The organism is Thermogutta hypogea, from assembly GCF_055386265.1.
Genome location: NZ_AP042425.1, coordinates 3690977 through 4152349 on the forward strand (window position 1 = coordinate 3690977; position 461373 = coordinate 4152349).

327 protein-coding genes, 3 tRNA genes and 2 pseudogenes (2 of these 332 only partly in view) are annotated in these 461373 nt (G+C 65.2%); 124 read left to right on the plus strand and 208 right to left on the minus strand.

Annotated features, from left to right (window positions below; all coding sequences use genetic code 11):
• On the minus strand, positions 1 to 241 hold the 5' portion of the coding sequence (locus tag ACZ5B4_RS13265; protein ID WP_464911712.1) for a hydrogenase maturation protease. It extends 251 nt beyond the left edge of the window; only the first 241 of its 492 coding nucleotides appear in the window; the start codon lies at positions 239 to 241; the stop codon falls past the left edge of the window.
• Positions 242 to 276: 35 nt separating this feature from the next.
• Positions 277 to 1419, minus strand: a complete 1143-nt coding sequence (locus ACZ5B4_RS13270) for a serine/threonine-protein kinase (RefSeq protein WP_464911713.1) — start codon at positions 1417 to 1419, stop codon at positions 277 to 279.
• Between the two features lie 540 nt (positions 1420 to 1959).
• Here ACZ5B4_RS13270 and ACZ5B4_RS13275 point away from each other — a divergent pair.
• The 3 genes from ACZ5B4_RS13275 to ACZ5B4_RS13285 all read left to right on the plus strand — a co-directional run bounded on the left by ACZ5B4_RS13275 (position 1960) and on the right by ACZ5B4_RS13285 (position 6088).
• Positions 1960 to 3162, plus strand: a complete 1203-nt coding sequence (locus tag ACZ5B4_RS13275) for a 6-phosphofructokinase (protein WP_464911714.1) — start codon at positions 1960 to 1962, stop codon at positions 3160 to 3162.
• Between the two features lie 123 nt (positions 3163 to 3285).
• Complete coding sequence (locus tag ACZ5B4_RS13280; protein ID WP_464911715.1) at positions 3286 to 4308, plus strand: ROK family protein; 1023 nt, start codon at positions 3286 to 3288, stop codon at positions 4306 to 4308.
• Between the two features lie 181 nt (positions 4309 to 4489).
• The gene (locus tag ACZ5B4_RS13285) at positions 4490 to 6088 is read left to right on the plus strand and encodes an MFS transporter (RefSeq protein ID WP_464911716.1); all 1599 of its coding nucleotides are present in this window, start codon (positions 4490 to 4492) and stop codon (positions 6086 to 6088) included.
• A 70-nt stretch (positions 6089 to 6158) separates the two neighbouring features.
• Here ACZ5B4_RS13285 and ACZ5B4_RS13290 read toward each other — a convergent pair whose 3' ends face one another.
• Positions 6159 to 6494, minus strand: coding sequence for a hypothetical protein (locus tag ACZ5B4_RS13290; protein ID WP_464911717.1), 336 nt, complete (start codon positions 6492 to 6494; stop codon positions 6159 to 6161).
• Between the two features lie 95 nt (positions 6495 to 6589).
• On the opposite strand from ACZ5B4_RS13290, the gene ACZ5B4_RS13295 reads away from it, so the two are divergent.
• The gene (locus tag ACZ5B4_RS13295; RefSeq protein WP_464911718.1) at positions 6590 to 7642 is read left to right on the plus strand and encodes a hypothetical protein; all 1053 of its coding nucleotides are present in this window, start codon (positions 6590 to 6592) and stop codon (positions 7640 to 7642) included.
• A 136-nt stretch (positions 7643 to 7778) separates the two neighbouring features.
• Here the strand turns inward: ACZ5B4_RS13295 and ACZ5B4_RS13300 are convergent, their stop codons facing one another.
• The 4 genes from ACZ5B4_RS13300 to ACZ5B4_RS13315 all read right to left on the minus strand — a co-directional run bounded on the left by ACZ5B4_RS13300 (position 7779) and on the right by ACZ5B4_RS13315 (position 12693).
• On the minus strand, positions 7779 to 9674 hold the full coding sequence (locus tag ACZ5B4_RS13300; protein WP_464911719.1) for an SHD1 domain-containing protein: 1896 nt from the start codon (positions 9672 to 9674) through the stop codon (positions 7779 to 7781).
• A gap of 287 nt (positions 9675 to 9961) precedes the next feature.
• Complete coding sequence (locus tag ACZ5B4_RS13305; RefSeq protein ID WP_464911720.1) at positions 9962 to 10930, minus strand: phosphodiester glycosidase family protein; 969 nt, start codon at positions 10928 to 10930, stop codon at positions 9962 to 9964.
• 163 nt (positions 10931 to 11093) lie between these two features.
• The gene (locus tag ACZ5B4_RS13310) at positions 11094 to 11654 is read right to left on the minus strand and encodes a heme-binding protein (RefSeq protein WP_464911721.1); all 561 of its coding nucleotides are present in this window, start codon (positions 11652 to 11654) and stop codon (positions 11094 to 11096) included.
• Between the two features lie 466 nt (positions 11655 to 12120).
• Complete coding sequence (locus ACZ5B4_RS13315; RefSeq protein WP_464911722.1) at positions 12121 to 12693, minus strand: fasciclin domain-containing protein; 573 nt, start codon at positions 12691 to 12693, stop codon at positions 12121 to 12123.
• 290 nt (positions 12694 to 12983) lie between these two features.
• Here ACZ5B4_RS13315 and ACZ5B4_RS13320 point away from each other — a divergent pair.
• Positions 12984 to 13100: pseudogene (locus ACZ5B4_RS13320) on the plus strand (helix-turn-helix domain-containing protein); the annotation flags it as partial.
• Between the two features lie 30 nt (positions 13101 to 13130).
• Positions 13131 to 13892: a cobalamin B12-binding domain-containing protein gene (locus tag ACZ5B4_RS13325; RefSeq protein WP_464914025.1), complete on the plus strand. Its 762-nt coding sequence runs from the start codon at positions 13131 to 13133 to the stop codon at positions 13890 to 13892.
• Between the two features lie 744 nt (positions 13893 to 14636).
• On the opposite strand, the gene ACZ5B4_RS13330 is transcribed toward ACZ5B4_RS13325, so the two are convergent.
• The 3 genes from ACZ5B4_RS13330 to ACZ5B4_RS13340 all read right to left on the minus strand — a co-directional run bounded on the left by ACZ5B4_RS13330 (position 14637) and on the right by ACZ5B4_RS13340 (position 20846).
• A complete protein-coding gene (locus ACZ5B4_RS13330; RefSeq protein ID WP_464911723.1) occupies positions 14637 to 16856 on the minus strand; it encodes a CE1 family esterase in 2220 nt (739 codons plus the stop codon).
• A 1358-nt stretch (positions 16857 to 18214) separates the two neighbouring features.
• The gene (locus ACZ5B4_RS13335) at positions 18215 to 19108 is read right to left on the minus strand and encodes an RHS repeat-associated core domain-containing protein (RefSeq protein ID WP_464911724.1); all 894 of its coding nucleotides are present in this window, start codon (positions 19106 to 19108) and stop codon (positions 18215 to 18217) included.
• A 1402-nt stretch (positions 19109 to 20510) separates the two neighbouring features.
• Positions 20511 to 20846, minus strand: a complete 336-nt coding sequence (locus ACZ5B4_RS13340) for a hypothetical protein (RefSeq protein WP_464914026.1) — start codon at positions 20844 to 20846, stop codon at positions 20511 to 20513.
• A gap of 35 nt (positions 20847 to 20881) precedes the next feature.
• On the opposite strand from ACZ5B4_RS13340, the gene ACZ5B4_RS13345 reads away from it, so the two are divergent.
• Positions 20882 to 21055: a hypothetical protein gene (locus tag ACZ5B4_RS13345; protein WP_464914045.1), complete on the plus strand. Its 174-nt coding sequence runs from the start codon at positions 20882 to 20884 to the stop codon at positions 21053 to 21055.
• Between the two features lie 55 nt (positions 21056 to 21110).
• Here the strand turns inward: ACZ5B4_RS13345 and ACZ5B4_RS13350 are convergent.
• The 20 genes and pseudogenes from ACZ5B4_RS13350 to ACZ5B4_RS13445 all read right to left on the minus strand — a co-directional run.
• A pseudogene (locus ACZ5B4_RS13350) lies at positions 21111 to 21494 on the minus strand (RHS repeat-associated core domain-containing protein); the annotation flags it as partial.
• Between the two features lie 1693 nt (positions 21495 to 23187).
• Positions 23188 to 24252 carry an RHS repeat-associated core domain-containing protein gene (locus ACZ5B4_RS13355; RefSeq protein WP_464911725.1) on the minus strand — a complete coding sequence of 355 codons (1065 nt, stop codon included), beginning with the start codon at positions 24250 to 24252 and terminating at the stop codon, positions 23188 to 23190.
• 365 nt (positions 24253 to 24617) lie between these two features.
• Entirely contained in the window at positions 24618 to 25391 is a 774-nt protein-coding gene (locus ACZ5B4_RS13360) for a hypothetical protein (protein WP_464911726.1), read from the minus strand.
• Positions 25379 to 25960, minus strand: a complete 582-nt coding sequence (locus ACZ5B4_RS13365; RefSeq protein WP_464914027.1) for an RHS repeat-associated core domain-containing protein — start codon at positions 25958 to 25960, stop codon at positions 25379 to 25381. Before ACZ5B4_RS13365 ends, ACZ5B4_RS13360 begins: the two co-directional genes overlap by 13 nt.
• 198 nt (positions 25961 to 26158) lie before the next feature.
• Positions 26159 to 26740, minus strand: coding sequence for a molybdenum cofactor guanylyltransferase (mobA, locus tag ACZ5B4_RS13370; protein ID WP_464911727.1), 582 nt, complete (start codon positions 26738 to 26740; stop codon positions 26159 to 26161).
• Entirely contained in the window at positions 26737 to 27768 is a 1032-nt protein-coding gene (gene moaCB / locus ACZ5B4_RS13375; RefSeq protein WP_464911728.1) for a bifunctional molybdenum cofactor biosynthesis protein MoaC/MoaB, read from the minus strand. The genes mobA and moaCB overlap by 4 nt, the downstream gene beginning before the upstream one ends.
• On the minus strand, positions 27761 to 28984 hold the full coding sequence (locus ACZ5B4_RS13380; RefSeq protein ID WP_464911729.1) for a molybdopterin molybdotransferase MoeA: 1224 nt from the start codon (positions 28982 to 28984) through the stop codon (positions 27761 to 27763). The genes moaCB and ACZ5B4_RS13380 overlap by 8 nt, the downstream gene beginning before the upstream one ends.
• On the minus strand, positions 28981 to 29391 hold the full coding sequence (locus ACZ5B4_RS13385) for a molybdopterin synthase catalytic subunit (RefSeq protein WP_464911730.1): 411 nt from the start codon (positions 29389 to 29391) through the stop codon (positions 28981 to 28983). Before ACZ5B4_RS13385 ends, ACZ5B4_RS13380 begins: the two co-directional genes overlap by 4 nt.
• A complete protein-coding gene (locus tag ACZ5B4_RS13390) occupies positions 29388 to 29639 on the minus strand; it encodes a MoaD/ThiS family protein (protein ID WP_464911731.1) in 252 nt (83 codons plus the stop codon). Before ACZ5B4_RS13390 ends, ACZ5B4_RS13385 begins: the two co-directional genes overlap by 4 nt.
• Positions 29639 to 29998 (minus strand): carboxymuconolactone decarboxylase family protein, encoded by a 360-nt coding sequence (locus tag ACZ5B4_RS13395; RefSeq protein WP_464911732.1) that lies wholly within the window; start codon positions 29996 to 29998, stop codon positions 29639 to 29641. The genes ACZ5B4_RS13390 and ACZ5B4_RS13395 overlap by 1 nt, the downstream gene beginning before the upstream one ends.
• Before the next feature lie 4 nt (positions 29999 to 30002).
• Positions 30003 to 30956: a GTP 3',8-cyclase MoaA gene (gene moaA, locus ACZ5B4_RS13400; RefSeq protein WP_464911733.1), complete on the minus strand. Its 954-nt coding sequence runs from the start codon at positions 30954 to 30956 to the stop codon at positions 30003 to 30005.
• A gap of 253 nt (positions 30957 to 31209) precedes the next feature.
• Complete coding sequence (locus ACZ5B4_RS13405) at positions 31210 to 31845, minus strand: molecular chaperone TorD family protein (RefSeq protein WP_464911734.1); 636 nt, start codon at positions 31843 to 31845, stop codon at positions 31210 to 31212.
• Positions 31842 to 32708, minus strand: a complete 867-nt coding sequence (locus ACZ5B4_RS13410; protein ID WP_464911735.1) for an ethylbenzene dehydrogenase-related protein — start codon at positions 32706 to 32708, stop codon at positions 31842 to 31844. The genes ACZ5B4_RS13405 and ACZ5B4_RS13410 overlap by 4 nt, the downstream gene beginning before the upstream one ends.
• A 12-nt stretch (positions 32709 to 32720) precedes the next feature.
• A complete protein-coding gene (locus ACZ5B4_RS13415; RefSeq protein ID WP_464911736.1) occupies positions 32721 to 33848 on the minus strand; it encodes a 4Fe-4S dicluster domain-containing protein in 1128 nt (375 codons plus the stop codon).
• 2 nt (positions 33849 to 33850) lie between these two features.
• Positions 33851 to 37336 (minus strand): molybdopterin-dependent oxidoreductase, encoded by a 3486-nt coding sequence (locus ACZ5B4_RS13420; protein ID WP_464911737.1) that lies wholly within the window; start codon positions 37334 to 37336, stop codon positions 33851 to 33853.
• Positions 37333 to 38994 carry a c-type cytochrome gene (locus ACZ5B4_RS13425; RefSeq protein ID WP_464911738.1) on the minus strand — a complete coding sequence of 554 codons (1662 nt, stop codon included), beginning with the start codon at positions 38992 to 38994 and terminating at the stop codon, positions 37333 to 37335. Before ACZ5B4_RS13425 ends, ACZ5B4_RS13420 begins: the two co-directional genes overlap by 4 nt.
• 5 nt (positions 38995 to 38999) lie before the next feature.
• A complete protein-coding gene (locus tag ACZ5B4_RS13430; RefSeq protein ID WP_464911739.1) occupies positions 39000 to 40550 on the minus strand; it encodes a cytochrome b N-terminal domain-containing protein in 1551 nt (516 codons plus the stop codon).
• Positions 40547 to 41032: a QcrA and Rieske domain-containing protein gene (locus ACZ5B4_RS13435; protein WP_464911740.1), complete on the minus strand. Its 486-nt coding sequence runs from the start codon at positions 41030 to 41032 to the stop codon at positions 40547 to 40549. The genes ACZ5B4_RS13430 and ACZ5B4_RS13435 overlap by 4 nt, the downstream gene beginning before the upstream one ends.
• A complete protein-coding gene (locus tag ACZ5B4_RS13440; protein ID WP_464911741.1) occupies positions 41032 to 42948 on the minus strand; it encodes an FAD-dependent oxidoreductase in 1917 nt (638 codons plus the stop codon). The genes ACZ5B4_RS13435 and ACZ5B4_RS13440 overlap by 1 nt, the downstream gene beginning before the upstream one ends.
• A gap of 37 nt (positions 42949 to 42985) precedes the next feature.
• On the minus strand, positions 42986 to 43495 hold the full coding sequence (locus ACZ5B4_RS13445; RefSeq protein ID WP_464911742.1) for an RrF2 family transcriptional regulator: 510 nt from the start codon (positions 43493 to 43495) through the stop codon (positions 42986 to 42988).
• Between the two features lie 306 nt (positions 43496 to 43801).
• On the opposite strand from ACZ5B4_RS13445, the gene ACZ5B4_RS13450 reads away from it, so the two are divergent.
• Positions 43802 to 44857 (plus strand): Rrf2 family transcriptional regulator, encoded by a 1056-nt coding sequence (locus ACZ5B4_RS13450; protein WP_464911743.1) that lies wholly within the window; start codon positions 43802 to 43804, stop codon positions 44855 to 44857.
• A gap of 81 nt (positions 44858 to 44938) precedes the next feature.
• Positions 44939 to 47209 carry a nitric-oxide reductase large subunit gene (locus ACZ5B4_RS13455; RefSeq protein ID WP_464911744.1) on the plus strand — a complete coding sequence of 757 codons (2271 nt, stop codon included), beginning with the start codon at positions 44939 to 44941 and terminating at the stop codon, positions 47207 to 47209.
• A 55-nt stretch (positions 47210 to 47264) separates the two neighbouring features.
• On the opposite strand, the gene ACZ5B4_RS13460 is transcribed toward ACZ5B4_RS13455, so the two are convergent.
• The gene (locus ACZ5B4_RS13460) at positions 47265 to 50066 is read right to left on the minus strand and encodes a DUF5703 domain-containing protein (RefSeq protein WP_464911745.1); all 2802 of its coding nucleotides are present in this window, start codon (positions 50064 to 50066) and stop codon (positions 47265 to 47267) included.
• A gap of 670 nt (positions 50067 to 50736) precedes the next feature.
• On the opposite strand from ACZ5B4_RS13460, the gene gdhA reads away from it, so the two are divergent.
• Positions 50737 to 52089: an NADP-specific glutamate dehydrogenase gene (gdhA, locus tag ACZ5B4_RS13465; RefSeq protein WP_464911746.1), complete on the plus strand. Its 1353-nt coding sequence runs from the start codon at positions 50737 to 50739 to the stop codon at positions 52087 to 52089.
• 87 nt (positions 52090 to 52176) lie between these two features.
• On the opposite strand, the gene ACZ5B4_RS13470 is transcribed toward gdhA, so the two are convergent.
• The 12 genes from ACZ5B4_RS13470 to ACZ5B4_RS13525 form a co-directional block, all read right to left on the minus strand.
• Positions 52177 to 53124 (minus strand): N(4)-(beta-N-acetylglucosaminyl)-L-asparaginase, encoded by a 948-nt coding sequence (locus ACZ5B4_RS13470; RefSeq protein ID WP_464911747.1) that lies wholly within the window; start codon positions 53122 to 53124, stop codon positions 52177 to 52179.
• A gap of 104 nt (positions 53125 to 53228) precedes the next feature.
• Entirely contained in the window at positions 53229 to 54335 is a 1107-nt protein-coding gene (locus ACZ5B4_RS13475) for a tRNA dihydrouridine synthase (protein WP_464911748.1), read from the minus strand.
• Between the two features lie 123 nt (positions 54336 to 54458).
• A complete protein-coding gene (locus ACZ5B4_RS13480) occupies positions 54459 to 56735 on the minus strand; it encodes a hypothetical protein (protein ID WP_464911749.1) in 2277 nt (758 codons plus the stop codon).
• A gap of 257 nt (positions 56736 to 56992) precedes the next feature.
• The gene (locus ACZ5B4_RS13485) at positions 56993 to 58708 is read right to left on the minus strand and encodes a S1C family serine protease (RefSeq protein WP_464911750.1); all 1716 of its coding nucleotides are present in this window, start codon (positions 58706 to 58708) and stop codon (positions 56993 to 56995) included.
• Positions 58709 to 58816: 108 nt separating this feature from the next.
• On the minus strand, positions 58817 to 61024 hold the full coding sequence (locus ACZ5B4_RS13490; protein WP_464911751.1) for a multiheme c-type cytochrome: 2208 nt from the start codon (positions 61022 to 61024) through the stop codon (positions 58817 to 58819).
• Between the two features lie 82 nt (positions 61025 to 61106).
• Complete coding sequence (locus tag ACZ5B4_RS13495; RefSeq protein ID WP_464911752.1) at positions 61107 to 62324, minus strand: DUF1573 domain-containing protein; 1218 nt, start codon at positions 62322 to 62324, stop codon at positions 61107 to 61109.
• Positions 62325 to 62837: 513 nt separating this feature from the next.
• Positions 62838 to 63914: a Gfo/Idh/MocA family protein gene (locus ACZ5B4_RS13500; protein ID WP_464911753.1), complete on the minus strand. Its 1077-nt coding sequence runs from the start codon at positions 63912 to 63914 to the stop codon at positions 62838 to 62840.
• A 420-nt stretch (positions 63915 to 64334) separates the two neighbouring features.
• Complete coding sequence (locus tag ACZ5B4_RS13505) at positions 64335 to 65555, minus strand: hypothetical protein (protein WP_464911754.1); 1221 nt, start codon at positions 65553 to 65555, stop codon at positions 64335 to 64337.
• Between the two features lie 75 nt (positions 65556 to 65630).
• Positions 65631 to 66425 carry a class I SAM-dependent methyltransferase gene (locus ACZ5B4_RS13510; protein ID WP_464911755.1) on the minus strand — a complete coding sequence of 265 codons (795 nt, stop codon included), beginning with the start codon at positions 66423 to 66425 and terminating at the stop codon, positions 65631 to 65633.
• Positions 66422 to 67123, minus strand: coding sequence for an HAD family hydrolase (locus tag ACZ5B4_RS13515; protein WP_464911756.1), 702 nt, complete (start codon positions 67121 to 67123; stop codon positions 66422 to 66424). The genes ACZ5B4_RS13510 and ACZ5B4_RS13515 overlap by 4 nt, the downstream gene beginning before the upstream one ends.
• Positions 67120 to 68256, minus strand: a complete 1137-nt coding sequence (locus ACZ5B4_RS13520; RefSeq protein WP_464911757.1) for an ATP-grasp domain-containing protein — start codon at positions 68254 to 68256, stop codon at positions 67120 to 67122. The genes ACZ5B4_RS13515 and ACZ5B4_RS13520 overlap by 4 nt, the downstream gene beginning before the upstream one ends.
• On the minus strand, positions 68253 to 68993 hold the full coding sequence (locus ACZ5B4_RS13525; protein WP_464911758.1) for a sugar transferase: 741 nt from the start codon (positions 68991 to 68993) through the stop codon (positions 68253 to 68255). Before ACZ5B4_RS13525 ends, ACZ5B4_RS13520 begins: the two co-directional genes overlap by 4 nt.
• A gap of 391 nt (positions 68994 to 69384) precedes the next feature.
• On the opposite strand from ACZ5B4_RS13525, the gene ACZ5B4_RS13530 reads away from it, so the two are divergent.
• Together ACZ5B4_RS13530 and ACZ5B4_RS13535 are read left to right on the plus strand one after the other, a co-directional pair.
• Entirely contained in the window at positions 69385 to 70857 is a 1473-nt protein-coding gene (locus tag ACZ5B4_RS13530; RefSeq protein WP_464911759.1) for a neutral/alkaline non-lysosomal ceramidase N-terminal domain-containing protein, read from the plus strand.
• A gap of 151 nt (positions 70858 to 71008) precedes the next feature.
• Positions 71009 to 71980, plus strand: coding sequence for a sugar phosphate isomerase/epimerase family protein (locus tag ACZ5B4_RS13535; protein ID WP_464911760.1), 972 nt, complete (start codon positions 71009 to 71011; stop codon positions 71978 to 71980).
• On the opposite strand, the gene ACZ5B4_RS13540 is transcribed toward ACZ5B4_RS13535, so the two are convergent.
• From ACZ5B4_RS13540 to ACZ5B4_RS13550, 3 genes are all read right to left on the minus strand, one after another.
• Positions 71963 to 73717, minus strand: coding sequence for a sensor histidine kinase (locus tag ACZ5B4_RS13540; protein WP_464911761.1), 1755 nt, complete (start codon positions 73715 to 73717; stop codon positions 71963 to 71965). The genes ACZ5B4_RS13535 and ACZ5B4_RS13540 overlap by 18 nt on opposite strands.
• 120 nt (positions 73718 to 73837) lie before the next feature.
• Entirely contained in the window at positions 73838 to 74425 is a 588-nt protein-coding gene (locus ACZ5B4_RS13545; protein ID WP_464914028.1) for a response regulator, read from the minus strand.
• A gap of 499 nt (positions 74426 to 74924) precedes the next feature.
• A complete protein-coding gene (locus tag ACZ5B4_RS13550) occupies positions 74925 to 77006 on the minus strand; it encodes an esterase/lipase family protein (RefSeq protein ID WP_464911762.1) in 2082 nt (693 codons plus the stop codon).
• Between the two features lie 412 nt (positions 77007 to 77418).
• Here ACZ5B4_RS13550 and ACZ5B4_RS13555 point away from each other — a divergent pair, with 412 nt between their 5' ends.
• The 7 genes from ACZ5B4_RS13555 (at position 77419) to ACZ5B4_RS13585 (ending at position 84643) form a co-directional block, all read left to right on the plus strand.
• Positions 77419 to 78261 (plus strand): tyrosine-protein phosphatase, encoded by an 843-nt coding sequence (locus ACZ5B4_RS13555; RefSeq protein WP_464911763.1) that lies wholly within the window; start codon positions 77419 to 77421, stop codon positions 78259 to 78261.
• The gene (locus ACZ5B4_RS13560) at positions 78237 to 79106 is read left to right on the plus strand and encodes a hypothetical protein (protein ID WP_464911764.1); all 870 of its coding nucleotides are present in this window, start codon (positions 78237 to 78239) and stop codon (positions 79104 to 79106) included. Before ACZ5B4_RS13555 ends, ACZ5B4_RS13560 begins: the two co-directional genes overlap by 25 nt.
• Positions 79107 to 79360: 254 nt before the next feature.
• Positions 79361 to 79888, plus strand: coding sequence for a carboxypeptidase-like regulatory domain-containing protein (locus ACZ5B4_RS13565; RefSeq protein WP_464911765.1), 528 nt, complete (start codon positions 79361 to 79363; stop codon positions 79886 to 79888).
• 426 nt (positions 79889 to 80314) lie between these two features.
• A complete protein-coding gene (locus ACZ5B4_RS13570) occupies positions 80315 to 80890 on the plus strand; it encodes a hypothetical protein (RefSeq protein WP_464911766.1) in 576 nt (191 codons plus the stop codon).
• Positions 80891 to 80950: 60 nt separating this feature from the next.
• A complete protein-coding gene (locus ACZ5B4_RS13575; protein ID WP_464911767.1) occupies positions 80951 to 82189 on the plus strand; it encodes a glycosyltransferase family 4 protein in 1239 nt (412 codons plus the stop codon).
• A gap of 29 nt (positions 82190 to 82218) precedes the next feature.
• Positions 82219 to 83334, plus strand: coding sequence for a GNAT family N-acetyltransferase (locus ACZ5B4_RS13580; protein WP_464911768.1), 1116 nt, complete (start codon positions 82219 to 82221; stop codon positions 83332 to 83334).
• 49 nt (positions 83335 to 83383) lie between these two features.
• Positions 83384 to 84643, plus strand: a complete 1260-nt coding sequence (locus tag ACZ5B4_RS13585) for a DegT/DnrJ/EryC1/StrS family aminotransferase (RefSeq protein ID WP_464911769.1) — start codon at positions 83384 to 83386, stop codon at positions 84641 to 84643.
• Positions 84644 to 84727: 84 nt separating this feature from the next.
• Here the strand turns inward: ACZ5B4_RS13585 and ACZ5B4_RS13590 are convergent, their stop codons facing one another.
• From ACZ5B4_RS13590 to carA, 3 genes are all read right to left on the minus strand, one after another.
• Positions 84728 to 85552 carry a TylF/MycF/NovP-related O-methyltransferase gene (locus ACZ5B4_RS13590; RefSeq protein WP_464911770.1) on the minus strand — a complete coding sequence of 275 codons (825 nt, stop codon included), beginning with the start codon at positions 85550 to 85552 and terminating at the stop codon, positions 84728 to 84730.
• 193 nt (positions 85553 to 85745) lie between these two features.
• Entirely contained in the window at positions 85746 to 86117 is a 372-nt protein-coding gene (locus tag ACZ5B4_RS13595; RefSeq protein ID WP_464911771.1) for a hypothetical protein, read from the minus strand.
• Positions 86118 to 86195: 78 nt separating this feature from the next.
• Entirely contained in the window at positions 86196 to 87347 is a 1152-nt protein-coding gene (gene carA, locus ACZ5B4_RS13600) for a glutamine-hydrolyzing carbamoyl-phosphate synthase small subunit (protein WP_464911772.1), read from the minus strand.
• A 517-nt stretch (positions 87348 to 87864) separates the two neighbouring features.
• On the opposite strand from carA, the gene ACZ5B4_RS13605 reads away from it, so the two are divergent.
• Entirely contained in the window at positions 87865 to 88365 is a 501-nt protein-coding gene (locus ACZ5B4_RS13605; RefSeq protein WP_464911773.1) for a tRNA (cytidine(34)-2'-O)-methyltransferase, read from the plus strand.
• A gap of 35 nt (positions 88366 to 88400) precedes the next feature.
• On the opposite strand, the gene ACZ5B4_RS13610 is transcribed toward ACZ5B4_RS13605, so the two are convergent.
• The 4 genes from ACZ5B4_RS13610 to ACZ5B4_RS13625 form a co-directional block, all read right to left on the minus strand.
• Positions 88401 to 89726, minus strand: coding sequence for an exosortase/archaeosortase family protein (locus ACZ5B4_RS13610; protein ID WP_464911774.1), 1326 nt, complete (start codon positions 89724 to 89726; stop codon positions 88401 to 88403).
• 325 nt (positions 89727 to 90051) lie between these two features.
• Positions 90052 to 91080: an RsmB/NOP family class I SAM-dependent RNA methyltransferase gene (locus ACZ5B4_RS13615; protein WP_464911775.1), complete on the minus strand. Its 1029-nt coding sequence runs from the start codon at positions 91078 to 91080 to the stop codon at positions 90052 to 90054.
• On the minus strand, positions 91077 to 92177 hold the full coding sequence (gene mqnC, locus ACZ5B4_RS13620; RefSeq protein WP_464911776.1) for a cyclic dehypoxanthinyl futalosine synthase: 1101 nt from the start codon (positions 92175 to 92177) through the stop codon (positions 91077 to 91079). The genes ACZ5B4_RS13615 and mqnC overlap by 4 nt, the downstream gene beginning before the upstream one ends.
• On the minus strand, positions 92122 to 92958 hold the full coding sequence (locus tag ACZ5B4_RS13625; protein ID WP_464911777.1) for a menaquinone biosynthetic enzyme MqnA/MqnD family protein: 837 nt from the start codon (positions 92956 to 92958) through the stop codon (positions 92122 to 92124). The genes mqnC and ACZ5B4_RS13625 overlap by 56 nt, the downstream gene beginning before the upstream one ends.
• A 293-nt stretch (positions 92959 to 93251) precedes the next feature.
• Here ACZ5B4_RS13625 and ACZ5B4_RS13630 point away from each other — a divergent pair, with 293 nt between their 5' ends.
• The 5 genes from ACZ5B4_RS13630 to ACZ5B4_RS13650 all read left to right on the plus strand — a co-directional run bounded on the left by ACZ5B4_RS13630 (position 93252) and on the right by ACZ5B4_RS13650 (position 102153).
• A complete protein-coding gene (locus ACZ5B4_RS13630) occupies positions 93252 to 95798 on the plus strand; it encodes an HzsA-related protein (protein ID WP_464911778.1) in 2547 nt (848 codons plus the stop codon).
• Between the two features lie 285 nt (positions 95799 to 96083).
• Complete coding sequence (locus ACZ5B4_RS13635) at positions 96084 to 97715, plus strand: AAA family ATPase (protein WP_464911779.1); 1632 nt, start codon at positions 96084 to 96086, stop codon at positions 97713 to 97715.
• 74 nt (positions 97716 to 97789) lie between these two features.
• A complete protein-coding gene (locus tag ACZ5B4_RS13640) occupies positions 97790 to 98749 on the plus strand; it encodes a CBS domain-containing protein (RefSeq protein WP_464911780.1) in 960 nt (319 codons plus the stop codon).
• Between the two features lie 257 nt (positions 98750 to 99006).
• Entirely contained in the window at positions 99007 to 101304 is a 2298-nt protein-coding gene (locus tag ACZ5B4_RS13645; protein WP_464911781.1) for a polysaccharide biosynthesis tyrosine autokinase, read from the plus strand.
• 60 nt (positions 101305 to 101364) lie between these two features.
• Positions 101365 to 102153 carry an exosortase-associated EpsI family protein gene (locus tag ACZ5B4_RS13650; RefSeq protein ID WP_464911782.1) on the plus strand — a complete coding sequence of 263 codons (789 nt, stop codon included), beginning with the start codon at positions 101365 to 101367 and terminating at the stop codon, positions 102151 to 102153.
• 33 nt (positions 102154 to 102186) lie between these two features.
• Here ACZ5B4_RS13650 and rplT read toward each other — a convergent pair whose 3' ends face one another.
• The 5 genes from rplT to ACZ5B4_RS13675 form a co-directional block, all read right to left on the minus strand.
• On the minus strand, positions 102187 to 102555 hold the full coding sequence (gene rplT, locus ACZ5B4_RS13655; protein WP_464911783.1) for a 50S ribosomal protein L20: 369 nt from the start codon (positions 102553 to 102555) through the stop codon (positions 102187 to 102189).
• A gap of 151 nt (positions 102556 to 102706) precedes the next feature.
• Complete coding sequence (gene rpmI, locus ACZ5B4_RS13660) at positions 102707 to 102916, minus strand: 50S ribosomal protein L35 (protein ID WP_464911784.1); 210 nt, start codon at positions 102914 to 102916, stop codon at positions 102707 to 102709.
• A 310-nt stretch (positions 102917 to 103226) separates the two neighbouring features.
• Complete coding sequence (infC, locus tag ACZ5B4_RS13665; protein WP_464911785.1) at positions 103227 to 103745, minus strand: translation initiation factor IF-3; 519 nt, start codon at positions 103743 to 103745, stop codon at positions 103227 to 103229.
• Between the two features lie 325 nt (positions 103746 to 104070).
• Entirely contained in the window at positions 104071 to 106038 is a 1968-nt protein-coding gene (gene thrS / locus ACZ5B4_RS13670) for a threonine--tRNA ligase (RefSeq protein WP_464911786.1), read from the minus strand.
• A 266-nt stretch (positions 106039 to 106304) separates the two neighbouring features.
• Positions 106305 to 107228 carry an SGNH/GDSL hydrolase family protein gene (locus ACZ5B4_RS13675; protein ID WP_464911787.1) on the minus strand — a complete coding sequence of 308 codons (924 nt, stop codon included), beginning with the start codon at positions 107226 to 107228 and terminating at the stop codon, positions 106305 to 106307.
• Positions 107229 to 107505: 277 nt separating this feature from the next.
• Between ACZ5B4_RS13675 and ACZ5B4_RS13680 the strand changes: the two genes are divergently transcribed.
• The 7 genes from ACZ5B4_RS13680 (at position 107506) to ACZ5B4_RS13710 (ending at position 121648) form a co-directional block, all read left to right on the plus strand.
• Positions 107506 to 109992 carry a hypothetical protein gene (locus ACZ5B4_RS13680; protein WP_464911788.1) on the plus strand — a complete coding sequence of 829 codons (2487 nt, stop codon included), beginning with the start codon at positions 107506 to 107508 and terminating at the stop codon, positions 109990 to 109992.
• 1290 nt (positions 109993 to 111282) lie between these two features.
• The gene (locus ACZ5B4_RS13685) at positions 111283 to 112755 is read left to right on the plus strand and encodes an efflux RND transporter periplasmic adaptor subunit (RefSeq protein WP_464911789.1); all 1473 of its coding nucleotides are present in this window, start codon (positions 111283 to 111285) and stop codon (positions 112753 to 112755) included.
• Between the two features lie 42 nt (positions 112756 to 112797).
• Positions 112798 to 115968 (plus strand): efflux RND transporter permease subunit, encoded by a 3171-nt coding sequence (locus ACZ5B4_RS13690; RefSeq protein WP_464911790.1) that lies wholly within the window; start codon positions 112798 to 112800, stop codon positions 115966 to 115968.
• A gap of 227 nt (positions 115969 to 116195) precedes the next feature.
• Positions 116196 to 117584: a TolC family protein gene (locus tag ACZ5B4_RS13695; RefSeq protein ID WP_464911791.1), complete on the plus strand. Its 1389-nt coding sequence runs from the start codon at positions 116196 to 116198 to the stop codon at positions 117582 to 117584.
• Positions 117585 to 117787: 203 nt separating this feature from the next.
• The gene (locus tag ACZ5B4_RS13700; protein ID WP_464911792.1) at positions 117788 to 118045 is read left to right on the plus strand and encodes a winged helix-turn-helix domain-containing protein; all 258 of its coding nucleotides are present in this window, start codon (positions 117788 to 117790) and stop codon (positions 118043 to 118045) included.
• 213 nt (positions 118046 to 118258) lie between these two features.
• Entirely contained in the window at positions 118259 to 119320 is a 1062-nt protein-coding gene (locus ACZ5B4_RS13705; protein WP_464911793.1) for a PIN/TRAM domain-containing protein, read from the plus strand.
• A 273-nt stretch (positions 119321 to 119593) separates the two neighbouring features.
• Positions 119594 to 121648 (plus strand): carboxy terminal-processing peptidase, encoded by a 2055-nt coding sequence (locus ACZ5B4_RS13710; RefSeq protein ID WP_464911794.1) that lies wholly within the window; start codon positions 119594 to 119596, stop codon positions 121646 to 121648.
• Positions 121649 to 121799: 151 nt separating this feature from the next.
• On the opposite strand, the gene ACZ5B4_RS13715 is transcribed toward ACZ5B4_RS13710, so the two are convergent.
• Positions 121800 to 123146 (minus strand): Gfo/Idh/MocA family protein, encoded by a 1347-nt coding sequence (locus ACZ5B4_RS13715; protein WP_464911795.1) that lies wholly within the window; start codon positions 123144 to 123146, stop codon positions 121800 to 121802.
• Positions 123147 to 123299: 153 nt separating this feature from the next.
• On the minus strand, positions 123300 to 124385 hold the full coding sequence (locus ACZ5B4_RS13720; RefSeq protein WP_464911496.1) for an IS630 family transposase: 1086 nt from the start codon (positions 124383 to 124385) through the stop codon (positions 123300 to 123302).
• A gap of 285 nt (positions 124386 to 124670) precedes the next feature.
• On the opposite strand from ACZ5B4_RS13720, the gene ACZ5B4_RS13725 reads away from it, so the two are divergent.
• A tRNA-Val gene (locus ACZ5B4_RS13725) sits at positions 124671 to 124744 on the plus strand.
• 30 nt (positions 124745 to 124774) lie between these two features.
• Here ACZ5B4_RS13725 and ACZ5B4_RS13730 read toward each other — a convergent pair.
• The 5 genes from ACZ5B4_RS13730 to ACZ5B4_RS13750 all read right to left on the minus strand — a co-directional run bounded on the left by ACZ5B4_RS13730 (position 124775) and on the right by ACZ5B4_RS13750 (position 128872).
• Positions 124775 to 126109: a YkgJ family cysteine cluster protein gene (locus ACZ5B4_RS13730; protein WP_464911796.1), complete on the minus strand. Its 1335-nt coding sequence runs from the start codon at positions 126107 to 126109 to the stop codon at positions 124775 to 124777.
• An 80-nt stretch (positions 126110 to 126189) separates the two neighbouring features.
• The gene (hypE, locus tag ACZ5B4_RS13735; RefSeq protein ID WP_464911797.1) at positions 126190 to 127278 is read right to left on the minus strand and encodes a hydrogenase expression/formation protein HypE; all 1089 of its coding nucleotides are present in this window, start codon (positions 127276 to 127278) and stop codon (positions 126190 to 126192) included.
• Between the two features lie 280 nt (positions 127279 to 127558).
• On the minus strand, positions 127559 to 128083 hold the full coding sequence (locus tag ACZ5B4_RS13740; RefSeq protein WP_464911798.1) for a nitroreductase family protein: 525 nt from the start codon (positions 128081 to 128083) through the stop codon (positions 127559 to 127561).
• 124 nt (positions 128084 to 128207) lie between these two features.
• Positions 128208 to 128495 carry a co-chaperone GroES gene (locus ACZ5B4_RS13745; RefSeq protein WP_464911799.1) on the minus strand — a complete coding sequence of 96 codons (288 nt, stop codon included), beginning with the start codon at positions 128493 to 128495 and terminating at the stop codon, positions 128208 to 128210.
• 245 nt (positions 128496 to 128740) lie between these two features.
• Positions 128741 to 128872, minus strand: a complete 132-nt coding sequence (locus ACZ5B4_RS13750) for a hypothetical protein (protein ID WP_464911800.1) — start codon at positions 128870 to 128872, stop codon at positions 128741 to 128743.
• Between the two features lie 288 nt (positions 128873 to 129160).
• Here ACZ5B4_RS13750 and ACZ5B4_RS13755 point away from each other — a divergent pair, with 288 nt between their 5' ends.
• The 3 genes from ACZ5B4_RS13755 to ACZ5B4_RS13765 all read left to right on the plus strand — a co-directional run bounded on the left by ACZ5B4_RS13755 (position 129161) and on the right by ACZ5B4_RS13765 (position 131911).
• A complete protein-coding gene (locus ACZ5B4_RS13755) occupies positions 129161 to 129943 on the plus strand; it encodes an NRDE family protein (protein WP_464911801.1) in 783 nt (260 codons plus the stop codon).
• 418 nt (positions 129944 to 130361) lie between these two features.
• The gene (locus tag ACZ5B4_RS13760; protein ID WP_464911802.1) at positions 130362 to 130955 is read left to right on the plus strand and encodes a peroxiredoxin; all 594 of its coding nucleotides are present in this window, start codon (positions 130362 to 130364) and stop codon (positions 130953 to 130955) included.
• 254 nt (positions 130956 to 131209) lie between these two features.
• The gene (locus tag ACZ5B4_RS13765) at positions 131210 to 131911 is read left to right on the plus strand and encodes an HAD family hydrolase (protein ID WP_464911803.1); all 702 of its coding nucleotides are present in this window, start codon (positions 131210 to 131212) and stop codon (positions 131909 to 131911) included.
• Between the two features lie 83 nt (positions 131912 to 131994).
• Here the strand turns inward: ACZ5B4_RS13765 and ACZ5B4_RS13770 are convergent, their stop codons facing one another.
• The 4 genes from ACZ5B4_RS13770 to ACZ5B4_RS13785 form a co-directional block, all read right to left on the minus strand.
• Positions 131995 to 133545, minus strand: a complete 1551-nt coding sequence (locus ACZ5B4_RS13770; protein ID WP_464911804.1) for a TrkH family potassium uptake protein — start codon at positions 133543 to 133545, stop codon at positions 131995 to 131997.
• Positions 133546 to 133553: 8 nt separating this feature from the next.
• Positions 133554 to 134672: a 3-dehydroquinate synthase gene (aroB, locus tag ACZ5B4_RS13775; protein ID WP_464911805.1), complete on the minus strand. Its 1119-nt coding sequence runs from the start codon at positions 134670 to 134672 to the stop codon at positions 133554 to 133556.
• Positions 134673 to 134711: 39 nt separating this feature from the next.
• Positions 134712 to 135062 carry a hypothetical protein gene (locus ACZ5B4_RS13780; RefSeq protein ID WP_464911806.1) on the minus strand — a complete coding sequence of 117 codons (351 nt, stop codon included), beginning with the start codon at positions 135060 to 135062 and terminating at the stop codon, positions 134712 to 134714.
• A 174-nt stretch (positions 135063 to 135236) separates the two neighbouring features.
• Positions 135237 to 136418 carry a KamA family radical SAM protein gene (locus tag ACZ5B4_RS13785; protein WP_464911807.1) on the minus strand — a complete coding sequence of 394 codons (1182 nt, stop codon included), beginning with the start codon at positions 136416 to 136418 and terminating at the stop codon, positions 135237 to 135239.
• Between the two features lie 249 nt (positions 136419 to 136667).
• Here ACZ5B4_RS13785 and efp point away from each other — a divergent pair, with 249 nt between their 5' ends.
• From efp to ribD, 3 genes are read left to right on the plus strand one after another with little or no spacing between them, the layout of a single operon-like run.
• The gene (efp, locus tag ACZ5B4_RS13790; protein ID WP_464911808.1) at positions 136668 to 137237 is read left to right on the plus strand and encodes an elongation factor P; all 570 of its coding nucleotides are present in this window, start codon (positions 136668 to 136670) and stop codon (positions 137235 to 137237) included.
• A gap of 13 nt (positions 137238 to 137250) precedes the next feature.
• Entirely contained in the window at positions 137251 to 138255 is a 1005-nt protein-coding gene (epmA, locus tag ACZ5B4_RS13795) for an EF-P lysine aminoacylase EpmA (protein ID WP_464911809.1), read from the plus strand.
• A 54-nt stretch (positions 138256 to 138309) separates the two neighbouring features.
• Entirely contained in the window at positions 138310 to 139422 is a 1113-nt protein-coding gene (gene ribD / locus ACZ5B4_RS13800) for a bifunctional diaminohydroxyphosphoribosylaminopyrimidine deaminase/5-amino-6-(5-phosphoribosylamino)uracil reductase RibD (protein ID WP_464911810.1), read from the plus strand.
• Between the two features lie 12 nt (positions 139423 to 139434).
• Here the strand turns inward: ribD and ACZ5B4_RS13805 are convergent, their stop codons facing one another.
• From ACZ5B4_RS13805 to ACZ5B4_RS13830, 6 genes are all read right to left on the minus strand, one after another.
• Positions 139435 to 139881 (minus strand): response regulator, encoded by a 447-nt coding sequence (locus ACZ5B4_RS13805; RefSeq protein WP_464911811.1) that lies wholly within the window; start codon positions 139879 to 139881, stop codon positions 139435 to 139437.
• Positions 139882 to 141363: 1482 nt separating this feature from the next.
• Positions 141364 to 141798, minus strand: a complete 435-nt coding sequence (locus ACZ5B4_RS13810) for a DsrE family protein (protein ID WP_464911812.1) — start codon at positions 141796 to 141798, stop codon at positions 141364 to 141366.
• Positions 141799 to 141880: 82 nt separating this feature from the next.
• Complete coding sequence (locus ACZ5B4_RS13815) at positions 141881 to 142297, minus strand: hypothetical protein (RefSeq protein ID WP_464911813.1); 417 nt, start codon at positions 142295 to 142297, stop codon at positions 141881 to 141883.
• Between the two features lie 580 nt (positions 142298 to 142877).
• Complete coding sequence (locus ACZ5B4_RS13820; RefSeq protein WP_464911814.1) at positions 142878 to 143069, minus strand: hypothetical protein; 192 nt, start codon at positions 143067 to 143069, stop codon at positions 142878 to 142880.
• Positions 143070 to 143519: 450 nt separating this feature from the next.
• On the minus strand, positions 143520 to 143693 hold the full coding sequence (locus ACZ5B4_RS13825; RefSeq protein ID WP_464911815.1) for a hypothetical protein: 174 nt from the start codon (positions 143691 to 143693) through the stop codon (positions 143520 to 143522).
• Positions 143694 to 144106: 413 nt separating this feature from the next.
• The gene (locus ACZ5B4_RS13830) at positions 144107 to 146851 is read right to left on the minus strand and encodes a right-handed parallel beta-helix repeat-containing protein (protein ID WP_464911816.1); all 2745 of its coding nucleotides are present in this window, start codon (positions 146849 to 146851) and stop codon (positions 144107 to 144109) included.
• 329 nt (positions 146852 to 147180) lie between these two features.
• Here ACZ5B4_RS13830 and ACZ5B4_RS13835 point away from each other — a divergent pair, with 329 nt between their 5' ends.
• The 4 genes from ACZ5B4_RS13835 to ACZ5B4_RS13850 all read left to right on the plus strand — a co-directional run bounded on the left by ACZ5B4_RS13835 (position 147181) and on the right by ACZ5B4_RS13850 (position 155444).
• Positions 147181 to 147891 carry a DUF502 domain-containing protein gene (locus ACZ5B4_RS13835; protein ID WP_464911817.1) on the plus strand — a complete coding sequence of 237 codons (711 nt, stop codon included), beginning with the start codon at positions 147181 to 147183 and terminating at the stop codon, positions 147889 to 147891.
• A gap of 124 nt (positions 147892 to 148015) precedes the next feature.
• Positions 148016 to 149401 (plus strand): alpha-L-fucosidase, encoded by a 1386-nt coding sequence (locus tag ACZ5B4_RS13840; RefSeq protein WP_464911818.1) that lies wholly within the window; start codon positions 148016 to 148018, stop codon positions 149399 to 149401.
• Between the two features lie 494 nt (positions 149402 to 149895).
• Positions 149896 to 154341, plus strand: a complete 4446-nt coding sequence (locus ACZ5B4_RS13845; RefSeq protein ID WP_464911819.1) for an FHA domain-containing protein — start codon at positions 149896 to 149898, stop codon at positions 154339 to 154341.
• Positions 154338 to 155444 (plus strand): SDR family oxidoreductase, encoded by a 1107-nt coding sequence (locus ACZ5B4_RS13850; RefSeq protein WP_464911820.1) that lies wholly within the window; start codon positions 154338 to 154340, stop codon positions 155442 to 155444. Before ACZ5B4_RS13845 ends, ACZ5B4_RS13850 begins: the two co-directional genes overlap by 4 nt.
• Before the next feature lie 220 nt (positions 155445 to 155664).
• On the opposite strand, the gene ACZ5B4_RS13855 is transcribed toward ACZ5B4_RS13850, so the two are convergent.
• Positions 155665 to 157386: a thioredoxin family protein gene (locus tag ACZ5B4_RS13855; protein ID WP_464911821.1), complete on the minus strand. Its 1722-nt coding sequence runs from the start codon at positions 157384 to 157386 to the stop codon at positions 155665 to 155667.
• A gap of 1127 nt (positions 157387 to 158513) precedes the next feature.
• Between ACZ5B4_RS13855 and rho the strand changes: the two genes are divergently transcribed.
• Positions 158514 to 159803: a transcription termination factor Rho gene (rho, locus tag ACZ5B4_RS13860; RefSeq protein ID WP_464911822.1), complete on the plus strand. Its 1290-nt coding sequence runs from the start codon at positions 158514 to 158516 to the stop codon at positions 159801 to 159803.
• Positions 159804 to 160488: 685 nt separating this feature from the next.
• Here rho and ACZ5B4_RS13865 read toward each other — a convergent pair.
• The 20 genes from ACZ5B4_RS13865 to ACZ5B4_RS13960 all read right to left on the minus strand — a co-directional run bounded on the left by ACZ5B4_RS13865 (position 160489) and on the right by ACZ5B4_RS13960 (position 182253).
• Positions 160489 to 161334: a hypothetical protein gene (locus tag ACZ5B4_RS13865; protein ID WP_464911823.1), complete on the minus strand. Its 846-nt coding sequence runs from the start codon at positions 161332 to 161334 to the stop codon at positions 160489 to 160491.
• 83 nt (positions 161335 to 161417) lie between these two features.
• Positions 161418 to 161927: a hypothetical protein gene (locus tag ACZ5B4_RS13870; RefSeq protein WP_464911824.1), complete on the minus strand. Its 510-nt coding sequence runs from the start codon at positions 161925 to 161927 to the stop codon at positions 161418 to 161420.
• A 91-nt stretch (positions 161928 to 162018) separates the two neighbouring features.
• Positions 162019 to 162417 carry a hypothetical protein gene (locus ACZ5B4_RS13875; RefSeq protein WP_464911825.1) on the minus strand — a complete coding sequence of 133 codons (399 nt, stop codon included), beginning with the start codon at positions 162415 to 162417 and terminating at the stop codon, positions 162019 to 162021.
• Positions 162418 to 163231: 814 nt separating this feature from the next.
• Positions 163232 to 163855, minus strand: coding sequence for a hypothetical protein (locus tag ACZ5B4_RS13880; RefSeq protein WP_464911826.1), 624 nt, complete (start codon positions 163853 to 163855; stop codon positions 163232 to 163234).
• Positions 163856 to 163920: 65 nt separating this feature from the next.
• Positions 163921 to 164145 carry a hypothetical protein gene (locus ACZ5B4_RS13885; RefSeq protein WP_464911827.1) on the minus strand — a complete coding sequence of 75 codons (225 nt, stop codon included), beginning with the start codon at positions 164143 to 164145 and terminating at the stop codon, positions 163921 to 163923.
• Positions 164146 to 164218: 73 nt separating this feature from the next.
• Complete coding sequence (locus tag ACZ5B4_RS13890) at positions 164219 to 164617, minus strand: hypothetical protein (RefSeq protein WP_464911828.1); 399 nt, start codon at positions 164615 to 164617, stop codon at positions 164219 to 164221.
• 45 nt (positions 164618 to 164662) lie between these two features.
• A complete protein-coding gene (locus tag ACZ5B4_RS13895; protein WP_464911829.1) occupies positions 164663 to 165493 on the minus strand; it encodes a LamG domain-containing protein in 831 nt (276 codons plus the stop codon).
• Positions 165494 to 165565: 72 nt separating this feature from the next.
• On the minus strand, positions 165566 to 166735 hold the full coding sequence (locus ACZ5B4_RS13900; protein ID WP_464911830.1) for a phage major capsid protein: 1170 nt from the start codon (positions 166733 to 166735) through the stop codon (positions 165566 to 165568).
• Positions 166736 to 166830: 95 nt separating this feature from the next.
• Positions 166831 to 167313, minus strand: coding sequence for a capsid cement protein (locus ACZ5B4_RS13905; RefSeq protein WP_464911831.1), 483 nt, complete (start codon positions 167311 to 167313; stop codon positions 166831 to 166833).
• Positions 167314 to 167421: 108 nt separating this feature from the next.
• On the minus strand, positions 167422 to 168381 hold the full coding sequence (locus ACZ5B4_RS13910) for a hypothetical protein (protein WP_464911832.1): 960 nt from the start codon (positions 168379 to 168381) through the stop codon (positions 167422 to 167424).
• A 292-nt stretch (positions 168382 to 168673) separates the two neighbouring features.
• Positions 168674 to 170041 carry a phage portal protein gene (locus tag ACZ5B4_RS13915; protein ID WP_464911833.1) on the minus strand — a complete coding sequence of 456 codons (1368 nt, stop codon included), beginning with the start codon at positions 170039 to 170041 and terminating at the stop codon, positions 168674 to 168676.
• 96 nt (positions 170042 to 170137) lie between these two features.
• On the minus strand, positions 170138 to 171712 hold the full coding sequence (gene terL / locus ACZ5B4_RS13920) for a phage terminase large subunit (protein ID WP_464911834.1): 1575 nt from the start codon (positions 171710 to 171712) through the stop codon (positions 170138 to 170140).
• A 71-nt stretch (positions 171713 to 171783) separates the two neighbouring features.
• Positions 171784 to 172308: a hypothetical protein gene (locus ACZ5B4_RS13925; RefSeq protein WP_464911835.1), complete on the minus strand. Its 525-nt coding sequence runs from the start codon at positions 172306 to 172308 to the stop codon at positions 171784 to 171786.
• Positions 172309 to 172411: 103 nt separating this feature from the next.
• Positions 172412 to 173620, minus strand: coding sequence for a GNAT family N-acetyltransferase (locus ACZ5B4_RS13930; RefSeq protein ID WP_464911836.1), 1209 nt, complete (start codon positions 173618 to 173620; stop codon positions 172412 to 172414).
• Between the two features lie 20 nt (positions 173621 to 173640).
• Complete coding sequence (locus ACZ5B4_RS13935) at positions 173641 to 174213, minus strand: ParB N-terminal domain-containing protein (RefSeq protein ID WP_464911837.1); 573 nt, start codon at positions 174211 to 174213, stop codon at positions 173641 to 173643.
• A gap of 52 nt (positions 174214 to 174265) precedes the next feature.
• Positions 174266 to 174532 (minus strand): hypothetical protein, encoded by a 267-nt coding sequence (locus ACZ5B4_RS13940; protein WP_464911838.1) that lies wholly within the window; start codon positions 174530 to 174532, stop codon positions 174266 to 174268.
• Between the two features lie 41 nt (positions 174533 to 174573).
• The gene (locus tag ACZ5B4_RS13945; RefSeq protein WP_464911839.1) at positions 174574 to 176565 is read right to left on the minus strand and encodes a S1 family peptidase; all 1992 of its coding nucleotides are present in this window, start codon (positions 176563 to 176565) and stop codon (positions 174574 to 174576) included.
• Complete coding sequence (locus ACZ5B4_RS13950) at positions 176532 to 177056, minus strand: helix-turn-helix domain-containing protein (RefSeq protein ID WP_464911840.1); 525 nt, start codon at positions 177054 to 177056, stop codon at positions 176532 to 176534. The genes ACZ5B4_RS13945 and ACZ5B4_RS13950 overlap by 34 nt, the downstream gene beginning before the upstream one ends.
• 424 nt (positions 177057 to 177480) lie before the next feature.
• The gene (locus ACZ5B4_RS13955) at positions 177481 to 181053 is read right to left on the minus strand and encodes a glycoside hydrolase domain-containing protein (protein ID WP_464911841.1); all 3573 of its coding nucleotides are present in this window, start codon (positions 181051 to 181053) and stop codon (positions 177481 to 177483) included.
• A 180-nt stretch (positions 181054 to 181233) separates the two neighbouring features.
• Complete coding sequence (locus tag ACZ5B4_RS13960; RefSeq protein ID WP_464911842.1) at positions 181234 to 182253, minus strand: 3'-5' exoribonuclease YhaM family protein; 1020 nt, start codon at positions 182251 to 182253, stop codon at positions 181234 to 181236.
• 403 nt (positions 182254 to 182656) lie between these two features.
• On the opposite strand from ACZ5B4_RS13960, the gene ACZ5B4_RS13965 reads away from it, so the two are divergent.
• Positions 182657 to 184018 carry a citrate synthase gene (locus tag ACZ5B4_RS13965; RefSeq protein WP_464911843.1) on the plus strand — a complete coding sequence of 454 codons (1362 nt, stop codon included), beginning with the start codon at positions 182657 to 182659 and terminating at the stop codon, positions 184016 to 184018.
• Positions 184019 to 184149: 131 nt separating this feature from the next.
• Here ACZ5B4_RS13965 and ACZ5B4_RS13970 read toward each other — a convergent pair whose 3' ends face one another.
• Positions 184150 to 185493 carry a S26 family signal peptidase gene (locus tag ACZ5B4_RS13970; protein ID WP_464911844.1) on the minus strand — a complete coding sequence of 448 codons (1344 nt, stop codon included), beginning with the start codon at positions 185491 to 185493 and terminating at the stop codon, positions 184150 to 184152.
• A gap of 189 nt (positions 185494 to 185682) precedes the next feature.
• Positions 185683 to 186483 carry a sugar phosphate isomerase/epimerase family protein gene (locus tag ACZ5B4_RS13975; RefSeq protein ID WP_464911845.1) on the minus strand — a complete coding sequence of 267 codons (801 nt, stop codon included), beginning with the start codon at positions 186481 to 186483 and terminating at the stop codon, positions 185683 to 185685.
• Between the two features lie 170 nt (positions 186484 to 186653).
• Between ACZ5B4_RS13975 and ACZ5B4_RS13980 the strand changes: the two genes are divergently transcribed.
• Together ACZ5B4_RS13980 and ACZ5B4_RS13985 are read left to right on the plus strand one after the other, a co-directional pair.
• Entirely contained in the window at positions 186654 to 189497 is a 2844-nt protein-coding gene (locus ACZ5B4_RS13980) for a hypothetical protein (protein ID WP_464911846.1), read from the plus strand.
• A 682-nt stretch (positions 189498 to 190179) separates the two neighbouring features.
• Positions 190180 to 190629, plus strand: coding sequence for a hypothetical protein (locus tag ACZ5B4_RS13985; protein ID WP_464911847.1), 450 nt, complete (start codon positions 190180 to 190182; stop codon positions 190627 to 190629).
• 245 nt (positions 190630 to 190874) lie between these two features.
• On the opposite strand, the gene ACZ5B4_RS13990 is transcribed toward ACZ5B4_RS13985, so the two are convergent.
• The 7 genes from ACZ5B4_RS13990 to ACZ5B4_RS14020 form a co-directional block, all read right to left on the minus strand.
• Positions 190875 to 191675, minus strand: a complete 801-nt coding sequence (locus ACZ5B4_RS13990; protein WP_464911848.1) for a creatininase family protein — start codon at positions 191673 to 191675, stop codon at positions 190875 to 190877.
• Positions 191676 to 192108: 433 nt separating this feature from the next.
• Positions 192109 to 192813, minus strand: coding sequence for an aromatic aminobenezylarsenical efflux permease ArsG family transporter (locus ACZ5B4_RS13995; protein WP_464911849.1), 705 nt, complete (start codon positions 192811 to 192813; stop codon positions 192109 to 192111).
• Positions 192814 to 193193: 380 nt separating this feature from the next.
• Positions 193194 to 193712, minus strand: a complete 519-nt coding sequence (locus ACZ5B4_RS14000) for a nitrophenyl compound nitroreductase subunit ArsF family protein (RefSeq protein ID WP_464911850.1) — start codon at positions 193710 to 193712, stop codon at positions 193194 to 193196.
• Between the two features lie 46 nt (positions 193713 to 193758).
• Positions 193759 to 194154: a putative zinc-binding protein gene (locus ACZ5B4_RS14005; RefSeq protein WP_464911851.1), complete on the minus strand. Its 396-nt coding sequence runs from the start codon at positions 194152 to 194154 to the stop codon at positions 193759 to 193761.
• Positions 194155 to 194226: 72 nt separating this feature from the next.
• Entirely contained in the window at positions 194227 to 194463 is a 237-nt protein-coding gene (locus tag ACZ5B4_RS14010; RefSeq protein WP_464911852.1) for a thioredoxin family protein, read from the minus strand.
• 100 nt (positions 194464 to 194563) lie between these two features.
• Complete coding sequence (locus ACZ5B4_RS14015; RefSeq protein ID WP_464911853.1) at positions 194564 to 195934, minus strand: permease; 1371 nt, start codon at positions 195932 to 195934, stop codon at positions 194564 to 194566.
• 151 nt (positions 195935 to 196085) lie between these two features.
• Positions 196086 to 196409: an ArsR/SmtB family transcription factor gene (locus ACZ5B4_RS14020; protein ID WP_464911854.1), complete on the minus strand. Its 324-nt coding sequence runs from the start codon at positions 196407 to 196409 to the stop codon at positions 196086 to 196088.
• Between the two features lie 684 nt (positions 196410 to 197093).
• On the opposite strand from ACZ5B4_RS14020, the gene ACZ5B4_RS14025 reads away from it, so the two are divergent.
• Entirely contained in the window at positions 197094 to 197501 is a 408-nt protein-coding gene (locus ACZ5B4_RS14025; RefSeq protein WP_464911855.1) for a HEPN domain-containing protein, read from the plus strand.
• Positions 197498 to 197839: a hypothetical protein gene (locus tag ACZ5B4_RS14030; RefSeq protein ID WP_464911856.1), complete on the plus strand. Its 342-nt coding sequence runs from the start codon at positions 197498 to 197500 to the stop codon at positions 197837 to 197839. The genes ACZ5B4_RS14025 and ACZ5B4_RS14030 overlap by 4 nt, the downstream gene beginning before the upstream one ends.
• A 314-nt stretch (positions 197840 to 198153) precedes the next feature.
• On the opposite strand, the gene ACZ5B4_RS14035 is transcribed toward ACZ5B4_RS14030, so the two are convergent.
• The 3 genes from ACZ5B4_RS14035 to gltX form a co-directional block, all read right to left on the minus strand.
• Complete coding sequence (locus ACZ5B4_RS14035; RefSeq protein WP_464911857.1) at positions 198154 to 198939, minus strand: class I SAM-dependent methyltransferase; 786 nt, start codon at positions 198937 to 198939, stop codon at positions 198154 to 198156.
• Positions 198939 to 200702 (minus strand): glutamine--tRNA ligase/YqeY domain fusion protein, encoded by a 1764-nt coding sequence (locus ACZ5B4_RS14040; protein ID WP_464911858.1) that lies wholly within the window; start codon positions 200700 to 200702, stop codon positions 198939 to 198941. The genes ACZ5B4_RS14035 and ACZ5B4_RS14040 overlap by 1 nt, the downstream gene beginning before the upstream one ends.
• A 142-nt stretch (positions 200703 to 200844) precedes the next feature.
• Positions 200845 to 202422: a glutamate--tRNA ligase gene (gene gltX / locus ACZ5B4_RS14045; protein ID WP_464911859.1), complete on the minus strand. Its 1578-nt coding sequence runs from the start codon at positions 202420 to 202422 to the stop codon at positions 200845 to 200847.
• A gap of 256 nt (positions 202423 to 202678) precedes the next feature.
• Between gltX and ACZ5B4_RS14050 the strand changes: the two genes are divergently transcribed.
• From ACZ5B4_RS14050 to ACZ5B4_RS14075, 6 genes are all read left to right on the plus strand, one after another.
• A complete protein-coding gene (locus ACZ5B4_RS14050; protein ID WP_464911860.1) occupies positions 202679 to 204064 on the plus strand; it encodes a hypothetical protein in 1386 nt (461 codons plus the stop codon).
• A gap of 371 nt (positions 204065 to 204435) precedes the next feature.
• The gene (locus ACZ5B4_RS14055; RefSeq protein WP_464911861.1) at positions 204436 to 204993 is read left to right on the plus strand and encodes a response regulator; all 558 of its coding nucleotides are present in this window, start codon (positions 204436 to 204438) and stop codon (positions 204991 to 204993) included.
• 238 nt (positions 204994 to 205231) lie between these two features.
• Positions 205232 to 206668: a DNA cytosine methyltransferase gene (locus ACZ5B4_RS14060; protein ID WP_464911862.1), complete on the plus strand. Its 1437-nt coding sequence runs from the start codon at positions 205232 to 205234 to the stop codon at positions 206666 to 206668.
• Between the two features lie 4 nt (positions 206669 to 206672).
• Positions 206673 to 207644 carry an HNH endonuclease gene (locus ACZ5B4_RS14065; protein ID WP_464911863.1) on the plus strand — a complete coding sequence of 324 codons (972 nt, stop codon included), beginning with the start codon at positions 206673 to 206675 and terminating at the stop codon, positions 207642 to 207644.
• Positions 207641 to 208054, plus strand: a complete 414-nt coding sequence (locus ACZ5B4_RS14070) for a very short patch repair endonuclease (RefSeq protein WP_464911864.1) — start codon at positions 207641 to 207643, stop codon at positions 208052 to 208054. The genes ACZ5B4_RS14065 and ACZ5B4_RS14070 overlap by 4 nt, the downstream gene beginning before the upstream one ends.
• 105 nt (positions 208055 to 208159) lie before the next feature.
• On the plus strand, positions 208160 to 209194 hold the full coding sequence (locus tag ACZ5B4_RS14075) for a DUF933 domain-containing protein (protein WP_464911865.1): 1035 nt from the start codon (positions 208160 to 208162) through the stop codon (positions 209192 to 209194).
• 247 nt (positions 209195 to 209441) lie between these two features.
• On the opposite strand, the gene cysC is transcribed toward ACZ5B4_RS14075, so the two are convergent.
• The 3 genes from cysC to ACZ5B4_RS14090 form a co-directional block, all read right to left on the minus strand.
• Complete coding sequence (cysC, locus tag ACZ5B4_RS14080) at positions 209442 to 210104, minus strand: adenylyl-sulfate kinase (RefSeq protein WP_464911866.1); 663 nt, start codon at positions 210102 to 210104, stop codon at positions 209442 to 209444.
• A gap of 565 nt (positions 210105 to 210669) precedes the next feature.
• Positions 210670 to 211839: a prenyltransferase/squalene oxidase repeat-containing protein gene (locus ACZ5B4_RS14085; RefSeq protein WP_464911867.1), complete on the minus strand. Its 1170-nt coding sequence runs from the start codon at positions 211837 to 211839 to the stop codon at positions 210670 to 210672.
• A 580-nt stretch (positions 211840 to 212419) separates the two neighbouring features.
• Complete coding sequence (locus tag ACZ5B4_RS14090) at positions 212420 to 213835, minus strand: sigma-54-dependent transcriptional regulator (RefSeq protein ID WP_464911868.1); 1416 nt, start codon at positions 213833 to 213835, stop codon at positions 212420 to 212422.
• A 443-nt stretch (positions 213836 to 214278) separates the two neighbouring features.
• Between ACZ5B4_RS14090 and ACZ5B4_RS14095 the strand changes: the two genes are divergently transcribed.
• Entirely contained in the window at positions 214279 to 214911 is a 633-nt protein-coding gene (locus tag ACZ5B4_RS14095) for a response regulator (RefSeq protein ID WP_464911869.1), read from the plus strand.
• 328 nt (positions 214912 to 215239) lie between these two features.
• Here ACZ5B4_RS14095 and ACZ5B4_RS14100 read toward each other — a convergent pair whose 3' ends face one another.
• Positions 215240 to 215629 (minus strand): response regulator, encoded by a 390-nt coding sequence (locus tag ACZ5B4_RS14100; protein ID WP_464911870.1) that lies wholly within the window; start codon positions 215627 to 215629, stop codon positions 215240 to 215242.
• Positions 215630 to 216384: 755 nt separating this feature from the next.
• On the opposite strand from ACZ5B4_RS14100, the gene ACZ5B4_RS14105 reads away from it, so the two are divergent.
• From ACZ5B4_RS14105 to ACZ5B4_RS14120, 4 genes are all read left to right on the plus strand, one after another.
• A complete protein-coding gene (locus ACZ5B4_RS14105; protein ID WP_464911871.1) occupies positions 216385 to 217488 on the plus strand; it encodes a DnaA/Hda family protein in 1104 nt (367 codons plus the stop codon).
• Positions 217489 to 218104: 616 nt separating this feature from the next.
• Positions 218105 to 219226, plus strand: a complete 1122-nt coding sequence (gene dnaN, locus ACZ5B4_RS14110; protein ID WP_464911872.1) for a DNA polymerase III subunit beta — start codon at positions 218105 to 218107, stop codon at positions 219224 to 219226.
• Positions 219227 to 219264: 38 nt separating this feature from the next.
• Positions 219265 to 219621: a DciA family protein gene (locus ACZ5B4_RS14115; protein ID WP_464911873.1), complete on the plus strand. Its 357-nt coding sequence runs from the start codon at positions 219265 to 219267 to the stop codon at positions 219619 to 219621.
• A gap of 89 nt (positions 219622 to 219710) precedes the next feature.
• On the plus strand, positions 219711 to 222320 hold the full coding sequence (locus ACZ5B4_RS14120) for a DNA gyrase subunit B (protein WP_464911874.1): 2610 nt from the start codon (positions 219711 to 219713) through the stop codon (positions 222318 to 222320).
• A 191-nt stretch (positions 222321 to 222511) separates the two neighbouring features.
• Here ACZ5B4_RS14120 and ACZ5B4_RS14125 read toward each other — a convergent pair whose 3' ends face one another.
• Entirely contained in the window at positions 222512 to 223804 is a 1293-nt protein-coding gene (locus ACZ5B4_RS14125) for a nickel pincer cofactor-dependent isomerase, group 22 (RefSeq protein WP_464914029.1), read from the minus strand.
• A gap of 238 nt (positions 223805 to 224042) precedes the next feature.
• On the opposite strand from ACZ5B4_RS14125, the gene ACZ5B4_RS14130 reads away from it, so the two are divergent.
• Both ACZ5B4_RS14130 and ACZ5B4_RS14135 read left to right on the plus strand, forming a co-directional pair.
• Positions 224043 to 224930, plus strand: a complete 888-nt coding sequence (locus ACZ5B4_RS14130; protein WP_464911875.1) for a metallophosphoesterase family protein — start codon at positions 224043 to 224045, stop codon at positions 224928 to 224930.
• Between the two features lie 509 nt (positions 224931 to 225439).
• A tRNA-Arg gene (locus tag ACZ5B4_RS14135) sits at positions 225440 to 225513 on the plus strand.
• Positions 225514 to 225569: 56 nt separating this feature from the next.
• Here the strand turns inward: ACZ5B4_RS14135 and ACZ5B4_RS14140 are convergent.
• Positions 225570 to 226595, minus strand: a complete 1026-nt coding sequence (locus ACZ5B4_RS14140) for a hypothetical protein (protein ID WP_464911876.1) — start codon at positions 226593 to 226595, stop codon at positions 225570 to 225572.
• A 378-nt stretch (positions 226596 to 226973) separates the two neighbouring features.
• Between ACZ5B4_RS14140 and ACZ5B4_RS14145 the strand changes: the two genes are divergently transcribed.
• On the plus strand, positions 226974 to 228479 hold the full coding sequence (locus ACZ5B4_RS14145; protein WP_464911877.1) for a hypothetical protein: 1506 nt from the start codon (positions 226974 to 226976) through the stop codon (positions 228477 to 228479).
• A gap of 187 nt (positions 228480 to 228666) precedes the next feature.
• The gene (locus ACZ5B4_RS14150) at positions 228667 to 229368 is read left to right on the plus strand and encodes a DUF4190 domain-containing protein (protein ID WP_464911878.1); all 702 of its coding nucleotides are present in this window, start codon (positions 228667 to 228669) and stop codon (positions 229366 to 229368) included.
• A 19-nt stretch (positions 229369 to 229387) separates the two neighbouring features.
• Here the strand turns inward: ACZ5B4_RS14150 and ACZ5B4_RS14155 are convergent, their stop codons facing one another.
• On the minus strand, positions 229388 to 230323 hold the full coding sequence (locus tag ACZ5B4_RS14155; protein ID WP_464911879.1) for a sirohydrochlorin chelatase: 936 nt from the start codon (positions 230321 to 230323) through the stop codon (positions 229388 to 229390).
• A gap of 396 nt (positions 230324 to 230719) precedes the next feature.
• Here ACZ5B4_RS14155 and ACZ5B4_RS14160 point away from each other — a divergent pair, with 396 nt between their 5' ends.
• The 3 genes from ACZ5B4_RS14160 to ACZ5B4_RS14170 all read left to right on the plus strand — a co-directional run bounded on the left by ACZ5B4_RS14160 (position 230720) and on the right by ACZ5B4_RS14170 (position 234358).
• Positions 230720 to 230980 (plus strand): hypothetical protein, encoded by a 261-nt coding sequence (locus ACZ5B4_RS14160; protein ID WP_464911880.1) that lies wholly within the window; start codon positions 230720 to 230722, stop codon positions 230978 to 230980.
• Between the two features lie 203 nt (positions 230981 to 231183).
• A complete protein-coding gene (locus ACZ5B4_RS14165; protein WP_464911881.1) occupies positions 231184 to 232470 on the plus strand; it encodes a glycosyltransferase family 2 protein in 1287 nt (428 codons plus the stop codon).
• 892 nt (positions 232471 to 233362) lie between these two features.
• Entirely contained in the window at positions 233363 to 234358 is a 996-nt protein-coding gene (locus tag ACZ5B4_RS14170) for a CehA/McbA family metallohydrolase (protein ID WP_464911882.1), read from the plus strand.
• A 299-nt stretch (positions 234359 to 234657) separates the two neighbouring features.
• On the opposite strand, the gene ACZ5B4_RS14175 is transcribed toward ACZ5B4_RS14170, so the two are convergent.
• Entirely contained in the window at positions 234658 to 237219 is a 2562-nt protein-coding gene (locus tag ACZ5B4_RS14175; RefSeq protein WP_464911883.1) for a polysaccharide biosynthesis/export family protein, read from the minus strand.
• A gap of 484 nt (positions 237220 to 237703) precedes the next feature.
• Between ACZ5B4_RS14175 and ACZ5B4_RS14180 the strand changes: the two genes are divergently transcribed.
• Positions 237704 to 239164, plus strand: coding sequence for an NCS2 family permease (locus ACZ5B4_RS14180; protein WP_464911884.1), 1461 nt, complete (start codon positions 237704 to 237706; stop codon positions 239162 to 239164).
• 416 nt (positions 239165 to 239580) lie between these two features.
• On the opposite strand, the gene ACZ5B4_RS14185 is transcribed toward ACZ5B4_RS14180, so the two are convergent.
• The 6 genes from ACZ5B4_RS14185 to ACZ5B4_RS14210 all read right to left on the minus strand — a co-directional run bounded on the left by ACZ5B4_RS14185 (position 239581) and on the right by ACZ5B4_RS14210 (position 247018).
• The gene (locus tag ACZ5B4_RS14185; RefSeq protein WP_464911885.1) at positions 239581 to 240702 is read right to left on the minus strand and encodes an ABC transporter permease; all 1122 of its coding nucleotides are present in this window, start codon (positions 240700 to 240702) and stop codon (positions 239581 to 239583) included.
• A 10-nt stretch (positions 240703 to 240712) separates the two neighbouring features.
• Positions 240713 to 241876 (minus strand): ABC transporter permease, encoded by a 1164-nt coding sequence (locus ACZ5B4_RS14190; RefSeq protein WP_464911886.1) that lies wholly within the window; start codon positions 241874 to 241876, stop codon positions 240713 to 240715.
• Complete coding sequence (locus ACZ5B4_RS14195) at positions 241873 to 243633, minus strand: ATP-binding cassette domain-containing protein (protein ID WP_464911887.1); 1761 nt, start codon at positions 243631 to 243633, stop codon at positions 241873 to 241875. Before ACZ5B4_RS14195 ends, ACZ5B4_RS14190 begins: the two co-directional genes overlap by 4 nt.
• Positions 243630 to 244700, minus strand: coding sequence for an HlyD family secretion protein (locus ACZ5B4_RS14200; RefSeq protein ID WP_464911888.1), 1071 nt, complete (start codon positions 244698 to 244700; stop codon positions 243630 to 243632). Before ACZ5B4_RS14200 ends, ACZ5B4_RS14195 begins: the two co-directional genes overlap by 4 nt.
• On the minus strand, positions 244697 to 245461 hold the full coding sequence (locus ACZ5B4_RS14205) for a CerR family C-terminal domain-containing protein (RefSeq protein WP_464911889.1): 765 nt from the start codon (positions 245459 to 245461) through the stop codon (positions 244697 to 244699). Before ACZ5B4_RS14205 ends, ACZ5B4_RS14200 begins: the two co-directional genes overlap by 4 nt.
• A 648-nt stretch (positions 245462 to 246109) precedes the next feature.
• Positions 246110 to 247018: a hypothetical protein gene (locus ACZ5B4_RS14210; RefSeq protein WP_464911890.1), complete on the minus strand. Its 909-nt coding sequence runs from the start codon at positions 247016 to 247018 to the stop codon at positions 246110 to 246112.
• A gap of 483 nt (positions 247019 to 247501) precedes the next feature.
• On the opposite strand from ACZ5B4_RS14210, the gene ACZ5B4_RS14215 reads away from it, so the two are divergent.
• Both ACZ5B4_RS14215 and ACZ5B4_RS14220 read left to right on the plus strand, forming a co-directional pair.
• The gene (locus ACZ5B4_RS14215; protein ID WP_464911891.1) at positions 247502 to 248674 is read left to right on the plus strand and encodes a dienelactone hydrolase family protein; all 1173 of its coding nucleotides are present in this window, start codon (positions 247502 to 247504) and stop codon (positions 248672 to 248674) included.
• Between the two features lie 164 nt (positions 248675 to 248838).
• Positions 248839 to 250413: a right-handed parallel beta-helix repeat-containing protein gene (locus tag ACZ5B4_RS14220; protein ID WP_464911892.1), complete on the plus strand. Its 1575-nt coding sequence runs from the start codon at positions 248839 to 248841 to the stop codon at positions 250411 to 250413.
• Positions 250414 to 250423: 10 nt separating this feature from the next.
• Here ACZ5B4_RS14220 and ACZ5B4_RS14225 read toward each other — a convergent pair whose 3' ends face one another.
• From ACZ5B4_RS14225 to scpB, 3 genes are all read right to left on the minus strand, one after another.
• Positions 250424 to 251032 (minus strand): histidine phosphatase family protein, encoded by a 609-nt coding sequence (locus ACZ5B4_RS14225; RefSeq protein WP_464911893.1) that lies wholly within the window; start codon positions 251030 to 251032, stop codon positions 250424 to 250426.
• Complete coding sequence (gene rpe, locus ACZ5B4_RS14230; protein WP_464914030.1) at positions 251029 to 251685, minus strand: ribulose-phosphate 3-epimerase; 657 nt, start codon at positions 251683 to 251685, stop codon at positions 251029 to 251031. Before rpe ends, ACZ5B4_RS14225 begins: the two co-directional genes overlap by 4 nt.
• A gap of 467 nt (positions 251686 to 252152) precedes the next feature.
• On the minus strand, positions 252153 to 252932 hold the full coding sequence (scpB, locus tag ACZ5B4_RS14235) for an SMC-Scp complex subunit ScpB (RefSeq protein ID WP_464911894.1): 780 nt from the start codon (positions 252930 to 252932) through the stop codon (positions 252153 to 252155).
• A gap of 703 nt (positions 252933 to 253635) precedes the next feature.
• Here scpB and mfd point away from each other — a divergent pair.
• Positions 253636 to 256893: a transcription-repair coupling factor gene (gene mfd, locus ACZ5B4_RS14240; protein ID WP_464911895.1), complete on the plus strand. Its 3258-nt coding sequence runs from the start codon at positions 253636 to 253638 to the stop codon at positions 256891 to 256893.
• 392 nt (positions 256894 to 257285) lie between these two features.
• On the opposite strand, the gene ACZ5B4_RS14245 is transcribed toward mfd, so the two are convergent.
• The 3 genes from ACZ5B4_RS14245 to ACZ5B4_RS14255 form a co-directional block, all read right to left on the minus strand.
• A complete protein-coding gene (locus ACZ5B4_RS14245) occupies positions 257286 to 258248 on the minus strand; it encodes a hypothetical protein (RefSeq protein ID WP_464911896.1) in 963 nt (320 codons plus the stop codon).
• An 81-nt stretch (positions 258249 to 258329) separates the two neighbouring features.
• Positions 258330 to 258845, minus strand: coding sequence for a hypothetical protein (locus ACZ5B4_RS14250; RefSeq protein WP_464911897.1), 516 nt, complete (start codon positions 258843 to 258845; stop codon positions 258330 to 258332).
• 192 nt (positions 258846 to 259037) lie between these two features.
• Entirely contained in the window at positions 259038 to 260591 is a 1554-nt protein-coding gene (locus ACZ5B4_RS14255; RefSeq protein WP_464911898.1) for a hypothetical protein, read from the minus strand.
• A gap of 480 nt (positions 260592 to 261071) precedes the next feature.
• Here ACZ5B4_RS14255 and ACZ5B4_RS14260 point away from each other — a divergent pair, with 480 nt between their 5' ends.
• Positions 261072 to 262772, plus strand: coding sequence for a thiamine phosphate synthase (locus ACZ5B4_RS14260; protein WP_464911899.1), 1701 nt, complete (start codon positions 261072 to 261074; stop codon positions 262770 to 262772).
• A 72-nt stretch (positions 262773 to 262844) separates the two neighbouring features.
• On the opposite strand, the gene ACZ5B4_RS14265 is transcribed toward ACZ5B4_RS14260, so the two are convergent.
• Positions 262845 to 264398, minus strand: coding sequence for an Hsp70 family protein (locus ACZ5B4_RS14265; protein ID WP_464911900.1), 1554 nt, complete (start codon positions 264396 to 264398; stop codon positions 262845 to 262847).
• Positions 264399 to 264804: 406 nt separating this feature from the next.
• Here ACZ5B4_RS14265 and ACZ5B4_RS14270 point away from each other — a divergent pair, with 406 nt between their 5' ends.
• Together ACZ5B4_RS14270 and nadA are read left to right on the plus strand one after the other, a co-directional pair.
• Positions 264805 to 265083: an FxsA family protein gene (locus ACZ5B4_RS14270; protein ID WP_464911901.1), complete on the plus strand. Its 279-nt coding sequence runs from the start codon at positions 264805 to 264807 to the stop codon at positions 265081 to 265083.
• An 81-nt stretch (positions 265084 to 265164) separates the two neighbouring features.
• On the plus strand, positions 265165 to 266310 hold the full coding sequence (nadA, locus tag ACZ5B4_RS14275; protein ID WP_464911902.1) for a quinolinate synthase NadA: 1146 nt from the start codon (positions 265165 to 265167) through the stop codon (positions 266308 to 266310).
• Positions 266311 to 266413: 103 nt separating this feature from the next.
• Here nadA and ACZ5B4_RS14280 read toward each other — a convergent pair whose 3' ends face one another.
• From ACZ5B4_RS14280 to ACZ5B4_RS14295, 4 genes are all read right to left on the minus strand, one after another.
• Entirely contained in the window at positions 266414 to 266824 is a 411-nt protein-coding gene (locus ACZ5B4_RS14280) for a hypothetical protein (RefSeq protein WP_464911903.1), read from the minus strand.
• Between the two features lie 37 nt (positions 266825 to 266861).
• Complete coding sequence (locus ACZ5B4_RS14285) at positions 266862 to 267506, minus strand: RNA polymerase sigma factor (protein ID WP_464911904.1); 645 nt, start codon at positions 267504 to 267506, stop codon at positions 266862 to 266864.
• Positions 267507 to 267772: 266 nt separating this feature from the next.
• Positions 267773 to 268639, minus strand: a complete 867-nt coding sequence (locus ACZ5B4_RS14290; protein ID WP_464911905.1) for a radical SAM protein — start codon at positions 268637 to 268639, stop codon at positions 267773 to 267775.
• A gap of 77 nt (positions 268640 to 268716) precedes the next feature.
• A complete protein-coding gene (locus tag ACZ5B4_RS14295; protein WP_464911906.1) occupies positions 268717 to 268992 on the minus strand; it encodes a hypothetical protein in 276 nt (91 codons plus the stop codon).
• Positions 268993 to 269285: 293 nt separating this feature from the next.
• Here ACZ5B4_RS14295 and ACZ5B4_RS14300 point away from each other — a divergent pair, with 293 nt between their 5' ends.
• The gene (locus ACZ5B4_RS14300; RefSeq protein WP_464911907.1) at positions 269286 to 270293 is read left to right on the plus strand and encodes a zinc ribbon domain-containing protein; all 1008 of its coding nucleotides are present in this window, start codon (positions 269286 to 269288) and stop codon (positions 270291 to 270293) included.
• A 45-nt stretch (positions 270294 to 270338) separates the two neighbouring features.
• Here the strand turns inward: ACZ5B4_RS14300 and ACZ5B4_RS14305 are convergent, their stop codons facing one another.
• On the minus strand, positions 270339 to 271175 hold the full coding sequence (locus ACZ5B4_RS14305) for a TrmH family RNA methyltransferase (protein ID WP_464911908.1): 837 nt from the start codon (positions 271173 to 271175) through the stop codon (positions 270339 to 270341).
• A 269-nt stretch (positions 271176 to 271444) separates the two neighbouring features.
• Here ACZ5B4_RS14305 and ACZ5B4_RS14310 point away from each other — a divergent pair, with 269 nt between their 5' ends.
• Positions 271445 to 272707, plus strand: coding sequence for an ADP-ribosylglycohydrolase family protein (locus ACZ5B4_RS14310; RefSeq protein ID WP_464911909.1), 1263 nt, complete (start codon positions 271445 to 271447; stop codon positions 272705 to 272707).
• Positions 272708 to 273755: 1048 nt separating this feature from the next.
• On the opposite strand, the gene ACZ5B4_RS14315 is transcribed toward ACZ5B4_RS14310, so the two are convergent.
• Positions 273756 to 275957 (minus strand): Hsp70 family protein, encoded by a 2202-nt coding sequence (locus tag ACZ5B4_RS14315; protein ID WP_464911910.1) that lies wholly within the window; start codon positions 275955 to 275957, stop codon positions 273756 to 273758.
• A gap of 693 nt (positions 275958 to 276650) precedes the next feature.
• Between ACZ5B4_RS14315 and ACZ5B4_RS14320 the strand changes: the two genes are divergently transcribed.
• Positions 276651 to 276884 (plus strand): cold-shock protein, encoded by a 234-nt coding sequence (locus ACZ5B4_RS14320; RefSeq protein WP_464911911.1) that lies wholly within the window; start codon positions 276651 to 276653, stop codon positions 276882 to 276884.
• 647 nt (positions 276885 to 277531) lie between these two features.
• Here ACZ5B4_RS14320 and ACZ5B4_RS14325 read toward each other — a convergent pair.
• From ACZ5B4_RS14325 to ACZ5B4_RS14340, 4 genes are all read right to left on the minus strand, one after another.
• Complete coding sequence (locus ACZ5B4_RS14325) at positions 277532 to 279118, minus strand: protein kinase domain-containing protein (protein WP_464911912.1); 1587 nt, start codon at positions 279116 to 279118, stop codon at positions 277532 to 277534.
• 148 nt (positions 279119 to 279266) lie between these two features.
• Entirely contained in the window at positions 279267 to 280259 is a 993-nt protein-coding gene (locus ACZ5B4_RS14330) for a GTPase (protein ID WP_464911913.1), read from the minus strand.
• 121 nt (positions 280260 to 280380) lie between these two features.
• The gene (locus tag ACZ5B4_RS14335; protein ID WP_464911914.1) at positions 280381 to 282537 is read right to left on the minus strand and encodes a hypothetical protein; all 2157 of its coding nucleotides are present in this window, start codon (positions 282535 to 282537) and stop codon (positions 280381 to 280383) included.
• Between the two features lie 341 nt (positions 282538 to 282878).
• Complete coding sequence (locus ACZ5B4_RS14340; protein ID WP_464911915.1) at positions 282879 to 283655, minus strand: PEP-CTERM sorting domain-containing protein; 777 nt, start codon at positions 283653 to 283655, stop codon at positions 282879 to 282881.
• Positions 283656 to 284216: 561 nt separating this feature from the next.
• On the opposite strand from ACZ5B4_RS14340, the gene araD reads away from it, so the two are divergent.
• The 4 genes from araD to ACZ5B4_RS14360 all read left to right on the plus strand — a co-directional run bounded on the left by araD (position 284217) and on the right by ACZ5B4_RS14360 (position 291338).
• Entirely contained in the window at positions 284217 to 284924 is a 708-nt protein-coding gene (araD, locus tag ACZ5B4_RS14345) for an L-ribulose-5-phosphate 4-epimerase AraD (RefSeq protein WP_464911916.1), read from the plus strand.
• 71 nt (positions 284925 to 284995) lie between these two features.
• Positions 284996 to 286486, plus strand: coding sequence for an L-arabinose isomerase (gene araA / locus ACZ5B4_RS14350; RefSeq protein ID WP_464911917.1), 1491 nt, complete (start codon positions 284996 to 284998; stop codon positions 286484 to 286486).
• Positions 286487 to 286692: 206 nt separating this feature from the next.
• Positions 286693 to 288657 carry a sodium:solute symporter gene (locus tag ACZ5B4_RS14355; protein WP_464911918.1) on the plus strand — a complete coding sequence of 655 codons (1965 nt, stop codon included), beginning with the start codon at positions 286693 to 286695 and terminating at the stop codon, positions 288655 to 288657.
• A 260-nt stretch (positions 288658 to 288917) separates the two neighbouring features.
• Complete coding sequence (locus ACZ5B4_RS14360; protein ID WP_464911919.1) at positions 288918 to 291338, plus strand: alpha-L-arabinofuranosidase C-terminal domain-containing protein; 2421 nt, start codon at positions 288918 to 288920, stop codon at positions 291336 to 291338.
• 55 nt (positions 291339 to 291393) lie between these two features.
• On the opposite strand, the gene ACZ5B4_RS14365 is transcribed toward ACZ5B4_RS14360, so the two are convergent.
• Both ACZ5B4_RS14365 and ACZ5B4_RS14370 read right to left on the minus strand, forming a co-directional pair.
• Positions 291394 to 294762 carry a UvrD-helicase domain-containing protein gene (locus ACZ5B4_RS14365; RefSeq protein ID WP_464911920.1) on the minus strand — a complete coding sequence of 1123 codons (3369 nt, stop codon included), beginning with the start codon at positions 294760 to 294762 and terminating at the stop codon, positions 291394 to 291396.
• A gap of 141 nt (positions 294763 to 294903) precedes the next feature.
• Complete coding sequence (locus ACZ5B4_RS14370; protein WP_464911921.1) at positions 294904 to 297825, minus strand: PD-(D/E)XK nuclease family protein; 2922 nt, start codon at positions 297823 to 297825, stop codon at positions 294904 to 294906.
• Between the two features lie 421 nt (positions 297826 to 298246).
• Between ACZ5B4_RS14370 and ACZ5B4_RS14375 the strand changes: the two genes are divergently transcribed.
• Both ACZ5B4_RS14375 and ACZ5B4_RS14380 read left to right on the plus strand, forming a co-directional pair.
• Positions 298247 to 299143, plus strand: coding sequence for a UTP--glucose-1-phosphate uridylyltransferase (locus ACZ5B4_RS14375; protein WP_464911922.1), 897 nt, complete (start codon positions 298247 to 298249; stop codon positions 299141 to 299143).
• A gap of 110 nt (positions 299144 to 299253) precedes the next feature.
• Entirely contained in the window at positions 299254 to 300270 is a 1017-nt protein-coding gene (locus ACZ5B4_RS14380) for a mevalonate kinase family protein (protein ID WP_464911923.1), read from the plus strand.
• A 92-nt stretch (positions 300271 to 300362) separates the two neighbouring features.
• Here ACZ5B4_RS14380 and ACZ5B4_RS14385 read toward each other — a convergent pair whose 3' ends face one another.
• The 4 genes from ACZ5B4_RS14385 to ACZ5B4_RS14400 form a co-directional block, all read right to left on the minus strand.
• Positions 300363 to 300836, minus strand: coding sequence for a carboxypeptidase-like regulatory domain-containing protein (locus tag ACZ5B4_RS14385; RefSeq protein ID WP_464911924.1), 474 nt, complete (start codon positions 300834 to 300836; stop codon positions 300363 to 300365).
• 83 nt (positions 300837 to 300919) lie between these two features.
• Positions 300920 to 301888 carry a DUF1559 domain-containing protein gene (locus tag ACZ5B4_RS14390; protein ID WP_464911925.1) on the minus strand — a complete coding sequence of 323 codons (969 nt, stop codon included), beginning with the start codon at positions 301886 to 301888 and terminating at the stop codon, positions 300920 to 300922.
• Positions 301889 to 302007: 119 nt separating this feature from the next.
• Complete coding sequence (locus ACZ5B4_RS14395; RefSeq protein ID WP_464911926.1) at positions 302008 to 302280, minus strand: hypothetical protein; 273 nt, start codon at positions 302278 to 302280, stop codon at positions 302008 to 302010.
• Positions 302281 to 302395: 115 nt separating this feature from the next.
• Entirely contained in the window at positions 302396 to 303415 is a 1020-nt protein-coding gene (locus tag ACZ5B4_RS14400) for a DUF1559 domain-containing protein (protein WP_464911927.1), read from the minus strand.
• 385 nt (positions 303416 to 303800) lie between these two features.
• On the opposite strand from ACZ5B4_RS14400, the gene ACZ5B4_RS14405 reads away from it, so the two are divergent.
• Entirely contained in the window at positions 303801 to 304808 is a 1008-nt protein-coding gene (locus tag ACZ5B4_RS14405; RefSeq protein WP_464911928.1) for a leucine-rich repeat domain-containing protein, read from the plus strand.
• Here the strand turns inward: ACZ5B4_RS14405 and pabB are convergent.
• Together pabB and ACZ5B4_RS14415 are read right to left on the minus strand one after the other, a co-directional pair.
• Positions 304787 to 306301 (minus strand): aminodeoxychorismate synthase component I, encoded by a 1515-nt coding sequence (gene pabB / locus ACZ5B4_RS14410; protein ID WP_464911929.1) that lies wholly within the window; start codon positions 306299 to 306301, stop codon positions 304787 to 304789. The genes ACZ5B4_RS14405 and pabB overlap by 22 nt on opposite strands.
• 9 nt (positions 306302 to 306310) lie before the next feature.
• Entirely contained in the window at positions 306311 to 307741 is a 1431-nt protein-coding gene (locus tag ACZ5B4_RS14415; RefSeq protein WP_464911930.1) for a DUF6513 domain-containing protein, read from the minus strand.
• Positions 307742 to 308186: 445 nt separating this feature from the next.
• Between ACZ5B4_RS14415 and ACZ5B4_RS14420 the strand changes: the two genes are divergently transcribed.
• From ACZ5B4_RS14420 to ACZ5B4_RS14430, 3 genes are all read left to right on the plus strand, one after another.
• Positions 308187 to 309974 carry a flagellar basal body P-ring protein FlgI gene (locus ACZ5B4_RS14420; RefSeq protein WP_464911931.1) on the plus strand — a complete coding sequence of 596 codons (1788 nt, stop codon included), beginning with the start codon at positions 308187 to 308189 and terminating at the stop codon, positions 309972 to 309974.
• Positions 309975 to 310183: 209 nt separating this feature from the next.
• Positions 310184 to 313819, plus strand: a complete 3636-nt coding sequence (gene smc, locus ACZ5B4_RS14425) for a chromosome segregation protein SMC (protein ID WP_464911932.1) — start codon at positions 310184 to 310186, stop codon at positions 313817 to 313819.
• Positions 313820 to 314477: 658 nt separating this feature from the next.
• Complete coding sequence (locus ACZ5B4_RS14430) at positions 314478 to 315050, plus strand: helix-turn-helix domain-containing protein (protein ID WP_464911933.1); 573 nt, start codon at positions 314478 to 314480, stop codon at positions 315048 to 315050.
• Between the two features lie 201 nt (positions 315051 to 315251).
• Here the strand turns inward: ACZ5B4_RS14430 and topA are convergent, their stop codons facing one another.
• Positions 315252 to 317987 carry a type I DNA topoisomerase gene (gene topA / locus ACZ5B4_RS14435; RefSeq protein WP_464911934.1) on the minus strand — a complete coding sequence of 912 codons (2736 nt, stop codon included), beginning with the start codon at positions 317985 to 317987 and terminating at the stop codon, positions 315252 to 315254.
• 391 nt (positions 317988 to 318378) lie between these two features.
• Here topA and ACZ5B4_RS14440 point away from each other — a divergent pair, with 391 nt between their 5' ends.
• The gene (locus ACZ5B4_RS14440; RefSeq protein ID WP_464911935.1) at positions 318379 to 321051 is read left to right on the plus strand and encodes a hypothetical protein; all 2673 of its coding nucleotides are present in this window, start codon (positions 318379 to 318381) and stop codon (positions 321049 to 321051) included.
• Positions 321052 to 321119: 68 nt separating this feature from the next.
• Here the strand turns inward: ACZ5B4_RS14440 and ACZ5B4_RS14445 are convergent, their stop codons facing one another.
• Entirely contained in the window at positions 321120 to 321749 is a 630-nt protein-coding gene (locus ACZ5B4_RS14445; RefSeq protein WP_464911936.1) for a sigma-70 family RNA polymerase sigma factor, read from the minus strand.
• Between the two features lie 791 nt (positions 321750 to 322540).
• Between ACZ5B4_RS14445 and ACZ5B4_RS14450 the strand changes: the two genes are divergently transcribed.
• The 3 genes from ACZ5B4_RS14450 (at position 322541) to ACZ5B4_RS14460 (ending at position 326640) form a co-directional block, all read left to right on the plus strand.
• Complete coding sequence (locus tag ACZ5B4_RS14450; protein WP_464911937.1) at positions 322541 to 325228, plus strand: bifunctional acetate--CoA ligase family protein/GNAT family N-acetyltransferase; 2688 nt, start codon at positions 322541 to 322543, stop codon at positions 325226 to 325228.
• 337 nt (positions 325229 to 325565) lie between these two features.
• Positions 325566 to 325844 (plus strand): ferredoxin family protein, encoded by a 279-nt coding sequence (locus tag ACZ5B4_RS14455; protein WP_464911938.1) that lies wholly within the window; start codon positions 325566 to 325568, stop codon positions 325842 to 325844.
• A 244-nt stretch (positions 325845 to 326088) separates the two neighbouring features.
• Positions 326089 to 326640 carry a hypothetical protein gene (locus ACZ5B4_RS14460; RefSeq protein ID WP_464911939.1) on the plus strand — a complete coding sequence of 184 codons (552 nt, stop codon included), beginning with the start codon at positions 326089 to 326091 and terminating at the stop codon, positions 326638 to 326640.
• Between the two features lie 63 nt (positions 326641 to 326703).
• Here ACZ5B4_RS14460 and ACZ5B4_RS14465 read toward each other — a convergent pair whose 3' ends face one another.
• Positions 326704 to 327729 carry a hypothetical protein gene (locus ACZ5B4_RS14465; protein ID WP_464911940.1) on the minus strand — a complete coding sequence of 342 codons (1026 nt, stop codon included), beginning with the start codon at positions 327727 to 327729 and terminating at the stop codon, positions 326704 to 326706.
• Between the two features lie 555 nt (positions 327730 to 328284).
• On the opposite strand from ACZ5B4_RS14465, the gene ACZ5B4_RS14470 reads away from it, so the two are divergent.
• Positions 328285 to 331386, plus strand: coding sequence for a BamA/OMP85 family outer membrane protein (locus tag ACZ5B4_RS14470; protein WP_464911941.1), 3102 nt, complete (start codon positions 328285 to 328287; stop codon positions 331384 to 331386).
• Here the strand turns inward: ACZ5B4_RS14470 and ACZ5B4_RS14475 are convergent.
• The 14 genes from ACZ5B4_RS14475 to ACZ5B4_RS14540 form a co-directional block, all read right to left on the minus strand.
• Positions 331367 to 333250: a GTPase domain-containing protein gene (locus tag ACZ5B4_RS14475; protein ID WP_464911942.1), complete on the minus strand. Its 1884-nt coding sequence runs from the start codon at positions 333248 to 333250 to the stop codon at positions 331367 to 331369. The genes ACZ5B4_RS14470 and ACZ5B4_RS14475 overlap by 20 nt on opposite strands.
• Entirely contained in the window at positions 333247 to 335172 is a 1926-nt protein-coding gene (locus ACZ5B4_RS14480; RefSeq protein WP_464911943.1) for a hypothetical protein, read from the minus strand. Before ACZ5B4_RS14480 ends, ACZ5B4_RS14475 begins: the two co-directional genes overlap by 4 nt.
• Positions 335173 to 335366: 194 nt before the next feature.
• Complete coding sequence (locus tag ACZ5B4_RS14485; protein WP_464911944.1) at positions 335367 to 336998, minus strand: FAD-dependent oxidoreductase; 1632 nt, start codon at positions 336996 to 336998, stop codon at positions 335367 to 335369.
• A gap of 69 nt (positions 336999 to 337067) precedes the next feature.
• On the minus strand, positions 337068 to 339494 hold the full coding sequence (gene nuoE / locus ACZ5B4_RS14490; RefSeq protein WP_464911945.1) for an NADH-quinone oxidoreductase subunit NuoE: 2427 nt from the start codon (positions 339492 to 339494) through the stop codon (positions 337068 to 337070).
• Between the two features lie 54 nt (positions 339495 to 339548).
• Positions 339549 to 341483, minus strand: a complete 1935-nt coding sequence (locus ACZ5B4_RS14495) for an outer membrane protein assembly factor BamB family protein (RefSeq protein ID WP_464911946.1) — start codon at positions 341481 to 341483, stop codon at positions 339549 to 339551.
• Between the two features lie 119 nt (positions 341484 to 341602).
• Positions 341603 to 343132: a 4Fe-4S binding protein gene (locus tag ACZ5B4_RS14500; protein WP_464911947.1), complete on the minus strand. Its 1530-nt coding sequence runs from the start codon at positions 343130 to 343132 to the stop codon at positions 341603 to 341605.
• A 95-nt stretch (positions 343133 to 343227) separates the two neighbouring features.
• Complete coding sequence (locus tag ACZ5B4_RS14505; RefSeq protein ID WP_464911948.1) at positions 343228 to 343800, minus strand: 4Fe-4S dicluster domain-containing protein; 573 nt, start codon at positions 343798 to 343800, stop codon at positions 343228 to 343230.
• A gap of 65 nt (positions 343801 to 343865) precedes the next feature.
• Positions 343866 to 344153, minus strand: coding sequence for a hypothetical protein (locus ACZ5B4_RS14510; RefSeq protein ID WP_464911949.1), 288 nt, complete (start codon positions 344151 to 344153; stop codon positions 343866 to 343868).
• A 52-nt stretch (positions 344154 to 344205) separates the two neighbouring features.
• Entirely contained in the window at positions 344206 to 345489 is a 1284-nt protein-coding gene (locus tag ACZ5B4_RS14515) for an NHL repeat-containing protein (RefSeq protein ID WP_464911950.1), read from the minus strand.
• A complete protein-coding gene (locus ACZ5B4_RS14520) occupies positions 345462 to 346871 on the minus strand; it encodes a PQQ-binding-like beta-propeller repeat protein (RefSeq protein WP_464911951.1) in 1410 nt (469 codons plus the stop codon). Before ACZ5B4_RS14520 ends, ACZ5B4_RS14515 begins: the two co-directional genes overlap by 28 nt.
• Positions 346872 to 347069: 198 nt before the next feature.
• Positions 347070 to 347714 carry a 3-keto-disaccharide hydrolase gene (locus tag ACZ5B4_RS14525; RefSeq protein ID WP_464911952.1) on the minus strand — a complete coding sequence of 215 codons (645 nt, stop codon included), beginning with the start codon at positions 347712 to 347714 and terminating at the stop codon, positions 347070 to 347072.
• 256 nt (positions 347715 to 347970) lie between these two features.
• Positions 347971 to 349377, minus strand: coding sequence for a hypothetical protein (locus ACZ5B4_RS14530; protein WP_464911953.1), 1407 nt, complete (start codon positions 349375 to 349377; stop codon positions 347971 to 347973).
• Positions 349378 to 349536: 159 nt separating this feature from the next.
• Positions 349537 to 351489 (minus strand): hypothetical protein, encoded by a 1953-nt coding sequence (locus ACZ5B4_RS14535; protein WP_464911954.1) that lies wholly within the window; start codon positions 351487 to 351489, stop codon positions 349537 to 349539.
• A 122-nt stretch (positions 351490 to 351611) separates the two neighbouring features.
• On the minus strand, positions 351612 to 352706 hold the full coding sequence (locus ACZ5B4_RS14540; protein ID WP_464914031.1) for a sialate O-acetylesterase: 1095 nt from the start codon (positions 352704 to 352706) through the stop codon (positions 351612 to 351614).
• Between the two features lie 353 nt (positions 352707 to 353059).
• On the opposite strand from ACZ5B4_RS14540, the gene ACZ5B4_RS14545 reads away from it, so the two are divergent.
• The 3 genes from ACZ5B4_RS14545 to ACZ5B4_RS14555 all read left to right on the plus strand — a co-directional run bounded on the left by ACZ5B4_RS14545 (position 353060) and on the right by ACZ5B4_RS14555 (position 357947).
• Positions 353060 to 354106: a uroporphyrinogen decarboxylase family protein gene (locus ACZ5B4_RS14545; RefSeq protein WP_464911955.1), complete on the plus strand. Its 1047-nt coding sequence runs from the start codon at positions 353060 to 353062 to the stop codon at positions 354104 to 354106.
• Between the two features lie 18 nt (positions 354107 to 354124).
• Positions 354125 to 355225 carry a Gfo/Idh/MocA family protein gene (locus ACZ5B4_RS14550; RefSeq protein WP_464911956.1) on the plus strand — a complete coding sequence of 367 codons (1101 nt, stop codon included), beginning with the start codon at positions 354125 to 354127 and terminating at the stop codon, positions 355223 to 355225.
• 73 nt (positions 355226 to 355298) lie between these two features.
• Positions 355299 to 357947 carry an alpha-galactosidase gene (locus tag ACZ5B4_RS14555; protein ID WP_464911957.1) on the plus strand — a complete coding sequence of 883 codons (2649 nt, stop codon included), beginning with the start codon at positions 355299 to 355301 and terminating at the stop codon, positions 357945 to 357947.
• Between the two features lie 99 nt (positions 357948 to 358046).
• Here ACZ5B4_RS14555 and dapB read toward each other — a convergent pair whose 3' ends face one another.
• On the minus strand, positions 358047 to 358838 hold the full coding sequence (dapB, locus tag ACZ5B4_RS14560; protein WP_464914032.1) for a 4-hydroxy-tetrahydrodipicolinate reductase: 792 nt from the start codon (positions 358836 to 358838) through the stop codon (positions 358047 to 358049).
• A gap of 231 nt (positions 358839 to 359069) precedes the next feature.
• On the minus strand, positions 359070 to 360263 hold the full coding sequence (gene thrC, locus ACZ5B4_RS14565; RefSeq protein WP_464911958.1) for a threonine synthase: 1194 nt from the start codon (positions 360261 to 360263) through the stop codon (positions 359070 to 359072).
• 846 nt (positions 360264 to 361109) lie between these two features.
• Here thrC and ACZ5B4_RS14570 point away from each other — a divergent pair.
• Complete coding sequence (locus ACZ5B4_RS14570; RefSeq protein WP_464911959.1) at positions 361110 to 362573, plus strand: sensor histidine kinase; 1464 nt, start codon at positions 361110 to 361112, stop codon at positions 362571 to 362573.
• Between the two features lie 116 nt (positions 362574 to 362689).
• Here ACZ5B4_RS14570 and ACZ5B4_RS14575 read toward each other — a convergent pair whose 3' ends face one another.
• From ACZ5B4_RS14575 to ACZ5B4_RS14625, 11 genes are all read right to left on the minus strand, one after another.
• Positions 362690 to 363970, minus strand: coding sequence for a TolB-like translocation protein (locus tag ACZ5B4_RS14575; RefSeq protein ID WP_464911960.1), 1281 nt, complete (start codon positions 363968 to 363970; stop codon positions 362690 to 362692).
• A 302-nt stretch (positions 363971 to 364272) separates the two neighbouring features.
• Positions 364273 to 365232, minus strand: a complete 960-nt coding sequence (locus ACZ5B4_RS14580; protein WP_464911961.1) for a hypothetical protein — start codon at positions 365230 to 365232, stop codon at positions 364273 to 364275.
• A complete protein-coding gene (locus ACZ5B4_RS14585) occupies positions 365229 to 366782 on the minus strand; it encodes a hypothetical protein (protein WP_464911962.1) in 1554 nt (517 codons plus the stop codon). The genes ACZ5B4_RS14580 and ACZ5B4_RS14585 overlap by 4 nt, the downstream gene beginning before the upstream one ends.
• Positions 366783 to 366814: 32 nt before the next feature.
• Positions 366815 to 368434 (minus strand): hypothetical protein, encoded by a 1620-nt coding sequence (locus tag ACZ5B4_RS14590; RefSeq protein ID WP_464911963.1) that lies wholly within the window; start codon positions 368432 to 368434, stop codon positions 366815 to 366817.
• On the minus strand, positions 368424 to 369827 hold the full coding sequence (locus ACZ5B4_RS14595; RefSeq protein WP_464911964.1) for a PulJ/GspJ family protein: 1404 nt from the start codon (positions 369825 to 369827) through the stop codon (positions 368424 to 368426). Before ACZ5B4_RS14595 ends, ACZ5B4_RS14590 begins: the two co-directional genes overlap by 11 nt.
• Complete coding sequence (gspI, locus tag ACZ5B4_RS14600) at positions 369824 to 370348, minus strand: type II secretion system minor pseudopilin GspI (protein WP_464911965.1); 525 nt, start codon at positions 370346 to 370348, stop codon at positions 369824 to 369826. Before gspI ends, ACZ5B4_RS14595 begins: the two co-directional genes overlap by 4 nt.
• Positions 370345 to 371022 carry a pilus assembly FimT family protein gene (locus ACZ5B4_RS14605; RefSeq protein WP_464911966.1) on the minus strand — a complete coding sequence of 226 codons (678 nt, stop codon included), beginning with the start codon at positions 371020 to 371022 and terminating at the stop codon, positions 370345 to 370347. Before ACZ5B4_RS14605 ends, gspI begins: the two co-directional genes overlap by 4 nt.
• A 66-nt stretch (positions 371023 to 371088) precedes the next feature.
• The gene (gspG, locus tag ACZ5B4_RS14610) at positions 371089 to 371538 is read right to left on the minus strand and encodes a type II secretion system major pseudopilin GspG (protein WP_464911967.1); all 450 of its coding nucleotides are present in this window, start codon (positions 371536 to 371538) and stop codon (positions 371089 to 371091) included.
• 255 nt (positions 371539 to 371793) lie between these two features.
• Complete coding sequence (locus ACZ5B4_RS14615; RefSeq protein ID WP_464911968.1) at positions 371794 to 372996, minus strand: type II secretion system F family protein; 1203 nt, start codon at positions 372994 to 372996, stop codon at positions 371794 to 371796.
• Between the two features lie 138 nt (positions 372997 to 373134).
• A complete protein-coding gene (locus ACZ5B4_RS14620) occupies positions 373135 to 374832 on the minus strand; it encodes a GspE/PulE family protein (protein ID WP_464911969.1) in 1698 nt (565 codons plus the stop codon).
• 615 nt (positions 374833 to 375447) lie between these two features.
• Positions 375448 to 376185 carry a hypothetical protein gene (locus tag ACZ5B4_RS14625; RefSeq protein WP_464911970.1) on the minus strand — a complete coding sequence of 246 codons (738 nt, stop codon included), beginning with the start codon at positions 376183 to 376185 and terminating at the stop codon, positions 375448 to 375450.
• Between the two features lie 452 nt (positions 376186 to 376637).
• Between ACZ5B4_RS14625 and ACZ5B4_RS14630 the strand changes: the two genes are divergently transcribed.
• Positions 376638 to 377840, plus strand: coding sequence for an EF-hand domain-containing protein (locus ACZ5B4_RS14630; RefSeq protein WP_464911971.1), 1203 nt, complete (start codon positions 376638 to 376640; stop codon positions 377838 to 377840).
• Between the two features lie 173 nt (positions 377841 to 378013).
• Here ACZ5B4_RS14630 and ACZ5B4_RS14635 read toward each other — a convergent pair whose 3' ends face one another.
• Together ACZ5B4_RS14635 and ACZ5B4_RS14640 are read right to left on the minus strand one after the other, a co-directional pair.
• Positions 378014 to 378439 carry a DNA polymerase ligase N-terminal domain-containing protein gene (locus ACZ5B4_RS14635; protein WP_464911972.1) on the minus strand — a complete coding sequence of 142 codons (426 nt, stop codon included), beginning with the start codon at positions 378437 to 378439 and terminating at the stop codon, positions 378014 to 378016.
• Positions 378436 to 381279 (minus strand): COG1361 family protein, encoded by a 2844-nt coding sequence (locus ACZ5B4_RS14640; RefSeq protein ID WP_464911973.1) that lies wholly within the window; start codon positions 381277 to 381279, stop codon positions 378436 to 378438. Before ACZ5B4_RS14640 ends, ACZ5B4_RS14635 begins: the two co-directional genes overlap by 4 nt.
• A 576-nt stretch (positions 381280 to 381855) precedes the next feature.
• On the opposite strand from ACZ5B4_RS14640, the gene ACZ5B4_RS14645 reads away from it, so the two are divergent.
• From ACZ5B4_RS14645 to ACZ5B4_RS14685, 9 genes are all read left to right on the plus strand, one after another.
• Positions 381856 to 383427 carry a hypothetical protein gene (locus tag ACZ5B4_RS14645; protein WP_464911974.1) on the plus strand — a complete coding sequence of 524 codons (1572 nt, stop codon included), beginning with the start codon at positions 381856 to 381858 and terminating at the stop codon, positions 383425 to 383427.
• A 61-nt stretch (positions 383428 to 383488) separates the two neighbouring features.
• Positions 383489 to 384217 carry a leucyl/phenylalanyl-tRNA--protein transferase gene (gene aat, locus ACZ5B4_RS14650; RefSeq protein ID WP_464911975.1) on the plus strand — a complete coding sequence of 243 codons (729 nt, stop codon included), beginning with the start codon at positions 383489 to 383491 and terminating at the stop codon, positions 384215 to 384217.
• A 520-nt stretch (positions 384218 to 384737) separates the two neighbouring features.
• Positions 384738 to 384810: transfer RNA gene (locus ACZ5B4_RS14655), tRNA-Arg, on the plus strand.
• 544 nt (positions 384811 to 385354) lie between these two features.
• A complete protein-coding gene (locus tag ACZ5B4_RS14660) occupies positions 385355 to 386458 on the plus strand; it encodes a glycoside hydrolase family 16 protein (RefSeq protein WP_464911976.1) in 1104 nt (367 codons plus the stop codon).
• Between the two features lie 318 nt (positions 386459 to 386776).
• The gene (locus ACZ5B4_RS14665) at positions 386777 to 386929 is read left to right on the plus strand and encodes a hypothetical protein (protein WP_464911977.1); all 153 of its coding nucleotides are present in this window, start codon (positions 386777 to 386779) and stop codon (positions 386927 to 386929) included.
• Positions 386930 to 386933: 4 nt separating this feature from the next.
• The gene (locus ACZ5B4_RS14670; protein WP_464914033.1) at positions 386934 to 387116 is read left to right on the plus strand and encodes a hypothetical protein; all 183 of its coding nucleotides are present in this window, start codon (positions 386934 to 386936) and stop codon (positions 387114 to 387116) included.
• 82 nt (positions 387117 to 387198) lie between these two features.
• Positions 387199 to 387915 carry a hypothetical protein gene (locus ACZ5B4_RS14675; RefSeq protein ID WP_464911978.1) on the plus strand — a complete coding sequence of 239 codons (717 nt, stop codon included), beginning with the start codon at positions 387199 to 387201 and terminating at the stop codon, positions 387913 to 387915.
• 102 nt (positions 387916 to 388017) lie between these two features.
• Positions 388018 to 388233: a protein-arginine deiminase family protein gene (locus ACZ5B4_RS14680; RefSeq protein WP_464911979.1), complete on the plus strand. Its 216-nt coding sequence runs from the start codon at positions 388018 to 388020 to the stop codon at positions 388231 to 388233.
• Positions 388223 to 389623 (plus strand): hypothetical protein, encoded by a 1401-nt coding sequence (locus tag ACZ5B4_RS14685; protein ID WP_464911980.1) that lies wholly within the window; start codon positions 388223 to 388225, stop codon positions 389621 to 389623. Before ACZ5B4_RS14680 ends, ACZ5B4_RS14685 begins: the two co-directional genes overlap by 11 nt.
• A gap of 245 nt (positions 389624 to 389868) precedes the next feature.
• On the opposite strand, the gene ACZ5B4_RS14690 is transcribed toward ACZ5B4_RS14685, so the two are convergent.
• Both ACZ5B4_RS14690 and ACZ5B4_RS14695 read right to left on the minus strand, forming a co-directional pair.
• Positions 389869 to 391917, minus strand: a complete 2049-nt coding sequence (locus tag ACZ5B4_RS14690) for an alpha-galactosidase (protein WP_464911981.1) — start codon at positions 391915 to 391917, stop codon at positions 389869 to 389871.
• Complete coding sequence (locus tag ACZ5B4_RS14695) at positions 391914 to 392273, minus strand: hypothetical protein (protein ID WP_464911982.1); 360 nt, start codon at positions 392271 to 392273, stop codon at positions 391914 to 391916. The genes ACZ5B4_RS14690 and ACZ5B4_RS14695 overlap by 4 nt, the downstream gene beginning before the upstream one ends.
• A 125-nt stretch (positions 392274 to 392398) precedes the next feature.
• On the opposite strand from ACZ5B4_RS14695, the gene ACZ5B4_RS14700 reads away from it, so the two are divergent.
• A complete protein-coding gene (locus ACZ5B4_RS14700; RefSeq protein WP_464911983.1) occupies positions 392399 to 394246 on the plus strand; it encodes a UGSC family (seleno)protein in 1848 nt (615 codons plus the stop codon).
• 1064 nt (positions 394247 to 395310) lie between these two features.
• Positions 395311 to 396771, plus strand: a complete 1461-nt coding sequence (locus ACZ5B4_RS14705; protein WP_464911984.1) for a DUF6298 domain-containing protein — start codon at positions 395311 to 395313, stop codon at positions 396769 to 396771.
• 331 nt (positions 396772 to 397102) lie between these two features.
• Here ACZ5B4_RS14705 and ACZ5B4_RS14710 read toward each other — a convergent pair whose 3' ends face one another.
• The 4 genes from ACZ5B4_RS14710 to ACZ5B4_RS14725 all read right to left on the minus strand — a co-directional run bounded on the left by ACZ5B4_RS14710 (position 397103) and on the right by ACZ5B4_RS14725 (position 402226).
• On the minus strand, positions 397103 to 397498 hold the full coding sequence (locus ACZ5B4_RS14710) for a nucleotide pyrophosphohydrolase (RefSeq protein WP_464911985.1): 396 nt from the start codon (positions 397496 to 397498) through the stop codon (positions 397103 to 397105).
• Between the two features lie 74 nt (positions 397499 to 397572).
• A complete protein-coding gene (locus ACZ5B4_RS14715) occupies positions 397573 to 398394 on the minus strand; it encodes a phosphoribosylformylglycinamidine synthase subunit PurQ (protein WP_464911986.1) in 822 nt (273 codons plus the stop codon).
• 87 nt (positions 398395 to 398481) lie between these two features.
• Positions 398482 to 401394, minus strand: a complete 2913-nt coding sequence (purL, locus tag ACZ5B4_RS14720; protein ID WP_464911987.1) for a phosphoribosylformylglycinamidine synthase subunit PurL — start codon at positions 401392 to 401394, stop codon at positions 398482 to 398484.
• On the minus strand, positions 401378 to 402226 hold the full coding sequence (locus ACZ5B4_RS14725) for a prephenate dehydrogenase (RefSeq protein ID WP_464911988.1): 849 nt from the start codon (positions 402224 to 402226) through the stop codon (positions 401378 to 401380). The genes purL and ACZ5B4_RS14725 overlap by 17 nt, the downstream gene beginning before the upstream one ends.
• A 463-nt stretch (positions 402227 to 402689) precedes the next feature.
• On the opposite strand from ACZ5B4_RS14725, the gene ACZ5B4_RS14730 reads away from it, so the two are divergent.
• The 3 genes from ACZ5B4_RS14730 to ACZ5B4_RS14740 all read left to right on the plus strand — a co-directional run bounded on the left by ACZ5B4_RS14730 (position 402690) and on the right by ACZ5B4_RS14740 (position 407125).
• A complete protein-coding gene (locus tag ACZ5B4_RS14730; protein ID WP_464911989.1) occupies positions 402690 to 404663 on the plus strand; it encodes an ABC transporter permease subunit in 1974 nt (657 codons plus the stop codon).
• A gap of 123 nt (positions 404664 to 404786) precedes the next feature.
• Positions 404787 to 406121, plus strand: coding sequence for a CNNM domain-containing protein (locus tag ACZ5B4_RS14735; RefSeq protein ID WP_464911990.1), 1335 nt, complete (start codon positions 404787 to 404789; stop codon positions 406119 to 406121).
• Positions 406118 to 407125: a CNNM domain-containing protein gene (locus ACZ5B4_RS14740; RefSeq protein ID WP_464911991.1), complete on the plus strand. Its 1008-nt coding sequence runs from the start codon at positions 406118 to 406120 to the stop codon at positions 407123 to 407125. Before ACZ5B4_RS14735 ends, ACZ5B4_RS14740 begins: the two co-directional genes overlap by 4 nt.
• Positions 407126 to 407227: 102 nt before the next feature.
• On the opposite strand, the gene ACZ5B4_RS14745 is transcribed toward ACZ5B4_RS14740, so the two are convergent.
• The 5 genes from ACZ5B4_RS14745 to ACZ5B4_RS14765 all read right to left on the minus strand — a co-directional run bounded on the left by ACZ5B4_RS14745 (position 407228) and on the right by ACZ5B4_RS14765 (position 417723).
• Complete coding sequence (locus tag ACZ5B4_RS14745) at positions 407228 to 407536, minus strand: hypothetical protein (RefSeq protein ID WP_464911992.1); 309 nt, start codon at positions 407534 to 407536, stop codon at positions 407228 to 407230.
• Positions 407537 to 407850: 314 nt separating this feature from the next.
• The gene (locus ACZ5B4_RS14750; RefSeq protein WP_464911993.1) at positions 407851 to 409263 is read right to left on the minus strand and encodes a hypothetical protein; all 1413 of its coding nucleotides are present in this window, start codon (positions 409261 to 409263) and stop codon (positions 407851 to 407853) included.
• A gap of 179 nt (positions 409264 to 409442) precedes the next feature.
• Complete coding sequence (locus ACZ5B4_RS14755; protein ID WP_464911994.1) at positions 409443 to 412043, minus strand: ATP-dependent Clp protease ATP-binding subunit; 2601 nt, start codon at positions 412041 to 412043, stop codon at positions 409443 to 409445.
• A gap of 646 nt (positions 412044 to 412689) precedes the next feature.
• Positions 412690 to 415065, minus strand: a complete 2376-nt coding sequence (gene rnr / locus ACZ5B4_RS14760) for a ribonuclease R (RefSeq protein WP_464911995.1) — start codon at positions 415063 to 415065, stop codon at positions 412690 to 412692.
• Positions 415066 to 415380: 315 nt separating this feature from the next.
• Positions 415381 to 417723, minus strand: coding sequence for an ATP-binding protein (locus tag ACZ5B4_RS14765; protein ID WP_464911996.1), 2343 nt, complete (start codon positions 417721 to 417723; stop codon positions 415381 to 415383).
• A gap of 694 nt (positions 417724 to 418417) precedes the next feature.
• Here ACZ5B4_RS14765 and ACZ5B4_RS14770 point away from each other — a divergent pair.
• Positions 418418 to 419014 (plus strand): HNH endonuclease, encoded by a 597-nt coding sequence (locus ACZ5B4_RS14770; RefSeq protein ID WP_464911997.1) that lies wholly within the window; start codon positions 418418 to 418420, stop codon positions 419012 to 419014.
• Positions 419015 to 419216: 202 nt separating this feature from the next.
• Here the strand turns inward: ACZ5B4_RS14770 and ACZ5B4_RS14775 are convergent, their stop codons facing one another.
• Entirely contained in the window at positions 419217 to 419987 is a 771-nt protein-coding gene (locus tag ACZ5B4_RS14775; RefSeq protein ID WP_464911998.1) for an SDR family NAD(P)-dependent oxidoreductase, read from the minus strand.
• Positions 419988 to 420122: 135 nt separating this feature from the next.
• On the opposite strand from ACZ5B4_RS14775, the gene ACZ5B4_RS14780 reads away from it, so the two are divergent.
• Positions 420123 to 421289: a CAP domain-containing protein gene (locus ACZ5B4_RS14780; RefSeq protein WP_464911999.1), complete on the plus strand. Its 1167-nt coding sequence runs from the start codon at positions 420123 to 420125 to the stop codon at positions 421287 to 421289.
• A gap of 139 nt (positions 421290 to 421428) precedes the next feature.
• Here ACZ5B4_RS14780 and ACZ5B4_RS14785 read toward each other — a convergent pair whose 3' ends face one another.
• Positions 421429 to 422283 carry a hypothetical protein gene (locus tag ACZ5B4_RS14785; protein WP_464912000.1) on the minus strand — a complete coding sequence of 285 codons (855 nt, stop codon included), beginning with the start codon at positions 422281 to 422283 and terminating at the stop codon, positions 421429 to 421431.
• 412 nt (positions 422284 to 422695) lie between these two features.
• On the opposite strand from ACZ5B4_RS14785, the gene ACZ5B4_RS14790 reads away from it, so the two are divergent.
• The 3 genes from ACZ5B4_RS14790 to ACZ5B4_RS14800 all read left to right on the plus strand — a co-directional run bounded on the left by ACZ5B4_RS14790 (position 422696) and on the right by ACZ5B4_RS14800 (position 425711).
• Entirely contained in the window at positions 422696 to 423727 is a 1032-nt protein-coding gene (locus tag ACZ5B4_RS14790; protein ID WP_464912001.1) for a metal ABC transporter solute-binding protein, Zn/Mn family, read from the plus strand.
• A 191-nt stretch (positions 423728 to 423918) separates the two neighbouring features.
• Entirely contained in the window at positions 423919 to 424872 is a 954-nt protein-coding gene (locus ACZ5B4_RS14795) for a metal ABC transporter ATP-binding protein (RefSeq protein ID WP_464912002.1), read from the plus strand.
• On the plus strand, positions 424869 to 425711 hold the full coding sequence (locus ACZ5B4_RS14800; RefSeq protein ID WP_464912003.1) for a metal ABC transporter permease: 843 nt from the start codon (positions 424869 to 424871) through the stop codon (positions 425709 to 425711). Before ACZ5B4_RS14795 ends, ACZ5B4_RS14800 begins: the two co-directional genes overlap by 4 nt.
• A 226-nt stretch (positions 425712 to 425937) precedes the next feature.
• Here ACZ5B4_RS14800 and ACZ5B4_RS14805 read toward each other — a convergent pair whose 3' ends face one another.
• The 13 genes from ACZ5B4_RS14805 to lexA all read right to left on the minus strand — a co-directional run bounded on the left by ACZ5B4_RS14805 (position 425938) and on the right by lexA (position 443384).
• The gene (locus ACZ5B4_RS14805) at positions 425938 to 428226 is read right to left on the minus strand and encodes a hypothetical protein (RefSeq protein ID WP_464912004.1); all 2289 of its coding nucleotides are present in this window, start codon (positions 428224 to 428226) and stop codon (positions 425938 to 425940) included.
• Between the two features lie 263 nt (positions 428227 to 428489).
• Positions 428490 to 429992: an alpha,alpha-trehalose-phosphate synthase (UDP-forming) gene (locus tag ACZ5B4_RS14810; RefSeq protein WP_464912005.1), complete on the minus strand. Its 1503-nt coding sequence runs from the start codon at positions 429990 to 429992 to the stop codon at positions 428490 to 428492.
• Positions 429982 to 430779, minus strand: coding sequence for a trehalose-phosphatase (otsB, locus tag ACZ5B4_RS14815; protein ID WP_464912006.1), 798 nt, complete (start codon positions 430777 to 430779; stop codon positions 429982 to 429984). Before otsB ends, ACZ5B4_RS14810 begins: the two co-directional genes overlap by 11 nt.
• The gene (locus tag ACZ5B4_RS14820; RefSeq protein WP_464912007.1) at positions 430767 to 432023 is read right to left on the minus strand and encodes a glycosyltransferase; all 1257 of its coding nucleotides are present in this window, start codon (positions 432021 to 432023) and stop codon (positions 430767 to 430769) included. The genes otsB and ACZ5B4_RS14820 overlap by 13 nt, the downstream gene beginning before the upstream one ends.
• On the minus strand, positions 432023 to 432673 hold the full coding sequence (locus ACZ5B4_RS14825) for a DUF5752 family protein (protein WP_464912008.1): 651 nt from the start codon (positions 432671 to 432673) through the stop codon (positions 432023 to 432025). The genes ACZ5B4_RS14820 and ACZ5B4_RS14825 overlap by 1 nt, the downstream gene beginning before the upstream one ends.
• Before the next feature lie 526 nt (positions 432674 to 433199).
• Positions 433200 to 434285, minus strand: coding sequence for a flagellar motor switch protein FliM (fliM, locus tag ACZ5B4_RS14830; RefSeq protein ID WP_464912009.1), 1086 nt, complete (start codon positions 434283 to 434285; stop codon positions 433200 to 433202).
• A gap of 159 nt (positions 434286 to 434444) precedes the next feature.
• Positions 434445 to 435719 (minus strand): glutamate-5-semialdehyde dehydrogenase, encoded by a 1275-nt coding sequence (locus ACZ5B4_RS14835; RefSeq protein WP_464912010.1) that lies wholly within the window; start codon positions 435717 to 435719, stop codon positions 434445 to 434447.
• A gap of 542 nt (positions 435720 to 436261) precedes the next feature.
• Positions 436262 to 437800: a glycoside hydrolase family 140 protein gene (locus ACZ5B4_RS14840; protein ID WP_464912011.1), complete on the minus strand. Its 1539-nt coding sequence runs from the start codon at positions 437798 to 437800 to the stop codon at positions 436262 to 436264.
• Positions 437801 to 438185: 385 nt separating this feature from the next.
• The gene (locus ACZ5B4_RS14845) at positions 438186 to 438965 is read right to left on the minus strand and encodes an SAM hydrolase/SAM-dependent halogenase family protein (RefSeq protein WP_464912012.1); all 780 of its coding nucleotides are present in this window, start codon (positions 438963 to 438965) and stop codon (positions 438186 to 438188) included.
• Between the two features lie 23 nt (positions 438966 to 438988).
• Complete coding sequence (gene gatB / locus ACZ5B4_RS14850; RefSeq protein WP_464912013.1) at positions 438989 to 440458, minus strand: Asp-tRNA(Asn)/Glu-tRNA(Gln) amidotransferase subunit GatB; 1470 nt, start codon at positions 440456 to 440458, stop codon at positions 438989 to 438991.
• Between the two features lie 11 nt (positions 440459 to 440469).
• Positions 440470 to 442041, minus strand: coding sequence for an Asp-tRNA(Asn)/Glu-tRNA(Gln) amidotransferase subunit GatA (gene gatA / locus ACZ5B4_RS14855; RefSeq protein ID WP_464912014.1), 1572 nt, complete (start codon positions 442039 to 442041; stop codon positions 440470 to 440472).
• Between the two features lie 89 nt (positions 442042 to 442130).
• Positions 442131 to 442424, minus strand: a complete 294-nt coding sequence (gene gatC, locus ACZ5B4_RS14860) for an Asp-tRNA(Asn)/Glu-tRNA(Gln) amidotransferase subunit GatC (protein ID WP_464912015.1) — start codon at positions 442422 to 442424, stop codon at positions 442131 to 442133.
• A 315-nt stretch (positions 442425 to 442739) separates the two neighbouring features.
• Positions 442740 to 443384 carry a transcriptional repressor LexA gene (gene lexA, locus ACZ5B4_RS14865; protein WP_464912016.1) on the minus strand — a complete coding sequence of 215 codons (645 nt, stop codon included), beginning with the start codon at positions 443382 to 443384 and terminating at the stop codon, positions 442740 to 442742.
• A gap of 361 nt (positions 443385 to 443745) precedes the next feature.
• Here lexA and polX point away from each other — a divergent pair, with 361 nt between their 5' ends.
• The 3 genes from polX (at position 443746) to sucD (ending at position 447655) form a co-directional block, all read left to right on the plus strand.
• Positions 443746 to 445464: a DNA polymerase/3'-5' exonuclease PolX gene (gene polX, locus ACZ5B4_RS14870; protein ID WP_464912017.1), complete on the plus strand. Its 1719-nt coding sequence runs from the start codon at positions 443746 to 443748 to the stop codon at positions 445462 to 445464.
• 75 nt (positions 445465 to 445539) lie between these two features.
• Entirely contained in the window at positions 445540 to 446739 is a 1200-nt protein-coding gene (sucC, locus tag ACZ5B4_RS14875; RefSeq protein WP_464912018.1) for an ADP-forming succinate--CoA ligase subunit beta, read from the plus strand.
• 37 nt (positions 446740 to 446776) lie between these two features.
• Complete coding sequence (sucD, locus tag ACZ5B4_RS14880) at positions 446777 to 447655, plus strand: succinate--CoA ligase subunit alpha (RefSeq protein ID WP_464912019.1); 879 nt, start codon at positions 446777 to 446779, stop codon at positions 447653 to 447655.
• Between the two features lie 112 nt (positions 447656 to 447767).
• Here sucD and ACZ5B4_RS14885 read toward each other — a convergent pair whose 3' ends face one another.
• Positions 447768 to 448613 carry a sigma-70 family RNA polymerase sigma factor gene (locus tag ACZ5B4_RS14885; protein WP_464912020.1) on the minus strand — a complete coding sequence of 282 codons (846 nt, stop codon included), beginning with the start codon at positions 448611 to 448613 and terminating at the stop codon, positions 447768 to 447770.
• 285 nt (positions 448614 to 448898) lie between these two features.
• Positions 448899 to 450674 carry a 30S ribosomal protein S1 gene (locus ACZ5B4_RS14890; protein WP_464912021.1) on the minus strand — a complete coding sequence of 592 codons (1776 nt, stop codon included), beginning with the start codon at positions 450672 to 450674 and terminating at the stop codon, positions 448899 to 448901.
• 710 nt (positions 450675 to 451384) lie between these two features.
• Between ACZ5B4_RS14890 and pgk the strand changes: the two genes are divergently transcribed.
• The 3 genes from pgk to ACZ5B4_RS14905 all read left to right on the plus strand — a co-directional run bounded on the left by pgk (position 451385) and on the right by ACZ5B4_RS14905 (position 456122).
• Complete coding sequence (gene pgk, locus ACZ5B4_RS14895) at positions 451385 to 452770, plus strand: phosphoglycerate kinase (RefSeq protein ID WP_464912022.1); 1386 nt, start codon at positions 451385 to 451387, stop codon at positions 452768 to 452770.
• A gap of 516 nt (positions 452771 to 453286) precedes the next feature.
• Positions 453287 to 454162, plus strand: coding sequence for an HDOD domain-containing protein (locus ACZ5B4_RS14900; RefSeq protein WP_464912023.1), 876 nt, complete (start codon positions 453287 to 453289; stop codon positions 454160 to 454162).
• Positions 454163 to 454319: 157 nt separating this feature from the next.
• Positions 454320 to 456122 carry an ATP-binding protein gene (locus ACZ5B4_RS14905; protein ID WP_464912024.1) on the plus strand — a complete coding sequence of 601 codons (1803 nt, stop codon included), beginning with the start codon at positions 454320 to 454322 and terminating at the stop codon, positions 456120 to 456122.
• Positions 456123 to 456321: 199 nt separating this feature from the next.
• Here ACZ5B4_RS14905 and ACZ5B4_RS14910 read toward each other — a convergent pair whose 3' ends face one another.
• On the minus strand, positions 456322 to 457170 hold the full coding sequence (locus ACZ5B4_RS14910) for a hypothetical protein (protein ID WP_464912025.1): 849 nt from the start codon (positions 457168 to 457170) through the stop codon (positions 456322 to 456324).
• Positions 457171 to 457680: 510 nt separating this feature from the next.
• Here ACZ5B4_RS14910 and ACZ5B4_RS14915 point away from each other — a divergent pair.
• Both ACZ5B4_RS14915 and ACZ5B4_RS14920 read left to right on the plus strand, forming a co-directional pair.
• Complete coding sequence (locus ACZ5B4_RS14915) at positions 457681 to 460629, plus strand: hypothetical protein (protein ID WP_464912026.1); 2949 nt, start codon at positions 457681 to 457683, stop codon at positions 460627 to 460629.
• A protein-coding gene (locus ACZ5B4_RS14920) for a PfkB family carbohydrate kinase (RefSeq protein ID WP_464912027.1) crosses the window boundary here: on the plus strand, positions 460626 to 461373 show its 5' portion. 233 nt of this gene lie beyond the right edge of the window; the window shows 748 of its 981 coding nt (coding positions 1–748); it begins with the start codon at positions 460626 to 460628; its stop codon lies beyond the right edge, outside the window. Before ACZ5B4_RS14915 ends, ACZ5B4_RS14920 begins: the two co-directional genes overlap by 4 nt.

Sequence of the window (461373 nt, forward strand, 5' to 3'; positions counted from 1 at the left end):
GGGTGAGGCGGTGGATGGTGCCGGGCGGCGCACCGCTCTGGATGGCGTCGATGATGATCGCGCGGTGGAAGCCCGCCAACCGTTCCATCAGCCGCAGGCCGCCCCAGCAGTCTTCCTCGACGGCCAGGTCCGGAAGGCCTTCCAATTCGGGCTTCAACAAGGCGGCCACGCGCAGGCCCACGCTGTCGTCGGTGAGAATGGGGTTCCCCAAACCCAATACCAACGTGGTCGGCTGCGGCATGGCAAGACGCCCTCAAGGCGATCGAGGAGCAAAGGTCAATCGGACGGCGGTTGATTCTCGAGGCCGTGCAGGTCCGCCAGCCACAGGCGTATTTCCGTGGCGTATTCCGAGGCCAAGTCCCCTTTCACCAACTGCCGCAAGAAGGCGGCGGCGCCGGCGGGGCTGAGATCGGCTTCTTCGGCCGACTCGAAACGCTTGTTGGGGTCGGGAGCGATGAGCCGCCGAATGAAGTTCATCAGCGTGTCGCTCTTGATGTATTCCGGGGGCAGGACCGAAGGCAGTTTTTGCGGCAGGAAGCGTTTGGCCTCCAGCAACGCCCGGCTGTCCCGGTGCTCGTGGAACGGGTTCTGCCCGGAGAGCATCTCCACCAGCACGTAGCCCAAGCTCGCCAGGTCGGACCGGGGAGACACGATTTCGCCGTTGCTTTCCAGAACTTCCGGGGCGGCATAGAGGGGCGTGATAGTCCGCCGCGGGGGCGGATCGTTCATCAGGAGGGCCGATCCGATGTCCACCATCTTGGCGTTGCCGGTCCGCTTGAGCATGATGTTGGAGGGCTTGACGTCGCCGTGGACCACGCCGCCGCGATGGAGGGCGGCCAGGGCGGCCAGGCAGTCACGGACGACGGCCACCGCCACGCCCGGCTTGAGTCGCGGTTGCCGAATACCGGCCGTCACCACCACCGTGTTCAGGTACTCCCAGCGCCGCGGCTGGACCCGCTGCTCCAACAATTGATACATCCGGTTGGTCAGCAGCCGGCCCAAATCGTAGCCGTCCACCCATTCCATCTCCATGACGCGGATGCGGTCCCGCTCGAACCAGTTGTGCACGTCGAGCAGGTTATCATGGGCGATTGTGGCGACGCGGGCCGAGACCTGCGCGATCCGCGCCATGGATTCCTCGTAAGCGGCGTCGTCGGGAAAAGGGTCGGGCGAGAAAATCTTCAGGGCCACCGGCAGCGTGAATTGGTCGCAACCGCGACGCTCGCTCAGATAGACCACACCCTGACCGCCGGATCCCAAGAGACGGATAAGTCGAAGGTGCTCGGTCCAACTCACCCGGCTCCCGCCGTCCAACAAAGCCCGATAGGCAGCCGCCAATCGTGCCGCACCGTCCGCCGGAGCCGTTCCGCTCCAAGTACGGGTAACATCCGTCTCGAAGATTAAGGTTGTTGCCGTCATGCGTGCTAGGGCCTCTTTCCGAGGCAATGGTCGACGTCCCTGTCTCAAAAAGGTTATACTTCTTATCTTACTGAAGCGCGGAATCGCGATCAAACGGCGTTTTTGCGTGGCGGAGGTCGAAACCACCCATCCGAAGGAGCAGCCTAGCCGCGCCCGCCACGCGCAGGGCCGCTTGTCGCGCAAGCCGCGCGTCGTCACAATGACAACATCCCCCATGCTGAAGAGTATCAGACATCGGGTAGTCGATCCGGCCGGAGGCAGGTCTGCCGGGACGGAGCGCGGCCGGCGGGGACGGATCGCAGACAGCCGTCGGACGGTCCCGCTTGAGCCACAAGACGGATGCGAGACAATCGGAGGAATGCCCTCCGCGGCACTACCTCCGAAGGGGTTCGATCCATCGCAGTACCCCCGAGTCGCGTGCCGGATCGCGATCCTGGGAGGGACGCACCCGTCACGTACGGTGTGAATGAAATTCGGGGAAGGCGATGATGTTATCCCGTCCCCGGCGGCCGTTTCGGTTTGATGGAGGAGTTGTGCAACATGCTGAAGGGAAACGCAGTCGTGGGCCAGGGCGGCGGACCGACGGCCGTCATCAACGCCAGCCTGTGCGGCGTCATCGAGGCTTGCCGCGAACAGTCGCAGGTGACGCGCTGCTTGGGGATGCGGTTCGGCATCGAGGGATTCCTCGAGGACCGTCTGATCGACCTGGACGCCGAGACGCCGGAGACGATCGCCGGCTTGAAGACCACGCCCAGCTCCGCCTTGGGAAGCTGCCGCTACAAGCTGCAAGATTCCGACTTTCCGCGATTGCTGGAGGTGCTCCGCCGCCACGACATTCGCTTTTTCTTCTACATCGGCGGCAACGACACGATGGACACGATCCATCGATTGGAGGCCTATTGCCGCACGCAGGGCTACGCGATGGTCGGGGTGGGCATTCCCAAGACCGTGGACAATGATCTGTTCGGTACCGATCACACGCCCGGTTTCGGTAGCGCCGCCCGTTACGTGGCGATCTCCGTGAAGCAGGCAGGCATCTTGGCTCGTGATATGCAGCGGGTCGATCAGTTCGTGGTCTTCCAGACGGTAGGGCGTTCGGCGGGTTGGTTGGCGGCGGCCTCCGCCCTGGCCAAGAACGCTGAAGAGGATGCGCCGCATATCATCCTGCTGCCCGAGCGGCCCTTCGATCGCGACCGGTTTCTCGCCGACGTCAAGCGAGCACACGAGCGTTACGGCTGGTGCAGCGTGGTCTGCGGTGAGGGAATCACCTATCCCGACGGCACGCCCGTCAGCGCCGCCACCGTAACCGATCGCTTCTCCAACGTGGAGTTCGGGGCGATGGGCGGGACCAGCGCCGCCATGATGCTGCACCGCATGATCTGCAACGAGTTCGGCTGGCGGGGCGAGTTCCAAGTCTGCGAATCCCTGCAAATGTGCGCCGCCGATCGCGTCAGCGATACGGACCGCGAGGAGGCCTACGCCTGCGGACGCCGCGCGGTGGAACTGGCCGTCCAAGGGGTCAGCGGGAAGATGGTCTCCATCCGGCGGACTTCCGGCGACCCGTACCGATACACGTTGGATACCGCCGAGCTGTCGGAGGTCGCCGTTCGCGCCAAACCCATGCCCGACGAGTTCATCCATCCCGACGGCCGTTTCGTGACCGAGGCATTTTTGCAATATGCGCGGCCGTTGGTCGGCCCGCTGCCCGACTACATTCGCTTGGCGGGGAAACCGGTCGCATAAGCCGCGGCGGGGACGGCGTACGCTCGCCGTCGCCTGCCCCCGGCCGAGCACGTACAAGCATCCACCACGCAATCGGCGGACGTTGCGTCCGTCCCCGGCGACTCCGGAGGGAACACCAAGACTATGCAGACTATCAGCAAAACCGCGGCTGAAGCCCCGTTCTTCGTCGGCATCGACCTGGGGGGCACGAACATCAAAGCCGGCGTCACCGACAATCAGGGTCGAGTCGTCTGGCAGGGCCGGGAGCCGACCCACGTGGAACGCGGACCGGAGGACGGCGCACGGCGGATCGGACAATTGATTCGCCGGGCCATCCAAGAGGCCGGCTTGAGCGAGAGCGAAGTCGGCGGCGTGGGGCTGAGCTCCCCCGGGACGATGGACATTCCCGGCGGCAGATTGATGGTTCCCGCCAACCTCAAGGGCTGGGAGTACTTCCCCATTCGCGACCGCGTCGCCCAGCACTGCGGCCGGCCCGTCACCTTCGCCAACGACGCCACGGCGGCGGCTTTCGGCGAACGCTGGGTCGGTGCCGGCAAAGGATTCCACAGCCTGATCCTGCTCACGCTGGGGACCGGCATCGGCTGCGGCATCATCGTGGGCGATCTGCTGCTCGACGGCCGACATAGCCACGGGGGCGAGTACGGACACTTCGTCATCGACTGCCGCCCCGACGCCCGAAGCTGCTCGTGCGGGCGCCGCGGGCACTTCGAGGCCTACGCCAGCGCGACCGCCGTCACCAAGCGGGCCCGTGAAATCCTCGCCGCCGGACGTGTCAGCATGCTCACCCAGCGCCTCCAGGAAGGGGCCGTACTCGAGCCGAAGCTGATCGCCGAAACGGCCGAGGCCGGCGACGAGCTGAGCCGCCAACTGGTGCTGGAGACGGCCGAGTATCTCGGCATCGGCATCGTCAACCTCATGCACACCATCGACCCCGACGCGATCTTGATCGGCGGGGCCATGACCTTCGGCGGCCATGAAAGCCGCATCGGCCGGACCTTCCTGGAACGGGTCAAGCACGAGGTCTTCCTCCGCGCCTATCCCGCCGTGGGAGACAACACGGTGATCGACTTTGCGACGTTGGGCGGCGACGCCGGCTTCATCGGAGCGGCCGGAATCGCCCGGCTGGAAGCCTCGAAGAAGACCTAGGCCGATCGTCGCGTCCTGGCGCCGCACTTTCCGCTCCCCACCTTGTTCGATGCTTTCCGCCGCCGCGGGACCGTGCTAGAATACGCCCCAGTCGAGGCGCCGCGCAACCGACCGGGATCGTGCGCCGGGTGTCGGGGGAACCCAGTTTCGCGTCTTTGCAAAAGAGAAGGGAGAGGTCACGATGTGGTCCGAGAGCACATGGCTGCGAGCGCGATTGTCGGTCTTGATGTTCTTCCAGTTCTTCGTCTGGGCGAGCTGGATGGTTCCCATCGGGACGTACGGGCCGATGGCGCTCGGGCTGAAGGGCGGCGAGATGGGATGGATCTTTTCCACCACGGCCATCGCCGCGATCGTGTCGCCTCTGTTCGTGGGTTACATCGCCGATCGCCTCTTCGCCACGCAGCACGTCCTGGCCGCTCTCCACGTCATCGGGGGCGTGTGCATGATCCTGGCGGGGTTTTCGGGGAGTTTCGTTCCCCTCTTCGCCTTCCTCCTCGTCAGTACGCTGGCCTTCATGCCCACCCTGGCCCTGGCCAACTCGCTGACCTTCCGCAACATTGAAGACCCGGCCCTGTTTCCCCGCATCGCCCTGTTCGGCACGATCGGCTGGATCGTTTCCGGGTTCATCGTGGGGATCGTGCTGGGAGAGCGGTCGCCCGCCTTCCTGTACCTGGCCGGCATCATCGAACTGCTGCTGGCGGGCTACGTGCTGACGCTGCCGCACACGCCGCCGCAGAAGAAGGACGACGCCGGCAAAGGCGACTTCCTGGGGCTTTCCGCCTTGCAACTGCTCCGCGATCCCGAGTTCCTGCTGTTCACCGTCTGCGCCTTCCTGATCGGCATTCCCGCGGTGTACTACTTCGTAAGCTGCAACCTGTACCTTTCGCAGATCAACGCGCCGGCCCCCACCACGCTGATGACGCTGGGCCAAGTGGGCGAAATCCTGGTCATGGCGGCCATGCCCATCTTCATCGCCCGTTTCGGCCTGAAAAAGGTCCTCGCCTTCGGCATGATCGTTTGGGCCGTCCGCTACTTCCTCTTCGCCACGCTCAATTTCCCGCTGACCATCCTGGCGATCGTGATCCACGGCTTCTGTTACGTCTTCGTGTATGTGGGAGCGTACATCTTCGTGGATACGAAGGCCCCACGCGACATGCGGGCCAGCGCTCAGAGCTTCATCTCCTTCCTGATGCTGGGCGTGGCGTGGCTGCTGGGAGCCAATTTGGCGGGCACGACGAACGACCTGTACCCGCCCAAGCTCAACGGCATCACGGCCAAATTGGCGCGCGCCGAGGTGATCCCCGCCGACTACAAGGCCCCCGCCTGGAGCGATCTGCTCGCCAAGTATGACGCGAATCAAGACGGGGCCCTGGAGGAAAATGAGTTCCGCGTGGGAACGGCCGAAGAAACGGATGCGGACCGAACGGCGCGCCGCCGGGCCGAAGCGCTGCTCCGCGAGATTTCCGCCCTCAGCCCGCCGCGGACCCGAGCCGCCATCCGCGCCGCCGTCAACGGCGAATTCTACGTCACGGCGGAGGACTACGCGGCCGTCCAGCGCAACGATTGGCAAAACATCTGGCTCTGGCCGGCCATCGCCTCGCTCGTCGTCGCCGTCATCTTCTCCCTGGGAATCCAGGAGCGTCAGGACGGCAAGGAGGACGGCGCCGGCCGATCGGACGAAACCCAGCCCAAGGCCGATGAGGCGCCGGCCGACTCATCCCCGCAGGCGTCCAAAAGGCCTCCGCCGTTGAATTCGGATGACGGGGCGGTTTTCGAGTAATCCCGCTCCCCAACCTCCCTGATCGCGACGACACGGCCCGAGCTGCGACCCTTCCTGCGGCTCGGGCCTTTCAGTTCCGCCCAAGCTTCTCGCAAATCTTCTCGAACACCGTTCGCGGCACCGCCAAGGCCGTGCCGTGTCGCGTGCCCGGCGGGAAATGTGCCCGGTCCGACAAGTCCTCGAACGTCCGAAAGTCCTGCGTCCGCATCAGGCCGTAACGACGTTGGGTGTAGGCATCGAAATACACGTGCCGGAACTCTCCTACCCGGAGGATCGACGGCCCCTCCACCCACAGACCGGCGGGCGTAAACGGCTCCGACGCCGGCGACCACGGCCCGCCCATCCGCAAATCTGAAACACTCAGGCCAAAGATATTGACAATCGCGACATCGACGCTCAAGATCAAGACTGTTGCCTCTCGCTGAAGGGTTCGGGTAGCGATGAGAACGGCAAGAGCGGTGTGAAGGGTGCTTACTTGTTTAGGTGATGAAAGGGCAGCCAATGCGAAAGGTGCGCGAATCTTACGAACCGAATTTATCTTCCGATATTTCAATTAAAAGGAGGCAGGCTTTGGCGACCGGAGCCACGCTTTTCGCAAATCTCATCTTTTTTGGTGGGAGTAACGTGGAAGCGTCGGACGAGCAAATTGTTTCCAAAGAAAACAAAAAGCAGCGGCCAGCATGGCTCGCATTCGCCGGTCGACATACATGGAATAACAGTCCGGAAGAGTTTGATCGGATGCTGGAAAGTATGGGCCCCCTCGAACGCGTGTCTCTCGCGCAGAGCCTTCGGATGTTCCCCGACATTGCAAAGGGCCATTTCGGAATGTTCGGGCTCAAGCCCTATCAAGACTACCCGTCGGATCAAAGACCGAAAACGTATAACGACGTCCCTGCGGACATTGCTTTGAAAGCCATCAAAGCGGTGGCCATTGACGGACAACTGATTTCGCCGAAGTCGATCCGGAATCAATTTCTGTGGGTCTCCAGCTCCGTGTTCACATATCCTGTGAAATACGGCGTGTACTACCACGATATTGTAAAATGGGTTGCAAAAAAATACGGCGTAACCGATGAGGACATTCAAGCCCTGCCGACTTTCGATTTGGAGCGGAAAATATTGGAGGTATCCTTTGTTCAGGTCTGGGACAAGCTGGATGAAAAGGGGCGATTGCAAGTGCTCAATGCCATCGAGCAAAACACTGGGACTACGATCTCGCAAAAGGGCGCAATCGCCTGCCTTGGAGGGGCCGGCGCATTAACGGCGCTGAGCGCGACTGTCGCTTTTACCGGGTTCACATTCTACACTACGATGTCCGTAGTGATGTGTACGGTCGCTGGTATTTTCGGCATCACGTTGCCGTTTGTCGTTTACACGACCGCTTCGACGACGATTGCCGTACTGGCCGGGCCCGTGGGCTGGATAATCGCAGGGGTAATGGCTGCGGCCGGGATCATTTTAATGTTAGGTGCGGATTTCAAAAAAAGTGCCGCATTTGTACTGGCCTTGCATTTGCTTAAGGCTGAGGCTTACCACGAGGCAGGCGAGCTTTAGAATCCGTCGAGGTTTCCTCGCCATGAGCGCGCACCAAGGTCAGTAGGGGCTTTGCCTCGTACAATCACGCATTCGGATTTGGAAGACGATCGTTTCCGCAGCCCGCGCGCTCAAACGGTGTTTTATACCGCGAACATCAAATGCCGGCGGGGGTGATCGGCGACGTACCCAACGTGCGGCTCGCCGACGCCTGCCCGGCGGTCTTCCCCTGCGGCTTTTGCAGATATTGCGGCAGCACCACGTTCTCGAAGAAGGAATAGTCGGGGCCTTTGCTCTTTTCTCGTAGAACGCCCTCCAAGTTCTCGCCCTTCTTCAGCATCACGAGCATGGGGATATTCGTGCCTCGTGCTTGCCACAGGTCTTGGCCCTGGTACCGCAGGCGAACCCAAACGGCGTGCTCGGTGACTTTATAGTCCCCACGCATGTGGAAGGAGACTTCCTTGCGATGAGGCGGGTCGACGCCCGCCGCCAGCGTAACCGGGGCCTTCCCGTCCACGCGAATCTCCATCGCCGCCAACTTCTTCGTCAGCGCGTCGCGAACCCGGCTTTGCTCGGCGGGGGGAATCGCCGAAACGTCCAGTTGCACCGAAACGCCCTTGCGGAACACGAACAAGTCGGGCTGCGTGAGCGCCTTTTCCAGGGCTTGTCGGGCCGCAGCATGAGGCAGTTTCGCGGCCGCCACCGCTCCCGGGCCGTTCATCCCGCCCGTGATCAAAAACGTCACGCCGCCCAGCGTGCAGACCGCCTCCGCGCCCGTGTATTGCCAAACGTTGACCTGCGTACTGATCGATACCAAGGTCTGCCGGTTGAGCAGGACGAAGTCCTCGTCGGGCATGGCGATCGGCCCGGCCGAAGCAACCCCCGACGGCGAGAAGTCCGCCTCGACGCGGCCTTCCTCCATGTTCCAGACCATGACGCCGCTGCGGTCCGCGCACGCCAGCTTCTTGCCCGAGGAGAGAAACGCCAACTGCGGGGCGTCCGGCTTGCGCGGCAAGGACCGGACGGCCGTGATTTCTCGCTTGGCCGTGTCCAGCACGCACAACCGGTCGCCCATTGCAAAGGCCAGCCGGGCGCGGTCGTCGCTGAGGGCGGGCGTGCAACCCGCTTCTATCGCGAGCTGGACGATCGGCCGGCAGGTCGCGCTATCCCACAACACCAGATTCCCGCCGCCGCTGCACGTGGCGAAGGTCCCGGCGTCCAAAAACGCGCCCCATTTCACGTCGCCGTTCCCCGCCCAGGCGTCGGGATGCGGTCGCCACGAAGCGACGGGAACACACTCCTGTCCCCGCAACGTCCACAACTCCAGGAGATTCTGCTTGCCGAAGCCGAACTCATCGCTGCGCACCAGGACGGTGCCGGCTCGGTCGTCCAAAGCCAAGACCGCCCACTTGCCGGGCCGCAAAAACGTTCCCGTGACGCGTCCGGCCCGAACATCCCACAGGACCAATCGCGAACTTGTTTCCTTTCCCGGGCGATCCAAGACGTAGCTTACGACTCCCTGCATGGCGGCCGGGTTGATCGCCGCCCCGTTGATCTTCTCAAAGAAGTCGCGCTTGGGCGGGAGCGGTACGGTCCGCTCGGCCACGGCCGGCACGGCCGCACCGTCGGGCTGGAAATTCCAGACCTCATCGCCCGGAACGGCGAGCATCGGCACTTGCGACCAATCCACGGTGAAGTTCATCCTCTCGGCGGCGCCCCCTGCCGAGGCCGCCCCCGCATCCGGCACGGCCTCGAAGGGACTCGGCTCGGCCGGTTCGAAGGGGTTCGCCGCTTGCAATTCCTCCACCACCTCCCGGTCCCCCGCGCTCAACTTTTCAAGCGCGATCCGCAACTTGCTCCCGTCCCGCTTCTCCAAAATGACGCTCTCGCCCTCTAGAGCAGAGAACTTGGCCTCAACCGCAAAACGCCCCGAGGCGTCCGTCCAAGTGCGGAACTCGTCCGCCGAATCACCGGCCGCGTGGACCGGTGCCGCGAAGATCGCGGCAGAAAACGCCAGAATGCCGAGGATCGACCGACCCGTCGTCCGCCGCATCGCACACCTCCTCCGCCGTAAGGCTGGAAAGAAAAGAAGCGAATCCCCGACTCGCAGGACCTTGCGCGGGATCGCAGCCTTTGTGCGCATAGGTTACGAGGAAAGATCGCCGCGATCCCAAGGTTCATTGTGGCGTAGCAAGAACCGGCGGTCAATCTTCGCAAAGCCGACGGATCGTGTGCCGAATCCGCCGCAGCCGGAGCGGACCTTTTTTCGGAATCTGCGATGAGGTATCGACCACCGCAGTCGTGGGGATTCGGCGGTTTTGCCGTGTTCCGTGCAATTGTTCAGTGCAAGTAGTACACGCCCAGGCTGTTGCCGACGGCACGCTCGGAAGGGACGTAAAACCGATCGGCCAAGGGCGACTCATATTTCGCGCCGTTGCCGACCGGCTCGTTGATCAGTTCGGTCTTATCGTCCCCGGCAAGCCTGGGGTTCCACCAGACCAGCGTCGTCGAGCCGCCGCCGTCCATGTTGACGGCGTCATAGGCCCCGCAACGCTGCATCCATTGCCCCAATTCGTGCGTGGTCGCGCCTTGCCGCGATGCACGGCGGCCGTCGATGACGATCACGAACAAGTACCTGCCGTCCTCCGACAACCCGATGCCGGTCCGCGGATGGAGGTCTTGCCCCGACGGCTGCGGAAGGCCCTCACGCAGGCAAAAAGCAAAGCCGCTCACCGCAACCTGCACGTCGTCGATGTTCGTGTGAGCCGTAGTCACCGCGATACGGGCGGTGCCCGACTTCGTAATCATCAACGAAGGTGTGCCGCTTGCCGGCGAAACAACCACTCCCTCGCTGATCGCAAGCCCCAGGAGGTTCGTGGGCGTCGGCTTATTCCACGGCGCCGGCCACGGCGAGAACGCGTCGGCATTCACGGCCAGAACTAACGCTTTGCCCGCCTTACGGGCATCCCGCAGGAAATCCCGCGTCGTCTGACGAACGGTCTCCCTCTCGTCCGCTTTCCATTCATCCGCACGCGGCGTCGTGTAGAATCGCAGCCCCGGCGTTTGCAGATCGATCCTCACCGCGTGGACCCACATGGAGCGAGGCTCCTCCACGTGGGTCTGAGCCAGCCGAATCCCCGGATGCAGCTCCTGAGCCTGTTGCCAGTCGGGCCGCTCGACCGCCGCAACGGGCCCAGCAGGCCATGCGGCAATTTGCAGCAGCACGACAAAACAAGCGAAAATGGAATAGACGACTAAAAAGAATCTGAAGCGATGTCGAGCTGCGCTCATGTCTCCAAGGATGGCCATTTACGTTTCCCGTCTACGCCGATTCCCGCGATGGTCCGGACCGCCGCGCCGAGCAGCGTCCCGGTCCCATGATACGGTGTTCCATCATCGCGGGCAATTCGGACTCGGCAGACGAGCCTCTTGGACGGACGGGAGAGTAAAACCCGAGAGCCGCTCGCTGTTTTCAGCCGCAATCCTTTTTCTCTCGAACGGGAATCTGATATTCCCAATAGGCTGCGTCCCGCGGTACGAACGGGCTATTATACCCCAGCACTCGCGGAGGTCCTATCGGCTCATAGCGATCCGCATGCTTTTGGAGCCATTGGCCGACCCGTTTTTTGGCGTTTTCCAAATCATCGCCTGCCATCGACCCACGCACGCCCGTGCTTACGACCACGGCTGCCGGCTCATCGCGGACGTCGACGGAGCCGTCGCTGCCCGTCTGACCTTGGTCGGGACCTTCATATAAAAAGGCCATCAAGACCGGACGAGGACTATCCGGAGCATACCGCATTTCAACCGGGGCCGTCATCTCGACGCCGTTTTTCTTAATGTGTGCGAAGAGCCGCCAAAAAGCTGCCGAGCCGTTCTCGGTAACGGCCGCCCGATAGACGGGATAATGTTTAATCTCCACTTCACCAACCGGGGTGGGCGCCGGAAACCCTTCCGGAAGGTCGGCCTCCGCCCGAGGCACGAAACGCAGGTCGCGAACGATCGCCCGAACCGACTCGGTTACACTCTCCATGTTCGACGATGCTCCCTTATTTCCGGCAAGACTCTGCCGGATATCGCGAAGCCGGTCGGCCACGTAAGAATCGGGCGGCAGTATGGAAGCGGCCTCATCGACGGCCCGGACTAAACACGACGTTAAAGCCGCGCGATCCTCGCCGAGGTCGGAGCCGAGCGAAGACTCGAGCAAGTCGGCCGCGTTTCGATATTTGTCTCGGTTTGGATGTTGCGGAAATTCAGCCGCGGTCGCCATTAGCCGATTCACAACTAAAATCATGACGGAACTAATCGCCAACAGCATTACACCGTACAACAATCGCATGTTAAAAGTCCTTTCCGCAAACGTTCGGAACCGATATAACGAAGAGCTCCGGAGGCTTGAGCGATACTCTGCGACGGGCAACCCAACTCAAGCTCTCCGGAGCGAGGAAGATTGACCGGACCGACGCGTTTGCATCGCGTCAGTACCGGCGGATATTGGGTCAGGAAGCGGACGCCGGGCATGCAGCGGTCGAGGCCGATTTGGCTTTACCTTGGTCGGCCTTGTTTTCCGACTTTTCCGGCGGCAGGATCACGCTGTCGATGACGTGAATGACACCGTTCGATGCCCGGACGTCCGTGGTCACAACCTTAGCGTCGTTGATCATGACGCCCTTATCGGTGACCTTGATGTGGATCGGGGCGCCCTGCACCGTCTTGAGGTGCTTGGACTCGACGACCTTCGCGGCAGGGTACTCGCCCGCGACCACGTGGTACGTCAGGATCGCCGTCAGCTTGGCCTTGTCCTTCAGCAAGGCCTCGACGGTGCCATTGGGCAACTTGGCAAAGGCCTCGTCCGTCGGGGCAAAGACCGTAAACGGCCCCTTACCCTTGAGCGTCTCCACCAACCCGGCGGCCTCCAGGGCGGCGGCCAGCGTCTTGAACGACCCGGCCTCGACGGCGACATCGACGATGTCTTTTTGGGCAGCTTCCTCCGCCGCGCTCGATCGAGCAAGTCCGATCAGAGAGGCAGTAAGGACCAACGAGCACAGAGAGACGTAACCGAACCGACGCATCTCGACACCTCCTCGCAATGAGCGAAAGGACACACTCTTCGCGACGACACCCGTGTGCCGCCGCCGACCTGAACGTTTTTATCTCGTTCAAATCGTTCGCAGCATTCTAGGCACACCGGAGCCGCCGGGCAAGGGCTGATTTCGCTTTTCTCGAATTTTCCTTCGATTCACGTGCAATTTCCCCGTCACAATCGCCGATTCGCAATGGCGTAACGCCTTGCGCAAGGCTACAATAAGAGGAAAAGGTAGACGGCCCCGGATCCCCGAAATCGTTCAACCCGTTCATTGCGATGACCGCCTATTTGTCCCCTAAGCAGTTGGCTCTCGCTTCCGGAATCAGCGAATCAACCGTGAAGCGGTGGTGCGATCGCGGGCTGCTACCGTTCGTTCGAACGCCGGGCGGGCACCGCAGAATCGCTCTCGGCGAGGCTCTTCGTGTGCTCCGCGACCAGAATACGCCGCTTTTGCATCCGGAACTGCTGGGCCTGCCTGCGCTCTCGACAAAGGCAACGAAAACGCTGCAACAGGCCGCCGAGGAACTGACGGCCGCCTTGCTTGCAGCCGACGCGGATCGGTGTCGCGTGCTCCTCCTGGAACTGTGGCGGCTGCGGTTCTCTCCGGCCGAAATCGGCGACAAAGTCGTCGCGCCGGCCTTTGAACGCATCGGCCAAGATTGGGAATGTGGAAAGCTCGAGGTCTATCAAGAACGGGCCGCCTGCAACCTGATGAGCGAGATCCTGGCGGAATTGGACCGGCTGCTCCCCGAGTCACGGCCCGATCAGCCCTTGGCGGTCGGCGGATCACTCAGTCATGACCATTATCGTCTCGCATCGCAACTGGTACGCCTCGTCTTCCGGGAAAAAGGTTGGCAGGCGATGCACCTTGGGGCCGATCTCCCGAGCGAAACGCTGGTCCGCGCCATCCATGACCTCAAGCCGGATATCTTCTGGGTCAGTATCTCCTACTCGGCCTCCGTCGATGATTTGATCGCTGCCTTCCGGAAACTGTTTGAAGCGGCCAAGGAAGAAGGCGCCCTGTTGGTGGTCGGCGGGCGAGAGATCGATGAGTCGCTACGGCGGCAGCTCCACTATTCCTTTTTTTGCCAAGACTTAATGCACCTCAGCATGTTACTGGACACGCTCCCGGCACAGCGACGTCCAAGTCCCGCCGGCCTTCCTTCGCCGGACACTGCCGCCTGACTCGGCCCATCATGCCGGGCATTCCGCGAAAACGCCCCGGCGAACACCCTGTTTTCCCCGCACGCATGTGATCGCCGCAGTCGACTCAGGCGCACTCCGATCGTTCACAGCGCACAAGAGTGTAAGAGTGTATAGGGATACGCGTTACAACGCAACGGTTCGGAACACCGCGCCAATTCTCAGGACTATTCGCACAAGACGCGACTATCATCTTATATATGGACCATACAGTGCGTCCGCACGTAGCCCTTCTGTTATGAATCCGGCGATGAGTCTAACGTCGTGCCGCCGCCGGTTGCTGGAACGCGACTCCGCCGTCTCGCAAGCAAAAGAGGCCCTTGTTGCAGGCTCCCACGTTAGGCAGGAGCTCTTGCGGATTTTAGACGCGCAACCCCTCGTCCGCGGTGCGATTCTACAGACAGTACAGGGAACCATCCCACGGAATATATACTTATGAAAGATGCTCCCCCGAATCAGCGCGACTGCTCCTTCTCCATCTGGGAGAGGGCTGTGATGAGGGTTCGTTCTCGCCTCCCCCGATCCCTTAACCAAGGGGGAGCGGGAGACGGATGGAATTAGCTATGCCGTCTTCGGAATTTGCGACGAAAGATCTGATACCTCTAGCGTCGCAACGGCCGGCGCGCAGGAGCCACACCTAGACCACCTGCCGGAGACTACGGCAATTAGGGATCACAGTCACTAACCTCAGACGATGCAACGGAGATACGAGTTAGCGCTGTACTATCAGTTACCGTCCTCCGTGAATAACTCAATGCGATAGAGAGCCAACCGCGGCAGCGAGCGAGCGCCCGCCCACTGTCCGATTGGTTTCCCCCGAGTCTGATCCACCGCCGGGCCATCTTCAGGAAAGGCCTGGCTGTAGAATACCCAGACGCGATTTCCTGAGATCAACACTTCCGGCTCGGACACGCGCGCCGTAAGAGCAGGCGCGATCCGCCACTGCCGAACCGGGTCGGCTTCCAGATCCGCCAACCAGATTTCACCAGGTTGCCGGAATGTTGTATCAAAGAAATCCCGACCCTGCTCATTTACCTGGTACACTGTGTAGAGCCTTCCCGAAAAAAGAAACGGCTCATGAGATTGAGCGAGGGTGGGCTTGTTGAGTTGACTGCCGTCGGGCGACAGTTGTTTCCACGGCTGAAACGGCCGGTCGTCGGGACCTGAAACGGGGCGGCGATAAAGATGGCTTACTGCCGTCGCGTCGGCGCCGGCAAAGATGTATTCGAAGCTGCCGAAAACCGCCCCGTAAGGGTCGATCTTGCTACAGCCGTCCACGATCAGTTCATGAACGCCGCGATCCGGCCTAGCAGCATCGAAGCCGCGCGTTTCCACCTTACCGCCTTTCGTGAAACCGTATGTCAAAAGCGGACGATGACGCATCCAGCGAGCGAAACCCGTATCCATGGGCGCAAAGCCCAACCACGGCGTTTCCTGTCGTTCGATGGTGTGGATCGACTTCGGATCGGCAAGATCCAGGTACTGGAGTTCGACCCAGGAGTTGCCGTTCATCCGGGTGCCGGCTCCTGGTGTCTTTTCATTCTGGATGAAGAATACGAAACCGCCCGACCGGTCTGCGAGGTCCGTGGGATAGATCGCCCGCCGCCGAACATCGGGAGGTACCGGCAATGGAACCACCTTGCCCTCACGGGGCCCCAGCGGGCGAACCATATAGAGATTGCCCTGGCGGTCCGAGCCCACGTAGTATGCACCCTCGGCGTCATATCCGGGATTTGCACGCGCCCACGAGGTTGACTCAAAGGCCCGAAAACCGCGGCCATCCGGCGGAATCAGGTCCCCGGTGTCCGGATCGACGCCGCAGTGCCAGACGATCCCGTTTATCGGCCGCTCGTCCGTGCCTTCGAACCAAACCATGTAGCGCCCATCTGCCGTGAACTCGACGTTCAAATAATTCGCGTTCGGATCGCCGACGCGCTCGATGCGCCCCTGCGAGAACTTTCGGCCGGCGTCAGCCCTGTTCGGACCCTCAGCAGTAGCAAGTGTGTGCCGATTGAAGAAGGCCCACACCTCCTCCATGGCGTTAATATCACGATTCTTGGGCCCCAATAGCGCCGGGCGATCGGGTGTCTGACCGCCCGGAAGATTGTGACCGCCGCCGACAATCCGATAGAGCACCACCTCCAGTGGCTCTTGCGGTTTCCGATAGATCTCCACTTCTACTCTTGATCGATCGCCCGCGACCCTATCTTCTAGGCTCTTTTTCTCCGGCGTTTGCGGCAGACCTGCGGCTCGCACCCAATACCGGACCGTATCGGCAGTGGACAGGACCTGCCCAAACTCCCTGCCCAGCACCCGGACAGGTCCGCCGTCCCACGGCATCATCGGATCCGCCGTCCCGTTCATGATCAGCACTGGAATCGGGCGGACCGGTCTTTGGTCTGCCAGGTTTGCGGGAAGGTTGGCAATAATAGCGGCAACGGCACTCAGCCGATTCCCCAACGCGATCCCCAACCGATAGGCCATCATGCCGCCATTCGACAGACCCACGACGTAAATGCGGCGAGGGTCGGCGTTTCCAGATCGAATCAGCTCATCAAGAATGGCGGAGATGAATCCGACATCGTCCACTTCGGTATTGTCTCCCCCACGGCGGAATGACTTTCCGCGGCCGTCGTTCCATTGCCCATCAGCGCCATACGGATAAACTACAATGAAGCCCTCCCTATCGGCGATCGCGTTCATACCGGTTCGTTTTGCCATCTCTTCCGCATCGGCGCCGCCGCCACCGTGCAACACGAAGACGACGGGTTTCCTACCCTTCGCCACGAGGCTACGCGGAAAATGGACGGAATACGTCCGCTCCGTGCCATCCAGAGAAATCGTGTGACGCTCAAGTGGCGGATGCTCCTGTCCTGCGGCCGGAGCCATGAACAGGGGACCAGTGAGGGCAAGGGCGACCGCAAGTCTTGCGAGTTGTTGCATCATGTGACTCTGCTAATGATCCGCCCGCCGCTTGGAACCAACTGTCTCACCCCGCGACCACCGCTCGTTCCAATCTGAAGGAGCTGTCATGCTTGGTGTGCCGCGTTATCCTCAGCCCGTGCCGCCGGCCCGTTTAAAAAAAGAGCAGTCTTTGGGGCGCCGCTAGTGGTCGGGCGAATGTCGCATAATGGGCGGCAGGGCGCTAATAGGAGCGAACCCGACCAGGCTCACGACCGAATAGAAAGCCCTCTAATTGTGAATCTACGCGCGCCCCACATGATAAACAACACCGCACCCCGCCTGGAATCCTCCCGGCATCCCAATCCTGGCCGAAACACGCAGCAGGGCAACCCCAGCGGCAGCCGGTCACACAACCGCGTTGAGGTCGAAAGATCCGGCGTCTCCTCGCCCGGCGGGACGCCCGGAAAGCCCCCAACGACGGATTGTCGCCGCAAGCGGCTATCGGCACTAAAGATACGGCGCGAGTCCGGCCCTCTTCGCACCGATTCGCATCGGTTCGCACGGTTGCGGGCCGCAAAGATCACGGTACAGCGGATCGAACGGTCTTCGGAATTCGATAGGCACCACGGAGAGACACCGCGCCCCCAAGAATTGCGTTGCGGCCCACCAGGCCAGGTTGTGTCCGCAGAGCGAGGCAGATTCGAAATGGCGCGCGAAATCGGCCGTGGCGATGTCAACCAAAATGATAGTTCTGATTGCGTATGACGGATGGGACACTGTGATTCGCCCCTCCCCCCCGGGAAAGGGCGGCGAGCGCCAGCGAGAGGGGTGAGGGACACATCCACCGCCGGGCCGCGAACTAAACGCGACCCATGCTGTGCACGTTCACCAGTCATCCCTGGCGCGTTTTGCAAGGACACATCCGCGCGAACCAATCCACCTATTCCAAATGGTATAGGCAGCTGCCCCTTCGTCTCTGCTTGTCCCTCGGCGGCAAGGTCCGACGCGGCTGTGAATCTGTGATTCGAGAAGGTGGCGGCCACAGGTGAGCACTGCTGGACAAGCCAGCAGTGCTCACCGCCCAGTTCATCGCTCCGGTGGCTCACGGTCGCCTGTCTCTTGTTGCTGGCGCATCTTCCTTCGGGCGCGATACTCCTTCGATGCGAAGGGAATATACACCAACAGGAACAACGCAAACGAAGGAATAACACTCAGCGCTGCCAGGGAGGCGCCGGCTTGTGCTTGAATAAGGGATACGATCAGGAAGATGCCAGCCGCACCGCATGTGGTCAATACGTCGAAGCCACCGCACATGGACCGCGAGAGAAACCACCCCGGCACTCGACCAGGCTGAACACGCAGGAGAATGTGCAGGAGAGACCACTGATCCGGTGTATGGTCTAGCTTTTGGTTAGACATCGCTCTATGCAAGCACCTATGAGACAACAATCGTACCCACCTTCGATTAACAACACGGCGACACCGACTCTGCCTGCAATTCTCACGCCCAAGGTGACATTCTTCGACGCGCCACCCCGGATGCACTGCCGGACCCAGTAGTTGGTAGTTGTCGATTGTCCAGGCAAGACTATCCCTTTGGGGACCGGTGGCCTGAGCGCAACGCCAGTTCCAGCGATGGCAATTTGCACCTTGGCAGGGAGACTGTTTTGTTCGATGCAGCAGGCGATGCAGTCCAGTCCCGTCAACGATTGCCAAGGAACGCGCTCGCACAAGGAAGGCGCAGGATTATCCGGTCCCGCGCCGACCACGTTCCATTGTCCGGTCCAAGATGCAGTGACCAAGGGATCGTCAGACGTGCAGGCAGCGCTACAGCAGTTCGATGCCAGCCCTGTGCAATCGACCGTCACCGACTGATATGTCGTCCAACCCTGGAAGCCGCCATAGCGTACATACTTGCACTCGCAGGAAATTGGCACAAGCCCGGTTGGATCACTACGCGTGAGAGGATTGTCGTCCACGTACTCGTACAGGTTCATCCCGCCTCTATAGCCAATCGGGTCCTCGCTCAGCCAGCGGCCTACCGCTGCGTCGTACCAGCGGTTCAAGTTGTTCTGTAGCCCGGTGTCCTCGTCAAACGGCCGGGCAGTGTACAAAAACAGGCTGTCTACCGTGGGATCCGTCTCGCTGGTCACGTTGCCGAATGCGTCGTAGACCAGGTGGTTGACCACAGTGATAGTATCCGTGCCGGGGTCGTACTTGGCGATGTCCCGCACCGTGTTCAGGTGGTCCGTCAACGTCCAGGCTACCAAATCCGCCGTGCCGCCGTCAATCAAAATGATGGCGGCAATTTCGTGTGACAGACGGAACGCTGTGGTTCGCCCTCTCCCGCGGGGAGAGGGTGGCGAGCGCAAGCGAGCCGGGTGAGGGGCACAGCCGCGGCCGGGCCCTAGGGCTGCCGGTGCGGCAACGTCCTACGCGAGCGTGCATACCAGAGGCCCGAAGGTCGAGGTAGAGTGCCCACACGAGCGATCAGCCCCCGGAACCGCACTTGCTCTTTGTCGAGCCCGGCGGCGGGTAGTGCGGCCTACGTGAACCAATCAGCCGCCCTATTTGCGAACAGCTTCTTCCCTGGGAATATCGCCTCTTTCCATCGCCTTGTGTCGTGCATCTCTAATGAGTTCTCCCTTGATGACTGCAATCGTCCCACCCAGTATGACATACAAAGCCGGAAGCGCAAGCAGGAATGCCGGCCACCATCGGCGGCGGAACATACATGCTATGGAAACAACCGCACAAGCCGCACCAACGAGCACAATTAGCGTTACAGCGACGGTCATACGAAGTCCCCCGGAACGTTTGCTTTGCACAAGGTGTGGGGCGGTCAGGCGCGGTCACCGGGCGAGATGCAAACCTCCGGAGGCCGCACTTAACCCAATCCCGAGACCGGCCCAAAGGCACGACCAAAAGCCGCCCGGCGGCGATGTTTGACCCGGCCGTGAATCAGTGAACTTTGGATGGTGTCGTGGGCAAGCCAACACCGGCCGCTATCATTCACCATCAGCAGGTTCAGCCGCGCGGCGCATTCGCGGCGAGCGGCTTTTTGGCCCAATCCGGCGCTGGGCGCGGGTCAGGATGCAATTCATTCAGGTCTATGATTTCGCGGTCGCTCCCTTGGTCGCGCCGATATAACTTTCCGTGCTGGGCGAATATCAAGCAACCAGCATGGTCTCGACCCGACCAATCGGCACCGTCCACTTCCGCACTTGAACGGTGGTATTCTGCCCTGCCGTAGATAACCTCGATTCCCTGTACAGGATGATCCGGGTGTGTCTCCACAGGCATGTTGGCGCGAAGGATCAGCCTCCGATTGTCTACGAACCGCCCACCGCCGCCATAGGTTGTCCCCCAGGGCCAAAGCGTGAGAGCATGAAGCCAGGGTGCCCGGCTAACCGCAGTCCATGAATCGGTATAACCGGGCCGGTACGCCCCACCGTGGCAAAAGCAGAGCGCGAGTTCGCCGTCCGGTGAAAGATCGCACCGTTCTTCGTAGATTCTGCCGTGAAACCAAGCCCCTGGCTCAAAGGTATCATCGTCCATGCGCCATCGTATCAGGTGATACCACTTGCTTGGACCACGCCGCAGAATCAACGCCGTCGGCGCATCACGAGCCAGGATCACGAATAATCGGCAGGGCGGTCTCGGCGTAGGGGCAGGCTGCGATTCCATAGGTTGTCTTCACGCGATTTCCATTCCTCCACCAGGCCAGTTGGGATACGAGCTACCTCCGCAGTTCCACCAATGGTACTTATACTCGCACATGTCGCGGTGGTAAGCTGCCCATTTACGCTGGTATTGATGCCCCTCATCCCCGCCACGGAAGCACTTCGTATCCAAATTGTACCGAGCATTGAAACAGTCGTTCCACGCTTCCCTCCTTCTGTCCAGCTCGGCGCAACTCACGAACAGAGTGTTGCCAGTACATACCGGCGGCGGCGGAGACTTGCACTTGTCAACAACTTCCTGGCGCAGCCGGTGGTACTCAGCTTCCGAGCAGTCTCCCGGCGGGCACATCTCTTCTCCCGGTGGTTTGGGCGTTCCGGGCTGGAATGGTCCTGGTTGCGGTGGGGCATCTGGAAGCGGCGGGTAGTCAGGACGCGGAGAAGGAAAAGGAAAAGGCGGCGGTAGTGGCGGCTTCGGCCCCAAAATCGGGTTGGTTGGTGGGAGCGGACGGATTGGTGGGACCGGACGAACCGGCACAGGGATGGGACGAATGGGCATAGGAATCGGTGTTGGACGCAAACACGCTGTGCATGGTCCTATCCACAATCCGAGCGGATCAACGAAATCAACCGGTCCATTGCCCGCGTACCGGTACAGATTCTCATCACCCGCATTGAAGCCTATCGGGTCCTCGCTCAGCCACCTTCCGACGGCCGGGTCGTACCAGCGGTTGAGATTGTTTTGCAGGCCCGTGTCGGCGTCAAAGGGTCGGGCGGTGAAGAGAAAGAGGCTGTCCACCGCCGGGTTGCTCTCCGACGTCACCTTGCCGAAGGCGTCATAGACCAGGTGGTTGACCACGGTCGTGGTCCCCGTCTGCGGGTCGTACTTGGCGATGTCCCGCACCGTGTTCAGGTGGTCCGCCAACGTCCAGGCTACCAAATCCGCCGTGCGGGTGTCAATCAAAATGATGGCTGCAATTCCGTGTGACGGATGGCACACGGTGGTTCGCCCTCTCCTTTTGGGAGAGCGTGGCTAGCGTCAGCGAGCCGGCTGAGGGCAAATCCCACCGCGGGACTCCATAGGTTGCGCTCTCGGAGGTGGTGGAGCTGCATGTCCTGGGGTTAGGAGCCTAAGAGCCAAATGCGGTCACCCGGATCCCTTTCAGCGCCGATCTCTCTCCTGGGGTTGTAGAGCGGCACGCGCCCAGCCGCGCTGTAAATCTCGTCCGGGAACATCTCGGGGGCGCCACGCGTTTACGTAGCGGTGTGTCAGCGGCGCGGTGGGCAAGCGCCCCGTATGCCGCCCGATGCCGTGCCGTGTTGTTACGTGCTCGATAACGATCTCCGTGCGTTCATTACCGCTGCATCATAACCGCGGGAACCCCCGCCGCTGGTGACGGAAAGCCCAGCCAGGGGAGGTACATAGAACTCATACTGAAAAACCACGTGACGTCTATGGGCAAGTCCGTGAAGGGGCTACCCTGCGCTTGATCCCGGGGTACATTTATTCGCATTCGGCTTTCAAAGCATTTATTCCCCTTCGGACGCCATGGCGGAAGCTGATGACGCAATTCGCTCTCGACGGGAATGCCCCACCACTCACACTGCATGCGCAGAATACGGGTGCCACCCGATTCTGAGTTAGACAGGTATCTCAAGGCGAAATACGGCGCGGGATCGTTGCCGCCAAAGAAGACCAACCCTACGGCCTCTGGATCCCATTGCAACATCGATAGGGCACGCTTGTCTGCCGTTGCAGTGCGATAGTGCCGCACACCCCACGTGGGCTGTGCCGGATTAACGTATTGCCATTCCGGGAGTGAAGCCGGTAAAGCGCGAGTCGCAGCCCGTTGTGCGCTACGGGCAATAATGACCTTGAGGAGGTCCAAGCTTGTACTGCACACGTACACATCGGGCCGTAAAGCGGCTACCCATCGTAGGTCGGCCTTCGGTGGTTCCTGGCGCTGCCCGCCCCGAATATCGGGTACGGCGGACGGCTCCTGGTTCAGATCCACTTCACCTATCTCCACCCCGCCGGTTGTCTGCACTACGCTTCCCGAAGCCGCCAAAGCTCCCACGAGTCGAGACGCCCTATTATCGCAAAACATGACGATGTCGCACGTTTGCCGGGTACCATCCCTGTCCCAGCAGAGCGCCTTCATGAATAGGGTCGCACTCCGCGGGGAATAGAACGCGTTTATCAACCTGTGCCGAACATCAGGTGGGTAAATGCGCCGATAATAGGCCAGCGGCTCGATGCAGTGCATGGCTACTAGGTCTTCAGGCGGATAGTCCTGCTTCGGATAACAGTACCCTTGCGGCGACGGCAGGAAGGGCGCACCGCCCATGCCTTCGCCGGGCGAGCCACGGCGGAGCTCTGCACGCGGTACGTTGCCCCTCGAGACCAAAATCGTTTCCGTGCTGTCCGGCAGCCACCAGAGAGCCCGATCGATATCCTGCGGCAGTTCGCCTGCCCGGATGTACGACGGAGACTCAGCGGCGCAGGCCGGCTCACGTATCGGGCCTGATACGCAGTCACCGATGGTGGCGACAGAGAAGACGCAAGAGACAAGGCGCAGGACAAGGCACCTTTTGCAGGTCGTAATTCGTTCCATCGGATCAACCTCCATGAGAGCGTGCGCCGTGAAAGAGTTCTGCGACCAGGCGCGCAATGCGACCGACCGGACGTTTCATCATCGTGCGTAAAAAGGGTGGCCCCAGCCAGGTTCGTATGGCCCCCATCCACTGCCTATCATTACTCCCGCACCAGTAAGAATCTCCCATGTGGCGGTGTTGCATGTGTTGGCCTCGCTGCCCAACCACTCGCCACCTGGGCCGAAAATGTAGTATGGCCTCCCGGTTGCTGATTGCCCAACTAGTATCGCCTGGACAATCACGGACTGAGCAAGGCTACACGGATCCACGCTTCCGGGGGTGATTTCGTGGCGTGTTCCGGCGCAGCGCCCTTCTCTCATTACTAGGACCCAACTGGCGCCAGGCAGATTGCCGACACTTGTCGCGATCGGCCCACTTCCCAGGATGGATCCGTTTGGCCCGAGCGTACCGCTAAACGGTCCGCGCGTTAGTTCAATTGCGTACACCGTGTGAACAAGCATTTGCCGATAAACCGGGATAAGCACAGGGAGAAGCGAAATCTGCCCAGGCGTTTCCCAAAGACGCCCACACTCGTCGTAATACGGGGTTGGCGGAACTGCTTGCACCCACTCGAGCCTGCGCTCATAGTGGTCGAGAATGTTACGAACCTCATCTCGCTCCACCTGAATACATGTGTGATTGAATGGCGTTCCAAGCACTGGTGAGGTGTACACGGCGGCGCTACAAGCAAGGCCGGTCGCGTCAGTGAGTAAGAGCACCCCGTTGTGCACATATCGGTACAGGTTCTCATCGCCGGCGGCGAAGCGGATCGGGTCCTCGCTCAGCCAGCGGCCGACGCGCGGGTCGTACCAGCGGTTGAGATTGTTTTGCAGGCGCGTATCGGCGTCAAAGGGTCGGGCGGTGAAGAGAAAGAGGCTGTCCACCGCCGGGTTGCTCTCCGACGTGACGCGGCCGAAGGCGTCATAGACCAGGTGGTTGACCACGGTCGTGGTGCACATCTGCGGGTCGTACTTGGCGATGTCCCGCACCGTGTTCAGGTGGTCCGTCAGCGTCCATTGAACCAGGTCCGCCGTGCCGCCGTCAACTTCTTCCTCGGCCAGAATCTGGTCCACGGCCGGGCCGCACACGGAATGCGCCACCATATCCTTTGTTTCTACCGTAGGTGTCACCGAGCCACATACCCGCCCGCTGCAGGTGGGGGGCGACCCGCTTCGGCGGAAGTTGAGCACAATTTGTGCGTTCCCGCTCATGCCCGACCTCGCTTGCAGCAACGGGGAGAGCGGAGGGGTCCTCTGGTCTTTCTCCCCCGATCACTCTCAGCCGCCTCCGAAGCTTCGGATTCGCCCTTGCACGCCCAATCTTCCCGCCCCGGCTACCTTGCCGCTCCTCTGAATCGGACCCGTTCCCTAACCGGAAATCTCACAACACCTGGTACAAGAATACCGCCAAGCCACTGCCTTATTCGGCCTTAGCTATTTCGCCCTGGTTTGCCATCGCCAAGACCGCGTTACCGGTCCTGCTGCGTTGATGCCCAAGTGTTCACAATCGGAATACTCTTAATTCCTTCCTGCTCCATGACGGCTGCCATTTTCTGGATGATCTGGAAAAGACGTATTATGACGGTGCGACCAAAGGCTAAGATTGGCAAGAATAACAGTGCGGCCATGCCGCCAATGAGTTGATCGCGCCAAGAATACGCTATCGCCACGGTGATCCACGCAACTGCCAGCAGCGTGCCAAACAGCGTCCCAATTACTGTTGCGACCTTTGCACGGCGAACGTTGCACCTAATTGCCTGCTGGATTAACTGGATTTCCGAGGGTAAAAACCGAGCCGCGAAATCTGAGATGCCGTACACATTTCCAGAGCCATCCGGGTTTTCTCTGCCCGTGTCGCGCGGACGCAACCTCTCCTGCCCACGCTGATCCTGCTCACCTCCCGGAGCACAGCGCGAGCCGTGGTGAACAGGCAACCTCCCTAACGACAGGCACTCGTCTATATCAAAGCCTGTCTGCTGAAGCACACTGAGAAGCTTCTGGATGACCCCCTCATAGAAGGTCGCCGTGCCAAGGGAGGCTGCCGCGATCATCCCACCGCCCAGAAACGCCAGCGCAAAGATTGCAAGACCTTCATTCGGAGTGATAACGCTCGCCAACAAGAAGCTCAAGGCTACCGCCGTCGGGCCGATAGCAATCACGAGCACCACTAATCGTCTGAGAAAGAGATTCATGCGCCATGCACGGCGAATTGCCGCTCGTTCCCACGCAGTCAACGGCTCCATAAGTCGACCCCAATAGTGGCAGCAATGCTACTGGCACTTGCTTTGAGCCATTCCAAATCGCGTTTTATCTGATAGAGATATGCTACCGCTGAATGACAACCCGCATCAAGACACACGTCGATACCAGCAACGGTTGTGGCATATGCGGACGTGATCGCTGCTCCGCAGGCGAGAACCTCGGCCGCATCCAGGCCCCCGGCGCCTTCGCCAGGGATGAAAGCGAACGCGCAAATGCCGGACGTAAACCCCCACAAGGCACCTGCCGACGCAACCAGAGACACGCAGACGAATATCTTCCGCCCACTATATGTATTCCCCGCTGGATCGACACTCTGAAGGGGCACATTTGCCGCATAGCGGTACAAATTGCCATCGCCTGCGGCAAACCCGATCGGGTCCTCGCTGACCCAACGGCCGACCGCCGGGTCGTACCAGCGGTTGAGGTTGTTTTGGAGCCGAGTATCTTGGTCGAACGGCCGGGCGGTGAAGAGAAACAGAGATTCCACCGCCGGCTCACGCCGGCGGCTCCCTGTCAACCAACTCCTCCTCCTAAACCGGCGGCTTCCCATCAACCAGCGTTTCGCCGTCAATCAACTATTCCCTATCAACCGCCGACTAACCATCGGTCGGCGGCTCCCGGTTAACCAAAGCTCCTTCTCCACCGGCGGCGCACGCCGGCGGGTCGGGACAAAGTTACCGGCCATCACACGGTTACCGGCTATCAAGCGCGGCTTATGCCGGCGGCTCGTGTTGTCGCGGGCAGATGTTCAATCCGCGCGATCGCCCTCGCGCAAACGTTCCAAATCTTGCGGAGTATTGACCTGCCAGATCCGCGCGCGAAGTTCGGGGCACGACACCTCGCGGACGCGGAGCGATTCCAGTAGCGCGCGTAGGCTGCGTTGGCTCCCTTGGAGCCGGCGTTCAACCTCCCTTAGGCAGCGAGCGGCATAGACGGCGGGGAGCGGCTCCAGGCGTTCGTCGCGGAAGGCGACGGCGTCGCAATCGTCGTCCTGGCGGGGCAGCAAACGTTGCAGCCATTCGGGCTGCAAGCCCGGCGCGTCGCACGGGCAGAGCAGCAACCATGGCTCTCCTTCCCTCAGATCGTAGAGCGCGGCTTGCAATCCTGCCAAAGGTCCCAAGCCGCCGTACCGATCCGAGAGGGTTCGCAAGCCGAGGTCGTCGTATTTGCCGGCCCGGTCCGCCACCGCGGTGATGCGCGAAGCGACGGCCGACGCCGCGTCGGCGACATGCAGAATCAGGGGCCGTTCCCGCCATAAAGCACGCGCCTTGTCCGAGCCGAAGCGGCGGCTGCGACCGCCGGCGAGAATGTACGTGGGCAGGCGGATCATGCGGGCGACTCGCCTTCGCGAGGGCGAACGGAAGGGGCTTCCCGCGCGGAGTGGTCCGTAGCTTCGCCGCGAAGCGTCTTGACGGCGTGGGGCAGGACATCCAGCAGCGCTTCCAGCGATTCGACGGCCCCGGCGCGAGAACCGGGCAAGTTGACCACGAGCGTGGAGCCGATGACGCCCGCCTCGCCGCGCGAAAGATATGCCCGCGGCGTCTTCGCGTAGCAACGCAGGCGGATCAATTCGGTCAAGCCCTCGTGGCGCCGCTCGATGACGTCTCGGGTGGCCTCGGGCGTGACATCGCGAGCGCTGAGGCCGGTACCGCCGGTGGTGAGGATCAGATCGGGCGGAGAGGCGTCGCCGGCCCAGCGGCGGAGCAAGGACGCGATTTGCAGCCGCTCGTCGGGCAGGCAAGCGGCGGCCGTGATCTCCGCGCCCAAGCGGGACCGCAGCATTTCCGCCAAAGCCGGCCCGGAGGTATCGTCGGCCTCGCCGCGCGAGCAGCGGTCGCTGACCGTCAGGACGGCCGCCCGAATGGGCGTCTCCGTTCGCTCCCTGCCGTGCGAGCCGCGGTTGCCGTGCATCCCTCCGGACTTCTCAACCAGCCGGATGTGCTCGATCACCATGCCGCGGTCCACGGCCTTGCCCATGTCGATGACGGTCAAGGCTGCGGCGCTGACGGCGGTCAAAGCCTCCATCTCCACGCCGGTTTTCCAGACGGTGCGGACTTCGGCTAGGATTTCCACGGCCTCGCCCTGCAAGCGGACCTCGACGTTTACGGCGTCGAGGGGAAGCGGATGGCACAAGGGGATCCACTCGGCGGTCCGCTTTGCGGCTTGAATGCCGGCAAGTCGGGCCGTCTCTAGGAGGTTTCCCTTGGTCAGGCGATCGGCTTGAATCGCGTCCGCCAAGGCGCGGCTGATGCGGACGCGGCCTTCGGCGACCGCCCGGCGTGAGGTCCAAGGTTTGGAGCCGACGTCCACCATCCGCGCGGATCCGGCCTCGTCGAAATGAGTCAACCCATCAGTCATCGGCGGCGCTCCAGGAGAAAAAGGGCCAGGCTCCGCCGTCCTCGGCATAGGGGGGAATTTCCACGAATCCGTCGCTCCGGGCGGCGCTGATGAGGTCTCCCGATCCCAGGGTGGGCACGGCCTCGGCTTCGCCGGCCGCGATCCTGCGCACAAGCCGATAGCGGAACAACTCCAGCGGTTTGCCCGCCGATTCGCGCAACCTAACGGCCGGCCGCGGCACTTCCGGGACGGCACATCCGGCGAGGCGGCGCAAGAGGGGGACGGCGATGCGGCGGGCGGTGACCAAGGCGGAGACGGGGTTGCCGGGCAGCCCGACGACGGCCTGACCGTGTGGCCCCAACGCCCCCAGGACCGGCTTACCCGGCCGGATCGGCAACTTATGGAACACGATTTCGCAGCCCATGGCTCGGAGCACGTCGGGCACGAAGTCGTAATTGCCCATCGAAACGCCGCCGGTCAACAGCAGGGCGTCGGCAGCGTCGGCCAGTTCCTCCGCGGCGGCCCGCAGCGCGGCCGGTTCGTCCGGCACATGCCGCGGGCCTTGCAGTTGGATATAAGGCAGGGACGCCAGCATGGCCGCCAAGGCGGGGCCGTTGCTGTCGCGGATTTGCCAAGGCCGCACCTCCGCGTCAGGCCCGCGGACCTCGTTGCCGGTGACCAGGATCGCGACGCGGACGCGGCGATAAACGGTGGGACGGGAGTCGCCGAACGCCGCCAAGGCGCCGATCACGGCGGAAGAGACGGCGGTGCCCGGCCGGACCACGATCTCGCCGGCCTGCCCGTTCTCCCCGCAGCGGCGGATGTGCCGTCCCAATTCCACGGCGAAGGCATCGGGAAGAACGATGGCGTCGGGAAGTTCCTGCACGTCCTCGCGGGGAATGACGGCGTCGCACCCCGGCGGGATGGGCGCCCCCGTGAAAACGCGCAGGACCGCGCCGGACGGCATGGGGGGCGGTGCTCGGCCCGCCGTTACTTCGCCCGCGACGGCAAGTCGTTCCAGGCAGATATCCTCCAGCCGAACGGCATAGCCGTCCATGGCACTGACGTCGCAAGGAGGGCTGGGGCGATCCGTGAGGAGCGGCTCGGCCAGGATGCGGCCCGCCGCCTCTTGCAACGAAACCGTCTCGACCGCGACCGGCGCAAGCCGATCCATCAGGGCCTGCACGGCGTGCGAAGGCGATTCGTAGGCGAACGTCCCGGGCTTCCGCGGGGTCATGCGGTCTCCTCCGCGCTGCCGTCGGCGCCGACGGCGCGTTTCCAAATCGGCACCTCCTGCTTGAGGCGATCGACGTACCACTCCACGGCCTTCAGGGCCTCCGCGCGATGGCGCGCGGCGACGCGAAGGCGGAAGGAGCAGCGGCGGACGGGCACCCGGCCGCGGCTGTGCAGGACCTCCACGCCCAGCAGGGCGAAGCTGGAGGCTGCCTGGTGGGCCAGGCGGAGTAGCTCCGCCCGAGCCATGGGATCGTAGCTCTCGTACTCCAAGGCGGAGATGGGCCGGCCGTTCTCGTCCGGCCGGACGATGCCTTCGAAGGTCAAGATCGCGCCCGCCCCCGGCACCGCCCAAGGTTCGGCGTCGGACAGCGGACCGTCCACGATTTCGGCACGAATCTCGTCGCTCATCCGCCGCTCACCAAGCCGATCACGGCCAGCTCGTCGTTCTGCCCGATGGGATGCGTGGGCGGGACGGCGCGATGATTGACCGCCAACACCGCCGCCGCCAGCATCTCGCGCAACTCGGGATGCCGTTGCGCGAGGAGTTGAAGCACGCGGCCGGCCGTGCGATCTTGCGGCGCGGCGAGTTCCATGGATACCGCCCGGCACCCCGCCTTTTCCGCGTACGGCCCGAACAGCAACACTTCCACTCGCATCAGGACCGATTCCCTTCCTCCCGATCCCGTTGAATCTGCTGCCACGCCCATTGCCAGGCGGCCACGGTCCGCGGGAAACCCACCGTATTCATGGCCAGCAGGACGGCTTGCTCGATCTCCTCCACGCTCGCGCCGTGGGCCAGTGCTCGGCGGACGTGGCTGCGAAAGGCCGATTCCAGGCCCGCCCCCATGCAAATACCCATCTTGACCAGCGCGCAGGTCTTGGCGTCCAAGGGTCCGGCCTTGTCGACGGCCTGGGCCACCTGCTCGTGGGCCGCTCCCAGCTCCGGGAACTTGCGGATGAAATCCTTGAAGGTCTGCGGAACCTTTTCCTTAGCTTCCGGATTCGTACTGCTCATGCACTCAACCTCCCACGGCCGTCATCACGGCGGAACCCAAGGTCGGATGGATCAACGGCTTGGCGCTCCAAGCCTCGTTCAAGAGACGATCGAACTCCTCGGCGTCGAAGCGGGGGCGGACGGCGGCGAAGAACGAACCGCGCGGGCCGTCCATCAGGCAGGGAAAGATGCGGCCGTCGGCGGTCAGCCGCAAACGATCGCAGGAATCGCAAAACGGCACGCTCATGGGGGTGATGAATCCCACCGTAACGGACCGCCCATCCTTCAGGGTCAGGCGATAGTTTCGAGCCGATTCGCGGTGGTGCTGCAACGGTTCCCATTGGGCGACGCCGGGGGCGATGCGTTCCTTCATGGTCTGGGCCGACACGTAGTTGTCCGCCCAACCCGCCGCCGTCGGTCCCATCGGCATCAATTCGATGAAGCGAATCTCGGCCCCAATGGAGGCCGCGAACAAGACCAGATCGAGCAGTTCGCCGTCGTTCCGGCCGGCCAGCACCACGGTATTCAGCCGCAGCGGCCGCAAGCCGGCTTCGAGCGCCGCTTCGATTCCCGCTCGGACGCGATCCAGGGCGTTCAGGCCGGTAATCTGCGCGAAGACTTCGGGTTTCAGGGAATCCAAGGAGACGTTGACGCGATGCAGACCCGCGCGGCGGTATTCGCGCGCTGATCGCGCCAGCATCAGGCCGTTGGTAGTCATCGCCAGGTCGCGGATCCCCGGGATTCGGGCCAATCGCTCGATGATTTCGACCAGATCACTCCGGGCCGTGGGATCGCCGCCCGTCAGACGGACCTTGGTCAGCCCGCGGCGATCGGCCAAATGTCTCACGACGGCTTCGAGCTCGGCGGCGTCGAGCAGGGTTTCGTGGCGCGGCGGCTTGAAGCCCGGCGGACGGCAATACGTGCACCGCATCGAGCAGGCCGACGTCAGCGAGAGACGAAGATATCGAAAAGTCCGCATGATTTGAAAGTTACTCGAGAGCGGCCGGGAAAGGAATCCGGTGAGGCTGCCGTTTCCCGGACGAACAAGGAATCCCGGGAAGGACGCGAACCGTCGTGTCCGCCGTTCCGGTCCCGACGGGGCAGGCCCCGCCGCGAAGGCCGGTGTATGCTCGCACGCCCTCCATCCCTCGGAGCATCGTAAACCGGTCGCGACGGCGTCGCCGGGAAACGACCCAAGCCCGGCCGGACGACCGGATTGTTCGCCAAACGTTTCACCGTTGCCGGACCGCCGGATCAGGGGAAGCGGCATCGTCCGAAGCGGCCCTCGCCGCATCGGTGTCGACCCGTTCCGCCAACCACTCCGCCGCTGCGATCATATAAGGGATGGGGAAAAGCCGCAAGCCTTTGATGACCGCGCCGATAAGGATGCGGAGGTGCTGCGCCGCAAAACGCTCGCCGGCCTGGGCGACGGCCCCGGCGCGGTCGGCCCGGCCGCATGCCAACGCGTACGACTGCTTCATCAATAAGAACGCCGTGAAGTCGGTTTCCACGGCGAGGTGATCGGGCGGCTCGGCGGCGTCGGGCTGATAACCGAAGGCCTGGTAAAACACGGCTAGCTCGGCCAGCAAGGCCCCCGGCGTGACGTGGAGAGCATGGGTGACTTGCCGGAGCGAGACGGGTCCGCCCGGCCCGAAGGTCGAGTGATAAACGGCGGGATCGGCCTCGCTCAGGGCCTGCCGGGCGGCGGCGGTCAGCACGGGGTCCTCGATTTCCCGCGCCAAGGCCGCCGTTTCCCGAGACCATTCCTCGCCGGGCGGCGCGAAGAGGATCGCGGCCAAGCGTCGGCACGCGGCATCGTGAAGCAGTCGCCGGGCGGTGGCATCGATGGCGGCGATGGGGCCTGTCACGGCGATCCTCCCACTCTCAAAGGAATCCACGCGGTTCGCATCTTGCGCGAGCCGACCTCGCCGTGCGAGCCGTCCCACACCGCGAAGGCGATTTGGCCGGGTCGATCGGGAGCGAATCCCCGCCCCGGATCGCGTACGATGACCACGGCCCAGCCCGTTTCCGTACGACGTCCTCGGCCGATCGAACCCTGCGGCCGGACGGTGATCGTGCCCGGCCCCTCCGAGGTGAGGTCTTGGACGGGCGACGACTGCGGTTCCGCGATATCGTTGCCGACGTGCCGCGCGGGGGCGTAGCGCTCCGCCATGTCGCGTTGCGGCGGCGACCCCGGCTCGAGCGATGCGGCCTCGAAGGGATAGTGATCCACCACGGCGTTGGGATAAACGGATCGAATGCCGTGATCCTCCAATTGCAGGTTGCGTTGCCAAACGGCCTTCCAGAGCGTGATCGCCACGGGCCGGCCCGCCTCGCCCATTTGCGGCGCCGGGAGGGTCTCTTCCACGGCTTGAGGAATCTGTACGGCGCAGGCGTCGCTGAAAGCCGCCGCCCCCGCCACGTCATCTTGCGAGGCGTCGTCCCACTCCAGTCGCACCGCCAGGCGCCCGCTCGCGTAGATCGCACGGACGCGCAGTTCCGGCGTGGAGGCCGTCATCTGTCGCGGTTCCACAAGATCCTGCAAGAGCAATGCGGTGCGATACTCGGGGGCGGTCCGCCAAGCCGGATCATCCGGATCGTCGGGCAAGGTGTCCGCCGTGACGACCGCGACCTCGGCGAGGGGGACGGTCGCGGCGGGTTTGCGGCAGCCCCCCGCCGGCACGACCATGAGGCACGCCGAAGCGATGACGCCGATCCATAGAGAACGCATGAGCAACCTCCCTCAGGGGCAATTGGTTCTGGCGACTCCCCGCGCCGCGTCGAAGGCCTCGCGAACGTAAACCGGCTCGCGGAGGGGAACGCGCACGATTTCCCGCTCCTGTTCGTCCGCGCCGGTCACCCAATCGCCGTCCCGCCGCCAGTGAGAAATCCATTGTTCCGTGCAACCGAAAAGCTGGAGCAGGCCGGCCAGGTCGGGGTCGCTCGGCGCGTTGCGGTAGGCGGTCACGGCCGCCCCGGCGCGCGGCCCGAAAAGCTGCTCCAGAAACTTCACCGGGGCATGAACCGGCGGAATGTAGTACACGTTCGGCTCCAAGCCCAATTGCGGGAAGAGCGGGAGCGCCAGTTTGCGAACGTGAACCAAATAGTCGATGGGGTTATCCGGTCGCGCTGCATCGGGCGGCGAAAGGTAGCCCGCCAGGCGAATCTTCCCGATGCAATTCACAAAGCACTGCGGTTGCAGCCCCTGTTCCCGCTTGGGATAGCAAGCGATGCACTTTTCGGAGGTCCCCGTCATGGGGTTGAAGAAGACCTTCTTGTAGGGGCAGGCCTTGACGCACTCGCGATATCCCCGGCAGCGTCCCTGATCGACCAAGACGATGCCGTCCTCGGGGCGTTTGTAGATGGAGCCGCGCGGGCAGGAGGCGAGACAGGCAGGATACGTGCAGTGGTTGCAGATTCGCGGCAGGTAAAAGAACCACGACATGTGCGGCAACTGCATGGCGGCACCGTGCTCGACCGGACCCATGCAATCGTCCTCGCCCACATTGGGGTTGGCATAGTCCAGGTCCCCCGGTCGCCAACCGAGGACGCGCTCACCGGCGGGGGCGGCCTCGAAGATCGTCCGCCCCGTGTAGCGATCACCTTCCCACGACTGCGCCCCCAACGCGGAAAGCAGGTTCACGTCCCATGCCAGGGGATAGCTGCCGTAAGGCTTGGTCTCGACGTTGTTCCAAAGCATATACTCCTGCCCCTTGCCCGAAGTCCACGTGGTCTTGCAGGCCAGGGTGCAGGTCTGACAGGCGATGCACTTGTTGGTGTCGAACACGGCCGCGAATTGCCGCCGGGGCCGCGATTCGGGATACCAATACGACATCGTGCGACCGATTTGCCAATTGTAGACCGGAGCCATGGCTATCCTTTCGGCGGAGTTTGGGACTGCGTGGTATCGGAGGAGGACGCGTTCCGGGCGATGAAGTCGCCTTGCAAGTAGCGAAGCATGGCCTGGGATTCGTACGTGGGGCGGATTCCCAGCTCGGCCGGCCGCCAAAGCCCCTCACCCTCCAGCCCCCCCGGTTCCGCCCGGGTGATTTTGACGATCGACTCGCGGGGGGCGCCCGTCGGGCAATGGATATCCGGCATAAAACCCTTGCCGATGAGTTGGCCGAACATCGTCTTCCAGACCAGGGAATCGGTCATCCAAGTGGGCTTGAGCCAACCGCGGGTGGCGGATTGGTGCGAACCCGAGCGAAACATGGCCTGATACTGGGTTCGCGGATTCTTGGCCAAGCCGTCGGGCCGCGTTTCCTGCCCTTCCTGGGAACCCGGCGTCGCGCCGTACATGTTGAACCACATGCGCGTCACGCCCCGCGGCGTGCCCGGATAGTACCTCGCTCGGCACAGCAACCTGGCGAACTTGTAGTCCTTCGCGTTCCGTTGCCAACCGCGGAAGGGGCGATCCTCGGGATCGGAGTCGATCCAGACGTAGTCGCCGTCCTCGATGCCCAACGCCTTGGCGTCGGCCGGGTTGATATCCACGTACCCTTCGGCCGCGAAGGGGCTGCGTTTGTCGCGGCGATAGACGTCCCCGAAGGGGCCGAAGAGCATCGCGATCACGTCCGTATCGATGGGGTTGGTGTGCGCGCCGTGGCGGTACTTGGGCGTGTGGAAGACGAAGCGGTAGCCGTCCTTGGCCAGCGGGTGAGGGGACTTCGCGGTCTCCTGCCAGGACAGGACGACGTTGCGACCGCACCGCGTTTCGCACGAGAGATCGTCCCGCGCCACGCCGTATTGCTCGGGGCCGGCCGGCCGGATCGCCGCGTGCGGCGGGGCCACGATCACGTTCGGCTCGTAGAAGGTCGAATCGACCGGCTCCCGATGCACGGGCAGGTTCTCGCCCGCCTCGATGAATTCCGGTTCTTCGCGGTAGAACTCCAGGCGGCCCGTCTTCGTGTACCAAGGGCGTGAATCGGCCGTCTGTTCGTAACCCACCGACTTGGGCGTGGTGCGGCTTTGCAGCACGGCCGGCACGCCCTCCTTGGCCTTCGCCTCCAAGCGGCCGAAGTCGAACCCCTTGGCGTCGGCGGAGTGATCCAGAATCCGCTGGAGATACACGTCGGTGCGGCCCTCGCGGACGAACTTCCAATAGTCCTCGAATCGCTTATCCCCGGTCAACGCCGCCAACTTGGACGCCGTCAGGGCCAAGACCTCGATGTCGCCCAGGGTCGTGAAAATGCGCTTCAGCGGCGTCCGCGGAAAGACCGAGAGGAAGGGATTGGTGACGGAGGCCGTGATGTCGGGATGCTTCAGCTCCGCCCAGGAATCGACGCCGAACACCACGTCCGCCCATTCGCAGGAGGTGGACCACCACCATTCGTTGACGCAAATCAGTTCGATCTTGGGCAACACGTTGACGACCGTGTTGTAGTGCCACTTGACGTTGCCCAGGATGGAGTTGGCGTTGGCGAACCAGAGCGATTTGGTGGGCGTGGGGATGTGCGTGGAACCCGTCAACACGCGATTGCCGACGCGGAGCGGATGATCCTCGTGGTTGTAGTAGTGGGCCGACTCCGGCTTCCAGTACTGCTTGGGCCGGGCCGGCTTGGCGGGGTCGGTTTCGATGTCGAAGGGATTCTCGTTGATGAATTGCGGCGCCCCGTTGAGCAGGGCCACGCGGTAGTTTCCCGCGTACGAGCCGACGTTGCCCCCCAGTTTGCCGACGTTGCCGGTCAGGGCGGCGAGCAGGAAGATGGCGCGATCCTTGTTATCGTTGTTGAAGAACTGATTCGGTCCCATGCCGATCGCGAACAGCGTGGTGCCCGGCTCTTGCGCCAAATGCCGCGCCAGGGCTTCCACCGCCGCGGCGGGAGCCCAGGTGATTTCCTCCGTCGTCTTGGGGTCGAAATGGGCGGCGTATTCCCGCACCAAGTCGAAGACGGGCCGGCAGGGAACGACGCTGCCGTCCGCCAGGGTGACGTTCACGGAGCCTTCCAAGAGAGCGCGGCCGACGGTCGATTGTTCGCCCACCTCATCGCGGGTGACCGCCCGCGGGACGCCGGCCTCTTCGTCCCACCAGACGCCGTCGCCCCATTCGCGCCGCAGGGCTTCGGGTACCAGCATGTCCGTTTGCAGGCCGGGCGGCGGCTCCTTTTCACCCTCCGCCAGCACCCGCGTGGCGTTCTTCAGCTCCGCCGGTTCTCCGCCGAACACTTCCGACGCTCGCAGACGCTGAAGGGTGTCCATCCGCACCAGCAAAGGGAGGTCGGTCCAGCGGCGAACATATTCGGCGTCGTAGAGTTTGTTTTGGAGGATGACGTTCGCCAGGCCGAGCGCCAAGGCCGGCGTCGTGCCCGGCCGCACCACCACCACGTCATCTCCCTTGGTCGCCGTGGCCGAATACTCGCAGGCAATCACGACGACGCGCGTGCCTTTGAGACGGGCCTCGGTCAGCCAATGGGCGTCGGGCATCTTGGTCGTGATCCAATTCATCCCCCACACGACCAGCGTCTTGCAGTATTCGACCGCGGAAAGATCGAATTCCACGGTCTGCTGGCCCGTGACCATGGGGTGCCCCGGCGGCAGGTCCGTGTGCCAACTGTAGTTGTCGAAGCCCTTGGCCCCCAGGGCCTGATCGGGCGGCACCTTGCGGATGGCGGCGTCCAGCAGGGCCATCGAGTTGGCGAAGCGGTACATGCCGAAGATGCGTGTCATTCCCAAAAGGGGCATGCCGCCGCGGAATTTGAGAACGCGCGTGCCGGCGCCCTGCACGGCCTCCACGGTGAGGGGGTCGTATCCCTGCGCGGTCAGGCGTTGCTTACCCTCTTCGCCGGAGTAGGTTTCGGCGATGTTTTTCAGCGCCGCGGCCACGATCTCGGCCGCTTGGTCGTGGTCCATGCGAATCCAGCGATCGCGGGCCCGCTGAAAATATTCGGCCGGGGGACGGCCGTCCGCGTCGCGGGGAAAGCCGGCCTCGTACCAGCGTTTGTATCCTTCCCGCACCATGCAGCGGTTGACGCGGCGATCGCCATAGAATCGGCGCGTGAGCGCCAGCCCCTTCTGGCAGACGCGGGGATCCCAACGGTGGGTGACGCGGTTGCCGTCGAGGTCCTCGGCCTCGCCGTAGCGCATGGTGGGGCCGATCCGCGTCACCACGCCGGCGCGGACGTATGCCCGAAGCAGGCAATTGTGCGTGTCGTTCGGGGCGCACAGGAAGGTGAAACTGGAATCATAGCGCCACAGATCGCGGTAGGCTTCCTCCCAATCGCGATGGGGATAGGCGGCCAAGGGGTTGGTAACGGCTTCCAGCCCCCAGGCTCGCCCCGCCGAGGAAACCAAGGCGCCGAATCCCGCCGCGGCCGCCGCCGCCAGAAACTCCCGCCGTGAAACGTCGCCGTTCTTCATTTGCCAGTCTCCCACGTGCGTAGATAGGCCGTAATCGCCGCGATCTCCTCCGGCGTCAGCACCGGGAAGGCGGGCGAGGGGAGCGAAAAACCGTGCATCGCCGTCCCGGTTCGTCCGCGGCGGATCGTCTCCACCAAATAGTCGTCCGATGCGAGCGTCAGCAGGTTGGGATGACGGAGGGCGGGGGCGTCCGGACCGCTCCCGTCCAACCCATGGCAACTCGCGCAGTGCGCCTCGTACAGGGTCTTGCCGTGGTTCGCATCGGCGACGATCCAGCGTCGTTGCGGGTGAACGGGCTGGGGCGAGGGCACGCCCGCCCGGCTCCGCAAGTGCTCCACGATCGCCTCGATCTCTTGCTCGGTCAGCCCGACCTCGGCTTCGGAGAAGGCGGGCATCCGCCGCCCGGGGCGCCCCTTGCGAATCGTCTCCAAGAGAAAGGCGTCGTCCGCGACCGCCAGGAAGTCGCGGTTTCCGACGGCCGGGTACGGGGGATTGCCGGGGAAACGCCGGCCCTCGCCCTGCGGGCCGTGGCAGCCGGAACAGAACGTCGCGAAGAGCACGGCCCCGTCGCCGGCGAATTCCCGCCGACCGAAACGCTCCACCAGCAAGCGATCCTTGGGTTGATAGCCCTGACTTGCGCCCTCCCGCCGCAGGGAAAGCAGATAATAAGTCAGCAGGTCGATTTGCTCGTCGCTGAGGTGCAGCCGCGGCATCTTGGAGCCGGGGACGACGCGGGCGGGATCGCGCGTATGCTCGGAAAGCCAATGGGCCAAGGTGTGCTCGCCGGCGACGTGGGTGAAGTCGAGCCGGGCCGGATCGCGCAGACCGATCTGCGTCAAGTCGGGGCCGTCGCTGCCCCCCACCGCGCCGATCTTGTGGCATCCGCGGCAACCCAACGACTGGAACAGGGCTTGGGCTTCCGCCAATCGGGGCGCGCCGATCCGGCTGTTCAGATAGCTTTCGATCAGGCCCAACTCGTGCGGCGGAATCTCCGGCACCGCCTTGTGCCACACGCCCTGCTCCTCGGACTGAGCGCGTTCCCAATGCGTGCGATACCAGTCGGGATGGAAACCTTGCAAGCCGATTTGGGAGAGGTCGGGCCCCTCCATGCCGCCCACCCCCGCCGGCCGCAACGTGCCTCCCCGGCCGTCGATGCGGTGGCACGCCAAGCAGTCGTAGCGCTCCACCAGATTGCGTCCGAGCTCCAAACCGGCTTCGTCGGGGATGCCGACCGGCGTGTGGCAGCTCCCGCAGCCGGCGTGGGAATAGCGCGGAGGAATCATGGGTGCGGGCCAAAACGGCACGTGCCCGTGGGCGTCGGCCTTGTCGGTGGCCCCGCCCTGACCGCCGTGGCAGGTGGTGCAGCCGAAATCGGCGGGGTCGTGAACGACCGGCGGGTGCGGTCGCGCCATCGGTTGCGCGGCCGTCAAGCGCTCGCCCGCGTCCATGCCCACGTGGCATGTCACGCAACGGTCCACCTTGCCCGTTTGCGGCGCCACCACCTGGCGAATCCGGATGTCGAAGCGATCCTCGTCGGCGGCGATCTTCCCCTGAATCCCCCGCCACTCGCGGAACAGGTTTTCCTGCGCCGCGGCGGCCAGCAAGAGGCAGGTTACGCCGAGGCTCGACCAGAGGAGCAAATGTTTATTCTTGTTCATCGGTCTCAATGCCTGGGCCAATCCGCGGGCGACCAATAGAAGTCCCAGTTGGGGCCGCGAAAGTGAACGCCGATCACGGTCAGAACGAGGAATCCGCAGAGAAAGCAGGTAAACAGCGCCACGGCTCCCGCCCGCGCCGATTGGTAACGCTTGACGATCCAAAGGGAATAGCCGGCATACAAGGCCACGATCAGCGTGCCCGGGTTGAAACAGGTGATCACCGGCTGAGGAATGTCGGGGAACCACTGCCGCAGCCAGCCGAAGCGAATGGCAAAGGATTCCACCGCCAGGACGGCGGCCAGCCCGTAGGCCGCGGAAGCGAGGGCCAATCGCGGACCGCCGGGTCCGCCGAACCATATCCCGCCGCCCGCCCTCTCGCGATCGAGAAAGGGAATCAACCCCAATCCGATCACGACGATCATGGGAATGCCTACCCCGCCCATGAACGCCGAGTGCGCCACCATCTCTTGCAGGCCCAAGAAGTACCATGGCGCCTTGGCGGGGTTTTCCGGCACGTTGGGATTGGCCGGCTCCTTGAGCGGGGCGTCGAGGCTGATCGACAGCGCCAGGCAGATCAGGACCGTGAACATGAACACGCCCGCCTCGGCGTAGAACAGGTGCGGCATGGAGGGAACCGTGTTCTCCGGTCCCTTGCCCACGACCGGGCTGCGCCCTCGTACCACCGCCGCCAGATGATACGTCTTGAGCGGGGCCTGGGTGAAAACGGGATAGACGTTCTCCTGCGGACCGAGCCGGGCATCGGCGTCCTCCGGCCGAGCCAAGCCGCCGTCCTTGCGAATCCGCCAAAAGTGGACTCCCATCAGAACTGCCAACAGCAGCGGCAGGATCACGACGTGCAGGACGTAGAAGCGGATCAGGGCCTCCTCCCCCACCACGTCCGACCCCAACAAGAGTTTGCGTTGCAATCCGCCCGGATCGAACGTCCCCGTAATTCCCAAGGCATCCGTCACTTCGCGCGGCGATTGCGCGATGTTGGCCCCGATCGTGACGGCCCAATACGCCAATTGATCCCAAGGGAGCAGATAGCCGGTGAAGGACAACCCCAGCGTGACCACCAGCAATCCCATGCCCACCAACCAATTGAACTCGCGCGGCGGGCGATAAGCCGCCGTGTAGAACACGCGGGCCATGTGCAACAGCACCACGACGACCATCACGTTGGCGGCCCAGCGGTGGATGTTCCGCATGAAACGCCCGGTCGGAACGACGAAATGGATGTCCTTGATGGACTGATAGGCGACCTCGGGATACGGTTTGTAGTACAGCATCAGCAGCACGCCGGTGACGAGGGTCAAGAGGAAAGCGGCGGTCGCCATCGCTCCCAACCCGAGCGTGGTCCTCCAGCGCAGGCTCCAGCGGTGCGTGCGCACCGGATGGATGTGCAGGAATAGATTGCTGAAGACGAACTCCGCGCGTGCCCGGTCCGTCGTGGGAGCACCCGACCGCCAGGCCGCGTCCAGCACGCGGCGCGGCACCCGCCGAAGATCGGCGACGAACTGGGACAACGGGGTCTTTTCGGGATTCGTGGCGGTCATACGCGGACCTTCGTGCCGGGTTTCACCGTTTCGCCCAAGTCGATCAGCAACTCGGAACCTTCCACCGTCACGGCGTGCCAGGGCAGGGCCTTGGGGGCCGGCCCTCCCACCACCTCGCCCTGGGAGTTGAACCGCGAGCCGTGGCAGGGACACTCGAAGCCTTGCGCCCCGGGCGTGACGATGCATCCCAAGTGGGTGCATACCAAGGAGATCGCGTACACCCCCTCGGCGTCGCGAAAAATCGCCACGTTGCGTCCCGGCGGTACCCACGGCTCGCCCGCCGGCGTCGAGTCCGGCAGGTGCACGCGAAACTTCTTGGACGGCGAAGCCGTCACCGCGACCTTGGGCAGGCGGAGCATTCCCGCCAGGGCCAGGGCGGAAGCCCCCAAACACGCCCCTACCGCCGACATCCCCAGGAAATCCCGGCGAGGCGCCGGCTCCGGGTCCAATCGCGAACGACTTTGTGCATCGGTTCCGCTCATCACGTCCTCCAACTCACGGCGTGTGTGACTCGCTCCATGGAAATCGCGTCGGCGGGGCATCGCATGGCGCACAGCGCGCAGCGGATGCAACGGTCCTCGTCCTTGAGGATCGCGCTGTGCTCCCGCCGATCGGCCTCGCCGAGGAGGGCATCGGTCAGAGCCGCCAGATCGGCGTCCCCTTCCATGTCGCTCAACGAGACCAACTTGAGGCACCGCGTGGGGCACACATCGGCGCAGCCGCCGCACAGCACGCAGCGATTGCCGTCGAAAACCGGAGTGACCGCGCAATCCAGGCAGCGCGAGGCTTCCCGGCAGGCGAGCGCCGCGTCGTAGCCCAATTCCACCGGCGTCTCCCAGCTCTCGAGGCGCCGCTCGGGATCGGCCGTCGGCACCGCTTGCCGCCGGATCGCCTCGTAGCCGACCTCGCGACGGTAACGCCGCTCGACCAAGAACACCGTGGTCGCATCGGGCACGAGATCGCGCCCCGTGACGTACCGGTAAACGGACCGCGCGGCCTTTTTCCCGGAAGCCACTGCGTCGATCAGCAGCTTGGTGCCGTGGGCCAAGTCCCCCGCCGCGAATACGCCCGGCGCGGAAGTCGCCAAGGTCTCCGGATCCACGGCGGGCCAACCGGGCCGGATCTGCCGAATGTCTTCGCCGCCGTCTTGAAGAAAGTCCAAGTCGGTCGCCTGACCGACGGCCAGCAGGACGGTGTCGCAGGGCAGCGTCATGGTCTGCGCATCGTCGAACTGGGGCGCAAATCGGCGGTTTTCATCGTAGACGCGCACGCAGCGGCGGAGCACGAGGCCCGTCACGCCGCCCGCCCCGTCCCGCCGAATCTCCACCGGTCCCCAGCCGCCCAAACGCTCCACGCCCTCCTCGTCGCCCTCGATGATTTCCTGGGTGTCGGCGGGCATCTCCTCCAGCGTTTCCAGCGAGACCAAGCGGACGCCTCCCTGGGGCCGTAATCGCATGGCCGTGCGGGCCGTATCGTAGGCGATTTGCCGCACTACGGTCCGCGCCACGTCGTAGGCCACGTTGCCGCCGCCCAACACGACGACCTTTTTTCCCAAGGGGAGCGTTTGGCCGAGCGAAACGGCGCGGAGCAGATCGACGCCGCCGTAGACGCCGGGCCCGTTCTCGCCGGGAATGCCCAAACGCCGCGATTGCTTGGCGCCGACCGCGAGGATGACCGCGGCGTAGTCCTTGCGGAGCGACGCGAAGGAGAGATCGCGTCCCACCCGGCAGCCGGCGCGAATGTCCACGCCCAAGGCCTCGATCACGGCAATCTCGCGGCGAATCAACTCGCGTGAAAGGCGATAGGCGGGCACGCCCAGCGCCAACATGCCGCCGAGGACCGGCTCGCCCTCGAAGATGGTGGGCCGAAAGCCCATCAACGCCAGGTCGTGGCCGGCCGCCAACCCTGCCGGACCGCCGCCGACGATCGCCACGGGTTCTCCCCGGGCGGGTATCACGCGGCCCGCCGCCTCCGCGCGAATCCAGGCCGCCATCTCTTCCGCATCCGCCGAGACGGCCGGCGCATCGTCGCGCAAGTCGCGGAGGACCTCTTGAGGCGTCCTCGCCTCCACGCCCGCCTGCTCGCACGCAAAACGCTTCAATGCTCGAATGGAAATCGGCCGATCCTCGGCCACGAAGTGACCGTCGGCGTCCACTCGCGGCACTTTGCCCCGGCGGCAGGCGGCCTCGCACGGCGCGCCGCAGATCCGCCCGCAGATCGAAGCCAAGGGGTTCGGCCCCCGCGCGATCAGGTAGGCCTCCTCGAAACGTCCCGCGGCGATCGCCCGCACGTAGCCCCGCGCATCCGTGCGGACCGGGCAAGCCGCCTGGCACGAGATGAGGCCGCGGTGGTAGCCCTCCTCGGGAACGCGGACTCGGATTGGCAGATCTCCGGACATGATGGCCCTCGCTACCGCGATAGCGAAAATATCACCCCTACGGTTCCAGTACCCGGGCGACCGACGGCTGCTCTTCCGCGGGCACGCCCGATCGGGGCAACTTGGGGCAGGGTTGCAACCAGCACGGCGCCCGGCCGGCGACGGCGGGATCGGGATTCGGCCGTCGAATCAGATCGGCGAGCGTCCAGCGGGACAGCACGCCCACGATCGCCTGATGCAATTCCATCCCGGCTTGATGAAAGGCGCAGGTCAAGCTGGGCTCCACTTCGCCCTGACAAAAATCGCCCAGGATGACGCCCTGGCAGGCCTCCACGACGGCCAAGAGCGTGACGCTTTCCGGCAGCCGGTTCAGCGAAACCCCGCCGTTGGGACCGCGATGCGCCTTGAGAATTCCCGCCCGAACCAAGTGGCGAAGCACCTTGGCCAAGTAGGAAGGCGACTCGCCGAGGGCCTCGGCCATGGCTCGCGGCGACAGCGGTTGCGTCGCGGCGTTCAGACCGAGCAAGGTGACCGCACGCATTCCGGAGAGCGTTGTTTTGGTCAGCATGGGCCTACTTCCGACAAATGCGATAAACGATATCCACTTTATCGGATTATTTTGGCCTGTCAATAGTTACTATTTTGATGATGTATCACTCGGTCCTCTTGGCAGCGCGGGAAAACGGACCGATCGGCGGCCGGAAAACCAAATCACACCACAAATCACAATTGGATAGATATTTACGCCAACTACTCCACGGCGTAGTGGGACGCCTACCCGCCGGACTCACCCGAATTGGCTGCCAATTCTAGCAATAGCGCTTGACAGAATCGTCAAACGTATATAATAACATGTGATTCAATGGTTTTAGCCATGATCTCACAAACCGCCAAGCACGCCATTGCCGCCCTCGCCCTCCTGGCTCAAGCTCCGCCCTTGCGCTACCTCGGGGCCGGTGAAATCGCGGGCGAGATCCAGGCTCCCCGCAACTATCTGGGCAAGCTGCTCCAATCTCTGATCAACGAGGGCCTGGTGGAATCGCAGAAGGGAAAGGGCGGCGGGTTTCGTTTGGCTCGGTCGCCCGAACAAATCACCCTCTTCGACGTCGTGAACCCCATCGACCGCCTGGAGCGATGGTCGCATTGCTTTCTGGACCGCCGCCCGTGCTCGCAGGAGAGCCTTTGCCCCCTGCACGAACGTTGGGCCGTGGTCCGCGACGCTTACATCTCGTTCCTAAAGACGACCACCATCGCCGAGCTGCCTTCTCGCGATCGGTGTCTCATCCTTACCCTTCCCGCTCCTTCCAGGAGGATGAATATGATGAAACCGACCGAGCTGTTACGTCAGGAGCATCGCGTGATCGAGCGCGTGCTCGATTGCCTCCAGGAAACCGCGGACCGGACCGATGCCGGAAAGGGATTCGATTCCGCCGCCGCCGGCTTGATGCTGGAGTTCTTTCGCGAATTCGCGGATCGATGCCATCACGGCAAGGAAGAAGGGCATCTCTTTCCCGCCATGGAGGCCAAGGGCTTTCCCCGCGAAGGCGGCCCGACGGGCGTGATGCTCTACGAGCACGAACAAGGGCGGGCGCTGGTCCGTCGCATGGCGGACGCCCTGCAAGCCTTTACCGCAGGCGACGCTTCCGCACTAGCCGCCTTCACGCAAAGCGCCCGAGCCTATTGCAATCTGCTCCGCAACCACATCGACAAAGAGGACCAGGTCCTGTTCGTCATGGCCGATCGGACATTCAACGCCGAGGAGCAAGCACGGCTGGCCGCGGCGTTCGAAAAGGTCGAAGCCGAGGAAATCGGAGCCGGGGTCCACGAAAAGTATCATCGTCTGGCCGAGGAGTTGGCCGAGCGCTTGGGGATCACTTCCGGACCTTCGACGCCGCAGGGCGAGCCGGGGAGCCGTCCCCTCGACCGATAAACACGAGCGATAAAAACGACCGATCCATGCGTCGTCCGGTGGACGTTCTTTTTCGGGCACTGTGATTCGAGGAGCCGACCCATGAGTACGAAGGGCTTGAGGAACGCGGCGATTCTCACGTTCGTGGTCAGCATGGCCATCTTGCTTCTCGGCGGGTACTTCGCCTTCGACAAGGTGCCGCCCATCCCCGATCGCGTCGTGAGCGAAGGTCGGGAGATCACCGACGGCGCGGCCATCCGCCGCGGGCAAGACGCCTTTCAGCGCTACGGCCTGATGGATCACGGCAGCGTGTGGGGCCACGGCTCGCTGCGGGGGATGGATTTTTCGGCGTACACGTTGCATTGCGCGGCCGCCTTGATTAGACAGTACCTGGCCGATCCCGGTCAGGCGCCGCAGGACGCCTATCGGCAACTCCCGCCCGAACCCCGAAGAGAACCCGACGAGCAAGACGCCGCGGTGGCTCGGCTCCTTAAGGAAAACCGCTATCAGGCCGAGAATGGAACGCTGGAGTTGGTTCCCGCCCAGGCTTACGCCCTGGAGCAAATGCGGATGTACTGGGACGAAGTCTTCGGTAAGGGGGAGCCGAGCTACGGCTTTCTGCCGAATACCGTGCCGACGGCCGAGGAACGGCGCGATCTGGCCGACTTCTTCTTCTGGACGGCCTGGGCCGCGGTCACCAATCGCCCCGGGCTTCCTTACAGCTACACCAACAATTGGCCGAGCGACCGCATCGTGGGCAACCACCCCTCCACGGACGCCTTGGTTTGGAGCGTGGCGTCCATTCTCGCACTATTCGCCGTGCTGGGGCTGGTCGTCTACATCGTGCACCGTTACGGCTTTTTCTACGGCGAGTCGCAGGCCGTGCCCGCGGCTTACGGCCTGCTCCAGTCCCCCGTCACTCCCAGCCAACGGGCCAGCGCCAAGTTCTTTCTCGTGGCGGGCTTGCTCTTCATCGTGCAAATCATGAACGGCGGTTTGCTGGCTCACTATACGGTCCACCCGGGCAGCTTCTACGTCAAGATCATCGGTGAAGTCTATCCGTATAGTTGGGCCAAATCCTGGCACCTGCAATTGGCCATCTTGTGGATCGCCGTTTCGTGGATGGGTACGGCCGTGTATTTGGCCCCGTTGATTGCGGGCAAGGAACCAACGGGACAACGCACGCTCGTCAATATCCTTTTCGTCGCGGCGGTGGCGGTCGCGGTGGGAGGATTGGTCGGCCAAGTGCTGGGCATCAAGGGGTATTTGGACCGGTGGTGGTTCTGGTTCGGCCACCAAGGCTGGGAATATCTGGAATTGGGCCGCGTTTGGCAGATCCTGCTGTTCGGCGGCCTGATCTTTTGGCTCGTGGTGGTCTATCGGGCGATGGTCCCCGTCCTCCGGCGCCAAGCCGACGAAACCCAAGAGGCCGCGGATCGCCGCGCGCTCCTCTTGTTCTACGTGTTCAGCGCCGTGTTCGTGGTCCTGTTCTTCGGATTCGGCCTCCTGTACGGACGCGGCACCCACATGACGATTGCCGACTACTGGCGGTGGTTCGTCGTCCACATCTGGGTGGAAAGCATTTTCGAGTTCTTCGGCGTCGGCGTCATCTCGCTGTTCCTCGTAACGCTAGGGCTGGTCTCGGCCCAGTCGGCGTTGCGGGTGGCGTATCTGACGGCGATCCTGGTATTCATCAGCGGGATTCCCGGCACCGCCCATCACTATTTTTGGTTCGGCGGCCCCGGATTTTGGCTGGCCATCGGCGGCGTGTTCAGTTCCTTGGAGCCGATCCCCTTGATCCTCCTCGTCGTCCGCGCATGGATGGAATACAAATCCATCAAGGACGAAGGCCGCGAGTTCCCCTACCGCTGGCCGCTCTATTTCCTCACCGCCAGCAGCGTTTGGAACTTCATCGGCGCCGGGATCTTCGGTTTCATTATCAATCTGCCGATCATCAACTATTACGAGCACGCCACGTATATGACGGCTAATCACGGCCACACCGCCCTCTTCGGCGTGTACGGCATGCTCGCCATCGCCTTGATCCTGTTCTCTTGGCGGGGACTGGTCGAGAACAAGTACTGGAACGATCGGCTGCTGATGGTCAGTTTTTGGGGACTGAACGGCGGGCTGTTCCTGATGTTCCTGACCGGACTGCTGCCGATCGGCCTGTATCAGCTTTGGTACTCGTACGATTTGGGCTTTTGGTGGGCCAGGAGCGCCGCCTTCTACGATCTGCCCATCATCCAGACCTTGGGCAATTGGCGGATCGTCCCCGACACGATCATCATCGTGGTCGGAGCCTTGCCGCTGCTGTATTTTCTGATCACGACGTTTCCGCGACTGAGAAAGGTGGAACGGACTGCGGAATAGCGCGTCGGCACCGGCACAATGTACGTCCGGCGGCCGACGCGCGGCGGTCGCGGCGTCATTCGGCGGGCAGCACCACGTCGCTTCGGCGCTCGGGAGGCGAAACCTCCAGCACCCGCAGCCGGCCGTCCCGGTATTCCCCGCTCACCACCGTGCGGTACGGCGCACGCAGCGTGAACTGAACGTTCCAATCCCGCGGCCAAGCCGGCAACAGAAAGATCCGGCGGCCTTCGCACTGCATCAACATGCTTTGCACGGCGATCATCAACACCGACCCGTGGTCCTGATCCGGAACCCAGTCGTAGTTCGGCCCCCAAAACGCCGGGAAGCGCGATTCCCCGTTCCATTGGGCCGCCCGGGCCGTCACGTATTCCCGCGCCTCCTCCGCCTGCCCCAAGTACGCCATGAAGACGTCATCCTGCCGCCAGCCGACGTGTCCGCAATCCGGCCGCCGCCGCAGGGCCTCGACGCCGAGGTCGCGGTTCTCCTTCTCAAACGACACCAAGCGGAAGGGAAAGACGGCGTAGAGCTCGGGGTTTTCGATATTCCGTTTATTGGCGAACCGCGCGGCGGGAGCCAACATGCGGACGCCGTCCTCCTCGCGGATCGGCAGGTCCGGCAGTTTGCCTTGCAGCTCTCGCCAGAATCGTCGATCTTCCGCGGAGGTGAGGTCTTCGCGCAGCGCAAGGAGACGCCGCGTCACGGCGTGCAAGCCGGCGATTTCCGGCATGGGGTTGGTACAGTCCCACCAGGTCTCCAGGGCTTGGGCCGGATGCATCACCAGTTTGCCGTCGTCTCCCAGAGGATAGTGCCGGTCGAAAAAGACCAACACGGAGTTGACGGCGGGCAGGGCCGTGCGGCGGAGAAACGTCTCGTCTTCCGTATATTCGTAATAGTCCAGGAGCAGCCAGGCCAACTCCAAGCCGCTGACCCACTCCCATTTGTGCCATCCGCTGCTCTGGAGTTTGTCCTCGCCCCGCTCCTCGAACGGCTGCCAGCCGTAGGTCTCGCTGAAGACGTCGCCCCAAAAGTAGATGCACTCGGGAATGAACATGCCCTCGTGACTGAAGTATTTCTTGGTGCGATGTTCGAATAACGGTTTCAAATCCCGGGCATACATATCAAACAGCGGCTGCATCATTTCGAAGTCGCCGCCGGCGCACATCGCATAATACGGCAGCCGCGTATTCTGCCACCAATAGCCGGGTCCCCAGCGGCGATAGTCGGCGTCTCCTTCGCCTTGAGGCCACGCCACGGTGAACAAAGAGCCGTTGAACTTGATGGGGTACGGGCCTTTGCCGGCGCAGGCCGTGATGAAACGCTGGAGGCAATAGCCGCGGCTTACGACGAAGGCCGGATCGAGGACTTCGAAGCGCTGCCGAGCCACGACGGCACCGTCGAGGAAGAGCTTGATCTCCCCGGCAACCGGGGCGACGGTCACGGCCACGTGATGCCGCTCACCGGCGGGCAAGGCGTCGGGTAGCTGCAAGATACGGTCGCCCACGATGCACCGCAGACTATTGCCGGGATAAGTGTCGAGGAGGAATCCGTTGTTCCGGCCCGGCGTGGTCTTATCGACCAGACGGCCTCCCCCCGGCGGAAGTCGCTCCGGCTTGACCCAAACCTCCAGGGTCATGCCCCGAGAGAAATCCGTGTCGGCGGAACCCTCCAGCGTCGCGCCGGGAGCGGGCGCGCCGGTGAAGATCGCGCCCGGCACGGCGGGCGGTTGCCCGGCGGGCGTCCGGGCCGACGACGCGACGGCGGCATCGTCCAGGCCCTGATTCCAAATCGTCACGCGCTCCAGCTCGCCGACAAACCGATTCCCCCCGGATTGATCGATGCCGAAGCGGATCGGGTGCTCATTCGCGGGAACGCACCTCGGGGCCGCAGGCGGCGTCGTTCCGGTAATCATTACTCGGCTGCGGGACCAAAACTCTTGCCACAAGCGGCCATGTTGCTCCCGATGCCTTTCTATCGGCACGGCTTCATAGTCCCTCTTGGCGTCCATTAAAGAATCAAGCCATGTCTCTCCCGTCGCGGGATGCTGACTATGCACATAGATCGCGAAGTGATGCCGTGTTCCCCGCTCCGTCCGTAGCTCGCGATCGCTGAGCCGCCGTCCGTTCTCGGCCGTGATTACAGCCCCGAACACGCGGTTCAAGAGCGGATCCGGCCGGGGAAAGTCGTCCAACCCTTGAATGCGGGCGGTCCACGCAGGGCCGATCGACTCCGTGTTGTGGTGATACCAACCGATGCCGTGGGGCCAATCCCGGAGCAGCGTGTCGGGCCGGGCGATTATCGCTCCCCTCTTGCCCTCCGGATGGTCGCGGTCGAGCAAGACGTCGCTCACTTCCAGATGCCGGATTTCGGTAGGCTCCGTCCGCCACAACTCGATCGCGGCGACGGCGGCGGTGGGAAGGCCGGTCTCCGCCTCAACATGGATCACCGGCGCCGCGGCATCGACCCAGAGACTGACGGCGACCGATTCTTGCCCCTCTCCCCAGCCGGCGACCATCACGGCGTCACGCAGTCGCAATCGCTGGCGAAAGTTCAACTTCGTGTCGGGCACGGGGTCGAACTTCACACGTACCTTGCCCAGTTTGAGAAGCCTGCCGTATTCATCCCAGGCGTCGGATCGCGCGATGTAAAAGAGCAGCGAACCGTCGGCCTCGATCCAGGCGTTGAGCGCCACCCGCCCGTTCCCCAACGGCATCGAGCCGCGACAATTCTCGCTCGGGCTCGACCACTGCACGTCATACGCATCGGGCCAGGACGCCGACTCCTCGGCCCGGCAAAATCCGCAAGCGACCGCCGCAAGGCCCACGCTGACTACAACGATGATTCCAAGGATGTGCTTCACGCCTTCGCCCTCGCTCGTAAAAACCTCGACGCAAGCCCCATCGGGAACCTCTACACAAGCCCCATGGTATCGCAGAAGTCCGTAATCGTGAAAGATGACGGTGCGTGAAATGGTGCGTGAGGATGCAAGTTCCGCCCCGGCCGGGCGCGAGGAACCTCCAGGCGGGAAGCGTATTCGATTGCGAATCCTTCGAGCCTCCAGCGAAAGTGAAGGTGACGAGCGTTTTGGAGCCTCCAGCGTGAGCTGGAGGTGACGGGCGTTATGGAGCCTCCAGCGTGAGCTGGAGGTGTCTCCGGCGCTGCCCACGACTCAGCGTCGGGACGCACCAACGGCAGCACGCACCACCAGCTTACGCTGGTGGCTCCAGGGTTGGCATCTATTGTCGGACGTTCCGGCGCCTCCGGCGGATTTTCCGGGGCCGGCAACCGATCTTCCTTTGCCCCCCCGTTGACAGTTCTTTCGCGGCGATCGAAAATCACGAGGTTTTGGTATTGTCTGCCGTCCGGGCGCCTTCATTTCCGTCCTATTCGCGCAGATTTTTCGGCCACGGGCCGGACTTCTACCCCGGCGGACCCTCGGCCTCGCGCTTGCGCTTGGGGTGAAGGTATGTCGGGGCGAACCGCTTCCGGTCGTTTCAGATTTTTTCTTTGGTGCCTGAGGAGAGAGACCCATGACCGATCCAGCCACGTACGCATCGCTCCCGCAATTCCTCGAAAAGGTGCTGGCCCGCGACCCCGGCCAGCCCGAATTCCATCAAGCCGTGACGGAGGTCTTCGAGAGCCTTTGGCCGTTCCTGGAAAAGAACCCGAAGTACAAAGAACGGGCCTTGCTGGAGCGGATGGTCGAGCCGGAGCGGGTCATCCATTTCCGCGTGTCGTGGGTGGACGATCAGGGCCGCGTGCGTGTGAATCGGGGTTTCCGCATCCAAATGAACAGTGCGATCGGTCCCTACAAGGGCGGTTTGCGGTTTCACCCCTCCGTCAATTTGGGCATCTTGAAGTTTCTAGCCTTCGAGCAGGTCTTCAAGAATGCCTTGACCACGCTGCCCATGGGCGGCGGCAAAGGCGGCTCGGACTTCGATCCCAAGGGGCGGACCGACGACGAGGTCATGCGATTCTGCCAGGCCTTCATGTCCGAGCTGTTCCGCCACATCGGCCCGGACTTGGACGTGCCGGCGGGCGACATCGGGGTGGGCGGTCGCGAGATCGGCTTCCTCTTCGGCATGTATCGCAAATTGCGAAATGAGTTCAGCGGCACCCTGACCGGAAAGGGCCTGAGTTACGGCGGCAGCCTGATTCGCCCCGAGGCCACCGGTTACGGCTTGATCTACTTCGTGCAGGAAATGCTGAAGACCCGCGGTCGCTCGCTGGAGGGGCTGCGGGTGACGATTTCCGGGTCCGGCAACGTGGCCCAGTACGCAGCCGAACGGGCCATGTCCTACGGCGCCCAGGTCATCAGCTTTTCCGATTCGGACGGCAGCGTCTTCAATCCCAAGGGCTTTACCGCCGAGCAACTGAACCTGCTGATGGATATCAAGAACGTTCGCCGCGCCCGGATCAAAGTCTTCGCCGAAGAGACCGGTTTGCAATATTTCCCGGGCTCGCGGCCCTGGCAGTTCCCTTGCGACGTGGCCCTGCCGTGCGCCACGCAAAACGAGATCGACGAGCAGGATGCCCGAACCCTGCTCAAGAACGGCTGCTTCTGCGTGGGCGAAGGGGCGAACATGCCCTCCACGCTGGACGCCGTGAAAGTCTTCCAGGAAGCGAAGATCCTTTACGCGCCGGGCAAAGCGTCCAACGCGGGCGGTGTGGCGGTCAGCGGTTTGGAGATGAGCCAAAACTCCATGCGGCAATTCTGGTCCCGCGAAGAGGTCGACGCCCGACTGAAGGACATCATGGTCCGCATCCATGAATCCTGCACGCAATACGGGCGGAAGGGCGAATATGTCGATTACGTGGCCGGCGCTAATATCGCGGGCTTCGTGAAGGTCGCCGACGCCATGATGGCCCAAGGCGTCGTTTGACGCAAAGCCGCCGGCGTCATCACGCAAAGGGAACCCTACCAGCCGCCACCGGCCCGCGTCGGTGGCGGCTTTGTCTTAGGGAAGAGGTTAACCGTCGCCGAAAAGGACCCTTTGCGGGGGCAAGAGCGTATCGAGGGCGTCCGTTCGCAAGGCGGCCTGAAAACCCGGCCGCAGGCTTGCTGCGGCCCAACGCCCGTCCGGGGTGACGGCCAAGAAGGCGGCTTGCTGCTGCGGCAGAGGGCGGCAGGCGCGGGCGATTCGCTCCAAGGTCGTCTCGATCGCCGCGAGGGGATCGTTCCCGCGACGCATTTCCTCGATGATCAGGAACGTGCCGCATGCCCGGCTGATCAGCTCGCCGTGCCCCGTCCCCACCGCGGCCCCGACATCGGGATCGACGTACAGTCCGTGACCCACGATCGGTGAGTCGCCGACCCGGCCGGGAAGCTTGAAGGCCAAGCCGCTGGTCGAGCATCCGCCCGCCAACCGCCCGTCGGCCAAGCGGACCAGCACGCCCACGGTGTCGTGGCCTGCCGTCGCGGAGTCGCGTTCGGAGGTCCCATGCTCCGCCGGCCGCCCTCGGCCCCGGTCCCGCCGGTACTGTTCCCAGCGTTCTTTCGCGGCGGGCGTGAGGAGTTCCTGCGGCGTGAAGCCCTCGCGCCGCGCGAAGTCCTCGGCTCCGGCGCCGACCAACAGGACGTGAGGGGTCTTCTCCATGACGCGGCGTGCAACGGAGATCGGGTGCGGAAAGCCCCGCAGATAGGCGACCCCGCCGCACCGTGCCGGCGATTCCATGATCACGGCATCCAAGGTCACATCGCCTGCCGCGTCGGGAATGCCGCCGTAGCCCACGCTGGTAACCTCGGGATCGGCCTCCACGGCGCGACAACCGGCCTCCACGGCGTCCAGGGCTTGAGCACCGGGACGCATCAACGCTTCCCAGGCCGCCCGATTGGCCGTCTTGCCGAAATGCCACGTGCTGAGCACGAGGTGCCCCGCGATCCTGCCGTCCGGAGGAAGAGCGCTCCTGGTCTCCATGCCGGACCTCTTTTGATGAAAAGCGTTCCGCCTTGGTCTTGTACGGGCGCGTGGGTTCCTGATTGCAAGCCGGGACCGGGCCGTCGATTCCGCCTCCATTCCCTCTATTCCGCCTCGCTCGCGGCCGCGTAGAAGGCGTCCACCGCGCGGATCAGCGCTTTCATGTCGGACGCCGCGGAGACTTGCGTCCTTAGGGTTTTGGCGCCGGGGCGGCCCAGGCAAAACCGGCAAACATATTTCCGCATCAAGATCACGGCGCGATGGGCATCGAATTGTTCGGCCAGTGAACGGCATAGCTCGAGGAGGAGATCGCGCTGTTCTTCGGGAGACGGTTCGGGCGGGACCGGGCGTCCGGCCAAGGCGGCCGCCGCCTGCGCGAACAGCCAAGGCCGGGAGATCGCCGCCCGGCCGATCATCACCCCGTCCACGGGAAACCGCCGTAAAGCCGCCACCGCCTCTTCCCAAGTCCGGACGTCGCCGTTGCCGATCAGGGGGATGCGACGCAACCGGGCCTTGATTGAGGCCATTCGGTCCCAGTCGGCGGTGCCGCGATATTTCTGCTGCGCGGTACGGGCATGGACGAAGACGGCGGCCGCCCCGGCCTGCTCCAGCACCTCCGCCGTTTCCGGGGCATTGATGGTGTTGTCCGTCCAGCCCAAACGGATTTTGGCGGTGACGGGCACGGGCGCCGCGCGGCGGACGACCGACGCCGTCAGCTCTCCTACCTTCTCGGGAAACTGCAAAAGGAACGCACCGCACGAGACGCGATGCGTGATTTCCTCGGCCGGACAACCGAAATTGATGTCCAGCGAGCTGGGGCGGAACTCGTCCACGATGCGGGCGGCCACCTCGCCCAGCTTGTCCGGCTCGTTGTCCCAAATCTGCACCGCCAAGGGTCGCGGTTCGTCCCGCACGCCCCACAGCCGTTCGGGATAGCTTTGCTTGCGGGCATCGATTTCCAGAAAGCCGCGAGCGCTGACCATCTCGGTGCACAGCAGCCCGACGCCGCCCAATTTGCGAAGCGTTTGCCGGAGCGCGTAATTGGTGTAGCCCGCCATCGGGGCTTGAAACAGCGGCGGAAAGATCGTCAGGCCGCCCAGCCGGACGGGTCCCTTCACCGTCGCCGTGCCGCCGCCCGATCCCTGCTCGCGCTCCGAGGCGCGGAGGAGGCTCGCGGGCGATTCGAGGCCGAAAACCATATGCTCGCTCATGATGCCGTTGCGGGGTCGCAATGCGCAGAAAACCGAAATGGGGCCGGCGGCGCGCCTCGCCCGAGCCGTTTCGTCCCTGCAAAAAGCGGCGGGGGCCGCCGCCGCGGAACCCTCGGCCGCGCGTCACGCACCCGTCGCGCCCAGTGCCGCGATCAACACGTCCGGCGCCAAATCCGGATAGGCGGTCAGGACGTATTCCGCGATGCACTTATTGTACGCATGAGCCGCGGCCGCGTAGCGCAGCAATTCGCGAAACTCGGCGTCGGCAAGCTCCAAGACGTCGCCCAGGGATCCCGTCCCTTGGACGAATCGGCCTTCCGCCGCACGGCGTGCACGGTCCCAGGCCGCCGCAGCCTCAACCTGATGGGATAGGGTCCGAAAATCACCGTCGAGTCGCGCGAGATACGCTTGGATGTCGGGCCGGGCACGGAGGGACGCCGGCAAGGCTTCGGCACGCGCCGCATACGGCCCCACGTACGGCGCGCCGGCCGGGATGAGCAGGACGTCGGAATTGCGTTCCAGCACGGCACCCAGCCGATAAGCCGCCTCGATCAAGCCGCGGTGGGCCTCTTCCAAAGCGGCATCCGCCGCCGTCCGCGCGGCCTGTAATTCCAACATGGCCGGGGCGCCGCCGGGCCGGGACCATTGCTCGAGCGCGGCCGGAAAAAGCTCCGCCAAGACGATCGTCTGCTGCATCCGGATGATATACTCCGCCTTGCGCTCCGCGGTCTCCCAGTAGGACGACAGCAGCTCCCGCCGTTGTGCGGCAGGGCATCCCCGCAGCCGGTCCGTCAAGTTCGTCGCCTCGGCCTGCGGGGGAAGAATCTTGCGACCGAACAGCAGGGTCGCCAAGCGCCGGTTCTGTTCGACCGCCGACAACGACGCCAACGTCGGCAGGGCGTCCACAATCAGCGCCGGGTCGTCGGAGGCATCTTGGAGATCCGGGGACACGGCATCGGGCGCGGCGTACCGCTGCACGCGGCGCACGGCTCCGCTGCCGGAATACGGGGCCGACGGAACGAGCGGCGGCAAGGACCCGTCCTCCGTTTCCGAGAGGTACGTCGTCGGTGCGGCCCGGCTCGCGGGGAGCTCGGCGAACTCGGTCCGAGATGCGTCCACCGGCGCCGGGACGGAGGCCTCTTCAACTCCCAACGCCGGCATTGCCGACCCTTGCGACGCGCTCGCCGATGTTCCGCCGGGGGCTTGCAGGCCCGCGGCACCCGGCGACGAGAAAGGGACCGGCGGTAAGCCGGGCGATTCGGCGGCCGGAGCCGGAATGCCGGGGACGACGTTCGTCGGCGGATCGGAAGATGGGAGCGCTGCGGGGCCGGTCGGTTGCGGCGGGGCGGGCGTCGGACTCGATTCCGCACCGGACGGTTGCGGCGGAGCTACCGGCGCCGCAGGATGCGCCGTGCCGTTGCCCGAAGAATCCGCCGGCGTCCAACCGCCGCTGTTGCCGGAGGGTGCGCCGGGCGAGGCCGCCGGGCCGGATGTCTCGCCGCCGGTGCCCGATTCCCGGTTCTCGTCGCTCGAACTGCTCGCGGCGGTCTCGATCAGCATCCCCACGTATTGAGCGGCGGTCAGGTCGGCCGGTGCGACCCGTGACGCGAACCCGAGCACGGCCAAGTTGTAGTCTTCCGCGGCGGCGAAAAACGCGACTTCCTCCTCCCAAAGCAGCTTCCACACGCGGAACAGCGAGGGCCCCACGGCGCTGCCGCCCAGGTAGGCGTCGCGATAGGCGGACCAGGCGTCCTCCGCCGCCCGGGCCGCCGCATGGTGCAAGATCATGGCCTGCCGCCGCAGGGGCAACGTGCGATCCAGCATGCGCAGCTCCCAGGCCGCCGCCTGCGCGGGCAGCAGCCGTTCCAAGTAGGTCCGATAACCGCCGGTGTGCGGGATGTCGCTGGGAAAGGGGAGTCCCTGTTCGATGGGCGACCCCACGGCCCCCGCCAAGCGATACTGCGCGGTCTTGAGCGCCACCTTGGCCTGTTGCAGCGCGGCCTCGGCATGGGCAAGCAAACCTTGCAACAGGGGGGCGTCCGCGGGAGCCGGTTGCAACGCTTGGAGGCGATCGACGGCCTCCTGAGCCGCCGCCACCTCCCCCGCCGCACGCACGGCTTTCCAATACGCGGTGACGATCTCCGCCCGACTGCCGCCGCTTCCCGCTCCGCTCACGGCTGCCGTCAGCGAACGAGGGACCGAACCGGCGGGCAACGTCGTTCGCAAGACCTCGCGGAGGCGCTGATCCATCGAGTCGCGAAGCCGGCTTTGTTCGTCGGAGCGATTCTCCGTGGGCGGCGCCGCCGGCGGCGCGGCCTGTTGCCCCGGCAGCATGCCCGACCACAAGATCCCCAGCAGGGCGATGCCGGGTACCAGCAGCCGGATATCGGGTGTCTTCATGGCGGAACTCCCTTCTTCGGTCTCAGAGACGGCCCTTTTCCGCCCAGGGCGTGTGCGACGGCGCTCCAGATGCGGCCGGCCTCCCGGATGGGTATCTCCATCGCCACCAATATCGCCCTTTTGGTTGCGATTGAAAACTCCGGGCGGCCGGATCGCCGCATCTCCGCGGTAGGGCGCATGACGGAACCGCGGCCGCGAAGAGCCGATTGCAGGCGGCGTCCGCGCGGCGATGTTCCACGTCCCTCGCCCACGTTCGGTCACGGGGAAGAGGCCGGTATCTCCGCAACGAACATCGCCATGATGACCGGCATCAGGGTGACCTCGCCTTGCTCGCCGAATCGGACCTCCGCCGCCTGCGAGGTGGTCAATCCGGCCACCAGCAGCCGGGCTTGCACCTCGGCAGTGAAATCGGGTCGGGTACGCAGGAGCAACCATCGTTGCTTGTCTCCCCAGGAGACGACCACGGCCCCGGGGGGCAGCGCGGCGACCGTACCCACCAAGACGACGCCTTGCTGGGGCGCAGCCAAGCGTTCCTCCGCGAACGCGTTGAAGCGCCGGGCCGACTCGTCGTCGATCTCGTTCGGATCGAGGCCCGCGAAGAGGTTGTCGGCCTCCGTCGCCGCTTGGTCGATCACCTGGGGAGGGACGCCGGGCGGAATGTCGCCGCGGATTTGCAAGTACTTGACGATGTTGGCCAACCTGGCCCACTCGGCCAAGATCTCGTATTCCTGAGTGTTCTGCGGAGCCCAGCTCATCGCGGCGGCTTTCTCCCACAAGGGGCGTAAGAGGCGGGTGTCGACGACCTGTTCCGGCGGAACGTCGCGCGGTCGGATCGACGGGGCGGGCGGTAAGGGGCGGACTTCATCCCCGGCCCCCCGCACGGTCTCCCGCAGGTATCGCACGTGCGAGGCGAAACCGTATTCGGCCAAGCGGTGCACAAAGGTATTCACGCCCAGCACGCGCCCCGTCCCGTCCAACAGCGGACCGCCGCTGTTGCCCGGAGAAATCTTGGCATCGTGCTGAATCCAAACCATGTTTTGCGGGGCCTTGATCTGGGCCACGATGTGCTGGGGAAAGTTTTGCAGCAGCTCGGCCGTGGTCAGAATCCGGCTGACGATACCTCGGGAAAGGGAAAAATCGACGTTGTAAGGGTGACCCAGCGAGAAGATTTCCGTGCCGATCTCGGGCGTGCGATCGTAGCTGATGTCGAGAACGGTCAAGCGCACCGGCAGTTCGGCCAATTGCAGGATGGCCAGATCGTAGTGCGGGGTCTCGGCCACGACGCCCTTGAGGCGGTAGGTCCTGCCGTCGGAGAAGCGGACTTGGGCACGCTCGTTGATCTGCTCGATGAGATGGTAATTGGTGGCGATCCAGCCGCGGGCGTCCACGACGAAACCCGTCCCGGATTGGATCACCGTGCCGCCCTCCACGGGGACCTCGATTTTGACGACGCCTTCCCGGGCTTGGATCAACGTCTTGGCGACGACCGGTTGGCGGGGCGACCAATGCAGCGGCGGCGGAGCTTGGGAATCACCGTGCGGAAGCCGCGCCGGCGCGGGGTCGGCAGAGCCCGCCGCGCCCCGGCTGTTCCACCAATTCCATCCCAAGAAGAAGACGAGGACGGTTGCCGCCAGTCCGCCCACCGCCCACCCGATCCAAATCCGCAGCGCTCGCTCGCCGAGGAGATGCTCCGCGCCGGTCCGCCCGCGACGACGGTAGCGGCTCAACACGGGATCGTCCGCCGAGCCGATGGGTGGGGTGAAAACCGGGGGCCGGTCGGGGACGTCCGCCGCCTGGGAAGCCTCCGTCGCACGCTCCGCAGCGCTACCGGCGGCCGCGGCCGCGGCACCGATTGCGCGGGCCACCAGCGTGAACGATCGCCCGCAGCGAGCGCAACGGATCCGCGCTCCCGGGACCCGATCGCCTTCGGGAAGCGGTTCCCCGCAATGATTGCATCGCCAAGCCTCGGCCATCTCGCCGCACCATTCTCCGCGGACACCCCTTCTTAGCCTAACGCGCGGGAGTGAGGGACGCGAGACTTCGGCGGCGCGGAACGACCGGCGCGAGACGGTCCGCCGCGACTACTCTTTTTCGTAGTGCTCCACCAACGGCCAGTATTTGGCGAAGTCGAAGTCCGGGCTGTTGTCCAGATCGTGGCAGTTGCGGCAGGAATGGGCCTCGGACGTTTCGGCTTCCTCCTTGGTGACGATCATGGCTTGCGCCGCCCGTTGCTGCCGGGCGACGTCGCCGCCCATTTCCGCCGCCACGTGTTCGCCGCCCGGGCCGTGGCACGATTCGCACCCCACGTCGATCAACTTGGGCGTCCGCTCCTGCGAAAGGAATCCCGATTCGTACGGGAAATATCGCGTAGGATGCCATCCCGTCACGTGGCAACTGATGCACTCCGGATCATGGATCCGGGGAGGATCCAGGCGGACCAAGGTCTCCCATGCCTTGGCGTGGCCGCTCTTCCGCCAGATTTCGTACGACTTCTCGTGGCAGTTGGCGCATTTCTCGGAACCCACGAATTCGCCCTGCACGTCGCGCCGGGGATGCGGCACCGCGCGAATCTCCAGCCCGTCCAGCCCCAATGCCTCGAGTTGGCTTTGATAGTTGACCATCACCTGCTTCATCTCGGGCGAGTCGGGATAGCGCGAGTCGAGGATGACACGCTGGTACGCGATCGGGTTCTGCGGATCGTTGAAAATCCCCAGCACGACCGCCGCCATCCCTTTTTCTCCCACGTGGACCAGCATCGTGCGGGTGCCCGGCACGAACTGCGGCGACCCCGGCGGTTCGGCCGGACCGTCCGATGCGACCACGACTTGGAACTGCGGGAAGCGGCGAGCCAGGCTCAGCACCTCTTCCTCTTTCGCGTATGCCAAAAGGACGCGCAGGTCCGCCTGCTGCTCCAGTTCGGGCACGATTTCGGCGAGGGCTTCTTCGGGGTCCTTGAAGGCGATGTCGTTGTTGTGGATTTCGTCGTAGTATCCCCTGCCCAACACGGAGGTGATGCCCACGCGAACCCCGCCCCGCTCCAGAATGATCCGACGGGCGGTCCATTGATCGGCGTCGAAGGCGAAGAGGGCGGTATTGGCCGAGACGAAGCGGCTCGCCTGATCGTCCCCCGTCGCAATCAGCGACAATAACAGCGTGGCCGGCAAACGCAGGTCGTTTTTCCCCAGATTGACGGCGTCGTAATCGATCTGCTTCAAGGCGTCGAGGACCATCTGGAACTTGATTTCGGTCTGCTTGCCGAAGCCCTTGATGAAGCCGCCGACGTCCATGGCGACGACGGGCCAGCCCTGCTCGCGAAGCTGCCGGATCATCGTGTGGCGGCGGCTCAGTCCGCCTTTCATCCGTTCCTTGCCGGCGCAGCCGCACGGTTCGAAGTAGCCGTCCTGTCGGCCCGTAATGACCAAGGCCAGTTCCGGTTTGCTCCAGCCCACGAAGAACTCTCCGTTCTCCGCGATCGGATCGAAGGGCGGCCGTTCCAAACGTCGTTCGTCCTTTTTGCCGGAAATCGGCGCGGCCGGCGGGGAGCCGAGCGGGCCGGGCGGCAACCCCGGCTGTGCGGCGACCGTGGTGGGCGCAGGCGTCTCTCCCGCGGGGGAACTCCGCGAAGGGCTATCGGAAGGCGGTACTACCGGCGGCGCCCCTTGCCGCAACGGGTTGGGCAGCCCCTCCGTCGCCGTCGCCGCGCCCGGTGAAACGGGTGCGAGCGGCGGAACACCGGCGGGCGCATCGCTCTCGGAGGGCATCGCCTCACCGGCAGCCTCGGGAACGGCCGTTTCGGGGTTCACTCCGCCCGCGGGGCCGAACGGCTGGGGGACGGGCGGGATCGCCGCCCCTTCCGGCAAAGACGACGGTGCCGCGACCAAGCCCTCCGGCATAACCCAAGGCGTGCCCGGGATCGCGTTGGCCGATCCGTCGGGCGCCGGCTGCGAGGGACCGGCGGCGACGCTCTCGCCTTGCAGGGGCGGCTGGACCCAGGGTGAGGCCGTCTCGGCGGCCGCGGTAGCTGCCCGGGCCGGGACGGTGTCGGCCTCGGTTGTCGTTCGGGTTGGAGTCGGACTTTCCCGGCGTGCCTGCCCGACTTCGGACGCGGCCCCGGCGTCCGTCGATCCATGCGGTTTGACGCATCCCCCCGCAGTCAGGCCGAGGCTGAATAGCACGAAGCCTGCCAACAGCGCGGCCCACGGGTACCGAAGCATGACCGCGATTTGCCGGCGGGGATTCCGCGCGGGGGTGGTGAACTTGATCGAATTCCGTACTAGCCGTAATAGCATCGTGCAGAGACTCCGTTCCCGCGTCTCGCGCCGCCCCGGATGAGGTCCGGCGTGCCGCCGCGTCCCAGTGGGATGACCGGGATCAATCGACCGCGAGGCGCAGGAGGACTTTGATCTCCGGTGCGGCGGGGTGATTGGTTTTCAGGAAAATCTTTCCCAATTCCTCTTCGGAATCACCGAAATAATTGGCCGGCCCGGCCCCCGCCGGGATCGTGATGACGATCGGTATCAGGACGGATTCGCCCGCCTGGACCGTTTCCTCTTTTCGGACTTGGACCTGAACGAATTCCGGGACGGAGCGAACAGGCTCGACCTCCAGGGCCTGTCCGGGCAGCGCCGGCAAGCGGAGCATGATCCGGGCCTGGGAACCGCTCTCTCGCTGGATGCGGCCGAGGTGCAGGATTCCCCGTTGGGCATTCCATCCGCTGCCGATGATGCCGAATTCGCTTTCCACGCGACCTTGGACCGGCACCTCCACGGAGGGGATATCGCTCTGATCGGTGGCAATGCGGATTTTCTGATGAAACGGCCCGACGGGCAAGCCCGGTTTTACCCGAACCATGATCCGGTAGCCCCCGGTTGCTCCCGGTTCGCCGGCCAGTTCCGCCGCGGTGAGAGGCGCATGGGATAGTTCGAGGAACGGCAGCGTCTCGTTCTCCGTTTCCTCGAATCGAATGTCCGTGATCGTCACCGGTTGGCGGCGGAAGATCACTACGCGAACCTCGCCCGTCGCGGCCTGATTGCGGACGATGCGACTAAACACCAATTCCGCCGGGACGACGCGAATGGAACGTTCCACATTGGCCTTGATCTTCAGAATCAACCGGGGATTCTGCGGATCGTTCGTCACCAGAGAGGCGTGCTGCGAGACCGGGCCGATGTATTCATGGGCATCGAATTGGATCGCGATCTTGATTCCCTCCTGCGGCTGGAGCGTGGCCTGCGAAAAATCGAGGACGGTACAGCGGCAAGAGCTATCGCCCACGCGGAGTGTCAGCGGCGCATCACCGACGTTCCGGACCAGAAACTCATGCCGGTACTCGCCTTCGGACTCGATCGATCCGAAGTCATGCTCCATCTCGGATACCTCTACGCGAGGCAAGGCCCCGGCGGGGCGAGCCGCAGCCCCTTGGCTGCGGGCCGGGAAATTCACGACGATCGGCTCGGCAGGTGTCACGCCGATCAAGGGACGCCCCGACCAGGGCAGGCGATGAACTTGATAGTAGGCGAGGCCCATGCCCGAGACCGCGCCCAAAACCACGGCGACCAAAGCGAAGACAACGCCGGCATATCGAAACATGATTCCAAACTCCCGACCAACGCGAACGCCTATTGTCAATAATTAGAATGAAAGACTTGTGATTGAAAGTATATTGAAATCGTTCTCCAGGGCCGTCGAGGGGCTTGCTCCGTCATGAGATGGCTGCGGAATCGCCGGGCCGAATCCCTCCGGACGACTCGATCGAGCGAGTCCCTCCGGTGTCGCTCAATGCCGCCCGACGAAAAGCTTCCCTCCAATTACTTCGAAAACGGAGGTATCTTTCCAGGAAATCAACTCGTCCCGGAAAATCCACGGGCCTGCCCAGGAAACAGGAAAATGGCGGGGCCGTCCGCTTCCGGCCCTGCTTGAGTTTTCCTACCCCTCTCCGTGACGAGAACGGCCGATCGTCCTTCTTCGTGCCGGCCGAATCCGGGCCGCTCTCCATTCTATCCGTAAGCTGTACGCCGGATGTTCGAATTTGTTTCACAACGTATGGCGCAATCGGCGTATCGTTCGAGAGCCTAGAGGCAGGCGGAGGGTAACCACCCATTATTATTGGGGGGATTCTTGGGGGGAATCCGCACGTGACGGTGGATGCGGCACGTCCGCCGGCCGGTCTACCGTGTCTTGTGGGCGGCAATTCGGGTGAGAGTCCACCGCTTGCTGGACCGTCTTCAACACCTGATACATCGTCTCCAGGTCGTCAATCCGCTGGACCAGACTGGTGACGGCGCGGTGGAACTGGAGGAGCATCCGCTCATCGACGGAGCGTTCGTGATCCAGCCTTTCCTGGTGCCGCCCGGCTTGATCGAACCAAACCAACCCGGCCGGCAGGTCGAGAAAGGCAATGCCTTCGCGGCAAGCGATCTGCATATCCGGAGGGGGACGATAGGCGATGGCCTCGGTCCAGGCCTCCGGGATGTATCGCCCGCAACTGATCTGAGCGATCGGACCTTTTCCCTTCTCATGGAGGGGGCTGAAGTCCAAGCTCATCATCATGTAATCGGCGCCCATCGCGTCATCACCCGTGATATGCATAACGCTGCTGACCGAAGAGGGATGGGATCCCACCACAAAGCGGCACCAATCCACCAATTCCACCAGGTCGAATTTCACGATGGGCTGCGGAGGCGGGACGGGCGTTCCATTGCGTTTCAAGAATCTCGAAAGTCTGCGGTGACAGAAGATCAGGCGCAATTCTCCCAGCTTCGTGGCCAGAAGCTCTTTCAGCCGCAGCGTGGCCGGGGCGTATCGGTGAGGTAATTCCGCCATAAAGGCCACGCCGGCCGCCGAGACCGCCTGTCGGACCTCTTCGAATTGCCGCAGGCTGAGGTGAACGCGACTGCCCAGGTAGACCGCCTTCCCGTACTCGCAGGCCGCCAGGATGGGAATGTGGCCGAGCCAAGAGTTGGAGAGGATCAATACGGCGTCGATGTCGGGGCGGCGGCACATGGCTCGGAACCCCACGTGGGCCTCGGCGCCGATCTCCTCGGCCGACAGCCTCGCCCGCTCCGCCACCGGCTCATACATGGCCCGCACCTGAAAGCGGTCCGCGAGCACCCGGAGCACCGGGAGATAGCGCGATTCCCAGACGTCGCCCGCTCCGACAACCCCAAGACGCAGCTTCATGCTTGGTAGATCTCCTATTCGGCCTCACTCCAGGAATCGGCTGGAGTTGTCTACGGCCCAGCGAGAGCGCCGCCGCCATCGCCCGCTTGCGGTCCCCACTTATGGGAAAGTCGGCCCCTCCTCGCACACGCGTTCATCTTTGAGATAACCCTTCATTCCCGCCTTGCACATTCCCGCCTTGCACGGGCGACATTTCCCGACTTGGCACGCCGGGCGACCCGCGTTCAACCGGTGCGTCATCTCCGGTTTCCTTCGGCAACGACCTCGCCGCGTCAAAATGACGACGGAAAGCCACGCGGAATTATAGCACGCGGCTTGGGTGATCGCAGCACTCGAAGTAGCGCGGTCAGAAATACGCGGCAGCCCAGCCCGATTCACCGTAGGTCGGCGACATGCCGGGAGGCCGGGCGGAATGGGGCATCAGTCGCCGCCGGTCCCGAAAAACTCCCGCACAATCTGAGCGGCTTCTTCCATATCTTCCGGGGTGTAACGAAAATCGCACGGCAGGGCCAACATGCGCGCGGCGAAATCGGCGGCTTCCCGGAAGCGGCGCTCGACCTCTCTCGGCAGGGGCCAGAAGACGGGCGGGTAGATCCGGCGCTGAATCAAGACATTCCGCAGACGGTCGCGCTCTCCGCGGTTCGCACACAAGACGACGACGGCGAAGGGGCATTGTGCCGGGAAAAGCCCTTGCATCCCACGCGGCAGAACGTCGCGCCGGTTCGATTCGAGCGCTAGGGGGGCCCGGCATTGCCGCAGGCGGCGGGTCAGATATTCCGCGTTCCGCGCCCGCTCGGCACGCCATCTTTGCCAAGGCAGGTGCGGCAACATGGAAGCGGTCAGCGGCAACGGCCGCGAGATCGGCCGAATGCTCATCGCCGCTTCGGATTGGATCTGCCACGCCCGAAAGTCGTCCTTCTCCACCGCCATCCCCGCCAGGTAGTGACGCTTGAGCAGCATGGCCGCCAGCTTCTGTTGTGCGGCCGTTGCGTGTCGGGGGATCAGCGACTCGGGCGAGGGGCAGGGAAGCCCCAGCGGCGACCAGGCGGCGCCGCCGTCGGGAGTGGGCAGGGTTTTTCGGAGCGATACCAGGCAGTAACCCGCCTTCGACTCGCGGGCCGAGCGGCTCCAAGGGTCGTGCGTGTGGTCCTCGATCCGGTTTTCGTTCGGCCAGTCCGGCGGTACCGGATGCGGTTCTTCCAAGCCCAAGACGTTGACGCTCAGCAGGACCTCGTCGCGATTCCGAAAGGGCGGCCACTCCGGCGGTTCATCGCCGGGGGGCGTAGCGCGGTAGTATCGACATTGCATGTCGGCGGCGCGGGCGGCCTGCGTCACGCTTTGGCAAACGTAGCTCGGCAGATGGCAAACACGCCAACCGAAGCGACGCCGACCTTCCAAGAGCACGGCGTACAATGCCTGCCGGCCGTTGCCGAACAGCACGGCGTTCGGGGGCAAGATGTCTCGCCCACTCCCGCTAGGCTCCGTCGCGATCCAATGGAATTCGCCCCCCAACTCCCAGATCGGCCCGGCAGCCGGCGATTCCGGGGACGCGGGGATCGTAGCGGGGATCGTCGCATCGACCGCCGGTGCCGCGGCGGTGGCAGTCGAATCGTAAGACGAGGGCGATATCCGTGTTTTCATCGGGAGCGTTCTCATTGGAGGCGTGCCGGTGGTCGCATCGTACGGCGGAAGACATGGCCCGCGTCGCACCAACTCTCAAGCAGCTTTCGAAGCCGCGTCGGGCGAGCGGGCACCGGACCGCGCAACGTCCTTCGCATCCGCCCCGGGCAGGGCTTTCGCCGCGGAGGCTTGCGGGCGTTCGGCAATCAGAACGTCGGCGAAGCCCAGCACGTCCCAGACCACGCTGGCGGGGATGTAACCGCGGAGGATCAGCCCGGCCGCCGCATACAGCGGCAACAGGATCACCCGGCGGAGCAAGAATCGTTTGCCGCGGTGCACGACCCGCAACCCCAGGCGGCCGACAAGCTCGGCCAAGCGATCGAGGTTCACCAAGCCGCGGTGGGTGGGGTCGTCGGCGAAATTCAAGCAACCGCGAATGCCGAGGAAGCCGTCGCGTGCGCGGGGCAGCCGCAGGCTTCGCTCCGCCGGGACCTCGATATAAAAGAATCCGCCCGGTTTTACCGTCCGCACCAATCCCGGCAGGACCGCCCAGGGATCGCGCAAGTGTTCCAGCACGTGGGAGCAGATGACCAGATCGTATGCCTCCGCCGGCACGGCGGCAAGCAGCTCCGGACGGTCGAGGTCGATCTCATGGAAGGCGTCCATGAGAGCGTCGTCATGCGCGTCGCGATTCCAACGTTCGCGATCCAGGCCTTCGTAGCGGCAGCGGGGGAAATACTGCTTGGTGACGGTCGGGCTATGGTTGCCGCAACCGACGTCGAGAATCCTTGCACCGGGGCGTCGCAATACCTTGCGGAAGGGAACGAACCGGTGGGGATAGGCGCACCAGCGATACGCGGCCGCCGCCCAGGCTCGGAACGGGTTTTTCACCGGACCGTCTCCAGGAACATCGGGTTGATGGCGGAACGCAGGACCTCCGGCAGTCGGCTCAGGCATTCGATCTCGGCCCAGGGTTGCGCCTCCGGCAGGTGCGGCCGATCGCGAAACCATCCCCGGGGACTTCGGATGCGGACCGCGCCCAAGCCCGCCCGAATCGCGCCGAAGATGTCGCGCTGCGGATGATCGCCCACGAAGATCGCTTCGTGAGGTCGGACCTTGAGGTTGCGACAGGCGGTGTGAAACGGCTGAGGATCGGGCTTCCAGTGGCGACGTCCCAAACGGTCGCAGATGACGACCGTATCGACTCGGCCGATCAGGCCCAAGGCGGCCAACTTTCGCTCTTGGACCTCGGCGTGGCCGTCGGTCACGATGCCGAGTCGATAGAACGGGCAAAGTTCGTGCAACAGGGCATCCGTCTCGGGGGGCAAACGGAGGCGGAATTCGCAACCTCGGAAGCGGTCGAGCAAGTCGGGGACCCAATCACGGGGAAAGCCGAGGACGTCGCTCGCGCGATCAAGGACCGCCTCCCGATCGGCGAAGTGGAGACGCTCCAGCGTCGCAACCGTGAGCTCCGCCGAGCCGATCCCCCGGCGGGCCAACTCCTCCGCCACGGCCGCGAATCCTTGGCGGTAATAGTCGATCTCGGGATACAGCGTGTCATCCAAATCGAACAGTACGGCGCGGATCATTCGGGGTCACCTCCCGTTGCGAGGTGTGCGGCAGCGCGTTCCGCGGCGCTATAAAAATGGGGGCGAGTCGGGCGTTCAGGCACGGCGGCAGAATCGCCCTGGAACGACGGATCGATTCGGACCGGCCGACCGTCGAGATGGTACACCTCACCCAAAAATCGCACCAAGCGGAGGCCGATCACGTAGTCATCGCAGGGTTCGCGGCACAGCCCGCCCGACGCCTCATAAAGAATACTCCACAAAAGCCGCCCGCCGGTCGCCGTATTGGAAAGCAACGAGGCCGAACCGAGCCGCGGATTGACGTCGATCACGGCCGGCCCTCGCGCGCCGACGATGACCTGCACGTTGAGCGGGCCCCAATAGCCGGCCGAGGCCAGCGCGCCGGCGCAGGCTCGGGCCGCGGCCTGCACTTCCGGGCGGCTTACAGTGTGGCTTTGATACGCTTCACCGCCCACCACTTTGTCGCGCTGCCGCACCACCGCCGCCATCGTCAGGCCGCCCCGGGAGACGTACAGGTCCACGCTGTACTCGGGTCCGTCCAAGTACTCCTCCAAGATCATGTCGGGCCGTTCCTGCACGCACCGTTCGGCCGACGCTCGATCCCGGCACAGCCGCGCGCCGATGGAACCGAAGCCGCGGGCGGGCTTGGCGAAGAGCGGGAAGGAGGCCGACGGCAACTCTTCCGCGGCCACCATCCGCGGCACCGCCAGTCGGTGCGACTGCGCAAAGGCATGAAAGCGGCGCTTGTCGAAACAGGTCTCGGCCACCTCAAGGGACGGGCAAACCACGTGGATGCCGTCGCTCGCCAAGGCCGATCGGTGCGGCGCCAGGGCCATCACGTCGATATCGATCAACGGCAGGATCAGGCCCACCCCGTGCTTTAGGGCCAGATTCCGCAGTGCGGGCACGTAGGCCGGGTCATGAACCGGCGGGACTTGGAACGCAGCGTCGGCGAAGCAGCCGGCAGGCGTGACCGGCTGGAGGTCGGCGACGAAGACGCGGCCGTCGCGGAATGCCGGGACCCGCGCCATGGCTTCGCGGACGTGCAGGATATGCCCCACCCATTTGCCGCCGCAAGGGATCAGCACGTTGGAACCGCAAAAGGGGACCGGGACCGGGGCCGGGCGATTCATGCGGCGCGCAACCTTTCTTCGGGTGAAGGGGGCACAACAGCCGCGGCGTCGACGCCCACTTCGCGTGAGGCTCGGTCGCCGCGCATGCCCCTCGAACCTTCGGATAGCTCCCAGGTCAGGGATTCATCGCCCGGGTGCAACCCCAGATCGTCCACGACCCGGACGTCTTGTCCCGCCCCGTCGAAGAGCGTACCGCCGGGGACCTTCCGCAGCGTCCACCACAGGATTTTGATGTCCAGCCACAGGCTGAAGCGGTCCACGTATTGCACGTCCAACGCCAGCCTTTGACTGAAAGGCAGGGCGTTGCGCCCGAGCACTTGCGCCAGTCCCGTGATGCCCGGCCGGACGTCGTGGCGGCGAGCCTGTTCCGGCGTGTAGCGGGGCAAATACTCCATCAACAGCGGGCGCGGGCCGACCAGGCTCATGTCGCCGCGGAGGACGTTCCACAGCTCGGGCAGCTCATCCAAGCTGAATCGCCGCAGGAGACGCCCCAGCGGCGTCAACCGTTCGGCGTCGGGCAGAGGGCGTCCCTGACCGTCGCGGAGGTCCCGCATGGTGCGAAACTTGTACATCGTGAACGGGCGACCGCCGCGGCCGGGACGGACTTGCCGGAACAGAACGGGCGTGCCCAAATCACGCCGCACCAGCAGGGCGATGACCAAAAGCAAGGGTGCCAGCAGGCATAACCCCGCTGCCGCGCCCACCACGTCGATGAGCCGCTTGACCGCGAATTGCACTCTCTTCCTTCGGCCTTCCATGGCGAATTGGGAAATCCTATGGGAGTAGATAGGCGGTGCGTCCCCGAAGCCGGACACGAGCCAATCGCCCGAGATGGTCCCCCCCGGCGTGGAACGGCCGCTTTCCTTGAGCGTAAATTAGCCGCCCCGGGCTTTTTAATCAAGAGAAATCGTGCGTTCCCGACCCAGGCCGTCCGCTACGGAAGTCGACCGCGGCGAACTTCCCGGTTTGCTTGCCGAAAATGGCCCCATCGGCGGTCGTTGGGGATACAATATTCCTCGGCCCGAGGCGGCCGCCGCACGCCGCCGCCGTGCTCCCCGCGGAGCGGAGCATGACAAGCCGGCGGCGAGAGGCAAGATCCGTCACCCTGCTTGCAGCGAGGAGACTGCCATGGACCGAACGAATCGTCATAGCGCCGATACCGGTACGGCGCGGAGAACCGTTTTGAAGACGCTCGGCGGCGGAATCGCTTGGGCGTGTCTGCCCAGGCCGATTCGGGCGGGGCGCGCCGCAGATGCCGGCTTGCGGGTCGGAGAGGGCACGGCCGACATCACGCCGCCGCAGGGCGTGGAACTGGCCGGCTTTCATCGCCCCCCGGGACAGGAGCGCCGATCCCGGGGCGTTCGCGAACCGTCGTCGGTTCGGGCCTTGATCTTGGAGGTCCAAGGGACCCGTGCGGCCGTGGTTTCCTTGGAGCTGTGCGCCTTGGGTGCGGCAGCCTCCGCGCGCATGCGACGGCGCATCGCTCAAGACACGGGGATAGCGCTCGGGCAGATCAAGCTCTGTGCGACCCACACGCACTCCATGCCGTCGCTGCAACCGTTCCGCCAATGGGGAGCGGTTTCGGAAGAGTACACGGTCCAAGTGGAGGATCGCGCGGCGGCCGCCGTCGCCCAAGCCGTCGAGGATCTGGCCCCGGCACGATTGAAGCTCGGTCGCACCACGGTCGTGGGCGGCAATTTCAATCGCACCACGCCGACTTGGAAGACGGAAGACGCCTTCGACGAACAGGCGACGGCTCAGGTCCGCTGGCTGGATCGTCACCTGCACGCTCTGCTGTTCGAAAGAGAGGCACGGAAAAACCTGCTGTGGTACCACTTTTCGGCCCATCCGGTCTGTTTTGCCGACGAACTGACGGGTCCCGACTGGCCCGCCTTGGTGGCGCACCGGGCCGAGGACCGTTGGGGTCTTACCCCCGGTTACCTCCAGGGGCACATCGGCGACGTCAACCCCGGCGACGGCGACCCATGGCGGGGCGATGCCGAAAAGACGGCCAAGGCCGTTTGGGCAGGGCTGGAGGCCGCGGTAGACTCCGCCCAACCGCTTAGCGTCGATTCCTTGGAGATCGCCCGCGGCTCGTGCAACTTGCCCCTGGACCGCGATCGCTGGGCGGCGTGGGTGGAGGAATACCGAAAAAATCCCGAGGCATGCCGATCCGGGGTATGGGTGGATGCCCCGTTCGCCGCCGAATGGTTCGAGGCCAACCAAGGCCGCGATCCGCAAACCGTGCCGCGAGTCTTGCCCACCGAAATCGCTTGCTGGCGGCTGGGACCGTTGACCCTGATGTTCCACGGCGGGGAATTGTACAGCTATTACGGGCTATGGCTGCGCAACCGTTCCCCCGCCGCCCACACGCTGGTGGTGGGCTACGCGGACGATTTCGTGGGATACCTGACCGATCCCCGTGCCCACGAGGCGGCTGAATACGCGGCCGTGGTCGTCCCCAAGATACTCGATCTGCCTCCTTTTCAACCCAACGCCGCGGAGGTGCTGTGCCGCGGGCTGATCGATCTCGCCGCAGGTGGGACGAATGCCGTCTCGCGGCGGCGGGGTGAAAACCGGCTCACCGCCGCGGAGGCTTGATCTTTGCCATGTGCTTGGGAAACTGGAGGAGGCGGGCGAGGCGGCGGTCGCGCCCCGGAGCTGCGCGGAGCTCGCTCGCCATCGGGCCGGAGCAGAGCGAAGATCGCCGGCCTCGGCGGTTCGCGTAGTCTGGATCGAGGAGCCATGCATCATGGGTACGACGTTGCCGCGACGCGGTTTTCTACGGGGAACGGCCCTCGCCGTTGCGGGGACCGCCTTGAACGGCCCGGCCTTCGGACAAGCGGAACAAGCCGCCCGTTCCGGCTATGCGGGATTTCTGCCCGCCCTGGTATGTGGGGCCGTCGGTGTGCGGGCGGACCAGCGACAAGCACTGGAGTACGCCGCAAAATACGGCTTTCGAGCCGTCGAACCGCAGGTCGGTTTCTTGCAAGGCTTGTCGGACGAGGAACTGGCGGCTTTGCGGGGGGAAATGGAGGAGAAGGGCGTGACCTGGTCGGCGGCCGGCTTGCCCGTCGATTTCCGCGGCGACTTGGATGCCTTCACCCGTTCCCTCAAGGCGTTGCCCTCGTTTGCGGCGGCGTTGCGTCGGGCGGGCGTCGATCGAGTCGGCACGTGGATCTCGCCCACCCACAAGACGCTCACCTATCGCGTTAATTTTCGGCTGCACGCCGTCCGGCTCCGGGCCGTCGCCGACATCCTGGATGACCACGGAGTGCGATTGTCGTTGGAATATGTCGGGCCGAAGACCTCGTGGTCGGCCGGGCGATTCCCCTTCATTCATACGCTGGCGGAGATGAAGGAGTTGATCGCGGAGATCGGGCATCCTTGCGTGGGTTACACCTTGGACAGTTGGCACTGGTACACGGCGGGCGAATCCGCCCAGGACATCAAGACGATCCGCGGCGGCGACGTGTTGATGGTGCATCTCAACGACGCCCCGGCCGGCGTGCCCGTCGATCAGCAAATCGACAGCGTGCGCGACCTCCCCACGGCAACCGGCGTCATCGACTTGAAGACCTTTTTGGGGACGTTGGCGGAGATCGGCTTCGAAGGGCCGGTCTACGTGGAACCGTTCAAGCGTTGGCCGGCGGAATGGGGTCCGGAAGAAGTGGTACGGCAAACGGCGGAGGCCTTGCATCGCGCCCTAGCGCTCGTTCCCTGAGGCGCGGCGGCGCGGCAGACGCAGGGTGAAGACGGTCTCCTCGCCGGGCCGGCTTTGCACGCGAATCTCGCCGCCGTGCAGTTGGGCGATGCGCCAAGCCTTGGACAGCCCGAGGCCCAAGCCGCGTCCCGCCTGCCGTGCCGAGTAGTAGGGGTCGAAGATGTGACGCCGCTGCTCGGGAGAGATTCCCGGCCCGTTGTCGCGGACCTCGAATACCGCCTCGTCCGGATTGCCGCGCAGGGCGAGGGTGACACGGCCGCCTTCCGCGGCGGCTTCCACGGCGTTCTTGGCCAAGGCGGCGAAAGCGGCCGCCAATTGAACGGGGTCGGCCTGCACGGCCACCGCTTCCGCCGGCAGTTCGCAATGCAAGGCCGCGCCGTAACGCTCGGCCCATTCGCGGACCGCCGGTTCCACCTCGAGGACGACGTCGCGGAGATCGACCTGGACGAGCGAAAGTTGCGGGGGGCGGGCGAAGAGCCGGGCATCGGCGATCATTTCGTGGGCCCGGCGAACCTGGGCCGTGATCGCCGCCAAGATCCGCCGCTGCTCCGGGTCCTGCGTGCGGCGCATTAGGACCTGCGCGTGGCCGCCGATGATCGCCAGGGGATTGTTGATTTCATGACCCGCCCCGGCCGCAAACTCGGCCATGGCATCCAGCTTGGCCTGCTCCAGCGCCTCCGCAAAGTTCCTCTCCAGGGCGTAGAGTCTCGCCGCGGCACGGGCGGCGCGGGCCTGCATTTCCGCGGCGTGCGGAATCCTCCTCATCAGGCGGCGGTACAGCCGCTCCGCTCGGGCCAAGGCCTTCTTAACGGGGTGTGCCGTAGGCGCCTTCAAGGCGGCAACCCACTCCGCGGCCGAGGCCTGGATCCGCTCCCTCGTCCCCGATCGCCCGGACATGAGATCCGCGACGGCGGCACCGGCTTTATCACGCGGGGGAGACTTACGGGAGCGCCGGCCGGTTCCGCGCACGGCCGCGGTACCGGGCAACGTTTCCCACAGCCGGGCGGCGATCTCCCAGCCGACCGCCGCGGCGTGCAGCGCCGACCGCCCCACGTCGTCTCCGTCCCATCGCTCGAGTTGAGCTTGCCAAGGGGGCGATGGCTCGTTCACGTCCGCCGAGCCGGCATGTCGCTCCCGCCTACCGCCTTCGCGGAAGGATGCGACCCCGTCGGGCAAGGCGGGATCGGGCAGGATCCCGACCGCGAGGGCCGAAACGATGCACGCCGCGGGAACCAATCGCAGTCCTTCGCGGGCGTTGTCTCGCGCCCAAGCCGCCGCGAATTCCTCCGCCCAAAGGACGAGTCGCAAAGCCATATCCGCGGGACGGGGACGCGCGACGGCCGCACCGATCGTGTTCGCCGAGCCGCTTGGTTCCCTCTCGGCACGCGCCGCCTCATCGGCGGTGATGGAAGACGGCGACGGCCGCACTTCGGACGGGACGGACGCCGGGAGAAGCTCGGGGAGCGACGCCCACAACCGCGCGGCGACGTCCGCAAAATCGCCGGGTGATTCCGGCTTCGGCTCGACCAGGCGTAGCAGTATGGGGAACAGACGCGGATCGCGACGCTGGAGGCGCACGAGCAAACGACGCCGGCTCGCCACGTCGCGGGGCGCGGGCTCACGGCAGGCCGCCCGCGCTCCCCAGACAAGCCAGGCATCAGCCAGGCCCAGCCGGACCTCGTCGGACAGCTCGGCCGTGCCGAGCAAGAGTTGTTGTGCAAGAGCAAGCCGGTCCATGCCCGCCTGCCGGGTTTCAGAGTGACACACACCGCGGACGGGACGTGCGGCGGGAGTCGCGATCGCGGCCCTTGCTCAGGGCGGCGCGGTGCCGCCGATCCCCGCTCCCACGCATTCCGGTCAGGCGCTGGCGGGGCTCTCGATGTCCAACAGTTGGCAAATGCGATCGATCAGGGTCTCGATCTCGAAAGGCTTGTGGAGGAAGTCGTCGGCGCCGGCCGCCTTCAATTCCTGGATCTTATCTTCCTCGACCATGCCGGAAATGCAGATGATGCGGATTTCGTCCATCGACGAATCGGCGCGCACCACCTGGCACACCTCCTTGCCGTTGATGTCGGGGAGCATGATGTCGAGGACGATGAGGTCGGGCCGATACTCCTTGACCATGATTCCCGCGCCGAATCCGTTGTTGACGGTGCGGATTTCGAATCGCCCGTCCCGTTGCAGGACGTCGCGGATCAGTTCGACCAGCTCTTCGTCGTCATCCACGATCAGGATTTTGCGGCGCCCGCTTTCGAGGGCATCGGTCGGAATCCCGTTGTCCCGCATGAAGGCGATGAGTTGATCGCGCGGGATGCGGCGGAAACGACTGCCGGGCACGCGAAAGCCCTTCAGCTGCCCGGAATCGAAGCAGCGGATGATGGTCTGCTGACTGACCTTGCAGATCTTGGCCGCCTCGCCGGTCGTGAAGACGGACTTGGTCGACAGGGGTGATTGGCTGTTCCTTTTTCTCGCCACGGTTCTCGCCGGAATGTTCAACGAAACCCCAGGCAGAGCGTCGGCAGATCGACGAGGGGTTTCTGGTCCTCCGTGTTTTACCATCCGGGATATGGGGCCTGGATTCGCAATAGGCTGCAAATCTCGCACCTCCCGTAGCTGCTTACAAGCAGCAGGCTCATCCGGCTCTGCCGACTTTGCCGAATTTGCCAAGCGCGACCATTATAACTTACCCAAACCTCCTGTCAATACGAGTTGCGTTGCCGCAAATCTCTATAAAACAAAGACTTATGTGTTTCCCAGGAAAAAGCTCGATTATCGATCCGGAACAATCTCCGCCGATTTTCCGAAATCGCGAAGACTTGCAGAGCACGCAGTCGCATCAAGCTACGCGATCGGATTATCCTGCGGACGCCGCACGTTTTTTCTTTTTTCTCGCGGTGAGGCAAAGCCGTCGGCGGGCAGCGGCGCTCTCCTTCGATATGCGTGGCTACGGCCGCACGAAGAGGCTGCCCGTGGGCGGCAGACGCCGCACGCGCGGTGTTTCCTCCGTGGATTCCCAAGTCACCGGAACGTTCTGGATCGCGCGGTCGATGGCGGCCGCCTCCTCTGTGGTAGCCCTCGCTTCCGCCAAATTCAAGCCATCTTGCCCCAGGTATTCGCGAAGGTGTTCCAAGAGGATGCGCTTCACCTCCAAGATCGCCAGGGGATGGGTATGGATGACCGTGTGTTCCGCGGAAATCACCAGCTCGCTGGCGGCGTGGGGGGCATGACCGCTTTCTCGGGTAATGATGCCGTCGTTGTCGCCCGTCCAGTTGGCAAACAAGCTCGACCGGGAAACGGTTCCGATGATGTTGTGGTAGGTGGTCCACGGGGCGCGCGGGGCCTGCCGCATGGCCGCGAAGATGGGACAATCCGGAGCCAACGCGTCCACGCTGTGGCGGTATTCGATCAAGTTATTCGGCCGCAGCAGGTCCCGGTTGTCGTTCAGCAAGACCTTCTGCGTTTGCGCCACCTGTTGCGGAATGCTGATCAGACGCCCCGCCACCCGTTGCGTCAACTCATTCGAGTAGGGCGTGCCCTGGTGCGGCGTGGCGATCGTGATGACGCGGCGCACGGAGGGGTTGGGATGGAAGAAGAAGTAGTCCCGCAGTTCCGCCAGCGTCCGCGGATCGGCCTGCACCTCCTCGAAGGCGCGGTCGCTCACCAGGCTCCAAAACAGTTGCCCGCTTTCCATGGTCTGAAGCTCGGCCACCAAACCGCCCATGCTGTGGCCGATTAACACCATCTGATCCATCGTCGGCCGCGTGAACGAGGGGTCCATGGTTACTCGGAACTCGTGCAGATCACGTCGCAACTGGGCCGCCGAAATCCAAAACGGCTGACCGGTGGGATACAGATAGAACCAGAACTGGAAATGCTCGCGGATCAGCGGACTGCTCCGCAAATCGTTGAACATTTGAATCCACGTCATCGGCGTCGAGCGCCAACCGTGGACGAAGATTACGGGAATCCGGTTCGGATCGTAGGGTTGCACCATGTAGAGGCCCATGATCGGCTTATCGCTCCCCGGCCTCACCGACATCAATTGCTCGGGCTGGAGGAGGCTCACGTTGCGCAGGGAACGGCCCAGGGCGGGATTGGACAGGAACGTGGCCAGCGGCGTGGTGAGATCCGTTTGCAGCGGTACCCGCAGGTTCCCGAGCTTGACGTCGGATGTCACGATCGGATCGTACAACTCCAGGGCCGCCGCGCGGCGGATATCGGAGCGGGCGTGGTCGGTATCCACGTGCGGGTAGGGCCGCAGAAACACCGTGACGGGGAAGCTCAGATTGGGCGGATAATACTTGGCCACCGAGGGCTCTTCCGGATAGGAGCGGCGCACGGCGATCAAAGGCACCCCCAATCCGTAACCCACGTGATGGTTCCGCAGTCCTTGCAGCCGGTAGTCGGAGACGAATTCGAAACGGCCGAAATCGCGGGGGTCCCAACGGGCGTCGCGGAGGACGCACGTCAAATCCCACGTCCCGTTGGCCGTCACGATGGTGTAGGTCGTGCCCGGCTGAAGCCCGGTTCGCGCGCAGAGGATGCGCAGGGCGCCCTCCAGGGCCGCGTTGTACAAATCGCAGGCCCCGCGAAACCACGGGTCGTAGGGGTTTCGGATGGGAGTAAACCGCGCATCAAAGAGGTATTGGTAAGCGTGCAGGACCGCGCCCCCGTAAAGGTCCAGCGCCAAACGGGGATTCTCCGCTTGGACCCGCCGCGCGTATTGATAGCTCAACTCCGCGTAGGCGTAGATGGTTTCCGGGTTGGGTTCCTCCTCGATGAAGGCCTGCACTCGGGCCAACGTCTGCTGCGGGTCTTCCGCCAGGTCGTTTTCCAAACCGTGCTGCCGCAGGATTTGCAGCGTGCGTTCGGAGACGGGCAGGGTCGCCCAGGTGACGACACGGATCCGCGAAAGGATGGGAAATCGCGAGAGATCTTGCAGTCGGGTATGGCGGGCCGAGGCGCACCCCGTGCTTGCCGCGAGCACGGCAAGACCGCAAATCCACAGGGCGCGGCGAATGTTCATCGTACGTCTCGCGCGACGAGGGGAGAGCGAGCCCGGCTTGCGTCACGGCCGTTTCCCGGTCGCTTCCACCCGACAATAGCAACAACCTCGCGAACGGTGATCGCTCCGGCGGGCGCGCAGTCCGACCGGCGGCCGGTCGATATATCAAGACGTGCCGGAGCGGTCAATGCCGAACGGCCATGCCGGCGCCCGACACCGCCGCTCGCGACCGAGGCTGAAACGCACCGGTCCGAGCGCCGCCGGAACGCGCGCCCGCCGTGCCGCCCCGCCGCGAGGAGGCGATCGCCGCCCGGAGACGATCTTGACCCCGTTCCCATCGCGTCGCTACGATGCCGAGCCGCCCCAAGGCGGCATTGCGTGCCGCGGCCGCGCCGGCTTGCCGCAACGACATTCGTGAAAGGAATCCGCTCCCATGATTGGGCATCCGAGGGAAACGGGGAGTGCGGGGCGAGAAGTCGTCTCGCCCGGCTTGGCCGATCTCCACAGCCACATCTTGCCCGGCCTGGACGACGGTGCACGCTCGTGGGACGAGACCTTGTCCATGGCACGGGCGGCATGGCGCCAGGGCGTTGCCGTGATGGCCGCCACGCCGCATCAACTCGGGCAATACGCCGGCAATGCGGCGCGGACCATCCTGGAACGGCTGGACGAGGCGCGGCAGCGCTTGCAAACGGCCGGCATCCCCCTGCAATTGATCGCCGGGGCGGATGTCCGCGTGGAGGATGACTTGCCGCGGCGGATCGAAGCCGGGGAAGTGCTGACCTTGGGCGACGGGCGGCGGTACGTGTTGCTCGAATTGCCGCACGATCTGTATTTGCCCTTGGACGGCCTGCTGGCGCGCCTCCGCGGCATCGGCGTGACCGGCATCCTGACCCACCCGGAGCGGAATGCCGCCTTGCGCCGCCATCCCCAACACTTGGCCCGACTCGTCGAGGCGGGATGCCTGGTCCAAGTCACCGGGGCGAGCCTGACCGGAGGTTTCGGCCGGGAAGTTCAGGCATTCACCTTGCAACTGATACGCCAAGGCATGGTGCATCTGGTGGCGAGCGATGCGCATGGAGAAAAACGCCGCGCACCCGATCTGCAAGCAGCTTATCGGAAAATCGCGAAGGATTTCGATCGTGATACCGCCGAAGCCCTACTTCGCCGCAACCCGTGGCGCATCGTGCAGGGGCGATCGGCCGCCGCCCTGGAGGTGCCTACGCCGTCCGGCGGCGGAATCCTGGGACGATGGTTCCGGAAATTGGCGGGTTGAACGGTCGGCATCGAGCACGGTGGGACATGGTCACCGACTTCCAGCACCGCCGGCGGATAGGGATCGGGAGAGCCGTAGCGGCTGTTTTCTCGATGCTGTTGCCGTTCAGCGGCGCCCTGGGGGACGCTTCGTACTCGCCCGTCTGGGTCGATGCCCGCGAGGTCTCCGGTTTTCGCATATTCTGCCGCTTTCCCGCCGATCGCATCGCAACGTTACTGGAGGACTTGGAAGGATTGAGCAAGGACGTCGCCGCGTACCTGGGCTTGGAGGCCTCACCGCGCGCGGTCGACGTCTATCTCTTCGCCGATGCCCGGGAATACGCGAATTACGTGAAGCGGGCGTTTCCCGAGGTGCCCTATCGCCGGGCGCTGTACGTGCAACGGGGCCAACGGGCGATGGTCGCCGCGTATCTCAGTCCGGAATTGGCGGTCGACCTGCGTCACGAGTGCACGCACGCCTTGCTGCATTCCGCGCTGCCCATGGTCCCGCTGTGGCTGGACGAGGGTCTGGCGGAGTATTTCGAGGTCGAACCGCTCCAGCGCGCGGGGAGAAGCCCGTACTTGGCAGCCGTCCGCTGGCGGTGCCGTTTCGGCTATGTGCCGCCGTTGGAGCAATTGGAGGGGTTGCGATCCATGGCGTCCATGAGCGAAACCGACTACCGCAATGCGTGGTCCTGGGTGCATTTCATGCTGCACGGTCCGCCGGAAGCCCGCGAGGCCCTGGTCGAGTATCTGGCCGTGATTCGTCAGGGAGGGATTCCCGGCAGCCTCAGCGGCCGTTTGTCGGCCCAGATTCCGGACCTCAAGGCGGCGTATAAGCGGCATTTTTCGAATTGGGGGCGGTGATCGTGTGCAGGCGAGTTCCACCGGCAGACCCCTGCAAGCGGTCCGATCAGTGACACCACCAATTGCGGGCGGAATGCGACAAAAATGGCGGCTGTGCGGTTTTTGACTGCATCCACCGTGATCTGCTGCCGATAAAGAAAGCAAGACCGTTGTGCCCGCCGCAAGGGGCACGCTGATATTTTGGTCAACGTTCAGGCGTCAGGAAGACCAAGGGCGCTCGTCTTTCGGCACTCGAGATGGAGATGGAAGCCGTCATGAAAAAGCTCGCTTCAATGTTCGCGTTGGGTACTTTGGCCGTGGGACTATGTTTGGGCTCGACCGCGGCGGTTCGGGCGGATGGAACGGCAAGCCCGGCCAAGCCGGTGATCGTGGATGTGGCCCTGCAAGAGGACGGCGTCCTCTTGGGACAGGTCGTCAATACACAGGGGGCGCCGGTGGCAGACACGGCGGTCCGTATCAGCGACGGCAAACAGCACTTGGGCACCGCCAAGACCAATAAGGACGGGTACTTCGCGTTCAAGGGCTTGAAGGGCGGGCTGTACCAAGTCAACGCTTCGAACGGTTCGGGCATGTTCCGGCTGTGGGCGGCGCGAACGGCTCCGCCGTCGGCCCAAAAGGGCGCCTTGTTAGTCTCCGGCCAAGACCTGGCACGCGGCCAGATGGTGCCCCGACTCCGCACCTGGATGCAGAATCCTTGGGTGGTCGGCGGAGCCATCGCTACCGCGATTGCCGTGCCCGTGGCGATTGTCGCCTCGGATGACGACGGCCCGACCAGCCCGTGAGCGGATCGCGTAACGCGAACGCGGAGGCTCCGCGGCAAACGCGCCTCGCCGCGCGGCGGTAAATCCGAAGCACCATCGCCGACGGCCGCCCGCACGAGCACGACCGTCGAGAAAAAGCGAACCTTCCCCAAGACGGCCGGAGCATTCCGGTCGTCTTTCATTTCTTGAACGCGGTTTGGCCCCACGACCGCCGCGCCGCAGCGGCGCCGCTTCGCCGATCGCCAATCAGTCTTGTCTCGACCTCCGGCTCTTCGCTAATATCCCGCCGCGCGCCTGGGCGGCGTGAATCGGCATGCCGCCGTTGATGCTCCGTTTCGCGCGGTTTCCCGGTTTTGCCCTGCTATCGAGCACTCACCGGAAGCCCCGAGGAATCGACGGTCGGCGGGAAATGGGTCTCGTACTGGTTGCGGCAGAGGAGTCGAAAACATGTTCATGCGGCGTTCCTTGACTCGGGGAGGGATTTGTCTGGCGCTTTCGGCGGCCCTGGTGATGCCGAGTTTCGCCGCACCGCCGGAGGCGGCCGATAACGGGGATCGGTCCGCGGCGGAGCCGACCTCGCAAGCAAGCGCCATGCCTCTCGCTCGAATCGCGGACGTTCGCCTGGACGGCGAAGGGCGGTTGCTGGGCCTCTTGGTCGACGGCGACGGCGTGCCGATGGGACGGCGGGAACTCACCCTGCGGAAGCTCCAACCCAAGACCGCGCCCGTCGTGGTCCAAACCGACGCCGCCGGACGATTCACGAGCGAACGCTTGTCGGGAGGGCTGTACGAGATCCGGCTCGACCGTCGCGGACAAGTAGTTCGCCTGTGGGAAAAACAAGCCGCCCCGCCGAAGGCCCTGCCGGCCTTGTTGGTGGTTGCCGAGGACGCCACCGTTCGCGGGCAGCGCCGCGTGGGAGAGGTCCTCAGTTCCGAGACGCTCGTCCTGGGCGGCTTGGTCGCGGCCGCCATCGCCATTCCCTTGGCCGTCAGCGGCTCGGACGACGGACCGGTCAGCCCGTAAAGCGGCCGCGCCCTCACTAGCGCCGACCATACTTGGAGAGAGAATCTCGAAGGGTCGATCATGCGAATCTTGTTTTTGGACCAGCATTTTGCCACGCCGCGGCAAGCAACCTCGACGTTTCCCTTTGTCATGACGCGCGAGTTGGTCCGCCGAGGACACGCCGTGGAAGTGCTGACCACGGATCAAAGCGGCCGGCGCGGGGCGTGGTATTGCACCGAGGAGGACGGCCTCCGCATCCACTGGTGCCCGATCCCTTATTCCAATCGGATGGGCTACGGGCGGCGATTGATCGCCTTCGGACGGTTCGGGGCGAGGGCTGCCGCATACGGCAAAAGGCTCCCTCCCTGCGATGCCGTGTATGCGTGCAGCACGCCGTTGACGATCGCCCTGCCGGGCGTCGCCTTGGCGCGACGCTTTCGCGTGCCCATGATCTTCGAAGTCCGAGATCTTTGGCCGGAAGTGCCCATCGCCCTCGGCGCGTTGACGACTCCCTGGGCGATTTGGTCGGCCCGGGCGCTGGAACGCTTCGCGTACCGCAACGCCTCCTACGTGGTGGCGCGTTCGCCGATGATGGCGGACGGGGTGGCGGCGGCGGGTTACCCCCGGGAACGCATTCGCGTGGTACCCAATGCCTGCGATTTCGCCCGCTTTCAAGTACCTGACTCGTGGGGCCGAGAATTTCGCGCGGCACACGGTTGGCTGGGAGAGCGTCCTTTGGTGCTGTACGCGGGCACGTTCGGCCTGGTGAACGACTGCCGCTATATCGTGCGCTTGGCCCATGCGGTTCGCCCGCTTCTGCCCGACGCCCGCTTCCTCTTGGTCGGCCAAGGGCGCGAGGCCGAGCTGGTGGAACAGGCGGCGCGCGAACTGGGGGTCTTGAACGAGACACTGTTCCTTCGACCGCCGGTGCCCAAGGAGGAAGTGCCGCGGCTCTTCTCGGCGGCCGACGTCGTGATGTCCACCGTGCGGGACGTACCCGCCCTGCACGCCAACTGCGCGAACAAGTTCTTCGACGGCTTGGCTGCGGGCCGGGCGGTCGCCATCAATCACGAGGGCTGGCTGGCGGACCTGATTCGCGAGCACGATTGCGGGCTGGTCCTGCCCGCCGCGGAAATCACCGCAGCGGCTCGGCGTATGGCGGCGGCGCTGCGAGATCGCGACCGCTTGCGCGAGGCCGGGCGCCGCGCGCTGCGGCTCGGCAAGGCGCGATTCGACGCCCTCCGTTGCACCGACGTCGTGGAAGAGGTCTTGCTCGCGGCCGTAGGGGGATCCGGCTCGGCTCGCAAAGCGGCCGCCTAACCATACCGCTGACCCGCGGAGCCAATGCCATGGAAAACGTCAACATCGCCCGGTTGATTCGCGTCCACGATTGCCGTCAATGGGACCGAGTCTTGGTCGACTGCGGCGGCTACGATACCTATCACCTGGCCCACTATCATCTGCTTTGCAAAGAGACGGGCAAGGAGGAGCCGTACCTATTCCACTTTCAACGGGGCCGGCGCGTGGCGGCCCTGCCTTTCCTGGTCCGGTCGGTGCAAGGCCTGCCGGGGCTAGAGGACGTGCCGGCCTGCGATGCGACCTCGGTGTACGGCTATCCGGGCTTGATTTCGAACGTTCCGCCCGATGACGACGAGGCCGACGCCTTCCGCCGCGAATGGCAGCAGGCCCTCCGCGAAACGTTGGCCGCCCTAGGGATCGCAGCCCTCTTCGTGCGGCAACACCCCCTTTGGGATACCGATTGGCTGTGGGAGGGATTGGGGGAGGTCCGCCGATTGGGCATGACCGTGGCAGTGGACCTCGACCGGGAGGAAGAGGAACAGCTTCGCGTGATGCGGCACGGCCACCGCGGGGATATCCGGCTCGCCAGAAAACTGGGAATCGAGATCGAGGAGGACCCCACGCTGGAAGAGATCGGCGTGTTTCGGGAGTTGTACGAAGCGACGATGCGGACGCTGAATGCCGATCCCGAGTATTTCTTCCCCGACGCTTACTACGAAGGCTTGCGGCATCACCTGGGCAGCCGCGTGACGCTCTTTCTAGCGAAGCTGGAAGGGCGGCCGTTGGCGGCGGCCTTGTTCCTCCAGTGCGGCCGCATCCTGCAATATCACCTCAGCGGCGGCGATCCCACGGCGCGACAACTCACCGGGCCGGCCGTCAAGCTGCTGTTGGATACCGTGCGGCGTTGGGGTGTGGAAAACGGCTTTCGCTGGCTGCACCTGGGCGGGGGCGTGGGTGCCCGACACGATTCCCTCTTCCAATTCAAGGCCGGCTTCTCGGACGTGCGTTGGACCTACCGCGTGGTCCGCTGCGTGGTGCAACCCGGCCTCTACGCCGACCTGGCAGCCCGATGGCGAAGGGCGGTAGGCGGGCCCGACGAGGACGATTATTTCCCGATCTACCGCCGTCCGCGGCCGCGTGTGCGCGAGGCCCGCCCCGCCGCGTAAGCGTTCTCACCGTCTATCTCAATCCGGCGATGCGCCGCCGATCCCACGGATGATGAAAACCATGGCCACCATGCCGCTCGATGACGTGCTTGAAGGGAATGCCGACCGTTTGGCCCTGGAAGGAGGTTCGCCGTCGATTGCGCGACCTCTCCCACCTTGGCCGGCGTTCGGCGACGAGGAGATCGCCGCCGCCGCCGAGGTCTTGCGCAGCGGTCGGGTCAACTATTGGACGGGCGACCGAACCCGGCGTTTCGAGGAAGAATTCGCCGCGGTCGTGGGTTGCCGCCATGCCGTGGCCCTGTCCAACGGGACGGTCGCCTTGGAGGCGGCCTTGGCCGCCCTCGGCGTGGGGCCGGGCGACGACGTGATCGTCACCAGCCGCAGTTTCGTGGCCTCCGCCGGGTGCGTTCTGCTCCGCGGAGCCAGGCCGATCTTCGCCGACGTCGATCGCGACAGCCAAAACATCACCGCGGAGACCGTCGCGGCGGTCCTGACTCCGCGCAGTCGGGCAGTGATCGTCGTTCACTTGGCGGGGCGGCCCTGCGAAATGGACCCGATCCGCGAGCTTTGCCGGCGCCACGGCCTGGCGCTGATCGAAGATTGCGCGCAGGCCCATGGCGCGCGGTACCGCGGCCGGCCCGTCGGATCGCTCGGCGATCTCGCCGCCTTCTCCTTCTGCCAAGACAAAATCCTAACCACGGCGGGAGAGGGAGGCATGGTGACCACCGACGATCCGGAACTCTTCCGCCGCGTTTGGAGCTTCAAGGATCACGGCAAGAACTACGAGGCCATGCAGCGGCCCGCGGACGGCTCGCGATTCCGCTGGGTCCACGACGACCTGGGAACCAATGCCCGCATGACCGAAATCCAAGCCGCCGTCGGTCGCGTGGTGCTCCGCAAGCTGGATGCGTGGGTGGATCGCCGGCGGCGCAACGCGGAGATTCTCATCGAAGAGCTGGCCCCGCTGCCCTGCGTCCGCGTCCCGATTCCCCCGCAGCACGTCCGGCACGCATATTACAAGTTCTACCTTTTCGTGCGTCCCGAACGGTTGCGGCCGGATTGGAACCGCGATCGCATCTTGGCGGCCTTGCAGGCGGAGAACGTCCCCTGCGGCAGCGGCGTCTGTCCGGAGATCTACCTCGAAAAGCTGTTCCGCGACCGCAACCTCGGTCCCGCCGAGCGGCTGCCCGTCGCTCGGGAACTGGGTGAAACCGGCCTCATGCTGCCCGTCCATCCCACGCTGGGCGAGGAAGACGTCCGTGCCATGGCCCGGGCGGTGCGCAAAGTGCTGCGACGAGCCGCGGCTTGAGATCGCGTCTGCGGATGCAAGGGGTAACCGCGACGGCCTTCCCGCGGCGACGGCCCCGGTTGCCGCGGCTGCCGCCGGCGGCCGTCACGCGGCGACGCGGTGCGGCGAGGCGGTCCTGCCGGGAACGATGCGATCCGACTCGGCCGATTCCGCCGTCTTGACGAGCACGGCGTGCCCGTTGAGATTGTGCAGCACCAGGCAGCCGGGCCGTCCGCGCTGCTCCTCCACGTGCCGGGCGATACCTCCGCACACCTCGAAACCGTAGTCGTCGTACACGACCATGCCCCCGGGGTTGAGGCGGGGCCAAACCCAATCCAATATGTCGGCCGCCGACCGGTAGGTGTCCACGTCGATGTGGCAGAAGGCGAACCGCCGGTCGGCGATGCGATCGCCGGTTTCGTCGGGAAAGACGCCGGGCAGCAGGACGGCCCGACTCAGGCCCAACTCGTCCAGAAACCGTTGCACGTACTCCCGCGAGGTGTCGGCATGTTCCCCGCCGTGATAATCGGCGTCCTGTTCGGCGGCCTTGACCACGCCGCGGAAGGTGTCGCAGAGGAAGACGGGAACATCCAGGCCGCAATCGGCCGCCCGACGCGCGATGAGGGCCCCGCTTCCTCCCCGCCAGACGCCGACCTCCAGCAAGGCCCCGCCGACCTTGGCCGCCTGCTCGACCAGCGTCCACAACTCCCACAGACGATAGATGTCCACCAGCGTGCGGTCTTGAACCTGCCGGTAGATTTGCAGGAACGCGCGGTCTCCCCGCCAAGGGGCGTAGGTCGCTCGCGGGTAAACCGGTTCGTAAGGCGTCGACGGGTTATGCGAGGGGAGGCGATGCACCTCGTAGCCAAGCTTACGGAAGAGGCTCTTGAAGGCCCTGCGCGGCGGCAAGAGGAGTCCGTGAAAGGACATGCCGTTCTCCTAGCGACGGACGATCTCAGCGACGGTTTCCCCCCGGTACGCCGGCACCCATAGATCGGCAGCCGCTGCACAAAACTTTAGGCGAAAACCGCGGACCGGCCGGCCTCGCGCCGTGCCGCAGACCGCGAGCCGCCGTGCTGTCGGACCGCCGCCGTGGTTTCGTGCGGGTTCGAATCCGCAAGGTTCACGGCTTGCCGGGCGGAGAGAGGAGGAACATCGCGGCGGAGACGATCGCCGCGGCACAGCCCAGGGCCATCACGGCTTGGGAAATCGTGGCGGCATTCCAAGCCAGAGACTCGCCGGCGGCCAGTTTCATGATCGGTCGGGAGATCGCCGCGACCAACCCCAAGACGGCGAGGACCAGGGCGACCGTCATGAGGGGCCGTTGATAATCGCGGAGCAGCAGGCAGAGCGCGGCCGGCGCTTGGAGGATGAAGCCGACTGCGGCGGGAATCAGGGCCGTCACGTGCGAAGCCCCGGTCAGGAAGAACGCCAACAAGCCCGCCGCCAGGAGAATGTCCCCCACGATGATCGTGACCACGATATACGGATTCACGGAATTGCCCTTTGGAGTGAGAGGTACGAAGTCTTTCGCCGGGCTACGGCGGATCGGGGCGCCGCCGGGCGACGCGCCTTAGGACCGAGCCGCCGCGGCGCGGTATGCGTCGATGTTTTCCCGGAACCGTTGAAACAGGTAATGGCTGTCGTGCGGACCGGCCGAGGCCTCGGGATGGTATTGCACGCTGAAGACCGGCAAGCTCCGGTGCCGCAGGCCTTCCACCGTGCCGTCGTTGAGGTTCACGTGCGTGACTTCCAGTTCGTCCGGCAAGGAATCCGGATCGACCGCGAAGCCGTGGTTCTGGCAGGTGATCTCCACGCGACCGGTATCGTAGTTCGTGACGGGTTGATTGGCCCCGCGATGGCCGAACTTGAGTTTGAAGGTCTTCGCCCCCAAGGCCAACGCCAGGAGCTGATGGCCGAGGCAGATGCCGAAGACCGGCAGGCGGTCATGGAGCTTGCGAATCGTTTGCCGGGCGTAGTGGACCGGCTCGGGATCGCCCGGCCCGTTGGAGAGAAACAGTCCGTCGGGCCGCAGGGCGAGCACGTCTTCGGCGGAGGCGGTCCCCGGGAGCACCGTGACGCGACACCCCACATCGAACAGATGCCGCGCGATGTTGTATTTCATGCCGAAGTCCAGGGCAACGACGTGCGGGGCATCCGGCGGGAGGCGGTCATGGACCGCTTCTCCCAGCTTCGTCCAAGGGCTGAGCGGATGATCCCAGGAGAAGCCCTTTTCCGGCACGACCTCGCGGACCAAGTCGCGGCCGACCAGTCCCGGCGAGGCCTGGGCCTTGGCCACCAGCGAGGCGTCGTCCAAATCCACCGTCGAGAGCACGCCCCGCATCGCTCCCTGATTGCGGATCCGCCGCACCAACGCCCGCGTGTCGATTCCCCGGATACCTGGGATGCCGAAGCGTTTGAGGAAGGCGTCCAGGCTGCCCGTCGCGCGGAAGTTGCTCACCGAACCGCTGAGGTTGCGGACGACGAAGCCCGCCAAGTGCGGCCGCCGACTCTCGAAATCCTCTTCGTTGACGCCGTAGTTGCCGATCTCGGGATACGTCATGGTCACGATTTGACCGCGGTAACTGGGATCGGTCAGAATCTCTTGATAGCCGGTCATGGAGGTGTTGAAGCAGACTTCGCCGTCCGCCTCGCCTTCCGCCCCGAAGGACTGCCCGGTGTAAACGGATCCGTCTTCCAATGCCAGTTTGGCGAGTTTGTCCATGATGAGTCGGCTACCGCGACGAAATCGTTGGGGTGGTTTGCAGGTACTTTGACTGCCGTGCGAGGCTCCCCGTCGGGATGTGGGAGGCTTCTCCGCGGGTGATTAAAGTGGCCGGGGTGAATCTCCGATAGCTAGGAATACGGCTGCTGGGTCTCCAAGGTCTCCGCACGCATGAGGGAGCCGAAGAGCGGCCGACCCAAAGGGTTTCTGCCCCGGCGAGCAGAGGCCCTTCTTTTTTTGGGGGAACCCGAGATGCTCGCGGCCGCATCCCGCGAATTCCGTGTGCGCCGCTGCCGGACTTCCGCCGCCGGCGCCGAAGCCGCGCACGGAGCTCGGAGCGGCGTCCTCCCGCAGACATCCTCTTCGACCCCTCGGCGCCCGAAGGCCGTCTCCGCTATTATACGAGATCGGCCTCCCTCGGCACACGGGGCGATCGCATGGGGACGGGGTTCGGGCGGGCGGCTCCCTCGATCCGGCCTGCGTGGGATGCATCCGGGCAAGATATCGCGGCGGCGGCATGAGCAAGCCCCTGTTTCACGTGGTCCTATTTCAGCCGGAAATTCCCCACAACACCGGGGCGGTGGGCCGCACCTGCGTGGCCGTCGGCGCCAAGCTGTGGCTGATTCGACCGCTGGGATTTCGTATCACCGACCGGCACCTCAAACGTTCCGGCCTGGATTACTGGCAATACTTGGATTGGGAGGCGGTGGACCATTGGGACGAGCTGCAAGCCCGCCTCCCCGACCGGCGTTTTTGGTTCCTCACCAAAACGGCCTCCGTGCCGTACGCCCAAGCCCGGTATCAGCCGGGCGACGTCTTCGTGTTCGGCAGCGAATCGCGGGGGTTGCCGCCCTCCTTGCTCCAATCGCATTCCGAATCGCTCTTGCGAATTCCCATCAGCGGCCGGGTGCGGAGCTTGAATCTCTCCGTGAGCGTGGGCATCACGCTGTACGAGGCCTGGCGGCAGAGCGGATGGCAAACACTCGCCCAAGAGGGGGGCGCCGCATCATCGCCCTAAGGCGCCCTAATGCCTCCGCCGGACCGAAGCCGCCGCTAGCTCGCCGACTTGGACCGCGGCATCCGGCGTGCGGCAAGCGGCACCTCGGGATCGACATCCACGTAGAAGAGGCGGTCCAGCAGCCATTGCAACGCCGCCACGAGGAGGATGGCGGCGGGCGGCATGAGGTAGCCCGCCCAATCGTGAAACACCCGCTCCGCCGCTTCTCGCCCGGCGTACACGTACAACACCCCGGTCACCGTGATCCGCAGGAAGTTGACCGCCACCGCGATCGGGATCGCCGCCGCAACCAAGACGATCGACTGCCAAAGGGGGATTCGCACCAGAAACACGTACACCAAGACCAGGGCCGTCAGAACGGTGGCCATCCGCAAGCCGCTGCACTGCTCGACCACACCCAGCCGAAAATCTCCCAGGCGGATGAAGTTGCCGCCCTCGCTGGAGGCCTCCAACCCGAGGGTTTGCAGGGCATAGGCGCCGCTTTTCGCCGCCACGGTCTGAAGCGGTCCGAGCACGGCTTGCTCCACCGTGAACGGCAGGGGGAACATGAAGAACAGCAGGACGGCGGCGGGGAGCAGCCGACGCCAATCGCCGGCCTCGGCGAAGTACAAGACCACGCCTGTCGCAAGAGGAACGAAGGTGTACATCCCCGGCACGTCCAGGCCGAAGTAGCCGAAAACGAGGCGGAGAATCAACCCCAGGGCAATCAATCCCAAGGCGAACCCCGATTGCCAAGGGATGCCGCGCGGCAAGGGCGCGGCCGGTTCCGCGGCGACGAAGTTGCGACCGGCCGCCGCACTCTTCTTCGCTGAAGAAGGTGCCTGCATGGAGGCGGAGGCGGCGGGCGCCTCGCCGCGTGCCGGCGTGATTCCCGCGTCCGAGGGCGGCGATTGCCGGGTCCGTAGTCGTGCCCAAAGCGAGGCGGCCGTTCCCCAAATCAGCGCGGCCGCGTACAGCAGGCCGGCTGCGGTGCCTAACGCCGTTGCCGCGCGCCCCGCCGCGGATCCCGCCTCCCCTTCGGTCCAATCCGCCGGCGCACTCCCGGAAAAGCCGAGCGCCAAGCCGGCGAGGATCAGCAGGCCCACGAAAACCAGCGCCGCCCAGCGCTCGGCCGCATCACGCGGGGCGAAAGAGAACTCGCCCGCGTGCCGGCGATACCAAAAGAGCAGGACGGCGGCCGGCGGAATGAGCAGGCCGTGCGAGTACTGCGGCCCCTGCCAAGCCGCCGCCACGTCTTGAAAATCGGCCCAATACCCCCACACCAAAAGACACAACAACCCCGCCGACCATAAGGCGGCACGAACCGCCGGCGTGCGCGGTCGGGTCAGGTCGTGGGCTGGGGCCGCGGTCAATGGCTCCATACGCGCGGGCCGAGGAACGGGTTTCGATGAAAGGGTCCTGTCTTCGAGCGTCGCCGCTCATCGCCGACAGCCTGGAAGCCGCGACGACCGCGGAAGCGGCCGTGCGGCATGCCGTGCGGCATGAAGAGGCGCTCTATCCATGTCTATCCATGATAGTCCGCAGCCCCGTCGTTCACGACCCGGAACGACGAGATTTGCAAGCGATGCTCGCGCGGGAAGTCCGCCTCGAACTGACGCCCGAGGCTCCGGCGGGACACGCGTGGTTGCCGGCCGAGGCTCGCGCAGGACGCTCGTGGTCGCCCGAAGCTCGCGCGGGGTGCGCTGCTCACCATGTGCTCCCGAGGTCTCGACGGGAGCGCGGCCGCGTGCGGCCCCTTCGCCGCGCGGGGCGCCCCGCCGCCTCCAGGGAAGCCGTCTTCCGGAGAAGGCACAAGAAAAAGCCGTCCATCTCGTCGGTCGGCAAGATACGGACGGCCGCGGCGACCGCCGGGTGAAACTCGTGCTCGCCCCAGCGTGTCAAACCCGGCTGAAGATTCTCCAGGGGCAGAGAGATGGGTTCCGTGGCGATCGCTTCTCCGCAACGGCGAAGGAGGGAGTCCACCACCGCCTCGTTTTCCTCGGGGGCGAAGGAGCAAGTGCCGTACAGGATGATGCCGCCGACCTTGGCCGCCGCCGCGGCCGAGTGAAGCAAGCCGACCTGCTTGCGCGAACACTCGGCGATCTTCCGCGGAGACCACCGCGCGAACGAACTCGGATCGTCCGCGTGAAAACGACTTTCGCCCGAGCACGGGGCGTCCAGCAACACGCGATCGAATCGTTCGGGCGTCTTGCGGCCGATCGTGCGGCCGTCGGCCAAGTACGTCCGTACGTTGGCGGCTCCGCCCGTCTTAAGAACCGATTGCATCTTGTAGTAGCGCTCGCGAATGACCTCCACGGCGGCGATGCGCCCGCGGTTCTGCATCCGCTGAGCCATGAGCAAAGTCTTTCCGCCCGGCGCCGCGGCCAGATCGAGGACCTCTTCGCCCGGTTGCGGGTCGAGGACGCACACGGCGGCCATGCTGGAAAGATTCTGCAAACAGATGCGCCCGGTCGAGAACAGCGGCGACCGCACCAATCGCTCGCGGTGCTCGGCAGGCGCGGTGTAGGCGTCGGGCAACCACGGGACGGGGGTGAAGTCCACGCCCTCCCCTTGCAGCGCCGCCTCTACGTCCGTGGGCTCCGCCCGCAGGCGATTGACCCGAAACCCGACGCGTTTGGGTTCGGTCAACGCGCGGAGCGTGCGTTCGTAACGATCGGGCGGCACGACGGCCGCCAAACGCTCCAAGAAGGATGAGGGAAACGGGAGCCGGCTCACACTTCGAGCAGTTCGTAGTGGACGTTGCGCCGGCGAGGCTGGTAGCCGGCCTGTTGGATCAAGGACCGCAGCTCGCGCTCGCTGGTGCGGAATTGGGTTCCCGCCGCCGCGACCACGTTTTCCTCGATCATCAGGCTGCCCATGTCGTTGGCGCCGAAGCGTAGGGAGAGCTGCCCGACCTGAGCGCCCTGAGTGACCCAACTGGCCTGGATGTTGGGGAAATTGTCGAGGAACATCCGTGCCGTCGCCAGCATCCTGAGGTAGGCCGCGGCGCCCGCTTTCGAGATATGGGCCAGCTCCGTATGCTTCGGTTGGAAGGTCCAGCAGATGAAGGCGGTGAAGCCGCCGGTCTCGTCTTGCAGCTCGCGGAGGCGGCGGAGGTGTTCCACGCGTTCCTCCAACGTTTCGATGTGGCCGAACATCATGGTGGCCGAACCGCGGCCGCCCAGGCGGTGCCACGTGCGGCAGACCTCCAACCAATTGTCGGCGCCGACTTTTCCGGGGGCGAGGTTGCGGCGGACGCGATCGACGAGGATTTCGGCGCCGCCGCCGGGCAGACTCCCCAAGCCGGCGTCGCGCAGCCGCCCCAAGACCTCTTCGATGGAGAGCTTGGAGATTCGGGCGAAGAAGTAGATTTCGGGCGGGCTGAAACCGTGGATGTTGACCTCCGGGAAGCGCGCCTTGATCGCCCGCAAGAGATCCTCGTACCAGCTCAAGGGCAGCTTGGGGTTGAGGCCCCCTTGGAGCAGAATCTGGTCGCCGCCCAACTCCACGGTCTCGGCGATCTTGGCGAAGAGCACGTCTTCGTCTAGGACGTAACCTTCCTCGTGGCCGGGCCGCCGGGCGAAGGCGCAGAATTTGCACCCCGCCACGCAGATGTTGGTGTAGTTGATATTGCGGTCGATATTGTACGTGCGAAAAGGCTCCGGATGCAGGCGACGGCACACGGCGTCGGCGGCCTCGCCCAGGGCGGCCAAGTCGTCGCAATCGCGGAGGAGGGCCACGGCCTCTTGCTCCGTCAAACGGCAGCCGGCGACGGCCTTATCGAGAATCCGCGCAATCGTAGTCAAGGTGAACTCCGCTGGGAGCAAAACCATGTTTGGCCAAAAGTTCGCCGAAACGATCGAGGGCGGCCTTTTCGGCCTCACCCAGTCGGAAATGCAAGTTCCGACTTAGATAATCATAGCAAGTCGGGAAGGGCAGTCCCAAGTTTTCCGCCGCTTCGAGGGCGATCTCGCGGAGCCGGGCGACGCCCCGGTCCCTCGCGGCGGCAAAGCGCGGCCCCCAATAGGCGCGGTCCACGCCGGGTCGGGCGATCCAGAGCGCGAACACGAACGGCAGGCCCGTCCAACCGTGCCACATCGCTCCCACGTCCCAAACGTGCGGGAAGCCGGCCGGCCGAGACAGCATGGCGCGGTCCCCGATCAGCAGCACCGCGTCCTCCGGGATTTGCGCGAGGTCCTCGTCCAGGGGCAGGTCCCGCGTCCGCGGCCGAATTCCATGCAACTCCGCCAACAGTATCCGCACCAACGCCGCGCTGCTCCGCGAACCCGCATCCAGGGCCAAGGTCGCGATTCGATCGAGCGGCACGCGGCTGAAGAGGATTACGCTGCGGGCGACATCCTGCGCGGCGATGCAGGCGTCGGAAAGCACCATCGTGGACGGATCGCGAAAGGCGTGAAACGAGGGGACGACGGCCACATCCAATTCCCCGCCGGCCATCCGATCGGCAAGCCGGCTGGGGACGTCGTAAACGATGTTTTCCGCAGGAATGCAATCCCCTAGATAACGCAACAGCGGGACGGCGTTCAAATAGCATACGCCCCCCACGCGGGGCGCACCGTGATCGCTTTCGCCGGAAGTCTTGGGTAGTGACATATTTGCTTTGGAAAACACCAGGCCGATTCGCAGCGCCGGGCGGGCCGCGCGGGGCCGGCGCAAAACCGCGATTGTAAGGGCCGTGCGGCGATTGGGCCAGGTCGCCGCTCCCCACCATCGCCGGCAGAGCGACCCCGGATCATCTTTGCTTGCAGTGGTTTGTTTTCTTGCAGTCGCCTCCGCCTGTCTTCATAATCATCCATGAGAGGCGTTTTTTTCGGGCCGGATTGAGGCGGACGAGCCGTCCCGAGGCTCGCGCGGACCCCTCCTCCCCTAGAAAGTGAGTTGCGGCCATGGCTGGGCGTCGCTTCGACCGCTATGAGTTCTACGTAACTCTGACGCTGATGGTGCTTGGCTGGAGCGCGGTCGCCCGGGCCGAACCGCCCTCGGCCTACCCCGGTGACCCGGCCGAGCAAGCCCAATTGGAGGAGGATTGGCGGAAGCAGGACGGCATCGAAACGCCGCGCGAGGCGGTGACCTATCAACAGGCCGTCGCAGTCCTCTGGGGACGGATCGACAGCCTGATTGCGTACTTGGAGGACCGCGGATCATTGCCCGACGAGCTTCGCGCTCGAGCCTGCGCCTTGCGTCTGGAAGGCGACCGGTCGGCGGACGGGGCGACCGAGGAATCGACCTGGCGAGAGCTGTGGCTGAACATGCACCGGCTGCGCCGGGACCTCATGTTCAGCGCCCCGGAGGTGCCGCGCGGACCGATCGTCTTCATCAAGCAGGTCCCGAGTATCTTCAGTCATCAATTGACGCAATATCAGGGGAGCACGGCGCGGCCCGGCGGCGGGGTCTTCGTACTCGATCGCCCCGGCGTCTCGCTCGCTTGTCGGCCGCTGTTCGAGGCGAGTTTTCCGCCGGGAAGCTACCAATTCCTGGATGTGTCGCACGACGGGGAGCGCGTGCTTTTCGCCTATTGCGAGGTGCCTTCGATTCCGGCGAATCGCGATGAGTGCGTGGACCGAGCGTATCACCTCTACGAATGGCGGCGGGCGGACGGCTCCGTTCGACGCTTGACGGACGGGCCGTTCGACGACTTCGCCGGCCGCTACCTGCCGGACGGCCGCATCGTCTTCATCTCCACACGGCGCGGCGGGTATCACCGCTGCGGTCGCGGGCCTTGCCCCGTCCACGTGTTGACCCTGGCGGAAGCCGACGGCAGCCGGCCCCGGCCGATCTCGTTCCACGAAACGCACGAATGGGATCCCGCCGTCCTGCACGACGGCCGCATCATCTACACCCGCTGGGATTACGTGGATCGGCACGCCGTGTTTTACCAAATGCTGTGGACGGCCCGGCCCGACGGAACGGGCGTCGCCGCCTTCTACGGCAACAATACTTGGAACCCCGTCGGCGTGTGGGAGGCGCGGCCCGTCCCCGGCTCCCATCGGGTGATGGCCACCGCCGCCGCGCACCACGCCATGACCGCCGGATCGATCATCTTGATCGACCCCGATCGCGGCAACGACGGCTTGGAACCGCTGGAGCGCCTGACCCCGGACGCCTTGTTTCCGGAGAGCGAAGTCCCCTTGGCCAACCTGAGCCGCGAGGAGTACTGGTGGGCGGGCGTCGTGGATCGCGCTCGCATCGAGGTCCCCGTGGAGGCCCGACGCTGGCCGGGTCACTGCTACCGCTCCCCTTGGCCGTTCTCGGAGGCCTTCTTCTTGGCGGCGTACAGCTTCGACCGGTTGATCGGCGAACCGGACCCCAACCCGCCCGCCATGTTCGGCGTCTATCTCTGCGACCGCTTCGGCAACAAGGAGCTGCTGCATCGCGACCCGGCGATTTCCAGCTTGTGGGCCATGCCGCTCGGCCCGCGTCAGCGGCCGGTAAACCTGGCCCGATTGGACGTCGACGACGCTCCGGGGGCCGGCCGCTCCGGCGGCGGATCGCCGGTGTGGGCTGAGGGCGCGGTGCGATCGGTGTCGTTGAGCGGAGCCGATCTTGCCTCGGTGACGCCTGCGGCCCCGCAGGGCGCGGATACGCAGGCCGAGACGCCGCGCGGGTTCGGCACCCTGATCCTGCAAAATGTGTACGCCTCTTGGAAACCGCTTCCGGATGTGCCGATTAGGCGTCTCCGCATCGTGCAAGTGCTGCCCAAAGCCACCCCGCACGCCAACGATCCCATGGTCGGTTTGGCGAATGCCTCGCCGGGCAAGCAAGTGCTGGGCACGGTGCCCGTCGAGGAAGACGGTTCCGCCTACTTCACGGTCCCCGCCGGAGTGCCGATCGCGTTTCAGGCCCTGGACGAACAGGGCCGCGCCGTGCAGACCATGCGGAGTTTGACGTATCTTCAGCCGGGCGAGACGTTGAGTTGCGTGGGCTGCCACGAGCCGCGACACGTGGCACCGGCGGTATCTCGGCCGCCCCTCGCCTTGCGGCGCGAGCCGTCGGCGATTACCCCCGGTCCGGAGGGGTCTCGGCCCTTCAGCTTTCCACGCCTGGTGCAGCCCATCCTGGACCGCAAGTGCGCAGCCTGCCACCGCGACGACAAGGCGGAAGGCGGTCTCAATTTGGTCGGGCGTCCCGAGGGGGCCTTCACCGTCGCTTATCTCCAATTGGCCGCCAAGGTGCCGTTTTCGGCTTGGACGGGGGCGCATCCGTCCGCGAACGCGGAGCCGGCCACGCCGCCCGACCATTTCGGCTCCCGGGCCTGCCGTTGGTTCGAGGAAATCCTTGCAGGCCGGCATTTCGGCGTTCAATTGACGGCCGAAGAGGTCGAGGCATGCGCCACCTGGATGGACGTCAACGCCCTGTTTTACGGGACGTTCGACCGCGCATTGCAGGCCCGGCAACTCCGCGGGGAAAGCATCCCCGGACCGGGTCTGGAATAGCCGCGGCCGTTGGGAGCAAGGCGTCGGCCGGTCCGTGGGCGCCTTCCGCCCTGCGCGTCTCTCGGCGTTTCTTGCCGCGCCGTCACAGCTCACGCCCCCTTTCCGCGGGTGATGCCTACCGGCACGGGAGAACGGAATGGGTCCGCTCCCCGAGTCGTAACGTATGCTTTTCTTGAGCCGATCTCTCGGAGGTAGCCGGGGGGATCGCATCGGCGAACGTTGTGTGAATGGGGCCGCGACCCGGACCGGTCGCCCTGCTCATCCCACTTGCGCACGAGACCTTCCATGACCAAGAAATCGGACGCGGGACTGCTGGCACGACTCTTGGGGCGCGATTCGCAACTTCCCGACGCAACGGTGCTTCAAGCCTTGGAGGCGGCGCCGCCGGAAAACGAAGTACTTTCGTCCCCGGGGGAGCGCTTAGGCGACGAGCGAACGGGCGAGCCGGGGGACGATCTGGCCGCGTTACCGCCCCGCCGCGACGCCGCGGATTCGGAGGACCCCGACCAGGAGGCCGAAATCGAGCGGGTCCTGCGGCGGATTCAAGGACTGGTTGCCGCGGAGGAAAAGAACGCCCGCGCGGAGGAGCAGCCGGAAGCCGAGGGACGCTCCGCGTCGTTTCCCGAGACCGGCCGCACGCTGGAAAGCTGGGCCAAGACCGAGTTCGTCCCCATCGAGCCGGAATCGCTCGAAGAGGCCCAGTTGACCGAGAGCGAGGTCGAGGCGCTGATTTTGAAATACCTCTTGGCGCGCGGCGAGGCCAGCGGCCGGGCGGTGGCGGATCAGATCAAATTGCCCTTCGTCCTCGTCGATCAACTGCTGCGCCGCCTGAAGCTGGAACGCCTGGTGGGGCATCGTTGCGACGCCCCGATGAACGACTACGTTTACGAGTTGGGCGAGTTGGGGCGCGAACGTGCCCGGCGGTATTCCCAGCACTGCACCTATTTCGGTGCCGCTCCCGTCTCGCTGAAGGACTATGTTGCGAGCGTGCAAGCGCAATCGCTGACGCAGCAGCGGCCCACCGCCGAGGAATTGAAGGCCGCCTTCGGCGACCTGCTGCTCAACCGTCGCATGCTGGATCGACTGGGACCGGCCGTGAACTCCGGGCGAGGACTGTTCCTGTACGGCGCGCCGGGAAACGGAAAGACGAGCATCGCCGAACGGGTGACGGCGGCCTTCGGGCCGTATATCTGGGTGCCTCGCGCCCTGGGCATCGACGGCGAGATCATCCGCGTCTTCGATCCCGTCAATCATCACGAGGTCCCCCTGCCCGAGAACACCGGCTTGATCGACTCCCGCAAGGTCGATCGCCGCTGGGTCCGAATCCGCCGGCCGACGATCATCGCCGGGGGTGAATTGACCATGGCGGCGCTGGAGGTGACGCTGAACACCTCCACCGGCATCTGCGAGGCTCCCCTGCAATTGAAAAGCAACTGCGGCACGCTGGTGATCGACGACTTCGGGCGGCAACGCATGCCCATCCACGAGCTGCTCAACCGCTGGATCGTCCCCTTGGAAAAACGCTACGATTTCCTCAATCTGCCCAACGGCAAGAAAATCTGCGTGCCCTTCGATCAGTTGATCGTCTTCTCCACGAACTTGGAGCCGCGGGAATTGGTGGACGAGGCCTTTCTGCGGCGGATCCCCTACAAAATCGAGGTGGTGGATCCGAGCGAGGAGGAGTTCCGGAATCTGTTCGCGATCCTGGCCCCGAAGCTGGGCATCCAGTACGACGCGGCGGCCGTCGATTATCTGGTGGAAAAGCACTACAAGCGCGCCGGCCGGGCATTTCGCTTTTGCCAGCCGCGCGACCTCCTGCTCCAGGTCCTCAACTATTGCAAGTATGCCGACGTCACTCCGCGGATGTCGCCGGAATTGTTCGATCTGGCCGTGGACAACTATTTCGCCGTGATGTGATTCCACCGGGTTGCGCGCCTCGGCGCTGAACGTTCTTCGCCGGGACGGGCGCTTTTACGGAGAGATGCGAGCCGATGAAGCCGTTCCGTCGAATAGCGGCAGGAATCGCCGGGGCCGGTCGCCTTGCTTCGGGCCAAAGCGGAGCCGCCGTTTCAGAGTACGCCCTCATCCTGGGCGGGATCGCGGGGGGGATCTTGCTGGTCTCCGGCCTGGGACTCGTCATTCGGGAAACGTTCACCCAAATCGGAAAAGGCAACGACGCAATCGCGGCCGACCGTGCCGGCAAAGCCGTCTCCGTGTGGGGCGCATGGCCGGGCGGAGACCTCCGGTGGCACGGGTTCCCGACGTCCGGCGGCATCGGGGCTGCGCTTTCCGCGAAGGGAACCGCCGCATCCCTCGCCGCGGCCGGCGGCCTGGTGATCGTGCTGGCATTGCCGTTTCTCCTCGCCTTGCGAAAAGGCTGCCCCTTCCGTCGCAACACCTCGCCCGAAAAAGGGGCCGTTGAGGCCGTGCCTCTCGCGCACGAGCAATTGCTCTTCCAAAAACGCAACGTCCTGCGAAGGGTGCTAATGCGCCGCATGGACGACGAGCGGGAACCCAAGGCCGGGATGGTCCGAGTCCGGGACGTGATGACCGATGATCCGGTTCAGGTGGGGCCTGGAACGCCCATCCCGCAAATTGCCGAGTTGATGCGGGCACGCAAGATTCGGCACGTCTTGGTGGTCGATCGCACGGGCCGCGTGCTGGGCGTGATCAGCGACCGCGACGTCTGCCGGCCGCGGGGCAAGACGGCGCGCGAGGTCATGTCGCAGCCGCCCATCACCGTCTCGCCCGAGGCGGAGATCATCCCCGCCGTGACGATTTTGCTCCAGCGACGGATCTCTTGTCTGCCGGTCGTCCACGAGGAGAAAGTGTTGGGAATCCTTACCGTCACGGACGTTCTGATCGCCTTCCAGGCCCTGATCCAAAGCCTGAGCCAGATCGAGTCCTTGACCGTGACGGAAACCGAGGACGCCTTGCTCCGCACGTCTTGAAGGCGTGGCGAACCCTCCATCTCGCGGCCGAATCACTGGGGCGCCAGGCTCTGCGGTGCGGTAGGCGGCCGCATCCGCCGCCGGCCGCGGGCGGTCGCTCGCCCCAAAGCGGCATTTATCGCTGGCAATCCGCGGTTTGGGCAACCACAATATAGATTCGGCCCGAATTGGGCCGAGCTGAGTTCGGCACCATGGCTCGTACCGGTTCGTGAAGCGACGCGCGAGGGTGGTTCCCGCCATGGCGGGCCACGCTATCCATGTCCATGACATTGAGTATCAATCAGGGGCTGCAACCGACGGTGAAGCCGTCCGGACCGACGATCCCGGGGACGGTGCGGGAGACGCTTCAGGGTCCGCCCAAGCCGGTCGACGTGCTGCACGCCCTCCGCCGCCGTTGGCTGTGGATTGCGGTCTTGGGGACGATCCTGCCGGGGATCGCCATGTTCTTGGCGGATCGCAAGGTTCCGGTGGAATACACGGCCGCGGCCTGGCTGCGCGTCTCGCTCCAGCGGCCCAAGGTGGTGTTCGAGACCCGAGACGACGACCCGCTTTTGCGGCAGCGGCAGACCCAAGCCACGCTGATCACCAGCAATTTGGTGCTCAATGCGGCGCTGCGCCGGGAGGGCATCGCCCAATTGCCGCTGATCGCCGGCAAGGCCGACCCCGTGCAATGGCTGCGGCAGCAGATTCGCGTCCGCTTTCCCGGCGAGGCCGACATCCTGGAAATCTCCATGAAAGGCGAGGACCCGCAGCAGATCAAGGAAATCGTCAACGCGGTCAAGGACGCCTACATGGAGCAGGTGGTGAACGTCGATCGGGAATTCGTCCTCCGCCGCAAGAACCTGCTTCAGCAAAGCTACGAGCGCACGTTGGAGTTGGTGAAGAATCGGTCGGCTCGCTACGAGGAGCTGGCCAATGCCGTCGGCAGCAGCGATTCGGAGGTGGTGCGGCGCAAGGCCGTCACGGCGCTGGAGACGCTGGCCGATCATCGCCGCCGCGTGAACGAGATTCGCCGCCAGATCGGCGGGCTGGATCGCAAGGTGGCGGTGCTTCGATCCCGGCTCGAATTGCTGGAGAAAGAGCGGCCCGAAAGCACGGAGGAGGAACGTCGCGCCCGGGACGAGGCGGTGATCCGACAGATCGTGGAGGCGGGTTTGGCGGCCGATCCGTGGTTGACCGCCGCCGTGCAGAGAAAGAATCTCGTCGAGGCGCAACTGTTCGAGGAGCGGCAGCGGGCGGCGCCGGGGACGGAGGCCCCCACCATCCGGCGGTTGACCGAGGAATTGCGGTCGCTGGAGGCGGCGACGGCCCAGCGCCGGGCCGAATTGGAGCCGGCGCTCACCGAATACGCCCGCGAACAAATCGAAAAAGGACGAACCGGCTTGCCGCCCACCGAAGCCGAACGCCTGCAAAACGAGATCGCCGCGGCCGAACTGGAGAAGGCCGTCCTCGAGGATGAGTTGAAGCTGGCGTTGGAGCAGTTCGAGAAAGAGGCGGCCGACGCCGAACGCTTCGGCAAGTACTCGGCCGACTTGGAGGCGGAACGGGCCGAATTGGAGCGGCTCAAGGCCATCGCCGATCGCACCGGCGACGAGCTGGAGCGCTGGAACGTGGAATTGGAGGCCCCGCCTCGCGTGGTGGAATTCGAGCCGGCCGACGTCCCCCGGGTAAACAACCTGCACGATAAACAAAGGCTGGTCCTCTTCATCGGGCTGACGACCTTGGCCGGCGTCGTGATCCTGGTGGTCTTGGGCGATTACCTGCTGCGGCCCGTCAGTTCCACCTCGCAATTGGCTTACGGATTGGGGCTTCCCGTCATCGGCGACCTGCCGATCCTACGGCGGAGATGGCTGCCGAACCTCTCTCGCAACGGCACGGTCCCCGCCGACGTTCGGGCGGTGTTGACCGAGTCCGTGGATCAGATTCGCACGACGTTGTTGCACCGGGCGGCGCGGGACGGCTTGAAGGCCGTCTTGGTCACCAGCGCCCTGGCTCAAGAGGGCAAAACGACGACGGCGGCTCAGTTGGCCCTGAGCTTGGCCCGAGCCGGGCGCCGGACGGTGCTGGTGGACGGCGATATCCGCCGCCCCCGCGTTCATCGGATTTTCGGCCGCCGCCTGGGCCCGGGATTGAGCGAATGGGTCCGCGGCGAGGCGAAGCTCCCGGATGTCGTCCAGCAGACGGAATTCGAGATGCTTCAGGTGGTGACGGCCGGGCACGGCGACGCCGCCGCCCTGGAGGGGATCGCCCAAGGCAAAGCCGACGCCTTGTTCGAACGCCTGCGCGACGGCTTCGATCTGGTGATCGTCGATTCCAGTCCGCTGCTCACGACCGCCGACGCCCTGGTGCTGGCGCGGCTGACCGACGGCGTCCTGCTCTCCGTGCTTCAGGACGGCAGCCGCCTTGCCCGGGTCTACGAGGCCGTGCAAAGACTCCGGGCCGTGGACATGGCGCTGTTGGGCGTGGTGCTCCACGGCGCGCATTATCGCCGTTACCGCTCGTATTACCGCCGTTATACGATCGACGTGGCTCCGCAGCCCGCCGGCAAGGCATAGCCGTCCTTCAAGGCGCGGGCAGTCGAGAGATCGGGGCCGAAATCGCGGGGATGAACGACGATGGCTGGGCAGTACCGGCTTGGCGGGCAAGCGATCGTACCGGGGCTGATCGCCGCCGCGATCGTGCTGTGCGCCGTGGTGGAGGGCTACTGGTCGGGACGCTGGAGCCGCGGCGACGGGGAGCTTCCGCCGGGCTTTTCGCAAGCGGTTCAAACCCTGCCTTTGGAAACGCGATCCTGGCAGGGGCGGATGTCCCCGCCCGTCGACCCTCGCGTCCTCGAGATCAGCGGAGCGTCCGTCATCGCCTCCGCCGTCTATCGCCATCGGGCGACGGCCGACGCCGCCACCGTCTTCCTGGTGGGCGGTTGGTCGCGCGACGTCTCCGTGCACACGCCCGACGCTTGCTATCCCGGGGCGGGCTTCACGATGGAAGGCAAACCTTACCCGTTCCTGATCGAATACCTGCCGTCCCTCCCGGAATCAGGGAACCGGCAAGCGGACGGTGAGGCTCGCGAGGTCCGAACCGCCGAATTCACAACGGCCGTGTTCACCAAAGCCGAACCGACCGGCACGGTTCGCCTGCGGGTGTTTTGGGCTTGGCAGGACGGGTCGGGTTGGAAGTCGCCGCCTATGCCGCGATGGACCTACGGCGGACGCAGGCCGCTGGTCAAAGTCTATTTCGTCGCGGAATCGCCCGCCGGAACCCTGGCGCATCAAAGCCCGGCCGCGGCCTTGGCCCGGGAACTGCTGCCACGCCTGGACGCCGTGGTCACGCCGGCGCTGCAACCCGACGGCGCAAGCACCGCCGAACCGGCGCACGGGCCGCAAGGTTCGGGCGCGGAGCGCTAGGGTGAAGAGCGCAGCCGATCGCCTGCGAGCGGCTCAGACGGCGGCCGGTTGCTCCAGAGCGGCCTTGGCCTGCTCCACGATCCGGTCGAAGCCCTCGGGATCGGAGACCGCCAGCTCGGCCAAAGTCTTGCGATCCAAATCGATATGGGCCTTTTTCAGGCCGTCGATGAAGCGGCTATAGAGCATGCCCCGCTGACGGACGGCCGCGCTGATGCGGACAATCCACAACCGGCGGAATTCGCGCTTGCGGACGCGGCGATCGCGAAAAGCGTACACACCGGCCCGAATCAGCGTCTCCTTGACCGTTCGGACCAGCTTCCTCCTGCCGCCCACGAAACCCTTCGCGCGGCGAAACAGACGTTTGAGATTCTTGCGTCGTGTGGAACTCGTCTTGGTACGCATGGCAAAACCTTTTCGGGTACGAGATCAAGGCCCCTCTTCCTAGAGAAGAGGCGTTTCCAGCCCGCTCGCCGTTCGAGCGGATGCTACGGAAGCATCCGGGACTGATTCAACCAAACCCCTCGGTCAGGGTATGGCACCGCCTTGGGCGGCGTCAGTCGTTGGGAAGCATCGACAAAATCCGCGGCGTTTCCACTTCGCTGAGAACATCGGTGCCGCGGCGATTCCGCTTGGTCTTTTGATCTTTTCGCGTCGCCAAGTGGCTGGTGCCCGCCGTGCGGTGCTTGACCTTGCGGTTGGCCGTGACTTTGAATCGCTTTTTGACGGCCTTCTTGGTCTTCTGTTTGTATTTTTTGACAGCCATTCCAACGGGTTCCGTAAAGATGATAGAGGGAAGCGTACGCGTCGGGAAGCGGCACCAGCGTTCGCCCGAACCGCGGCCCGGCGGACCCATTCTGCCGAGACGCCGACGAACGCGCGCAAGGGCCGGTCTCGCCGATTGGGAAACTACGATTATAGCCGCGCGGTCACCCCTTGGGAAGGCGACGCGCGCCTTGAGGAGGCTTCCCGGGGGCCGATTGCAACCCGGGCACCGTCACACCGCCCTTCCCACCCGTGGATTGGGAGGATCGGGTTTCCGGGGAGACGGCGAGCGACTGCTTCCGGTGGGGGGGTTACTTGGGCACGAACGTGCAAATCAGTCGGCGGCTTTGGCGACTGATGCCGCCTTCGACTTTGCCGAATTCGGCCAAGCGCTCGATGATGTGGTTGAGGACCTTCTCCCCTTCGTCGATGTGGGCCAACTCTCGACCGCGGAAGATGACCGAGACTTGAACTTTGTCGCGATCTTCGAGGAACTCTTTCGCGCGGTTGATCTTGACGTTCAAGTCGGCCTCGCCGGTGCCCGGCCGCACGCGGATTTCCTTGAGCTTCATCTGCTGGGCCTGCGTCTTCTGGGCCCGCTTCTTTTGCAGATACTTGAATTTTCCGAAGTCAAGGATGCGGCATACCGGCGGTTGTTCGTTGGGAGCGACTTCGACCAGGTCCAACCCGGCTTCGCGGGCGGCCGTCAAGGCCTGATCCCGCGAAACGATGCCCAGTTGCTCGCCTTCCACCCCAATCAACCGCACTTGAGGACTGCGGATCCGCTCATTGACGCGATAGTTTTTCTCCTCGATTGTCGTACTCCTCATTACCGAACAAGATCTCCGGAACCCAGTGGTACTGTAAATAGCGACTCCGGCCCGCGCCGGAGACTTTCCGCTCGATCATTCATTCCCGCCGCCGGCGGAAAAGGAGACCCGCATCCCCTCTTCCCGACGGCTTTCGCCGCAACGTGTTCCGCGATTTTTCCATCGGCAGTGTGCGCGGCAAACTGTAGTGTTCCCCGCGATTGCGCTGATGTTTGCTAGAGTATTGTTCAAGTCGCTTGGGAAGTCAACAGATCGGCCGGAAAAGTCGGCATCCCGGGGCGATGCCCATGAGACGGCAGGCGCAACGGCGGGCACGGCCGGAGCATCAGGCGGCGGTCCTTTTTCCGGGCAGGCGTCGCGAGCGAACCTCGTCCAAGAGTTGCTCTATCAAGGCGGCCAGGGGCACGGCCCCCAAATCGCCCTCATGCCGCGATCGCAAGGCGACCGTGCCGTTTTCCTGCTCGCGCCCGCCGATGACGGCCATGTAGGGCACCAACTCCAACTGGGCATCGCGGATCTTGGCGCCTACCTTTTCCGCCCGGTAGTCGCCGGCCGCACGCAGCCCCGCCGCCCGCAACCGCGACTCCACCTCCCGGCCGTACTCCTCGAATTTTTCGCTGACCGTCAGGACGCGAATCTGTTCGGGCGAAAGCCAGAGGGGAAAGGCCCCGGCGAAATGCTCGATCAAAATGCCGGTAAACCGCTCCAAGGATCCGAAGGGGGCGCGATGGATCATGACGGGCCGGTGCGGCCGATTGTCGGCGCCGATGTACTCCAAATTGAAGCGTTGGGCGCTGGGGAGGTTGTAATCCAGTTGCACCGTACCCAACTGCCACTCCCGGCCGATGCAGTCCGAGACGATGAAATCGGCTTTGGGGCCGTAGAAGGCCGCCTCACCCGGGGCCGTCTCCAGGTTCGGCAGGTTCATGGATCGGCAGACCTCGATCAAAGCCGTCTCGGCACGCTGCCATACCTCCGGGTCGCCCACATACTTATCGCTTGCCGGATCGCGGAGGCTCAACCGCACGCGATATTCATCGAAACCGAGCGTTTGCAGCACGAACTGCGTCATCTCGATGCAGGCGCGAAACTCGTCGGGCACCTGTTCTTCGGTACAGAAGATATGGGCATCGTCCTGGGTGAATCCCCGCACCCGCGTCATGCCCGTCAATTCTCCCGACTGCTCGAAGCGGTAGACGGTCCCGAATTCGGCCAAGCGGAGGGGCAGCTCCTTGTAGCTGCGGGGCCGGGATTGGTAGATCATGATGTGATGCGGACAATTCATGGGCTTGAGCAGGTAGCGATCGCCCTCGGCCATCTGGATGGGAGGAAACTGGCTGTCCGCGTAGTAGGGGTAGTGCCCCGACGTTTGGTAAAGTTCGACCCGCCCGATGTGCGGCGTATAAACGGCCTGGTACCCGCGCCGCATCAATTCCTCGTACAAGAAGTTCTCCAATTCGCGGCGGAGGACGGCACCCTTGGGCAGCCATAGGATCAGCCCCGAACCCACCGTCGGCTCGATCGTGAACAGCTCCAGCCGCTTGCCCAGCACGCGATGATCGCGCTTCTTGGCCTCGGCCAGGCGGTCGAGGTACTGCCGCATCTCGTCCTGCGAGAACCAGGCCGTGGCGTAGAGACGTTGGAGTTGCTGCCGCGCGGCGTCGCCCCGCCAATACGCGCCGGCCACCGACAGCAGCTTGAAGGCCTTGATCCAGCCGGCGGAAGGCACGTGCGGCCCTTCGCAAAGATCGAGAAACTCGCCCAGCCGGTAAAAGGACACCGTCGTCTCGTTCCGCAGGCCGTCCTCCAGGTGCTCCACCTTGAAGGGCTGGTCGAGTTCGCGGCAGATTTCCACGGCCTTGTCGTGCGGCACTTCGATCCGTTCGAACGGCTCGTCCAGCTCCGCCAGCCGGGCCATCTCGGCCTCGATGCCGGAAAAATCGTCCTCGGTAAGGCTGCGGGAAAGGAGGAAATCGTAGTAGAAGCCGTTCTCCACCGGAGGGCCGAAGGCCAGCTTGGCGCCGGGGAACAGCCTCATCACCGCGCGGGCCATGAGGTGCGCGGCGGAATGTCGCATCAGCGTCAGGACCTCGGCGTCCCGCTGAGTCAGCAGTCGAAAATCGAATCGCCCTTCCTCAGGAAGATACGTCAGCAAATCGATCAAACGGTCGTCGAGCTTGGCGGCCAGGGCCGTCTTGGTCCAACGGGGTCCCAATTCACCGACCACGTCGAGTCCGCGGACCCGGCGCTCGAACCGCAGCGCTTTTCCATCCGGTAAAATCAATTCCAACATGCAAGTCCTTCCTTCCCCACGCATGCCGCGACCGCCGGAAGGGCGGCCGAAGCCGTAAACCTTATCAGTATCGAACATTTGGCGCGAAAAGAAAAGGTTGGCCTTCCCGACCGAGCGATGCGTGTCGGCGTCGGCCGCGGCGGGGCGCGGCCCACCGTCCAGCGTCGCGGGACGGCCGTCCCACTACGTTCCCACCCCTGAAAGCCGTGCTTCGCCGCGTCCGCCGGCGGGGACGCAGCCCGGCAGCCGCTCGTGCGTCCAACGATTTACCGCGTCGGTGTCGGGTTGCGGTCCGGTGCAAAAAAGGCCGTCAGCACCTTGGCGAGCACCTGCTCGCCGTATTCGTTGGCATGCACCGCGTCCCGGTAGAAAAGATGGGGATGTAGTCCCGACGAGCGGAGGTACTCGGCCCAAGGGGTGGTCATATCGAGAAAGGCGCACTGCTCCTCGGCCGCCAAACGGCGCAGGGCCTCGCCGTACCGCCCGGTGCCGGAATAGGGGGCTTGGGCCAATTCCTCGGCATCCCGGGGATCGGCCGTGCCGAAGACGCCCGTCATCAACAGAACCTCCACCTCCGGCAAGGCCGCCCTCAGTTGATGAATCACCTCGCGAATGTCGTCGATGCTCTTTTGGCTGATTCCGCCGATGAGCACCAAATCGGGCCGAAGGGGCACGACCACCTTGTCGATGCGGCCCTCTTGCCGGTAGTGCTGGCACCCTCCCCCGCCGCGGACATAGACCACGGCTTGGATATCGGCCTTGGGATAGGCCTCGCGCAACAAGGCCACCCAACCCGAGCGCATGGTGTCGTTGACGATGCTGTCGCCGACGGCCGCGATCCGCAGGGAGCCTCCTTCGGTCAGCCGCCGTCGCGTCCGTTGCAAATGGGTCCAATCCGGGTTGGGCGGTGTGAACGTGCCCGGCGGCATCTCCGCTTGGATCTTCCGAATTTGTTCTAGGGACCGCTCCGGCGTACTGAACAGATAGTAATCCGGCTCGGGCGACGAATGGTCGCGGGAGGGCCTGTCCGGCGGATACTTGGGCGGCAAGGCTCCCTTGTCGGGGAACTTCACGGGCGAGTCGGCGGCCATATCCGCGGCGTCGGCTGCCGACAATGCGACGCAAAGGATCCCGCACGCGCCTGCTAGACCGACCAACCGCCGACCGCACCGCACCGCTGCACGAATCATCGCGTTCCTCCCACGACCTGCAAGGACACCGACGAGGGAAGGCCGGCTCTCCCCGCTTGGGGCACGAACCCCGCAGCCTACCGAAGCCGACAACGCCGCTTAGATTACCCCACCCCGCCGCGGATTTCGATAGACCGGATATCCCGGGGCAGACAAGAATTGACGCTTGACAAGCCACAGCCCTCTCTTCAAGATGACGTTGGTTCGCCCGATGCCGCGGCGTTCCACCGGGGCAGGACAAGAAAGAACTCCGTGAACAATCACCAGGGGCAGGGATATGGGCCAGTCGTTTGACCCCTACGCGCAGTGGTTGGGCATTCCGGCTGACGAGCAACCGCCCGACCACTACCGTCTGCTGGGCCTGCCTCGCTTCGCCGGCAGTCGCGAGACGATTGCCAAAGCGGTTGAAGCGAGGGTGGCTTTGCTCCAGGAGTATCGCACGGGGCCACAGGCCGAAGCGGCGGCAAGAATGGCCGCCGAGATCGTCGCCGCCGGGACGTGCTTGTTGGATCCCGAACGAAAGACAGAGTACGATCGCCGGTTGCGACAGGCCGACGTGCCGATCCCGCCGGTTCAGTGGGAGCCTCCGGCCGCCGTAGCGTGGGACGATGTGCGAAGCAAAGTTTACCCGGCACGCGAAGCAGGATCTTCTGCCGGCAAACGGCGCAAACGAACCAGCGCTGCGGTGAAATCGGCCAAGATTGTCGGCGGTGGGGTGGCGGGAATCCTGCTGGCAGGCGTGATCCTGTGGTACGGTTTCGGCGTCGATCCGCTGAGAGTGATATCCAAAGGCAACGGCCGGGAATCGCCGGCGCAAGGCACAACCGGAATTGCCTCGGCGGACGGCACGGCCGCGGTATCGCAAGCCGACTCTGCCGGAGGTGCAACCGGAGCCGCCTCGCAATTGCCGGCGTCGCATGCTTCTTCCGGCAAAGCGATCCGCGACAGGGAGGAACCGGGGCACGCATCCGCCGCGGAAGCCGCACATTCGCAGACGGATCCGGCGTGGAATGCGTTTGCGGAAAGTTCATCACTCGACCCGACCGGTGCGGCCTTCTCGACCGGCGCGGCTCCCATGGTCGGCACGGAGGGCGGCGTCAACGCCGGCGGGCCGCGCCCGGCGAAACCGGACATTCCACCTGTTGCGGACCAGGCCGACTGGTTACCCGTAACCTCACATACTCAAAACGCGGCTACGGCACAGAACGCGTTTCCGGCGGCAACGGCACCTGTAGCCCTCCAGGCCGCCGAACCGCCGATTGCCCCGCCCAGTGCCGATGTGGAGAAGCAAATCACCGCCTCGCTGGAAAAGGTTTTCAACCTTGACAAAGCAGGTTCGCGCGCCGAAGCGCAGCAAAAACTGCAACAATTGCGCGCTGCGCTGGGGGACTCGGGCACCACCGATGACGAGCGATACGTGCTGTTGCAACTGGCCGGCCGCCAGGCACTCGCGGCCGGCGAAGTCGACGCGCTGTGGGACTCGTGGACGCAACTTACCATCAATTACGCATGCGATGCCGGAATGCTGCTCAAGGGGGTGCTCTCCGGGCAGCGCAGCGACGTCTATTGGATCACCCGCGTTGCGGCCGAATCGGCCGTGGCGATTTCTCAGGCCTGCCGCCAGGGGCGCGTGGAACAGGCCGCCGCCGCAGTTGACGCTTTGAGCGAGCTGGCCCGCACAGCCCGGCCCGAGCGGGCGACCGTGGCCTTATGGTGCCTGGGCGAAGCCCGAACACTGCTCAAGCAGGCCGCCGATTGGTATCGCGAGTACCGTTTCGCGCAAGCGCGGCTGGGCATGGCCCCCCAGGATGCGGAGGCCCATCGCGCCGCGGGACGCTGGCTTTGCCTGGGTGCCGACGATTGGGACGCAGGCCTGCCACATCTGGCCGCATGCGGCGATTCCCTGCTCGCCGAGGCGGCCAAGGCCGAACAAGCGATGGACGCCAACGTGCCGACGGCTTTGGCTGCCGTGGCCCACCGCTGGTGGCAGTATGCCGAGAAGGCCGACCGCAGCGAGCAACCGTATTTCCGCGCCCACGCCGTGCAGCTTTACCAGCGGGCCCTGCTGCCGCGTGATGCACCGCTGTCGGCTCTGGAGAAAGCGGGGGTGGAAAAGCTCCTGGAGCAGCCTGAGGCCCAAGCGGCAAAACCGCTTGGCGAGCAAATTGCCGCGGCCTTGCGCGGCGGGCCTTCGCTTAGGGATAAGTGGGTCGAGTTGGGGCCGCTCACCCGCCTGGGGATGGCGCCACAACAGGGAGAGGTTGCCCTGGGAACTCGCGGCTTAGTCCTGGGACAGATGTCAGGAATCTACCTGCCGATGCTGTCGTCCGGGAGTTACGATCTGAAAGCAGTCTTCACGCGGCTAAAAGGCGACGACTCGGTCAGCGTGGAGTTGCCTGTGGCCGGTACCGGCTGCCTCGCGGTCCTAAGCGGCTGGCGCGGTCAGTGCCACGGTATCGGCCTGATCGACGGCCGCGAGGGCAACGCGAATCCAACCAAAAGGACACCGGGAACAATCCCCAACGGCGTGTTGCTTACCTGGGAAATCGCCGTCCGCGTGAGGGCCCCCCTTTGTTCGATTCAAGCCGCGTTAAATCGCACGCCGCTCTTCGCTTGGCAGGGGAAGATTAGCTCGTTGACGGTCCCGCAGGGGTTTCCGGCCGACCGCATCGGCATTCATAATTACCTCAACGAAGCCACTGTCTTTCATTCCGTGTCGGTTCGGCCGTTGGATGAGAAGGCGGTCCTGGTGTTCGGCGATTGAGCCGAACGGTCCGAGTGCCTCCGACCGGTGTGGAGGACGTGTTTTTTTCAGGCAGAAGTGCGCCACTTGTGAAAACGTCTCTTGTTCTGCGCGCAGCATTGGTACTGCGGGCGGCCGAACTACGCTGGAGGCGATTACACCTGATCGGGCTGATCAGCCGGCTGCGGTCCGATCAGCCGGTCGTGATGGCGGGGGGCATCCGATCGCACGCGCCTGCTAGACCGACCGGCCGCCGCCGACCGCACCGCTGCACGAATCATCGCGTTCCTCCCACGACCTGCAAGGACACCGACGAGGGAAGGCCGGCTCTCCCCGCTTGGGGCACGAACCCCGCAGCCTACCGAAGCCGACAACGCCGCTTAGATTACCCCAACCCGCGGCGGATTTCGATAGACCGGATCTCCCGGGGCAGCCAACTAACTACTTCCTTATTGCCCCGAACGGCGGAAGAGTCTAAAATTGCGCCATACGAAATGACGACAATCTTGGGCGAGGTCTACGACCGAGTCGCTGCCTGCGGCGCGTGCATCTTGCGAGTGCATATTTGCAAGTTTGGGCGGCGAAAAGCAAAACCCCTTGAACCGGCGGGGTGCCGTGATTACTTGGGCGGTGCGTTTGACGCTGGCGATTTCCGTGCTTTGGCACACGGTCGCCGGATGCTGCGCGCACCACCGCCACGAAACGTCGGGCCGCCCTGCCGGCAACGTGAGCGCATCGGCGCCCGCCGGGTGCGCGGGCAATGCTTGTCGGGGCGCAACCGCGGCTCATCACCGGTCATCCAGGGCCGCGGTCGGCGGGGACCGTTGGCAAGACTCGACCGCCGTACAATCGGCACCGACCTGCGATTCCCGCCGCGGCTTTCAGCCCTGTACCGAAGGCCCGTGTTCCTTCGCCGATTCGCCGACGGTGCGAATCGACCGGGCGAAGGAGTATCCTCGGCCGTTCGACACGTCCATCGCTGTGATGAACGACCTTTTGCAAGTTGGAACGGCGGGCATTTTGCTTGCAAGGGAGGCGGGCGCCGCGGGCCGGTCATGCGGCCCCTTTGCGGTGCCATCCCTCCGCACTCATCTCGTCCTGTGCCTGCTTTCTCTGTGATCCTCCGCTCCTCTTCGCGGTAGCCGATACCGGCACACAGTCCCCGCCGTCCGGCGAATACGGATCGGCGGACCGTCGGCCGGGGGCATTCTCTCGAAAGTTCCATGCAAACGGGCACGGTACAAACGGGAACGGTTTCCGGCCCGAATCCCTTTCCGGTCCATTTCCGGCGGCTTCATCGCGGAGGTTTTCATGGTCCTTGGTATCCGAAGATTTTTGCCGCGTCGCCGGCCCGGCCTGGTCCTCGCCGGGATCGCGGTGGCGACCGTCGCCGCACTGCTACTCTTTTACCGATCGGCGGGGCGGTCCGTTGCCGAATTCCTCGCCCTCCGGTCCGCTCCAAGCTCGCCTGCTCACGGGGACGAAGACCCGCACGAACATGGCGCCGGTCCCGGGACGGAGGTCCGTGCGGCAGTTCCGGCGGCGCGCGGCCCCTCGGCGGAAGCAAACCACGGCGCGGAAGGGCACGATGAGCACGACAAGCACGGCGAAGCCATCGAGCTGAGCGAGCAAGCCTTGAAAAACATCGGTTTCGAGCCGTACCCGGTGCGGCTCTCCACGTTCGTACGGCGGATCAACATGCCGGGCATGATCGTAGAGCGGCCGGGGCGATCGCAGATTCAAGTCGCCGCGCCCATGACGGGGATCGTGACCAAGATCCACGTGATGGAGGGCACCGCCGTGGAGCCGGGCACGCCGTTATTCGAGCTGCGGCTGATGCACGAGGAATTGGTCGCCGCGCAGGCCGACTTCGTCCGGGCCGCCGAAACCCTGGAAGTCGTGCGGAGCGAGTTGCGCCGCCTTCAGTCCGCGGAGGAGGGCGTGATTGCCGGGCGGCGCATCCTGGAACAGCAGTACGAGGAGCGCAAACTGGAAGCCGAGCTGCGGGCGGGACGCCAGGCCTTGCTCCTGCACGGTTTGACGTCGGATCAAATCGACGCAATCTTGACTCAGAGGAAGCTCTTCCAGGTTCAGCACGTGTCGGCCCCCACCCATGAGCACGATCGCGACGATTGCCGGGCCGATCACCTTTTCCACGTCCAGTCCCTGCCGGTGAAGATCGGACAGATGGTGGAAGTCGGACAGGTCCTCTGCGTCTTGGCCGACCATTGCGAACTGTTCGTGGAAGGCCGAGCCTTCGAGGACGATCTGGCGGCGCTCCGCCGGGCGGTGGAGAACGATTGGGAGGTCTCGGCCGCGTCGGCGGGCGACGGGGAGAGCATCGAGGGATTGAAGGTCCTGTATTTGGCCGACCGTGTGGACGAGCCGTCGCGGACCTTCCGCTTCTATCTTCGCCTCGTCAACCGCATCGAGCAAGAACGACGCAGCGAAACCGGCTTGCGGTTCATTGATTGGCGGTATAAGCCGGGGCAGCGCGTGGAGCTGAACGTGCCGGTCGAGCGTTGGGAGAACCGCATCGTCGTGCCCGCCCAAGCCGTGGTGCGCGAGGGCCCGGAGTGCTATGTGTATCGGCAGGAGGGCTCCCGGTTCGAGCGCGTCGCCGTGCACCTCGAGTATCAAGACCGCCGCTCGGCGGTGATTGCGGCGGACGGCGCCTTGACGCCGGGCGAGACGGTGGCGGCCGCCGGGGCCTTTCAAATCCATTCGGCGTTGAAGAACCGGTCGGGGGCGGGCATCGATCCCCACGCCGGACACAACCATTGAAGGCTGCTTTACCCACGAACATACGGCGAGATCCCTCGGCCCATGTTGAATGAACTGATTCGCTTCTCCCTCCGGCAGCGACTGTTGGTAACGGCGGCGGCAATCTTCCTTTCCGGCTACGGCCTGTGGCAGATGCTGCGGTTGCCGATCGACGTCTTTCCGGACCTCAACCGTCCGCGGGTGGTGATCCTGACGGAGGCGCCGGGCTTGGCGCCCGAGGAGGTGGAAACGCTGGTCACGTTTCCCCTGGAGGCCGCCCTCAACGGGGCCGCCGGCGTGCAAACCGTCCGCAGTTCGTCCGGCGTCGGCCTCTCGGTCATCCAGGTGGAGTTCGATTGGGGGACGGACCCCTATCTCGACCGGCAGATCGTGAATGAACGGCTGAGCCAAGCGGCGGATCAACTCCCGCCGGGCATCAAGCCGCAAATGGCCCCGATCTCCTCGATCATGGGCCAAATCCAGATCATCGGGATGTACAGCCGCGGCGGAAAGACGTCGCCCATGGAGCTCCGCACTTTGGCCGATTGGGTGATTCGGCAGCGGTTGCGGGCCGTGCAGGGGGTGTCGCAGGTCATCGTGATGGGCGGCGAGCGGAAACAGTTCCAAGTGCTCCTCAACCCCCACGAATTGCGGCGCTACGGCATCTCCCTTCGCGAAATCGAGGCGGCGTTGTCCGAGAGCAACCAGGATACGGCGGGCGGCTACTTGGACGCCGAGGGGGTGCGCGAGTATGTGGTCCGATCCTTGGGGCGGGTCCGCTCCGCCGACGATATCGCCCGCGTCATCGTCGCCCGACGGGAGGGCCGCTCGGTGCGGCTCTCGCAGGTCGCCCGCATCGTCGAGGGCGCGGAAATCAAGCGCGGCGACAGCGCGGCCTTCGTGCGGGGCGAAGACGGGCGATTCGAAGGGGGGCCCGCCGTCGTCTTGACCGTCAACAAGCAACCCGGCGCCGACACCCGACGGGTCACCGACGCTGTGAATCAGGCGATTCGCGAGATGGCGGCCTCGCTGCCCAACGACGTCCGCTTGGTGCCCTTGTACGAGCAAAAGGCCTTCATCGACCGAGCCGTGGAGAACGTGGCGGGAGCCTTGCGCGACGGGGCCGTGCTGGTCGTCATCGTCTTGGTTTTGTTCCTCATGAACCCGCGGACCACCGTCATCAGCCTGACCGCCATTCCGCTCTCCCTGGTCGTCACGGCGGTCGTCTTTCACGCCCTGGGGTTTTCCATCAACACGATGACGCTGGGCGGTCTGGCGGTAGCCATTGGGGAATTGGTGGACGACGCCATCGTGGACGTCGAGAACATCTATCGGCGACTGCGCGAAAATCGGCGCAGCCCGAATCCCCGACCCGCGTTATGGGTGGTCTATCAAGCGAGTTGCGAAATCCGCAACTCCGTAGTGTACGGAACGCTGATCGTGGTGATGGTCTTTCTTCCGCTGACGGCGTTGTCGGGGATCGAGGGCCGGCTGTTCGTGCCCTTGGCCGCCGCCTACATCACGTCGCTGGCGGCCTCCTTGCTCGTCTCTCTCACGGTCACGCCGGTGATGAGCTATTGGCTGCTGGGCCGGGCGAAGGGCAAGGAGCGAACGGGAGACGGGCTGCTCTTGCGCGGGTGCCGGTGGGCGTCGGAGCGGGCGATCCGCCTCAGTTTACGGTTTCCCGGTCTCGCCTTGGCATCCGCGGTTCTCGCCGCGGTCTTGGCCGGATGGGCGACCTGGCGATTGGACCGCGACTTCCTGCCGCCGTTCAACGAGGGAGCCGTCCAAATCAACGTCCTCTTGCCGCCGGGCGTCTCCCTAGCCGCGTCCGACCGGACCGCCCAGGCGGTGGAAAAGCGGATTCAGACCCTGGAAGACGTCACGGCGTTCGTTCGCAAGACGGGCCGCGCCGAATTGGACGAGCATGCCGAAGGGGTCCACGTGACGGAGATCATCGCGACCATCGATCCCCGCACCAAGAAGACCCGCGAGCAAATCTTGACGGAGATTCACCAAGCCTTGGACCAGGTCCCGGGCATCGTGATTTCGGTCGAGCAGCCGATGGCGCATCTGATTTCCATGATGCTGTCGGGCGTCAAGGCGCAGGTGGCGATCAAGCTCTTCGGCGACGACTTGGAGGTTTTGCGGCGGGAGGCGGAGGGGATTCGCGCGGCGGTGGCGGACGTGCCGGGCATCCGCGATTTGCAGGTGGAGCCGCAGACCGTCGTGCCTCAGCTTCGCATCGAGGCGGACGCCCACGCCTTGGAATTGTTCGGCCTCCGCCGCTGGGACGTGAACGGCCTGGTCGAAACCGCCTTGGCCGGCAAGGTCATTTCGCAAGTCTTGGAAGGGCAACGGGCGTTCGATCTGCTGGTCCGCCTGGACGAACCGTATCGCGAAGACATCGCCTCCTTGCGGCGAATGGTAATCGACACCGCCGACGGCGGGACCGTCAAGCTGGAAGATGTGGCCCGGATTTACGAGGCGGGCGGCCCCAACATCATCCAGCGCGAGCAGGTGCGGCGCCGCATCATCGTGCAATGCAACGTGTCCGGCCGAGGCCTGGTGGACGTGGTGGAGGACATGAAGCGCCGGCTCCAACCCATCCAGGCCGAATTGCCGACCGGCTATTACATCGAATTCGGCGGCCAGTTCGAGAGCCGGCAAGCCGCCGCGCGAACGATCGCCGTACTCTTCGCGGCCGCGCTTGCCGCCATGTTCCTGCTGCTTTGGAACTTGTTCGGCTCCGTGAACCTCGCCCTGCAAGTGATGATCGCCGTCCCCATGGCGTTCGTGGGCGGTGCGGCGGCCCTGTACCTCTCGGGACAAACCTTGACGGTGGCGGCCATGGTCGGCTTCATCTCCTTATGCGGCATCGCCGTACGCAACGGGATTCTGCTCACCAACCACTACCTGCATTTAGTCCGTTACGAGGGCGAATCGTGGACGCGAGAGATGATCGTGCGGGCGGGACGCGAACGCGTCGCCCCGGTTCTCATGACCGCTCTGACCTCCGGCCTCGGTTTGGTGCCGCTGGTTCTTGCGGCGGGCGAGCCGGGCAAGGAGGTCCTCCATCCCGTGGCCGTGGTCATCATCGGGGGCTTGATCACGGGGACGTCGGCGGAGTTTCTGGTCCGCCCGGCCCTGTTCCAATGGCTCGGCCTGCGCGCCGCCCAAAGGGTCGTGCAGCGCCCCGAACAAGAGACTTTACCGCCCGACGAGCCGTTTTAGAAGGAGTTGCCGTCTTCAAAGGCGAATGCCGCTCGGGACGAAGGCGAAATCTCGCCCGCAAGCACTTCCCGGCAAAGATAACGAAGTTGCGGAAGGTGGCGATTCTAGCAAGAAACTCCGGATTGGCGGTTTGGCGCTCTATTCCGGCTCCAGTCAGGTCGAAGACAGGAAAGGGACCGTGGTATGGATACAACCGGGAAGGGTATTTTGGGATGTCAAACCGCGGGATGTCAAATCGTTCGGTTAAACCGCGAATCCTGACGCTGACGGCGAGCATCTTGCCGGCGGCGGCGATTTGGGTCTATGCGGCGGCGGTCACGCAGCTTACCGTCCGGATCGCCGCGGCGCACGATGGAAACGCCCAAGCTCTCCCCGATGCGGCCGTGATTTTCGTTGAGAACGAAGGGGGGAGCGAGAGGGGCAGTGCTCCCTCCGGTCCCGCGGCCGCGATGACGCTGAGCGAGTTGGAGCAGCTCGCGTTGCAGCATCATCCGGCCCTGGCGCGAGCCGAAGCGCTCGTAGGCGCGGCCCAGGGGGGGCGTCTCCAGGCCGGTCTGCCTCCTAATCCCTCGATCGGGTACGAGGGACAACAACTCGGCAGCGGCGGCCGGGCGGAGCAGCACGGCGTCTTCATCGAGCAGGAGTTCCGCCTCGGCGGCAAGCGGCAACTCGATCAAGCCGTGGCGGCCCGCGGGGTCGCCCTGGCACGCGGCGATTGGGATATCCGGCGCCGGGAAATCTTGACCGAACTTCACATCGCCTTCCACGAGGCCGCCGTCGCCATGCGAAACGTTCGGTTGGCCGAAGACCTCGTGAAGATCAGTTCCGAGATCGAGCGGAGCGTGGCGGCCCTGTATCAGGCCCAGGAGGTACCGCGCGCCGCGTGGTTGGAATCGCGGCTGGAAACCGAAACCGCGCGATTGATGGCACGCAAAGCGGAGGAGCGCTACTCAGCCGCCCGACGGAGATTGGCATCGGCCGTCGGCATCCCGGAGCTGCCTCCTCGGCCGCTCCAGGCGGAGCCGGACGACCTGCCCGAACCGCAAGACTTCGAAGCCCTTTGGCGACGGATTCAGGCCTCCAGCCCGGAACTCCTCCGCGCGACCCGGGCGGTGGAACATGCCCGCGCCGTGCTCCGGCGGGCCTGCGCCGAGGCCGTCCCCAATCTGACGGTGCAGGGACTGGTCAACGTGATCGACAACGGCGCGGACGGCACGGCCAACGGCGGCATTTCCGTGAGCTTGCCCCTGCCGATCGTGAATCGCAATCAAGGCGCGGTGATGCAAGCCCGCTACGAACTCTCCGCCGCCGAAAAGGCCGTCAGGGAATTGGAGCTGGATCTTCGCGGGCGGCTGGCGGAGGTCTACGCGCGGTATCGCGATGCGCGGGCCGAAGCCGAGCGTTATCGCTCGACCATCCTTCCCACCGCTGCGGAGGTACTCGAATTGACACGGAAGTCCTACCAGGCGGGCGAGGCGAGTTTCGCCGATCTCCTTTTGGCCCAGCGATCCTACGTGCAAAAACAGGTAGAGTACTTGGAGGCTCTGTTGCGGTTTCGCACGGCCGAAGCGGAAATGGCAGGCGACCTGGTGACAGTCTCCTCGACCGCCCCATGATCGGGTACCCAGGATTGACCGCGGGAGGACCGCCGACACGTTCGCCCCTTCCCACCAAACTGACGTCACCCCTTCAATTTCTTCCTCTTTTTTTGCAATTTACGGTTAACTTGCTTGCTTGGCCGCCGCCGCCAAGGTATGTTGACCGTGAGGTCGGCAGGTCGAAGGCATCCCGGGGCTGCGCAGCCTCGGAAAGTTGGATCGTGTCGTGGGTTTCCCTTACGGTAGGTGGTACCATGGCCGCCGCGGAGGATTACGTCGCTCGCATCGGACACACGGCGGGCTTGGTGTGGACCGCCCTGCACGGCCGGGGCGCCATGTCTCTCAGCCGATTGATCAAGGAGATCGGCCGACCGCGCGACGAGGTCATGCAGGCCGTCGGCTGGCTGGCTCGCGAAGACAAGCTCGCCTTTCAGGATCGAGGTCGGACGCGCATCGTGGCCCTGAAGGAATCCGGCTGAGGTTTCCCGCGCCGCCCCCACGCCGACATCCCCTCGAAGCCGAACCGGCTGCGGGTCGAGCCGTTAGCGGACGGGCAAGGGCCTTTGCGCGGGTTTCGCCGCCCCGCGCCCGCGACTAAAATGGTGTCTTCCCCGTGAAACGTCGCAGGCGTGGCATGGGGGAACGGGCTGGTGTGACTCCTGCGTTTTAGCTTCGGAACAGGAATGGGCAGCATGGCGCTCGCGGTACTCCGTTTCATCTTTCTCGTCGTATTGGCCGGCGTGGCCGTCGTGGTCATCAAGTCGGGGCTTTATCCCACCGACTCCGCCTGGATTGCTTGGCTGCTGGTGTTGGGCATCATGGCGCTGGGCGGTGTCGTCATCGCCCTGGACGTCCTCTTTCCACGCAAGCCGCTGCACATCATTTCCTCCGTCTATTTCGGCCTGATCGTGGGGCTGTTTCTGGCTTACGTGGCCGGCGTGGCCTTGACGCCGATTTTCGAAAGCCTGCAATCGCCCGAGAACGTCCGCAATGTGGTGCAGTTGGTCTTGGCGGCCGTCCTGTCTTACACCTGCATCAGCTTCCTGATGCAGACCAAGGACGACTTTCGCTTCGTCATTCCGTACGTGGAGTTCAGCAAGGAGGTCCGCGGTCGTCGGCCGTTCATCCTCGATACCAGCGTGGTGATCGACGGCCGGATCGCCGATCTGGTGGAGGCCAATCTGTTCGACAGCCGGCTGGTCTTGCCGCGGTTCGCCATCACCGAATTGCAGGCCGTGGCCGACAGCGCGGACAAGTCGAAACGGGCCCGCGGCCGCCGCGGTCTGGATATCCTCAACCGCCTCCGCAACAATCCCGAGGTGGAGCTGGAAATCTTCGATCGCGACCTGCCGGAATTCGCGGGCCAACCGGTGGATCTCAAGCTCGTGGCCCTTGCCAAGCACCTGGAGGGCAAGCTCGTCACGAACGATTTCAACCTCAACAAGGTCGCCCGCGTCCACGGCGTACCGGTCATCAACATCAACGACTTGGCCAACGCCCTCAAGCCGCACTTCCTCCCCGGCGAACACCTCCAGGTTCGCTTGGTGCGTCCCGGCGAAGAGGAGCGGCAAGGGGTCGGCTATTTGGACGACGGCACGATGGTGGTCGTGGAAGACGGCCGGGAATACGTCGGCAAAACCATCTATCTCACCGTCACCAGCGTGCTGCAAACCAGCGCCGGCCGCATGATTTTCGGTCGGTTCGAACGCCTGGAGGCGGGGCAAGGCGGCAACCGCACGGGAAGCGCCGTCTGACCGCGAACGTGCGGCGCTCGGGAGGCGTTCGGGATTTCGGGCGCGGTGTGGGCGGCCTCCGAACGGGAGCATTCCATCCTTGAATCAAGAGGACGCCATGCCCCCCGAGCGGAGTTTTGACCTTTGCCGGTTTCGGCCTGTGCGTAAAATAGCAAAGGATCGTCGCGGAAGGCTTTCCGTCAGGTGAGGGGTATTCCTTTTGAGAACGGTGGCCGCGGCGCCGGAATGCGGTGGCTTTCTCCTTTCTTTTTTCTTCCAGCGAGTGGACCTAGCATGTCTCGATTCTTCACTTCCCGGCCCTCTGCCGGACTGATCTGGGCCGTCTTGTTGTCCTTGGTCGTCACCATTCCGGCTTGTGGGGATCCGGACGGGCCGCGCACGCAAGACCGCCACATCGCGCAGAGCGTCGCCTTGCTCCTGCCCCGACAACACCTCACGCGGCACCCGCTGGACGCGGAAATCTCGCAACGGGCCATGGGATTGTTCCTCAAAGCCCTCGATCCCATGAAGTTGTACTTCTATCAAAGCGACGTGGACCGCTTCACGCAGCAGGCGAATCAAATCGCCGAATCCGTCAAAAAAGGCGACGTCAGCCTGGCCTACGAGGTCTTCAGCGTCTATTTGAAGCGATTGGATGAACGCGTGGCGTCGGCCTTGGATTTGATTCGGCAGCCCCACGACTTCACGGCGGACGAGGAGATCATCCGCGATCCGGACCTATTGACCTATCCCAAGGACGCCGCCGAGGCCCGGGACCGCTGGCGGAAGCGGATCAAGCTCGATCTGCTGGTGCTCAAGGCCGACAAGCAAATGGAGGGTCAAGCCGCCTACGAAAAGCTGGAAAAACGCTACAGCAGTTTCGGCAAGCGGATGCATCAAACCGACGCCGACGAGTTGCTCGAAATCTACCTCACGGCGATTTGCGAATCGTACGACCCGCACACCAGCTACATGTCGCCGGAGACGCTGGAAAACTTCGACATCACGATGAAGTTGGAATTGGAGGGCATCGGGGCGGCTCTGCAATCCGAGGACGGCTACACCATCGTGAAGAGCATCATCCCGGGCGGAGCGGCCGCCAAGGACGGGCGGCTCAAGGTCGAGGACAAGGTGGTGGGCGTGGGCCAGGGTGAATCGGGCGAGATCGTCGACGTCGTGGACATGAAGTTGTCCGACGTCGTGCAGCTCATCCGCGGCAAGCGGGGCACGGTCGTCCGCTTGGAGGTCTTGCCCGCCGCCGGAGGGCCGCGGCAGGTCTACGCCATTACCCGCGAACGCATCGAACTCAAGGACAGCGAGGCCAAGGGCCGCGTCTTCGAGCAGGGCAACCGTCCCGACGGCAAACCCTACCGCATCGGCGTCATCGACCTGCCCAGCTTTTACATGGATATGAGCGGCGCCCGCCTGGGCATCCCCGAATTCCGCAGCACCACCCGCGACGTCCGCCGCATCCTCGACGATTTCAATCGCCAGGGCGTGGACGCCGTGATCCTGGACCTCCGCAAGAACGGCGGCGGCTCGCTGCAAGAGGCCATCAACCTGACCGGCCTGTTCATTCCCTCCGGACCGGTCGTCCAGGTCAAGGACGCCGTCGGACGCGTCTCCGTCTACGACGACGAGGACACGAGCGTGGCCTGGAACGGGCCGCTGATCGTGGTCATCAGCAAGTTCTCCGCCAGCGCCAGCGAAATCCTGGCCGGCGCGATCCAGGACTACAAGCGCGGCCTGATCGTGGGTGACGCCGGCACCCACGGCAAGGGCACCGTGCAAAGCCTGATGGATTTGGGCCAGCAATTGTTCCGCCTGCCCAACGCCCCCAAGTTGGGCGCCCTGAAAATCACCATCCAGCAATTCTATCGACCGGACGGCGACAGCACGCAGAATCGCGGCGTCCCCGCCGACATCACGCTCCCGTCCATCACCGACCACCTGGAAGGCATCGCCGAATCCGATCTCAAGTACGCCTTGCCGTTCGATCGCATCGAGCCGGCGACCTACAAGCCGTACGGCGACATCGATCCCTCCGTCGTCGACTACCTGAAGACCCGGTCGGCGGAACGGGTGGCGGCCTCCCCCGACTTCCAAAAGGTCCGCCAGGACATCGAGCGGTATCTGGCTCAGCGGGCGCGGAAGAGCATTCCCTTGAACGAGGAGAAGTTCCTCGCCCAAATCAAGGAATTGGATGCCGACAAGACCGAGCGGTCGCAATTCGAAAAACTCAATAAGCAAGGCGAGGACGCCGGCATCGAGCGTGACTACTACCTCGACGAAGTCATCAACATCATGCTCGACTACCTGCAATACCGCGTGGTCGCCCGGAGCCGGTAGGCCCCTCGCACCGCATTCCCACGGAACCGGCGCCGGATGCCGACGCTTTGCGCATTCTCGCCTCGGCATCCGGCCGGGGCGGCGCGCCCAAGCCGCCCGCGCGCCGGCCCTGCTTGCCGTCGCCCCGATCCTCGACCGTGCCGCGTGACGATCAGGTGAATTGGTATCGTCCCGGCATGGCGACCGGCGGGACGGGCAACGGCCCGAATTCGTAGCGATCGGGCCCCAGCCGCGTCGTCGATTGCATGGCATCCTCCCACGAGATCGCCTGGCCGCTGTACACCGCCTCGCGGCCGAGGATTCCCGTCATCGTGCTCTCGGCGACGCTTTGCGCCTCGTTGATCGGCTTCCCCTCCCGGATGCTCGCGATCAGGTTTTCGTGCTCGCGTTCGTACGGATTGGGGTTCTCGCCGCGGTAGCGCCAACGTTCACCGCCGGCCTGGATGGACTGGGCGCAATCGCTGCGCCCCTTGCTGCCGACGACCGCCTCGCCCACGATGTTTTGGCAGCCGTTGATCTGGCGGCACTGGCTGAAGACCGTCACGCCGCCCGGATACTCGAACTCCACGGCGAAGTGGTCGAAGATGTGCCCGTACTTGGGATCGGTCCGCACTTGCCGCCCGCCCAAGCCGGATACGGCGCGAATGGGGTGCGTGCCGATGACCCAATTCATGACGTCCAGATTGTGGACGTGCTGCTCCACGATGTGATCGCCGGAAAGCCAGGTAAAGTAGTTCCAGTTGCGGAGCTGCCATTCCATATCGGTCCACTCGGGCCGGCGCTCGATGACCCAAATCTCGCCGCCGTTCCAGTAGGCCTTGCCGTAGATGATCTCGCCGATTGCGCCGTCGTGAATGCGTTGGATCGTCTCGCGATAGCTCAGTTGATGCCGGCGTTGCGTCCCGGCGGCGATGCCGAGGCCCTTCTGCGCCGCCAACTCGCCGGCCTGCATCACCAACTTGACGCCGGGCACGTCCACGGCGGCGGGCTTCTCCATGAAGACGTTCTTGCCGGCCTCGACGGCGGCCATCAGGTGCGCCGGCCGAAAATGGGGCGGCTCCGCCAATATCACGTAATTGATCTCCTCCAGGGCCAGCAACTGCCGATACGCGTCGAAGCCCACGAAGCAATGCTCGTCCGGAATCTTGATGTTCAGCTTTTCGAGTTGCGTCCGGCACGCTTGCAAGCGATCGGCGAAGACGTCCGCCAGGGCTACGACGCGGATATTCGGCCGAGCCACGGCGGCGTTCTCCGCCACGTCTTCGGTATGATAGCCGGCCGACGGATAGATGACGTGCGTCGCGGCTCCCAGAGCGTTCAGCACCGCGCCCGTCCCGCGCCCGCCGCAACCGATCAAACCGATCTTCACTTGGAAGTCGTCGTTCAAGGCGCCGTGCACCATCCGCCACGAGACGGCCGTAGCGGCGGCCCCCACGGCCGCATTGCGGACGAATTGCCGGCGCGAGATACCGGAAGCCGTGGAAAACGAACGTGCCATGCTGTTTGCTCCTTCGCAAAAAGTCGATGCCTAGGAGAGGGGAGACTTCGCCGCGGCGCTTGCCGAAAGCGCTCGCCCGGTAGGCGCGACGGAGATCGGCGCTCGGCCCGGCCGATGCGCGTCGGGCGGCACCGATCACCCTAGTGTAGTGTCTCACTCAGATGGGGCCTTATCCAGTGCGGCGCGGGCGCGACGGACTTTGGCGAGGATCGCCTCGGCCTTGGCCGTCCACGTGAAGCCCTTGGGATTGGCATTGTGATCGGCAATGTATTCATAGATCGCCCGTTCCAACTGCCGAACGCTCTTGAAGACGCCGCGGCGAATGCGGCGATCCGTGATGTCGCGAAACCAGCGTTCGACCAGATTCAGCCAGGAACTACTCGTCGGCGTGAAGTGGATGTGAAAGCGTTGGTGCCGTGCCAGCCACCGCTGCACCTTCGGATGCTTGTGCGTGGCGTAGTTGTCCACGATCAAATGCAAGTCGAGTTCGGGCGGCGTCTCCGCATCGATCTTCTTGAGAAACTTCAACCATTCCTGATGGCGATGTCGCGGCATGCACTCGGCGATGACCTTGCCTTCAGCCACCTCGATGGCCGCAAACAGCGTCGTCGTCCCGTGGCGTTTGTAGTCGTGCGTCAGCGTACCCAACCGGCCGGGATACAGCGGCAAACTTTTCTGCGTGCGATCGAGCGCCTGAATCTGGCTCTTCTCGTCGCAGGAGAGCACCAAGGCGTGTTCGGGCGGGTTGAGGTACAGGCCTACGAGGTCCACGACCTTTTCGACAAACCGCGGATCGTTGGAGACCTTGAAGGTCTTCACCAAGTGCGGCTTCAAGCCGTGGTCACGCCAAATGCGATGCACAGTCGCCTTGCTTACCCCCACGGCCTTCGCCATCGAGCGGGTCGACCAGTGCGTGGCGTTGGCGGGCTTCTCCTGCGTCGTCTTGCGGAGGATCTCCGCCTCCTTGGCGGCGCGGACCTTCGGTCTGCGACCGCCGCGCGGCTTGTCCTTGTCGAGGCCCGCCAGACCCGCCTCCAGGAAGCGGGTCCGCCACGTTCCCACCGTGCGACGCGTGCAGCCGAGTTCGGCGGCAATCTCGTCGTTACGCTTGCCCGCCGCCGCGGCCAGGACGATCTTGGCACGCAACACCACGCGTGCCGGCGTGCTCCGACCCCGCGACCATTTCGTCAGCGTCGTTCGTTCCGCGTCACTCAACTCGATGGCTTTCGCAACTCGCATGGCGTCATCCTCCTCGGTCTGAGAGTGAGACGCCGGCGGCCATGGATAAGTTCCCTCAATTACAAGACACTACACTAGCATAGCCCCGCGGCTCCTCCGGAAGCAAGCGCCGCGAACCCCGCCGAATGTCGACTCGGCCGGCCGACGGCCGGGCCGGTGGGGCTTTTCACGCCCCCGCCTGCGATTACAATACCATAGTGTTCCGCGTTCGCGCGCGGTAAGTGCCGGCCGATCGGTTTTCGATTGCGGTCGTCGGCCTTCTCGCCATGCGAAGAGGAACGGTATGGGCGATTAGCTCAGTTGGTTAGAGCACCAGCTCGACAAGCTGGGGGTCGCAGGTTCGAGTCCCGCATCGCCCACCTCGGGGACCGCGCTTCGCAACGGCGCGGTCATTGAACGTACCAAGCCAGCAGGCGGGGAATTTGCCCCAGCCGATCCAGCGCCCGCAACCGCTGCCGATACCCGCGCGAAGCCTGCGCGGCATGTCCTTCTCCTCGATCCAGCGCGATGACGGCGTCGATGACGTCATCTGCGGTAAGGTTGCGGCCGCGACTCGCCCAGCGCAGCATCCACATCCCCACGGCGAAGGATACCCCGAGTGCCCGGATGCGGTCGGTCAGCGGCCAGCCGCGTCTGCCGCGGACGGCGAAGCGTCGCGAGACGGCCATGCTTTCGAAGTAACGATCCAAGGGGCGGAGAAGCTCGCGATCGAGCGGTCCCAAGGGATTCTCCAGTTCCGCCAGGGAGACCCAGCCGGTGCTCGGCCGGCCCTGCGGCTCGGTCGGGAGGTCGGCGTCGGCGGTCGGGCTTGCCGCGAGGGGCTTCCAGGGGCGAAACGCTCGGCCCGCCGACGGGGCGGGAATGCGCCCCCGACCCCAACCCAGGCTGAGGCTGGTGACGATCCAACGGAGGCGGTCGGCCCAGGTGTTCTCCAGGGCGAAGCGCGGGTGCAGCCGGAGGTAATCGACGATCGTGCGCCGCATCAGCAGTCGGGCGGTGGGGCCGGGCGGGCGCCGCTCGCGGAAAAACTCGCCCGCCTCTTCCGGAATCGAACCCTCCAAGAGTCGCAGCAACTCGCGGAGCTTGCTTTCGTCGGCCCAGATTTGCGGGCGGCAGCGGTCCAGCATGTTCGCCAGCATGACGGCGTGAACCAGCCGCCGGACCATGGGAAAACGGTCGTCGCGGAGGAGACGCTCGACGGAATCGCAGACCCGATGGAAGTGCCGCCAACCTCCGCGCACCGCGACCGACAGCGGCGGCGGGGCCGCGGCGCGGGGACGCAGTCGCTCCTCCTCCGCCAACGGCCGCCATGCCTCGGCTTGCTCCTCCAGCGTGGGGCCGATCTCACTCGCCGCGGTGGGGCAATTGCGACGCACCGTCAGATAGGCAAAGCGTTCCAGCGGCACGATCTGGTAGGGAAACATGCGGCAGACGAGCGGCTTGGCCTCTTCGCCGAACTCTTCATGAATGCGGCAGCGGCCTTGCGGGCTGAGGAAGACGCAATAGCCGTCCGGCCGTTGGGCCAAGCGGTAGCGACGCCGCAAGGGATGAACCCGCACAAACAGCCTGCGCCGGGCGAATTCCGGGCGAGACTGCCAGCCTTGCTCGCGAATGCGGTGATATTCGTCGTCGCTCAACGGGATGATCACGCCGCGGCAACAAATGCCGCAACCTTGGCAGCGCCAGCGGTCTTCGAAAGGCGTAACACGCAGGGGTAGATTCATGGCGAAGACGAGTCCCGCCCGTGGCGAACCGCGAAAACCTTGCCGCTCGTCCGGTCGCGGCAAAAAGCGTCCGCATTCCCTCAGCAGATCCGCGGCATTTGCTCCCCGGAGAGGAAGTCCAGCACCCGCGAGCCGCCGAAGGCATTGCGGAGTTCGACGACGCCGGGCGATCCCGCCGTCACTTCACCGATGATGCGCGGGTCGGAGGCCGCCGGATGGGACTTCATCACGGCCAACAGTTCCTCGGCTGCGGCGCGGGCGACGATGGCGATCATCCGTCCTTCGTTGGCGACGTACAACGGATCCAGGCCCAATAGTTCGCAAGCCGCCGCGACGGGGGACTGTACGGGGATTTGGGATTCGTCCACGACGAAACCGGTGCCGGACTCCCGGGCCAACTCGCAGAGGGCGGTGGCCAGGCCGCCGCGCGTCAGGTCGCGGAGACAGTGGATCGCCTGCGGGGCATGCTTAACCATGGCTCGAACCAATCCGTTCAAGGGGCCGCAATCGCTGGGCAAGGCCCCTTCGAATTGCAGATTCTCGCGAACGGAAAGGATGGCGACGCCGTGACGCCCCACGTCGCCGGAGAGCAGGATCTTATCGCCCACCTGGATTCCGGCCGGGCTGACGCCGACGTCCTCCGGGATCAATCCGATCCCCGTCGTGGTGATGAAGACGCCGTCGCCTTTGCCGCGATCGACCACCTTGGTGTCGCCCGTGATGATGCGAACGCCCGCGGCGTCGGCGGCGGACCGCATGGAGGCCACGATCCTTTGCAGCGTGTCGATGGGGAAGGCCTCTTCGATGATGAAGGCGGCCGCGAGCCACAACGGCTTGGCCCCCGCCATGGCCAAATCATTGACCGTGCCGTAAACCGCCAGGGAACCGATATCTCCGCCGGGAAAAAAGAGCGGCTGGACCACGAAGGAGTCGGTGGTAAAGGCCAAACGCGTGCCGTCCCCGGTCCGAATGACAGCGCTGTCGTGCGGCGGATCGCTGAGGGGATCGCGCCCGGTCTCGCCCTGCCGACGGAAACCGGGGAGGAATACGTCCTCGATCAATCGCCACATCAGCCGGCCGCCGCCCCCGTGGGCCATGCGGACGATATCGGACGAGTCCTGCGGGATGGGGCAGGCCGATCGCGACGGATCGAAATCAGGGGAATTCATGATGAGCCTCCAAAACTTGCGGCGGAATCGGCGCCCTATTATACGGCCCGGGCGTGGGCGGTCGAAAGACCTTCGCCGCACGCGGAACGGTCGGCGTCGTCGCCGAAGCGCGGAAATCTGACATGCGGAAATATCAGGAGTGCAGGGACCGGCCATCCGTCGGCCGGCGAATGCCACGGAACGCGAGTCTTGCGAGGAATAGCGATGGAAGGCCCTGCTTTGCCGGGGGCCGAGATCAACGCAGCCGGCTCCCCATTCGCGCCGTTGCAAGGGTGTTGCGTCACCCGCCGTAGCGATTAAACCACGCCCGTTGTTCGAAGGGCAGCTTTTCTCTCTGCCGGCCGGGTTCCGCGGGGACGCCCAAGGGGAGAACGACGCGAACTTGGCGATCGCGCGGCACGCCGAGCATTTCGCCGATGCGTTCCGCCAAGCGATGGTAGCGAAGGACGCCGTCCAGCCAGACTGTGGCGTAGCCCAGCGCGGTGATCGCCAAGAGCATATTCTCCACGGCGGCCGCACAGTCTTCGACGTGGAAAGAGACGTCGCCCATCACCGGACGCGGGTCCGTGACGCAGACGATCATGGCGCGGGCGGTCTCGCAGCAAGGCTTATCGAACAGGGCGGCCAGCCGTTTGAGCAGAGCCGGGTCATCCACGATCACGAAGGTCGTGGTCTGGGCGTTTTTACCGGAGGGCGCCGCGATCCCGGCACGAACGATGCGCTCCAGATGTTCCCTGGGAACCGGCTCTGCGGTAAATCGCCCCCGATAACTGTAACGCTTTTCGATGGCCTCGAAGACGTCCATACGATGCCTCGATTGCCGGCCGGGCGAAGCCCCCGATTCGCAGGGATCGCGGCTAGGCCCCGTTCGGGACGGTCGGCCGTTGCCGGCTCGCCGATCGGTGGTCGCCGCAGAGACCGGAGGGCGCCTAGCCCACAACCGCCAGGATATCGCTCTCCCGCAGCACCAGCACTTCGTCGTCGCCGATGCGGATTTCGCGCGCGGCATAGGGACTGAAAATGACGCGATCGCCCTCGGCCACCTGAGGCCGGGCCCGGCTGCCGTCGGACAATCGGCGTCCATCCCCGACGGCCACGACGCGACCTTGATGGGGCCTCTCCTGCGCGGTGTCGGGAAGCACGATTCCGCCGACCGTCCGGTCTTCGGCCGGCAATCGCCGGATGATCACATGCTCCCCGAGCGGTATCAGTTTCATCGTGTTCCCCTCGTTGCCCACATTGGTTCGGGAAAAGGGCCATTGTGCGCCCTGCCGGTAGCAACCTCAAGCCCTGCATGGAATACTAACAACCTAAATCATATGGAGAAACACCCCCCACGAGATGGGTTCACACGGAGTTGGAAGTTGTTATCTTAGACTTATTGCGTCTTGCTGCGATTGATTCAGTTGCAGTTTCGTCGGGCGAACGAACCTGGCGGCCGTGACGTAGTGTCTATACGTCATCACAATGATGTCACCATGCTGGATGGGGTCGCCAAACGGCAGAAAAGCACGATGCGATCGCGCTGGTATTCCTGCGTGAGACTACCGTAATCGGGTTTTTCCGCCCTCTTTTCCAGCAATTTCTCCGACAAATCGGGAGAGCCTGGGGAGAACTCAAGACGCGAGACGCCGGGGGAAGCTGAACGCCTTCGTTGTCAGATTGACAGCGCGGCGTGGTTCGTGAATTCGCGATCAGGCGGCCGGAACAATTCCTGGAGCGAATGCAATCCGGCCGAGGAGGGTTTGCGCAAGCCGATTTTGAGGGGGAGTATTCCGAACCGAAGGGTTGAGCAAGGCTCGATCCGCGACGGACCGTGATGGAACGTTTCGACGTCGCGAAGGGAGTTTAGGACTGTATCGAGGAGTAGTGCGGGAAAGAGATGTGCATTCTAGCTCTTCAATTTCAAGTGGCGCGGGACGCTCCGGTTCTGTTGGCCTACAACCGCGAGGAAGATGCCGAGCGACCTAGCTCGCCGCCGCGGATTCAGTCCGGGCGACCGAGGGTCGTATGCGGCGTCGATCGCAAGGCCAACGGGACGTGGTTGGGAGTGAACCAGCACGGTCTGTGCGTGGCGGTGTCCAACCGTCCCAAGCGTGCGGTCCCGCCGGAACCGATTTCGCGAGGCTTGCTTTGCCGTAAGTTGCTGGGAGCGGCCAATGCCCGAGACGCCGCCCGGATGGCCGTCGACGAATTGTCCTCCGGCAATTACGCGGGGGCGAATTACGTCTGTGTCGACGCGAGTTACGCTGCGGTGGTTTACGGAGGCGACTCGATTCGTCTGGTGGAGCTTGCTCCCGGTTTGCATTTTTTGACGAACGGCGACGTCGACGACCCGAACGACCCGCGGCAGGCCTTCGCGCGGCGGTTGTTGACGCTGCAAAAGCTCGACTCCGCGGTCGCCTTCTTGGCCGTGGTCAGCCGCACGTTCGCCCGTCGCGCGGATGCGGAAGGGCGCTGGGGCGTGGTCATCGGCAACGGAAAGGTCCGCACGGTTTCCTCCACGTTGCTCTCGCTGACGAAGCGGCCGCACAATTCCATCCTGCAATACGCGGGCGGGGCGCCGGACGTGACGCCGTACGAAGATTATTCCGCCTTGCTGCGGCAGGTATTGGCCAGCGACCGTTCTTCCTCGCGGGCCGCGGCCGCCTTGGCCAAGGGATGATGCCGCCGGTTTTCGCTCCGCAGCTCGCCCATCCGCGTTTTTGATTGTCCAAAGTGTCCGCTGCAAGCCGGCGCCGGGTTTGCAGCGGACTTGTTTTTCTTGCGCGGGTGCTGCTCCGCGAGACGGTCGGAGTAGCGGCGGCTTTCTCTCCGGAGCGCCCGTCCGCGCCGCGGCATTGCGGGCGTTGCTCCCCCTGCTCGCTTCCCACTCCTCGGCGGCGGGCGTGATTGACTCTTGCCGGGCGGGCGCATAACTTTGTGTTACATCCTGCATGCGATGCGTCGAGGATCATCGCCCCGGTGCCCCTGGACCGCTTTGTCCGACCTGCGCGACGATGCCGCAGGGATTCGTCGCCCGGCACCGGTGGGCGGTGACTTTCAAGGTATGAAGTCGCTGTAACTTTCCGGAGGTTGAAGCCATGAGTGTGTTGGTTACCAAAGAAGCCCCGAATTTCAAGGCCAAGGCGGTGATGCCGGACGGTTCCTTCCAGGACCTGTCCCTAAGCGACTACCGCGGCAAGTACGTGCTGTTGTTCTTCTACCCGTTGGATTTCACGTTCGTCTGCCCCACCGAGATCATCGCGTTCTCGGATCGGATCGCCGAGTTCGAGAAGTTGAACGTGCAGGTATTGGGCTGCTCGGTGGACAGCCACTACACGCACTTGGCTTGGCGCAACACGCCGCGAACGAAGGGCGGACTGGGGGACATCCGCTATCCGCTGATCGCCGATTTGGACAAGAAGATCGCGGCCGATTACGACGTCTTGCTGCCCGGCGGTATCGCTTTGCGCGGCCTGTTCTTGATCGACAAGGAGGGGATCGTTCGGCATCAGGTCGTCAACGATCTGCCCCTCGGTCGCAGCGTGGATGAGGCCCTGCGGGTGATTCAGGCTTTGCAATACTTCGAGAAGCACGGCGAAGTCTGCCCGGCCGATTGGCACGAGGGCAGCCCGACCATCAAGCCCGACCCCAAGGCCAGCACCGAGTTCTTCTCTAAGGTTTACAAGGATTGACGGTCTTGCGGCGAACCGACAAGCGTGTCGACGTTCCCACGACGCCTTGCCTGATGTCGGCCCGACTTCGAGTTGCGAACGGCTCCCGATTCCGTCGGGAGCCGTAGTTTTTGGTCCCGTCTTTTTTGCCGGGAACGGTCGGGGTAAAAAAAGAAGGACCGCCCGAGCGACGCCCAAGCCGCGATGGCGTGCTCCCTTGCGTCGCGGCGATCCGGAAACATCGCGGACGAGCAAGACAGAACAACGAGGAGACGATGGCTTCCCGGAACCCCACGGACGAACGGCAGGGCTTCGGTTGCATCTTCGACATGGACGGGGTCCTGATCGATTCGTACCGCGCCCACTTCGAAAGCTGGCGCATGATTGCGGCGGAAGAAGGCCTGAACATCACGGAGCCGCAGTTTGCTAAGACGTTCGGCCGGACCAGTCGCGAAATCATCGCCGCGCTATGGGGAGAAAGGACCTGCGACGAAGCCGAGATTCGGGAACTGGATCGCCGCAAGGAAGCGGCTTTTCGCGAACTGATCCGCGAGGACTTCCCCATCATGCCGGGCGCCGTGGAGTTGCTGGATCAGCTTCATGCCGACGGTTTCCTATTGGCAATCGGCTCATCGGGACCGCCGGAAAACGTGGCCTTGACGCTGGAACGGCTGGGCCGGCGATCGCTGTTCTCGGCGGTGGTGACGGGCATGGACGTGACCCGGGGCAAACCGGATCCGCAAGTGTTTCTCTTGGCGGCGGAACGTTTGGGATTGCCGCCCGAGCGATGCGCGGTCGTCGAGGATGCGCCGGCGGGAATCGAGGCCGCCCACGCGGCGGGCGCCAAAGCGGTGGGGCTGGCAAGCACCGGGCGGACGCATCAGGACTTGGCGGCGGCCGACTTGGTCGTCGACCATTTGCACGAACTGTCGCCCGCCTTGCTGCGCACGCTCATCAGCCCCCGCATCCATCCTTGAATCACGTCCCGCCGCCTTGAATCGCGTCCTTCAGCCGTGCGGCGGCTGCCTTCCCGCGCGCGAATCGGGCTCGCCGGAAAACTCTATCGGCGGCTCCAGAAGCCGGGCAAAAACAGCACCAAGATGGGAAACAGCTCGATCCGTCCCAAGAGCATCAGGAGCGAGAGGATGATCTTGGACAACGGTTGCAGGGCCCCGAAATTCGCGGTCGGCCCGAACATTCCCAACCCCGGCCCCACGCCGTTGATCGTCGCGGCCACGGCGGAGAAGCAATCCAGCAGCTTATCGCCCGCTTGAGCCTGAACCGTCCACATCGAAAGCGGCTCGATCGCCAGCAGCGCCAACCAGGCGGCGACGGAGATCAATCCGATCAGCAAGACGTAAACCAGGACGTCCTTGAGAATCTCGGCATCGGTGATCGGGACGCCGCCCAAGCGGATATGTTTGACCATGCCGGGCCGGAAGGATCGCTGGAGTTCCAGCGAGACGATCTTGCTGAGAAAGATGTAGCGAATGACTTTGACGCTACAGGAAGTGCTGCCCGCGCAGCCCCCGACGTACATCAAGACCAAAAGCAATCCCTTGCAAAAGGGCGGCCAACGGTTGAAATCGGCCGTGGCGAACCCGGTATTGGTCTGGATGGAAACGCACTGGAAGAGGGCCAGGCGCAGGCTCTCCAGGGGGCTTCCATGGTGATGGCGGATCAGGGCCGCCGTCATCAGCAACACCGCAACCGCCGCGATCGAGAGATAGACGCGAAACTCCAGGTCCGAGAAGAGACGGCGAATCTTGCCCTTGGCCGCGAAATAGAGAAGGGCGAAGTTCGTGCAACCCAACAGCATGAAGAGGACGATCGTCAACTCCACGGACGGACTGCGGTAATGGCCCACGCTGGCGTTGCGTGTGCTGAACCCCCCCGTCGCGACCGTACCGAAGGCGTGGCACAAGGCATCGTACAGGGAAAGTCCCTGCAAAAGCAGCAGCAGCGTCAAGAGGGCGTTCAGCGCCAGGAAGACGGCGCCGAACGCCATGGCCGCGCGCCGCGTCTGCTCGTGCGTGGATGTCTGCGACGGGGCCGCGACTTCGACGCGGAGCAAAGCCTTGCTCGCCGAGCCTAATCCCAAGAGGGCCACGAACAGCACGATGATTCCCAAGCCGCCCAGGAAGTGCGTCTGCGATCGCCAGAAGAGCACGGCGGGAGAGATCAAGCGCCGATCCTCCACGTCGCCGAGCACGCTGGCGCCCGTGCCGCTGAACCCCGATGCCGACTCGAAAAACGCGTCGGCAAATCTCATTCGGACGACCTCGCCCTTCGGGGTATAGCCGCGGCCCGCGCCTGAGAGCAGGAAGGGGCACGCCCCCAGGACGCTGGCCGTCAACCAAGAAAGCCCGACCACGGCGATGGCTTCGCGGTGCAGCAACCTTTGCGCCGCCTCTTTGCGGCCAAAATACCAGAGACCGCCCCCCACGACGCCGCAAACGACCATGGAGCCGAGCAGGCCGAAGAAGCCGCGGGCGTCGAAGACGTCGGTCTGACCGCAGACGGGCAAGGACCAGGGCAAGCTGAGCGCCATGCTCCCGCCCACAATCAAGGCGATCATTCCCACGATGCGGCAGATCAACCGTGTGTTCATGGCGATTGTCAGGACGCGGGTTCGCTTGCAGCGGCCGCGCTTAAGGCCGCGACAACCTGCTCGGCGGAGACGGAATCGATCAGTTCGACATGACCGATTTCCGTCGGCAGAACGAATCGCAAGCGCCCATGCCGGACCTTCTTATCATGCATCATGCAGGCGACGACGTCCTGCGGGGCGAGCCGGGGCGGGCAAGTGGGGAGGCCGAGCCGCCGCAACAAATCGGCCTGCCGTACGACAATTTGCGGCGAGAGCAGACCCAGCCGGGCGGCCAGCACCGCCGCGCAGTGCATCCCCGCCGCCACCGCCTCGCCGTGCAACCAAACGCCGTAGCCGGTCAGGGTTTCGAAGGCGTGGGCGAACGTGTGCCCGTAATTCAACACGGCCCGCAAGCCGGACTCCTCACGCTCATCCCGCTCCACGACATCCGCCTTGAGCCGGCAGCAGCGGGCCACGACGCGGCGCAAGACCTCCGCGTCCCGGCGGAGCAAGGCCTCGACGTCGGCTTCCAATTGCGAGAAGAACGCGGCGTCCAAGATCATCCCGTACTTGACGACCTCTCCCAAGCCCGATGCGTACTCCCGCTGCGGCAGCGTCCGCAAGGTGCCCACGTCGGCGATGACCCCCAGCGGTTGGTGGAACGCGCCGACCATGTTCTTGGCTTGGGGCAGATTGATTCCGACCTTGCCGCCCACCGAGCTATCGACCTGGGCCAGCAGGCTGGTGGGAATCTGAAAGCATCGCAGCCCGCGGGCGAAGGTGGCCGCGAGAAATCCGCCCAGGTCGCCGACCACGCCGCCGCCCAAGGCCGCCACCACGGTCCCGCGATCGGCGCCGGCCTCCAGCAACTTCCGCCAACCCGCCGCCGCCGTCTCCACGGACTTGCTAGGCTCTCCGGCGGGCACGACCCAAGTATCTACGCGGATCCCGCGCTGGTTCAAGGAATCGCACACCTGGGAGAGGTACAACGGCGCGACGTTCTCGTCCGTGACCACCCAGGCGTGGGTGGTACGGCCCAAATCGGCGATCACCTTACCGACCTGGGACAGCAAATCGGCCCCCACCAGGATGTCGTAGCTTCGCGGCCCGAGATCGACGCGGACGCAATCGGAAGAGGGTTCGGACATGGGATATCGTCGCAGTGCAGTTGGACGGATGCGGCTCGCTCAGGCTTCCTTCGGCGAACCGTCGGCTGCCGGTCCGGCCTGCTGCTCCACGTCGGTGCTCGGCGCCGGCGCCTCGCCGTCGGCCGGTTTGCCGCTTGACGCCGGCTCTTCCTTGGGTGCGACCGCGATACCCAAAATTCGTTCCACGTCGGCCGCCGTGACCCGGATCTCACGCCGGAATCCGGTCGGCAGCCGCACGTATTCCAGGTCGGCCGCCTGCGATGGTTGCTCGTGCAAGGCACATTCCACCCGGCGGCGAAAATCTTCTTCCAAGCCGAAAGTGCCGTTCGGCCAGAGCGTCGTCTTTTCGACAACCAAGGCGTCTCGATACGGGTCAAACGCTTCGGCCATGATCGCTTCCACATCGAGTCCGAGGATACGAACGAACCGAGCCATTCCATGGTCGCGCGGCCGGGGCGGCAACGTCGCCCGACCGAGCCGCGATCCGCATCCGTGCCACGCCGACCGGTGGATAGGCCGGACAATAGGCCGGACAATCCGCCCATGATAGTCGCGATGGCACCACTAGGCCAGTGGCACTTTATAGGGGCTGTCGGGAGACTCCCTCACATAGCGAGGAACCATATAGCCCGGCAGCAGGGCGCGGAGCTCCTGAATCAGCCGGATCCCCTCCTGGACCGGCACCTCGAAATGGGCCGCGCCCTCCACCCGATCCAGTTGATGCAAATAATAAGGAATCACGCGCAGGTCCGCCAACCGCTCGCACAGCTCCGCCAAGATCTCCGTGCGGTCATTGATGCCCGCCAGAAGAACGCTTTGGGAAAGCACGGGCACCCCGGCATCGACCAGGCGCCCGATGACAGCCGCCACCGCGTCGTCGATCTCCTGGGGATGGTTCACGTGCAAGACCACCATCGGCGTCAATCGCGAGGATTTGAGCGTCACCGCGAATTCATCAGTCACTCGCTGAGGAATCACGATCGGCATCCGCGTATGGATGCGAACTCGCGTCAGATGGGGTATTTGAGATAAACGAAGAATCAGGGAGAATAACCGCGAATCGTCCAAAAGGAGGGGTTCCCCGCCGCTCAAAACGATTTCCTTGTAACTCTTTTGGGACTCGAGGAAGCGGAGCGTCTCCAGCGGCAGGAGCGTGGATGCGACCTCTCCCGAGGGCGCATCCGGTTTGGGGACGGCACCGCACGGCGAGGCCGCGGGCCGCATCAGCTCTTCGTACGGCAAATGCCGACGAAAACAGTAGCGGCAATGGACGGGACAGCCCCCAACCGTTAACATAAGTAGTCGAGTCGAATATTTGGCGAGGACGCGCGGAGCGGGTGAGGCGGACCGTTCGGCCAAGGGATCGCCGGAGAATCCCTCACGGCGCTCCAGTTCTTCCGGTACGGGGAAAAACTGTCGCAAGACCGGGTCGCGAGGGTTCCCCGGCTCCATTCGGGACAAAACCGTCCTCGGTACGAGCAGCGGGAATGATGATCCGGCCTGCCGGGCGGCTTCCGCCCATCGAGCGGGGAGACGAAGGATGCGGCACAATTCCGCCGGGTCCGTAATCGCTTCCGCAACCACCCGCCGCCACGGTTTGGCAGCCTCCGCGTGCGGACGGAATTCGTGCGGCACGCCGTCCACAGGGGGGCTTGCAGGATCGGCAAGCGCGGCTGGAATGACGCCCGCCGAAGGATCGGCTATTGCCTGTTCGTCGAATCGCAGCGGTTTGAGAGGTTGGGTCATCGAGAATATTTGAATATTCGTAAGGTCGGACGGGTTGAGTAGCTTCGGCCGGCTGTTTCGTCTATGCCCAAGCGGGTCGTTCATTATCCTAATCCTAACATAGGCGAACGCCCCGCCGAAGGGAACGCTTGTCCGTCGAGGGAGCCGTTACGCGGGTTCGTGATGGGGGATTTCACCGGCCGATCGTCGCAACGACGGGTCGGGCTGCGGTTTGGGTCTTCGGATATTCCAGAATAGAAGGATGCGTTCGTGGCCACTTATAACACCAGCGAATTCAGGAAGGGTCTCAAGGTTCAGATCGACGGTGAACCCTACCTGATGATCGAGTGCAATTTCGTCAAGCCGGGCAAAGGACAGGCCCTCTACAAGTGCCGCCTCAAGAACCTCGTGCGCAACACCGTGCTCGACCGTACCTACAAGAGCGGGGATTCGATCGAGGCCGCCGACGTCGAGGAAATTCAAACCCAGTTCCTCTACCGCCAAGGCGATCAATTCGTGTTCATGGACAACAACACGTATGAACAATACGAATTGAGCAAGGATCAAGTGGACGACGCCTGGAAATACCTCAAGGAAGGCATGAACTGCGCGATGGTGCTGTTCAACGGCCGGCCGATCTCCGTCACGCCGCCCAACCACGTGGTGCTCCGCGTGGAGTACTGCGAGCCGGGAGCCCGGGGAAATACCGCCACGAACGTGACCAAGCCGTGCACCGTGGAGACCGGCGCGGAAATGAGCGTGCCGGCCTTCGTGGAGATGGGCGACCTGATCAAGGTGGACACGCGCACCGGCGAGTACATCGAGCGGGTCAAAGAATAAACCGAGACGCTCCATGCCGAAGCCCTCCCCGAAGCGCGACGGTTTTCATCCCGCGGCCTCGTGGGAAGTCTTGCGACTGCGAGCCGAGCTTCTTCGCCGCATCCGCGCGTTTTTCGATCAGCGGGGATTCCTCGAGGTCGAAACGCCCTTGCTCTCCGCCGACACGGTCGTCGATCGGCATTTGGACCCCTTTTGCGTGGAGCTTGGCGCTGAGGCATCCCGCTCGGCGGCCGCCGGCCCGCAACCGCGCTGGCTGCAAACCTCGCCCGAATTCGCCATGAAGCGGCTCCTCGCCGCCGGCGGGGAGGCCATCTACCAAATCACCCGCGCGTTCCGCCGGGGAGAGATCGGCCCGCTCCACAATCCCGAATTCACCATCGTCGAATGGTATCGGGTCGGGGATACCATGGCGGCCGGCATCGCACGTCTGGGCGAATTGGCGGTGGAACTCTTGGAGTGTCCGCCGCCCGAGGTCGTAACGTACCGCGACGTATTCCTGGAACGGATTTCGCTGGACCCGCTCACGGCGGACACGGCGGAACTGGAACAGGCGGCGCGACAGCGCCTGCCCGCCGTGCCGGAGTCCTTCGCCCCGGACGATCGCGACGGCTGGCTCGATCTTCTTCTCAGCGAATGCATTCAGCCGGACCTGGGAAGGGGCCGGCCGGTGGTAGTCTGCGATTACCCGGTCAGCCAGGCCGCTTTGGCCATGGTGCGCCCCACCGATCCGCCCGTCGCCGCGCGATTCGAGCTGTTCGCCCAAGGCTTGGAGTTGGCCAACGGCTATCTGGAACTGTTGGATGCCGCGGTCCTTCGCGATCGCATGAAGTCGGCCAATGCGTGGCGGCTGCGCGACGGTAAATCGGCCTTGCCCGAGTCCAACCGGCTTTTGGCCGCGATGGAAGCCGGGCTTCCACGCTGTGTCGGCGTCGCTTTGGGATTCGACCGCGTCGTCATGCTCCGCGCGGGGGAAAACGATATCCGCCGCGTGATGGCCTTTCCATTCCATATCGCGTAAGCCGGCGAAGATACCGGAGGTGAGCATCTTTCTCGAACCAAGGGGGGGCGGACGATGCGACTTTCACAATCGGAACTGGACGCGTGGCACATGGCCCGCGCCCTGGAGATCGCGGCTCAAGGGCGGGGCAAGGTGGAACCCAACCCCATGGTCGGGTGCGTCATCGCGCGGGGAGCCGAGATCATCGGCGAAGGCTATCACCAACGATACGGCGGACCCCATGCCGAAATCGAAGCCCTCCGCGTGGCCGGTCCGCGGGCCCAAGGCGCCGTCATGTACGTCACCTTGGAGCCGTGCTGCCACCAGGGCAAGACGCCGCCTTGCACCGAGGCCGTGATCGGGGCGGGCATCACCCGCGTCGTCGCCGCCATGCAAGACCCCTTCGCCGAAGTGGCGGGAAAGGGCTTGGAACAGTTGCGCCGCGCCGGCATCGAGGTCTCCTGCGGCCTGATGGAGGCGGAGGCCCGCGAACTCAACGCCCCCTATCTCAAGCTCCTGGCCCTCGGCCGGCCCTGGGTGATCGCCAAGTGGGCCATGACGCTCGACGGCAAAATCGCCACGGTCGCCCGCGAGAGCCGTTGGATCTCCGGATCCGCCTCCCGCACCCGTGCCCATCTCCTCCGCGGACGCGTCGATGCCATCCTCGTCGGCATCGGCACGGTCTTGGCCGACGACCCGCTCCTCACCGTCCGGCCGCCCGGTGAGCGCACGCCGCTGCGGATCGTGCTCGACGGCCGCGCGCGCACGCCCTTGGCATCGCAATTGGTGCGGACGGCGCGAGAAACGCCGGTCCTCGTCGCCGTCAACGAATCCGCCGACCCGGATGCTTGCAAGGCCTTGGAGGCGGCGGGCTGCGAAGTCTTGGTCTGTCCCGGGCCCGATTGCTCGGCGCGGCTCGATTTTCTCCTCGCCGAGCTGGGACGACGCCGCATGACCAACGTCCTCATCGAGGGCGGCAGCCGCCTGCTGGGGGCCGTGTTCGATGCCGGCATGGTCGATGAAGTCCACGTCTTCACGGCGCCCAAGCTGCTCGGCGGGGAGGCCGCTCCTTCACCCATCGCAGGCGAAGGCATCCAACGCATCGCCGCCGCCAAGGAGGTCCGCATCATGGCCGTGGAGCGATTGGACTCGGATATCTACATCCAAGGTCGTCTGACGCGGCCGTAGAATCGCGGCGTTTCAGCCGCAGTCTCGCATCCAATACCGGCGATCCCGCACCGCCTGCTCCAAAACGGCCACCAAGACGTTGAGATCGAACGGCTTGGCCAAGAAAAACAGGCCGCCTACCTCGCGGCAACGCCGCACGATGTCGCTTTCATCGATCGCGCTCAGCATGATGACGGGCACGTCGGCCGTCCGGCGGTCCTCCGTCAGCATGCGGCAGATCTGCAACCCGTCGATGTCCGGTAGGCAGATGTCCAGAATGACGGCGTCGAGCGGCTCCTGGCGGGCGAGCCGCAACGCCTCCCTTCCCAAGGCCGCCGGCAAAACTCGATAGCTGAGATTCTCCAGCCGCCAGGCGAGCGATTCTCGAATCGTCTCATCGTCATCCACGAGCAGAATCGTGGGCAACGCGCGCTCGGCGACGACGTCGCTCTCCGGTTGTACCGCAAATTCCGAATCCATGGGTCGTTCCGATTTTGCCCCAAAGAAATCGATGCTCCCGGATCGTAGGCAGCGGTCTACTTGAGAAATCTAACTTGCGGATGTGTCACCGGCAAAAGAATTCCCTCGTACCGAAAATAGATCGCCGGAAACGGCCGCGGCCTGTGACGCCTATACCGCAAATACAGGCCGCCGCAATGAGAGAACCCGCCGCGGCAAGAGAATTTGTATCGGCATGGGAAATGCTTCGCGAGGAACCCCTGCGCAACCCGAGGCGTCTTAGCGGAATACCAGTGCGCTGTCACTGCCAAGTCACTGCCAAGCGTGTGCATAGAACTGATTGAACTCATTCCGCCCCCGCTCCGTCGCCAAGGCCTTGTCGTCGGTCGGACCGGCATGCAGGTTACGGCCCGAAGGGCAATCCCGCTCATCTTCCAATCGCCCGTGATAAGCACAAACGCGCCATCGTGCCGCTGACAGAAAAGGTAGCCGCGAGAGGCGTCTCAGGCTCGCCCGAAAGCGGGCGAAAACGCTCGGCTCGGAACTCCCAAGCTCCGCAGCGGTGGGCGCCGCCTGCAAAGACGTTGAAACGCGAGGAACCAGGATGGCGGCCCCGGTCAGATTCAGCCTTGGTTAGCCCCGAACTGTGGCCGGACTACCTACGATGCGGGGCTCCGCTTCGGGATGGCGGAAGAATCCAACGATGTCACCCGCATAGATTCCTGTTTCTGCCGGGTCCCCGCAATTCTCCAGCATTACGGCAATGTGCGTTTTAGGATCAAGAACGAGCGCCTGTCCTCGTCCAACGCACTCACTCCCGATGTAATGGGCAAGGCGCAGAATCAGACCCGCATCCTTGGCAGCATCCAGGAATTCTCTTGCTTCCATCGGTACAACTTTACTGTGGAAAGGTTGTGTCTCTGGGCACATCGTTCAAATAGAGTAACAAGCCGGCGACAACGGCAATCCCGATCCAGGTAACCGCCAGCCTCCCAAAATCCAGCGATGAATTGCGCAGTGCTTTCCAAATGAAATCGTATTCAATGTAGCTGCGCTTCGTTACCATGGGCGCAGGGTAGGGCCCAGAGCGAGAATAAAAAGGCCAATCTACTTTCTCCGTAGTGACCACATGATGGCAGTAGACAACTGAACCAACGAATACGAAGAGCGCAATGATGATGACCCACTCTTGGCAATCTTATTTCGTCATGCCTTGGGATTCCTCGTTCATCGTCCCTTCCCGGCTCAGAGGAGTTGACTTGGTTCTCAAATGGTCAGTGTATTACCTCTAGACCGCAACTTTGCGGCCTAGCGCGCAGACGGCGAATCGGCGTAAGTCTCATTCTAGCAGTCGGTTGGTGCGCTGTCACGCCCTTTGCTGCGTGATGCTCAGTTTCTGCTCAGCGCTCCGCGGAACGATGTTCCATATCAATTTGACTTCAATTTTACCGGCGGCGCGGAGCGGAGTTTGGTGCAGCCACTCTGTCCCGCTTTTATCGATACTCAATAGTCCAATGTGAGTATTCTCCCCTTCGTGAATGAAAAGAAAGCCTTCTTGTCAGCGATCTGAATCCCGTCGGCAAGATCCGCCTTGGTCTTTCCCGCGGCCTTCAGACAGCCGGGACAGGCCATCAGTATTACCCGCTTCTCCAAGAGCGTCTTGATCTGAGCCTTGGAGGAGGCGAAATGTGAGAAGCTAACGTCAGGGGCGTCCTTCAGAACAGCGTTGACCGCCTTGATATCGAAATAGACCAGCACGTCATGATCTTCCGCCATCAGGGCGGCCATGCTGAGAGCCATGAGCAGACGATGCGGATCATCCGTCCCGTGAGTGATGTGGATGAAGACTCCGTCTCTAGCTTCCTCTTCGGCGGTTGCGTGGGGAATCGCAACTGCAAGGAGAGCGATACTTGCGAGGGGTAGCAATAGCGATTTCATGCTTGTCCTTTCGTAACAGTGTCACTTCGCCGAACGACCAATCGCAGCCGTGCCGCCTTGCGGCGTCGGCTGCCGCGCCTTGTTACACCGCCCCATCACCTCGGCCGATTCTGTCCCAGGCTTCGCGAAACTCTTCGCTGTCGTAAGCACTCGGTTGGAGCCAAAACGAAATCCGCCCGTCTTTCTCCCTACGATGCGCGAGCCTCTTCACTTCGTCGGGCCTAAGAACGTATGCCGTTGGTTCTGTAATCACGTTGTTGATGATTATCCACAAGTCACCCATCAAGGTATCCAGTGAGGTGCCGAGAGGCACCGGCGTCCGCTTGCTAAGGGATTTCACTTGAATGCCGACATAACGACGTCCATCGCGACTATATGCGACAACATCGATGCCGCGAGCATTCCGCGCGGTCGGCATCACATTCCACCCAAGAAGAGAGAGTATGTAACAAGTGTAGTAGAGCCCTGCGTTGCCGACTGTGTGAATATTCAGTTTCACTCTTCCCTCCTTACGGCAAAACGCACCAGCACAGCGGTGGGAACCGCCGGACCCATGAATCTGGAAAAGCCGACCCGCGCTCGCTGTCTGTTACAGCGACAGGTTCGCCGTCCTCACACCTCGAACTCGCTACGCGGTAACCCGAATTGACGGATGATCGAACGCGGCGTCCTGTGCGCAATTCCTTGTGGTCGGCAACTCGCACTGTGCCGGTCTCCTCAGCGGAAACGCCCTGAATGACAGCGTGGCTGCCGCGCTCCCGGACGCGCGTGAACCCCTGCCGCCCCAGATTGCGCACACTTCCTGGCCCGAAAAGCGCCGAAGCTTACCCACCGGCCACCTCGACCTGCGTGACAAACACCTCCTCGCCCAGACGTTCTTGGATTTCCGCCGGCGAAGCGCATTCAAAAGACGGCTCACACGCCTCGCGGAGGTTGTCCCGGGCCGCCTCGATGGTATCTCCCTGACTGCCGATATCGAGTTTGGGGCAAGGGCCACAAAGCCAACACCCTCCCGGTAAATAACGGCCGTCAATCGCTTGCCCATAGGTGCCCATAATAACAGGCGCTTGACTTGGAAATCAAGTCGGCATGTTCATTGACAGCCTTTGGTCGCGATTCCAATCAGGAACACGACGGCACAGGATCGTCGCGCCGCCCGCCAACGACTGGTGATACCGGTAGCTCTCCGCATTGTGTACCGTCAAAGGATCTTGCCCCTGCAGTGCCGCGCCGAAAATGAGGATCTGGATCAGAATAATAGGCCATTCCATTTGCCGCTATGCCTCCGTCGCTTGGGGCGTCGCAGGAGACACAACGCCGCAGAGCTACGTGTTCGATAGTCCCTGCGTATTACCTGCAGGCCCCACCTTTGCGGCCTAGCGTGCAGACGGCAAATCGGCGTAAGTCTCATTCCAGCAGTCGGTTGGTGCGTTGTCACGCCCTTTGCTGCGTGATACTCAGTTTCTTCTAAGCGCACCTCAGGTCGACGGCTGGCAAAACCCGCAGGACTACGACGCGCCCAACCCCAGCGTGGGCATTTGTATCGGCATGGGAAATGATTCGCGAGGAACCCCTGCGCAACCCGAGGCGTCTTAGAAAAAGCCACCGCGCGTGGGAACCAAGGGAAAGATATCCCTGTATTTTGTTTATCCACCAAACCGGTATTTTGTTTATCGACTAAACCGGTATTGCGTTTATCAACCAAGCCGGTACTGTGTTTATCAACCAAATGCGGCCCGGACGCGCAAGCCAAGGTCGGGCACTTCCAGCCGGCCATAGGGCAGATCCACGTATTGCCCAAGGGTCTCGCCCTGTCGGCGGAGCTGCCGGGCGTACTCGGCCCAATCGGGGTAAGGCAGCTCGCGGTCGGCACCGACTCGCCTTGCAGCACCCAAGCATACCATCCCGAAGCGATGGTTCTAACAGCCTGTTGAAAAAGTGTTTGCTAGCACAACTGGTAGCGGTTGCAATCGGCTTCCACCCACGACGGCTTGTGCAAGCGTTTTTGCTTTTCAACAGGCTGCTAACCTAAGTCAACATGAGCCTTGCCAAGCGCATGCAGCGCGTTCCTAACAGACCTCCTCGCCGCGAAATGTGCAGCGCGGTCGCGACCAAGCCGGTCCGCGCCGGATCGGCTTTCGGGTCATATTGGGGTATTAATACTAGATGCACGTCGGACGACCCGCATGCGATTCCGGTCGTGTAGTCACGCCAACCGCGCGGGAACGGTGCGCGGACGGCAACCGGTTCCACCGCATCCGGCGGTGCCGGCCCGCAACTTGCTGTTGTAACTCGCTATTGTCGCACACTAGGGCCGATTCTGTAGGACGCAGCGATCGAGGTAGAAGACGGTGGGCGTTTCGGCCATGCTGCACCACCCGATCCAAGTCAAATCCTTGAACTGTCCGTGGCCCAACGGGAGGTCGTCGAACTCCAGCGTCCGGCCGCCCGCCGGCCTGACGCGAAGCCGCCAATTCCCGCTCACCGACGCACCCACCCCGCACTCGATCTCGAACGTCACCCAGGTCTCGCGCGGCAACTCGGCCAATTGTTTGCCGGCGACGCTTAGTTGCCCGTCACGAACCCACAGCGACGGTCCCACCTGATAGGGCCCCGAATCCCAGGTCCGCCACTCGTGAAAGAGCACGGCTCCTTTCCCCAGCCAGGCATCGAAGCGGAGCGTGGTGGTGCCGGCCGTGTGATTGGGGCGAATGACCCAATGGGGATTGAAGGCGTGGGCCAACCCCTCCGCATCCTGGAATGACAGCGCCTTGTTACCGTGGGAGGCCTGATCCGTGGTCACCGTCAAGGCGTCGCCGCGTCCTTCCGTGTTGACCTGCCCCTCTTGCGGCGGCCTGCCCGGCGCCATGAATTCGAACGACTCATCCAAGGCCAAGGGCGGGGGAGGCGGCGGCTCCGGCGCCCATTCCACCTCCGGATACTCATAACTCGCCGGAAGATTCCGCCATTCCGCGTCGCCCTCCAGGCCCGCCTGCGAATAGTCGAACGGCTCGAAACCGATCTTCAAGGCGGGCGAGTCCGGTCGCAGTCGAAAGTCGCCGTTCTCCGCGTCCATGAAGCCGGGATCGGCGATGATGGAGCCTTGATCCCAGCCCCGGGCCTGCCGTTGCTCCAGGGTCATCCCCTGAAAGTCGATGGCCTCGCCGCCCTTCCAATACAGATTGGACGCGAAGCGCACCAGATCGTCGTTGATCTTCCCGGCCGCGGCGAGCGGCCCGTCCTTCCACAATACGATATTCCGCTCGAAAAAGAACGACACATGCTCCTCGACACGGGAGCGCTGGACTTGCCCGTCCATGCTGAAGGCGAGGATGTTGTTCTCGACGCGGTTTTCCCGGCCGTAGTGCTGGTGATAATTGCCGGTCTTCGTACGATAGACGAGATTGTTTTTTAGAACGATATCGGAGCTGCCTTCGTCATTATACAACCCCCATCCGCCGCGGCCGTAGCGATCGTAAGAATAGACGTCGTGGATGACGTTGTGGCTGACGCTGGTCCCCGGCGACACGCCCAGCGTATAGACGCCGCCCATATCACTGAGCACGCCCCAGCCGAGATGGTGAATATGATTGTATTCGATACGATTATGGTGGGCGAGCGACGGCCCGTATCCCCACACCCAGCCTACCGAAATACCCGTGTAATAGAAATCGCTAATATCGTTATGCACCACCTCGTTATAACCGCTGTGCCCGATCCAGACGCCGATGGCGCCGTGATGGATGCGGCCGCCGGAATGGATGATGTTGTTGCGGCAGATGATCCGCTCGGTGCGTCCTTCGGGGCGTTCCAGTTCGGCTTGCCATCCTTCGCCGATTTTGACGCCGCCCCCGCCCAGGTCCTCCAGCAGACACTGCTCCAGGCGGCAATCGCGGCACCCGCGGCGGAACCACACGCCCGATATCCCCACATGCCGAATCTCGCAGCGTTCCAAGGCAAGATGCCGGGCGCCGTCCAGCATGACGACGGCGGGAATCGTCACTTCCGCCTGCCCGTCGGCATGACCCTTCTCGGGGAGTATATATTGCCCATACTCGAAGGATAGTCCGCGCAAGGTCACATGTTCGACCCATTGCCCCTCGTCGGGCTTGCCCGCCGCGATTACGAACTCCGAAACCGCCGGAGCCGTGACCTCGGCGGAGGTCATGTCCTCGCCCGGCCGCGGATAGTAATAGAGCGTCCCGCGACGATCGAGAAACCACTCGCCCGGCTCATCCAGCGCGGCGCGAAAGTTCTCCACATGATAGCGGCAGTTGGGGCCCCAATACGCGAATCCCCAGGGAACCGGCGCCGTCACGGCGATGAGGCTTTGGGAACGGTCCGCCAAGGCGACGCGCGAGCGAGAGGTTTCCCACGAATGATAGGTCACGAGCGTCACGTCGCTCCTTTCCCGGCCGGAGAGATCGCACAGCGGGGCCATATCTTCCGGGCGGGCTTGGAAGGCACGATTGACCGATTCCACAACCTGTCCCGACGAGGGATCGAGATAATAGTCCATCTTTCTTTGAACATAGTAATAGAACTTATTCGGACTGCGGGCGCGGACGGCACGTTTGCCGTTGACCCACAGTTGCTCAAAATACCACGTTCCGTCGGCGACCTCGGGAAGGTCGACGGTCCATAGACCGTCCGCCTGCCGGGTCCAGCCGGTGATCCGTCGTCCGCCGGAAAAGCGGGGTTTCTCCGGGCCGGCGGCCTCGTAGGTCACGGGGGCGTCGGCCGAGCCTCCGTCCTGCGGCTCCAAGACGAGCGGTTCGCCCAGCGCGTATTCGCCGGGAGCGATCCGAATGCGAAACGGGCCGGTTTGCCCGGCGGCCTTCAGCCGGCGGACGGCGTCCCGCGCCCCGGTCAGGCTCGCCAAGGGACCGTCCGTCCCTTCCGCGTTCGGGGTCTCCGGTCGGCCGGACCAACGATCGTCCCCGCGGGGATGGACGTGCAGCACCGTCTCGCTCGTCCAAGCGGAAGTCGCATTCCACGCGAGCGCGAGCGCGGCCGCGGCAATGAGGGTGATGGCTTTCCAACGGTGCGGCATGGCGGGACTCCTGGGGGTTGACGGTCTTGGAGAATCGTTCCCGTCCGCTCGGTTTTCCACCGCCGGCGGAATAGGGCTGACGACGTCTTGCGTGCCAACGGCGGCCGCCGGGGCTGCCGAATCCATCCGAACTTGCGTTTGGCAGCCCGGGCCGACGGCGGTATTATAACTTGCATTCCAAGGGTTTCACCTAGGCGGTCGGCCGAACGATCGCCGATGCCAGGCCGCGGGATTCCCGAACCGAAACCGTAGCAGCTCGGCCGAGGAAACTTTTCCACGCAAACCGGCCCCGGACCGCCGAGGGCCGGACTTCTCAAAAGGAGCACGCCGTGCAAGCGATCTTACGCTGGCTGTGGCAACGCGGGATCATCGGCAACTTCCTTTCCGGGTTGGTCGTGATTCTGCCCCTGGTGATCACCGTGGCGGTCATCAATTGGGTGGCATCCTTTCTGCTGCGATTCCTGGCGGCGGACGCCCCGCTGGGCAAGGTGTTGCGGACGATCGGCCTGCAATTCGTCACGCACGAGGCCTCCGCCGCGGCCGCCGGACTGATCGTCGTGGCGGTCGGCATTTGGGCGATCGGACTCTTTTCCCGATCCCGCTTCCAATTGGCCGCAGCGCGATGGGTGGAAACCGTGACGGGTCGCATCCCGCTGGTGGGCAGCGTTTATTCGACGGCCGCCCAAATGGTCCGGATGCTCCAGCCCGATCAAAAGACCGAGATGTCCGCCATGAGCGTGGTCTTCTGCACCTTCGGCGAGACGCAATCGTGCGGGCTGCTGGCGCTGTTGGCATCGCCCGATCGCCTCCGCATCGGCGACCGCGAGTACTGCGTCGTGTACATTCCCACCTCGCCGCTGCCGATGTCCGGGGGCGTCCTCTTGGTTCCCGCCGAGCAAGTGCGGGAAATCTCCATGAGCGTGGAGCGGCTGATGCAAATCTATCTGTCGATGGGCGTCATGACGTCGGCCGCGGTTCCGCCCGAACTCCTGGTGCAAACGCCTCCGACGGGCGATAGACTGAAGGGACCGTCAGAGTAGCACGGTAACGTTCGCGGTCCGTGCGTGCCGCGGCGCGGAAGTTTCGCGCGGTCGCGCAAAGCGTGCCGGCCCGCAGCGTTTCTCCTTCCTTTACATCCTGTGGACCTTGCTGGGAGTCTTCGACATGAAATCGCGACCTTGGTTCTGCGCGTTCCTGGCGTTGTTCGCCTGCTGCTCCGTCTTCCCCATCGGCCGCGCCGAAGGGCCCGCCATTCCCAAGGAAACGCCCGAACAACGCGATGCCCGCATGCAATGGTGGCGCGAAGCCCGGTTCGGCATGTTCATCCACTGGGGCGTCTATTCCGCGGCGGGCGGCGAGTGGAAAGGCCAACCCGTCGGCGGCGTCGGCGAGTGGATCATGAATTCCGCCAATATCCCGATCGCGGAGTACGAAACCCTCGCCCGGCAATTCAACCCGGTCCGGTACGATCCGGCGGAATGGGTGCGGATCGCCAAGGACGCCGGGATGCGGTACGTCGTGATCACCTCGAAGCATCACGACGGCTTCTGCCTGTTCGATTCGAAGGTCACCGATTGGGACGTGGTCGATGCCTCGCCCTGGGGCAAGGACCTGCTCAAACCCTTGGCCGACGAGTGCCGCAAGCAGGGACTGCACTTCTGCACCTACTACTCGATCATGGATTGGCATCACCCGGCCCAATACCGCGGCAGCGATCGGGCGTACAATCCCACCCGCATCCACCCCGAGCGCAAACGGGAATACATGGAATATATGAAGACCCAGCTCCGTGAGCTGCTGGAAAGCTGCAATCCCGAGGTCCTGTGGTTCGACGGCGAGTGGCCCGACTGGTACACCGAGGAGGACGGCCGCGAAGTCTACGCCTACCTCCGCGAGCTGAAGCCGGAACTGATCATCAACAATCGCGTGGGCAAGGGTCGCAAGGGCATGGAAGGGCTGAGTCGGGACGATCAGGATTACGTAGGCGACTTCGGCACGCCCGAGCAGCAGATTCCCGCCACCGGCCTCCCCGGCGTGGATTGGGAATCGTGCATGACGATGAACGATACCTGGGGCTACAAGCGCCGCGACAATAATTGGAAGAGCGCCGAGACGCTGATCCGGAACGTAATCGACACGGCCTCCAAGGGCGGCAACTACCTGCTCAACGTGGGTCCGACCGGCGAGGGCGAGATTCCCGCGGCCTCCGTGGAGCGGCTGGCGGCGATCGGTCGCTGGATGCGGGTCAACGGCGAGTCGATCTACGGCACGCAGGCCGGCCCCTTGCCCTCCACCCCCTGGGGGCGTTGCACCTCGAAACGCCTTGCGGATGGGACGTTGCGGCTCTATCTGCACGTCTTCCAGCGGCCGGAGAACGGGCGGCTGACGGTGGAGGCCGCGCCGGGCCGCCCCAAGTCGGCGGTCCTCCTGGCCGACGGTTCGGCCCTCACGGCCAAGGCGGAGGGCGGCACGATCATCATCGACCTGCCCGCCAAGGCGCCCGATCCCGTAGCAAGCGTGATTCGCCTGGACCTGGAAACCGCCCCCTGACGGAGCGGAGGGCGAGGCGACGCCACGTAAGATGGTGGTGGACCTTGGGTAGCGATGTAAACACCTCCAGCTTACGCTGGAGGCTCTCATTCTACCTTCGGGTTACGCCGGAGTTCTAAGTCCACCTCCAGCTTACGCCGGAGGCTCTAGGTCCACCGCCGGGTTACGCTGGAGGCGCGGCGAAAACGAACGCCGCGCATCCTGGGGCGACGGCACCTGATCCGGCGGTGTTTCCCGGCGACGGAACCGAAGGCTCCTCGGCCTGCAACCCGGCCTCCCCTCGCGATTGCCTTTCGGGCGATTTTCGATCAAAGTGAATGCAGAGAGACCTACCGCGCCCTGCGTGCGGCCGGCTCGCCGCTGCGGTTTGCGCGCACCGCCTGCCGCCGCGGAGTCCGCCTCCTGGGGGCAGGGCTGGGAGCGGACCGCCGACCCTCGCGGATTACGAAAACCGGTCGGCGATCCTCGGGGCAAAAACCCGCCGGAAACGCATCATGGCTTCTTCGGGCAAATCGATCATGACGACGGAGTGGTGGTGCCGAGGCGACCTCACGGCGATCCTCGAATCCCCCCACGGCCGCCAAGAGATCGCCCTCTCTCGCCCGTGCGTCTTGATCGGCGCTAGTGAGTCGGCGGACGTTCGCTTGACGGGGCCGGGAATCCCCCGCCGCCTGCTGTACGTCCATGCCGCCGAGACCGGCCTGTTCGCCGTCCCGCTGGTCGAACCCTCCCAATTCCACCCCCTGCCGCAAGGCCGGCTGCTCAACCGCGTCCCCCTGCAATTGGGACCGTACCGCGTCACGCTCCACTGGCGTCCGGAAACGGGCCTTCGTGAAGACCCTCGGGAAAGCGACCTTTGCCGGCGGGGATCGTTGCCCGGTCCGGGCTGGGAAGTCGAGGTCCGCTGCGACGATCAGGCCTTGGCGCTGATCCACATTCGGCGGCAATTGACGTTGATCGGCCGGCGCAAGCCTTGCGCCGTGCAATTCGCTCACCCCACCGTATCCGCCTGCCATTGCGTGGTGATCGCGGAGACGGAGCGGCTGTGGGCGGTCGACCTGGGAAGCGCCAACGGCACCCGGTTGGACGGCGAAGCCGTGACGGCCGCCGGTTGGCCCGAACACGTTCCGCTCTCGATCGGCCGACTGAATCTGATTCCGCGCCGACGAACCGGCGCGGAGGACGCCGCCGCGCAACCGTCCCTTGCCGGCGAAGCAGCGCCGATCGCCGGACCCGAGCTTGGTGACGATGACGGCCGGGCATCGGTCCTCCCGCCGATTCGGCCGGAAACATCTCCGGAAAGCCGGCGGTCCGAGCGGCGGTTGCGGCAGACGGCCGCGCATCCCGGATTTCCCCCGCCCCATATTGCCCTACCCGGGGATTCACCCCAGAATAGGGCATTACTTCCCGGGGCGCCCGAGGTTGAACGGGCGACGGGCGACCCATCGGGACGAAGCGGGTGGAACGCCGAAGGAACCTCCCCGGCGGCCGGGACCGAAAATGCAAGCCCCGCCGCTGAGGAAGCGGTCCCTTCGTCGATCGACACCGGCGACGGGCGGCTCGCGACGGACCGCCCGGACGGCGAAGCGGAATTCGTGTCATCGGAAAAATCGGGCCACGATTTCATCACGATGGCCACGAACGGCGCGGCACCTTGGGACGCTTGCACTCTTCTCGTCGTGCCGCCCTTCACGGACGCGGGGCAAGGGATTTTGGAACAGCCGGCAGGGTTTGCCATGCAGGATGATCGCAGCGCCGTGTTGGTGAAAGACCTCGTGCTGTCGCTGCTCGCCGAGGAGGCCGAATCGGAAGGCGATGCCCGAACGTCCCCGGCCTCCCGCATCGCCTGGAGCGAGACGGTCGTCGCAAGCACGGAATGGGACGCCTGCCGCGAGGCGTCCGGCCTGCTCTCCCCCGAGGATCGCGCGGAATGCCTGGCGCGGCGCGAGGCGGAGCTGGCCGCCCGCGAAACCTTCCTCCACGACTTCGCCAAGACGTTGGAAGAGATGTCGGCGGAGCTCTTGCACTTTCAAGATTCCTTGCTCGCCGAAGACGACCGCATTCAGCAGGAAAAGAAGCGTCTGGAGGAGGTCCGCGCCCGCTTGGGCGAAGACCGCGAGGCCCTGTGCCGCGAGCAGGACGCCGCGATGACGGAATTGCGCCGCATCCGCGAAGCGATCCACTTCGAGGAGCGCAAGCTGGCCGAAACGCGGGAAGAGGTCGAAGCGGCCTTGGTCCGGCAGATGGAGGAGCGGCAGGCCCTGGCGGAACTCCGCGCGGAGGTCGAAAGGGAACGGGCGGCCTTGCACGAGGAACGCCTGCAATGGGAGGCATCGCGCCGCGCCGCGGAGGAGGAACGTCGGCGACTGGATCGCGACCGGGAAGAGTGGCAAACCCGGCGCGAGGCCGAGCCGGCCGCCCAGGCCCAACAAGCCGCCGCGCTCCAGGCCGCCCAAGCCGCGCTGCTCGAGCGCGAGGCCCAATGGGAGCGGCGCCGGGCCGAACTGGAAGAAGCGGAGCGCGACATCCTTCGCCGGGAAACCGAACTGGCCGCCCGGGCCGAGACGCTGGAGCGGGATCTTGCGGCCGTTCGCACCCGGCAAGCGGAGGCCGAGGCCGCCTTTCAGACCCTGGCACAACGCGAGCGGTCTCTGCACGAATGCGAGCAGGCACTCCACGCCCGCGAACAGGCCGTGCAAGCCCGGGATCTGGCCCTGCAAGCCGAGACGCAGCGCCTCGCCGAACAATCCGAGTCGCTCCGGCGCCGCGAAGCCCTTCTGAACGCGGAGCAACAGGCCCTGCACGCCCGAGAAGCCGAACTCGAAGAGCAGCACGCCGTTTGGCGGCGTCGCATCGAGGAGTGGGAGCGGCGGGCGGAAAAGGAGCGGCAGGAAGGGATCGATCAGGCGGAGCTTCAAAGGGAGACGGAGCGGCTTCGGGCCGAATGCACGCGGCTGACCCACGAACTCGAAGCACGCGACGCGGAGGCGGCCCGGCATCAAGCGCAATGGCAGGCCGAAGCCTCGCGTTTGCAGGCCGAGCTTGACCGGGCGGCCGAGGACCGGGAAAACCTCCGCGAAGACATCCGCCGCCGAGACGCCGAGCGACGGCAATGGGAACAGGACCGGCAGGCGTGGGAAGAGCAGCGGGCGGCCTTGCTTTCCCAAACGGAGCGGTTGCAGAGCACATTGCGGCAGTGGGAGCAGGAGCGCGAGGATTGGCGGCGCGGGCAAGCGGACGCGGAAGCCCGGCGTATCGCCTGGGAAACGGAGCGGAAGGAACTCCAGTCGCGCCTCGCGGAATGGGAGCTTGAGCGTCGGAAGTGGGAACAGCGGTGCGCCGAGCTTGAGGACCGACTCTCCCGGCGCCAAGCCGACCAATCGGTCACCGTCGAGCCGACGGCGAAAGGCCCGCCGCCCGCGGAAGATCGGCCGAATCCTCGTACGCCGGCCGATATCGAGCCGCGGCGCGAGTCCGCCGGGACGCCGCCGGATTTCCGCCGCTTCATCTCCAAACAGAAGGGATCGGAGCCGCTGGTGATCCCCCGTCTGCCGCCGCGGCGTCGCAGCGCGGCGCCCCGCTGGTTGACCGCGGCCGTGGTGCTGGCCGGGGCCGCAGCCGCGGTAACGTGGTACCATCTGCCGCGACCGGCGATGACCACGGCGACGCTGGACTTTTCCCAGGCCCCGAAGCTGATGCACGTCCGCGACGGAACCGTTCCCGCGGGCTTGGAGGCCGCCGACTTCCCCGTCCTCGAGCCTTTCCTGCCCGACGAGGAAGAAGTCGTCCGCGAACTGCTCACCGGGGAGGACGTCCGCAACAACGCCGTGGTCGCGTCGCTGGCCGAACCGCAGCGTCAATTGCCCGGCCTGCTTTTCATCAGTCGCTCGGAAGACGTGCCCTTCATGCACCTGCGGTTGCGGACGACGCTGCCGGCTGAAGCGAACTCGTTGCTGCAACGATGGTGCGGCATTTATTCGGCGGCGCTGCGGCGCAAGACCGAGGCCGCCGGTCGAGCCGCCCTGGAGCGGATCGAAGCGGAGCGTCACGACGTCTCGATGCAAATCGCCCGGCTGACCGACGAGCAAGAGGAGATCGCAACCCGCCTGGGCACGAGTCGCCCGGTGGAATTGGAGGCTCGGCACCTTCAGGCCGTCCACATGGTCGCGGTCGGCGAGCAAGAGTTGGGGCAATTAACGCGGCAGATGGCGGACTTGACGCAGCGGCGGGAAGCGGCGTCGGCCACGGCCGCCCAGGAATCGCCCGCCGTCGATCCCGCCGAATTGGATGCCGCCTTGGAGGCGGATCCGGAGGCCCTGGAGGTGCGTGCCAAGCTGGCCGGGTTGGAGTCGCCGCCGGCGGCCGACCCGCAGACCGCTCCCGCGGCATCGCCCCCAGAGGACGTCGCCGAACTCAAAGAACGCTGGGACGCCCTCCGCGCCAAGCACCAACAGCGCCTCGCGATGCAAAGGAAGGAGGCCGCCAAGCTGACCGTCGAGACTTTGACGGGCGAATTGCAGGCCTTGGAGGCACGGCGGAACGAGGTGACGGCGGAAATCGCCGAGCAGCGGCAAATCGCCGCCGATTGCGCGGCCGCCGCCGAGACGCTCCGCCGCGCCGAACAGGAGTTGCCGGAGCTGAAAAGCCGGGCCGTGCGATTGGCCGCCAAGGCGGAACAACTGCAAGCGGCCCTGGCCGACGCGGCCGGCCGCGGACCCGCCGTCTCGCTGCAAACCCAACGCCTGCACGAACCGGCCGAGTTCCTCCAACCGCTGACGGCGGCCCTCGCGGCGGCGCTGTGCGTGTTCGCCGCGTGGGGCGTCTCGGCCCTGCTGCTCACGCGGCGGCATCCCGTCCGCTATTTCATCGAGCAGGACGCCGCCTCCGAACCGTCCTTGCCGCAACCCGGCAAGCAGGGGTTGAAGAGGGCACCGACGTGATCGGTCCGTCTCGCTCGTTCGCCGCGTACCGCGAAGCCGCGCCCGTCCTGTCGTTCACCGACCTCTTGCGGCCGCGTGCGAGCCTGGACCCCGCATCCATCCGTCCCGCCCTGCCCGCGAACGCCCGCGGTGAAATGCCTCTGCCCTTGCTGGTGACGGGACTGGCGGGCGTGGCCGGGTATCATGCCTTTCAATGGTTGACGCAACGCTACCCCGGCCGCGTCTGGGGCATTCGCCCCCAAAACAATCCGCACGTCCGCGGGGACAACGTCCTGCCCTGCAACATCGAGGACCGTGCCGCCCTGCAACGGCTGTTTCGGCAGTACCGCTTCGCCGCCGTGCTGGACGCGGTGGGCAACTGCGCGCTCAAACCCTGCGAACTGGAACCCTCGTTGGCGCGGACCATCAACGTGGAAGGCCTGCGGAACATCTTGAGTGCGTGCGGGCGCGAGCGGCCCCGGATCGTGCGGCTCTCCGTGGACCTGGTCTTCTCCGGAAACAAGGGCGGAAACTACGTGGAGACCGATCCGCCCGACCCCGTCACCGTCTACGGCAAGACGATGGCTTGGGCCGAGGCATTGCTGATGGAGTGCGAGCCGGCCGCCTGCATCCTCCGCATTTCGCTGCCGATGGGGCGGAGCCCCAACGGGCACGCCGGGGCGATCGATTGGATCGAATCGCGCTTCCGCCACGGTCGACCCGCCACGCTCTACGTGGACGAAATCCGCACGCCCACCTACGTCGATTGCCTCAACACCGTGTGCGAAGACGTACTGCGATCGGAGCTGCGGGGGATTTATCACGCGGGCGGGCCGCGGCCGTTGAGTCTCTATCAAATCGGCCAGATCATCAATCGGCTGGGCGGCTACGATCCCGACCTGCTGCACGGTATCCCGCGGCGGATGGCAGGGCCGATTCCTCCCCGGGCAGGGAACGTCGCCATGGACAGCGGCAAGTTGGCCGCCGCCTTGGGACGCCCGCCGTTTCTCCCCTGGCCTCTCGACGACGCCTGCGTGCCGACCGACCCGCATTGGCACCGCGGGCGAGAAGCGATCCGCGCCGACGACCCGGCCGGAATTTCCAGCGCCGTTGCCGCGGAGTGACGCCCGAGCCTCGTGTAATTGAAACGACGCACACCGGAGCCGCCAGTGGGAGCTGGTGGTGTGCTATCGCTCGAGTCGCCGGCGTGAGCCGGCGATGTGAGTTGGTGGTAAACCCCGAGGTTGCGCCGTGGACACCTCCAGCTCACGCTGGAGGCTCGCGCCCGAGGCTCGCGCCGTCTCGAGTTGGCGCGTGAGGCCGACGCGGCTTCGTCCTTTCGCGTTAACGCCGGAAGCCGCCGCCGGGAGCCGCGGGAGCGGCATATCCGGCGGGCATGCCGACGCCGCTTGCCGTCACGGCTGGACTGCCGTTCCAGGGGTTGGCGAACTCTTGCGAGCCGTAGCCCCCGCCGTATCCCGCTCCGATCGGCACTTGGTAGCTCGCGCCGGGGACGGGCGAGGCCGCGGCCTCCGCCGGCATCCCACCGTTCGGTCCCTGCCGCGCGGGGCCGCCCAACATGGGAGCCTGTGCATTCACCGGCATGCCTTGACCCTGCCGCCAGGCCGCCTGCAACTGCTCCCAACCCTGAACGTAGCGTTCCGGATCGGCCGTGAACTTGCGGTAGGAATCCTCGCTGTCGAAGAGGTACACTCTGCCCGCGAACCAGCCGCCGTAATCGCGTCGGCCGTCCGCCAACTCACCCGTCTCCAAGATCTTCACGATGTCTCGACCGCCGAACACGGGGGCATAGCGTTCGGGATCGGCCAAGAACTTCTGCTGCTCCTCCGGACCGGCGAACAAATAGGTCCGACCTTCATGGCGGACTCCCCAACGCCGATTGCCGAGGACCCAGCGTTCCTTTTCCATCAGACTCACCGGGCAATAGCCTTCCATCGCCAAAGGCGGGTTGCCGGGAGGAATCTCCAGGGCGGGGTTGCGGCGGGCGGCGGCCTCCGCGGACGCGAACGAGCTCCCCATGCCCTCCAAGGCCGCCCGAGAACCTACCGGCGGTTGCGGCGGGATGGGTTGAGGATTGAATGCCGGCTGGGTTTGGGCGGGCAACGCCGGCGACCCGTACGGCGCTTGCGCGACTTGATCGACGGGCGGTTGCGTCGGCGTCTGCCACGGCGTGGAGGCTGCCGGTCCCGGACCGGGCGGCGCGGACTGCGCCCAATCGGCCTGCGTGCCGACCGGCGGAACCGCAGCCGCCGGCATCGTCCAGGGAGAAGAGGCCGGCGGAGCGGCCGGGGCGGCCGACCAGGCCCCATCCGACGGACTCTGCGGCGCACGCGCCCCAGACGCCGACGCAAACGCGCTCGTCGCGGCAGACGCGGTCGCCGGGGCCGTATTCCAATTCGGGGCCGGGCCGCTCGGCGGACTCTGCGCAAACTGCGGCAACGGCTGCTTCGGCATGGGAATGTTGAGGCTCAAGCCGGGGGGAGCGGGCTGATCGGCGGGCAGCGTGGCACGGGGAGGTTGGGCAGGCGCGGCCGCCGGCCCGGACGGCATCGCCGAAAACGCCCCGTTGGGAACGCCCGCCCCCGACGCCGCCGGCAGCGTTTGCTGCCGCTGCCGCCACGTCCAAGCCAGGCGGCCCAGCCGTTCGACGTACCGCTCCGCCGTGTTGGCCCCCACCGATTTATCTACCAGTTCGCCTCGCGGCGTCAAAACGACGTCCGCGGGCACGGCGTCCACGCCGAAACGGCCGGCCAAACCGGGTTCCCGATCGCGGTCGATCTTCACCAACACGTAATTGCCTTGCAGGGCCGCGAGGACCTCGGGGCGAGACAGGACGTCCGCCTCCATCTGCCGGCACGGCCGGCACCAACTTGCCCAGAAATGCACGAGGACCAAACGGTTGGTTTGCGCGGCGGTTTGAAGACCGGCGTTGAAATCCGTCAGCCAAGCGGCGTCTTGAGCCTGTGCCGGCGGTACGCCGAAACACACCGCCCAAACAAGCACCGCCGCCGGAAAGAGTCTTCGATAAGCGCTCGGGCGAAACATCGTCGCTTCCTCGCAGTAACGACAGAATCGGACGCGCAAACCGGCGCGCCTTGAAGGGGGTTTCCGTCGTTACCTTATCGGAGCGATCGGTCGCCCAAGTTTTGAGAAAATTGGAGGATCGTGCCGCTTTTTCCGAAATTCACGAAAGACACGAAAGCGCCGGGCGTGCCGCCTTCGCCGCCCATGCCTGCGGTGCAAGCAGCGCGAAAGCGTCTCCCGCGCGGTCGGCACCGTGCGGCGTCCCCACCTCGGATTGACGCCCGAGGCTCACGCTCCCGCCGTGTGCGTCGCGGATTCGCCTCGCATCGGCCGCACGAGCCGGGAGGCTTCCACCGGCGGTGAACTTCAGCCGGGGGTGAAGTCGCCGCAGCCCGGCAAATTGCAAACGCTCGCAAAATCCGCTTGAAAACTCTCGCGGATTACGGTATATAGAGAGTGTGGTCTTGATGATATCGGCGCGAAAATAAGGAGCCGCCGCCGGAATCGCCGGGGGCTGTATGAGGCGGAAAGGCTCTTCCAACGCCGTCGCCGACTTCGCGCGGCCCGCGGGGGGAAATCCAATTCGGGGCCGGGGTAGGCCTGATCGCCGGACGCAAAGGCCGCGGCAAAGCAGGCGGGCGGCTTGACACACGTGCTTGCACGGATACGATTATTGGGGTGACCGATCTCGTCGGTCAAAGCAGCCGTTAGCAATTCGGGGATTCTCGAACCTTCCCTCTCCTGTGGGTGAGAAGTGCCGCGGGCGTCGATGGCCGCGGGTTCTCCGGTTCGCAAGTGTTCGCGTTCACGCTCCGGGATTTCGGCTGATCCGTTGCTTTGGGTCGTGCGTGAACGGAAGGCAGGAAGCGATGCTTCGCTGCGCGTCGGCTACGGCTCACGAGGAATAGTTTTTGAGGCGTTCAGGACGGTTTTCAACGTCAAAGCTCTGAAGTCGCGTCCGAATCCTCGCGGTTCTTGGGCATCGGGCAAGGTCTAGGAAATCGCTTTGCCGAACCATTCGGTGCTTTCGACGCCGCGCGAACGAACGGCCGGTCCACACGGTGATTCGGGCGATCCAGCGTTTCTGAGGCCGTGCGCGAGGAGTGCGCCGCAACTCTCCAGGTTTCCGACTCTTTCGGTGTTTTCTCATGAGCAAAAAAAGAACGAACGGTTCCAATCGCCCGCGAGGACAAAGGAACCACGGTTCCGATCGCAACAACCACAATCGGCGGAACCACCCGCGTAACCCGCAAACCAACTCCCATGCCCAAGACAGCGCCGCGGCGGTGGAGACCCTGGACGCCCCCGGCGCCGAGTTGTACGAATGCGGCGGGGTCTTGGAAATGCACCCCAGCGGGTACGGGTTTCTGCGGAGTCCCGAGGCCAACTACGAGCGGCGATTGACCGACCCGTTCGTGCCGGGAAGCATGATCGAGCGGTACCGTCTCCGCGAGGGAGTGGGGATCCGCGGCATGGCCCAGCCCGGCCGCAAGGGGCAAGGGCCGCGCCTCCGCGAGATCTTGGACGTGGACGGCATGCCTCCGCAAGACTACGTCAACGTCAAGCAGTTCGACGAAAAGACGCCCATCAATCCCGAACAATGGTTGCGTTTGGAGACGGGCAGCGAACCCATCACCACCCGCGTCATGGACCTGCTGACGCCCATCGGCAAGGGTCAACGGGCGTTGATCGTGGCCCCGCCTCGGACCGGCAAGACGGTGCTCTTGCAGCACATCAGCCATGCCATCGCCACCAATTATCCCGAGATGAAGCTGATCATCCTCTTGGTGGACGAGCGCCCCGAGGAAGTCACCGACTTCCGCCGCGTCTGCAAGAATGCGGAAGTCGTGGCCAGCAGCCTGGATTGCGAAATCGAAAGCCACGTCCGATTGTCCCAACTGATCGTGGAGCGATGCCGCCGTTTGGCCGAAATGGGCAAGGACGTGTTCCTGTTGATGGACTCCATCACGCGTTTGGCCCGGGCGTTCAACAAATGGGTGGGCAATACCGGCCGGACCATGACCGGCGGCATCGACGTCAAGGCCATGGACGTGCCGAAGAAGCTCTTCGCCACCGCCCGCGCCTTCGAGGAAGGGGGATCGCTGACCATCGTGGCTACCGCCCTGATCGACACCGGCAGCCGCATGGATGAGCTGATCTTCCAGGAGTTCAAGGGGACGGGCAATATGGAACTGGTGCTGGATCGGCGGCTCTCCGACCGAAGGATTTGGCCCGCCATCGACATCAGCCAGTCCGGCACGCGGCGGGAAGAAAAGTTGCTGCCGCCCGACATGTTGCGGGCGGTGACCATCCTCCGCCGCATGTTGTCGAACATGAATCCCGTGGACGCCATGGAGCAGTTGACGACCAAGCTGGCCAAGTACCGCTCCAATCGCGAGTTCATCGAGCTGATTACGGCGGCCCAAGTGGCATCGTAAAGGCCGCGCACACCCGAGCCGCCGGCGTAACCCGGCGGTGTGTTATCCATGGAGCCACCAGCGTAAGCTGGTGGTGTTAGTTGGTGGTGAACCCCGGGGTTGCGCCGTAGTCACCTCGGGCTCACGCCCGAGGCTCCCGTAACCGAAACCACGCACACCCGAGCCACCAGCGTAAGCTGGTGGTGGGAACCGTGCACGCGTCATCACATGGGAGCCACCGGCGTAAGCCGGTGGTGTCAACCGGTGGTGAACGCTGGGATTGCGCCGTAGTCACCTCGGGCTCACGCCCGAGGCTCCCGTAACCGAAACCACGCACACCCGAGCCACCAGCGTAAGCTGGTGGTGGGAACCGTGCACGCGTCATCGCATGGGAGCCGCCGGCGTAAGCCGGCGGTGTGTTATCCTTGGAGCCACCAGCGTAAGCTGGTGGTGTTAGTTGGTGGTGAACCCCGGGGTTGCGCCGTAGTCACCTCGGGCTCACGCCCGAGGCTCACGTAACCGAACCCACGCACATCCGAGCCACCAGCGTAAGCTGGTGGTGTTAGTTGGTGGTGAACCCCGGGATTGCGCCGCAGTCACCTCGGGCTTACGCCCGAGGCTCATGTAATTGCGCGTAATGGAAACGACGCAAGCCCGAGCCGCCGGTTCACGCCCGAGGCTTGCACGGCGTCTGAGCTTCGCGCGATCACTCCTCCCGAAACAGCGGGGCGAAGTCGGCCGACTCGAAGAGCGGGCCGTCCTCATCCTCCGGCACGGCGAAACCGGGCGGGTCCGCGCGATAACGATGATTCCACCCGAATACCCGTCCCCCATGTTTGATCGCCCGCTCGCGGAAGCGATATCTCACCTCCCAGCAGAAGGGAGCGACATCGCCGGAGGTGCCGCGGAAGAGCTTGTCGGCCGCTGCGCCCAGGAACAATAGCGTCCCCGCCTCGCATCCCAGGAACGGATCGGCATTCACCGTGCCCTGCAATTCCCGCATGGCGTGCCACGGCGGAGCGACGACTTGCCGCCACGTCAGAATGTGATCCGTGTGCGGCAGGAGCAGCTCCAGGGTCGCATCGCCGGGCAGGTTTTGCTGGGGCAGGTCCGCCCAATGCCAGCCCGACGCCCCCAGCGGAAACACCTCCCACAGCGGCTCCATGCGATAGCTCAAGTGCGTGCCGCGGGGCGGTTGGGGCCCATCGACGCGGTCTTGCGGCGAGACGCTGCGATACTCCACCCGCGCCACCGCCGGCGTGCCCGAATAGTCCGCCAGCAGCGTGGAGGGGTCGTCGCCTTGCCCGGCCAAAAGCGTTCGCAAACTCGCCGGATCGGCCGGCTCGAACGTGACCGCCACGGCGTCGGCATCGGTCTTGCCGGGGTATCGGCTCCAGGGTCGCGGAGCGTACTCGCCGCCCCGGCCCAAGACTTGGGCCGCGAAGGCCTCACGATCCTCCCAAGCGATGAGGAATCGCCGCACGGCGCGAAAGCCGTCCGGTCCGTGCCGCTCCCGCGGCGATCCCGCCAATTCCTGAAAAAAGATGCCCACGATGCACCCCCTTCCCAGGCATCGAAACCATCGGTTTGACGTCGCATCGAACTCTGGGGCAAACGCCCCGGCGGTCCCCGGCGTCAGCCGGCGACGCCGATCAGGGCCAGGTCGTAGTGGACCGCCCCGCCTTCGGCCTTCAAACGGAGATTGCAGGCCTGGGCGTTCACGGCCCACCCGGAACCGGGATGGCTGAGCAGGAGGGCGGCGCCGGGCGGTAGGCGGAGGGTCTGCTGGGCCGCCCCGAACGGCCCCCACCACGGCGTTTCCGTATCGCCGCCCAGCACCAAGACGCCGCCGCTTTCCGCGCGCTGCCGGAGCAGCAGGGCCTTGATCACCGCGAACGCTTGCGTGATTTGGCCGCCGAAGAGGCTCCGCGGCAGGGCGGTCAGGGTCCAGCGCCGCGCGGCATCCTCGGCCAAGGCGTCGCCGGGCACGTACCATACGGCGTCCGCCTGCCCCGCCGCCGTTCCGCCGGCCAGCGCGAATCGATACTCCAACCGGTTGTCATCGGCCAAGAGAGCGAAGTCCTGCTCGTCCCGCCAATTCCATCCCAATTGGGCCGACACCAAAGCACGCAGCGATCGAGACATAGGCTCTTTCCTTGACGGCAACGGGAAAAAAGCGGGCAAAAAGAATCGTGTGCAGGAAGCGTGCCCGGCGCGGGCGCGGCTGCTGCCGCTGTTATTCCGCGATCCGTAGCAGGGCCGACCAGTCACTGCTCTGGCGCCATAGGGAGGCGGATCGAGCGACGATCGGGCCGCGGCGGAGGCCGACGAATCGCACGACGGCCAAGGCCGGCTCCGCCTCCCACGTCGCTCGATGGAAGACGGCGGTCAAGCGATCGCCGACCGCCGCCACACGCTCGTAGTCCTCGGCATCCACGGTGATGCGGAGCATCCGCTCCTCCCAGCGCACGCCGCCGGAGGTGAGCCGCAGCGGCCGCGCGGAAAGCACGACGACGATGGCTCGGGGCGGCGCGATCTCGCCCGCTCGCGCCGTGAGCACGCGATCCGGAGCGATCAGGGCGGCCAGCTCGGCGTCCGCCGCCCAACGGTCTTGCAGGCTTCGTTCGAAAGACATGGCACGGGTTCGCAGGTTGGAGGAAACGATGCTCGAATCCGCCGGCGTGAGCCGGCGGTGTGTTATCCTTGGAGCCACCAGCGTAAGCTGGTGGTGGTGTCGCTGTACGCGTCATCGCATGGGAGCCGGTGGTGTCAGTTGGTGGTGAACCTCGGGTTGCGCCGTGGTCACCTCGGGCTCACGCCCGAGGCTCATGTAACCGAAACCACACACACTCGAGCCACCAGCGTAAGCTGGTGGTGGTGTCCGCGTGCGCGTCGTCTCGTCGGAGCCGCCGGCGCGAGCCGGTGGTGTCAGTTGGTGGTGAACGCCGGGTTGCGCCGCGGTCACCTCGGGCTCACGCCCGAGGCTCATGTAACCGAAACCACACACACTCGAGCCACCAGCGTAAGCTGGTGGTGGTGTCGGCGTGCGCGTCGTCTCGTCGGAGCCGCCGGCGCAAGCCGGCGGTGTCAGCCGGTGGTGAACCCCGGGTTGCGCCGTAGTCACCTCGGGCTCACGCCCGAGGCTCATGTAACCGAAACCACGCACACCCGAGCCACCAGCGTAAGCTGGTGGTGGTGTCCGGGTACGCGTCATCGCATGGGAGCCGCCGGCGCAAGCCGGCGGTGTCAGCCGGTGGTGAACCCCGGGTTGCGCCGCAGTCACCTCGGGCTTACGCCCGAGGCTCACGTAACCGAAACCACGCACACCCGAGCCACCAGCGTAAGCTGGTGGTGGTGTCCGCGTACGCGTCATCGCATGGGAGCCGCCGGCGCAAGCCGGCGGTGTCAGCCGGTGGTGAACCCCGGGTTGCGCCGTGGTCACCTCGGGCTCACGCCCAGGGGACGGCCTCGATTTCGGCGGGTTCGGTCAAGCCGCCCTGCCGGATGATCCTGCTGACGGCGAACATCCGGCCGAGGCGGTCGCGAAAGCGGTAGGTTCCGCCGGGCAACCGCACGTCGGCCCACAACCGCGATGTGCCGGACGGCGGGGCGTCGGCATCGCCGGGCGGCTCGCTCCACCGGCACGGCACGCCCGCCGCGAACAGCCGCCAAACGGGCAGCGGCTCGCCGTGCGTCCCCTTGCGGAACTCGGCGATCTGGATGTCGATGGTCACGCCCGGCTCGAAGGCGGCCGACGTGTCGCGGCACCAGGCGGCCAACCTCCCGGCGGGAGCGGTGGAGACGGCCAGCACGACCCAGCGGCGGCCGTCGGCGTCGCGGATCACGTCTCCGGATCGCACCCCCGCCGGCACCTCCGACGCCAAGAAGGTCCAGACGCAATCCACGCGGACCAAGGCGTCGCCGCGGTCGTCGCGGACGGGCGGGACGGCGCGGCGGAAGGCCCAGCCGATCGTCCGACCCGGTTCGCGCCCCGCGCGCAGCCAGGTCACGGGCTCGCCGCCGTCCGCAATGCGGGCCGGATCGTCTTGGGGTGAAAACAGGGGTCCGCTCATCGCGCGCTCCTAGGCTTTTCCGTCATCGTCGGGGATGGGACGTCGGGAGAAGGCCGGGCGACCGCCTAGGTCACCGCACGCGATCGCACCTCGAACGGCTCGGCCTCCGCCAGCTTCACGTCGCACCACTCCACCACGTCCTTCAGACGGGCCAAGTACTCGCTCCACGAAACGGACTGACCTTCCAGTTGGTAGCTGGGCTTGGGTTGCAGCGTCAATTCGGCGATCAGCGACAAGCACTGGGCTCGGATGACTCGCAGCGACGACGCGTCGGGAATCTCTGCGCTCATGACGATTTCCTCCTCGGGTCCGAAGGTGCGTGAAAGCCGATGGTCCGGGGTCTTTACCCTAAGTGTTGTCGTCCTAGACCGCCCAAAGGCGGAATCGTGCCGTGATCTCCTGCCCCGCGACGGGCGTCAAGCGGTATTCCACCAGGTAATGCCGACCGGGGGTGGGAAAGGCCGGTTGCTGCGAGACGTCCAGGGCGTGGCGGAAGTTGTAGCCCAGCTCGTCCACGTCCCACAGGGCGTCGTTTTGCAGCGCGGCGAAGAGGACGGCGGCGGGGGCCAGGGCCGCATCCTGATGTCCCGCCACGGGCGTCCGCAAGTAGGGATCGCTCGAGCCGAGGACGTACACGCCGTAGCGGACGGCGGTGACGGCGGCGGGCGTGAGCGGCAGGCCGTCGTGGCCCACCATCCGCGCCAGCAGCGTCGCCGAGGCGTTGGCGAAGACGACGCCGGGAATCTCGACGGCATCACCCATGGCCGATCGTTCCTTTCCGTTTTTGGTGGATGGGATGCGGAATCTTCAGACGGTCCGAGCCAAGCCCGCCCGGCCGCCCGGTACCCGGATGCGGGCGGCGAGGACGTGGCGGGCCGTGCGACCGGCCGCGGTACCGGGGCACCATGCCCGGCCCGCCGCGACGGGAAACCGCGGCACCGGCTCGCCGGAGGGCGGCGGGGGCGGCGGCGGTTCCGGTTGGGGATAGCGGATGGGCGGATGCGTCATCCAACCCGGTCCGCCGTCCGCCGTCAAATCGTTCCCCGCCCCCGAATGATCGGCGTCGTTCTCGCCGAACTCTCCGCCCAGCGGCCAATACCCGCGGAGGCTTTCCGGCCGAACCAAGAGCGGCGAATCGCCCTGGGCCAAGGCGAGGATTTCCGCGTCGGTGAGGGCGGCGTCCCAAATCGCGGCCTCGGCCGTCCCGCCCGCAAAATAGGCCGTCACCCCGCCCGACGACTCCCACGCCGCCAGGGTCGTCCGATTGAGTCCGCCGGGGGCCTTGGCGGCGGTATCCTCGGCGCCCGGCTGACCGTTCAAATACACCTTCCGGCGATCCGCGGCGGAGAACACTCCCGCCACGTGCTGCCAATGATCGACGGCGTAGGAGGCGCTGCTGCGGGCGATGGCGAACGTGCCCTGCTGAGCGGTGACGGCCGCCGCGCGAACGCCGTCCGGACCCCGCAATTGCAGGAAATACCCGGAGTGGTTCTGGCTCGTATTGCACAGTCCCAGCACGTCCTCGTAGGCCGAGCTGCGATCGGGACGGACCCACACGGCGAGGGTCAGGGGGGTCTGCCCGACCACGGCCGATCCCCGCCACAACCGTTGCGAACTGCCGTTGAACGTGCGTGCCATGAGTCGCTCCCGTCGTCGCGCGGGCTTGGCAGAGACCTTGCCCGCGCCGCGCCTTCCCATGCCCCGAGACGATCAGCTCGCCGAGCAGCGGACCACCGCCCGCGGCTCCAGCACGGCGGGCGTGCCCCGTTCGCTCGCCTTGAAGCGGACCACGATGTCCTGGTTGAAATCGGCTTCGCTGCCGGCCGACGACTGCGTGACCGTGATCGGCCAGTTCTCCATGTAGGCGAAGGCGCGGGCGAAGTCGCCCAGGAACCACCAGGTTTTGGCCTGCTCGTCGGGCGTGCCCGCCGCCGTGATCCGCGATGCCAGCAGCCGGCTCTCGTGGACGCGGTAGTCGGCCAAGGGATTGGGCGACGCGGTGGCCCTTCCCCCGCCGCTCTCGAACGTGATCTGCTGGGCGGCGAAGATCCGCCTCGCGGTATGCCGCAAAGCGGAGGGCACCAGCACCGTGTTCGGCCGCATCAAGATCGGTTCGCCGGAACCGGGGTCGGTCATGGCGGCAAAGAGCTGTTCGGCGCGGTCCACGCTCGTCCAGTCGGTCAGGGGATTGTCGGCCAGCAGGTTGACCCAGGGTCCGCCCCCGCCCGCCGCATAATACGTGTCGTAGGTCGTGCCGTTGTGCTTGTAGCCGGCGACGGCCCCCAGAATCGTGTCCAGAATCCGCTTTTCGCGATTGAGACCGAGGATTTCGCCGACTTCGGCGGCCCGGCTGAGAACCACGTGCGTGCGGTCGAAGAAGATCGCTTCCCGGGTGACGGGAACGATCAAACCGCGCTTGGTGGTCCGCGGCGTTTCGATGTAATCCTCCCCGAAGCCGACGTGGGGATAGGGCATGCCGGGGTGGACTTCGGCCGCGGCGTCCGGCAGCCGCGATGCCCCGGGGATCCGCTCTCCGTCCAACCGCGTGGGAATCACGCTGATCAACCGCGAGGCGACGAAGGCCTCGTGGCGGTAACCCTCCAGGATCTTGGATTGGAGGACCTGGCCGGTGATCTGGAGGAAGGCCGTGGCGTCCACCCCTTCCGCCTCGAAGATCGGCACCGCATCGCCGCGGCGGGGATCGAGGCTTTGCACCCAGTGCCGCCCGTCGGGGAGAAGGGCCTCGGCCAGGTCGCGGAGGCTGAAGTCCTCGGGCCGCAGATCGCCGCGGCGGAGGGCCTCGCTCACATGGCCGACCACCGCCTGAGTACCGTCCAACTCCAATTGCCGCCGCAACTCCCGACAACAAATCGTAGGCATCGCGCTTTCCTTTCCTGTCGCCGGCTTGAAAATGACTTGGAAGACTCGGCGCTCCGCGCCGGCATGCGCCGCGCCGCGAACCGGGTCGAAGGCGTTCACGCGGTCGCCGTGGTTCCTTTCACGCCGCCGGTCATGACGGTGGAGCAGATTTCGATCCATATCGTGCCGCCGGGTTGCGGGGCGCGTTTGGCGACGCGGCCGACCGCCAAGGCCGCCTGGGCTACCTTGGTCACGCGTTGATTCTCCAGCCGGGTCCCGTCGTCGGCCTCGTCCGCGCCCACCCAGTCGCCCAACTCGAAGCTCTCGCCGGGGCAGACGAATTCGAAGACGCCGGTCGCCGCCACGCGGATCGGTCGATCGTCGCCGACGGGGCTGCGCTGCATGGCCACGCCCAAAAACCGCCCCGCGAAGAGCTGCTGATTGGCCGCCTCGTTGCCCTGGTCGGCTTGCGTGGAGGCCGAGCGGGCGACGCCGTTTTCCAGATACACCAGGTCGCCGATTTCGATCAATTCGTTGGGATTCACGGCCGCCACTACCGATCGCGTGTCTCCGAACCGCCATCGCATGCGATCCGCCATCGTGCTGCGCTCCTTTCCCCAGAGGTTCACGTCGCCAGAGAGAACATTTGTACATCATATTTGCCGGAACGCCGGTCTCGGCTTTTCCGATTCGAGAACTCGGCGGGTTCAAGGCCGCAAGACGGCGCGGACGAACTCGGCCGTGGGATCGCCGGGCGCCCGACGCAGGGGGTCGCGGGCGGAGGGAGGCTCGATCGCCGGCTCCGCCTGCATCGACGGCGGAAGGCGTGCCGAACCGGCGCCGGCGCGGGCCAACGACGCGGCTTCGCGGAGGATCTCGCGCGCCAGGCGGCCATCCTCGGCGGTAAGCAGGAGGTCCCACAGATGCCGCCCCAGCCGCAGCCCGATCGCCCGTTGCGGGGCGTGCGGCGGCAGCAGGCCGTACTCGGCAGCCGCCTCCGCCAACATGCACGCCCGCTGAAGCCGCGCCAATTCGCGCCGCGCCTCCGCCAGGGCTTCCTGAAGCACCGCGGCGGGAGACGGGGCGGAAGGCACGGGAACCGGGCAGCCGACGTCCGGCGACGACTCCCCCTGCCCGGCCCCGACGCGCCCGTTTTCCAACCCTGCCGCGCCGACCGGCGATTGCGACTCGAACAGGCCTTGCGTCCCGGCGGGGTCGGCCACCACGTCCACGCTCATCACCTGCTCGATCTCCTCCACCACGGTCCGTCCGCCTTCCCGCCGCACCTTGGCCAGCACGTTGTGCGAAAGGCCCAGGTTTCGCGGCGCGTGCTCGGCGTCCCAGACCAGCCGCTGCGCCAACTCGTGCTTGGGGTTGAACCGCAAATCGGCGAACAGGCCCGCGCCTTCCTGGAACCGCACGCGGCAGATCTCGCCCAGCCGGTCGCGATAGTCTCGCGGTTCGCCCGGTCGGGACGGATGGTTGATGTTGACCCGGGCGTTCTCATACAGCGGCACGGCCCGGCGGAGCGTTTCGGCCGGATACTCGCGCCCGTTCTTGGAGTAAAACCCCAGCACTTTGACGCCGTGGATGATGCCGGCGTCGGCGTCCACCCGCGGCGGCGCATCCGGCCAGGCCGTGAACTCTTGCAGCGATTCGCTCGGCATGGATACCTCCTTTCCAATGGGGATGTGGCGTTGCCCGCGCCTCGGGCGTCCCACGAGCCTGGGGCGTCCGCCCGATCTGGAAGCGAGGGACAACACCGAATATGGAAAACGTCTTCGCGGCCTTCACCGCCGGCTCACGCGGCGGCTCCGATTTCGTTCTTCCGGCCGCAACCCGGTCGGCTCACGCCGGCGGCTCTCCTTGCTGCCCTTCTCCTTTCCTTGTTTCGTGCACCAACACCGCCGGATCACGCGGCGACTCCGATTTCGTTCTTCCGGCAGCAACCCGGTCGGCTCACGGCTGCGGGTCGGGCTGAGCCTGCCCCTCGCGCCCGGCGCCGCTCTCGCGGCGGGGGTCCAAGCCGTGCCGCAGGGCCAACGTCTCGCGCGACATCGCGCCGCAGCGGAACAGCACGGCGTCGGCCTGGGCCTCCTTGAGCCGATCCCGCACGGCCAGCGGCGGCGGCACCGCTTCGACGGCCACCCGGCTCAGCACGTCCTCCGGCAAACGCCCGGCCTGCGCGGCCGCCCGCAGCACCCGCCTCATCACCCGTAAGTCGTCCTCGATCATTTCCTGCTGCAAGCGTTGGAACATGCGCACGGCGGGTCCCTCGGCCACCAAGGTGGAGGCATAATTGGCGTTGGAGGCGTCGCTGGTGAGCATGAACTCGGGCATGACCAAACGGCTGGCGATGGCCCGCAATTCGGCCTGAAGCAGGGTCACGTAGCGCCCGGCGTCGATGGCGGAGGCGGGAAATTCGTATTCCGTGCCGGCCGCCGCGTCCAACACCGTGCCGGGGGCGAACAGCAAGCGGGGAATGCCGCCGGGGGATTGCGGGGAATCGTCGGCGGCTTCCGCGGCGAAGCGTTCCACGGCCGGCTTGCTCGCCCGCGCATGCTTGCGGATCAAGGCCACCGCCGATTGCACGCCGGCCACCACGCTCATATTGCGCAGCAGTTTTTCCGCCCGGCGGAGGTTCTTGCGAACGGGATAGAACAGCGGCAGGCCGCGCTTGATGTTCAAATCCACGTTGGCCTTGCGATGCTGGACGGCATCGGCCTCGACCCATCGCCCGCCGATCCAATAACCCAGCACGCGTTCCACGTCGTGGGGATCGGTTTGCACGCCGAAGCTCGCGGCGGGGTCGTGGCGGCGGACGGCGGGGCAGGCCACCTCCTCCGGTTCGACGAAGCGGACCTGAAGCCGCCCCTCCGCGTCGGCGAAGAACCGCAAGAACACCTCGCCGTCCCGGTCGTAGCGGCGCAGGATTTCCTGCTGCCGCCGATGCCAACGGTTTTCGTGGAGGAATTCGTCGAGCACTTCCTGGGCGGCGTCCGCCGCGCTCGCCCCATCCGTCGCCTCGCGGTCCCCGCCCGAGACGCGGGGCGCCGCGCGATAGCGATGGCCCGTCCCCACCACGTAGCTGATGCGGTTTTCGTGGCCGTTCACCGCGAATTCGTTTTCCACCGCCAAGGCCCGGCACCGGCGGCGGATCTCGGCCAGCTCGGCCTCGTTGCGAAAGGGCGCGCTGCAATCGCCCGGCCAACGCATCTCCGCCGGAGCATCGTCGCTCCAGGGGTCGTCGAGATCGGGGTCCATCCAGGGCGAGGCGCCGCCCAGCCATTCCCGCAACCACGGAATCAACCCACGTCCGCTCGCCATGCCGCGTCCCTCTCGTGCCTCTCGTGTGTGCGATGTGGAAAGTTTGCCGGATCGGACCGCCCGCCCCGCGTACGACGGGGCGCACGCAGCGGAGAGTTACCACGCGATCCGCCCGACGATCCGTTCGCCGGGCCGCGGTCGCGTCCACTCCTCGGCCAGGCGGAGCGCCATCTCCAAGGCGTCCGGGCCGTCGTCGTGCTCGGCCAAGGGGAACATCCGCAGTTGCTCCACCAGCAGCCGCGTGCCGGGCGAATCGCGGCGAAACCGCAAGCGTCGGCGGGCCAACAGCGGCCCCAAACGGCGAATGCGGATCAGCTTGGGGATGTGATTGCGGATCAACCACGGGCTGCAACTCGCCAATCCCCGCGCGCGAAACGCCTGCAAGAGCGGCTCCGCCAACAACTCCTGAAACTGATTGCACTCCACGCCGAAGGCCTGCACGCCGTGTTTCAGGCACCAGTCGGCGGCATCCTCGACCATCCGGGCGACGCTCCGCCGCGCGAGGTCGGCTTCGACGTAGATCTCGCCGGAGGGCGTCTCCGCCGCCAGGACCAAGGCCGAATAATCGCCCTGCCGCCCTTCGCTCCCCTTGCTGGGATCCAGGACCGCCACCCGCCACAGCGTCTCGGGGGGAAAGACATCGAACCAGACATGATCGGCGAAGTATTCGTCGGGCCACTCGCAATACTCGGGCGAGACGGGGGAGTTCTGCTTTTCTCGGGCAAAGGCGGCGGCTCCGATCTCCGCCCGCAGGCACATCAAGCTATAAAGGTCCTCGCGCTGCGGCCACAAGACTTCGGCTCCGGCCTCCATGTCCGCGCGATGTTCGAGGAAGAAGCGGCGTGCCGCGCGGGCCGCGTCATGCCGGTTCGGCCGACGGTAGATGCGTTCCCACTCGGCCCACAGCTCGCCTGCCTGGGGCGGGCGCTCCAGGGCCCGAAAGACCCACGACCGCCACCCCGGCGTCCGCGTCAACTCCATGCCCAAGGCCTCGCCGTGCAAGGCCGTGGCCAAATGCACGACGTTGGTTTGGGGGCTCCCCGCCGCGAGCAACGTGCCGTGAAACCACAGCCGGGTCCTTTCCCGCAGCCGCGGGGAGAGCATGTGCCGTTCGCTTTGCAGGTCGTCGGCCACGATCAGGGTGGGGCGGTCCATCCGCCGCCGCTTCCCGCGCATGGCCTGGCCCGTCCCGAAGGCCTCCCAAGTCGCGCCGTCCTCCAGCGCCACACGGTCCGCTCGGCAGCGCCGCAAGCGGCGGACGCGGGGATAGTCCCGCCGCAGGGCGCGATTCTCCTGCAATTCGGCGGCGATGTTCTCGAGGTGCGCCCGCGCTTGGCGCCGCCCGTCGGAGACCAGCCAAACGTAGCGTTCGCCGCTTTCCAGCACGGCCCACAGGGCATATCCGAGCGAGGCCAGCGTGGATTTGGCCGAGCCGCGGGGGGCCAGGACGTTCAATTTGCCGCCCCGCCGCCGCGACATGGCGACCAGCTCTCCCGCCACCACCGCGTGCATGCGCGACGGGGGCAGCGGGAAGTGTTCGGGCAGATAGCGGCGGCACCAAGCAAGCAGGTCCGCCCGCTCGCCCGCGGCCGCTTGCAGGCGTCTGGCCCGGCCGTGCCGCAGCGCGATTTCGCGATACAGCGTATCCGCCCAAAGTCCGTCGCAGTCCACCGCGCCCGCCTCCCACGAAGATTCCGCGAGAACACCAACCGCCGTCGGCCTCGTTCCCCGCCGTGCCGCCGTCACTCCGCCTCCTCGTCCGGCACGTCTGGAGGCTCCCGTTCGTGCCGATCGTCCGTCTCGTCGTCGCCGTCGTGCGTCCCGGGATCGGGCTCGGCATTCCAGTTCCGGCCCAGCGTGCGCAACCGCCGCAAGATGTTTTTTCGATACTTGGCGGCGGGGACCTCTTCCACGATCAGGGCGGCGAACTCGGCCAGCAGTTCGCGGACTTGATCGGCGGTCAAAAGGTCGGCCTTGCGAGGGGCGAACTCCTCGGGATTGAGGCGTTCCAAGGCCCAAGCCGCCGCACGCCAATAAGGCTCTTTCCGCGCCGCTGCGGCGATGTTTTTCATGAACAGGATTTGGGCCTTCAGTTCGGCCTTGCGCAACTCGTCGGCGAAGGCGGCGTCGCGCTGCGCGGTCCTTTGGATCGTGGAAGGCGAGCAGCCGACGTAGCGTGCCGCGGTGCGCCGGCTGCATCCCACGCTGAGGATCGCCAGGACTTCGCGTTTACGGTAGTCATCCAATCCCTTGGCCGTGCCAGCCATGCTTGCCGCTCTGCTCCCCGGATGGTGAAACGGGATGTGGAAACGCGTCCTTGCCCACGCTTGCGCCCGCGCCGCGCGGCCGCTCGCCACGTTGGTGAACTCTTCAGGGCAGGTATCGGAAGGACACGACGGCCCGGCCCCACGACCCCGTGTAACCCGGCAGGCCGCCGGGGCGCGAGCCGAGTTTGCGCACCGCGGTGGTCGTCCACCGCTGCGAGCGGCGGCAATGGCCGATGACGGCGGGATGAGCGGCCGTGATGGTCACGCGGTTCCCGCCGCGGGCCGTCCAGGCCGCCACGGCATCCAAGAATGCTCCCCCGATGCCCATGCCCTGATACTCCGGTAAAACCACCAATCGGCTGATGCGACGCACGCCGGGGCGTCCCGGCATGGGGGCCGCGGCGCAGAATCCCGCCGCCTCGCCCTCCCAGACGGCCAAGTAGCATCGCGCGGCAACCGGCAGCGAGCCGCTCAAATAGTGATGACGTCGATAGGCTCGCCAAGCCTCACGCCGGCAAGGAACGATCTCCAAGCGGATCGCCGGCCGTGGAAGGCACCTCCTGGTAAAACGCTTCACCGCCATGTCGATGACCCAGTCCGGGGCCAGCCAATCCATCACGTCGTAATGGCAGGTGACGGCCGCGAAGCGGCACGGGAGACGCCCTTCGCGAATCCGCCGGGCGGTTCCCGCCGCAATCGCCCGGGCCGCCTGACGATCCACCACGCTTGTGAATTCATCGCACACCACCAGCGGCAAGCGGCGGTCGGCCTGGGGCGGCAACAGGGCGTGCCACGGCTCGTTCTCCGGCGTCGCGTCGCCCGGCCCCGGTAACTCCGTCGTCGCAGCAGAAGCGGCTTGGTCCGCCGTTCCCTCCGCCGTCCCCCGCTGCTCGGCCCGCGGATACAGCGCCTCGGCGAAGCGCCGCGCCAAATCGCATCGCGCCCGTTCGCCGTTGCTCAGCAGGTGGTAGGGGCGGAGCCAGGCGGGCGGCGAGGCGAATCCCACCGCCGTCAACAATCCCGCCGCCTCTTTCAGCGTCATGCCGTCGAAGACCTCGATCACCGCGCGGTCGCACGGCCAATCCGCACCCGATGCTGAGCGGGCGCCGAACAGGTGCCCGGCCAGCGTCGATTTGCCGCTCCCCGACGGCCCCACGATCAAGCCGATCCGCCAATCCTCGCTTTGCGGCGGGACGTCCACGACGAACCGTTCCCGGAGTTTTTGCCCCAACGGCACGTCGAACATGCCGGCCGCCTGCTGCACGCGAAAACTCGGCCGGACCGGCGATTCCAGCGTGATCTCGAAGCGCATCCGCCACCCCGTTCCGCGGTTCACAGGTTGACCAAACGGCAGGACCACCCTTCCGCCGTCAGCCGTTCGAACAATTCCCGCTGCTGATCCTCGTCCCGGCACTGGACCACGATCTGAAAGACGTCCGGCAGGGGCGGCTCGCACCCTCCGCCCGACCCGCCCTCCGCCTCTCCGTCGTCGCTCGTCGCGGGGTCTGCCTCGGCCAGTTCATCCAGCAGCGATTGCAAGCCGGGATGGGCCGTCTCCACCTCCGCCAGCAGATCGTGAAGCGCGTCTTCGTTCTTGCCGGCCAGGTTCGCCAACGGGTCGAGCACGGCCAACAGCTTGGCCGCCTCTTCCGCCGAAACGTCCAGCACCAAGACCGGCACCAAGACCTCCGGCGTCGTCTCCGCCCGCAGATGGCCGTCGATCAACTCCAGCGAGCCGTCCTCCAACTCGCGGGCGAGCAGGGCATCGGCGTAGCCGATCTCCGCGAGCACGCCGCGGAGGGCCTCTTGTTGCCGCTTGGGGTGCGTCCGCCAGTTGCGGGGATTGGGCCGGAGGTCTCCCGCCCGAACGCGCCGCAACTCCTTGATCCGGTCCCGGATGCGCATGGCTCTTCTCTCAGGGAGTTTTCGCTGACGCCGGATGCCGACGGTCGGCGGCTCAAGCAGCGTCTTCCACGGTCGTCAACGGCGGCTCGGCGAGGGGGCAGGCGACGGCCCGGCAAACGGCGCCATCTTGCACCGCGCCGGCCGTGCGTCCGCTATGCCCCTCCCATCGCGCCTCCAGCGATTCCATCTTGCGCCGCAGGTCTTGCAGCGTGGCGATGACCACGGCCAATCGGGCATGGACCGTCATCAACCAGGGCAAGAGCAGCATCAACCAGGTCGAAAACAGCCCCAAAATCACGCCCCATTCGGTACCGGTCATGCCGGATGCTCCCAACCGAAGTCCCAGGATGCTTGTACCACTCAAGTCGCGGAGGATGAACCGGCGACGGATTCAGCCTCTTTTCGGCGGGCCTTTTTGCGGACGCGGCGTGCGATGAGGCGGACGGCGGCGCGGGCGGCCAGCATCACGGCCAGAGAAGGCGGCCCGCTCCACCCCAAGGCCGTCACCAGCCGCGGCAGCCAGGTCTGCACGGCGTCCGGTCCGCGCTCGGCGATCCATTCGGCGGCGACTTCGCGGACCACGCCGCGGAGGTTATCTTTACCCACGATCGCCTCGGCCGCTTCGATCCGTTGCCGCAACTGCCCCACGGCGGCGGCCGCCGCCTCCACGCCCTTCAGGCGCTCGCTCAAGGCCCGGGTCTCCGCGCGATGCTCGGTTTCGCTTTCGCCCAAGCGTTCGGCCAAGGCCTGCAATCGCTGCCGCAAACCGGCCGCTTCACCCCCGCCCTGCGGCGCCGGATCGGCCCCGCCGGCGACGTCGCCCGGCAAAGGATGCGGACCCTCGCCCGGGTTTCGGGGCGGCGACGGATCGGGCCAAGGTTCCGGCAAGGGTGAGACCTGGGGACCGGGTTGCAAGAGGCCTCCCAACCGCGACAGGAATTCGCGAATGCGGCCGCAGTAGCTGCCCACGGTTCGGGTGCCGTCGGTGCCCCAGAGCACGCCCGCCACGCGGCCCTGGGCATCGAGGATCGGGCCGCCGGAGTCGCCGTTCTCGGCCCCCCCGCTGATTTGCAACGTCTGCCGGCCGGCCAGCCCGGCCGTCCCCACGTAGCCCAGCACGCGACCCGACGTCACCCGGAGCCGGCCCGTCGAACCGTAGCCGCAGAACGTCACGGCCTCGCCCGCCGCCGGCACGTCCTCGCGGATCGGCAGCGGATCGGCCGAGGGCGCTGCGATTTCCAGCACCGCCAAGTCGCCCGCGCGATCCCAATCCAAGACCCGCGCGGCATACGTGCCTTCGGCCAAGCTCACCGTCACGCGGCCGACGCCGTCCCGAAACAGATGGGCACAGGTCAGAATCCAGCCCCGGCGGTCGTCTTTGGCGATCAAGGTACCCGTCCCGTAGGCCGTGCTTCCGCTCCGCAGCTCATTGGCGATGCGTGCCACGCCGGCCCAAGGCGTCTTCCGCGACGAGCCGATTCCGGCATTCCAAGCCGGTTCGGGCGTGATCGGTCCGGCTGCTTCCGGCGCCGCGTCGATGGGGATGCCGCACCGCCCGGCGGAACAATCCTGCGCCCGAGCCCCCGGCGGCGCAGCAACCACGCTCGCGATCACGAGCGAGAGGAAGATCACGGCGGCGGGCACGATCCGCTCGCCCCAATTTCGCGGACGCGGGGACGGTGCACCGCCGGCGTCCGGCAGCAAGGTACAGCGATAGCGGAGGAAGGCGCTGCGGGCCAAATCGGCCGGCTCCGTCATGCGGTCGGCCAGATTGGGGACCGGGTCCACGCCGCCGCCCGTCCGCAGGGCCTCGGCACAAGCCTGACTGCAAAACGGGGCCGACGCCTCCGCGTCTCGGTCGTTCGTAACCGGGGGCAGGATCAACCGCAGCAGCGGCAGGCGTCGCCATGCCAGGGCCAGCAGGGCGCCGTACCCGTAGGGCCGGCCCATCCAGCGGCGCATGCGGCGAACCGCCCCGCGGCGATCGAAGTCCGGCCGCAGACCGTCGGGATCGGCGGCGTACACGTCGATGCGGCCGGGATAGCGAGCCGTTTGGCTTTCCAGCGTCACGGCGCGACCCCCGTATCCGCCCCGCACTTCCAAACAGAACAGCTCGTCGTCCCACCACGCGGCCAACGCGGCGTGATTGTGTATTCCGCGCCCCACGGCCGAGATCACATCCCGCCGCCGGAACAACAGCACGTCGGCGTCGGCGATCATGCTCCGCGCCTCGCTCAGCGCGGCATACCGCAGCACGGTTTGGTGTTGCTCCATCGTCGTCGCCCCCCTTCGCACAGGCCCCATGCCGCCGGATCCGATCACGCCGCCCAAAGCCGGGTCTCGTCGCACCATGCGTCGTGGTCCTCGCAGGGCCGCCGGAAATCCGGCTCCGCGTCCCAGGGCGGTTCCCAGTCCTCACCGCGGTCGCCGTCGGGTTCCGCATCGTCGGGCGGAGGCTCGCCGGTCGCTTCGCCCCGTTCCATGGCCGCCGCTCGCACCGCCACGTAGCGCTCGTAGTGGGGGCTTCGCAACTCGAGGCGGAGGGGACCGGCCGATTCGCCGGAGGTGGGCGGCAAACGCCCTTCCGCCCGCAGCCGCAGCACCATGCAGGCGCGACACGGCATTTCCACCAGGGCGCCGCAATTCGGGCACCGGGCCACCGGCGGCGACTCGCCGCACGCCTCCGCGGACTGGGATTCGCCTTGAGGGCGCTCCCGCATCCGCGCGGCGATCTTGGCCACGCTCCCCCGACTGACTCCCAGCTTGGCGGCGATCGCGCGTTGGCTCAGCTTGCCCGCGCGAAGCAACCGTTCCACGGCACGGACGCGATGCATGTCCAGCATGATGGCACGACCCTTTGGGCATCGGCTGGCCGCCGAGCGGTCCGCCGAAGATATACGTTTGTACACTTTCCAGGGCGAAAAAAAGCGACGGAAGAACCCGCCGCAAAACCGCGGGCATGCACGCCGCGGCCTGCCCGGCCGCCTTCGTGCCGCCCACGATGAACCGATCTTACTACGGAGCGCGGCCCGGTTTCAAGCCTTGCCGCCGGCCCCTGCGTGCTCCCCGGGTCGATTCGTGTCCAACCCCGCCGGGTCGCGGGCGGCCCCTGCTCGCAGGTGCGTCCGGGCGGACGCTCGCGGGTTCCCGTCGGTGGCGCACGAACACCACCGGCTGACGCCGGCGGCTCCAGCGCTAAAACACCACCAGCTTACGCTGGTGGCTCAAAGAATATTCCACGAATACTTCGCCGGCGGCGCGCGGCCGTCAGCGGGCCAGCAGGCGTTCCAACGCATCCGCCACGGCACGGCGGGCACGGGGAACGGCGTCCGGATCGGGGAGAATCTTCGTGGAGTACCGGCCGCCCGCGTTGGGAATGCTCACAAGCTCCTCCGCCGCGCGGAGCGCCGCCTCGGCCTGGGATACATCCCGACCGGAGGCCTTGCCCCGCTCGATCGCCGCGCGGAGCAGCACCAGATACTCGTAGTCCTCCACGCCCTCGCGGGCTTGCGCCAGGCGGATCGTCGGTACCGGTTCCTCCAGGCCGATCGGTTTGCCGGGATAAATCAGGAAACCGTCTCCGTTGGGATAGCGGATCCAATAGCGGTTGCCCGGCTTGTCCGACTGGCTGATGTACGCGTGCCAACCGAAGCGGTAGGGGTCGTAGGTCGTCCAGGCCGCGCCCCAGAACTCGTAGGCCTCCGCGCCGTAGCGGAAACAATAGTAGGGCAACAATCGCTCCACGGCGCAGTACGGCGTATCCAGGCACATTTGGCCGTCGGTGGTGAACCACACGCGTTTGCCGGAGGCGCGGATGCCGGCGATCTCCTCCGCCGAGACCACGCCGTAATGGCCGATGCCCCAGATATCCAGCGACCGGTCCCAATCGGGCACGTGATGCCAAGTGCTGGAATAGATGGGGATGGCGGGATCGACCTCGTGGATCATCTCGCAGAGGGCCTGCATCTGCTGGATGATGGGCTCCTCGCGGAAGAACGGTTCGTCGGAGATGTACAGCACGAAGCGGTCGGCCCAGCCCTTTTCCTTGACGTGCTCCCAGAACAACCGCAGGGCCTGCTGATACGTCCGTTTGAATTCCGGGCGGAGCCGGGCGCGATCCGCGTCTTCGTAGGGATGGCCGCCGGGATAGGGCGGTTCTCCCCACGCCGCCTTGGGCGGATGCCCCCAGCCGAACAGATACAGGTCCCACGGCGTGTAGCTATGGGGGAAGTGCATTTCGTCGAAGTACCAGCGGGCGGCCTCATCGAAGGCTGCGAAGTCCGCCGTCACGCGACCGTCCTCCAGGCGGAACCGCGGCATCGGCCGAACGGCGTCCGGGCAAAGGCGGTAGCGGGCCATGAGGGACGCCAGAGGGCGATACCAGGCATCCACATTGCCGCCCCACACCGCCGATCCCGGCCCGAGACGGACGTCGTAGATCGCCTTGAATCGGCTCGTGGGCGGCAGGCTGAAGCCGCGGACGCGGAGCGTGTAGGGGATCTCGGCCGCCGCCGCACTCGAGGTCGAACCGGATTCCAAAAAGCGGACCGTGCCGCAATATTCGCCGGGCGCCGTACCCGACGGCACGAAAAAGGTCACCCAAACCGCGTGCGTCTCGCCGGCGGGCAGCTCCAACTCCGCCCGCGGCAACAGCGGATCGGGCCACATGCCCGGGAAACCGTCGCACGCCGGAGACGTGTGCGGAATCTTGCGATACCATTCCGGCTCCTCGTCGCGATAGTAGTTGGTGGGATAGTCCACCGGGACGTAGCCGACGACGTGGATTTCCGGCTCGGGCAGCACGGCGCCGCCGGGGCCTTGGGGCGGGTCGGCCGCAATCCGCAACCGCCGCGCCCTGCCGCTGCGGAGCGCCAATTGCAGCGGTTCATACTCGTTGCCGGCCGCCTCGAGCACGGCAGGCGACGCACCGCCGGCCGGCTCGTCGGGAAAGACCTTGATCAGCGGGTTCACGGGGCGGACGGCCAGGGGGGCGTCTTGCGGGACGGGTCGAGCCTCCCACGCCGTCGGGACGGCGGGGAGCACCTCCAACACCAACGCCCCATCGTGCCACAGCGTGCCCCGCCCGTCGGTAGTCAGGTGCAGCGACATTCGGGCGGCATCGGCCGGCATGGTGAACATGCCGGAAAGCAGCGTCCAATCGGCGGTGTCCTTGATGCCCTCCCCCGTCCCGCGCATGGGACTATCCGCCGACAAGCCGCCGTCCGCCCGATGGATGTGCAGATGCAGCCGGAGGTCGCCGTCGCGGAGGTCTTGGCACCGTCCCCACGCGGCCAAGAGGTAGGTCGCGCCCGGCCGGACGGGCACCGCCTGTTGCCGCCCCCGCCAGCCCTTGGGGGCATCCGGCGCGACGGTCATCTTGGCGGAGTGCGGCCCCAAGCCGGGAGCGGCGATGCGGTCGCGGTCGAGCGTCACCCCCGCCGCGTTCGGCGTCCGCGTCCAGGCCGCCGGAGCATCGGTCTCGAAGTCCGCGTCCTTCAGCAGGTTATCCGGCGAACGGACCAGCGCGGCGTAGTCGGCCGGATCGGTCCCGCCCGCGTTTACGGTCGGTGCGGCCGTGTAATAGATCCCATACTCGGCGACGGACCGGGCAGGCAAGCTCGCGCGGATCAAGGCCCAACCCTCCACGATTCGCGGACGTTGGGGCCGCCCTTGGTCCAGAATGACGATGCGAGCGGGGTCCAGACGCCCGCCCAGCCGATCTCGCAAGTTGCCCAGCGGAATGCCGACCCAACCGGCAAGGTCGCGGTCGCCGAGGTTCCACGCCCGGGCAAGGACGCGGCGATCGCACGCGGCGGCGGGTCCGTCGGTCGGCCAATCCGCCGACGTGTTCGCCGCGCGGAGTTCCAGGCGTTCCGGGTCTCCGGCCTCGGCCCGCCACGGTTGCCGGTCCAGGCATTCCAGTCGCACGTCGTCGAACCAGGCGGTGCCGGTACCGCGAAGGACGGTCCCGAGGTCGGCTCGATCGGCGTCCGCCGGTGCGACGAACTCGGCGCGGACCTGCTTCCAATCGTAGGTCCCTTCGCCGCCGGTCAACATGGGCGAGGCCGACATGGGGTTGTCGCGATTGCCCAGGTGGATGTACCAACCCGCGAAGCCCCGCACGTCCTTCGCGCGGACCCAGGCCGTCATGACGTACCGCGCCCCGCCCAGAATGCGGATATTGTGCTGCCGCGTGGCGATCCAAGTGGGTTCCGCGCCCGGCTCCACGACCGTCTTCAAGCAGCGTCGGCCGGACCGAGGCGACTCGTCGGTCCATTGGGCGCGGTGTTGGGGGTCGGGCGGGTCGTGGCTCCAGCCGGCGGGCGCGGCGTCGGGATCCGTCCCCCAATCGCCCCATTCCACGTCGCCGTTGACCAGCCCCGGACGCGCCTCGAAATAGTCGGGAAGGCGACCGGCCGCGGGGTTGTCGTAATAGATGTAGTAGCGGCGAGCGCTCTCGGGCGGGCAGTCGGCCGGCACGATCAGGCGACCGGCTGCGGGGATCGGCCCCTCGCGGACCGCGGCGCCGTCCGGCCCGACGATATCGAACAACAGCTCGCGGCCCTGCTCGTCGCACAGCCGCAGGCTTGCGGCTTCGGCGTGGACCAAGGCGGCCTGCCCCGGTTCCGAGCCGACCGGGACCTCGATCGGAACGCCCTCCAACGTCTGCCGCGAGTCGTTGACGACGCGAACGGGAATCCGGCATCGCCAATAGTCCCCGCCGCTCAAGTACAGCGGATGGTGCCAGTCGGCGGCAGCGCCGGGCACGCCCGCCATCAGGAACAGCACGGTCGTCCAGGCCGAACGACGCCGAAAACTCCGCAAGATCGGGTGGTTCATGACAGCCTCGCTGGGTCAAGTCCGTCGAGCCTTAGGCGATATACGCGGAGCCGTCCGCGCCGGCGGGAGGCGCGGCTTCTCCCGACGGACAACGGGCGGCGCCGCGGCACCGGCAGTGCCGCCTTGCGCCGGCCGCTCCCGTTGCAGCAGCGGAGGCCGCGTCGCAGGCGGCGGCAGCCGTTACGTCTCCGCCGGCGGTTGGGGAGGCGTCGGCAATTCGGAAGCCGCGGCGGGCAAGCCGTTGCCCTTGAACAGCTTCCGATTGAGTTGGTTGTGGAACGCCGTCCACGTGCTGCCCACGTTGGGATCCTCCTTGATGCACTGCTGAAACGCCGCCATCCAGGCATCCAAATGATCCAGGCAGTGCAGGGCCAGGGCCTCCAGCGTCATGGGCGGTTTGGGGCTGCCGAAGTCCAATTGGCCGTGGTGGCTGACGATCATGTGTTTCAGCCGCAGGGCAAGCTCGGGGGGAAACGGCTCGCCGGCCAACTTCTCGGCCTCGCGGATCTTGTCTTCCAGCATCTGCGCGCCGATGACCAGGTGACCCAACAGTTGTCCGGCGTCGCTGTAGCCGTATTCGCGTTGGTACGTCAGTTCCCGCACCTTGCCGATGTCGTGCAAGAAGGCGCCCATCAGCAGGAGTTCGGCGTCCAATTCGGGATAGCGTGGGGCGACGAGCCGGGCCAGTTCCATCAGGTTGACCACGTGGTCGACCAGCCCGCCCTCGTAGGCGTGGTGGAACTTCATCCCGGCCGGGGCCTTGGCCAAATCGCCCAGGAACGCTTCGTCCAAAAGAAAGCACTCGGCCAGATTGCGCAGGGCGGGATTCCGCAAGCCGCGGAGCAGTTCCGCCATGCGATTCATCAGGCGATCCACCTGGCAGGGCGCCACGGGGATGAAGTCGGCGGGGTCCACCTCGGCCGGGTCCACGCGCTGAATCCGCGACGCGATCAACTGCAAGGCGCCTTGATAGACCTGCGTCGTCCCCTCCACGCGGACGTAATCCCCGTTCTCGAACGAGCGGTACAACTGCTCGGTGGCGTTCCAAATGCGGGCGCTGATGGAGCCGGTGCGGTCCGTCAGATCGACTTGCAGGTAGAGGGCGCCGTGGCGATTGGGGCGGAGTTGCTTTCCCCCCGCTCGATAAACCTCGTGCACCTGCTCCTGCGGCCCCAACTGCTGAATGAAACGGCGTTCCATGGGCGATCGTCCTACTCCGGAAACGCCGAGGACGGCGCCTATCGGGGGAAGGGGTGGGTTGACGCGGAGCGGCCGGGGCGGCACATCACGGCCGTGCCGCCGTGCTCGGCAGCCGGCTCCACAACGAATCCGGATTTTAGGTCGGCTTCGGTCCAGGAACAAGACGCCCCCGCCGGGGACCGCGGAAGCGGTTGCCGCCGCCGCGGCGTCCGCCGACGGGCACCCGCGTTGGCATCCGGGGTCGCAGCTTGCGGCCGTGACGGAGCGCGGGCCGACATGGCGTCCGCCCGGCCCCGTCGTTGCCCCAACCTCCCGGCGGCGAGTAAAATACATGTTTGATTCGCATCCGCAGTCCGCCGCGTGATCCGCCCGATCCCCAGGCCAAGACGACAAGGACCGATTTATGGGTGAAACCGCGAAGCTGATTTTGGAAGGCAAAGAGTACGAATTTCCGATCCGTGTCGGGACGGAGGGAAATCGCGTCATCGACATCTCGAAGCTCTACGCCTTGACGGGCCATATCACGCTCGACGACGGCTTTGCCAACACCGGCGGCGCGGCCAGCAGCATCACCTACATCGACGGCGAGCAGGGCATCCTGCGCTATCGCGGCTACCGCATCGAGGAATTGGCCGAACGCTGCGACTTCCTGGAAGTGGCCTTTCTCTTGATCTACGGCGAGCTTCCCACCAGCGACCAGTTGGAGGAATTTCGCGAGGGCATCCGCAAACGGACGCTGCTGCACGAGGGGATGAAGAACATTTTCGCGGGTTTCCCGCCCGACGCCCATCCCATGGCGATCCTCAGCTCCGTGGTCAACGCCCTCTCGATCTACTGCAAGGACTCGCTCGATCCGCTGGACGAGAATGAGCGGCAGTTAGCGATGTATCGCTTGATGGCCAAGATGCCGACGATCGCGGCCTTCGGCTACAAGCAATCCATCGGCCAGCCCTTCATGTACCCGCAAAACCATCTCAATTACTGCCAGAACTTTCTCTACATGATGTTCGCCGTTCCGAGCGAGCGGTATCACCTCGTGCCGGAGCATGTGGAGGCCCTCAACCTGCTGCTCATCCTGCACGCCGATCACGGCCAGAATTGCAGCACCTCCACGGTCCGCATGGTCGGTTCCAGCAACGTGAACCTGTTCTCGGCGGTGGCGGCGGGGATCAACGCCTTGTGGGGACAATTGCACGGCGGGGCCAACGAGGCCTGCATCAATATGCTCGAACAGATCGTCGCCGAGGGCGGCAACATCGGCAAGTTCGTCGATCGCGCCAAGGACCCCAACGACTCGTTCCGCCTGATGGGTTTCGGCCACCGCATCTACAAGAATTACGACCCCCGCGCGAAGATCATCAAGGCCATGGCCGACCGCTTGCTGAGCAAACAAACCGACAAGAATCCGCTCTTCCAAGTCGCGCAGGAGCTGGAAGAGGTCGCCCTCAAGGATCCCTACTTCGTGGAACGCAAGCTGTATCCCAACGTGGACTTCTACTCGGGGATCATCTATCGGGCGCTGGGCATTCCCAAGAACATGTTCACCGTGCTGTTCGCCTTGGGGCGTCTGCCGGGCTGGATCGCCCACTGGCGGGAAATGCACATGTCCTCGAGCAAGCGGATCCATCGACCGCGACAGCTCTACACCGGCTATCCGGAACGTCCCTACGTTCCCATCATCAAACGCTCCACGGAGCCGCCCAAGGAGGTCCCGATCGAGCGTCCGGCTACCGGACTCTTCCCGGGCGGCGAGTTCGAGCTGTAATCCGCCGTCTCGCAAACCTCGGCTTGAAACGAAACCTCGGGCGTCCGCGCGAAGCGGTACGTTGCACAGCCGCCCCGCGGCCGCCGCTTTACCCTAACGCGGCGCGCCCCGCGGTCTCCCGCGGGAGCCGCCTAGCGCAGCGCAATCGCGCGGCCCAGTATCCATTGTCCCGGGATGCCGAAGTCGGGCCGCCAATACCGGCCGTCCACGGAGCTGTGGGGATCGTCCCCCAAGAGCAGATACTTTCCCGGCGGCAATCGCACCGCAAAGGGGGCGGCCGGTTCCACGTCGCCCTCCCGGCACAGAAAGCGCAGCGACTCGCCGGGGGCGTTCGGCACCCGGGACCCATCGGCCGAATCCCCTTCCGGAAGCGGTTGCGGCGTCGGTTCCACCGCCTGGTACGGGGCAAGGTAATACACGTCTCGCATCACGCGAACGTCGTCGATGCGGCCGGTCGCCCCTTCCGCCTCCACGCGGAACGGCCGCACCAGCGAGCGGGTGATCGGCGGCGGGTCGTAAGCCGCCTCCAGCACCGTCTCGTCTTGCACCAGCACCAGCAGCCGGCGATCCGCCAGGGAGACCGCGAAAGGAATCGGCGGTTTTGTGCCCGAACGCCGCACCCAGCGCTGCAAAGCCGGCGGGAGCGGGGCCGTCCGGCCGGCGCTGCGATCGCCCGTTGCGCGGTCGCCGGGCGTCGCGCTCGCCTCCTCGTGCGGCAGCGGGCCTTGCTTTGCCGTCACCTGCTCGGCCGCGAAATCGAACGTCACGACCCAACCGCGGTCGCCGTCGTCCGCCGCGATCCGCAGCTTCGCCGGGCGGCCGTTCTCCATCGAAAACTCGCGAAGTGCGAAGAACAGGACCAAGTCGCGGGTAGGAAACTCCCGTTGATCCCAACCGGGGTGAAAATAGCAGTAATTGGTGGCGGGCGAGGCGAGACGGACCTCGTGAGGCAGCGGGCAGGACCCGCGCGAGGCCTCCGCCGGCGGCAAGGGAGCCAGCATCGTCCGTAGGACGGGCCACGGCTTGCGGCAGACGCTTCCGTTGACGAAGAGATCGCCCTCCCGGATCGTGACGGTCTCGCCCGGCAGGCCCACGATCCGCTTTACCAGGATTCGCGAGGCTGCCGCGGGATCGCGCACGCCCACCACTTCCCAGCGACCGGGCCGGCGGAAGAGGAACGGGCTGCGGAGAATCCACACCAGGTCCCCGATGCTTTCTTCCCCGCCGTCCGCGGGAATTGCGACGCGCCGCCCGCAGCCGGGACACACGCCGAACGGCGGCCGCCCTCCGCCCGGCATGGGCAGCACGGGAAAGACGCGCCCGCAACCGTCGCACGGCACCCGATAGTGTCCGCCGATCAACGACGGGGTCATGGAGCCGCCCTGCACGCGATGCGGCCGGAGCGACGTCACGAAGACCTGATCGGCGGTCATCACCGCCGTAACGAGGAGCACCGCGGCGCGAAAGAGGCCCACGGTTCCCTTAACCGCCCAGCCGCCACGTTGGGGCAAGGGCGGCCGACACGCGACCTCGGCCCCCGAAGCGGTCGTCGCCGAAGCAACCGCCGCCGAATCGCTGGATGAAGGGCCTTCGCTTGGGACCATGGCGTCGCGCGGCAAGCCGAAAAGACGCTGAAACAGACAGTAACTTCGAGCAACCGGGCGTCAAATGCGCCGCAGGTAATCGATGGCTTGGCGGACCTCCGCGAGGGGCTGTTCGTCGCCGAGGGCGCGGACAAAGAAACACCCCTGATACCCCACCTTTTCCAAGCCGCTCAAAACATCTGCATAATCGACGTCGCCGGTACCCAAGGGGGCGATGCGCCGTTGCCCCGGACCGCCGCCCATGACGGCGTCCGTCGCATGGACGACCAGCACGGACTTGCCTACCGCCTGGACTGCCTGTTGGGGCGAGTGCCCGAACGCGGCCAGCAGCCCGGGATCGAGATCCAATCCAACCCCTTGATCGGGGAGGCGGCGTAACAGCCGGGCCAAATCCTCGCCGGAATCCTCGCCCAACTCCCCTGTGAGGAGGACGCCTTCCCGCTCGCTATGGCGTATCAAATCGCCGAGTACCTCCACGATCAACGGACTACGCCCGGTATCGTCCGGGGACGGACCGTCCGTTTCCTCGGGCAAGCGTCCCAACCGATTGGTGAGAAAGTCGGCACCCAATGCGGCGGCTATGCGCATGGCGGTCTTCGTTCCCTCCACGCGCCGATCCAGGTCTTGCGCCTCGTCATAACCCTTTTTGGTACGGAATCTTACGACGGAGAGGCGGAGATTCCTCTCGCTCAATTGCTTGCGAATTTCGCGGATGGCGGTTTGCCCCAGCTCGCGCCACGGCAATTGCCGCCGCAGGTCGATTTCGATAGTCTCCACGCCCAGACGGCGGGCGGTTTCCAGGCTCGGCAACCAGTCCAATCCCAGCGAGGCCAAATCCAAGGCGGGACGAATTCTGAGCACGGATCAATCCTTTTTAACTTGCCACGGCAATCGAGGCCGAAACCCAAGTAGGTGCGGAAGTTCGCTCGGCCCTTGGCATCGGCCTTGCCCCGGCGCGGAAAACCGGTTGCGGCCTTCGGAATCGCGTGGGCCGGCCACCTCCACCCGACGGTGGGTATGTTGTAATCCCAATGTCTAAGTTCCGACGTTCCATCATCTCGGCCCGCGGTGTGCCCTGCCTGTCCGCCCGAACACGCGGCGGAGCGGCGGAGGCTCCTTGCAACGCCCCCCGGCGAGGACCAGGGCGGTTCCTCTCCGCGCTTTCGGCGGCCGGGCTGACGCTCTTTGGGATCATTGTAGGGGCGGACGCGGAGAACCCCAAGTCCGCCGATACCGGACCGGCGACCGCTGCGGCGGTTTCCCCCCACACTCCGGACGGCCCCGTCGTCGGGGTAACGACCGCGGACACCCTCGAACGACAACCCCTGCCCGGTACCCAGCCCGTCTACAGTATCGACTTCGCCGAATCGACGGACGTCAATTACGACAATTGGCCGGACCACTGGACGCGTCGGGTGGGAAGCGGTTTTCCCGCCTATTCGAAGATGGAAATCGTCGCCGAGTCCTCGCCCCACTCGCCGCGCTCGCTTCTGGCCGAAATCGACGGCGGCGGGGTGGCGGCCTTCAGCCCTCCCATCCCTGTCTCCACGCTCTTCGGCCACGTACTCGAGGTTTGGGTCCGAGCCGCGGGCATCGAGCACGATCGGGTGTTCACGACGCTCAGTCTTTTCGATTCGCGGAACAAGCTCCTCCATATCGAGCGATCGGCCAAAATCGTACCCGGCGCCGATTGGCGCCTTTTGCGGCTGGGACCGCTGGACCTGGACCTACCGCAGGCCGAGTCCGCCGTGGTGGGCTTGCACGTGGAGCCGCGAGAGAAATCCGATTTAAATGCCAAGGTCTGGTTCGGCAAGATCTATCTGGGCCGGCTGCCGCGGTTGAGCGTGCGGCTCAATCGCCCGCATGGGCTGTACGCCCGAGGCGAGGCGGTCCGGGCCGAGTACACGGCGGCGGGCATCCGTCCCCAAACGCCCCCGCTCGAATTGGAGATTCTGGATGCGGAGGGCGAGCCGCTGGAGCGCGTGCTCGCCCCCTTGGAGGTTCGACCCGCCTTCGGGCCGGACGAAATCCCCGCGGAGGAAACGCTGCGGGAGAATCCGCCGCACATGGGTTCGCGGGCTTGGGACGTGCCGCTGTCGGAGCCGGGCCACTATGTGTTGCGAGCGACGCTCTCCACGCCCGAGGGCGCCCGCCGACGCGTCGAGGTCCCCGTCGCCGTGCTGGCCCCGGTCGACCAAATCGCGGCCGCCCCCTTCGGATGGTCGCTGCCGCAGGGGGCCAAGCCCTTCGATGTCCGCGACCTCTTGGAGGTGATCCGCCTCTCCGGTGTGAAATGGGTCAAGTTCCCCGTCTGGAGCGACGATACCGCGACGCCGGAGGCCTTGGAGGAGCTGGGCTTCTTCCTGGAGCGACTTCGGGGGCAAGGCGTGCAAACCGTGGGGCTGCTCTGCGAGCCGCCGGCGGGTCTTCGCGGCCAATGGAACGGGCGGACCACCGCCGCCGAGTTCTTCGCCGCGGACACCGCGGTGTGGCAGCCCTCGCTGGAATTGACGCTGGCGCGGTTCGGCCTGCTGGTCGGCCGGTGGCAATTGGGACGCGACGACGACCTGGGTTTCACGGCCGTGTCGCGCCCCGAGGAGATCGTCCGCCGCGTCTCGGCCGAGGTCTCCAAAGTGCTGTACAACGGCCAAGTGGGGACGGCTTGGGACTGGCTGGAACCCCCGCCCTTGGACCGCAATTCGCCCTGGCGATCCCTCCAGTTCACCACGGATCCGCCCATGACGGCGGAGGAGCTGCGGCGTTACCTCGCGAGCTATGCGGGGGCCGAAGACCGCGTCGCCCTGTGGGTCGATCTTCGCCCGTTGAACCGGGGTGAATACCCCCTCCCGGTCCGCATCACCGATTTGGTGCTGCGCATGGCGGCGGTCAAGGCGGGCGGGGCCGAGGCCGGCTTCCATCCCGATCCCTTCCATCCCGAGTGCGGCCTGTTCCGTCCCGACGGCTTCCCCACCGAACTGCTCATCCCTTGGCGGACGGCCGTCCACGCCCTCCGCGATCGCACGCCGCGGGGATCGATCCGCTTGCCCAACGAGTCGCGGAATCTCCTTTTCGGCGACGGGGAGACGGGCATGATGATCGTATGGAACCCGCAACCCGGCGAGGAAGTGCTGTACTTGGGCGATGCGGTCGCGACTACGGACGTGTGGGGGCGAACCTCGTCCCTGCCCGCCCTAGGCGAACAACAGCGTCTCCGCGTCGGTCCCCTGCCGCAATTCGTGGAGGGCGTCCATTTGCCGATCGCGCTTTGGCGGCAGGCCTGCCAACTCGGCGTCACGCGGGTGCCGAGCGTGTACGGCAAGCCCTTGCCCAACCAAATTCGGTTCCGCAACACGTTTCCCCATGCGGTGGCCGGCACGGTACGACTGCCGGGCGGCCGCGGCTGGCGGCTGGAGCCCGATCACGCCGTCTTCAAACTGCTGCCCAACGAGGAGATCGCCGTCCCCTTCGCCCTGACGTTGCCCCTGGACGCCGAGGCCGGAACCCAACCCTTCGTCGTTCACTTCTCCCTGCAAGCCGACCGCCGGTACGAGTTCGATGCCTTCCACACCTTAGAAGTCGGTTTGGGCGATGTGTACGTGGACCTGCGAACGCGGCTCAATGAGGCCGGCGAATTGGAGGTTCGACAAACGCTGGTCAACGAGACCGACGCACCGCTGTCCTTCCGCTGCGAGCTGTTCGCCCCCGACCGGCGGCGCCAACGCGTGCAATTGGATGTGCCGGCCTTGGGGCGGGCCGCGCACGTCTACACCTTGCCCGACGGGCGGGAACTGCTGGGTAAAACGCTCTGGCTCCGCGCGGAGGAGATCGGGCAGGCGCGCGTCCTGAATTATCGCACCACGGCCGCCGCCGAATGACGCCTGCCCTGTCCCGCGGCGAAGCACCGACGGCGTCAGCCGCCGGTGAATCGTGGGTAGCGCCGGAACACCTCCGGCTTACGCCGGAGGCTCTGAGTTTTGCGCGACGGCGCCATTCAGCGTCGGGGAGCCGCCGGCGTGAGCCGGCGGTGTCTACGGCACTACCCGGCATTCGCCGCCCGCTGACATCACCTCCGGCTTACGCCGGAGGCTCTGAGTTTTGCGCGACGGCGCCATTCAGCGTCGGGGAGCCGCCGGCGTGAGCCGGCGGTGTAATCCCACGGGCGGATTCGGACGTTTCGCCCCGCCTCGATTTGACGCCGGGCGATTCTCGACCTAGATTTGGAATGGCCTCCTGATCGACTTACCAAACGGAGTCGCGCGGGGACGGCCGACGCGGGAGGGAACGGACGGCCCCGCCCCCGTGGAGCAAACGGGATCGAGAAGTCGGGCAGGACGGCCGGCCCCCGGCAGCACTCTGCCGACCGGGACCCGCCGCGGTTTTCGTCACTTCCGACTGAGAGATGTGATCGCGCCGACGCCGGTCCGGCGGGCTGTATCAGCCGACTTCTCGTTCATCGCTTTCTCCCTCTCTCGAACGGTCTTATTTTTCCGACGACAAGTTATCGGCCGGCGGATGATTGCCGATACACCTTGTGTACTACTTCAAGGGGACGGGCACATGAGCCATGGTGCTTTCGCGGGAAGCCGAGCCGCGGGTTGGGCGGCGTGCCTGACGGCGGCGGACGAGGCAGTCCGGGACGGAGTGTGGCAGGCCCTTGCGGCCTTGATGCCGGATGTGCACCCCGGCGAACGCCGCGAGAGCGTCCGCTTCAATTTTCCCTACTTGGTCCGGTTGACCATGGTCTCGGACGAGGACGGCTCGCCCCGCGGGTCGCCGGTCGTGGTGGTCGGGCGGCAAATCTCCGAGGGAGGGCTGGGCTTCTATCATCCCAAGCCGCTGCCGGCACGCCGGATGATCGCCACCTTCGACGCCGACGGCGAACCCGTCAGCCTGCTAATGGAACTGCTGTGGTGCCGCTCCACGCAACAGGGTTGGTACGAAAGCGGCGGCCGATTCCTCGCCCGCGTGCCGAAACCCGAATCGTCGCTGTTCCCGCCCCCGACGTAAACGGCATAAATCCGCGAGCCGCCGGCGTAAACGGCGTGAATCCAAGAGCCGCCGGCGTGAGCCGGCGGTGTCTACGGCGCTACCCGGCATTCGCCACCGGGTAACACCACCTCCGGCTTACGCCGGAGGCTCTTGATTTGGCGCAACATCCACCACCAGCTTACGCTGGTGGCTCCAGGTTTTGCGTCACGGCGCGGCGCCGGGGAGCCGCCGGCGTGAGCCGGCGGTGGACGCCGCTTGCCCGCTCAGAACGGGAACGTCTCGTCCAGGGGCGATTGGGCCAATTCCACCAGAAACGAACCCAGCCGCTCGGCCAACACCTCCACGAGGCGGCGTCCCTTGGCCGCGGAGGCCCGATGCGGATTACCCGCCCCGGCGTTCGTGGTCAGCAGATGCCACGGTCGCGTGATGGACACCCAACCCAGGTTGACGGCCTCGAATCGGCTGGGCCGCGTCCTGCCCGCGTCGGCGTCGGGCGAACCGTCGGGGCGGAGGGCCACCAGCTCCGGCCAATACGCCAGCGCCAGCGAGGTCTCCATCTCCCCGGCGTGATCGTCCGGCTCTTCGAAAATCTGGTGATAGACGTCGCGGATCGACGCATACCAATTGCAGAGGAAGAGTTTGGCAGGCGATCGGCCGTACATTTCGCGGAGAAACCCCTTCAAGTCATTCCCGCCGTGACTGTTCAGCAGAACGATCTTCATCATCCCCTGATGCGTGAGCGACTCGATCAGGTCGGCCAGGACCGCGTACAGGGTGCTAGGATTCAGGTTCATGGCGAAGGGGTATGCCCGCAGATTCGTCTCCGTCCCGTACGGGATGGTGGGCAGCAGGATGACCTTGGCTCCTTGCCGCCAAGCCGCCTCGCAGATCCGATCGCCGATCAGGTCGCCCTCGCGGGTATCCATGCCGTAGGGCAAGTGTAGATTGTGCGGTTCGGTGGCGCCCAAGGGGAGCACCGCCACGTCGTAGCGCTGCTGCCGCACCGCGGAGTAGGTCAGATCGGCCAGTTTCCACGGCCGCGGCGAAGGCGTCGCATCGTCCATGGTGAAAGTCCTCGAATCGGTGCGGTTCTGCGATGAAACACCGCCGACGGCGAACATGCCGGTGGTGCATCCTGGGTAGTGCCGTAGACACCGCCGGCTCACGCCGGCGGCTCCACATTAACAAAAACGCAACGGGTCCAAGAGCCTCCAGCGTAAGCTGGAGGTGTTCCGGCGCTACCCGTAATTCACCAGCGCCTAACACCACCGCCGGCTTACGCCGGCGGCTCCGCATTAACAAAAACGCAACGGGTCCATGAGCCTCCAGCGTAAGCTGGAGGTGTTCCGGCGCTACCCGTAATTCACCAACGCCTAACACCACCGCCGGCTTACGCTGGTGGCTCCGGGTTTTGCGGCGCATCCACCACCGGCTCACGCCGGCGGCTCGGGGTTTTGCGCGGCGGCGCGCAGCGCCTTGATGATCGCGCGCCGGGCGTCAAAATGGTAGCGGCACCTCAAAGAGCCTGAGGATGAAGTAGATGCCGACCACGATGAGAATCGCGCCCCCCGCCGTGCGCACCAACTGATCGACGAACGTCATCACCTGGAACGCCTTGCCGAGCGATTGCGCGCTGAAGGCGAGGATCACAGCGAACACGACGACGGGCAGGCCGGTCCCGACGCCGTACAACGCGCTGAGCAGGGCCGCCGGGGTCTGCGAACCCTGAGCGACGGCGATGACGGTGCCGAAGTATGCGGCGGAGGTGGGGCAAAATGCCAGGGCGAAAACAATCCCCAACAGCAGTCCGCCCCAAATGCCCGCCGACTCCGCAAGGCGCTGGGATCGGCCGGCCGCGAAGCTGGGCAGCGGGATCGTCAATAGGCCCAGCAATAACATCCCCACCAGCACCAAGAACGGCCCCAGCAACATGTGCCCGTAGGTCTGCAACGCGGACGAAATCCCGGGCAGGGCCGCCAGTCCGGCCGCGATGATGAGGGCCAGAAGAAAATAGCTCACGGACCGGCCGACGGTGTAGAGCAAGCCGGTAAGCAAGACCGCCCGACCGCTGCCCACCCTCCGCCCAAGGTACGATATGGCGGCGATGTTCGTCGCCATGGGGCATGGGGCGATGGCGGTCGCCAGGCCCAGGCCGAACGCAGCGATCAGCGGTCCCTGCTGCATCCACCATTGCACGTTCATGAGGCGCGGTGCTCCTGTTCGATTCCTTCGCCGACGGCGGCGCGCCGGGGAGCCGGCGGTGTCTACGGCGCTACCCGAAATTCACCAGCGGCCAGCACCACCTCCAGCTTACGCTGGAGGCTCCGGGTTTTCCGCGGCATTCACCTCCGGCTTACGCCGGAGGCTCTGGGACGCGTTGCGTTTTTGTTCATGTCGAGCCGGCGGTGTCAGCCGGCGGTGTCTACGGCGCTACCCGAAATTCACCAGCGGCCAGCACCACCTCCAGCTTACGCTGGAGGCTCCGGGTTTTCCGCGGCATTCACCTCCGGCTTACGCCGGAGGCTCGGAGTTTTGCGGCGCATCCACCTTGGGCTGACGCCCGCGGCGTGCGGGCCGCCCTTTCAGGACGCCGTTTTCGGCAACAGCTCCCGGAGGTTGCCGGAAATCAGCGAATCGAAGGCATCCGGTTCGTGGACGGTTTGCCACACTTCCATCAGGTTTCGATACGTGACCTCCTTGCCGTCCTTGACCTGAACCATGATCACGGTCGGCGCGATGATCTCGTACTTGGTGAGCAGGTCCCGATTCTCCGGTAGGTCGTAGTTGACCTCTTTGACGATCACCCGGCCCGCACGGATATCGTCCGCGAACATCCGCTCCAAGACGTTTTTCGTGGAGGCCTCGATCTTCAAGCAGGTGGGGCAGCGCGTTTTGCCGTGGCACAAGTACACCACCACCGCTTCCTGTTCGGCGGGAGCGACCGTTTGTGCCACCGTGGTCGCCCCGGCGACCTCCGCCTTCGCTGCTTCGGGGGTTTTCTGCGCTTGGCCGACCTTGACGAAGATTGCTCCGAAGGCCATGCCGACCAGCAGGAGCAAGGCTCCCGTCAATAGGGATTGGAGACCGTTCTTATCCGCCATCTCGAAAACTCCTTGTGAAGGACGCATCCGGAACCGTGGATCGCGATTAGGCGACGGCGGCAGCGAGCCGCTTGGCGCCCTCGGCCACGACGCGTTGGACGTTTTCCCCGGTAACCGGGGTTTCGCCGCGCTTCATGCCCATTTGGTCGAGTCGCAAATGCCGGAAGTCGGGAAAACCGGCCTTTTCCATGACCTTTCTTCCGCACTCGTAGTCGCAGCCGTCCAGGACGAGGACGGCGGGGGCGGCTGCGAGGGCCTGGAGCATCATATCCACGCCGCCCGCCACGCCCGCCAAGCATGACATCTGGGCGATACCGTCGGCGGTCATCTTCCGGGCCGCCAAGTCGGCCATACGCCCGAGGTTGGATGCCCCCGAGCAAGTCAACACGATCGGCTTGGCGACGCCCGAGCAACAACCGCCTTGATTACTATCTTTGGCCATAAGGCAAAGTTCTCCTTTTTCGTCGTTCAGAAACACGCGCAAGAGGGATGGAGCGTCCTCCGCAGGCGTCTCTCAACCGGCGAGAATCTTCTTGATCTCGTCCACGCTCGCCACCTTGCCCATCACCTTGACTTCGCCGTCGACGACCAAAGCGGGAGTCATCATCACGCCGAAGGCGGTGATGGTACCGATGTCGGAGATTTTTTCGACTTGGGCCTCAATGCCCGACTGCTGCACCGCTTCCCGCGCGTTGCTTTCCAGCGCCTTGCACTTGGCGCAACCCGGACCCAGCACTTGAATCAGCTTCATGGTTTGCTCCTCCATTTTTAGAAATTGTACGCCTTGTGGTTCGCAATACGAAAGCAAAAACGGCGGATTGCCGGCCCCGCCTCGGCCGCCGCGTGGGCGGTCACACGAAAAACGCCCCGAAGATCATGCCCACGATCGCGCTCATCACCACGACCAGAACGACGAAAGTCGCCGTCTTCTTCAAGCCCCACACGCTGAAGATGACGGCGATGCTGGGGAGGGAGAGAGCAGGCCCGGCCAGCAGCAGCGACAGGGCCGGCCCCCGCCCCATGCCAAGCCCCATCAGGGCTTCGAGGATCGGAATCTCCGTCAACGTGGCGAAGTACCAGGCGCCGCCGATCACGGAGGCGACGAGGTTGGCGCGGAAGCTGTCTCCTCCCACCAGGGCGCCGACGGCCTTTTCGGGCAGCAGCGATCCCACGAATCCCGTCACCAAAACCCCGATGAACAGCAGCGGGATGATCTGCTTGGAAAAGCTCCAGGTCTCGCCCATCCAGGCCTTCAACCCCGGCTTTTCGAACCACGAGAAGGCCATGATGACGGTCAAGAGCAGGAACGCGCCCGCCACGTACCACCGCCGGGGATAGATCCAGGCCGCCCATTGATAGCCCGGCGGGGTGTCCTGACGCATTCCGAGCACGTATTCCTTCTCGACGTTGATTTTCACGCCTTTGGCGAAACGGCCGGCCGGCTCTTCCAATTGGAAGCGATAGGCGCTGGTGGTCTCCAGGAGCACGGCCACGTTCAATTCTTCGGTGGACAAGACCTCTTTCGTCCCGTCCATGAGGGTGACCTGGGCGTTGGGCTTGAGCTGCACCACGGTGCGGCTCGGATCGCTCCAATCGGAAAAGACCAGGAACAGGATCATGGAGGCCAAGAACACGGCGTTTTGCCACAAAGCGCGTTTGGAGGGCGGCGACGGCGGCAAGGCCATCATCGCCCGCGTCCGGTTCTCCTCCTCGCGGCGGAAGATCCACGCCATCAGCAGGCCGATGACCACCGCGAAGACGATCGCTCCCACGACCCGGGCGATGCCCAGGTCCAAGCCCAAGACTCGGGCCGTGAGAAAGATCGCCATCACGTTGATGGCCGGTCCGGAGTAAAGGAAGGCGGCGGCGGGTCCCAATCCCGCCCCCACCCGATAAATGCCTGCGAACATCGGGAGCACGCTGCACGAGCAGACGGCCAACACCGTCCCGGCCACGGAGGCCACGCTGTAGGCCGCGATCTTGTTCGCTTGCGGGCCGAGGTACCGCAGCACACCCTCCTTGGAAAGAAACGTGGCAATCGCTCCGGCGATGAACATGGCCGGCACGACGCAGCCCAGGGTATGGTTTCGGGCATACCACTGGAGCATCAAGAAACCTTCCACAATCGCCGTCTGAACGCGTTCGGCATTGAAGTTGACAAAATAGGCGAAGAGGAAGACCGCGACCAAGGCGGCCAGAATCCCCCATTCTTTCCGGTTCATCGCCGACTCCATCGCAATGCGAAAACCATGGTTGTTTGGCCAAGCATGCAAGGTCGATTCATCAAGAAAGGGCGACCGTGATCGCCCGTCCGAGAACCCCCGCCCGACAAAGCCGCAAGCTGCGTCCTTCCCGGTCGCCAGCCAAGCACCGTTACTGCAACATGTTCACCTTCGTTTGATAGTTTTGCCGCAAAACGCTTTCCGCGCACTGCAAGAAATTCAGCACGCAAGGGGTGCGCAGTCGGTAGAACGTCATGGTGCCGCGCCTCTCGTCCTCAACGACACCGGCCTTTTTCAAGGCCGACAGATGCCGCGAAACCGTGGACATATCGGCACCGATCAGGGCCGTCATCTCGCAGACGCACTTCTCGCCGTGCTCCGCGAGCTGTTCCACGATGAACACTCGCGATGGGTGGGCCAAGGCCCGAAAGACCTCCGCCATCATCGCGCAACGTGCTTTCGTGTCGGTGTCCATGACGTCTCACCCTCGCATCACTAGGAAGCGCCACATTTATCTGGAAGGGAGTTTCCCGACGGCCTGCCGCCACGACGGACGCACCGGGCGATGCCGCGGCCGAGGGACGAACCGGTTCCAACTACCCTCGGCAACCCCCTTCCGGAATCTAATACGTATCATCGGCCTTGCTTGTTTGCATCATGATGCAATATTACAAGAATGCAATATTTCATTCCATAGCGCGATGGTATTATGAAGCATGACTTGCAAGAGGGGGTGCGGTCCGCAAGAGGAGACGCGAACCGGAAGAGGCGGTGCGATCCGGAAAAGGCCCCTCCCGGCAGCGCCGGCCGCCGGATCACGCCCGGCCCTGGGGAACGGCGACCGCCGCCGGGGCGCTCCTCTCCGAGGCAGGGCGACAAGGGACGCACGAAACTGCCTTTTCTCGCTCCACACCCAATACTTGCATGACTTGCGGCTTGGTCGACAGATCGCGAAGAACCGCCTCCGGAATCACGCAAGAAACGCGCCGAACCCATGCTCCCTGCGGCAAGGCTTTTCTAACCCTCATCGCAAAACCCTTGATGACGGGGATTCCGGAACGACGCGAGCGGCTCGGGCAGCCGGCCGTGCTGATGACGGCCGGCCGATACCATCCTAGAATTGGGGGAAGGAGCGTATTGCAGGCACGGGAGTAGGCTCATGCCGCCGACAACGCCGCGCGACTTTCTGAAGGTGGCGGCCCAGCGGCTGACTACTGCCGAGATCCTGCTGCGGGAAAAGCTGACCCTGGATGCGCAATATATCGGAGGTTACGCCGTCGAGTGCTCGTTCAAGGCCCTGGTTTTGCACCGAACTCCCGATCCCGACAAGCCGGAGAAACTGAAGCTGCTTTCCTCCGGCGCGAAGATGCACCGGGCGGAAGTGTTGCTCGGTGAGCTGAAAGAACTGGGGGTCGCCCTCCCACTTGACATCGCCAAACGAATGCGGCGATTCGATTGGACCACCGCCTTGAGGTACGAGACGGGGCGGCGCGATACAGGTGAGACGATCGCCTTCCTGAAAACTGCCAAAGCCATTTATGATTGGGTGGAGGGTCAAGTGCCATGACCACGACAGCCTCGCGCCCCTGGGAAAGCAAACGGACGGACGAGACGCGCCAAGTCGAGGATGTCCTGCGCAAAGCCGGATTCGCGGAGGTCGATGCCTACCGCTATAACTCGGCGTCGATCCGCGTTCGGGTAATCGACCCGCGATTCGAGGGCCTGTCGCATGAGGAACGGGATGCCTTGGTCGAACCCCACCTGAAACTGCTTCCGGAGCGCACGCAGGCGGACATCATCAGTCTCTTCACCTTCGCGCCTTCCGAACTCAAGCAGCCCGCGCAATCGTCTAAAGAGCACCTTCTGAACACGGAGTTCGAGGATCCCAGCCCCTCGATGTTGTGACGGGCCCCAATCAGAGCCGAGCAGGGATTTCATTGCGGCTCTGCAAGCCGAAACAATTGCTGCACCCAACCGGGACCGCGCTGTCGGTTGCGGCCGTCAACGCGCGCTCCCGCGGCCCCGGTAGAGGACTTCTATCGATACGCCGTGCAAGAGGGGGTGCGGTCCGCAAGAGGAGACGCGAACCGGAAGAGGCAGTGCATTCGGAAAAGGCCCCTCCCGGCAGCGCCGGCCGCCGGATCACTCCCGGCCCTGGAGAACGGTTGCCGAGCGCCGACGCAACCCGCGGGCCTTCGAGCACGAGCCTGCGGCGTCCGCTAGCAGGGGATGCGGCGGAGCACGAAGACCGCGTCCTCCGTGCAATCATCCAGGGGTATCACGTCGTCGATATCGTAACGAAAATCGTGGACGGCCGCGATCTCCCACCCGCCCGCCTTCTTCAGCAGGCCGCGAAATTGCTCCGCGGTGTAGGTGCGAAAATCGAACTCGTCCACGATGCGAAAGCAGCGCCGCGGGGTGTAGACGTCGAATTGCAGGCGGACCCGTTCCCGCCGCGCCCGGCGATCCAGGCTGAGGCTTTGCATGAGGGAATTGACCTGCAACATACCGCGGCGGGCGACCCAGGCCTCTTCCGTGCATTGGGGCGGGCGGTTCGGGGTGAGGTGCAAGCCGATGACGTAGATTCCGCCCGGTGCCACGGCCTCGGCCATGCAGCGGAAATGGCCGACGGCCGCCCCTTCCTCCGCCACGTGGCGAAAGCTGTTGATGGCGTTGTAGGCCGCGTCGCACGGCCGGGCGAGCGAGAAATCGGTCATATCGCCGAGCACGGCGACGGGCTTTTTTCCGGCCTGCCGGAAGCGGCGGTTGCAGTAGTCCACCGCCTTGGGGTTGAGGTCCAATCCGCTCACCGCGTAGCCCGCGTTGCTGAGGCGAATCAGCATCCGCCCGGTGCCGCAAGCCGGCTCGAAGACCCGGCGGACGCGCCGCTTGGCATAGCGGCGAAACGCCTCCTGGAGAAAACGCATCTCGGCGGCACAGTCGGCTCCGAAGAGCACGTCGTAGTACTTGGGATAGTCGTAGATGCTGCCGCGGATCGTTTCCATCAGGCGTCCTGCCCCAGCTTTTTCTCGATCTTGGCCCAAGCGTCCTTGAGCGAGACGGTTCGATTGAAGACGAGCCGGCCGGGGCGGGAGTCGGGATCGACGCAGAAGTAGCCCAGCCGCTCGAACTGGTAGCGCGTTCCCACGGGGGCGTCCTTCACGCTGGGTTCCACGAAGGCGGGCGCGACGATCTCCAGCGAATTGGGGTTGAGGTTCGCTCGCCAGTCGGCGCCTTCCGGGACGTCGTCCGGGTCGGGCTTGACGAAGAGGTGATCGTACAGCCGCGCCTCCACCGGCAGGGCGTGATCCGCCGACACCCAGTGGATGGTGGCCTTGACCTTGCGGCCGTCCGGGGCGTTGCCGCCGCGGGTCTGGGGATCGTAGGTGCAATGGATCTCCGCCACCGCGCCGGTGTTCGGATCCTTGACCACCTCGGTGCAGCGGATGAAGTAGCCCCAGCGGAGGCGGACCTCGCGACCCGGCGACAGGCGGTAGTACTTGGGCGGCGGCGTCTCGCGGAAGTCGTCCTGCTCGATGTACAGCACCTTGGAGAAGGGGACTTTGCGGGTGCCCATCGACGGATCCTCGGGATTGTTCACCGCATCCAGTTCTTCCACCAGATCGTCGGGGTAGTTGTCGATGACCACGCGGAGCGGGCGGAGGACGGCGAGGACCCGCCCGGCGCGGCGATTGAGGTCTTCCCGCAGGCAGTGTTCCAGCAGCGAGATGTCGATCACGCCGTCGTACTTGGCCACGCCGATACGGCGGCAGAACTCGCGGATCGCCTCCGGCGTGTAACCGCGCCGGCGCAGGCCGCAAAGGGTGGGCATCCGCGGATCGTCCCAGCCCCGCACCAGCCCCTCTTGCACCAACTGCAAGAGCCGCCGCTTGCTCATCACGGTGTAGGTCAGGTTCAGCCGAGCGAATTCGATTTGGCGCGGCGCGTAGATTCCCAGGGCCTGGATGAACCAATCATAGAGCGGCCGATGAATCTCGAACTCCAGCGTGCAGATGGAGTGCGTGATGCCCTCGATGGAGTCCGATTGCCCGTGCGCCCAATCGTAGGTCGGGTAAATGCACCACTTGTCGCCGGTGCGATGATGCGTCGCCCGCAGGATGCGGTACATCACCGGGTCGCGCATGTTGACGTTGGGGTGGGCCATGTCGATCTTGGCCCGCAGCGTCCGCGAGCCGTCCGGGAACTCTCCCGCCCGCATCCGCCGAAACAGATCGAGGTTTTCCTCGACCGAGCGGTTGCGATACGGGCTTTCGCGGCCCGGCTCCGTCAGCGTGCCGCGGTATTCGCGGACCTGGTCCGGCGTCAAATCGCAGACGTAGGCGTATCCCTTGCGGATCAGCTCCTCCGCCCATTGATAGAGCTGCTCGAAGTAGTCGGAGGCGTAGAAGCAGCGGTCCTCCCAATCGAAGCCCAGCCAGCGCACGTCCTCCATGATGGATTCGACGTACTCCACGTCTTCCTTGGTGGGGTTGGTGTCGTCGAAGCGGAGGTTGCACTTGCCGCCGAACTCTTGGGCGATCCCGAAATTGATGCAGATGGACTTGGCGTGGCCGATGTGCAGATAGCCGTTCGGCTCCGGGGGAAATCGCGTGTGGACGCGGTCGTAGCGGCCGGTTCGCAAGTCCTCGCGGACGGCCTCGCGGAGGAAATCGCCGCCGCCCTCGCAGGGCGGACAGCCCTCCGCGGCCGCGCCGTCCGGGCCGTTCTTCTCTACTCTCGGCCGGTCGTGAGACGGGTTCTCGTTCATAGGTCCAGCGCCTTGAGATTGTTTTTCGCCATGGCGAGCAAGCAAGGATTTCGGCCGGGGACTTCCGAATGAGCTTGCCGCGCTGCACATCGCATTATTGTTGCCCGTCCCCGGGCCACGACAAGGGGACCGCGTGTCGGGTTCACCGCTCCGCCTCGCCCGCAAAGCGACGGCGAGCCGCCTCCAGTCGGGCCGCGACCTCGTGCCGGCCCAGAATGGCCAGCGTCTCGAACAGCCCCAATCCCACGGTCCGGCCGGTGAGCGCCACCCGCAGCGGATGAATGATCCCGCCGATCTTGATCCCCTCTTGCTCGGCGAAGGCGTGGACGGCCTCTTCGAGCGGAGCGGGCAGGAAGGGATCGACCCGGGTCAGGGCCTCGGCCGCGCGGGAAAGGAGTTCCGCCGCCCCCGCCGCCTTGAGGTGCTTTTCCACCGCCTTGGGATCGAATTCCAATTGTTCATAGGGGACGAAGAACTCGGGGTAGTTGAGGATGTCGCCGGCCACGCGGAGCCGATCGCCCGCCGCTTCGACCACCCGCATCACCCGCCCTCGCAGTTCCGGCGAAAGGTCGGCGGGAATCCAGCCCGCCTGCCGCAGGAAGGGAATCGCGGCCTCCGTCCGCTCCGCGAGCGGCACCTGCTGCATGTGGCGCTGCTGAAAGGCCATCAGCTTCTTGGGATCGAACGCCGCCGGGGCCTTGTTCACGCGGTCCAGGGAAAAGGCCGCGATCAATTCCGACCGCGAAAAGTGCTCCGTGCGATCGTCCAGCGACCAGCCCAACAGGGCCAGATAGTTGACGACCGCGTCCGGCAGGAAGCCGACGGTCCGGTAGAAATCCACGACCACGGGATTGAAGAGGTCGTCCGAGACCGCCGAACCGATCCGCCGGGCGATCCCGCGGCCCAAGTCCATCAACTCGGCGAAATCGCGGTTTTTCAGGTATTTTTCCAGCTTCCGCTTGCTGAGTTTGGTCTTGCTGCCCGGCTCCGCCACGAACGGCAGGTGGGCGAATTGCGGCGGCTCATGGCCCAGGGCCTGAAGGATGAACACTTGCCGCGGCGTGTTGGAGAGGTGCTCCTCCGCCCGAATCACGTGCGTAATCCCCATCGCGTGATCGTCCACCGCGCTGGCCAGGTGATAGAGCACGGAACCGTCGGACCGTTGAATCACATGGTCCTGCTCTTGGCTCCAATCGAACTCCACGTCGCCGCGGATCAGGTCGTGGAGGACCAGCTTGCCCTCTCGGGGAATCTTAAGCCGGACCACGGGCGAGCGGCCTTGGGCGCGGAATCGGGCCTCGTCTTCCGGCGTTTCGGCCATGAAGCGGCGGCTGTACACGAAGGGGCGCTTTTCGGCCTGGGCGGCCTCCCGCTCGGCCTGAATCTCCTCCGGCGCGGCGAAATCCTTGTAGGCCATGCCCGACGCCAGCAGCGATTCCACGGCCGCCGCGTAGATCTCCCGCCGCTGCGACTGGTAATACGGAGCGCAAGGCCCCCCCGCCTCCGGCCCTTCGTCCCAGTCGATCCCCAGCCACCGCAGCCCGTCCAGAATCGGCTGCAAGGCCTCTTCGACGTTCCGCTGCTGATCCGTGTCGTCGATGCGGAGGATGAACCGCCCGCCGTGACGCCGCGCAAACAACCAGCAAAACAGCGCGGTGCGGACCCCGCCGATGTGAAGGTAGCCGGTGGGACTGGGAGCGAAGCGTGTGCGTACCGTCATGAAAGGGCGCCCTAAAGGACGGAATTGATCTAAAATCCAAATAGTCGGGTAGTCGGGAAAACGCGGGCGCTATGCTTGCGCCGCCGGTTCGCCGCGGCGGCTCGGGGCCTGATCGCAACGAACCTTAGGACATCAGGCGGAATCACCCGCGGGCGCGAGCCTCCGGCGCCGGCCCGAGGTGCAAACCCGGTCATCCCGTTTCCCGGTACAACTCTCGATAGAACCGAAAATATAACGCGATTGGGACGAACTGCCTATGTCGCCGGTGAAGGATGACGACTTTTTGCGGCGTTCGAGGGTTCCCACGGCGGTCCGCTTACCGCTGCCGGTCGCCCTGCTCGCCGTGCTGGTTTGGTCCGCGTCGTTCGCTTCGGCGACGGATCGCTCGAAGGGGAATCCGCCGCCCTCGACCGGGCAAGACTGGGTCACGATCGACGAACCGAAGCTGCTAGCGGCGGGCATCCGACGATTGGAAGGCCGGCACCTCACGCTCTACACCGACCTCCCCTCCTCGCCCGAGACGGACTCCCTGGGCCGCGTCTTCGATGCCGCCTTTCCCCAGTGGTGCCGCTACTTCGGTATGGAAGGCGTGAATGACGCCTGGCGGATGCGGGGATTCCTGATCGCCGACCGCCGGCGGTTTCGCGCGCTGGGCCTACTCCCCGACCGGCTGCCCCCCTTCGCTAACGGCTACTCCGTCGGCGACATGCTGTGGCTGTACGAGCAACCGAGCGACTACTACCGCCGCCATCTGCTCCTGCACGAGGGGACGCACGGATTCGTCCGCGCGTTCTTCGGAGAGAACGCCCCGCCCTGGTACAACGAAGGCATCGCGGAGCTGTTGGGCACCCACCTTTGGGACGGCAACACCCTGACCTTGGCCTACACGCCCCGCTCGCCCGAAGAGGCTCCCATGTGGGGACGCGTGAAGATCGTGCGGGATGCGGTGCGGGAGGGGCGCGGCCTGACGTTGGAGCAAGTGTTGGCCTTCGGGCCGACCGCCCATCGCGAGGTCGAACCCTACGGTTGGTGCTGGGCCTTGACGGCCCTGCTGGACGGCGATCCCCGCTTTCGCGAACGCTTTCGCAGCCTACCCCGTTATCTGAACCGTCCCGACTTCGCCCAACAGTTCGAACGCCTCATCGCCCCCGACCGGCGATTGCTGCAAACGGAGTGGCTGCTGTTGACGCATAACATCGAGTACGGCTATTCCTTCGAGGCCGAGGCCCTGGATTTGCAGCCGGGCGTGCCCTTGCCGACCGGCGGCGCCCGTTATTCCGTCGCCTCCCACCGCGGCTGGCAAAACACGGGTTACCGGGTGGAGGCAGGCAAGACCTACCGGCTGACCGCCCAAGGCCGATACACCATCGCCCGGGACGGCGGCGATTGGCTCTGCGAGCCGGACGGCGTCACCATCCGCTACCACCGCGGAAAACCGTTGGGAATGCTGCTGGCGGCCGTGGATGCGCCCGACTTTACTACCGATCAACCCGGCGGACTGCTCGATCCCGTCGCGGTCGGAAGCCGCTGCGATTGGTCGCCTCCCGCCTCGGGGACGCTCTTTCTCCGCATCAACGATTCTCCCGCCGAGCTGGGCGACAACACCGGGTCGGTGAACGTCTTCATCCGGCCCGACGAATGAAAACGCAACGCATCTCCGAGCCGCCGGCGCTGGAATCCCCGAGCCACCAGCGTGAGCTGGTGGTGCTTTCACGCGAAAACCACGAGCCACCAGCGTAAGCTGGTGGTGTGAACCGGTGGTGAATCCCGGGTAGCGCCGAAGACACCTCCAGCTCACGCTGGAGGCTCTACTTTAACGAAAACGCAACACATCCCCGAGCTGCCGGCGCTCGAGCCACCGGCGTAAGCTGGTGGTGTGAACCGGTGGTGAATCCCGGGTAGCGCCGAAGACACCTCCAGCTTACGCTGGAGGCTCTACGTTAACGAAAACGCAACACATCCCCGAGCTGCCGGCGCTCGAGCCGCCGGCGTCAGCCGGCGGTGTCGGTGTCGGTGTCCGCATCTTTCCACGGCGGCGACCTTCTTGCCGCGGCGGCCCTCCCTTATAATCGCTTCAAGAGGCGAAATTGCCGCAAAACCATCGTCCCACTCGTGGTCCGGTACTCGATCATGGCCCCCAAGAGCAAGATTCTCATCGCCGACGACAACCCCACCAACGTGGAGCTGCTGGAAGCGTACCTCGCCGATTTCGACTGCGAGACGGCGGTCGCGGCGGACGGCGAGGAGACGCTGCGGGCGGTGGAACGCTTCCAGCCCGACGTCATCCTGCTCGACATCATGATGCCGCGGCTGAGCGGCTTCGAGGTCTGCAAGCAGCTCAAGTCCGATCCCCGGACCAAGGGAATCATGGTCCTGATGGTGACGGCGCTGAACGAGCCGGGCGACATCGAGCGGGCCGTCCAATCCGGCTGCGACGACTTCCTCAGCAAGCCGATCCACAAGCTGGAACTCCTCAAACGGTTGGACAACATGGTCCGCATCCGGCACATTTCGGACGAGGTGGAGCGCCTGCGGGCGTACATCGAACGGATGGAGGATCGCTCCCGCTAGAGTCGCAGCGGCCCGCCCATGCCTTCGCAGCCGCCCCGAGCGGGTCGCGCATTGACACCCCCGATTGCGTCTTATAAGCTTCCCACTAAGGCCCCGTACGCCTGAAAAAACGGCCGGAAGCCGACGGAAATTTGGGCAGCGAAGGCGAGCGACACGGGCCGCCGGCGTAAACTCCGTCGCTTCGGAACCGCTTGCAGGTATCGCCGCGGAACGGTTATAGGGCAGGGAAAGGCCTTGGATGAGCGGTAACGCGGAAGACAAGAAACGATTCTTGCAGGTCACGGCCGGAAATCTCCGGAATCACCATCTCTACGTCCATCGCCACCTGGACTTTTTTCCCGCCGATTGCCTGGACCCGGCAAATCGGGGCGACGGGACCGGCGGCGCCGTCGCCGTCTATTTGGAAGGCTTAAACCGCACCGTGGAGACGCAATTGGCGATCGACACGAAAACGGGAAAACCCCGTGGATTCTTTCGCAGCCGCACCTGGGTGCGGGAATTCTTCGAGCATCACGGCATTCAAACGGGAGATGTGCTGGCCCTGGAAAGGACCGGAGAGCGGACCTATCGACTGTATCCGTTCGAGAGCGGCGGGGACCGCCGGCACGACTGGCGACGCTTTCTCGATGAACCGTCGAGCGAGGAAGGCCCGACGGTGTTGGAACTGTTCGCCGGGGCCGGCGGGATGGCCCTGGGGTTCCGGCGCGCCGGCTTTCGCACCGTCTTGGCCAACGAATGGGATGCCGCCGCCTGCCAAACCTTGAGGGCCAATATCACGGACCGGGTGGCGCAATGTGCCATCCAAGAGATCGACCGCTTTCCGCAAGCGGACGTGATTGCCGGCGGGCCGCCGTGCCAGGGATTCAGCAACTTGGGCGACCGCGTGCCGTTCGATCCGCGAAACCAACTGTGGCGAGAGTTCCTGCGGGCCGTGGAACAAGTGATGCCCAAGGCCTTCGTAATGGAAAACGTCCCGCCCATCCTATCCTCGCAAGAGTTCGTGGAACTGAAGAAAAAGGCCGCGTCGCTGGGCTACCGCGTGGAAGGCCGAATCTTGAACGCGGCCGATTACGGCGTGCCGCAACTGCGCAAGCGGGCCTTTCTGATCGGCGTTCGAGACGATGTGGTTTCCTTTCCCCCGCCGACTCATGCCGATCCGAGCAAGATCACGCCGCTGTTAGGTGGAACGCTGCTTCCCTGGAAGACGGTTCGCGATGCCATCGGCGACCTGCCGCCGGAGCCGGACGGCCGGAACTGGCACATCGGCCGCAACCCCACCGCCAAATCCCTGGAGCGATACCGCTGTATTCCGCCGGGGGGAAATCGCTGGGACCTCCCTCCGCACTTGATGCCCGATTGTTGGAAACGAAAGACCAAGGGCGGCACGGATTTGTTCGGGCGACTGTGGTGGGACCGACCCTCGGTCACGATCCGCACGGAGTTCTATAAGCCCGAGAAGGGGCGTTACCTGCACCCCGAAGCCGACCGGCCGATCACCCATCGCGAGGCGGCTCGCCTGCAAGGTTTTCCCGACGATTACATCTTTCACGGCTCCAAGATCGAGGTCGGCATTCAGATCGGGAACGCGGTTCCTCCGCCCTTGGCGGAAGCCATCGCGCGGCACCTGCTCCGATCCGTCAAGGCCCTGGCCCGACCGACGGCGGAAGTCGTTTGAAGCCATGAGCGACCCCGGGGATGCACTGCCGCGTCAAAGCGATGACCGCTGGGAGGGCTTGGTCCGGCAGATCGATGCGGAGCTACGCCGCTTAGGCGCCTCGGCGGGTGACGAGGACCTGCGCGAGAAAGTCTTACGATTGGTCCGCCTGCACGGCTCGCTTCGCAAGTTGGGGCTTCGGGTTCTTGATCGGTACGGCGTTTCCGCGCGTGCCGCGATCGAACGACTGCGGCTCTACTTCCTCCGCTACCCGCAAACGGTCATCGACGGCGCGGAATTGGCCGTGGTGGCGGGTATTTCGGAGTACGCCCGGCGCGTCCGCCAATTGCGCGTCGAGCACGGATACTTGATTCTCACCGGTGCCCGCCTGCACGGGGAGGAAATCTCGCTTCGACCCAACCAGTATTTTCTCATCGACGCGCAGCCCGATCCGGATGCCGCCCGGCGATGGCACGTCGCCAACCGCATCCGCCGGCTTTCGGTCGGGGCGCGCGAGCGAGTCCTCCGCTATTTGCTGGAAAACGTGGGCAAACCCGTGACGACCGAGGAGTTGGCTTATGTGGCACGGGGCGCCAAGGAATATGCCCGACGGGTTCGCGAATTGCGGACGGAGGAAGGCTTCCCGATCGCGACTTGCCTCACCGGACGTCCGGATTTGAAGCCCGGCCAGTACGTTCTCCTCTCGGCGGATCGCGTGGCCCAAGAGCACGACAGACACATTCCGGAAAGCGAACAGCGCAAGGTTTATGCTCGCGATGGAAACGCCTGTCGGATCTGCGGTTGGCGGATCGAACAATGGCGGGAAGAGGACCCGCGCGTACTGGAGCTCCACCATCTGACGCCGCATGCACGAGGAGGCGAAAACGCCGCAAAAAACCTGGTCGTCCTTTGCAGTCGGTGTCATGATGAGGTACATCAGGGAAAGCGGAACGAAGTTTTGCAGCGGCTGCGTCGCGCTATCGGTGAGTCGTCATGACGGATGTATTCTCCGCCGAGAAACGTGCCGCCATCATGCGGTCGATCAAGGGGAAGGACACCTCGCCCGAAATGACGGTCCGCCGCATGGTCCACGCGCTGGGTTGCCGTTACCGGCTGCACGTGGCATCGTTGCCCGGGTCTCCCGACCTGGTGTTCGCCTCGCGTCGCCGCGTCATTTTCGTACACGGATGTTTCTGGCATCGGCATCATTGTCGTAAGGGAAGATCGCTGCCCGCCTCCCAAACCGACTTCTGGCGGCGCAAACTGGAGTGGAACGCCCGGCGCGATCGCAGCGTGCGTCGGCGATTACGGCGGCTGGGCTGGTCCGTGCTGGTCATTTGGGAATGCCAGCTTCGCAGGCCGGAGCGCGTGCGTCGCAAACTCGAGCAATTTCTCACGGACACGTGAATACGTTTGCCGCGCCGGCGGTAGATCGTCGCCCGCCCATGACGGCGGGCGCCGATTTCCGGAACCATCCCGGCCAAGTCAACCCCAGCGGGGACGGAGTCTGTCATGCAGATCGGATTGGTGGGCTATCAGGGCTGCGGGAAGAGTACGCTGTTTCACTGGTTGACGGGCGTGGCGCCGGATCCGGCGCTGTCGCACAGCGGTCAAAGCGCGATGGCGGCCCTGCCCGACCCGCGCCTGGAAGAACTCCGCAAACTCTACGACGCCAAAAAGGTCACCCCCGCGGCCCTGGAGATTCTGGATACGCCGGGCTTGAACCGCTCCCATCAGGGCAACGCCGCCAAGCTGGCCGTGCTGCGCGACGTGGGCTGCTTGGTGCTGGTCGTGCCCGCCTTCGGCGGCGCCGACCCCGCCGCCGAGTTGCAGTCCTTCCGGGAAGACTTGATCCTGGCCGACCTGGAAATCGTGACCGGCCGGATCGAACGGGTGCAAGAGGCCCTCCGTAAACCGCGGGCCAAACAGGATCGCGAAACGTTCGAGGAGGAACTGGCGGTGCTGGAACGAGTCAAGGAGGGTCTGGAGGCCGGCCGACCGCTCACCGAAAGCGACATGCAACCGCATGAACTGCGGCATACCCGGGCCTTTCGGCTGCTCAACGAAAAGCCCCAATTGGTCGTGGTCAACACGGCCGACGACGAGACCGACTTCGACCGCTTCGTCCCCATGCTGCCCGCGGAATTGCCCGTCTTCGCCGCGCCGCTTTCCCTCGAGGTGGAACTGGCGGCCATGAATCCCGAGGAACGGGCGGCCTTTCAGGCCGAGCTAGGCGTGGGCGGGGCCGATCGCGGAGCATTGCTCTGGATGCTGCTTCGGGTCTCCGGCAGACAAACCTTCTTGACGGCCGGCCAGAAAGAGGTCCGTGCCTGGCTCGTCCGCCGCGGAGCCACCGCCGTCGAGGCCGCCGAGGCCATCCATACCGATCTGGCCAAGGGTTTCATTCGGGCGGAGGTGATGAACTACCACGATCTCGTCCGCTTGGGAAGCGAGCGCGAGATGAAGGCCCACAACTTGGTCCGCCACGAGCACAAGGACTACGTGGTTCACGAGGACGACATCCTGCTCATCCGCTTCAGCGGCTGAGGAAGCCGGTGGTAAATCCCGGGCAGCGCCGGAGACACCTCCAGCTGACGCTGGAGGCTCCATGCAAACGCATCCGCGAACAAACACCCGAGCTGCCGGCGTGAGCTGGTGGTGCTCACCCGCGGTAAATCCCGGGCAGCGCCGTAGACACCTCCAGCTCACGCTGGAGGCTCCCAGGTTACGCCACCTCGGGCTTACGCCCGAGGCTCGGACGCTGGAGGCGCTCACGCTGCGGCGTCGCGGCGGATTAGCGAGAGAGGATGCCCCGTTCGCGGAGGTAGCCTAGCACTGCGTCGGCCAGTTCATCGGGCGAGCGGGTGCCGGCATCCAACGTCAATTCCGGCTGGAGCGGCGGTTCGTAGGGGTCGTCGATGCCGGTGAAGCCCTTGATCTCTCCCGCCCGGGCCTTCTTGTACAGCCCCTTGGGATCCCGGGCCTCGCACACTTCGAGCGGGGCGTTCATGTAGATTTCAATGAAGTCGCCCGGCTGCATCGAGGCGCGCACGCGGTCGCGGTCCGCGCGGTACGGGCTGATGAAGGCCGTGATGGCGATGATCCCGGCCTCGGCAAAGAGCTTGGCCACCGCCCCGATGCGGCGGATGTTCTCTTCCCGATCCTGAGCCGAAAACCCCAAACCGAATCGCTTGGCGAACTCCTCGCCGTGCCGCTCCTTCAACATGGCGGGCGAGGCGTTCAGGCCGTGCCGGATGTTATCACCGTCCAGCACGTAGCTATGGCAACCCAAAGCGTGCAAGCGGTGATCCACCAAGTTTGCCACCGTGCTCTTGCCGCACGCGCTCAGGCCGGTAAACCACAGGACGCACCCCTTGTGCCCGTGAAGCCGCTCGCGCTCCTGCCGACTGACGGCGTGTTCGTGCCAAAAGACCTTGGGGTCGGTGGGGGAATTCATGCCGGTTCGCTCCGTGTCGCTCAATTACCCATAGGTTGCTCAAGAAAGTCAGAATTCCCATTATAGGCCGGTCGCCTTGCTCCGCGAAGTACGGCGTGAGGAGGGGGGAATGCCGGGTAGCGACGGAGACACCTCGGGCTTACGCCCGAGGCTCTGACGAATTCGCAGTTGAACACGCATCCCCGAGCCGCCGGCGTAAGCCGGCGGTGGGAGCCGCGAGCCGGTGCCAAATCCCGGCTAGCGCAGGAGACACCTCCAGCTTACGCTGGAGGCTCCAAATTGACGAAAACCACACGAACGAGAACGCAACGCATCTCCGAGCCACCGGCGTGAGCCGGCGGTGGGAGCCGCGAGCCGGTGCCAAATCCCGGCTAGCGCAGGAGACACCTCCAGCTTACGCTGGAGGCTCCAAATTGACGAAAACCACACGAACGAGAACGCAACGCATCTCCGAGCCGCCGGCGTGAGCCGGCGGTGGAGCCGTGAGCCGGCGGCAAATCCCGGATAGCGCTGTAGACACCTCCAGCTTACGCTGGAGGCTCATGACGCCCACGTGGAGCGGCGCTCACGGGCGGCAGTAAGACAGGGCCATCAGGCTGTAGGCCGTCACCAGGTTGGGATCGCCCTCCATCCAGCGGTCGGCCTGGTTGACCCAGGAGCCGTCGGGACGCTGCCGCTTGCGGAGGGCGTCGAACAGTTCCGCCCGCCAATCGTGCGTCTTGCCCGCCGCGTCCGTGAACAGCGGTTCGCCCAAGGCATCCATCGTCTTGGCGAAGGTGTGATAGTAGTAGTAGAGTCCTTGCTGATCCATGCCGGGATTGGACTCCAGGTCGTAATTCTTGGCGATCCACTGCTTGGCGGCTTGGACGCGGGGATCGTCGGCGGTCAAGCCGGCGTAGATCATGCTCTTGAGGCCGGCATAGGTCATGGAGGCGTAGCTGCGGAGTCCCCCGGTGGGGGTTTCGCCGGCCATGCTTTGCCCGCCCGCCGCCGGCGTGTAGTAGAATCCGCCGTCGGGATTCTTGGCGGCGAACGGCGTGGTGTTGTGCTCGGTCTCCAGATTTTGGCAGCGCGAGACGAAGACCAGGGCCTTTTGGATGGCGGGGTCGTCCGGTCCGCGGCCGATGCTCCGCAGGGCGTCGATGAGAAAGGCGGTATTGGAGAGGTCGGGCCGCCGGTTTCGCCCGTAGCCCGCTCCGCCGTACGTGTAATCGGCCGGCGTCTGGTCCTCCGACTCATCCCACTGGATGCCTTTGACGAAGCGCTCGGCGTCGGCGATGATTTGGCGGTAGCGCTCCGCGTCGGCCTGATGCAGGCACATCATGGCGATGGAGGTCTCGTAGTTTTTGTAATACGTGCCGGGAAAGTAGATTCCGCCGTCCGGCTGGACGTGCTTTTCGATGAACGCCAGGCCGGAACGCACGGCCGGGTCGTTCACGGTCTTGCCGTTTTGCAGCAGGGCGGTGACGGCCAGCGCGGTGATGCCGAGGCCGGTTTCGCCGCTGAACGAGCCGTCGGCCGCCTGCCCACGCTCGACCAAGTAGGCAATGCCGCGATCCACGACCTGGCGATAAGCGTTGGGGTCCGGCCCCAGGCGGGGCGGAGCGGCGGTTTCCTCATCCGCCCGGGCTGCGCCGCCGACAACCCATAGGCACGCCGGCAACAGCAGCAACGTCCCCAGGCGAAGTCGCACAAGCCGCACGCAACGCTCCGATCGCAAACCGCGGTCCGCCATGGATGGCACTCCTCCGGAAGTGAATGGGAATCTTGGGTAGCGCCGTAGACACCTCGGGCTTACGCCCGAGGCTCCAAATTAGAATGATTGACGAAAATTAACGCATCCCCGAGCCACCGGCGTGAGCCGGTGGTGAATCTGCGCGAAAACCCCGAGCCACCGGCGTGAGCTGGTGGTGAATCTGCCCGAAAACCCCGAGCCACCGGCGTGAGCCGGTGGTGTTCACCCGTGGTAAATCCCGGGTAGCGCCGGAGACACCTCCAGCTTACGCTGGAGGCTCCAGATTGACGAAAACCACACGAACGAAAACGCGACGCATCTCCGAGCCACCACCGTGCAACTTCCGTTCCCGCGCGGCAGTGCGCGGCAGGCGTTTTCGGCTCGATACCGGAAAAAAGCGGAAAAAAGGCCGAAACTCGCCGCCGAATTCTCATCACCCGCGGGGTGGAGGCCGCACGTGGACCGGTCATTCCGTGTACTCCGTGTCGAATTATACGACACGTCTGCACCCACGACATGGGCTTTCCGGCTTTGAGCCGGCGGGGCGGCTCCGGCGGTGTTTGTTGCCGAGCACGATGCACTAGCACGATGCCTGAGAAGGGACGGGCTTGCCCTCGCCGCGGGGGGCCTCGATTCCCAGCCGCTTCATTTTCTTGTACAGCGTGGTCCGATTGATCCCCAGGGCCTTGGCGGCGGCCTGCCGGTTCCAGCCGTTCATCTCCAGCACCTGCAAGATGATTTGCCGCTCGGGGAGTTGCAAGGCCTGCTTGAGCGGGGCGGCATCCGCCGCGGACACCTCCCCCGACAACTGCGTCAGCAGCTCGGCCGGCAGGTCCTCCGGCTCGATGGCCGTTCCCCTTCCCAAAAGCACGGCTCGCTCGAGGACGTTTTGCAACTCGCGTGCGTTGCCGGGCCAACGGTAGGTCTGCAAGACGGCCGCGGCCTCCGGCGAGAGCGTTTTGACCGGCCGACCCATCTCTTCGCAAATCCGCTTCAAGAAATGGTCGGCCAGCAGAGGAATGTCCGAGATCCGCTCGCGGAGCGGCGGCAGCTCGATGTTGATCACGTTGATGCGATAATACAGATCGCGCCGGAATCGCCCTTCGCTGACGGCCCGCTGCAGGTCCTCGTTGGTCGCCAAGATCACCCGCACGTCGACCGTGAACGTTTGCGTCCCTCCGACCTGCTCAAACTGGTAGTCTTGCAGGACGCGGAGGAGTTTGACCTGCAAGGCGGGACTGGCCGTGCCGATCTCATCGAGGAAGATGGTCCCCCCGTGCGCTAACTGGAATTTGCCGACTTTTTCGGAGGTGGCCCCGGTGAAGGCCCCCGCCCTATGGCCGAACAGTTCGCTTTCCAGCAAGGTCTCGGGCAAGGCGCCGCAGGCGACCTCCACGAAGGGCTTGTCGCGTCGGGAACTGCGGCGGTGAATCGCCCGCGCAATCAGCGACTTGCCCGTCCCGCTCTCGCCCGTGATGAGCACCGTGGCCTTGGTGTCGGCCACCGCTTCGATCACGTCGAAGATCCGCAACATGCGGTGGTCGCGACCCACGATGTTTTCCAGCCCATAGCGGATGTCCAGTTGGGCTTTCAGGTTGCGGTTTTCCTCGACGACCTCGCGCTGCTTCAGGCAGCGCTGAACCGCCAAGGCCAGCTCGTCGTCGATCAGCGGTTTGGTGAGGAAATCGAAGGCCCCCGCCCGCAACGCCTCCACCGCGGTGTCCACGGAGCCGTATCCGGTAATGAGGATGACGGGCAGGTCGGGGCGACGGCGGCGGAACTCCGCCAACAACTCGAAGCCGTCCCCGTCCTGCAACCGCACATCGACCAGGGCCACATCGTAGCTCTTGCGGTCGACCAGGGCCTGGGCTTCCGCCTTGCTCGCGGCCGTGTCCACGCGGTAACCCTGATCTCTCAACCAGACGGACATCGACTGGAGGACGTGCCGATCGTCGTCCACCAGCAAGAGCGAGGCTTTGATCGTATTAGCAGGCATGGCAGGGCAATCGCAATCGAAGCGCGGGAACGCGGGCAGACATCCCTGAGCCGGGCACCGCTTCGGCCGCCGATGCGGACGGGTCCGGCTAAGCCGTGTGTCTCGATCCGTCGCAAAATATCTACATTACGCTGAGAAGATAGTCAACGTGGGATGTTTGAGAAACTTTTCTGTTGCCTTGCCTTGCTAGAATGATCGCGTTAAGCGTTACACCCGTCCCTTATGATTTTTCTCGGCCGCCTCCCCCCATTTAACTTGCTTTCCCTATCGTGGCGGTTGCCAAACCCGCCCCTCTTGTGGTACCTTTAGTATGGATTGACATCGTTGTGAGGTGTGCATCTTTTGCCGGGTTGGGTGAAGCGCGGCCGGCGCGGCTTTCGCCATAAGCGACCGATCTGCCCGGTGATGACTCGGTGGGATGACACTCTTACGGAGTAGCAAAGATGGCCATTCGGTTGATGATCGCGGACGATCACGAGGTGATTCGTTGGGGCTTGCGGCAGCTCTTGGCCGGAACGGACATCGAAATCGTGGCGGAGGCGGCCGGCGGTGAAGAGGCCGTCCGCAAGGCCGAGGAAACACGGCCCGACGTCATTCTCCTCGACATCCGGTTTCCGGATATCGACGGCCTGGAAGCCCTGGCGAAAATCCGCGAGCGGAATATCCAGTCGCGGGTCGTCATCCTCTCGACATTTCAGAACCCCACCTACGTGGCGCGAGCCGTCGCCCTCGGGGCCTGCGACTACATCTTGAAAGGGTGTTCCCGGGAGGAGGTCGTGCGGGCGATCCAAGGGGCGGCCTCACATCAACCGCCGACGCTGTCGGGCGAGATGGGCGCGATCGCCCAGGCCATGCAAACCCGCGCACCCGTCGAGGATGACGATGTCTCCCTCACGCAGCGCGAGGCCCAAGTGTTGCGGCACATCGCGCTCGGCCTCTCGAACAAAGAAATCGCCCTTTCGCTTGACATCAGCGTCGAGACCGTCAAGGAGCATGTGCAGAATATTCTGCGCAAACTGGCGGTCAGCGACCGCACCCAGGCCGCCGTTTGGGCCGTCCGAAAGGGCCTGGCGTAGAATCGAGCCGCCGGCGTGAGCCGGTGGTTTAACCCGAGCCACCAGCGTTAGCTGGTGGTGAATTCACGCGAAAACCACGAGCCGCCGGCGTGAGCCGGCGGTGGCGCCGCGAGCCGGTGGCAAATCCCGGGTAGCGCCATGGACACCTCCAGCTTACGCTGGAGGCTCCCAATCGACGAAAAACTATCGCATCCTCGAGCCACCAGCGTGAGCTGGTGGGGATTGCACGCGAAAACCTCGAGCCACCGGCGTTAGCTGGTGGTGCTGGAGCCGCGGGCGCAAGCCGGTGGTGCGGCCGGGCGCCACCGGAAAATCTCGCCGGGGCAAACTACATCGACCAATCGTAGGTCGTTCGCAGCGCCTCGCGCACCACGGAGGCCACTTGCCGCACCGAGAACGGTTTGGCGAGAATCTCGAAGACGGCATTGGCCCGGGCCTGCTCGATGATCTCCGGGTCCAGTTCCGCGGACATCAGGATGCAGGGCAAGACGGCGTGCAGCTTGCGGGCTAGTTGCAGCGTCTCCAGTCCGCTGAGCTTGGGCATGTGCAGGTCCACTAACATGACGTGGACGGAGCGCCGCTCCAGAATCTGGAGTGCCTCCTCGCCGTCGCCCGCCTCGTACGCAGCGTAACCCTGCCGTTCGAGATACTCGCGCAAGGTCTGCCGCAAACGGCTGTCGTCATCCGTAATTAGTAGGGCTGGAGCTGACAACTGCATTGCGGACCCTGCGGACGGGCGAGACCCCCTCGGCTCGCCGGAAAACGCCACTTTTTACTTTAGCAATTCATATGCCGAAAATGAGCGCCCTCGCCCGCCTGCCCCTCCGGCCTCTCCCCCAATTATCCCTTTTCTACCCCGTTTTCCGCTCAAAAACCCGCACCAAATGCTACGATTTCCCGCTCACTTTCGGCCATGGCGCCTCGACAACCCGTCAAAAGTGCCGTGAATCTAGCAAATCTCGGCCGTTCCCGCAAACCTTGAAGCGCCTTTCCCAAAAGTACGGTCCCGGCGTCCTCCATCCCCAGGGGTTCGGCGGGATCGCGTCGGGTGGGGGATCGGCTTTCCCAATGCCGCATCCCTGGTATGGTACGTGCGGATCAAGTCTTGGGCAGGTGTATCTGTCAAAGTGGCAGGAAAATGCGCTGCATCGACCGCCGGCGTCAACCGCCGGTGAGATCCTGGGCGGCGCCGAAGACACCTCGGGCTTACGCCCAAGGCTCCAAATCGAAGACACCTCCAGCTTACGCTGGAGGCTCCACATCAACGCAAAAATCAACGAAAACGCAGCCCCCAAGCCACCACCCTGACCGGCCTCCGTTGCGTCATGACCGAAATCGGCCCCATCTCCCTAATTGTCCCCTCCTTGTCTCGCAAGACGGCCGCAAAACTGGTAAAATATCGGCTTTGTCGAAGGCTCGTTGGATTGTCCCTGGAACCGACCTCTTGGCATTGGGGAGGGCATCCCGGCGGTGATGACGCGGCGCGCGGAGATCGTGTTACCCGGCGTGCACGTGGTGGAAGACGGCCCCGACAGGGAGGCGTTTTCGATCCCGCCCGACGCCCCGCTCCCTTTCGTCACCGGTGAGGAGAATCTGGCCGTCCTAGCCGCCATGCAGCACATGCTGGAGCTGCCCAGGGCAGGCCCGTTCTCGCTGGTGTTGTACGGACCGACGGGCAGCGGGAAGACGCACCTTTTGCGTTTGCTGTGGGAGATCTTGCGGGCGGTATTCCCCCGCGATCATGTGCTGGCGGCCACGGCGACGGACTTCGTGCGGGGCCTGACCGCCGCCATCGACCAGGGCCGAACGCGGGCGTTTCGCGCGGCGTGGAAAGGGGCGCAATGGCTCCTCCTTGATGACATCCACCATTTACAGGACTACCCGGCCGCGGAGATGGAACTGTTGAACGTGTTTCGCCGGGTGGAGCAGGGATTGATGCGTTTGGCCGTAACCAGCACCCGCCATCCGAACCGGCTGCAAGGGCTGAGCGAGGGCCTCCGCTCTCGCCTCAGCGGCGGCTACGCGCTGCCGGTGGAGTACCCCTCCGCCCCGGCTCGGGCGGATCTGCTTCGCTTGGCCCTGGGAAGGCGGGGCTTGAAGGCGACGCCGGCGGCCTTGGAACACCTGGTGGAAGCGTGCCCCGGTCCGGCGGGCCAGGTCCTCGGTCTCTCGGTCAACGCGGCGTTCTTGGTCGGCGAAGGCACGATCGACCTGGCGGCCGCCAAGCGATTGCTAAAACAGGTCGAGCGGCCCGCGCCGCCCACCCCCGGCCAAGTCCTCCGCGCCGTCTCCCGGCATTTCCGCGTTCCCGCGGCCGAATTGAAAGGCCCGAGCCGATCGCGGACCGTCGTTCGCGCGAGAGAGATCGCCGTCTATCTGATGGCCACGCTTTCCCGCAAGAGCCTCCGGCAAATCGCGAAGATCCTCGGCGGTCGGGATCATACCACCATCTCCTACGCGTTCCGCAAAGCGCAAAGTGCCCTCGGCAAAGACGCCTGCCTCCGCTTGGCGGCAGCCGAAATCGCCGAGAAATCCAAGCTTCTTTGTAAAAGGAGACGTGCTAGTATAAATAGATAACATGAGTTAAATAAGAGGTATATATTGTATAAATAGGGAGCTAAATAGAACGTCCGGATTGTCGCTGATTGTCAATAACCCAGCGGTTACTGACAGGCCCTTTTCAAAAGGGCGGAATCATCAACAACCATTGACGGCCGTTGACGGGAAACCGACGAGAAAGCGACATCCTCCTCCCCCGTCGCAAAAGAATCGCAAGACTCGTTGCCGCAGAGAGTTGCGCTTGAAGAGGGCCGCTTTTTCGACGGCCGACGGCTTCCCACTATAACCATAGTGAGAAAGAAATAATTATGAACCAACAAGGCGCTGTGCCTCGCGTCAATTCCCCGGCCCGTGGATTGGGAAAGTGAGTTTGGTTCGGATACCTGGATAAAGTTGAGAAGACAATTAGTGGAAGTGAGCCTCTAGGAATAAGTGATCGGCATCGGCTGCGAGGAGTTGTAGTTTACCCCAATTCTTTCGGAAGGGATGGATTGCAACGATCATGAAGAGGGTGGCGAAAACGGTTGGGTGGTGATTGGAGAAAGAAGGCGGCACGGATGCAAGCAACGAGAGTCGGAAGCGGCTCTTACGGGGAATATCGAAACGCCTTGTTCAGCTTTGACGAAGGGTTGGAATGATGAAGATCGCGTTCGAGCGGGAGAAGCTATTGCAGGCTTTGCAGACGGCCGCCGCGGTGGTGCCGACCCGGACTCCCAAGCCCATCCTGGAAAACGCGCGGCTGGACTGCAAGGACGGCGAGTGCGTGCTTCAGGCGACCGATTTGGAGGTGGGCCTGCGCTGCGAGTTGGAGGGGGTGGAGACGGAAGTCCCCGGCGAGGCCCTGCTCCCCGTTCGTTTGGTAATGCAGACGCTGCGGGAGTCGCGCGAGGAGAAGCTCCGCCTGGAGTCGATGGGGACGACGGTCCTGTTGTTGGGCAGCCGCAGCGAGTTCCAATTCCCCACGCCCGATCCCCTGGAATACCCCGAGGTGCCCCGTTTCTCGGCGGAGGCTTATCATCAAGTGTCCTCGCGTCTGTTTCGCCAGATGATCGTGCGGACGGCCTTCGCCGCCGATCCGCAGAGCACGCGCTACGCCTTGGGCGGCGTGTACTTCGAGCTGGGGGATAAGACGGCTTACGCGGTGGCCACGGACGGGCGGCGGATGGCCATTCAAGAGGGACCCGTGGATCGCGTCGGCGAGCATCGGCCGAGCGAGGGCGTGGTCCTGCCCCTCCGCGGCGTGCAACTGCTGGAGCGGGTGCTGGGCGACGGCGAAGATCCCATCAAGTTGGCCATCCTGGACGGATCGGCTCAGGTTCAAATCGGTTCCACCGCGGTCACGCTGCGGCTGTTGGAAGGCCGCTTTCCCAACTGGCGGAACGTCTTTCCCAAAAGGGAAAATCCGGTGGCCTTGGAACTGAACGTGGGCGAGTTCCTCTCCGTGACCCGGCAGGCCGCGATCATGACGGACGAGAATCACCGCTCGGTAGTCTACACGTTGACCTCGGGGAACATGGTGCTTTCGTCGCGCGGCTCTCGATTCGGGGAGTCGCGGATCGAGTTGCCCATTCCCTACGAGGGCGAGGAGTTGCTGGTACGTTTGGATCCGCGATTCGTGATCGATTTTCTGCGGGTCTTGGACGATCAGGGGACCGTGACGTGGAAGGTCTGGGGGCCGAGCACGGCCGTACTGGCTGCCACCAACGACGGCTACAACCATCTGGTCATGCCGCTGGATCCCACGCCCGCCGCGTGACGCCTCGGGCTGGACGGCGGTGGAAAGGAGCGTGCCGGATGCCGCGTCGCGGGGATCCACGGTGGCAACGAGGGCGGGGAGGCCCGCAGTGGTTGGGCCGGATCGTGAGCGAGCTGTTGGCCCGCTCGGGCGCGGCCCGCTTCGACGAGCACCGCCGACTGACGGCGGCCTGGCGCGAAGCGGCCGGAGATTGGGCGGCCCATTCGGCGGCCGTCAAAGGTGCTCGAGGTTATATCGAGGTGCGGGTGCGAACCTCCGCCCTTTTGCAAGAGTTGATGTTTCGTCGAGACGAATTGTTGCAAGCCCTGCGGACCCGCCTGCCGGATTGGAAAATCCGCGGTCTCCGCTTTCGGATCGGCAGCAGCGCCGACTTCGAGGGGCGTTCCCGAAGCTGAACGGCGGTGCCGTCTCGCCCGGCGCGGGCGGCGCCCGTGAACACGCGGATGCGATATTCCGCGGCAATGAGTTGCGAAAGAACACGGATATGGATGACGTCAAGCGCGTGGATGCGGTATCGGAAGACGGAGCCGGTGAACCCGACGCCGAGGGTCGCAATCCCCAGGCCGTCCCCTCCCCGGGCGAAGCGACGGCGCGAGCGGGAGACGACGGCGCGGAAGCCGAGCGGATCAATCTCCGTGCCGTGGAAGGCCAGAACGAGTATTCCGCCGACAAACTGGAGCACCTCAGCGACCGCGATCACGTCCGCCAGCGCCCCAGCATGTACATCGGGGATACCGGCACGCGGGGCCTCCACCACCTGGTCTTCGAGGTCGTGGACAACTCCGTGGACGAGGCCATGGCCGGGTATGCCTCGCACATCTGGGTCACCATCAACGCCGACGGCTCGGTGACGGTGGAGGACAACGGCCGCGGCATCCCCGTGGAAACGCATCCCGCCCTCGGCATTTCCACGCTGGAAGGCGTGATGACCGTGCTCAAGTTCGGCGGCAAGTTCAGCAAGGGCGCCTACTATACCTCCGGCGGTTTGCACGGGGTGGGCGTGACCGTGGTCAACTTCCTCTCCGAATGGTGCGTGGTGGAAGTCCATCGCGGAGGAAGTGTTTATCAGCAGGAATACGAGCGGGGGATTCCCACCGGTCCCGTCCGCCGCATCGGCAGCACCCAGCGCACCGGGACCAAGACCACCTTCAAACCCGATCACGAGATCTTCCCCGTCACCGAGTTCAATTACAACACGCTGTGGCGGCGGCTTCAGGAGCTGGCCTTCCTCAACGCCGGCCTGGCCATCCATTTTCGCGACGAGCGGACCAATCAGGGCGAGATCTTCCGCTTCCAGCGGGGCATCGTGGAGTTCGTGGAGTATTTGAACCGGGCCAGCGGGGCCTTGCACAACGATGTGCTCTACGTGAGTACCGAGGTGGAAGGCGTGGCCGTGGAGTTGGCCCTACAATACTGCGCCGACTACACCGAGAACTTCCATTCCTACGTGAACAACATCTGCACCACGGAAGGCGGGACGCACGTCTCCGGCTTTCGCGCGGCCTTGACGCGAACGCTGAACCAGTACGGCCGCGAGAGCGGCATGTTCAAGGACCTGATACCCACCGGCGACGATTTCCGCGAGGGCATGACCGGCGTGTTGGCCGTCCGCGTGCCGCATCCGCAATTCGAGGGCCAGACCAAGACCAAGCTGGGGAACGGCGAAGTCGAAGGCATCGTGAACTCGGCGGTGGGCGAGTTTTTGGCGAAGTACTTGGAGGAGAACCCGAAGACGGCGCGGGCGATCCTGCAAAAGGCCCTTTTGGCGGCGGAGGCCCGCGAAAGCGCCCGCAAGGCGCGCATGCTCGTCCGCGAGCGCAAAGGCGCCCTCAGCGGCGGCGGCCTGCCCGGCAAGCTCCGCGACTGCACGAGCCGCGAGGTCGATCGCTGCGAACTGTATCTGGTGGAAGGCGACTCCGCCGGCGGCAGCGCCGAAGGCGGCCGCATCCGCGAGTTCCAAGCCATCCTGCCGCTGCGGGGTAAAATCATCAACGCCTACAAGGCCCGCGAGGACAAAGTCCTCAGCAACGAAGAGGTCCGCAGCATCATCTCCGCGGTGGGGGTGGGCATCGGGGAGGAGTTGGATCTCTCCCGCCGACGCTACGGCAAGATCGTCATCATGACCGACGCCGACGTGGACGGCTCCCATATCCGCACGCTGCTTTTGACCTTCTTTTATCGGCAGATGTTCGAGCTGGTTCGGGCGGGCATGGTGTACATCGCCCAGCCCCCGCTGTATCGCGTCCGCCGCCGCAAGGACGTCTATTACGTGCAGACGGAGGAGGAGATGAAGAACCAGCTTCTGGAGGCGGGCATCACCGACGCCGTCTTCGAGTGCGGCGACGGCCGGGTCCTCCAAGGCGCGGAGTTGGATCGCCTCTGCCGCACGCTGGCCTCGTTGGATGCGGCCATCATGGCCCTGGAACGCCGCGGCATCAGCCTCCGCGATCACGCGGCCCGGCGCGATCCGACCACCGGCCGGCTGCCCGTCTATCACGTCTTCATCGGCAGCGACGAATTCTGGTTCACCGGCCGCAAGGAAATGGAGGACTTCCTGGAGCAGCGCGAGGCCGAGACCGGCAAGGACTTGCTGGTGCAGGCCGACCGCAACGGCGAAGATGCCGCCCCGGCGCCCGGCGAAGAGGCGGCGGACGAGGAAGAAGGCCGCGTCCACATCGTGGAATTGCACGAGGTCCGCAGCATCAACAACCTCCTCAACGATCTCCGCGAGATGGGATTCGATCTGGACGGGCTTTTCACGATCAAGCGGCCGGGCGAGGAAAAACCCCGCTTCACCTTCCGCCGCGGCGACATCGAGCACGGCCTGGACGACCTGCGGGGACTTTTGGCGGCGGTCCGCGCGGCGGGCGAGAAGGGCCTGCAAATCACCCGCTTCAAAGGCTTGGGCGAAATGAACGCCGAGGAGCTGCGCGATACCACGCTCGATCCCACCCATCGCACCCTGGTCCAGGTCACCATGGAGGACGCCGGCGCCGCCGACGAAATGTTCCGCGTACTGATGGGCGAAAAGGTCGAACCCCGCCGCGAGTTCATCGAAAAGCATGCCCTGGAGGTGCAAAACCTGGACGTGTGACGGCGACGGCGACGGCGACGGCCGAACCGACTGCGGTTCCGCAGGCCGGGATCACGGCGCCGCGCGATGCAGCGCGGACCTCAGGCGGAGCGCGGACCTCGGGCACGGCGAGGAGCCCCGGCCGCCGGCACGAGGCGGTCCCGGCCGGATCCTCGAACGTCGGCCCACGATGCCGCCGCTCGCTCGGCCTCTCAACGGCCGTCCGACCGGGCAAGCTCTTGCACGCACGGCAGGTTCCCCGCCGCGTCGAAGGGGAGCGGCCGAGCCTCCGTCAGAAGCTCGAGGTCGCTCCGCGTTCGCGCCTCCTCCCAATAGGCGGCCGAGCACTCCAACTCGCTCAGATGCGATGTGTCCGCGATCCACATCAGGCGGGATTGCGCGGGCGGAGTCAGGCCGATGTTGGCCAAGGCATGGGCCAGCATCTCGCGATCCGTCGGATAGTCGAAGGGGAGCATCCCGGCGGCGACGTGGCCCGCCGTCAGGGCATTGATCCGCGTGGCGTGGAAGTCCATCCCTCGGATCACTTCGCTGCGGCAAAACTCGGCGAAGCCGATGCCGATGGCGTTGCCGTGGGTCGCCTCGGTCAGGCCGCGCACGCAGATGTAGCGAATGCGGGGCCGCTCGCCTTCCGCCGCGTGATGGTAGTGGTATTTTCGGCCGATGACGTTGGTGTCGATCCCCGCCCCGCTGATATCCTTGCCCAGCCGGTCGATGAGCAGGATGTGCGCGTCGTCGAAGGGGAGCCGGGGCATCCAGGCCTTGGCCAGTTCCAGGAGTTCGGGTTCGCGGGTTTCGAATTGGTCGGGCGGCAGGGCCTCCACGTGCGCGGTCTCGTCGAAGGCGTCCTCCACCAGCCCCAATCCGCACAGAATCCGGCAGCGGCTTCTTACCAGGCGGCCCACGCTCCGCACGATCCGATCGAAGCCGAAGTCCTCGACCGCGCGGTGGTAGATTTCCGCCCCGTGGTGCTTGCCCAACCCGATCAGCAGCATCTTCATCAGGCCGCTCTCGATGGGCCCGGTGAATTGCGTGTGCGATTTGATGCGGTTGACGACGACCACATGGTCGGCCTCCCACGCGTAACGATCGAAATGCACGTCGAAGCCTTCCGCGGCGCGGCCGACGACGACGGTTTCCATCGAGGCGCGGATCGGGCAGCCCATCGTTTCGGGCGTGATCCCGTATCGGGCCAAGACGTCGCGCTGGCCCTCGGCCGTGCCCCCGCCGTGGCTCCCCATGGCCGGCACGATGAACGGCTCCGCCTCCGACTCCTGGAAGTATCGCACCACGGTCCGCAGGATGCGGGCGTAATTGGCGATGCCGCGGCTGCCCGCCGTGATCGCCACGCTTTGCCCCGGGCGGACCCGGTCGCGGAGCGCAAGGCGGTCCAAGGCGTTTCGGACGGCACCCTCGAGATCGGCGATTCGCCGCGAAACGAACCGTTGACGAACGCGAAAGACTTGCGGAAACTCGACCTGCCGCATCACCGATTCCTTGCTTGCGAGAGCCGGACTGCCCGCTCGATGCCCGGACGGCGCCGCCTCCGATTCGCGAGATGATGAATACACCGGAAGACGCCCAGCCCTCATTGTACGCCGATCCCGGGCCAAGCTTCATGGGAAGTGGCGGCCGGGCCGGACGCCGAACATAATGAAGGCCGATCCGGGCGCGTTGTTCCGCGGCCTGCGTTTTCCGGAAGACCTGACGAGAGGGCTTGCTTGCATGAAAACCATGTTCCATTCGGCGAAGCTGGGCGCGATGTCGGTGGCGGCGGCGGCGTTGGTGGCGGCGGCCGGCACGGCAAACAGGGCAGCCGCGGACGAGGTCGGCCTGACCTTTTTCGGCTGGTCCGACCAGCACGTGCAAACGGACGGCAATGCCGATCACCTCCTGCCCGCCGTCGACGCCATGAATGAGCTGCCCGGGACGCCGTATCCGCCGCAGATCGGCGGGGTGGTGGCCGTCCCCGCCTTCGTCTTCGGCTGCGGCGACATCACCGAATGGCCCACGAACGCCGCCAAGGATCGCTACGCCGAGCTGATCGAGAAACGGTTGAAGTTCCCGGCCTACAACATCCCGGGTAATCACGACGCGGGCGGAAAGGCGCCCAGCGAGACCATGCACCGCTGGATCGTCGCCCGGCACGGGGCGCTGTCGTACACGTTCGAGCAGGGAGGCGTCCGCTTCCTCGCCGTGCACGCGGAGTACGACGAGAGCCTCAACAACCCGGCCCAGCCCGTCGCGGAACAGGCCCTGCGGTTCATCCGCGAGGAGCTGAAAAGGGTGCCGGACGATGTGCCGGTCGTGGTCGCCCTGCACCTTTGCTACGACGCAATCACGAACCGCGACGCCTTGGTGGACGCCCTGAGCGGCAAGAATGTGATCCTGGTGTTGGGAGGACACTATCACCAGTCCAAGGCCGACGTGTATCGCGGCATCCGCTTCCTGCAACTCCCGTCGCCGGCCCCGAACAGCCCTTCCGAGATCATGGTGGTCCGTATTACGCCCGATCGCATTGTGGCGATTCCGTACGACTACGAGAAGCGGGCATGGGTGGAGTCGCCGCGCAAGATGCTGGACGCGACCCTCGCCGGCGCCAAGTTGCAATAGAAACCCCCCGAGCCTCGTGCGTTCGAGCCTCCAGCGTAAGCTGGAGGTGGATCATCATGGGAGTATCCAGCGTAAGCTGGATGTGGCGCAACGCGGCGAGCCTCCAGCGTTAGCTGGAGGTGTCTCCGGCGCTACCCGGGATTTGCCACCGGCTCACGGCTGCACCACCAGCTCACGCTGGTGGCTCAGGTATTTTTTCGCGTATGCGTTTGCGAGCCTCCAGCGTTAGCTGGAGGTGTCTCCGGCGCTACCCGGGATTTGCCATCGCCTCACGGCTCCACCGCCGGCTCACGCCGGCGGCTCGGAGATGCGTTGCGTTTTCGTTCGTGTGGTTTTCGTCAATTTGGAGCCTCCAGCGTCAGCTGGAGGTGGATGAAAACTCGAGCCTCCAGCGTAAGCTGGAGGTGTCCACGGCCTATGCGGTGGGGAGGGCCGCTTGACTCGAACCGCCGACGGCTATACAACCGAAGTTGTGGATATGCGAGGCTTTTCCTCGCGGCGTCCGCATTGCGCCCCTAGCTCAATTGGATAGAGCATCGGTCTACGGAACCGAAGGTTACAGGTTCGAGTCCTGTGGGGCGCGTTTTTGGTTTCTTGTCGGCAGCCGTTCCGCCCCCCGACCGGATGTAGGGAGCGTTCTCACTCCTCCAGCGTGGTGGGGTATTCCTCCGGGGCGAGGAACTGCCAATCGCGGGAGAAGCGCCGCCCGCGGGCCAGGCGGACGATCCGCAACGACTCCTTATCCACCACCCAATACAGCCGCTGCCACCAACCTTGGCTGATGATGATGTACACCGCGCTCGTTTCGGACATCCTCCAAGAGAGCGAGCGGTCGAGGATCGGGTATTCGGCCAGGAGGCGGATGAGGCGGGGATCGGTCTTGGCGATCGGCCGGACCTCGCGGCAAGCCGCGCACACGCCCGCCGCCAGGACGGCCGGGCTGACCTCCTGCCCGCACAACTTGCACGGCATCAACCGATCGCGCAGCACGACGTGATGGGAGACGGGGCAGCGGGTCGTCAGAGACGCCAGGACCTGCTTTCCCGAAACCTCGCAGCGGATCAACTCGGTCCGCAGCACGACGCGGCGAGTCTCTTCGCAGACCGCCGCTTCCTCGGTCGCCACGATCCGCCCGTCGTCCGTCTGCGTCAGGGCGAACGTCTTCCGCGCGGTGGTGGGGCAGGTGAAGGCGGGCGGTTGCAAACGCCGCGCCCAGTCCGAGAACGAGACTTCCACCAGTTTCTCGCCGAAGCAGGCGCGGAGCCGGCCCTCCACGTGCTTGCACCAGACCACGGCCGGCTTGAGCGGACCGAGCGGACGGCGTTCCGCGACCTTGCACCGGCCCTGCTCCCAAAGCCGCTCCAAAAGGTCGGGCGGCACAGGCCGCGGCTTCGGCAAGGGAACGGTCCCGTCCAGACCGAGCATCGAGATTTGCCGCAGGTCCAGGCATCGGCCTTGGGCGTCCAGGACCACGCGTTCGTCGCCGTCGTCGGTCTCGAAATCGATCCGCAAGAAGAGATGCTCGTCCATTGAGCAGCCGGAAAGCTGGATCGTTCCCCCTTCCACGCGATAGACCGGCAGCAACCGCTCGGCCAACTCGGCCACAGTGCGCGGCTGGTCGCTGGGGACGCAGTGGGGCATTTCCGGCAGCGGTTCATCCGTCATGGGCGGCTCGGTTTCCCGGTGACTCGGCGGCGGTTCGACGCGGGAGCGACGATTTCTCGATTTTACCAGACGGACCCGCGGGCGTAATGAGCATCGCGCGCAAGCCCCACGTGGTGCAACATGGGAGCCTCCGGCGTAAGCTGCCGGTGTCGCCCTGAGCCACCAGCGTGAGCTGCCGGTTTCGCCCCGAGCCACCAGCGTGAGCTGGTGGTGCACCCCGGGTAGCGCCGTGGACACCGCCGGCTTGCGCCGGCGGCTCGGGCTGGTTGCATGGCGCCGGCAAGTTGTTATGCTCGTGGGCGGACGGCGGTCCGATCGGCCCGCGGTTCGGGTACGTGATTTCGCAGCGCAAGTTCACCATTGGGAGGAGGCGATTCCATGCGGTCGCAAGGTTCGATGCCGGTGTCATGCGGTTCACTGGGTTCGCGGGGTATTGCCACGGAGGCGGGGCCTGCCGGCTCGCCCGTGCGACGCAGCCGTGTTGCCGATAGGCGGCTTTGGGCGGCGTTGTCGGCCGTGATGCTCTGGTCGGGTTGGGCATGGTCGCCCGGCCTCACCGCCGACGACGCCCTTCAACCTTGGAAGGAAAACCCGCGCTATTGGCAGTATCAGGGTCGGCCGGTGATGCTCCTGGGGGGCAGCAAGGACGACAACCTGTTTCAGATTCCCGACCTCCGCGAGCACCTCGACGAGATGGTGGAGGTCGGCGCCAATTACATCCGCAACACCATGAGCGATCGGCCCGACAAGGGTTTCGAGGTCTATCCCTTCCTGCGGCTGGAAAGCGGGAAGTACGACCTCAATCAGTGGAATGAGGAATACTGGCGGCGGTTCGAGAACATGCTCAAGTGGACGGCCGAGCGGCGGATCTTCGTACAAATCGAGGTCTGGGACCGCTTCGACTATTCCCGGGACAATTGGGAGCCGCATCCCTATAACCCGAAAAACAATGTGAACTACGACTATGCCGAATCGGGTTTTGCGGAGCATTACCCGGACCACCCCGGCGCCAACAAGCAGCCGTTCTTTTTCACCACGCCCGCCCAGCGAGACAACCGCGTGGTCTTTCCCTATCAAGCACGGTTCGTGGAAAAGCTGCTGTCGTACTCGCTGCAATACGATCACGTGTTGTACTGCATGGATAACGAGACCTCGGGCGAGGAGGCCTGGGGGCGGTTCTGGGCCGAGTTCATCCGCGATCGGGCCAAGGCGCAGGGCAAGACGGTTTACGTGACCGAGATGTGGGACGCCTGGGACTTGAAGGCCCCGCAACATCGGCGGACGCTCGATCATCCCGAGCTGTACGGCTTTGCGGACATCTCGCAAAACAACCACAACAAGGGCGACGTGCACTGGGGGAACGTGCTTTGGGTGCGGGAATACGTCGCCGCGAGTCCGCGACCGCTGAACAGCGTCAAGATTTACGGCGCGGATACCGGACGATACGGTACCGACCGGGACGGCGTGGAGCGGTTCTGGCGGCTGATTTTGGCGGGGGCGGCGTCGGCGCGGTTCCATCGGCCGGACGCCGGGCTGGGTCTGTCGGAGAAGGCCAAGGCGGCGATTCGAGCCGCCCGACTGGCCGAAAGCCGCGTCCGCTTCTGGGACCTGCAACCCCGGCAGGATCTGCTGGGGGAACGGGAAGAGAACGAGGCCTTCGCGGCGGCGAACCCGGCGAAGGGTTGCATCATGTACTTCCCCGACGGCGGCCGCGTCCTGCTCGACCTGACCGGCATGCCGCGCGACCTGCGTCTGGAATGGATCGACATCCAAAAGGGGGAAGTGGCAAAGGCGGAAACCGTGACAGGAGGGAAGAAACTCCCCTTGGCTGCCCCGGGCGAGGGGCATTGGGCGGCCGTCATCACCCCGCCGACCGGCCCGTGAAAGCGCTGCCGCGGCCTCATTTCCGGATTTTCCTCGGCGAATCGTCAAACCTTTTTCGGCCCGGGGTCGTAGCCTTAGCATCGGGGCCGGCCGCCGGTCGTTGCCTATAATTTAATGGTGACGGCCGGGTGAAGTTCCCCGCTGAGGGGTGAGACCGGACACCGGTTAGCTCGAGGAGACCGTGTTCATGGCCGTGGGTACTCCCGCCGACAAGATTGCCGCGTCCGAAATGCGACGGACCTACAAGCTGGCCGCCCAATCCCGCTCGGGGTATCGGGCGATCCAGCCGCAAGCGGTCATCAGCTTGGTCTTGGGCATCCTTTCCGTCATCTGTTTTTTGACGGTGTACGCCGTGATTCTCCCCATTGCGGGGGTGGCGTTCGGATGGGTTGCACGCCGGGAGATCCTGCGGTTGCCCAAAGAACGCCTGGGCCTGGGGATGGCCAAGACCGGCGTGTTGTTCTCGCTGGTCTTCGGGCTGAGCGGGACGAGCTGGGTGATGTACAACTTTTTGGCGGCCTCTCCGCCGGGCTACCGCCTCATCACCTTCGCCGATCTCCAGCCCGACCCCGGCGACCGCAGCCCTATCTCCAAAAAAGCTGAGGATTTGGAGGGGAAAAAGGTCTTTCTGTACGGTCACATGGTGGCGGGCCAAAAGGCTTTCGGAATCACCGACTTCGTGATGGTGGCGGAGCTCGCCCACTGCAACTTCTGCCAGGGACAGCTCAAACCCACCCAAATGGTCGAGATCCACCTCAAGAACGGCATCAAGCTGGATTACAGTACCAAGAGGATCGGGGTGGGCGGCGTCTTCACGTCCCAACCGGACGTGCTGAACCAGCAATTCGGCGGCATGATCTACCGGATCGAGGCCGACGTCGTCCGCTAGCGGTACGGCGACTTCCTCATCAGGTTCCTTCGGAAGAAATCGCCGCGAGAATCTTGTCGGCCAGGCTTTCCGCCAGGATCGGATCGGGGCCCAGAACGTCGGTGACGATCCAGGCGATGTCGGGTCGCACTTCCGCGCGGAGGGCGACCTTGGCCCGCAGCTCTTGCTCCAGCAGTCCCCGAAACAGCAGGTGGGGTTGCACAATCACCCGCCTCCAGGGGCCTTGTGCGACCTGATCGAGGGCCTGATCCAGCGTGGGCTCGGCCATGGCCAAGTAGGCCGGACCGTAGTGCCGCCGCCGCGACTGCCGGGCACGATGCTCCAGCACCCGGCGGGTCATCTTCAGGGCTTCGGGATCGCGGTTGCCCCGGGCGACGAAGAGGTAAAAGGTGTCGTCCGTATCGTCCGGGTGATCTTGGCATCCGGGTTGCGAACCCACCGCCTCCTGCTCGCGGCGGAGCGACAGCCGTAGCACGGCGGGGTCGTCGTTCAGGGCGTCCAGGTAGCGAACGCTGGGCCGAGTGCCGTCACCCAAGGCCGCCTCCACCTCGTGGGGGATGTCGCGCCGCACATGGCCCGCCGCAAACAGCATCAAGGGAGCCACGATCAAACGGCGGATCGGCTGCTGCGACAGGGACGGCAGCGCCGCGGGTATGTTCGGCTGGACCAGTTCCAGGAATGAGAGCGCGACCGGTCCCTCGAAGTCCTTTCCGCGGAGGGAGCACTCCACGAGTTCGAACAGCTTGCGGGTCTGCGCGATGCCGGACGGCTCCCGCGTCCCATGCCCGACCAGCAACACGCCCACATCTCGCATGGAGTTTCGGCGGCGTTCCGGATCGAGCGGGTTTGCGCTGCGGACCGGTATCCCGTGAGGCGACCCCGGCTGCAAGACGGGCATTGCGGCCCCGCTTTCCGCGGGCGTTACGGCGGTGGAAGGTTCGGAACGTTCACGCATGAAGCAAGGGCCGGGATCGGTGGAAACGGTAGCGATCTGGGGCGAAAGAGACAACGCGAATGCCCACGAGAAGCTTATGCCCGGGGGTGTCTTGGGGACAAGGGCCGGGCGTCGCGGGGGCCGGGCTTGTCGTGCGGGCAATTTCGGAATATTTGTGATTTTAGGAAGGCAAGACGCGGTCGCACGACCGGCATGGAGCGCGGATTCGTCGTAAACGATACGGGCCGCGCTTCTCTTGTTCTCGGTCAACGCGGCCTTCCCGTTACGTTCGCCTGCCCGCCGATATCTCTCCCGCCCGGGCGCCGAAAAATCATGTAGCAAATGGAGTCCGCGGTTCCGTGCCGGGATCGAATGGACGCGTTCGGTTTTTTGTCGGCTTGCTGTGAGGAGACCGCCATGCGAAGTGCGTTGCGCTACCTGTTGTTCGTGGGGATTGCGGCGAGCATGTTTTGGAGCGTGCCCGCACCCGTTTCGGCCGATTCCGTGGCTCGGTCCATGACTCGGGAAGAGATTCGCTCCATGCCGATCCTGGAGCGTCCCAACCGTTTCGGGCATTTCTACGGGAACACGGTCCGGCGGCGCTATTATCGGCATCACGGTTATTCCTCCGCGCCGTCCACGCAGCAGGACTCTCGGGCAATGGCGACGAACGGCTGAGGTGAGCGGCCGTCGTGCCGGACGTTCCCGCGTTCCCACGTTCCCACCTTTCCACCTTCCCACTTTGTCCCGATTCCGATTGACGGCGCCCGCGCGAAGGGTTATGCTGCCTCCCAGCGTCGATGTAGGGCGCCGAGGTGATCGGGCGGCTCGTGGCTAGTCTGCGCAGGCACGGACCGGCGCCGCGGAAAAGAGGATTTCCCTTGTCGGCATCCATGGACGGATTTTGGTTGGCGGTGGTGGGGCTGTGGGCGGCCGCGGCCCTGCTTCAGGCTGCGCTGTTGCTGATTCAGGCGTACGAACATCGGCGATTTGCCGCGTCGCGGCTGCGCGACATCTCGCGGCTCGAATCGCGGCGGCCGGCGCTGCTCATCGTACCCTGTCGCGGGGCGGAACCGGATTTGGCGGAGAATCTGGAGCGATTCTTTTGCCAAGATCACCCCAACTACCGCCTGCGGTTCGTCGTGGAGCATCCGGAAGACCCTGCCTACGACGTCATTCGCGGCCGGATTGCCGCCCATCCCGAGCGGCGGGCGGAGGTCCTGTTTGCGGGCGAGGCCCGCGGCGAGGCGCAAAAGGTCCACAACCTTCGCTCCGCCACGGCCGACATTCCGCCCTGCGTGGAGGTCCTGGCCTTCGCCGATTCCGATGCCGCCCCGCCCGACCATTGGCTGCGGGCTCTGACCTCGCGTCTGAAGGAAAAGGGTACGGCGGTGGTGACCGGCTACCGCTGGTTCACGGCCGACCGTCTGCGGTTCGCCGACCTGGTGGTCTATTCGATCAACGCCGGCTACGCCATGCTTTTGGGCCGCGGCGCTCCCAACTTGGTCTGGGGTGGTTCTTGGGCGATTGCCCGCGAAACCTTCGAGCGACTGAACATCCGCGGCGCCTGGTCCGGGACGATTTGCGACGACTTGAAGGTGGCGGATGTGTTGCAGAAGGCGGGCCTGCACGTGGAGTTCGAACCGGCCTGCATGATCCCCGTTCGCAATCACGGGAATTGGGCCTGGACTCTAGCGTTTATCGAACGGCAGTTCTCGCTCACGCGACATGTGATCTTCCGCTGGTGGTTGGCGGCCGTGCTGCTGCAAGCATTCGCGCAACTCTCATTTTGGGGGCTGGCGGTTGCTGCCTGGGCGGGACCTTCGCCGGCCGTCCGCGTCGTAGCAGGCGCGGGGGTCGGCCTGCTGTACCTCGTGTACGCCCTACGCGGCGTATGTCGCGCCTGGGCCACGCGGACGTATTGCCCCGCCGCTTTCCCCAAGATGGCGGCCATCTTCGTCCTCGATATCTTGGCGGCCCCGTGTCTGGCCCTGATCGGTTGGGCGGCTTTGATCCGCGGAGGTCTGCGGCGGAACATTGCGTGGCGGGGCATCGTCTATCGCCGAGAGCGCGACGGCTCCTGGCGCGTCGTCGCCCGCCGCTCCGCCGAAACGCCCGGGGCGAACGAGACCGACGCGATACCCATCGCCGTTCCCGACGCCGCGTGAGAACGCGGTAAACCTCGGGCGTCCACGATTTGGAGCCTCCAGCGTGAGCTGGAGGTGTCCCCGGCGCAACCCGGGATTTACCATCAGTGACCACCACCAGCTTACGCTGGTGGCTCGGGGGTACGTTAATTTTTCGTGAATTTGGAGCCTCCAGCGTGAGCTGGAGGTGGCGGAACACGGCGAGCCTCCAGCGTGAGCTGGAGGTGTCTACGGCGCTACCCGGGATTCACCATCAGTTAACACCGCCGGCTTACGCCGGCGGCTCGGGTGTTTGTTTGCGTATACGTTTTCATGGAGCCTCCAGCGTAAGCTGGAGGTGTCTACGGCGCTACCCGGGATTTACCACCGGTGAGCACCGCCGGCTAATGCCACCACCAGCTTACGCTGGTGGCTCGGGGGTACGTTAATTTTTCGTGAATTTGGAGCCTCCAGCGTAAGCTGGAGGTGTCTACGGCGCTACCCGGGATTTACCACCGGTGAGCACCGCCGGCTAATGCCACCACCAGCTTACGCTGGTGGCTCGGGGGTACGTTAATTTTTCGTGAATTTGGAGCCTCCAGCGTAAGCTGGAGGTGTCTACGGCGCTACCCGGGATTCACCATCAGTTAACACCGCCGGCTTACACCGGCGGCTCGGGTGTTTGTTTGCGTATACGTTTTCATGGAGCCTCCAGCGTGAGCTGGAGGTGTCTACGGCGCTACCCGGGATTCACCATCAGTTAACACCGCCGGCTTACACCGGCGGCTCAAACAACGATCGCGCGGCGGCGGCCGCGCCTCAGCGCCCGACGTGGTTGCCTCTGGTGCTCGGCCTCGACTATACTACTTCCCGATCTCGGTCGCGGGGACCGGTTTCGTTGATGCCATCCTGCCATTTCATCGGAGTGACCATCATGGATCGCCGAACCTTCATCGCTTTGTCGGGAGCCGTGGCCGCCCGCGCGGCTTTGGGATCGCGGCAAGCGTCGGCCGAGGAGCCGCCCGCCGCGGCGACCTCGCTGCTCAATCCTTTCTTGCAAGAGGGGCGATGGTACAAGGCCGCCTTCCACGTCCACACCACCACCTCGGACGGCGACGTGGACGTGCCGACGCGGTTGTCGCAGTATCGCGAGGCGGGCTACCAAGTGGTGGCCGTCACCGATCACTGGAAGACCAACGATTTGAGCGGGTTTGTGCGGGACGACTTCCTTCCCATCGTCGGCCTGGAGATGCATCCGCGGACGGGGACGGGCGGGCCGACCCACCATTTCGTCGCCCTCAATATCCCGCACCCCTTCGAGCTGGATCGCAACCTCGCGGCTCAAGACATGATCGATCGCGTCCTCGCGGCGGGCGGCAAGGTCGTCTATGCCCATCCCTATTGGACCGCCCATACCCTCAACGAGATGCTGGAGGTCACCGGCTACGTGGCGGTGGAAGTCTTCAACAGCGGCTGCGAGGTGGAGAACGCGAACGGACATGGTTCGGTGCACTGGGATCAGGCGCTGAATGCCGGACGCATGATCGGCGGGATCGCCACCGATGACCTGCACAATTCTCGGTTGATCAATCTCGGCTGGACCATGATCAAGGCGCCCTCGCTGGATGCCGCGGCGATCATGGAGGCGGTGGAGCGGGGGGCGTACTACGCCTCGGCCGGCCCGACCATCGAGGATTGCCGCATCGAGGACGGCGCCGTCCGCATCGCCGTCAGTCCCGTGCGGAAAGTCATTTTCCGATACGATGGGGTGGGCAACGGGCATGTGGTTCGGGCATCGGATGCGCCGCTGACCGCCGTCCAGTGGAAGTTCGCGGAATCCCGCCGACGGTACCGCTGGGTTCGGGTGGAGGTCGTGGACGATGCCGGCAACCACGCCTGGACGAACCCCATCGCGATTCCCCCGGCCTAGCCCCGGGACCCGCCGCCGACTTGCGCCGGCGGCTCGGGTGTTTGTTTGCGTATACGTTTTCATGGAGCCTCCAGCGTGAGCTGGAGGTGTCCACGGCGCTACCCGGGATTCACCACCGGTGAGCACCGCCGGCTAATGCCACCACCAGCTCACGCTGGTGGCTCGAGGATGCGATAATTTTTCGTCGATTGGGAGCCTCGGGCGTAAGCCCGAGGTGTCCACGGCGCTACCCGGGATTCACCACCGGTGAGCACCGCCGGCTTACGCCGGCGGCTCGAACATCGGCGGCTCGGGGGCGATCAGATCGTGCTCAGTTTGGCGAAGTTGATGGTGGCTTGCATCGGGAATACGCCGTAGATGCCCTTGGTGAAGACCATCTCGATGAAGTCGTCGGCCCGCTGGAAGAAATTCTTCGGCAGGATGATCACGTCCGAATCGGAGAGCCAGATTTCATCGGCGGGGCAGGCGTTGTGACCGTGCAGGGTCGATTCCAGGTTGAGCATGGCGGCGTTCAATCGCCAGTCCTCGCCGCGGCGGAAGACCACGACTTGCCGCAGATTGGCGCCCTTATTCCATCCGCCCGCCATACTGACGGCCTGCAACACGGTGGTCGGGCCGGTCAATTCGAAGCGGCCCGGCGCGGCCACCTCGCCCAACACGTACACGTACCGCGGCGCCCGCTGCGTCAGGATCGGTGTGACCTCCATGCCCTCCAAGTGTTCGCGGTAGCGGGCGTTCAGTTCCAGCTCCAATTCGCGGAGCGTCAAACCCTGGGCGGGGACGGTGGCCAACAGCGGCAGGGAGATGGTGCCCTCGGGCGTGACGCGAACGTTTTGGCTCTGGCCGCCCTCTCCCGCCCGGCGGTCCACGCTCGCCCGCAGGTCTTCCAACTTGCTGTTGACGACCACGGGCGTGACGGTGATGGACGGATTCCGATAGTACTTGGAATAGAGTTGGTCCAGTTTCAACCGCAACTGATCGACGGTGTGTCCCGTGGCCTTGACTTGGCCGAGGAACAGTAGGGTGACGGTGCCGTCGGGTTGGACGATGACGGTGCGTTCGATCTTGGGATCGACGGCCGACTCGACGCGGATTTCGTCGCCCACGTTCAAACGGTAGGGGCGGCTGGTCTCTTCGCGGGTAATGCGGTAGACGATTTGCAGTTCGTCATCCACGCGGAGGCGGTACTCGTTGACGTGGGCGGCACGGGCGGCCCCGACGTACTCGCCTTGGGCGTAGCGCTCCCAGGCGATGAGGCGGGCGCGATCCCAGCCGCCGCGCCGCAGGCCGTCGCAGTCGCGGCACTGCACGCCGCAGCGGTAGCCCGATGCGGAGGCCGGCGGAGAGGCGGGCGAAGCCCCCGGCGCGAGGCCGGTAACCGGGTCCACCGTCAACGGACCGCGGACGCTCGGTATCGCCCGTTCCGGCCTTCCCGCCGATTCGGCGGCGCGGTCCCCGGCGTCCGACCAAGCCGTGCGACGGATGGGCAAGTCCCCGCTCGAACCGGCGGCTGCGGCGCCTTCGCCCCCCACGCCGGAAGCCGTCGCGGCGGTCCGTGCCTCGTCGGCGGGCCGACTGATAATCCACGGTTGCTCGGCGGCGCCGGGCGTCCGCCGCTTCAGTCCCAGCCAATCCAGGAAGCGATCGCCCGGGTTGTCGCGGAATGTGGATTCGGCGCGGGCTTGCCCGGTCGCGGCCCGCGCCGCATCCGGTCGCGCGGCGTCGGCCGATCGTTGCGACGCCCCGGCCGTCGTCGCCGTTTCTCCCCGGATCAAGCCGTCCTCGGGCTGGTTTTCGCCGTCGATCCAGCTCTCCGGCGAGACCCAGCGGATTTCCGGCCGGCGATCGTCGGCCGCGGTTGCCCCACGATGCGCGGCCAAGAGGACTTGCCGGGCCTGTTCCACTCCGACCGGATCTCCCAACGCCGAGCAGACGCGGATCAGGTTCCAGCAGGTCGAAGGGTTGGGAGCAAGCGCGACGGCGTATTCCAGGACGCGGCGGGCATCGCTCCACCGACCGCCCTTGGCCAGCAACACGCCCAGATCATTGGCGGCCATGTAATTGTCGGGACGGGCGGCCAGGGCGGCCTGATAGAACATCACGGCGACGGCCGCCGCCTCGCGCGGTTGCGTCGCGCCGCGCTCGGCGAACGCACCGTAAACCTTGCCCAAGCCGCGGAGGGCCATCGAGGCGGTGACGTCGGAGCCGGCCGCCAGGGCGAATTGATCCTGGGCGAAGGCCAGATAGCGGCGGTAGGCCTCCAGGCCGGTCACGCCGCGGAGGTCGGCCTCCTTCAAGATGGGCGTGGCGTGCCCCGCCGCGACCAAGGCGGTGTCCGGCGGTGCGGCGGTCGCGCTGCGCGGCAGAAAATCTTCCGCTTCGCGGAGGGCGGTCCAGGCGGCGTTCAGGCTCGCCGTGCGGCGACGGTCGGGGAACTCCGCGTCCCAGGCCTCGGCCGGAATCCGCAAGGCCGCCAGGAATTGCTCGCGGGCGGCGAAGAGCGCGCCGCGGCCCGCCAGATCGTACGCCTCGCGTGTCAAGCGGTCCGCCTCGTCGCCCGCCAATTCGATCCGCCCCGGCGAGGCGAGGGCTTCGTCCGGCACGGCGCCCAGCAACCGCGGTCGCACGGTTCCCGCTACCGGGAGATACTCCGTCGCTGCGGCGGCGCGGCTCGCGGCATCCGCGGTCGGGGGTAACGGCTCCACGCGGAACGTGCCGCTTCCGGAGAAGGGTGCGGCGGCGGGCCGCGGCATCGATCCCCCGTCGGCCGCCGATGCCGGTGCCGACAGCGCCATCCCCACCATCGTTCCCACGGCAAACCATGCCGGCAGGAGCCGACTCCACGCACGATTGCGTTCCATCGTTGACCTTCCGTGAACCTCGGCGCGACAGGAATCCGATTTCCACGCGCGGCGCCGGGGCATTCGCCGACGGTTCGCCGCCGGCGAAAGGATGCTGCCGACTCGGCGGCCGCGTTTCGCTCTCTTTCGGCATCGTCCGGCGGATCGGCCGGTATTGACGAAAGATCGGGTGATTCGCGGGAAAAGGATCGCGCCGCGCCGGACGCATACGGCACAGCCCGCACGATCCGTCGGTCCGCTACGCCGCGACCGTTTTTTCGCGATTTCTCCGAACCCGCGGCGCATCGCGCGCAGGCCGCATCGCCCGCACAAACCGCATGTTCGGCCCTTGCCGGCGGATCCGCCGAGGCGTGCTCCGAAGGGTCATGCCCGCCGTGGAATGCTGCGGCCGGCGGCGATACCATGAGGGCGCGGGCTCGCACGTCGGGAGGCCGCGCGGCCGCCTCGCGGCCGGGGCGGGCAATCGGTTCGCGGAGGAACTGCCATGTTGGAACGCTGGTTTCGTCTCAAGGAAAACGGCACGAACGTGCCCACCGAACTGCTGGCCGGCCTGACCACCTTCCTGACCATGGCCTACATCATCGTTCTTCAGCCGATGATCCTCTCCGGCCGGTTGATGGGTCGCGAAGACCTCGGCATGGATTTCGGCGCCGTGATGTCGGCCACCTGCTTGGCCGCCGCCGTCGCGACGATCGTCATGGGGCTGTGGGCCAAATACCCCATCGCGTTGGCGCCGGGGATGGGCGAGAACTTCCTCTTCATCGGCTCGTTGGTACCCGCCGCGGCGGCCTGGATCGAGAACGAGGTCGCCGCCGGCCGGCTCCAGCCCGGCTCCGTCCAGCCCTGGCAGATCGCCCTGGGCGTGATTTTCCATTCGGGCATTCTGTTCCTGGGCCTGTCCCTGCTGGGGGTGCGAGAGAAACTGCTGGACGCGGTCAGCCCCAGCATGCGAAACGCCATCGCCGCGGGGATCGGCCTGTTCATCGCCCTGTTGGGATTGCAGGGGGCCTCCATCATCGTGGGCACGCCGGAGCAGATCATCAAACTCAGCCCGCGCCTGGCCGGGCCCGACGTGATCGTGTTCTTCGTCGGTTTCCTGGTGACGGCGGGGCTTTACGGGCGGCGGATGCCCGGCTCCATCGTGCTGGGCATTGCGGCCGCGGCGGCGACGGCTTGGGTGCTCCGTGCCGTGATACCCGCCGTGCCCCAACTGGCCGACTTGCCCGCCGTCGGCCAATCCAAGTTGATGACCCAATTCGCGCCCGCCGAAGCCGTGATCTCTCAGCCTCCGTCGCTCCTGCCGACCTTGGGCCGGATGGACCTGCGGCTCTCCCTCGCGCTCCCGTTTTTACCCTATATCCTGATCTTCCTTTTCATGGACCTGTTCGACACGTTGGGGACGCTGGTCGGCGTGAGCGAGCAGGCGGGGCTGATCCGGGAGGGCAAGTTGCCGCGGGCCAAGCAGGCCCTGACCGCGGACGCCGTCGGCACCGTGTTCGGCGCGGCGGTGGGGACCAGCACCGTGACGAGCTTCATCGAGAGCGCGGCCGGCGTGGAACAGGGCGGACGAACCGGCCTGACCGCCCTGACCGTAGCGGTGTTATTTCTGCTGGCCCCGTTTTTCGGGCCGGTCGTGCAGATGCTCGGCAGCTATCCGCCGTTGACCGGCGCGGCCCTGCTGGTCGTCGGCTCCATGATGCTGCGGAACGTGCTGAAGATCGAATGGAGCAATCCCGCCGAGGCCCTCCCCGCCTTCGTCACCATGGTCGGCATCGTCTTCAGTTACTCCATCGCCGACGGCTCGGGTTGCGATAATTTTTCGTCAATGTGGAGCCTCCAGCGTAAGCTGGAGGTGTCTTGGGCGCTACCCGGGATTTGCCACCGGCGAGCACCACCAGCTCACGCTGGTGGCTCATGTTGTCGGCGCGGGAGCACCGCCGGCTGACGCCGACGGCTCGGGTTGCGATAATTTTTCGTCAATGTGGAGCCTCCAGCGTAAGCTGGAGGTGTCTTGGGCGCTACCCGGGATTTGCCCCCGGCGAGCACCACCAGCTCACGCCGATGGCGCATGTTGTCGGCGCGGGAACACCGCCGGCTCACGCCGGCGGCTCGGGTTGCGATAATTTTTCGTCAATGTGGAGCCTCCAGCGTAAGCTGGAGGTGTCTTGGGCGCTACCCGGGATTTGCCCCCGGCGAACACCGCCGGCTGACGCCGATGGCGCATGTTGTCGGCGCGGGAACACCGCCGGCTGACGCCGGCGGCTCGGGTTGCGATAATTTTTCGTCAATGTGGAGCCTCCAGCGTAAGCTGGAGGTGTCTTGGGCGCTACCCGGGATTTGCCGGCAGTGAACGCCGGCGGCTCAATCCAGGCGATGGCGGAAGAACCAGGCCGAGCTGAGCAGGGTGAACGCCGCGATCGGCAGGAGCGGCCAGACGAACGGCCAAACCACGTCCGGCGAGGGGTCCTCCAGAAAGACCATGCGACCGATCGCCACCATGTAGCGCAAGGGATTGATGTCGGCAAGCCAGCGGATGGCCGGGTGGATGTTCTCCACCGGCGTGGCGAAGCCGGAGAGCAACACGGCGGGGACCATGTAGGTAAAAGCCCCCAGCAAGGCCTGTTGCTGCGTCGAGGAGATCGAGGAAATCCACAGACCGACCCCCACGATGGCGAGCAAAAATACGAACAAGGCGCCGGCCAGGAGCGGCAGGGACCCGCGAAAGGGCAGGCCGAAGAGAGTCACGGCGATGAGGATCATCAGGCCGCCCTCCGCGTAGGCCGTCACGAGGGCGGGGACGGCCTTGCCGATCAGGATTTCGCCCGGCCGCAACGGCGAGACCAGCAATTGGTCGAAGGTGCCCAGTTCCCGTTCCCGAGCGACGGAAAGCCCCGTGACGAGGAGCGTCACGAGGTTGGTCAGGATGCCCAGCAAGGCCGGCACCGAGCTCCACAGGGGATGCAGGTTCTCGTTGAACCAAACGCGCGTGACGGGAATCGCCCGCGGGGTCGGTTTCCCGGCGATCGCCCGTCGAGCCAGGGCGGTGAGGGCAAAATCGCGGACGATGCGGCTACAGTAGCCTTGCGTCACGGCGGCGGCGTTGGACTGCCGGCCGTCGAGCAAAATCTGGACCGTGGGCGCGCGGCCCGCCCGAAGCGAACGCGTGAAATCCTGGGGAATATGCACCACGGCGAGAACCCGCTGGGTATCCAGGGCCTGCCGCACGTCGGCGAGACTTTCGCAGGGGACGATGCGGGAGAAGGTGCCGGGGATGGACCGGAATTGGGCGGCCAATTCTCGCCCCAGCAGGCCCGCGTCTTCGTTGTAGATGCCCAACCCGGCGTTGCGGACCTCGAGCGTGGCCCCGAAGCTGAAGATCAAGAGCTGCATCAAGGGGGGCACGATCACGACCATGCGGCTGGCCGGATCGCGGAAGATCGCCAAGAACTCCTTGATCACCAAGCGACGAATACGTTCCGCCATGCCCATGACATCATTCCAGCGTCAAGCGCGTCTTGCGGATCGTGAGCGTCCACAACACGACGGCGAACAGGGCCAGGATCACCGTATCCTGGAGGATCACCTCCCGGACGTTGCCGGCCAAGAACAGCGTCCGCAAGGCCGAGACGAAGTATCGCGGCGGTAAGAGGTAGGTGAGCATGCGGATCGGCGGCGGCATGCTGTTGATCTCGAACACCAGGCCCGACAGGATGAACGACGGAAGATATCCCACGATCAAGGCCGCCTGCGTGGCCACGAACTGGTTGCGCGTGGCCGTGGAGATGAACAGCCCCAGTCCCAGGGCCACGGTCAGGAACACGGCCGAGACGCCGATCAAGACCCACCACGAACCGCGGAAAGGGACGCCGAAGACGCCGACGGAGACGCCGGCCACCAGCATCATGGCGGTCAGTCCCAGGGCGAAATAGGGGAGGAATTTCCCCAGCAGGAATTCCGCCCGGCTGATGGAGCCTGCGAGCAGGGCCTCCATGGTGCCGCGTTCCCATTCGCGGGCGACCACCAGGGCCGTCAAAATGGTGCCGATCAAGGTCATGATCACGGCGATGGAGCCGGGGAGGATTGCCGCTCGGGACTCGAAGTTGGGGTTGTACCAGATGCGCGGCTCGACGGCGACGGGCGGTCCGGCGCGACTCAACCCGCGGGCCTCGGCCTGGTGCTCCATCTCTTTTTGCAACACGTTTTCCACGTAGTTGACGATCAGCTCGGCGGTGTTGGCCTCGCTGCCGTTGACCAGCACTTGAACGGCGGCCGATCCCGCCTCGCGCTCGCGCGGGTACTGCTGCGCGAGGATCACCAATCCTTTGATCCGCCCGCCCACCAGCAGCGGCTCCAGCTCGGCGCGATGCGCGGCCTCCCGCACCTCGAAGTAGCGGCTTCCGCGAAGGGAGGCGGCCGCCGCCTCCGTCACCGCGGACGGCGTTTCGACCACCAAACCCAGCGGGATGCGGGTCGGGTCCAGCGAGATCCCCCAACCGAACAAAAACAGCAAGACCGGCGGCAGCACGAAGGCGATGATCAGGCTGCTGGGGTCGCGGACGATCTGGTAGGATTCCTTCCGCGCCAGGGCCAGGACGCACCGCGGCCGAATGTGCCGCGATCCGCTCGGTTGCGCCGTGTGCGTTCCTCGTGGCTTCATCCGGCGTGCCCTTCCTTCCCGCCGACGGCCGGCTCCGTCGCGCCGGCCTTTCGGTCCGTGGGTTCCTCGTCGTTCGCCCGCTCCAGCAAGGCGAGAAAGGCGTCCTCCAGCGTGGGGTGCGGCAAATCCGGGGATCGCACGGCGGTTCGGATGGCGTCGGGCGTATCCATCGCGATCACCCGTCCGCGGTTGATCAGGGCCAGCCGATCGCAGTATTCGGCTTCGTCCATGAAGTGGGTGGTGACGATGACGGCCGCCCCCTCCTCCACGAGCCGGTCGATGCGGAGCCAGAACTCGCGTCGTGCCAAGGGGTCCACGCCGCTGGTCGGCTCATCCAGAAAGACCACCGCCGGTCGGTGCATGACGGCCACCGCCAGGGCCAGCCGCTGCTTGAATCCCAGCGGGAGCAGGCCGGCGTTGCTGCCGGCGAAGGGGCGAAGCTCCAGCTCTTCCAGGCTGCGTTCGACGGCGTGAGCGAGGCGGGATCCTTGCAGCCCGTACACCCCGCCGAAGAATTCCAGGTTCTGCCGGACGGTGAGGTTGCCGTAGAGGCTGAACTTTTGGGCCATGTATCCGACGTGCCGCCGGGCTTCGGCGCGGGCCTTGCCGAGATCGACGCCGGCCACGGTCGCCCGCCCCGCACTCGGCGCCGCCAGCCCGCACAGCATGCGGAAGGTGGTGCTCTTTCCCGCTCCGTTCGGCCCCAGCAGCCCGAACACCTCGCCCCGCCGCACGCGGAACGAGACATGATCGACGGCGGTGAAACGGCCGAATCGCTTGACCAAGTCGTCCGCCGCCACCGCCTCCTCGTGATGGTGCGCCTCCGGGGAGCCGTCGCCGGGCGGTCCGATCCGCTCCTTGGGGACGCCGCCCAGGGCGTCGATGAAGGCATCCTCGAAGCGCGGCTCGGCGGCCGTCATACCCCGGCCCGCCGCCTGCTTGCCGGCGGGGTCGGCGCCCGCCCGGAGCACCACGCGCAGCCGACTTCCCTGGATGCGGGTATCGACGACCTCGGGGTCCGTGAGCCGTTCCCGCGTCAGACGCCGCCGCTCTTGCGTGGGAACCTCCACCAGGAAGGTGCGGCCTTGCACTCGGGCGGTGAACTCCTTCGGCGGGCCGAAATACAGCACCCGCCCCTCGTACAGCACCAGCACGTAATCGCAGCGTTCGGCCTCGTCGAGATAGGGCGTGCTCCAGACGATGCCGACCCCTTGATCCCGCTGTTCGCACACGATTTTCCACAATTCGCGCCGGGAGATGGGATCGACGCCGACGCCCGGCTCGTCCAGCAGCATGACCTCGGGGCGAACCAGCATCGAACACGCCAGGCCGAGCTTCTGCTTCATACCGCCGGAGAGATTTCCCGCCAATCGGCCCTGAAACGATGCCAGCCCCGTGAAGCCCAAGAGCCGGTCGATGCTCGCCCGCCGTTCCGCCCGCGGAATGCCTCGCAGCCGGGCGTAAAGCATCAGGTTTTCCAGGACGGTGAGGTCCTCGTAGAGTCCGAACTTCTGCGGCATGTAGGCCAAGCGGTCGCGAAACTCCAGCCCCTGCCGGGTGTCGCGCTCCAGCACGGTGATCCGCCCCCGCGTGGGAACCAGCAAGCCCGCGGCCAGACGCAGAAACGTGGTCTTTCCCGCGCCGTCCGGTCCGACCAAGCCCGTGATCGCCCCAGCCGGGATTCGGACCGTGACGTCCTGCAAGGCGGGGCGCGGTGCCGGTGGGAAGTCCTTCGTCACTTGTTCGAATGCGATCACGGCCGCCCTTCCTCGCCCGACGCCGATCCCGGCGATTCGGGAGACAAACGCACGGTGACGGGCATTCCCTGTCGCAGGCGCCCCTCGGAGTCCTTCACCAGGATCCGTACGCGGTACACCAATTGGGTCCGCACGTCGCGCGTCTCGACCGTCTTCGGCGTGAACTCCGCCACGGAGGAGACGAAGCCTACCCGGCCTGAAAAGCGATTCCCGCCGTCCGTCCGCACTTCCACCGCCATGCCCGGACGGACCGCCTCCAGGTCGCGTTCCGCGACGTAGGTCCGCACCCACACCTCGTCTTGCAGGGCGATGGAGAAGACCGGCTCACCCGCATTCACGAAATCGCCCGCCTCATGGACGCGGACCTGAACCGTGCCGGACACGGGGGACGCCAAGCGGGTATCGGCCAGTCGTCGCCGGGCATCGGCCAGGACCGCCTCCGCCTGCCGCACCAAGGCCCGCGCGCGATCGATCTCCTCGCGTCTCGGCCCCGCCTCCACCAGCCGCTGGGTCGCCAGCGCCGCCCGGTGGTTGGCCGCCGCCTGATCGTAGGCCGCCTGGGCGTTGTCCAGCATCTCTTGCGAAACGGCCCCCTTGGGCACCAGATCCCTGGCCCGGCGCCACGCAATCTCGGCATTGCGGACGGTCACCTCGGCGGCCGCGGTGAGCGATCGCGCCTTCTCGATTTCCTCCGGCCGCGAGCCGTTCTCCAAGGCCGCCAGCTCCGCTCGCCTGGCCTCCAGCGCCGCTTCGGCTTGACGCACCGCTTCCAAGAATTCCGTCTGCTCCAGCTCGGCCAGAAGCAGCTCCGGGCGGACGGAATCACCCTCGTCCACGTGCAGCCGGGCGATGCGGCCGGGCACCTTGAAGCCCAACCGCGTCTCGCGAATCTCGACGTTCCCGTGCAGATCCCAGGTCGAAGCGGCGGTCTCTCCCCGCAGGATCGCCCACCAATCTCGGCCCACGCTCGCCCGGACCGGGCCGGGCAGGCCGTACCGCCGGGCGCTCCACACGCTCAAACCGATCGCCGCTACCGCGACCAATAGTATCATCACGCGCTTTTTCATGAGCAGCGGGCCTCGTCTGAAATCTCTCGGTGTCGGCCGTTCCGTCGCGGCCGCGGAGAGGGTTGCTCCTCCCGATCCGCCGGGCCGGGTAACAGCCTTAGGACGACCGTGTCCGCCACGTCGGCGATCGTCGCGATGAGGTCTTGCGACAACCGCCGCCCGCGGCGCCGCAAGCGCCGCCGCAGGACGTGGAATCCGATGCGGAAGATGGCGGCCTGGCCCCAAAGGCTGTGCGCCAGCAGGATCGCTTGGGGGTCGCGGGGCGACGTTTGCAGGGCCGCCGCCGCCAACTCGGTCAGGATTTCGTGGACCGGGCGAATGAGGCGGGCGTAGATGATTTCGAAGCCCTCCGACGGCCGCAGCAATTCCCGCCAAACAATCGCCGCCGTGGCCTCCGCCCGCGGCTCGGTGAGGACGGTGACGACGAAGCGGCGCAGGAACGCCCGCAACGCCTCCCGCGCCGCCTCGGGCGAGAGCGGCTCGGCGGGATCACCCCGGGCGGCGACGGCCGACCGGCGGATGATCGCGCCCACGCCGTCCGCCAGGTACCGCAAGACCGCCCGATAATAGCCGTCCTTGCCGCCGAAGTAGTACGACAGGGCCGCGCTGTTCACCCCCGCCGCGGCGGCCAAGCGGCGGATGCCCACCTCCTCCGGACCGAAGCGGGCGAAGGCCTCGATTCCGGCCTCGAGAAGACGTTGCCGCGTCCGCTCGCCCTTTCCGCCGTTCGCGGTCGGTTTTCGGTGGGGGCTTGGCTTCACCGTCGGTCTCCTTCGCCTGAAACGATTCCTCGCTCTGATCCTATTCTACATCCCGTCTCGGCGTATTTCAATCATTTGATTCAATCAAATGATGATGGAACGCCGGCGCGAGAACACTCGGGTTGCCGGCGCGCGAACACCGCCGGCTGACGCCGGCGGCTCGGGTTTGTGCGTGGAATTTCAATGACGAGAGCCTCGGGCGTCAGCCCGAGGTGCGGCGTGAGCCCGAGCATGGTGCAGCAAAAGAGCCTCCAGCGTAAGCTGGAGGTGTCTACGGCGCTAACCGGGATTTGCCACCGGCGAACACCACCAGCTCACGCCGGTGGCTCATATTTGCGCGTGGAATTTCAATGACAAGAGCCTCGGGCGTGAGCCCGAGGTGCAGCGTGAGCCCGAGCATGGTGCAGCAAAAGAGCCTCCAGCGTAAGCTGGAGGTGTCTTCGGCGCTGCCCGGGATTTGCCACCGGCAAACACCACCAGCTCACGCTGGTGGCTCAGGGATGCGATAATTTTTCGTCAATGGGGAGCCTCCAGCGTAAGCTGGAGGTGTCTTGGGCGCTACCCGGGATTTGCCAGCGGCGAGCACCGCCGGCTCACGCCGGCGGCTCGGGTTGCCGGCGGCTCATAGTGCGAGCGCGGAGCGAGCCGTCAGTTCCGCTTCCAGCCCTGGACTTCGACCAGGGGCGGGGCGTCCGTGCTCTCTTCGACCAGGGGGATCGGGCGAACGAACACGGCCTGGCGGACCAGCGGACCTTCTTCTTCAGCGCGGGGAAGGCCGGTGCCCTGAACGCCGGGCGAAGTCGTCGGCTTCCACGATTCGCCCGTGTCGCCGCTCGACGGAGGGGCGTAGGTACTGGGCGCCGGGGCGGCCGCGCCGCCGGGTCCCGGCAGCGTCGGAGTCACGTCCGCCGCGGAGAGCGGCAGGCCCGTGCTCGAAGAAGCGCACGTGCTGCAACCTCCGGACGACCCGGCCACCGACGCGGCCGAGGTGTACGAGGCCGTCACCCCTCCGGCACAGGGATCGCACACGGCGGGAGTCAACGGCAGCGAGTAACCGGCGAATTGGGCCGTGGTCCAGGTGGGCGCCGCGTACGCCGCCGCGTATGTGGCACGGCGCGCACGCCATCGTTCGAACGGTCGCCACGGAAACAGCCGCCGGCGTTCCACCACGATCTCCACGGGGCGGTAAACCACGCCGGGCGTCGCCGCGGGCGAGGCCGCGGCGTAGGGCGTCACGACGGGCGGCGGGCTTGCCACCATGACCGGCGCCGGGCGGAGCACCGTCGTCCCCAGCGACGGCGCCAACGGCCGATACGCCGCACGATACACGACCGTCGGCGCGGCATAGGTGACCGGCATGTAGGTCGTCGTGGGTACCGCGGCAACCGGCATATACGCCGTGTAGCCCGTGGGATACGTGCCGTATTGCGCAGCGTAAGTGCCGGGCCGATTGAACAGACCGCTCAAAAGGCATTGCCCGTACGCCGTCCCACCGGCGCAGCAAGCCAACATCGCCGCCGCAACGATCATCCGTCGGCCGCATCGAACTGCCGTCATCGCAAATCTCCAATTCCTTTTGCAGGATAAGAGTAGCCGGTACAAAGCTTTAATAAAATTGAGCCGATAAAACACCGCTTGTCAAGTTCTTTATCCTCGGAATCGCCAAAATTGCGGATTAGAGCGAATATTCCGGTTATAGAAAGTTGGTGTTCCTTGCGGCGTGGCGGGGGAATAACGCGGCGGGACGCCCGCATCTTCGTTTTCCGTTCGCCCAGTCCCCGGAATCGCGCAGGTCGGGGGGTGGCCGGGGTCGCCGAGCGTCGAGTCGTCGATCCGGTCGCCTGCCGCACCGCCGCCCGCTCGCCGGGGCCGGCCGCGACCTCGTTGCTGAACGGCCTGTCGCAAGCTTGCAACCGGTTTGCCTCGGCCCGTATGATGTTTCGCGGAGATCGGGGCGGCGCCGCCCGGGATGCGGTTCGGCAAGGCCCGCGGCAAGGCCCGCACCGGGCCGGTCGCGCGCTGGGAAGAGGAGAACGTTCGATGGCTTTTTGGATTCGCGTGCTGGTTCTGGGGGCTGTTTGGTTGGTGTTGAGCCGGGGCGTTTTCGCCGAGACGGATGAGGCCCCCGTGGATCAGGCCCCCGTCGATGAGGCCCCCGTCCGGCATCGCAGCGACCCGCCCGTCATTCAGTCCTCGTGGGATGACTTGCTGGAGGGAGTGCAAACGGCGGAGGATTGGGCGGCCCGCCGGGCCGTGTTACGGCAGCGTTACTTGGAACTGATCCGCGATCCATACAAGCCGGAAAAGCCGCCCTTGGACGTGCAGGTCCACGAGACGGCGGACATCGACGGTGTTTATCGGCGGTTCTACATCAGCTATCAAGTGGAAAGCGACGAGCGCGCGCACGCCTACCTGGGCATTCCGCTGCACTTGGAGGGGAAGGCCCCGGCCGTAGTCGCCCTGCACGGCACCACGGCCGACGGCACGCGGCAAACGGCGGGGTTGAGCGGCGACCCCACCAAGGCCTTTCTCGATCAGCTCTGCCGCCGCGGTTACGTCACCATCGCGCCCGAGCATTTCGTCTCCGGCGAGCGGATCCCGCCGGAAGGACCCTATGATACGACGCGGTTCCATCAAAAGCACCCGGAATGGACGGCGGTGGGCAAGTTCACGTTCGAGCACAGTATCGCGGTGGACGTGTTGCTGACGCGGCCGGAGGTGGACGGCGGGCGAATCGGGGTGATGGGGCATTCGCTGGGGGGGCACGGGGCGTACTTCCTGGCCGCCTACGACGAGCGGATCCAGGCTTGCGTGTGCAATTGCGGGGCGGCCTTTTTCCGCCACAACCCCGGGGTCGAGCACTGGTCCCGCGACCACTGGTACGTGTATTTCAAGCCGATTCGACCGCTCCTGCTCCGCGGGGAATTGCCGCCCATCGACATGCACGAGATCATCGCCTTGATCGCGCCGCGGGCGTTCCTAGATGTGTCGGCCCTGAACGACGGCAATCCCCTGACCCAGCGCCAACGCGTATTGATGCTGATGAAGATCGCCGACGTGTACCAGTTGCTGGGCAAGCCGGAGAACTTCGCCTTTTTCGTGCATGGAAAGGGACACGGCGTGCCCCACGAATCGCGGGAATTGATCTACGGCTTCTTAGATGCCAACCTCAAACCGCCGGAGGCCGTTCAGGTACGCTTGCTCGCCGAATAAAACCGAATGCCGCATGGGGACGGTTCTATGATGCCCGTCGCGGTCGTCTTCGGTAGAAGCACGACTATGAGGAATAGAAGTCGGTCCTGCCTTAAACACAATCTTCGTCAAACACAATGTTCATCCGGCGGGCAGGAAGGTTTATTAGAAAGGACAATAAATCCATGGACGCTCGCCATGACCGCGCGCGGGGTGCGTTGATTCGAGGTGTGTGGATTCGATCCCGCGGACTTGCGCCGGCGCTCGCGCTGACGTGCTTGTTGCAGGCCGGGGGAGTGTGCGCCGAGGTCGATCCGGCGGACGCGGCTTCGGCGTATCCCCAGGTGGATGTCCGCGCGGACTGCGGCGCGGCGGGCGACGGAGTCGCCGACGATACGGGGGCCTTTCAAAAGGCCGCCGCGATGATTCAGCAGGCGGGCGGCGGAACGCTGGTCATCCCGGCCGGTACGTATGTGGTCGGGCGTCAAACTCACGTCCCCGGCGAATATCCGTATTACCGAGCAGAACCGATCTTTCGCGTCAAGGAACTGAAGTTTCTGCGGATCGAAGGCAATCGCGCCAAGCTGCGACTATCCCCCGGTCTGCGGTTCGGTTCGTTCGACAAGGACACGGGCGAGCGGCACGATCCCCCGGCCATGCCCTTTGTGGACGGCAAATACGCGGCCTACGCGGGGCACATGCTGGAGATCAGCGATAGCCGAAACGTCACCGTCCGGGATCTGGAATTGGACGGCAATCTCGGCGAGCTGGTGATCGGGGGACAATACGGCGACACGGGCCGGCAGTTGCCCGCCTGCGGCATCTTCTTGCACAACAATAGCGACGTGCGTTTGGAACGCATTCATAGTCACCATCATGCGCTGGACGGCATCATGATCGGCTGGTACGGACTTCAGGAGAGCGATCCCGCCGCGCCGCATACGCTGGAGGATTGCGTCTTCGAATACAACGGGCGGCAGGGGCTGTCGTGGATCGGCGGGCGAGGACTGACGGCGCGGCGCTGCAAGTTCAACCATACGGGGCGGGCGTTGAACGGCGGGCAGCCCTTCGCCTCGGCCCCCGGGGCGGGCCTGGATATCGAGGCCGAGGACTCCATCTGCCGCGACGGCTATTTCGAGGACTGCGAGTTCGTGAATAACGTCGGCTGCGGAATGGTGGCCGACAGCGGTGACGGCGGTTACACTCGGTTCGTCCGCTGCCTGTTCCGGGGCGTAACGAATTGGAGCGCTTGGTGCGCCAAGCCGGGGCTGGCCTTCGAGGACTGCACCTTCCACGGCAGCATCGTCCACGCGTTCGGCTCCGACGATCCCGCCTTGGCCACGCGCTGGACCCGCTGCACGTTCGAGGATCGCCCCTGGGAGGACGGCCGGCGTCCCTACGGCAATTTCCTGGCCGAACTCAACGGTAACCTCCAGAACGTGACGTTCGAGCAATGCGTGTTTACCGCCGACCGGCGGCGAAGCATCTGGTGTTCAGGGTCGGGCTTCCGCATGGTGGACTGCGTCTTCACGCACCAATATGCGGGCGTGCCGAACGGAGACTATCAGGCCATCCTTCGCGGCGGCGAGATCCTCGGTTGTCATTTCCGGGAAGAGTTTCCCGAGGGGCTGGAGGCTCGCTGGCCGATTCTGGCGGACGGTTCGCGCGTCGCCCTGGGAAAGCCGACCGTGGTGGACGGCCCGCACGTCCGCTGGGGAAGCAGCCAAGGGCGCGTGGGCACGATCGCCCCCGGCGAGTAGGCGTGGGCGATCATCCCGGGGTCGGGGCCGGCTCGAAAGTCCCCACCGCGAAGCATTCCCAGCAGCCGTGCCGGGATTCGGCCTTCCACAGGTCGCCCAGCGGGCACTGGAGGAGCATCCGCTTGATGATCGCGGCAATCGGTTCCGAGACGACCAGGCCGACGGTCTCGCCCCGATGACGGCGGAGGATCTTTTGCAGTTCGCGGGCCAGGCGCTCTTCGGCCTCGGCGATGGTTTCACCTTCCGGGGGGCAGACGCACTCGGGCAATTCCTGCCACAGGCGATAGATTTTCGGCTGCCGGGTGCGGATTTCGTCGATCAGCATCCCCTGCCACAGGCCGTAATTGAGATTGCGCAGGCCGGCCGCCCGGCGGATCGGCACGCCCAAGGCCTTGCCGACGGCCTCCGCCGTCTCGATGGCGGGCCGGCACGGACCGTGGTACAACGCGCTGAGCCGAAGCTCGCTCGCCTCGAGTTCCCGAATCAACCGGGCCGTCTCTTCCAGGCCGGTTTGATCGAGCGGGATGTCCAGCGTGCCGCGGATGCGGCCCTCGGCTTCGTAGCGGGACGCGCCGGGGCGAATCATCACGACGTTGGTAGGAGAAGAAGGATTGCTCATGGCTTGTTCTGCGCTGACCGCACAAGCTGCGAAAGATGGGATAGTCGGTGTTTGTAATCTTCGTATCCTAGGAGACCGGTCCCCACGATGAACATGGAGGCCCCGGCCTGGGCGCAGCGTTCGATCGTGCCGTCCTTGACGCCGCCGTCCACGGAGATCATCAAGCCCTCGGGCGCTGCGGCGCGGAGGGCGCGGATTTTGTCCAAGGCCCCGGGATTGAAGCTCTGTCCGCCGAAGCCCGGCATCACGCTCATCACCAAGACGATCTCGCACAGGGGGAGGTAAGGGAGGACGGAGGCGACGGGGGTGGGTGGGTTGAGCGAAAGCCCCGCCCCGGCTCCCAGTCCGTGGATCTCCGCCAGCAGTTCCGTGGGGTCCGGGGCGACCTCGATATGGATGGTGAGGAAGTCGGCCCCGGCCTCGCGAAATCGCGCCAGGTGGTCCCGCGGATTGGCGATCATCAGGTGCACGTCGAGCGGGAGGGGGGTCAAGCGGCGGACCGCTTCGACGATGGGGATGCCGAAGCTCAGATTGGGCACGAAATGGCCGTCCATGATATCCAGGTGCAGATAGCGCGCACCGGCCTCTTCCAGCCGTCGGACTTCGCGGGCGAGGTGACCGAAATCGGCGGCCAAAAGCGACGGGCCGATCATCACGTGACCGGCCTGCCAGTCAGTGTAAAGCCTGGATATCGCGGTTGTGGAAGGGGCGGCCGAGCCGTCGGCTTCCGTTTGTCCCTCGTGCAAAGCTGCTTGCCCTCGTGGAAACGGCGGGAACGCTCGCCCGACTCGGTACGCCCGAGCCGGCATTGTTCCGCCCGACCCGGCCGCGCCGGGTTCGGCACGGCCTGGGCGCCGGGTTACTACCCGTTCCAGCCTAATTCGGTTTAGTTTAAGCACGGTTCGCCCCGCCGTCACTCCCGACGACAGGGGAGCCCGTTACCGCCGGCAAAAGTGTATCGAAAAGCTAACCGACGCCGAAAGGTCGGATCAACCCATTGTATGCATTAAAGTTAGAAAGATTGGGCACAAACGACGATCGATGCCCCCCCGCCCGGACCGGCGAAGGGATCCCTTTCCGCCGTTTGCACAACGAAAAATCCCCTCTATTGAAGGATACTCTATTCGGTCTCGATGCGAGGAAGGGGACCCCCGATTTGGGGAAGGTCGTCCAAGCTCTCCAACCCGAAAAGTTCCAAAAACCGTCGCGTGGTGCGATAGCGGGCTGCTTTGCGGGCGTTGGGGCCGCGGCCTTCGTGGCTGACGGAAATCAGGTCGCGCCGCACCAATTGGGCCAGGATCGCCCCGCTGGGTTTGCCGCGGAGCGTGTTGACCTCTTGGACGGTCACCGGCTGGCGGTAGGCCACGATCGATAAGACCTCGACGGCCTGCCGCGAGAGCTTCATCGGCCGAGCCGGCCCGAAAAACGCGCTCCGCAACTCGGCGTATTCCTCCAAAAGCCGCATGCGGTATCCGCCGCCCTCGAAGACGATGCGGTACGGGCACCCGCGACGGCGGTAGCGCTCGTTCAGTTCCGCTGCCAGGCGTGCCACTTCGGCGGGGGTGACGCCGCGCATCAGTTCCGCCGCGTACGTCGGATTGAGGGGTTTACCGTCCGGATCGCCCACGAAAAGCAGGGCCTCGAGCACGCCGGCCGGGTTGACGTACCGCGCGTCTTGCTCGCCGCCGGTCGGTCCCGTTAAGATCGGCTGCCCTTCCGCTGGGCCGGCGTCTTCCTCCGCAATGGGAGCCGCCGCGTCGGCCTCGGGAGGGTCCGGTTCCCCGCCCGGGTCCGGAGCGTCGGCGTCTTCACCCAGGGCCTCGGCGAACGCCCGGGCAAGATCCTCCAAGGAGATCGCCTCGATTTCGTCGGGATTGTATTCCGGATCGCCTGGAACCATGTTCAAGCTACCATCAAGGCGAGGAGCGGGCGGGCGCTCCGCCGCAGGAGGAGACCTTCTCGGCAAGCGGGAGTGCCCGCCGAGGGCCGGCACTCGGCCGTCCGGCCGGGAAACCTGGCGCTGAGGCTATCCAAAATGGATCGCCGCGGCAAGTGGAAAAGGCGACGGTCGGAGACGTGCCGGGCCCGCCGGCGAATCTCGGGTAGCGTGGTAGACACCGCCGGCTCACGCCGGCGGCTCGATAGTGACGAAAACGCAACGCACCCTGGAGCCACCAGCGTAAGCTGGTGGTGAGCGTGCTGTGGAGCCACCAGCGTAAGCTGGTGGTGGAGCCGCGAGTCGGTGGCGAATCTCGGGTAGCGTGGCAGACACCGCCGGCTCACGCCGGCGGCTCGATAGTGGCGAAAACGCAACGCACCCTGGAGCCACCAGCGTAAGCTGGTGGTGAGCGTGCTGTGGAGCCACCAGCGTGAGCTGGTGGTGGAGCTGCGAGTCGACGGCGAATCCCGGGTAGCGTGGTAGACACCGCCGGCTCACGCCGGCGGCTCGATAGTGACGAAAATGCAACGCACCCTAGAGCCACCGGCGTAAGCTGGTGGTGTGTATACCCCCGAGCCACCAGCGTAAGCTGGTGGTGAGTGTGCTCTGGAGCGACCGGCTCTCTCCGGTAGCTCGGGGGCGGGCGGCGGCGTAGAATGGGGCCATGCAAGGAGCGCAGAGCGCCGCGTCGGCCGGCTCGGCTTCTCTTCAACAATTGCCGGAGCGGCTGGCGCGGCGGCCCGACTTGTGCGACGCGGCGACCGTGCTCCGGTCCGGCGGGGGTGTAATCCTCGACGGAGCGGCGGGGTCGGTCTGCGCGCCGGCCGCGGCCGCCTTGGCCGCCCATCAGCCCCCCTGCCTCCTGGTGGTGACCGCGTCGGCCTCGCGAATCTCGATCTTCGCCGATGATCTGGCCGTCTTCCGCCCCGGTCCCATCGAAATCTTCGCCCCCTTGGACCGCGTGCAGGCTCCGCCGGACTGGCGCGACCCGCTGATGGGCGCGCGGCTGCGGACGGCCAAGGCCTTGCTCGGGGCACCGACGCCGCCCATCGTGCTGACCTGCATCGAAGCCTTGATGCAGCCCCTGCCGGATGTGGAAGAGTTGCGGGCGTCGGTTCACGTGATCCGGCCGGGAGATAGGTTGGACCTATCCGCCCTGACGGCGCGGCTGGCGGAATTGGGGTTTCAAAATGCCTCCGCGGTCGCCTTGCCCGGCGAATTCAGCCTCCGCGGCGGGATTCTCGATCTCTTTCTTCCCGAGTGGGAATCGCCGGTGCGGGTGGAGCTGTTCGACGACGTGGTGGATTCGTTGCGGGAGTTCGATCCCGCCACGCAGCGGAGCATCCGCCGCTTGGACGAAGCCGAGCTGACGCTGCTTTCCGCGAAGACCGCTTGCCGGACGCCGCTGTTCCGGTATCTTCCTCCCCAAACGTGGATCATGCTCGTTGACCCGGAAGACATCCGCGAACAAGCGGAAACCTACCGAGGGCGCGTGGAGCAACCGCCCGGGGCCGAGCTGTTCTCGGTCGAGGCCGTGTTGGCGGATTGCCAAAGCTTTGCCACGGCGGCGTGTTGGGACATGGCTCCGGCGGGGTTCGAGCGGGTCGTCGCGCTGGGCGCGCAATCGGTCGAGCGTTTCAGCGGCCGCGTGGATCAGGTCCGCGAAGAGCTGGATGCCGCCGGTTGGGACGCCGAGGTCTTTCTCGTCGTGCCGGGCGACGCCGAAATGATGCGGCTGAACGAAGTGTTTCGCGATTCCCGGACGGCGCGGGAGGGAAGGCTGCACCTGGTGCGGGGGCGGTTGTCGTCCGGCTTTCGCCTGGCGGACGAGCGTTGCGTGGTTCTCAGCAGCGGCGAGATGTTCCACCGCGCGGCCCCGCCGCGGCCGATCCGGACGTACGCCGGCCGGCCCATCGACTCCTTTTTGGAGCTGCGGGAAGGGCAGCTTGTGGTGCACGTCTCGCACGGGATCGCCCGCTACCGCGGACTGATGCGGCTGGAGAAGGACGGCCGCGTCGAGGAGCACTTGGCCCTGGAGTTCGCCGAGGGCACGATGCTGTACGTGCCGGCGTCGAAGGTGGGCTTGGTGCAGAAGTACGTGGGCGGGGCGCGGGGAAGGCCCAAGCTTTCCAAATTGGGCGGCAGGCTTTGGAGCAAACAAAAGCAGGCCGCGGCCCGCGCCGTGTTCGATTTGGCGGGCGAGCTTTTGGAGTTGCAGGCCCGCCGCGCCACGCAGCCCGGCATCGCCTTCCCGCCCGATACCCTGTGGCAGCGGGAGTTCGACGCCTCGTTCCCCTTCGAGGAGACGCCGGATCAGCTCCAGGCCATGGCCGCCGTCAAGGAGGACATGCTTCGCCCGCGGCCCATGGACCGCCTGCTCTGCGGGGACGTCGGTTTCGGCAAGACGGAGTTGGCGATGCGGGCGGCGTTCAAGGCCGTCGATGCCGGTTACCAAGTCGCCGTGCTCGTGCCCACCACGGTCTTGGCCGAGCAGCACCTCCGCACGTTTCGCGAGCGGATGGCGGAATATCCTCTGCGGATTGCCGCGCTCTCACGCTTCGCCGCGCCCAAGGAGCAAAAGGCGATCTTGCGCGGACTGGCAGAGGGCGAGATCGACATCGTCATCGGTACGCACCGGCTGGCCCAGCCGGACGTGCAATTCCGCAACTTGGGCCTGCTGGTGATCGACGAGGAACAGCGTTTCGGCGTGGAGATCAAGGAGCGGTTGAAGGCCCTGCGGCAAACGGTGGACGTGCTGACGATGACCGCCACGCCCATTCCCCGGACGCTGCACATGGCTTTGGTCGGCATCCGCGACATCAGCAATCTGACCACGCCGCCGCGGGAGCGCCTGGCCGTGGAGACGCGGGTCTGCCGCTTCGATCCCAAGCTCATTCGCGAGGCCGTGCTGCGGGAACTGAGCCGCGAGGGGCAGGTCTATTTCGTGCACAATCGGGTACAGGACATTGAGGCGGTGGGGGCCGTCCTGCGGAGCATCGTCCCCGAGGCCCGCCTCCGCATCGCTCACGCCCAAATGCCCGACCACGAGCTGGAAGCCGTGATGGCGGCCTTCGTCCGCCGCGAGTTCGACGTCCTCTTGACGACCACGATCATCGAAAGCGGCCTGGACATCCCCACCGCCAACACGATCTTTATCGATCGGGCGGATCGCTTCGGCCTGGCCGACCTGCACCAGTTGCGGGGTCGCGTGGGGCGCTACAAGCACCGCGCTTATTGCTACCTGCTGATCGATCCGTCCCGCCGCCTGCACCCCAACGCGCGAAAACGCCTCCGCGCCATCGAGGAATACAGCGAGTTGGGGGCGGGATTCGCCCTGGCCATGCGGGACCTGGAGATTCGCGGGGCGGGCAACATCCTGGGGCCGCAGCAGAGCGGGCATATCGCCGCGGTCGGCTACGAGCTGTATTGCGAACTGCTGGAATTCGCCGTCCGCCGCCTGCAAAACCTGCCGCCCAAGACCTACGTGGACGTGGACGTCGACCTGCCCGTCCAAGCCTTTCTGCCGGATGACTACGTCTCCGACATCCGGATGAAGATCGATCTTTACCGCCGCTTGAGCCGCATCGGCGACGGCGAGCAATTGGCGGCGCTGGCCGAGGAATTGGCGGACCGGTTCGGGCCGCCGCCGGAGCCGGTGCGGCAAATGTTGTTGCTGCAAGAGCTGCGGATCGCCGCCCATCGCCTGCGCATCCGCGCCATTCGCCGCGAGCACGGCTTCGTCGTCTTCCAGTACGTCTCCCGCGAAAAGATTCGCCGCGTGGCCGAACGGTCGGGCAACCGGTTGCGGATCGTGGATGCCGAGTCGGCCTATTTGCCGATCGAACGGCCCGAGCAAGACGTGACCGGTTTGATCGTGCGGTTGCGGGACCTGCTTCGCTCGGTCCCCGGCGACCCCGAGTAGTGCCGGCGCGAACTGGTGGTGGAGCCATGAGCCGCCGGCGTAAGCTGGGGGCAAAATATTCGTGGAATATTCTTTGAGCCACCAGCGTGAGCTGGTGGTGAAACCGCGAGCCGGTGGTGAATCTCGGGTAGCGCCGTAGACACCTCCGGCTGACGCCGGAGGCTCAAACGAACGTGAAATCGAATACGCACACCCGAGCCGCCGGCGCGTGAGCCACCAGCGTAAGCTGGTGGTGGAGCTGTGAGCCACCGGCGTAAGCTGGTGGTGGAATCGCGAGTCGGTGGGTGAACCTCGGGTAGCGCCGTAGACACCTCCGGCTGACGCCGGAGGCTATAAACGAAAACGCACGCTGACGCCGGAGGCTCATCTTAACAAAAACGCCCGCCCGGCGATCAGTAGGCCGGCGCGGCGGCGGGCGGGCAGACGACGGCCTGTTCGGAATACAGCACCGGCTGCGCCGGCGGGATCGGCACCGCCTGCATGGTCGGATCGGCCAGGTTCACCAGCGGATAGCCGGCGTAGCTCGGCATGTTCCAGGTGGCGGCGGGGTCCGGAATCGGCTGGTTGATCCGCGCGTTGCCCAGGTGCACGCGGAGCGTCATCTCCGCCCGGGGCACCTGCAACTCCACGGACCGGGGCATCACCAGACCCGAGACCGGATCGCGGCGATGATCGTACGATACGGCCGAGGCCAGCAAGCGACCCTGCGGATCGTATAGGTGCTGGGCCAAGACCAGGCCGTATTGCGCGTCCAGAACGATCACCTTGACCATCGGTCCCTCGGGCGTCTGCCGCCGCGTGCGGACCTCCAGGCGATTGCCGGCCAAGGGTACCGGCCCTTCCGTCGGCGCGCTGAGGTCGATCTCGACGATGCCGAAGGCCTCGGTCAGCCAGCGCGGGTCGAGGGGCACGGCCTGCCGTGCGGCGCTGCCGGGAAAATCGTAGTCGGCCCAACGCGCGTAGTACAACGCGGGCGGCTGGTTGCGCTTGACCCAGAACCAAAACACCTCGTCGTTGCTGCCCACGTCCAATTCCATGCCGCTCAATCCCGTCTCGCCCCGCATGCGCAGCCGCCGCGGCCGCTCGAAGGCGATCTGGGTTCGCAGCGAGGGAATCCCCGGCCCGGAGATCACCGCCTCGTCCGCGAGGAACGTTTGAATCCGCGTCGAGTTCCCGTTCACAAACGCGGCAATTTGTTCCAGGGTGGGCGCGGGGGGCAATTGCGGGCCGACGTACGCCGTTTCGGCGGGGGGGAACATCCGGCAACCGCACAGCACCGCCGCCGGCAACAGTCCCAGCCAGAATACGGCCGTCGGCGCCGGCCGCCGTCTTCCACGCGTTCCATCGGCATCCATGCTTGAAGCACCTTGTCGATTCGCCCGGCGATCCGGCCGGATTCCCTCTCGTCGCGATCGCGGCGATGGCGCGGCCGAGCCTTACCCGGTTTGCATCTCCCTCGCATCTCCGCCCGCCCCGCCCGAAAACAGACGGTGGATTTCCTCCTGCAACCCTTGAAGTCGGTCCTCGTCGGGAAGGACGACCGGCACCGTGTAGGCGGCGTCCCGCTTGGGGCAATAGAACGTCGCCCTTTCGCTCCCGTCCGGCATCCGTTCCGTCCCTTCCAGGCGTAGGATTCTGCGACGCATCATGAGGAGGGCCAGCACGTAGCGGAAATCCGCCCGTTCGGCGTTGCCTTCCAACTCTTCCAAGCAGTGGAGCATGACGTCGTCGGGGGCCCAATGCTTGCGCGTGCCGGAGGGGGGAGGGATGCGTGCGCGCCACCAGGCGACGCAGTCGTCGGGCGGTCCCTGCCAGGCTTCGGCCGAATAGTCCAGCCGTCGCCACTGCTCATCGTCGTCGATCAAGACGGTGTAGTATTCCTCGCCGGGTTTGAGTTCGCGTCCCGTCACCGCGCAGTGCCGTGTACAACGCTCGATCTCGAAGTCGATCACCGCACTCCCTCTTCCCATCCGTGGCATTACAACGCGGTAGGGCGATCCGGCCGCGGACGATCCGGGGACGGCGTCACGCGGGGCGGTCGCTCGACCGAGTGGAGGAGGTTAGCAAATCCCGGCAAGCGACGCAAGAGAATGCTCCGGCGTCGCGCAAGGCGCCGCGCCTCGCCCCATTGTGCTGAGAGCGATTCACCATCGCGGGATGCTGCCGGGCAGTTGAGGCCGCGGCGGGGGGAGCAAGGCGGGCGAGTAGTTGTGCCGCTGCATGGCGGAAGCGGCTCCCGCGTCCGGAGAGTAGACCGGGTAGGCGGCCCCGCGCTGGGCCGAAAAAGGGTCTTGGCCCGGCGTTTGCGGCCGCGGCTCCAGCCGGTTTTGCAGATTCTGCCAAACTTGACCGGGCGGCAAGAGCGCTGCCCGGGGATTGTCCCGCCGCGGCGTCGTGACGTCCTTCCACCAGACGGTGACCCGATCCCAGAAGGTGGGCTTGGCGAAGCCGTTTCCGTGGGGAATCGGCGAGCCGGTGCCGCCGAATAGGGTGCCGGTCGGCCCGGCGTAGGGCGTCGGCGCGGCGATTCGCGCGGCTTGCCGTGCTTGTGCCGACGGTGCGAGCGGGGTCGCAGCCCCGATCTGCCCGCCTTGCGGCGGCAACGCCGTCAACGGCAATGCCGGCGGATTCGTCGCTCGGGTCGAGTCGCTGCTGGGCGGCACGGCATAGGGCGCGGCATAGGGATTGTGGGGATTCCATTGCGGTACGGCCGCCGCTCCGGAGTCGGTCCCCGCTCCCGCTTCCGCCGTGGACGTCCCGTAAACCGGCGGCGGTAGATTGTTCCCCATGCCGTTACCGAACTGCGGGGGATCGGGGTGGTTCCATTCGGGTTGGCGAATCCCTTCGCCTGTCACTTGCGGCGGGTAGCCGATCGCCGCCTCGGCGGGGTTCGTTCCCCGCCATGCACTCGGGCTGGGTTGAAGCGCCGTTGGGGCGGCGACGGGGCCGTAAGTCGGGTTCTGCGGCTTGCGACGGAACAGCTTGCCGAGGTCGAGCTTCGGCAGGCCGAACCAACCCTTTTCCGACTCCTGCTTGGGAGCGGAATAGGCACCCGGCCGGCCGATCGGATACGGTTGAGCCGCGACCTGCCCTCGCGCAGCGGGATTCGGTGGGTACGGCGAGGCGGTGCCCGGCAAAAGGCCGCCCTGCGGCGCGGTCGTGACGGCCGGATTGCCCAGCGGCCGGGCGGTACCGAGGAACATCTTGGGCGGCTGGACGGTTGGGGCGGGATTAGGCGCGGCGATCGGTGCTCCCGACGTGCTGGGGGGATTGTCCGTTGCCGAAGTTCCCGCCGAGTACCCCGTTCCTGCCGAGTACCCCTGGCTCCTTCCCGTTCCCGCGCGGACCCAACCCCCTTGCCCGGAAGAGGACGCAGGCGGAAGGGAAATCGCCGGGCCGATCGGAATAGAACCGACATCGGGCGAGGGCGCCGGGGCGATCCCGGCCGGGCTGCTCGGGGGGCCGCCGGGTGAGGACGCGGGCAGGTCCTCGGCGGACGGCGCCAATAGGATCGGGCCGGTCTCCGTCGCCCAGACAGGCCCGAACCGCGACGCTGCGCCGACCAGCAGGCAGAGCGAGAAGATCGCGCTCACTCCGCCCAATTTCCAGGGGTGCCGTCGGGTCGCTCGTCCCGCCGGTTGCGGGGCCTCGCCTGATCGGGGATCGGCCTTTCGTCGGGTTACCGCAAGAGATCGCATGGGTTTTACCGCCTTCCAGAATCACGGCCGGGCGAGGAGACTCGCCGGACTACGAACCGGGCACTTCCGTTCCCCGCCGCTTGAAGACGCCGGTTCCCTGGCGGTTCGTTCGATTCCGTGAAGAGGGCGGGCGGGATGCCTCCTACTTTCGTCATCGTCCGCGACGTGCGACCGCATTGGCTCAACTCGCTCCCCGCGCTATCCTCGGCAAGTCGGCATCGGTCTTCGGAACCGGCCAAGTCGCCCCGGCCTGCCCGGTCGGAACGGACGGACCGCCCCCCGCCGTCAAACTCGCTCTTGCAGTCACCTTTGAGGAGGATCTTGGAGGCGACGGAGCGCGGACCCGCCAAGCCTCACACCGCACTTCACCCCCGCGCGGATGCCGTCATTACAATGAAGGGGGATCGGCGGCCGTCGATCGAGCGGGTGCGAGCGGCGCCGCAGGATCCGCCGTTCGACCCTTGGGGAGTACGCCGTGCCATGCGACAGACGCGACGCGAGTTCACGCCCGGCGCCTTGCGCGCCTTGACCGCGGCGACGACCTGGAAATGGGGGGAATCGGGAAAGTACCTGCGCGCGGAGGCGGTCCTGTTAGGGCTGTTGGAAGAGGGGGAGTGCCGCGCGGCGATCACGCTCCGCGAATGCGGCATCGATGCGGGGCGACTCTTGGCGGAGTGGCCCGGCCTGCGGCGTTCGAGCGTGCCTCCGCCTCCCTACGACGCTCCCTTGCCGCCGCTGCATCCCGACCTCCAGGCCGGACTCGCCGCGATCGACGCCTTGGTGGATTGGGGGGATTGGCCGGCCATTCTCTCCACCGAACACCTGTTGCTGGGTTTGGCCGCGGCCGACCACGCGGTGGGCGCCTGGCTGCGCGCGCACGGCGTGGATCCCGCGGAAATCTTGCGGCGCATCCACGACCGCTATGGAATGTCCGGACGGCGTGCCGCGGGCTGGACCGAGGTCGCACCGCCCGAGCCTGCCCCCCGGGACGAAGCGGCTCGGGGCGTTTCCGGCGGCGAAGCGGGGTCGAGCGGGCCGGAGACCGCCGCGCCTCGGCAATGGACCGGCGCCGCCGATCCCTCCAACGAGGAGAACAGGGGCCGGGATGAGGACCGCCTTCCCCCGGATGCGGCGTTGCGCGTGATGCGGGTCGTCGATGCCTCCGCCAATCGGGCTGTGGAGGGGCTGCGGGTGTTGGAAGATTACGTCCGCTTCGTGCTGGACGATCCCTTTCTGATGGGCCGGTTGAAGGACGTCCGCCACGAGCTGACCGCCTGCCTGGAAGCCCTGCCCATGGACGTGCGCTTGGCCGCTCGGGAGACCCTGGCCGACGTCGGTACGACCGTCAAAGGATCGCAAGAGGCTCGCCGCCAAGACCTCGCGCAGCTCGTGGACGCCAATTTTTCCCGAGTCCGAGAGGCGATGCGTTCCTTGGAAGAGTACGCCAAGCTGGTCGCGCCGGACTTGGCCGCCGCGGCGGAACGGCTCCGCTACCGCCTGTACACGCTGCATCGAGCGGTCCGTCGCACGGGGCGGGCGCGGGAGCGGTTGGCCGACGCCCGGCTGTACGTCCTGCTGGATGCGTGCGCCTCCGAGGCCGAGCTGGCGACGCTGTGCGAAAGTCTGGTTCAAGCGGGCGTCCACGTCATCCAATTGCGAGAAAAACGCCTGGATGATCGTACCCTCATCGCCCGCGCGCGAACGGTCCGCCGGGTCACCCGCGGCACCGATACGCTGTTCATCATGAACGATCGCCCGGACCTGGCCGTCCTCGCGGAAGCCGACGGCGTTCACGTGGGGCAGGAGGAGCTTTCGGTCAAGGACGTGCGGACCGTCGTCGGTCCCGATCGGTTGGTCGGGGTTTCCACGCACGACATCGAGCAGGCGCGGCAGGCGGTGCTGGACGGGGCGGACTACATCGGCTGCGGGCCGACGTTCCCCTCCGCCACCAAGCGGTTCGAGGCCTTTCCCGGGCCGGCGTTTTTGCGGCAGGTGGCCGCGGAGATACGCTTGCCCGCCTTCGCCATCGGCGGTATCCACGAGGGCAATTTGGGGATGGTTTTGGAGACCGGCTTCCGCCGCGTGGCCGTCAGCAGCGGAATAACCCGGGCGGACGATCCTGCCGCCGCGGCGCAACGCTTGCTCGAACTGTTGGAGCCGCCGGCGGAGTCTCCGGCGTAAGCCGGAGGTGCTTCGGCGCTGCCCCCGATTCGCCCCCGCCGGCTCTCGCCCGCGGCGGAGGGGTCGGGGCCGTCAGCGGTAGTCGGTCGGCGCCTTGCCGCTGATGTACTGCCGCCAGCCGTCCAGATGCTCTTTGGGCAGGCCGGTTTCGCGGCTGAACTCGCCGCTGACCTCGGCCGACGTGTTCGGTACGGCGACCTTCACCCGGAGCCGGCCGTTGGCCTCGTAGTGGAACACGACGTCCACGGGCGACTTGGCGGGCAAATTGGGGGGGAGGTCGGCCACGGTCACCCGGCCGATCGCGGAGCAATCCTCCGGAAAGGTGCTTTCGCCCTCCACGATTTCGACCAAGATCGATCGCTGTCCGGCGTGGGAGGTGCGGAACCGTCGCTTGGCGGAGACGGGGAGCCGGGTATTGCGGGGGATCACGACGCCCACGCGGCGGCGTTTGGTGAGGGGGTCGCGGCCCACCACGCCCAGGCTGTGCGAGTTCACATTGCGGACGCGGAAGGCGGTGGGATTTCCGCGGGCTTTGTCGATCCGCCGCTTGGCGTGCAAGGCGGCGCCCCAGGCCACGGCCTCGTCGGCCGCCACCACCGACTCCGGCTCCCTCCCCGACAGTTCCCGCAGCATGGCTCGGACCATCGGCATCCGGCTCGATCCCCCGACCAAGAGCACGCGGTCGATCTCCTGCCAGTGCAGGCCGGCGGCCTTGAGCGCCTGGACCGTGGTGAAACGGGTGCGATCCAGCAGGTCCTTGGTGGCCTCCTCGAAGGCGGAGCGAAGCAGCTCGATCTCGGCCGACTTTCCTTGGTACTCGAACGGCACCAGGACGCGTTGCCGGGCGGAGAGGCTGCGCTTGGCCTCTTCGCATTCCCGCCACAGTTTGCCCCAACCGCGGGGATCCTCGCGGGGGTCGATGCCGTGGCGGCGGATGAAGGCCTCGGCCGCCAGATCGACCAATCGCTGATCCCAGTCCCAGCCGCCCAGCCGCACGTCGCCGTCGATCGCCAGGGTGATGTACTCGCGGCCGCGGATCTCCATCACGGTGACGTCGAACGTGCCGCCGCCCAGGTCGTAAACCAGGACGCGTTGCGGGCGATCGCGCGGTCCCGGCCGATCCAAATAGCCGGATTCGTAGGCGGAGGCCAAGGCCGCCGCGACCGGCTCGTTGATGATGTCGATGACTTCCAGCCCCGCCATGTAGCCCGCATCTTGGGTGGCCTTGCGGCGGACCTCATCGAAGTAGGCCGGCACGGTGATGACCACGCGGGAAAAGTCGCCCAACTGCGCGGCCGCGTCCCGCCGGAGCTTGTTCAGAATGAAGGCCTCGATCACTTCCGGCGGGTAGCGCTTACCTTGAATGACCTTGTGATAGATGGGGTAGCCCACGTCCCGCTTGGAGCACTCCGCCGCTTGGTTGGGATCCAACGAGAAGGCCTTGACGGCCTCGCGTCCGACCACCGCTTCCTCGCCGTCGAAGAAGACGACGCTGGGGGTGAGCCGTTCGCCCTCGGCATTGGGGATCGTCTCGGGCCGCCCTTGGGCGTCGATCCAGGCGATCACCGAAAAGGTCGTCCCGAGGTCGATCCCGACCGCCGGGATGGCGTGTTCATGGTCGATCATTCAGGCCTCTGCTCGCGTTCCAAAGACTGCCGCGGCGGCAAGCACCGGCGCCCGGCGCGGTTCGCCGTTCGGGGTGGAAGGACCGGCCGGTAACGGCCGCCGGAGGGGGAGACTTGCCGGCTTGCGGCGTCTCATTCCGAGAATCCGTCCTCTTGAGTATAGATTGCGGGAAACGCGGTTTGAACGGCGCCGCGTCAAGGCGGAGACCGTCGGCGGTGTGTTAGCGCTGGAGCCACCAGCGTAAGCTGGTGGTGTTGGAGCCACCAGCGTAAGCTGGTGGTGGTACCGCGAGGCGGTGATGAATTTCGGGTAGCGCCGTAGTCACCTCCGGCTGACGCCGGAGGCTCATGTAAACTGCGCGTGATGGAAACGACGCATCCCCGAGCCGCCGGTGTAAGCCGGCGGTGTGTTAGCGTGGAGCCACCAGCGTAAGCTGGTGGTGTTGCTCACGCCGGGATTGATTACCGATGCGGTGGGATTTGTGCTGCTTTTCCCGCCCGGCCGGGCTTGGATTCGGGCCTACCTCCGCCGTCGCCTAGCCCGGCACTTGCACGTCTCGATCGACGGAATGTCCTTTTCCGCCGGCGATCCGTTCGACCCGTTTCACGCCGGACCTGCCGGGCCGGGGACGCGATCGGGTGCCCAAGACGACGTGATCGACGTAGAATTCAAGGACAAGGACTGAGTCGCCTCGCCCGCCCCGTCGGGGCACGCACCGCGACGGCCCGCCTCATGACGATCGATCCCGAATTCGCGAGGAACCCCCATGTCCGCGCGCGTCGTTGAAGAAACGTATCCTTTCCTCCCGTACCGCCGATTGCCGGCCGAGGAGCTGACCGCACGCATTCACCGCGTGAAGCGCGAGCTGGGCGAACGCCTGCTGATTTTGGGCCATCACTACCAGCGCGACGAGGTGGTGGAACTGTCGGACCTGAGAGGCGACAGCTATCGCCTGAGCGCCCTGGCGGCCGCGAACGAGACGTGCCGGGCGATCGTCTTTTGCGGCGTGCACTTCATGGCCGAGACGGCCGATATCCTGGCCAATCGACCGGAACGCCTGGCCGGGAGGGACGGCGAATTCATCCCCGTCGTCTTGCCCGACCTCTCCGCCGGTTGCTCCATGGCCGATATGGCCGAGATCGACCAAGTCGAGGATTGTTGGCACCAGCTCTCGGAAATCGTCGCGCAGGAAAAAATCGTGCCGGTGACCTACGTCAACTCCTCGGCGGCGATCAAGGCCTTTTGCGGGCGGCACGGCGGCATCGTCTGTACGTCGGCCAACGCCGACGCGGCCTTGCGCTGGGCCTCGGCCCGCGGCGAAAAGGTCCTCTTCTTCCCCGATCAACACCTGGGTCGCAACACGGCCTTGAAGATGGGCATCCCCCTGGAACAGATGCAGGTCTGGGACCCGCTCGAACCCGACTGGGGCGGCGCCGATCCCGACGCGCTGACCCGCGCCAAGATCATCCTCTGGAAGGGCCATTGCAGCGTCCACCAGATGTTCCTGCCGGAGCATGTGGACTACTTCCGGCGGGAATACCCCGGCATCAAGATCCTCGTCCATCCCGAGTGCATGATGGAGGTCGTGGCCAAAGCGGATGAGGTGGGATCGACGGGCAGGATCATTCGGCTGGTCAACGAGGCCGCTCCGGGGACCCGCTGGGCGATCGGGACGGAATTGCACTTGGTCAATCGCCTGAAAAAGGAGCACCCCGAGCAGGAAATCTATTTTCTTTCTCCCGTCGTGTGCATGTGCTCCACGATGTATCGCATCGACTTGCCGCACTTGTGCTGGGCGCTGGAGAACTTGGCGGCGGGCACGCCGGTGAATGTCATTCGCGTGGATGAGGCCACGGCCGCCGACGCCCTAGTGGCCTTGGAACGGATGCTGGAGCTTCCCGGCGGGGGATGAGAGCCGCCGAGCCTGCGCTTTCCCGCGGGACGAACGCGACGGGGCGCTTCCCCGCCGGGGCGGCGATCGGGCGCGATGCTCTCCCGGATTCCGCGATCGCCGTTCAACGGCGCGATCGCAAGCGGCCCACGCTCGATTCGTAGTAGCGCCGCCGGCGCGACTCTCCCGCTGCATCGCCGTCTTCGCTTTGGGCCTGCAAATCGCGCAAATTGGCCTGGCAGAAGCGGCAACCCACGGCGTGCAAATGGATTTCCATATACCGCCGGGCCGCTTCATCCAGCGTGCCGAGCAGGTAGGCCGCCCACTCGCGGCGATCGGGACAGCTCGCCCGGCGACGCCGCCAAATCTCGCTCAGGGTGTGGATGCCGGAATCGCGCCGGGCATTGATCGCCGACAACTGCTCCAGCAAGGCGGGATCGTGACGAAGCCGCTTTTCGATCTCGGCCATCTCTTCGGCGGGCAAGGCCTCGTCCAAGTAGGCTTCCAGGTCGTGTTGTCGCACGGTTCGTTTCATGTCGGGTCGCCGGGGTCGCGGGTCTTCGCGCCGAACGTCAATCCGCGGCGTGCAGTTCGGGAAACAGCTCTTCCGGCAGGTTTTGGCGGCGGACCGCCGTCCGCAGCCGATTCAGGAAGTCGAACTTCCAGTTGGCCACCTTCTGTTCGTCCACGCCCAGAAGTCCGGCCGTTTCGTTGTTGGGCCGACCGCGGAGAAACAGCAACTCCAGGCAGGCGGCGCGAAGCCACTCGCCGCTCTGCTTGAGCCGGGTCATTTGTTCCTGCACGGCGGCGGCCAGGGCCTCTTCCTCGATCCCGCGGCGCTCGCGGCTGCCCATCACGGTGCTGGGACCCCGGGCGGCCCCCGGCGGCTCCCACGGCGAACTGTTCGATCCCAGCCCGGACAGCGGCACGGCCGGACGCCGCCCCACGCGGCGGAGATGGTCCGTCAGTTTGTGGGCGGCGATGGAAAACAGCCAGCCCTCCAAGGAGCGCTTGCCGTCGTAGTTGGGCAGACTGTTGAGAAAGCCCAAAAACGTCTCCTGCACCAGATCCTCAGCCATCATGCGGTCGCCCACGCGCGACTCGACGAAGGCCAGCAGCCGGCCCTCGTAACGGCGGATCAATTCGGCCCAGGCTTCGGAGTCGCCTTCGCGAATACGCCGAATCAGCAGCGGTTCATCCCGACCGGCCGCGGTCATGCAAACCCCCTCGGATTCCCAGCGGCACGCCCTTGGCGCCGTGCCATGGGAGCGGACCGCCGCTCCCCATTTCATTGTGACCGGAAAGGGTTTGCGATGCCACGGGCGGCCCGAAGTTCGCGGCCGCCGGGCCCGCGCGGCGCTCGGCCCCGATTCCCGCAAGCGGCCCGATCGGTCGGCGGCGCCGGGGCGAGGGACGCGGCAGGCTCCGTCCGCCGTTGCGCCGCGGGGAAGCCGCGCGATCGGCCCGGCGCAACTCGCCCCCGTCACGGATAGACGCTGACGGGGACGCCCGCCGTGCGGCGGACGGCCTCGGCCCAGGTCTCCAGTTCCGCGGCGGTCAAGGGCCGAACGAAGCTTTCGGCGGGTTTGCGTGCCACGCTGTAAAGTTGGACGCGCAGCAAGGTCCCGCCCGCCCGAAGTATCTCCCGCAACCGCTCGCAATAGGCCGCCCGTTCGGCCTCGTCCGGCGGATCGTCGCCCCATCGCATGAGAAGGGTTTGGATGACGATCGGTCTCACCCGGGCCGCGTCGGTGATGTTCTCCAAAATCTGTTGGAACGAGATCGCGGTTCGCGCGATGCGTCGGAAATAGGCCTCGGTGCCGGCGTCCAACTTGGCCCAAATCTCGCCGTGGTTGGCGTCCAACAAGGCCAGCCCCTCGCGGACGGCGGGGCGATGAAACATGGAGGCGTTGGTGATGAGCACCAGCTTCAGCTCGGGCGGGGCGAGTTCACGCCGCACGGCGGCGGCCGCGGCGATCACCTCCGCGAAGTTGCGATAGGTCGTCGGCTCGCCGTCTCCGCTGAAGGCGATGTCGTTCAAGCGGCGGAAATCGGCGGGGGTTGGGGCGAAGGCCGGATCGCGGAAGATCTCCCCGGACACGATCCACGGCACCGCCTCCCGCAGCTCCTCGTCCAACCGTTGGAGGTCGAGGAATTCCCGCTCTCCCATTTCCCGGCGATCCACCTGGCAATACACGCAATCGAAATTGCAGACCTTGTCCAGGTTCAGGTTGACCCCCAGGGAGACGCCGCCGGCCCGCCGGCTGACCACGGGATAGACGTACTTCCATTCGCCGAAGCGGCGGGGGTGATGGCGGAAAACGAGAGGAGCGGCGGAGGGATCGGGCATCGATATCACATCCCAGCGGCCGGCGTCGAGGCGACTTCGACCGCCGCCGATGATGAAAAAGAAAAAAAGGGCGGGCCTCAATCGGCGCGGCGAATGACCGTGAATTCGTCCACCGTCACGGCCGACAGTTCGCCGTCCGGCAGCTCCAGCAGGATCACGTCGCTGTAGGTCTGCTCGTCGGCGGAACGGTCGAAATGCAGGCCGTGATGAGCACGCTCGGTGCGCACCACCGTACCCGTGACGGCGGCCTTCCACTTCTTGGAGCCGACTTGCACCAGGTGCTCGACCGTGATCCGATCGCCCACTTTCAATTCGTCGAATCGCGTCACCGACTTGGCTTCGCTGCCGACCATTTCGGCGTACTCCTCCCGGCGGCCTTGCAACGGAACAGGTCTTCCTCGGTCCCTTGCTATTATCATTCTTTCCCCCGGCGGCCCGCAAGGCTAGCTTGGAATGCCGGAATAATGCGGGCGGCTCGACGGCGCGACGCAAGCGGCTCCGACGGCGCGACGCAAGGGTCGAGAAAGCCGCGGCCGCACCGTACAATACGTTGCCGAGGGCCGGCGCCCGATCGCCGAAAGGCGGCGATTCGGAGCGGATCCCGGCCCGGGGCCGTGCGTCGGCGCGATCAGCCGGAGGAGGAATCATGGGCGAAGCAGGTTCCATCACGGGCAAGTGTCCGAGCTGCGGGGTGACGTTTCGCGTGCCGGCGGCGATGCGGGGAAAGCGGGGGAAATGCCCCAAGTGCGGCGAGGTCCTGGAAGTCCCTCGCGATGTCGAAGCGGAGTTCGCCGCACCGGCGCCCGCGGAAACAGGGCCTGATTTCGGGGCCTCCGTCTCGCAGCCGGGCGCTACCGGGGCGATCGGGTCCGGCTTGGGGGCGGGGACGGCTTCGGCCGCGACCCCCGAAAAGGCGTCGGCCTTTTGGCTGCTGTTCGGCATTCTTGGGGGTGCGGCGCTGACGGTCTTGATCGCGGCGGGAGGCGTGCTGCTGTGGCTGCTGTTGCGTCCGCAGCCGGTGGCGCAGCAAGCGCCGATGCCCGTTCCCGCGGCCCCCGCGGCCGTCGCGCAACCCGCCTTCGATCCCGCCGTGGCCGAGGCGACGTCGCGGTTTTGGGAGGACTTCCAGCGGAGGTTGGCGATGCTGGAGGAGCGGACGCGGGGATTCGGCGCCGCGGCCGGGCCGGCCGCCCTCTTGGAAGGGGCCGCCCTCCGCCAAGCCGCCGACGAGATCGGGCAATTCCTGACCTCCCTGAAAGACGTCGATCGCACGAACGTGGACCCGCAAGCCCTCCAGGCCGCCGACGAGGCGATTCAAACCCTGACCTCGTTGGGCGAGCGTTTGGGCCGCGCCGCCGAGGCCATGAAGCAGTGGTCGGAACGGCAGCAGCAGATGGTCCTGGACCTCTCGATGGGGCAGATTCCCGAGGGGGGCGCGCTGCCGGGGCTGAACGATCAGGCCGTGCAAGGCGTGGTCGGCGACTTCGCGGAGATCGTGCGGCAGGCCCAGGCCGTGAAGGCGCGGCTGGCCGCCGTGGCCGAGCAGTTGTCCGCCCGTTACCAACGGCCGTTCAGCGGGGCTGCGCCGGCGGCCTTGCCGGCCGGGGGTGCCTCGGGCGGTTTGCCTCCGCCGCCCGCCCCGCCCGCCGGATGACCTGCCGCCGCTTTGCCCGGCCCGTCGCGGCGAAGACGGCCGCCTTTACGCCCTGTCGCCCGATGCCTTCCTGCGGGAGAGCGCGGCCCGGCGAAACTCGTACAAAAAGACCCCCGTCGCCACGCCCAGGTTCAGCGAGTCCACTTCCGGCGTCATGGGGATGGTCACTTGGGAGTCGCACAATTCCAGCCACGGGCCCAGACCCTCGGTCTCGTGGCCCAGCATCAACACGCAGGGAAAGGGGCAGTTGAAGTCGGGCAAGGGGACGGCCGATTCGCTCAGCACCGTGGCCGCCAAATGCAGGCCGTAGCGCCCCTTGAGCGCCTTGAGATCGGCGTGCAGATCGCTCGTCTTGGCGATGGGGACCGCCGTGACCGCTCCCATGGATACCCGCAGCGCCCGGCGCGTGAACGGGTCGCAGCACCGCTCGCCCAACAGGACGCCGCCGACGCCGAAGGCCGCCGCCGAACGAAACACCAGCCCCAGGTTTTCCGGCTTCGTCACTTCGGGACAGACGACCCAAATCGGATCGTCCTTCCACGGGCGGGCGAAGAGTTGCTCGGGCGAGCGAAAGGGTTTGCGGCGGCCGACCGCCAAGATGCCTTGGTGAAACTTGTATCCGACCACCGCGTACAGCAGGCGGCGATCACCCACGTAGAGCGGGATCGAGTCGGGGATGCGATCCGCGAACTCGTCCAGGTGATCGGCCGCCATCAAGACCGATGCGCAGGCGTATTCGCTGTGCAGCAGGCGCTCCGTGACGAACCAGCCCTCGGCGATGAACAGGGCCTCGCCGCGGAGCGTCCGTTCCGGCAGGTTGCGGTACGGCGCCAGCCGCGGGTCGTCGATGTCGTCAACCGGCTCGTAGGATCGCGAGGTCATGGGAGCAACGTCGAGGCGAGGGGATCGCCCGGCGGCGCAGCGCCGTCGGGCCGCGGCGGTGAACACCTCTCGATTGTCCTCCGCCGGCCGCGAGGCGGAAGGGGTACCGCCGCGGGCGCCGTTCGGCGAAAGGAGTGATGAAAGGATTGCATCGCGGTCATGCGGCATCTAAATTGAATCGCGATACGCGGCGATCCGTCCCGCCCTTGCGGGATAGGTGTTTTTTCGCGCGTCGAAACGAACCTAAGTGCCGATCGGGGATGAGTGTCATGCGACGAACATGTTGGCCGGTGTGGCTGGGAGTCTTGGCGATGTTGCTTCCCGCCTCTCGATCGATCCGCGGCGAGGAGTTTCGCCGACTGCCTTTGGCGGAATATCGCGACAAGATGGAGGCAGCCTGGCTGGGGCAAATGGCGGGAGTCGGCTGGGGCGGACCGACGGAGTTCCACGCCCAAGGCCGCATCTTGCGCGAGGACGAGATGCCCGCCTGGAAGCCCGAAATGATCAACCAGTTCCACCAAGACGACCTCTACGTGGAGATGACCTTCCTACGCACCTTGGAGCAATACGGCTGGGACGTGTCCCTGAAACAGGCGGGGATCGACTTCGCCAATAGCCGCTATCCGCTGTGGCACGCCAATCGCAACGGGCGAGACAACCTGCGCTCGGGGATCGCGCCGCCGGATTCCGGCCACCCCGCCTTCAACCACCATGCGGACGACATCGACTACCAGATCGAGGCCGATTTCTCGGGGATCATTGCGCCGGGGATGCCCAACGCCGTGATCGAGCTGGGCGAGAAGTTCGGCCGGCTGATGAATTACGGCGACGGCCTGTACGGCGGCCAGTTCGTGGGAGGGATGTATGCCGAGGCCTTTTTCGAGAGCGACCCCGTCCGCATCGTGGAGGCCGGTCTCCGCTGCATCCCCGCCGAAAGCCAATACGCCGAGTGCATCCGCGACGTGCTGGCCTGGTGGCGGCAGACGCCCGACGACTGGGAGGCCGTTTGGAAAAAGATCAACGACAAGTATCACCTCAACCCCGACTATCGCCGCGCCTCCTGTAGCAAGGGCGACTTCAACATCGACGCCAAGATCAACGGCGCGTTCATCGTGATGGGCCTTTTGTACGGCCGCGGCGACATCGACCGGACCATCATCATCTCCACCCGCTGCGGGCAGGATTCGGACTGCAATCCCTCCAACGCGGCGGGCATCCTGTTCACCACGCTGGGCATGTCCAAGGTGCCGGAACGCTTTACCTCCGCCCTCGACCGCGACACCGTCTTCTCGCACACCGAATACAACTTCGACCGCCTGATTCGGGTCTGCGAAAAGCTGGCCAAGGAAGCCGTCGTGCGGCAGGGCGGGCGCATCGAACGGGATGCGGACGGCAACGGGGTGCTGCTGATACCCGTTAAGGAACCCAAGCTGGGACCGCTGGAGCAGTGCTGGGAACCCGGTCCGGTCGCCGATAGCCGCTACACCGACGAAGAAAAGGCCAAGATCCTCTACCCGCCGGGAGAGCGTTGATCGCGGCGATCGCGTTGATACCGCGGGGCGTCATTCACCCCGGGTAGCGCCGTGGACACCTCCAGCTTACGCTGGAGGCTCGGGCGCTTGCGCGCCGCGTTTTCGTTCGGCGCTTGTTCACGAGCCGCCGGCGTTAGCCGGCGGTGGAGTTCTGGGCAGCGCTGAAACACCTCCAGCTTACGCTGGAGGCTCGGGCGCTTGCGCGTTGCGCGCTTGTTCACGAACCGGCGAGACCGTTTGCGAGAAGAAAACAAAAAAGGGCACTCCGGCCGCCGGCGGCGACGACATCGGTGACGGTGAGCCCGACATATCACGGGGGCGCCGTGATCCCGCCTTGTGTGATCCGCCCACGACCGAAGTCGTGCGACGGCTATACACGCCGCGGAATGCTTACCGGGGGACGGCTCCCATCGGGCAAATTATCGACTCTCCGTCAATACCTCGTCATCACGCACGGGGCGGAGTGCCGCGTTTCGTGATCGCCCGGCGCGTTCCGGCGATGCTTGCCGATCGCCGCCGAGCGGATTCCATCTCTCAAGGCAACCGTAGCATAGCATATTGCGGGCGGCCGCTCAAGCTCTCCGGTCGGCGAATCGACCGATCGCGGCGATACCGCGGGGCGTCGTTCACCCCGGGTAGCGCCGTGGACACCTCCAGCTTACGCTGGAGGCTCGGGCACTTGCGCGCCGCGTTTTCGTTCGGCGCTTGTTCACGAGCCGCCGGCGTGAGCCGGCGGTGGAACCCGCCGCTGGAACCCCGGGTAGCGCTGAGACACCTCCAGCTTACGCTGGAGGCTCGGGCGCTTGCGCGTTGCGTTTTCGTTCGGCGCTTGTTCACGAGCCGCCGGCGTGAGCCGGCGGTGTTACTGCGCCGCCAACCCGAGCCGCCGGCGTGAGCCGGCGGTGGAGTCCTGGGTAGCGCCGTGGACACCTCGGGCTTACGCCCGAGGCTCTAAGAACACCTCCAGCTTACGCTGGAGGCTCGGAGGGGCCCGCTGGAGGCTCCAAGACCATCTCCAGCGATCAACGCGGGCAGGCCCGCCGCGGACCTACGGCCGAATCCGCAGGAGCGGGCTGTCGGGAACGAAGTAGCGGATAAGCAGATAGCCCAGCAAAAGCCCCAGCACGCTCGACAGGACGAAGCCGGTTAGCCCGATCACCCAACTTGGGACGGAGCCTCCCCAGGGCAAGACCACCTGACGGCCGCGACGGCGATTCCGCTCGGATTCGGGGTCCGCCGCCACGAGCGGTTCCGACGCGGCGACGCGGGCGTGTTGCGAGGCGTCGAGGAAGAATCGGTCCATGACCGGTCCTACGGCCGCAGGCCGATCAACCGCCGCATCCTCGGCCGGACCTGCCTCAGGCCGGGCGGGAGCGGTCGCGCTCAGCAGCATTTCCCGGGTCACCACGGGGCGCTCCCTCCGGAAGAGCGGTTCCACGGTCGGCGGTTCGGCTTCGCGGCGGGCGTCCTCGAAGTCTGGGGCGGATGGAGTCGGAGGCGGGGTTTGCAGTTGCAGCCGGGGGCGTCGTCCCAGTTTCTCGGCGGCGGCCAGACGTGGATGCTCTCTCCCCGGCGGCTCGACGATCGCCGCGGCCGCAGACGCACCGTCCGAGCGATCCTCGCCGTCCGCCGGCACCGCGACGCACGCATCGGGCGCCGCGGCTTGAGGGGCATCGTCGGGAGCAATCGCCCGATCCAGGCGGCGGTCCGTGCCGAGGGAGGCGGGCGACTCCAAGAAGTCCCGCCATTGCCGCACGCTCTGCGGGTTCAAGCCGGTCTCGCGACGCAATTCCGTTTCCGCCCGGCAATCGGTATCCGGGACCTCGGCGTGGATTCGCCAGCGGCCGTCGGTCGGACATTGAAAGACCACGCGAATGGGCCGCCCCTTGGGAAGATCCGGGGGCAAGCCGCCGATCACGACTTCCCCCAAGGGCACAAGTGCTCCGCCCGCCGCCCCGCTCCCCTCCCAAATCCGAAACGCGATGGAGCGTTGGCCGTCGCACTCCGTGCAAAAGATCTTTTCCACTTCGACGGGCAAGACGGTCTCGGGGGGGACGATGGGGATGGGCCGCGGGCTTCCGTCGCGGGGGTCGCGGGTCTCCATCCACAAGCCTTGCGAGGCGGTTTCGCGAATCCGCCAGCCCGCGTCGTCGTCGCCCGTCAACAATCCTCGACGCAACCATTCCCCGAAAACGGCGGCGCCGCGGGCGACGGCCTCGTCGGGCGGGAACGGTCGCAGCAGCGGCTTGCCCGACAGTTGTTCCAGCATTTCGCCGACGGCGGGCATGCGCACCGCTCCGCCCACCGCCAGCACCCCGTCCAAGCCGTCCCAGCCGATGCCGGCCCGATCCAACAGCCGTTCCGTGAGCGTCCGGGTACGGCGGAGCAAATCGGCGGAGATGTCCTCGAACTCATCGCGGTCGAGCACGGTCTGAAAGCTCCGCCCGGCCAGTTCGATCAGCACGGTCGTTCGCCGTCGAAACGAGAGCGCGTGCTTGGCCTCCACGGCGGCCGGGTAGACTCGCGACCAGACCGAGGCATCGTAGCGGGGATCGGGCAGCCCTTGGAGGGCCAGCTTATCGGCCAGCCACTCCACCAGGCGGACATCCCAATCGTAGCCGCCGAACTGAATTTCGGCATCGGCGGCGAGGGTGCGGCAGCCGCCGGGCTTGAGCCGCATGACCGCCGTCTTGAAGGCCGAAGCCCCCAGATCGTACACCAACAGCCGCAAGGGCGGGAAGTCGGCCCGCGGATCGTGCAGCCTTCCGAGCGACTCGGCCAAGGCCAGCACGGCGGCCGTCGGTTCGTTCACCAAGCCCAGGCACTGCCAGCCGGCGATCTCCATGGCGTCGGCGGCGGCCTTGCGTCGGGCATCGTCGAAATACCAGGGGACGGCGGCGGCTGCGGGGAGTGCCGCGCCCGTCTCCCGCTCCACGTCCTCCCGCAATTTGCGGAGCACGCACGCCAAAATGACCTCCGGCGGAAGCCTCCGCCCACGAATCGACCGGCTGTACCAACTCGCTCCCAGCTCGCGTTTGATCCACAGGGCGGTCTCGTCGGGAAACAGCAGGGCGGATCGGGCGGCCTCCTCCCCCACTAGGATTTCCCCCTCCGCCAGGCGAACCACGGTGGGAGTGAAGCAGCGCCCCAGCGGGTCGGGAACCATCCGCGTGCGACCGTCGGTCGTCCGGACGGCTGCGGCCGAGTTTCCCGCTCCAATGTCGATGCCTGCCGCCGTGGCCGAGATCATGATCCAAAGGCAATCAGAAAGTCCGAACTCGTTCTCGCGTCATCGCACTTTCGGTGCCGGAGCGACGACCGCTGCGTCATGCCCTTTCATTCGACGCCGATTCCCCGGCCGAGGATTCCCGCGGTGCGGACGATCCGCGCGGCGGTCCCCCCGTCGTTGCCGGCGGGGCCTCCCGGAACGACCCTCTTGAGCATAGCACGATCGCGCGAAAGGGACCAATGCGGGCGGGACGGGCGGTGCGGACCGGCTCGGCGACCGATCTGCGAGCCGGGCGAATCGGCGGGCGTGCGACTTGGAGTAACCCCTCTACGGAGCTAGCACCCGATGCGTGGCGAGGTTTTTCGCGAAAGAATCGGACGCCGTGCGCCGAATATTGGGTCAAAATCGGATTTTGCCTCTTGCCGAGGTACCGCGCGGAGGTTACATTTTATGCTGCTTAAACGTTCGATCGGTCCGAGCCGCTGTGGTCTCGGGGTCGGACGGCGGTTTTTCGGCGGTTTCCGGCCGTTCCGGCAAAACACGAGGTCTTCTGCGTCCTTCGAATCCCCCAGTCGCCCCGTTCCTCGAGGACGGGCCCGCCTCGGATGATCGGAATCGCCGAATCTCGAAGTTCTGCCGTCAACCAGCGAGACCGACCGAAAGCGTGAAGGTGCGGGTAGTAGCCCGCGAGTGTTTTTCGAGGAGTGGCTCGTAATGGCCGAGGGTGTTATCAAGAAGTTGGTCGTGGATCGTGGCTTTGGTTTTATCCAGGCTACCTCCGGGGGCTCCATGCGGAAGTCGGATGTATTCTTCCACTTCTCCGCGGTCCAAGGTTCTCGTTTCGAGGACCTGCATGAAGGTCAGGATGTGGAATTCGAGATCGGTTCGGATTCCCCCGGCCAGGGTCGTGGCAAGGGGCCTCGCGCGGTGAGCGTGCGACCTCGCTGAATGAGCCGCCGGAATGCCGGCGTGCCTCCGCCGCTCGAACACGTTCAAGTTGAAATTCCAGCCGATTCGACCCCTCGGTAAGTCGAGCTTTGCTTCGCTTCGAAGAGACGTAGCCGGATTAGGAAGGCTTCCAACGAGATTCGGCGGCGAACCGTCATCAGCACATGCAAGGTTCCGGACGAAGGTTGACGCCGTCGTCCGGAACCTTCGTTTCTTGTCCGGCGCTTGCGCGTCGCATTTTCATTCGGCGCTTGTTCATGAGCCGCCGGCGTGAGCCGGCGGTGGAATTCGGTGGTGAACCCCGGGTAGCGCCGTGGACACCTCCAGCTTACGCTGGAGGCTCGAAGACCACCTCCAGCTCACGCTGGAGGCTCCATGCAAACGCATACGCGAACAAATACTCGAGCCGCCGGCGTGAGCCGGCGGTGGAACCCGGCGGCGGAACCCTGGGTAGCGCTGAAACACCTCCAGCTAACGCTGGAGGCTCCATGCAAACGCATACGCGAACAAATACCCGAGCCGCCGGCGTGAGCCGGCGGTGGAGTCCGGCGGTGGAACCCTGGGTAGCGCTGTAACACCTCCAGCTTACGCTGGAGGCTCCAAGTACACCTCCAGCTTACGCTGGAGGCTCCAAGTACACCTCCAGCTTACGCTGGAGGCTCCGGCGGGCCGTTCTCGCCCGGTCGGGGCAGCGATTTGAGCCACTCGTCCCACTGCTGAACGTCCATGGGACCGAGCCGTTCGCGGATCGTGCGGATCGAGAAATCGAGCATCCGCTGGATCAACGGATCGCGGATATGATCGCGGATCGGCCAAAGCGGATTGAGGGCCTCGGAGGCTTCGCGGTAGCGGTTCTTCAGCGTCAGCACGCCGACCCGGCCGGCCAGGCCGAAGGCCTTTTGCTCGATCTCGCTGTCGTCGGAGGCGGCCAACTCGTCGAACACCGCCAAGGCGTCGTCCAGCCGGTCCTCGCGGAGGTAGATTTGCGCCAGCCGCATCTTGGCCTGGGAGGTCCAGAACGATTTCTCGGGGAAGTACTCGATGACCGCGCGCCAAGCCTGCTCCGTGCCGATCTGATTCGCGTAGAGGAGCTGCCCCAGCACCGTCTCCTGCCGCGGCACGTCGAGGGAGGTCGTTTGCGGTTGAGCCAGCAGGGGCGTCTCATGCGTGCGGTAATACCCGATCAACAGGCCGGCCGCGACGGCCGCCGCCCAGATCGGCGACCAGATCAGCAGGAATCGCCGTTGCCGCTGCGACGTCCGGCGGATCGCCCGTTCCAGCTCTCCCAGGGCCTTCGCCGAAGCGACGGTCGCGTATTCGGCGGTTTCCAACTCGGGAAGCGAGCCGGGCCAATCGTCCGCCACGTGCTCGGCGTAAATCCGCCGCAGTTGCGAGAGCAACACCTTGGCGGAAGAGAACCGCTGCTCCGGCGTCTTGGCCATCATCTGGTGCACGGTGCGGCACAAAGCCGGCGGCAGATCGGGCCGATGATTCTCCAGCGGGTCGGGATTCTTCTTGAGGTGTTGCACGGCCACCGCCAGCGGCGTGTCGCCCCGGAAGGGCGGCTCACCCGCCAGCATGTGGTAGCAGGTCACGCCCAGCGAATAGATGTCGCTGCGAGCATCGAGCGGCCGGCCCTCGATCTGCTCGGGGCTCATGTACAGCGGCGTGCCCATGGTCATCCCCACCCGGGTCAGCTCGACGCCTTCTTCGCCGGGTCGCAGGCGTGCCAAGCCGAAGTCCGCCACCTTGACCTCCAAGGCGTGCGTGATGAGGATGTTCTCCGGCTTGATGTCGCGGTGGACGATGCCGTGCTCCGCCGCCTTGGCCAGGGCCGCGGCGGCCTGGCGCATGATGATCAGCGCGGTGCGCAAATCGGGCGGACCGTTCTTTTGCAGCCATTGCCGCAAGTTCACTCCCGGTACGTACTCCACCGCGATGTAGTGCAGATCCTCCCGATTGCCGACCTCGAAAATCTGCACGATGTTGGGGTGGACCAGGCGGGCCACGGCTTGGGCCTCGCGGCGGAATCGCCGCACGTAGGTCGGGTCCCGCGCCAATTCCGGCCGCAGGATCTTCAGCGCCACCTGCCGCTTGAGCGACAACTGCTCCGCCTGGTAGACCTCCGCCATGGCGCCGACCCCGATGCGGCGCAGGATGTCGAAGTCCCCGATCCTCCGCCCGGCCAGATCGGGCATCCCGCCGAATTCGCCGACCTCACCGTCTTTCGCCATGAACCCACCGCTTGCTGAACGCGATACCCCGCGCGCCGTCACCCTCCGGACGGACTCCGCAGCCGAAAACCCCCGCCGGCCCCGGAAGTGAACTCAACTGTAAGTCTAGTCGGGCGAAGCGGAGAAAGCCACGGCAAAGACCCCGCGGTCACACGTGCAGCTCCACGATGTCCTTGTCTTGCAGCACGTAGTCCCCTTTGACCACCGTGCCGTCGTGCACGGCGGAGCCCCACACCCGGGCGAACTTCAGGTTCTGCGCCAGCTCCTTGTGAACCTCCTCCGCCATGTCCAAGACGGTGCTCCCGCGGCGGAAGGTGAACGGCCGCTCCAAATCCGGCTGCTTGGCCGTCGGCAGCTTGGAGTACACGCGGACCACGTCTAGGCTGCGATAGATCGCGTCCCGCAAGGCCTCCAGGCCGATCCCCTTTTCGGCCGAGATCGGGTACTCCGGAAAATCGAGCGGTACCAGTTCGTGCAGCAGCTCCAGGCGGACGGGGGCCTCTTCCAGGTCCATCTTGTTGGGGACCAAGAATGCCCGAGTGTACGACAGGCCCACGTCGTCCTCATCCAAGTACGACTGGGCGCTGAGCCGCGTTTTGGTCTTGCTCAGCTTGTCCAAGACCGCTTGGCAATCCTCGATCCCCTCGTCGCTGCCCAGGTCCACCAGCAGCAGCGCCAAATCGGCGCTGCGGATCAGGCCGTGCATGTAGGGTTCGAAGTAGTCGGGAGTGACGGGCGGGGTGTCGATGAGTTGCACGAAGACGTCCTCCCAGGGCATCATGCCGGGGATCGGGGTCTTGGTGGTGAAGGGGTAGGGGGCGACCTCGGGCGTGGCCCGGGTCAACGCCCGCAAAAGCGCGCTCTTGCCCGCGTTCGGGCCGCCCAGCAGAATCGCCGTGCCCGCCCCTTGCCGCGGAATGCGAATGCCGCGGGTCTTGCGTCCGGTGCTCCGCTCGCTTTGAAGCTGCTTCTTGACCTCGCTGATCTTACGCTTCAGCTCGGCCTGGAGCTTGTCGGTCCCCTTGTGCTTGGGGATCTCCTGAAGCATGATTTGGAGCCATTTCAGCTCCTCTTCCGGCGTACCGGCGCGTCGGTATTCCTCCTCCGCTTTCAGGTACTGGGGCGTCAGATTGGCCGGCATGGTGGCGGGTGAGCAATCTCCAAGGGACCGTGGGAAGCGGCAATCCGGGGCCTACGACCGCTGAGAACCCCAGTTTACCGCCTGCCGCGCGGTCCAACCAGCCCGCACGCCGTCGAGCCGGTCACGGCGCCGCCTTCTTGCTCACCATCAGCCGGACTTCTTGCCCGGCCGGGATGCGGACCGAATAGCCCTCCCAGGCTTGCGGTCCCGCCAAGACCGCTCCCTCGCCCGAACCGTCCCGAATCTCCACGCTCTCCGCCGAGCCGACGGTGAGCCATTCCGGAAACTGGTTGATGCGGGGATAATCCAGCGGCAGACGGAAGTAGTCGCGGTGGCGGGGCCGATCGAAAATCAGTTTGCCCTGCCAATCCTCCTTCGCCCAGAGCGAGACGTAGTACGTTTCCCCGGCCTGAACAGCGCCCAGGCACACATCCGGTCGCCACGGTGCGAGGCGCAGGCCCTGCGTCTTCCAGAAGGCGTACATGATGGCGGTGCGGGCGACGTTGCCGTCGCCGTGCCAGCCCTCGATGATGCCGTCCGGCCCTTGCCCCCGCCACATGTCGCCGATTTCGCCGTCCATCCAATCCGCGGCCGCCGCGGCGGGTTCGCGATTGTACAGATTGAGGGCTCCCTCGATCGAATCGGCGTATTCGTCTGCCACGCCGCCCCAGTCATAGTCCTTCAGTTCCGGCAGGCGGCTCAGCGCAAAGCGGACGGCCTCGCGATATTCCGGAACGCGGTCGATCAAATAGACGGTATAGATGCCGTTATAGGTGTATCCCCAAGTATCGCAAATGCCGGGATCGTGCTCGCCGGTCTTGGGGCGGATGCTGTTGTAGAGCATTCCCCGCTCGTCGCGGCCCACCGCCAGGATGCGATCGCACATCTCGCGGATGGGGGCCTGATATCGGGCCTTCTTTTCGGGCCGGGCGAAGGACGTCGCCGCGTACAATTCGCACAGCCCCGACACGATCTCGCAGCCGTGGTCGCGGAGCCGCAATTGGTCGAAGTCTCGCGTGGGATGGCGATCGCCCAGCAGATAATAGTCGCCCAAGCGAATCGCATAGTCCAGGTAGCGCGCATCGCCGGTCATCCAGTAGAGGCGGGAAAGGACCTGGAGCTGTTCGCCGTTGATCTCCACGTTTTCCGACGGAATGGGACCGGCCGGCGAGGAGACGGGAGCCGCCCGCCAAAGGCCGTCCGTCAGTTCCAGCAGGCGGTCCGCCCAGGGACTGGGGCCCAGATACTCGGTCAAGGGCAATAGGCCGTCCTTGGCGTATTCCGACGCCCCGAAGATGATCCGTCCCAAGTCCGGCTCGGGTCGGAGGAAGGCCTGCCGCGAGAAGGACCAGGCGTCGGGCAGCCGCTCCAGCCGCGCCGTGATGCGCGACTCGGTTTCCAGGATCGCCTTCATCCGTCCCGCAAAGACCTCGGGATCGGTGAGGTAGGCGGTGAGGACCATGAAGGGGTAGTTGTCGGCGGCCGCATCCTCCGCGTTCCAATAGTCGCGCGATTCCCGCAAATTGCGGGGAATCAAACCCGTGGTCGGATCCGCCTGCTCCAGCCATCCGTGCAGGTAGCGCCGGCTGCGGAAGAATTGCTCGTTGGCGCGGAGGCCGTTCCGGCGCGCGTGACGAAAGGCCGCCTCTTGCGGGTCGGCGTCGTCGGGTTCGGGCAGGGGCGTTTCCCACAGGGCCTTCATCTCGGGAAAGGCGTCCGCCAGGCCGCCGCGACCGCGTGCGGCGACATCTCGGCGCGTGAGCGTTACCTTCACTTGGGGCAGCGCGTCGTCGGGGATCGGCCGGTCGCCGATCGCCAAGACCCGGTAGCCCGCGAAAAACGCCGCCGTGCCTCGCGCCGGTCTTAGGCGGATGTCGTAGGCTTCCACGCCTCCCGGCAAACGAAACGCCGGCTCGACGAAGCCCGCGCCTCCGGAGTAGGAGATCGGTACCGGCCGGCGGTTGATCTCCATCAGGGCCGTGCGCTGATCGCCCTTACATCCCGCCGTGAGACGCAGGATCAAGCCCTCGGCGGGGACGGGCCGGATTTCCAACCGAATGTCGTACCGTTCCAACCAGACGTAAGGCGTGTCTTGGTAGACCTGGGACGGATCGGCCGGATCGCGGAACGCGCCCTCGGCCAGGACGCGCTCTTCGTCGTCGCCGGCGGCGAGGCTCGGCACCGCGCAGGCCGCGCAAAACATCAGCAACCAAGGGCAGAGGTACCGGTGTCGCCCGCTTGCCCAAGACGATGCCGGCTCGATCCGCTTCGCTCTCATGTTCGGACCTCCTCGTAGCGGTTCCCGCCCGGCGGCAAGGGTCCGGTTGTGTACCGCGCGTCCGGCCGTCGGGCCGCCGTTCGTCCACGAGTGTAGCAAGCTGCGCGGGGCATGCAAGCGGCGGAGAGGTGCTGCGCGTCGCGTTTTCATTCGGCGCATAATCACGAGCCGCCGGCGTGAGCCGGCGGTGGACGTGAACCGGTGGTGGGAGCATTTGCAGCTGCGGTATCGCGGAGTGGCAACAAAAGAAGCGTGCGGGGCAGTCTCCCACACGCTTCTCGAGTTTCGCTCAAAATCGGCCCATCGGCGGCGATTCGGCAGGACGCCGACGGCGTCGTGAATCACGCTTTGCCGCGCAGCTTACGCCGGCGGACGAAGCCCCAACCCGCTCCGACCAGGCCGAGACCGCCCAAAGCTACCATGGACGCCGGCTCGGGAACGGCGTTGACCTTCATCGATACCGCACCCAAATCATCACCGGAGCTGTTGTACACCGCCAAGCGGAACGTGTACTGGCCGTTGACGTTCGGGTTGAACGCAACACTCGGTGCATCGATTGTCCCGAATGTCGAGGAGGCATCGGATGCGAGGAAGCTCATTGCGAGATTCCAAGAATCTTGGGAGGGACTGGGAAGCCCGGAGCTGCCGAAGCTGACGGAACCGTGATCTGAAGCATCAGTGCCTGTGCCGGGGTCGAAATCATACAAGAGTTTGACCGTATAAAGCGACGTATTATTGACAGGGTTCTTATTATTATCCAAAACCGCGACGTAGAAAGCGAAATTCCATCTGGCGTAGTTTTGGTCCGGGCCAGTTCCGCCGAATTTGCCTGACTCCACCCAATAAATCGGGTCGTTGGGGTCGGCGGTCGCACCGTAACTATACCTTCCGTGCGCCCGCATCGCGATACGGATGAAATAATCATTGGTATTATCGTAGATTTCTTTATAGGCGCTGTTCGCTGTAGGGATGCCGGACCCTCCCCAGGTGACGCCCCATGATCCCACGTCGCCATAGAGGGCACCGCTTTCGGGAACGGTGATTGCCGCCCCGAATGCCGTCTGGACCGCACACCAAGTGCCCAGGACGGCGCCCAGAATCATCGCTGCTCGTCTCATCGTGCACCTCTTCTTTCGAGACACTGTCCGCGAACAAGGATTGGGGATGGAAACGGCAGGCCGGCCCGGAGGGATTCCTCGTCGAGACAATGCTTGCCCGCTTCGTCCTGCTCCCTGTTCCTTGAAAAAGTACCCCTTATCCTAGCATCCGATTTTAAACGCCCGACCGGCAAAGTCAAGCACATTCCGTAAATTCCGCTTGCGGTGGAACTTCGGTGCGGTTCACCTCCAGCTTACGCTGGAGGCTCCGGCGCCGCGCGTCGCGTTTCATTCGGCGCTTATTCACGAGCCGCCGGCGTAAGCCGGCGGTGGGTGTGAGCCGGTGGTGGACGTTTGGCGGCCTTCCGCTTGCGGCGGCCAAGGCCGACGTCTATTCTGTTAAGATTGTGTGCCGCCGGCTAAGATTGAGTACCGGCCCGACGCGGCATCGGTTTCCGACGCATGTCGGCCGTCCGTTTCCGTCGCATGTCCGGCGGCGGGGCGGAGGTCGAGTCTCGTTCTTCGTTCTGTTCGGTGCGAGCATAAGTCCGCGCTCCCCGCGGTGGAGGATCGCTCCTTCCCATGTGGCAAGAACTGCGAGAAAGGACGGCCGAGGCCAATCGCCGACTGGCCGAATGGAGGCTGGCTCCGTTGACGTGGGGGAACGTCAGCGGCATCAGCGGGGATCGGCGCGTGATCGCGATCAAGCCCAGCGGCGTTCCCTACGAGGAGTTGACGCCGGACAAGATCGTGTTGGTGGACGCGTCGGGCGGCGTCGTGGAGGGGAATCTGCGGCCGTCCAGCGACACGCCCACGCACCTAGAGCTGTACCGAGCCTTTCCTTCGGCGGGCGGCATCTGCCATACCCACAGCCGCTACGCGACGGTCTTCGCCCAGTTGCGTCGCGGACTGGCTTGTTACGGGACGACGCACGCCGATCATTTTGCGGGCGAGGTCCCGGTTACGCGACCCTTGACACCGGACGAGGTGAACCGCGAGTATGAGGCGGCGACGGGCCGGGTGATCGTGGAGTGCTTTCAGCGGTTGGGGCTGGATCCGGCGGCGGTGCCGGGGGTGTTGGCGGCGGGGCACGGACCGTTCGTGTGGGGCAAAGACCCTCTGCAAGCGGTCGAAAACGCCCTGGCGTTGGAAGAGATCGCGGCGATGGCCTGGGCCATGGCGGCCTGCGGCGGCCCGCTCCCACCCCTGGAAGATCATATTCTGAAAAAGCACTTTGAGCGGAAGCACGGGCCGGCGGCGTACTACGGTCAGTCGCCGGGTACCACGTAGAGGATGTGGCGCGCGGCGGAATGAGGAACAGGGGCCGTCCGAAGGTAGGTCATCGAGGAGATCCCCCGGCAATGATCGATCTGAAGCAGTTCGAATTGTGGTTCGTGACCGGCAGCCAGACGCTGTACGGCGAGGAGACCCTGAAGAAGGTGGCGGACCATGCCCGGGCCGTCGCCGAAAGCTTGGACGCGGCGGCCGAGATTCCGGTGCGGGTGGCGTATCGACCGCCGGTCACCGATCCGGAGGCCATTCAGCGGCTGTGCCGGGAGGCGGACGCCGCGCCGGAGTGCGTGGGCCTGATCACCTGGATGCACACGTTCTCGCCGGCCAAGATGTGGATCGCCGGGCTGCGGGACCTGGCCAAGCCGTTCGTCCATTTGCACACCCAATTCAATCGCGATCTGCCTTGGTCCGCGATCGACATGGACTTCATGAATCTGAACCAGTCGGCGCACGGCGACCGCGAGTTCGGCTATCTTTGCAGCCGAATGGGGCTTCGCCGTGCCGTCGTGGTGGGACATTGGCAGGATCCGCAAGTGCGCCGGCGGCTGGGCGAATGGTCGCGGGCGGCGGTGGGGCGGCACGAGCTGCGCCGCGTCCGCATCGCACGCTTCGGCGACAACATGCGCGAGGTCGCCGTCACCGAGGGCGACAAGGTCGAGGCGCAGATCGCGCTGGGGTGTTCCGTGTCGGGCTACGGGTTGGGCGATCTGGTCGCCGCCGTGGAGCAGGTCTCCGACGCCGCAATCGACCGCCTGACCGCCGAATACGACGCGCAATATGCGGTGGCCGCCGAATTGCGGCCCGGCGGTCCGCGACGCGGCGAGCTGCGGGAGGCGGCGCGGATCGAGCTGGGGCTGCGAGCATTCTTGCAAGACGGCAATTTCCAAGGGCTGACGGATACCTTCGAGAACCTGCACGGCCTGCGGCAATTGCCGGGGCTGGCCGTCCAGCGGCTGATGGCCGACGGCTACGGCTTCGGCGCGGAGGGCGACTGGAAGACGGCGGCCCTGCTCCGCGCCATGAAAGTGATGGCGGCGGGACTGCCCGGCGGCACCTCCTTCATGGAGGATTACACCTATCACCTGGCGCCCGGCGAGGAAATGGTGCTGGGCGCGCACATGTTGGAAGTGTGCCCCAGCATCGCGGCCGATCGGCCCTCGTTGGAGATTCACCCCTTGAGCATCGGCGGGAAGGAGGACCCCGTCCGGCTGGTGTTCGATGCCCGCCCCGGACCGGCCGTCAATGCCGCGCTGATGGATTTCGGGGATCGCTTTCGCTTGCTGGCCAACGCGGTGGAGACGATAGCGCCGCCGGCCGAGCTGCCGCGGCTGCCGGTGGCGCGGGCGGTGTGGAAGCCCTTGCCCGACTTCAAGACCGCCGCGGCCTGCTGGATACTGGCGGGCGGGGCGCATCATACGGCCTACAGCCAAGGCGTGACGCTGACCATGTTGGAGGACCTGGCCGAAATGCTGGGGCTGGAGTTCTTCGCCATCGGTCCCGAGACGTTGCCGACGGCGTTTCGCCGCGAAGTGCGGGCGGCGAACGATCGGCGGAGGTGACGTCGCACGCCCGGCGTCCGCGGCTCGGCGCGAACGGCGCCCGCCGGTCGGAGGCGGCAACCGCTGCGACGCTTGAGAAGTCCGGCGGCGGGAGGGTAAAGTAAAACCTTTACGGCGGGCGGGGTGGTCGGACGGCTTCCCCCCAACCTCTTATCGAGCAGCTATCGGTCGCGGAGTTTTTCCCAATCAGCAGAGGGGATCGCTTCATGGCAGGCTTAGACTGGATGGTCATCGCGGCGTATTTCGTCGTCCTCTTCGGCTTGGCCTGGTGGGTCATTCTGAAAGGGAAGGATACCGCGGACGATTACTTCTTGGCCGGCCGCAATTTGGGCTGGTTCGTGGTGGGCGCGTCCATCTTCGCCTCCAACATCGGCTCGGAGCATTTGGTGGGACTGGCGGGGTCGGGCTGCACGGACGGCGTGGCCATGGCCCATTACGAACTGCACGCCTGGTGCCTGCTGATTCTGGCCTGGGTCTTCGTGCCCTTCTACCTCCGCTCCAAGGTCTTCACCATGCCGGAGTTCTTGGAACGCCGCTTCAGTCCCGGCGCGCGATGGCTGCTCTCCTTGATTTCGCTGGTGGCCTACGTGCTGACCAAGATCGCGGTCGGCATCTTCGCCGGAGGGATCGTCTTCCAGACCCTCCTGCCCGACGTCCACGTCGCGATCGGCCCGTACGACCTCAACAGCTTTTGGGTCGGCTCGTTCGCGGTCATCATCCTGACGGGTTTGTACACGGTGCTGGGCGGGATGCGGGCGGTGGCATACACCGAGGCCTTGCAGACGTTCATCCTGGTGATCGGCTCGGCCCTGGTGACGATCTTCGGCCTCCGCGTGCTGGGCGGGTGGAGCGGCCTGCGAGAAGTCTGCGGCGGCGAGATGTTCAACTTGTGGAAGCCGCTGGCCCCCGCCGGCTGGACCGGCACCTGGAAGCCCGTCCTGGACGAAGGCTCCAAGACCATGGCCTGGTATTTCAACAGCAATTATCCCTGGTTGGGGATGCTGATCTGCGCCCCGATCAGCGGCCTGTGGTATTGGTGTACGGATCAGTACATCGTGCAACGGTGCTTGGGCGCTCCGAGCGAGAAGGAAGCGCGGCGGGGAGCGATTTGGGCGGCCATCCTCAAGCTCTTGCCGGTCTTCATCTTCATCATCCCCGGCATGATCTGCTTGGCCGTATCGGTCAGCGGCCGCAACGAAGACCTCACCCGGCAGTTCTTCACCGCGGAATTGGAAAAGGCCCTCTCGCGCGATCCGCAGGTGATCGCCCAGACCAAGAGCGAGGTCAAGCCGATCGCCATCGGCCGGGTCAGCGTGCCCGGCGGCGAGGTCCGCGAAATCCAGGGGCAGCAGGTGGTGACCAACGGCAAGGTGGCCGTGGTGGGCGGCGAAATCCGCCGAGAGCAAGACGGCTATGTCGTCACCGGCGGCAAGGTGTACGTCAACTCGCAGAGCACGCAGGCGGCCTTCCCGCTGATGGTCCGCTACGTGCTGCCGCCGGGCGTGCGGGGGATCGTGGTGGCGGGCTTGTTGGCCGCCCTCATGAGTTCGCTGGCCGGCGTCTTCAACGCCTCCTCCACGCTCTTTACCATGGATTTCTATAGCAAGCTGCGGCCCGCCGCCTCGCAGTCGGAATTGGTCTGGACCGGCCGCATGGCCACCACCGCCATGGTGGTCATCGGGCTGGCGTGGATCCCCGTCATTCAAGGTGCGCGGGGACTGTACGACTACCTGCAAAGCGTACAAGGCTATTTGGCCCCGCCGATCTTCACGGTGTTCTTCCTGGGCGTGTTCTGGAAGCGCCTCAACGCCAAGGGTTGCCTTTGGGCCTTGGCCGTGGGGTTCGCGCTGGGCGTCTTCCGGCTGGCGGTGGATACGCCCGTTAAGCTCTTCGGCGTGGTCTATCCCGAAGGCTCGTTCCTCTGGATCGTCAACAACATCTTCTTCCAGTACTTCGCCGTGCTGATCTTCGTGGTGAGCGTGGTCGTGATGATCGCGGCCAGCTATCTGAGCAGCCCGCCGGATGAAGCCAAGATTTCCGGCCTGACGTACGGGACGATCACTGAAGAGCAGCGCCGCGAGTCGCGAGCCACCTGGAACGCGGTGGACGTGCTGGCCTCGGCGTTCGTGCTGGCGGCCATCATCGCCGCGTACTTGTATTTCCGGGGGTAATCCTCCGGCGTGAGTATCCGAGCCTCCGGCGTAGGTATCCGAGCCTCCGGCGTAAGCCGGAGGTGGTTCGGCGCTACCCAGGGTTTCACCACCAGCTTACGCTGGTGGCTCCACGAATAATTCCACCACCGGGTTACGCCGGTGGCTCAAGGCGAATTGCTCGGCGAAACCGAATTCGAGGATGGGGGTTGAATATTCTCAAGGGGTTTGTGCCTTTCCGTAGGGGTTTGTGCCTTTCCGTAACCCGAGGACGACGTGCGATGAACAACTTGAATCCGACGCGCTTCTTCACCGGCCGGCGTTCCATGTGGTCGGCCCTCTGCCGGGCGACGTGCCTGACGGCCGCAATTTCGCTGCATCCGCTGTTCGGGCAAGAGGTGCGGCTCTCCGTCCGCCCCGACCAAGTCGTGAATCCGGTGGACGTCAAGGTGTACGGCCACTTCTTGGAGCACATCTACCACTCGGTCAACGGCGGCCTGTGGGGCGAGCTGGTGTGGAACCGCAGTTTCGAGGAGTTGAGCGGCGGGCAGTGGCGCGTCCAAGACGGTGAAATCGTGCAGCGCGGATTGGGCACCAACCAGCGCTGGGTCTTCGGCGATCCCGCTTGGGGCGACTACGAATTCACGCTCCAAGCCCAAAAGACCGGCGGCGAGGAAGGCTTCCTCATCCTCTTCCGGGTGCAAAACGAGCAGGATTTTTACTGGTGCAATCTGGGCGGCTGGGCCAATCAGTATCACCAATTGGAGCGCGGCCGGAGCGGCGAAGGACGCTGGCACGGCGTCGGTCCCCGCGTGGAAGGCCGCATCGAGACCGGCCGCTGGTACGACATCCGCGTGCGGTGCGAGGGTACCCGCTTTCTCGTTCAGCTCGACGGCCGGACGATCATCGACTGGACCGATCCGGCGGGCCATCGCACGGGGGCGGTGGGCGTGGGCACCTGGGCCACCCAAGCCCGATTCCGCAACCTCAAAGTCACCGACCTTGCCGGGAACGTCCTCTACCAAGGCTTGCCGGATTCGGCCCAGCAAAGCGTGAGCCTTAAGCACTGGCGATTCGCCGGGCAAGGCCGCCTCGCCTTGGAGGACGAGCACCCGCTCAACAGCCGCCTGGCGATTTGGATCGAAGGTGCCGACGGCGAGAGCGTCTTGCGGCAAGGGCCGCTGGCCTTGCGGCGGAACGAATGGTACGTCGGCTCCCTCTGGGTCCGCGGCACGGCGCCCTTGGGAATGTCGGTGCGACTCATGGACGGTGCTCAACCGCTGGCCGTGCAAAGCATCTTCGCGCCGGGCGAGGATTGGCGGGAGGTGCCCATCCGGCTCCGTCCCCATGCCGACACGGACAACGGCACGCTGGAGATCGCCTTGCGGGGCGAAGGCCGCGTCTGTCTCGATCAGGTCAGCCTCATGCCGGAGAGTTGGGCGGCGGCGGGCGGCTTCCGTCCCGATCTGCTCCGAGCCGTCAACGACTTGCAACCGCCGCTGATCCGTTGGCCCGGCGGCTGCTTCGCCTCAGCCTATCGCTGGAAGGACGGCATCGGACCGCAGCACCAGCGCCGGATCTATCCGCGGGATATCTGGGACGATCAGGACGTCAACTCCTACGGCACGGACGAGTTCATCGCCATGTGCCGCAAGGTCGGGGCCGAACCGATGCTGGTGGTGAACATCGGCACGCCCGCCTGGAACTCCAATCCCGATCCCGAGGAATTCATGCAGGACGTGCTGGATTGGATCGAGTATTGCAACGGTCCGGCCGATTCGAAGTGGGGCGCGGTCCGCGCGGCGAACGGTCACCCCGAGCCGTACGGCGTCCGGTATTGGGAGATCGATAACGAGACGTGGCACATGCGGGCGGAACCGTACGCCGAGGCGGTCCGCCGCTACGCGCCCGCCATGCGCCGCGCCGATCCGTCCATCAAGTTGGCGGCCTGCGGCAGCGGCGGCATGGGGCGCGACGCCCATCAATGGAACCGCGTCGTCATCGAGCAGTGCGCCGATTTGATCGACTACCTCAGCATCCATCACTACGAAGACCCGAATCGTTTCGCGGAGGGGCCCCGGGCGTACGAGGCCTTCTTCGAGCAGACCGGCCGAATGATCGCCGACTCGAAGAATCCGAACCTCAAGCTCTTCGTCTCGGAGTGGAACGCGCAGAGCACGGATTGGCGGACGGGCCTGTATTGCGGCGGGATTTTGAACGGCTTCGAGCGGACCGGCGACGTGGTGGAGATCGCCTCGCCCGCCCTATTCCTCCGCCACGTCTCGGCGACGGCGTGGGACAACGCCTTCATCAACTTCGATCACCGCACGTGGTTCCCCGCCCCCAACTACGTGGTGATGAGGCTTTGGCGGGAGCACTACCAGCCGCTGCGCGTGGCGTTGGAGGGGGAGACCGGCCCGCTGAACGCCGTCGCGACGCGCTCGGCCGAGGGCGAGACGGTGGTCCTGAAGGCCGTCAACCCGACGGATCAGGTCGTGACTCTGACGGTCGCCGTGGCGGCGGAGGGGTTCACGCGGGCGGCAGCCCGGCAGGTCGCCCCGGGGAGTCTCCGCGCCCGCAACAGTCTGGAGAAGCCCGACGCCGTGGTCCCCGTCGCCGCGGAGGTCTCCCGCGGACCGGAGGGATTCCGCGTTACGCTCCCCGGTTACTCGGCCACGGTCGTGGAACTCCGCCGCGAGTGAGCGATCGGGCCGCGCGAGCGCGAGCCTGGGCCGAGGCGGATCCGACCCTGGGGCGTCAGCCCGACGCGCCGGGATCGCCCACGGCGATGACTTTGTCGCGGTACACGAACGCCAACGAGGCGGCCACGCGATCCCGTGAAAGCCCCAACAGGGAGGCCGCCGCGTCGCGGTAATTCTCCAGTTGCGGGCGATAGAAGGCCGCCCGGCCCTCCGGCTCGTCGTCGGAAGCGGCGCCGCCTTGGGGCGATGCGGCGGCGGTCGGCTTGTCCGTCTTGTAGTCGATGACGTGGGCCAGAACAGGCCTGCCGGCTCGATAGGCCACCGTCACGCGGTCGAATTGGCCGCGGCAGAACGTGCCGTCTTGCAGGAAGATCGCAAAGGGACGTTCCCGCCAAACGACCCACTCGGCGTCCGCGAGGGGTTGGCACGCCTCCCGAAGCGATCGGGGAAGGAACGCGTCGGGGGTCTTCCGCGACAAGAGCCGCCGCAATTCCTTTCCCTTAAGCAGGCGGCGGAATTCCGCCGACAGCCGGGGGAGGTCTTGGATCAACTCGGGGTTCGCGGCGAACTCGGCGGCCGCGGCATCTTGCAAGGTGCGATCGTCCGGTGGGCCGTCTTCCAACCATTCGATCTGCGAAAACCAAAGATGGAGGACGCTCCCCTCGTCCATCGCCCGCCGCGGCGGGCGGCGAAAGAGATCGCGGAGCGGGCGGTCGCGGCCTTCCAAAGCGTGCGGCGACACCCACTGCACGGCCCGCGGAGTCCGTCCTCGGCGCGGAAAGCGGATCGGCGCCGGGGCGGGGGCCGGGGCAGGCGGAGTCCCCGACGACGGCTCCCGGCGGGGCTGCCAGTCGGGATTGCCGCACGTCCACAGCACCGTGCCGGGCGGGACGCGGCGGATCGCGGGCGGATCGCGGTCCTCGTCCGGCGGTACCAACGCCGCCCGCAGGATCCCCGCCCACGTCAGCGGCAGCCGCTTCTCGTTCTTTCGCGAAGGCTCGATCAGCATGTGGAGGGCGTGGACGGCCCGCGTCATGGCCACGTACAGCAGGCACAACGACTCCCGGATGACGCGATGCCGCGCCCGGTCGAAACGTTCGGCGAACTCCTCGGGCAGGACGCCCAGCTCGCGCAGTTCGCGATCGGTCCAGGCGCAGACCCAGTCGAATTTTCCGCCGCCCTCGGGGCGATCGGCCGCCACGTTGGGCGGCTGGCCTTCGAGCCGTTGATCCAAGTCGGGCAAAACGACGATCGGGAATTGCAATCCTTTGGAGGCGTGGATCGTCATCAAACGCACCACGCCTTGCGAGGGTTCGGCCTCGCGCCGGCTCTCGATCCAGCGGACGAAATCGTCCACGCGGAACCGGCCGCGGGCCTCGTAGGCGTAGGCCGACACCGCCAATCGTTCCAAGCGGGGCAGGTCCTCGACCGCCGAGAAGGGAAGCAGGCTGCGGGCGTAGTCGAAAATCACCGGGCCGTAGCCGAGCCGGCCGATTTGCGTCCTCAGGCGGAGGGAAAGCTCGCATCGCGCGGCCGATCGCTCCTCCGGCGACCAGGCGGGGTACGATTCCCAGCCGACGGTCTTGGCCAGCGGAGAATGCGCCACATGGAAGGCGGCCGCCGTATCCCCGGGATGATCCGCCAGTCGCAGCAACGACAGGATGACCCGCACGCCGGGGGCGAGGTCCAACGGGTTGCCGGCCTCCTCGCTGACCGGAATCCCCAGTCGCCGCAGGCCCGTCAACACAGGGGGAATCGCGTTCTTCTTACGAAACAGGACGCCGATTTCGAGATCGGGATGGCGGCGGTGCAGCTCCGCGATGGATTGCACGGCCAAGCTCGATTCCGGCGCGGTCTCGTCCGGCGCGGCGTTCTCGGCTTCGTCGGCGTCTTCGTGGGGGCGGATGCCGGTCGCCGCCGCTTCCTTGCTCATCAGGACGCAGTAACCGTCCAGCTCGCGCCGGGCCGTGTCGTGCGGCTGGAAGGCGCTTGCGAAGGCCTGTGCCGCTTGCCGCGCGATGTCGCGATCGCCGGAATCGCCGCCCATCTCGAAGACCGCGTTTTGGGGCAAGGTTTGGAACACGCGGTTGACCGTTTCGATGATCACCGGGCTGGAGCGGTAGCTGCGGTCGAGCGGGCGGATTTCGATTTCGGGAAGCTCGCGGGGCAGATTCTCGATGATCGCCGGTTCGCTCCCCCGCCAACCGTAGATCGACTGTTTCACGTCCCCCACGCAAAAGATGGTTCCCGCGTCGTCGGCCCGGATGCGTTCCACCAAGGGACGCAGGGCTTCCCATTGGGGCATGGAGGTGTCCTGAAACTCGTCCAACAGGAGGTGCTCGACGGTGCCGTCCAGGCGAAAGGCCGGCAAGGGGGAAGTCCGCCAGGCGGCGGCCAATCCGTCGCGCACCTGCCGCGTGACGTCGGCGAAGGTCAGCCCGCCCTCCCGCCGCTTCATCGCCTCGTAGCTGTCGCGAAACTCGTTCAGCAGGCGGAAGATCGCCGCGGTCTGCCGGCGGATACGGTTGCGCAGGACGGCTTGCGCGTGGGCGATCAGCGGTTCGTACACCGCTTCCATCTCGGGGTCCACGGGCCGGCGATAGTAGGTGCCCGCGCCGGAGGCAATCGCCTTGGCGATGCCGGCGGCCAGGAACTTCTCCCAAGCTCCCTCCCGAGCGCGATCGGCGTCGGCGCACAGCGCATTGGCGACGCGTTGGTCGGTGTTCGCGCCCATTTCCTTCTCGTAGCGGTCGTGGAGCTTGTCCACGGCGTCGATGGCGGCCTGCAACTCCTGCGGAGTAAGCTCGCGGGCCTCGGGGAGGGCCGACCATGCGGCCTCTTCCGATTCCAGGAAAACCAGATCGTAGAGTTGATACACCAGTTCCAGCAATTGATCGGTCACGGAGCGGGCGGCGTGTCCCTTGGTGAGAAGCCGCATCCATTCGGCGGCCTTGGAGCTTTTCTCGCGGGCCAGCATGTCCGCGATCGCCCGCAGACGCAGCCGCCGATCCGCCTCCTCATCCAAGATCGTCCAGGTCCAGGGCAGGTCCAATTCCAGGCGGAATCGCTGGGCCGCACGCACGAAAAAGCTGTCCAGCGTGCAGATGTTGATCCGATCCAAGCGATCCACCAAGGCCCGCAACCGCGCGAAACAGTCGTTCGGTCCCAAGGTCATGTCGACGGCCTGGGCCAGGGATCGGGCCTGTTCGGGGTGCTCGGCCGCTTCGAGCAGCCGGGCGAGGAGACGGTCGAGGATCTCGCGCGCGGCCTTGCGACTGAACGTGGCGGCCAAGATGCTCTCCACCGGCCGGCCCGTCAAAAGCAGCCGGGCCAAGCCGTGGATCAACTGGTACGTCTTCCCGGAACCCGCCGAAGCGCGAATCAGCAACTGCCGGGGGTAGCCCGGGCTGGTGGAATTGTTCATGCCGCCGCTTCCTCTCTGCTTCTTTGTGCGATGGGATTTCTTTCTTGGGCCGCCGGTTCGCACCACTGTGAACCGCCGCCAGGATGCCGATGCGACCGCGCCGTGCAAGCGGCTCCGCCCTTCCCGCGGCGGCCGCGGCGACTACCGAGCCTTGCCGATGATCCGATCCAGTTCCTCGAAGCCGGGCGGCGGGGGATCGGCGGGCGGCCAATACCGACCGCGGCACACCCAGCGGACCACCTCTCGGGCAGCCTCCACGGCGTGATCCCGTTCCTCGCCGCTCCAGTCCGCGTATTCCGGCTTCGTCTTGCTTGTATCCTTGGGCAAGAGGAAATAGCCGAGCCGGACCGTCGGCGCGGCCCGCACGTCGGAATCTCCTCGGCCCTGCTCCGACAAAAAGTCTTGAACCAGGAATTCGTAGAGCGGCAATTGCAAATCGACCCAGCGTTTGGCGACCTCGCCCGGATGCACGATCTTTTCCCAGAGCGCCTCCGGCAAATGCGGCGGCCGCTGCGGGTCGCGCAGGCGTTTGCGATGCGTCTCTTCCGGGCCCGCCCCGGCGTCGCTCAGCTTGTAGTCCAGAATTGCGTATGTGTTGCTCTCGGGGTGATAGTCGATGCGGTCGATGCGGCCGACGATGCGGACCTCGAAGTCGTCGATGCCGAAGGAGCGAGACACGGGATACTCGCAGGCGAGGATCCGCCAGCCCTGCCCCGCTCGTTCCGCTTGTTGCCGGGCGAACGCCGCCAGCCGCTGCTTGAGCTGCTCGATTTGCACGGCGACGGCGGGCTTGGGCCGCGGGCCGAACCGCGCCTCGGCCACGCCGTCCAAGCGCGCCGCCAAATAGCGTGCCACGGCCTCCGCGTCGTCCGAGTCCTTCCGCGCGGATCGTCCGAAATCGCTCAACACTTGGTGCGCCAAGGTGCCGAAGTCCATCGCCGAAAGCTCCTCGACGTCGTCGGAACAAGCCTCCAAGCCGAGGCGGTGGCGAAGATAGTAGCGATAGGGACAAGCCAAGTAGTCGCGGAACTCGGTCACGCGCATATCGGCGGGCGGGGGCAAGTCTTCCGGGAGGGGCGGCGCCCAAGGGTCGTTCCCGCCGGTCGGCACCGCGGGAATCGCCGGCAGGAGCCGGCCGGGGGCGGCCTCCGGACGATCGAAATAGCGTTCCACCTGCCGCAGAAAAACCTCCTTTTCCCGCGAAAATAGCAGCCGGCTGGGAAGCAAGGGGTCGCCGTCCAGGGTCTGTCGGGCGGCGATCAGTCGCCATTCGGCGCGGCTCTTCATCAGCAGCGTCAGGCCGTAGGCGTCTCGGGCGAACCGCCGCGCGTTGTCGTTCAGTTCCAAGGCCTCCCGCATCCGATTGGGCAGAAACGGATCGTTTCCCACGGCCGAGGGCACCAACCCCTCGTTCATGTTCGTGACGAGGGCGGCCGGCGCATCGTCCCAGGGGATCTCCAGCCAACCGACCAGCTCCACCGCGTCGGTCAGGGGCGGAGGCGGCAAACGGCAGCCCCGGAGTTCGCTTTCCAAGAGCGGCAGCCAATCCCCTTCTTTCAGCTTGACGCCGGCGCGTTCCCAGAGGGCGTCGGGCACCTCCTGCCAGGCGTGCAGAGCGGCGGCGATGTGCCGGCACGCCTCGCGGCAGGTCTGGTCGGCGCGGGCCGGCACGCTCGCTTCGCTTGCCCCGTCCTCCTCGACCGGCCGCCATGCCTCTCCGGCCGGGTCGAGCAAGGCGGCCAAGGTTTGGGCGATGCCGTCCGCCCAGGACTCCGGCGGCATGGCTTCCCGGCGGAGCAGCGATCCCGCGGCTTGGGCCAATAGGGCGTGCACTTGCCTGATGAACTCGGCCTCGCTTCCCTCCGTGTCCATGCCGGCCGCGGCGTCCAACGGCAGGCGGCGCTGCATCCACCGGTCGGCGGCCGTGAGGATGTCCTGATCCGCGCCGCCCGAACGCCGCAAGTGGGCTTCCACCCAGGGGTGGCGCAGTAGGGCGGCCAAATCTTCCGCCGTCCCGCTTGCCGCATAGGCCGACACGTCGCGGAGCAGACGCCAGGGGAGGCTTTCGCTGAGGGGCGCGCCGGGGCCGTAGCGTGCGGGGACCTCCAGCCGCTCCAGGATCCGCAAGAAGAGCGGGGCGAGCGATTCGTCGGCCAGGCCGAGCGTGATCTCGCCCGGCGCAAACGCCGCGCTCCATTGCCGCAGGGTTTCTTCCACCTTGGCGGCCTGTGCGACGGCCTGATCGACCACGGAAATCCGGTCGGGACGAGGCGGCTCCGGCAGCTCGCGCCAGGCCTCGGGGACCAAGGCCCCCCAGCGGTCGAAACGGTGGGCCTCCGCCGCCGGCGCCGCCACCAAGGCCGTCGCGCGGTCGCCCAGCGAATCCAGCATCGCGCGGAGAATGCCGGGCGGATCAACGATTCCCACCAGCGCGATGGGGCGCGCGGTTCGACATTCCCCCCGTCGCACCGCATGGAGCCGGGCCGCATGCACGTCCCAAAAGCCGTGGGCGTCGAGGACCTCCAGATAGATCGCTTGCAGCTCGGCCAGCGCCTGCCAGCGGGGCCCTTCCGGGAAATCGGGGATCTGCCGTTGTGCCCGGTGGGCCGCCTCCTCGAACGTCAGCCCCGCCCCCGACAGCTCCGCGTGCAAACGCAGGAACCAGTCGCCGGCCTGGAGCCGCTCCGGCAGATCGTCCGCGGCGGGCGGACGGCGGAGAATCCGCTCCACGCTCGCGGGACTTCGGCGCCGCAGTTCCTCCAGGGCCGTGACCCAAGCCAGGGTTTGCACGGGCGTCGGCGCGAACGGGCGGTGATTCCGGTAGAGCAGCTCGGGCAGTCCGCCCACGGTCACCACCTGCGGCGGGAGAAAGACCCGGTTGCGGCCTTGGAGGCGGTGAGCCAGCAGCTCGAGGAAGCGTCGCCCCGCCCGGGCCGTGGGAAAGACCGCAATCCAATCGGATAAGTCGATCGCCGCGGTCCCGCCGTCGTCTCGCTGCGCGAGAAACCATTCGACCGCCGAGACCGGCAGCGGGCGATCCCAACCCAAGAAATGACGTTCCATGCGGTCCATCTCCGCCGGTGCCTGAGGCCGAGGGCGCGGCGCGGCAGGCAGGTGCGCCCGCCGCTTCCCCCGACAGGTACGACGCGAGTATCCGTTTCTCCGTCAGTTTAAGCGGTCGGCGCGTCTCGCGGCATCCGCTGCTTCGGTTTTCGCCCCGCCCGTGACGACTCGGTTTCACCTCGGTCCGGCACCTCGTTCCGGCGGTCGAGTCTCGCACGGGGGCGACGGGCACGGTCATGCCGCCTGATTTGCACGGCTGCCCCTATCACCTATATTTCCAAGAGCATTCCGGGGTTATCCTGCGATAAGAGGCCGGGGCGGACCGGCAGGGCATTTGCCGCGGTGTCCGCTCGGCGTTGGGGCTTGCCCGGGCGGGACGGGACGGGCAAGGAAGCGACGTACGCAAGCATGGGGATCGAAGATGTCCGACGGAAAGATCAATGTGGCGGTGGTTCCGGTGGCGGGACGCGGCACGCGGCTCCTCCCGCTCACCAAGAGCCAACCCAAGGAAATGCTGCCGGTGGGACGCAAGCCGGTCGTGCAGTACGTGGTGGAGGAGCTGGCCCGCTGCGGCGTGGAACGCTTCCTGTTCGTCACCGGGCCGGGCAAGACGGCGATTGAAAACCACTTCGACATCGACGTGGAGCTGGTCGAAAGCCTCCGCGAGTCCGGCAAGGAGGAATTGCTCAAGGAATTGGCGTTCGAGCGGGCGGATCTCGACTACTTCTACACGCGGCAGCGGCGCCAATTGGGTCTGGGGCACGCCATCCTGTGCGCCGCGCCGGCGGTGGGCAACGAGCCGTTCGTGGCGGCGTTGGGCGATTCCATCATCGGACTGCATGCCCAGTCGCAAATCGTCCGCCGCATGATCGACGAGTTCCGATCGCAACAAGCGGATGCCGTCATCGCCTTCGAGATCGTTCCCCGCGAGGACGTGGTGCATTACGGGATCGCGCGGCCGGAGGGGCCGCCGGAGGAGGAAAACGGGGTCTTTCGCCTGACCGGCATCATCGAAAAGCCGTCGCTCGCCGAAGCCCCCAGCAACTTGGCCGTGGCCGCCCGCTACGTCTTCAGCCCCGCCATCTTCGAGCACCTCCGCGCCACGGAACCGGGAAAGGGCGGCGAAATCCAGCTTACCGACGCCGTGCAACGACTGATCCAAAGCGGCGGCAAGGTGCTGGGCGTGCGACTCCCGCCGTCCGAACGGCGGTTCGACATCGGCAACTTCGAGAGCTACTTCAAGGCCTTTTTGGAATTCGCCCTGGCCGACGCCGAGTACGGCCCGGAATTGCGGCAATTCGTTCGGGAATTCCTGTAATCGGGCCGTATCGAAGGGGACGCGCGGCCGGCACGACCTGCAAGCGCGGCGGACGCCCTGCCTGAGATCGATCCCGCCGCCGTCACGACTTTCGCGGAAACCGCTTTGCCATGGAATTGATTCGACGTTACGCCTACGCTCGAGCCGGGCTGCTGGGGAATCCCTCCGACGGGTACCACGGCAAGACGATTTCGGTGATCATCCGCGATTTTCGCGCCGAGGCCGTGCTCTACGAATGGGACCGGTTGGAGCTGGTGCTCAGCCAAGAGGATCAAAGCAAGTTTCGATCCGTTCGCGAGCTGGCCCGCGACGTCCGCTTGCACGGCTATTACGGCGGCGTGCGTCTGGTCAAAGCCACCATCAAGAAATTCGTCGAGTATTGCGACGCGCAGGGGATTGCGCTGCACGACCGCAACTTTTCGATCCGCTATCAAAGCACGATACCGCGACAGGTGGGCCTGGCCGGCTCCAGCGCCATCATCACGGCCGTGCTCCGCTGCCTGATGGATTTCTACGGCGTGGCCATTCCGCGGCGGGTGCAGCCCTCCCTCATTCTCTCCGTCGAGACGGACGAGCTGGGCATTGCGGCGGGGCTTCAAGATCGCGTGATCCAAGTTTACGAGGGTCTCGTCTACATGGATTTCGCGAAGGATAAGATGGAGCAAATCCAGGGGTACGCCTGCGGCGTCTACGAGCCGTTGGACCTGGAGCTTTTACCGCCGCTGTATCTGGCCTACGACCCGCGGATCGCCGAGCCGACGGAGGTCATCCACAATGATCTCCGCGGGCGGTATCGACGCGGCGAGCCGGCCGTGCTTCAAGCCATGCAAGAGTTCGCGGCGTTGGCGGAGCGCGGCCGGGCGGCCCTCGCGGCTCGCGATTGGGGGGAGTTCTCCCGCCTGATGGACGCCAACTTCGACCTCCGCCGTTCGATCCTCAACCTGGCCCCCGGGCACATCCGCATGGTGGAGACCGCCCGGCAATGCGGCGTCTCCGCCAAATTCGCCGGTTCCGGCGGAGCGATCGTGGGCATCTGCCCCGACGACGACCGCTTCGAGCGCCTCAAGCAGGCCATGAAGGAGATCGACTGCGTGGTGATTCGGCCGACCGTTCGACCGGAGCAATGATGGGACCGGGAAACCGCCGTCGCGAACAAGGGGTCGCGTCAGGCTTGGTGACGGACGGCGGCCTCCCGGCGCGGGATACGGTCGGACGCCGCTCACGGCGACGTCAGGGCGAAGTCGTAGGTCGTTTGATTCCGCGTCACCTCGACGGTCAATTGCGATTCCTTGTTGTAGCGGGCCGGGACCAGTTCTTGAGGCGGTCCGGCGGGCGCTCCTTCACCGCCCTCCTCGGCACCCCCGCCCTCGCCGTCGAAACCGACGTTCAGACCGGGAATCCGCGTCGCCGTGCTAATCCGCACGATCTTGCGACCGGTGGTGACGCCTTTCTTTCGCGAATCGACTTGAAGCTGGTAGCGACCCGCGGCGTCGGTCAGCCCCACGCAGACGGTCCCATCCTCCGGATTCTCGAACATGACGACGGCGTCGGGGAGCGGTTGTCCGTTCAAGGTCACGGTGCCCGATCCCAAGACCAGATCGAGCTTGGAATAGTCCGCCGCGGTCTTCACGCCGCAACCGGCAAGGAACAGCAAGACCGCGGACAAACTCGATGCAACAATCATCTGTTTCACGATCCGGACTCCTCATACGGCACATCGGAGGCTTTCCCTACGGCGCCGCGCGGTGTGCATGCGCGGAAACCCCGTCTTCCTCGCTAGAACGAGCCGGGCGTTTCCTGGCCGTTGCGGGAGCCGATCCCCTGGTAGACGGAAAGCTCGATCGTCTCGCTCAGAAACCGCACGGAGCCGTCGCAAAAGGCGAAATTCGCCCCGCCGGGATGATAGCTGCCGAACGCGATCTCCATCAAGACGCCGTGCACGGTGGGATCGCGCCACGCGTTGAGTTTGGGATAGGTGGAGGCGATGGCTTCGGAGTATTCCGTACCGCCTTTGCCGCCTTGCACCCAACCGCCGGTCTGGGGCAAGCCGATCTGCCAGTAGTCCATGCCTTGATTATCCTTGACGTACTCGGGATCGGTGTGCATCTCGCCGAACATGGCGGTATGGCTGGTGCCGTCCTTCACGTCGTCGAGTCGGATCTTGCTGTTGCCGAAGAAGACGCCGTCCAGCGGATACTGCTCGAGCGCTACCTTGGGGTTGCCCGGCGGGATCGTGCTCAAGTCGTCCGAGGCCGCCTGCGAGGACGCCACGCCGTTGTAGCTGGTGGGTACGCGGCCCGGGATGTTGTTGTAGTCGAACCTCTCCGCGATCGGCAGGCTGGGGCACCGAAAGGCCGGAATGACGGTTTGGCAGGCCTTGGTGTTCGCCGAGCCGGAGTCCCAGTTGCCGTCTCCCGACTCCTGGAAGATCAGCGTGTCGTAAAGGTTCTTTTGTTCGATGTACGGCAGCAGCATCGCGTGCCATGACTGCTCCAAGTCGCTGAAACCGAAGGGGAGTACCCCGACGGCGCCGTGGTAGTTGTGCATTCCCAGCGCCAGTTGCTTGAGGTTGTTGGTGCACTGGGAACGTCTGGCCGCTTCGCGTGCGGCCTGCACGGCGGGCAGCAGCAGGGCGATCAGAATGCCGATGATCGCAATCACGACCAACAACTCGACCAAGGTGAAGCCCGATCGGGCGCGCCGGTCGGATCCAATCAGGGGTAAATTCCGGAAAAGGCAGAACATAGGCACTCTCCTCAAAAAACGGATGCCACTTTAAGATTTCACGAAAACAGCCGCAATATGCTCCACGCCGGCGGGCGAGTCTCCTCACCCGGCGGGCCAAGGTTCAACCAAGCCAAGGTTCAACGTTGAGCACGCTGAGCACTCTCGGCCTCGAATACCTGCTGATCCTCGGCCTGGATGGCGGCCTGAGTTTCCGGCGTCATGGGCGGCGGAGGGGGCGGCGTGCGATTGCAGCCCGATACGGCCGCGCCGACAAGCATTACCAGCAACGAGACGCATCCTATACGAAGCATGAATGAGGTCTCCGCAAAACTCGGATCGACGTGGACGTCGTCTTCATAAGTCGTCTCCCATCGCCGACCGCCGTCCGGCGTTCGGCAAGGAAAACCCATGCTCAAGCTTCGGCCTAGGATTACCCGCGGCGCCGTTAGGTAGCGACCTAGGCGGGATGTCGGGCGATGCACCGCGGGTAATCCGTCGGCCTGGCGGGTGGAAGGGGGTATTTCTTCAGAATCCGCTATCGATCGGCTCGCCGTCGTCGGTCAAAGACAGGCGGCGAAAGACCTCGTGCTGAATCGTGAAGGATAGGAACCGTACTCCGCCGTCCGCCATGCAGGCGTTCACGCCGCCGGGGTGGGACGATCCGAAGAAGGGGTGCCATTGCCCCCACACGCGGCCGCCCGCGTCGGTGACCGTGGTCCATCCCGTGCCGGGGTTGTACGGCGCCTTGTTGTCGGGGATCGGCGTGATGCCGTAGGTGGTGCCGTTGCTCAACAGGCCGGCGCCGTAGCGCACGATGTCCTCGTCCCAGCCCGCGTTGTTCCAGCGTTCGTTATCGCCGCCGTCGCTGCCGAAGGCCTTGGGATGCAGAGCCTTTTCGGAAACCATGATGGTGTTGGACGAACCGTCGCGAATCAGTTCGACACGAGTGGTGCCGCGGTCGGTCTGAATGATCACCCCCCGCTTGCCGCCGCTGCTGTCCGAAGAGCGGATGCCCGCCGTGTCGCGCTCTCCGGCATTCCCGGCGTAGTCGCTGCGGTAGAACTTGCCGCTGCCGATCGGCTCGGGAATGCGGCGCGACGGGCAGTAGTACACGGTGACCGCCTGCTGAGCGACGAGGTTCTCCTTGGAGTTTTGGCCGGAGCCGATCGTGGTCGGATCATCGCTGTCGCTCGAAAGCTCGTAGACCGTCCGCTGTTCGATGAAGGGGAGGATGTGATACAAAAAGCTCCAGCCGTAGCGGGTTCGCGAATTGCAGCAAACATCCAACGCGTCGGGCTTGCGGTGGTCGCCGTCGCGGGCGCCCGTCGGCAACCGGCCGTACACATCCTGAAAGTTGTGCATCGCCAAGCCGATCTGCTTGAGATTATTGGTGCACTGGGAACGTCTGGCCGCTTCGCGGGCGGCCTGCACGGCGGGAAGGAGCAAGGCGATCAGAATGCCGATGATGGCGATGACCACCAGAAGCTCCACCAGCGTGAAGGCGCTGCGAGGGCCTGATCGGGAAACGGGGTCATGAAACGACATGGCAACAACCTCCTGCTTCTGAAACGGCGCCTTGCAATTTGAGGTAACCGGACCGGCGCCCTTCGCCCGACGACCAACTCTCACCGTGGTTGCTTCGCGCTTGTTTCAGAGCCATCTTAGAAAGGAATTGTTAGAGAATTGTTAGGGAACTGTTAGAAATCTGTTAAAAGGTTCGCCACAATGAGTTGCGTCGAATAAAACTGTGACGCGGAAGCGGCGGCGGATGCGCCCGCCGCGCGCGCGTCGCGCAAAGCCTTTGCCTTTCGTATTTTCCGTGTCGGTTCCATGAGCCGCCGGTTTGGCGTAAACTCGTAACATGGCCCGGCCGTGTGGGTTCCGTGCCGGGTTCGGTCTCCCTGCCTCTTGCATCGCGGAAGGTGTCGCCATGTTGTTTGCCGGCCTGTTGTGTCCGCGGAGGGCTTGCGCCTCCGTCTTTGCCTGGGCGGCACTGCTGTTACCGGGGCTTTGCATGCCGGGTTGCTCGAAACCGGAAGGAAGCCCGCCGACAGCCGACGCCCCGGCCGCGCCGGCCGCTGCCGAGCAGCCCGCGAACGCCGCCGGTGAACCCCGGCCGGGCATGGGGGACGCCGCCGACGCCGCGGCCGCTCCGCTCGCGCTGCGCGACGTCGATCCGGACGCGTTGACGGCTCAGCTCCGGGCGGCGAATCCGGGGTTTCAAGGCGCCGCCGTGATGGAAAAGCAAGGCGGGGAAACGGTGGTGGCGGTCAATGATCCCGCCGTGAAGGACCTCCGTCCCTTGGCCGGCTTGCGCATCCACAAGCTGGATCTGTTCCAATGCGGCGTTGAGGATTTGACGCCGCTTCAGGGGCTGCCCCTGACCGCGTTGGCCGTCGACCGCACGCGCGTCGTGGATTTGAGGCCCCTGCAAGGGATGCCGTTGGAGTACCTTTCGGCGAGCGAGACGCCCGTGGAGAATCTCACGCCCCTCCGCGGTAGTCCGCTGCGGCAACTCAACCTGGTGCGCACCAAGGTGCGCGACCTTTCTCCGTTGGCGGCGTGTCCGCTGCAAAGCCTTTGGCTCAACGATACGCCGGTCCAGGACATCACGCCGCTGGCGCAATCACCGCTGGAGAGCTTGACGTTGGCGGGTACGGCGGTCGAGGATTTACGGCCGCTGAAGGGCATGCCGCTGAAGCGCCTGCACATTGCCCGAACGCCGGTGAAGGACCTCAGCCCTCTCCGCTGGTTGATGCTGGAGCGGCTGGTGTTCACGCCCTCCCGCATCGAGGGCGGGCTGGATGCCGTCCGCGGCATGGCGAGCTTGCGCGAAATCGGGACCGCCTTCGGGGAATCCGACTGGGGGATCGAGGATCGCCTCTATCCGCCCGCCGAGTTCTGGGAACTGTTCGATCAGGGCAAGTTAACGGAGTGAGGGGCGTCTTCGCCGGGCGGCGGGGCGTGGTCGGCCGCGGTCAAGGCGTCGACCATCGCGCGGGCCTTGTCCCAGGTCTCGGCGTATTCGTCGGCGGGATCGGATTGGGCGGTAATGCCGCCGCCCACGGGCACGATCCACCAGCCGCGATCGGCCAGAACCGTGCGGATCAGGATGTTGAAGTCGGCCGCGCCGGAGAAGGAGACGTACCCCAAGGCGCCGCAATACGGTCCCCGGGCATGAGGCTCCAACTCGGCGATGATTTCCATGGCGCGGATCTTGGGCGCCCCGGTGATGGAGCCGCCGGGAAAGACGGCCTGCATCACGTCCCGCCAGGTCTTGCCGGGCGGCAGTTCCGACTCGATCACGGAGACGAGATGGTGCACCCCGGCGTAGGACTCGACGCGATTCCAGGCGGTCACACGGACGCTCTCCGGGCGGCTGACGCGTGAGAGATCGTTACGGAGCAGATCCACGATCATGGTGTTCTCGGCCCGTTCCTTCTCGCCGGCCGCCAGGGCCGCCGCCGCCGCGGCATCGCGTTGGAAATCGGCATCGCGCGGCCGCGTGCCCTTGATGGGCCGCGCTTCCACGCGGTCGCCCTGGATGCGAACCAAGCGTTCCGGGGAGGTGGACAAGAGCTGCCGAGGCCCGAGGTCGAGGAAACCGCCCATGGGCGCGGGGTTATTGCGACGCAGGGCGAGGTAAGCCGAAACCGGATCGCACGCGGCGGGAAGATAGAGCCGTTGCGAGAGATTGACTTGGAAGACGTCGCCCGCCCGAATGTAACGCACTACGCGCCGCACCGCCTCCAGGTATTCCTGCTCGGAGAAGTTGCTCCGGACGCCGAAGGCGGTCGGCCGCGGCGGACCGGGCGGAAACGCCGAAGGCACGGCCGGCGCAGGCCCCGAGTGCGTACCGCGCGGTCGGCTTCCAGGCTCGCTCGCCGCTTGCTCCAAGGCTTGTTCCAGGAGTAATCGGAATCGCCGCAATCGCGAGGCAGCGCGGCGTCGGCGCCGGTCGGGTTGCACGAAGGGAAGCCCCTGCGAGATGAGCCAGACCCGGCGATCGCGGTGATCGATCCCCAGCACGACGTCGTACAGCCCGGCCCAAAACAGCGGAAAGTCGTTGTCCCGAAAGCGCGCGAGGGGAATGGGCAGCTCCTCGAAGTGCCGCCCCAGGTCGTAGCTCCACATGCCGACCAGGCCGCCCGAAAAAGGGCAAGGGCCGGGGGGCGAGGCCGCGACATCGGGCGGGGAGACCGCTGCCGCCGCCTCCTCCAGCATCCGCAGCGCGTCGGAGGTCGTGGCGTCGGTAGGGATCGCCCACACCCGGTATGGGTCGGCCGCCAAGTAGGTGAAACGGCCGGTCGCCTCGTGCGGCAGCGCGGTGTCGAGGCAGACGCAGTAGGGCAAGTCGGCCCAATGCGGCAACAATGTTTCGATGTCCACATAGGGCGCTTCGTGGACGAGCGGCAAGAGGCCCGCGGACACCGGCGGCTCCTAAGTCTCCTCGCAGGCTTGGACGGCTTTTTTTCGGGCGAGGCGCCGCTGTCGCCGTTCGGCGGGAGACGGCTCTCGGACCGTATGCATGCCCCAGTGCAGGGCCTCGTCCTGAGAATAATTCTTGCCCAACAGCCCGGCGATCCCGGCCTTGGCCATCTCGTAGCCCAGGTAAAAGGCGGTCCGCGCGTCGACGGAGCGTTTGGCGGCGGCCGCCGCCGCCAAGAGCTGCTCGAACACGTCGTAGGCGTCGTCGCCGCGGATGTCTCGGCCGAAGCCCAGCACCCGCAGTTCCCGCCCCGAGACGAATACCCGCGGCGAGGGGTCCGACAAGCGGGTCGCCAACTCGTCGATGAACTCGCGGTTATCAGCGGGTTGCGGGTCGCGGAGCATGGCCAATTGATAGTCCAAATTGCGAATCGAGATGCCGTAACGGCGGGCGGCGAACGTCAGGCGGCGAATCCAATCGCATTCCCGGACGGACGTCCTGGCCGTATTGACGCTTTGCGTGGTGAGCACGAAGCGGTAGCCCAACTCCTCGGCCAGCCCCAGCATCAACAGCAGCATAGGGGCGGAGTCGGCGCGGCTGTGGATCAGCAGGGGGCACAAATCCATGCTCAGCTCGGCGTCTTCCCACTTGGCGGCCGCCTCGAAGAGCTGGAACATGCCCGGCGCGAAGCCCATCCCGATCGGGGTCAAACTCACTTGCAGAATCCAGGGCACTTCATGGCGTCTCAACCACTGGATCTTTTCGTCCACGCCGGCCCAAGTGCCGGGCAGGTCCGGCGTCACGACGGCGACGGTCTTGCGGCGTTTCCAGAAGTCGCCGTTCTCGCGGCGAAAAGGCTCGACGTACTTGGCTCCGGCGGTGACGGCGGTTTTTTGCACCGCGGGATCCAGGCTGCGGACCCAGACTCGGTGTCCCGCCTCGACCAAGGATTGGATGATTCCCTTGGCGGCCGGCCACGGCTCGCGATCCTCGTGCGAGAGCACGACCACGTCCGCCCCGTCCTGCACGAGCGAATCGGCCTGCTGGTGGATGAGCGGGCGCGAGAACTGGGAAGCCTGTTTGATGACCGCCGCCAATCGCATGCGGTAATCCTCTCCCACCGCCGCGGGGCAATTCTTTTCTCGAAAGTAGCGGGGGAGATCGTGCAGATCGCCCGGCCCCCGTTCCACGCGGCGTCCCGTCCGCGACTGCAAAATCTCGCAATCCCCTCGGCAATGTCCGGGCAACAGGATGCGCGTCGTCTCTTCGGGGACCTCCAGCCGCTCGGCCAGCCAGCCCGTGCTCATCAGCGCGGCGACGGAGATCGGCATGACGGCCACGTTGTACTGGAAATCGAAACACTCGGAGAGATCGGGAAGCATGCGCCGCAGGGTAGGCTCGGCCAAGCGTCCCGTCACGAAGAGGTAGTTTTCCGAACTCATGCAGGGAGGCTCCTCGAAGATTGGGGCCGGGCGGCCGCGGGCGATTCAGAAAAACCTCAGGGTCGCGTGAAGCCGCGGTGTGCGGACGCTCCGGCAAGCCGAGGGAGAATTCGGAGGTCGGGCGGTCGGCGTCCTTGGGGGCAAGGAAGCCGGCGCCGTAAAATTCTCTCTTATTTTATCTTATGCTCCAAGGGAGAATTCGGCTCAAGCGAAATGCGCCGGGCGTTCCACTCCCGGCCGGATGGGGGGGTGTGCAATTGGCCTTGTAGAAACGAGGGGGGGCCGGTAACCTACCCGCCGACCGCCCCGTGCCGGCTCGGGTGCGCCGTGCCGTGAGCCGGCTTCATCCGCGGTTCGGGCGGAAACAAACCAGGAATCGGACGGGCCGGCCGCCGCGGCGCCGTCGCCCCCATTGCGGCCTATTTGGCAAGGATGCCGTCTCCCCATGAAGTCCTCCATTCGCCTTGCTATGACCGTTCCCAGCCTGCTCGCCCTGGTCGTCGGGGCGGGATGTTCGCTCTGGTCGCGGGGCGACGCGGCACGCCGCCTCGATGAGGCCACGAGCGAGAACGCGGACATCGTCGGCGACTTGGCCGTGCCCTACGGCCTGCACCCCATTCCCGTCGAATCCATCGGTCTGGTTACCGGCTTGCGGGGAACGGGGAGCGATCCGCTTCCCTCGCCCGAGAGGCAATACCTCCTGGCCGAAATGCAGCGCCGCGGCGTGGATTCGCCCAACACCGTGCTGGCCTCGCCCGATACGTCGCTCGTCCTGCTCCGCGGATACCTCCGGCCGGGGATTCAGCGCGGCGACCGCTTCGATATTGAGGTCCGCGTTCCCTCCCGGAGCGAGACCAAGAGTCTTCTCGGCGGATATCTGCTGGAAGTCCCGATGCGGGAAATGGCAGTGCTCGGGGGCGCCATGCGCGAGGGTCGCGTCCTGGCGTCCGGCGAGGGGCCGGTCCTCGTCGATCCCAACGCCGATCCCGCCAAGGACCCGATCTACGCCACGCGGGGCGTCATCCTGGGCGGCGGCGTCGCGCGAACGTCCCGCACGCTCGGCTTGGTCCTCAAGCCCGAGCACCAATCGGTCTTCAACAGCGCCCGCGTGCAAACCGTGGTCAATCGCCGCTTCTCCCTCATCCATCGCGGCATCCAAGAGGGCGTGGCCAAGGCCAAGACCAACGAATACATCGAGTTGAAGGTCCATCCGCGCTACAAGGATAACATCGAGCGCTACCTGGCGGTGATCCGCGCGATCCCGTTGAAAGACAACGAAACGGACCGCGTGCGGCGGATCAGCGAGCTGCAACAGCAACTGATGAATCCGGATACCGCGGCCGCCGCCGCCATCAAGCTGGAAGCGATGGGCAATCCGGCCGTGGCGGCGCTCAAAGAGGCCCTCCAATCGCCGCGGCCGCCGATCCGCTTCTACGCCGCCGAGGCCCTGGCCTACCTGGACTGCCCGGACGCCGCGCCCGTCCTCGGCCAAATCGCGCGCGACGAGCCTGCCTTCCGCGTGTACGCGCTATCGGCCTTGGGCGCGCTGAACGACTTGGAGTCGGTCGAGCAGTTGCGGTCCATGCTGGCCTCGCCCAGCGCCGAGACGCGCTACGGGGCCTTCCGCGCCCTCACCACCCTGAACCCCAACGATCCCGTCATCATGGGCGAGAAGCTGGGCGATCAATTCTGGTATCACGTTCTCAACGTGGACGGCCCCCCCATGGTCCACGTCACCAAGAGCCGCAGGGCCGAATTGGTCCTCTTCGGCTCGCACATTCGACTCAACAATCCGCCGGTTCTGGACGCGGGCAACCGGATCATGGTGACGGGTCGCGAGCCGGGCAAGATCGTCGTCTCCAAGTTCACCCCCAACGAACCCGATCAGAAGCGATTCGTCTCGGATGATTTGGACGAGGTCATTCGAGCCGTCGTGGAGCTGGGGGGAACCTATCCCGAAGTCGTGCAAATGCTGCAACAGGCCAAGGCCGGCGGCTACCTGACGGCCCGATTCGAGGTGGACGCCCTGCCGGAACCGGGACGCCGCTATCTGCCGGAGAGCACGCCCTCCGACGAGCCGTTCCGCGGACCCTTGGCCGAGAACGGGGAAGATCCGAGCATGACGGACGGAGGCTCGTCGTTCGACGAACAACCGGCCGCCGAGCAGAACGCCGCGGCAAAACGGCCCGGTTTGCTACGGCGGTTGGGGTTGCGCAAGAGCGAGGGCGAATGAGCGGGCCGCCCCGGTCCGGAGGCCGCATACTCGTGAAATCGGCTGTTTTGGGTTATCCTGGGAGGATCGAAACAACCCGGGCCGCGCTCGTCGTTGGTGAAGCGACTGGACCTCGGGCCGCCGGTCCGAGCCGGCGGAGCGCGTCGCCGCGGCTCCCCTCGCGCCGGTAACCCTGCCCGAATCGTGCCCCACAAACCCTTGTCATCGCGATGTTGAAGGCCCTGGAGATCGCCGGTTTCAAAAGCTTCGCGGAGCGGACTCGCTTCGAGTTCCGCGCGGGCATTACCGCGATCGTCGGTCCCAACGGCTCGGGCAAGTCCAACGTCGTGGACGCCGTGAAGTGGGTACTGGGGGAGCAGAGCGTCAAGAGTCTCCGCGGCCGGGAAATGGCGGACGTGATCTTCAACGGATCGGCGGGGAGACGCCCCCTCAATGCGGCCGAAATCACGCTCACGCTGGACAACTCCAAGGGCCTCCTCCCCCTCGACACGCCGGAAGTCCACATCACGCGGCGGGTTTATCGGGGCGGCGAGTCGGAGTATCTGATCAACCGCCGGGCCTGCCGATTGCGGGACATTCGCGACCTTTTGGCGGGAACGGGGCTGGCCACCCAGGCCTATTCCGTGATCGAGCAGGGCAAGATCGATCAATTGCTCCAGGCTTCGCCCATCGAACGCCGGGCCGTCTTTGAAGAGGCCGCCGGGATCAGTCGCTTCAAGGCGAAGAAGCTGGAAACGCTCCGCCGGCTCGACCGGCTCGACCAGAACCTGCTCCGTTTGGCCGACATCGTGGAGGAGGTCCGCAACCGTCTCCGCGTGGTTCGTTCGCAAGCCGGCAAGGCGGAACGGTATCGCCGGCATACGGAACGCCTGCGCGAACTGCGGACGCACGCCGCCCGCCTGGATTGGACCGCACTCAACCGGCGGTTGGCGGAGTCGGCGGAGGGCAGCCGGGCCGCCGCGGAGCGGCGCGAACGGGCGTCTTGCGAACAGGCCGCCGTGGAAGAGGAGCTGGGCCGCCTGGAGGCCGAGGGGGCGACGCTGGACGGGCAGGCCCGGGAATTGCAAGCCGCCGCTTCCGACGCTCGCGAACGCATCGCCGCCGCCGAGGCCGCCATCGCCCATCAGATGGGCCGGCTCCGCGATATGGAACGGGAAATCGGTCGCATGGGCCGGGCCTTCCTGGAGGTCGATCGCCGTGTCCGGGAATCGGCCGGCGCCCACGAATCGCTCGCCCGAACGGCCGCCGAGGTCGAACAGCGGCAACGCGAGCTGGCCCGCGACTTGGCCGAAAGGGAACGCCGGCTCTCCGAGGCCTTGGAGACCTTGGATCGCGTCCGCTTGCTGCATGACGAGCGGCAAAGCACGCAGTGGGAGGCATTGCAGTCGTCCTTGAACGCGGCCAACGGGGCGGCCCGCTTGGAGGCCCGGCTGGAAACCGCCCGTGCCGAGAAGGAGCGCATCGAAAAGGAGTCGGCCGCCTTGCAGCAGCGGCGGCGGGGCTTGAGTGAAGAGATCGCCGCCTGGGAGGCGCGGCTGGCGGACGCGCAAAGCGCCGAGCAGGCGGTGAGCGCGACGCTGGAGTCGCGGCGATCGGCGCTCGCCCGGACCCGCGGCGAATTGCAGGCCGTCGAAAACCGGCGCCGCGAATGGGAGCGGCATCAGGCCGCGCGGAGCGAACGCCGCGCGGTCTTGCAACAATTGGAAAGCCGCCGCGAGGGGGTAGAGCCGGGCGTCAAGGATTTCTTGCAGCGGCTTCAAGAGGGGTCGCCGGAGGATCGCGGTCGCGTGCGGGGACTGGTGGCCGACCTCTTCCGCGCCGAACTCCAGGCCGCGCTGTTGGTCGACGCCGCACTGGGCGAGGCCGCGCAATACGTCGTCCTGACGGACAGCACCCCGCTGTTCGAAGGCTGGCTCAGCGGCGGCGCCGCTCCGGCGGGCAGGGTGGCCTTCCTCCGCATGGACGTACCGGCGTGCCCGCCGCCCTCCGGTGAGGAGGAAGCGGTGTTCGCCGATCTGCCCGGCGTGTTGGGGCGGGCCGTGGATTTCGTCGAAACCGATCCCGATTGCGAGCCGCTCAAGCGGCGGTTGCTGGGAAACGTGTGGTTCGTCGATACCCTGGCGGCCGCCTTGCGCCTCAGCGATCCCGCAAGCTCGGCCCGGTTCGTCACCTTGGCCGGCGAGGTCGTCCAAGCGGATATCGTCATCGCCGGACCCAAGAGCGCCGGCGGAGGCTTGGTCAGCCGCAAGAGCGAGCTTCGCGCCTTGGACGAGGAATTGGGCCGTCTGGCCGAAGCCTTGGCCCGGGTGGCGCACGAAGAGGCTTCCCTCCGCACGCAGGTCGCCCAAGAGGAAGCGGCCTTGGCCGAAGCCGAGACTGCGAGCGAACGGCTCCGCGGCGAAGCGGCGGAATGCCGGCACCGCTTGGCCGCCCTCCGCTCGCGCTGGGAGGAGGCCGAACCGCAAGTGCGGGACCTGGAGCTGCAACTCGAGCAAGTCACGCGCGACATCGAGGAGACGGCCGGCCTGCTGGAGCAAGCCCTGCGCGAAAAGGCGGAGGCCGAACGCCGCGCGCGGCTGGCCGAGGAACTTCTGGCCCAGGCGGCGCGAGAACTGGCCGACTCGGAAGCGGCCGTCCGCGAACGCACGAAGATCGTGACGGAGCTGAAGGTCGAGCTGGCCAAGTGCGAAGAACGCCTGCGCAACCTGCAATCCGAGCGACGGCGCCAGGAGGAGGCCGGCCGAGAACGATTGCGCGAAAGGGACGAGTTGCGGGAGCGCCTCAGCGAGGCCGCGCGGAAGTGCCGCCTCGCCGAGCGGTCCGTCCTCGCGGCGGAGGCCGACTTGGCGATCGCCTTCTCGCAAAAGGAGGCCGTGCTGCGGGACCTGGGGGAAGTCTCCCGGCGACGCGCCGCCTGGGAGGAGGAGCGGATGCGCGGCACGCGGCGGCTGCAAGCCTTGGCCAAGGAAATCCACGCCGCGGAGGCCGAGCTGCACCGGCTGGAGCTGGAGAGCAACGGCGTCATCCACGAAAAGGCGGCCCTGGCCTCGCGGTTGCGGGAGGATTACGGGATCACGCCGTCGGAGTTGGATCGCCCGTCCGCCTTGGAGGACGAGCGCGGACGCGAGGAAATCCAAGCCGAAATGGACGATTTGCGGCGCAAGATTCACCAATTGGGGAACGTCAACCTGGAGGCCCTGGAAGAGCTTTCCGAATTGGAACGGCGGTACGAAACGCTCTCCGAACAATACGAAGACCTGACCTCGGCCAAGGCCTCCTTGCAGCGGATCATCGACCGCATCAATACCGACAGCCGCCGCTTGTTCTTGGCTACCCTGGATTCGGTGCGGGAACACTTCGGGGTGCTCTTCCGCGAGCTGTTCGGCGGAGGGCAGGCCAGCATCGAATTGGAAGAGGGCGTGGACGTTTTGGAGAGCGGGATCGAAATCGTGGCGCGGCCCCCCGGCAAGGAACCGCGCAGCATCTCCCTGCTGAGCGGGGGCGAGAAAACGCTCACCTGCGTGGCCTTGCTGTTGGCCATGTTCCGCAGCCGGCCCAGCATGTTCTGCGTGCTGGATGAAGTGGACGCGGCCTTGGACGAGGCCAACATCGATCGCTTCGCCAAGGTCTTGCGCGACTTCTTGTCCGTGACCCAATTTCTCATCATCACGCATTCCAAAAAGACGATGACCTGCGCGGATACCATCTACGGGATCACGATGGAGGAGTCGGGCGTCTCCAAGCGGGTCTCGGTACGGTTCGAGGACGTCAGCGAAAACGGGGAATTTATTCCGCGGGGCGATGCCGAGCCGGAGTCCCCGCCGGAGGCCGAACAGGCCGCCTGATCGCTTTTTTCGCGTCGTCTTGTCTCGTCTTGCCTCGGCGCCGCCTCTTCCGCGGTGCGCATAGTTTTCGCCATCCGCATGTTCTGGGCGACCGCGCCTTTCGTTACAACGCCCACATTCCGCAAGGGCGTGGAAAGATTCTAAAGTGCGGGCGGATAAAAAATCGAAACTAACAATCGGAGCGTTTGTTCCTTGCCACGCGGAAGAAGCAGAAGCCTGGCATGGGACGGTTGTCAGGGGGGAAAATCGCAAGGAAACCCGCCGGTTGCTTCCCGATTGCAGGGAAGAAACCAAGCGTTCTTCTCGCATTTTCTCTCCCGGATGTGTCGGACCACCCGGTCTCGCGAGCGGCAGTCAGTGTAGTAATTGGCTGGATCGAACTGAAACTTCCCCATTTTACGAGTTTTCACTGACTTCCAGGGAACCGGGTAGCCGATGTCAATGATGAGGCGCGGGTCAGAAGGAGCTGCACCACGGCCGACGAAGGAAGCGGTCACCTCGCACGCCCCGACCCAGGGGTCTTCCCAAACAGGACGGATGTCGCGCCGCACGACGGAGCGAGCGGCAATGCAAGGGAAGACTGCGGGGCGCGGAGGAGCGGTCGGTAGAGGCCGACCGGAGAATCCATTGGATCTAGTGACAGTTTGGAGAGCCTGCAATGAAGGTCTTCACTACAGGTCAGGTTGCCAAGATCTGTAAAGTTGCCCCGCGCACCGTCAGCAAATGGTTCGACTCGGGTCGCCTGAAAGGCTATCGCATTCCCGGATCCCAGGATCGTCGCATCCCGCGCGAGTACCTGATCAAGTTCCTCCGGGAACACGGGATGCCTTTGGGGGAACTGGAGGACGAGACGACCGCCAAGGTCTTGATCGTCGCCCAGGACCAATTGCTGATCGAGAATCTGAAGCGCGAGTTGCCGCCGGAACGCGCGTTCAAGGTGGCGGTCGCCTCCAGCGGTTTCGACGCCGGCATCCAGGCCGAGAGCTTTCGCCCGGATTGCATCGTGGTCGATTTCTCGATCGGCAAAACGGAGGGTTTGCAGATCTGCCAGCACGTCCGCCGCAACGGCGAATTCAACGAGGTGGTGCTGATCGCCCTCCTTCCCGACGATGGAAGCTCGATGAGCTTCGACCGATCGGCGATCAACGAGACGTTCAAGAAGCCGTTCGACGCCGGCCTGCTGGCGGAACGGATTCGCAGTCTGGTCGGTGCCCGCAAAGAATTGGTCTGATCTCGACCGTCGTCGCCGACGGCCGTTACCTCGCCGGTTCCCGTTAAGCCGTTACGGTCGGACCCCCGTAACGGATAATTTCCCGCGGCGTTGTGCCGCGGGATTTGTTTTTCTTGCGGCGTTGTGCCGCGGGTTTTGTTTTCTTGCCGCCGGGCGGGCGACGGATGGCGCCTGGCGTCTCGCGGGTGACGCCGGAACGCTTCACGTCCCCTTGGTTCCCTTGCTCGAGCGCTTGACGGCGGCTTTCTTGGCGGCTTTTTTAGCGGTTTTTTTGGCGGTCGTCCGCGCGGCGGAACCGCCGCCGGGAGTCTTCTTCGCGGTCCGCCGTCGGCTGCTCCGCGAGCCTCCCTGGGCCGCCTTTTCCGCCAGCCACGGCAAGGCCGACTCCAGCGTGACCTCCTCCGGGGGAACCGACTTGGGCAGCGAACAGTTCGTGACGCCGTCGGTGACGTAGGGTCCGTACCGGCCGGCCATCAACTTCACGGCCTGGCCCGTCACCGGAGACGTGCCCAGCTCCCGCAGGGCCTCGATGCTCCGCCGACGCGTTCCCTTGGGTTGGGCCAGCAACTCCAAGGCCTGCTCCAGCGTGATGTCCAGCACGGAGATGTCGTCCGGGATGGAGCGCGTCTCGCTCCCGCACTGAACATACGGACCGAAGCGTCCGAGCTGGGCCACGACCGGCTCACCGCTTTGCGGATGGGTCCCCAGCGTTCGGGGCAGCGCGAGCAACTTCTGCGCGATCTCCGGCGTGACCTCCTCCGGCCGCATCTTCTTGGGAAGCGAGACGTATTCCGGCTTCTCGCCGCCGCCGCTCTCGCCCCTTTGAACGTAGGGGCCGTAACGACCGGTCTTCACATAGACGGGCTTTCCGGTCTGGGGGCAGAGACACAGCGGGCGCTCGGCCTGCTCCGCGCGATCCAGCAACTCGAGGGCTTTTTCGGGCGTCAATTCGTCGGGCGGCAGATCGTCGGGAATGCTTCCGCGGCGCTCGCCGTATTCCAGAAACGGGCCGTACTTGCCCACGCGGACCCAGATCCCCGGGTCCTCGTCGCCCGCCCCCGGCGGCCGGCCGATGAACACGCGCGAGGCCTCCCGGGCGTCGATCTCCTCGACCTTGCTGGCGAGCAGAGGCTTCAGTCCCGGTCGATCGTTCCCGAAGTAGAACCGCCGCAGATAGTCCACCCAGCGGAGCTCCCCGCGGCTGATGGCGTCCAGGGCGTCCTCCATCTCCGCCGTGAACAAATAATCGATCAGCGAGGGCAAGTGCCGCTCCATGAGCTGGACCACGGTCACGGCGGTCCAGGTGGGCACCAGGGCATTGGCGCGTTTGAAGACGTATCTCCGCTCCAGGATCGTGTCGATGATGGAAGCGTAGGTGCTGGGCCGGCCGATGCCCATCTCCTCCAAGGCCCGGGTCAGCGCCGCTTCCGTGTAGCGCGGCGGCGGTTGCGTCTCGTGTCCGTTGGGCGCGACCTCCAGCGGCGTCAATTCCTGTCCCGGTTGCAGCGGCGGCAACACGGTTTCGCGGTCCGCCAATTCGGCCTCCGGATCGTCCGCGCCCTCCACGTACACCCGCAAGTAGCCGGGAAACTCGATCGTCTTGCCCGAGGCTTGGAAAACCACCCCGTCGGCGTCGATCTGTGCCGATACGCGCCGTCCCCGCGCGTCGGACATCTGGCAGGCCACCGTCCGCTTCCAGATCAGGTCGTACAGCCGCAATTCCTCGGGAGACAATTCGCCCCGCAGGGATTCGGGCAAGCGCAACTCGGTGCCGGCCGGACGGATGGCCTCGTGCGCCTCTTGCGCGTTCTTGACTTTCGTGGCATAGACCCGCGGCGCGGAGGAAAGATACGCCTCTCCGTAGAGGGAGCGGATCGTGGATCGGGCGGCGTCCACCGCCTCCTGCGACAGGTTCGTGGAATCCGTGCGCATGTACGTGATGTAGCCGTTTTCGTACAGCCGCTGGGCGATCTGCATGGTCATCCGCGCGGTGTACCCGAGCTTGCGGTTGGCTTCCTGCTGGAGGGTGCTGGTGGTGAACGGGGGATAGGGCCGCGTGACGTACGGCTTTTCCTCGACTTGAAGTACCTTCCAAACGGCCCGCCGCGCCCGCTCCGCCACGGACCGGGCCGATGCCTCGTCCAGCAGCATGGTGCTCGAGCCGGGTCGGCCGCCCTCGGCGACCTTGAGCTGTCCGGTGGTGGGGTCGAAGTCGCGCCCGCTGACGATGCGGCGACCGTCCACCGAGACGGATACGGCGGGGAACGATTCGCCGGAGGCGGTCGCCAAGACCGCCGCGATATCCCAATACGCCGCGCGGACGAAGCTCATCCGCCGCCGCTCGCGTTCGACGATCAGCCGCACGGCGACGCTCTGCACCCGTCCGGCGGAGAGGCCCCGCCCGAGCTTCCGCCACAACAGCGGCGAGACCTCGAAACCGAACAGCCGATCCAAAATCCTGCGCGCCTCTTGCGCCCGCACCAGATTCTCGTCGATGGCGCGCGGCGACTGCAAAGCCTGCAAAATGGCCTGCCGCGTGATTTCGTGGAAGACCAATCGGCGGACGGGCACGCGCGGTTGCAAGACCTCGCACAGATGCCAACTGATGGCTTCGCCTTCGCGGTCTTCGTCCGTCGCCAGCAGCAGCTCCGAGGCGTTTTTCAAGGCCTCCTTGAGTATGCCGACCTGCTTCTTCTTGTCTCTAGGGACGATGTAGATCGGCTCGAAATCGTTGTCCACGTTGACGCCGAGATACGCCCACCGCTGTCCCCGGTACTCGGGGGGGCACTCCTTGGCCCCTTCCGGCAAGTCGCGGATGTGACCGATGCTGGCCTCGATCCGGTAGTCCGGCCCCAAGAATCGGCTGATGGTACGAGCCTTGGCCGGGGATTCCACGATGACGAGCCGACTCGGCGTGCCCGATTGTTTCTTCGCCATGACACTTCCAGTTTTTTGAACAGACTCGCGTCGAGCCGGGAACTCGAAAGGTGGTTGAAGGATCGCCGCATGCTAGGCGAGCGAACGCCCGTTTCCGTGCGGCGGTGCCCAATCGCGGGCCGATCGGTTGCAGCTACCACCCGCCCGGTAGCCCCGAACGCCGGGACGTTGGCATTTGCAATTGTTTCAAAGCAATTTAGAATGACCGTTCCGCGATCACCGGGTAAAGGGGCCCGGTTCGGCACGAACCGCCCAAACGTTACAATTGCTGTTTTCGGGTGAAGTGTCAAGGCGGAAGGCTTCCCCTCGCGGTGGTGGATGCCTTTTGCGGGCGGCTTTTGCATCCTCACCGTGACTTCCGAATCGTTGCCAGGAGCGGAAACGACTCACCATGGCCAGTCCCTTCAAAATCTTTCGCAAGAACGCCAAGGTCCTGCTGGTCGGCTTATTCTTGATGTCGATGATCAGCTTCGTAATCATACCGGCCTTGCTGGAATACCTCGGCGCGACCCGCGGCTCCAGCACGCCCCCCGTCGTCGTGACGCAGCGATTCGGCAGCCTGACCGAGCAGCAGTTGGCGAGTCTTTGGAGCGGGCAAGCCGCCGTCCAACGATTCCTGGAAGCCCTGCAAGATTACGTCTCGCGCCGCCAGGGCAACCCCATGCAAGTCGTCATGTTCAGTCAAACGCTGGGGGAGCTTTCCGAGGAGCAGGTCGTGCGTTTGTGGCTCCTTGCCCGATACGCCGAAGCGGCGGGCATGACGATATCGGATGCCGCCGTCAACCGCTACATCGAGGAATTGCTGCGCTCGACGGGCATCGCGATCTCTCCGCAAGACCTTCAAGGTTTGATGGCACAGCAGAAGGTTGATGAAGACGCCCTGTTCTCCGGCATGAGCCTGGCCTTGCTGGCCGTCCGCTACGCCGAGCTGAGCGGGGTGGACCCGTGGCGATTCTTGCCGGGCTACGCGGGCGAGACGCCGGGTCAGCGCTGGGACTACTTCCTGCGACTCCGCCGCATGGCGTCCGTGGAGCTGGCGGAAATCCCCCTCGAAAAGTTCGCCGCCAAGGTTGCGCCTCCGTCCGAGGCCCAATTGCGGCAACTGTTCGAGAAATACAAGACGCGCTTGCCGCAACCGAACAGTCCCGACCCCGGTTTCAAAGTCCCCGAGAAGGTCCGCTTCGAGTACCTCAAAGGGGATGTGACGATGTGGTTGGAGCGGACGTCGATTTCGGAAGACGAGCTGCGGCGGGTGTATGAAGAGCGGAAGGACGAGCTGTTCCTTGCGCCGCAGACATCGGCCGCCTTGCCGAGCGCGGCTGCGCCGACCGGCCCCACGCTCCCTACCCCGGAAGTGACGCCGCCCGCGACGACGGCACCCCAATCGGAGCCGAGCGACGCGCCCCAGGCGGGCGAGGGCGGAGAGGCCGCCCCGCCCCAGCCGGGCGCCATGGAGACGCCGGAATCCAAGCCGGCCGAGCAACCCGCCGTGGAAAACGGCCAGGCCGAATCGTCCCCCGCAGACGGGACGCCGAAGCCCGAATCGCCGGAGATGCCCGCCCCCGAAACCGCCCCGCAGCCGCCGCAAGATTCCCCGCCGAGCGATGCCGCGGAAGCGGCGCCGGATTCCATGCCCGCGGACGAGGCCGGGGCAAGCGAGTCTCCTCAAGAGGCTCCCCAACAGGCGACCGAACCGGCACCTTCCGGCGACAAGAGCGGGGAAGAGCCGGCGGGTTCTACCGAGAGCGGTACCGGCGAGGACGGCCCTGCGTCGTCGGATCAGTCTCGCGGAGGGAACCGGCCGATGATGCGATTGGTCGGCTTCGCGGAGGAGAGTACGGCGGAGCCGGAGGGATCGCCGCCGGCGGGGTCGGAGCCTTCGCCCGGAGCTCCCGCCGATGCCGCCGATGCCGCGGTTGCTCCGCCCGCCGCGAGCCCAGCCGCGCAACCGGAATCGTCGCCGCCGTCGGGTGAGGGGGCTGCGGCGACAACCCCATCCGGGGCAACTCCGCCCGAAGAGAATCCGCCGACCGCGCCGGAGAAGCCGAAGTATCGTCCCTTCGAGGAAGTGCGGGAAGAGGTCCGGCGGATCATCGCGGTCGAGCAAATGCGGGCGGCGCTGGACAAGATCGAGGAGGAAATGCGTCGCTATCAGATGGCCTGGGGCAATTATCTGTCGGCGCTGGAGTCGGCCAAGGAATCGAAGGCCGTGCCGCCCGAGCCGCCGCAACGTCCCAACTTGGAAGAGATCGCCCGCCGCGAGGGCTTCCAGTACGGGCAAACCGAGCTTCTCCCTCGCTGGGAAGTCGAGGCCTTGGAGATCGGTAAATCGACCGACTCGCAGGGAGTTCCCTTTTCGCAGGTCGTCTTCGATTTGCGAGAGTTCCTCACCAGCCGGACCTTCGACATCAACCAGAATCAGTACCTTGCCTGGCCGACCGAACGCGTCGAGGAACACGTGCCCGAGTTCACCGATCCGGGCGTCCGGGAGGAAGTGCTGCAAGCGTGGCGGTTAATCGAGGGACGCAAGCTGGCCGAGACCGAATGCGGACGGTTGGCGTCCGAAGCGGAGAAATCCGGCAAGACGTTGGCCGAGTACTTGGCCGGCACCGAGGAGTTCAAGGACGCACGGATCATCCCCGAGACGGAGCCGTTTTCCTGGCTGACGTACGGGGAGTTGGATTTGGCCTGGGCGGCGTCGCGCCCGCCCTTCCTCAGCTCCATCAAGGCCAAGCGCAAGGATCCGGCGAGCGGCTTGGTGGTGGACGAGGATGCCGTGGATCAGCCCGGCAATGAGTTCATGGCGGCGGTCTTCTCGCTGCAACCGGGACAAATCGGCGTGGCCTGGAACCAGCCGCGTTCCAAGGTATATCTGGTTCGCGTGATCGAAATGCAGCCCTCTCCGGCGCAACTGTACGATGCCTTCGTGCGGCAAAACCAGCAGACGTACATCTCGGTGTCGTGGTACGACCGGATCGAGGCCTACAGCCGCTGGAGCCGGAACTTGGAGGAACAGGCGGGCTTACGTTGGAATCGTGCGCCCGCCCGCGCCGCCCGACGATGAAGACGACGAAGACGTCCCCGCGGGGCCGTGATCGCCGCGGCCCGCGGACGCGGCCTGGGCGCCGCCCGTTAATCGTCGTGACGATGCGGTTCGACGGCCCGGGTTTCGTCGCCGAAAACGCGGGTCAGCTTCTCCCGCAGCATCAGCCGGGCACGGAGCAGCCGCACCTTGACGTTGGACTCCGTGATCCCCAGGGCCTCGGCCGTCTCCGCCGTGGAAAGCCCCTCCACATCCCGCAACAGGAAAGTGAGCCGGTATTTGTCATCCAATTGGTCCAGCGCCTCGCGCAGGATGCGTCCGGTCTCGGCGCGACCGAGGATTTGATCCGGGGTTTCCCGCCATTCGGCGATGAACGACGGGAAGGGCAGATCGTCGTCGCCGTTGCGGGTTGCATCGTCGGCCAGGGGAACCGCCGCCCGAACCGCCTCGCGCCGTAAAAGGGCCAGGGCGTGATTCGACGCGATCCGCAAGAGCCAAGTCGCGAAGGCCGAGTCGCCCCGGAAATCGTGGAGGTGCTCGAGCAAGGTGATGAAGGTCTGCTGCACCACCTCTTCCGCGTCGTGTTCGTTTCGGACGATGCGGCGGGCCAGACCGAAGATGCGGCGTTCGTAGCGGGTAACGAGGGCTTCGAAGGCGGAAAAATCTCCCCCCCGCGCCCGTTCCAAGAGTCCCCAATCCAATTCGCGGTCGCTGACCATGCGGCTCCTCCGTGCCGTCGGCGGCCGTCGGAAGCGATGTCCCGCGGGTCTCCTCGCTCGTCCGTCGAAAGACCTTCAAGAGCAGGCGGTTCGCGCCTCCTTCGCCTGCATCAAACGATACCCGGGCCGGGCGGTTAGCACAACCGACCCGCCTTCCGGTTCGGGCATTTTGCGCCGTCCCCGGCGCACGTCCGGTTTGAGCCTACGACGACGAGGAGGCCGTTGTCCGCCGATTTGCGCGAGGCCGGGCAGAGGTCGAGGGGATGCATTGTGGACTGCGGGCCTCCGCGGAGTGCCGCGATTGGTTGTGATCGGGCGGGACGCGATCGACTCGGAATCGGGATGCAAAAGCTCAAACAAGCGGTCGTCACTTTGCGTAAATAAGCGGTAGTTACTTTGCGTAAAAAGGATAACTTGAACACACGAAAAGAACGCGTTTGATGTTCGGTCGGCGTTGCTCTCCGCGTCGGCTCCAAAGCGGGACGACATCGGCGGGGCCTTGGGGGTTTTGGTCGTCGGGAACGAACCCGTAGTTGCAGCGCGGCCTGGTAGCGGCTTTATTGCGGAATGAGGCTGTTACAATCAACGAAATTGTCGCATTCAGCGCTGATCGTAAAAATCGTTGCCGACGGTCCATTATCGCCAATCGTGAATCCTTCAGCAGGTTTCGCCGACGTGATATATTAACAAGGCTGCACATGTCATCTTTTCCGGGTGCTCCCTCCGACGCTTCCAGGGATCGCCCGCCACTCAGCAGTCACACAGTTTCACTCAGCTTCCGGGAGACGACCGTGAGTATTGAAAACTTGAACAAGATTTTTCATCCGCAACGTGTGGCCGTGATCGGTGCCAGCGATACGCCGACCAGCGTCGGCTATACGGTTTTGCGGAACTTGGTAGGCTCGGGGTTTCCGGGCGTGGTTTATCCGGTCAACGCCAAGCGGGAAGCGGTGCAAGGGATTCACGCCTACAAGGATGTTCAAAGCCTGCCGCACGCCCCCGATTTGGCGGTGATTTGCACGCCGGGGCGGACCGTCCCCGGCTTGATCCGCGACTTGGGCGAGGTCGGCACCCGGGGCGTGGTGGTGATCTCGGCGGGTTTTCGCGAGATCGGTGAGGAGGGACGGAAACTGGAGGCCCAAATCCTCCAGGAGCAGGCGAAGTTTCCGGGCATGCGGATCGTCGGTCCGAACTGCTTGGGGATCATCGTGCCGGGCCTTTCGCTGAATGCCAGTTTCGCCGCCGAAACGCCGCCCAAGGGCCACATCGGTTTCATTTCCCAGTCCGGCGCGCTCTGCACCTCCGTGCTCGATTGGGCGATCGACCAAGGGATCGGGTTCTCCTATTTCGTGTCGGTCGGCAACATGCTGGATGTCACGATCGCCGACTTGATCGACTATTTCGGCTCGCAGACGGAAACGCAATCCATCATCCTGTACATCGAGTCGATCACCGAGGCGCGGGAATTCATGTCCGCCGCCCGGGCCTTCGCGCGCTCCAAGCCGATCGTCGCCTACAAGGCCGGCCGCTTCGCGGAATCGGCGGCGGCGGCGGCTTCGCACACCGGGGCGATGGCGGGCGTGGATGCGGTGTACGAGGCGGCCTTCCAACGCGCCGGCATCGAACGCATCTTCCAGATCGAGGACATGTTCGACTGCGCCGAGCTGCTGGCCCGGCAGCAACCGCCCAAGGGAGACCGCCTGGCGATCGTGACGAATGCGGGCGGGCCGGGCGTGATGACGACGGACGCCCTGATCGCGCGGGACGGCCACCTCGCCTCCCTCTCCGAAGAAAGCATCCAAAAACTGAACGAGTTCCTGCCGCCGTTCTGGTCGCACAACAACCCGGTGGACGTCCTGGGAGATGCCCCCCCCGAACGCTACGCCAAGGCCTTGGATGTGGTCTTGAACGATCCCGAAGTCGACGCCGTGCTCGTCATCCTGACCCCCCAAGCCATGACCGATTCGACGGGAACGGCACGGGCGGTGGGCGAGATCGCGCGGAAACACAGGAAGCCGGTGTTGGCCGCTTGGATGGGCGGTCACACCGTCGCCGAGGGCATGCAAGTCCTCAACGATTTCGGCATCCCTTCGTACACGACTCCGGAGAAGGCGGTGCGGGCGTTCATGCACCTGGTTTCCTACGCCCGAAACCTCACCCTCCTGCACGAGACCCCGCGGGACATCCCGGTCTCCTTCTCCTTCGACCGCCAACGCTTGCGGGGCGTGTTCGAAAGCCTGCTCACCGAGGGCGCCGAGATCCTCACGGAGAGCGTGTCCAAGGCCTTCCTCGAAGCCTACGGCATCCCGGTCAGCAAGCCCTTCCTGGCCCGGACCGCCGACCAGGCCGTGGAAATCGCCAAGCGCGTCGGCTTCCCCGTCGTGATGAAGATCCACTCGCCGCAGATCACGCACAAGACGGACGTGGGCGGCGTCAAGCTGAACCTGGCCACCGAATCCGCCGTCCGCGAAGCCTTCGAGCAAATGACGCAGCGCGCGGCGGAGCGCCGGCCCGACGCCCAAATCATCGGCTGCACCATCCAAAAGATGGTCAGCTACCCCAACAGCTTCGAATTGATCATCGGCACCAAGCGCGACCCGGTGTTCGGCTCGGTGATCTTGGTGGGGATGGGCGGCGTGGCGGCGGAGGTCTTCCAGGATCGCGCCCTGGCCTTGCCGCCTTTGAACGAAACGCTGGCGCGGCGGGCGCTGGAATCGCTCAAGTCTTGGCCGCTGCTCCGCGGCTATCGCGGCCGGCCCGGCGTCAACATCGACAAGCTGATCGAGGTCTTGATGCGGTTCTCCTATCTCGTGGCCGATTACCCTGAGATCCAGGAATTGGACGTCAACCCGCTGCTCGTCACGCCGGAGGAGGTCATCGCCCTGGACGCCCGCGTGATCGTGGACCGGAATGCGCTGGTCTACGGGGTGCGGCCGTACGCCCATCTGGCGATTCGCCCCTATCCCGAGGAGTTCGTCACGGAACGCCAACTCAAGGACGGCACGCCGGTCATTCTGCGGCCGATCAAGCCCGAGGACGAGCCGATGTGGCACGAGCTTCTGGCCAGTTGCTCCACCCAATCGCTGTGGTTCCGCTTCAGTTATTTGTTCAAGCAAACCACGCACGAAATGGCCTCGCGCTACTGCTTCATCGACTACGATCGCGAGATCGGAATCGTGGCGGAGGTGGAGGAGGACGGGCAGCGTCGCTTGATCGGCGTAGGCCGGCTGGTCGCCGACGCCAACCACGAGGTGGCGGAATACGCCGTCATCGTGGTGGATCGTTGGCACGGTCGCGGCCTGGGCGGACTGCTCACCGACTACTGCCTGGAAGTCGCCCGACGCTGGGGGATCAAGAAGGTCGTCGCCGAGACGTCCAAGGACAATGCCCGGATGCTTGCCACCTTCCGCAATCGCGGATTCGAATTCAACGAAAAAGCCGACCAGGACGTCGTGCTGGTTTCGCGTCCCTTGGCGTGATGCGGCGGCCCAAGTGTCCCGTGGGGATGCGTCGCTCCGTCGCACCATGCGACCTGTACGCCGATTCGCGGAGAATTCGGTACCGCGTGCCGAATTCTCCGTTTTTTTGCCCGCGGCTACGGCGAAATCAAGGGGCGGAGTTCGTGGGGCGGTCGGCACCGGACGCGGGCTCGCTCCCATTCCCTTGACGCCGTATTATTGCCACTCTACGATGTTGAAAGAATCGCTTTTCCCCGGCCGTCGAACTCGTCGAGTCGGCGGGACCGCTCACATTGCGGCCGAACGTTGTTGGGGATATTGACCGCCCTGGTGGTATCTCACGGAGAAAGGTTGTCGTATGACTCACGTCGTTTGCAAGCCGTGCGTGGACTGCAAATACACCGATTGCGTCGTGGTCTGCCCGGTCGAGTGCTTCTACGAAGGCGAGCGGATGTTGTATATTCATCCCGACGAATGCATCGACTGCGAGGCTTGCGTGCCGGAGTGCCCGGTGGATGCCATCTTCTTGGTCGATAACGTGCCCGAGGAGTGGCAGGAATACATCCAGATCAACGCCGACATGGCCCCCAAGTGCCCCAAGATCACGGAAAAGAAAACGCCGCTCTGCGAGCAGTGACCGGCCGGGAAGCGGTGCGTCGGCGTCGATGGCGCGGAGACGGTTCCCCGCCGGTGCTGCGCCGACCACCGACCGCGAGACGAATGCTCCGGCAAAGCAAGCGGACGAACCTCGGGATGGATTAGAATACGGTCGGCGGAACGGTCGGTTTGCGCCGGCCGTTTTTTGTTGTCCGCCGTCTCAGAAAGCCGAAGAACTCGGCGGGTGGACGGCGCGGCTCGTGCCTTCGCGAGAGGGACCGCGCGTGGTGCTGTGGAAATCGTTGATGTTCGCCTTTTCCGTCCTTCCGCTCGCGGAAGCTGCCGACCTTCCCCGTTCGGCGGTCTGGGCGGGGCCGATCTTTGCCGCCGCCGTACTGCTCGCCGGTTTGGCGCTGGCGGTCTGGAGCATCTTGGGTCGCCGGCGGTTTCAGCGGCGCGGCGCCCGCGAACCCGGCGAAGCCGCCTTTCGGCAGCGCCAATTCCGTCGCCGATTGCTGGCCGCCGGATTGTGTAGCCTCGCCGGTTTGCTGATGCTGGTGGGGACGTGGTGGCCGAGCCGCGATACCTCCGCCTACCTTGCCCTGGCATATTGGGGATTCGTCGCCCTCGTGGTCGTGTGGATGCTGTTGACCGCGTTGGCCGACATGCTGGCCTCCTGGTACTACTTCGGCAAGCTGGCCGACGAGGCCGACTTGGAGCAACTGAAGCTTCGGGTCATGGCCGAGCGATTGAGGAAAATCCAGGGGAACGGGAAGGACGATCACGCCCACGGCGCGGCGCCGCCGGCGCCCGGCGGACGTGCCGACGAGCATTGAGCGACGGTCGCCGGAGTCTCCCGCCCGATCGGCGGCCGGTTCGAGCGCGGGTTGCACGGGCGGTCAATGGCCGTTCCACGAGGCCGTCGCCGCGGGGCGGACGTTCAGTTCGGCCTGGGCCTCCAGCTTTCGGCCGTCCGCGGCGGTGTATCGGGCGAAGACGAGCAGTTCGCGGTGGACCGGCGGCTCGGCAGGCCAGGGCAAATCCAGCAAATAGCCCGACGTACCGCCCCGCTGCACGAAGTAGCTGCGAACTTCGTCGGGGTGGAGGTCCCATCGCGCGATGCGGGCGCTCAATCCGGTGAGTTGCGGATCGAGCACGACCACGGTGATGGGGGCGGCCGCCGCCAGAATGTCGCCGCGATCGTCCATCGGTTGAAGCAGGATTTGGATGCCGTCGTCGCCGGGTCGGCCGTCCAAGTCGATTCCCCGCACCCACTCCGGATGCAAGACGACGGCGGTGACCTCATCGCTCCCGCCGGGGCGCGTGCGGCCCGTCGCGACCGCGATTTCGCCGCGCGAGACGGGGGAGACGGAGGTCTGGTCCGTCCCGCGAGACGGGGTGTCATTCCGCGTTGTTTCCGGGAATTGGGGCAACGCGATGGAGGAGTCGGGAGGGACGAAAGCACCCGGTGCGGCAGGCGGTGTGCGGCTGCCGGGCAATGCCCGCTCCGGACTGCTCTCTTGCAGCGGCGGCGTAACGTCGATTCCCGGCAGGCCGTCGTATCCGGGCAAAGGCGGCGGCTCGGCGCGTCCGGGCCACTGGGGCGCCGATTCTTGGGCCCGCTTCGGCGCCTGCGCCTCCGTTCCGCCGGCGGTCGAACGCCCGCTTTGCCGGCGGCAAGCCTCCAACTCCGCCTGCTTGTCTTCCAACAAGCCCGCCAATTCCCAAATCTTGTTTTCCAGCTCCCGATTCTCGCGTTCCAAGTCGCGGACGATCCGAGGCGTTTGGCAACCCAAGAAGATCGGCGTCGTGGCGAGAAACGGCAAGAAGAGCCAAAGGTAAAGAAGAAGACGTCGCGCGGACGGGCAAGCACGCCCGTGCGGCAACCGGTCCAATGCGGCGAAATCTTCCTGAATTCGACCCATGCAAACCGTTCCCGGGAAATCGGCAGTCCCGGCCGACGCGAGATGGCGAAGACTCGGACCGGGGAGTGAATACCGGGTTTGCCGGATCGGGGCAAGAGCAATCCGGAGAATTCCCGCCCGCTCCGATAGCCTCCCGGGCCTCTTGCGGCGGATCCGAAGGCTTGTCGGGGAGCGTGTCGGGCGTTCCGGCAAGCCCTTTTCGTAGGCAGCACGCGGTACCGATCCGCGGGATTGGGGAAGAACGCGGAATCCGCCTTGCGATTCCTTGCATCATCGGGTATTCCTTCGCCCTTGCCGCGAACGAAAAGGAGCGGCCGCAGCGTGCCGTTGCGCCGGGTTCGGCCGCACTTTGCCCGCTAGGGCGGGATTGCCCGTGCGGTATCGCCCGACGATTCAGCCCGGGGCGTGCGGCGATGGAATGCGAGGAACAACCCCGTTTCCCGGAAGGACACGCCGCGTCGTGTCCGGTTGTTGCCTTCGAGGTGGCAGGCCCGTCCGGGAACGACCGATCCATTCCCGGACACCTTCGTATTAACTGGGAAGGCCGCGTAGCCGGTGCAGACGAATCACGACCGACACATTGCGATACGGTTTGCCGCGCGACGTGGTGGGCAGCATAGCGCCGGCCCATTCGGCGGGGCGATCCAAGGCTGCGTTTGGCTGGCGGCCTTGGCGGCCGGAATGGCGGCGGCCGGCGCGGTTGCGCAGGAGCCGCCCGCGACGCTGCCGAGGGAGACCGCCGCTCCGGTCGATCCCGGTCCGGAAGTATTGGTGACCGAAGTCCGCATCGTGGGTGCCAAGGGGGTTCCCCGCGAAAAGTTCCTCCCGTCCGTCAAGACCCGTGCCGGCCGACCTTTCAATCCCGATCTGATCGAGGAGGACGTGCGGCGATTGCACCGCACGGGACTGTTCTTGGACGTCAAGACCTACACCCCGGAGGTGCCCGGCGGACGACTCGTCGTGTTCGAAGTCCTTCCGCGGCCCCTGCTGCATTACGTCACCTACGCGGGCAATCGCGTGTTCGACGCCAAGCGGCTCGCGAAGGAAACGGGACTCCAGGCCGGCGACCCGCTCGACAATTGGCAGGTGGAGGAGGCCCGGCGCCGCATCCTGGAGCTATACCATAACAAAGGTTTTCCGGACGCCTCGGTGACGATCATCGAGGGCAACAAACCGGAGGACCGCGGGGCCGTCTTTCTCATCAACGAGGGACGGCGTCAGCGCGTCGGCTGGACGGATTTCGTCGGCAACACGATCGCCTCCGACGCCCGGCTGCGCACGCAAGTTCAGACCAAGCCCGGCTGGTTTTGGTTCCTCGGCGGCTTATTCAACCGCGATACGCTGGACGGCGACGTGCAACGGTTGACGGCCTACTATCGCGGCCTGGGATTCTTCCGCGCCCGCGTCGGGCGCGAAATCGACGTGCGGCCGGATCCCTTCGATTCCAATCGGGAATGGGTCACCGTCACGTTCGTCATCGACGAAGGGCCGCGCTACCGCATCCGCAACATCGCCTTCTTCGGAAACGAGAAGCTTCCCCAGGAAAAGCTCCAAGGCGGACTGGAGCTGAAGTCCGGCGACTATTTCGATCAGAACAAACTGCAATTGGACATCGCCAAGCTGCAAGACAAGTATGGGGCGATCGGCCACGTCTTCGCCGACGTGGAGGTCGATCCGCGGTTCCTGGAAGAGCCGGGGATGTTGGACCTGGTGTATCGCATCGACGAGGGGCGGCAATACCAGGTCGGCCGGATCAACGTGAAGATTCAGGGCGAGTTTCCCCACACCCGGCTGACCACAGTCCTCAACCGCATGTCGTTGGCGCCGACCGACATCGTGGACACGCGCGAGCTTCGGGCGAGCGAACGGCGTCTCCGCGCCTCGCAGATCTTCGAGGTCGATCCCACGCGGGGCGTGCAGCCGAAGATCGTGTTCAGCCCTCCGGAACTGACCGACCCGGATACCGGCCGGCCGGCGCAACGGCCGGTGCTGGCGGAGAAAGACAAGGCGCCGTCGAACCGGCCGGGCACCGCCGCGCCGCCCGAATCCCAGCGGGAAGGCGTCGTGCCGACCGGCGGCGAGGAGACGCCGAACACCGCCGAGACGACGATTTATCGCGGGCAATATGGGCCGGAGGCGGGAACGAGCCTGCCCTCGCCGCCCTCTTGGCTCGGTCGCTTCGTCCCTCCGCGCAAGCCGGCGGAGGAGACGCCGACCGTCGAGGGAGCAGTCTATGAAGCTCCGGCGCGCACGCAGAACTCCGCGCAAGCCGCGCAGCCCGCCGTTTACACGGCCGGCGGCGTCGGCTGGAGCCCCCAACGTCCCGAGGTGATCCAGGCCTCGGCGACCGAAGCCTCCGGTTCAGCGGGCGTGGCGTACCCGGCCGGAGCCATCGCGCCGGACCGACCGGACGGCGCGTATGCCGTTCCGGCGAGCGGCCCGGTCTATCCCGCCCAGGGCACGGCGGCGGAGCCTCCGCCCGCGCAGGCCGCACCGATCGTCTTTCCGGATCGCCCTCCGCCCGGTCAATGGGACGGTTATTGGAACGGGGGAGAGCTTTCCGCCGAACCGCCGCTCGACCTGCCCTTGGAGCCGATCGTCACCGAGACCCGCACCGGCCGGCTGCTGTTCAGCGTGGGCGTCAACTCCGACGCCGGTCTGCTGGGCACGGTGCTGATCGAAGAGCAGAACTTCGACATCGCCCGCCTGCCCCGAAGTTGGCGGGAGATCGCCGACGGCGTAGCCTGGCGCGGGGCCGGACAAAGGTTCCGCTTGGAGGCCGTCCCCGGTACCCAAGTCCACCGCTACAGCGTCAGCTTCTCCGATCCCTATTTCCTCGACCGCAACGTCAGTTTCAGCGTCAGCGGCTATTTTTACCGCCGCAATTACCGCGAGTGGGACGAAGAGCGATTGGGCGGCCGCATCGGATTCGGCTATCAATTCACGCCGGATCTGTCGGCAACCATCGCCTACCGCGGCGCGGACATCAAAATCAGCGATCCCATCGTCACGCCGTTCGGCACGCCGCAGGACCTGCTGGACGTCGTGGGCACGAACATCCTGCACGGCTTCGAGGTGGCGCTGACGCACGATACCCGCGACAATAGCTTCCTCCCCACGGAAGGCCATCTGTTCCAGGTATCGTTCGAGCAGGTGATCGGCACCTACGACTATCCCCGCGCCGAGGTCGATTTGCGAAAGTACTTCCTGCTCAGCCAACGGCCGGACGGCTCCGGTCGCCACGTCTTGGGTTTGAGCACGCGCTTCAACGTCACGGGGAACGACACGCCGATCTACGACCACTATTTCGCCGGGGGATATTCGAGCTTGCGGGGCTTCGACTTCCGCGGGGCGTCGCCGCATGAGATGGGCATTCCCGTCGGCGGGCACATGATGTTCCTCGCCTCCGCCGAATACATCTTCCCCATCACCGCCGACGACCTGATCCGCGGCGTGATCTTTTGCGATACGGGAACGGTCGAGCGGACCGTCGATTCCTGGGACCAGAATTACCGCGTGGCGCCGGGTTTCGGCCTTCGCATCGTCATTCCGGCGATGGGACCCGCCCCGATCGCCCTCGACTTCGCCTTCCCGGTCAGCAAGGAACCGACGGACGACGAGCAGGTCTTCAGCTTCTTCATCGGCTTTCTGCGATAGCGGGGCTTGCCGCGGCGGGCGATGCGACCGCCCCAGGGTCCTCCCCTACGGCGAGGGCTCCCGGCAGTCCGGCGGAAACCAGCGTTCGTACTTGCACGGCCCGGTGCCGAAGGAGCTCCGCCTTGCGGAGGACCTCTTCCAATTCCCGCCGCCGCGTTGCCAGCGGCTCCAAGACCGCGGGCGAGGTGACGCGGAACCGCTCGGCGGGCTTCAGGTGCTTCAATTGAGCGGCGATGCGGGTAGCGATCAACCAGTAACCGGGCAGGATGCTGACCGCCAACAGCCCCGCCGCCAGCCCGTAGAATCCGAGAGGCGGATAATCGCGCGTTTCGCCCGCGTACCAACCGCTCGCCACCCAGGCGCGTCCGATGCGAATCGAGGCGTCCGCCAGGATGACGAAAGGCAGGGCGTTGGCAACCACATCGACCCAGCGCCGCGCGACCCGGGAGGCGGCCTCCTCGGCGGCCTCCTCGACCGTGGCTCGAATCTCCTCCAACAGTTTCGATTCGCCCGGCTCCGCGCCCAAACGCCGCATCAGCCAATCCAGCCCGCGATCGAACGCGCCTTTTTCGGAGGGATCGTCGGGCTTGGGGGGAGGCGTCTCCTTTGGCGGTTCCGCCGGGCGAGGCAGCCCGTGATCCTCCAAGGTCCGCCGAACGTCCTGCGCGACCTGGTCCAGCTCGGCCTCGAGGGCGGGCCCCAGCGCCTCCTGAATGCGTTGGAGCGGCAAGACGCCGGTCAGGATCGCCCGCAGCGCGTCCAGCGAAGCCGCCGCCGCGCCCCACAGGGAAAAGCGATAAAACCCCAGGCGGAACAGGCGATAGGTCGCGGTGAGGTGATACCACCGCGTCCGCAGCCAAGCCGTGAGGGCCGCGAAGGCCGAGGTCCGCTCGGCGGTCCAGCGCCAGACCTGCTGGGCGACCGCTTGCCGGAAGGCCTCTTCCGCCCGGCGCCGAGTCCATGCCCGGCGGTAGGCGGCTTGGATCTTTTCGCGCAAACGCTCTTCCGCGGCGCGGAGTGCATCCGCCTTGGCGCGGAGCGGCTCGAGGAGCTCTTCGGCCGCGGCGTGCTGCAAGTGGCCGCAGATTCCGTCCGCGCGGAGCCGGTGCCCGTCCCTGCCGTAGTCCCGCTCCAAGACCGCCCGGCGCAAATCCGCCAATTCGAAACGATGCGGCTGGACGGCCGAGACCAAAAAGCGGCACGCGGCGTCGGGGCGGAAACCCGCTTGGCACAGACGCCGGTCCCAATCCTGTACCACCTCTTGCCGCTCGTGCTCGGGGATTTGATCCGCGCGATTCATCACGAACAGCCAGCGTTTGCGTGCGGCCCAGCGGCGTACCTCTTCGTGGACGCGGAAATCGGCCCGTTTATCCGGCGAGGTGACGTAGATCACGATATCGCTCAGCGCGATGAGCCGCCGCGCGGTGTCCCAATGTTCGCGCACGGCTCCGTCGATGTCCGGCAAGTCGCAGAGGACGGCGCCGCCCAGGTCGGCCTCGATGAACCGCGGATTCAACTCCGGGGGAATGTGGAGCAGCGGTTCGAGGTCGGGCGAGGCGGCCACGTAAGGGCGGTCCGTGAAGCAGCGGACGGCGTCGGAAACGGGGCTGGCACCCTCCCGCCGGATAAGGGCGTTGAAGAGCGCCGACTTGCCCGCCCCCGTCGGACCGAGCAGCACCGCCACGGCGAATGCCGGTGCTTCGCGCCGCCGCGCGAACTCCTCCGCCGCCGCCAGCCGTTGGGCCGTTTCGAGCGCGGCCGGCCAAAGGAGGAAGGGTCGGCACAGCGCGGCCAATTCGCGAGCATCCGCCAGCAGCGGCTCGATCATGGAAGTCTCGGGCCGGGCCGTCGCATCCGACGTCATGATTTCCAGTCCTCCGCCGATTGAGAAACCGGGGCCGCCTCCCATCGCCCGTCGTCCCGCCGCGCCGACATCCGCCTCTCGATGCTTTCGCACGCTTGCAGGCAGCGGTCGATGGGAATCGTCTCCAGTTGCCGCAAGTTGCTACGCCACTCCTGCGTCAAGGCGTCGGCGAAATGTTCTCGGAGGAAGACCTCCAATTCGTCGGCCCGCTGCTTCGCCCAATCGCGATAGGCGTGCTCGGCGACCTCGCCCAGCCGGAGTTTGGCGAAATGCTCGATGAACCAGGCGGCCGCCGCGTTGGAGGCGGCCAGCCCCGTGAGCGAGCCGAGGGTGGTGCCGAAGAGACCCCCGCTCAAACCAAGATCGGCCGCGATCAGCCCCAAACTCGCAAGATTCAACGTCGGCGGGAGGATGGTCAAAGCCATCGCGAGCCGTCGGTTTTCCCGGCACCATGTCGCCAGCTTTTCTCGAACCGCGGATTCCCAGTCCCTGCCGACCTCGGGAAGCGGCCGGCTCAGCAGGCCTTCGCGGATTGCGTCGATGCGTTCTGCGGACAATGTCCCGCCCGCCGCGGCCGCCTCGGTAAAACGGCTGCGGAGCCGATCGATCAACAGCTCCAGCGACTCCCGCAGCTTGTTTTTCTCCAATTCCTCGAGCGTGCAAGCCGGGGGGGCCTCCCCGGCCGATCGGCCCGAAAGCAGGGACGAGAGGATTTCGCTCGCCGCATGCACGGCGCCTTTCACCGTTCCCGAAACGTAGCCCATCACGCGGGCGAAGGACCGCACCAAGGCGGGCGAGTGCCGCCGGGCCTCCGCGATTGCCAATTCCAACGGCTTGCCGGCGGGGAATATTCCCCGCGCGATGAACTCCGCCGCATCGCGAACCAGCGCGTCGAACGTTGCGAGGTCGGCCTCCAGCCTCTCCTTGCGTCCCTTGGCCGCCAGCAGCAATTCCTCGGCGGACAAGGTCGCCTCGCGGACGGCCTCCAGCAGTCCGAGAAAAACCAGCCGGCTGCCGTCCTGGCCGCGCAGCCACGAGACCAAACTCGGAGCATCGTCGTCCAGCGGGACCGCCTCATCCAGCCGCGGACCGGTCCGGGGGTCGGCAAAGGGACTGCAATAGAATCGGCTCTCGGCCAAACATTGCATCAGCGTCCGGCCGTCCGCCCGGATCTCGTGGAAACCCAGCTCCTCCTTTTCCGCGACCAACTGCAACAAGTGTCGGCGCATCGCCGCGGCGGCATCGGGCGGGGTCTTCGTGAGGAGGTAGATCAAATTGGCCGCCGACCGGCAGCACTTCGCCAGCATTTCCACCGAACGATGATCGGAGTACGACTCTCCGAAGACCACGAAGACGACCAGCTCGGCCCGAGCCAGCATCTTCTCGGCCGACTTCCAGTTGGCGCATTCCACCGAGTTGAAGTCGGGGACGTCGGCCAGAATCAGCGGGAGGCTTTGGCCGCCCTTTTCGGGAGACGACGGGTAGTAGAAAAGGATGTCATCGGAGGTGGGTTCGCATAGTTGTTCGGGGGTCTCCAAACGTACCGGCCGGTAGTCCGGAAAAACGCCCTTCAGGAAGGTCTCGTCGCACAATTCGGGAGGGACGGCGACGGCGCAGGCCCGGGTCATGGGGCGACGCGGTCCGCCCGCCGGAACCTCCACGCCGGTCAGCAGGCGAAACCACGAGCTTTTGCCCGCTCCGGTCGGCCCCATCAGCACGGCTACCAGGGGCGGAGCCGTGCCGCGCCGGCGGCAAAACTCGAGCGATTCGTATCGCATCTTGACGGCCGATCGGCCCGTCCACCGATACGGCTCGCCCAGCACTCCGCACAGGCTCGGAACGGTTTCCAAGAGCAGAGCCAGGCCGCGGCGGAGCTCGTCGAAACGATCGTCGTTGAGTGCGGGGAACGCCGTTGGCAACATGGAGGAATCCTTGCCGACGAAGGCCGTGACTCCTTAACTCTAGCTCTCTGTGAGCGTGCAACAAGACCGCGGGTCGTAACAAGCGGCACGGCCGTCAAATTCGGATCCGGCCGATGCCGGCGGAGTCGCCGCGCCGAGGATGTCCGCCGCGATCGCACGGCGGTCGCGATTTGACCGGGTTTCGCGAAGGATCATCAAGCGATTCGGAGGATCGGCAAGCTGCCGCGCGTTTTTCCCTCGCGAAACGACAGGGCGCCGGTGGGGCAGACGGCGACGCACTGCTCGGCCAGCTCCCCCAGGGCCTGTTCCAGCGAACGGTTGAAGGGGACGCCTACCCGCACGTCGAATCCGCGGCCGACGAAAGTCAAACCCAAGGGGGCGCGGGCGGCCTCGGTCACCGCCACGCACAGACCGCACACGATGCACTTGCCGGGCTCATAGAGGACGTTCGATTCCTTGTATTGCAGCCGCAGGACGGCCCGTTCCCCCTTGTAGCGGTTGGGGTCGGCGCCGTAGCGCTCGGCGTAGCGCCGCAGGCGGCAGCCCGGCAACGCTCGGCAATCGCAATGCAGGCACCGCCCGGCCTGGGCCGCGGCCGCACCCGGATCGAGGGCGTCGATCGACGCCTGCAAGTCCCGGCGGGGAGCATCCAAGGCCAAGGATCGCAATTCGGCCAACTCCTCGGGGGCGAGCTTGCCGATGCGAACGGAGAAGGCTTCGGGCCGGGGAGCGGCGGCTCCCTCTCTGAGGAATCGATCCACGGCGAAGGCCGCTTCCTTGCCGTCCGCGCAACTCCGCACGACCAGCCCTCGTCCGCGGATCGCGTTCCCCGCCGCGAAGATGCCGGGGATGGACGTGAGAAAGGTATCGCGGTTGACGGCCGCGCCGCGCGGCCCGGCCTGCAAGCCCAGCGCTTCCCAGACCTCCTTCTTTTGCTCGCCGATGCACACCAGAACGGCGTCGAATTCGCTTTGCAACGCGGCCGGCGTGACGCCGCCCGAGGCCCCCGGCGGCAACAGCTCCGTCTCTCCGCGGAACTCGATCCCCAGGGCCAAGACGGCCGCGATTTCTCGATCGAGGACTTCGCCGGGCAAATCGGCGGCATGGCTCTCGCCGGTTGCGCCGCGGAGGCGTCCGCCGGGCAGGGGGCGACGATCGAACAGTACGACTTCATGGCCGCGGCGGCGCAAATAGTAGGCCGCCGATAACCCCGTCGGTCCCGCCCCGACCACCGCCACGCGCTTTCCCGAGGCCGGTTCACAGGACGGCAGATAGAAGCGATCGCGGGCGAGGTCCCAATCGGCCACGATCCGCTTGAGGTCGCAGACCGCGACGGCGCCGTCGGCCGCGCCGCGGCGGCAGCCCTTTTCGCACGGCTTGGGGCAGACGCGGCCCAGCACCGCCGGCAAGGCGATGTCCTCCTTGATCGTCGCGATGGCCTCGTCGTATCGCCCCGCCTGGATTTGCCGCAGCATGTCGGGGATATCCATGTGGGCGGGACAGGCGAACTGGCAGGGCGCCAGGCAGTCGCCCACGTGATCGCTCAGCAGCAGCTCGAGCGAGGTCCGCCGCATCGCCGCGACCTCGGCCGTCTCGCTTTCCACCACCATGTCCGGCGTCGCCGGCGTGCCGCAGGAGGGGACGAACTTTTCTCGTCCATGCTTCTCGCGGACCTTGACCAGGCACACCAGGCACGACGTCTGGGGGGAAAACCCCTCCATGTAACAAAGCGTGGGGATGTCGATGCCCAGCTTTTGCGCGGCTTGGAGCACGGTCGTCCCCGGCGGAACCTCGACGGCTTGCCCATCGATCGTCAGTCGCATCATGGCTACTCCTATCCGGGATGGCTCGGTAAGGCGGCGGCGAGGAGCGGTGCCGACGCGCCGCGGCTCCGATTATCGGGGGACGACCTCCGCTGCGAGGTTCCGCGATACCTTGGCTCGGCGAATCTCCACGCCGCCCGACTCGACCACCACGGCCCCCGCCGGACAGGCCGCAAGGCAGGTGTCGCAGCGGGTGCACCGTTCGTCCCATACCTGATGCTTGCGATACGGCGTGAGCGGAATCGCGCCGACCGGACATTGCTGGGCACACAGCGTGCAGCCCACGCACGCGTCGGTGATGCGATAGTGGATGAGAGGGGCGCACTTGCCGGCCGGGCATCGGCCCTGCAAATGGGCCTCGTATTCCTCTCGGAAGTAACGCAGCGTGGTCAGCACGGGATTGGGCGCGGTCTTGCCCAGCCCGCAGATGCTGCCGGCGCTGACGGCGTGGCAGAGATTCTCCAGCGTCGCGAGGTCGTCCGGCTTGCCGCGGCCCTCGCAAATGCGATCCAAGATATCCAGCATGCGGCGGGTACCCACGCGGCACAGCGTGCATTTGCCGCACGATTGGTCCTGGGTAAAGCGGAGGAAGTAGCGGGCGATATCGACCATGCAGTCGGAATCGTCCAGGACCACCAAGCCGCCGGACCCCATGATAGCGCCCGTCGCGGTGAGGGCCTCGTAGTCCACCGGCGTATCGAAGAGCGAGACGGGGACGCATCCGCCGGACGGCCCGCCGACCTGAACGGCCTTGAGGTTGCGTCCGGGCAAGGCCCCGCCGCCGATCTCCTCGATGATCTCGCGGAGGGTCACCCCCATGGGCACCTCGATCAGCCCGCCGCGCTGCACCTTGCCGGCCAGGGCGAAGACCTTGGTCCCCTTGCTGCCGGGCGTGCCGAGGGCTGCGAAGCGTTCGGCGCCGTGGCGGAGAATCCAGGGGACGAGGGCCAGCGTCTCGACGTTGTTGACCAGGGTGGGCCGGCCGTTCAAGCCCGACTGAGCCGGATACGGCGGTCGTAAGCGAGGCATCCCGCGGCGGCCCTCGATGGAGGCCAGCAGGGCGGTTTCCTCGCCGCAGACGAAGGCCCCCGCCCCTTCATTGACGGAGAACCGGACGGCGAACTCCGCGTCGCCCTCGCCGCCCAGCAAGCCGCGCTCCTCGCAGCGTCGCAAGGCCTCGCGGACGCGGGCGACGGCCAGGGGGTACTCGGCGCGGATGTAGAACACGCCGCGTGCGGCCCCCACCGCCCGAGCGGCGATCAGCATCCCCTCGATGACGCGGTAGGGAAACGACTCCAGGATCATGCGGTCCATGAAGGCGCCGGGGTCGCCCTCGTCGCCGTTGCAGATCACGTACTTGACCTCGGCGGGCGCAGCGGCCGCGATCCGCCATTTCGCACCGGTGGGAAACCCCGCCCCGCCCCGACCCCGAAGTCCGCTGCGCTCGATTTCGTCGATCACGGCTTCGGGCGCCATCTCGTGCCACGCCCGGCGGCACGCGCGAAAGCCGTCGAGCCGCAGGTACTCGTCCAAGTCCAAGGGATCGGTCTCGCCGCCGTGCTCGATGGCGATGCGGTACTGCCGCCCCAAAAAGGCACACACCGGCGGATCGCGGACGTCGATGCGATGCCGGTCCACCGCCTCTCCCGTATCGCCCACCAAGGCGTCCAGCCACCGGGCGACGTGGTATCGCAGCCGCCGGAGCGGATTGCGGGGGCGAAAATGCGAGTCGAAGATCCCGGGTACGTCCTCGGGGTGCACCTTGGCATACAGCTTGGGCGTGCCGCGGCGGGGGACGATCTCCACCAGCGGCGTCTGATGACACATCCCCACGCATCCGACCCGTTTGACCGCTGCTCGCGTGCGATTGACCGCAGTCAATTCCACCAGCCGCTCGTAAACCCGGCCGCTCCCTTGGGCCTGGCAACACGATCCCAAACCCACGCGGATTTCGGCCTCGGCCTCCTCGGGGGAGAGGAGTTGCAGGTTCCGCGGCGGGGTTCCGTTGGACGCCCGCTCCAAAAAATCCGCGATGATGCGGGGTACCTTGTGCGGGGTCAGGCGGCCGTAGGTCGCTTGATCGATCTGCACCACGGGTGCCAGCGTGCAGCATCCCAAGCACGCCACCGGCTGCACCGTGAAGCGCCCCTCGGGATCGGTGTCTTCTCCCGGCCCGATTCGCAGGTGCCGCGTCAAGGCATCCATGATGAGATCGGCGCCCTTGACGTGGCACGCCGTCCCGCGGCAGACGTGAATCATGTGCTTGCCCACGGGACGATGCCGGAACTGCGTGTAGAACGTCGCCACGCCCGTCAATTGCGCGGCGGAGATGCCGGTCTTCGCGCAGACGTATTCCAACGCCTCTTGCGGCAGATAGTGGAAGTGCGACTGAACGGCCTGCAAAACGGCGATCGTCGCGTCCGGACCTCGGCCGTGGCGATCCAGAATCTCGTCGATTACCGAGAGATCGAGGGAATCCGTGGAATGGGGTGTTATCACGAGAGCGATTTCCGCGGTCATTGCGCCGGCCACGGTTCCGCGCCGGGCCGGCGATCATTTTCCGATACGAATCAGATGCTCCTTGCCCCGAATGAAAATGCAGCCGGGTTGGAAGGCGGGACTGGTCACACACTCCTCGCCGAGAGAGTTTTCGTGCTCGATGCGGAAGCCCTCATCGGATACGGTCCCGACGTAGCCCTTGCCGTCGTGCGCGAAGAGGTAGACGCGGCCTCCGGCCAGGCCGGGGGATGCCGTGAACGTATCTTCCGGAAACTCGTGTTCCCACAGTTTCTCGCCCGTCTCCCAATTGTAACAAGTCATGACGGCCGAAGCCGAAAGCAAGATCAGCCGGTTGTCGAAGACCAGGGGACTGCACGTGTCGGGCAGGCCGTCCTCCAGCTCCCAGGCCAAGTGCGTCTTGGTGACGTCGCCTTCGCCGTCGGCTCGGATGCCGTACATGTAATAGGAGTACTCGCCGCCGGCTACGATCAATCCGCCGTGGAAGACGGGCGAGGGGCCGCAGTCGCCCGTGGTCCCCTCGAACCGCCACCATTCCTTGCCGTCGGCGGGATGGTAGGAAATCGCGAACGGGTCGGAGACGGTGATCAATTGCTCCCGCGCGCCGTGGTGGAAGATGATGGGGGTGGTCCAGGAATTGGCGGTTTGCCTGGACACTTCCCAAACCGTTTCGCCCGACTTGCCGTCGAAGGCGTACAGCTTCGACAGGTCGTCGTCGGGCGAGCCTTGATCAAAGAGCACGATGACCCGGTCGCGGTACGTGCAAAGCGAACTTGCGTGACCGTAGATGTTTTCCGGAATGCCCAGGCTCTTCCGCCAAAGGAGGTTGCCGGCGAAATCGACGGCCCCCAGGTCGCCGTTGGCGAAGACGGCGTACACGCGGCGGCCGTCCGTAGCCACGGTCGGGGCGGCCAAACCGGTATCGGCCAAGACCTTGGGCGGTTTGGCGGTGCTCTCCGGCGTCCCCGGGATTTCGCATTCCCACAGTTTCTCGCCGGTGGCGGCCTGAAAACAATAGACCACGCGGCGATCGTTGTCCGCCCCCGTCACGAAGACCTTGTCCTCCCAGACCACGGGCGAATTGTTTCCCGGCAGAGGGACGAGCGACTTCCAGGCGATGTTCTCGCCCGTCTCGGCGTTCCACTGAGTGGGAATGTCATCATAGGCGGAGATGCCGGAGCCGTCCGGTCCGCGAAAGCGGGGCCAAAAGCGGGCATATTCCTCGGGCGAGGCGCAGTCTTCCGCGGCTTCTGCGCCGCCGGCCGGGCTTGCCGCACCCGGTGACGCCGCGGCGACCCCCTGCGAGACCGGCCCGCCGCCCACCGGCGCTCCCTCCGGCACGGTGCGCGCGGAGGCCGCGTCCGTCCGCGACGCAGCGACCGCGGAGCCGGGACCTGCGGTTGCGGCCGAGGCATCCGCTAAACGCCGCTGAAGGCCGCGGCCCTGCCACGACAGCACGATGCCCGAGACGATCAACAACGCCGCCAAACCGCCGACGCCGTATCGGGCGAAAGCGGCGTTTCGCTCATGCCGTTCGTCGAGGATGTCCGAGCCTTCGGGGTGGGGCAGCGGCCGCCGCAGGGAAGACGCGATCTTGGCCGCGACCACGAACGTCAATCCGCCGCCGATCAGCAGCCAGGCCCCCCACTCGCGAAACCGCCGGTCGCGAAAGAATTCCTGCCGCAGACGCAGATCCAGCTCCCGCACGCGCTCCTTGAGGGCCTCGTTGCGCGGTTCGGCGGCGGCCTGCTTTTGCAGGGCCGCGAACTCGGGGTGATCCAAGGGGTCTACTCGGGGACGGACCGCGTACTGGACCAACAGCACCGCCGCCACCAGGGCGCAAAAGCCGCCCGATACGACGGCCGTGCGATAGGCCGCGACGAAACCCTCCCGCGGCCCGCTCGCGTCGGGGGAAAGCTCGCCCGCCGCGTTCCCGATCCCCTCTCCCCTGTTTCCCTCTGCGAACGTCATGGTTTCGCTCTCATCGGATCCTGCTATCGTATCCGCTGCGTGTTCGAAGTACTTGTTTTCCCAAGGTGTGCTCGGGGCGGAGCCTTGCCCGCGGGGCGGGCCGCCCGGTGCGAGGCCGCTTAGCCGCCCGCCCTCGGCCCGCGAGCCTCTCCCGGGGCAACCGCGTTCAGGGAGACCGGCGTCCCCCGCGTCCCCCGAGGCAACACCGCCTCCGTGCTCGGAATCCAGCCGCGGCGGACCTGCTCCTCCGGGCAGTACCAGAAGCACCTGCCGCAGGCCACGCACCGGCGGGGATCGGGGTGATAGTCGTCGCGAGGCGTTCGGGTACAAAGCTGCGCCAGCTTCAGCCCCACGACCAAGCCGATCCATGCGCCCAGCAGCGTGGCGCCGGTGCGAAACGTCTCCAAGCGCGCGGTCGCGGCGGCGACGGCCTCGGCGGGGCTTCGCCCGGTATTGTGAAAGGCCTTCACCGCATCCAAGGCGAATTTATCGTTGGGGTCGATTGCTTTCTCCGCCGCAAGCCAGCCCGCCAGGCGCACTTGGTAGTCCATCCGGGCCAAGGTCGCGTAGGTCATCCGGCCGACCACCGCTCCCAAGGCGATCCACAGGGGGACGGCGGCCAGGAACAGGGCCAACCTCCGCCGGGCCTTGCGACGTTCGCCCGGGGTAAGCGGCGCCGGCGGCGACACGATCGCGCCGTAGGGGCAGGCGTCCTCGCAGAGCCGGCAGCGAATGCAATCGGTGGGCGGAATCCGCACGTGCCACCGCGCCAGTTTGGAGGCCAGGCCCAAGATGACGCCGTACGGGCAGAGGAAGCGGCAATACGGCCGGCCGATGAATAGGCCGATCACCAAGAGACAGGCGCCGAACATCAGCATGGGCGCCGCGCCCGATCGCCGGAAAAAGGCCACGAAGGGATCGTACTCGCAAATCACATAAGCCGTTCCCGTAGCGGCGTACAGCACGGCCAATCCCAGGTAGGCCCAGGGCACGATCCCCAAGGTATGTTCCAGCCAAAGGGGAATACGTTGCGGGCGGATCGCCGCCAGCTCTTGAATCGCCCCCAACGGGCAGACCGCCGCGCAGAAGACGCGACCGAAAAACAGGGCGAAGACGATCGGCAGCGTGAAGAACACGACGACGGTGACGGGCACGGCGCGATGGGCGTTGAACACCGCTTCGGCGACGTCCTGGATCGCTCCGATCGAGCAGACGCAGCCTTGGCGTCGGAACCCGAACCACAACAGGCTGACCGCGGCCAGGATCAAGAGTCCGTTCCGCGAGCGCCGGCCCAGGGCCAAAAAGGCCGCCGCCGTCAGGGCCGCCGCCAACGCCGCGGCGTCGGCGTACTCCCACAGCGGCGAATCGGGAGGCGGAACGGGCGTCTCGGGCATTTTGTGGTAGGTGAAGTCGGGCGGCGGAAAGCGCTCCTCGCCCCAAACCGATCCGCCCAGCAGCATCAGCGCCGCCAGCGCGGGGACGATCACCGCGGCCCGCAAGCAGGCGCGCGGCCGCCGGATGGGGAAGCGCGAGGCATCGCCGCCCGCCTCCCGGCCGCCCCGTTCCGCGGCTCCGCGGGGAAGCGCGCGGATCGCTTCGCCTTCGGACGGTCGGCATCGGCTCCATTGCTGGGAATGTGGTAATTGCATAAGGACCCCGAAATCTCGGTCGGCGTCATCGCCGGGCGTCTCGTCGCGGCCGTAGGCATTCCCGAGGCCGGGTCGCGCGCGGCCTGGATCAACGGCTAGGCCGGCCGGATGCGATGTTTGAGCAAGTAAGGTTGCGAAGCCGGCACGCGGACGAAAGCCTGAGACGGGCAGGCGATCGCAATCGAGCACTCGTGGCAATTGACGCAGCGATCGTGCCGCACCTGGAGGTACAGCGAAGCGTTTCCGAACGCCGCGCAACCGACCACGCACTTGCCGCAGGCGATGCACAAATCCTCGTCGATGGTGTACTCGTAATACGGCTCTTCGACGGCCCGGCGGATGATGGCCCCCGTCGGGCAAAGCTGGTTTTCGGCCGCGGTGTTCAGGGCGGCCGGTTCCGGCGGGAAGTAGCCCGTGCAGAGGTCGCAATAGCCGCACATGGGAAAGCTGTTGACGCACTTGACGGCCGAGTCTTGGAGCACGCAGTGCGTGGCGCAGTTGCCGCAGGCGATACACTTGTAGGGGTCGATTTGCCAAAGCAAGTCGTCGCGCCGTCCGTGATTGCCCAGGATGTATCCGCCCAGGCCGCCCGCGCCCAAAAGGGCCGCCATCTGCAATCCGTCGCGGAGGACTTCCCGCCGCGATACGCCTTTTCCGGGATGTGCCATGTTGCACCTCGAACAACGCCGTTTTCAGCCCCGATCGCCCCTGGTACGCCGCATGCCGGGCCGCGTCAGATCGCCTTGGACGCGTTCCCGCTCCCCCCGATCGCGTCTCGGTCCGCGGAAGGCCGCATCCCGTCGCGATAGGCTTGGGCCTGCGGGAGGTTGCACGACGCGCGGGCGCCGCAGCGGGAGCAGACCGGGCGGGGGCAGGCCGCCGCGCCCCGTCGTCCCAGGCTGAGGAAAGCCCCGCCGCCGACGGCCAAGGCCGCCGCGGTCCATCGCGCCGCGCCGACGAGCCAATCGCGCCGCCCCGTGATGCCGCTCGATCCGGCCGTTCCCAAGGTTGGTCGTGTCATCGGCTTCGATCTCCGTTCGGTTTGGCGGCAAGCGCGGAAGGCTTGCCGCGCTTCATGGGACTGCTTGCTCGGAGGGCGCCGCGCCGGCATCCTCCGCGGTTTCGTTCCGCTCCGACGCCGCTGCGTCGCCGGCAGCCTTCGGCTCGAACACGAAGACCTTCCGCCGCCCGGAGTCCAGCACCACGATTCTGCCCCGCGCATCGACCGCCAGATCGGGCACGGGGGTCCGCTCGTCGTCCCGAGTTTCCGTCGTCATGGCCTCGGCGTCGCCGAAGAAGTCGGGTCCGGCGACCCAGCAGCGAAACTCTCCCTGCGGCGAAAAGACCTTGATCCGCAGCAGGCCTTTTTCCAAGGTCACGGTCGAACCGTCGGGCAGAAGGGCGATATGGGCAGGGTTGCAACAGCCGCAAAAGCCGTCCTTTCCCAGGCCCGCCTTGCCCCAGAAAAACTCCAAGTCGCCCGACGGTCGATAGTATTCCACGCGATGCACTCCCGGATTGACCACGCGGAGCAGGCCGTCGCTTCCCCACGCCACGTCGAGGTAAGGGCTGGGAACGACCAGGCCCACGATGCCGCGGTCGCGATCCCGCTGCGCCAGTTGCGCGATGAATTCCCCTTGAAAATCCACGTGATGAATTACGCGGTTGCCTGCATCGGCGACGAAAACGCCGTCTTCCGCGACGGCCAAGGAGGTGATGAGGGCTTTGTCGCCGAAGGAATTCCAACGGCCGAGCGCCTTGCCGGTTTCGTCCCAAAGCGTGACTTCGCTGCCGAAGCCGCAGAGGACGGTCCGCCGCGTGGAGCCGTCGGGCAGGGGGATGTCGGCCACGGCCAGGCACCGAATCGGACCGGTCGCGGCGATGGTTCCCAGGCTGCGTCCGTCCGTCGCGTAGCGCTCGATTCCGTCGGCTCCGCCGATCCAAACCGTGTCCGTTCGGTCCACGAACAGGGCGGTGGGTTGCGGCATCGCCGGATCCCAGGCGGCGACCACGCGGTACGCCAGCTCCTCGTTCGGAACGTGTCGATAGTGATCCAAGGAATAGTCGAAGTTTTGAGGGAAGGCGTCCCGGCGGGGATTGCGGAGCTGCTTGCGATAGGCCGTGACGGTCAGGGCGGCGATCGCCAGGGCCGCCAAAACCACGGCGGCAATCCACCAGGGCCGCGCCCGGCCTGGACGATCGAGGCCGCCGCCCGCGGGACCGTGGGGCGGGTAGGAAGGCCGTGTGGACCGCATCCGCATGTCTTGCCTTTCCGTGTCGTAGGTCGTCCCGGAATGGGAAACCGTGTTGCCGGCCGAACGCCGCCCGCTCATGGGCGGGCAGGCAATGCCAGGCATGCCATCTCCGTCATGCTCCGCACCAAGAAGTAACCCGGCACGAAGGCGGGAGGCCCCCAGCAATCGTGGCCTTCCAGCACTTGAGCCTGCGCGATCACGCGAAACTCGTTCGGGTCGGCGGCCATCGCCGTCAGCAAGCCGTCGTCATCCAGCGCCAACAACACGCCGTTGATGATCATGTAGGGCCCGAGCCCGAAACGGTATTGCGAACCGCTGCTCCAGCGCGGGTTGCCGTCCAAATCCAGGCAGACCATCTGTTTGTCTTTCTCTCGCACGCCGTAGATGAAACCCTGGTAAAAGATCGGGGTTTGCTGGGTGGAGCCGAATTGAGCGGGAGACAGCCGAAATAGCGTTTGCGGCAGGATCTTGCCGTCGGCCTCGGTCATCCGCATCATCAGCGCGCCGGCGTCGTATCCGCCGCAGAAGAAAATGCGTCCCTCGGGGAGCGGCAGGGGCGAGGGTACGGTCGCCAGGCTGATCTTCCACTCGGTCGTGTCCCACACGATGCCGCCGTCCGCGGCGTCCGCCGCGACCACGCCGCCCGACGCACAATAGACGTACAGCCGCTTGCCCCCGAACTCGACGGGCACGACGGAGGAGTGCGTCATCTTCCAATCCCGGGGATTGGGCGTTTTCCACAAGACGCTGCCGTCGGCGAGGTCGATCGCCGCCAAGAGGGTATCGGGACCGCCGGGGGCCAGAATCAGCCGATCGCCGTCCACAAGCGGGCATTGGCCGGCGTACCAGGGCGGTACCGTGGCGCCGAATTCCGCCGTCATGTCGATCAGCCAACGCTGCTCGCCGGTCAGACGATCCAGGCAGGCGACGTGGCACTTCGGGCCGATGGCCACGACGTACTTGTCGGTAACGGTGGGAATCGTCCGCGACATGCCGTGATTCCGTTTGACCGCGTTGGGATAGCGGAACTGCCAGATGTCACGGCCGTCGGCCAGCGAAAGGCAACGGATGACGTCTTCCTCTTTTTCGCGGTCGTAGTCGATGAGATAGACCCGGCCGTCCTTGACGGCGGGCGCCGCGAAGCCTTCTCCCACCGCGATGCTCCACAGCCTGGCCGGCCCAGCCTCATTCCACGGCGGATTGAGCGAGAAGTCGCTCGACTGGTAGACGGCGTCCCCGTTCGGGCCGCGAAAACGGGGCCACTCGCCCGGAATGTCGGCGGGAGTGCCGCCGCCCGGCACCAGCGTTCCCCGTAGCACCGCCTTCGACGTCGCCGCGACGGTGGCTCCCAGCGGCTTGTCCAAACCGGGCACGCGCATCGGCAGCGGCGGCCGCGGCACGGCCGTCCACCACACCGCCAAGGCCAGCACGGCGGCCATCGCGGTCGCACCCGGAGCGAGGATGGGCAAGAGACGTGCGGGCATACGTTTGCCGACCCCGTGGGGAACGGAGGAACGGTTGGGGCCGATCACGGGCGAAACCTACGCCTCACCCCGCGCTGCGTGCAACGGCATCAACACGTGGGACCGAGGACGGACGCCCGAAAACCCAGTATATCAGAAGGTCGCCGAACCGGCGAGAAAACCAAGCGGGCGCCGGGGCGATTTGCGAAAGACCGCCGTTTAACGCATTTCTCGAATCCGAATATTGCGAAACTCCACTTGCATCGGCGGGCCCGCGTGGAGCTGAAGCGCGATGATCCCTTCCTTCGCCCCGACCGGGTCTTTTTCCTCATAATCCACGGTCGTGAAGCCGTTGATCTCCAGGCGGATCCGCGGACCTTGGCAGGTGATCGTATATTCATTCCACTCGCCGGCCTTGACGTGCTTGGCCACCTCCTCGGGCTTGACGTCCGCCAAGATGCCGCGGCCGCGCTCCTCGTACAAAATTCCCATGTACCGTTGCTCGGCCATGTCGGCCTGGTAGCCCTTGACGATGAAGTCGTCCAGCCGTTCGCTGCGGATCTGCACGCCCGAGTTGTGGTTCCGCAGCTTGAATTCCAGCTTCAGGACGAAATCGCGGTACTTTTTGGTCGTGCACAGAAAGGTATTGTGCTCCGTTTTGACCTGGTCGGTGCTGCCGACGATGACGCCGTCCCTGACGGACCAGAATCGGGCGTCGCCCTCCCAGCCGTTCAAGGTCTTGCCGTCGAACAGGGATACGAACCCCTCCTCGGCGGCCTTTTCGGCGCGGGCCGAAGAAAGACCGTTCATCAGCGCGGTCGCCGCGATGAGAAGCACAACCGGCAAGATACGAGGCTTGAACATGATGCGAGCTCTCCTAGAAGGTGGGTCCGAAAGCGGACGAGGACGCCCGGCCGACCATCGGCGAGGCCACGTCATTGTGCGGGGAAGTCCGGCGTCCGTAGCTGCCATGCAGCATACTTCGCCCGTTCGGCGTTCTCAATATGCGAGGGAAGGCGACGGGCGTGCCCTACCTCGGGCTGATGCCCGCGGCTCCGAAGTGCGCTGGAGGTTCGCGCTCGCGCGACGGCCGGCGCGATCTTCCCGGGCTGACGGCGAACTAAGGAGCCGACGTCAGGCAAACGTAACGCATCACCGTCGGTTCATCGTCGGCCAAGCCCAACAGATCCAAGGTCCACGAGGGCGGCGAACCGGCGCGGGGCGTGGCGGTGTAGAACGAGGTGAGCGGCTTGCGGAGGGGAACCCGCGTTGCCGGCCCCGGCTCTCCCCCCGGCAGGATTTCGAATAAGCGGTTCTCGCCCGGCGAAGCGCCCTGCGGGCCGACATCTTGCGCATAGCAAAACACGAACAGGCGATCGGCGGGGGTGATCCAGAATCGGGCGAACGAGCACAGCACGCCGGGCTGCTCCTCGGCCGCCTCCAGCAGTGTTTTGCGGAGGATAACGCGGCCGTCGCGGAGTGCGGCGTAGTTCAGGGCGTGGGACTGCTTCTCTTGCGGAAAGAACTTGTCGCGCAGCCGAGTATCGATCGCGCGCTCCGTCCAAAGGATGTGAACGTCGTTCCGCGGGTCCACCCACAGATCCAGGGGCGTGATCCAGCCCGCCGTTTTCTCCCGGGACGCGATCTCCACCCACGGCTCGAACTCGCCTGTGCTAATGTCCGGCGAACGGACGTAGAAGAGCCGGCGGAAATCGTAATCCCAGTCGCGGCCGGTCAGCTCTTTTTTGTAAGTACGCCAGGCGGAGTTCGGCTCCACGATGTCGCTGACGCCGCAAAAATGGACCTGCCGATCCTTCAGGGCCGCCGTGGGATAGCAGACGCGAATGGGCTGAGGCTTTTCGTAGTCGGCGCCGAACGGCCAGATCAAATTGCCCTGCGCCGACCAGTCGCCTTGGGCGTCGCGGAAGCTCCATGCGGCATGGGTATAGCCGACGTTTTGGAACAGGATCAACTCGCGGCGAGGGCCGTCGGCGGCGAAGCTGCGGTAGGAATGCTCGGTAAAAGTCGGCTCGCCGGCCCATCGGGGCAGGATCGTCTGAAACGGCGCTTGCGGCTGATGGGGATCGAATTGCAAGATTTCGGGCCGGGCGGGACCCGCCGCCGCATCGGGGTCGCGGACCAGGGTCGGATTCGCGGAGAGAAACAGCGGACCGTCCGGAAATGCCGCCAAGGGACACGGTTCCCGGGTCCGGCCGGCGGGATCGGCCTGCGCCGGCTCCCAGCCGGCATCACCGCGGACGAAGAGCAGCCAGCGGCAGTTGTTCAACGGTTTGGCTCCTTCCAGCGTCTCCAGCCCGCTCGCGAAGACGCGATCTCCCACCCGAGCCAAGCACGTCGATCCCCTCGCCCACATCGGCCCGGCCCCGTTGTCGGCGGGCCGATAGCGGTAGACCTCCTCCTCCGCCGCAATCGCGACCCGAGGGGCGGCCTCCGGCGATGGGAGCGGGACTTCCATTCCCACCACGCCGGTCGTCAACAACATGAGAATGATCGAAATGGCCGGCATGGCGGAACCCTCCGGGAACGATGCAAGCCGGACGCGGCAGGATCGGCCGCGGGCCGGCTTCTCCGGCGAACCCGCGCCGCCCCGGGATCTCAAATCGCCGGCAACCCGCGGCGCCGGTTTCCCCGTCGGCAAGCCTCGCGCGGGAATGCTAGTTCGAGACTACTCGGCCTTGTTTCGCTCGACAAGCGGTGTGAGTTCCTCGACGGTCGCTTGCGCTTCTTGAAGGCGGCGTTCCAAGTCGGCCCGGCGCAACAGCTCACGAAGGCGATTGCCGACGAAGCGGCGAGCGGCATCGTCCGGCATTCCCTCGGGAACGGGGATTTTCACAGGCGTCTCTTCCAAGACCCAGTCGTCGCTCCGCTGCGTCGCCAAGGGAATACCGCGAGGATTGACGATGTTGCCCATCGGGTTTCGGGCCCAGGCATAGCGATAGTGTACCGGCTGCGCGACGAACGGGCTGCTCAAGACGAGGACGTTGCGGTGATACCGCGGCTGGTTGCGGCCGTCGCCCGAGTCCTCGGCGTGATAGCGAATCTCGGCGGGATAGAATCTTCGATCTTCCCCCGCGATCGCGAAGCCGAGCATTTTGCCGTCGGCGTCGTCCCGTGTGCGGACCTCGGTGCTGAAGGTCAGACGGAGCGTGCCGTCGAGGGCCTCTGCGCGGAGGATGACGGGCGGCAGCCAATACTGCTCCGCGTCGCGTCCGGACAGGATCTTGTATTGCGTGACCAAGGCCCATTTCGCCGCCCGTTCCCCGACCGGAATCTTGATCTGGGGGTGATAGAAGCTCTTGCGCAGGTCGTAGGAACTGGCGAAACCGACGGCCCCGTCTCCCGCATCGTAGAAATCGCGGAAGGTCCGATATTGCGATTCCCGGATGTAGGGACCGACGTCGTACATCGGTTCGAGGAAATTCTCGGCGGTCTGCGGGTCGCCGGCCGTGCACAGCGATATGATGCAAAACGGCATCTGCGGGTCGCCGAAGGTCGCTCGCCAAGCCGTAATCATCTTGCCGAAGACTTGGTAGTACATCCGGGCGCCGGGCGAACCGTTGAAGCAGTTGTTGAACCCTTGATGGAAGACCGCTCCCTTGACCGCAAAGCCTTCCAGCGGACGAATCACGCTTGCGTAACAATAGCCAGGCCGGTTCCGGTCGGCGGCGGGCCCGGGGCGCAGGTCGGTCGGCGGGGCGCTATCGGGAGGGATCGGCTCCCCGCGTTCTTGGAGCGACTTGATCCGGGCTTCGTAAGCGGCGATGCGGGCTTGAAGATCCGCCTGCGGATCGTATTCCGCGATCCGCTTGTCCCAGTCCTCCAGCATCGCGCGGGTTTCCGCCCCTTGGATTTGCTCCAAGACTTCCCGCGGCGTCCAGGTTTCGACCGTCGTGCCCCCGATCGAGGCGTCGATCAGCCCGATGGGTACGCCCGAGGCCATGTGGAGACGTCGCCCGAAGACATAGCCGATGGCCGAAAACTCCCGCACCGTTTCCGGGGTGCAGACCTCCCAGTCTCCCTTGCGGAAGTGGCGATTCGACCAGGAACTCCACTCGTACAGCCGTTCGAAGCTGCGCACGGAATCGAACCCTTTTCCCTGCGGCAGGGTGAGGAGGCGAATCTGGGGAAAATTGGCCGAGACGACTTCCAATTCCCCGTCATCCACCTGGCTGATGGGGAACTCCATGTTGCTCTGCCCTCCCAATACCCAAACGTCTCCCACCAGGATGTTTTCCAGCGTGATGGTGCGCTTCGCGCCGCGGATGGTCATGGTTTGCGACTCGGAACGGACGGCCGTGGGTTCAAGTGAGACTTGCCACGATCGATCCGCCCGTGCCTCCGCGGTGACCTCTTGTCCGGCGAAGGAGACGGTCACATGCTCGCCCGGCTCCGCCCAACCCCAAACGTTGATCGGTCTGTCGCGCTGGAGCACCATGTTGCTTTGGAAGAGATTGCTGACGCACAAGCCTTCGCCGATAGCGGGCACGTCCACCACGTCTTCGGGAGGCATGGAGCGCGGTGGATTGCGGCCGGCAACCTGACCGGCGGCCTGACCGGCGACCGGCGTCGACAGCAGAAAACCCGCGAGAAGGCAGAGGGCCGCGGGGAGTCGGTTCATGTTCAAGTCCTTTGCAAGTCCTTGCGGTTCGCATGTTGGTGATTCGTCATGATCGGTAATTCTGCGGGCCGTGCGACGACAGGGAGGCCTTGCGGCTGTGCGATCGGCGCGCGGCTGCGCCCTCACGGCCGCGGCAGGGGGGAATCTCGCAACAGCTCCGCCATGGCGCGGCCCATTGCTTCGCCCACGTCCATGTACGTTTCGGCATGGCCGCCGTAATGGTTGTTGGAAGCCCCGCCGTGGCACAGGGGGTGACTATACACCGTCGCCACGTTGCCTCGGAACTCGGGGTACTTGCCCGACGCACCGTCCACGGCGAGCTGGGCATCCAGAATCAGACCGTCGTTGCCGGCGGCGCCTTTCTCGGTTTGTCCCAAGGTCGCGCAAACGAATTTGGCGTCCGGCGCGTTGAAGTCCGCGCGGAGCTGCCGGATGAGGCGGACGAGGTTCCGTTCGTAGCGGGCGGCGTGCACCGGGTCGTAGCGATCCTTGTCCCCCTGCCACCAGAAGAAGCCCGCGATCTCGTAACCGGTCGCCCCGGGGTAATATCGGTCCAACTCGGCTAAGACCGCCTTCGCGTTGGCGACGTCGCCGTCGTACTGCATGCCGGCGTACCAGGCGATCGGCTCGGGCGTGGTGCCTTTTTCCCACCGGGCGGGCGAGTCCTTGTAGCCCGCATAGACCCACGTCTTGACCTCGCCGGTCTTCGGGTCCTTCAGTTCCACCTCGCATCGCTCGCTGCCGGGAGGGAGCAAATCCCAGCCCAGGCTGCGGTTGCCGATGCAGCTCTTCAAGATCAAAACCGGCGCGTCGAGGGCGTCTCCCAAGACGTGGCCGATTCCCAATTCGGGGCCGATCTTGCCGCCGCCGACGGTCATCCATTCATTGTTGAACAAGCGCATCGGTCCGGTGCCGCTGCCCATCACGCGGACATAGCGAACGTCGTGCCGCACCACCCAGTTCCCCTGCTCGTCGATGAGATAGGGGTATTTGCCCTTCTCGCGGACGGCGTACGTCAGGGAGCCTTCGCCGTCACCGGTGACCCGACCCGCCCCGACCATGTTGGATTGGCCCAGCAGAATGAAAACTTGGACCGGCTTGGACATGTCGGCCGACGGTGTGTCGGGAACCGGGGAAGGCGGCTCCGCTGGAAAAGCCGCCTGCACGACGATGCCGAACAGGGCCGAAAACACTAGGGCCGGCAGAAAATATCGCATCACGGGCGACCTTTGTTTTGCAACGGATGACAATCGGAATCGAGATCGGCGGGATAGGGCGGTCATCACGCAGCCGCGCCTTTTTCGAACGGAAGGCAGTATATTTCGCCGGTTCGGCGTTCTCAATGTGCAAGCGGAGGTTGGGCCGCCGACCTCCGAGCCGCCGGCGCGTGCCGCCCGCCGATGCCTGGGGCTTTCCGGTTCCGGACTGGAAGTCCCCGCGCGTCTTTGCCTTGGGTCGGCGCCCCTGCTGCACAGGCTCGACCTCGGAATTACAATTCCGGCACAAGGTAGGGCGATCCTTGCCCCGCGGATATGCCCTCAGCATCGCTCGCAAGGGAGGGAAAGGCAACATGAACGCGCGCCGATTGGTGAAGGCCGCGCTGGCGGGAGAGGGCGTGCCGCGATGCCCCACCGGCCCGTTGGCCGTCCACTATTGTGCCCGGCTGAGCGGGGTGTCCGTCCGGCAATACACGCTGGACGCCCGGGTGCCGGCCGACTGCGTGGCGGCCTACTACCGCCGCTTTCGCCCGGACGCCGTATGGCTCTCCGCCGACACTTGGGTCAATGCCGAGGCGATGGGCGTCCCGATCGGATTCCCGGACGAGAACCAACCGGCGGGCGGGGTGGGACCGCCGCTCATTCGCACGGCGGAGGACGTGGAGCGGATTCCGCCGCCCGACGCGGCCCGGAGCGGACGTTGGCCGCTCATGCTGCAAGCCCTCCGCATGATCCGCGAGGTCCTGGGCGAGGAAGTCTTCCTGGTGGCTTGTTTCGACCAGTATCCCTTTTCGCTGGCGAGCCAACTGCTGGGTATCAACCGCATGATGACGGCGGTGCTGGAGGAGCGAGACCTGGTGGAAGCCCTGATGGAGCGGTGCCTGGAATACACCTTAACGTATGCCGCGGCGCTGGCCGAAGCCGGAGCCGACATGCTGAGCGGGGGAGATTCGCCCGCCGGGTTGATCGGCCCGCGACTCTATCGCGAAATCGCCCAACCCTTCGAAAAGCGGTTGATCGCGCGGATTCGGGAACGGACGTCGATTCCCGTCTCGCTGCATATCTGCGGCGACGGTTCCGCCATCCTCCGTGATATGGCGGCGACGGGCGCCGACGTCCTGGAAATCGACTTTCCGGTCGAGATCCGCCGGGCCGCCGAAATCGTCGGTCCCGACGTCGCACTGTGGGGCAACCTGGATCCGGTCCGCGTGCTCGCCCAGGCCGCCCCGGACGAAGTGTACCGTCGCACCCAGGCGCTCTTGGAGCAGGTGCGCGCAAGCGGTGTGAGGCGGTTCGTTCTCAGCTCCGGTTGCACGCTGGCCATGGAGACGCCGCCGGAGAATCTGGACGCCTTCTTCGCGGCCGCTCGGGATTTCGGGCCTTGGACGCAAGACGCTTGACGATGGGAGAAAGATGCCGTGACGGACAAGCAATTCGGAGTATTGGTACACGGGGCGGGCTGGGTCTCCGGTCAGCACATCGCCGCCTATCAGCGACATCCCGCTACCCGAATCTTGGCGATCTGTGATCGTTCGCTCGATCGCGCGCGAGCACGGGCGGAGGCGGCCGGACTGCGCGACGCGGCCCTCTACGATGACTTGGAAAAGGCCCTGCGGCATCCCGGCGTCGAGATCGTGTCGATTTGCACGCCGCAACACGTGCACTGCGAGAATGTCGTGGCGGCCGCCGCGGCGGGAAAGCACATGGTCATCGAAAAGCCGGTCGCGCTCAATCTGCATCAGTTGCGAACCATGCGCGAAGCGGTCCGGAAGGCCGGCGTGCGAACCGTGGTCAGCTTCGTGCTCCGCTGGAACCCCCTCTTTCGCACGCTCAAAAGGCTGCTGGCGGACGGCGCGTTCGGTCAACCGTATTGCGTGGAGACCGACTATCTCAGCTACAACGGCAGTTGGTGGTCCGGCTGGAACGACGCGCGGACGCTCGCCCAAGGAGTCAGCGCGCTGTTGGTGGGCGGGTGCCATGCCGTGGACGCCCTGCGGTGGTTCGCCGCCCCCGGCGAATTCGAGGCGGCCCTGCCCGAGGAAGTCTTCGCCGTACGCGGCGGACGTCGCAAGGGGCAGACCCGCGAATACAACCCCATCACCCATACCTGGATCGAGAACGCCCCGCCGATGGAATATGACGGGTTGGAAATCGTCGTGGTGCGATTCACAAACGGCGTTCTGGGCAAGGTCTCCGTCAACGCGGAGTGCGTCATGCCCTATCGCTTTCCCATCCGCATCTTCGGCGACCGCGGCAGCGCCTTCGACAATCGCATCTGGTCGCATCAGTTTCCCGGCCAAACCGATTGGGTGGAAATTCCCAGCATTCTGCCGGATTCCAGCGACGTGACGCATCACCCCTTCCAGGCCGAGATCGACCACTTTGTGGCCTGCTTGCAGAGCGGCGTCGAATCGCACTGCAATTTGGAGGATGCGGCGGTGACCCACGAGATCGTCTTCGCCGCATTGGAATGCTATCGTCAACAGCGGCCGATTCGCTTGCCCCTGGAATCGGCGTGAGGGGCGACCGGCGGTCGGCTATGCACCGCGGCGCCGGACCGCGGACAGTCCGTGTACCTTCGGAGGACGGCGTGTGAAAACCCTAGCCACGACGTGCATGTTCGGCGTCGGCACGACGCTTTTCTTCGTCGCGAGTGTGATCGCCCAGGTTGCGCCCACCGCCCAGGAATTGCGGCAGGCTCAAGCGTGGATCGAAGAGCACGCCCCCGGCGGACCCGGGGGACCGTCCTTTTCTTTTCAATACGACGGGCGCCCCTCCGCCGAGTGCCTGCCCGGCTGGAACTTGAGCGAGGAGATCTCGCAACCGGACGAGTTTCGGACGGAATACGTGACCACCTGGCGCGATGCCGCGAGCGGGCTGATCGTGCGGCAAAGACTGACGCGCTACCATGATTTTCCCACGGTGGAATGGGTGGTGGAACTGGAGAACGCGGGCGACGCGGCGGCTCCCCTGCTGGAAAACATCTTGGCGCTGGACGAAACGTGGACGCGGCAGGGCGCGAGCGAATTCACGCTGCATCATCACCGCGGCTCGCAGGCCTCTCAGCGCGATTACGAGCCATTGACCTCGGTCCTCGAGGCGGGGCGGACACAGCGGATGAGCGGGACGAACGGGCGGCCCAGCGACGCCGATTGGCCCTACTTCAACCTCGCTTTCGACGACGGGGGGCGGATCGTGGCGATAGGCTGGCCCGGCCAATGGGCCGCGGAGTTGATCCGCGACGCCGACCGCGGCTTGCGGCTCCGCATCGGCCAAGAGAGCACCCGCTTGCGGCTCCTGCCCGGCGAAACAATCCGCACCCCGCGGATCGTGCTCCAATTTTGGCGGGGCGATCGCCTTCGCGCCCACAACGTCTGGCGGCGGTGGATGATCCGGCACAACCTGCCGCGGCCGGGCGGACGCCTCCCGCCCACCCAGTTCGTGGCGTCGTCCTCGCGGGCCTACGAAGAGATGATCCACGCCGACGAAGCCAATCAAATCATGCACATCCGGCGCTACTTGGAAGAGGGACTTCGCCCGGACTACTGGTGGATGGATGCCGGTTGGTACATCCAGGAGCAGGGCTGGCCGCAGGTCGGGACCTGGGAGGTGGACCCCCGCCGCTTTCCCCGCGGATTCAAGCCCATCAGCGATTTCGCGCACGCCAACGGCGTCAAGATCCTGGTCTGGTTCGAACCGGAACGCGTGATGCCCGGCACTCGGCTCTATCAGCAACATCCGGAGTGGCTGCTGACGCGGACGGGGAAGGAGGACGGCTCCACGGGGATGCGGGCATGGCGGAGCAAGTCGTTCAGCACGCCGGACCCCAATGTGAGCTGCAATCTGGGCTCGAATACCTACCGGATGGCGGGCATCGAGTGGGTGCCGGGCCGCCTCTCTTGCCATCCCGGACCCAAGGGCGAATTCAGCGTCATCCGCTTCACCGCGCCCAAGGCCGGCGACTACCGCGTGCAAGCGCGTTTTCTGGCCATCGACCGCCAAACCACGACCTCCGTCCACGTGCTCGCGGCGGACCGCAGCGTTTTCGCGGGCGGACTGCGCCTGGACGGCGCCGAACCGGAAGCCCGTTACGAGGGCACCCTCGCCTTGCAGGCCGGCGCGACCGTGGACTTTGCCGTGGGTTACGGAAACGGCAGCTACATTTGCGATTCGACCGGTTTGGAGGTGCAAATCCTTGACCCCGACGGCCGGCTGCACGATGCCGCCCGCGACTTCGACCCCGAAACAAACCCGTCGGCCGCGTGGTCGTACGGTTGGTCGGCTCCGGGGGAGCAGCCCGATCCGGCGACGTTCGTGCTATACGATTCCGCGGTTACGCCGCGAGAAGACGGCCCCCGCCTGCTCGACCTGGGAAATCCCGAGGCCCGGCAATGGCTCACCGACCACATCGACGGCTTGCTCACCGAACAGGGTATCGACCTTTACCGCGAGGACTTCAATATCGAGCCGCTGGCGTTTTGGCGCGCCGCGGACGCCCCCGATCGGCAAGGCATCACGGAGAATCGCTACGTGACCGGCCACCTGGCCTACTGGGACGAACTGCGGCGGCGCCGCCCCGACATGCTCATCGACGCGTGCGCCAGCGGCGGACGGCGGAACGATTTGGAGACCATGCGGCGGGCCGTGCCGCTGTGGCGGAGCGACTACGCCTACGAGCCGATCGGCCACCAGGGTATGACCTACGGATTGAGCTTTTGGCTGCCTTATCACGGGACGGGCACGGTCGCCTGCTCCGCCGCACCGTACTACGGGGCGGGAGCGACTCCCGTCGAGCCGTACGCCTTTTGGAGCAACGTCGCTCCCAGCTTGGGCTGCGGCGTGGACATTCGCGTCAAGGACTTGGACTACGACGCGCTCCGCCGCCTCTATCGCGCTTTCCGAGAAGTAGCGCCCTGTTTCTACGGCGACTATTACCCGTTGACGCCCTACAGTTTGGAGAAGACCGTCTGGATCGCCTGGCAGTTCAACCTGCCGGAAGAAGGACGCGGCTTGATCCAAGCCTTCCGCCGCGACGCGGCCGCGCCCGATTCGCCCACGTTCCGATTACGGGAACTGGACCCGGCGGCAACCTACACCTTGACGCATTGGGACTCCGATCGGCGCTTCACGGCGACGGGTCAAGCGTTGATGGAGCAAGGATGGACGGTAACCTTGGAGCAGGCCCCGGCCGCCGCGGTAATCGTGTACCAAAGACGGGGTGCGGACCCGGCCTCACCGTGACGGTCGAACGGTCAACGGCCCCGCAGCATTGCCGGCGCACCGCTGACCGCCTGCCGACCGCAGCCGGCCGGCGCCCCGCGCTTGCGGCGATTACCGCGCCTAGAGTTTCAAGACGTCTCGCATGGAATAGAGTCCGGGCGGTTGCCGCGCGACGAACTTGGCCGCCGCCAAGGCCCCTTTGGCGTAGGCGTCGCGGTTGGTCGCCCGAACGATGATCTCCACCGTCTCGCCCAGCAGGCCGAAGACGATATCGTGCTCGCCGGGATTATCGCCGACGCGGACCGCGTGGTAGCCGATTTCGTTGCGGGGCCGTTTGCCGGGACGACCCTCCCGCCCGTGCCGATGCACGGTCTGCCCCATTTCGCGGCTGATGACGCGGCCGAACTCCAGGGCGGTACCGCTGGGCGCATCCTCTTTGAATCGATGGTGCCGCTCGAGGATCTCCACGTCGGCGTCGAAGGCCTTCAATGCGGCGGCCGCCGTTTGGGCCAGTTTCATGGCCAAGTTGACCGCCAGGCTCATATTGGGGGCCTGCACGATGGGAATCTCCCGTGACAGGGCTTCCAATCGCTGCTGCTGCTCGGCGGAAATGCCCGTCGTGGCGAACACCAACGGCAGGCGATGTTCGCGGCACAAGGCCAGCACGTGGTCGGTGGCATGAGGGGAGGAGAAATCGACGGCCACGTCGGCGGGGGCGCTGAGGTCGGGACGGAGCAAGACTCCCAGCGGCCCCACACCCGCCGCCACGCCCGCATCTTGCCCCATCTGCGGATGATCGGCCGCGTCCAGGGCGGCCGTCACCATCAGCTCCGCATCCTCCGTGGCCAAGGCGACGATCCGCCGGCCCATGCGACCGGCGGCCCCAATCACGGCAAGACGTAGTTTTCCCATGATCCCACCCTTGCGATTCCTGCCAAGCTGGTATTCCACGATTATGCCACGCCGATCTTCCACGTCGGCCCGGCATCCGAAGCTCGCGATTCCGCGTCGGTCGTCACGTTCGGGTATGTATGACTTCCCTGAGCTGCCGTTGCAAGCCGGCGGTGGAAGCCCTGTTTGAAAACCGGATCGCTTGCCGGCGCGGAAGCTCGATGGCGGCTCGCGCTCGCGCGTCGGTCGGCCTCAACCGTACAATTCGATCGCCCGGATGATTTCGTTCAGATCGTTGGCCACGGTCACAGCGCGGTTGGCGAAGGTTGCCCGCCGCACGCCCCGGCTGCCCAGCACGCGGTCGAACATGTCTTGGTCCGTGGTGTGATAGGCGACGGTGGCGGTGGGATCCTTGAGCTGATGGCCGGTCAAGATGCAGACGGCGCGTTCGTCCGGTCCCACCACACCCTCGGCCACCAACCGTTTCAGCCCGGCCACGCTCGCCGCGCTGGCGGGCTCGCACCCCAGCCCGCCGGACCCGACTTGGGCCTTGGCGTCCAAGATCTCCTGATCGGTGACCTCGCGGACGACGCCGCGGCAGGTGTCCAAGGCTTGCAGGCATTTCGCGAGGTTGACGGGCCGGTTGATTTCGATGGCGCTGGCGATGGTTTCGGCCCGGCGCTGTTCGCGATCCATGTCTTCGTAGTATTTTCGGATCAGATCGGGGTCGGGCCGCCCGCCGTTCCAGCGAAGTCCCTGATGCTCGAACAGATTGTAGAGCGTATCGGCGCCGGCCGCATTGATCACGGCCAGCCGCGGCGCGCGGGGAATCAGGCCCAACTCCAAGAGTTCGCGAAACGCCTTGCCGAACGCGCTGGAGTTGCCCAAGTTTCCGCCCGGGACGATGATCCAGTCGGGCACCTCCCAGTTCAAGGCCTCCAAGACGCGGAACATGATCGTCTTTTGGCCTTCCAGGCGAAAGGGGTTGACGCTATTGACCAGGTAGATGCCCAGCGCTTGGCTGACCTCTTTCACGCGCCGCATGGCGTCGTCGAAGTCGCCCGCGATTTGAACGGTCAAGGCCCCGTAGTCCAAAGCCTGCGACAGCTTGCCGTAGGCGATCTTGCCGGAACCGACGAAGATCACCGCCCGCATCAGCCGCGTGACCGCACAATACAGCGCCAGCGAGGCACTGGTGTTGCCGGTGGAGGCGCAGGCCGCCTTCTTGGCGCCGGTCAGCCGGGCATGCGTGAAGGCGGCCGACATGCCGTTGTCCTTGAAGCTCCCCGACGGGTTCATCCCCTCGTATTGCAGGAAGAGCCGCCCGGGATTCATGCCCACGTATCGGGCAACCTGATCCGAACGTTGCAAGAGGGTCTGGCCCTCGCCGATGGTGACGCACTCCTCGCGGGCGGCGAAGGGGAGCAAGGCGTGAAAACGCCACACGCCGCTGAAGGAGTGGGGGTCGCTCCGCCGTGACCAATGGGCTTCGAAATCGCGAAGGCTCCGCGGCGGCGCAAGCCGATTCCAGTCGTAGGCGACTTCCAGCAGCGCTCCGCAACGAGGGCAAGCTACGTGAACCTCCTCGGTGCCGAAGGCGGCCCCGCAGTCGGGTGCTATGCAACGTTGAAACGCGAATTCGTTGGGACGGATGGCATGATCCCCTTCACGGCAAGGAACTCCCGGCCCTCCGGACCGCCGCCCAGCGACGCAGCGACTCCGGCTGATCGACCACCTTGCATCATATAGCCCGAAAGGGGTCGTAACGCAAGGTGGGTTGCGTACCGGCGGCCGGGGAGCGGCGGTGTCGCCGGCGGATCGGCGCGGGGCCGCGGCGGCCGAAATAACCTAGACTTTTCAAGGGATGCCTTGTTCGGCAACCGTCCGAGGCGTGACGGTGTCGAGCGGTACCGCACGACATCCCACCGCGCGGCAAGCCGGTCGGCCAGGGCGGGGTCAAAATGTGGGATACACGGAAAAAACCGGAAGAATCCCCCTAAGCTGGCGGTTCTTTATTCCCAAATTAGAAGCAATAATTTCAAAAGGGGCGTTCGACGTCGCCGTTTTAACCGAAACGTGTGAATCGGGCTTTCTCAGGGCGTAATACGGCGTCGGCGTCTTCGCGAATGGCAGCGCATCGGCTCGTCCGGCGGGGACGTGAATCCGTAGCGCACGGGCGAAGCGTGAAATGGAGGGGGCAAGAATCCGCGGCACTCCGCTGTCGGAGAACTTCGGCGGCCCGGCAAAGACCGGCCCATTCGGAAAGCGGGCCAAAAGGAATCATTCGCTCCCGTGGAAGCTTCGTTGATCACCATCGTTCTTGTGCTGTCGATCGTCTTTCAGGCGATGGCCGCCGCTTTGGCTTTTCAACTGGCGCGGGAGTCCCGCGTGGGCTGGGGCTGGCTCTCGATCGCCACCGTCATGCTGTTGATGGGGATTCGCCGCGGGCTGGTATTGGGAGAATGGTGGGTTGCCGGCGTGCAACCCGTTCCCGTGGCGGAGGCGGTCGCACTGGCCATCTCCGTGCTTGCCTTGTTCGGAGTGTTGGGAATTCGCCCCAACCTGACGGCGGCGCATCGTTATAGCGCCTTCTTGGCCTTGGAAGCCCAGCGGCTGAACAGCGTCCTGGAAGGGTTGCCGGGGTTGGTCTATCGCTGTCGCAACGATCCCCAGTGGACCATGGAGTTCATCAGCGAGGGCTGCCGTTCGCTGACGGGTTACGCTCCCGAGGATCTGCTCGGCAATCGCCGCATCGCTTACGCCGAGCTGATCGAACCGGAGGATCGGGAGATGGTTTACAACACCATCCAAGAGGCCGTGGCCCAGCGGCGTACTTATCGCGTGGTTTATCGCATTCGCACGGCGGACGGAGCCGTCAAATGGGTCTGGGAGCAAGGGCAGGGGATCTTCGGCCGCGACGGCGAGCTGCTTTGCCTCCAGGGATACATTTCGGACGTCACGGAGTGGCGCAAGATTCAACAGGAATTCGAGCACGTCAAATCCGCCTGGGCGCAGGACCGGCAGGAATGGGAGGAGCAGGAGCACCGGCTGTTGCACGAGTGGGTGCACCGCACCGATCACCTGAGCGAGATTCTGGCCTACGAGATTCACGACGGATTCGTGCAACAGGCGTCGGCCGCCCTCATGCACTTGCAGTCGTTCGAGCACGTTCGGCGCGAGCGTCCCGAGGAGGCCGCCGCCGTTTTGGACCGAGCGGTCCTCCTGCTCCGCCAGGCCATCGCCGAAGCCCGGCGGATGATCGACGGTTTGCGGCCGGCGGGATTGGATCGCGGCTCGCTGGTCGCCGCTCTGCGGGACTTCTGCCGCGACTTGGGCGAGCAAAGCGGCATCGTCATCCGCGTGGTATCCGACGAGGAGTCGTTGCGCCTGGCCCCGCCCGTGGAGAACAATATCTATCGGATCGTGCAAGAGGCGGTGCATAACGCCGTCCGCCACAGCGGCACGCAAGAGCTGGAGGTCCGCATCGCGCGCGAGGGGGGGCAACTGCGCATCGTGGTGCGGGATTGGGGGCGGGGCTTCGATCCGGCGGATGCCCCGGCGGGGCATTTCGGCCTGGCCGCCATCCGCGACCGTGCCCGAATGCTGGGCGGATCCGCCCAAATCGTCTCGGCTTCCGGACGAGGAACGACGGTTCGGGTGACGATTCCGCTCAACGAAGGTGAAACCGCGGGCGGCTCGCCCGACAACGACGACGCCCCTTTCTTCTCCGACCCGACTCCCTCAAATCACGTCTAAGCTCGCCGTCGGAAGACCGGTGCGTGCGAGCGGGCGTTCCCTTCGGCGGCTCGTCGGTAGAGCCTGGGTTCTTCCCTCCTCGGATCGGCCCGGACGCCCCGGCCCGTCTCGGGCTTTTACGCCGCAGGGCTCTCCACGATCCGCGAGATGTCCAGCAAGTAGATTTGCCGGCCGCCCTCGTGCGCGGAGTCGATCGTGACGAATCGGCCGTCGCGGCTGAAACGGGGATGCAAGTCGCAGCGCCATTCGCCCTTGTATTCCGGCGGCAGGTGGAATTTGCCCAGGGGGACGCGCTTGCCGTCCGCCAAGCGGAAGAGATAGAGGTGCTGCATGCGATCCCGGTCCGGGTAGGTGTCGCAGAGGATCCACTGATTTCCGGGCAGGTAGGTGCAATGGCCGTCGCCCGGTCCCATCACCCCCGCTCCGATCTGCTCGACGGTGCCGCCCGGCCGATCTTCGAAGAGGAAGAAACCCCAAGCGGCGTCGGGGGCCGGCTTGGCGTAGGCCAGGATGTGATCGGGATCGCGCCAGATGAAGTGCGATACGTACCCGGATCCGATCAGCACGCGGAGATCGCCGCCGTCCGGCCGAACCGATAACATGCGGGTAAGCCAACGGTCGGCGTCGATCTTCCAGCGGTGCAGGAAGACCAGCCGGGTGCCGTCGGGATTGACCAGAAGATGGTTGAACCAGTGTTTGCCCTCGCCGAAATCGCCGTGATCGAAGGGGATGGCGGCGGCATCGGCGATGGACACGATCCGCGTCGCGGCGCCGGTCTCCAAATCCACGTGCTCGATCCCCGAGTCCTTGGGCGCCCGTTCGTCGGCGTAAGGATCGGGGAGACCGGCGTAGCCGTAGCCCGGCCGCAAATCGTTGATGCGGCGGAAATCGGCGTTGACCGCCCAGCGGCCGTCCGGCGCAACGGCATAGATCGGGGCCGCGACGGTGCGGGTTTGCCCGGTCGCCAAGTCGTGGATACGGCAGACGTAGCGGTCGCCGGCTCGGTCGTTCCAAAGGACTTGCCGATCGTGGCCGGGCCGCCACTGGAGCATGCAGCCTTGCTGCCAGCACCAGGCCGTACTTTCTCCCAACTCGATCCAGCGGTCGCCGTCTTGCAGGTCCGCCATGCCCAGCCGGACGCGGTCCTCGGGCCGCGGCGAACGGTGCTCGAAATCGACCTCCATGCCCAAGACGCGACGGTTTTCGGCGTCGAATTGCAGTTTGTCGTAATAGGCGAACCAGTGGAAGCGCGGTCCCCGGGTGACGGCTCGCAGGGGGACCTCCGCGGCCTCCTCGGCCGGTAGGAAGCGCGCGGCCGGAAGCAAGGCGGCCGCCGCCGAGGCCTGCAACAGGTTGCGCCGCGAAAGGCGAGTCGGGCGAAGACGCGATTCCCACATGAGCAAGTCCTCCCAGCGATGGAACTTTCGGCGCCGGCGTTCCGCATGACCAATATAACGATGCCGGTTCGGCGGCGCAAGCCGCCGAGTGAAAACACGGCGCGACGTTATTGATTGCGCCGACTTGGAAGCCGCCGGCGTAACCCGGCGGCGGGAGCGAAAACGCGCGACGGGGGACCTCGCTCCGCTGCGACCCCGGCCGGCCGACTACGAAGCCGAGGAAGCCGGCAGCGCCGGTGCGTCCCGACGGACCTAACTGCGATGCCCACGCCCCGGGCGGTCCGCCCCGGACGGACGGCGCGTCACGTTTCCTTGTCCGGTTGCCGGCTCTCGGAGTACAGGCAATCACCCAAAGACAGCTTCCGCGGTTCGCCGTCCACCTCGATCTCCACGTCGCGGACGCCGATCCGCACGACGCGGCCTTTGACGACCCCGATGGCGAAGGGATCGTTCTCGTTGAGCCGCAGCGTCTTGCCCTCCGTGCGGGAGTAGAGCCACACTTCGCGCTTGCCGTTGACTTCCACAATGGCGTTGACGTAGGCGAAGCGGCTGGGGTCCAGGGCCGGGGGCGGGGGCGGCGGTGACGGCCGGGGCGGTTCCGGCGGCCGGGGCGGTCGCGGCGGCGGGGGCGGCTGATACACGGCGAACAGATTCCGGCCCGCGATTACGCTCACGTAATCCTTCAGCGGCGGCAATGCGCGCCGTGCCGGTTCTCCTTCCGGCAACGCATCCTTGCTCGCCGCGTCTTCCAGAACCACGGCATCCACCGACAGCATCAAATCCATCGACTTCCCGTCCTTGCCCGGTGTGATGGATATTTGCTGAATGCGGTGCAAATAGTTCCGCGCATAGAAAGCGTGCAGAAAGGCGGTCAGTTTCTCCAGGGTCGCTTGTCCGCGGACCACGACGGGAAAGCGATAGAACAGGTCCCTCTCGCGGCGGACTTCACCGCTTTCGATCTTGACGCCGTCGAAACCGGCGGCCTGGGCGGATTGCAGCAGCCAGTTTTCGTAGAGCCGTCGGGCCACGGCGGGATCGGCGGGCAGCGATTGTTCGCGGGCGACGCGGAGCGTTTCCTCGGCCTTTTTCAGGTCATTCCATTGCCGCTCCTTTTGCGCCACCTGGGCCGCCAGTTGCTGATAGTTCCGTTGCTTGGCGAGGTACGGCGAGACGACCGCGGAATAGACGGCCGTTCCGATGAGCAAGACCCCGAACAGGCCCAGCACCGCGAGGAGGGTGATTTCGCGTCGGCCGATGGTCATGGCTGCCTCCCTCCGGCGGTTCCCCGCGCGGCCGGCGAGGCGGTCCGTCGGGCGGCGGCCGCCCGCGCGGTTCCGCTCGGTGCTTCGGGCGGACGAATGACCACCACCGACCCGAAGCGCAGGGTGTACGGCGGCTGCGAGGCGTCCTCCGCCTTGCCCTTGCTGAGCAGTTGATGGTTTTGATCCTCCAGCGATTGCTCGAGCGTCTGCACGGCTTCGGCGTTCGCGGCGAATCCCTCCAAGGTGATTTGTCCGCCCCGCTCGCCCGCCGCCAGCGTCAGCTTGTTGAGCATGACTTCCTTGGCGGAGGGGACCTTTTCGTTGAGCCGCTTCAATTCATCGAGCCACATGACGTCGCTCGCCCGCCAGGCGTTCAGGGCGTCGACCAGCTTGCGAGTTTTTTCCGCCTCCTTGAGTTTGCGGTCCAGTTCTTGGCGTTTGATTTGGAGGGCTTGGATTTTTTCGTCGATGCCGCGGAGGGTCAACCAGGCGAAGATCAGGCCCCACAGCACCAGTAGCAAGCCCGCGGCCCCGGCCAGCAGGTACTGGTTCTTTCGCGAGGGGGGCTGGGGGCGGCGTTTGGGATGCAGGAAATCGACGGCCGGCGGTCGCTTTTCGGCCTCGTCCGCCAGCACGCCCACCAAGGCGGCGAAGCGGCCCGTGTCGTCCGGGCGATGGGCGGCCAATTCGCCGCGGAGCGTGAATTCGGCGAAGGGATCGAAGCAGGCGGAGGGGAGGGAGAGCCGTTCGCCGAGCATGGCGCCCAAGGTCTCGTGGGCGGCGTCCGCTCCGCACAGTACGATGCGGTTGGCCCGCCCCCCGCCCAACTGATTTTGAGCGGCGACCATCGTGCGGCGGATTTCGCCCACGAAAAGCTCGGCCGCGTCCGGGTCGCGCAAGGGGTCGCCGGCTACGCGGGCGGTCCGCACGAATACCAGCGCGTCCCGCACCACAATGACCAGATCGACCTCCTCGCCGACCAGATTCACGATCAGGCGAATCTCGTCGGGCTCGCCGGGTACGCGGCGGAGGGCCAATGAGGCCGCCGCGCAAGGCCGCAAAACCTGCCGCGCGACGCTCAGCTCCGCTGCGCCGCAAACGGCTGCGATTTCGGCGCTGCCGGCGGGCGGGAGCGCCGCCGCCAATACCGCGCGGGTCTGATCGGCCGCCGTTTCCAGCGGGATATAGTCGATCCGCCATTCCTCGTCGATATGTGGAAATTCACGAATGGCCTGGAAACGCACGAGATCGGGGAGTTCGTCGTCGGCGACGGGCGGCAGGGACAGTTGCCGCAACTCGATCCGCGACCGGCTCAGGGCGACGAACGTGCGGGGACGCGAGACGCCGCGGGCCGCGAGGGCCGCCGCCAACTTGCCGCCGATCTCCTCCGCGGGGGGGCGCTGCCGCGAGCCGTCCTCCGCCGTCGCCGGAATCGCCTCCCGCAACGGCACGGTAAAGGCGTCCTCCAACGCGAGGCCGCGCCGGCCGGCGCGGGCGACCACCGCCCGCAATTCCTCGTCATCCCATTCCACGGCCAGCCACTGCGGCATGACTCTCGTTCTCCTTCGGCGTCGAACGCCTCTCAAAAGCCGGGCAAGCCGAGCGCGGACGTCGCCGCCCCGGTCAAGACGTCGGCGTCGAAACCGCGGCCCAACTGGCTCATATCTCTCCAGAATAATACGCGGGCCGGGCGGACGGTAGCGTCAATCGTCACTTCGTGGCGCACGGCCGGAATTCCATCCCCTAAATACCCCACCACCTGCGCCTTGAACACGCTGCCCCCGCAGGTGACGAACGGCATCAGGGCCTTCATCTCCTCCAGCGTTACCACGCCGTCGGCCAACAGCCAGGTTTCGTAGCGATACTGATCGTCGTCCAGGTTGATGGGATCGCCGGGGCGAAAGTCGATGATCGCGTCCGCGGCGGACGGATCGAGCCCCGGGATCCCGTACAGAATGGAAGGCGGCGCCAAATTGATGTTGATCCGGCCGGGAATCACCTTGCTGGAGGTCGCGGTCAGATTGGCCATGATCAGCGGCAGCGCCACCCGCAGCAGCCCCGGCTCCGACGTGGACCAAATCGGGCCGAGGACCACCGGTTCTTCCACGCCGTCGAGTTGCATGCGGACGCGGGCGTCGATCAAGTCCAACACGGTGCTGAAGGTGGCGCGGGACGGCCGGGAGAAATCAGGCAACGCCCCCTCTCCCAGCGGTTGCGATTCTTCCGTGCCGTCGTAGGGGCCGTTCTGCCGGTACCCCACGATGAACGTCGCCACCTCCGGTCCGAAATCGGCCTCCAACTCGTCGTACAGGGCTTCCAGATCGTCCTGGTTGATATCGATTTTGGCGGAGCCGTCCGGGCGGACGTTCAGCTCCATGCTGTACAAGGTCAAATAGGCGGCCCAACCGCGATAGGCCGTGGCGTCGCTCACTCCCAGCGCCGAGAGCGAATCCGGCACCGTCTCCCCCGGATCGACGAGGCCGTTGCGATTGCGGTCGGCGCCGAAGAGCAGATCGGGCGTCACGCCGCGGACCAGGAGCAGTTCCTCGACCGTTTCCAGCGGTCCGTTCTTCGGGGCATAGGCCGGACTGAGCGAGGCATAGTAATCCACTTCCGCCCCGAATTCCCGCGGTTCGTCGTCGGCGTCGATCCAGTCCATGATGGCGTCGGCCACGTCCTCGGTCATGCCGGGCAGGCCCATCAATAGCTGCCGGCCGCCGTTTTCGACATATTGGTCGGCCAACAGCAGGCTGTTCAGATTCAACTTGCCGGATTCGTTTTCCAAGCCGTATCGCACGCCCGAGCTGCCGGCGTAACCGTCGTCGGCCGGCGCAATCACCGAAAAATAAGCGGTATTGCGGGGATCGATCTCTTCGAGGACGGGCACGCCGGCGAACCAGCCGGGGTTGTCGAACCAGCCGCCGCTTGCGATCATCTCATCTTCGTCCAGGGAGACGAGCAGCCGGGCGACCTCCGCGCCGGAGGCGGCCGCGGCGCGGACTTGGGACAGCCGACCATAGATTTCCGTCCCCTCCCGCTCCGCCAGCATCAGTTCGGCGAACGTCAAGGCTCCCAACGCCAACAAGGCCACGGTGACCAGGACGACCAAAAGGATCATGCCGCCGCGCGCGGGCGGGGAACCGGCGCGGGACACATGCCGATGGGCGACCGCCTGCGCTCGGGGCCTGAGGTCATCGCTCATTGCCGCCGCCTCCTCCTCCGCCGGGCGGTGGACCGCCGAAACCGCCTCCCCCGAACCCTCCGCCGGGAAGAGCGGGGGGCGGTCCGCCTTGGCCGGGCCCGCCGCCGGGCTGCCCGCCGAATCCGCCGCGACCGCCGTCGCCGCCCGAGGGACGATCCCCGCGATCACCGCCCGGGCCGCCGTCCGACCCTTGGCCGGGTCTGCCGCGACCCGAACCGCCGCCGTCCGACCCTTCGCCCGGCCTGCCGCCGCGACCAGGACCGCCGCCGCCCTGGGGCGAGTCGTCGATCACCTCATCCTGCTCGGGTTCCTCTTCTTCCTCTCCGCCCATTCCGCCCTGGGACTCGCCGGTACTGCCGGCGCCGCCCGTCGCCCCCAATTGGCCGGTCACATGCGCCGCCGGCAAATACACGACCGTGCGATACATCCGCAGATCCCCCGTGTCGGTGGACGACCCGGCAGCGCTCGTACCCGTCCAGACGGCAGTGTTACGCCGAGATTCGGCGGGGCGGAGGTACAAGCGGATTTCAACCGCCGTCGGCAGCGTACCCTGAAGGTCCGAATCCCAAGAGTCCGTCCAACTCGAACCGTCGAAGTACGCGAACTCCACCGCCTCGACCTCCGGAGCGATGGGCTGAAGCGTATTGTCGATCTGATCCAATTCCCCGGTCTCGGCGAGATAGGCCGTGACCGCCCGATCCAACTCCCGGCGGACCAGTCCGCCTTGCTGCTCAAAAGCGGTGACGCCCGGCGTGCTCGCAATCGTGTAACCGGAAGCCTCCGCCGGATCGAGGATGAAGTAGGTTACGGTTTTGACGTCGCTGACGCGATCGATCAGCATCCCATCGGCGGAGAGGAAGATCTCCGACTGCAACTGATCGGGTCGCGGCAGGCGGCTGACGTCCACCTGGATCCAATCAATTTCTCCGTACAGGCCGGGCACGCTTTGCGGTAGCGAACCGGAGGCGGCATCCTGCCCCATATCGGAGAGCGAATCGCCGCCGTCGGAAAAGAGCATCGAGGCGTCCAACCCCGCCGCCGAGGCCGCATCCGCCAGATCGCTTTGGCTGGTCCGCGTCACCAAGCCGGGGATCAATTGGGCGAAATTGACGGGATCGTAAGGGACCGCCCCGCGGATATCCTGCGCCATACGTTCCAGCACGGCCCGGGCGAGCTGCGCCTCGGCCAGCCGGGACTTGGCGGATTCCACCGCCCGATAGTGGAAGACCGTCGCCGCTCCCATCGCCGCCAGCACCAAAGTCACTAACGCCAGCGACAAGATCACTTCCAGGAGCGTGAACCCCCGGGCGCGACGCGGCCGTCCCGGCGAGGCTTTGCGAGCCGCCGGGGCGCGATGAGGCGAAGCGATGCGGATTCCCACTCGGCGGTTCACGGTTGCGTACCTCCCGTCCCCTCTTCGCCGGACGATCCGCCGGAAGGCGACGATGACGACGAACCGCCGGATGATGCGCTCTCGCCGGGTTGAACGAAGGGGTATTCCGGATCGATCAACCACTGCACCAGCCGAGCTTCCGCGGGCCGAGCGATTTGCGCGGCGTCTTGCCGCACCAGGACCTCCACCCGCAGCAAGCCGTCCAGGTCCGTCGCCGAAACGTCCACGGCATACAACCAGTCCGGTTCCACGCCGTCCACCACATCCTCGAGCGGGGTTTCGCTCGTCGATTCCAGGGGGAGCGAGCCGGCGATCAATTCGGCCATCAGGCCGTCGCACAGCATTTGGGCGGTGCCGCGGTCGCGGGCCGACCGGGCATTGGAGTGGGCGGTCAGGACCAATTGCGAAACGGCGGCCAGCGATAGCAGCAAAATGGCCATCGCCAAAATGACTTCCAACAGCGTGAATCCGGCGGACGTATGCCGGCCGCGGTGACCGGCGATAACTCGGCGCGACCTCATGGCGGACCTCCGGCGGAAGAAGAGGGAAAGTCGGCCCCGGTGCCCGTCGTCACCACCCCCGTGGGATAGGCATCGCCGACCAAGACGGCCCCGGTCAACCCGCGGAGCGAGACGTCGATCGCCCGGCCGTATTCGTTGCGCAGCGTGACGACCGCCGAGGTGGCCGTCCCGTCCGGGAAGAAGAGGATCGTCCAACTCCCTTGCGTCCCGAAGCCGTCGGCGGCGAGACCGCTCTCGGCGAAATCGGCGGAGGATAACTCATCGGCCAAGACGTTGCCGTCGTGGACCACGATCTTATCCGGCAGTTCGCCTCGGATGACGCTCGCGGTGTTGCCGGCGCCGCTCGTCCCGCCGAAGCTCGCCGTCAAGGTGGCATCTTGGGAAGCGTCGTTGTACGGCTCCACGGTGTAGACGCCGCTCTCTTGCGAGCAACGGAAGGCGTAGGTTACGCCGCGGGACATGGCCCGATTGCGGGCCCGCAACCACTCCGCCCGAAGCTGATCGGCGGCCGTTTCCAACCGCTGCGAGGCCATCGGCCGCATCACCGTGATGTAGGCCATGCTGCCCAGCACGCACATCAGCGTCAACACCAGGATGATTTCCAATAGCGTCAGCGCCCGGCGGCGGAGCCGGCTCTTTCGCCGCAATCGCTGGTTCGGTATCGGCCGACGCATGGGAATCGCCGCATCGAGCGGGAAGGAGGCAAGGAAAGGCCGAGATCGCAAACCGCTCCCGCGAGCCTAGCCGGCCCAACTGGTCACGTCATCCTCCGTGCCGTCCACGCCGTCGGGACCGAAAGACCAGATATCGGGGAAGCCTTCGGGATCGTTTTGACCCGGGTACATGTATTGGTATTCATTCCCCCAAGGGTCGAGGGGCACGAATTGGCTGTCCAAGTACGGGCCGTCCCACTTGCTGGGATCGGGCAGGTCGGCCGGCGATTGGATCAGGGCGTCCAGCGACGCCGGATACTGGTTGGTGTCGAGGTAATACCGCTGGATCGGGGCCTTGAAAGCCTTGATTTGGGCACGCGCGGCGTTGATGTACGCGCGCCGTTGGATCGGGCCGTAGGCCATCACCGCCATGGACGCGATGATCAGCAGGATCACCAGCACCAACAACACTTCGATCAAGGTCACGCCGCGACGTGAGCGGCGACGGTTCGACCTGTTCGTTTCAGCGTTACCCATGAAAGGAACTCCTCTCTCCCTTGCTAGCGATGCCATTCCCTCCGAGGTTTCCGCGGCGGCGCGACCGTGCGATCGTGGGCCGTGCGCCGGACCTGTCGCAAATGCCGCGCGCCGGTCCCGCAAAACCTCGTCCTCCCTTAGTGTAAACCCCAATCGCGGGAAATTGTCCCGATTTGCGTCGCCCCGGCGATTTCCCATGCGGGAGCGGCGGCGAGGACCTCCTGCTGCGACGGCGAGGCGATCCGGATTCGGCGCTCAAATCGTGGTGCTCATCTTGAGGACGGGCAGCAGCAGGGCGATGACCACCACCAGAACGATTCCGGCGATGATCAACAGCATGATCGGCTCCAGCAGTCGCACGCCCAATTCCAATTGCCGCCACGTTCGCCGTTCCAGGGCGTCGGCGATTTGAACCAGTACGGTTTCCAAGGTATTCGCTTCCTCCGCCACGGAGATCATCTCGATGACCATGGGCGGAAAGAGCTTGCAGGCGGCCAGGGGAGCGGCCAAGGACTGCCCGGCCGAAATGTTCTCCGTCGCCTTTTGCACCGCGTCGCTGAGGACGCGATTGCCGGTGGCCTGGCCCGCGATCTCCAAGGACCGCAGGATCGGCACGCCGTTTTGCAGGAGGGTGCCCAAGATGCGGCAAAACCGCGCCACGGCGAAGCTGAGGAAGATGTTGCCCGCCACCGGCACGCGGAGAATATACCGATCCCATATCCGCCGGCCGGTTTCGGTCTTGAGCCATCCGCGGACCGCCCAAACGGTCAGTCCGATCAAGAGCAGGATCCACAGTCCCCAGTTTTGGAGGAAATCGCTGGCGGCCAGCAATCCCTCGGTGAGGGCGGGCAGTTCATTGCGTTGCCGCAGGCTCTCGAACAGCGTTTGGAATCGCGGGACGAGAAAGACCAGCAATCCGCTGACCACCACCGTGCCGATCAGAAACAGCAGCACGGGATAGGCCATGGCGCCCATCACCCGTTTCCGCAGATCTTCGCTGGCATCGGTGAAGGCGGCCACGCGGACCAGGGCATCCTCCAGAAAGCCGCCCTCGCCGCCGGCGCGGATCATGCTGACGGCCATCTCGCCGAAGCAGCCGGGGAATCGGGCGACGGCATCGGCCAGGGACGCCCCGTCCTCCACCCGCCGCGCCACCTCGCCCAAGACCTCCTTCAGCGCCGGGTGCGAAACCTGACCGCGAATCACCTGGATCGCGCGGAGGAGCGGCACGCCGCTCCGCAAGAGGTCGGCCAATTGGCCGTAGGTCACGGCCATCAGTTGGGCGGGCACGCGCCGCCGCCGCAGGGCCGCCGCATCCGTCGCTTCGCCGCGGACCTCCAAGGGGAACAGGTCGCGCGCGGAGACGGCCGCCACCGCCTCGCGTTGCGTCGCGGCCGCAACCGTGCCGGTGATCTTTTTTCCGCTGGCATCGACGGCGACGTAACTGAACTCCGGCATGAGCTGATGCTATTCCTCGGGGCGTGGCGTAACGGGCCGGCCGGCGGGCGGCCGCGGATGGCGCCGGGCGGCGGTCATGCGGCGTTCGCGCGGCAGGAACCCCTCCGGTCTACGTCCGGCGAACGCATGCGCGGGGCGTCAGTGTTCCTCGGCCCGGGTCACACGCTCGATTTCCTCGATTGTAGTTCGGCCGGCGAAGACTTTCCGCCATGCGTCCTGCCGCAGCGTGATCATGCCTTCGGCCACGGCGGCCTGGCGGATGGCCCAACTGCTGGCCCGATCGTGCGACAACTGGCGGATGCGCTCGGTGGTTACGAGAAGTTCGAAGATCCCCACCCGGCCGCGATACCCCACCTGCCGGCATGCCCGGCAGCCCTTCGCCCGGTACAACGTCACCCCCTTTTCCAACCGGTCCCGGGGGAAATCGCGAGGCAGTTCGGCGGGATCCGGCTCGTACGGCTCCTTGCACTCGGGGCACAAGGTCCGCACCAGCCGTTGGGCCATGACGGCCTCCACCGTGCTGGAGACCAGAAACGGCTCCAGACCCATGTCGATCAAACGCGTGTAGGCCCCCGCCGCGTCGTTGGTGTGCAGCGTGCTGAACACCAAGTGACCGGTCAACGAGGCCTGGATGGCGTTTTCCGCCGTCTCCAGATCGCGGATTTCGCCCACCAGGATGACGTCCGGGTCGTGGCGCAGGATGCTCCGCAGCGAAGCGGCGAACGTCAACCCGATCTTGGGATGGACCTGAATCTGGTTGATGCCTTCCAATTGGTATTCCACCGGGTCTTCGGTGGTGATGATCTTCGTCTGCTCGTCGCGAATTTCGAGCAGGGCGCTGTACAGGGTGGTCGTTTTACCGGACCCCGTCGGCCCCGTCACCAAGAGGATCCCGTGCGGGAGCTTGATCAGGTCTTGGAAGACGGCATAGATGTCGTCCTCCATGCCGAGCTTGCGGAGGTTGAACTCCATCGCTCCCTTATCGAGCAAACGGAGGACGATGCCCTCGCCGTGGATCATGGGGATGACGGAGACGCGGACGTCCACCTCCCGCCCGGCCACGCGAAGCTGGATGCGGCCGTCCTGCGGCAATCGCCGTTCCGCGATGTTCAGGCGCGCCATGATCTTCAGACGGCTGATGATCGCCGCCTGGAAGCGGTTGATTTCCGGGGGGACGGGCTGGGCGTGCAGCACGCCGTCGATGCGGTAGCGGATCTTCAGGCCGGACGGCTGCGACTCGATATGCACGTCGCTCGCCCGCAGGTCGATGGCCTCCAGCAAGATCTCGTTGACTAGACGCACGACGGACGGCTCTTGGGCCAATTGCGAAAGCTCGGAGCCGTCGGCCTCGATGCCGTCGATCAATTCCACCGAGTCATCGTCATCGCTCTGGGCGATCAGTTCGTCGATGGTCTCGCCGCCCACGCCCAAGTGCGTCTTGATGAGCTTGCTGATCTCCGCCTGACTGGCCAAGACCGGCGTCACGGTCTTGCCGATGGCGGTGGAAAGCTCGTCCAGCGGATAGAGGTTGAAGGGATCGCTGGTGGCGACGATCAATCGGCCGTTCTCTTGGCGGATGGGAAAGAGGTTCTCGCGATAGACGAACTTGAGGGGGAAGCTGTTCAGCAAGGCCGGATCGATTTTCACGTCGTGCAGATCGACGTAGGGAATGCCCAGCTCTTCCCCAAGCGCGCGGAGGGCCTCCTCCTCCGAAACCAAGCCCAGACCCACGGCCGCTTGGTCCAATCGCTTCCCTTCGCCCTGGTTGCGGCGTGCCACCTGCAACTGCTGGGCGGTTAAAAGACCTTTTCTGAGCAAGATTTCACCGGCTTCCATGGGCCACCAATCACCAAGGCGCCGCCGCGCCGTATTACCAGGGGTCCGATCTTGGGGCAAACAGGCGAGACCCAACCCGCCGCTCATGCTCCCAACTTACCGAACCGCTGTTCCCTTCCCGGACCTATTCTATTCCATACCCGTAATTATTCGTTGCGCACCTCGGGAAATCCGTGATAGTGCATTTTTTCAAGAGTTCTTTCCGAATGGGATATCCTTTTCAACCAAACGGGGGTGTTGCGTCGTGCCCACTGCCTTATTACACCGGATCGAGCACCGTCGGTTTCGAACCGCAACAGGTCTCGGTACCCGCAAGGTGGGGATCCGGGAGCAACCCGGGAGCAACTATGATAGTCCCGGGGTCTCACGTCTTTCGGAACGATGACTCAGCAATGCGAGGAATTCCACTCTTATTAGGGAAAATAACCCAGCCTGGCGAGTAGTTTGCGGACCATTTGTACGCACTTCGTCGGGGACTTAGCCGAGATATCGGCTCCGCTCGCAATGCAGTCCCGTACTGCGTGGTCGGCTACTCACCCGCCAAGCTGGGGGTCGATGATCGGGCGGCGAAGCCCGGGGTTTAGGGGGCGGAAATCCGCTTACCCGACCGCGGGATCACGCGTCCCGATTGCCGCGCCGACCGGCGGGCCGATCACCACCGGGGGCCGCGCCCGGACGGCGGGGGAACATATCCTCCGGGGCAAGCTCGAACTTCTCGCCCTTCATCTTGTTCCACTTGGCCTTCTGGTCGTCCGTCAGGACCTGGAGGGCGGCCTCTTCCATCTTCTGCCGCAGCTCCTGGAACCGTTCCCGCATGGCGCCGGGGTCGCGCGGGCCTTGCCCGTCCTGCGGCCTCATGCTCTGCATCACTTCGCGACCGACGTCACGCAGCTTCTGGACCTGCTCCTCGCTCAGGCCGAGTTCCTTCTGGACCTCGGGATCCATCAGGGCCTGAACGCCGGCCACTTGCAAGCGGATTTCCTTGAGCCGGGCGACCTGATGAGGCAGGAGGGCGTCCTCGATCTTCTTTTGAGCTTCCTGCTGTAGTTCGCGCATCTTTTCGAAGTTGGCCTGGCGATCACCGCCCTGGCCCTGACCGAACAACTCGCGCATCTTCTCGCGGTTGGCAGTGACGATCTTCTCGATCTCGGCCTTCTGGTCGTCGGTCAGCTCGATCTCCTTTTGGACCTTTTCGATTTGCAAGAGCTGGCTCCAGCCCATGCCGCCGCCGCCCATCATGCCGAACCCGCCGGGTCCGCGACCGCCGGGGCCTCCCGGGGGCTGGGCCAACGCCGCTCCCGCCGTCAGGCCGACCGTCAACAGCACCGCCAAAGCCAAATTCGTGACTCTCATCGACATACCTCCGACTCTCACCGAACCTCCGAACGAAGAACCACTCAAGCGTCGCGGAGGGCGCGCGAGGCTATCCGCCGCGAACACGGAGACGCACCTTAGCTTCTCCAAGGCAATTAACGCCCCGCCGAGCGAAAAGTTCCGCAACGGCCCGTATCGGTCCGCAGCGTTGCCGAAAGAATCGGGCACCCGCGCTTGGGCCGGGAGCTACCGCGGGAAGCCCCCTCCATGTTGTAAACACGTCCCCCCCGAAACACAGCCCCTGCCATGGTTGTTAATTACTATGGATAGAGCGTTTCGATCCGGCGCGGAACGCGGTGAGGCGAGAAGAGCGGTCGGAATCGAAACAGCAGTCGGAATCGAAACGCGGCGAGGCGCACCATCGCTTCGGCCGAAATCGCGGCCGGCTGGAGTAGCCGGAGTAGGGAGTGTTCCTGGGGAGAAATCGGGCAATGCTTTTTTCGCGACCAGCGGCTTGGACGGATGAGATGGTTACGGTGATCTACCGCGTGTTTTGCGCAACGTTGGTAGCGGCCGTGCTCGGCGCGGCGTGGTCCGGGACCACGGCCTGGGCCCAGCCGCCTTGGATGGGCGGGGGCTTCGGGGGTCCGCCCGGCGGGTTCGGCGGCCCTCCTCCGATGGATGGCGGCTTCCGGGGTGATTTCCGCGGCCGGGATTTTCGCGGTGAAGAGTCTTCAGCCGAGGAACGCGCCGAACGCTACGTCGGGTTCATGAGCCGGCTGGACGAGAATCAAGACGGCTTCGTTTCCAAGGAGGAAATCCAAAACTCCCGATTCGCCCAATATATCATTCCGCGGCTGAGCGAAAGGACGGGCAAGGACGTTTCCAACGGTTTCCGCATCTCCGAAGTTCGCGAGGGACTGATTAAGTACTATCGCGACCAGGAGCAGGGAGGCTCGGGGCAATCGTCTTCGTCGGGACAGTCGTCGTCCGGGAGCGCGAGCAATAGTAGTCCGCCGCCGGAGGTCAAGATCTTGAAGCTCGGCCCGGCGGGGACCGTCCCCGGCTTCGGCATATCGAGTTCTGCCGCGGGACCCCGGCCGCAAGGCTTCGGTGCTCCCGCCGCTGCGGCGACTTCCACCTCGGCTTCGCAACCGGCTTCCCAAGCGACTTCTTCCTCGGATCGCCCGGAAGAGCGGCGGGAAGAGCCCTCGCCTCCGCCGCCGCCGATCGACGAGCGGATTGCCCGATTCGCCGACAGCCTGATGCAGCGCTACGACGAAAACAAGAACGGCGTGCTGGAGAAAGAGGAATGGTCCAAGATGCGCGGCGATTGGGCGCCCGCGGACCAGGACGGCGACGGCAAGATTTCTAAGGAGGAGCTTTCCCGCCGGTTGGCGGAGATGAACGGGGGCCAGCAGCAATCCCGCGGCGGAGACAGCCGACCGGACGCGTCAAGCTCGGCGACCGCCTCCCCGGTCTCGACGAAAAAATACCGTTTCACTTCGCCCTACGACCGCCTGCCCGACGGTCTTCCCTCGTGGTTCCGCGAACGCGACAAGGACCGCGACGGCCAAGTGCTGATGGCTGAATTCGCCGATCGCTGGACGGAGGCCACGTATCGGGAATTCGCCAAGTACGACCTGAACGGCGACGGCGTGATTACGCCCGAGGAATGCCTCAAGGCGAAGTGACGGCGGCAGCTTGCGGACTCGCATCCCAGCGCTCGGCGTCGCGCGTCTTCACGGCGTGTCGGCTTCCCACGTCGCCCGGGGCAATCCCACGTTGTTTTTCCGCGAAATCCAAGGATCGGAAGCCGTCGGCGCAAGCCGGCGGCGGAGGTTCGCTCGGCGTGCATCGTCGAGAATCAACCGGGCAAATCCGCCGATGCCGGGAGGTAGCGGCAGCTCCATGCTTCCGGCCCGGCTTCGCAGCGGGTGAGGCGAACGACGCCGTGCCACCGCCGCCCGCGGACGGAAAGCTCCAGGAACCCTTCGCGCCGCCGGAGGATGCGGTACTCGCCTCGGTCCCAGCGGGTGACCGTCCCGCGGTTGCCGGAGATCGGCCCCTCGTATTCCAGGTAGACGCGGCGGTGATCGGGGAGTTTTTCGGCGGGGATTTCGCCCGGTTCATCGGGGGACCGAACGATGGCCCAGGCGGCCAGCAACCCGGCCGTCTCCAACAGCAGGTCCCAATGCAATCCGCGAGGGGCGTCGTGTTTTAGGATCACGTACCGCGGCAAGGCCGGTTTCTCTCGTTTCTTCGCCTCGCGGTTTTGCCGCGGGGCGGTCATCCTCCCGGTTTGATGATCGTCGTCTTGCGGACGGCGGTGATCGGTTCCGGCAATGCGTCGGCCGACAACTCGGCCAGGATCTCGACCTCGCCCGCCGCAAGCGTGGTGAGCGCCAGGTCGTAGTCGCGACTTTCGCCCGGGGGTAATTCCGTCAGCGGCGAAAAGCGGACCCGTCCGGAGGCGAGCGGTTCCGCCGCGGTAGGTCCGGAAGTCCCCTCGGGGTTCCATTGCAGCTCGGCCGGCAATCGGACGGTCAGCAGCAGGTTTCGAGCCGCTTGGTTTCCCTCGTTGGTGACGCGCAGGGTCACGACTTTGCTCTTGCCCTGTGCGATGGGTTCGTAGCGATCGATGATGCGCAGGGAGAGCTTCGGGGCGGTGGGGCGTTCGCGAATGGTGGCGGCGCCGGGGGCCGCCGGCTGCACGGGCACGCAGGCGCTCGATTGGGCCAGGGTCCCGGCCGTGCCCGTCAACTTCGCCCGACAACAGGCGTTGGCGGCGCTGGCCACGGCCTTCAACTCGACTTGCCGCCGAACGGTTTGGCCCGGGGCGAGTTCCGCCAGCGACCACACGATCGATTCGCCCTCTACCTGTTGCCCGGCGCTCGCCCGAACCGGCTCGAAAGCGACGTCGAAATCGCAGATCAAACGGACCTGGGAGAGTGCGGTCGTGCCGCGGTGCGTGACCTCCATGGTGAAGACGCCCAATCCGCCCAGCTCCAGGCGAGAGGGGCCGGTAATGCGCAGTTCCACGGGCGAAGCGGCGGATGGGGTCTCCGGACCGGCGCCGCCCGAATCGCCCGCTCCCGTGCCCGCGGCAGGCGCGCCGCCGGGAAGAGTGCCGCTCGTTCCCGCGCCGAACGGCGGTTGCGGCAGTCCGGGCGAGCTTCCCCCCGATGTACCGCCGCCCGTCCCAATGCCCGCGTTCGGGGACGCGGTCGGCGGCGGCGTGATCGTCGTTCCGGTTCCGGTCGGGGCGGGCGGTAAGGCTACGCCGGGCGCTCCGCCGGAGGGCGTTGGCGTTGGCGGCGGCGCGGCCGGAGCGGTAATGCCGGGCATCGTGGTCGAAGGCGGCGTCCCAGCGTACGGCAAGCTCGGCGCCGGTGTCGCGGTACCGGAACCGGTCCCGGGCGCGGGGCTGGAAAGGCTGTTGCCGCCGGGCGCCGTCGCCCCTCCGCCCGGCGTCGTTGCCGTACCCGCCGCCGTGGCTTGGAGGCAGGCCTGCTGCGACGCGGCAATCCCGCCCGGTCCCGTGATTTGAACGGTGTGGCACCATCGGCCGGGTTGAACGACGCGGAAGGTGACGCCGATCGACTTCGTTTCGCCGGGGAGAATGGCGCCGGGAAAATCTCTCTCCACGGCGCCTTGGCTTACGCTGTGCTGCAGCCCGACATCGAACGTGTCGCGGACCAGCAGTCCGCTCACCGCCGCCTGACCGCGATTGGTGATGTCGATGATGAAGTTGACGTCCTGGCCTACCACGGCCTGATCCGGCCCGCGGATTTGGATCGTCACTTGCGGCGCTCCCACGGTGACGGCGGCGCAGTGTCGGGCCGTGACCCCGCCCGACCCTTGAGCCGCCGCGCAGATCGAGTAGCTCCCCGCCGCGGCGATATCCACGCCCAGGTCGAAATACCGCGTTTCACCGCTGTTGAGGCGGCCCACCTGCCACGAGACGGTATTCCCCGACACGCTCGGCGCCGGATTGCCGGAGCGATAGGTCACTCCCGCCGGCAATGTGACGTTCACGCTTACCGCGTCGGCCGGCAGACTGCCGGAGTTGTTCGCCTCGATCCGGAACGATTGAGCGCCGGGCGCGGCCGTGCTCGGTCCGGATACGCGGACGTTGAGTTGCGCGCCGGACCAGGTCACGATCGCAGTGCCGCTGCCGACGGTCAACTGTCGGCCGGATGCCCCCGGGGCGTCGCCGGGCCGAACGATCTGCACGGCGATGCGGGTGACTCCGGTGGAGGGCTGGATCTGATAGATTTCCGCCGCGGCCTGGCCTGCTGAGTCCACGGCGACTTCGGCGGTGCCGGAATTGTCGGCGGAGAAGGCCGCGGCCGCGCCGTCCAGAATCTCATACCGGACCTTCCAACCCGAACACGGGCTGCCGTCCCGCTGCCGCGTGACCGTGGTGACCAGTTTGTGGCGCGATCCGGCCGGGACGATCGCCGGAGCGGGCAAGATCCACTGGGCGTCCACCCAATGGATGGTCGCCGTCTGAATGCGTCGATCCCAGCCGTACACGCAAGGCACGTACACATTGATTAGGGACGTGCCTTCCACGGCGCTGGTGACGCTGACCCATGCCTGGCCGGGGCGGATCAGGACGTCGTCGGTGGGCGTCACCGTCCCCCGGGTCAAGCGTAGATAATTGCGCGTGGTGCTGGTGATGACGAAGCGGTCGGTGACCTTCCGCGGCCGGGTGAAATCGCCCACCAAATAGTCCATGATTCCGGCGCGATTGAAATCGACGAAATAGCCCACCCCCGTCTCCGCCAACGTCCATTCCACCCGTTTGTTGGTGACCATGTATTGGTCTTGGCCGCGGACCCCGGCCACCAGAATCACCTCGGTTCCCACCGAGGCGGCGGTTTCGATGGGCGTGAGGGAGAACTCGCTGCAATCGCCGGGACCGATGCGGGCAGGGACCTCGACGTACGGCCCGGCCGGCTCCCCGGTCTGCGGTACGAGAATCCGCTGCCCGGACGGATCGATGTTGCTGGGCGGCAGCGTGCAACCCGACGCCAAGAGCCACAACGCGGCCAGAGCGCAAAGCGACCGCCCCGGACAGATGCGATCGGCCCGGCGGCGAAGGGCGTGTTGTGTCGGTCGGGTCATACGATCAATGGCGTCCGTCCTCTTGGAGAGGGTCGTGCTCGAAGGGCAGCGGGGCCGGCCCTGCCAAGTTCACCGGCCGGCACCGATTCGGAGGCCGCTCGAAGCGTTCGGCAACCCGGCGCCGGTTCATAGCGATCCCCCTCTCTAAGGCTTCCATCGTATGCCTGCGGTGGATTGTTTGAGTTGCGTCGCAGCCAAACGCCATAAACGGAACGAGAGTCGGCCGAGCTTGCAGCATGATAAGCTGTTGCCGGTTTTTTCCAAAGATCGATTTGGGGGAATTGGCGCGATTGGGCAAGGCATCCGTCGCGGCGTCGCCCAACCCGCATGAGGCGTCCGCCCCCGCCGCCTGGTCACGGGGGGGCACCGATGTAAGCCGGCGACGCATCGTGAGTAGCGCCGAAACACCGCCGACAGCCCCCGGCGTATTACTGCCGGCGGGCCGTCCCCAGCCGCTTGGGCCGATTGCAATTCGCTCTCGCCGAGGACACAATGTCGCTTGACTGAGGGGATCATCGGCCGGGCAGGGACCGTCCGCCGAAGGGGAAAACGCACTCTTAATTGGGAGGGAATGTCATGGACTCGCGCCATCCGTTGCCGACGGGGAAGATCTTGACGCATTGTTGCCCTTGCGGTCACGACCACGGTTCAGCGCATGCCGCCGAGGGGGTTGATCGGCGGGTGTTTTTGGGCGGCATGAGCGGCGCGGCTTTGGGCATCGCGGCGCTCGGCGGGCTGAGCTGGGCGAGCGGGTCGCAGTCCGCCGAATTGCCCGCCGCCCCGCCCCGCAAGGCGCTGCGAGTGAAACCCGTCTTCCTCTATCAATTGTACAAGAAGGCCCCGCAAACCAGTTGGCGACCCTGGGGCGGTGTGCAGACCGAGGACGACGTCCAGGCCGAGATCGCGCGGATCAACGGCGAGTTGCAGGCCTTACAGTCCAAAGCCGACTTCCCCCTGGAAATCGCCCCTCTGACCGCCACGCGCAACGCCGGCGAATTGGCCGCCATGCCCGACGTGCAGCAGGCCGACGTCCTCTTGGTCTATGCCTGCGACGGCGACCTCAACCAGATCGCGGCCCTGAAGAAAGACACCGTCTTCTTCCTCCGGCACAAATCGGGGCCGGTGTACCTGTACTACGAGATCATCAGCCCGCGGTTCCTCCGGCAGCATTCCGACGAGCTGAAGGTGCCGGGCATGGACAACGACGACGTGGTCGTGGACGACTACGACGAGGTCCTGTGGCGGTTGCGGGCATTGTGCGGCCTGAAGAATACCCGCAACGCGCGGATCATCGCCGTGGGAGGATCCGGAGGTTGGGCCCAACCCAGCCAAGTCATCACCGATCTGGTGAAGAAGGTTTGGGGCTTGGAAATCCTCGAGGTCACCTATCCGGATCTGAGGAAGATGATCGAGGATGCCCGGGCCGACGCCGCCGCCGTCGCCTTGGCCGAAAAACGCACCGAAGAGTACCTCCGCGACCCCAACGTCAGCATGGAGACGGATCGTGCCTTCCTCTGCAACGCATACCTCCTGGAGCACGTCTTCCGCAAGATCATGCAACAGGCCGATTGCCGGATGATCACGGTCATGCACTGCATGGGCACCATCATGCCGGTGGCGGAGACCTCGGCCTGCATGGCCTTGAGCACCCTCAACGATGACGGCTACCTGGCCTTCTGCGAATCCGACTTTGTGGTGATTCCCTCGGGCATCCTGATGGCCTCGATCTCGGGCAAGCCGCCGTTCCTCAATGATCCCACCTATCCGCATCACGGGCTCATCACGCTGGCGCACTGCACGGCTCCGCGCAAGATGAACGGCCGGGACCCCGAGCCGGTCCGCGTGATGACGCACTTCGAGTCGGACTACGGGGCCGCACCCAAGGTCGAGATGAGCAACGGTACGGTGGTGACGAACATCCTGCCCGATTTCCAATCGCGGCGTTGGGTCGGCCTGCTGGGCGAAATCGTGGCGCACCCGCTGCTGCCCATCTGCCGCTCGCAGATCGATATCGCCTTCAAGTGCGATAGCAAGCTGCTCGCGGATCGAATGCCGGGCTTCCACTGGATGACCGTCTACGGCGATTACCTGAAAGAGGCGGCTTACGCGGCCAAACGCGTGGGAATCCAGCTCGAAATCCTGGGTTGAACAGCGACGCAAGAGCGAGGGCGGCGGAGCCGTACGGAACCCCGTTTCCGATCCATGCACCATGCCAAGACGCGGCGAATCCCAGCACGGAGCGCAACTGCCGCCTTCGCGTTTTTTTCCTCCCGCCGAGACGGCCACGCGTGAGGGCGTGGTAGCCGTGGGCGGTGACCTCCGTCCCGAGATCCTGCTGGATGCCTATGCCCACGGCATCTTCCCCTGGCCGATCGACGCGGCATCGCCGATCGTCTGGGCTTCGCCCGATCCTCGCGGCGTGTTCGAACTCGACCGCATCCACGTTCCTCGGCGCTTGCTGCGACTGCTGCGGCAAGGCCGATTCCAAGTCACCTGCGATCGCGACTTCCCGGCGGTGATGCGCGGCTGCGCTTCGGCCGGTGATCGTGCGGCCGGAACTTGGATCACCCCGGCCATGATACGGGCATACATCCGGCTGCACCGCCTGGGCTTCGCCCATAGCGTGGAGGTCTGGGACGCCGCGCAGTTGGTGGGCGGCGTGTACGGCGTGGCGCTGGCCGGCTTGTTCGCCGCCGAGTCGATGTTCTACACCCGCTCCCAAGCCTCCAAGGTCGGCCTGCTACACTTGCTGTATCACTTGCAAGCCCGGGGCTACCGCCTGGTCGATATCCAGATGGTGACGCCCGTGACACAGGCCCTGGGCGCCTCCGAGATATCACGCTCGGAGTACCTGCGAAGACTCGCCGTGGCATTGCACTGTCCCGTCGAGTTCGGCACGGAATTGGATCTTGCCTCAGCCCCGTGGCGCCGCGCGTAGTCGGTGGCCGACGATGCTTGGTTGACAGGGAGCGGCGGTCGCGTCCACGATCGAGCACGGCCCGCCGGCGGAGCGCAAATGGTCCCGTGCGCGGCCCTTGCAGGGATGTACGCACTCGTGCCCTCCCCGCCGGCCATGCCGAATGGTGATATGTTCCGGCGCCCGGTGATGCGGGTTGCGTACCGCGTCGCCGGCAGGCGTGCGCCGGTGGTGATGCCGGTCCCGCAGGTCAGCCGCCGGTGGAAGGGCCGCACCGCGAGGAAGGCGTGGGCGATCGTGGTCGCTTTTCCCTTTTCAGCCCAGATGTTAGAATCGCGGGTGGGGTGGATTGTCGCTTAACGTGCCCGGTGGGCGAAGGGCCGGCGCATGTTCGACAGGGAAGACCCGGCTGTTCGGCCCGAATTGCCGGAGGGAACATTCGGCGGCGAGGAGGGAGAGCCGATCCTCGGACGCGTCGCGTGGACGTGGCCGGCCGGGCGCCTTGCCCGCGGCGATACCAACTTCCCCGGCCGTGTTGTGCGCGCCTGTAGCTCAGGGGATAGAGCGGCGGTTTCCTAAACCGTAGGTCGCAGGTTCGAATCCTGCCAGGCGTACCTTTCCACACCCACCGCAAACCCCGCTCCCCGGGTTTTAGAGCCTGTCCGAGCCGCGACAAATCCCCATTCCGACCCGCGATCTGTTCATGTTCCAACCCGCGACGGATTGATACGCCGAGCCGCGACCGTCAGGAAGCGGCGTTTCTTCGACGCGACGCAAGGCCGTAGCCGCACGACCGCCCGCTCGGAGCCCGTCGTTGAGTTCCGCAGCAAGAGCTGGATGTTGAAATACTGTAAAACACCGGAGTAAATTCGGTCGTCTCCGGGTACGGCCCGATTCGCGAGTTGGCCATTCCGCGGCTGCCGCATCACGTTATCCAATGCGGGAATCCTCGGCGGCAGACGTTTTTCTGATACGCGGAACTCCCGGATTTCCGAGCACACGGGCGAACGGGCTATCCCTCGAGCAGCGTTCCGTTTGTGGAGCGTTCGGAGCGAATAACCGGCCGCGTCCTCTGCCCGCGAAGACCGGACCGCTTGCCCAAATGACTCAAACGGCCATAAGCTGTTCTTGTCCCCGGAATCGGTAACAAGGCCCTGGATGATGATGAAAATGCAACGACGCAAATTCTTAAAAGCTTCACTCGTTTCCGGTTGTGGGTTCAGCCTTATAGCTGCGGCGCGGAACCGGAATTGTGATATATCGGGTCCAGAAAGAGACCTAGCGGGTGCCGGTCCTGCCGGACAATTGAATCAGGGAAATCCACGCATCGAGGTGCCCGAGGGATGGAGTTTATACTGGAACGATGAGTTTGATGGATCAACAGTTGATGCCAGTAAATGGCAGATTTCACACGGTGGGCGTTGGTTATCGGAAAACGCTTTTATCAGTGAGGGCGCCCTTCATTTGCGTGCTTGCATGACAAGCCCGGCGAATAACCATCGGTACGGAGCCGAGGTGAGAACAGGGAAACAACCTGACATGGGACTTTTCTCCATCACTCCGCCTGCGCGTATCGAAATCCGCTTCCGACCGATGATGAAACCCGGTTGCTTCATTGCGATCTGGCTGATGCAAGCCGTCTTTAATAGGGCTATATATGGCGATTACGGTAAACAGATATGGAAGGAGTTTGATTTTTTGGAATGTTCCGGCGGTGAGAACACCCTTAACAATAATAGCATTCAGATACTGGCCCACATGACCGTACATAGCTGGCAGGCTGACTTTCCATGGACTGGTAGTAAATCGAGTCAGCAGAAGAATATCAAGGCCATGATTGACGTGGGTAATCCGGTAAAATGGCAGGAGGGAAGGGTTGACTGGGATAATGAAAGTCTACCGGGAGAGACTAAGGAGTTGAGGTATTACTGGAGGGAAAGCGGTGCTGCAAGCTGGGGCACACCGTATTTTACCATACGGCCTGATCAATTCACCGATGTAGCGTTTACGAAAAAAGGTCTGCCGCCTGTAACCCGGGGACAGATACTCAGTGCAGTATGGAATGAGCCGATGCATATTGTGTTATGGAACCATGTGCGCCAAAACGGTGATTGGCTGGCGGAGGAAGCAATATCAGGTAAACCGCCGTCCGTGGCGGATTTCCCAGTAGATGTACCCATAGATTATGTCAGGGTATTCATTCCAAAAGGAGACCCGCGTCTGCCGACCGCGGGGAATACCGGGGATGGTATGCGTGATTGAATCGGGCGTCGGGGACTTATGTAGACCGTTGTCGGAATTGAACTTGGCCGACCGATTGCCCTCACCGGGCTCGCCGACGCTCGCCAGCCTGCCCCAAGGGGTGAGTGCGAATCACGGTCTTCCACCCCTCGCACGGCATTGCAGCCATCATTGTGATTGACACCCGCACGGCGGACCTGGTTCAATTGCTGTTGACGGACCACCTAAACACCATGCCGGATATCGCCAAGTACGACCCGCAGACGGGGAGCACGACCGTGGTCAACCACCTGGTCTACGACGCTTTCGGCCGCGTCACCCCGATGGCGAGCCGCCGGCGTGAGCCGGCGGTGGATTCTCTGCTTCTCATCACGCGCCCGGCCGTTCGACCAAGATACTCAGCTCCAAAACAACCTCCACCGCTGGTACGACCCGGCGGTCGGCCGCCGGCTGAGCGAGGCCCAATCGGTTTTGCTGGAGGGGCTACCATGATTACATCTCCGGGAAGAATATCGTTGCGTTCCAAGGTACCGACGCTACGAGCTTTACGGACTGGTATAATAACTTCCGTCAAGCGCTAGGGCACTCGTCGGAACAATACGAGACGGCAGTGTTAATCGGTCGATATCTGCACCCAAGACCGAAAATCTTCTCCCTCGGCTACTTCGACACTGGGTGAACTCCAGAAACGATTTGGGGCCTGCCGACGTTGAGACACTGTTGGTTGTCCTTTGCGCCAGGGCAGAAAGGAGCCGCATCCAATGTTGCGTTTTCGGTTCATCGGTTCCTTAGCAGGTTTCGCGGCGATCGTCGCCATCGTCGTCAGCTACCATGCAATGAGCTTTGCGCAACAAGCTACGTGGGATAAGGAAAAAGTCTTGTGTGAGCAAGACCTGCACGGCGGACGCAGGGCGGTGTTGTGCGCCCGTCCGTGCCCCCTTGAAGCCTATGAAGTCGCACCTGTTTCCCGGCGGGTGACCGTCGCCGGCCTTTTCTTGTGGCTTAGCATTCGGGAGAAGAGTTCCGGAGAGATGCATCACTTATGGAGAGAATGGATCACGGACGCAGAGGCCGAATCCGGAGTAGGCCCGTTTGCTTTGTTAGAAAAGGACGCAACCACTCTCGCCTTCGCGTATGTAAATAGACGGAGCATGAGTATCCGTGTCTGGGAAATCAACACCGCTCGGAGGGTTCCTGTCGACCCGCAGTCGGCACTGACATACGCAAAGAGTATTGTGCGAGTCGCACCGTTTTGTAACACTCCCACAAATATTCCGGTTTGCCGACTGTTGAGCAAGCCGAGCGATGCGATTGGACACCCCCAGCGACTTCGAATCGTATGGAAAGACAACGGCTGGTGGGTGCACCTTGAGGCCGATGACATGCACTTCGTGTTCCGACGTTCACAGTCCGACGTTGAATGGAAGGTCGTTGCGCAAAATAGCCCCAGCGAGGAAATCGCTCCTAAGCCTCAATAAGGGCGGCCGGAATCCGGCGGGCGGAGCTTTTCTGGGATTACGGGCGATGAGCCCGTGGTATCCTGGTGTGTTGCCGCTTGCCAATAATGTGGTCAACTCGTTGTGGACGGTGATACGTTGTTTGTCGCACACGTCCATGGCCCGACCGTTAGCCAAGACTGGTTCAATGACTATGTTTACGCGGCTGCTGGTGTGGTTGGGTGTACGAACGTGCTGTCATGCGAGGAACGCACCTATCACAACGGCGAGGGCTCGATTCACTGCGGCACGAACGTGCTGCGACAGGTTCCGTCTGAAAGGTGGTGGGATGAACTCTGAGGAACGAATCTCATTGGCCGATCTTGCCGTTAGCTGCTATCCGAAACTGCTTGCCGTCTCAATGTTGCTAGTGTTGGGGAGCTACCGAGAGGGGCTGTGTCAAAATGTAGCAGATCAACAGCAGGTACCGGACATGGCAGGAATCGCGGACGTCCGGCGCGAGACGTCGCGCTGCACCAAACCGGGGTCTGGGGTTGGTGACAATACAAGCGAAGTGCAGGTGGACACAGAAGCGAAAGAGAACGCGACCATGCCTTTAGAGTCCGATTGGTATCACCAGCTTCGGCAAGAATATTTTGCCCGCAGGATGGCCGCCGGAAAAGACGCGGCAGGGTCGAGAGCAAACGGTACGAAAAACATTACCAAGGAGAAGCTTCTCGAACGTGTGAGGAAACTGGAGGAGGAAGCCGCCAAGATCTCCGTCTCGAATGGCTTCCGGCGTTTTTGGCTACAGGTGCGTCTTGGTGAGCTGCTGGAAGACGTGGCAAACGCAGATTGTGAACGGCGGATTCTTGAGGATGTTTTGCGCCAGGTAATAGTGGGTCAACAGCGGGTGTCCAAGGAAGCTTCAGCCTTATTGGCCGGCTTGGCTTTCCAAATCCTTCTCCGCATTCATCCGGAACTGTGTGCTCGAGGGGGCACTGGATATGGAGAAATCGTCGATCCATCATGGTGGCGTTTGTTGGAAGCAGGCGAAGCAGCTCTGATGGAGTACGAGACTCATTGGGCACGATGGGATAAGCGCGCGGTCGCGCTTCTGGCTATCGATAGCTACCAGGACGAACGTGCACGGCACTTCCTTATGGAGCTGGCCTCTACCATCCCCGATGATCCAGGCGTCGAGCGTACCAAGATGCAGGTTTGGCAGTTGTTGCTCAATTACAAAGGTGCAAGTGCATTGACCGCACTTGCTGAAAAGGCGTTACCAGGAGCACTCGAGAAATCCTGCGGCAGGGCCGCGATGATGGAATTCACTGGCAATGATATTCGCCCGCTGTCTCGCGCGTGTTGGCTGCAGGAACTTCGATACATCCAGTCATTGGACGAGGGCTGTCGCGATCGCTACCTAACGATTCGAAGACGGCTGTTTGTGGCGGACGCCCTGGCGCCCCGTCAGGCCCGACCCGCACCTGCCGCGCGCCCTCGTGTCCTGACTTATGATTGGCAAGACGGGGATGAGCGGTTTCTCCCGCACCTTCTTGATTCCGGCAGGCCGTTCGCAATTGTGATCGTCGAAGCACCAATCTCGGAAGCCGGCTTGGCCTGGTTGAAAGAGCAGGCCGAATCCGGCCCGTGGTCCGAGCGTGTAAAGGCGGAGATTCGCCGGGGATTAGAACTGCGCGATAAACGGCAGAAGGCGATCCGGTACCAAGACGATACGCACCGTTGAGGGAATAGGACCACGGTCGAAGTCAAAAGCCGCGCCTGGGCAAATGCTTGCTTGCGTTGAGGCGGCCCGTTCAGGGCGAATGCCAAGACGGCGACTTGTGATCATTTTTAGGAAACAGGCGCGGTGGTATTGCAAGTGACAAGGCGGGACGCGAAGTCGCGGCGAGGCCTTCTTTTCCTGGGGTGCTGCAAAGGCCGACCTGCCGCGCGGGGGCCCCTTAACGGCCTGGCACCCCTCGCCGTTGCCTACGGGGTAGGCGATCTTTCGAAGGGAACGGCCCATTCGACCTGGGCGTTCTGGAACTGGATTTCCTGAACCCAGAGGTTCTCGTCGATTTTGACCAAATTGCGCAGACCTCGCAGGCCGGGGGAGTTCGTTAGCGGCCGGTAGCCGTCGGGAAGGTAGAGGTAAGCCTTGCCTTCCAGTCCGGGTGCCCGCTCGTAGGTGCCGGACAAAGTCAGTTGTTTTTCGTCCCATGCCAGATGCTTGATCTCATGGTATCCGCCGAGCAGGTGCATGTTGGTGGCAATCACTTGCGGCTGTTTCGGCTTGGGATGGATGAGGAGGATTCTGGCCGTGCCCGGAGCCAGGGTTAAGGTCACGCGGTCCTTGTGCGCGCCGAGGTACTTCTCTTCCCAAAACTCGAACACCACGACCTCCGTTCCGCTTGGAAGTCCCAATGCGGAGAACTCCACCGTCCTTTCCTGGGGTTGGTTCTCGAAATTGAACAGCCTTACCGCGTCCCACCGGCCGGCCTCGTTCTTGCAGTTCATGTGCCAGAGCGAAGGATTGGCTCGGTCGAACAGATCCAGCGGCCGGCTCAACGGGTTGCCCGGCGGCAGGCATTGCTGCATCATGCGGATGCGGGCGGGTTGCAAGAGCCGAAAATCATCGCTGAAAGAAATGCTGCACCCGCCGAGCGTCATCAGCGACATTTTGAAGCGGGCCTCTTCCACGTCGGCCTTCATTCCCACGCTCATGTCACAAATCTCGCGGCGATAGAGCCGGCCGTCGGCCCAGTAACTCGCCGCCAGCAGGGCGGCGTTCTGACGCTCCAGGTCCAACCAGTTTTCAAGCCCGGCATCGCCGGTGTCGGGCCCGATGTAGGAACTGTCGGCTAGTCCGACGTTGCTGAGCAAGGGCGTGTTACAGTATCGGATCCAGGCGTTCGGTCCCGCACCCCGGCGAATCGCCTGCATGGCCCGGAGCAGCGACGGCGAGCCGGCAATGAAATCGATCTTGTAATAGCTGACCCCTTCGGCCGAGAGCCGCGCAAAGGTGTCTGCAATCCACTGCTCCGCAGCCGGATGAGAGGCGTCGATCAGGGCCATCTCCGGATTGGGCGCCCAGTACCAGCGCCCGATGGAGGCCGGCTCGCCTGCGGCATTCTTCATCAACCACTCCGGATGATCACGGAACGTTTGACTCGTAAGGGCCACGTTCGTGGGGGCGATCCAGAGGCCCAGCTTCATGCCGTAGCGCGTCTTTAGTTGCTCGGAAAGCCACTTCAGACCGTGAGGAAATCGCTCGTTGGGAATCCAGTCGCCGCAGATGTCGCCGCGCTGCCAGCCGTGGTCCAATTGGATCACGTCCAGTCCCAACGGCTTGAAGTGCTTGGCGGCGATCGCGGCGTGGGCCAGCACGATCTCCTCGTTAATTCCCATGCGGATCGGATACCAACTGCACCAGAGGGCATTGGCCCCGGTTCGGACGGGCATGGGAGACATCGCCGCCACCGCGTCACCGTACCGCTCGAGGGCCTCGAATCGGTTCTCTTCAACCGAGAGCCACGCGGGATCCAAGGCAATCGTCCGGCCGTCGGCCAAGCGACTGCCGAGCCGCAACGTGACCCCCAGCGAGGTACCCCCGACGCCGGTTCGGAACCGGGCGTGAACATACGGCGAACCCATTTGGGCCGACAGAGAGCCGACGGCCATTGCCCCGGCCGACTCGCGCTGGGTGAGGGCCAGCACGCCGTCGCTGCCGTATTGCTTCTCCGCTTCGGCCCCCGATTCCTCGTCCGGGGCGGGGCGGCAAGGGCTCGAAGTTCCCGAGTAGCCCACCGTCGCCGGCGCCCGCATCAGGCCTGCCAGGTGCCACCAGCCGCGGTCTTGCTCGGAAAGATCGATCATCTTCACCGTGGCCGGTGTCACGTCGCGGCCCGTTCGGTTGGTCAACACGGCCGAGACGACGATGGCCGGCTTGCCGTCGTACAACCGGATGCGACGCTCGATCTCGATCCCTTTGCCCCAGCGCTGGCGCATCTCCAGTCCGCTGCCGATGGCGTCGGTCACCGGGACGACTTCGGCCTTCGCGGCCTGCGGCCTGAGCGTCTGATCGCCGGCCTCCACGGCGAGTCGAACACCAGCAGGAAGGCGACCAACTCCGCATCGAGCGGCACGGCGTCGCCGGTCATGGCCCGGTCGAAATCGATCGTGTGGAGAACTTCGTTGGCGAGCAGCTCTGAGCCATTTTGTCGCTGCAAAGAATTGACATATCGCAGGAGATTGGTCACTGAGTGCGCACGACCGAGTCCGCCCGACAGGGAATCCATGATGCCCGCTCGCTCAGGATAGCGGCGATGAGCTGCTTCGACTTCGAGACCATCGAAACCAGGCGTTGTGAAATGGGTTATATCTTCAAGAAACATGATGTCACGACATCAGGTTCCGGGCTTCTAGCCGGGGTTTTACGGTTAAGTGTAACGCCTGCTGGTCGTAAATGGCGTCCAAAAGTTCGATCGCGAAACATGGATGTTTTGGGAGGTTTTCTCAAATGATCATGTCAGTGCGAATCTGTCTTCTCGTGACAATCCTAATGGTCATTGGTCGGTGGCCGAATATCGTGGCCTTAGAGCGTGCTGCCGAGCCTGTGTACGAGGTCGTGAGTCCCTTGGGGGAGCGTGTGGTCGAGACGGCGGACATGGCTCCAAGGCTGGAGACTCTCAACGGCAAGACGATCTGCATGGTGTGGAATCATGCATTCAAAGCGGATGTGACTCTCCCGGCTATTGCCGAAGAACTGAAAGAACGATTTCCCGACATTAAGATCATCCCCTACTATTCCATGCCTCTAGCTCCCTTGCCGGAACTTCCCGGATCGCCGATGCAGGAGGCGGAAAATCTGAGAGCGGCTTTGAAAGCCATGGGCGCCGACGCCGTGATTGTGGGAAATGGCGGCTGCGGTATTTGCACGCCCCGCGCATGCTACGCCACGGTGGTGGCCGAGCAACTGGGCATTCCCGCCGTTGTGGTGACAAATCCCGGCTTCGACGAACAGGCCCGGACAATGGCCCAATACTCGGGCATTCCGTCGCTCCAAGTAGCCGTATATCCCGATCCTTTTGACCTGGAAACGGAGGCGCAACTGGTCGAGAAATCGAAAACGATCCTCGTTCCTCAGGTTATTGATGCGCTGACAAAATCGATCGCGGCGGTACAAGGATCCGTTCAAAAGATTGATAGTCGAAAGATCATATTCACCGGGACGCTCGAGGACATTAATCGCTATTTTACGACCGTCGGCTGGAGTGATGGATTATCCATCGCGCCGCCGACCGTGGATCGGATAGAAGAATTTCTCAAATACACGGATTATGGTGCTCACGAAGAGATCGCGGTCCTGCCGCCGGCAAATCTCAAGGCGACCCCTTGGACAATCGCCGCCAATGGTGTCATGGCCGGTTGCCGTCCGGAGTACATGCCGATTCTGATTGCCGCGGTGCAGGCGATGGGTGATCCTGCTTTCCGATACAGAAGTCATGGGGCCAGCACCCATTCGATCACAAGTTTCTTTTGGGTCAATGGGCCGGTCGCGAGACAACTCGGCATTGATCATGGGCAGGGACTCATTGCCCATCCCGTCAACGCTGCCATCGGACGAGCCATGAGCCTCATTGAAAGGAATATCGCAGGGCTAAGGATTAAGGAAACCCAGATGGGTAGCTTTGGCAAGGTGATGTCGTGGGTCCTAGCGGAAGACGAAGAGGCCATGATCCAGTGGGGCTGGGAACCGTACCATGTGGAGAAGGGATTTGATAGGAATGCTAATACCATTACCGCGGGCACCAGCACGGTTTGGGGCCGAAATCTTGTGCCCGCCACATCCGAGCCCGAAATAATCACCCAACTCATCGCCTATGACGCCGCCAACACAGAGGCCTTTGCCAGCGGCTTTGCGGGACAAAGTCGGCGCTATGTGCTGATTGGACCCGGCGTTGCCGAAATCCTCGCCGGTGGAGGTTACACAAAGGGTAGCTTGAGGCGAGATATCATGAGAATGGGGCGAAAGATTACATACGAAGCGGTCTTTTCCCAGGTCTACGGCTCGTTTGGCCGAGTGCAACGTTCCTTCGAGGAGGAACTGCGGCGGGCTCTGCGCTACAGCGAAAAAGAGAAACTGCCGCCGTGGTACCCTCGATTCCCCGGTTGGGAAGAGATTGAAACAGTGCCGGCCGTGGGCATGATTGAATTCATCGTCTGCGGAGATCCTTTCAGAAACAAGGTTCAAGTCCTCGCCGGCGGGCCGGGCATCGCGACCAAGGAAATCAAATTGCCCGCCGACTGGGATGAACTGATGCAGAAAGCGGGATACCGTCCGCTGCGAGAGTTGCATCTTCAGTAGCCATGGATTACGGAAAGACCGTTAGTGGCCAATCCGCGGCGGTTTTGGTAGCAATGGTGCAGGCACGCTCGGATCCGTGCACCAGCCGGCCGGATACTCCCGTACGGCTCGGCCGCTAGGTTGTGCCGGTTTTCTGTAGCAACAACTCCTAGACCCCGAGTCTCGGCCACCTGCGGCACCTCTACCTCTAACGCCCGGCGGGAAAATTGACCCTCAACCGGCTCGCTAAAGCTCAATCGGGTCGTTTGCCCTCACCCGGCTCGCCGGCGTGCGCCACCCTGTCCCCAAGGGTGAGTGCGAATCACGGTCTTCCATCCCTCACATGGAATTGCAGCCATCATTGTGACTGACACCCGCACGGCCGACCTGGTTCAATGGACGCTGACGGATCACCTGAACACGCTGCGGGATTTCGCCAGGCTCAACGGGGCAATGGCGAGAATCAGCGCAACTAACACGGGCGTACCGGGAATGGTCATACCGGAAATATCCGGGCATCGCGGGAATATAAGGGAAGGGTGCAGGAAGCGGGGCGAGAGGACCACACCACCGTGGTCAACCGCCTGGTCTATGACGCCTTCAGCCTTATCATGCGGATGGCGAGCCGCCGGCGTGAGCCGGCGGTGATGGATGGCGAGTAGCTGGTTGACCGGGAGCCGCCGACTGATGGTTAGTCGGCGGTTGATAGGGAATAGTTTATTGACGGCGAAACGCCGGTTGACGGCGAATAGCTGGTTAATGGGAAGCCGCCGGTTTAGGAGGAGGAGTTGGTTAACAGGGAGCCGCCGGCGTGAGCCGGCGGTGGAACGGCCGCGAACACGCGGTGCATTCGGGGTTCGGCGGTGCGGCTATCACCTCGGGCTGACGCCCGAGGCTCATGCTTACGCCCGAGGTTCCCGCTTGCGCTGGAGGCTGATGCCGATGCCCGAGCTAAAACCGCGACGGCAGTTGGTGTACGTCCGCGTATCTGATAGGCTTGCGTACGCACGGTATGCCGCGACGGCAATCACGCGGCGAGCCGATCGTAAAGCCGTGATCGATACGGTGGAAATGGGAGGTGCGACATGAAGCGGCGCGCGTTTCTGAGACGAACCCTTGTGTCGGGATGGGGCCTGCCTTGGATCGGTGCGACCTTGCCGCGTGCGGCGGCGGGTGCCGAGGAGCACGGTCCGACTTCGGCCGGCGGCGGTCCGTTGAAAGTCCATCCCGCTAACGGACGTTACTTCGCGACCGCTGATGATCGCGCGGTCTATTTGACCGGTTCCCATACCTGGAACAACTTTCAAGACATGTCGGCGGGGGCCGAGTCGTCCCCGTTCGATTTCGATGCCTATCTCGAATTCCTCACCCGCCGCGGTCACAACTTCATTCGCTTGTGGCGATGGGAGTTGACGCGCTGGAACGTGGGGAGTACCCCCGAGTACACACGCCGGACCGATGTGCTCACCACGGCTCCGCATCCTTGGGCGAGGACGGGTCCCGGCACGGCCGCCGACGGCGCGCCGAAGTTCGATCTGGATCGATTCGACGGCGATTACTTCGATCGCTTGCGACGGCGCGTCCAGGCGGCTCGCGATCGCGGTATCTACGTCTCGATCATGCTTTTTGAAGGTTGGGGACTCCAGCATCTGCCGCAGGCTTGGCGGCAGCATCCTTTTCATCCCGAGAACAACGTCCAGGGAATGGACGGGGACGCGGGCGGCGACGGCCGCGGGATCGGCGTGCACACCCTGCGCTCAACGCAGGTCCTCCGCGTACAAGAGGCGTACGTCCGAAAGGTGATCGACACGGTCCAGGATCTGGATAACGTGCTCTATGAAATCATCAACGAAGCGGGCGTGTATTCGAAAGAATGGCAGTATCATTGGATTCGATTCATCCACGCCTATGAAGGGGAAAAGGGGCGGCGGCATCCCGTGGGAATGACGTTCATGTATTCGCGTGACGCTCGGCAGCGCGGAAAGAATGCGGACCTGTTCCAGAGCCCGGCCGATTGGATCTCGCCCAACCCCGATGCCGCCGACGGCTACAACTATCGCACCAATCCGCCGCCCGCCGACGGCACGAAAGTGATCCTCTCCGACACGGATCATCTTTGGGGTATCGGTGGAAACCCGGATTGGGTGTGGCGGAGCTTTCTCCGCGGCCACAATCCCCTATTCATGGACCCCTACGACAACCGGGTACTGGGCAAGGCTCCGCCGGAATCCTGGGAACCCATCCGGAAAGCGATGGGAATTGCCGCCAGCGTGGCGCAAGACTTGGATTTGGCGGCCGCGATCTCCAGCGAAGATATCGCATCGAGCAAGTATTGTTTGGCCGAGCCGGGACGGCGATATTTGGTCTATGTGCCTGAAGGCGAAGCGGTGGAGGTCGATCTCACGGCGGCCGCCGGCCGCCTGGCCGTCCTTTGGATCCACCCACTCACGGACGAAAGGCGAACGGCCGAGACGGTGGAGGGCGGAGAGCGCCGCCGCTTCTCTCTGCCGTGGAAAGGCCCCGCCGCGCTGTTGATCCGGAAGTGAAACGCTGGAATCCCGGCTCCGCGACCTGAACCGCCGGCATCCGGCGCCTGTGATAGCCGGTAACGTCGTCACGAGCCGGCGGCGTGCGCCGGCGGTGGAATCGCCGCGAACCGGTGGTGCATTCGGAGATTGGCGGCGGGGCCGGCACCTCGGGCTTACGCCCGAGGCTCATGCTTACGCCAGAGGCTCATGTTTACGCCCGAGGCTCATGATGACGCCCGGGGGCTCATGCTGAGGTCCGAGGTTCTTGCTTATGCTCAAACCCGATGCGGACAGCCGAGCTGAAAACTGCGGTGACGAATATGTATGCGGCCGCTTACGGGGCGGGCATTCACCGATCCGCGGATAGCGCTGGGTCGTCCGGCCCGAAATAGCCCTGATATTTCTCCACCGGGTATTTCGCAGCGTTTTTCTTCATCTTTTGGAAGACCGCTGCGGCGACGTCGATTCCCAACTCGTTGGCCATGGCCAAGGCGTAACACAGCACATCCGCCAATTCCTCGGCCACGGCATCCCGCCGGTCCGGTCGGTCGGGCACCTGCCGCGACTGTTCGGGAGTAAGCCACTGGAAGTGCTCCATCAATTCCGCGGCCTCGATCGCCAACGCCATGGCCAGATTCTTGGGTGTGTGGAAGCGATGCCAATCTCGAGCCGCGACGAATTGCTCCACCAATCGGCGAAGATCGGCCAGCGTCGTGGATGCGTCGGTTCGCGATGTTTCGGTCATGAATCGGCTCGCAATCTGATCACGAGAGGCGGTTTCGACCGCGGCCGGCGGCCCGCGGGGTTTCCGCCGCGGCGTCAGGCAAAGTATCGCACCGCGTTGCGGAAGATGCGCAAGCCGCAGGGCGGATCGGGCGGCGTTTCGCGGGTCCAACGAGGGTGATGCACGGCGTCGATGAAGCGCTCGGGATGGGGCATCAGCCCCAGTACCCGGCCCGATGCGTCGCATACCCCGGCCACGTCGGCGACCGATCCGTTGGGGTTGAAGGGAAACGGCAGGATGCCGTCGCCGCGGGCCTGCGGGGTCTTCGAACAACGGGTGTGAGGCGGCGGCGCGTACCGCAGGACCAAGTGCCCGTCCGCCTCCAATCGCGACAAGGTCGCCGCGTCCCGCGGCACGAACTTGCCTTCGGCATGAGCGACGGGCAGTTCCATGCGATCGATGCCGTCGAGAAAGACGCACGGGCGGGGTCGTCCCGCGGCCCGCGATTCCAAATGCACCCAGCGGTCCTCGTAGCGGCCCGAATCGTTCCAGGTCAGCGTGGCCGGCACGATCCCGTTTTCGTCAGGCGGGAGCAGAAGCCCCGCTTTCAGCAGCACCTGAAAGCCGTTGCAGATTCCCAGGATGAGCTTGTCGCCGGCGTGGAACTCCTCCAGAACGGCTCCCAAGCGGCGGCGGAGTTGCACGGCCAGGATTCGCCCCGCCGCGATATCGTCGCCGTAACTGAAGCCGCCGGGGATGCACAAGATTTGATAGTCCCGCAGCATGGCCGGCGATTCCAGCAGCCGGCGGACGTGCACACGGTCGGCCTCGGCTCCCGCCCGTTCGAAGGCGTAGGCGGTCTCCCAATCGCAATTGGTCCCGGGGGCTCGCAGGATGAAAACTCGGGGACTGGCCATGGGCTTCGTCTCGGTGATTGCTAGTCTTGACGGGTGGGACCGGGCCGCGGATCGCCGGGCGCATCAGTCATCCGGCGCGGCACATACTTACCAGGCGAGGGGGCGCTGCCAGGCCTCCTTCAGCCCGTCCAGCGGCGCCCGCACGACCTCCCGCCCGTTCCACTCGAACACCAACGTGTCGGATTCGGCGACCTCGCCCAATCGGGCGAAGGGGGCGTCTTGCAAGAGGGCTTCGAATTCGGCGGCCCGCTCGCGCCGGACCTCGCAGAGAAAACGGCTGTTCGACTCGCTGAAGAGTCGCGCGACGGCGGGCAGGGCGGCATCCGCGGTCGGCACGGCATCCAGATTCAAGGTCGCCCCGAAACCGCCGGAAAACGCCATCTCGGCGGCGGCGACGGCCAGACCGCCCTCGCTCAAGTCATGGCACGCCGTCAAGCAGCCGGCGACGATCGCGCGGTGGATCGCGGCGAACACGCGGCGGGCGCGTTCGGCGTCATGCCGCGGCACTCGGCCGCCGTGCAATCCGCGAACCAGCGTCCAATGCGAACCGCCCAGCTCGTCATACGTCATGCCGACCAGGTAGATGGGGTTGCCGGGTCGCTTCCAATCCATCGTCACGCAAGTCCGCACGTCGTCGATTTGTCCCAGGGCCGAGATCAACAGCGACGGCGGGATGGCGATCGATTCCCCGTCGGCCGTGCGAAACTCGTTGTTCAGGCTGTCTTTTCCGCTGATGAACGGCGTCCCCAGGGCGAGGGCGACGTCGCGGCAGGCCAAGGCCGCGCGGACCAAGGAGCCGAGCGTCTCGGGGCGATCGGTGTTGCCCCAGCAGAAATTGTCCAAGACGGCGATGCGTCCGGGATCGGCTCCCACGGCGACGCAGTTGCGAACCGCCTCGTCGATGGCCGCCGCCGCCATCCAGTAGGTGTCCAGATCGCCGTACCGCGGATTCATGCCGCAGGCCAGAACGATACCGCGATAGGAGTCGAGGACCGGCCGCAGCACCGCCGCGTCGGACGGCCCGTCGTCGCACACGCCCACCAACGGCTTGACGACGCTGCCTCCGAGGACCTCGTGGTCGTATTGGCGAATGATCCCATGCTTGCTGCACACGTTCCAGGAACCGAGGACGGCCGACAGATCCTCCGTGAAATCCCCGCCGCGGGAAGCCGTTTCCTCCAGGATCAGGGGCGTTTCGGGCGGCGGCGCATACACGGCCTGCCGCACCACCGGCGGTCGGCCGTCGTGGAGAAAGCCCATGTCCAGGTCCGCCACTTGCCGGCCTTCGTACCGGAGCACGAGCCTTCCCGTCGGTACGAATCGCCCGATCACGGTGGCTTCCACGCCCTCGGAGTCGCAGAGTTCGCGTAGGGCGGGCCAGTGCTCGTCGGGCACGGCCAGGACCATCCGTTCTTGCGCTTCGGAGATCCAGATTTCGCAGTAGGAGAGTCCGGCGTACTTGAGGGGAACGCGATCCAGATCGACCTCCGCGCCGATGTCGGCCCCCATTTCGCCCACGGCGGAGGAAAAGCCGCCCGCCCCGCAATCGGTGACGGCGTGATACCATCCGCGATCGCGGGCCTGGAGCAGCACGTCGAGCATCATCTTTTCGGTAATGGCATTGCCGATCTGGACGGCGCCGCCGGAGAGGGATTCGCTTTCGCTGGTCAGCTCGGCGGAACTGAAGGTGGCGCCGTGGATGCCGTCACGGCCGGTCCGTCCGCCCACCGCCACGATCAGGTCGCCCGGCCGGGCCGCCTTGTGCGACTTGTCGCGCGGTAACAAGCCCACGTTGCCGCAATAGACCAGCGGATTGCCCAAGTAGCGCCGGTCGAAATAGACGGCCCCGTTGATAGTGGGAATGCCCATGCGGTTGCCGTAGTCGCGGACGCCGGCCACCACGCCCTTCATCACCCGGCGGGGATGGAGGACGCCGTCGGGGATTTCCTCCCAAGGGAGGTCGGGCGGGGCAAAGCAGAATACGTCCGTGTTGCAGATCGGCTTGGCCCCCATGCCCGTCCCCATGGGATCCCGGATGACGCCGCCGATGCCGGTGTTGGCGCCGCCGTAGGGTTCCAAGGCCGAGGGGTGATTATGCGTTTCCACCTTGAACGCCACGTTGTAATTCTCGTCGAAGCGGACCACGCCGGCGTTGTCCTCGAAGACGCTCACGCACCAGTCCGCTTGACCCCAGCGCCGACGCAGCTCCAGCGTGGCGGCGAAGATCGTCTCCTTGAGCATGTTTTGGAAGCGGATCGCGCGCGCCTCGTCCCGATATTCGATGCGGCCGGCCAGCGTCTTGTGGCTGCAATGCTCGCTCCAGGTCTGGGCCAGCGTCTCCAACTCCACGTCGGTAGGGTCGCGTTCGAGCGTGCGGAAATGCTCGCGAATGGTTTGCATCTCCGGGAGCGACAGGAAGAGCTGCCCCTCGCGACTGAGCCGCATCAGCGCCGCGTCGTCCATCGCGCGGATCGGCACGGTCTGTAGCCGAAAGCGGTACGGCTCGCCTTGTTCGATGCGATCGAAGGGGAGCTTTCCGCGGATGACCTGCTCCACGGCCTCGTTGGCCAGAATCTTACCGCACAGCCGGGCAAGCTCTTCTTCGGCCAGGCCGGCCACCCAGTACTTGCGAAACGTCCGCACGGCCTCGGCCTGCCCGCCGAAATCGCGGATGGCCGCCTGGGTGCTTAGGGCCACGGGATCCATGACGCCGGGCTTGGGCAGGACGTAGATCGGGGTCATGCCGGGCCGAGGCGGGGCGAGCAACCGGGGATCGCCCGCCGGCGCCGCCGTGAATCGCTCCACGACGGGGTCCGCGAGAAGCTCGACGGCCAGCCGCTCGATTTGCTCGGCGGAAAAGTCGCCCTGAATCAGGTAGCCGCGTCCCGCCGCGGTCTGCCACGGGCCGGTAATTCCCAAGTCATGGGCGTCATGCAGGATTTGTTGAGCGGTGAGGTCGGTTCGGCCTTCGGCGGGGTAGATGTCAACTTCCCAGAGCATCGCGATTCTTTTTTCCCAGGGTCAAGATTTGCTGCACGGCCGGGGCATCGCCTTTCTCCAGCGCCGAGGCCAAGTGACGAAGACGTTCGCCGAATTTGCGGCAGACCTCCAACAAGTTCCGCCGATTCTGCATGCAGATTTGCGTCCACATTTCCACGTCGCCGGCCGCGATCCGCGTCGTATCCAAAAAACCCGTCCCCGTCAGGCGGAAATACGGCTCCGGCAGCATCCCCGCCAACAGTGCGGCGAGCATGTGGGGGAAGTGGCTGGTTTCGGCCAACGCCCGATCGTGCTCCTCCGGCGCCATCTGGATCACGACCGACCCCAAGGAGGACCAAAACTCTTCCAATGCGTCGAAGTCGTCGGCGCTGGTCTGGGAGGTAGGCGTCAAGACGGTCACGCGGCCCTCGAATAGGTTGGGATCGCTGTAGCTCGGCCCGGTCTTCTCGCCGCCGGCCAGCGGATGCGACCCGAGAAAACGGCAGCCGCGCGGCAGCGTGCCGTCCAACGCCGCCGCGATCTTCGCCTTGGTGCTGGCGACGTCGGTAAAAAGCGTTCCCTCCGGGCAATGCTCCGCGGTGCGGCGAACCAGATCGACGACGGTGTCGGGCGGGGTGCACACGACCACCAATTCCGCCTCGCTGACACCTTTGTAGGGGTCGATGGTGGTGTTCGTGACCGCCCCGACTCGCCGGGCGGCGCGGAGCGTGGTCTGCCGCCGGGCGATGCCGACGACGCGCTTGGCCGACCCGCGGCGCAGGAGCGCCTGCCCGATGGATGCGCCAATCAGGCCCACCCCCACGATCGCCACGCATTCCCATTGTCTCGCCATGATTACCCCCGGCGCAGGCCTGAGACGGCCGGTCAAACCCCTATATTTTAACGGTCGGCGGCCGCATTGCAGCAGGGGCGCTCCACGCTATGGCCGATTCTCCGATGCTTTTTGCCATTCGCGGCGCGGTTTTCGTCAAGCACCGCGCCTCTCTCGTGGGCGACCTGATCGACGTGGGAATCGAACTCCTTCCCATGAAATCCGTCTAGGGAGAAATGCATTCCGGGGTCGGATACTACGAGGGAGAAATTTACAATATAGTGGGGTGGGGTCGGAGCGTTCCGGCCGCCCCTCATGGTATTGACCGGCACGGAAGCGTGAGCCGGAACACGCGGGGGGATGCTCGGGCCGCCGAACCGCGTCGGGGAGCTTTCCGTACCGAGAATCGCCTCGCTTTCGAAGTGCGACACGGGGGGGAGTTTTCCCCGGAGCCTGAACTCGATTTCCATACCTGGAGTCTCCTTTGGTTGCCGGACCGATTCTTACTCGCGAACTGACGATTCGCCCGCGGCGGAGGCAGTTTTACGTTGCCCGGGCGATGTACGTGCTGATTCTTTTGCTTTTGATGGGCACCGCGTGGCTGGTGGTGACGGGCACGCAGTACATCCGGGATGTGGGCGACTCGGCCCGATTCGGCATGGCGTGGTTTCAGATCGCGGCCCCGCTCCAGGCGCTGGTGGGCTTTTTCGCCGCGGCGGTGATTGCCGCCGGGAGCGTCTGCCAGGAAAAGGACCGGCGGACGCTCGATCTCCTGCTGATGACGGAATTGACCAACCGCGAATTGGTGCTGGGCAAACTGCTGGGCAGCCTGGTCACGTTGTTTTCGATGTTGGCGGCGGGCGTGCCGGTCTTCATGCTCAGCGCCCTCTTGGGCGGCATCTCCGAGCGGCAGATACTCCTCACGTTCTTGGTCACGGCGGCGGCGGTGCTGCTGGGGGGCGCGGTAGGCGCCATGGCCGCCTTTTGGCGGGAAAAGACGTTCCAGGCCTTGGCCTTCACCATCATGACCCTGGTGCTGTGGCTGGCCCTGGGAGAGGTCGCGGCCTCCGGATTGTTCGGACAGTCCTGGTATGGAATCGAAGCCCGCGTCTGGGCCGTGGTCGTCAGTCCCTGGCGCGCGGTTCTGGAGGCCGCCCGTCCCGTACCGGATGCCTCGCTCTCGATTTTCGGCCTCTCTCCGTTGGCGGCGTTCGGGCTGTTTTCGGCCGCGGTGCTCGCGATCATCACGGGCATCACGACGGTGCGCGTGCGGACGTGGAACTTGGTGCCCGACGCTTTGCGCCGCCGGTTCGGCCCGGCCGAGTTGAAATCCTTGGTGGAAGGGCCTGCCGTGCGGACGCAAGCCGGCCTGGCATCCGCCCCCGACGAAAGCGACACCGAAGCGGCAAGCGGCGAGACGGCATCCGGCGAGTTATCGGATTGGGCGACCAAATGGGAGGCGCGCGGCCGCTCGGACGCCTCCAAGGAAGCCTCGCAGGTCGGCCCATCGCCGCAGTCCGCGACGCCGGCGGACGGCACGGAAGACCCGGCTGCCGCGGCGATCCAAGCCGCCCGCAAATCGGCGAGGGTCCGGCTCGTTTGGGACAACCCCGTGTTGTGGCGGGAAGTCTGCACGTGGGCGTACGGACGGAAGGTGCTTTTGGTCAAGGCCGCCTATTGGACGCTGTTCGCGGCGGCCGCGGCGGCGCTGGCCATGTTTCAGCGGCCCGAGGCGGGGTTCTCGATCCTGCCCGCCGCCGTCTTGGTGCCGTTCTTCCTGCTCAGCCTGATCTTGGTGAATACCCAGGCCGTCACGGCCCTGACCACCGAGCGCGACGCGGGCACGCTGGATCTCATCCTCGTCTCCCAGGTCACTCCCAAGGAATTCATCTTCGGCAAGCTGCTGGGCACGCTGTACAACGTGAAGGAGGTCGTCCTCCTGCCTCTCTTGCTCTGCGGCTACTTATACTGGCAGGGGCGGATCTCGGCGGAGAACTGCTTTTACCTGATTGTGGGCTTGGCCGTGCTGTACGCGTTCGCCGCGATGTTGGGATTGCACGCCGGTTTGACGTACGGCAATTCGCGCAACGCTATCGCCGCCAGCCTGGGCACCGTCTTTTTCCTGTTCATCGGGGTGGCCGTGTGCATGCGAGTGATGTTGGCCTTTAGCGGGTCGTTTCAGGCGCAGCTCCACCCCTTCCTGGCGTTCATGATCGGCGGCGGGGCCGGCCTGTACTTGGCGCTGGGAGCACGCAACCCCTCCAACGCCATCGCCTTGGCGTCCTTCGCCTGTCCGCTGGCCACCTTCTACGCCCTCACCAGCGTTTTCCTAGGACAGACGCACTTGGCCTTCTTGGCTTTGGCGGCAGCCTACGGGTTCGCAACGGCGGCGATGTTGATACCGGCCGTGGATGAATTCGACTTGGCGACGGGAAGGACAACCCTGGACGAGACGTGACACCATGAACGCGGCTCACTCCGCGGCACACTGCTCCGTTCCGCCGTGCGTCCGCCGCTCGCGGCGCGGGGGGGTGGAACTGCGGAGGGGGACGCGTTCCTCGCAACGGGAGGCCGCGGTCTCGTGACCGAATGGTGGATGGCGGCACCCCTGATCACGGCGATGGCCGCCCTAGCGGCCGGGTCGGCCTTCTTTTCGGCCTGCGAGGCGGCCTTCTTCTCGCTGCGAGCGGCGGATCGCGAAGCGATGGCGCAAGGCTCCTTGGGAGAGCGGTTGGCCGTCGCGCTCCTCCGCGATTCCCAGCAACTCTTGACCGCGATCCTGTTTTGGAATCTGGTCATCAATTTCGCCTACTTCACGTTGGCCTCCATCATCACGGTCCGCTGGCAAGGGGCGGGGTACGGCAAATGGGCGGGCGTGTTCGCCTCCGCTTCCGTCTTCGCCTTGATCCTGTTCAGCGAAATGCTGCCGAAAAGCCTGGCCCTGCTGGCCGCGCGACGATTCGCGAGCTTCGCCCCCTTCCTGCTCTCGCCCGCCGTCCGGGTCGCCGCTCCGGTCCTCGAGTTGCTCCGCGGCATCGCCGCCGCGCTGCTCCGCGTTTTCCGTCCCGGCTTTCGGCCGGAGCCGTATCTTCGGGTGCGCGACTTGGAATTGGCGGTCATCCACACCCACGGCCCCGCCGTCGCGCTCCAGCGCGAGTATGAAGCCATTCAAAACCTGTTGCAACTGTCGGAGCTTTCGGCCGAGGAGGTGATGCGACCCCGGACCGAGATCCGCCACCATCATCCGCCGCTGACGCCGGCCGACTTGCGGGCCGGAATTCCCCCCAGCGGTTATTTCATCCTTCTGGATGACGAAGACGAGGTCTTCGCGGCCCTTTCGCCGGAGACGCTGTTACGCCACGCCGATGCACCGGCTGCGGCGGAAGGCGATGGCGCGGATCGGCCGCCGGAATCGCAGACCGCGGCTGCCGCGCCGGGGCTGGAACGGTTCGCCGAACCGGTGGTTTACGTCCCTTGGAAGGCCTCCGCGGCCTCGGTTCTGGAGACGCTCCGGAAGGCAAACAGGCCCGTGGCGGCGGTCGTCAACGAATTCGGCGAGACCGTCGGTGTGGTGACGATCGATGATTTGCTGCGGCGCATCTTCGCCCCCCAGACCGGACGCAGCGAAATGCTGTGGCGCCGCACGTCGATCCATCGCGTGGGCGCGGGCGTTTGGCAGGTGACGGGTATCACCGGCATCCGGCGATTAGAACGTTTCTTCGGGCTGACTTTGCCTCCCACGCGACATTTCACGATCGCCGGCGTACTGCAAGAGCGCTTGGAGCGGGTTCCGCGGGTGGGCGACGAATGCGACTGGGGGCCGTTCCGGCTCCGCGTCGTCCAGGTCCGCCGCGATAAGCCGATCGTGGTCGAGTTGCGGCGTCTGTTGGAAGAAGAAGCGGAGGCCGGTCCGTGATTGCTTTGGCCTTGATTCTGACCGCGGCCGGTTTGCTTTTGAGCGGGCTGTTCAGCGGCTCGGAGACGGCGCTGTACCGCGTGGCGCGGCTCCGCTTGGAGCTGGCGGCGAAGGCCGGGGATCGCGTCATGGCCGCCGTGGCCTGGATCGCCGCCCGGCCCTGGCTCTTCATCGGCACCGTCCTCGTCGGCAACAACGCGGCCAATTACGTCTTCTCCTTGGGCGTCGTGCTGTTGATCCACCACGCGACCGACTTGCGGGGAGCGGGTGCGGAGACGGCGGCCGCTCTCCTGGCGGCGCCTCTGCTCTTTCTCTGCGGGGAATTGCTGCCCAAGCGTTTGGGGCTGGAAGCGCCCTTCGCCACCTTGCAACGGTTCGGCCCGCCGCTGATCTTTTTCGCCGTCCTCTTCGCGCCCGTCTCGCTGCTCTTGTATCTCTGGAATTGCCTTTGGAAGGCGTTGGTCGCGGCGGGACCTGAGGACGTGCGATCCTTCATCGCCGATCGCGAGCTGCGCCGCATCTTGGACGAGGCCCGCGAGGCAGGGTTGCTGTTCGACGTGCAACGCGAATTGGCCGCCCGACTGTTTGCGGCGGGGGCGGAGCCGATTACCTCCTGGGTGCGTCCCCTGACGCAGTTTCCCATCGTGCCCTGGAACGCCTCCGCGCAAGAGGTCGAAGCATCGCTTCGGCCGGATACGCCGTTCGTGTTGCTGCGGCACCCCAAGCGAAAGAGCATCCTCGCCGGGTATTTATCCGCGGTCTCGATTCTGCTCCGGCAGGGCGAGCCGGACCGCATCGAGCGCCGCCGACTGATCCGCGTCCCCGCCGACGAAACGGTGATCGAAGTGCTGGCGAGGCTGTACGAATCCGGTGAACCGTTGGCTATCGTCCAAGATCGCTCCGGATCCTCGGTGGGGGTCATCTTGGAGAGTGACCTTCGCCGCGCGCTCTTGGCGGAGGACGGTCTTCGGCAGGCCTGCGGGGAGACCGCCGGCCCGGCCTAGCGCGGGGCGATCAAGACGAAGAAGCCGAAGCGAATCCCGCCGCCGGCGTATGGCGCTGCGTGCCGTCCGGCCCCGGCGGACGGCACCGGAGGGGGAAGCGGCCTACTTGTGATAGCCCAGCGCGCGGATCACCGCCAGCAATTCCTCGTAAGTGATGAAACGGCGGTGATGCCGGAACTTGTATTCATCGACGGCACGGCCCAGCTCTCGGGCGTCCGGCGAAAGCTCCTCGTAGCTGTTGGCGAACTGGCGGCGCTCCACGCCCGGATGCGAGCCGGCGCTCTTGCGGCGATCGATGAAGACCGACACGTCTTGTGTCACGTCCGGGTTCAGCGAGGCCGACGTTTCGGCAGGGGGCGGCAGCGGAGCGGCGCCGTTTTCCCAGGCGGTGAATTCCGAGGCGGCAGGCATGGCGTGACTTCTCCGAGGAATCGGCGGCGGAAAATTCCCCTCTTCACGGCGTCGCCCGCGGCGTCACCGCCGAAGGCCCGGTGGGAGAATTTCCGCGGGCCGCTATCTATGCAACCATACGCCATGAAGTGGAACCGGGGCAAAACGGACGGGGCTTGCCGCCGCGGCGTCAGTCGCCGCGAATCCGTGCAACCGCTACGATCCGCAATCTCAGCGCGCCGCTACCAAGCTTGCGATTCCGATGACCCGGCAAGTTTCCGATCGGTACATCGGCGAGGGGATGTGCACGGCCCCGGCGATGGAAGCCGGCGCGGTCATGGCGGCGAGGGCCCCCCGCTCGGACCCGGTAGGACCGGCATCTCGATGGCGGCGTGCCGGCCGATCTCGCCCGTACCTATCCCTTGCACATAGACCCAGCCGTCGTGGACTTCGATTTGGTACGGCTCGCCGGTCCAGGGATTGATCGGGGTTTGCGACGGCGGCTCTCCCACGGCCGTGCGAACGGCCAGCAGCCACGCCTCCAGGTTGGCGCGGTCGCGGGCTTGGATCTCGTGTCCCGGAGGGACCTGCGGTAAGAGCACGCGGCAGGCCACGACGGGCGGCGTCTCGCTTGCCAAGGCGGCCGCCCAATCCGTCGCCGAACGTTCCAATTCCGGCCGTCGTCGGGGATACGGCAGGGCGCTGAGTTCGATCACACGCGCCATGGCTCGCACGAAGTACAGTGCGTCGGCGTCGGCGTTCCTTCGCACTTGCGCCACCAGCGAGTTCATCTCGTAATGCTCCTGGAACTCGGCGGTTTCCTCGTCCGTGAGGATGTCGAAGAGCCGCCCGCGCTTCGCCGTTTCCAAGGCGTGGAGCCCCAATGCCCGAAACCCGATCCAGGCGTCGGCATCCGGCGGCCACACGGCGATTTGGCGTCGCAATTCGTTCAAGACGCGGAGCACGTCTTCGCGATGCAAGGGCTTGCTCAAAACGACCTCTTGCAGGACGTTGAGGGCGGCGGCGCGATGCCGGGCGGCCGCGAAACGAACCATCGGGTGTTTGCTCGCGGCTAGGGCCGCCGTCAATTGCAGCTGTGTCACGACGGAATCCGCGGCCTCGCCGGTCTTCCCTTCGGCGGCGGATTGCAGCGCGAACAAGCCCTCCAACCGCAGGGCCGCGGCGACCTGATCGAGAAATCCCAGGTCCGCCGCGTAACCCGCCGTAAAACGGATCGGGAACACGCACGTCGGTCTCCGCAAGGCCCGGCGAACCGCCTGCCGCTGCGGCTCGAATCGTTCCCGGAAGGCGTTCGCGCGGCGGAGCACGTCGGGGTCGGCGTCCGCCCCGCGGACTGCGGACAAGTACTGCTCGCCCTCCGCGAGGATGCCGGGTAGGCGGTCGGCGGGGAAGAGGTCCACGAATACCGCCGCCACGTTTTCGTCAGGCGGGGGCAGGTCCTCCGTCAACTGCCGCGGCAAGGCATTTTCCTCCTCAAGCCGGGCAAGCTCCTCGCGGAGCGTCACCAGGTCCGTCCGGCTCAATTCCGACAGCTCGCCGATCCGCTCCACCAAGGGGACGGTCTCCTGTTCGGGCGGCTTGGCTCGCGAGCACCCCAAGGCGGCGAAGAGCAGGAGCATCGCCGCGACCCAGAGCGGCCAACGCATCCGCGCGGCCGTGGGGGGATCGTTTGCACCGTGCCGGACCGTCCGCTCCGTCGCGCCGTTTCTGAGCGAGTTCTGGTACATCGCCGGACGCTCCCTGTTTTCTCCCGTCCGCCGCCCGGTCGCCGGCCTCGGCGTCGGCTCGGCGCGTCTCGGGGTCACGCATCATTCAAACAAAAACTCGCCGCGGGCAAAAGGACCGACGGCGAGCTTCAGGATGCGATATCGGAAAACGGGGTGCGTGGGCGCCGCCGCGCGAGGGCTTAATTGGTCGAAGCGGGGGCGGACGGATCGCCGCCGTCGCCTCCCGATACTCCCGCCGCTTCCGGCAGGTGGTCTTGCAGGACTTCGGGAGGCAGATCCTCCGGTTTGCCCATCACGCCTTCAAAGGCCAATTGGCGTTTGCCGCCGACCTCTTTTACCCGAACGATGATGGAATCCTTTCCCTCGAATTCGCCGCGGAGCAATTCCTCGGAGAGCGGGTCCTCGATGTAATTCTCGATGGCCCGGCGGAGCGGCCGCGCCCCGAAGTCCAAGTTGCTGCCGCGCTTGATGATCAGCTTCTTCGCCTCGTCCGTCAGGACCAGGGCCAGGTTGCGTTCGCTCAAGCGATTGCGGACCTTGGCCAACTCCATCTCGACCACGTCGCCCAAGTCCTTCTGGGTCAGGTGGCGGAAGACGATGATGTCGTCCACGCGGTTGAGGAACTCCGGCCGGAAGACCTTCTCGATCTGCTCGATGACGCGCTGCTTCATGCTTTCGTAGCTGGCGTCGTCGTCCGGCTTTTGGAACCCGAAGGCGGACTCGTTCTTGATCGCCTCCGCGCCGGCGTTGGTGGTCATGATCAAGATGGTGTTGCGGAAGTCCACGTTGCGGCCGAAGCTGTCGGTCAGCCGACCTTCCTCCATGACCTGGAGCAGCATATTGAAGACGTCGGGGTGGGCCTTTTCGATTTCGTCCAAGAGGACGACCGAGTACGGCCGGCGGCGGATCTTTTCGGTCAGTTGGCCGCCTTCCTCGTAGCCCACGTAACCGGGAGGCGCTCCCACCAGCCGGCTGACGTTGTGCTTCTCCATGTACTCGCTCATGTCGATCTGGATGAGGGCGTCCTCATCGCCGAACATGAACTCGGCCAGGGCCTTGGCAAGCAGCGTCTTGCCCACGCCCGTCGGACCGGCGAAGATGAAGCATCCCACCGGGCGCTTGGGGTCCTTGAGCCCGCTGCGGCTGCGGCGGACGGCCTTGGAAATGGACTTGATGGCCTCGTCTTGGCTGACCACGCGGCGATGCAGCTCCTCCTCCATCTTCAGCAGGCGGAGCGAGTCCTCGGTGGTCATGCGGGTCAAGGGGATGCCGGTCATCTTGGAGACGACCTCGGCCACCACTTCGGCGTCCACCACGCCGTCGGTGGAGCTGGACTTCTCCCGCCATTCCCGCATCATGGCGGCCTTTTTCTTCTTCAGCTTGTCGGCCTGATCGCGGAGTCGGGCGGCCTTTTCGAAGTCCTGGTTGGCGACAGCCTCCTCCTTTTCCTTGTTCAACCGTTCCACTTCTTCGTCGATTTCCTTGAGGTCCGGCGGGCGGGTCATGGACTTCAAGTGGACCCGCGCCCCCGCCTCGTCCACCACGTCGATCGCCTTATCCGGCAGGCAGCGGCCCGTGATGTAGCGGCTGGAAAGCTCCACCGCCGCCTCGATCGCGTCGTCCGTGATCTGCACGTGGTGGTGCTTCTCGTAACGATCGCGGAGTCCGCGGAGGATGGCCACGGTCTCTTCCTTGGTGTTCGGCTCCACCATCACCATCTGGAAGCGCCGATCGAGGGCGCTGTCCTTCTCGATGTACTTGCGGTACTCGTCCAAGGTGGTGGCGCCGATGCACTGGATCTCGCCCCGGGCCAAGGCGGGCTTGAGGACGTTCGAGGCGTCGATGGCTCCCTCGGCCCCGCCCGCGCCGACCAGCGTGTGCAACTCGTCGATGAACAGGATCACGTTCTGAGCGCGGCGGACTTCGTTCATGACCGCCTTGATCCGCTCCTCGAACTGGCCGCGGTACTTGGTGCCGGCCACCATCATCGCCAGGTCCAGCACGACCACGCGGCGTTCGAGCAGGATTTCGGGCACGTCGCCGCGGACGATCCGCTGGGCGAAGCCCTCGACGATGGCGGTCTTGCCCACTCCCGCCTCTCCCAACAGAACCGGATTGTTCTTCGTTCTGCGGCAGAGGATCTGCATCGTCCGCTCGATCTCCTTTTCGCGTCCGATGACGGGATCGAGCTTGCCCTGCCGGGCCAGTTCCGTCAGGTCGCGGCCGAAGCTGTCCAAGGCCGGCGTCCGCGAGCGACCGGACTTGGCGGCCGGATCCTGGGATTCTTCGCCCGTCAAGGCGGCGCCGGGCGTTCGCTCGGGCGTTTCGGCGGCCTCGCTCCCGTGACCGAGCAGATTCAACACTTCCTCGCGGACATCCTCGAGCTTCAAGCCCAAGTTCATCAAAACCTGCGCGGCGACGCCCTCCTGCTCGCGCAGAAGGCCCAGCAGGATGTGCTCCGTGCCGACGTAGTTGTGATTGAGGTTGCGGGCCTCTTCCGTGGCGTACTCCAGCACCTTCCGCGCGCGCGGCGTGAGCGGCAACCGGCCCATGGTCACCATGTCCGGCCCGCTCTGCACCAGCTTTTCCACCTCGAGGCGGATCTTGCGGAGGTCCACGTCCAGATTACGCAGGACGTTGGCGGCAACGCCGCTCCCTTCCTTAATCAGCCCCAACAGGATATGTTCCGTGCCCACATATTCGTGATTGAATCGCTGCGCCTCTTGATTGGCGAGCTGAATTACCTTTCGGGCACGATCGGTAAATCGTTCAAACGGCATGTTTTCAACCTCTCCTTCCCAATCGCCGCGCGTCCGCCGGTCTTGAACGGACCTTTGAAAGGCGGCGCAAAGTTCGCGTCTTCAACTCCCGGCAATCCCGCGCCGAACGCCCACCCGACCAAGCTGCAAATCTTCCTTCGGATTTCACGCGCGGGACCGGCTTGCGGGCATTCCCGGCGAGCGGATTCCGAATGCGGCCGGCCGTGCGACCGACGACCGCCGCTCACGTTTCATCGTGGTCTTGACCATTTCTCCAAGCAAATAGTATGCCATGCGGCGAAATAAGCAAGTTTCTTGAGCGCTGCCGATCGCTTCGCCGCAGCGGGGTTATTTTGCGGGTTCTCGCCGTCGTTGCATCTGCATTCACCAAGCGACTGCGGCCGGAAACTCTCGGTACGACCTAGGAGTCTGCCAAAACGGCAGTTTTTGTCGCCCTCCGCCGACTATTTTCGCAGCCGCATTCTATCGACTTTGCGCAATCTTTCCCTTCCGCAAGTCGTCGACCGCCGACCTTGATCCGACACAAAACGGGGCCCCGTGCAACCGCCGACGTCCCCACCCAATTATAGCGGATTCTTTGGGGTTCGGAGATGCCAATCGGCCGGGCCGTGTAGCCCTTGTCATGTTGTTGCCTCATTCCGCTGCGTCAACCATCGGCCTTACCCTTCCTTTTGGGCTTGGCCGATTTTGCGGGGGCCTTTTTCGCCCCTGCTGCACGTTTGGGCGACTCGCTTGCCGCTCTCTTTTTCACCGTGCGGGGCGCGGCGGACAGCGGCTCGCGGGACTTGCCGCTCTTGCGCTTCTTCCAATCGAAAGTACGGAGGGAGTCGCCCAGTGTGTTCGGCCCGGGTTTCCCGAGGTGCTCGAGCAACCGCAGGTCCAGTTGCCGCCGCTCCAAATCGACGCGGGCGACGGCCACTTTAACCAAATCACCCAACCGGTATTGCCGCCCCGCTCGGTGCCCGGTCAAGCTGTGCGTTGCGCGGTCGAAGCGGTAGAAGTCGTCGGTCATCGATTCGATGTGCACCAGACCTTCTGCGGGCAAGGCGATCCCTTGCACGAACATGCCGTAGCTCTCCACGCCCGTCACCACGGCCTCCATTTCCAGGCCGATGCGTTCGCCCAGGTAGGCCAGCAGTTTGAGCCGCACCAGTTCGCGCTCGGCCAATTCCGCGCGTTCCTCGCGGGCGGAACAGTGCTCGCCCAATTCCACCAGTTCCACCGGGTTGATCCGCGGGTTTTCGTCCAGCAGCAGGGCGTGGACCAACCGGTGAACGGTAAGGTCCGGATAACGGCGAATGGGCGAAGTGAAGTGGCAGTAGCAATCACTGGCGAGGGCGAAGTGACCCTCTTCCTTCGGGCTATAGACGGCCCGTTGCAGCGTCCGCAAGACGGCGTAGTGCACGGCGTACTGCTGAGGCGTGCCGGTAAAGTGCTTGAGGATGCGTTGCAGGCTGAAGCGGTCCTCGAGTCGGTCGGCCGAGAACCCCAGCCCTTCCAGGAATACTTGTAGGATTCGCAGTTTGCGTAAGGACGGCGGCCGATGGATGCGGCGGAGGAACGGCCAGCCGCGAGCAAAAAGGGTTTCGGCCACGGACTCGTTGGCCGCCAGCATGAACTCCTCGATCATCTGATGGCTTTCGGTGTTCGGGACGACGTGGGCGCCCATCACGCGCCCGCCGCGATCCAAATCCACCTTGACCTCCGGCATGACCAGCTCCAAGGCCCCGCGGCGCATTCGCCTGGCTCGCAATACGGCGGCCAGCTCCCGCATCTTGGAAAGCAAATCGCCGACCTTCTCGCCCAACCGCAGCGTTCCGGCGGCGGGATCGGCCAGAAAGGCGTCCACTTGCTCGTAGGTCAGCCGCTGATCGCTGCGGATGACGGACCGCCGCAGGGTGACGTCGGTCTTGACGCCCTCCGCCGTGAATTCGATGTACGCGCTGACGGTGAGGCGCAATTCGCCGGGCTGAAGACTGGCCAGACCGTTGGAGATCAGTTCCGGCAACATGGGGATCACGCGATCCGGCAGGTAGATGCTGGTGGCGCGGTCGCGGGCTTCGCGATCCAGCGACGAGCCGGGCGGGACGAAATGCGAAACGTCCGCAATGTGCACTCCCAGCCGCCACCCACCCTCCGGCAAGCGTTCCAGCGAGATGGCGTCGTCGAAATCGCGGGCATCCTCGGGATCGATGGTGATGGTCACCTCGCCTGTGGCGTCGTAACGGTCCGGAGGGACGGTTTCCTCGAACTTCGCGGCGGCGCGGCGGGCGTCCTCCAGGACTTCGGGAGGGAAATCGCCGGGCAGATTGAACTCGCGCAAGACGGTCAGGGTATCGACACCGGGCTTGCCCGGCGGTCCCAAGACTTCCACGATCACGCCCTCGCCGCGGCGATAGTGGTTGGGAAACCGCAGCATCTCGATCACGACTTTGTCGTCGGTACGAACGTTCTTCGCCCCGGCGTCGCCCACGAAAACCGGCTGCGCGAAGACCGTGCCGTCCACTTGGACGTAGCCCATGCCTTCCTCTTCGAAGTACGTTCCCACGAAGCGGGAGGTCTGCCGTTCGAGGATCTCGACGATTTGACCGGCGGGCCCCAGCCCGCGACGTTTAGCGCCGCCGCGATGGGCCAATCGCACGCGGACCAGGTCGCCGCTGGAGGCGTCCCCGCTCCACTCCGGGGGAACGTAGATGTCGTCTTCCTTCCCGGCCCCTTCCGGCGCCCCGCGCGGGCGAACGAATCCGTAGCCGGCCTCGCGGCGGCGAAAGATGCCGATGATTTCGGCGGCGGGTTTCTTGTCGTCGCCCTTCCGCTTGCCCGCCGGATAGACCAGGTGCCCGCCCCCAAACTCCAGCAGCCCGGCCGAGACCATCCGTTTGACCGCCTTGCGGACCAGATGCGATTCCTCCGCCGGTACTTGGAGTTGCTTGGCGATGGCCTTGGGCTTGACCGCTTGATAGCCCGGCGATTGGACCAGCTCCAGAATCGCCCGTTCCAAATCCTGCAATACGTGTTTCATGACATAACCTTCGCAAAAGACGGAATTCCCGCCCCTTCGGCATGAGTTTGATCGGGCGGCACGTTCCAGAGCGGCGCGCAACTTCCCCTCAGCCGGGCTTGGCAACCAAGATAGCAACTACACCGATCCGCCGACAGACGATCGTGCGCGGAGAGCGTAATTGGATGAGGAAACGCAGGCGGGATGAGGATGAACTCCGATCGATACGATAAAACCTTTGCTTATTATCGGGGACCAAGGCGGAAAAGACAACTCCACCCTCTCGGCGTCGGCGGCCGCGCAACGGCTTGGGGCGAACGTGACAGCTTTCCCGGCTCACGCAGTCGGCGCCGCGGTCATGAGGTCCGCGGGCTGCCGGGCTTGTCCGTCCAGCCACTCCACAGCCTTGTTCAGCAGCGTCGCGGCATCGCACGGTTTGGACAGGTAGTCGTCACAACCCACGGCCTTACACCGCTCCCGATCCTCCGGCATGGCATGCGCCGTGAGGGCGACGATCGGTACGGTTACTCCCGCTTCCCGCAATCGCCGCACGGCCTCGTAGCCGTCCATTTCCGGCATCTGCATGTCCATCAGAATCAGGTCGAAGGCTTTGCCCGCGGCCTCGCCGGTCTGATCCGCCCGAGGGCCTTGTCCGAGGATGCACTCGCAAGCGATCCGGCCGTTCTCCGCGATGACGACGTCGGCTCCCGCCCTGCGTAAGAGGAACGAGAACAGGCGTTGATTGTCGGGACCGTCTTCGGCCAAGAGGATGCGACAACCGGCCGGCAACGTCGGCAGCGGCTGTTTCTTGGGCCGGTCCGCCGCTTGCGTCGCGGCCGGGTTTTCGGCGAGACTCCGCGACAACGGGACGCCGTCCAAGGGGCCGGGGTCGATGGTGACGGTAAAGCAGCTCCCCTTGCCCGGTTCGCTCCGCACCGAAATGTCGCCGCCGAGCAAGCCGGCCAGCCTTTTGCTGATCGCCAGGCCCAAGCCCGTGCCGCCGAATCGCCGCGAAGTCGATTCGTCAACTTGGCTGAACGGCCGGAATAGCCGCGCCGTTTGTTCCGGAGTCATGCCGATTCCCGTATCGCGGACTTCGAAAACCATTCGCGGCGGGCCTTCCGCTTCCGACTCCGGCTTCAGCCCGACGGTCAAGGCGACCTCGCCCACCTCGGTGAACTTGATCGCATTGGCCAGCAGGTTGATGAGGATCTGCCGCAGGCGAATGGGATCGGTTTGGATCGTTTCGGGAAACTCGCCTTCCGCACGGGCGGAAAGGGCGAGGTTCTTGCCGGCGGCGGGCACCCGCATCAACGCCATCACGTCCCCGATCAATTCGCGGGTCTTGACCGGCTCCTTGGCGATGGTCATCTTGCCGGCTTCGACTTTGGAGAGGTCCAGAATGTCGTTGATCAGTTGCAGAAGATACTGCCCGTTGCGTTGAACGGCCGCGACGGCCTCGAGTTGAGCCGGGGCGGTGAGCGTGCCGGCCAAGACCTCGGTGAAGCCCAGGATGGCGTTCATGGGCGAACGGATTTCGTGGCTCATGTTGGCGAGGAACGCGCTCTTGGCACGGTTGGCCTGTTCGGCGGCCTCCTTGGCGGCCGCAAGCTCCTCCGCCGACTTTTTCAGCTCTTCCTCGACGGCCTTCCGCCGTGTGATGTCGGTCAAGGACAGCAGCACGCGCCGGGTATTCCCCTCCGGGAGGGGTACGACGCTGAGGGAAAACCAGAAGGAGCGTCGCTCGCCGCCGACCGTCAAATCGTGCTGCACTTCAAGATCATGAATCGCTCGGCCGGTGTGCACGACCATGTTGATGGAATTACGAATCGGGCAAGTCTTGCAGGCCTCGCCCGATCCGCAGCCGGAGGGAGACGCGGCGGCATGAATGCAGCACAATCCGTCGCCGGGTTGTTTCCCCAGCCACCGGGCTTGGTCCACGCCCACCAGATGCGTCGCCACATTGTTCACGTGCTCCACGGACCCGTCTTCGGCCAACAATACCATGGCCGCCGGGGCCGCGTCCAAGATCGCCCGAAGGAATTCCCCCTCCCTTCTCCGATCCATGCTTTCTCGACGAAGCGTTTCTTCTCGCAACTTGTGGTCCGTGATATCGATGAACACCGTCGCCAGTCGATCGCCGCCCAGGGGTTGGATATGGATTTCGTAATATCGCTCGAGCGGTTCAAAGTAATCTTCGAAGTGGATTGGGTTGCCGGTCTCAGCCGCGCGGCAAACTTGTGCGAAATACGAGCTGTCGCGAAAACCGGCGAAGACCTGGGACAGCGGTCGCCCGACGACCGTGTCGGGGTTGCATCCCGTATGTTTCTCGAAGGCGGAATTGGCACGCAAGATTACATCGTCGATCGGTCGGCCGTTCTCGTCGCGAATCAATGCGTGGAACGTAATGGCGGCCGCCGAATTCTGAATAAGGATGTCCGCCATCCTTTGCCACTCCGCCTGAATGGCGGCAAAACGACAGGCATTGCGCCGCGCGAAGACGAATACCATCGCGAATGCCGCGAACAGCGCGGCGGCATACCCCAACGAACCCGGCGTGGGATGGACGGCGGCCGGGAGCGCGATCAACAGCACGGCGACCGTCGCGACCACTGAGATGATGATGTCGCAACGGGGCCAGGTTAGGGTTCCGGCGCGGCGTACAGCGTTGGATTTCACGGCGAAACTCCAGGAAGTCAACGAGAGCGGTCGCGCAACCGCATCAGTTCGCCCACAGTCGTGTCAGGCACAAAAAAACATAGCTTGGGAGAACGGCGATGAGAAAAAGATCGGCTCGATCGGCGCGGGGAGTCCGCGCTCCGTCGCGTCCCACGACGTGCCGAGGGATGCCCCGTTGCGCTTCCCCGGCCACGACAGAGCGCGGCCCTCCACAATGGCGATCACGCCGGCGCGTGGCCCTCCCGGATGGGATGCGTATTCGATTGCGAATCGTGTGAGCCTCCAGCGTGAGCTGGAGGTGTCTCCGGCGCTGCCCACGATTCAGCCTCGGCGCGCACCAACGTCGGTGCGCACCACCAGCTTACGCTGGTGGCTCCAGGGTTTGCATGGTGATTGCCTGGAGGGACGCACTCCGTCGCGCCCGCCGCGAGACGACGAAGGGGTTGTGGTGATTATGCGGCCGACACCCTTCCGCGGAGCGGTGGCTCGCCGCTGTTGTCTCCGGCTAAGACGCTTGATAAAGTGAACGGCAGTGGGTCTTGTGGACGGGTCGCCGATCGGGTAATCGCCTCACCGGCCGATCGAGGGCCGGAGATGTGGGTCTGCCCGGCAGCGGCGGCAAGACGCGGCATTCTCGGCCCCGCGCGTGCGGAGCGGCGAACGAGGATTGTTATTGCCCGAAAAGGTCCCCGAAGTGAACTCTGCCATTTTGCAGCGACCCACGCTGGTGTTGAACCGTGATTGGCAACCCATTCACGTGGCGACCGTCGCCCGCGCCCTGGTGATGGTCTACCAAGGAACGGCCGTCGTCGTGGATCCGGACGACTTCAGCATGTACACCTGGTCGGACTGGACGGAATTGGCCCCGGTGGACGGCGATCCCTTCATCCAATCGGTATCGTTGCGGCTGCGCGTGCCGGAGGTGGTGGCCCTGCGAGATTTCGATCGGGTTCCGTTCCACAGTGTGCCCTTCAGCCGCCGCAACCTGTTCAAGCGTGACCACAACACGTGCCAGTATTGCGGCCGGCAGGTGGCCGGCGAATTGCTCACCATCGACCACGTCATCCCGCGGTCCAAAGGCGGGGAATCCACGTGGGAAAACTGCGTGTTGGCCTGCACCGAGTGCAACCGCCGCAAAGGCTCTCGCACGCCCGAGGAGGCCGGCATGAAACTCCGCCGCAAGCCGGTCCGGCCGAAATGGCGGCCGCTCTACGCCGCCCGGGAAATCCGTGTGGAAAGCTGGACGCGCTTCGTCAGCGAGGCCTACTGGAACGTCACGCTGGAAAAGTAAGGGGCCGTCACGTCCGCCCTTGCGGGCACGGCTATTGCTTCCACCACCGGCTTACGCCGGCGGCTCATGTGTTGTTACAGCGTGACACCGCAGCGCTGCCGGCCTTCCGCACGGGGTGCCGCTTGTCACCGCCGGCCGGTGGCACGCAAGACACCGTGTTGAAGCGAGACGCCGCGTTGAATATCGCCGGTTCGCGGCGGCGTCAGAAGATGCGGGCCAGGCAGCCGCCGTCCACCGTAATCACCTCGCCCGTGATGTACCGCCCCGCCTCACTGGCGAGGAGCAGCGCGGGCCAGGCGATTTCCTCGGGTTGTCCCCAGCGACCCAAGGCGGTACGCCCTCCCAGTTGCGCCTGCTGTTCGGGGCTGAGGAGCGACATCGGCATCTCGGTGGCGATGGGGCCCGGGGCAATGCAGTTGACCGTGATGTCGTACGGCCCCAGATCCAGGGCCGACGCCTGCGCCATCCCGATCAGGGCCGCCTTCGTGGCCGAGTAAGCATTCCGCTTGGCCGTGCTGGCGCGACCCATGATGGAAGAGATGTGAATCACGCGCCCCCATCGCCGCTCTTTCATGGGAGGCGCCAAGGCCCGGGTCAAACGCATCACGCTGGTAAGATTCAACTCCACCAGGTAGTCCCAATCCTGGTCCTTGATTTCGTCGATGGCCTGGGGGATATTCCAGCCGGCATTGTTGACGAGGATATCGATCCTCCCCATGCGTTGCAGCGACTCGGCGGCCAGGCGATCCACATCTTCGCGCCGCGCCATGTCGGCGGCCGTCGCTTCCACGCGGCTGCCGGTCTTGCGATGGATGTCTTCCGCGGCGGCACGGATGGACTCTTCCTTGCGGCTGCAAATGAAGAGTTCGGCCCCGGCTTGGGCAAACACCTCGGCCATGGCCTTGCCGATGCCGCGGCTGGCCCCGGTGATGAGAGCCGTTTTTCCCGTCAAGCTGAAGATGGTATCCTTCATGGAGTCGCTCCCAGTTCGTTTTCTTTCCGCTCCCGTCACGCCGGCTGGAGAGGTTCCCCCGTTCCGAGGTCTCGTTGCCGGAAAACCCGGCGGGAAAAGACCTCCCTTCCACGCCGACGAAGAGGTTCCTCGGTCATGCGTATTCTATTCCCGTTGGGAATCTCCATTATCGCGGCCTTTGGCGGCGCCCATCAACCGGCCGAAACGTGGGCGAATCGCCGCCCCACCCGACGGAGGTTCCTCCGCGTTGCGGCTGCCCTCGTCGTCGTACCGACGACCCGTCTGGGCTGCGGCCTGACGCACGCTAGGGCGGAGACGCCGGGCGACCCGTTCTCGTCGCGGGAATTGGCTGCTTTTCAGGCCCGATTTCGCGCGGCCAAAGGCGATCCCGACCAACGCCGCCGCTTGGTCGAAGAAGCCGCGGCGCGGGGACCGGCGGCGGCCGAGGCCGTCCTGGGAGTCATCGAACGGGAATTGGGACCGCAGGTACGGCGATATCATGAACTGTTTTATCGTGAAGCGGTTCAGTCGGCGGGAAAAAAGGCGAAGAAAACGCCGATGGAAGAGGTGGCCGCCCTGCGCGCCCTCGTGCTCGGCCTGCAACAACGGCCCGACTTCAGCGGTGATCTGATTCGCCGCACGGCCGATCCGGCCATGCAGAGATTGCGGGAGCTGCTGCTGATCGCGCCGGACGACGTTCGCGCGTCGCTGCCCGCCATCCCCAGGGAGCGCGAGAAGCTATCCGACTTGGGCGGGCTTTGGGAACGGTGCCTGCGGTCGTTGTGGGAGGCCGCACCCAAGGAAGAGCGACCGGAGGAACCGCCTTCCTTCGAAAAGTTCCTACTCGGGGAGGAGATGCTGGCGGCGGGATTGGCCGCCCCCATGCCGCCGCTTACCCGGGACGTCCTTGCCGCCAATGCCCGGTTGGCAGGCCGCATCGACGAGCAAGAGGCCCGGGCGATCACCGCGCTCAATCTCACCCGAACGTTGCTCGGACTTGCTCCCGTGGCGATCGATCTGCGGCTGTGTGCGGCCGCTCGCGATCATTCCAACGACATGAAGACGCTCGGCTTTTTCTCCCACGAGTCTCCGGTACCCGGCAAGACCAGCCCGTGGGATCGCGCCAAACTCTTCGGCACCACGGCCTCCGCGGAGAACATCGCGGCGGGCTATGCTGACGGCAACGCCGTCAACGAAGGGTGGTTTCACAGCCCCGGCCATCATAAAAACATGCTGGGGAACCACAAGCGGGTCGGCGTCGGTCGGGTCGGCACGCATTACACACAATTGTTCGGCGGATGAGCTGGGGCCTCGCCCCAAGCCGTGCGAGCGCAAAAAATGAGCCGCGCCCCAAACAATCCATTCGGGACGCGGCCGCTTCCGGGAGGGACAAAGGGGATCGGGTATCAACCTCTCGCGAGGTTCAGTGTCTCAATCGGCCTCATTCGGCCTTTTCAGTCTTCTTTTCCGCGGGCTTTTCCCGCTTGGCGAAGCCCTTTTCGAAGGCCGCGTCGCTGAAGACCAAGGCCAGCCGGGCGTCGTCATTTTCGGCCTTCTCTATCTTGCCCTGGCAGCCGCCGCAGCATACGCCCACCGGGATGCCGCCCAAGTTGACGCTCTTGCCTTCCGCAACAGGACGGCTCGTCAGCGGGCAGGCCTTTTGCACATACTGCTTGGTGCTCACCAACTGGGCGTTGGCCTTGGCGGCATACTTGGCCGTGTGTTCCTTGAATTCCGGAATGCAGTCCGGGCAGCAGAACGCGACTTTACCGCCCTTGTATTCGGTGGCGACCTCCGGGTTGACCTTGCCGCCCATCACAGGGCAGGTCAGATCCGGCTTCTTCGCCTTGCCTTCCTTTTTCCCCTCAGGCGCGGAATAAGAAACCGGCTGCACCGGAGTGCCCTCGGCGGAGGCGTCAGCCTGCTTTTCGCCACCCTTGCCGCCGCAACCCTCTTTCGGGCACGCGGTGTCGCTCACGGGGCAAGCGGCAGCCTCGCAGCAGGACTTGTCGGCGCAGCACGCCTTGCCTTCTGCACAGCAAGCCTGGCCTTCGGCACAACAGGCGGCTTCGGAATCGCAACAGGGGGATTCCGATGATGCGGAAACCGTTTGAGCCTCAGTCCCCTTCTTGCCGGGGCAGCAGCCTTCGTGGGATGTCGTTTGGGCGGCGACCGTCTTTTCACCGCCGCAACCGGACGCGGGGCAAGTGGATCCGGCGAAACCTTGGCCCGAGGCCAAGTAAGCCAATCCCACGGCACCCATAATCAGGGCAAACGAGCCGGCGAGTTTTGCCATCGATCCATTCTCCTTCGACCACGGAAAGTTTTCGTCAGGCGTAATTGCCGTTTCTAAAACAAAAGATACCAAGCTCAAGGTAAAAGGCAAGCGCTAAATTCCCTACTAATATTGTGATAAATAAACGGTCGCCCGCAGCGGGACCGGATAGGAACGCCTGCCGCCGCCGGTGCTCTCGCTCCGAGAACGCAACGTGCGGATTCCTTCCGGACGACCGACGCAAAAAGAATGCGTTACAGGCACGATTCTCAAATCCATAAATCCTTTCACGTTAGCCATTTGAGGAAACAATAGGCGGCGAAACAGGCGAAAGTCGTGGAATGCTCCGCGGGTATCGAACCGCGAAGCGTACATCTTTACAATGGCTGTTTTGGTCTCTCCCGATCCCCTTTTGTCGCGAGGACGTTACGCGATGCCGCTGAATCCCTTTCCGCAGTTCTTCGCCTCAAAGCGAGGACCCGTCGAGGTTTCCGTTCGTGAGCGCCCGGTTCGTAGCGCGGCGGTTGTCGTCGCCGCCCTTCTGGCGGCGCCGTTGCTGAGCGGTTGTCGCAAGGCGGAGCCGGTCAGCGGGCCGCAGGGCGTGGTCGTGGCCGTCAGCCTGGTCCCGCAGGCTTGGCTGGTCCGGCGGATCGGCGGCGATCGGGTGCAGGTAGAGGTCATGATTGCGGGCGGGTCGGACCCGCACACCTTCCAAATCAGCGATGCCGATGTGACCCGGCTGGCCCGGTCACGCGTGTTCTTTGCCTTGGGCATGCCCTTCGAACAGAGCCCCGCCTCCCGCGCGGTTTTGAAAAACGGCAACGCGCGGGTCGTGGACTTGCGGGAGGACCTAGCGCGGCGCGGTCTGATCGCGAGCGGGGACCGGCACGAGGAAACGCACGACCACGAAGAACACGCCGACCACGACCACGAAGAACACGCCGAGCACGAGCACGATCACGCCCATGACGAGCCGTTCCATATTTGGCTCAGCCCTCGGTTGCTCAAGGCCCAGGCCGAGACGGTGGCCGGGGTGCTGGAGGAAATCGACCCTGCCGGGGGCGAGGTCTATCGGGCCGGCTTGCAGGCGGTAAGCTCCGAGCTGGATGCCCTGGACGCCGAATTGAGGGCCAAGCTGGCGCCCCTCCGCGGGCAAACGTTTTTCGTCTATCACCCGGCTTGGGAATGCTTTGCCGCCGACTACGAACTGAACCAAGTCGCGATCGAGAAAGACGGCAAGGAGCCGACCGACCGCGAGCTTTCCGAGTTGCAACAGTCGGCCGCCAAGACGGCGGTCAAGCTGATTCTCACGCAGCCTCAAATCTCGTCGCGGGCGGCGCAGGCGGTGGCTCAAACGGCCCAACTCCGAATCGAGCAGGCCGACCCGCTGGCTCCCGACCCCGTCGCCGAACTCCGTCGCCTTGCCGATCTGCTCGTATCCGCCTATCGTGGAGGAAGCGGGTGAGAATAGGCGAATAGGGGAGGCGGCGTCGCTTCCCGTTCGCCGGCCCATATCGCGGCTTAGATGCCGGCCCATATCGCTGCTTAGATGTACTCGGGTGCCGGTGTGCGACGGGCTGTCGGTGTCGGCCCGCGGAGAGAGACGCCGCGCTGTCTCGGGTCGCTTGTTCGTCTCAAGTTTTCAGCAGGCTCGCCGTGCCCTTCGACGAAAATAAACCGGCCGCTCCGGCGACGACGGAAGTGCGGGACGATCGCGCGGCGATCGTGCGGCTGGAGCATGTGTATTTCGCCTACCCTGCGGAGGACGGCGGATCGCGGATCCCCGTGCTCGAGGACGTCTCCCTAGAGATTTACCGCGACGAATTCCTGGGCATCATCGGGCCGAACGGGGCCGGCAAGACGACGCTCTTGAAAGTGCTGTTGGGGTTGCTGGAGCCGCAATCCGGCAGCGTCACCGTCTTCGGGCGTCCGCCGGCCGCCGTGCGGAATTGGATCGGCTACGTGCCGCAACATGCCCGCATCGACACCTCAGTCCCCGCCTGCGTGCTCGACGTGGTCCTGGCAGGCCGCATCTCGCACGCGCGTTGGGGATTTCGCTACGCTCGGGCGGATCGCGAGGCGGCTTTGGAGGCGCTGCGGCAGACGGGCGTGGCCGATCTGGCCGGCCGGCGATTGGGCACGCTCTCGGGCGGACAGCGGCAACGCGTTCTCATCGCGCGGGCCTTGGTCACCCAACCGCGGCTTCTCCTCTTGGACGAGCCGACGGCGGGGATCGATCCCGCCGTGGAACGCAATCTCACGGATCTGTTGCACCAACTGAACCGGCGATTGCCGATCGTCATCGTCAGTCACGACATCGGCTTCGTCTCGCGGCACTTGAAGCGGGTGGCGTGCCTCAACCGGCGCCTCAGCGTCCATGCCGTGGACGACGTGAGCCGCGAGCTGTTCTTCGGGCTGTATCACGATCACGTCCGGTTGATGCGGCACGCGGACTGCTGCCCCCTCAACGATCCCGGTTGCGATCAGGGATGCCTGCCCGCGGCGGAAAACGCCGAGGGTGCGTGCCCCGTTCATGGACCGGAGCAGTCTGAAGCGAGACGCGCGCCGCCGGCCGAGGGGAATGCCGAAGCGGGAGGAGCGGTCCCGTGATCGATTTCTTCCGCGATATGTCCGTGAACCCGTTCCTGTTGAGCGGGCTGATCGCCGGCTTGTTGGCGGGGTCGGCTTGCGGCATCATCGGCCCGTATGTCGTCACGCGGCGCATCGTGTTCCTGGGCGGCGCCCTGGCGCATATCGCGGTGGGCGGGGTGGGAGCGGCTTTCTTTCTCGCCCATGCTTTCCCGCAATACTGCGGATGGATGGAACCGCTGCACGGGGCCACGGCGGCGGCCCTCTTGGCGGCCGTGATTATCAATGTCGTCACCGAGCGGGCCAAAGAGCAGAGCGACACGATCATCGGCGCGCTCTGGGCGGTGGGCATGGCCGCCGGCATCCTGCTCATCAAGTTCACGCCCGGCTACCAAGGCGAATTGATGAGCTACCTCTTCGGCAATCTCGCCGTCGTCCCCTGGTCGCACGTGATTTGGATGGCGGGGCTGGACGTTGTGATCCTCGTGGTGGTTCTGCTGTACCACAAACAATTCTTGGCGGTCTGCCTCGACCCGCAATCGGCGAGACTGCAAAACGTGCCCGTCGCCCGCGTCAATCTCGTGCTCCTCTGTTTGATGGCCCTGACGGTCATCTGCCTGACGCAAGTGGTGGGTCTGATCCTGGTGATCGCCTTGCTGTGCCTGCCCGCCGCCGCCGTGGCTCGGCACGTCACCGGCATGGGGCGCCTGATCGCCGGCAGCACGTTGCTGTGCTGCGTGCTGGCCACGTTGCCGCGGATCGCCGTGTACGGGACGCCGGTCAGTCCCGAGGCGGCCATCGTGCTGGCGGCCGGAGGAGCCTACCTGCTGAGCCTCGCCGTGGCACGGTTGCGGCGCTGAACCCCGGAACCGTGCTTCCGCTTCGAGCCGGCACCCGAGCCTCACACGTCTTTGCCCGGGATAGCTGAGGTTGACGGCAGCGGCTTACGCATTCTCGCGTTGGTGCATGACGTCGCGGGTGTGGAGTCTCCCGAAGCCACCGGCGTGTGTCGGGGCCGGCTGAGGCCCGCGCCGGCGCGTTCCTGCCAACGATTCGCCTACGGTCTCCAGGCGTCAAGCCGACGGTTCACGGTGCGGCATCCGTGGGAAGGATCTCGGCGGCCAGATCCTCCGCGAAACGCGGCGTTGTGAGGACGGCATCCGAAGCTGCCGGGGACCACGGAACCTCCTGATACACTTCCCCCGTTTGTGTATTCCACCAGCGGACGCGGTAGCGCCCGGCCGGCAAAGACAGCCCGCTGACGGCGGCCGCCTTCGCCTCGGGCAGGGGTTCGCCGCGCTGCCGAGCCGACCACGTGGCGCCGTCGCGAACCATCCACAGGTAGGCCGCCCGATCGGTCCGCAGGCCCAAGACGCGCACGCCTTGCCCCGGCGGCGGAATCGAGAGCGGTCGCAGGTCGGGGTCGGTCCAGGGGATGCCTTGCGCGAATCGCGACACCGGCCGGTAATGCGGGTAGGCATCCATCCGGTCCAATCGATCCCACCACCAGAAGAGGACCGTCCCGGATGTTCCGGACACCACCGAAGCCCAAAGCGATTGGCGGAAATGCAACAGCCGTTCGTCGCGTCGCATGTCGGGGTCTTCACCCCAGCGATCGTCGGCCAAACCGAACTCGGCGATCAGCGCGGGTTTTTCGGGCGCGTGTTCCCGGAGAAAGGCCGTCCGATCCACGACGGCGGCGGTGATATCGGCGATGCGGCCTCGGTCCGTCGGGCGGAAGTAATAATGCACCTGGGCAATGTCCAAGGAAGGATGCCGGCAATCCTTGGGCGAAGGCCCCCATGTGCTCGTGGCGCGAAGCCGGCGGTAGGGGTCCGTCGCTTCCAGATAGTCGCCCAATTCCCGATAGAAGCGATCGGTGGGCAAGCCCGGGTCCATTTCGTTCCAGTACTCCCACACACCGACCGCCGGCGAATACCCCCAGCGCGCCACCGCGTAGCGCATCAGTCGTTGGGCGTCGGCGATGGCGGCGTCGTAGGCGGGATCGCCCGCGTTCTTCAGCCGGTGCATGTAAAGGTCGCGCGTGAGCAGGCACAATTGCAGCACGATCCCGGCCGCTTCCGCCGCCTGAACGAGGTGATCGAGTTGGGCGCAGTCGAGAGGATGGTACCAGCCCAACACGGGTAAGTTCGGATCGGCCTCCGGGAGCAGATTGGGCCCGCCGGCCGCCTCGCGCAGTTCCAATCGGTACAAATGCACGGCACCTTCCACGTCCCATTGCAACTCGATCGGTCCGAGCCACCAGGCATCGCCGCCCGCGCGAAGGGGAAAACTCAGCGTCGTCCAGCGGCCGGCCGCGTCGGCCGACAGTTCGGTGGTGAACTCCCGCCCCAGGCATCGGCCGCGAAACCGGCCTGGGGACCGCACCAGGAAAACCAATTCCAGGCGATACTCGCCGTTCGGCCGAACGGCGACGGGATGCGGAGGCTCCGGGCGGAGCGGGCGCCCGCCCTGCCACTGCACGACCTTCCGCGGAGCAAGCTCGCCGGCGGCGGCGGAGTCGGGCGGCGGAGCCGTTCCTTCCGGCAAATCGACGATGGGAGGATTCCAGCTCCACGTTCGCGTCCAGGCGCTTTTGCGGCCCTCCAAGCACAAGGCCCAATCCTCGCAACAGGTCCAGATTCTGAGAAAATCGGCCCCGTTGCGTGAGAGCTTGGCGAAGGCATCCTCCGCGCGGCTGAGATTGAAATACTGCCCGTTGCCGATGAACGCCAAGTTTTGGCCGACGGGGAAAAAGGGCGTACCGTCGCCCCAAGCCAGGAAACGCGGATTGCGGGGAGAAACCCGAAGAAAGCTGCGGCCGGACGAGCCCTCGCAGCGGAACGTGGTTTCGGCCGAAGCGGTCTCGCCCGCGGCGTCGCGCAAGACGGCCTTGGCCCGATAGACCCCTTCCCGTTGCGGGGCGAATCGTACGAACCAACCCGCCTTGCCCACGGGATAAAACCAATCGTCGCGCCCGATCGTCCGTCGCTCGAACGGTTGCATCCAGAAGGCGGGGAGCACGACCTTCTTGCCCTCGGGATCGACCAAAAGCACGTCCAGCGCAACCTGCCGCGGGTCGCACGGTCGGGCATATTCGCGGTCACAGCGGACTTCCGCTTCGATCTTTTCGTAGGCCGGAACCGACTCGCGAGACCAAACCAGCTCCAGGACCGGCCTTTGCTCGGCGGCGCGTGCGACGGTCGGTCCCCACGGCGCGGCCGCCAAGGCAAGCGGCAAGAGACGGAGGGTCCATCGCAAGGCCGAGCGAGGCCGTCGTCGTTCGGCCCCGGAACGGCCTGCCATGAAGAAATCCCGGCGGCGGGAGTCGATCGCACGGACGAACGGACGGCGAACCAAGGCGAACCGCGGCATGGGCGTTCCCTCACGGCTGAACGGGGGCGGCATCCATCGACGAAGGCCGGTGCCGCGCGCTGTTCGCGGAACGCTCCAAGCGGCAGACCTCGGCCGGTGCGTTGCGCCGACCATTGTAGCGGCCCCGAATAACGACCGCCAATCGCTGCGACGATCAGAGTCGCCGACATTGCCGCGCTCGGCTCTCGCCCGGGGCCGATGGCACATTCCCAGCCGCCGGGGTGAGCCGGCGGCGGAAGCACCGCGCGAACAGGTAATGCCCGTCAGGTTTCGACGGCCTCGGCGGAGACCAGCGGCGAGTATTCCTCCAGGGCCGGGAATTCGCTCAGGTCCTTGGCGATGGCGCTGCGGAGGAAAGAATCCACCCACCAAAAGACGTCTTGCTTGCGGATCGCGGCGCGCATCTTGCGCATCCGGGATTTGCGTTCATGAGCGGGCATCTTGCAGGCGCGATAAATGCTATCGGCCGTTCCGATCACGTCGAAGGGATTCACCAGCAAGGCGCCGATCTGAAGCTGCGAGGCGGCCCCCGCGAATTCGCTCAGAATCAGCACGCCGTCATTGTCCACGTTTGTGACGCAGTATTCCTTGGCGATCAGGTTCATGCCGTCTTTGAGGGGCGTTACCAAGGCGATGTCGGCCGCCCGGTAGTAGCCCAGCAGCTCTTCCCGAGACAAGGACCGATAGATGTAGTGCACGGGGATCCAGCCGGGGCGGGTGAACCGGCCGTTGATCCGGCCGACCTGGCGTTCGATCCGGGCGCGGAGCCGTTTGTATTGGGGAACACCGGTTCGGCTGGGGACGGCGACTTGCACCAAGGTGGTCTTTTCGCGCAGCTCGGGATAACGGTTCAAGGCGTCCTGGAACGCCGCCAGGCGATACAAGATGCCCTTGGTGTAGTCCAGGCGATCGACGCCGAGGATCACGGTGCGTCCCGCCAGATTCTTGCGGATGGCGCGGACCGCACGCAGTACCGGCTCGCTCTTGGCCTGCCGCATGAATCCGCGGTAGTCGATGGAGATGGGGAAGTCGCCGATCCGCACGTCGCGGCCCTCCAGCGAGGTCGAGGCCACGCGCCCCCTGCCGCGCCACACGACCTCCGGCATGAGGCTTCGCACGCAGTCCATCAGGTTGCGTCGGTCCCAGGCGGTCTGAACGCCCAGCAGATCGTAGGCCAACAACCCGCGCAGAATCTCCGTCCGCCAGGGGATTTTCAAGAACATCCCCAAGGAGGGAAACGGGATATGGAGGAAAAAGGAGAAAAAACCGTCCACTCCCAGCTTGCGGCATTCATCGGCGACCAGCATCAATTGATAGTCGTGAATCCAGATGAAGTCTCCCGGCCGGCCGTGCTCGGCGACGGCCTCGGCATACTTGCGATTCACCGCTCGATAGGCGTCCCAATAGGCGGGATCGAATTCGGCCAGGCTGGGGAAGTCATGGAAGATCGGCCATAGGACCTCGTTGGAAAAGCCCTCGTAGAAGAGCTTCACTTCCTTCCTCGTGAGGGAGACGGGCCGGATGCGGTATCCCAGCTTGGCGCCGGCCTGTTCCATCAGCTCGGACAGGTTGTCGGGCGATTGTTCCGCGTTCACGCCCGGCCAGCCGATCCAGGTCCCGCCGCGGTTGCGAAGGACAGGGGCCAGGGCGGTCACCAGGCCGCCGGAACCCGGCTCGACGGCGGCTTTGCCGTCGGCGCCGGCCGCCACTTTCAGGGGCAGTCGATTGGAAACGATCAATAAACGGGATCGGCGGTTATCCTGCATGGCAACCCTCCTTTGCACTCTGCAACCATTGCGCGAGGAATTCCCGCACTTCCTCCTCGCCGTTCAAGCGAAGGTCGGCGGCGGTGGGTCTCGGCTCGGCCGAAACCAACACTCTCAATCCCCGCGGACCCAGCGCGGAGAAGGCGTCCTCGTCGGTCCGATCATCACCCAAATAGGCGACGACCGGCTCGCCCTCGCGCTCTTCCTCCAGAATCGCTTTCACCGCAAGACCCTTGTCGGCGCCCGCGGCGCGGAACTCCCAACCGCCGTTGAAGGGGAGCAGTCGAAGCGGTCCGGCCTCCGGCGTCTCCGCGAGGCGGCGCACGCGGCGTTCCGTTCGGGCGACCTGCTCGGCAGACAGACCGCGGACGTGCACGGCCAACGCCCCCGGCTTGCGCTCGCAGCGGGCGGCGGGAAGCGCGGCGACGAGCCGTTCGTGCACATCGTTCAGGGCGCGCTCGGCGGCCGGTGCGACGGGCAGCACGCTCGCCCGGCCGTCCGGGAATCGTCGCTCGCGCCCGTGCGCGGCCCAGATTTCAAGCCCCTTCAAGGGGAAGACCGCGGCCAAGTCGTCGGCCGCTCGGCCCGTCACCAACACCACGCGTGTGCCGGCCGCGGAAATCGCCTCCAGCAGGGAGGGTACCCACGGATACGGCACGGCTTCGGCGGGGACGTCGCGAAACGGGGCCAACGTCCCGTCGTAGTCGCACAGCAGGACGCCGCGCGCCCCCGCGGCCAAGCGGGCGAGGAAAGCCTCCGGGCGGATATCCGGTTTCAGGAATTCCATTGCGTCATGTCGATGCGTTCCGAATCGCGATGGAGCAGGAAGTTCATCAAGGTGAGGTGCTCGCGGGCCAATCGCGACATGAGAAAGTTTTCACGCACGTGGCGGCGCCCCACTTCGCCCATCCGCGCCGTGACCTCGGGATTGCGGAGGAGGTAGCGAATCCGCATGGCTGCGCCCTCCGGGCTATTGACCAAAAAGCCCGTGTGATAGTTGACCACTTGCAGGCGAATTCCTCCGGTGTTGCCGCCGATGACCGGCTTGCCTTTCCAGAGGGCCTCCGCCACGGTCAAGCCGAAACCTTCCCTGGTCGATTTCTGGATCACGATTCGGGCGGCGCGTTGCAGGGCGTTGATGATGCGGTGCGCGTCGGGCGGCAGTTCCAGGATCAGCACGGATCCCGCTTCGCTCTCGGCGGCGGCGCGGACCTCCGCCAGGACCGCCGCCCCTTCCGGGTCGTCGTCGGCGCTCCCGCCCGCCAATACCAACTGCGCCGTGGGAAAGAACGGTTTGACCATGCGAAAGGCCTGGATCACGCCCACCGGATCCTTGAAGCGATCGAACCGCGATACCTGGAGCAAAAGCGGACGCTCCGGGTCGAGACCGAAATCGCTCAGCACGTCCGCGATGAATTCGTCCGACAACTCGCAATTCTTGGGACTGAAGGGATCGATGGCGGGCGCGATGAGGTATTGAGGGTGCGGTAAGGCCCGCGCGAAATCGGCCAGGGAAAAAATGCTCGCATCGTAATCCCGCAAGAATCGCCGCAGATAGTGCCACACCGCGCGGACCGGCCGGCCGGCGTCGATGTGGCAACGCCAGATCCAGCGGCCTTTGCGGGCGGGCGTGAATTGCAAGAGCGGCGCCGGTTGGGGGTCGTGAATCATCACCAGGTCCGCGTCGCGGAGCACGTCGTGCAGCCGCTCGGCGTTCTCGCCGTTGACGCGCTCATACTCGTGCAATTCATGGGGGGTGGGCGGCTCGCCTCCGCCTTGCAGGCAGTTGTGAAACTTCTTGGTGCACGAAAAGAAGGTGGGCGTGCCCTCGATGACATGCCACTCCACGGTCAGACCCAGCTCGGTCAGCAAAGGGACCAACTGGTTCAGGATTTCGGCGACGCCGCCGCCCGTCCGCGTGGAATTGACATGCACGATGCGGTAGCCTCTGAGGGGTGCGGCGAGTTGCCGCAACTGCTCGACGGCCTCCGGCCCCGCGGTTTCGCTGTAGCGTTCCAGCAAGCTGCTCATCAGGCGGCACCTCCGTAAATGCTTGCAAAGACCTCCTCGATCTGACTCCGCAACTCCGTCAGGCCGCCGAAATAGGGGTCGATTTCGGCCAGGCGGTCACAAAGCGCCGCGCACGGCTCTCCGAAATCGCGCAGCCATACCGAGAAATCATCCACATGATCGGAGTTTCTCCGCCGCGCGTCGATGCAGTGATAGAAGATGCAACCGGACGAGAGCCGCGGCAGGAGCCGGTACAAATCCTCCGGCGTCTCCGCGCGCATGCCGGAATCGAAGACCACGATCCGCGACCGCAGAAAGTGGAAGGGGGCGCCGGCGGGAAGCCAGTTCAACAGTTCTTTCTCGTCGATCCGTTCCTCGATCAGGTCGATCAAGGAGATCCGCAGCATTTCCAGGTCTTCGAAATCCGCCGGGTCGATGATCGCCAAGCGCTCGGCCAAGACGTGATCGTGCAGCTCACGGTGCACCCAAACCGCGAAATCGTTGCGGTACTCCGGGTCGTCGAATCGGGGGTGCAAGAGACCGCCCCAGAAGTGATGGTAGATCGAGTCGGCCGGAATGGAGCCGAGAATCGATTTCAGCTCGCCCAGATTGATCGCGTGCCGGCCGCTCGCCAAGGCGATGAGCGCGCAGTCTTTCAGGATGAACGTCATGGCACCACCTTTCCTTTCACCGGGCCGGGGGACCCGCCTCAAGCCTGGGACGGTCGCCGGTCCGGCCGCACCTCGCGGAGGGCCGTCCGCTTCATCGTCGCCCAAGGGCCGCAGTGCGAATAGGCCGGCCCGCGGCCCGTCGATCGAGAATCCTCACGCCCCGCGGATCGAGAAACTACCGCCCGCGCGACGACGACCATGCGTCGTATGTACTTCGCCCGAAAAACCTGCCGGTACCCACGAGGATGGCGTACGAGGATACGCGTCCGGATAACAACGAGTCCGGAACCGATTGGGCTGACGGAGATGGGGCCGCAATGCGGCGTTCGACGCCGCGACGACGACACCGGCCCCCAAACAATCGCGCCCTTATGCTACCAGACGGCGCCTCGAAAGTCAAATCGCGCGCATGGCCGTGCCGCGAAACGGCGGGCGCTCGAAGCGAACGCGGCCTGGCGGGGAATCGCCGCCGCGGGGCCTTGGGCGGGCACCCCAGGATCGAGTCTTCCCTCAAGGGCCGCCCGGCTCAATCTCCGATCGCCTGGCCCGCGTCGGAGATGATTTCCTCGATGCAGACGGCCTTGCGGCCCTTGAAGATGCCGGGGCGGGCGTAAAACTTGGGGACTCCCTGGACCTTGACCAAGAGGGGGCGGTGAACGTCCTTCTTGGTGGTGATAATGTCGCCTACGCGAAGGCTCACCAATTCGCCGGTCGTAATGCTCGTTTTGGCCAATTCCACCACCACTTGCACGCGGGAGCCGCGGAGCGTTTTGCCGATCCGTTCACCGGCCTCGGGCGAGGCCTGCCGCTTGCCGTACGAGGCCCAACTGTTGGCGGAGAGCTTGCTCGCGATCCGCTCGATGCTGTTATAAGGGATGCAGAGGTTGGCCATCCCGCGAATCTCGCCCAGCGTCAATTCGAAGCTGACTAGGACGACGACCTCGTTGGGCGGCACGATTTGCACCAATTGCGGATTGCTCTCCACGCGGACCACTTCCGGTTGCAACACGACCACGTTTTCCCAAGCCCGCTTCAATTCCTCCAAAAATAGGCTGGTGATGCGTCCGACCAGGCGGCGTTCGATTTCCGTCAACGGCCTGCGCGAGATGGGGGTAGGCTCGCGCCCGCCGCCCAGCAACCGGTCGATCATGGGATAGAGGATCGACGGGTTGATGTCGAGAATGATGTGCCCTTCCAGCGGTTCCGCGCGGATCAGGTTGAAGCAGGTGGGGTTGTCCAGGCTGAAGACGAACTCGCTGTACGTCAATTGATCCACGCTGGTCAATTTGACCTCCACCATGGATCGCAACATGGCGGACAGCCCGGCCGCGAAATTGCGGCTGAAGCCCTCGTGGAGCGTCTGCAAGGACCGCATTTGCTCCTTGCCGACCCGCTCCGGCCGCTTGAAATCGTAGGGGATGACCTTCTCCCGCGCGCGGCGTGGGGCTTCGGGGGTCGCCTGCGTTTTGGCCGGCGGCGCGGAAGGTCCCGAAGAGGGCTGAGGAGGCTTCGAGCCTGGGGGGGATTGGGCCGCCGCCGATCCCGCCGGCTTGCCCACACCCGCCAAAAGGCTTTCGATTTCCGCTTGCGTCAAGACATCATCGGACGACATGGCATCCCTTCCCTTCGTCCGGCGAGAGTTTCCTGATTCGAGGAGGCTTCCTGCTCGGCGGGGACCGGGTTTGCGGCGGGCCGCCGCATTCTGTCGCGCCGTCAACGCGCCCGATCCCGCGAACTCGCGCCGAAACGCTCCGTCGATCCCGCGTGCTTCCTATTCCCGGACTTGTCCTTCCCCGAACACCACGTACTTGTAACTGGTCAGCTCGTTCAACCCGCAGGGGCCGCGTGCGTGGAACTTGTCGGTGCTGATGCCGATCTCCGCCCCCAAGCCGAACTCGCCGCCGTCGTTGAAGCGGGTGCTGGCGTTGACCATCACGGCCGAGCTGTCGACCGCCCTGCAAAACTCCAACGCGGCGTTCCAATCCCGCGTCACCACGGCGTCCGTGTGCTTCGATCCGTAACGGTTGATGTGCTCGATCGCCGCGTTCAGATCCTCCACCACCTTGACGGAGATGATGGGCCCTAAATACTCGGCGAAGTAATCCTCTTCCACCGCCGGTTTGGCTTGGGGAAACAGCCGGCACGTCGTTTCGTCGCCGCGAATTTCGACGCCGTGCCGCGCCAGGGCCGCGCAAATCCTCGGCAGCAAGGCGTCGGCCGCGGCGCGATGGAAGAGCAGCGACTCGGCGGCGTTGCAAACGCCCATCCTCTGGCATTTCGCGTTGACGGTGATACGCTCCGCCAAGTCGGGATCGGCGGATGCGTCGATATACACGTGACAATTGCCGGTGAAGTGCTTGATGACGGGCATCTTGGCCTCGGCCGTCACCCGGCGGATCAGGCTCTCGCCGCCGCGGGGGATGGCAAGGTCGATATACTGGGGCAGGTTCAAGAAGTGGCCCACCACTTCGCGCTCGGACGTTCCCACCAATTGCACGGAATCGAGGGGCAGGCCGACGTCGGCGCCGGCCTCCATCATCACTTCCACGATGGCCCGATTGGAATGCGCCGCCTCTTTGCCGCCGCGAAGGATCACGGCGTTGCCGCTCTTGACGCACAGAGCCGCGGCATCCGCCGTCACATTGGGCCGGGACTCGTAAATGAAAAAGATCACCCCCAGCGGCACCCGCACCTTTTGCACCAGCAGCCCGTTCGGCCGCACCGAGGACCAAATCACCTCGCCGATCGGTTCGGGGAGCAGCGCGACCTCTTCCAACGCGCGGGCCATGGCCTCGATCCGCGCGGGCGTGAGTTTCAGGCGATCGACCTGGGCGTCCGTCAGGCCGAACGACGGCGCGGCAGCCACGTCCCGGTGATTAGCCTCCGCCAAGGCCACGGAGCGCTCCTTCAGCAGACGTGCCGATTGTTGCAACCACTTTTGCTTGACGCCGGGCGCGAGCCGAGCCAACTCCATGGAGGCGGCCTTCGCTCGCTGAGCCATCTCCTCCGCGTATGCGCGCCAGTCGGGATGATTCGCTTCACTCATCAACTCGCCCTTGATACCCCTCTATGGAACAGGTTCCCTTGTTCTCCATGCGGCGTCCGAGTTTCCCGTTTCAAGTATCCCGATTCCCCTGAATTACGTCAACGGCCAATAAGGCTTGCCGGGCCATAAGCCTAAATCACTGACCAGATAACCGCTGATCGGGAAACCAAGGGATGGCTAAGACGGGCCGCCCGGGCCGGGTCCGCCTGGAGGCGGTCAGCCTTCCCTCAGCCACACCAGGGAGGGGGGCCGCGGGGCTGCAACAGCCGGTGACTGAGTTTTTGGTTTGGGTTGCGGAGATGCCGCGGTCGTTGCCTTGAGGCGAGGTTACCGCCGGGTGATCGGCGTCGCATCGATAAGCAAAAGCCGGGATGAATCTAATTGGTCACGGTGTGATAAGTGCTTACGTGGAGGACCTTTCCGAACAAGGGCCGCAAGCGTCTCCCCAAGGGAAGCCCAAGCAACGAGGGAGGCCGGGCCGGCCCCGGTTGCCGCCCCGCGTCCCGCTATCGGTTGCTGACTTGCACTCTGCTCACCGCTTCTCAGTTCGAGGTGCTGCCCGGCGGCGGGAAGTTCTCGGCGGCGGCGTCGAGCACCAAGACCCAGTCTTGTTCCTCTCCCTGAGTCGGCGGGGTAAAGTGCAACTCGTCTCCCGAGAAATCGCCCTCGATGGGTGTCGCCTTGCCGGTCCGCGGATCAAACCACCAGGCCCGGCGAGATGGGCCGACCAGCGAATGGGCCTTCACCGTGAACGCGCGGCCCATGGGGGAATAGACCATCGCGTATCGCCCCTGTTCATCTCGCGTCGCTTGCAAGTGATCATCTCCGCCGCCGAGATCATCCGTCAGCAGCGACTGGTCGGGAATGCGTGTAAGGAACGGCCGCGATTCGATCAGCCGCCGCAAATGTGCGACTTGAAAAGCACCGGGGGCATCGAGCGACTCGTACCAGGGGATGTGCGCCCCATAGCGATAAGTTTCGCCTTTGCGCATCCAACCGATGAAACTGCGATGGCCGTAGGTGAACCCGAAACCGCCGGCGAAAACGCTCCAGTAGGCGGCACGGCGGACGTCCCAGGGACGGATACGGCGGTCCTGCGGCTCTTGTTGATTGAGCGAAAGCGAGTCTTCGTAGGCGACCTCGGCATCGAGCGTAGGCTTCGGCGGCCGGCGTTGGTAGTCGGCGCTGACCGTCTTCCAATTCTGGAAGCGGAATCGCGTCGTGGTTTGGATCATGTTGAAATCCAGCCACGGCTCATCGTGCAGCCATTGTCCCGAGGAACGATTGCCGCCCGGCGGATGAAAAGTCATGAACACCGCATCCCAGTTCGCTTTGCCGTCGAAATGATCGACGCCGCATGTACCGTCGGCGATGCCCTCGGCCACGGCCCGCACCAGGGCCAATCGCGACGGGTTATCGACGTTGCGTCCCTGCTCGTAGGCGTCACCTCCCAACACCCAAATGATATGCGTCTCGCGCCCGTAACGCTTGCCGAGGAATTCCCCATAGCGGTAGGCAACCTCGGGGCGGGTCTCCATGGGATGGCCCCGCGGGATCGACTGAAGCCACATCGGCAGAATCGCCAAACGTAGCCCGTGCCGCTCGGCCGCCCGAACACACCAATCGACGTGGTCCCAGTAATCGTCGTTTTCGCCGGGCTGCACCAGGGGACGCGACCAATCATCCTCAATAAAAGGCTTAAAACCGTAGGCATTCCGTAAGGAACCGCCGATCGGCTCGCGGACCAAGACGGATTGGATGACGGTGAAACCCTTCTCGGCACGGTTTGCGAAGTACCGCTCGACCGACGGCTGGTCGTCCCGGTCCTCATGAACGCTCTTGCCAAACATGTGCCAGCACGTGTCGCCCAGCCAGAAAAACGGTTCTCCGGATGCCGTCACCAGAAATCGACCGTTCTCACTGACCTTCAGCGGCTCCAGTTGCCGGGGCTTTTCGGCGAAGAGCGGAAGCGGGCTACATGCCCAAACGAACAGCACGCCGACAACCGCCAGCCGGCTTGTTGGACATTGCGGCCGCGAGAGCGCAGAACCACGTTGTTTGCCGCGTTGGTTCACAACCATGACTGATCTCCCGCTTACGGGTCCGCCGCGACCGCCCGGAAAGACCGTTTGCGTGAGGATGCCGCTTTACTCGGGAAGCTTCGCACTGCAAACAGTTTCCGTGGGGGCGACCGAATCCTTGATACCGGCGAAAGGCTCCCTATTCTTGTTGCCCGTCGAGGCGATTTCAACCGGCGACTTGTTGTTAGGAACCCCTGGTTAGGGAACCCCTGGGCAACCCGGCAGCCCTCGTCGGAATCCCTATTCGTATTCGGGAGCGAATGGGTTCAGGGAGCGAATGGGTGAAGATGCCGGGGATGGCGGCACCTTCAAGGAGAAGGGCGAGCGCGATGCCACGCTTCGTGGGGCGGCATCGGTCGATCGCAGCGGCAGGCAGCGGCCGGCGTCACCACTGAACGCGGACCGGCGTGCCCGGCCGGGCTCCCAGATCGGCGGCGGCATTGCCTTGCACCACGGCGATTTCCAAATAGTCGGAAGAACCGAAGAGGACCACATGCGAACCGACCGGCCGTTCGGCGTAGGTGTTCACCCAGTCGCATACCCGGCGGTCGCCGCAGGTCACCACGGCGTTGCCCAACGCGGCGTCGGGCAGGTTCTCGGGGCGGATATTCGTCACCAAGTTGCCGAAGTCGTCCACCCAGATCACGCACCCTTCGACATGATCGTCGCCCCGTGCGACTTCGGGGAAAGGGAGCGATTGCACGGCCTCGATGCGGGGCCCCAGTTCGCGGAGCGGCACGCCCAGGCTCAAATGGGCGGCGGCGGGGGCCAAGATGTCTCGCCCGTGAAACGTGTTCGACACCACGGTCCGGCGGTAGTCCGGCCGTTCCAGGCGGACGACCTCGACCACAGGCAGGCGGCGGGATACGATGCCCAGCAGGCCGTTGTCCGGGGCCACGAAGAACTGATCGCCGAGCTTGGCGGCCGCGCACGCCCGATCCGTCCCCACCCCGGGATCGACCACCGCCAGATGAATGGTGCCGGCCGGATAATACGGGGCGGCCTCGGCCAATAGCCACGCCCCGCGGAAAACGTCCTGCGGCGGCACCTCGTGCGTGATGTCCACGAATTGCACGGCGGGATTGAGCGACAGCATCACGCCCTTCATGACCGCCGCGTAATGGGACTTGGAGCCGAAATCGGTGAGGAGGGTGATGATCCTCATGGGGCGGTCCTCGCCGTCCGCCGTCACATCCGCGCGATCCGCTCCAGACAGATCTCCTTGACGCGGGCCGGATTGACGTTGGGGTTGCGTTTCTTGGCCTGGCCGACCAAGCTGCCCAAGGCCTTTTCCTTCCCCGCCCGAACCTCGGCCACCACCTTGGGGTTGGCGGCCAGCAGCTCCTCGCAGAGGGCCTGAAGGTCGGCGTCGTCCACCTCCGTGATCCCCAGGGCGGCGACGGCATCTTGCGGGCCGACCCCGTGTTGCAGCATATAGGCGAAGACCTGCCGGCCTTTGAGCGTATCCAAACGCCCCTCGCGGACCATCCGCAAGACCTCGCCCAGGGTTTCCGGCGCGATGGGGAACTCGGTGATCGCGATTTGCCGCTCGTTGAGTACGCGGAGCACGTCCTGCTGGATCCAATTGGCAGCCGCCTTGGCGTCGCCGGAGGCCGCCGCCAGCCGCTGGAAATACTCCACGGTAAAACGCCCTTGGTTCACCAGAACGTCGGCATCGTAGGCGTTCAGGCCGTAATCCTGCCGCAGCCTTCGCCGCAGATCGGCGGGCAATTCCCCCAGCGAGGCCCGGACCTCCGCGATCTCCTCCTCGCTCACGGTAATAGGCAGCAAGTCCGGTTCGGGGAAGTAGCGATAGTCGCTGGATTCCTCCTTGGATCGTTGGGGTCGCGTGACTTCGGCGTGCTCGTCCCAGCCGCGGGTCTGCTTGGGTACTTCGCCCAACTTGCGGCCGGTCTCCTGAAAGGTCTCCCACTGCCGCACGGCCTCGTAGGCCAAGGCCTTTTCCACGGCCCGAAAGCTGTTCATGTTCTTCACTTCGACGATCGGCGTGGCGACGGTCCCGTTCGGCGTGGGGATGTGCAGGTTGATGTTGGCGTCGACGCGGAGGCTTCCCTCTTGCATGTTGCAGTCGGAGACTTCGAGGTAATTGAGCAGCAGTTTCAGCTCTTGCAAGAAGACCTTGGCCTCGGCGGGGGAGCGGATGTCGGGATGGGTGACGATCTCCAAGAGCGGCGTTCCGGCACGGTTGAGGTCGATGCGGCTGTCGGCCCGGCCGGCCTTTTCGTCGTGCAAGCTCTTGCCCGCGTCCTCCTCCAAATGCACGCGGATGATGCGAATGCGGCGATCCTCGACGCCGTCCTCTCCGGGCACGTCGAGCCGGCCCTCGCGGCACAAGGGGAGGTCGTATTGGCTGATTTGGTAACCCTTGGGCAAATCGGGATAGTAGTAGTTTTTGCGGTCCCACTTGGTGAAGGAGGCGATCCGGCAATGCAGCGCGGCGGCGGCCTTGAGGGCCAAGCGAAAGGCCTTGCGGTTCATCACCGGCAGCACGCCCGGCATGCCGATGCACACGGGGCACGTCTGCGTGTTGGGGGGAGCGCCGAACTTGGTCGAGCACCCGCAAAACAGCTTGCTCTCGGTCAGCAATTGCACGTGGACTTCCAAGCCCACCACGATGGTGTACGGTAACGATGCCACGCCCTTCTCCTTCAACCGCGAATGTCCGTCCCGCCGGGGCCGGGGGAGGGGGGACGGCGGCGGTGCCGGTCCGTAACCTGTTGCAAGGCGTGCGCCGCCCGCAGCAAACGCCCCTCTTCCAATGCCGGCGCCTGGAGGTGCAACCCGATGGGCAGGCCCTCCCGGCTGAACCCGCAGGGGATCGAGAGGGCGGGCAGCCCGGCCAGGTTGGCGCCCACCGTGTACAGGTCGAACAGGTACATCGCCAGGGGGTCGCTGATTTTTTCGCCGAGCCGGAAAGCGGGGGCGGGCGTGACCGGGCCGGCGATCACGTCCACCTTGGCGAAAGCCCGGTCGTAGTCTTCGCGGATCAAACGCCGCACCTTCAACGCCTTGAGGTAATAGGCGTCGTAATAGCCGGCGCTGAGGGCGTAGGTCCCCAGCATGATCCGCCGTTTGACCTCGGCGCCGAAGCCTTCCGCCCGGGTCCGGCGATAGAGCCGCACCAGGGCCGAGTCCAAGTCGTCCAGGGCTTGGGCGTCGCCCGCCGCCTGCAACGCCCGACGCTCCTCCTCCAACTCCGCCAGCATCGCCTTTTCGTCCGTGCGGTAGCCGTAGTGGACGCCGTCGTAGCGGGCCAAGTTGCTGGAGGCCTCGCTGGGGGCGATGATGTAATAGGCGGCTACGGCGAATCGGGCATGCGGCAGCGTGACCTCGACCAGCTCGGCTCCCAACCCTTCATACGCCCGCAACGCCTCGCGGACGGCCTCGGCCACCTCGGGGTCCAGGCCTTCGGTGAAATGGTCGGGCACCCAGCCGATGCGGAGGCCCTTGAGCGATCCCTCCAGTTCGCAGACGTAGTTCGGCACGGGGCGATCCAGCGAGGTGGAGTCGCGAGGATCGTGTCCGGCCAGGGTCTCCAGCAGCAGGGCGCAATCCTCCGCCGATTGGGCCAGCGGCCCGATCTGATCCAGGCTGCTGGCGAAGGCCACCAGTCCGAAGCGGCTGACGCGGCCGTAGGTGGGCTTCAGGCCGGAGATGCCGCACAAGGCCGCCGGCTGGCGGATCGAGCCGCCGGTATCGGAGCCTACCGAGAGGGGCACCATTCGGGCGGCGACGCAGGCGGCCGCCCCGCCGCTGGAACCGCCGGGGGTGCGGGCGGCGTCCCAAGGGTTTCGCGTGGGGTGAAAGGCGGACGTTTCCGTCGATCCCCCCATGGCGAACTCGTCCAGGTTGGTCTTGCCGACGATGACCGCCCCCGCCGCCAACAGGCGCTCCACGACCGTGGCATGGTAGGGCGGACGGAAGTTCGCCAGCATCCGCGAGGCACACGTCGTCACCCGGCCTTGCACGCACAGATTGTCCTTGATCGCGACGGGGATGCCGGCCAAGGGTCCCAGCGTTTCACCGGCACGGCGGCGGTGATCGACGGCCTCAGCCTGGGCCAAAGCCCATTCCGGCTCGACGCAGAGAAACGCCCCCACCGTCGCGTCCTCCGCGGCGATACGATCCAGACATGCCCGAACGACCTCCACGGCCGAGCACTCCCGGCGGCGCAGTCGGCCCGACAGTTCGGCGGCCGTCAGTTCACACAACGATGCCATGTCGTTCCATCCGATCCTGCTCGATGCCCCTACGGTTACGCCGCGGACGCCCTTGCCGACGGCGGCCCTCGCCCCGGCTCGCGCGGCGCTCAGGCTTCGCCCAGCACGGCGGGCACACGGTAGCATTCTTCATCCCGATGCGGGGCATTGGCCAAGGCCGACTCGCGATCCAAACCGGGAACGACGCGATCTTCGCGGAAGACGTTGGTCACTTCCACGGCGTGCGCCAGCGGTTCCACGCCCTCGGTGTCCACGCCGCCGAGCAGTTCCATGTATTCCAGCACGCGGCTCAATTGCGACGCCATCAAGCGGGTCTCTTCCGGCGTCAGCTCCAGTCGTGCCAAGAGGGCGACTTTGCGAATCTCATGTTCGGAGACGGCCATCCGTCGCTTCCCTTTCCCTTGCCCTTCACGATTGCGCCGATGCGCACGGCTTGGAAACGCGGATCAGCGGATTTCGGAACGCGGAGTCGCAACGGGAGGGGACTTCGCAGCGCCGAGGACTCTGAGGAACCACGGCAAGACCCGGCATCCGCCGCCCTGCGTTCCCGCCGCCCTGCGTTCCCGCCGTCCTTGCGTCCTCCGCCTCTCCGCGGTCCCGCCGCTCCGTTTCGGGAACCCCCGTACTTCCAAGCAACGGCCGGGCGGCGCGCATCCGCCGGCCCGACGCGATCCCCTGGGTGGTTGGGGTCGGCGGCTCTAAGCCCCCAATTTTCGCACAACGCCCACCACCACGCCAAGTACCCGCGCTTGGCGGACGTAGATCGGCTTCATCTTCTTGTTGGCGGGCTGAAGGCGAATGCGATGCCGCTCGGGAAACCAGCGTTTGAGCGTGGTTTCGTTGTCGTCGGTGAGGACGACCACGATGCTGCCCGGCTCGGCCGTCTCTTGCCGTCGCACGACGACGTAATCGCCGTCGGCGATTTGGGCGTCGATCATCGAGTCGCCGTGGACTTGCAGCACGAACAGGTTGCCCCGGCGATTGTCGAAGACGTGATGGAAATCGATCGACTCGGCGTTTTCGACGGCCTCGTGCAGGCGGCCCGCCGCGATCCGCCCCAGTAAAGGCAGGCCGTTTTTGCGATCTTCGTTGGTTCGCTGGACGCTCTCCGCCGCCGGGCGATCCCCCAAAAGGCGAATCGCCCGCGAAAGATTGGGCGATCGGGCGATGTACCGCTTGGCCTCCAGAGCCCGCAGGTGGCACATCACCCCGTTGGGCGAGCGGATATTGAAATGCTCCGCAATCTCGCGCACGGTGGGGCCGTATCCCCGCGTCAGAATCTTCTTGCGGATGAACTGGTAGATTTCGTTCTGCCGCTCGGTCAAGTTCTCGGGCCGATTCATGGCGATTCTCCGAAACGAGGGTCTTCCTCTTCGCCGCGCCTTTTTATACTGTACAAATCCACACATCGGCGGTCAATCGGCGGAGGGTGTCGCCGGCCGGGATGGATCGGTGCCCTTGCCGCAAGCCGGCAGGCGGATCGGCCGCACGTACGGGCGACCGGGGGCTTGGCCGGCCGCGACTCCCGCCGCGCGGCCCGTTTGCGCGCCGTTCCCGAGCCTCCGAGTAAAGCGGCGGCGGAGGCGGCGGGCAACGCATGTTTCCGCCTCGCGGCCGAGGCGTACAATGTCACTTGCGGGAACGCTCTACGTCAATGGGAGTACCGCGCCCTGCATCCATGCCTAATGCCGAGGGATCTCCGCCGTGACCAATGCCGAAATCGCCGCGGTCTTCGATCAGGTTGCCGACCTGCTGGAGTTCCAAGGGGCGAATCCCTTTCGCATCCGGGCCTACCGCACCGCGGCGCGAACCATCGGCGATCTCGTAGAACCGCTCTCGCAGTGGGTCGACTCGGGACGCGACCTCCGTGAGCTGCCCGGCATCGGCGACGATCTCTCCGAGAAGATCGCGACGCTCTTGAGCACCGGCACGCTGCCGTTGTTGGAGGAACTGAAGGCGGAGTTTCCGGAAAGTGTGCTCTCGCTGCTCCGCGTGCAAGGCTTGGGGCCCAAACGGGCGGCCGTGCTCTATCGCGAACTGGACGTCTGCGGCCTGGAGGATTTGCTGGCGGCTTGCGAGGCCCATCGCGTGCGGGAACTGAAAGGCTTCGGCGCCAAGACGGAGGAGAACATCTTGAAGGGGCTTCGCGCGGCCATGGCCGAGTCGCAACGCATCCTGTGGTACCAAGCCGACCAGCTCGTCCGCGATCTGACGGCCTACCTGGCTTCCGCGCCGGGGCTGCGGCGCTGCGAACCGGCGGGAAGCTATCGCCGCGGCAAGGAGACCGTGGGCGACTTGGACATTTTGACCACGGCCGACGACCCCGAGGCGGTGATGCGGCATTTCGAGAAGTTTCCCGGCGTGCGGCGGGTCTTGGCCGAAGGGACCACCAAGGCGGCGGTCGAACTTCAGGCCGGCCTCAACGCCGATTTGCGCGTCGTCCCCGAAGACTCCTTCGGCGCCGCCCTGCAATACTTCACCGGCTCCAAGGAGCACAACGTGGTGCTGCGCGGCATGGCCAAGGAACGCGGGCTGAAGATCAATGAATACGGCGTGTTTCGCGGCGAGGAACGCATCGCGGGCGAAGACGAGCAGGGCGTCTATGCCGCGTTGGGCCTCCCCTGGATTCCTCCCGAACTCCGCGAAGGACGTTGGGAATTCGACTGGGCCTTGGGCGAGGGTTTGCCCGAGCTGATCACCCTGGACGACATCCGCGGCGACCTGCACATGCACAGCACCTGGACGGACGGCATGGCCACGGTGGAGGAGATGGCGCGGGCGGCCAAGGAGCGAGGCTACGCCTACATCGCCATCACGGATCACTCGCAGCGCGTGACCGTGGCCGGCGGATTGACCCCCGAAAAAGTCCTCCGCCAGTGGGAGGCGATCGACCGCATCTCCGCCGAGATCGACGGCATCCACATCCTGAAGGGGATCGAAGTGGACATCTTGGAACAGGGCGGGCTGGATCTGCCCGACGAAGTCCTCGCCCAGGCCGATTGGGTCGTGGCCAGCGTTCATTTCGGACAAAACCAAGCGCGGGAACGCATCACGCAACGAATGGTGGACGCCCTGCGCCACCCCTACGTGTCGGCGATCGCGCATCCGACGGGCAGACTGCTGGGCGAAAGGCCCGCCTACGAGGTCGATTTGGAAGCGGTGATCGCCGCCGCCGCCGAACACGGCAAGGCCCTGGAACTGAACGCCCATCCCCGGCGGCTCGATCTCAACGACACGGCCTGCGCGGCCGCGAAACGGCACGGAGTCCCCATTGTTATTTCGACGGATGCGCATAGCATAAATGGTCTCGAAGCAATGCGCTTCGGGGTGATGCAGGCGCGGCGGGGCGGCCTGACGCGGCGGGACGTGCTCAATGCTCGGCCGTGGGGCGAGTTCCGCAAGTTCCTCCGCCGACGCGGCTGATGCGGCATCGGGCGGGGTGAGGCTCGGCCGGGCCCTGCGGGTCGCCGACGATGGGTCCTCGCGAGGTGGGTTCTCATGAAGATTCACGAATACCAGGCCAAGGCCTTGTTGGTACGTTACGGGGTGGACGTCCCGTGCGGCGAAGCGGTCGAGACGCCCGAGGCCGCGGCCGATGTCTTCCGCCGCCTGAACGTCGCCCGGGCCGTCGTCAAGGCCCAAATCCACGCCGGAGGCCGGGGTAAAGGGACCTTTGCGGAAAACCCCGCCCAGCGCGGCGTGCAATTGGTCGGCTCGCCCGAGGAAGCCGAGCGGGCCGCCGCGGCCATGCTGGGTAAGACGCTGGTGACCGTCCAATCCGGACCGCAAGGCCGCTTGGTGCGGCGCGTTTTGGTCGAGGCCGGCTGCGCCATCCGCCGCGAGCTGTATCTAGGGTTGGTCGTCGATCGTAATCGCGGCAAACCCGTTCTCATCGCTTCCGCCGAGGGAGGTGTGGAGATCGAGACCGTCGCCGCCCGGCGCCCCGAGGCCATCTTCCACGAACCGGTCGATCCCTGGGCCGGGCTCCGCGGCTTCCAGGTACGAAAGTTGGCGAAAAAGCTGGGGCTGGACGGGGCGAGCGAGCGATCGGCCGCGACCTTCCTTCCGGCCTTGGTCCGCTGCTTTTTGGAGCAGGATTGCAGCCTGCTGGAGATCAACCCCACCGTGGTGACCGAGGACGGCACGTTGCTGGCCCTCGACGCCAAGATCAACTTCGACGACAACGCCGCCTATCGCCATCCCGAATGGGCGGAGCTGCGGGATCTGAACGAGGAGGAGCCGACGGAAGTGCGTGCCCAGGCCGCCGGCTTGAGCTACGTCAAACTCGACGGCAACATCGGCTGCCTGGTGAACGGGGCGGGCCTGGCCATGAGTACCATGGACCTCATCATGCTGCACGGCGGCAAGCCCGCCAACTTCCTCGACGTCGGCGGCGGGGCGGATGTGCGCCAGGTCACCGAGGCCTTTCGCATTCTCCTCGGCGACGCAGGCGTGCGGGCGGTGCTGGTCAATATCTTCGGCGGCATCATGCGCTGCACGACCATCGCCGAGGCCCTGATCGCGGCCTATCAAACGGTGGGCGTCCATGTGCCGCTGGTGGTGCGGCTGGAAGGTACGGAGGTGCAGGCGGGCCGCGAAATCCTGGCCAAGAGCGGCCTGAACATCATCACCGCAAGCGACCTCACGGATGCCGCCCGAAAAGTGGTCGCGGCCTGCGACGCGGCGGCCTCCGCGTGACATCGGCCCGGCGAAGGCAAAACAAGGCGATTCCGCGATGAGCATTCTGGTTGATCGAAACACCAAGGTGTTGTGCCAAGGCATCACGGGCAAGGCCGGGCGATTCCATACCCGCCAGTGCTTGGAGTACGGTACCCAAGTGGTGGGCGGGGTGACGCCGGGCAAGGGCGGAACCGAAGCCGAGGGCGTCCCCGTCTTCGATACCGTGGAAGAGGCCGTGCAGGCCACCGGCGCCGACGCCACCATGATCTTCGTGCCGCCGCCCTTCGCCGCGGAAGCCGTCCTGGAGGCCGTGGACGCCGGAATTCGCACCATCGTCGTCATCACCGAGGGCATCCCCGTCCTCGACATGGCTCGGGTGATGCCGACCGTCCGTGCCGCCGGCGCCCGCATGATCGGCCCGAATTGTCCCGGGGTCATTACCCCGGAGGCCTGCAAAATCGGCATCATGCCGGGGTACATCCACCGCCGCGGCTCCATCGGCGTGATCAGCCGGTCGGGCACGCTGACCTACGAGGCGGTTTGGCAGCTCACGCAATTGGGGCTGGGACAGTCCACCTGCGTGGGCCTGGGCGGCGATCCCATCGTCGGCTCCAGCTTCGTGGATCTGTTGGAACTGTTCGCCGCGGACCCGGAGACCGAGGGCGTGCTGCTGATCGGCGAGATCGGCGGCAATGCCGAGGAGCAGGCGGCGGAATACATCGCGGAGCGGTTTCCCAAACCGGTGGCCGCCTTCATCGCCGGCCGAACGGCCCCGCCGGGCAAGCGGATGGGCCACGCGGGGGCCGTCATCACGGGCGGAAAGGGTACCGCCGCCGACAAGATCAAGGTCTTGAACGAGGCGGGCGTGGTGGTCGCGGACAGCCCCGCCGACATGGGCGCCGCCATGCGGCGGGCCCTCGACGCCCGCCGTTGATTCCACGCGGCTGACGCTCGCGCGGCTTGCGACGCGTTTTTCGCCTTGCAAAGCGACAAGGTGCAAAGCACCAAGGCGAGCCGCCGGCACCGGATGCGGTCGCGCCCGACGCTCACTGACCCTCGATGGCCTGGGCCAGCTTCTCCAACGCCTCGCACTCAATCTGGCGGACGCGCTCCCGCGTCAGCCCCAGGACCTCGCCGATCTCCTTGAGCGTCCGCGGCTGGCGGTCCTCCAGGCCGAACCGCATCTTCAGCACGGCGGCCTCGCGGGGGTCCATGGTCCGCAGCCTCTCGCGAATATGGAACATGCTGTCGTGTTCCACCAGCGTCTCGTCGGGGGAGCGAGAACGCTCGTCCTCGATCGTCTCGCCCAAGGACCAACCGCTGTCGCCTTGGTCGGTCTGCGGCGTGAGATTGTAGATGCGGATGGCTTTCTTGATGATCGAAAGCTTTTTGCGGGGGACGCCGAGAACGCGGGCGATTTCCTCCGCGGTCGGGGTGCGGCCCAGCTCTTCGGTAAGACGCGCCGTCGCCCGACGCCACTTGGAAAGCAGCTCCACCATGTACGCGGGGATGCGGACGGTCTTGGCGCAATTGATCAACGCCCGTTTGATCGACTGCTTGATCCAATAGCTGGCGTAGGTGGAGAACCGCGTTCCCATGGCGGGATCGAAGCCTTCGACGGCTCGCATCAGGCCCAGGTTGCCTTCCTCGATCAGATCTTGCAGACTGAGGCCCTTGCCGGTGTAACTCCGCGCGATGTTGACCACCAGGCGCAGATTGGCGCGGACCATGCGGTCCCGGGCGACGGGATCGCCGTTGCCGATGGCGACGGCCAACTCTTGCTCCTCCTCGGGCGAGAGCAACGGCGTCTCGTTGATCTCACGGAGGTACGTTTCCAGCGGCGAATGGCCGGAGGGGTCGTCGTCGAAGGGTTTGCGCTTGATTTTTCTCATGGGATATCAGCGTCGCTGCCTGCTCGGAGATTTTCCCTTGAAAGGGCTATCGACGCCGGGGGCCGCCGCGCTGGAGAGAAGCGGCCGGGTAACAAGATGGCGCGAATGCGCCCCGCGGAACGATTCTTCCGTCCCTGGCGATTGGTGCGATGAGGCCGGGGGGCCGGAGCGGGGCGGTGCCGGGCGCGCGAAAAGACGGCTCATCGGCCTGATATTCCGATGAGCCGTCGCGACGCGCTGAGGCGATTCCGTGCTCGGCGGAATGCTTGGGACCGAAAGGCGGGTTCAGCCTTCCTGGCCGAAGCCCTGGATCAAAGGACCGCTGCTGCCCAAGCCGCCTTTCAGCTCCTGCTGCGGCGGAGCGGGCGATTCGGCCTTCTTGTCCTCGGCCGCCTGCTCCTCTTCCGCCCATTCGACGCGCTTGCGGGATAGTCCGATCTTGCGGGCATCATGATCCACCCGCAAGATCTTGACCTCAATCTCATCTCCCAGCTTGACCACCTGCTCGGGGTTGTCCACCTTGTGATCGGCCAATTCCGAAATGTGCAGCAGGCCCTCCAAGCCTTCCTCCAGGCCCACGAACACGCCGAAGTTGGTGATCTTGGTGACGGTTCCCTTGACGATCTGCCCCGGCTGGTACTTGCTGGGGATGTAGTTTTCCCACGGGTCTTCGGCCATCTGTTTCAGGCCCAGGGCGATGCGGCGGCGCTGCTTGTCCACGGAGAGGACGCGGCATTCCACCTCTTGTCCCTTCTCCAGGACTTCGTTGGGATGCGTGATTTTCCGCGTCCAGGACATGTCGGTCACGTGCAGCAAGCCGTCGATCCCCTCCTCCAACTCGATGAATGCACCGTAATTGGTGAGGTTGCGAACCGTCCCCTTGACCACCGCGCCGATGGGGTACCGTTCCTCGACGCGATCCCAGGGATTTTCGGCGGTTTGCTTGATGCCGAGCGAGATTTCCTCCTTGTTTTTGTCGATTCCCAACACGACCACCTCGACCTCGTCGCCGAGCTGGACGACCTCGCTGGGGTGATTGATCCGCCGCGTCCACGACATCTCGCTGATGTGTACCAGCCCCTCGATGCCGTCTTCCAGCTTGACGAAGGCCCCATAGTTCATCACGTTGACCACGGTTCCCTTGACCCGGCTGCCGACCGGATAGCGCAACTCGATGTCCTCCCAGGGACTGGGCGTCTTTTGCTTCAGGCCCAGGGCGATCTTCTCTTTTTCCCGATTGATATCGAGGACCACGACCTCGAGTTCCTGGTCGATCGAGACCATCTCCGAGGGGTGGTTGATGCGTCCCCAGCTCATATCGGTGATGTGCAACAGGCCGTCGATCCCGCCCAGATCCACGAAGACGCCGAAATCGGCGATATTCTTGACCACGCCCTTGCGGAGTTGGCCGACCTCCAGCTCGGCGAGTAGTTGGGCCTTTTTCTCGGCCCGTTCCCGTTCGATCAGCGCCCGGCGGCTGACGACGATGTTGCGCCGCGCTTCGTCGATCTTGAGCACCAGGCATTCGATGGTCTGGCCGATATACTCCCCGATGTCGGAGGGGCGGCGAATATCGACTTGGCTGGCGGGCAGGAAGACGTTGACGCCGATATCGACCAGCAATCCGCCCTTGATCTTGCGGGTCACCGTACCCTTGACGACGTCGCCTTCCTTCACGGTCTCCATCACCCGCATCCACGCCCGGATCTTCTCCGCCTTGCGCTTGCTGAGGGTAATCATGCCGCGGTAGTCGTCGCCCAGCCCGAACTGGTCTTCCAGGTCCTCGACGAGCACGCTCACGGTGTCGCCGGGCTTGGGCGGCTCTTCGCCCTCCTCCCATTCGGAAAGCGGGACGATGCCTTCACTTTTGTAGCCGACGTCCACGACGACGAAGTCCCGCTCCACGCGGAGGATGCGCCCCTCCACGATCTGGTTGACGGAGACGTCTTCGTGCGAAAGGACCCATTCCTCGGGCGGGAGGCCGGCGGAAGCCTGCTGAAGTTCCATTTCCCACTCTTCCGGAGAGGGATCCAAACCGCGAATCAGATTTCGATTGACCATGAGGCAAAAAACACTTACCAACGGAAACTCGGAAAGGCCGGCAACAACCGTGAGTACCGCGCTGCTGCTCCCCGAATCGTTCGGCGGCGAAAGGAACGCCGGGCGGGACGGACATGCACCGTCCGCAGCGCGTCCGTTCGCCGTAAACGTATTTCCCCGGCATCCGAGATGCTCGAGGGCGATACGCTTCGGGACAGAACCGCGGGAGAAATCCCTTCGTAAAGGAAGGTCGCAGTCTTGCCGCCGGAGCACGAAGAGAGAATACCCCGTCGGGAGAGCGGCCGCGGACCGGAAGCCGTGGAAGGCGGCGAGGCGGTCCGGCAAAACACCGATTCCCAGCGCCGTGGGTTCCCTCCAGGTGCGCCGCCTCCGACGAGTCGTCCCCCACCCGCGTAGGGGATACCGCGACCGCCGAGAGAGAACCGTAGTATACCGCGCCTCGTGACCGGCCACAATCGCGGGCAAAACTCGATTTTATCGGGAAGGGCAAGCCCGGCGGATGGATCGACACCGCCTTCGACGGGTACCCCGATACAACCGACGCGGGCGGCCCGTTACACTACCTCTATACGGCCCTTTATACGGCCGGGGAGGGTGCGCCGCAAATCACCACTTCGCAGTGCGGGTGAACTCCGCATCAGGCTTTGGTCTTCGGACTTATCAACGCGGCGACATCAGCAAGTACTCGTTGAACATAGGGAGAAATCGCGATGGCAGTGACCGCCGAACAAATGCAGTCGTGGTTGAACCGCTTGATCGGCCCCGAGAAGCAGAACCTGGGACTGGAGACGTACCTCAAGCGAATCCCCAGGGTCAAGGACCTGACCGATGTGCCGAGCGGCACGGTCGTCCTGGTCCGCGGTGACTTGGACGCTAAGCCGGGGGCCAAGGTCGGCGAGGGCGACATCCGGTTGCGATCCATGAAAGATACGCTGCAAATCGGTCGCGATCGCGGCTGGATCCAGGTCATCTTCGGCCACATCGGGCGCGATCCCCAGCTCAGCCTGGAAAAGGTCGGAAAACGCATCAGCGAGATCATGGGCTGCCCGGTTCAACTCATCTCCGAATGGTTCGACCCCGAGACGGACGGCATTCGCCCGGAGGTCACGGCCGCGCTGGCCGAAGCCAAGCCCGGCGACTTGATCCTTTTGGAGAATACCCGCAAGTACGACATGGAGCGGATTCTGTGGAAGGCCAAGGCGACCGACGTTCCCAAACTGGCCGATCGCTTGGCCAAGATCGCCGGCCAATTCGCCGCCAAGATCGGGAAGGTTTACGTGCACGAGGCCTTTTCGGCCGGCAGCTTGGATACCTCCTCGGTCGTCGTCCCCGCCGCGATGGACAAGGTCGCCTTGGGCGAGTATTCCTACGGCGAATTCTCCGGTCCGTTAACGACCTGCCTCAACGCTCAGCTCGTCATTTCCAGCGGTTTGAAGATCGACAAGCTGGACGACTTGGAAGCGATGATCAGCCGCGGCAAGATTCGCTGGGTGTTCACGGCCGGTTCGTTGGCGGTGGGCCTGATCAAGGCGGCGGCCCGGTTGGAGGGCAAGGACGTCTGCATCGGCGTGGCCGAGGACCCCGCCCATTCCGATAAGCCCTATTACATCCCGCCGGACCGCATCGACCAGGCGCAACGGATTCTCTCCGAAGGCCGGGGCAAGGGAATCCAATTCGTCATGCCGATCGATTTCGTGCTCCAGGACGGCCGCGTTTCCACGACGATCGGGCCGGGCGAACAGCAATTGGACGTCGGCCCCGCCACCTCGGAGCTGTTCGAGCGGAAGATCGGGGAATTCATCGAGTGGACGAAAGGGCTTCAGGAGCCGGCGGTGGCGTTCCACAACGGCGTCTTCGGCAAGTTCGAGGAGCCGCAATTCGAGGAGGGCACACGCCGCTTCGTGCAACAGTTGAAACGCCTCAAGGATGCCGGGGTCCAGGTGTTCGTGGGCGGCGGCGAAGGCGGCAAGGCCCTGGAGAAGTACGGCGATCCGGCGTGGGGCATCTACAACTTCACGGCCGGCGGGACCGTCCTCAACGCCCTGGGCAGCGACCCCGTCCCGTTTCTGGCGGCCCTGGAAATGGCGGTCCGCTGACCGTGCCGCAAAGTCGGGCGAGGCCCCCGCGAAGGGCCGACATCTCGGTTCGCGTCGCCCGCGGGCCACGGTACGAATCCGCCCGGTCGCGATAGTGATGCGTCTCCCGAAGACCGGTTCCCTGGGTTGTTCCGGGGACCGGTCTTTTTGTCTTGATGCCGATTCCCCTTCATCGACTTCGGTTTGCCGCGTCTCGCCCCCCGGACGCATCCGCGCAATCGCTACAAAGCGAACGTCTCGGCGCGGTCCCCTTACGCGGACCGTCGGTCGGCTCCCGTCCCGCGTACCGCCTGCGCACCGAACGCAAGCTATGGTTGCTAGGAAATAGCTCTCGCAGGAGAGAAAACGGGTTGCGAAGCGTACGCAGCCGCGGCCGAGCGCGGCCCTCGATCATGCCGGACTTGGAGGGATGCAGGCCGTGCCCCGTACTGCCCACCGCGCGGAGGCGCTTCGTCGCGTTGCCCTCGGGGGCCGGCGCCTCGGCTTGAAAAACGGTAAGACAGGAACGGAGATTCCATGAGTGTTGTCACGCAAACTTCAGCGACAGCCGGAGAGCCGGCTGTGCGGGCGGCGCGGAAGGTGCACGAAATCTCCACCTTGCCGCAGGTCGCTCTCAACATCATTCGTGTGGCCGACGACCCGAACTCCAGCGCCGCCGACCTCAAGTCCGTCATGGAGGCGGATGCGGCGCTCAGCGCCAGGGTCATTCGCTGCGTCAACTCGTCGGCCTACGGTTTGCGCTCCAAGATCACCAACTTGCAGCAGGCCATCGCCTACCTGGGACTGAAACAGATTCGCAACTTAGCGGTCACCGCCACGGTCTCCGATCTGTTCAAGGCGGGCGACGGCGTGGGGCCGTATCGCCGCATCGATTTGTGGCGGCACTTGGTGGGCGTGGGTCTGTGCGCCCGAATGCTGGCCATGCGACTCCGCATCACCAATTTCGAAGACGTGTTCCTGGCCGGTCTGCTGCACGATATCGGCATCATCCTGATCGATCAGCATTTTCACGCGCAGTTCGTGCAGATCATCGAGTCCTTGCAGGAATCGGCGACGCTGTACGAGACGGAAACGAGCGTCTTGGGCTTTAACCACGTGGAATTCGGGGCGGCGCTGGCCGAGCAATGGTCCTTCCCGGATTCGGCGGCGGCGGCGATCCGTTATCACCATCAATCGGCGGCCTATCGCGGCGAACACATCGCGCTGGTCCGCTGCGTGGAGGTGGCCAATTTGCTCTGCACTCTCAAGGGCATGTCCTCGGTCGGCATGAATCTGCTACGGTTCCATCCGCAGACCGTGACCGCCCTGGGATTGACGGCCACGGACCTGAAGGTCTTGGCCGCGGACTTGGACGACGAAATGTCCGCCCAGTCGGGGCTGTTTCAGATATGAGATTACTGCGCACGCCCGTCCTAACGAGTGCGGCAGCCTTACTCGCCGGGCGGGAAAGCGGGGGCCGGAAAACGGGGCGATGGGAAACCAAAGGCGGTGATTTCGTGATGCGACCGCCGCTCGCGACGTCCCGCCTCACTGCATGAGGCCACGGAATATGGAACTCCGCGCAACCAGCCTGGAGGATTTGGTCAGGGCCGTCGAAGTCCCGGGGCTCACGGTCGGTCGCAACGCGGGCGCGGACCGGCTGATCGAACAAGGGAGCAACACCGTTTGGCTGGTCGTGGATGAACCCTCCGGCGAGCGTGTGAGCGGACCCGGCTGGTCCGATCATTTCACGCCCCGGCAGACGGAGATTTTGGTCGAACAGGCGACGAGCCGGCTGCGCGAACGCCGCGCCTGGGCCTCGCGCGTGCCGGGCTTGAAAGCGACCATGGAAGTGCTGGCCGCCCAACTGGAGGTCGGCAGGTCGGTGATCGTGTCGGCCGCCCGGCCCGCCTCGCCCGATCAACCGCCGCCGGCGGACGACACCGCCATCTTGCTGCAACTGACCACGGCCATGGCCGGTTGCCTGCTGCACTCCGAAAACCTCTTTCAGGAATTGCGAACGCGAGTGGATCACCAGGCGGCCGAGCAGGACATGCTCCGTCTCGCCCGCGGCGAAGTCTTCATCGGCACCGTGACCGAACGCGAAGAACGTATTCGGCAGCAACGCGAACGCGAGCTGTGGGAAAAACTCTGCCGCGAAGCCGAATCCGCCAACCGCGCCAAGACGGAATTCCTCTCCAATATCAGCCACGAATTGCGGACGCCGCTGACGGCCATCCTGGGTTACGCCGACATGCTGGCCGAGGAGGCCGACCCGCACGCACGATCCCAACACCTCGAGGTCATTCGCCGCCAAGGCCGCCATCTGCTCGCGCTGGTCAACGATCTGCTGGAATTATCGGTTCTCGATCGCGGGGATTTGGTGTTGGAAAAGGTGCAATGCCGTCCCTGGCAGGTCGCGGAAGAGGTTTTGGAATGGGTGAAGCCGCAAGCGGATGCGAAAGGGCTGGCGGTCCGCGCGGAATACGCCTTTCCCATGCCCTCGCTGATCAGCACCGACCCGCGACGCCTGCGGCAAATCCTGCTCCACTTGCTCAGCAATGCCGTCAAATTCACGGAACGCGGCGAGGTCGTGTTGCGCGTCCGCTGGGTGAAAGTCGCCGGCGGCCGTTCGCAAATGCAGTTCTCCGTCCGCGACACCGGTCCGGGCATCGACCCGGAAACCTTGGCCGAGTTGTTCGAGCCGTTCCATCAATCGGACGGTACCTCCACGCGGCGGCACGGAGGGTTGGGACTGGGTCTGGCCATTGCCCAGCGTCTGGTTCAGGCTTTGGGCGGAACCCTGGAGGCCGTCGGCCGCCCGGGCGAGGGCAGCACCTTCACAGTCTCCCTCGATGCCGAACTCTTGCCCGGCGCGGACTTGGCGTATGGCTTGCCGGGGGAGGCGACCTTGCCTGCCGAAGCGGCCGCCGTGGAAACGAACGAACCGGCGTCGCACGGCCCCCGCGGCCGCGTCCTGCTGGTCGAGGATTCGCCCGAAAACCGCCGATTGATGGGACGCCTGTTGCAACTGGCGGGCTGGGAACCGGAAACGGCCGAGAACGGCCTCGAGGGGTGGCAGGCGGCGCTGCGATCGCTCAACGAAGGCCGCCCCTTCGACCTCATCTTGATGGACATGCAGATGCCCGTCATGGACGGCTACGAGGCTTGCACGCGGCTCCGCCAGGCCGGCTGGCGCGGGCCGATCATCGCCGTCACCGCACACGCCATGCCGGACGATCGCGAAAAGTGCCTCAAGGCCGGCTGCGACGACTACCTCACCAAGCCGATTCGCCGCGACGTGCTGATCGAAACCGTGCGACAGTACCTGAGTCCGCACCACGCCGTTACGGCTCTAGGCTCCCAACGTTGACGCGGTGCTTCCGCCGCCGGCTGACGCCGGCCTCTCACACAAGCTCTCCACAAAAGCACCACCCACGTATGCCGGCGTCTCGACCAAGTGTCGCTCCATAGCGTCGCCGGCTTGCACCGGCGGTCCGGCATGATGCCGATGCCACGGGGCGGCGTGCACCATTTATCCGTGCACGCCTCGGGGCGAGACCTCGAACTCGTCAAAGGGCACCGTTCAGACCGGCCGGGATCGGGCCTTCTCGCGTCAGCGTCAGACCGTCCGAAGCGCGGATCGTGATCTTGTAGCGCGTCCCCGACTCCATCGCGAGGTACACGGCCTGACCGTGCGCCGCGCGGATGCCGGCGGCCTTGGCCTTTTCCTCATCCCGGGCATAGTCCCAGAATTGCCGCCACAACTCCCGCTCGAAGTCCGTCATCGCACCGCCCGAACGATACACCTCGGGCTGCCGACCCTCTTCGTCCAGCGAGACGCCCTCGGCCGGGCTTTGGCGGTCTCCGAAGATTCGCTGGAACAGACACAGCGAGGCCGCCCGCAGCGGATCCGATTCTTCCACCAATCGATCCTCGAACTTGACCACCAGCGCGTCGACGTAGACCCTGTCGCCCGTCACCTCCAGCAAGCGGGGCTCGCCCACGGGCCGTCCCTGGGGATCGATCTCCACGAAGCGGAGTTTCGCCCGGGGCGGATTCTGATCGTCGCCCGGCTGAAGCTGCAAGCAGTCCAGGTACGCCACGCGGCGATCGACCTTGAGCAGCCGCACCGCCGTTTGGAGCCGTTCGATCTGCTTTTGTTTTTCGGCGACTTCGGTACGCAGGTCCGCCACCTGCTCGGTCAAGACGTTCACCTGTTGCCGGCGCTCCTCCAGTTCGGAAGCGGTTTGGGCCAGCTTTTCCTTGGTTTCGTCCAGCTCCGCCTTCATGGCCTGCTGTGCCCGTTCCCTGGCGAAATACTCCGTGTAGCCGAAATAGGCGACGGCGGCCAAGAGGCCGACGAACGCCAAACCCGCCAGCGTACGGAGCAACGAATTGATCGCCATGAGGAATTTCATCTCGGCATCCTCGAATTCTTGGAGGGCCTGCACGACCCGCTCGCCCCGACTTCCCGGCGCGGCGCCTCGCGCGGCATGTGACGGGCGAGCCGCCGCCCTCCGCGTGGACCGACGGAGAGGCCGTAATCGCGACCTGCCCGCTCCACTCGGATATCGTTCCGTGTTTCATCCAAAGCTTAGCACTCTCCGGACGACGCAGCGGAAAGCGGAAGCCGGCTTCCCAAGCCGTCTGCAAAGTCCTTTCGTCGCGCGCAATCCGCACAGCCCGCCGCTCCGCCGCAGCCTGTTCCATAATTGGGTTGTACTGCATCGGGCGGGGGAGGTAAACTGAAAGCAGATCTGAGAGTCCATTCGTTTTCATCCCCAATCTCTTTCCACCCGCGGTTACGGAACAGAGTTTTCGGCGTGCGGCTTCGGGACGCACCGGCCGCCGAGGAGATGTTGCTCGGCAGGCTGAGGTTGAGCGCGTCGGTGCCCGCGCCTCGGGCAAGCGTGTCCAGGAGAGGTCGGATGACGCGGCCGTTCGACGCCTACCACGTCTGGCTGGGAATCCCGCCCGGGGAACAACCGCCCGACCACTACCGCTTGCTGGGGATTCCGCTCTTTGAACGTGACCCGGACGTGATCGAGCAGGCCGCCGAACGCCAAACGGCGTTCTTGCGGCAGATGGAGACGGGGCCGCACGGCGAAACGGTCCGCCGAATCCTGCGCGAGGTCGCGCAAGCACGGGCGACGCTGTTGAATCCCGCGACGCGGGCGACCTACGACGAAGTGCTGCGTCACCTCAAGGCCGGCCAAGCCTCAACCCCCGCCCCGACTTCCCCGGGCACGCCGCGAAGCATGCCCTCTCCGCTCGAAGGCCGTGCGGACGGCGCGGGCATCGAGCGATGGAGCTTGACGCCGACGGTTGGCGAGACGCGATCCTCGACCAAAACCGTCTCATGGCTCACCCTGCCGTGGCGGACGGTCCTCTATTTCTGGAACCACCCCGGCGCGGCGGCCGGCGTCGCCACGTTGATCTTGATTGCGGCGGGAGCGTACCTGGTCTTGGACTCCCTACCGCAGCGGCCGGCCCAATTGGGAGATGCCTCGCGGGACGAGCGCCCTGCCGCCGACGATTTTGCCCGGCAGGATGTGCCGGTACCCAGCGCGGGCGTCATCCCCAGTTGGTCCGAGCCGAGCGAGTCGGGCGCGGGCAACATGCCGGTCGATCCGCGGGGGACCGCAAACCCGCCGAGTGCCGCAGGGACACCGGCGACCGGCTCACCTTCGTCCGCCCCGCCTTCGCCAGCCGCTGCTCCCCCCGCGAGCCTTCCGGGCGCACCGGGGGGGACGCCTCCTCTGACAAGCCCCGGCGTCAGTCCCAGCCCGGATGCCGCTCCCCAGGCCGCCGCAGAGTTGCTCCCCGGTATGTTGGGACGGATCAGCGTGGGGGGCGAAGACTTGGGCGTCGTGCTGCGGTATACGCCGGGAGATGTCTTCGGCCAAGCTGAGATCGACCGACTCCTCGCCCGTTACGGTCTGGAAAAGGCCGAGCTGGAAGTTCGCCTCGAAGGCATCCTCCGCATCGGTGGAAAGGATCTTCCCGCGTTCGTCGGGGTGCAACTGGCCGCCACGTCCCCGCTTTTCGCCACCGGCGGCATGCAACTCTCGTTCGACGGCAGTCCGTTGCCACTTCGCATTTTCCGCGACGGAGATCCGCCTAGTGCCGTGTTGGGTGTAAAGCCGGGAGATCACCGCATCGTTTGGACGCTGAAAGGCTCCGATCTGGGTGCGGAAAACCGTCTTACTTGCCTGCCGAACTCCGGCAGGGCCCAGCCGGAGATCGCGGTCGGCTATGATGCGGAACTGCTGCGGGTCTGCAACAGCCTACCGACTTTGGGCCGGCACGGTCTAAACGGTGAACTGACCGAGCTTTCGCCCGAGGAGTTGGCGGGAGCGGCCGGTCCTGAACCGCCGCCCTCGCAAGCACCGGTAGTCGCTGCGGACGCCCGCCGTCCGGTCCCCACCTACGCCGATCAAGCCCAGGCCCAAAACGTTTTCCAGCAAAGGTATCGCAAGGAGTTGGCGGACGCCCAACGTCCGGAAACGCGGTCCCTGCTGGCCCGAACCCTCATGAATGAGGCCGATCAAGAGGGCGACGCCTCGCTCCGCTACGTCTTGCGGACGGAGGCGCGGAACCTGGCCGTCAGTGCCGGGAACCCCTTCCTGGCGGTTCAAATCGGCGAGAGCATCGCGGCCGAATTCCAACGCGATGTCTGGGATGTCCACGTCGAGACGCTGGGAGAGGTCCGCAAGAGCAAGCTCGCAATCGCGAGGGAACCGGCCCTGACCGTGCTGCAAAGCCTGGTGCGATCGGCAATTCGCGAGGACCGCTACGAGGCCGCCCGAGCGCTGGCCGAGATCGGGGAGGGCATGGCGCAAGAGGCGCGGGATCCGGTCCTCCGCGACGCCTTCAAACAGGCGAGCGAGCGAGCTCAAGCGCTGGCCGCGGCCTATCGGGCGATCCAAGAGGCGCTGGCCGCGGTGCAAAGCAACGGCGACGATCCGGCCGCCAACGAGACCGTCGGGCGGTTCTACGCCCTGGTCAAGCAGGATTGGAAGACCGGCCTGCCCTATCTGGCCAAGGCCGAACACGCCGTCTTGCGCTCCGCCGCGCGGAACGACCTGGCGACGCCGACCTCCCCCACGGCGCAACTGCGCGTGGCCGATGATTGGTGGGCCTTTGCCGAGTCGCTGGAGGAGGCTGACAAGGCGGCCGTCCGTCGCCGGGCCGGCTACTGGTATCTCAAAACTGAGAGGTTTCATTCCGGAGACCAACTGGCGCGCGTACGCCAACGTTTGGCGGAAAGCGGACGCATGGTCAATCTGATTGCCGCCGCGACCGCGCGGAAAGCCGCGTTTTTTGGAACGTGGCAAGCGGCTAAGGGAGTGCTCGTCTCCTCCCCCGAGCCTCTCCCCTGGATCGCCTTTCAGGTCTTGCCCGCGGAGGAATACGACATCGTCCTGGAACTTCAACCGCTGCCGCGGCCGGCGCCGCCGCGGCTTCGGGGGCAGTCGAACCCGCCGCCGGCGGCCGGGCAAGGGGCGTTCATGATCGGGCTGCCGCTCGGCCGTTCCTCCGCCGTGGCCGTCCTGGATTGGTTCCAAGCCACCACCAATACGACCTACGCCTTCCTGGCCAACTACGACGGCAAAGGCCCGGACCCCGCCAACCCCACCCTCCAACCCGTCCAGGTATTTCGCGCGTCTCGCCCCAACTCCGTCGTCTGCCAAGTGCGGCTGGAGGCGATCACGGTCGCGGCCAACGGCGTGCCCGTCATTGAATACCGGGGCGATTTGTCTCGCCTCTCGCTGCCGCGGGAATTCGGCATCGGCAGCCCGCGACGCATCTTTTTCGCCACGGTCCTCACGCCGTTCCAGGTGACGCAGGCCGAACTCCGGGACGTGAGCGAATGAACGGCGGCAGCTCTTCGTCCCGCGCGACGCAAGAATGGCCGGCAGAGGAGGGCGATCGGGCCGCCTTCGACGTGTTGGCCCTCGGCAGCCTGGCCGTCGATGACGTGCTCTATCTGGAACATTTCCCCGAGCCGGACGATAAGATCACCGTGACTTGTCGGGTGCGGCGATGCGGGGGCCTGGCGGGGACGGCCCTCTTGGCGGCCGCGCGCTTCGGCGCCCGCTGCGCCTACGCCGGGTGGTTCGGCGACGACGAGCTGTGTCGTTTCATTGGCGAACGTCTGAGGGCGGAGGGCATCGACTTGCGCTACGCCACGGCCTGGCCGGGCGGCGGCGTGGTCCATTCCACCGTGCTGGTCGATCTCGTCCGGCATTCCCGAACCGTGCTGGCGTATCGCACGGGAGAGCCGGGGCCGGCCGACGACGCGCCTCCGTCGGCCGTCATCCGGAGGAGCAAGGTGCTGCTGATCGACCATCACGGGTTGCCCGGCACGCTCCGCGCGGTGCGAACAGCGGCGGAAGCCGGCGTACCCGTCATAGCCGATTTCGAGCGTGATTCCGGGCCGCTGCTGGCCGAGATCCTCCCCCTCGTCGATCACTTGGTGGTAGGCTTGCGGTTCGCCCGACGCTGGTTTCGGGACCCCGGCCTCGATTCCGCCGAAGCCGTTCGGCGTTTCTGGAATGAACGGCGGCAAGCCGTCGTCGTCACCCACGGCGAGCACGGCTGCGATTATCGGGGCGGCG

What these genes read in the sequence shown, in the direction of transcription:
- ACZ5B4_RS13270 (WP_464911713.1), bottom strand. Translation starts at nt 1,419, where the DNA reads ATGACGGCAACAACCTTAATCTTCGAGACGGATGTTACCCGTACTTGG.
- ACZ5B4_RS13275 (WP_464911714.1), top strand. Translation starts at nt 1,960, where the DNA reads ATGCTGAAGGGAAACGCAGTCGTGGGCCAGGGCGGCGGACCGACGGCC.
- ACZ5B4_RS13280 (WP_464911715.1), top strand. Translation starts at nt 3,286, where the DNA reads ATGCAGACTATCAGCAAAACCGCGGCTGAAGCCCCGTTCTTCGTCGGC.
- ACZ5B4_RS13285 (WP_464911716.1), top strand. Translation starts at nt 4,490, where the DNA reads ATGTGGTCCGAGAGCACATGGCTGCGAGCGCGATTGTCGGTCTTGATG.
- ACZ5B4_RS13295 (WP_464911718.1), top strand. Translation starts at nt 6,590, where the DNA reads ATGCGAAAGGTGCGCGAATCTTACGAACCGAATTTATCTTCCGATATT.
- ACZ5B4_RS13300 (WP_464911719.1), bottom strand. Translation starts at nt 9,674, where the DNA reads ATGCGGCGGACGACGGGTCGGTCGATCCTCGGCATTCTGGCGTTTTCT.
- ACZ5B4_RS13305 (WP_464911720.1), bottom strand. Translation starts at nt 10,930, where the DNA reads ATGGCCATCCTTGGAGACATGAGCGCAGCTCGACATCGCTTCAGATTC.
- ACZ5B4_RS13310 (WP_464911721.1), bottom strand. Translation starts at nt 11,654, where the DNA reads ATGGAGAGTGTAACCGAGTCGGTTCGGGCGATCGTTCGCGACCTGCGT.
- ACZ5B4_RS13315 (WP_464911722.1), bottom strand. Translation starts at nt 12,693, where the DNA reads ATGCGTCGGTTCGGTTACGTCTCTCTGTGCTCGTTGGTCCTTACTGCC.
- ACZ5B4_RS13330 (WP_464911723.1), bottom strand. Translation starts at nt 16,856, where the DNA reads ATGATGCAACAACTCGCAAGACTTGCGGTCGCCCTTGCCCTCACTGGT.
- ACZ5B4_RS13340 (WP_464914026.1), bottom strand. Translation starts at nt 20,846, where the DNA reads ATGTGCCCGCCGGGAGACTGCTCGGAAGCTGAGTACCACCGGCTGCGC.
- ACZ5B4_RS13345 (WP_464914045.1), top strand. Translation starts at nt 20,882, where the DNA reads ATGGTCCTGGTTGCGGTGGGGCATCTGGAAGCGGCGGGTAGTCAGGAC.
- ACZ5B4_RS13355 (WP_464911725.1), bottom strand. Translation starts at nt 24,252, where the DNA reads ATGGTGGCGCATTCCGTGTGCGGCCCGGCCGTGGACCAGATTCTGGCC.
- ACZ5B4_RS13360 (WP_464911726.1), bottom strand. Translation starts at nt 25,391, where the DNA reads ATGGAGCCGTTGACTGCGTGGGAACGAGCGGCAATTCGCCGTGCATGG.
- ACZ5B4_RS13365 (WP_464914027.1), bottom strand. Translation starts at nt 25,960, where the DNA reads ATGGGAAGCCGCCGGTTTAGGAGGAGGAGTTGGTTGACAGGGAGCCGC.
- mobA (WP_464911727.1), bottom strand. Translation starts at nt 26,740, where the DNA reads ATGATCCGCCTGCCCACGTACATTCTCGCCGGCGGTCGCAGCCGCCGC.
- moaCB (WP_464911728.1), bottom strand. Translation starts at nt 27,768, where the DNA reads ATGACTGATGGGTTGACTCATTTCGACGAGGCCGGATCCGCGCGGATG.
- ACZ5B4_RS13380 (WP_464911729.1), bottom strand. Translation starts at nt 28,984, where the DNA reads ATGACCCCGCGGAAGCCCGGGACGTTCGCCTACGAATCGCCTTCGCAC.
- ACZ5B4_RS13385 (WP_464911730.1), bottom strand. Translation starts at nt 29,391, where the DNA reads ATGAGCGACGAGATTCGTGCCGAAATCGTGGACGGTCCGCTGTCCGAC.
- ACZ5B4_RS13390 (WP_464911731.1), bottom strand. Translation starts at nt 29,639, where the DNA reads ATGCGAGTGGAAGTGTTGCTGTTCGGGCCGTACGCGGAAAAGGCGGGG.
- ACZ5B4_RS13395 (WP_464911732.1), bottom strand. Translation starts at nt 29,998, where the DNA reads ATGAGCAGTACGAATCCGGAAGCTAAGGAAAAGGTTCCGCAGACCTTC.
- moaA (WP_464911733.1), bottom strand. Translation starts at nt 30,956, where the DNA reads ATGCGGACTTTTCGATATCTTCGTCTCTCGCTGACGTCGGCCTGCTCG.
- ACZ5B4_RS13410 (WP_464911735.1), bottom strand. Translation starts at nt 32,708, where the DNA reads ATGCGTTCTCTATGGATCGGCGTCATCGCTTCGGCGTGCCTCATGGTC.
- ACZ5B4_RS13415 (WP_464911736.1), bottom strand. Translation starts at nt 33,848, where the DNA reads ATGGCTCCGGTCTACAATTGGCAAATCGGTCGCACGATGTCGTATTGG.
- ACZ5B4_RS13420 (WP_464911737.1), bottom strand. Translation starts at nt 37,336, where the DNA reads ATGAAGAACGGCGACGTTTCACGGCGGGAGTTTCTGGCGGCGGCGGCC.
- ACZ5B4_RS13425 (WP_464911738.1), bottom strand. Translation starts at nt 38,994, where the DNA reads ATGAACAAGAATAAACATTTGCTCCTCTGGTCGAGCCTCGGCGTAACC.
- ACZ5B4_RS13430 (WP_464911739.1), bottom strand. Translation starts at nt 40,550, where the DNA reads ATGACCGCCACGAATCCCGAAAAGACCCCGTTGTCCCAGTTCGTCGCC.
- ACZ5B4_RS13435 (WP_464911740.1), bottom strand. Translation starts at nt 41,032, where the DNA reads ATGAGCGGAACCGATGCACAAAGTCGTTCGCGATTGGACCCGGAGCCG.
- ACZ5B4_RS13440 (WP_464911741.1), bottom strand. Translation starts at nt 42,948, where the DNA reads ATGTCCGGAGATCTGCCAATCCGAGTCCGCGTTCCCGAGGAGGGCTAC.
- ACZ5B4_RS13445 (WP_464911742.1), bottom strand. Translation starts at nt 43,495, where the DNA reads ATGCTGACCAAAACAACGCTCTCCGGAATGCGTGCGGTCACCTTGCTC.
- ACZ5B4_RS13450 (WP_464911743.1), top strand. Translation starts at nt 43,802, where the DNA reads ATGATCTCACAAACCGCCAAGCACGCCATTGCCGCCCTCGCCCTCCTG.
- ACZ5B4_RS13455 (WP_464911744.1), top strand. Translation starts at nt 44,939, where the DNA reads ATGAGTACGAAGGGCTTGAGGAACGCGGCGATTCTCACGTTCGTGGTC.
- gdhA (WP_464911746.1), top strand. Translation starts at nt 50,737, where the DNA reads ATGACCGATCCAGCCACGTACGCATCGCTCCCGCAATTCCTCGAAAAG.
- ACZ5B4_RS13470 (WP_464911747.1), bottom strand. Translation starts at nt 53,124, where the DNA reads ATGGAGACCAGGAGCGCTCTTCCTCCGGACGGCAGGATCGCGGGGCAC.
- ACZ5B4_RS13475 (WP_464911748.1), bottom strand. Translation starts at nt 54,335, where the DNA reads ATGAGCGAGCATATGGTTTTCGGCCTCGAATCGCCCGCGAGCCTCCTC.
- ACZ5B4_RS13480 (WP_464911749.1), bottom strand. Translation starts at nt 56,735, where the DNA reads ATGAAGACACCCGATATCCGGCTGCTGGTACCCGGCATCGCCCTGCTG.
- ACZ5B4_RS13485 (WP_464911750.1), bottom strand. Translation starts at nt 58,708, where the DNA reads ATGGCCGAGGCTTGGCGATGCAATCATTGCGGGGAACCGCTTCCCGAA.
- ACZ5B4_RS13490 (WP_464911751.1), bottom strand. Translation starts at nt 61,024, where the DNA reads ATGCTATTACGGCTAGTACGGAATTCGATCAAGTTCACCACCCCCGCG.
- ACZ5B4_RS13495 (WP_464911752.1), bottom strand. Translation starts at nt 62,324, where the DNA reads ATGTTTCGATATGCCGGCGTTGTCTTCGCTTTGGTCGCCGTGGTTTTG.
- ACZ5B4_RS13500 (WP_464911753.1), bottom strand. Translation starts at nt 63,914, where the DNA reads ATGAAGCTGCGTCTTGGGGTTGTCGGAGCGGGCGACGTCTGGGAATCG.
- ACZ5B4_RS13505 (WP_464911754.1), bottom strand. Translation starts at nt 65,555, where the DNA reads ATGAAAACACGGATATCGCCCTCGTCTTACGATTCGACTGCCACCGCC.
- ACZ5B4_RS13515 (WP_464911756.1), bottom strand. Translation starts at nt 67,123, where the DNA reads ATGATCCGCGCCGTACTGTTCGATTTGGATGACACGCTGTATCCCGAG.
- ACZ5B4_RS13520 (WP_464911757.1), bottom strand. Translation starts at nt 68,256, where the DNA reads ATGAATCGCCCGGCCCCGGTCCCGGTCCCCTTTTGCGGTTCCAACGTG.
- ACZ5B4_RS13530 (WP_464911759.1), top strand. Translation starts at nt 69,385, where the DNA reads ATGGACCGAACGAATCGTCATAGCGCCGATACCGGTACGGCGCGGAGA.
- ACZ5B4_RS13535 (WP_464911760.1), top strand. Translation starts at nt 71,009, where the DNA reads ATGGGTACGACGTTGCCGCGACGCGGTTTTCTACGGGGAACGGCCCTC.
- ACZ5B4_RS13540 (WP_464911761.1), bottom strand. Translation starts at nt 73,717, where the DNA reads ATGGACCGGCTTGCTCTTGCACAACAACTCTTGCTCGGCACGGCCGAG.
- ACZ5B4_RS13550 (WP_464911762.1), bottom strand. Translation starts at nt 77,006, where the DNA reads ATGAACATTCGCCGCGCCCTGTGGATTTGCGGTCTTGCCGTGCTCGCG.
- ACZ5B4_RS13555 (WP_464911763.1), top strand. Translation starts at nt 77,419, where the DNA reads ATGATTGGGCATCCGAGGGAAACGGGGAGTGCGGGGCGAGAAGTCGTC.
- ACZ5B4_RS13560 (WP_464911764.1), top strand. Translation starts at nt 78,237, where the DNA reads ATGGTTCCGGAAATTGGCGGGTTGAACGGTCGGCATCGAGCACGGTGG.
- ACZ5B4_RS13565 (WP_464911765.1), top strand. Translation starts at nt 79,361, where the DNA reads ATGAAAAAGCTCGCTTCAATGTTCGCGTTGGGTACTTTGGCCGTGGGA.
- ACZ5B4_RS13570 (WP_464911766.1), top strand. Translation starts at nt 80,315, where the DNA reads ATGTTCATGCGGCGTTCCTTGACTCGGGGAGGGATTTGTCTGGCGCTT.
- ACZ5B4_RS13575 (WP_464911767.1), top strand. Translation starts at nt 80,951, where the DNA reads ATGCGAATCTTGTTTTTGGACCAGCATTTTGCCACGCCGCGGCAAGCA.
- ACZ5B4_RS13580 (WP_464911768.1), top strand. Translation starts at nt 82,219, where the DNA reads ATGGAAAACGTCAACATCGCCCGGTTGATTCGCGTCCACGATTGCCGT.
- ACZ5B4_RS13585 (WP_464911769.1), top strand. Translation starts at nt 83,384, where the DNA reads ATGATGAAAACCATGGCCACCATGCCGCTCGATGACGTGCTTGAAGGG.
- ACZ5B4_RS13590 (WP_464911770.1), bottom strand. Translation starts at nt 85,552, where the DNA reads ATGTCCTTTCACGGACTCCTCTTGCCGCCGCGCAGGGCCTTCAAGAGC.
- carA (WP_464911772.1), bottom strand. Translation starts at nt 87,347, where the DNA reads ATGGACAAACTCGCCAAACTGGCATTGGAAGACGGATCCGTTTACACC.
- ACZ5B4_RS13605 (WP_464911773.1), top strand. Translation starts at nt 87,865, where the DNA reads ATGAGCAAGCCCCTGTTTCACGTGGTCCTATTTCAGCCGGAAATTCCC.
- ACZ5B4_RS13610 (WP_464911774.1), bottom strand. Translation starts at nt 89,726, where the DNA reads ATGGAGCCATTGACCGCGGCCCCAGCCCACGACCTGACCCGACCGCGC.
- mqnC (WP_464911776.1), bottom strand. Translation starts at nt 92,177, where the DNA reads ATGGTTTTGCTCCCAGCGGAGTTCACCTTGACTACGATTGCGCGGATT.
- ACZ5B4_RS13625 (WP_464911777.1), bottom strand. Translation starts at nt 92,958, where the DNA reads ATGTCACTACCCAAGACTTCCGGCGAAAGCGATCACGGTGCGCCCCGC.
- ACZ5B4_RS13630 (WP_464911778.1), top strand. Translation starts at nt 93,252, where the DNA reads ATGGCTGGGCGTCGCTTCGACCGCTATGAGTTCTACGTAACTCTGACG.
- ACZ5B4_RS13635 (WP_464911779.1), top strand. Translation starts at nt 96,084, where the DNA reads ATGACCAAGAAATCGGACGCGGGACTGCTGGCACGACTCTTGGGGCGC.
- ACZ5B4_RS13640 (WP_464911780.1), top strand. Translation starts at nt 97,790, where the DNA reads ATGAAGCCGTTCCGTCGAATAGCGGCAGGAATCGCCGGGGCCGGTCGC.
- ACZ5B4_RS13645 (WP_464911781.1), top strand. Translation starts at nt 99,007, where the DNA reads ATGTCCATGACATTGAGTATCAATCAGGGGCTGCAACCGACGGTGAAG.
- ACZ5B4_RS13650 (WP_464911782.1), top strand. Translation starts at nt 101,365, where the DNA reads ATGGCTGGGCAGTACCGGCTTGGCGGGCAAGCGATCGTACCGGGGCTG.
- rplT (WP_464911783.1), bottom strand. Translation starts at nt 102,555, where the DNA reads ATGCGTACCAAGACGAGTTCCACACGACGCAAGAATCTCAAACGTCTG.
- rpmI (WP_464911784.1), bottom strand. Translation starts at nt 102,916, where the DNA reads ATGGCTGTCAAAAAATACAAACAGAAGACCAAGAAGGCCGTCAAAAAG.
- infC (WP_464911785.1), bottom strand. Translation starts at nt 103,745, where the DNA reads ATGAGGAGTACGACAATCGAGGAGAAAAACTATCGCGTCAATGAGCGG.
- thrS (WP_464911786.1), bottom strand. Translation starts at nt 106,038, where the DNA reads ATGTTGGAATTGATTTTACCGGATGGAAAAGCGCTGCGGTTCGAGCGC.
- ACZ5B4_RS13675 (WP_464911787.1), bottom strand. Translation starts at nt 107,228, where the DNA reads ATGATTCGTGCAGCGGTGCGGTGCGGTCGGCGGTTGGTCGGTCTAGCA.
- ACZ5B4_RS13680 (WP_464911788.1), top strand. Translation starts at nt 107,506, where the DNA reads ATGGGCCAGTCGTTTGACCCCTACGCGCAGTGGTTGGGCATTCCGGCT.
- ACZ5B4_RS13685 (WP_464911789.1), top strand. Translation starts at nt 111,283, where the DNA reads ATGGTCCTTGGTATCCGAAGATTTTTGCCGCGTCGCCGGCCCGGCCTG.
- ACZ5B4_RS13690 (WP_464911790.1), top strand. Translation starts at nt 112,798, where the DNA reads ATGTTGAATGAACTGATTCGCTTCTCCCTCCGGCAGCGACTGTTGGTA.
- ACZ5B4_RS13695 (WP_464911791.1), top strand. Translation starts at nt 116,196, where the DNA reads ATGTCAAATCGTTCGGTTAAACCGCGAATCCTGACGCTGACGGCGAGC.
- ACZ5B4_RS13705 (WP_464911793.1), top strand. Translation starts at nt 118,259, where the DNA reads ATGGCGCTCGCGGTACTCCGTTTCATCTTTCTCGTCGTATTGGCCGGC.
- ACZ5B4_RS13710 (WP_464911794.1), top strand. Translation starts at nt 119,594, where the DNA reads ATGTCTCGATTCTTCACTTCCCGGCCCTCTGCCGGACTGATCTGGGCC.
- ACZ5B4_RS13715 (WP_464911795.1), bottom strand. Translation starts at nt 123,146, where the DNA reads ATGGCACGTTCGTTTTCCACGGCTTCCGGTATCTCGCGCCGGCAATTC.
- ACZ5B4_RS13720 (WP_464911496.1), bottom strand. Translation starts at nt 124,385, where the DNA reads ATGCGAGTTGCGAAAGCCATCGAGTTGAGTGACGCGGAACGAACGACG.
- ACZ5B4_RS13730 (WP_464911796.1), bottom strand. Translation starts at nt 126,109, where the DNA reads ATGAATCTACCCCTGCGTGTTACGCCTTTCGAAGACCGCTGGCGCTGC.
- hypE (WP_464911797.1), bottom strand. Translation starts at nt 127,278, where the DNA reads ATGAATTCCCCTGATTTCGATCCGTCGCGATCGGCCTGCCCCATCCCG.
- ACZ5B4_RS13740 (WP_464911798.1), bottom strand. Translation starts at nt 128,083, where the DNA reads ATGGACGTCTTCGAGGCCATCGAAAAGCGTTACAGTTATCGGGGGCGA.
- ACZ5B4_RS13745 (WP_464911799.1), bottom strand. Translation starts at nt 128,495, where the DNA reads ATGAAACTGATACCGCTCGGGGAGCATGTGATCATCCGGCGATTGCCG.
- ACZ5B4_RS13755 (WP_464911801.1), top strand. Translation starts at nt 129,161, where the DNA reads ATGTGCATTCTAGCTCTTCAATTTCAAGTGGCGCGGGACGCTCCGGTT.
- ACZ5B4_RS13760 (WP_464911802.1), top strand. Translation starts at nt 130,362, where the DNA reads ATGAGTGTGTTGGTTACCAAAGAAGCCCCGAATTTCAAGGCCAAGGCG.
- ACZ5B4_RS13765 (WP_464911803.1), top strand. Translation starts at nt 131,210, where the DNA reads ATGGCTTCCCGGAACCCCACGGACGAACGGCAGGGCTTCGGTTGCATC.
- ACZ5B4_RS13770 (WP_464911804.1), bottom strand. Translation starts at nt 133,545, where the DNA reads ATGAACACACGGTTGATCTGCCGCATCGTGGGAATGATCGCCTTGATT.
- aroB (WP_464911805.1), bottom strand. Translation starts at nt 134,672, where the DNA reads ATGTCCGAACCCTCTTCCGATTGCGTCCGCGTCGATCTCGGGCCGCGA.
- ACZ5B4_RS13780 (WP_464911806.1), bottom strand. Translation starts at nt 135,062, where the DNA reads ATGGCCGAAGCGTTTGACCCGTATCGAGACGCCTTGGTTGTCGAAAAG.
- ACZ5B4_RS13785 (WP_464911807.1), bottom strand. Translation starts at nt 136,418, where the DNA reads ATGACCCAACCTCTCAAACCGCTGCGATTCGACGAACAGGCAATAGCC.
- epmA (WP_464911809.1), top strand. Translation starts at nt 137,251, where the DNA reads ATGCCGAAGCCCTCCCCGAAGCGCGACGGTTTTCATCCCGCGGCCTCG.
- ribD (WP_464911810.1), top strand. Translation starts at nt 138,310, where the DNA reads ATGCGACTTTCACAATCGGAACTGGACGCGTGGCACATGGCCCGCGCC.
- ACZ5B4_RS13805 (WP_464911811.1), bottom strand. Translation starts at nt 139,881, where the DNA reads ATGGATTCGGAATTTGCGGTACAACCGGAGAGCGACGTCGTCGCCGAG.
- ACZ5B4_RS13810 (WP_464911812.1), bottom strand. Translation starts at nt 141,798, where the DNA reads ATGAAATCGCTATTGCTACCCCTCGCAAGTATCGCTCTCCTTGCAGTT.
- ACZ5B4_RS13820 (WP_464911814.1), bottom strand. Translation starts at nt 143,069, where the DNA reads ATGGAATGGCCTATTATTCTGATCCAGATCCTCATTTTCGGCGCGGCA.
- ACZ5B4_RS13830 (WP_464911816.1), bottom strand. Translation starts at nt 146,851, where the DNA reads ATGCCGCACCGTTGGAAAGCCATCACCCTCATTGCCGCGGCCGCGCTC.
- ACZ5B4_RS13840 (WP_464911818.1), top strand. Translation starts at nt 148,016, where the DNA reads ATGAAATCGCGACCTTGGTTCTGCGCGTTCCTGGCGTTGTTCGCCTGC.
- ACZ5B4_RS13845 (WP_464911819.1), top strand. Translation starts at nt 149,896, where the DNA reads ATGGCTTCTTCGGGCAAATCGATCATGACGACGGAGTGGTGGTGCCGA.
- ACZ5B4_RS13855 (WP_464911821.1), bottom strand. Translation starts at nt 157,386, where the DNA reads ATGTTTCGCCCGAGCGCTTATCGAAGACTCTTTCCGGCGGCGGTGCTT.
- rho (WP_464911822.1), top strand. Translation starts at nt 158,514, where the DNA reads ATGAGCAAAAAAAGAACGAACGGTTCCAATCGCCCGCGAGGACAAAGG.
- ACZ5B4_RS13870 (WP_464911824.1), bottom strand. Translation starts at nt 161,927, where the DNA reads ATGTCTCGATCGCTGCGTGCTTTGGTGTCGGCCCAATTGGGATGGAAT.
- ACZ5B4_RS13875 (WP_464911825.1), bottom strand. Translation starts at nt 162,417, where the DNA reads ATGTCTTTCGAACGAAGCCTGCAAGACCGTTGGGCGGCGGACGCCGAG.
- ACZ5B4_RS13880 (WP_464911826.1), bottom strand. Translation starts at nt 163,855, where the DNA reads ATGAGCGGACCCCTGTTTTCACCCCAAGACGATCCGGCCCGCATTGCG.
- ACZ5B4_RS13885 (WP_464911827.1), bottom strand. Translation starts at nt 164,145, where the DNA reads ATGAGCGCAGAGATTCCCGACGCGTCGTCGCTGCGAGTCATCCGAGCC.
- ACZ5B4_RS13890 (WP_464911828.1), bottom strand. Translation starts at nt 164,617, where the DNA reads ATGGGTGATGCCGTCGAGATTCCCGGCGTCGTCTTCGCCAACGCCTCG.
- ACZ5B4_RS13895 (WP_464911829.1), bottom strand. Translation starts at nt 165,493, where the DNA reads ATGGCACGCACGTTCAACGGCAGTTCGCAACGGTTGTGGCGGGGATCG.
- ACZ5B4_RS13900 (WP_464911830.1), bottom strand. Translation starts at nt 166,735, where the DNA reads ATGCCTACGATTTGTTGTCGGGAGTTGCGGCGGCAATTGGAGTTGGAC.
- ACZ5B4_RS13905 (WP_464911831.1), bottom strand. Translation starts at nt 167,313, where the DNA reads ATGGCGGATCGCATGCGATGGCGGTTCGGAGACACGCGATCGGTAGTG.
- ACZ5B4_RS13910 (WP_464911832.1), bottom strand. Translation starts at nt 168,381, where the DNA reads ATGCCGAGCGAATCGCTGCAAGAGTTCACGGCCTGGCCGGATGCGCCG.
- ACZ5B4_RS13915 (WP_464911833.1), bottom strand. Translation starts at nt 170,041, where the DNA reads ATGGCGAGCGGACGTGGGTTGATTCCGTGGTTGCGGGAATGGCTGGGC.
- ACZ5B4_RS13925 (WP_464911835.1), bottom strand. Translation starts at nt 172,308, where the DNA reads ATGGCTGGCACGGCCAAGGGATTGGATGACTACCGTAAACGCGAAGTC.
- ACZ5B4_RS13930 (WP_464911836.1), bottom strand. Translation starts at nt 173,620, where the DNA reads ATGCGCTTCGAGATCACGCTGGAATCGCCGGTCCGGCCGAGTTTTCGC.
- ACZ5B4_RS13935 (WP_464911837.1), bottom strand. Translation starts at nt 174,213, where the DNA reads ATGCGCATCCGGGACCGGATCAAGGAGTTGCGGCGCGTTCGGGCGGGA.
- ACZ5B4_RS13940 (WP_464911838.1), bottom strand. Translation starts at nt 174,532, where the DNA reads ATGACCGGTACCGAATGGGGCGTGATTTTGGGGCTGTTTTCGACCTGG.
- ACZ5B4_RS13945 (WP_464911839.1), bottom strand. Translation starts at nt 176,565, where the DNA reads ATGGTGCGACGAGACCCGGCTTTGGGCGGCGTGATCGGATCCGGCGGC.
- ACZ5B4_RS13950 (WP_464911840.1), bottom strand. Translation starts at nt 177,056, where the DNA reads ATGCTGGACATGCATCGCGTCCGTGCCGTGGAACGGTTGCTTCGCGCG.
- ACZ5B4_RS13955 (WP_464911841.1), bottom strand. Translation starts at nt 181,053, where the DNA reads ATGAACCACCCGATCTTGCGGAGTTTTCGGCGTCGTTCGGCCTGGACG.
- ACZ5B4_RS13960 (WP_464911842.1), bottom strand. Translation starts at nt 182,253, where the DNA reads ATGGAACGCCGTTTCATTCAGCAGTTGGGGCCGCAGGAGCAGGTGCAC.
- ACZ5B4_RS13965 (WP_464911843.1), top strand. Translation starts at nt 182,657, where the DNA reads ATGGGTGAAACCGCGAAGCTGATTTTGGAAGGCAAAGAGTACGAATTT.
- ACZ5B4_RS13980 (WP_464911846.1), top strand. Translation starts at nt 186,654, where the DNA reads ATGTCTAAGTTCCGACGTTCCATCATCTCGGCCCGCGGTGTGCCCTGC.
- ACZ5B4_RS13985 (WP_464911847.1), top strand. Translation starts at nt 190,180, where the DNA reads ATGAGCCATGGTGCTTTCGCGGGAAGCCGAGCCGCGGGTTGGGCGGCG.
- ACZ5B4_RS13990 (WP_464911848.1), bottom strand. Translation starts at nt 191,675, where the DNA reads ATGGACGATGCGACGCCTTCGCCGCGGCCGTGGAAACTGGCCGATCTG.
- ACZ5B4_RS13995 (WP_464911849.1), bottom strand. Translation starts at nt 192,813, where the DNA reads ATGAACGTGCAATGGTGGATGCAGCAGGGACCGCTGATCGCTGCGTTC.
- ACZ5B4_RS14000 (WP_464911850.1), bottom strand. Translation starts at nt 193,712, where the DNA reads ATGGCGGATAAGAACGGTCTCCAATCCCTATTGACGGGAGCCTTGCTC.
- ACZ5B4_RS14005 (WP_464911851.1), bottom strand. Translation starts at nt 194,154, where the DNA reads ATGGCCAAAGATAGTAATCAAGGCGGTTGTTGCTCGGGCGTCGCCAAG.
- ACZ5B4_RS14010 (WP_464911852.1), bottom strand. Translation starts at nt 194,463, where the DNA reads ATGAAGCTGATTCAAGTGCTGGGTCCGGGTTGCGCCAAGTGCAAGGCG.
- ACZ5B4_RS14015 (WP_464911853.1), bottom strand. Translation starts at nt 195,934, where the DNA reads ATGAACCGGAAAGAATGGGGGATTCTGGCCGCCTTGGTCGCGGTCTTC.
- ACZ5B4_RS14020 (WP_464911854.1), bottom strand. Translation starts at nt 196,409, where the DNA reads ATGGACACCGACACGAAAGCACGTTGCGCGATGATGGCGGAGGTCTTT.
- ACZ5B4_RS14025 (WP_464911855.1), top strand. Translation starts at nt 197,094, where the DNA reads ATGCCGCCGACAACGCCGCGCGACTTTCTGAAGGTGGCGGCCCAGCGG.
- ACZ5B4_RS14030 (WP_464911856.1), top strand. Translation starts at nt 197,498, where the DNA reads ATGACCACGACAGCCTCGCGCCCCTGGGAAAGCAAACGGACGGACGAG.
- ACZ5B4_RS14035 (WP_464911857.1), bottom strand. Translation starts at nt 198,939, where the DNA reads ATGGAAACGATCCGCGGCAGCATCTACGACTATCCCAAGTACTACGAC.
- ACZ5B4_RS14040 (WP_464911858.1), bottom strand. Translation starts at nt 200,702, where the DNA reads ATGAACGAGAACCCGTCTCACGACCGGCCGAGAGTAGAGAAGAACGGC.
- gltX (WP_464911859.1), bottom strand. Translation starts at nt 202,422, where the DNA reads ATGACGGTACGCACACGCTTCGCTCCCAGTCCCACCGGCTACCTTCAC.
- ACZ5B4_RS14050 (WP_464911860.1), top strand. Translation starts at nt 202,679, where the DNA reads ATGTCGCCGGTGAAGGATGACGACTTTTTGCGGCGTTCGAGGGTTCCC.
- ACZ5B4_RS14060 (WP_464911862.1), top strand. Translation starts at nt 205,232, where the DNA reads ATGAGCGGTAACGCGGAAGACAAGAAACGATTCTTGCAGGTCACGGCC.
- ACZ5B4_RS14065 (WP_464911863.1), top strand. Translation starts at nt 206,673, where the DNA reads ATGAGCGACCCCGGGGATGCACTGCCGCGTCAAAGCGATGACCGCTGG.
- ACZ5B4_RS14070 (WP_464911864.1), top strand. Translation starts at nt 207,641, where the DNA reads ATGACGGATGTATTCTCCGCCGAGAAACGTGCCGCCATCATGCGGTCG.
- ACZ5B4_RS14075 (WP_464911865.1), top strand. Translation starts at nt 208,160, where the DNA reads ATGCAGATCGGATTGGTGGGCTATCAGGGCTGCGGGAAGAGTACGCTG.
- cysC (WP_464911866.1), bottom strand. Translation starts at nt 210,104, where the DNA reads ATGAATTCCCCCACCGACCCCAAGGTCTTTTGGCACGAACACGCCGTC.
- ACZ5B4_RS14085 (WP_464911867.1), bottom strand. Translation starts at nt 211,839, where the DNA reads ATGGCGGACCGCGGTTTGCGATCGGAGCGTTGCGTGCGGCTTGTGCGA.
- ACZ5B4_RS14090 (WP_464911868.1), bottom strand. Translation starts at nt 213,835, where the DNA reads ATGCCTGCTAATACGATCAAAGCCTCGCTCTTGCTGGTGGACGACGAT.
- ACZ5B4_RS14095 (WP_464911869.1), top strand. Translation starts at nt 214,279, where the DNA reads ATGGCCATTCGGTTGATGATCGCGGACGATCACGAGGTGATTCGTTGG.
- ACZ5B4_RS14100 (WP_464911870.1), bottom strand. Translation starts at nt 215,629, where the DNA reads ATGCAGTTGTCAGCTCCAGCCCTACTAATTACGGATGACGACAGCCGT.
- ACZ5B4_RS14105 (WP_464911871.1), top strand. Translation starts at nt 216,385, where the DNA reads ATGACGCGGCGCGCGGAGATCGTGTTACCCGGCGTGCACGTGGTGGAA.
- dnaN (WP_464911872.1), top strand. Translation starts at nt 218,105, where the DNA reads ATGATGAAGATCGCGTTCGAGCGGGAGAAGCTATTGCAGGCTTTGCAG.
- ACZ5B4_RS14115 (WP_464911873.1), top strand. Translation starts at nt 219,265, where the DNA reads ATGCCGCGTCGCGGGGATCCACGGTGGCAACGAGGGCGGGGAGGCCCG.
- ACZ5B4_RS14120 (WP_464911874.1), top strand. Translation starts at nt 219,711, where the DNA reads ATGGATGACGTCAAGCGCGTGGATGCGGTATCGGAAGACGGAGCCGGT.
- ACZ5B4_RS14125 (WP_464914029.1), bottom strand. Translation starts at nt 223,804, where the DNA reads ATGCGGCAGGTCGAGTTTCCGCAAGTCTTTCGCGTTCGTCAACGGTTC.
- ACZ5B4_RS14130 (WP_464911875.1), top strand. Translation starts at nt 224,043, where the DNA reads ATGAAAACCATGTTCCATTCGGCGAAGCTGGGCGCGATGTCGGTGGCG.
- ACZ5B4_RS14140 (WP_464911876.1), bottom strand. Translation starts at nt 226,595, where the DNA reads ATGACGGATGAACCGCTGCCGGAAATGCCCCACTGCGTCCCCAGCGAC.
- ACZ5B4_RS14145 (WP_464911877.1), top strand. Translation starts at nt 226,974, where the DNA reads ATGCGGTCGCAAGGTTCGATGCCGGTGTCATGCGGTTCACTGGGTTCG.
- ACZ5B4_RS14150 (WP_464911878.1), top strand. Translation starts at nt 228,667, where the DNA reads ATGGCCGTGGGTACTCCCGCCGACAAGATTGCCGCGTCCGAAATGCGA.
- ACZ5B4_RS14155 (WP_464911879.1), bottom strand. Translation starts at nt 230,323, where the DNA reads ATGCGTGAACGTTCCGAACCTTCCACCGCCGTAACGCCCGCGGAAAGC.
- ACZ5B4_RS14160 (WP_464911880.1), top strand. Translation starts at nt 230,720, where the DNA reads ATGCGAAGTGCGTTGCGCTACCTGTTGTTCGTGGGGATTGCGGCGAGC.
- ACZ5B4_RS14170 (WP_464911882.1), top strand. Translation starts at nt 233,363, where the DNA reads ATGGATCGCCGAACCTTCATCGCTTTGTCGGGAGCCGTGGCCGCCCGC.
- ACZ5B4_RS14175 (WP_464911883.1), bottom strand. Translation starts at nt 237,219, where the DNA reads ATGGAACGCAATCGTGCGTGGAGTCGGCTCCTGCCGGCATGGTTTGCC.
- ACZ5B4_RS14180 (WP_464911884.1), top strand. Translation starts at nt 237,704, where the DNA reads ATGTTGGAACGCTGGTTTCGTCTCAAGGAAAACGGCACGAACGTGCCC.
- ACZ5B4_RS14185 (WP_464911885.1), bottom strand. Translation starts at nt 240,702, where the DNA reads ATGGCGGAACGTATTCGTCGCTTGGTGATCAAGGAGTTCTTGGCGATC.
- ACZ5B4_RS14190 (WP_464911886.1), bottom strand. Translation starts at nt 241,876, where the DNA reads ATGAAGCCACGAGGAACGCACACGGCGCAACCGAGCGGATCGCGGCAC.
- ACZ5B4_RS14200 (WP_464911888.1), bottom strand. Translation starts at nt 244,700, where the DNA reads ATGAAAAAGCGCGTGATGATACTATTGGTCGCGGTAGCGGCGATCGGT.
- ACZ5B4_RS14210 (WP_464911890.1), bottom strand. Translation starts at nt 247,018, where the DNA reads ATGACGGCAGTTCGATGCGGCCGACGGATGATCGTTGCGGCGGCGATG.
- ACZ5B4_RS14215 (WP_464911891.1), top strand. Translation starts at nt 247,502, where the DNA reads ATGGCTTTTTGGATTCGCGTGCTGGTTCTGGGGGCTGTTTGGTTGGTG.
- ACZ5B4_RS14220 (WP_464911892.1), top strand. Translation starts at nt 248,839, where the DNA reads ATGGACGCTCGCCATGACCGCGCGCGGGGTGCGTTGATTCGAGGTGTG.
- ACZ5B4_RS14225 (WP_464911893.1), bottom strand. Translation starts at nt 251,032, where the DNA reads ATGAGCAATCCTTCTTCTCCTACCAACGTCGTGATGATTCGCCCCGGC.
- rpe (WP_464914030.1), bottom strand. Translation starts at nt 251,685, where the DNA reads ATGATCGGCCCGTCGCTTTTGGCCGCCGATTTCGGTCACCTCGCCCGC.
- scpB (WP_464911894.1), bottom strand. Translation starts at nt 252,932, where the DNA reads ATGGTTCCAGGCGATCCGGAATACAATCCCGACGAAATCGAGGCGATC.
- mfd (WP_464911895.1), top strand. Translation starts at nt 253,636, where the DNA reads ATGCAAGGAGCGCAGAGCGCCGCGTCGGCCGGCTCGGCTTCTCTTCAA.
- ACZ5B4_RS14245 (WP_464911896.1), bottom strand. Translation starts at nt 258,248, where the DNA reads ATGGATGCCGATGGAACGCGTGGAAGACGGCGGCCGGCGCCGACGGCC.
- ACZ5B4_RS14255 (WP_464911898.1), bottom strand. Translation starts at nt 260,591, where the DNA reads ATGCGATCTCTTGCGGTAACCCGACGAAAGGCCGATCCCCGATCAGGC.
- ACZ5B4_RS14260 (WP_464911899.1), top strand. Translation starts at nt 261,072, where the DNA reads ATGCGACAGACGCGACGCGAGTTCACGCCCGGCGCCTTGCGCGCCTTG.
- ACZ5B4_RS14265 (WP_464911900.1), bottom strand. Translation starts at nt 264,398, where the DNA reads ATGATCGACCATGAACACGCCATCCCGGCGGTCGGGATCGACCTCGGG.
- nadA (WP_464911902.1), top strand. Translation starts at nt 265,165, where the DNA reads ATGTCCGCGCGCGTCGTTGAAGAAACGTATCCTTTCCTCCCGTACCGC.
- ACZ5B4_RS14280 (WP_464911903.1), bottom strand. Translation starts at nt 266,824, where the DNA reads ATGAAACGAACCGTGCGACAACACGACCTGGAAGCCTACTTGGACGAG.
- ACZ5B4_RS14285 (WP_464911904.1), bottom strand. Translation starts at nt 267,506, where the DNA reads ATGACCGCGGCCGGTCGGGATGAACCGCTGCTGATTCGGCGTATTCGC.
- ACZ5B4_RS14290 (WP_464911905.1), bottom strand. Translation starts at nt 268,639, where the DNA reads ATGCCCGATCCCTCCGCCGCTCCTCTCGTTTTCCGCCATCACCCCCGC.
- ACZ5B4_RS14295 (WP_464911906.1), bottom strand. Translation starts at nt 268,992, where the DNA reads ATGGTCGGCAGCGAAGCCAAGTCGGTGACGCGATTCGACGAATTGAAA.
- ACZ5B4_RS14300 (WP_464911907.1), top strand. Translation starts at nt 269,286, where the DNA reads ATGGGCGAAGCAGGTTCCATCACGGGCAAGTGTCCGAGCTGCGGGGTG.
- ACZ5B4_RS14305 (WP_464911908.1), bottom strand. Translation starts at nt 271,175, where the DNA reads ATGACCTCGCGATCCTACGAGCCGGTTGACGACATCGACGACCCGCGG.
- ACZ5B4_RS14310 (WP_464911909.1), top strand. Translation starts at nt 271,445, where the DNA reads ATGCGACGAACATGTTGGCCGGTGTGGCTGGGAGTCTTGGCGATGTTG.
- ACZ5B4_RS14315 (WP_464911910.1), bottom strand. Translation starts at nt 275,957, where the DNA reads ATGATCTCGGCCACGGCGGCAGGCATCGACATTGGAGCGGGAAACTCG.
- ACZ5B4_RS14320 (WP_464911911.1), top strand. Translation starts at nt 276,651, where the DNA reads ATGGCCGAGGGTGTTATCAAGAAGTTGGTCGTGGATCGTGGCTTTGGT.
- ACZ5B4_RS14325 (WP_464911912.1), bottom strand. Translation starts at nt 279,118, where the DNA reads ATGGCGAAAGACGGTGAGGTCGGCGAATTCGGCGGGATGCCCGATCTG.
- ACZ5B4_RS14330 (WP_464911913.1), bottom strand. Translation starts at nt 280,259, where the DNA reads ATGCCGGCCAATCTGACGCCCCAGTACCTGAAAGCGGAGGAGGAATAC.
- ACZ5B4_RS14335 (WP_464911914.1), bottom strand. Translation starts at nt 282,537, where the DNA reads ATGAGAGCGAAGCGGATCGAGCCGGCATCGTCTTGGGCAAGCGGGCGA.
- ACZ5B4_RS14340 (WP_464911915.1), bottom strand. Translation starts at nt 283,655, where the DNA reads ATGAGACGAGCAGCGATGATTCTGGGCGCCGTCCTGGGCACTTGGTGT.
- araD (WP_464911916.1), top strand. Translation starts at nt 284,217, where the DNA reads ATGTGGCAAGAACTGCGAGAAAGGACGGCCGAGGCCAATCGCCGACTG.
- araA (WP_464911917.1), top strand. Translation starts at nt 284,996, where the DNA reads ATGATCGATCTGAAGCAGTTCGAATTGTGGTTCGTGACCGGCAGCCAG.
- ACZ5B4_RS14355 (WP_464911918.1), top strand. Translation starts at nt 286,693, where the DNA reads ATGGCAGGCTTAGACTGGATGGTCATCGCGGCGTATTTCGTCGTCCTC.
- ACZ5B4_RS14360 (WP_464911919.1), top strand. Translation starts at nt 288,918, where the DNA reads ATGAACAACTTGAATCCGACGCGCTTCTTCACCGGCCGGCGTTCCATG.
- ACZ5B4_RS14365 (WP_464911920.1), bottom strand. Translation starts at nt 294,762, where the DNA reads ATGAACAATTCCACCAGCCCGGGCTACCCCCGGCAGTTGCTGATTCGC.
- ACZ5B4_RS14370 (WP_464911921.1), bottom strand. Translation starts at nt 297,825, where the DNA reads ATGGAACGTCATTTCTTGGGTTGGGATCGCCCGCTGCCGGTCTCGGCG.
- ACZ5B4_RS14375 (WP_464911922.1), top strand. Translation starts at nt 298,247, where the DNA reads ATGTCCGACGGAAAGATCAATGTGGCGGTGGTTCCGGTGGCGGGACGC.
- ACZ5B4_RS14380 (WP_464911923.1), top strand. Translation starts at nt 299,254, where the DNA reads ATGGAATTGATTCGACGTTACGCCTACGCTCGAGCCGGGCTGCTGGGG.
- ACZ5B4_RS14390 (WP_464911925.1), bottom strand. Translation starts at nt 301,888, where the DNA reads ATGTTCTGCCTTTTCCGGAATTTACCCCTGATTGGATCCGACCGGCGC.
- ACZ5B4_RS14395 (WP_464911926.1), bottom strand. Translation starts at nt 302,280, where the DNA reads ATGGGTTTTCCTTGCCGAACGCCGGACGGCGGTCGGCGATGGGAGACG.
- ACZ5B4_RS14400 (WP_464911927.1), bottom strand. Translation starts at nt 303,415, where the DNA reads ATGTCGTTTCATGACCCCGTTTCCCGATCAGGCCCTCGCAGCGCCTTC.
- ACZ5B4_RS14405 (WP_464911928.1), top strand. Translation starts at nt 303,801, where the DNA reads ATGTTGTTTGCCGGCCTGTTGTGTCCGCGGAGGGCTTGCGCCTCCGTC.
- ACZ5B4_RS14415 (WP_464911930.1), bottom strand. Translation starts at nt 307,741, where the DNA reads ATGAGTTCGGAAAACTACCTCTTCGTGACGGGACGCTTGGCCGAGCCT.
- ACZ5B4_RS14420 (WP_464911931.1), top strand. Translation starts at nt 308,187, where the DNA reads ATGAAGTCCTCCATTCGCCTTGCTATGACCGTTCCCAGCCTGCTCGCC.
- smc (WP_464911932.1), top strand. Translation starts at nt 310,184, where the DNA reads ATGTTGAAGGCCCTGGAGATCGCCGGTTTCAAAAGCTTCGCGGAGCGG.
- ACZ5B4_RS14430 (WP_464911933.1), top strand. Translation starts at nt 314,478, where the DNA reads ATGAAGGTCTTCACTACAGGTCAGGTTGCCAAGATCTGTAAAGTTGCC.
- topA (WP_464911934.1), bottom strand. Translation starts at nt 317,987, where the DNA reads ATGGCGAAGAAACAATCGGGCACGCCGAGTCGGCTCGTCATCGTGGAA.
- ACZ5B4_RS14440 (WP_464911935.1), top strand. Translation starts at nt 318,379, where the DNA reads ATGGCCAGTCCCTTCAAAATCTTTCGCAAGAACGCCAAGGTCCTGCTG.
- ACZ5B4_RS14445 (WP_464911936.1), bottom strand. Translation starts at nt 321,749, where the DNA reads ATGGTCAGCGACCGCGAATTGGATTGGGGACTCTTGGAACGGGCGCGG.
- ACZ5B4_RS14455 (WP_464911938.1), top strand. Translation starts at nt 325,566, where the DNA reads ATGACTCACGTCGTTTGCAAGCCGTGCGTGGACTGCAAATACACCGAT.
- ACZ5B4_RS14465 (WP_464911940.1), bottom strand. Translation starts at nt 327,729, where the DNA reads ATGGGTCGAATTCAGGAAGATTTCGCCGCATTGGACCGGTTGCCGCAC.
- ACZ5B4_RS14475 (WP_464911942.1), bottom strand. Translation starts at nt 333,250, where the DNA reads ATGACGTCGGATGCGACGGCCCGGCCCGAGACTTCCATGATCGAGCCG.
- ACZ5B4_RS14480 (WP_464911943.1), bottom strand. Translation starts at nt 335,172, where the DNA reads ATGTTGCCAACGGCGTTCCCCGCACTCAACGACGATCGTTTCGACGAG.
- ACZ5B4_RS14485 (WP_464911944.1), bottom strand. Translation starts at nt 336,998, where the DNA reads ATGATGCGACTGACGATCGATGGGCAAGCCGTCGAGGTTCCGCCGGGG.
- ACZ5B4_RS14495 (WP_464911946.1), bottom strand. Translation starts at nt 341,483, where the DNA reads ATGACGTTCGCAGAGGGAAACAGGGGAGAGGGGATCGGGAACGCGGCG.
- ACZ5B4_RS14500 (WP_464911947.1), bottom strand. Translation starts at nt 343,132, where the DNA reads ATGCAATTACCACATTCCCAGCAATGGAGCCGATGCCGACCGTCCGAA.
- ACZ5B4_RS14505 (WP_464911948.1), bottom strand. Translation starts at nt 343,800, where the DNA reads ATGGCACATCCCGGAAAAGGCGTATCGCGGCGGGAAGTCCTCCGCGAC.
- ACZ5B4_RS14510 (WP_464911949.1), bottom strand. Translation starts at nt 344,153, where the DNA reads ATGACACGACCAACCTTGGGAACGGCCGGATCGAGCGGCATCACGGGG.
- ACZ5B4_RS14515 (WP_464911950.1), bottom strand. Translation starts at nt 345,489, where the DNA reads ATGCCTGGCATTGCCTGCCCGCCCATGAGCGGGCGGCGTTCGGCCGGC.
- ACZ5B4_RS14520 (WP_464911951.1), bottom strand. Translation starts at nt 346,871, where the DNA reads ATGCCCGCACGTCTCTTGCCCATCCTCGCTCCGGGTGCGACCGCGATG.
- ACZ5B4_RS14525 (WP_464911952.1), bottom strand. Translation starts at nt 347,714, where the DNA reads ATGTTCAAGCCTCGTATCTTGCCGGTTGTGCTTCTCATCGCGGCGACC.
- ACZ5B4_RS14530 (WP_464911953.1), bottom strand. Translation starts at nt 349,377, where the DNA reads ATGCCGGCCATTTCGATCATTCTCATGTTGTTGACGACCGGCGTGGTG.
- ACZ5B4_RS14535 (WP_464911954.1), bottom strand. Translation starts at nt 351,489, where the DNA reads ATGAACCGACTCCCCGCGGCCCTCTGCCTTCTCGCGGGTTTTCTGCTG.
- ACZ5B4_RS14540 (WP_464914031.1), bottom strand. Translation starts at nt 352,706, where the DNA reads ATGCGATATTTTCTGCCGGCCCTAGTGTTTTCGGCCCTGTTCGGCATC.
- ACZ5B4_RS14545 (WP_464911955.1), top strand. Translation starts at nt 353,060, where the DNA reads ATGAACGCGCGCCGATTGGTGAAGGCCGCGCTGGCGGGAGAGGGCGTG.
- dapB (WP_464914032.1), bottom strand. Translation starts at nt 358,838, where the DNA reads ATGGGAAAACTACGTCTTGCCGTGATTGGGGCCGCCGGTCGCATGGGC.
- ACZ5B4_RS14575 (WP_464911960.1), bottom strand. Translation starts at nt 363,970, where the DNA reads ATGTGGGAATCGCGTCTTCGCCCGACTCGCCTTTCGCGGCGCAACCTG.
- ACZ5B4_RS14580 (WP_464911961.1), bottom strand. Translation starts at nt 365,232, where the DNA reads ATGACCATCGGCCGACGCGAAATCACCCTCCTCGCGGTGCTGGGCCTG.
- ACZ5B4_RS14585 (WP_464911962.1), bottom strand. Translation starts at nt 366,782, where the DNA reads ATGCCGCAGTGGCTGGCCGTGGAATGGGATGACGAGGAATTGCGGGCG.
- ACZ5B4_RS14590 (WP_464911963.1), bottom strand. Translation starts at nt 368,434, where the DNA reads ATGAGCGATGACCTCAGGCCCCGAGCGCAGGCGGTCGCCCATCGGCAT.
- gspI (WP_464911965.1), bottom strand. Translation starts at nt 370,348, where the DNA reads ATGAGGTCGCGCCGAGTTATCGCCGGTCACCGCGGCCGGCATACGTCC.
- ACZ5B4_RS14605 (WP_464911966.1), bottom strand. Translation starts at nt 371,022, where the DNA reads ATGCGTCGGCCGATACCGAACCAGCGATTGCGGCGAAAGAGCCGGCTC.
- gspG (WP_464911967.1), bottom strand. Translation starts at nt 371,538, where the DNA reads ATGGGTAACGCTGAAACGAACAGGTCGAACCGTCGCCGCTCACGTCGC.
- ACZ5B4_RS14615 (WP_464911968.1), bottom strand. Translation starts at nt 372,996, where the DNA reads ATGCCGGAGTTCAGTTACGTCGCCGTCGATGCCAGCGGAAAAAAGATC.
- ACZ5B4_RS14620 (WP_464911969.1), bottom strand. Translation starts at nt 374,832, where the DNA reads ATGGAAGCCGGTGAAATCTTGCTCAGAAAAGGTCTTTTAACCGCCCAG.
- ACZ5B4_RS14625 (WP_464911970.1), bottom strand. Translation starts at nt 376,185, where the DNA reads ATGAGAGTCACGAATTTGGCTTTGGCGGTGCTGTTGACGGTCGGCCTG.
- ACZ5B4_RS14630 (WP_464911971.1), top strand. Translation starts at nt 376,638, where the DNA reads ATGCTTTTTTCGCGACCAGCGGCTTGGACGGATGAGATGGTTACGGTG.
- ACZ5B4_RS14635 (WP_464911972.1), bottom strand. Translation starts at nt 378,439, where the DNA reads ATGACCGCCCCGCGGCAAAACCGCGAGGCGAAGAAACGAGAGAAACCG.
- ACZ5B4_RS14640 (WP_464911973.1), bottom strand. Translation starts at nt 381,279, where the DNA reads ATGACCCGACCGACACAACACGCCCTTCGCCGCCGGGCCGATCGCATC.
- ACZ5B4_RS14645 (WP_464911974.1), top strand. Translation starts at nt 381,856, where the DNA reads ATGGACTCGCGCCATCCGTTGCCGACGGGGAAGATCTTGACGCATTGT.
- aat (WP_464911975.1), top strand. Translation starts at nt 383,489, where the DNA reads ATGCCAAGACGCGGCGAATCCCAGCACGGAGCGCAACTGCCGCCTTCG.
- ACZ5B4_RS14660 (WP_464911976.1), top strand. Translation starts at nt 385,355, where the DNA reads ATGATGATGAAAATGCAACGACGCAAATTCTTAAAAGCTTCACTCGTT.
- ACZ5B4_RS14675 (WP_464911978.1), top strand. Translation starts at nt 387,199, where the DNA reads ATGTTGCGTTTTCGGTTCATCGGTTCCTTAGCAGGTTTCGCGGCGATC.
- ACZ5B4_RS14685 (WP_464911980.1), top strand. Translation starts at nt 388,223, where the DNA reads ATGAACTCTGAGGAACGAATCTCATTGGCCGATCTTGCCGTTAGCTGC.
- ACZ5B4_RS14695 (WP_464911982.1), bottom strand. Translation starts at nt 392,273, where the DNA reads ATGTTTCTTGAAGATATAACCCATTTCACAACGCCTGGTTTCGATGGT.
- ACZ5B4_RS14700 (WP_464911983.1), top strand. Translation starts at nt 392,399, where the DNA reads ATGATCATGTCAGTGCGAATCTGTCTTCTCGTGACAATCCTAATGGTC.
- ACZ5B4_RS14705 (WP_464911984.1), top strand. Translation starts at nt 395,311, where the DNA reads ATGAAGCGGCGCGCGTTTCTGAGACGAACCCTTGTGTCGGGATGGGGC.
- ACZ5B4_RS14710 (WP_464911985.1), bottom strand. Translation starts at nt 397,498, where the DNA reads ATGACCGAAACATCGCGAACCGACGCATCCACGACGCTGGCCGATCTT.
- ACZ5B4_RS14715 (WP_464911986.1), bottom strand. Translation starts at nt 398,394, where the DNA reads ATGGCCAGTCCCCGAGTTTTCATCCTGCGAGCCCCCGGGACCAATTGC.
- purL (WP_464911987.1), bottom strand. Translation starts at nt 401,394, where the DNA reads ATGCTCTGGGAAGTTGACATCTACCCCGCCGAAGGCCGAACCGACCTC.
- ACZ5B4_RS14725 (WP_464911988.1), bottom strand. Translation starts at nt 402,226, where the DNA reads ATGGCGAGACAATGGGAATGCGTGGCGATCGTGGGGGTGGGCCTGATT.
- ACZ5B4_RS14745 (WP_464911992.1), bottom strand. Translation starts at nt 407,536, where the DNA reads ATGCCTGCCGCCTCGGAATTCACCGCCTGGGAAAACGGCGCCGCTCCG.
- ACZ5B4_RS14750 (WP_464911993.1), bottom strand. Translation starts at nt 409,263, where the DNA reads ATGTACCAGAACTCGCTCAGAAACGGCGCGACGGAGCGGACGGTCCGG.
- ACZ5B4_RS14755 (WP_464911994.1), bottom strand. Translation starts at nt 412,043, where the DNA reads ATGCCGTTTGAACGATTTACCGATCGTGCCCGAAAGGTAATTCAGCTC.
- rnr (WP_464911995.1), bottom strand. Translation starts at nt 415,065, where the DNA reads ATGAAACACGTATTGCAGGATTTGGAACGGGCGATTCTGGAGCTGGTC.
- ACZ5B4_RS14775 (WP_464911998.1), bottom strand. Translation starts at nt 419,987, where the DNA reads ATGAAGGATACCATCTTCAGCTTGACGGGAAAAACGGCTCTCATCACC.
- ACZ5B4_RS14780 (WP_464911999.1), top strand. Translation starts at nt 420,123, where the DNA reads ATGCGTATTCTATTCCCGTTGGGAATCTCCATTATCGCGGCCTTTGGC.
- ACZ5B4_RS14785 (WP_464912000.1), bottom strand. Translation starts at nt 422,283, where the DNA reads ATGGCAAAACTCGCCGGCTCGTTTGCCCTGATTATGGGTGCCGTGGGA.
- ACZ5B4_RS14790 (WP_464912001.1), top strand. Translation starts at nt 422,696, where the DNA reads ATGCCGCTGAATCCCTTTCCGCAGTTCTTCGCCTCAAAGCGAGGACCC.
- ACZ5B4_RS14805 (WP_464912004.1), bottom strand. Translation starts at nt 428,226, where the DNA reads ATGCCGCGGTTCGCCTTGGTTCGCCGTCCGTTCGTCCGTGCGATCGAC.
- ACZ5B4_RS14810 (WP_464912005.1), bottom strand. Translation starts at nt 429,992, where the DNA reads ATGCAGGATAACCGCCGATCCCGTTTATTGATCGTTTCCAATCGACTG.
- otsB (WP_464912006.1), bottom strand. Translation starts at nt 430,779, where the DNA reads ATGGAATTCCTGAAACCGGATATCCGCCCGGAGGCTTTCCTCGCCCGC.
- ACZ5B4_RS14820 (WP_464912007.1), bottom strand. Translation starts at nt 432,023, where the DNA reads ATGAGCAGCTTGCTGGAACGCTACAGCGAAACCGCGGGGCCGGAGGCC.
- ACZ5B4_RS14825 (WP_464912008.1), bottom strand. Translation starts at nt 432,673, where the DNA reads ATGACGTTCATCCTGAAAGACTGCGCGCTCATCGCCTTGGCGAGCGGC.
- fliM (WP_464912009.1), bottom strand. Translation starts at nt 434,285, where the DNA reads ATGTCGTCCGATGATGTCTTGACGCAAGCGGAAATCGAAAGCCTTTTG.
- ACZ5B4_RS14835 (WP_464912010.1), bottom strand. Translation starts at nt 435,719, where the DNA reads ATGAGTGAAGCGAATCATCCCGACTGGCGCGCATACGCGGAGGAGATG.
- ACZ5B4_RS14840 (WP_464912011.1), bottom strand. Translation starts at nt 437,800, where the DNA reads ATGGTTGTGAACCAACGCGGCAAACAACGTGGTTCTGCGCTCTCGCGG.
- ACZ5B4_RS14845 (WP_464912012.1), bottom strand. Translation starts at nt 438,965, where the DNA reads ATGAGGATCATCACCCTCCTCACCGATTTCGGCTCCAAGTCCCATTAC.
- gatA (WP_464912014.1), bottom strand. Translation starts at nt 442,041, where the DNA reads ATGGCATCGTTGTGTGAACTGACGGCCGCCGAACTGTCGGGCCGACTG.
- gatC (WP_464912015.1), bottom strand. Translation starts at nt 442,424, where the DNA reads ATGGCCGTCTCCGAACATGAGATTCGCAAAGTCGCCCTCTTGGCACGA.
- lexA (WP_464912016.1), bottom strand. Translation starts at nt 443,384, where the DNA reads ATGAATCGGCCCGAGAACTTGACCGAGCGGCAGAACGAAATCTACCAG.
- sucC (WP_464912018.1), top strand. Translation starts at nt 445,540, where the DNA reads ATGAAGATTCACGAATACCAGGCCAAGGCCTTGTTGGTACGTTACGGG.
- sucD (WP_464912019.1), top strand. Translation starts at nt 446,777, where the DNA reads ATGAGCATTCTGGTTGATCGAAACACCAAGGTGTTGTGCCAAGGCATC.
- ACZ5B4_RS14885 (WP_464912020.1), bottom strand. Translation starts at nt 448,613, where the DNA reads ATGAGAAAAATCAAGCGCAAACCCTTCGACGACGACCCCTCCGGCCAT.
- ACZ5B4_RS14890 (WP_464912021.1), bottom strand. Translation starts at nt 450,674, where the DNA reads ATGGTCAATCGAAATCTGATTCGCGGTTTGGATCCCTCTCCGGAAGAG.
- pgk (WP_464912022.1), top strand. Translation starts at nt 451,385, where the DNA reads ATGGCAGTGACCGCCGAACAAATGCAGTCGTGGTTGAACCGCTTGATC.
- ACZ5B4_RS14900 (WP_464912023.1), top strand. Translation starts at nt 453,287, where the DNA reads ATGAGTGTTGTCACGCAAACTTCAGCGACAGCCGGAGAGCCGGCTGTG.
- ACZ5B4_RS14905 (WP_464912024.1), top strand. Translation starts at nt 454,320, where the DNA reads ATGGAACTCCGCGCAACCAGCCTGGAGGATTTGGTCAGGGCCGTCGAA.
- ACZ5B4_RS14910 (WP_464912025.1), bottom strand. Translation starts at nt 457,170, where the DNA reads ATGAAATTCCTCATGGCGATCAATTCGTTGCTCCGTACGCTGGCGGGT.
- ACZ5B4_RS14915 (WP_464912026.1), top strand. Translation starts at nt 457,681, where the DNA reads ATGACGCGGCCGTTCGACGCCTACCACGTCTGGCTGGGAATCCCGCCC.